Source organism: Pseudoclavibacter sp. CFCC 11306 (genome assembly GCF_008831235.1).
Taxonomy (GTDB): domain Bacteria; phylum Actinomycetota; class Actinomycetes; order Actinomycetales; family Microbacteriaceae; genus Pseudoclavibacter_A.
Genome location: NZ_WBKF01000001.1, coordinates 858,791 through 1,320,163, shown reverse-complemented (window position 1 = coordinate 1,320,163; position 461,373 = coordinate 858,791). Strand labels below are relative to the sequence as shown.

General features: G+C 64.6%; 415 protein-coding genes, 6 tRNA genes and 1 pseudogene (2 of these 422 only partly in view). 284 read left to right on the top strand and 138 right to left on the bottom strand.

Annotated features, from left to right (window positions below; translation table 11 throughout):
• The 5 genes from F8O09_RS05900 to F8O09_RS05880 form a co-directional block, all read left to right on the top strand.
• On the top strand, window positions 1–505 hold the final stretch of the coding sequence (locus tag F8O09_RS05900) for a circularly permuted type 2 ATP-grasp protein (RefSeq protein WP_158054258.1). The gene continues 1,205 nt to the left of window position 1, outside the view; the window shows 505 of its 1,710 coding nt (coding positions 1,206–1,710); the start codon falls outside the window, past its left edge; the stop codon is at window positions 503–505.
• Window positions 486–1,415, top strand: coding sequence for an alpha-E domain-containing protein (locus F8O09_RS05895; protein WP_158030655.1), 930 nt, complete (start codon window positions 486–488; stop codon window positions 1,413–1,415). Before F8O09_RS05900 ends, F8O09_RS05895 begins: the two co-directional genes overlap by 20 nt.
• Window positions 1,412–2,257, top strand: a complete 846-nt coding sequence (locus F8O09_RS05890; RefSeq protein WP_158054257.1) for a transglutaminase family protein — start codon at window positions 1,412–1,414, stop codon at window positions 2,255–2,257. Before F8O09_RS05895 ends, F8O09_RS05890 begins: the two co-directional genes overlap by 4 nt.
• 24 nt (window positions 2,258–2,281) lie before the next feature.
• Window positions 2,282–2,872 carry a hypothetical protein gene (locus tag F8O09_RS05885; RefSeq protein WP_225732885.1) on the top strand — a complete coding sequence of 197 codons (591 nt, stop codon included), beginning with the start codon at window positions 2,282–2,284 and terminating at the stop codon, window positions 2,870–2,872.
• Between the two features lie 117 nt (window positions 2,873–2,989).
• Window positions 2,990–3,235, top strand: a complete 246-nt coding sequence (locus tag F8O09_RS05880; RefSeq protein ID WP_158030657.1) for a hypothetical protein — start codon at window positions 2,990–2,992, stop codon at window positions 3,233–3,235.
• A gap of 111 nt (window positions 3,236–3,346) precedes the next feature.
• Here F8O09_RS05880 and F8O09_RS05875 read toward each other — a convergent pair whose 3' ends face one another.
• Both F8O09_RS05875 and F8O09_RS05870 read right to left on the bottom strand, forming a co-directional pair.
• Window positions 3,347–4,696, bottom strand: coding sequence for a M20/M25/M40 family metallo-hydrolase (locus F8O09_RS05875; RefSeq protein ID WP_158054255.1), 1,350 nt, complete (start codon window positions 4,694–4,696; stop codon window positions 3,347–3,349).
• Between the two features lie 6 nt (window positions 4,697–4,702).
• Window positions 4,703–7,363: an excinuclease ABC subunit UvrA gene (locus F8O09_RS05870; protein WP_192497575.1), complete on the bottom strand. Its 2,661-nt coding sequence runs from the start codon at window positions 7,361–7,363 to the stop codon at window positions 4,703–4,705.
• Between the two features lie 148 nt (window positions 7,364–7,511).
• Between F8O09_RS05870 and F8O09_RS05865 the strand changes: the two genes are divergently transcribed.
• The 5 genes from F8O09_RS05865 to F8O09_RS05845 all read left to right on the top strand — a co-directional run bounded on the left by F8O09_RS05865 (window position 7,512) and on the right by F8O09_RS05845 (window position 13,315).
• A complete protein-coding gene (locus tag F8O09_RS05865; protein WP_158030660.1) occupies window positions 7,512–8,162 on the top strand; it encodes an NAD(P)-dependent oxidoreductase in 651 nt (216 codons plus the stop codon).
• Between the two features lie 213 nt (window positions 8,163–8,375).
• Window positions 8,376–9,752, top strand: coding sequence for an aldehyde dehydrogenase family protein (locus F8O09_RS05860; protein ID WP_158054254.1), 1,377 nt, complete (start codon window positions 8,376–8,378; stop codon window positions 9,750–9,752).
• Window positions 9,753–9,936: 184 nt separating this feature from the next.
• A complete protein-coding gene (locus tag F8O09_RS05855; protein ID WP_225732884.1) occupies window positions 9,937–10,767 on the top strand; it encodes a YceI family protein in 831 nt (276 codons plus the stop codon).
• A gap of 32 nt (window positions 10,768–10,799) precedes the next feature.
• A complete protein-coding gene (locus F8O09_RS05850) occupies window positions 10,800–12,026 on the top strand; it encodes a glycosyltransferase (protein ID WP_192497574.1) in 1,227 nt (408 codons plus the stop codon).
• Window positions 12,027–12,028: 2 nt separating this feature from the next.
• Window positions 12,029–13,315: a glycosyltransferase gene (locus tag F8O09_RS05845; RefSeq protein WP_158054252.1), complete on the top strand. Its 1,287-nt coding sequence runs from the start codon at window positions 12,029–12,031 to the stop codon at window positions 13,313–13,315.
• On the opposite strand, the gene F8O09_RS05840 is transcribed toward F8O09_RS05845, so the two are convergent.
• Window positions 13,256–14,209, bottom strand: coding sequence for a hypothetical protein (locus F8O09_RS05840; protein ID WP_158054251.1), 954 nt, complete (start codon window positions 14,207–14,209; stop codon window positions 13,256–13,258). The genes F8O09_RS05845 and F8O09_RS05840 overlap by 60 nt on opposite strands.
• Window positions 14,210–14,568: 359 nt before the next feature.
• On the opposite strand from F8O09_RS05840, the gene F8O09_RS05835 reads away from it, so the two are divergent.
• From F8O09_RS05835 to F8O09_RS10620, 3 genes are all read left to right on the top strand, one after another.
• Entirely contained in the window at window positions 14,569–16,767 is a 2,199-nt protein-coding gene (locus F8O09_RS05835) for an ATP-dependent Clp protease ATP-binding subunit (protein WP_158054250.1), read from the top strand.
• A 352-nt stretch (window positions 16,768–17,119) separates the two neighbouring features.
• Window positions 17,120–18,505: a quaternary amine ABC transporter ATP-binding protein gene (locus F8O09_RS05830; protein WP_158054249.1), complete on the top strand. Its 1,386-nt coding sequence runs from the start codon at window positions 17,120–17,122 to the stop codon at window positions 18,503–18,505.
• A complete protein-coding gene (locus F8O09_RS10620; protein WP_158054248.1) occupies window positions 18,505–20,283 on the top strand; it encodes an ABC transporter permease/substrate binding protein in 1,779 nt (592 codons plus the stop codon). The genes F8O09_RS05830 and F8O09_RS10620 overlap by 1 nt, the downstream gene beginning before the upstream one ends.
• Window positions 20,284–20,328: 45 nt before the next feature.
• On the opposite strand, the gene F8O09_RS05820 is transcribed toward F8O09_RS10620, so the two are convergent.
• On the bottom strand, window positions 20,329–21,420 hold the full coding sequence (locus F8O09_RS05820; RefSeq protein ID WP_158054247.1) for an alpha/beta hydrolase: 1,092 nt from the start codon (window positions 21,418–21,420) through the stop codon (window positions 20,329–20,331).
• Between the two features lie 65 nt (window positions 21,421–21,485).
• On the opposite strand from F8O09_RS05820, the gene lipB reads away from it, so the two are divergent.
• The 3 genes from lipB (at window position 21,486) to F8O09_RS05805 (ending at window position 24,335) form a co-directional block, all read left to right on the top strand.
• The gene (gene lipB, locus F8O09_RS05815; RefSeq protein WP_158042342.1) at window positions 21,486–22,151 is read left to right on the top strand and encodes a lipoyl(octanoyl) transferase LipB; all 666 of its coding nucleotides are present in this window, start codon (window positions 21,486–21,488) and stop codon (window positions 22,149–22,151) included.
• Window positions 22,152–22,354: 203 nt separating this feature from the next.
• Complete coding sequence (lipA, locus tag F8O09_RS05810) at window positions 22,355–23,392, top strand: lipoyl synthase (protein WP_158038688.1); 1,038 nt, start codon at window positions 22,355–22,357, stop codon at window positions 23,390–23,392.
• Between the two features lie 22 nt (window positions 23,393–23,414).
• Window positions 23,415–24,335: an AEC family transporter gene (locus tag F8O09_RS05805; protein WP_192496612.1), complete on the top strand. Its 921-nt coding sequence runs from the start codon at window positions 23,415–23,417 to the stop codon at window positions 24,333–24,335.
• A 272-nt stretch (window positions 24,336–24,607) separates the two neighbouring features.
• Here F8O09_RS05805 and F8O09_RS05800 read toward each other — a convergent pair whose 3' ends face one another.
• Window positions 24,608–25,456 (bottom strand): endonuclease domain-containing protein, encoded by an 849-nt coding sequence (locus tag F8O09_RS05800; RefSeq protein ID WP_158054245.1) that lies wholly within the window; start codon window positions 25,454–25,456, stop codon window positions 24,608–24,610.
• 291 nt (window positions 25,457–25,747) lie between these two features.
• Window positions 25,748–26,560, bottom strand: a complete 813-nt coding sequence (locus tag F8O09_RS05795) for an exodeoxyribonuclease III (protein WP_158054244.1) — start codon at window positions 26,558–26,560, stop codon at window positions 25,748–25,750.
• Window positions 26,561–26,711: 151 nt separating this feature from the next.
• Here F8O09_RS05795 and pyrE point away from each other — a divergent pair, with 151 nt between their 5' ends.
• The 8 genes from pyrE (at window position 26,712) to F8O09_RS05755 (ending at window position 35,261) form a co-directional block, all read left to right on the top strand.
• Entirely contained in the window at window positions 26,712–27,275 is a 564-nt protein-coding gene (pyrE, locus tag F8O09_RS05790; protein ID WP_158030673.1) for an orotate phosphoribosyltransferase, read from the top strand.
• A gap of 126 nt (window positions 27,276–27,401) precedes the next feature.
• Entirely contained in the window at window positions 27,402–28,211 is an 810-nt protein-coding gene (locus F8O09_RS05785) for an HAD-IIA family hydrolase (protein ID WP_158054243.1), read from the top strand.
• Between the two features lie 25 nt (window positions 28,212–28,236).
• The gene (locus tag F8O09_RS05780; protein ID WP_158054242.1) at window positions 28,237–28,947 is read left to right on the top strand and encodes a TrmH family RNA methyltransferase; all 711 of its coding nucleotides are present in this window, start codon (window positions 28,237–28,239) and stop codon (window positions 28,945–28,947) included.
• 187 nt (window positions 28,948–29,134) lie between these two features.
• Window positions 29,135–30,946, top strand: a complete 1,812-nt coding sequence (locus F8O09_RS05775; RefSeq protein ID WP_158054241.1) for a phosphoenolpyruvate carboxykinase (GTP) — start codon at window positions 29,135–29,137, stop codon at window positions 30,944–30,946.
• An 87-nt stretch (window positions 30,947–31,033) separates the two neighbouring features.
• Window positions 31,034–32,731 (top strand): hypothetical protein, encoded by a 1,698-nt coding sequence (locus tag F8O09_RS05770; RefSeq protein WP_158054240.1) that lies wholly within the window; start codon window positions 31,034–31,036, stop codon window positions 32,729–32,731.
• Between the two features lie 102 nt (window positions 32,732–32,833).
• Window positions 32,834–34,123, top strand: coding sequence for an adenylosuccinate synthase (locus tag F8O09_RS05765; RefSeq protein WP_158030678.1), 1,290 nt, complete (start codon window positions 32,834–32,836; stop codon window positions 34,121–34,123).
• An 18-nt stretch (window positions 34,124–34,141) separates the two neighbouring features.
• A complete protein-coding gene (gene nth / locus F8O09_RS05760) occupies window positions 34,142–34,807 on the top strand; it encodes an endonuclease III (RefSeq protein WP_158030679.1) in 666 nt (221 codons plus the stop codon).
• A 103-nt stretch (window positions 34,808–34,910) separates the two neighbouring features.
• Window positions 34,911–35,261, top strand: coding sequence for a hypothetical protein (locus tag F8O09_RS05755; RefSeq protein ID WP_158030680.1), 351 nt, complete (start codon window positions 34,911–34,913; stop codon window positions 35,259–35,261).
• Window positions 35,262–35,297: 36 nt separating this feature from the next.
• On the opposite strand, the gene F8O09_RS05750 is transcribed toward F8O09_RS05755, so the two are convergent.
• The 6 genes from F8O09_RS05750 to purD form a co-directional block, all read right to left on the bottom strand.
• Entirely contained in the window at window positions 35,298–35,663 is a 366-nt protein-coding gene (locus F8O09_RS05750) for a GNAT family N-acetyltransferase (protein ID WP_158030681.1), read from the bottom strand.
• Between the two features lie 155 nt (window positions 35,664–35,818).
• Window positions 35,819–38,116, bottom strand: a complete 2,298-nt coding sequence (gene purL / locus F8O09_RS05745; RefSeq protein ID WP_158054239.1) for a phosphoribosylformylglycinamidine synthase subunit PurL — start codon at window positions 38,114–38,116, stop codon at window positions 35,819–35,821.
• Window positions 38,113–38,913: a phosphoribosylformylglycinamidine synthase subunit PurQ gene (gene purQ, locus F8O09_RS05740; RefSeq protein ID WP_158054238.1), complete on the bottom strand. Its 801-nt coding sequence runs from the start codon at window positions 38,911–38,913 to the stop codon at window positions 38,113–38,115. The genes purL and purQ overlap by 4 nt, the downstream gene beginning before the upstream one ends.
• Window positions 38,913–39,167 (bottom strand): phosphoribosylformylglycinamidine synthase subunit PurS, encoded by a 255-nt coding sequence (gene purS / locus F8O09_RS05735; protein WP_158030684.1) that lies wholly within the window; start codon window positions 39,165–39,167, stop codon window positions 38,913–38,915. Before purS ends, purQ begins: the two co-directional genes overlap by 1 nt.
• A 216-nt stretch (window positions 39,168–39,383) precedes the next feature.
• Window positions 39,384–40,265 carry a phosphoribosylaminoimidazolesuccinocarboxamide synthase gene (locus F8O09_RS05730; RefSeq protein WP_158054237.1) on the bottom strand — a complete coding sequence of 294 codons (882 nt, stop codon included), beginning with the start codon at window positions 40,263–40,265 and terminating at the stop codon, window positions 39,384–39,386.
• 28 nt (window positions 40,266–40,293) lie between these two features.
• The gene (gene purD, locus F8O09_RS05725) at window positions 40,294–41,571 is read right to left on the bottom strand and encodes a phosphoribosylamine--glycine ligase (RefSeq protein WP_158030686.1); all 1,278 of its coding nucleotides are present in this window, start codon (window positions 41,569–41,571) and stop codon (window positions 40,294–40,296) included.
• 44 nt (window positions 41,572–41,615) lie between these two features.
• Here purD and F8O09_RS05720 point away from each other — a divergent pair, with 44 nt between their 5' ends.
• The 4 genes from F8O09_RS05720 to purM all read left to right on the top strand — a co-directional run bounded on the left by F8O09_RS05720 (window position 41,616) and on the right by purM (window position 45,342).
• Window positions 41,616–42,074: a sterol carrier family protein gene (locus F8O09_RS05720; RefSeq protein WP_192497604.1), complete on the top strand. Its 459-nt coding sequence runs from the start codon at window positions 41,616–41,618 to the stop codon at window positions 42,072–42,074.
• Window positions 42,075–42,088: 14 nt separating this feature from the next.
• Window positions 42,089–42,580: an ABC transporter permease gene (locus F8O09_RS05715; protein ID WP_158054236.1), complete on the top strand. Its 492-nt coding sequence runs from the start codon at window positions 42,089–42,091 to the stop codon at window positions 42,578–42,580.
• Window positions 42,581–42,582: 2 nt separating this feature from the next.
• Window positions 42,583–44,154, top strand: a complete 1,572-nt coding sequence (gene purF / locus F8O09_RS05710) for an amidophosphoribosyltransferase (RefSeq protein WP_158030688.1) — start codon at window positions 42,583–42,585, stop codon at window positions 44,152–44,154.
• Window positions 44,155–44,238: 84 nt separating this feature from the next.
• Window positions 44,239–45,342, top strand: a complete 1,104-nt coding sequence (gene purM, locus F8O09_RS05705) for a phosphoribosylformylglycinamidine cyclo-ligase (protein ID WP_158030689.1) — start codon at window positions 44,239–44,241, stop codon at window positions 45,340–45,342.
• 160 nt (window positions 45,343–45,502) lie between these two features.
• On the opposite strand, the gene F8O09_RS05700 is transcribed toward purM, so the two are convergent.
• On the bottom strand, window positions 45,503–45,694 hold the full coding sequence (locus tag F8O09_RS05700) for a DUF3073 domain-containing protein (RefSeq protein WP_158030690.1): 192 nt from the start codon (window positions 45,692–45,694) through the stop codon (window positions 45,503–45,505).
• 188 nt (window positions 45,695–45,882) lie between these two features.
• On the opposite strand from F8O09_RS05700, the gene F8O09_RS05695 reads away from it, so the two are divergent.
• The 3 genes from F8O09_RS05695 to F8O09_RS05685 all read left to right on the top strand — a co-directional run bounded on the left by F8O09_RS05695 (window position 45,883) and on the right by F8O09_RS05685 (window position 50,477).
• On the top strand, window positions 45,883–49,164 hold the full coding sequence (locus F8O09_RS05695) for an efflux RND transporter permease subunit (protein WP_158054235.1): 3,282 nt from the start codon (window positions 45,883–45,885) through the stop codon (window positions 49,162–49,164).
• 9 nt (window positions 49,165–49,173) lie between these two features.
• Window positions 49,174–50,085: a neutral zinc metallopeptidase gene (locus tag F8O09_RS05690; RefSeq protein ID WP_158054234.1), complete on the top strand. Its 912-nt coding sequence runs from the start codon at window positions 49,174–49,176 to the stop codon at window positions 50,083–50,085.
• A 188-nt stretch (window positions 50,086–50,273) separates the two neighbouring features.
• Complete coding sequence (locus tag F8O09_RS05685; protein ID WP_158030693.1) at window positions 50,274–50,477, top strand: cold-shock protein; 204 nt, start codon at window positions 50,274–50,276, stop codon at window positions 50,475–50,477.
• 72 nt (window positions 50,478–50,549) lie between these two features.
• Here the strand turns inward: F8O09_RS05685 and F8O09_RS05680 are convergent, their stop codons facing one another.
• The 5 genes from F8O09_RS05680 to F8O09_RS05660 form a co-directional block, all read right to left on the bottom strand.
• The gene (locus F8O09_RS05680; RefSeq protein ID WP_158030694.1) at window positions 50,550–51,029 is read right to left on the bottom strand and encodes a MarR family winged helix-turn-helix transcriptional regulator; all 480 of its coding nucleotides are present in this window, start codon (window positions 51,027–51,029) and stop codon (window positions 50,550–50,552) included.
• A gap of 107 nt (window positions 51,030–51,136) precedes the next feature.
• Window positions 51,137–51,212 (bottom strand) — tRNA-Phe (locus tag F8O09_RS05675).
• Between the two features lie 67 nt (window positions 51,213–51,279).
• Window positions 51,280–51,353, bottom strand: a tRNA-Asp gene (locus F8O09_RS05670).
• A 58-nt stretch (window positions 51,354–51,411) separates the two neighbouring features.
• Window positions 51,412–51,484, bottom strand: a tRNA-Glu gene (locus tag F8O09_RS05665).
• 109 nt (window positions 51,485–51,593) lie between these two features.
• Window positions 51,594–52,397 carry a FadR/GntR family transcriptional regulator gene (locus tag F8O09_RS05660; RefSeq protein ID WP_192497573.1) on the bottom strand — a complete coding sequence of 268 codons (804 nt, stop codon included), beginning with the start codon at window positions 52,395–52,397 and terminating at the stop codon, window positions 51,594–51,596.
• A 127-nt stretch (window positions 52,398–52,524) separates the two neighbouring features.
• On the opposite strand from F8O09_RS05660, the gene F8O09_RS05655 reads away from it, so the two are divergent.
• On the top strand, window positions 52,525–53,874 hold the full coding sequence (locus F8O09_RS05655) for a M23 family metallopeptidase (protein WP_158030696.1): 1,350 nt from the start codon (window positions 52,525–52,527) through the stop codon (window positions 53,872–53,874).
• Between the two features lie 128 nt (window positions 53,875–54,002).
• Here F8O09_RS05655 and ppa read toward each other — a convergent pair whose 3' ends face one another.
• Window positions 54,003–54,494: an inorganic diphosphatase gene (gene ppa / locus F8O09_RS05650; protein WP_158030697.1), complete on the bottom strand. Its 492-nt coding sequence runs from the start codon at window positions 54,492–54,494 to the stop codon at window positions 54,003–54,005.
• Window positions 54,495–54,653: 159 nt separating this feature from the next.
• Here ppa and tilS point away from each other — a divergent pair, with 159 nt between their 5' ends.
• The 15 genes from tilS to F8O09_RS05575 all read left to right on the top strand — a co-directional run bounded on the left by tilS (window position 54,654) and on the right by F8O09_RS05575 (window position 68,815).
• A complete protein-coding gene (tilS, locus tag F8O09_RS05645; RefSeq protein WP_158054232.1) occupies window positions 54,654–55,661 on the top strand; it encodes a tRNA lysidine(34) synthetase TilS in 1,008 nt (335 codons plus the stop codon).
• A 57-nt stretch (window positions 55,662–55,718) separates the two neighbouring features.
• Window positions 55,719–56,270, top strand: coding sequence for a hypoxanthine phosphoribosyltransferase (gene hpt, locus F8O09_RS05640; protein ID WP_158030698.1), 552 nt, complete (start codon window positions 55,719–55,721; stop codon window positions 56,268–56,270).
• Window positions 56,271–56,431: 161 nt separating this feature from the next.
• Window positions 56,432–58,432 carry an ATP-dependent zinc metalloprotease FtsH gene (gene ftsH / locus F8O09_RS05635; RefSeq protein WP_158030699.1) on the top strand — a complete coding sequence of 667 codons (2,001 nt, stop codon included), beginning with the start codon at window positions 56,432–56,434 and terminating at the stop codon, window positions 58,430–58,432.
• Window positions 58,432–59,016, top strand: a complete 585-nt coding sequence (gene folE, locus F8O09_RS05630) for a GTP cyclohydrolase I (protein ID WP_158054231.1) — start codon at window positions 58,432–58,434, stop codon at window positions 59,014–59,016. Before ftsH ends, folE begins: the two co-directional genes overlap by 1 nt.
• A 19-nt stretch (window positions 59,017–59,035) precedes the next feature.
• Window positions 59,036–59,860 (top strand): dihydropteroate synthase, encoded by an 825-nt coding sequence (gene folP, locus F8O09_RS05625; protein ID WP_158054484.1) that lies wholly within the window; start codon window positions 59,036–59,038, stop codon window positions 59,858–59,860.
• A complete protein-coding gene (folB, locus tag F8O09_RS05620) occupies window positions 59,857–60,252 on the top strand; it encodes a dihydroneopterin aldolase (RefSeq protein WP_158054230.1) in 396 nt (131 codons plus the stop codon). Before folP ends, folB begins: the two co-directional genes overlap by 4 nt.
• Window positions 60,252–60,761 (top strand): 2-amino-4-hydroxy-6-hydroxymethyldihydropteridine diphosphokinase, encoded by a 510-nt coding sequence (gene folK, locus F8O09_RS05615; protein WP_158054229.1) that lies wholly within the window; start codon window positions 60,252–60,254, stop codon window positions 60,759–60,761. The genes folB and folK overlap by 1 nt, the downstream gene beginning before the upstream one ends.
• Complete coding sequence (locus F8O09_RS05610; RefSeq protein ID WP_158054228.1) at window positions 60,761–61,324, top strand: DUF3180 domain-containing protein; 564 nt, start codon at window positions 60,761–60,763, stop codon at window positions 61,322–61,324. The genes folK and F8O09_RS05610 overlap by 1 nt, the downstream gene beginning before the upstream one ends.
• Complete coding sequence (locus F8O09_RS05605) at window positions 61,321–62,049, top strand: DUF2520 domain-containing protein (RefSeq protein WP_192497572.1); 729 nt, start codon at window positions 61,321–61,323, stop codon at window positions 62,047–62,049. Before F8O09_RS05610 ends, F8O09_RS05605 begins: the two co-directional genes overlap by 4 nt.
• The gene (gene panC / locus F8O09_RS05600; protein ID WP_225732883.1) at window positions 62,046–63,008 is read left to right on the top strand and encodes a pantoate--beta-alanine ligase; all 963 of its coding nucleotides are present in this window, start codon (window positions 62,046–62,048) and stop codon (window positions 63,006–63,008) included. The genes F8O09_RS05605 and panC overlap by 4 nt, the downstream gene beginning before the upstream one ends.
• Window positions 63,005–64,561, top strand: a complete 1,557-nt coding sequence (lysS, locus tag F8O09_RS05595) for a lysine--tRNA ligase (protein WP_158054226.1) — start codon at window positions 63,005–63,007, stop codon at window positions 64,559–64,561. Before panC ends, lysS begins: the two co-directional genes overlap by 4 nt.
• A 10-nt stretch (window positions 64,562–64,571) precedes the next feature.
• Window positions 64,572–64,859 (top strand): hypothetical protein, encoded by a 288-nt coding sequence (locus tag F8O09_RS05590; protein ID WP_158030706.1) that lies wholly within the window; start codon window positions 64,572–64,574, stop codon window positions 64,857–64,859.
• Between the two features lie 139 nt (window positions 64,860–64,998).
• Window positions 64,999–67,497 (top strand): ATP-dependent Clp protease ATP-binding subunit, encoded by a 2,499-nt coding sequence (locus F8O09_RS05585; protein ID WP_158030707.1) that lies wholly within the window; start codon window positions 64,999–65,001, stop codon window positions 67,495–67,497.
• Between the two features lie 82 nt (window positions 67,498–67,579).
• Window positions 67,580–68,143: an amino-acid N-acetyltransferase gene (locus F8O09_RS05580; RefSeq protein ID WP_192497571.1), complete on the top strand. Its 564-nt coding sequence runs from the start codon at window positions 67,580–67,582 to the stop codon at window positions 68,141–68,143.
• A 9-nt stretch (window positions 68,144–68,152) separates the two neighbouring features.
• Window positions 68,153–68,815, top strand: a complete 663-nt coding sequence (locus F8O09_RS05575; RefSeq protein WP_158054225.1) for a hypothetical protein — start codon at window positions 68,153–68,155, stop codon at window positions 68,813–68,815.
• 10 nt (window positions 68,816–68,825) lie between these two features.
• Here F8O09_RS05575 and radA read toward each other — a convergent pair whose 3' ends face one another.
• Together radA and F8O09_RS05565 are read right to left on the bottom strand one after the other, a co-directional pair.
• Window positions 68,826–70,193, bottom strand: a complete 1,368-nt coding sequence (gene radA / locus F8O09_RS05570; protein WP_158054224.1) for a DNA repair protein RadA — start codon at window positions 70,191–70,193, stop codon at window positions 68,826–68,828.
• A gap of 57 nt (window positions 70,194–70,250) precedes the next feature.
• Window positions 70,251–71,225, bottom strand: coding sequence for a LysR family transcriptional regulator ArgP (locus F8O09_RS05565; protein ID WP_225732882.1), 975 nt, complete (start codon window positions 71,223–71,225; stop codon window positions 70,251–70,253).
• Window positions 71,226–71,298: 73 nt separating this feature from the next.
• Between F8O09_RS05565 and F8O09_RS05560 the strand changes: the two genes are divergently transcribed.
• The 5 genes from F8O09_RS05560 (at window position 71,299) to F8O09_RS05540 (ending at window position 74,538) form a co-directional block, all read left to right on the top strand.
• Complete coding sequence (locus F8O09_RS05560; RefSeq protein WP_158054223.1) at window positions 71,299–71,964, top strand: LysE/ArgO family amino acid transporter; 666 nt, start codon at window positions 71,299–71,301, stop codon at window positions 71,962–71,964.
• Window positions 71,965–72,034: 70 nt separating this feature from the next.
• Window positions 72,035–72,122 (top strand) — tRNA-Ser (locus tag F8O09_RS05555).
• Between the two features lie 302 nt (window positions 72,123–72,424).
• Window positions 72,425–73,405, top strand: coding sequence for a tyrosine-type recombinase/integrase (locus F8O09_RS05550; RefSeq protein WP_225732925.1), 981 nt, complete (start codon window positions 72,425–72,427; stop codon window positions 73,403–73,405).
• Complete coding sequence (locus tag F8O09_RS05545) at window positions 73,402–73,593, top strand: hypothetical protein (protein ID WP_158054221.1); 192 nt, start codon at window positions 73,402–73,404, stop codon at window positions 73,591–73,593. The genes F8O09_RS05550 and F8O09_RS05545 overlap by 4 nt, the downstream gene beginning before the upstream one ends.
• A gap of 51 nt (window positions 73,594–73,644) precedes the next feature.
• Window positions 73,645–74,538, top strand: a complete 894-nt coding sequence (locus tag F8O09_RS05540) for a GAF domain-containing protein (RefSeq protein WP_158054220.1) — start codon at window positions 73,645–73,647, stop codon at window positions 74,536–74,538.
• Window positions 74,539–74,784: 246 nt separating this feature from the next.
• Here F8O09_RS05540 and F8O09_RS05535 read toward each other — a convergent pair whose 3' ends face one another.
• From F8O09_RS05535 to F8O09_RS05485, 11 genes are all read right to left on the bottom strand, one after another.
• Window positions 74,785–75,012 carry a hypothetical protein gene (locus F8O09_RS05535; protein WP_158054219.1) on the bottom strand — a complete coding sequence of 76 codons (228 nt, stop codon included), beginning with the start codon at window positions 75,010–75,012 and terminating at the stop codon, window positions 74,785–74,787.
• A gap of 86 nt (window positions 75,013–75,098) precedes the next feature.
• A complete protein-coding gene (locus F8O09_RS05530; protein ID WP_158054218.1) occupies window positions 75,099–75,290 on the bottom strand; it encodes a hypothetical protein in 192 nt (63 codons plus the stop codon).
• A 1-nt stretch (window position 75,291) separates the two neighbouring features.
• Window positions 75,292–75,675, bottom strand: coding sequence for a hypothetical protein (locus tag F8O09_RS05525; RefSeq protein WP_158054217.1), 384 nt, complete (start codon window positions 75,673–75,675; stop codon window positions 75,292–75,294).
• On the bottom strand, window positions 75,672–76,607 hold the full coding sequence (locus F8O09_RS05520; RefSeq protein WP_158054216.1) for an N-acetylmuramoyl-L-alanine amidase: 936 nt from the start codon (window positions 76,605–76,607) through the stop codon (window positions 75,672–75,674). The genes F8O09_RS05525 and F8O09_RS05520 overlap by 4 nt, the downstream gene beginning before the upstream one ends.
• A gap of 39 nt (window positions 76,608–76,646) precedes the next feature.
• Window positions 76,647–76,901: a hypothetical protein gene (locus F8O09_RS05515; protein WP_158054215.1), complete on the bottom strand. Its 255-nt coding sequence runs from the start codon at window positions 76,899–76,901 to the stop codon at window positions 76,647–76,649.
• Window positions 76,888–77,370: a hypothetical protein gene (locus F8O09_RS05510; protein ID WP_158054214.1), complete on the bottom strand. Its 483-nt coding sequence runs from the start codon at window positions 77,368–77,370 to the stop codon at window positions 76,888–76,890. The genes F8O09_RS05515 and F8O09_RS05510 overlap by 14 nt, the downstream gene beginning before the upstream one ends.
• Complete coding sequence (locus F8O09_RS05505) at window positions 77,340–79,406, bottom strand: hypothetical protein (RefSeq protein ID WP_158054213.1); 2,067 nt, start codon at window positions 79,404–79,406, stop codon at window positions 77,340–77,342. Before F8O09_RS05505 ends, F8O09_RS05510 begins: the two co-directional genes overlap by 31 nt.
• A gap of 3 nt (window positions 79,407–79,409) precedes the next feature.
• Window positions 79,410–80,444 carry a hypothetical protein gene (locus F8O09_RS05500; RefSeq protein ID WP_158054212.1) on the bottom strand — a complete coding sequence of 345 codons (1,035 nt, stop codon included), beginning with the start codon at window positions 80,442–80,444 and terminating at the stop codon, window positions 79,410–79,412.
• Between the two features lie 12 nt (window positions 80,445–80,456).
• The gene (locus F8O09_RS05495; protein ID WP_192497569.1) at window positions 80,457–81,317 is read right to left on the bottom strand and encodes a hypothetical protein; all 861 of its coding nucleotides are present in this window, start codon (window positions 81,315–81,317) and stop codon (window positions 80,457–80,459) included.
• A 49-nt stretch (window positions 81,318–81,366) separates the two neighbouring features.
• The gene (locus F8O09_RS05490) at window positions 81,367–82,629 is read right to left on the bottom strand and encodes a hypothetical protein (RefSeq protein ID WP_158054210.1); all 1,263 of its coding nucleotides are present in this window, start codon (window positions 82,627–82,629) and stop codon (window positions 81,367–81,369) included.
• Entirely contained in the window at window positions 82,542–83,441 is a 900-nt protein-coding gene (locus F8O09_RS05485) for a hypothetical protein (RefSeq protein ID WP_158054209.1), read from the bottom strand. The genes F8O09_RS05490 and F8O09_RS05485 overlap by 88 nt, the downstream gene beginning before the upstream one ends.
• A gap of 76 nt (window positions 83,442–83,517) precedes the next feature.
• Between F8O09_RS05485 and F8O09_RS05480 the strand changes: the two genes are divergently transcribed.
• Complete coding sequence (locus tag F8O09_RS05480) at window positions 83,518–83,709, top strand: hypothetical protein (RefSeq protein WP_158054208.1); 192 nt, start codon at window positions 83,518–83,520, stop codon at window positions 83,707–83,709.
• On the opposite strand, the gene F8O09_RS05475 is transcribed toward F8O09_RS05480, so the two are convergent.
• The 3 genes from F8O09_RS05475 to F8O09_RS05465 are packed head-to-tail and all read right to left on the bottom strand — an operon-like array spanning window position 83,699 to window position 88,534.
• On the bottom strand, window positions 83,699–83,986 hold the full coding sequence (locus F8O09_RS05475) for a hypothetical protein (protein ID WP_158054207.1): 288 nt from the start codon (window positions 83,984–83,986) through the stop codon (window positions 83,699–83,701). The genes F8O09_RS05480 and F8O09_RS05475 overlap by 11 nt on opposite strands.
• A gap of 19 nt (window positions 83,987–84,005) precedes the next feature.
• A complete protein-coding gene (locus F8O09_RS05470; RefSeq protein ID WP_158054206.1) occupies window positions 84,006–84,860 on the bottom strand; it encodes a phage tail family protein in 855 nt (284 codons plus the stop codon).
• A complete protein-coding gene (locus F8O09_RS05465; RefSeq protein ID WP_158054205.1) occupies window positions 84,857–88,534 on the bottom strand; it encodes a tape measure protein in 3,678 nt (1,225 codons plus the stop codon). The genes F8O09_RS05470 and F8O09_RS05465 overlap by 4 nt, the downstream gene beginning before the upstream one ends.
• Between F8O09_RS05465 and F8O09_RS05460 the strand changes: the two genes are divergently transcribed.
• Window positions 88,533–88,898, top strand: coding sequence for a hypothetical protein (locus F8O09_RS05460; RefSeq protein WP_158054204.1), 366 nt, complete (start codon window positions 88,533–88,535; stop codon window positions 88,896–88,898). The genes F8O09_RS05465 and F8O09_RS05460 overlap by 2 nt on opposite strands.
• A gap of 156 nt (window positions 88,899–89,054) precedes the next feature.
• Here F8O09_RS05460 and F8O09_RS05455 read toward each other — a convergent pair whose 3' ends face one another.
• From F8O09_RS05455 to F8O09_RS05360, 20 genes are all read right to left on the bottom strand, one after another.
• Entirely contained in the window at window positions 89,055–89,546 is a 492-nt protein-coding gene (locus F8O09_RS05455; RefSeq protein WP_158054203.1) for a hypothetical protein, read from the bottom strand.
• A 91-nt stretch (window positions 89,547–89,637) separates the two neighbouring features.
• Complete coding sequence (locus F8O09_RS05450; protein WP_158054202.1) at window positions 89,638–90,135, bottom strand: phage tail tube protein; 498 nt, start codon at window positions 90,133–90,135, stop codon at window positions 89,638–89,640.
• A 29-nt stretch (window positions 90,136–90,164) separates the two neighbouring features.
• Window positions 90,165–90,614: a minor capsid protein gene (locus F8O09_RS05445; RefSeq protein ID WP_158054201.1), complete on the bottom strand. Its 450-nt coding sequence runs from the start codon at window positions 90,612–90,614 to the stop codon at window positions 90,165–90,167.
• Entirely contained in the window at window positions 90,611–90,964 is a 354-nt protein-coding gene (locus F8O09_RS05440) for a hypothetical protein (protein ID WP_158054200.1), read from the bottom strand. Before F8O09_RS05440 ends, F8O09_RS05445 begins: the two co-directional genes overlap by 4 nt.
• Window positions 90,965–90,973: 9 nt before the next feature.
• Window positions 90,974–91,300: a hypothetical protein gene (locus F8O09_RS05435; RefSeq protein WP_158054199.1), complete on the bottom strand. Its 327-nt coding sequence runs from the start codon at window positions 91,298–91,300 to the stop codon at window positions 90,974–90,976.
• A complete protein-coding gene (locus F8O09_RS05430; protein WP_158054198.1) occupies window positions 91,297–91,698 on the bottom strand; it encodes a hypothetical protein in 402 nt (133 codons plus the stop codon). Before F8O09_RS05430 ends, F8O09_RS05435 begins: the two co-directional genes overlap by 4 nt.
• Before the next feature lie 18 nt (window positions 91,699–91,716).
• A complete protein-coding gene (locus F8O09_RS05425; protein ID WP_158054197.1) occupies window positions 91,717–92,013 on the bottom strand; it encodes a hypothetical protein in 297 nt (98 codons plus the stop codon).
• A 5-nt stretch (window positions 92,014–92,018) separates the two neighbouring features.
• Entirely contained in the window at window positions 92,019–93,005 is a 987-nt protein-coding gene (locus F8O09_RS05420; RefSeq protein ID WP_158054196.1) for a major capsid protein, read from the bottom strand.
• Between the two features lie 3 nt (window positions 93,006–93,008).
• Window positions 93,009–93,656, bottom strand: coding sequence for a hypothetical protein (locus tag F8O09_RS05415; protein ID WP_158054195.1), 648 nt, complete (start codon window positions 93,654–93,656; stop codon window positions 93,009–93,011).
• Window positions 93,657–93,737: 81 nt separating this feature from the next.
• The gene (locus F8O09_RS05410; RefSeq protein WP_158054194.1) at window positions 93,738–94,910 is read right to left on the bottom strand and encodes a phage minor capsid protein; all 1,173 of its coding nucleotides are present in this window, start codon (window positions 94,908–94,910) and stop codon (window positions 93,738–93,740) included.
• A 280-nt stretch (window positions 94,911–95,190) separates the two neighbouring features.
• Window positions 95,191–96,744 carry a phage portal protein gene (locus F8O09_RS05400; protein WP_158054192.1) on the bottom strand — a complete coding sequence of 518 codons (1,554 nt, stop codon included), beginning with the start codon at window positions 96,742–96,744 and terminating at the stop codon, window positions 95,191–95,193.
• Window positions 96,745–96,766: 22 nt separating this feature from the next.
• Window positions 96,767–98,071, bottom strand: a complete 1,305-nt coding sequence (locus tag F8O09_RS05395) for a PBSX family phage terminase large subunit (RefSeq protein WP_158054191.1) — start codon at window positions 98,069–98,071, stop codon at window positions 96,767–96,769.
• Between the two features lie 10 nt (window positions 98,072–98,081).
• Window positions 98,082–98,567 carry a GcrA family cell cycle regulator gene (locus tag F8O09_RS05390; protein ID WP_158054190.1) on the bottom strand — a complete coding sequence of 162 codons (486 nt, stop codon included), beginning with the start codon at window positions 98,565–98,567 and terminating at the stop codon, window positions 98,082–98,084.
• Between the two features lie 220 nt (window positions 98,568–98,787).
• A complete protein-coding gene (locus F8O09_RS05385) occupies window positions 98,788–99,006 on the bottom strand; it encodes a hypothetical protein (protein WP_158054189.1) in 219 nt (72 codons plus the stop codon).
• Window positions 98,987–99,850 carry a TIR domain-containing protein gene (locus F8O09_RS05380; protein ID WP_192497568.1) on the bottom strand — a complete coding sequence of 288 codons (864 nt, stop codon included), beginning with the start codon at window positions 99,848–99,850 and terminating at the stop codon, window positions 98,987–98,989. The genes F8O09_RS05385 and F8O09_RS05380 overlap by 20 nt, the downstream gene beginning before the upstream one ends.
• 10 nt (window positions 99,851–99,860) lie before the next feature.
• Window positions 99,861–100,394 carry a hypothetical protein gene (locus F8O09_RS10405; protein ID WP_192497567.1) on the bottom strand — a complete coding sequence of 178 codons (534 nt, stop codon included), beginning with the start codon at window positions 100,392–100,394 and terminating at the stop codon, window positions 99,861–99,863.
• Entirely contained in the window at window positions 100,391–100,918 is a 528-nt protein-coding gene (locus F8O09_RS05375; RefSeq protein ID WP_158054187.1) for a helix-turn-helix domain-containing protein, read from the bottom strand. The genes F8O09_RS10405 and F8O09_RS05375 overlap by 4 nt, the downstream gene beginning before the upstream one ends.
• Window positions 100,906–101,337: a hypothetical protein gene (locus F8O09_RS05370; RefSeq protein WP_158054186.1), complete on the bottom strand. Its 432-nt coding sequence runs from the start codon at window positions 101,335–101,337 to the stop codon at window positions 100,906–100,908. Before F8O09_RS05370 ends, F8O09_RS05375 begins: the two co-directional genes overlap by 13 nt.
• Window positions 101,334–101,513: a hypothetical protein gene (locus F8O09_RS05365; protein ID WP_158054185.1), complete on the bottom strand. Its 180-nt coding sequence runs from the start codon at window positions 101,511–101,513 to the stop codon at window positions 101,334–101,336. The genes F8O09_RS05370 and F8O09_RS05365 overlap by 4 nt, the downstream gene beginning before the upstream one ends.
• Before the next feature lie 583 nt (window positions 101,514–102,096).
• Window positions 102,097–104,679, bottom strand: coding sequence for a phage/plasmid primase, P4 family (locus tag F8O09_RS05360; RefSeq protein ID WP_158054184.1), 2,583 nt, complete (start codon window positions 104,677–104,679; stop codon window positions 102,097–102,099).
• A gap of 27 nt (window positions 104,680–104,706) precedes the next feature.
• Between F8O09_RS05360 and F8O09_RS05355 the strand changes: the two genes are divergently transcribed.
• Window positions 104,707–105,210, top strand: coding sequence for a hypothetical protein (locus F8O09_RS05355; RefSeq protein ID WP_158054183.1), 504 nt, complete (start codon window positions 104,707–104,709; stop codon window positions 105,208–105,210).
• 190 nt (window positions 105,211–105,400) lie between these two features.
• Here the strand turns inward: F8O09_RS05355 and F8O09_RS05350 are convergent, their stop codons facing one another.
• The 14 genes from F8O09_RS05350 to F8O09_RS05285 all read right to left on the bottom strand — a co-directional run bounded on the left by F8O09_RS05350 (window position 105,401) and on the right by F8O09_RS05285 (window position 110,923).
• Complete coding sequence (locus tag F8O09_RS05350; protein WP_158054182.1) at window positions 105,401–106,288, bottom strand: DUF2303 family protein; 888 nt, start codon at window positions 106,286–106,288, stop codon at window positions 105,401–105,403.
• Between the two features lie 2 nt (window positions 106,289–106,290).
• On the bottom strand, window positions 106,291–106,629 hold the full coding sequence (locus F8O09_RS05345; RefSeq protein WP_158054181.1) for a hypothetical protein: 339 nt from the start codon (window positions 106,627–106,629) through the stop codon (window positions 106,291–106,293).
• Window positions 106,630–106,682: 53 nt separating this feature from the next.
• Window positions 106,683–106,755: transfer RNA gene (locus F8O09_RS05340), tRNA-OTHER, on the bottom strand.
• Between the two features lie 42 nt (window positions 106,756–106,797).
• Complete coding sequence (locus F8O09_RS05335) at window positions 106,798–107,538, bottom strand: hypothetical protein (protein ID WP_158054180.1); 741 nt, start codon at window positions 107,536–107,538, stop codon at window positions 106,798–106,800.
• A 31-nt stretch (window positions 107,539–107,569) separates the two neighbouring features.
• Window positions 107,570–108,307: a hypothetical protein gene (locus F8O09_RS05330; protein WP_158054179.1), complete on the bottom strand. Its 738-nt coding sequence runs from the start codon at window positions 108,305–108,307 to the stop codon at window positions 107,570–107,572.
• Window positions 108,304–108,492 carry a hypothetical protein gene (locus tag F8O09_RS05325; RefSeq protein ID WP_158054178.1) on the bottom strand — a complete coding sequence of 63 codons (189 nt, stop codon included), beginning with the start codon at window positions 108,490–108,492 and terminating at the stop codon, window positions 108,304–108,306. Before F8O09_RS05325 ends, F8O09_RS05330 begins: the two co-directional genes overlap by 4 nt.
• Window positions 108,492–108,827: a hypothetical protein gene (locus tag F8O09_RS05320; RefSeq protein ID WP_158054177.1), complete on the bottom strand. Its 336-nt coding sequence runs from the start codon at window positions 108,825–108,827 to the stop codon at window positions 108,492–108,494. Before F8O09_RS05320 ends, F8O09_RS05325 begins: the two co-directional genes overlap by 1 nt.
• On the bottom strand, window positions 108,824–109,078 hold the full coding sequence (locus tag F8O09_RS05315) for a hypothetical protein (protein ID WP_158054176.1): 255 nt from the start codon (window positions 109,076–109,078) through the stop codon (window positions 108,824–108,826). Before F8O09_RS05315 ends, F8O09_RS05320 begins: the two co-directional genes overlap by 4 nt.
• A 2-nt stretch (window positions 109,079–109,080) precedes the next feature.
• Window positions 109,081–109,311, bottom strand: coding sequence for a hypothetical protein (locus F8O09_RS05310; RefSeq protein ID WP_158054175.1), 231 nt, complete (start codon window positions 109,309–109,311; stop codon window positions 109,081–109,083).
• A complete protein-coding gene (locus F8O09_RS05305) occupies window positions 109,311–109,676 on the bottom strand; it encodes a hypothetical protein (protein WP_158054174.1) in 366 nt (121 codons plus the stop codon). The genes F8O09_RS05310 and F8O09_RS05305 overlap by 1 nt, the downstream gene beginning before the upstream one ends.
• A gap of 16 nt (window positions 109,677–109,692) precedes the next feature.
• Window positions 109,693–110,046, bottom strand: coding sequence for a hypothetical protein (locus F8O09_RS05300; protein WP_158054173.1), 354 nt, complete (start codon window positions 110,044–110,046; stop codon window positions 109,693–109,695).
• Window positions 110,043–110,285 (bottom strand): hypothetical protein, encoded by a 243-nt coding sequence (locus tag F8O09_RS05295; RefSeq protein WP_158054172.1) that lies wholly within the window; start codon window positions 110,283–110,285, stop codon window positions 110,043–110,045. Before F8O09_RS05295 ends, F8O09_RS05300 begins: the two co-directional genes overlap by 4 nt.
• A gap of 1 nt (window position 110,286) precedes the next feature.
• Window positions 110,287–110,559, bottom strand: coding sequence for a helix-turn-helix domain-containing protein (locus F8O09_RS05290; protein ID WP_158054171.1), 273 nt, complete (start codon window positions 110,557–110,559; stop codon window positions 110,287–110,289).
• Window positions 110,560–110,629: 70 nt separating this feature from the next.
• Window positions 110,630–110,923 (bottom strand): helix-turn-helix domain-containing protein, encoded by a 294-nt coding sequence (locus tag F8O09_RS05285; protein ID WP_225732881.1) that lies wholly within the window; start codon window positions 110,921–110,923, stop codon window positions 110,630–110,632.
• 136 nt (window positions 110,924–111,059) lie between these two features.
• Between F8O09_RS05285 and F8O09_RS05280 the strand changes: the two genes are divergently transcribed.
• From F8O09_RS05280 to F8O09_RS05265, 4 genes are all read left to right on the top strand, one after another.
• Window positions 111,060–111,470 (top strand): hypothetical protein, encoded by a 411-nt coding sequence (locus tag F8O09_RS05280; RefSeq protein ID WP_158054170.1) that lies wholly within the window; start codon window positions 111,060–111,062, stop codon window positions 111,468–111,470.
• Between the two features lie 11 nt (window positions 111,471–111,481).
• Window positions 111,482–111,904, top strand: coding sequence for an ImmA/IrrE family metallo-endopeptidase (locus tag F8O09_RS05275; RefSeq protein WP_158054169.1), 423 nt, complete (start codon window positions 111,482–111,484; stop codon window positions 111,902–111,904).
• 2 nt (window positions 111,905–111,906) lie between these two features.
• Entirely contained in the window at window positions 111,907–112,149 is a 243-nt protein-coding gene (locus F8O09_RS05270; RefSeq protein ID WP_158054168.1) for a hypothetical protein, read from the top strand.
• 211 nt (window positions 112,150–112,360) lie between these two features.
• The gene (locus tag F8O09_RS05265; protein WP_158054167.1) at window positions 112,361–113,005 is read left to right on the top strand and encodes a GNAT family N-acetyltransferase; all 645 of its coding nucleotides are present in this window, start codon (window positions 112,361–112,363) and stop codon (window positions 113,003–113,005) included.
• 6 nt (window positions 113,006–113,011) lie between these two features.
• On the opposite strand, the gene F8O09_RS10615 is transcribed toward F8O09_RS05265, so the two are convergent.
• Window positions 113,012–113,602, bottom strand: coding sequence for a TetR/AcrR family transcriptional regulator (locus tag F8O09_RS10615; protein ID WP_158038470.1), 591 nt, complete (start codon window positions 113,600–113,602; stop codon window positions 113,012–113,014).
• 193 nt (window positions 113,603–113,795) lie between these two features.
• Between F8O09_RS10615 and F8O09_RS05255 the strand changes: the two genes are divergently transcribed.
• The 4 genes from F8O09_RS05255 (at window position 113,796) to F8O09_RS05240 (ending at window position 117,865) form a co-directional block, all read left to right on the top strand.
• Complete coding sequence (locus F8O09_RS05255; RefSeq protein ID WP_225732924.1) at window positions 113,796–115,307, top strand: MFS transporter; 1,512 nt, start codon at window positions 113,796–113,798, stop codon at window positions 115,305–115,307.
• Between the two features lie 211 nt (window positions 115,308–115,518).
• Entirely contained in the window at window positions 115,519–116,673 is a 1,155-nt protein-coding gene (locus F8O09_RS05250; RefSeq protein WP_158054166.1) for an inorganic phosphate transporter, read from the top strand.
• A gap of 24 nt (window positions 116,674–116,697) precedes the next feature.
• Window positions 116,698–116,922, top strand: a complete 225-nt coding sequence (locus tag F8O09_RS05245) for a hypothetical protein (protein ID WP_158030714.1) — start codon at window positions 116,698–116,700, stop codon at window positions 116,920–116,922.
• An 85-nt stretch (window positions 116,923–117,007) separates the two neighbouring features.
• Entirely contained in the window at window positions 117,008–117,865 is an 858-nt protein-coding gene (locus F8O09_RS05240; RefSeq protein ID WP_158030715.1) for a universal stress protein, read from the top strand.
• Window positions 117,866–117,892: 27 nt separating this feature from the next.
• Here F8O09_RS05240 and F8O09_RS05235 read toward each other — a convergent pair whose 3' ends face one another.
• The 9 genes from F8O09_RS05235 to F8O09_RS05195 form a co-directional block, all read right to left on the bottom strand.
• On the bottom strand, window positions 117,893–118,381 hold the full coding sequence (locus F8O09_RS05235) for a MarR family winged helix-turn-helix transcriptional regulator (protein WP_158054165.1): 489 nt from the start codon (window positions 118,379–118,381) through the stop codon (window positions 117,893–117,895).
• Between the two features lie 110 nt (window positions 118,382–118,491).
• A complete protein-coding gene (gene fni, locus F8O09_RS05230) occupies window positions 118,492–119,550 on the bottom strand; it encodes a type 2 isopentenyl-diphosphate Delta-isomerase (protein ID WP_158030717.1) in 1,059 nt (352 codons plus the stop codon).
• A gap of 92 nt (window positions 119,551–119,642) precedes the next feature.
• Complete coding sequence (locus tag F8O09_RS05225) at window positions 119,643–120,761, bottom strand: phosphomevalonate kinase (protein ID WP_158030718.1); 1,119 nt, start codon at window positions 120,759–120,761, stop codon at window positions 119,643–119,645.
• Between the two features lie 2 nt (window positions 120,762–120,763).
• The gene (mvaD, locus tag F8O09_RS05220) at window positions 120,764–121,843 is read right to left on the bottom strand and encodes a diphosphomevalonate decarboxylase (protein ID WP_225732880.1); all 1,080 of its coding nucleotides are present in this window, start codon (window positions 121,841–121,843) and stop codon (window positions 120,764–120,766) included.
• A complete protein-coding gene (gene mvk, locus F8O09_RS05215) occupies window positions 121,840–122,832 on the bottom strand; it encodes a mevalonate kinase (RefSeq protein ID WP_225732879.1) in 993 nt (330 codons plus the stop codon). Before mvk ends, mvaD begins: the two co-directional genes overlap by 4 nt.
• 50 nt (window positions 122,833–122,882) lie before the next feature.
• Window positions 122,883–124,235, bottom strand: a complete 1,353-nt coding sequence (locus F8O09_RS05210) for a tripartite tricarboxylate transporter permease (protein ID WP_158054164.1) — start codon at window positions 124,233–124,235, stop codon at window positions 122,883–122,885.
• Window positions 124,235–124,561, bottom strand: a complete 327-nt coding sequence (locus F8O09_RS05205; RefSeq protein WP_192496615.1) for a hypothetical protein — start codon at window positions 124,559–124,561, stop codon at window positions 124,235–124,237. Before F8O09_RS05205 ends, F8O09_RS05210 begins: the two co-directional genes overlap by 1 nt.
• A gap of 54 nt (window positions 124,562–124,615) precedes the next feature.
• The gene (locus F8O09_RS05200) at window positions 124,616–125,077 is read right to left on the bottom strand and encodes a DUF3151 domain-containing protein (protein ID WP_158030720.1); all 462 of its coding nucleotides are present in this window, start codon (window positions 125,075–125,077) and stop codon (window positions 124,616–124,618) included.
• A 111-nt stretch (window positions 125,078–125,188) separates the two neighbouring features.
• On the bottom strand, window positions 125,189–125,923 hold the full coding sequence (locus F8O09_RS05195) for a glutamine amidotransferase-related protein (protein WP_158054163.1): 735 nt from the start codon (window positions 125,921–125,923) through the stop codon (window positions 125,189–125,191).
• Between the two features lie 103 nt (window positions 125,924–126,026).
• On the opposite strand from F8O09_RS05195, the gene tgt reads away from it, so the two are divergent.
• Both tgt and F8O09_RS05185 read left to right on the top strand, forming a co-directional pair.
• Window positions 126,027–127,277, top strand: coding sequence for a tRNA guanosine(34) transglycosylase Tgt (gene tgt, locus F8O09_RS05190; protein ID WP_158054162.1), 1,251 nt, complete (start codon window positions 126,027–126,029; stop codon window positions 127,275–127,277).
• The gene (locus F8O09_RS05185; protein WP_158054161.1) at window positions 127,274–127,756 is read left to right on the top strand and encodes a DUF1648 domain-containing protein; all 483 of its coding nucleotides are present in this window, start codon (window positions 127,274–127,276) and stop codon (window positions 127,754–127,756) included. Before tgt ends, F8O09_RS05185 begins: the two co-directional genes overlap by 4 nt.
• A gap of 464 nt (window positions 127,757–128,220) precedes the next feature.
• Here F8O09_RS05185 and F8O09_RS05180 read toward each other — a convergent pair whose 3' ends face one another.
• The gene (locus F8O09_RS05180; RefSeq protein ID WP_158054160.1) at window positions 128,221–129,009 is read right to left on the bottom strand and encodes a queuosine precursor transporter; all 789 of its coding nucleotides are present in this window, start codon (window positions 129,007–129,009) and stop codon (window positions 128,221–128,223) included.
• A 59-nt stretch (window positions 129,010–129,068) separates the two neighbouring features.
• Between F8O09_RS05180 and F8O09_RS05175 the strand changes: the two genes are divergently transcribed.
• Window positions 129,069–129,650 carry a DUF4916 domain-containing protein gene (locus tag F8O09_RS05175; RefSeq protein ID WP_158030725.1) on the top strand — a complete coding sequence of 194 codons (582 nt, stop codon included), beginning with the start codon at window positions 129,069–129,071 and terminating at the stop codon, window positions 129,648–129,650.
• Between the two features lie 7 nt (window positions 129,651–129,657).
• Here the strand turns inward: F8O09_RS05175 and F8O09_RS05170 are convergent, their stop codons facing one another.
• Entirely contained in the window at window positions 129,658–130,878 is a 1,221-nt protein-coding gene (locus F8O09_RS05170) for a GAF domain-containing protein (RefSeq protein WP_158054159.1), read from the bottom strand.
• Window positions 130,879–131,129: 251 nt separating this feature from the next.
• On the opposite strand from F8O09_RS05170, the gene F8O09_RS05165 reads away from it, so the two are divergent.
• Window positions 131,130–131,915 (top strand): acetoin reductase, encoded by a 786-nt coding sequence (locus F8O09_RS05165; RefSeq protein ID WP_158030727.1) that lies wholly within the window; start codon window positions 131,130–131,132, stop codon window positions 131,913–131,915.
• Window positions 131,916–132,032: 117 nt separating this feature from the next.
• Here the strand turns inward: F8O09_RS05165 and F8O09_RS05160 are convergent, their stop codons facing one another.
• Window positions 132,033–133,685, bottom strand: coding sequence for a SulP family inorganic anion transporter (locus F8O09_RS05160; protein WP_158054158.1), 1,653 nt, complete (start codon window positions 133,683–133,685; stop codon window positions 132,033–132,035).
• A gap of 400 nt (window positions 133,686–134,085) precedes the next feature.
• Between F8O09_RS05160 and F8O09_RS05155 the strand changes: the two genes are divergently transcribed.
• From F8O09_RS05155 to F8O09_RS05115, 9 genes are all read left to right on the top strand, one after another.
• The gene (locus tag F8O09_RS05155; protein WP_158042363.1) at window positions 134,086–137,580 is read left to right on the top strand and encodes a DNA-directed RNA polymerase subunit beta; all 3,495 of its coding nucleotides are present in this window, start codon (window positions 134,086–134,088) and stop codon (window positions 137,578–137,580) included.
• 47 nt (window positions 137,581–137,627) lie between these two features.
• Window positions 137,628–141,500 carry a DNA-directed RNA polymerase subunit beta' gene (locus F8O09_RS05150; RefSeq protein ID WP_158054157.1) on the top strand — a complete coding sequence of 1,291 codons (3,873 nt, stop codon included), beginning with the start codon at window positions 137,628–137,630 and terminating at the stop codon, window positions 141,498–141,500.
• Window positions 141,501–142,373: 873 nt separating this feature from the next.
• A complete protein-coding gene (locus F8O09_RS05145) occupies window positions 142,374–144,440 on the top strand; it encodes an acyltransferase family protein (protein ID WP_192497566.1) in 2,067 nt (688 codons plus the stop codon).
• Between the two features lie 102 nt (window positions 144,441–144,542).
• Complete coding sequence (gene ppk2 / locus F8O09_RS05140; protein ID WP_158038451.1) at window positions 144,543–145,391, top strand: polyphosphate kinase 2; 849 nt, start codon at window positions 144,543–144,545, stop codon at window positions 145,389–145,391.
• Between the two features lie 194 nt (window positions 145,392–145,585).
• Complete coding sequence (gene rpsL, locus F8O09_RS05135; protein ID WP_158030733.1) at window positions 145,586–145,960, top strand: 30S ribosomal protein S12; 375 nt, start codon at window positions 145,586–145,588, stop codon at window positions 145,958–145,960.
• Window positions 145,960–146,430: a 30S ribosomal protein S7 gene (gene rpsG / locus F8O09_RS05130; RefSeq protein ID WP_158030734.1), complete on the top strand. Its 471-nt coding sequence runs from the start codon at window positions 145,960–145,962 to the stop codon at window positions 146,428–146,430. Before rpsL ends, rpsG begins: the two co-directional genes overlap by 1 nt.
• Window positions 146,431–146,529: 99 nt before the next feature.
• Window positions 146,530–148,632, top strand: a complete 2,103-nt coding sequence (fusA, locus tag F8O09_RS05125; protein WP_158030735.1) for an elongation factor G — start codon at window positions 146,530–146,532, stop codon at window positions 148,630–148,632.
• A gap of 147 nt (window positions 148,633–148,779) precedes the next feature.
• Window positions 148,780–149,970 carry an elongation factor Tu gene (gene tuf / locus F8O09_RS05120; RefSeq protein WP_158030736.1) on the top strand — a complete coding sequence of 397 codons (1,191 nt, stop codon included), beginning with the start codon at window positions 148,780–148,782 and terminating at the stop codon, window positions 149,968–149,970.
• Between the two features lie 126 nt (window positions 149,971–150,096).
• Window positions 150,097–150,333: an antitoxin gene (locus F8O09_RS05115; RefSeq protein WP_158054155.1), complete on the top strand. Its 237-nt coding sequence runs from the start codon at window positions 150,097–150,099 to the stop codon at window positions 150,331–150,333.
• Window positions 150,334–150,497: 164 nt separating this feature from the next.
• On the opposite strand, the gene adhP is transcribed toward F8O09_RS05115, so the two are convergent.
• The gene (adhP, locus tag F8O09_RS05110; protein WP_192496617.1) at window positions 150,498–151,544 is read right to left on the bottom strand and encodes an alcohol dehydrogenase AdhP; all 1,047 of its coding nucleotides are present in this window, start codon (window positions 151,542–151,544) and stop codon (window positions 150,498–150,500) included.
• Between the two features lie 136 nt (window positions 151,545–151,680).
• On the opposite strand from adhP, the gene F8O09_RS05105 reads away from it, so the two are divergent.
• From F8O09_RS05105 to F8O09_RS04955, 31 genes are all read left to right on the top strand, one after another.
• The gene (locus tag F8O09_RS05105) at window positions 151,681–152,823 is read left to right on the top strand and encodes a ferrochelatase (protein WP_225732878.1); all 1,143 of its coding nucleotides are present in this window, start codon (window positions 151,681–151,683) and stop codon (window positions 152,821–152,823) included.
• A 65-nt stretch (window positions 152,824–152,888) separates the two neighbouring features.
• A complete protein-coding gene (gene hemQ / locus F8O09_RS05100) occupies window positions 152,889–153,671 on the top strand; it encodes a hydrogen peroxide-dependent heme synthase (RefSeq protein ID WP_158030739.1) in 783 nt (260 codons plus the stop codon).
• Between the two features lie 543 nt (window positions 153,672–154,214).
• Window positions 154,215–154,523, top strand: a complete 309-nt coding sequence (gene rpsJ, locus F8O09_RS05095; protein WP_028245927.1) for a 30S ribosomal protein S10 — start codon at window positions 154,215–154,217, stop codon at window positions 154,521–154,523.
• A gap of 13 nt (window positions 154,524–154,536) precedes the next feature.
• Window positions 154,537–155,190 (top strand): 50S ribosomal protein L3, encoded by a 654-nt coding sequence (gene rplC, locus F8O09_RS05090; RefSeq protein WP_158030740.1) that lies wholly within the window; start codon window positions 154,537–154,539, stop codon window positions 155,188–155,190.
• A 2-nt stretch (window positions 155,191–155,192) separates the two neighbouring features.
• Window positions 155,193–155,843: a 50S ribosomal protein L4 gene (gene rplD, locus F8O09_RS05085; RefSeq protein ID WP_158030741.1), complete on the top strand. Its 651-nt coding sequence runs from the start codon at window positions 155,193–155,195 to the stop codon at window positions 155,841–155,843.
• Entirely contained in the window at window positions 155,840–156,139 is a 300-nt protein-coding gene (gene rplW, locus F8O09_RS05080) for a 50S ribosomal protein L23 (protein WP_158030742.1), read from the top strand. The genes rplD and rplW overlap by 4 nt, the downstream gene beginning before the upstream one ends.
• A 21-nt stretch (window positions 156,140–156,160) precedes the next feature.
• A complete protein-coding gene (gene rplB, locus F8O09_RS05075; RefSeq protein ID WP_158030743.1) occupies window positions 156,161–157,000 on the top strand; it encodes a 50S ribosomal protein L2 in 840 nt (279 codons plus the stop codon).
• 13 nt (window positions 157,001–157,013) lie between these two features.
• On the top strand, window positions 157,014–157,295 hold the full coding sequence (gene rpsS, locus F8O09_RS05070) for a 30S ribosomal protein S19 (RefSeq protein ID WP_158030744.1): 282 nt from the start codon (window positions 157,014–157,016) through the stop codon (window positions 157,293–157,295).
• A 31-nt stretch (window positions 157,296–157,326) separates the two neighbouring features.
• Window positions 157,327–157,725, top strand: a complete 399-nt coding sequence (rplV, locus tag F8O09_RS05065) for a 50S ribosomal protein L22 (protein WP_158031768.1) — start codon at window positions 157,327–157,329, stop codon at window positions 157,723–157,725.
• Window positions 157,725–158,483 (top strand): 30S ribosomal protein S3, encoded by a 759-nt coding sequence (rpsC, locus tag F8O09_RS05060; RefSeq protein ID WP_158030745.1) that lies wholly within the window; start codon window positions 157,725–157,727, stop codon window positions 158,481–158,483. The genes rplV and rpsC overlap by 1 nt, the downstream gene beginning before the upstream one ends.
• A gap of 3 nt (window positions 158,484–158,486) precedes the next feature.
• Window positions 158,487–158,906 carry a 50S ribosomal protein L16 gene (rplP, locus tag F8O09_RS05055; RefSeq protein WP_158030746.1) on the top strand — a complete coding sequence of 140 codons (420 nt, stop codon included), beginning with the start codon at window positions 158,487–158,489 and terminating at the stop codon, window positions 158,904–158,906.
• Window positions 158,906–159,217, top strand: a complete 312-nt coding sequence (rpmC, locus tag F8O09_RS05050) for a 50S ribosomal protein L29 (protein WP_158030747.1) — start codon at window positions 158,906–158,908, stop codon at window positions 159,215–159,217. Before rplP ends, rpmC begins: the two co-directional genes overlap by 1 nt.
• Window positions 159,214–159,501: a 30S ribosomal protein S17 gene (gene rpsQ / locus F8O09_RS05045; protein WP_158030748.1), complete on the top strand. Its 288-nt coding sequence runs from the start codon at window positions 159,214–159,216 to the stop codon at window positions 159,499–159,501. The genes rpmC and rpsQ overlap by 4 nt, the downstream gene beginning before the upstream one ends.
• Before the next feature lie 27 nt (window positions 159,502–159,528).
• Window positions 159,529–159,897 carry a 50S ribosomal protein L14 gene (rplN, locus tag F8O09_RS05040; RefSeq protein ID WP_158030749.1) on the top strand — a complete coding sequence of 123 codons (369 nt, stop codon included), beginning with the start codon at window positions 159,529–159,531 and terminating at the stop codon, window positions 159,895–159,897.
• Window position 159,898: 1 nt separating this feature from the next.
• Window positions 159,899–160,249, top strand: a complete 351-nt coding sequence (gene rplX / locus F8O09_RS05035) for a 50S ribosomal protein L24 (protein WP_158030750.1) — start codon at window positions 159,899–159,901, stop codon at window positions 160,247–160,249.
• Window positions 160,249–160,839 (top strand): 50S ribosomal protein L5, encoded by a 591-nt coding sequence (gene rplE, locus F8O09_RS05030; protein ID WP_158030751.1) that lies wholly within the window; start codon window positions 160,249–160,251, stop codon window positions 160,837–160,839. The genes rplX and rplE overlap by 1 nt, the downstream gene beginning before the upstream one ends.
• Window positions 160,840–160,909: 70 nt before the next feature.
• On the top strand, window positions 160,910–161,308 hold the full coding sequence (rpsH, locus tag F8O09_RS05025; protein WP_158030752.1) for a 30S ribosomal protein S8: 399 nt from the start codon (window positions 160,910–160,912) through the stop codon (window positions 161,306–161,308).
• A gap of 6 nt (window positions 161,309–161,314) precedes the next feature.
• Window positions 161,315–161,851, top strand: coding sequence for a 50S ribosomal protein L6 (rplF, locus tag F8O09_RS05020; protein WP_158030753.1), 537 nt, complete (start codon window positions 161,315–161,317; stop codon window positions 161,849–161,851).
• A 2-nt stretch (window positions 161,852–161,853) separates the two neighbouring features.
• Window positions 161,854–162,219: a 50S ribosomal protein L18 gene (gene rplR / locus F8O09_RS05015; protein ID WP_158030754.1), complete on the top strand. Its 366-nt coding sequence runs from the start codon at window positions 161,854–161,856 to the stop codon at window positions 162,217–162,219.
• A 38-nt stretch (window positions 162,220–162,257) separates the two neighbouring features.
• A complete protein-coding gene (rpsE, locus tag F8O09_RS05010) occupies window positions 162,258–162,905 on the top strand; it encodes a 30S ribosomal protein S5 (RefSeq protein ID WP_158030755.1) in 648 nt (215 codons plus the stop codon).
• Window positions 162,905–163,087, top strand: a complete 183-nt coding sequence (gene rpmD / locus F8O09_RS05005) for a 50S ribosomal protein L30 (protein ID WP_158030756.1) — start codon at window positions 162,905–162,907, stop codon at window positions 163,085–163,087. Before rpsE ends, rpmD begins: the two co-directional genes overlap by 1 nt.
• Window positions 163,088–163,089: 2 nt before the next feature.
• Window positions 163,090–163,563, top strand: a complete 474-nt coding sequence (gene rplO, locus F8O09_RS05000) for a 50S ribosomal protein L15 (protein ID WP_158030757.1) — start codon at window positions 163,090–163,092, stop codon at window positions 163,561–163,563.
• A 75-nt stretch (window positions 163,564–163,638) separates the two neighbouring features.
• Window positions 163,639–164,955 carry a preprotein translocase subunit SecY gene (gene secY, locus F8O09_RS04995; RefSeq protein ID WP_158030758.1) on the top strand — a complete coding sequence of 439 codons (1,317 nt, stop codon included), beginning with the start codon at window positions 163,639–163,641 and terminating at the stop codon, window positions 164,953–164,955.
• Entirely contained in the window at window positions 164,952–165,524 is a 573-nt protein-coding gene (locus F8O09_RS04990; RefSeq protein ID WP_158030759.1) for an adenylate kinase, read from the top strand. Before secY ends, F8O09_RS04990 begins: the two co-directional genes overlap by 4 nt.
• Window positions 165,524–166,357 carry a type I methionyl aminopeptidase gene (map, locus tag F8O09_RS04985; RefSeq protein WP_158054153.1) on the top strand — a complete coding sequence of 278 codons (834 nt, stop codon included), beginning with the start codon at window positions 165,524–165,526 and terminating at the stop codon, window positions 166,355–166,357. Before F8O09_RS04990 ends, map begins: the two co-directional genes overlap by 1 nt.
• Window positions 166,358–166,472: 115 nt before the next feature.
• The gene (infA, locus tag F8O09_RS04980; protein WP_158030761.1) at window positions 166,473–166,694 is read left to right on the top strand and encodes a translation initiation factor IF-1; all 222 of its coding nucleotides are present in this window, start codon (window positions 166,473–166,475) and stop codon (window positions 166,692–166,694) included.
• Window positions 166,695–166,838: 144 nt separating this feature from the next.
• Window positions 166,839–167,207, top strand: coding sequence for a 30S ribosomal protein S13 (rpsM, locus tag F8O09_RS04975; protein ID WP_158030762.1), 369 nt, complete (start codon window positions 166,839–166,841; stop codon window positions 167,205–167,207).
• A 30-nt stretch (window positions 167,208–167,237) separates the two neighbouring features.
• Window positions 167,238–167,639 (top strand): 30S ribosomal protein S11, encoded by a 402-nt coding sequence (rpsK, locus tag F8O09_RS04970; protein WP_158030763.1) that lies wholly within the window; start codon window positions 167,238–167,240, stop codon window positions 167,637–167,639.
• Window positions 167,640–167,780: 141 nt separating this feature from the next.
• Complete coding sequence (locus tag F8O09_RS04965; protein WP_158030764.1) at window positions 167,781–168,773, top strand: DNA-directed RNA polymerase subunit alpha; 993 nt, start codon at window positions 167,781–167,783, stop codon at window positions 168,771–168,773.
• Window positions 168,774–168,814: 41 nt separating this feature from the next.
• Window positions 168,815–169,408: a 50S ribosomal protein L17 gene (rplQ, locus tag F8O09_RS04960; protein WP_158030765.1), complete on the top strand. Its 594-nt coding sequence runs from the start codon at window positions 168,815–168,817 to the stop codon at window positions 169,406–169,408.
• Window positions 169,409–169,532: 124 nt separating this feature from the next.
• Window positions 169,533–170,546 carry a tRNA pseudouridine synthase A gene (locus tag F8O09_RS04955; protein WP_225732877.1) on the top strand — a complete coding sequence of 338 codons (1,014 nt, stop codon included), beginning with the start codon at window positions 169,533–169,535 and terminating at the stop codon, window positions 170,544–170,546.
• A 21-nt stretch (window positions 170,547–170,567) separates the two neighbouring features.
• On the opposite strand, the gene F8O09_RS04950 is transcribed toward F8O09_RS04955, so the two are convergent.
• Window positions 170,568–170,783 (bottom strand): YbdD/YjiX family protein, encoded by a 216-nt coding sequence (locus F8O09_RS04950; RefSeq protein ID WP_158054152.1) that lies wholly within the window; start codon window positions 170,781–170,783, stop codon window positions 170,568–170,570.
• On the bottom strand, window positions 170,780–173,131 hold the full coding sequence (locus F8O09_RS04945; RefSeq protein WP_158054151.1) for a carbon starvation CstA family protein: 2,352 nt from the start codon (window positions 173,129–173,131) through the stop codon (window positions 170,780–170,782). The genes F8O09_RS04950 and F8O09_RS04945 overlap by 4 nt, the downstream gene beginning before the upstream one ends.
• 434 nt (window positions 173,132–173,565) lie before the next feature.
• Between F8O09_RS04945 and rplM the strand changes: the two genes are divergently transcribed.
• The 22 genes from rplM (at window position 173,566) to F8O09_RS04835 (ending at window position 199,840) form a co-directional block, all read left to right on the top strand.
• On the top strand, window positions 173,566–174,012 hold the full coding sequence (rplM, locus tag F8O09_RS04940; RefSeq protein ID WP_158030768.1) for a 50S ribosomal protein L13: 447 nt from the start codon (window positions 173,566–173,568) through the stop codon (window positions 174,010–174,012).
• A 32-nt stretch (window positions 174,013–174,044) separates the two neighbouring features.
• Complete coding sequence (gene rpsI / locus F8O09_RS04935) at window positions 174,045–174,524, top strand: 30S ribosomal protein S9 (RefSeq protein WP_158030769.1); 480 nt, start codon at window positions 174,045–174,047, stop codon at window positions 174,522–174,524.
• 21 nt (window positions 174,525–174,545) lie between these two features.
• Window positions 174,546–175,907, top strand: coding sequence for a phosphoglucosamine mutase (glmM, locus tag F8O09_RS04930; RefSeq protein WP_158054150.1), 1,362 nt, complete (start codon window positions 174,546–174,548; stop codon window positions 175,905–175,907).
• Window positions 175,908–176,081: 174 nt separating this feature from the next.
• Window positions 176,082–177,209, top strand: coding sequence for a 5-dehydro-2-deoxygluconokinase (iolC, locus tag F8O09_RS04925; protein WP_158054149.1), 1,128 nt, complete (start codon window positions 176,082–176,084; stop codon window positions 177,207–177,209).
• Entirely contained in the window at window positions 177,206–178,180 is a 975-nt protein-coding gene (locus tag F8O09_RS04920; protein ID WP_158054148.1) for a deoxyribose-phosphate aldolase, read from the top strand. Before iolC ends, F8O09_RS04920 begins: the two co-directional genes overlap by 4 nt.
• The gene (locus tag F8O09_RS04915; protein WP_158054147.1) at window positions 178,177–179,115 is read left to right on the top strand and encodes a 5-deoxy-glucuronate isomerase; all 939 of its coding nucleotides are present in this window, start codon (window positions 178,177–178,179) and stop codon (window positions 179,113–179,115) included. The genes F8O09_RS04920 and F8O09_RS04915 overlap by 4 nt, the downstream gene beginning before the upstream one ends.
• Window positions 179,116–179,309: 194 nt before the next feature.
• Window positions 179,310–180,575: a LacI family DNA-binding transcriptional regulator gene (locus tag F8O09_RS04910; protein ID WP_158054146.1), complete on the top strand. Its 1,266-nt coding sequence runs from the start codon at window positions 179,310–179,312 to the stop codon at window positions 180,573–180,575.
• Between the two features lie 817 nt (window positions 180,576–181,392).
• Window positions 181,393–182,865 carry an aldehyde dehydrogenase family protein gene (locus F8O09_RS04905; protein WP_158054145.1) on the top strand — a complete coding sequence of 491 codons (1,473 nt, stop codon included), beginning with the start codon at window positions 181,393–181,395 and terminating at the stop codon, window positions 182,863–182,865.
• Between the two features lie 152 nt (window positions 182,866–183,017).
• Window positions 183,018–184,988, top strand: coding sequence for a 3D-(3,5/4)-trihydroxycyclohexane-1,2-dione acylhydrolase (decyclizing) (gene iolD, locus F8O09_RS04900; protein WP_158054144.1), 1,971 nt, complete (start codon window positions 183,018–183,020; stop codon window positions 184,986–184,988).
• Entirely contained in the window at window positions 184,985–185,776 is a 792-nt protein-coding gene (locus tag F8O09_RS04895) for an HpcH/HpaI aldolase family protein (protein WP_158054143.1), read from the top strand. Before iolD ends, F8O09_RS04895 begins: the two co-directional genes overlap by 4 nt.
• Before the next feature lie 60 nt (window positions 185,777–185,836).
• Window positions 185,837–187,096: a Gfo/Idh/MocA family protein gene (locus tag F8O09_RS04890; protein WP_158054142.1), complete on the top strand. Its 1,260-nt coding sequence runs from the start codon at window positions 185,837–185,839 to the stop codon at window positions 187,094–187,096.
• On the top strand, window positions 187,089–188,039 hold the full coding sequence (locus F8O09_RS04885) for an NAD(P)-dependent oxidoreductase (RefSeq protein ID WP_225732876.1): 951 nt from the start codon (window positions 187,089–187,091) through the stop codon (window positions 188,037–188,039). The genes F8O09_RS04890 and F8O09_RS04885 overlap by 8 nt, the downstream gene beginning before the upstream one ends.
• A gap of 141 nt (window positions 188,040–188,180) precedes the next feature.
• Window positions 188,181–189,212, top strand: a complete 1,032-nt coding sequence (locus tag F8O09_RS04880) for a substrate-binding domain-containing protein (RefSeq protein WP_158030779.1) — start codon at window positions 188,181–188,183, stop codon at window positions 189,210–189,212.
• A 35-nt stretch (window positions 189,213–189,247) separates the two neighbouring features.
• Complete coding sequence (locus tag F8O09_RS04875) at window positions 189,248–190,327, top strand: ABC transporter permease (RefSeq protein WP_158054141.1); 1,080 nt, start codon at window positions 189,248–189,250, stop codon at window positions 190,325–190,327.
• On the top strand, window positions 190,324–191,340 hold the full coding sequence (locus F8O09_RS04870) for an ATP-binding cassette domain-containing protein (protein ID WP_158054140.1): 1,017 nt from the start codon (window positions 190,324–190,326) through the stop codon (window positions 191,338–191,340). Before F8O09_RS04875 ends, F8O09_RS04870 begins: the two co-directional genes overlap by 4 nt.
• Window positions 191,333–192,421 carry a Gfo/Idh/MocA family oxidoreductase gene (locus F8O09_RS04865; protein ID WP_158054139.1) on the top strand — a complete coding sequence of 363 codons (1,089 nt, stop codon included), beginning with the start codon at window positions 191,333–191,335 and terminating at the stop codon, window positions 192,419–192,421. The genes F8O09_RS04870 and F8O09_RS04865 overlap by 8 nt, the downstream gene beginning before the upstream one ends.
• Entirely contained in the window at window positions 192,418–193,200 is a 783-nt protein-coding gene (locus tag F8O09_RS04860; RefSeq protein WP_158054138.1) for an SDR family oxidoreductase, read from the top strand. Before F8O09_RS04865 ends, F8O09_RS04860 begins: the two co-directional genes overlap by 4 nt.
• Window positions 193,197–194,228: a Gfo/Idh/MocA family oxidoreductase gene (locus F8O09_RS04855; RefSeq protein ID WP_158054137.1), complete on the top strand. Its 1,032-nt coding sequence runs from the start codon at window positions 193,197–193,199 to the stop codon at window positions 194,226–194,228. Before F8O09_RS04860 ends, F8O09_RS04855 begins: the two co-directional genes overlap by 4 nt.
• On the top strand, window positions 194,225–195,103 hold the full coding sequence (locus tag F8O09_RS04850; RefSeq protein ID WP_158054136.1) for a sugar phosphate isomerase/epimerase family protein: 879 nt from the start codon (window positions 194,225–194,227) through the stop codon (window positions 195,101–195,103). Before F8O09_RS04855 ends, F8O09_RS04850 begins: the two co-directional genes overlap by 4 nt.
• On the top strand, window positions 195,100–196,173 hold the full coding sequence (locus tag F8O09_RS04845) for a Gfo/Idh/MocA family protein (protein WP_158054135.1): 1,074 nt from the start codon (window positions 195,100–195,102) through the stop codon (window positions 196,171–196,173). The genes F8O09_RS04850 and F8O09_RS04845 overlap by 4 nt, the downstream gene beginning before the upstream one ends.
• Before the next feature lie 97 nt (window positions 196,174–196,270).
• Window positions 196,271–197,791, top strand: coding sequence for a CoA-acylating methylmalonate-semialdehyde dehydrogenase (locus tag F8O09_RS04840; protein WP_158042382.1), 1,521 nt, complete (start codon window positions 196,271–196,273; stop codon window positions 197,789–197,791).
• A 441-nt stretch (window positions 197,792–198,232) separates the two neighbouring features.
• Window positions 198,233–199,840, top strand: coding sequence for a GntP family permease (locus tag F8O09_RS04835; RefSeq protein ID WP_158054134.1), 1,608 nt, complete (start codon window positions 198,233–198,235; stop codon window positions 199,838–199,840).
• Between the two features lie 238 nt (window positions 199,841–200,078).
• Here the strand turns inward: F8O09_RS04835 and F8O09_RS04830 are convergent, their stop codons facing one another.
• Both F8O09_RS04830 and F8O09_RS04825 read right to left on the bottom strand, forming a co-directional pair.
• On the bottom strand, window positions 200,079–201,545 hold the full coding sequence (locus F8O09_RS04830; RefSeq protein WP_225732875.1) for a dihydrolipoamide acetyltransferase family protein: 1,467 nt from the start codon (window positions 201,543–201,545) through the stop codon (window positions 200,079–200,081).
• Window positions 201,542–203,803 carry a thiamine pyrophosphate-dependent enzyme gene (locus F8O09_RS04825; protein WP_158054133.1) on the bottom strand — a complete coding sequence of 754 codons (2,262 nt, stop codon included), beginning with the start codon at window positions 203,801–203,803 and terminating at the stop codon, window positions 201,542–201,544. Before F8O09_RS04825 ends, F8O09_RS04830 begins: the two co-directional genes overlap by 4 nt.
• A 198-nt stretch (window positions 203,804–204,001) precedes the next feature.
• Here F8O09_RS04825 and F8O09_RS04820 point away from each other — a divergent pair, with 198 nt between their 5' ends.
• The 3 genes from F8O09_RS04820 to F8O09_RS04810 all read left to right on the top strand — a co-directional run bounded on the left by F8O09_RS04820 (window position 204,002) and on the right by F8O09_RS04810 (window position 207,446).
• On the top strand, window positions 204,002–204,526 hold the full coding sequence (locus F8O09_RS04820) for a VOC family protein (RefSeq protein WP_158042385.1): 525 nt from the start codon (window positions 204,002–204,004) through the stop codon (window positions 204,524–204,526).
• Window positions 204,527–204,635: 109 nt separating this feature from the next.
• On the top strand, window positions 204,636–205,967 hold the full coding sequence (locus F8O09_RS04815; protein WP_158054132.1) for an MFS transporter: 1,332 nt from the start codon (window positions 204,636–204,638) through the stop codon (window positions 205,965–205,967).
• Between the two features lie 69 nt (window positions 205,968–206,036).
• Window positions 206,037–207,446: an MFS transporter gene (locus F8O09_RS04810; RefSeq protein ID WP_158054131.1), complete on the top strand. Its 1,410-nt coding sequence runs from the start codon at window positions 206,037–206,039 to the stop codon at window positions 207,444–207,446.
• 63 nt (window positions 207,447–207,509) lie between these two features.
• Here the strand turns inward: F8O09_RS04810 and F8O09_RS04805 are convergent, their stop codons facing one another.
• Window positions 207,510–208,211 carry a GntR family transcriptional regulator gene (locus tag F8O09_RS04805; RefSeq protein WP_158054130.1) on the bottom strand — a complete coding sequence of 234 codons (702 nt, stop codon included), beginning with the start codon at window positions 208,209–208,211 and terminating at the stop codon, window positions 207,510–207,512.
• 146 nt (window positions 208,212–208,357) lie between these two features.
• Between F8O09_RS04805 and F8O09_RS04800 the strand changes: the two genes are divergently transcribed.
• Both F8O09_RS04800 and F8O09_RS04795 read left to right on the top strand, forming a co-directional pair.
• The gene (locus F8O09_RS04800) at window positions 208,358–209,149 is read left to right on the top strand and encodes an SDR family NAD(P)-dependent oxidoreductase (RefSeq protein ID WP_158054129.1); all 792 of its coding nucleotides are present in this window, start codon (window positions 208,358–208,360) and stop codon (window positions 209,147–209,149) included.
• Window positions 209,150–209,398: 249 nt separating this feature from the next.
• Window positions 209,399–210,214, top strand: a complete 816-nt coding sequence (locus F8O09_RS04795; protein ID WP_158054128.1) for an SDR family NAD(P)-dependent oxidoreductase — start codon at window positions 209,399–209,401, stop codon at window positions 210,212–210,214.
• A gap of 20 nt (window positions 210,215–210,234) precedes the next feature.
• Here the strand turns inward: F8O09_RS04795 and F8O09_RS04790 are convergent, their stop codons facing one another.
• Window positions 210,235–211,806, bottom strand: a complete 1,572-nt coding sequence (locus F8O09_RS04790) for an RNase H family protein (protein WP_158054127.1) — start codon at window positions 211,804–211,806, stop codon at window positions 210,235–210,237.
• Window positions 211,807–212,345: 539 nt separating this feature from the next.
• Between F8O09_RS04790 and F8O09_RS04785 the strand changes: the two genes are divergently transcribed.
• The 14 genes and pseudogenes from F8O09_RS04785 to F8O09_RS04725 all read left to right on the top strand — a co-directional run bounded on the left by F8O09_RS04785 (window position 212,346) and on the right by F8O09_RS04725 (window position 234,157).
• Window positions 212,346–214,367: an amino acid permease gene (locus tag F8O09_RS04785; protein ID WP_158054126.1), complete on the top strand. Its 2,022-nt coding sequence runs from the start codon at window positions 212,346–212,348 to the stop codon at window positions 214,365–214,367.
• A 279-nt stretch (window positions 214,368–214,646) separates the two neighbouring features.
• Entirely contained in the window at window positions 214,647–215,987 is a 1,341-nt protein-coding gene (locus tag F8O09_RS04780) for an NlpC/P60 family protein (RefSeq protein ID WP_158054125.1), read from the top strand.
• Between the two features lie 292 nt (window positions 215,988–216,279).
• Window positions 216,280–217,575 carry a mannose-6-phosphate isomerase, class I gene (gene manA / locus F8O09_RS04775; protein ID WP_158054124.1) on the top strand — a complete coding sequence of 432 codons (1,296 nt, stop codon included), beginning with the start codon at window positions 216,280–216,282 and terminating at the stop codon, window positions 217,573–217,575.
• Window positions 217,576–217,694: 119 nt separating this feature from the next.
• Window positions 217,695–218,966, top strand: a complete 1,272-nt coding sequence (locus F8O09_RS04770; RefSeq protein WP_158054123.1) for a hypothetical protein — start codon at window positions 217,695–217,697, stop codon at window positions 218,964–218,966.
• Between the two features lie 231 nt (window positions 218,967–219,197).
• Entirely contained in the window at window positions 219,198–222,758 is a 3,561-nt protein-coding gene (locus F8O09_RS04765; protein WP_158054122.1) for a SpaA isopeptide-forming pilin-related protein, read from the top strand.
• 319 nt (window positions 222,759–223,077) lie between these two features.
• Entirely contained in the window at window positions 223,078–225,027 is a 1,950-nt protein-coding gene (locus F8O09_RS04760; RefSeq protein ID WP_192497565.1) for a LuxR C-terminal-related transcriptional regulator, read from the top strand.
• Between the two features lie 255 nt (window positions 225,028–225,282).
• A complete protein-coding gene (locus F8O09_RS04755) occupies window positions 225,283–226,770 on the top strand; it encodes a sugar transferase (protein ID WP_158054120.1) in 1,488 nt (495 codons plus the stop codon).
• Between the two features lie 38 nt (window positions 226,771–226,808).
• Window positions 226,809–228,485: a cytidylyltransferase domain-containing protein gene (locus F8O09_RS04750; protein WP_192497564.1), complete on the top strand. Its 1,677-nt coding sequence runs from the start codon at window positions 226,809–226,811 to the stop codon at window positions 228,483–228,485.
• Window positions 228,394–229,563 (top strand): N-acetylneuraminate synthase family protein, encoded by a 1,170-nt coding sequence (locus tag F8O09_RS04745; protein ID WP_318655748.1) that lies wholly within the window; start codon window positions 228,394–228,396, stop codon window positions 229,561–229,563. Before F8O09_RS04750 ends, F8O09_RS04745 begins: the two co-directional genes overlap by 92 nt.
• A gap of 91 nt (window positions 229,564–229,654) precedes the next feature.
• Window positions 229,655–230,893, top strand: a complete 1,239-nt coding sequence (locus F8O09_RS04740; protein ID WP_192497563.1) for a lipopolysaccharide biosynthesis protein — start codon at window positions 229,655–229,657, stop codon at window positions 230,891–230,893.
• A gap of 99 nt (window positions 230,894–230,992) precedes the next feature.
• A pseudogene (locus F8O09_RS10655) lies at window positions 230,993–231,481 on the top strand (glycosyltransferase); the annotation flags it as partial.
• A 60-nt stretch (window positions 231,482–231,541) separates the two neighbouring features.
• Window positions 231,542–232,096, top strand: a complete 555-nt coding sequence (locus F8O09_RS10505) for a glycosyltransferase (protein WP_225732922.1) — start codon at window positions 231,542–231,544, stop codon at window positions 232,094–232,096.
• Window positions 232,093–232,896, top strand: coding sequence for a 6-hydroxymethylpterin diphosphokinase MptE-like protein (locus F8O09_RS04730; RefSeq protein ID WP_158054116.1), 804 nt, complete (start codon window positions 232,093–232,095; stop codon window positions 232,894–232,896). The genes F8O09_RS10505 and F8O09_RS04730 overlap by 4 nt, the downstream gene beginning before the upstream one ends.
• Window positions 232,889–234,157 (top strand): O-antigen ligase family protein, encoded by a 1,269-nt coding sequence (locus F8O09_RS04725; protein WP_158054115.1) that lies wholly within the window; start codon window positions 232,889–232,891, stop codon window positions 234,155–234,157. Before F8O09_RS04730 ends, F8O09_RS04725 begins: the two co-directional genes overlap by 8 nt.
• Window positions 234,158–234,319: 162 nt before the next feature.
• Here the strand turns inward: F8O09_RS04725 and F8O09_RS04720 are convergent, their stop codons facing one another.
• Window positions 234,320–234,901: an integrase core domain-containing protein gene (locus F8O09_RS04720; RefSeq protein ID WP_158054114.1), complete on the bottom strand. Its 582-nt coding sequence runs from the start codon at window positions 234,899–234,901 to the stop codon at window positions 234,320–234,322.
• An 816-nt stretch (window positions 234,902–235,717) separates the two neighbouring features.
• On the opposite strand from F8O09_RS04720, the gene F8O09_RS04715 reads away from it, so the two are divergent.
• The gene (locus tag F8O09_RS04715) at window positions 235,718–236,914 is read left to right on the top strand and encodes a hypothetical protein (protein ID WP_158054113.1); all 1,197 of its coding nucleotides are present in this window, start codon (window positions 235,718–235,720) and stop codon (window positions 236,912–236,914) included.
• A gap of 50 nt (window positions 236,915–236,964) precedes the next feature.
• On the opposite strand, the gene F8O09_RS04710 is transcribed toward F8O09_RS04715, so the two are convergent.
• Complete coding sequence (locus F8O09_RS04710; protein WP_158054112.1) at window positions 236,965–237,483, bottom strand: hypothetical protein; 519 nt, start codon at window positions 237,481–237,483, stop codon at window positions 236,965–236,967.
• Between the two features lie 22 nt (window positions 237,484–237,505).
• The gene (locus F8O09_RS04705; RefSeq protein WP_158054111.1) at window positions 237,506–237,889 is read right to left on the bottom strand and encodes a thermonuclease family protein; all 384 of its coding nucleotides are present in this window, start codon (window positions 237,887–237,889) and stop codon (window positions 237,506–237,508) included.
• Window positions 237,890–237,936: 47 nt separating this feature from the next.
• On the opposite strand from F8O09_RS04705, the gene F8O09_RS04700 reads away from it, so the two are divergent.
• Window positions 237,937–238,515: an excalibur calcium-binding domain-containing protein gene (locus tag F8O09_RS04700; RefSeq protein WP_158054110.1), complete on the top strand. Its 579-nt coding sequence runs from the start codon at window positions 237,937–237,939 to the stop codon at window positions 238,513–238,515.
• 240 nt (window positions 238,516–238,755) lie between these two features.
• Here F8O09_RS04700 and F8O09_RS04695 read toward each other — a convergent pair whose 3' ends face one another.
• Together F8O09_RS04695 and F8O09_RS04690 are read right to left on the bottom strand one after the other, a co-directional pair.
• Window positions 238,756–239,919 (bottom strand): low temperature requirement protein A, encoded by a 1,164-nt coding sequence (locus tag F8O09_RS04695; RefSeq protein ID WP_158054109.1) that lies wholly within the window; start codon window positions 239,917–239,919, stop codon window positions 238,756–238,758.
• Between the two features lie 2 nt (window positions 239,920–239,921).
• Window positions 239,922–240,251, bottom strand: coding sequence for a nuclear transport factor 2 family protein (locus F8O09_RS04690; RefSeq protein ID WP_158054108.1), 330 nt, complete (start codon window positions 240,249–240,251; stop codon window positions 239,922–239,924).
• A 64-nt stretch (window positions 240,252–240,315) separates the two neighbouring features.
• Here F8O09_RS04690 and F8O09_RS04685 point away from each other — a divergent pair, with 64 nt between their 5' ends.
• The 13 genes from F8O09_RS04685 (at window position 240,316) to F8O09_RS04625 (ending at window position 253,050) form a co-directional block, all read left to right on the top strand.
• Complete coding sequence (locus F8O09_RS04685) at window positions 240,316–241,017, top strand: TetR/AcrR family transcriptional regulator (protein ID WP_158054107.1); 702 nt, start codon at window positions 240,316–240,318, stop codon at window positions 241,015–241,017.
• A gap of 1,005 nt (window positions 241,018–242,022) precedes the next feature.
• Entirely contained in the window at window positions 242,023–242,832 is an 810-nt protein-coding gene (locus tag F8O09_RS04680; RefSeq protein WP_158054106.1) for an ABC transporter ATP-binding protein, read from the top strand.
• On the top strand, window positions 242,829–243,683 hold the full coding sequence (locus tag F8O09_RS04675) for an ABC transporter permease (RefSeq protein ID WP_158054105.1): 855 nt from the start codon (window positions 242,829–242,831) through the stop codon (window positions 243,681–243,683). The genes F8O09_RS04680 and F8O09_RS04675 overlap by 4 nt, the downstream gene beginning before the upstream one ends.
• A gap of 96 nt (window positions 243,684–243,779) precedes the next feature.
• Window positions 243,780–244,787, top strand: a complete 1,008-nt coding sequence (locus F8O09_RS04670) for an ABC transporter substrate-binding protein (RefSeq protein ID WP_158054104.1) — start codon at window positions 243,780–243,782, stop codon at window positions 244,785–244,787.
• 52 nt (window positions 244,788–244,839) lie between these two features.
• On the top strand, window positions 244,840–245,502 hold the full coding sequence (locus F8O09_RS04665; protein ID WP_158054103.1) for a cysteine hydrolase family protein: 663 nt from the start codon (window positions 244,840–244,842) through the stop codon (window positions 245,500–245,502).
• Window positions 245,480–246,886, top strand: coding sequence for an MFS transporter (locus F8O09_RS04660; RefSeq protein ID WP_192497562.1), 1,407 nt, complete (start codon window positions 245,480–245,482; stop codon window positions 246,884–246,886). The genes F8O09_RS04665 and F8O09_RS04660 overlap by 23 nt, the downstream gene beginning before the upstream one ends.
• 69 nt (window positions 246,887–246,955) lie before the next feature.
• A complete protein-coding gene (locus tag F8O09_RS04655) occupies window positions 246,956–247,612 on the top strand; it encodes a CGNR zinc finger domain-containing protein (RefSeq protein WP_192497561.1) in 657 nt (218 codons plus the stop codon).
• Between the two features lie 326 nt (window positions 247,613–247,938).
• Window positions 247,939–248,049: an excalibur calcium-binding domain-containing protein gene (locus tag F8O09_RS10650; protein ID WP_225732920.1), complete on the top strand. Its 111-nt coding sequence runs from the start codon at window positions 247,939–247,941 to the stop codon at window positions 248,047–248,049.
• Between the two features lie 727 nt (window positions 248,050–248,776).
• Window positions 248,777–249,508: a 5-oxoprolinase subunit PxpA gene (locus tag F8O09_RS04645; RefSeq protein ID WP_158054099.1), complete on the top strand. Its 732-nt coding sequence runs from the start codon at window positions 248,777–248,779 to the stop codon at window positions 249,506–249,508.
• A gap of 77 nt (window positions 249,509–249,585) precedes the next feature.
• Window positions 249,586–249,837: an acetyl-CoA carboxylase gene (locus F8O09_RS04640; RefSeq protein ID WP_158054098.1), complete on the top strand. Its 252-nt coding sequence runs from the start codon at window positions 249,586–249,588 to the stop codon at window positions 249,835–249,837.
• On the top strand, window positions 249,837–251,174 hold the full coding sequence (locus F8O09_RS04635) for an acetyl/propionyl/methylcrotonyl-CoA carboxylase subunit alpha (protein ID WP_158054097.1): 1,338 nt from the start codon (window positions 249,837–249,839) through the stop codon (window positions 251,172–251,174). The genes F8O09_RS04640 and F8O09_RS04635 overlap by 1 nt, the downstream gene beginning before the upstream one ends.
• Before the next feature lie 42 nt (window positions 251,175–251,216).
• Window positions 251,217–252,089 (top strand): 5-oxoprolinase subunit B family protein, encoded by an 873-nt coding sequence (locus F8O09_RS04630; protein ID WP_158054463.1) that lies wholly within the window; start codon window positions 251,217–251,219, stop codon window positions 252,087–252,089.
• Window positions 252,082–253,050, top strand: coding sequence for a biotin-dependent carboxyltransferase family protein (locus F8O09_RS04625; RefSeq protein WP_158054096.1), 969 nt, complete (start codon window positions 252,082–252,084; stop codon window positions 253,048–253,050). The genes F8O09_RS04630 and F8O09_RS04625 overlap by 8 nt, the downstream gene beginning before the upstream one ends.
• On the opposite strand, the gene F8O09_RS04620 is transcribed toward F8O09_RS04625, so the two are convergent.
• On the bottom strand, window positions 253,031–253,684 hold the full coding sequence (locus tag F8O09_RS04620; protein ID WP_158054095.1) for a GntR family transcriptional regulator: 654 nt from the start codon (window positions 253,682–253,684) through the stop codon (window positions 253,031–253,033). The two genes, F8O09_RS04625 and F8O09_RS04620, sit on opposite strands and share 20 nt — an antisense overlap.
• Before the next feature lie 194 nt (window positions 253,685–253,878).
• Between F8O09_RS04620 and F8O09_RS04615 the strand changes: the two genes are divergently transcribed.
• Window positions 253,879–255,249 carry a purine-cytosine permease family protein gene (locus F8O09_RS04615; protein WP_158054094.1) on the top strand — a complete coding sequence of 457 codons (1,371 nt, stop codon included), beginning with the start codon at window positions 253,879–253,881 and terminating at the stop codon, window positions 255,247–255,249.
• Between the two features lie 257 nt (window positions 255,250–255,506).
• Here the strand turns inward: F8O09_RS04615 and F8O09_RS04610 are convergent, their stop codons facing one another.
• A complete protein-coding gene (locus tag F8O09_RS04610) occupies window positions 255,507–256,295 on the bottom strand; it encodes an SOS response-associated peptidase (RefSeq protein ID WP_158054093.1) in 789 nt (262 codons plus the stop codon).
• A gap of 491 nt (window positions 256,296–256,786) precedes the next feature.
• Here F8O09_RS04610 and F8O09_RS04600 point away from each other — a divergent pair, with 491 nt between their 5' ends.
• The 23 genes from F8O09_RS04600 to F8O09_RS04495 all read left to right on the top strand — a co-directional run bounded on the left by F8O09_RS04600 (window position 256,787) and on the right by F8O09_RS04495 (window position 291,290).
• Complete coding sequence (locus F8O09_RS04600; protein ID WP_158054092.1) at window positions 256,787–258,460, top strand: GspE/PulE family protein; 1,674 nt, start codon at window positions 256,787–256,789, stop codon at window positions 258,458–258,460.
• 130 nt (window positions 258,461–258,590) lie between these two features.
• Window positions 258,591–259,712, top strand: a complete 1,122-nt coding sequence (locus tag F8O09_RS04595) for a type IV pilus twitching motility protein PilT (RefSeq protein WP_318655747.1) — start codon at window positions 258,591–258,593, stop codon at window positions 259,710–259,712.
• A gap of 74 nt (window positions 259,713–259,786) precedes the next feature.
• Entirely contained in the window at window positions 259,787–261,040 is a 1,254-nt protein-coding gene (locus F8O09_RS04590) for a type II secretion system F family protein (RefSeq protein WP_158054091.1), read from the top strand.
• A gap of 230 nt (window positions 261,041–261,270) precedes the next feature.
• A complete protein-coding gene (locus F8O09_RS10610; protein ID WP_158054090.1) occupies window positions 261,271–261,693 on the top strand; it encodes a prepilin-type N-terminal cleavage/methylation domain-containing protein in 423 nt (140 codons plus the stop codon).
• Between the two features lie 228 nt (window positions 261,694–261,921).
• Window positions 261,922–262,503, top strand: a complete 582-nt coding sequence (locus F8O09_RS04580) for a hypothetical protein (RefSeq protein ID WP_158054089.1) — start codon at window positions 261,922–261,924, stop codon at window positions 262,501–262,503.
• Complete coding sequence (locus tag F8O09_RS04575; RefSeq protein WP_225732874.1) at window positions 262,500–263,336, top strand: prepilin-type N-terminal cleavage/methylation domain-containing protein; 837 nt, start codon at window positions 262,500–262,502, stop codon at window positions 263,334–263,336. Before F8O09_RS04580 ends, F8O09_RS04575 begins: the two co-directional genes overlap by 4 nt.
• A 95-nt stretch (window positions 263,337–263,431) precedes the next feature.
• Window positions 263,432–265,705: a hypothetical protein gene (locus F8O09_RS04570; RefSeq protein WP_158054087.1), complete on the top strand. Its 2,274-nt coding sequence runs from the start codon at window positions 263,432–263,434 to the stop codon at window positions 265,703–265,705.
• The gene (locus F8O09_RS04565) at window positions 265,702–266,559 is read left to right on the top strand and encodes a prepilin peptidase (protein ID WP_192497559.1); all 858 of its coding nucleotides are present in this window, start codon (window positions 265,702–265,704) and stop codon (window positions 266,557–266,559) included. Before F8O09_RS04570 ends, F8O09_RS04565 begins: the two co-directional genes overlap by 4 nt.
• Before the next feature lie 13 nt (window positions 266,560–266,572).
• Window positions 266,573–267,664: a type IV pilus assembly protein PilM gene (pilM, locus tag F8O09_RS04560; protein ID WP_158054085.1), complete on the top strand. Its 1,092-nt coding sequence runs from the start codon at window positions 266,573–266,575 to the stop codon at window positions 267,662–267,664.
• A 2-nt stretch (window positions 267,665–267,666) separates the two neighbouring features.
• Window positions 267,667–268,422: a hypothetical protein gene (locus F8O09_RS04555; protein ID WP_158054084.1), complete on the top strand. Its 756-nt coding sequence runs from the start codon at window positions 267,667–267,669 to the stop codon at window positions 268,420–268,422.
• Window positions 268,419–269,105, top strand: coding sequence for a type 4a pilus biogenesis protein PilO (gene pilO / locus F8O09_RS04550; protein ID WP_158054083.1), 687 nt, complete (start codon window positions 268,419–268,421; stop codon window positions 269,103–269,105). Before F8O09_RS04555 ends, pilO begins: the two co-directional genes overlap by 4 nt.
• A 394-nt stretch (window positions 269,106–269,499) precedes the next feature.
• The gene (locus tag F8O09_RS10400; RefSeq protein WP_192497558.1) at window positions 269,500–273,405 is read left to right on the top strand and encodes a hypothetical protein; all 3,906 of its coding nucleotides are present in this window, start codon (window positions 269,500–269,502) and stop codon (window positions 273,403–273,405) included.
• Window positions 273,406–273,494: 89 nt separating this feature from the next.
• Window positions 273,495–275,045 (top strand): SpaH/EbpB family LPXTG-anchored major pilin, encoded by a 1,551-nt coding sequence (locus tag F8O09_RS04545; protein ID WP_192497557.1) that lies wholly within the window; start codon window positions 273,495–273,497, stop codon window positions 275,043–275,045.
• Window positions 275,046–275,137: 92 nt separating this feature from the next.
• On the top strand, window positions 275,138–276,073 hold the full coding sequence (locus F8O09_RS04540; RefSeq protein WP_225732873.1) for a class C sortase: 936 nt from the start codon (window positions 275,138–275,140) through the stop codon (window positions 276,071–276,073).
• The gene (locus F8O09_RS04535; protein WP_158054081.1) at window positions 276,070–277,680 is read left to right on the top strand and encodes a SpaH/EbpB family LPXTG-anchored major pilin; all 1,611 of its coding nucleotides are present in this window, start codon (window positions 276,070–276,072) and stop codon (window positions 277,678–277,680) included. The genes F8O09_RS04540 and F8O09_RS04535 overlap by 4 nt, the downstream gene beginning before the upstream one ends.
• Entirely contained in the window at window positions 277,677–278,648 is a 972-nt protein-coding gene (locus tag F8O09_RS04530) for a class C sortase (protein WP_225732872.1), read from the top strand. The genes F8O09_RS04535 and F8O09_RS04530 overlap by 4 nt, the downstream gene beginning before the upstream one ends.
• Before the next feature lie 8 nt (window positions 278,649–278,656).
• Complete coding sequence (locus F8O09_RS04525; RefSeq protein WP_192497556.1) at window positions 278,657–280,000, top strand: nitrous oxide reductase family maturation protein NosD; 1,344 nt, start codon at window positions 278,657–278,659, stop codon at window positions 279,998–280,000.
• Between the two features lie 8 nt (window positions 280,001–280,008).
• Entirely contained in the window at window positions 280,009–280,758 is a 750-nt protein-coding gene (locus F8O09_RS04520; RefSeq protein WP_158054079.1) for a hypothetical protein, read from the top strand.
• The gene (locus F8O09_RS04515; RefSeq protein WP_158054078.1) at window positions 280,755–281,999 is read left to right on the top strand and encodes a Dyp-type peroxidase; all 1,245 of its coding nucleotides are present in this window, start codon (window positions 280,755–280,757) and stop codon (window positions 281,997–281,999) included. The genes F8O09_RS04520 and F8O09_RS04515 overlap by 4 nt, the downstream gene beginning before the upstream one ends.
• A 288-nt stretch (window positions 282,000–282,287) precedes the next feature.
• A complete protein-coding gene (locus F8O09_RS04510; RefSeq protein ID WP_192497555.1) occupies window positions 282,288–287,315 on the top strand; it encodes an SdrD B-like domain-containing protein in 5,028 nt (1,675 codons plus the stop codon).
• A gap of 646 nt (window positions 287,316–287,961) precedes the next feature.
• Window positions 287,962–288,366: a hypothetical protein gene (locus F8O09_RS04505; RefSeq protein ID WP_158054076.1), complete on the top strand. Its 405-nt coding sequence runs from the start codon at window positions 287,962–287,964 to the stop codon at window positions 288,364–288,366.
• A 195-nt stretch (window positions 288,367–288,561) separates the two neighbouring features.
• Window positions 288,562–289,527, top strand: coding sequence for an alpha/beta hydrolase (locus F8O09_RS04500; RefSeq protein ID WP_158054075.1), 966 nt, complete (start codon window positions 288,562–288,564; stop codon window positions 289,525–289,527).
• A 767-nt stretch (window positions 289,528–290,294) separates the two neighbouring features.
• Window positions 290,295–291,290 carry an LLM class flavin-dependent oxidoreductase gene (locus tag F8O09_RS04495; protein ID WP_158054074.1) on the top strand — a complete coding sequence of 332 codons (996 nt, stop codon included), beginning with the start codon at window positions 290,295–290,297 and terminating at the stop codon, window positions 291,288–291,290.
• An 18-nt stretch (window positions 291,291–291,308) separates the two neighbouring features.
• On the opposite strand, the gene F8O09_RS04490 is transcribed toward F8O09_RS04495, so the two are convergent.
• Complete coding sequence (locus F8O09_RS04490) at window positions 291,309–292,640, bottom strand: CitMHS family transporter (RefSeq protein WP_158054073.1); 1,332 nt, start codon at window positions 292,638–292,640, stop codon at window positions 291,309–291,311.
• Window positions 292,641–292,879: 239 nt separating this feature from the next.
• Between F8O09_RS04490 and F8O09_RS04485 the strand changes: the two genes are divergently transcribed.
• Window positions 292,880–294,697 carry a sensor histidine kinase gene (locus F8O09_RS04485; RefSeq protein ID WP_158054072.1) on the top strand — a complete coding sequence of 606 codons (1,818 nt, stop codon included), beginning with the start codon at window positions 292,880–292,882 and terminating at the stop codon, window positions 294,695–294,697.
• Window positions 294,697–295,353, top strand: coding sequence for a response regulator (locus tag F8O09_RS04480; RefSeq protein WP_318655746.1), 657 nt, complete (start codon window positions 294,697–294,699; stop codon window positions 295,351–295,353). Before F8O09_RS04485 ends, F8O09_RS04480 begins: the two co-directional genes overlap by 1 nt.
• Window positions 295,354–295,376: 23 nt before the next feature.
• On the opposite strand, the gene F8O09_RS04475 is transcribed toward F8O09_RS04480, so the two are convergent.
• The 7 genes from F8O09_RS04475 to F8O09_RS04445 all read right to left on the bottom strand — a co-directional run bounded on the left by F8O09_RS04475 (window position 295,377) and on the right by F8O09_RS04445 (window position 301,844).
• Window positions 295,377–295,892, bottom strand: a complete 516-nt coding sequence (locus F8O09_RS04475; RefSeq protein ID WP_225732871.1) for a VanZ family protein — start codon at window positions 295,890–295,892, stop codon at window positions 295,377–295,379.
• A gap of 81 nt (window positions 295,893–295,973) precedes the next feature.
• The gene (locus tag F8O09_RS04470; protein WP_158054070.1) at window positions 295,974–296,777 is read right to left on the bottom strand and encodes an MBL fold metallo-hydrolase; all 804 of its coding nucleotides are present in this window, start codon (window positions 296,775–296,777) and stop codon (window positions 295,974–295,976) included.
• Window positions 296,774–297,916 (bottom strand): ABC transporter ATP-binding protein, encoded by a 1,143-nt coding sequence (locus F8O09_RS04465; protein WP_158054069.1) that lies wholly within the window; start codon window positions 297,914–297,916, stop codon window positions 296,774–296,776. Before F8O09_RS04465 ends, F8O09_RS04470 begins: the two co-directional genes overlap by 4 nt.
• 3 nt (window positions 297,917–297,919) lie before the next feature.
• Window positions 297,920–298,714, bottom strand: coding sequence for an ABC transporter permease (locus F8O09_RS04460; protein ID WP_225732870.1), 795 nt, complete (start codon window positions 298,712–298,714; stop codon window positions 297,920–297,922).
• Entirely contained in the window at window positions 298,711–299,580 is an 870-nt protein-coding gene (locus tag F8O09_RS04455; protein ID WP_192497554.1) for an ABC transporter permease subunit, read from the bottom strand. The genes F8O09_RS04460 and F8O09_RS04455 overlap by 4 nt, the downstream gene beginning before the upstream one ends.
• Before the next feature lies 1 nt (window position 299,581).
• Entirely contained in the window at window positions 299,582–300,628 is a 1,047-nt protein-coding gene (locus F8O09_RS04450; protein ID WP_225732869.1) for an extracellular solute-binding protein, read from the bottom strand.
• A 160-nt stretch (window positions 300,629–300,788) separates the two neighbouring features.
• A complete protein-coding gene (locus F8O09_RS04445) occupies window positions 300,789–301,844 on the bottom strand; it encodes a LacI family DNA-binding transcriptional regulator (protein WP_158054067.1) in 1,056 nt (351 codons plus the stop codon).
• A 291-nt stretch (window positions 301,845–302,135) separates the two neighbouring features.
• Between F8O09_RS04445 and F8O09_RS04440 the strand changes: the two genes are divergently transcribed.
• Window positions 302,136–303,596, top strand: a complete 1,461-nt coding sequence (locus tag F8O09_RS04440) for a S1C family serine protease (protein WP_158054066.1) — start codon at window positions 302,136–302,138, stop codon at window positions 303,594–303,596.
• A gap of 45 nt (window positions 303,597–303,641) precedes the next feature.
• On the opposite strand, the gene F8O09_RS04435 is transcribed toward F8O09_RS04440, so the two are convergent.
• Together F8O09_RS04435 and F8O09_RS04430 are read right to left on the bottom strand one after the other, a co-directional pair.
• On the bottom strand, window positions 303,642–304,304 hold the full coding sequence (locus F8O09_RS04435) for a TetR/AcrR family transcriptional regulator (RefSeq protein ID WP_158054065.1): 663 nt from the start codon (window positions 304,302–304,304) through the stop codon (window positions 303,642–303,644).
• Window positions 304,297–305,973 (bottom strand): MDR family MFS transporter, encoded by a 1,677-nt coding sequence (locus tag F8O09_RS04430; protein ID WP_225732868.1) that lies wholly within the window; start codon window positions 305,971–305,973, stop codon window positions 304,297–304,299. Before F8O09_RS04430 ends, F8O09_RS04435 begins: the two co-directional genes overlap by 8 nt.
• 223 nt (window positions 305,974–306,196) lie before the next feature.
• On the opposite strand from F8O09_RS04430, the gene F8O09_RS04425 reads away from it, so the two are divergent.
• The 3 genes from F8O09_RS04425 to F8O09_RS04415 all read left to right on the top strand — a co-directional run bounded on the left by F8O09_RS04425 (window position 306,197) and on the right by F8O09_RS04415 (window position 310,707).
• The gene (locus F8O09_RS04425) at window positions 306,197–308,215 is read left to right on the top strand and encodes a DUF4012 domain-containing protein (RefSeq protein ID WP_158054064.1); all 2,019 of its coding nucleotides are present in this window, start codon (window positions 306,197–306,199) and stop codon (window positions 308,213–308,215) included.
• Window positions 308,216–308,328: 113 nt separating this feature from the next.
• Entirely contained in the window at window positions 308,329–310,020 is a 1,692-nt protein-coding gene (locus tag F8O09_RS04420) for a polysaccharide biosynthesis tyrosine autokinase (RefSeq protein ID WP_158054063.1), read from the top strand.
• A 117-nt stretch (window positions 310,021–310,137) separates the two neighbouring features.
• On the top strand, window positions 310,138–310,707 hold the full coding sequence (locus F8O09_RS04415) for a hypothetical protein (protein ID WP_192497553.1): 570 nt from the start codon (window positions 310,138–310,140) through the stop codon (window positions 310,705–310,707).
• Window positions 310,708–310,743: 36 nt separating this feature from the next.
• On the opposite strand, the gene F8O09_RS04410 is transcribed toward F8O09_RS04415, so the two are convergent.
• The gene (locus tag F8O09_RS04410; protein WP_158054061.1) at window positions 310,744–311,814 is read right to left on the bottom strand and encodes a LacI family DNA-binding transcriptional regulator; all 1,071 of its coding nucleotides are present in this window, start codon (window positions 311,812–311,814) and stop codon (window positions 310,744–310,746) included.
• Between the two features lie 186 nt (window positions 311,815–312,000).
• Between F8O09_RS04410 and F8O09_RS04405 the strand changes: the two genes are divergently transcribed.
• From F8O09_RS04405 to glpK, 8 genes are all read left to right on the top strand, one after another.
• Window positions 312,001–314,364: an FAD-dependent oxidoreductase gene (locus tag F8O09_RS04405; RefSeq protein WP_158054060.1), complete on the top strand. Its 2,364-nt coding sequence runs from the start codon at window positions 312,001–312,003 to the stop codon at window positions 314,362–314,364.
• 94 nt (window positions 314,365–314,458) lie between these two features.
• Window positions 314,459–315,286 carry a carbohydrate ABC transporter permease gene (locus F8O09_RS04400; protein WP_225732919.1) on the top strand — a complete coding sequence of 276 codons (828 nt, stop codon included), beginning with the start codon at window positions 314,459–314,461 and terminating at the stop codon, window positions 315,284–315,286.
• 149 nt (window positions 315,287–315,435) lie between these two features.
• A complete protein-coding gene (locus F8O09_RS04395) occupies window positions 315,436–316,203 on the top strand; it encodes a carbohydrate ABC transporter permease (protein ID WP_225732867.1) in 768 nt (255 codons plus the stop codon).
• Window positions 316,204–316,289: 86 nt separating this feature from the next.
• On the top strand, window positions 316,290–317,588 hold the full coding sequence (locus F8O09_RS04390; RefSeq protein WP_158054058.1) for an ABC transporter substrate-binding protein: 1,299 nt from the start codon (window positions 316,290–316,292) through the stop codon (window positions 317,586–317,588).
• Window positions 317,589–317,621: 33 nt separating this feature from the next.
• On the top strand, window positions 317,622–318,731 hold the full coding sequence (locus F8O09_RS04385) for an ABC transporter ATP-binding protein (RefSeq protein ID WP_158054057.1): 1,110 nt from the start codon (window positions 317,622–317,624) through the stop codon (window positions 318,729–318,731).
• A gap of 188 nt (window positions 318,732–318,919) precedes the next feature.
• A complete protein-coding gene (locus F8O09_RS04380) occupies window positions 318,920–320,662 on the top strand; it encodes a glycerol-3-phosphate dehydrogenase/oxidase (RefSeq protein WP_225732866.1) in 1,743 nt (580 codons plus the stop codon).
• An 83-nt stretch (window positions 320,663–320,745) separates the two neighbouring features.
• Window positions 320,746–323,340 (top strand): helix-turn-helix transcriptional regulator, encoded by a 2,595-nt coding sequence (locus F8O09_RS04375; protein ID WP_192497552.1) that lies wholly within the window; start codon window positions 320,746–320,748, stop codon window positions 323,338–323,340.
• Between the two features lie 29 nt (window positions 323,341–323,369).
• Complete coding sequence (gene glpK / locus F8O09_RS04370; protein WP_158054055.1) at window positions 323,370–324,929, top strand: glycerol kinase GlpK; 1,560 nt, start codon at window positions 323,370–323,372, stop codon at window positions 324,927–324,929.
• A gap of 37 nt (window positions 324,930–324,966) precedes the next feature.
• Here the strand turns inward: glpK and coaA are convergent, their stop codons facing one another.
• Window positions 324,967–325,959, bottom strand: a complete 993-nt coding sequence (coaA, locus tag F8O09_RS04365; protein ID WP_158054054.1) for a type I pantothenate kinase — start codon at window positions 325,957–325,959, stop codon at window positions 324,967–324,969.
• Between the two features lie 163 nt (window positions 325,960–326,122).
• Between coaA and glmS the strand changes: the two genes are divergently transcribed.
• From glmS to F8O09_RS04320, 9 genes are all read left to right on the top strand, one after another.
• Window positions 326,123–327,973 (top strand): glutamine--fructose-6-phosphate transaminase (isomerizing), encoded by a 1,851-nt coding sequence (gene glmS / locus F8O09_RS04360; protein ID WP_158054053.1) that lies wholly within the window; start codon window positions 326,123–326,125, stop codon window positions 327,971–327,973.
• An 18-nt stretch (window positions 327,974–327,991) separates the two neighbouring features.
• Window positions 327,992–328,471: a holo-ACP synthase gene (locus F8O09_RS04355; protein ID WP_158054052.1), complete on the top strand. Its 480-nt coding sequence runs from the start codon at window positions 327,992–327,994 to the stop codon at window positions 328,469–328,471.
• 119 nt (window positions 328,472–328,590) lie between these two features.
• Window positions 328,591–329,787: an alanine racemase gene (alr, locus tag F8O09_RS04350; protein WP_158054051.1), complete on the top strand. Its 1,197-nt coding sequence runs from the start codon at window positions 328,591–328,593 to the stop codon at window positions 329,785–329,787.
• Complete coding sequence (gene tsaE, locus F8O09_RS04345) at window positions 329,780–330,352, top strand: tRNA (adenosine(37)-N6)-threonylcarbamoyltransferase complex ATPase subunit type 1 TsaE (RefSeq protein ID WP_225732865.1); 573 nt, start codon at window positions 329,780–329,782, stop codon at window positions 330,350–330,352. Before alr ends, tsaE begins: the two co-directional genes overlap by 8 nt.
• Window positions 330,349–330,960 carry a tRNA (adenosine(37)-N6)-threonylcarbamoyltransferase complex dimerization subunit type 1 TsaB gene (gene tsaB / locus F8O09_RS04340; RefSeq protein ID WP_158054049.1) on the top strand — a complete coding sequence of 204 codons (612 nt, stop codon included), beginning with the start codon at window positions 330,349–330,351 and terminating at the stop codon, window positions 330,958–330,960. The genes tsaE and tsaB overlap by 4 nt, the downstream gene beginning before the upstream one ends.
• A 2-nt stretch (window positions 330,961–330,962) precedes the next feature.
• On the top strand, window positions 330,963–331,604 hold the full coding sequence (gene rimI, locus F8O09_RS04335) for a ribosomal protein S18-alanine N-acetyltransferase (protein ID WP_225732864.1): 642 nt from the start codon (window positions 330,963–330,965) through the stop codon (window positions 331,602–331,604).
• A complete protein-coding gene (tsaD, locus tag F8O09_RS04330; RefSeq protein ID WP_158054048.1) occupies window positions 331,597–332,757 on the top strand; it encodes a tRNA (adenosine(37)-N6)-threonylcarbamoyltransferase complex transferase subunit TsaD in 1,161 nt (386 codons plus the stop codon). The genes rimI and tsaD overlap by 8 nt, the downstream gene beginning before the upstream one ends.
• Before the next feature lie 120 nt (window positions 332,758–332,877).
• Entirely contained in the window at window positions 332,878–333,564 is a 687-nt protein-coding gene (locus F8O09_RS04325) for a DUF4190 domain-containing protein (protein ID WP_192497551.1), read from the top strand.
• 126 nt (window positions 333,565–333,690) lie between these two features.
• Complete coding sequence (locus tag F8O09_RS04320; RefSeq protein WP_158054046.1) at window positions 333,691–335,613, top strand: ParB/Srx family N-terminal domain-containing protein; 1,923 nt, start codon at window positions 333,691–333,693, stop codon at window positions 335,611–335,613.
• Here F8O09_RS04320 and F8O09_RS04315 read toward each other — a convergent pair.
• Entirely contained in the window at window positions 335,594–337,198 is a 1,605-nt protein-coding gene (locus F8O09_RS04315) for a class I SAM-dependent methyltransferase (RefSeq protein WP_158054045.1), read from the bottom strand. The genes F8O09_RS04320 and F8O09_RS04315 overlap by 20 nt on opposite strands.
• Before the next feature lie 165 nt (window positions 337,199–337,363).
• On the opposite strand from F8O09_RS04315, the gene groES reads away from it, so the two are divergent.
• A complete protein-coding gene (groES, locus tag F8O09_RS04310; protein WP_158030854.1) occupies window positions 337,364–337,657 on the top strand; it encodes a co-chaperone GroES in 294 nt (97 codons plus the stop codon).
• Window positions 337,658–338,155: 498 nt separating this feature from the next.
• Window positions 338,156–339,418: an ABC transporter substrate-binding protein gene (locus tag F8O09_RS04305; protein WP_158030855.1), complete on the top strand. Its 1,263-nt coding sequence runs from the start codon at window positions 338,156–338,158 to the stop codon at window positions 339,416–339,418.
• A gap of 993 nt (window positions 339,419–340,411) precedes the next feature.
• Here the strand turns inward: F8O09_RS04305 and F8O09_RS04300 are convergent.
• Genes F8O09_RS04300 through F8O09_RS04285 form a run of 4 tightly spaced genes read right to left on the bottom strand, consistent with a single transcriptional unit; the run spans window position 340,412 to window position 344,245 of the window.
• Window positions 340,412–341,149 (bottom strand): ABC transporter ATP-binding protein, encoded by a 738-nt coding sequence (locus F8O09_RS04300; RefSeq protein WP_158030856.1) that lies wholly within the window; start codon window positions 341,147–341,149, stop codon window positions 340,412–340,414.
• Complete coding sequence (locus F8O09_RS04295; RefSeq protein WP_158054044.1) at window positions 341,146–342,312, bottom strand: ABC transporter ATP-binding protein; 1,167 nt, start codon at window positions 342,310–342,312, stop codon at window positions 341,146–341,148. The genes F8O09_RS04300 and F8O09_RS04295 overlap by 4 nt, the downstream gene beginning before the upstream one ends.
• The gene (locus F8O09_RS04290; protein ID WP_158030858.1) at window positions 342,305–343,279 is read right to left on the bottom strand and encodes a branched-chain amino acid ABC transporter permease; all 975 of its coding nucleotides are present in this window, start codon (window positions 343,277–343,279) and stop codon (window positions 342,305–342,307) included. Before F8O09_RS04290 ends, F8O09_RS04295 begins: the two co-directional genes overlap by 8 nt.
• A 9-nt stretch (window positions 343,280–343,288) precedes the next feature.
• On the bottom strand, window positions 343,289–344,245 hold the full coding sequence (locus F8O09_RS04285) for a branched-chain amino acid ABC transporter permease (RefSeq protein ID WP_225732863.1): 957 nt from the start codon (window positions 344,243–344,245) through the stop codon (window positions 343,289–343,291).
• 163 nt (window positions 344,246–344,408) lie between these two features.
• Between F8O09_RS04285 and guaB the strand changes: the two genes are divergently transcribed.
• From guaB to F8O09_RS04235, 10 genes are all read left to right on the top strand, one after another.
• A complete protein-coding gene (guaB, locus tag F8O09_RS04280; RefSeq protein ID WP_158054043.1) occupies window positions 344,409–345,911 on the top strand; it encodes an IMP dehydrogenase in 1,503 nt (500 codons plus the stop codon).
• A gap of 48 nt (window positions 345,912–345,959) precedes the next feature.
• Window positions 345,960–347,081, top strand: coding sequence for a GuaB3 family IMP dehydrogenase-related protein (locus tag F8O09_RS04275; RefSeq protein ID WP_158030861.1), 1,122 nt, complete (start codon window positions 345,960–345,962; stop codon window positions 347,079–347,081).
• A gap of 7 nt (window positions 347,082–347,088) precedes the next feature.
• Window positions 347,089–348,150: an SURF1 family cytochrome oxidase biogenesis protein gene (locus tag F8O09_RS04270; RefSeq protein WP_158054042.1), complete on the top strand. Its 1,062-nt coding sequence runs from the start codon at window positions 347,089–347,091 to the stop codon at window positions 348,148–348,150.
• Window positions 348,151–348,173: 23 nt separating this feature from the next.
• Complete coding sequence (locus F8O09_RS04265; protein ID WP_158054041.1) at window positions 348,174–348,839, top strand: DUF3817 domain-containing protein; 666 nt, start codon at window positions 348,174–348,176, stop codon at window positions 348,837–348,839.
• Window positions 348,840–348,904: 65 nt separating this feature from the next.
• Window positions 348,905–350,452: a glutamine-hydrolyzing GMP synthase gene (gene guaA / locus F8O09_RS04260; protein ID WP_225732918.1), complete on the top strand. Its 1,548-nt coding sequence runs from the start codon at window positions 348,905–348,907 to the stop codon at window positions 350,450–350,452.
• 732 nt (window positions 350,453–351,184) lie between these two features.
• On the top strand, window positions 351,185–352,213 hold the full coding sequence (locus tag F8O09_RS04255; RefSeq protein ID WP_158054039.1) for a hypothetical protein: 1,029 nt from the start codon (window positions 351,185–351,187) through the stop codon (window positions 352,211–352,213).
• Between the two features lie 485 nt (window positions 352,214–352,698).
• Entirely contained in the window at window positions 352,699–354,321 is a 1,623-nt protein-coding gene (locus F8O09_RS04250; RefSeq protein WP_158054038.1) for an MFS transporter, read from the top strand.
• Window positions 354,322–354,567: 246 nt separating this feature from the next.
• A complete protein-coding gene (locus F8O09_RS04245; protein WP_158054037.1) occupies window positions 354,568–355,443 on the top strand; it encodes a hypothetical protein in 876 nt (291 codons plus the stop codon).
• Window positions 355,440–358,715, top strand: a complete 3,276-nt coding sequence (locus F8O09_RS04240; protein WP_158054036.1) for a hypothetical protein — start codon at window positions 355,440–355,442, stop codon at window positions 358,713–358,715. The genes F8O09_RS04245 and F8O09_RS04240 overlap by 4 nt, the downstream gene beginning before the upstream one ends.
• 102 nt (window positions 358,716–358,817) lie before the next feature.
• Window positions 358,818–361,574, top strand: coding sequence for a helix-turn-helix transcriptional regulator (locus F8O09_RS04235; protein WP_158054035.1), 2,757 nt, complete (start codon window positions 358,818–358,820; stop codon window positions 361,572–361,574).
• Window positions 361,575–361,590: 16 nt separating this feature from the next.
• Here the strand turns inward: F8O09_RS04235 and F8O09_RS04230 are convergent, their stop codons facing one another.
• The 4 genes from F8O09_RS04230 to F8O09_RS04215 form a co-directional block, all read right to left on the bottom strand.
• Window positions 361,591–362,877, bottom strand: a complete 1,287-nt coding sequence (locus tag F8O09_RS04230; protein ID WP_158054034.1) for an MFS transporter — start codon at window positions 362,875–362,877, stop codon at window positions 361,591–361,593.
• Between the two features lie 210 nt (window positions 362,878–363,087).
• Window positions 363,088–363,717 (bottom strand): GntR family transcriptional regulator, encoded by a 630-nt coding sequence (locus F8O09_RS04225; RefSeq protein WP_192496628.1) that lies wholly within the window; start codon window positions 363,715–363,717, stop codon window positions 363,088–363,090.
• A 112-nt stretch (window positions 363,718–363,829) separates the two neighbouring features.
• Window positions 363,830–364,696, bottom strand: a complete 867-nt coding sequence (locus F8O09_RS04220) for a Bax inhibitor-1/YccA family membrane protein (protein ID WP_158054452.1) — start codon at window positions 364,694–364,696, stop codon at window positions 363,830–363,832.
• Between the two features lie 112 nt (window positions 364,697–364,808).
• Complete coding sequence (locus tag F8O09_RS04215) at window positions 364,809–365,720, bottom strand: TIGR01777 family oxidoreductase (RefSeq protein ID WP_158054033.1); 912 nt, start codon at window positions 365,718–365,720, stop codon at window positions 364,809–364,811.
• A gap of 108 nt (window positions 365,721–365,828) precedes the next feature.
• On the opposite strand from F8O09_RS04215, the gene F8O09_RS04210 reads away from it, so the two are divergent.
• Both F8O09_RS04210 and F8O09_RS04205 read left to right on the top strand, forming a co-directional pair.
• Window positions 365,829–368,078 carry an MMPL family transporter gene (locus F8O09_RS04210; protein ID WP_158054032.1) on the top strand — a complete coding sequence of 750 codons (2,250 nt, stop codon included), beginning with the start codon at window positions 365,829–365,831 and terminating at the stop codon, window positions 368,076–368,078.
• Between the two features lie 56 nt (window positions 368,079–368,134).
• Window positions 368,135–368,422, top strand: a complete 288-nt coding sequence (locus tag F8O09_RS04205) for a YciI family protein (protein WP_158054031.1) — start codon at window positions 368,135–368,137, stop codon at window positions 368,420–368,422.
• On the opposite strand, the gene F8O09_RS04200 is transcribed toward F8O09_RS04205, so the two are convergent.
• Window positions 368,414–369,997, bottom strand: coding sequence for a PLP-dependent aminotransferase family protein (locus tag F8O09_RS04200; RefSeq protein ID WP_158054030.1), 1,584 nt, complete (start codon window positions 369,995–369,997; stop codon window positions 368,414–368,416). The genes F8O09_RS04205 and F8O09_RS04200 overlap by 9 nt on opposite strands.
• Window positions 369,998–370,093: 96 nt before the next feature.
• On the opposite strand from F8O09_RS04200, the gene pdxS reads away from it, so the two are divergent.
• Both pdxS and pdxT read left to right on the top strand, forming a co-directional pair.
• The gene (gene pdxS, locus F8O09_RS04195; RefSeq protein WP_158042433.1) at window positions 370,094–371,041 is read left to right on the top strand and encodes a pyridoxal 5'-phosphate synthase lyase subunit PdxS; all 948 of its coding nucleotides are present in this window, start codon (window positions 370,094–370,096) and stop codon (window positions 371,039–371,041) included.
• A 2-nt stretch (window positions 371,042–371,043) separates the two neighbouring features.
• Window positions 371,044–371,766, top strand: coding sequence for a pyridoxal 5'-phosphate synthase glutaminase subunit PdxT (gene pdxT / locus F8O09_RS04190; RefSeq protein WP_158054029.1), 723 nt, complete (start codon window positions 371,044–371,046; stop codon window positions 371,764–371,766).
• A 211-nt stretch (window positions 371,767–371,977) separates the two neighbouring features.
• On the opposite strand, the gene F8O09_RS04185 is transcribed toward pdxT, so the two are convergent.
• From F8O09_RS04185 to F8O09_RS04175, 3 genes are read right to left on the bottom strand one after another with little or no spacing between them, the layout of a single operon-like run.
• Window positions 371,978–372,781 (bottom strand): hypothetical protein, encoded by an 804-nt coding sequence (locus F8O09_RS04185; RefSeq protein WP_225732862.1) that lies wholly within the window; start codon window positions 372,779–372,781, stop codon window positions 371,978–371,980.
• Between the two features lie 9 nt (window positions 372,782–372,790).
• On the bottom strand, window positions 372,791–373,726 hold the full coding sequence (locus tag F8O09_RS04180) for an ABC transporter ATP-binding protein (protein ID WP_158054028.1): 936 nt from the start codon (window positions 373,724–373,726) through the stop codon (window positions 372,791–372,793).
• Window positions 373,723–374,142, bottom strand: a complete 420-nt coding sequence (locus tag F8O09_RS04175; RefSeq protein ID WP_225732861.1) for a GntR family transcriptional regulator — start codon at window positions 374,140–374,142, stop codon at window positions 373,723–373,725. The genes F8O09_RS04180 and F8O09_RS04175 overlap by 4 nt, the downstream gene beginning before the upstream one ends.
• 310 nt (window positions 374,143–374,452) lie before the next feature.
• Here F8O09_RS04175 and pip point away from each other — a divergent pair, with 310 nt between their 5' ends.
• Complete coding sequence (gene pip / locus F8O09_RS04170) at window positions 374,453–375,502, top strand: prolyl aminopeptidase (RefSeq protein ID WP_158054027.1); 1,050 nt, start codon at window positions 374,453–374,455, stop codon at window positions 375,500–375,502.
• 17 nt (window positions 375,503–375,519) lie between these two features.
• Here pip and F8O09_RS04165 read toward each other — a convergent pair whose 3' ends face one another.
• From F8O09_RS04165 to F8O09_RS04150, 4 genes are all read right to left on the bottom strand, one after another.
• Window positions 375,520–376,332, bottom strand: a complete 813-nt coding sequence (locus tag F8O09_RS04165) for an NAD(P)H-hydrate epimerase (protein ID WP_158054026.1) — start codon at window positions 376,330–376,332, stop codon at window positions 375,520–375,522.
• A gap of 146 nt (window positions 376,333–376,478) precedes the next feature.
• Complete coding sequence (locus tag F8O09_RS04160) at window positions 376,479–377,090, bottom strand: methylated-DNA--[protein]-cysteine S-methyltransferase (RefSeq protein ID WP_225732860.1); 612 nt, start codon at window positions 377,088–377,090, stop codon at window positions 376,479–376,481.
• 104 nt (window positions 377,091–377,194) lie between these two features.
• On the bottom strand, window positions 377,195–377,854 hold the full coding sequence (locus F8O09_RS04155) for a DsbA family protein (protein WP_158054025.1): 660 nt from the start codon (window positions 377,852–377,854) through the stop codon (window positions 377,195–377,197).
• 70 nt (window positions 377,855–377,924) lie between these two features.
• Window positions 377,925–378,482, bottom strand: coding sequence for a MarR family winged helix-turn-helix transcriptional regulator (locus tag F8O09_RS04150; protein ID WP_158054024.1), 558 nt, complete (start codon window positions 378,480–378,482; stop codon window positions 377,925–377,927).
• A 151-nt stretch (window positions 378,483–378,633) separates the two neighbouring features.
• On the opposite strand from F8O09_RS04150, the gene F8O09_RS04145 reads away from it, so the two are divergent.
• Genes F8O09_RS04145 through F8O09_RS04125 form a run of 5 tightly spaced genes read left to right on the top strand, consistent with a single transcriptional unit; the run spans window position 378,634 to window position 384,167 of the window.
• Complete coding sequence (locus tag F8O09_RS04145) at window positions 378,634–379,887, top strand: polyprenyl synthetase family protein (protein ID WP_158054023.1); 1,254 nt, start codon at window positions 378,634–378,636, stop codon at window positions 379,885–379,887.
• Entirely contained in the window at window positions 379,884–380,906 is a 1,023-nt protein-coding gene (locus tag F8O09_RS04140; RefSeq protein ID WP_158054022.1) for a phytoene/squalene synthase family protein, read from the top strand. Before F8O09_RS04145 ends, F8O09_RS04140 begins: the two co-directional genes overlap by 4 nt.
• Window positions 380,903–382,561, top strand: a complete 1,659-nt coding sequence (crtI, locus tag F8O09_RS04135; RefSeq protein ID WP_158054021.1) for a phytoene desaturase family protein — start codon at window positions 380,903–380,905, stop codon at window positions 382,559–382,561. The genes F8O09_RS04140 and crtI overlap by 4 nt, the downstream gene beginning before the upstream one ends.
• On the top strand, window positions 382,558–382,878 hold the full coding sequence (locus tag F8O09_RS04130) for a lycopene cyclase domain-containing protein (RefSeq protein WP_158038741.1): 321 nt from the start codon (window positions 382,558–382,560) through the stop codon (window positions 382,876–382,878). Before crtI ends, F8O09_RS04130 begins: the two co-directional genes overlap by 4 nt.
• Complete coding sequence (locus F8O09_RS04125; protein ID WP_318655744.1) at window positions 382,875–384,167, top strand: prenyltransferase; 1,293 nt, start codon at window positions 382,875–382,877, stop codon at window positions 384,165–384,167. The genes F8O09_RS04130 and F8O09_RS04125 overlap by 4 nt, the downstream gene beginning before the upstream one ends.
• 12 nt (window positions 384,168–384,179) lie before the next feature.
• Here the strand turns inward: F8O09_RS04125 and F8O09_RS04120 are convergent, their stop codons facing one another.
• The 3 genes from F8O09_RS04120 to F8O09_RS04110 all read right to left on the bottom strand — a co-directional run bounded on the left by F8O09_RS04120 (window position 384,180) and on the right by F8O09_RS04110 (window position 390,904).
• Window positions 384,180–385,031, bottom strand: a complete 852-nt coding sequence (locus F8O09_RS04120; protein WP_158054020.1) for a ribonuclease H family protein — start codon at window positions 385,029–385,031, stop codon at window positions 384,180–384,182.
• Between the two features lie 66 nt (window positions 385,032–385,097).
• Window positions 385,098–386,315, bottom strand: coding sequence for an MFS transporter (locus F8O09_RS04115; RefSeq protein ID WP_192497550.1), 1,218 nt, complete (start codon window positions 386,313–386,315; stop codon window positions 385,098–385,100).
• Between the two features lie 197 nt (window positions 386,316–386,512).
• On the bottom strand, window positions 386,513–390,904 hold the full coding sequence (locus F8O09_RS04110; RefSeq protein WP_192497549.1) for a non-ribosomal peptide synthetase: 4,392 nt from the start codon (window positions 390,902–390,904) through the stop codon (window positions 386,513–386,515).
• Window positions 390,905–391,003: 99 nt separating this feature from the next.
• Here F8O09_RS04110 and F8O09_RS04105 point away from each other — a divergent pair, with 99 nt between their 5' ends.
• Both F8O09_RS04105 and F8O09_RS04100 read left to right on the top strand, forming a co-directional pair.
• Window positions 391,004–391,258 (top strand): phosphopantetheine-binding protein, encoded by a 255-nt coding sequence (locus F8O09_RS04105; protein WP_192496631.1) that lies wholly within the window; start codon window positions 391,004–391,006, stop codon window positions 391,256–391,258.
• 2 nt (window positions 391,259–391,260) lie between these two features.
• Entirely contained in the window at window positions 391,261–392,988 is a 1,728-nt protein-coding gene (locus F8O09_RS04100; RefSeq protein ID WP_158054016.1) for a (2,3-dihydroxybenzoyl)adenylate synthase, read from the top strand.
• Between the two features lie 119 nt (window positions 392,989–393,107).
• Here the strand turns inward: F8O09_RS04100 and F8O09_RS04095 are convergent, their stop codons facing one another.
• Together F8O09_RS04095 and F8O09_RS04090 are read right to left on the bottom strand one after the other, a co-directional pair.
• Window positions 393,108–393,983, bottom strand: coding sequence for a 4'-phosphopantetheinyl transferase family protein (locus F8O09_RS04095; RefSeq protein ID WP_158054015.1), 876 nt, complete (start codon window positions 393,981–393,983; stop codon window positions 393,108–393,110).
• Window positions 393,980–395,374 carry an Nramp family divalent metal transporter gene (locus tag F8O09_RS04090; protein WP_158038738.1) on the bottom strand — a complete coding sequence of 465 codons (1,395 nt, stop codon included), beginning with the start codon at window positions 395,372–395,374 and terminating at the stop codon, window positions 393,980–393,982. Before F8O09_RS04090 ends, F8O09_RS04095 begins: the two co-directional genes overlap by 4 nt.
• 220 nt (window positions 395,375–395,594) lie before the next feature.
• On the opposite strand from F8O09_RS04090, the gene F8O09_RS04085 reads away from it, so the two are divergent.
• The 4 genes from F8O09_RS04085 (at window position 395,595) to nrdI (ending at window position 398,964) form a co-directional block, all read left to right on the top strand.
• Window positions 395,595–396,557, top strand: coding sequence for a metal ABC transporter substrate-binding protein (locus tag F8O09_RS04085; RefSeq protein ID WP_158054014.1), 963 nt, complete (start codon window positions 395,595–395,597; stop codon window positions 396,555–396,557).
• A complete protein-coding gene (locus F8O09_RS04080; protein ID WP_225732858.1) occupies window positions 396,554–397,312 on the top strand; it encodes a metal ABC transporter ATP-binding protein in 759 nt (252 codons plus the stop codon). The genes F8O09_RS04085 and F8O09_RS04080 overlap by 4 nt, the downstream gene beginning before the upstream one ends.
• A complete protein-coding gene (locus F8O09_RS04075; RefSeq protein WP_158054013.1) occupies window positions 397,309–398,223 on the top strand; it encodes a metal ABC transporter permease in 915 nt (304 codons plus the stop codon). Before F8O09_RS04080 ends, F8O09_RS04075 begins: the two co-directional genes overlap by 4 nt.
• A gap of 228 nt (window positions 398,224–398,451) precedes the next feature.
• Window positions 398,452–398,964 carry a class Ib ribonucleoside-diphosphate reductase assembly flavoprotein NrdI gene (gene nrdI / locus F8O09_RS04070; RefSeq protein WP_158054447.1) on the top strand — a complete coding sequence of 171 codons (513 nt, stop codon included), beginning with the start codon at window positions 398,452–398,454 and terminating at the stop codon, window positions 398,962–398,964.
• A gap of 1 nt (window position 398,965) precedes the next feature.
• Here nrdI and F8O09_RS04065 read toward each other — a convergent pair whose 3' ends face one another.
• Window positions 398,966–399,724, bottom strand: coding sequence for a MerR family transcriptional regulator (locus tag F8O09_RS04065; RefSeq protein WP_158054012.1), 759 nt, complete (start codon window positions 399,722–399,724; stop codon window positions 398,966–398,968).
• A 302-nt stretch (window positions 399,725–400,026) separates the two neighbouring features.
• Between F8O09_RS04065 and F8O09_RS04060 the strand changes: the two genes are divergently transcribed.
• Both F8O09_RS04060 and F8O09_RS04055 read left to right on the top strand, forming a co-directional pair.
• A complete protein-coding gene (locus F8O09_RS04060) occupies window positions 400,027–401,337 on the top strand; it encodes an alpha-hydroxy acid oxidase (RefSeq protein ID WP_158042443.1) in 1,311 nt (436 codons plus the stop codon).
• 306 nt (window positions 401,338–401,643) lie between these two features.
• Complete coding sequence (locus F8O09_RS04055; RefSeq protein WP_192497548.1) at window positions 401,644–402,564, top strand: FKBP-type peptidyl-prolyl cis-trans isomerase; 921 nt, start codon at window positions 401,644–401,646, stop codon at window positions 402,562–402,564.
• Window positions 402,565–402,668: 104 nt separating this feature from the next.
• Here F8O09_RS04055 and F8O09_RS04050 read toward each other — a convergent pair.
• Window positions 402,669–402,742: transfer RNA gene (locus tag F8O09_RS04050), tRNA-Arg, on the bottom strand.
• Between the two features lie 107 nt (window positions 402,743–402,849).
• Between F8O09_RS04050 and argS the strand changes: the two genes are divergently transcribed.
• The 19 genes from argS to F8O09_RS03955 all read left to right on the top strand — a co-directional run bounded on the left by argS (window position 402,850) and on the right by F8O09_RS03955 (window position 423,791).
• Entirely contained in the window at window positions 402,850–404,592 is a 1,743-nt protein-coding gene (gene argS, locus F8O09_RS04045) for an arginine--tRNA ligase (protein WP_158030896.1), read from the top strand.
• 339 nt (window positions 404,593–404,931) lie between these two features.
• Window positions 404,932–406,428, top strand: coding sequence for a diaminopimelate decarboxylase family protein (locus tag F8O09_RS04040; protein WP_225732857.1), 1,497 nt, complete (start codon window positions 404,932–404,934; stop codon window positions 406,426–406,428).
• Window positions 406,425–407,732, top strand: a complete 1,308-nt coding sequence (locus F8O09_RS04035) for a homoserine dehydrogenase (RefSeq protein WP_158054010.1) — start codon at window positions 406,425–406,427, stop codon at window positions 407,730–407,732. Before F8O09_RS04040 ends, F8O09_RS04035 begins: the two co-directional genes overlap by 4 nt.
• A gap of 1 nt (window position 407,733) precedes the next feature.
• Window positions 407,734–408,651, top strand: coding sequence for a homoserine kinase (gene thrB / locus F8O09_RS04030; protein WP_158038729.1), 918 nt, complete (start codon window positions 407,734–407,736; stop codon window positions 408,649–408,651).
• Window positions 408,652–408,789: 138 nt separating this feature from the next.
• Entirely contained in the window at window positions 408,790–410,982 is a 2,193-nt protein-coding gene (rho, locus tag F8O09_RS04025) for a transcription termination factor Rho (protein WP_225732856.1), read from the top strand.
• A gap of 23 nt (window positions 410,983–411,005) precedes the next feature.
• Window positions 411,006–412,079 carry a peptide chain release factor 1 gene (gene prfA / locus F8O09_RS04020; RefSeq protein WP_158030901.1) on the top strand — a complete coding sequence of 358 codons (1,074 nt, stop codon included), beginning with the start codon at window positions 411,006–411,008 and terminating at the stop codon, window positions 412,077–412,079.
• Window positions 412,076–413,158: a N5-glutamine methyltransferase family protein gene (locus F8O09_RS04015; protein ID WP_158054008.1), complete on the top strand. Its 1,083-nt coding sequence runs from the start codon at window positions 412,076–412,078 to the stop codon at window positions 413,156–413,158. Before prfA ends, F8O09_RS04015 begins: the two co-directional genes overlap by 4 nt.
• An 89-nt stretch (window positions 413,159–413,247) precedes the next feature.
• Complete coding sequence (locus tag F8O09_RS04010; RefSeq protein WP_158030903.1) at window positions 413,248–413,910, top strand: L-threonylcarbamoyladenylate synthase; 663 nt, start codon at window positions 413,248–413,250, stop codon at window positions 413,908–413,910.
• A complete protein-coding gene (locus tag F8O09_RS04005; protein WP_158030904.1) occupies window positions 413,907–415,058 on the top strand; it encodes an MraY family glycosyltransferase in 1,152 nt (383 codons plus the stop codon). The genes F8O09_RS04010 and F8O09_RS04005 overlap by 4 nt, the downstream gene beginning before the upstream one ends.
• On the top strand, window positions 415,055–415,570 hold the full coding sequence (locus tag F8O09_RS04000; protein ID WP_158054007.1) for a hypothetical protein: 516 nt from the start codon (window positions 415,055–415,057) through the stop codon (window positions 415,568–415,570). Before F8O09_RS04005 ends, F8O09_RS04000 begins: the two co-directional genes overlap by 4 nt.
• 156 nt (window positions 415,571–415,726) lie before the next feature.
• On the top strand, window positions 415,727–416,539 hold the full coding sequence (gene atpB, locus F8O09_RS03995; RefSeq protein ID WP_225732855.1) for a F0F1 ATP synthase subunit A: 813 nt from the start codon (window positions 415,727–415,729) through the stop codon (window positions 416,537–416,539).
• A 45-nt stretch (window positions 416,540–416,584) separates the two neighbouring features.
• On the top strand, window positions 416,585–416,815 hold the full coding sequence (gene atpE, locus F8O09_RS03990) for an ATP synthase F0 subunit C (RefSeq protein ID WP_158030906.1): 231 nt from the start codon (window positions 416,585–416,587) through the stop codon (window positions 416,813–416,815).
• Window positions 416,816–416,847: 32 nt separating this feature from the next.
• Entirely contained in the window at window positions 416,848–417,399 is a 552-nt protein-coding gene (locus tag F8O09_RS03985; protein WP_158030907.1) for a F0F1 ATP synthase subunit B, read from the top strand.
• Window positions 417,400–417,401: 2 nt separating this feature from the next.
• Window positions 417,402–418,205 (top strand): F0F1 ATP synthase subunit delta, encoded by an 804-nt coding sequence (locus F8O09_RS03980; protein WP_158054006.1) that lies wholly within the window; start codon window positions 417,402–417,404, stop codon window positions 418,203–418,205.
• A gap of 67 nt (window positions 418,206–418,272) precedes the next feature.
• A complete protein-coding gene (gene atpA / locus F8O09_RS03975) occupies window positions 418,273–419,910 on the top strand; it encodes a F0F1 ATP synthase subunit alpha (protein ID WP_158030909.1) in 1,638 nt (545 codons plus the stop codon).
• Window positions 419,911–419,932: 22 nt separating this feature from the next.
• Window positions 419,933–420,829 (top strand): F0F1 ATP synthase subunit gamma, encoded by an 897-nt coding sequence (locus F8O09_RS03970; protein WP_158030910.1) that lies wholly within the window; start codon window positions 419,933–419,935, stop codon window positions 420,827–420,829.
• A gap of 26 nt (window positions 420,830–420,855) precedes the next feature.
• On the top strand, window positions 420,856–422,322 hold the full coding sequence (gene atpD / locus F8O09_RS03965) for a F0F1 ATP synthase subunit beta (RefSeq protein WP_158030911.1): 1,467 nt from the start codon (window positions 420,856–420,858) through the stop codon (window positions 422,320–422,322).
• 3 nt (window positions 422,323–422,325) lie between these two features.
• The gene (locus F8O09_RS03960) at window positions 422,326–422,592 is read left to right on the top strand and encodes a F0F1 ATP synthase subunit epsilon (RefSeq protein ID WP_158030912.1); all 267 of its coding nucleotides are present in this window, start codon (window positions 422,326–422,328) and stop codon (window positions 422,590–422,592) included.
• 302 nt (window positions 422,593–422,894) lie between these two features.
• Window positions 422,895–423,791, top strand: a complete 897-nt coding sequence (locus F8O09_RS03955; protein ID WP_192497547.1) for a YaaA family protein — start codon at window positions 422,895–422,897, stop codon at window positions 423,789–423,791.
• Window positions 423,792–423,881: 90 nt separating this feature from the next.
• On the opposite strand, the gene F8O09_RS03950 is transcribed toward F8O09_RS03955, so the two are convergent.
• On the bottom strand, window positions 423,882–424,274 hold the full coding sequence (locus F8O09_RS03950) for an SIP domain-containing protein (RefSeq protein ID WP_158054004.1): 393 nt from the start codon (window positions 424,272–424,274) through the stop codon (window positions 423,882–423,884).
• 247 nt (window positions 424,275–424,521) lie between these two features.
• Between F8O09_RS03950 and F8O09_RS03945 the strand changes: the two genes are divergently transcribed.
• From F8O09_RS03945 to rbfA, 9 genes are all read left to right on the top strand, one after another.
• A complete protein-coding gene (locus tag F8O09_RS03945) occupies window positions 424,522–425,433 on the top strand; it encodes a PP2C family protein-serine/threonine phosphatase (protein WP_158054003.1) in 912 nt (303 codons plus the stop codon).
• Window positions 425,430–426,602, top strand: coding sequence for a 1-deoxy-D-xylulose-5-phosphate reductoisomerase (dxr, locus tag F8O09_RS03940; RefSeq protein WP_158054002.1), 1,173 nt, complete (start codon window positions 425,430–425,432; stop codon window positions 426,600–426,602). The genes F8O09_RS03945 and dxr overlap by 4 nt, the downstream gene beginning before the upstream one ends.
• Before the next feature lie 54 nt (window positions 426,603–426,656).
• Window positions 426,657–427,994 (top strand): M50 family metallopeptidase, encoded by a 1,338-nt coding sequence (locus F8O09_RS03935; protein WP_158054001.1) that lies wholly within the window; start codon window positions 426,657–426,659, stop codon window positions 427,992–427,994.
• Window positions 427,995–428,117: 123 nt separating this feature from the next.
• Window positions 428,118–429,248: a flavodoxin-dependent (E)-4-hydroxy-3-methylbut-2-enyl-diphosphate synthase gene (gene ispG / locus F8O09_RS03930; RefSeq protein ID WP_158031788.1), complete on the top strand. Its 1,131-nt coding sequence runs from the start codon at window positions 428,118–428,120 to the stop codon at window positions 429,246–429,248.
• Window positions 429,245–429,619: a hypothetical protein gene (locus F8O09_RS03925; RefSeq protein WP_158030918.1), complete on the top strand. Its 375-nt coding sequence runs from the start codon at window positions 429,245–429,247 to the stop codon at window positions 429,617–429,619. The genes ispG and F8O09_RS03925 overlap by 4 nt, the downstream gene beginning before the upstream one ends.
• Before the next feature lie 81 nt (window positions 429,620–429,700).
• Complete coding sequence (locus tag F8O09_RS03920; protein WP_192497546.1) at window positions 429,701–431,488, top strand: proline--tRNA ligase; 1,788 nt, start codon at window positions 429,701–429,703, stop codon at window positions 431,486–431,488.
• 90 nt (window positions 431,489–431,578) lie between these two features.
• On the top strand, window positions 431,579–432,541 hold the full coding sequence (gene nusA, locus F8O09_RS03915) for a transcription termination factor NusA (RefSeq protein ID WP_158030919.1): 963 nt from the start codon (window positions 431,579–431,581) through the stop codon (window positions 432,539–432,541).
• Window positions 432,542–432,774: 233 nt separating this feature from the next.
• The gene (gene infB, locus F8O09_RS03910) at window positions 432,775–435,576 is read left to right on the top strand and encodes a translation initiation factor IF-2 (protein WP_158054000.1); all 2,802 of its coding nucleotides are present in this window, start codon (window positions 432,775–432,777) and stop codon (window positions 435,574–435,576) included.
• Between the two features lie 193 nt (window positions 435,577–435,769).
• The gene (gene rbfA / locus F8O09_RS03905; RefSeq protein WP_158030921.1) at window positions 435,770–436,225 is read left to right on the top strand and encodes a 30S ribosome-binding factor RbfA; all 456 of its coding nucleotides are present in this window, start codon (window positions 435,770–435,772) and stop codon (window positions 436,223–436,225) included.
• Window positions 436,226–436,236: 11 nt separating this feature from the next.
• Here rbfA and F8O09_RS03900 read toward each other — a convergent pair whose 3' ends face one another.
• The gene (locus F8O09_RS03900) at window positions 436,237–437,355 is read right to left on the bottom strand and encodes a ketopantoate reductase family protein (protein WP_158053999.1); all 1,119 of its coding nucleotides are present in this window, start codon (window positions 437,353–437,355) and stop codon (window positions 436,237–436,239) included.
• Between the two features lie 70 nt (window positions 437,356–437,425).
• Between F8O09_RS03900 and truB the strand changes: the two genes are divergently transcribed.
• The 13 genes from truB to F8O09_RS03835 all read left to right on the top strand — a co-directional run bounded on the left by truB (window position 437,426) and on the right by F8O09_RS03835 (window position 454,458).
• The gene (gene truB, locus F8O09_RS03895) at window positions 437,426–438,433 is read left to right on the top strand and encodes a tRNA pseudouridine(55) synthase TruB (RefSeq protein ID WP_158053998.1); all 1,008 of its coding nucleotides are present in this window, start codon (window positions 437,426–437,428) and stop codon (window positions 438,431–438,433) included.
• Window positions 438,430–438,831, top strand: a complete 402-nt coding sequence (locus F8O09_RS03890; RefSeq protein WP_158053997.1) for a hypothetical protein — start codon at window positions 438,430–438,432, stop codon at window positions 438,829–438,831. Before truB ends, F8O09_RS03890 begins: the two co-directional genes overlap by 4 nt.
• Window positions 438,832–438,876: 45 nt before the next feature.
• Entirely contained in the window at window positions 438,877–439,416 is a 540-nt protein-coding gene (locus F8O09_RS03885; RefSeq protein WP_225732854.1) for a hypothetical protein, read from the top strand.
• Entirely contained in the window at window positions 439,416–440,465 is a 1,050-nt protein-coding gene (locus F8O09_RS03880; protein ID WP_158053996.1) for a bifunctional riboflavin kinase/FAD synthetase, read from the top strand. The genes F8O09_RS03885 and F8O09_RS03880 overlap by 1 nt, the downstream gene beginning before the upstream one ends.
• Before the next feature lie 43 nt (window positions 440,466–440,508).
• Window positions 440,509–440,778, top strand: coding sequence for a 30S ribosomal protein S15 (gene rpsO, locus F8O09_RS03875; RefSeq protein ID WP_158030926.1), 270 nt, complete (start codon window positions 440,509–440,511; stop codon window positions 440,776–440,778).
• A 370-nt stretch (window positions 440,779–441,148) separates the two neighbouring features.
• Window positions 441,149–443,368: a polyribonucleotide nucleotidyltransferase gene (locus tag F8O09_RS03870; RefSeq protein WP_158053995.1), complete on the top strand. Its 2,220-nt coding sequence runs from the start codon at window positions 441,149–441,151 to the stop codon at window positions 443,366–443,368.
• An 819-nt stretch (window positions 443,369–444,187) separates the two neighbouring features.
• Complete coding sequence (locus F8O09_RS03865; protein ID WP_225732853.1) at window positions 444,188–445,366, top strand: heme/hemin ABC transporter substrate-binding protein; 1,179 nt, start codon at window positions 444,188–444,190, stop codon at window positions 445,364–445,366.
• On the top strand, window positions 445,366–446,508 hold the full coding sequence (locus F8O09_RS03860) for a FecCD family ABC transporter permease (protein WP_192497545.1): 1,143 nt from the start codon (window positions 445,366–445,368) through the stop codon (window positions 446,506–446,508). Before F8O09_RS03865 ends, F8O09_RS03860 begins: the two co-directional genes overlap by 1 nt.
• Window positions 446,505–447,365, top strand: coding sequence for a heme ABC transporter ATP-binding protein (locus tag F8O09_RS03855; RefSeq protein WP_158053994.1), 861 nt, complete (start codon window positions 446,505–446,507; stop codon window positions 447,363–447,365). The genes F8O09_RS03860 and F8O09_RS03855 overlap by 4 nt, the downstream gene beginning before the upstream one ends.
• Window positions 447,362–448,576: a hypothetical protein gene (locus tag F8O09_RS03850; protein ID WP_158053993.1), complete on the top strand. Its 1,215-nt coding sequence runs from the start codon at window positions 447,362–447,364 to the stop codon at window positions 448,574–448,576. The genes F8O09_RS03855 and F8O09_RS03850 overlap by 4 nt, the downstream gene beginning before the upstream one ends.
• 42 nt (window positions 448,577–448,618) lie before the next feature.
• Window positions 448,619–451,810, top strand: coding sequence for an immunoglobulin domain-containing protein (locus F8O09_RS03845; protein ID WP_192497544.1), 3,192 nt, complete (start codon window positions 448,619–448,621; stop codon window positions 451,808–451,810).
• Window positions 451,811–452,012: 202 nt separating this feature from the next.
• Window positions 452,013–453,692 carry a hypothetical protein gene (locus F8O09_RS03840; protein WP_158053991.1) on the top strand — a complete coding sequence of 560 codons (1,680 nt, stop codon included), beginning with the start codon at window positions 452,013–452,015 and terminating at the stop codon, window positions 453,690–453,692.
• Between the two features lie 112 nt (window positions 453,693–453,804).
• A complete protein-coding gene (locus F8O09_RS03835; RefSeq protein WP_192497543.1) occupies window positions 453,805–454,458 on the top strand; it encodes a heme oxygenase (biliverdin-producing) in 654 nt (217 codons plus the stop codon).
• A 9-nt stretch (window positions 454,459–454,467) separates the two neighbouring features.
• Here F8O09_RS03835 and F8O09_RS03830 read toward each other — a convergent pair whose 3' ends face one another.
• Together F8O09_RS03830 and F8O09_RS03825 are read right to left on the bottom strand one after the other, a co-directional pair.
• The gene (locus tag F8O09_RS03830) at window positions 454,468–455,187 is read right to left on the bottom strand and encodes a TetR/AcrR family transcriptional regulator (RefSeq protein ID WP_192497542.1); all 720 of its coding nucleotides are present in this window, start codon (window positions 455,185–455,187) and stop codon (window positions 454,468–454,470) included.
• A gap of 82 nt (window positions 455,188–455,269) precedes the next feature.
• Window positions 455,270–456,430, bottom strand: a complete 1,161-nt coding sequence (locus tag F8O09_RS03825; RefSeq protein ID WP_225732852.1) for an FAD-dependent oxidoreductase — start codon at window positions 456,428–456,430, stop codon at window positions 455,270–455,272.
• 86 nt (window positions 456,431–456,516) lie between these two features.
• Here F8O09_RS03825 and F8O09_RS03820 point away from each other — a divergent pair, with 86 nt between their 5' ends.
• Entirely contained in the window at window positions 456,517–457,893 is a 1,377-nt protein-coding gene (locus F8O09_RS03820) for a M16 family metallopeptidase (protein ID WP_158053988.1), read from the top strand.
• 2 nt (window positions 457,894–457,895) lie between these two features.
• Window positions 457,896–459,395 (top strand): multicopper oxidase family protein, encoded by a 1,500-nt coding sequence (locus F8O09_RS03815; RefSeq protein ID WP_158053987.1) that lies wholly within the window; start codon window positions 457,896–457,898, stop codon window positions 459,393–459,395.
• A 35-nt stretch (window positions 459,396–459,430) separates the two neighbouring features.
• Here F8O09_RS03815 and F8O09_RS03810 read toward each other — a convergent pair whose 3' ends face one another.
• Together F8O09_RS03810 and F8O09_RS03805 are read right to left on the bottom strand one after the other, a co-directional pair.
• On the bottom strand, window positions 459,431–459,796 hold the full coding sequence (locus F8O09_RS03810; protein ID WP_225732851.1) for a TM2 domain-containing protein: 366 nt from the start codon (window positions 459,794–459,796) through the stop codon (window positions 459,431–459,433).
• A 35-nt stretch (window positions 459,797–459,831) separates the two neighbouring features.
• The gene (locus tag F8O09_RS03805; RefSeq protein WP_192497541.1) at window positions 459,832–460,554 is read right to left on the bottom strand and encodes a GntR family transcriptional regulator; all 723 of its coding nucleotides are present in this window, start codon (window positions 460,552–460,554) and stop codon (window positions 459,832–459,834) included.
• A gap of 59 nt (window positions 460,555–460,613) precedes the next feature.
• Here F8O09_RS03805 and deoC point away from each other — a divergent pair, with 59 nt between their 5' ends.
• A protein-coding gene (gene deoC / locus F8O09_RS03800) for a deoxyribose-phosphate aldolase (RefSeq protein ID WP_192497540.1) crosses the window boundary here: on the top strand, window positions 460,614–461,373 show its 5' portion. It continues 200 nt past the right edge of the window; 760 of the gene's 960 nt are visible here — the first part of the coding sequence; the start codon lies at window positions 460,614–460,616; its stop codon lies beyond the right edge, outside the window.

Here is a 461,373-nt window from a genome sequence, read left to right as displayed (position 1 = left end):
TGACGAGCTCGATCAGCTGCGCCGGCGTCTGAGGAAAGATCCTCGCGGGTGGATCGCGCAGCCGGTGGTGATGCTGTCGACGATTCCCAGCGTGGTCGAAGACGGCATCCGCCCTCGGCACGTCGACCTGCGCCCCTTCGCCGTCAACGATGGCGAGGACGTCTGGGTGCTGCCCGGCGGGCTGACTCGCGTCGCGCTGCCCGAGGGACAGCTCGTGGTGAACTCGTCTCAGGGCGGCGGGTCGAAAGACACCTGGGTGCTCGGAGCACCCGCCCGATCGTCACTCGCCGACGAACTCGTGCACGACGACCAGATCGACGCCCCGGCCAACGATCTGCTGAAGCTCGGCGGTGCGGTCGCATCCGGCGGCACCGGCAGTCTGATCGGGCCCGACCAGGGCCCGCGCAACGCGCCGGATCTGCGCCGCCAGCAGGAGCAGGAGCAGCAGCAGAGCCGGGATGCGCACAAACACGGGGAGGTGCGTCATGCTGTCGCGAATCGCTGAGAGCCTGTTCTGGATCGGCCGGTACGTCGAACGGTCCGACGGCACCGCACGTCTGCTCGACGTGCACCTGCAGCTGCTGCTCGAAGACCCATGGGTCGAGGAGTCGAACGCGTGCGAGGCGCTGCTCGGAGTGATGGGCAGTGCACCCAAGACGTTCAGTCGCCTCTGCCGCGCCGACGTGCTGCGGCTGCTCGGCACGGATCGTACGCAGCCCTCGTCGATCGCGACGTCGCTGTGGGCGGCGCGAGAGAACGCCCGTGGTGCACGTGACGTGCTGCCGAGCGAGCTCTGGGAAGCGCTGAACATGACGGTCAAACGCCTGCCCCGGCAGGTGCAGCAGGAACGGTCGCACGAGTACTTCAGACTGGTGCGCGAACGTGCGGCGCTGGTCTTCGGCATCATCGACTCGAACATCAGCCGTGATGACGCCTGGCGACTGATCACGCTGGGACGCTGCCTCGAGCACGTCGACATGACGGCGCGCCTGCTCGCGACCCGCTCGCTGACGGAGGCCAGCGGGCCGTCTTGGTCGACCATCCTGCGCTCGTGCGGCGGGTTCGAGGCATTCCAGCACACCTATCGCGGGCGGGCCAGCAGCCGCCACGCGATCGAGTTCCTGCTGCTCGATCTGCTCTTTCCGCGGTCGATGACTTACTCGCTCAACCGTGCCGTCGACTGCCTGCGCGGGCTCGATCCGATGCAGTCGCGAATCTCGGTCGGCGTCGACTCCCTGCGGGTGCTCGGTCGCGTGCGCAGCCAGCTGGAGTATGCGCCCATCGAGACGCTGCAGGACGACCTGCCGCGATACATGGCCACAGTGCAGTCGGCAGTGCAAGAGGCCGCCGAGGGCATTCGCGACCGGTTCTTCCCAGTCAACCCGGATCCGACCTGGATCGGAGAGAACGTATGAAGCGTCTGCGCATCGAACATCGCACCGGCTACACCTATGACGGCCCGGCCTTCGCCTCGTACAACGAGGCGCGCATGCTGCCGGCGAGCGGCAGGTCGCAGCTGGTGATCAGCTCCGACCTGACCGTCTCTCAGGCCACGTCGCAGTTCGGCTACGTCGACTATTTCGGCACCAAGGTGTCGAGCTTCGACGTGCTGGTTCCCCACGACGAGCTGACCCTGGTCGCAACCAGTCTGGTCGAGGTGAGACCGCACTCCGACGGGCCAGGTGGGGCCACTTGGGAGCAGCTCGCCGATCACCGCAACGACACGATCGCGCTCAGCGAGCAGCTGCAGCAGACCGGTCGCACCCGACCGCCGGCAGAGGTGGCCCGGCTGGCCAGGCGAGCCGTCGAGCAGACCAAGACTCCCGCTGAGGCCGCAGCCAGCATCCTCAGCGCGGTCGGCGAGTCGATCGAATACGTGCAGGGTGTGACGGCCGTGACCACGAGCGCGGCTCAGGCATGGGACAAACGCAAGGGGGTCTGCCAGGACATCGCGCACATCGCGTTGGGCGCACTGCGCGCAGTGGGCATCCCGGCTCGGTATGTCTCCGGTTATCTGCATCCGAGCCCGGATGCGGCCATCGGCGACGAGGTCGCAGGCGAGTCGCACGCGTGGCTGGAGTGGTGGGACGGCGACTGGCACGGCTACGACCCGACCAACCACACCGAGATCACCGACCGGCATGTGCAGGTGGGGCGCGGACGCGATTACGGCGACGTGCCTCCGCTGCGCGGCGTCTACTCGGGCGAGGGCGCATCGCACCTGTTCGTCTCGGTGCACATCACCCGCGAGGCGTGAGCGCGACGCAGTACGCTGTGGTGCGTGGATCATTTGCCTGCGCTGACGGCGGACTGCCGCGAGATCGGTGACTGGCTCGTCGCGCAGGATGCGCGGACGGTGCTCGTCGACGGGCGCTCGGGCAGCGGCAAGTCGTCGATCTCGGCGCGTCTGCAGCAGGCTTGGCAGCACCGACTGAACGACACGAGGGTGCGGCTCGTGCATCTCGACGACATCTATCCGGGCTGGTCAGGCCTGCAGCGGGGGAGCGAACACGTGCTGGAGCAGCTGCTGCAGCCGAGACGGCGCGGGCGGGACGGTCGCTGGCGGGCTTGGGACTGGGAGCGTGATGCGCCCGGGGAGTGGCATCAGGTGCCAGCGGGCGCCCCGCTCATTCTCGAGGGCGTCGGCGCGCTGACGGCACGGTCGAGATCGTGTGCGGATCTGGCGATCTGGGTGGAGGCCCCGGCCGAGCTGCGTCGGCGCAGAGCGCTGCGCCGAGACGCAGACCTCTACGCCCCGTATTGGACGCATTGGCGGGCACAGGAAGACGCCTTTCTCGCTCGGGAACAGCCGCAGAGCGCGGCAGATATCATCGTGCGGAATATGACTCCGGGAGAGTTCGGCGAAGGCTGACCGACAGGCCTATTACCTGAGAGACTTCGGTCGAATTGACGCAGCAGTCAGCGATTCTCGTATCATGTCAGTAGTCTGATTCCCCCATCAGAACATGTGACGAATGAAAGGCCGATAATGGCACGCCGACCCGCAAATCCTGATCGCACTTATGAAGTTGTTCTCGAAGAGTTCCGCGTGGCTCGCGCTCAGGCAGACGAGCTGAAAGAACGCAGCAAAGAAGCGAACGCAGCGGCTGCGAAACTGAAGGCAGAGGCGACTCGACTGAAGAAGCGTGCGGTCGCTGAGGCCGAGAAGAAACTCGAGAAGGCCAAAGAGGAATACGAACGAGTTATCGATCTCGTCGAGCAGCCAGAAGACTGAACGCTCTGCTGCTGTGAACCGGGTGTCAGCGTGACCAGAGACGTCGCACTGGCACCCGGTTTGGGGCATAGCCCCCGACAGAAGAACAGCATCAAGACCGTCACGCAGCAGTCAGTACCGGTCAAAGACCAGTTCGGCCAGCGCTGTCGTCGTCAGACGAACAGACTCGACGTCGACGCGTTCGTCGTTGCCGTGCAGACGACGCCGGAACTCCGCGACGTCGATCTGTTTTGAGAAGAGGCCGAATCCATAGACGTTCGTGCCCATCGGACGCAGAAAACGGCCGTCGCTGCCACCCGGCCCGATGACCGAAGCAGGCACGGCATCCGGGTAGTGGTGTCGAAACACCTTGAGAATGCGCGCGTACATGGCGGTGTCGGTCGGCGTGATGTTGCCCGGTGAGAACTGATCGCCGGTGATGCGCACACAGTCAGACCACGGCTTGAGCAGCCGTTCGAGCAGACCGTCGACGTCTTCGGGCGTCTGGCCCGGCAGCACACGGATGTCGAGATCGACCGTCGCAGTGCCCGGAATCACATTGTGTTTCTCTCCTGCGCGCACGATGTTCGGCGACACCGTCACACGAGTGAGCGCGTGCCCGAGCGGTGCGAGCGGGCCGAGCGCAGGCAGCGCCCCGTCGAGTCTTGCCGGGTCGAGAAGACGCTCGGTGAGGTCGGCGTCGAGCTGCAGTGCGTGCACGAGACTCACCCAGTGCGGCTGCACCACCGGAGGTGCCGGGTTCTGCAGCAGTTCGAGCACGATCTCGGCGGCGATCCCGGCGGCGTTGCGCGACCCCCACGGCACCGAGCCATGACCGGGCACGCCCGTGACGACCAGACGGCGTGCGGCCTGGCCTTTCTCTCCGATGCCGACGGTGATGCCTGAGGTCGCGCTTTCGGGTCGCAGCAGCACGCCGCCCTGCTCTGTGAGCGCCTCGTCGGTGCGCAGCAGGTCGGGACGATGCTCGCTGATCCATTCGGCTCCGTACCTGCCTCCGGACTCCTCATCGGCGACGGCAGCGAGCACGAGGTCGCCTTCAGGGCGGTGCTGCGGGTCGGCGGCGTGCCGGAACACGGTGGCCATCGCAGCCGTCAGTGTGAGCATGTCTATGGTTCCGCGGCCCCAGACCTCGCCGTCGATGAGCTCGCCGCCGAACGGGTCGTGCCTCCAGTGTTCGGCATCGGCCGGCACGACGTCGATGTGACCCAGCAGACACAGCGACCGTGCGTTCGGGTCGCGCCCGGGAATGCGCGCGATGAGCGAGGCGCGACCGGCATGCGGCTCGACGATCTCGCTGACCACGCCGGGCTGTTCGAGCGCGTCGCGCAGAAAGGCCTGCAGCGTGCGCACACTGGTGAGCTCCTGGCCCGAATCAGGAGTGCCGTCGTTGACGGCTGCGTTGCGGACGAGGCGCTGCAGCAGCTCGAGCGACTGCTGAGACATGGCGGAGAAGTCGTTCATGACACCTCACGATACCCTGCCGGACTGCGGCGTCAGATGCCGGCTGAGGTAGCGGCCGGTGAGCGAATCGGGGTCGTGTGCGACCTGGTCGGCGGTGCCGCAGGCGACGATGCGTCCGCCGGCGGCACCGCCACCGGGCCCCATGTCGACCAGATAGTCGGCGTTGGCGATCATGTCGAGGTCGTGCTCGATCACGATCACCGTCGCTCCGCGCGCGGTGAGCCGATCGAGCACGTGCAGCAGTGTGCGCACGTCGAGCGGGTGCAGGCCGACGCTCGGCTCGTCGAGCACGAACACGGCGTCTGACTGGTCGCGGTGCAGCTGGTTGACGAGCTTGAGCCGCTGCGCCTCGCCGCCCGAGAGCGCCGGCGTCGCCTCGCCCAGCGTGAGGTAGCCCAGGCCGAGGTCGTCGAACGCCCGCAGTCGCCGGGTGACCTTCGGCAGACTCGTCACCGTCGTGATGGCCTCGCGAATGGTGAGACCCAAGAGGTGCGGCAGCGACTGCCCGTCGATCAGGTAGCCGTCGGCGGCCGAAGCGAAGCGCGACCCGTGGCAGTCGGGGCAGGGGATGTCGATGTCGGGCAGAAACTGCACGTCGAGTGACACCTGACCGGTGCCCTCGCATCGCGGGCAGGCGAGTGAGCCGGTGTTGTACGAGAAGTCGGATGCGGTGCGGCCGTCCGCCTGCGCCCGCTCGGTGGCGGCGTAGGCCTTGCGCAGCTCGTCCATCACCCCGGAATAGGTGGCCACGGTCGAGCGCACGTTGATGCCGATCGGCGTCGCGTCGACGACGTGTGCGGTGGCGATGCCCGGCGCCGAGATCGCGCGCACATGCGCCGGCAGTCTGGTTCCGGCGGCCGAGGCCGCGATCGCCGGCACCAGCGACTCGAGCACCAGCGTCGTCTTTCCCGACCCCGAGACCCCGGTGACGGCCGTGAGTCGCCCGCGCGGAATGCGCACCTGGAGGGGATGCACGGTGTGGACCGCCTCAGTGGCCATCTCGATGGCGCCGAGGGCGAAGACGTCGTCGGCGGCCGGTCGCTCGCGCACGACGACCGGCTCGGCGCCGGTCAGAAAGCCGGCGAGCCGAGACCCACGCCCGATCGGCTGGTCGTCGTCATGCGCGCCGCCTGCGGCATCCGTCGTCGTCGCCTCGGGGTGCTGCGAGGCGACCAGATCGTCGACGCTGCCCTGTGCGATCACACGACCGCCCTCTCGGCCCGAGCCCGGCCCGATCTCGATCAGCTGCGAGGCTTCGCGAAGCACCTGCACGTCGTGATCGACGAACACCACCGAGTTGCCGTCGGCGAGCAGATCGTGCATCACGCCGACGAGACCCTCGACGTTGGCGGGATGCAGCCCGATCGACGGCTCGTCGAGCACGTACAGCACGCCGGTGGTGCGATTGCGCACGGCACGAGCCAGCTGCACGCGCTGGCGCTCGCCGGTCGAGAGCGTCGACGCCGCCCGGTCGAGCGTGAGGTAGCCGAGGCCCAGCTGCATCAGGCGCTGCGCCATCTCGGCGAAGGTGTCGACCAGGCCGTGCGCCATGGTCTGCATGTCGTCGGGCAGGGTGTCGAACACGGTCGGCGCCCAGTCGAGCACCGTGGCCAGCGTCATCGCGGTGACATCGGCCAGGTTGCGCTGGCCGATGCGTGGGGCCCGTGCGGCGGCGCTCAGGCGGGTGCCGTGGCAGTCGGGGCAGGTGCGTTCGGTGAGAAAGCGGGCGACGCGTTTGAGGCGGCGTTCGTCGCCGGCCCGTTCCAGCTCTTTGGTGACCGTGAGACGCGCGTTGCGAAAGGTGAAGTCGAGCTCGTGCACGCCTTTGCGGCTGGTGACGGTGATGTGCTTCTTCTCTTCGGGGCCGGTGAGCACGATCTTGCGCTCGCGGTCGGTCAGGTCGCGCCAGGGCACATCGGTGCGAACGCCGAACTCGCGGGCGATCGCAGGCTGCACGTTGAAGCCGAACATGTTCCATGGCACCACTGCGCCCTCGTCAAGGGTCTTGCCGGGGTCGGGCACCAGAGCGTCGTCGTCGACGTCGCGCACGACGCCGGTGCCCTGGCAGCGCGGGCACGCTCCGGCCGAGTTGAAGGCGAGCGCCTCGGCGCCGGGGGCCTCGACGGTCGCGCCGCACACGGGGCAGACGATCGGTCGTTCGGCCGCGACGTCGATGGTCGGCGGCACGTGGTGGCCGTTGGGGCAGACATGGCTGGCCAGACGCGAGAACATCAGCCGCAGCACATTGAGCAGCTCGCTCGAGGTGCCGAAGGTCGAACGCACGCCGGGCACGCCGGGGCGCTGCCGCAGCGCGAGCGCGGCGGGAACGTGGTCGACCGCGTCGACGGCGGCTCGCGGGGCCTGCGACATGCGGCGCCGCGTATAGGTCGAGAGGGCCTCGATATAGCGACGCGACCCCTCGGCATAGAGCACGCCCAGCGCGAGCGACGACTTGCCCGAGCCCGAGACGCCGGCGATGCCGACCAGCTGGTGCAGCGGCACGTCGACGTCGACGTCGCGCAGGTTGTTCACGCGTGCGCCGCGCACGCTGATGTGATCGGGCAGCTCGGTGAGCGGTGCGGGGATGCTCCGGTCGCGCCCGTCGTGGCGCCCGCAGACCGTTTCGCTCGCGTCGTGGCGCGAGACTGCATGCTGAGAGGGCTTCATCGGTTTCACGATAGTCACGAATGCCGTGCGTGATGGCGGCGAACGTCCTCCGGTGCACCGCCGAGGGTTCGCGAGAGTCTGGAATAACCCGGGTGGAGAACCGTTCAATTTCTTGAAGCATCAACAATTTCTGACAGAAAGGCTCGTCATGACGACCATCAGCATCTTCGGCGGAACCGGCTACACCGGCGGAAACATCGCGAAGGAGGCCGCGTCGCGCGGCATCAGCGTGATCTCGTATTCTCGCCACCTGCCGGCCGACGACGCTCGCACAGACGGCGTCGACTACCGCACCGGGTCGCTCTTCGACGAGTCCGTGGTGCGCTCCGCAGTCGATGCGAGCGACGTGGTCGTCGTGGCGCTGCCGGCACGCGAGATCGACGGGCGCAAGCTCATCGAGGCGATTCCCGAGGTGACCGCGGCTGTGGCAGCCGCAGGCAAGCGTCTGGGCGTCGTCGGCGGCGCCGGGTCGCTGAACGTCTCAGAGGGCGGCCCCAAGGTGCTCGACACCCCGGAGTTCCCGGACGCCTTCAAAGAGGAGGCCGGCAACCACGGGAAGGTCCTCGATCTGCTGCGCACAGAGCCGAACGACGTCGACTGGTTCTACCTGAGCCCTTCGGGCGAGTACGGTTCGTTCAACCCCGGCGAGCACACCGGCACGTTCCGCCTCGGCGGCGACGTGCTGCTCACCACCGACGACGGTCACTCGTTCATCTCGGGTGCTGACTACGCACAGGCCTTCGTCGACGAGATCGAGCACCCGGCGCACAGCCGTCAGCGCTTCACCGTCGGGTACTGACAGCAGCCTCGACACCGCAGCGCTGTGCGCACACGTGGTGACCGGGCGACCCGGTCAGGTCGTCGTCCGGCACCACGCCCGTGCGCTGTGAGCGTACCCGGTGGAAGGTCGTCGATCGCAGCGATACTCTTTTGCTGGGAATCCACGGCCACGGTCGCATGAGCACCCGCACGCCGCGTCACCTGTTCAGAGAAGAAGAGAGGCCCACCAGACATGTCCATTGCAACCGTCAACCCCACCACGGGTGCCGTCGAGAAGTCGTTCGACGAGATCGACGACGCCGAGCTCGAGCGCCGCCTGCAGGTCGCGCATGACGCCTGGCTCGCTCATCGCAAGACCACGTTCGCAGAGCGCTCGGCGTTCCTGCTGAAGGCCGCCGACCTGCTTGACGCCGATGCCGAGACGCTCGGCCGCACCATCACCGTCGAGATGGGCAAGCCTCTGGCGCAGGCCGTCGGCGAGGTGCACAAGTCGGCCAAGGCGCTGCGCTTCTACGCTGAGAAGGCCGAGGGGTTCCTCGCCCCCGAACCGCTCGACGATCCGTCGATCGTCGACGCCAGGCAGGCGTTCTCGGTCTTTCAGCCGATCGGCCCCGTGCTTGCGGTGATGCCGTGGAACTACCCGGTTTGGCAGGTCATCCGATTCGCGGCTCCGGCCATCATGGCCGGCAATGTCGGGCTGCTGAAGCACGCATCGAACGTTCCGCAGACCGCGGTGTACCTTGAAGAGCTCTTCCTGCGCGCCGGTCTTCCCGAGGGCGTCTTCCAGACCCTGCTGATCGGGGCACGCCGCGTCGAGAAGGTCATTCGTGACATTCGCGTCGCCGCCGTCACGCTGACCGGCAGCGAGCCTGCGGGTCGTTCGGTCGCCTCCATCGCCAGTGACGAGGTCAAGAAGAGCGTGCTCGAACTGGGCGGCTCTGACCCCTTCGTCGTCATGCCGTCGGCCGATCTCGACCAGGCGGTCGCGACCGCAGTGACCGCGCGCGTCTCGAACAACGGCCAGGCCTGCATCAACGCGAAGCGCTTCATCGTGCACGCCGATGTCTACCATGAGTTCCTTGAGAAGTTCGTCGACGCGTTCTCCAAGCTGCGTCTCGGCGACCCGCTCGACGCCGCCACCGACATCGGTCCGGTGTCGACCGAGCAGGGGCGCGAAGACCTGGTTGAGCTGATCGAGGATGCCAAAGCCAACGGTGCGAGCGTGCTCGTCGGCGGCAGCGTGCCCGAGGGCGACGGCTGGTTCGTCGAGCCCACGGTGATCGCCGACCTGACGCCCAAGGCGCGTCTGTTCTACGAAGAGGCGTTCGGCCCAGTGGCATCGGTCTACAAGGTCTCGAACCTCGACGAGGCGATCGATCTGGCGAACGACACGCCCTTCGGTCTGGGCTCCGCGGCGTGGACCAACGACGAGGCCGAGCAGCAGCGTTTCATCGCCGAGCTCGATGCGGGCAGCGTCGTGATCAACAGCTCGACGATCTCGTACCAGGAGCTGCCCTTCGGCGGCACGAAACGGTCGGGCTACGGCCGCGAGCTCGCCGCAGAGGGCATCCGCGAGTTCACGAATCTGAAGTCGGTGCGCGTCTGCTGATCTGAGTCGGCCGCATCCGAACGCCCCGTGGCGTCGGCATCACATGATGCCGGTGCGGCGGGGCGTTCTCTGTGAGGGGTCGACAGGGATACTGTCTCGCCCCGCAGGTCACAGTGGTTCGCCCTCGCAGGTCACAGTGGCGGCACAGCCGGCCGCCCTAAAGTTGCAGGTACAAACAACGTGCATGCGCGGCCTGAGACAGCGAGACATGATCAGGCTGCTGCCCGACGAGCAGAAGGAGCACACGATGCCCGCCACCTCCTCCCATGAACCGACTCCGGCATCCGACGAGGCCTCAGCAGATGGCCAGCCGAAGACGAGTCCCAGACGTCGGCGCCGGGTGTGGGGCTGGACGATCGGCGTCGTCGTCGTGCTCGCCGCCGCCGCACTCATCTGGGGCCCGTCGGTCTATCGGGCGGCATTCGTCGCCCCAGCTGCCGAGAGTCCGGTGGACGAGCTGCAGAACGATTCGTCAGGCGTGCAGGCCTCGCCGGTCGCGGCCGGGCAGTGGTCGGTCGCATCGGGGTCATACGCCGGCTACCGCCTCGACGAGGTGCTGCGAGGCGAGAACGTCACCGTGACCGGACGCACCCAGCAGGTCACCGGCACGGCCGAGACCACGGCGACGCAGCTCACGGCAGCGCAGCTCAGCGTCGACGTCGGCTCCATCGCGAGCGATGCCGATGCGCGCGACCGCTACTTTCGCACGCAGGCCGTCGACGTGAGTCAGCATCCGACAGCGACGTTCACCCTGACGCAGCCCGCCGACATCGCCGACGCAGGCGGTGCCACGCAGGAGTCGGTGCGACTGCATGGCGATCTCGAGATCAACGGCGTTCGACAGTCGGTGACCGTGGATGCCACCGTCGCGTCTGACGGCACCGGTGTGCGCGTCGCCGGGCAGATTCCGATCGTGTTCGCCGACTACGGGGTGCAGGCGCCGAATCTCGGCTTCGTCGCCGTCGAAGACCACGGATTCGTCGAGTTCTCGACCGTGCTGAGTCACGTCGGCTGATCGTCCCGGCGCTCTTCGGTACTCTTGAGGGCGTGACTCAGACGCCCCACGACCCACCCCTCCGCATTCTCATCGGCTGCGACACCTTCTCACCCGATGTGAACGGCGCGGCGAGATTCACTGAGAGGCTGGCTGCGGGGCTCAAACAGCGCGGCTACGACGTGCACATCGTCGCCCCGGCCACCAGCCGTCGCACCGCGGGCACGTCGACCGAGGTCATCGAGGGGGTGCCGATGACGGTGCACCGGTGGCCGTCGTGGCGGTGGTACCCACACGACTGGCTGCGTTTCGTGTGGCCGCTCACGATCAGGCGTCGGGCGCGTGCGCTGCTCGACGAGGTCAAGCCCGACGTCGTGCACTTTCAGTCGTTCATCATCGTGGGCCGCGGGCTGGCCATCGAGGCGCACGCCCGGGGCATCAGGGTGATCGGCACCAACCACTTCATGCCCGAGAACGGCGTCGAGTTCACCGGTCTGCCGGCGAACCTCGATCGCAAGCTCATCGATGCGGTCTGGCGTGAGGCCCGCAAAGTCTTCGCGCTGGCGCAGTTCGTGACGACGCCGACGCAGCGGGCCGCCGACTACCTCGAGCGGTGCACCGGCCTGCGCGACGTGCTGCCGGTCAGCTGCGGCATTCGCGCCAGCGACTACTCGCCCCAGCTCGTCTCGGACGACCCGGGTGTCGATCAACGGCTGGTGTTCGTCGGCCGGGTCACCGAAGAGAAGCAGATCGACGTCGCGCTGCGGGCGCTCGCCTCACTGCCGCCCGAGCTGCACGTGGGCTTCGACATCGTCGGCGGCGGCGACCAGCTCGACCGTCTGAAGCGGCTGGCAGTGGTGCTGGGGGTGAGCGACAGCGTGGTCTTCCACGGCAGGGTGACCGACGAGCACCTGCGCCGTGTGCTCTCTGAGGGCAGCGTCTTCGTGATGCCCTCGATCGCCGAACTGCAGTCGATCGCGACGATGGAGGCCATGGCGTCAGGGCTTCCCGTCGTCGCCGCAGACGCGATGGCGCTGCCGCATCTGGTGCACGACGGTGAGAACGGCTACCTCTTTCGCGCCGGCGACGTCGCAGACCTCACGGCCAAGCTCACCACCGTGCTGCGACAGAGTCAGGCTGAGCGTCTGCGCATGCAGCGCGCCTCGCTGCAGGGCGTTCGGGTGCACGACATCGATCGCACGCTCGACGTCTTCGAACAGCTCTATCACGGGCATCGCCCGAAGACGCAGCCGGCGGATGCATCGAACGAACCGCGCTGATCATGCATGTGCTCATCGTCACCGACCAGCACGCCGACTCCCTCGGCGGGGCGCAGGTGTCGATTCGGCAGCAGCAGGCGGCGCTGACCGAAGCCGGCCATCTCGCCACGGTGGTGGCCCCACGTCTGCACCGGCCGCATCCGCCCCGCGTTCATGACATCGACCTGCCCTCGATGCGCATCACCCGTGACGGCGAGTACGGCATGTCCTGGCCAGGGCGCCGCATCGACCGTCTTCTGCTGCAGCGCCTTGGCCAGCTTCCGCCGGTCGACGTCGTGCACGTGCAGGGCGACTTCTGGGGCGCGCTGATCGGCTACCGCATCGCACGACTGCTGCACGCGCCGGTGGTGCACACGCTGCACAACGACGTCGACTCCGGCACGCGCGCAGTCACGCCGCTGGCAGGTCTGGTGTTCGTCGCGCTGCGTGCCTGGCGGCGGATGCTCCTGGGGCGTTCGCTGCCCGTGTCACCTCGCGCTCGGGGGGCGTGGCGATATCTCGCCGAGCTCACCGCCGCGGCCCGAGTGGTGATCTCTCCCAGCGCGCACTTCGCCCGACGGCTGCACGAGCATGGGGTCGAGGGAGCGATCGTGATGCCGACGGGCGTCGACGACCGACTGATCGCGCAGGCCCAGGCCGGGGCAGAGCCTCAGGAATCTGCGCCGATTCGGCTCGTCTGGCTGGGGCGCATGAGCAGCGAGAAGCGCATCGTCGAGGCCGTCGAGGCGTTCGCCGCAAGCGAGCGCGCAGCCGCAGCCTCGGCCGAGCTGCACGTCTACGGTCACGGGCTGCTCGAAGCGATGGTGCGACGGCGCATCGACGAACTGGGCATCAGCTCTCGGGTGCGGCTGTACGGCGCTGTGTCGCATCCTGAGGCGCTGCGCGCGATCGCTCGGTCGGACGCACTGCTGCAGACCTCCGTGGGGTTCGAGACCCAGGGCATGACCGTGTACGAGGCCTCGGCACTCGGCACCCCGGTGGTGTTCTGCGATCGTGCGATCGCCGACGAGGTCGACGTACGGCCGAGCTGGGTGACGGCGGGCACGTCGACCGCCGACCTCGTGCGAGCGATCGACGAGGCCGTCGCCGCGATCGAACAGAATCGAGCCGATGGCCGTGAGCTGCGCGTCACCGGCGTCGATCGCATGCGCTGGCTGCAGAGCCGGCTCACCGAGCAGATGCTGCGACGGTATCGAGCCCTGATCGGCGCGCGAACGACCGTGCGACGCTCAGGCGCGGCGGCGTCGAGCGATCACGAAGATCGTTCGGCTGACCAGGGCAACCACTAAGAAGACCACGCCGATGACGGTGGCCAGCGTCTGCAGCGGCATCGTCACGCTGGTGAAGAGCGGCTGTGCGGCGTCGCCCAGCTGGCGCTGCAGCAGATTCGCCATCAGCCAGGCGCCGGCACGTGCGAGCGCGAAGGTCGCCGCACACGCGACCACCAGCCACGTGGCCACGCGACTCAGCGCTCGCATCCGCCCGCCGGCCGCCAGCGCAACGCCGGCGACCAATGCGATGACGACGCCGGCGATCAGCGGAGTGGCGTACTGATCGGCGATCGCCACGACGGGCTTGGCCTTCTCGATCGACCCGGTCGGGCCGATGGGCATCGTGATGTCGGCATCAGGCAGCATGGCGGCCAGCGGTGCGTTGATCGTGGCCAGCTGGGTGCGTGCCTGGTCGACGAGGGGGCCGAGCTGCAGGGTGAACGAGTCGTCGGCGGGAGTCGTCTCGCCGCGCAGGGCCGCGACGTTCTGCTGGTGCGACGCGGAGAGCAGGGCACGCCACGTCTGCTGCATGGTGTCCGGGGCGAGGGCGGCGTCGATCCCGGCTCGCAGATCTTTCTGCACCGCGTCGCCGATGACGGCCTGTGCCCCGGCGGGCAGGGTGACCCGTGCCTTGATCGTGTTGGTCGCTTTCGCCACGATGGCGTCGCGAACGTTCGAGTCGTTGATCAGATCGGCGTTCTGGGCCACGAACGCGTCGGTGTCGAGCAGATCGTGCTCGAGCCACCAACCTCCCATGGCCAGCGGCGAGGCCAGCACGGCGAGGGTCAGAAGCAGGCCCGAGAAGAAGCTCGCCCAGCGCGAGCCGATGCTGCGGCGCTCCCGCGTGGGGGCGTCTTCGGCGTCTCCGACGAGCTCGTCGAAGCTGACGGACTGGGCATGCTGTCTCGACATGGGGGCCTTTCCTCGTCGGGCTGCGCCGACTTCGCGGCTGCGCTGTGACCGACTGACTGGTGCTGCGCTCTCTGCATCACTGTAGTGGTGACGCGGCAGATGTCGCCGGTGACCTGCGCAGCACAGGTGTTCTTGGTCGGTGTGCTGCGGGCGACGTTCAGCCGGCGGCGACCGCAGGGCCTCACATCGGCTGTGCGAATCAAAGTTGAGTGGAATAGACTCAAGTTGTGAGGAGTTGTGAGAGATGTGAACGTGAGAGTGGGGTCGCGGTGGCGGCCCCAGGTATCGCACATGTCTGACTGAGGTTTCACCGCAGGTGCGGACGAGACGACAGGGCTCGCCGCACGAAAGGAGACAGCATGGCACAGCAGCCACAGGGCCAACAGCCCAATCAGCAGGAGGAGAAGTCGGCGCTCGAGCAGTACGGCACCGATCTGACCGAGATCGCGAAGAGCGGAAAGCTTGACCCGGTGATCGGTCGCGACGCCGAGATTCGTCGGGTGTCGCAGGTGCTCACCCGTCGCACGAAGAACAATCCGGTGCTCATCGGCGAGCCCGGCGTCGGCAAGACGGCCGTCGTCGAAGGGCTCGCACAGCGCATCGTGAAGGGAGACGTTCCAGACTCACTGAAAGACAAAAAGCTCATCTCGCTCGATCTGGGCGCACTCGTCGCCGGTGCAAAGTATCGCGGCGAGTTCGAAGAGCGGCTGAAGAAGGTGCTCGCCGAGATCAAGGCGAGCGAAGGCCAGGTCATCACCTTCATCGACGAGATCCACACGCTGGTGGGTGCGGGCGCCGGTGACGGGCAGGACGCCGCGAACATGCTGAAGCCGATGCTGGCTCGTGGCGAGCTGCGCCTGATCGGCGCGACCACCCTGAACGAGTATCGCGAGTACATCGAGAAAGACTCCGCACTGGAGCGTCGCTTCCAGCAGGTCTATGTCGGCGAGCCCAGTGTCGAAGACACCGTGGCGATCCTGCGCGGTCTGAAAGACACGTACGTGAACTTCCACGGGGTGCGCATCACTGACGGTGCGCTCGTCGCAGCCGCACAGCTGTCGAATCGCTACATCCCCGATCGTCAGCTGCCCGACAAGGCCATCGACCTGATGGACGAAGCGGCCAGCCGACTCAAGATGGAGCAGGAGTCTTCGCCTGAAGAGATCGACGCGCTCAACCGTGAGCTCGCACGACTGAACATCGCCGAGGCCTCGCTGAAGAAGGAGTCTGATGCGGCGAGCCAGGATCGTCTGAAAGACGTGCAGAAGAACAAAGCGAAGGTCGAGCATGATCTCGACGAGCTGAAGACGCGCTGGGAGTCGGAGCGTCAGGTCTTCCAAGGCGCGAAAGAGCTGCGCGAGCGCAAAGCCGACCTTGAGAAGCAGCAGGAGCGGCTGCTCAACGAGCAGCTCGCCAGCGGCAGCAATGATCCGGGCGTCTGGAAGAAGCTGTCTGAGATCGAGAGCAGGCTTCGTGCCATCGAGGGCCAGCTGAAACAGGCGGAAGAGGCCGAACAGACCGCCGAGCACAATGGCGAGCGCATGGTCAGCACCGAGGTGACCGAAGACGACATCGCCGAAGTCGTGGCAGCCTGGACCGGCATCCCCGTCGGCAAGCTGCTGCAGGGCGAGACCGAGAAGCTGCTGCACCTCGAAGACGAGCTGGGCAAGCGTCTGATCGGGCAGAAGGCCGCCGTTCACGCGGTCGCCGAGGCCGTTCGGCGCACCCGCGCAGGCATCGCCGACCCGAATCGTCCGACCGGATCGTTTCTGTTCTTGGGGCCGACCGGTGTGGGCAAGACCGAGCTGGCGAAGGCGCTCGCCGAGTTTCTCTTCGACGACGAACGCGCGATCGTACGCATCGACATGTCGGAGTACGGAGAGAAGCACACGGTCTCTCGTCTCGTCGGAGCTCCTCCGGGCTACGTGGGCTACGAACAGGGAGGTCAGCTGACCGAGGCCGTGCGGCGCCGCCCGTACTCAGTGGTGCTGCTCGATGAGGTCGAGAAAGCTCATCCCGACGTCTTCGACGTGCTGCTGCAGGTGCTCGACGACGGTCGCCTGACCGATGGTCAGGGTCGTACGGTCGACTTCCGCAATACGATTCTGATTCTCACGTCGAACTTGGGCAGCCAGTTCCTGATCGACGCATCGCTCGCCGACGACGTCAAGCGCGAGCGGGTCATGCAGGTCGTGCATCAGACGTTCAAGCCGGAGTTCCTGAACCGCCTCGATGACATCGTGCTCTTCGATTCGCTCACCAAAGAGGAGCTCACGAAGATCGTCGATCTGTACATCAAACGGCTCGGCGTTCGCCTGGAGTCGCGCCGGCTGCGCCTGGTCGTCTCGCCCGAGGCGAAGACCTGGCTGGCAGACAAGGGGTACGACCCGGTCTATGGAGCTCGCCCGCTGCGTCGTCTGGTGCAGAAACAGGTCGACGACCAGCTCGCCACGAAGCTGCTGGCCGGCGAGGTGCGTGACGGGCAGAGCGTGCGCGTCACGGTGAAGCCTGACGGAGACGGCTTGGAGGTCGATGCCGAGGGGGTCGTCGAGGGCTGACGTGAGACCGCTGCGATGACAGCGCCGTGAGTCGCGGATGTGGGGTCGGGCCTGAGGGCTCGGCTCCACATCTCTTTCACCAGGTAAAGAAGTCGCGGCGCAGTGGCGTACACTGCTTGGAGCACATTAGAACGCGCGTGATCGCGACGGGCTCTGCTCCGCGGTCATTCGTATGGTTGTCGCAGGGGCGTGCGAACCGCGCACGTATGGTCTCACTGATCGCCGCCATGAAGGCCAGGCTTGATCCGGTGAGTGTCTCAGACCCGCGGCGACCCGTTCGCGACACTCGGCACGACGTCTGAGCGCCACGCATTGCAGCGCCAGCTCCCGACGACGTGCCACGGAGGTGAGCATGACGTCTGCCGTGATCGAAGTCGAACATCTGTACAAGGTGTTCGGCAGAAAACCCCAAGAAGTGATTCGGCGCCTCAAAGAGGGCGCCGACCGCAGCGAGCTCACCCAGCTCGGCACAGCCGCGGTCATCGATGCCAGTTTCACCGTCGATCGCGGCGAGTTCTTCGTCGTCATGGGGCTGTCGGGTTCGGGCAAGTCCACGCTGATCCGCATGCTGAACGGGCTCAACGAACCGACCGCAGGGTCGGTCAGCATCTTCGGCCATGACTTGAGCGATCTCGATCCCAAAGAGCTGCGCGCGCTGCGTCGCAAACGCATCTCGATGGTCTTCCAGCACTTCGCCCTGCTGCCCAACCGCACCGTGCTCGAGAACGCCGCATACGGCCTCGAGGTGCAGGGCGTCGACCTGGCCGAACGCACCGAGCGGGCCATCACGGTGCTCGAACGCGTCGGGCTGCGTGACTGGGCGAGCAAGTATCCCGGCGAGCTCTCGGGCGGCATGCAGCAGCGCGTCGGGCTGGCGCGTGCGCTCGCCGCCGACACCGACATCCTGCTCATGGACGAGGCGTTCTCGGCGCTCGACCCGCTGATTCGCCGAGAGATGCAGGAGCAGCTGCTCGACCTGCAGGAAGACCTCAAGAAGACCATCGTCTTCATCACACACGACCTGAACGAGGCGATGTTCCTCGGCGACCGCGTCGCGGTGATGCGCGACGGACGCATCGTGCAGAGCGGCACGCCCGAAGACATCCTCACCGACCCGGCGAACGACTACGTCGCGCAGTTCGTGCAGGACGTCGACCGTGCGCGCGTGCTCACCGCGCGCAGTGTGATGGAGCCGATCCTCGGTCAGGTGCAGATCGGTTCGGGCCCGCGCACTGCGCTTCGGCTGATGCGCGAGCAGCAGATCCCCTTCGTGTTCGTGCTCGACCGCGGCCGCAAATACCGCGGAGTGGTCTCGGACCGCGACGCGACCCGTCTCATCAAAGACGGCGTCACCGATCTCAGCTCGGTCGTGCAGCCCTCGATCACCGTCGGCCCCGACGAGCTGCTGGCCGATCTGGTGCGCCCGTCGGTCATCTCGAAGATCCCACTCGGCGTCGTCGACGACCACGGTCGGCTGCTCGGGGGCATCCCACGCGCCACGCTGCTGGCCTCGCTCGGCAGCGTGCCGGCGACGACGCAGGCGATCGACGTGATCACCCCGGAGGTGCGGGCGCTGGCCGAGGGCGACACCCTGACCGAGCAGGCGCACGCAGCGCTGCAGGGCGCCATCGACAGCGGAGGCGAACCTCGCGAGTCGGTGAGCATCGGCACCGGTGCGACAGCGGATGCCGTGGCTGCGCCCGAAGCGGCGGCTGACGACCGAGAGGAGGTCAACTGATGGATCCCATCGTTCGCATTCCGCTCGGTGACTGGGTCGCCGACTTCATCTCCTGGATCACCGACGTGCTCGGCTGGTTCTTCACCGGCATCGGCGTCGGATTCGGCGGCATCTACGACGGCCTCGCCTGGCTGCTCGTCACCCCGCCGTTCTGGGTGGTGATCCTGCTGCTGGCCGCACTGGTCACGTGGGTCGCGACCTGGCGTCTGGGGCTTTTCTCACTGGTCGGGCTCACCCTCGTCTACACGCTGAATCAGTGGTCGAATGCGATGGACACGCTCGCGCTCGTGATCGTCGCGAGTCTGATCGCCGTGATCATCGCCGTGCCGCTGGGCATTCTGGCGGCGAAGTCGCAGACCGCCTCGAAGATCATCAGACCGGTGCTCGACTTCATGCAGACGATGCCTGCCTTCGTCTACCTGATTCCCGCGATCATTCTCTTCTCGGTCGGCGTGGTGCCGGGCATCGTCGCCGCGATCATCTTCTCGCTCGCTCCCGGCGTGCGTCTCACCGAGCTCGGCATCCGCGGCGTCGATGCCGAAGTCGTCGAGGCGGGGCGGTCGTTCGGGGCCTCGCCCTGGCGCATCCTCAAGCAGATTCAGCTGCCGCTCGCCTTGCCGTCGATCATGGCCGGCGTGAACCAGGTGATCATGCTGAGCCTGTCGATGGTCGTCATCGCGGCCATGGTGGGAGCCGACGGCCTCGGCAGCCCGGTGGTGCAGAGCCTGAGCCGCATCGACGTGGCGCTCGGCTTCGAGGCCGGGCTGTCGGTCGTGATCCTGGCCGTCTACCTCGACCGTGTGACCTCTGCCATGGGGCGTCGCGTCTCGACGTCGGCGCGCCCCGTTTCGGCGGATGCCGGCGCAGGGGAGTCGTCCGGCCCGGCTGCCAGTCACACGCGTCGCAACACGCTGATCGCGTTGGGCGGGGTCGTGGTGCTGGTGCTCGCGAGCATCTTCAACGGCGGTCTCTCCGGGCTCGGCTCGACGCAGAAGACTGTGCGCATCGCCGTCATGAACGGCTGGGACGAGGGCATTGCGGCCTCGTGGCTGTGGAAGCAGGAGCTCGAAGGCAAGGGGTACAAGGTGCAGCTGACCAATGTCGACCCGGCCGCCGCCTACACCGGTGTCGCGCAGGGCAGCTTCGACTTGGTGCTCGACACCTGGCTGCCTGAGACCCATCGCGACTACATCGAGCAGTACGGCGACAAGATGATCGACCTGGGCGCCTGGAACGACGAGGCCAAGCTGACCATCGCCGTCAACGAGGATGCTCCGATCACGTCGCTCTCCGAACTGGCGGCGAACGCCGACGCGTTCGACAACCGTCTGATCGGCATCGAACCGGGCGCCGGGCTCACCCGCATCACCAAAGAGGCGGTGATCCCGCAGTACGGTCTGCAGGGCATGGACTACACGACGTCGTCGACCACCGCGATGCTCACCGAGCTGAAGAACGCGACCAGTGGCGGCAAGAACATCGTGGTCACACTGTGGAAGCCGCACTGGGCGTACGACGCGTTCCCGATCCGCGATCTCGAGGATCCACTGGGCACACTCGGTCAGGCCGAGCAGATTCACAGCTTCGCCCGGGCCGGTCTCGAAGACGACGACCCAGATCTGGTGCGCTGGATGCGCGGCTTCCGCATGGATACCGCGACGCTCGCCTCGCTCGAGAACGCGATGTTCAACAGCGGCGTCGACGGCAACGACTACACGCGTCCCGTGCGCGAGTGGTCTGACGAGAACCGCGAATACGTCGACCGGCTCACGCAGTGAGCGGTCGCCTGCTCGGCCGACCGCGATGATCAGGCCGGCGGCGCCTCAGCGCAGGTAGCCGCCGGCCCAACGGGCGATCGAGTCGAAGGCGGCCTGCCGCACCCGAGGTCGTGACAGAAAGATGTCGTGCAGGGCGTCTTCGATGCGCACCACTGTGACCTCCGGCCCCAGGCCGAGGGCTCGCTCGGCGACGTCGCGAACGTTGAGCACGCTGTCTGTGCGAAGCATCGCATCGTTCCACGTGGTCGACAGCGTGCTGTGTGCCGAGGTCATGGTGAGAATGGGGATGCGCACGTCGAGCCCGGCGGCGACGCGCGCGTGCCCGGCGAGCACCGCCGACAGCCAGATCGCCGGCATGTCGCAGCCGCGGGGCAGCCGCCACTCCTCGTTGAACGTCCACTGTCCTCGGGCCTCGGCGCTGACCGAACGGTTGTAGTAGCCCAAGTCGATCGACGGCAGCGTGTTGTGCGGATCGACTCGGGACTGCAGCTCGAGCATCGGCGCGATCACCTGTCGCCCGATGGCCTTCGCCTGCAGCTCGAGCCAGGGGCTGTTGAGCAGCAGGGCGTCGGCCCGACCGGCATGCCGATCTGCCCAGAGGCTGAGGATGAGACCGCCGGTCGAATGTCCGAACAGCGCCAGTCGACGCTTGTGAGCGTGGTGGCTGCGTGCAGGAGTGAGCAGGCTCGCGATCTCTTCGAGCGGGCGTCTGGCTCGTGTCGGCTCGAACGGATCGTCTGCCATCGCCTCGAGCGCCGCAGCGATGTCATAGTCGTATTCGCTCAGATTCGAGATCAGCCCATGCGTCTGCCCGGGACGCAGGCTTCGGCCGTACTTGCGCAGGTCGAGCGCATAGAAGCGCGCGCCGCGTTCGGCGAACCATCGTGCGACGTGAGGGTGGAAGAAGTAGTCGTTCCAGCCGTGCACATAAAGTACGTCCCACCCGGCGAAGATCTGCCCGCCGGCGGGCAGACGCCCGGGCTGCGCGCTGCGTGCGGCATCCTTCGGCCGATATCTGACTAGGGTTGCGAAGACGTCGCCTTCTGCGTCGACGCCCAACGGCAGGGTGCGCTGTTCGAAGTCGTCGCCGAGCACATCCGGGTGCCAGCGACCGTCTGGCGGCGTGAAGGTCTGCATGCCTCACATTATGGTCGAGTGGTGGGTGTCATTTCGTGTCATCGAGATGGGATAGTGTGACAGGTGTGAACGTCAGCACTGCCACCGGGATCCCCATCAAGGTGGTCGGGCTCGCCCCCGACCTCGTCGACTACCGCGAGGCCCTCGACCTGCAGGAGCGAACCGAGGCCGCCGTGAAGGCGGGCGACAGCCGTGGCGACGTCTTTCTGCTCGAGCACCCGGCGGTCTACACCGCAGGTCGTCGTGCAGACCCCGCAGACTACCCCACCGACGGCACGCCCGTCGTACCGATCAACCGCGGCGGCAAAGTGACTTGGCACGGGCCGGGCCAGCTGATCGGCTACCCCGTCTTCGAACTGCGCGAGCACCTGCGACTGGTGCCCTACGTGCGGTCGGTCGAGCAGGCGCTCATCGACTCGCTGGCAGAGATCGGCATCGACGGCTTTCGCGTCGAGGGCCGGTCAGGAGTCTGGGTCAACACGGGGCTGCCGACCGACGAGAAGATCGCGCAGATCGGCATCCACGCCTCGCGCGGCGTGACCACGCACGGCTTCTCACTGAACTGCAGCACTGACAACTCCGTCTTCCACACCTTCGTGCCCTGCGGCATCACCGATGCCGGTGTGACCAGCATCTCGCAGGTGCTCGGCCGCACCGTGACGCCCGCCGACATGGTGCCGATCGTCACCCCCCATCTTGAGAAGCTCATCGAGGAGGTCGCCGTCTCATGACTCAGCCCGTTCCCGATCATGTCGCCCGAATGCTCGCAACTCGCGTCGAGACCGCGCCGGGCGCGGCAGTGCAGGACGCCGGCTGCGCCTGCGGGGGCTCGCATAAGTCGAATGCTGACGCGGCCCACGCCGCTGGCGGCTGCGGATGCGGCTCTCACGGTGCCAGCGCATCCGCCGGCCCGGCCAGTCTCGGCATGCCCACCATGCCGGCACGCACCGCGGGGCCGTCGCGTGGCAACCTGCGCAACCTCAGACAGGACGGCGAGCGAAAACTGCGCCGCGTCGAGCGCCGCAACGCCGAGACCCCGATCGAGAAGAAGCCCTCGTGGATCAAGACGCGAGCGCACTTGGGCCCCGAGTACCAGCAGCTGCACGGCCTGGTGAAGAACGAGGGGCTGCACACGGTCTGCCAGGAGGCCGGCTGCCCGAACATCTTCGAATGCTGGGAAGACCGTGAGGCGACGTTCCTCATCGGTGGCGCGATCTGCACTCGGCGCTGTGACTTCTGCGACATCATGTCGGGCAAGCCCGAGCCGCTCGACATGGACGAGCCGCGTCGTGTCGGCGAGTCGGTCGCGCGCATGGATCTGCGCTATGCCACGATCACCGGTGTCACCCGCGACGACCTGCCCGACGACGGCGCCTGGCTGTATGCCGAGACCATTCGCCAGATTCACGAGCAGAACCCGGGCACCGGCGTCGAGGTGCTCGCCGACGACTTGAGCGGCAGACCCGAGCGGCTGCAGCTGGTGTTCGACGCGAAGCCGGAGGTGTTCGCGCACAACCTTGAGACGGTGCCGCGCATCTTCAAACGCATTCGCCCGGCGTTCCGGTATGAGCGCTCGCTCGATGTGCTCACCCAGGCGCGGGCTGCCGGCATGATCACGAAGTCCAACCTCATTCTCGGCATGGGCGAGACCCGTGAAGAGATCTCGCAGGCCATGCACGATCTGCATGAGGCCGGATGCGACATTCTGACCATCACGCAGTACCTGCGGCCGTCGAAGCTGCACCACCCGATCGATCGCTGGGTCAAGCCGCAGGAGTTCGTCGAGCTCAAGGCCGAGGCCGAACAGATCGGCTTCCCCGGGGTGCTCTCCGGGCCGTTGGTGCGGTCATCGTACCGGGCCGGTCGGCTGTGGGCGCAGACCATGCGCAAGCGTGGGCGTGCCATTCCTGCGCACCTGCAGCACCTTGCGGACAAGGCGGATCAGCCGGACGCGTTCCGGCAGGCCGTCTGACCATGCATCCGGGAATCAGCTCGTGAGCGGGGTGCTCGTCGGCTTCGGCGTCATCACGGTCATCATTCTCGTCGGCTTCGGCCTCGGGCGTGGCGGGGTGCTCGGGCCTGAGGCTCGGCCGGTGCTGTCGAAGCTGATCTTCTATGTGGCTCAGCCCTGCCTGCTGTTCAGCCTGATCGTCAAGACGCAGCCGCAGGATCTGCTCACCCCGGCTCTCGGCGTGCAGATGATCTCGGTCGCCGCGGCGATCGTGATCTATCTCGCCGTGGTCGTGCCGATCTGGCGCCCCAAGGGCGGCGAGACGGTGATCGGAGTCATGTCGGCGTCCTACGTGAACATCGGCAACCTCGGTATTCCGATTGCGGTATATGCGCTCGGCGACTCCTCGCAGATCGCCCCGATCATGCTCTTCCAGATGGCGCTCTACACGCCGATCGCGATGATCTGTCTCGACATCGTGACCGGCGGAGGAGACGGCTTGTGGCCCACCCTCAAACACGTGCTGCTGAACCCGGTGCTGATCGCGAGTGTCGTGGCCATCGCGGTGGTGACGATCGGCATTCCGGTTCCCGATGTGATCTATGAGCCCGTCCACCTGATCGCCGGCATCTCGGTGCCGACGATGCTGATCAACTTCGGAATGTCACTGGCCGCGAAGCGTCCGTTCTCAGCAGGCAGCCCGATCGGGCGCATCACGGTGGCCGTGCTGGTCAAGAGCTTCGTGCAGCCGGCGATCGGGTGGGTGCTCGCCGTGCACCTCTTCGGCCTGTCGGGGCATGCGCTGATGGTGGCCGTGGTGATGGCCGCGCTGCCGACGGCGCAGAACACGTACAACTACGCGACGACCTATGGCGTGGGGCAGACGCTGGCACGAGACACCGCGTTCACCAGCACGCTGATCTCGGTGCCGGTCGTCGCTGGCATCGTCGCGCTGCTCTACTGAGAGCCTCAGCAGCTGCATTCCCCTCCCGCACTCAGCTTCGCCCACACCAGCACCCCATCTACTCCAGCACCCACCTACTCCAGCACCCACCTACTCCAGCCCACTCGGCATCTGCACCCGCCTGCTCCTGCAGAGAGCTCACCTGCGGGGATTGCAGCTCGCCGCTACGGATTGGCGAAAATATGGGGGACTTTAGCCAGCCGAGGTGCACGGTGTGCGAATTCGGGCGGCGTCGCGCTCTGGCAGCTCACACGGCAGGAGCTGCAGACGTTTCAGTCAATGGTGAGCAGCCGCAGAATGTCGGCATAGACACCAGCCCAGTTCTGCATGATCTGCGGATAGCTGTATCTGGCCAGACGGTAGCCGGCAGCGCGGATGTCAGCCTCTTTCGCGCGATCCTGCAGCGTGCGCTGGTGCTCATCGTGTGTGCGTCCATCGACTTCGATCGCCAGAATTCCGTCGACCACCAAATCGATGCGCTGACTGCGTGCGATGACCACCTGAGCCTCGACATGGTGGCCGGCCAAGGTCAGCAGCACTCGTACGATGCTCTCGAGCCCTGACTCGGCAGCCGAGTCGGAATGCGCGATGACTCGGCGTCCGAAAGGCGTACGCGAGAGCTCGGCGAACAGATCGGTGGGGCTGAGCGTGAGGGACTGTCGGCTGCGCTGGGGCTTCGCCAGCGTGCAGGATCGAGCCAGTGAGTCGACGACCGCGACCGCCTGCTCAAGCGGCTGATCCGACAGCCCATGACGCAGCGCGATGATCGTCGGGACCACGCCGAACTGCACGTCTGGGCTGCACAGTCGGGGCCAGCGGTGGCCAACCCAGCCCTGGGGGTGAGCAGGGTGGTGTGTGTACATGTGACGTGGTGAGTGGGGCGGCAGCCAGATACCGTCGGCGAGGAGTTTGAGACGGTGGAGTCCGCTCAGTACCCCGCCGGCCTGAACCGCTGCCAGAACGGCGCTCTCTGCGTTACGTTCGGCATGCCAGCCTGTCCGCACCGTTGTGAGCGTGCCGTCGGCGTGCAGGCTTCTGATCTGCCACCGTGAGATGCCTGCACGGGCGAGCGTCGCAGTCGTGCAGACGCCGAACGGTGAGAATCGGTGCGGTAACGGCATGGCTCTGATGCTCGCAGCAAATGGCAGCTCGCCATATGGGCGTTTCGCCGTTGTGGAGAATTCCGGGTCTGCCTGCCCAATGTGGAGAATCTGTCACGTGCTCTGGATCTCGCACTCCGTCTGGGCGCTTTATGAGACGACCCCGCCGGCAGGCTTCCGCGCACAGCCCAGCACGCGCGGCTGACCCAGCGTGCCTGCGGGGATTGCACCTCGCCGCCACGGATTGGCAGAATACGGGCGATTCTGAGCAATCGCGGTAGACAGCCTGCAATCTCCGTCAGTGCGCAGCGCTCAGAACGCCATCGGACGGTCGTCGTCGAAGGCGCCGGGCACATCGATGTCGACGACCACGGGCACATGGTCGCTGGGCTGCACACCCTCGCGTGCACCGCGGTCGACGAACGCGTTCTCGACACTCGCGGCAAACGCGGGCGACCCCATCACGAAGTCGATGCGCATGCCTTCGTCGCGGATGAAGCGCAGCTGCTTGTAGTCCCAGTACGTGTACCCGGGGGCGTAGGGGCGCACGACGTCGGAGAACCCCGCACGTTCGAACGCCGCGAAAGCGTCACGCTCGGGCTGTGAGACGTGCGTCTTGCCCGCGAACGCCTTCATGTCCCACACATCAGTGTCGTGCGGAGCGATGTTCCAGTCGCCGACCAGCGCGATGCGGGCGTCAGGGTCGTCGGCAAGCCAGCCCACGGCATCCGCATGCAGCTGACGCAGCCAGGCGAGCTTGTAGGCGTAGTGCGGGTCGTCGAGCTCGCGGCCGTTCGGCACATAGAGGCTCCAGATGCGCACGCCGTCGAAGGTCGCGCCGATTGCTCTCGCCTCGACCACATCGCGAAACTCCGGCTGCCCGGAGAAGCCGCGCTCGACGTCCTCGGCAGGAATGCGGCTGACCAGCGCCACGCCGTTCCACTGGTTGAGGCCGTGCATGTGCACCTCGTAGCCGAGCTCCTCGAAGCGACCGAACGGGAACTGCGACTCCTTGCACTTGATCTCCTGCATGGCGAGCACGTCGACGTCGTTCTCGTCGAGCCATTCGACGACCCGATCGATGCGGGCCCTGATCGAGTTCACGTTCCAAGTTGCGATGCGCACGGGGTCACTTTATCAACGTCGGGGGATGCCGGAGGCGCGCTGGGCCTGCGAGCCGCGCGCTGGTCGGGTGTGCAGGGCGCCGCCGGGGGAGTGCACGCCCCGCCGGCCATCGGCGCCAGAGCCACTCGCCGCGCACACGTAGAATGGCGGCATGACTTCTGCGCCCGCAATCGACGACGTTCGCCGTCAGCTCATCTCGTACATCAACTCCGACGCGGTGTTCCACGGTGACTTCACCCTGGTCAGCGGTAAGCATGCGACCTACTACGTCGACATGCGCAAGGTGAGCCTCGACTACCGAGTGTCACCGCTGATCGGCCAGGTCATGGTCGATCTGATCAAAGACGTGCCAGACATCTATGCGGTGGGCGGGCTGACCCTCGGGGCAGACCCCATCGCCACCTCGATTCTGCATCAGGGCGTCGCGGCGGGGCAGCACTATCACGCCTTCGTCGTGCGCAAAGAGCCCAAAGACCACGGCCGGGGCCGTCAGGTCGAGGGTCCTGATCTCACGGGCAAGCGCGTGATCGTGGTCGAAGACACCTCGACCACCGGAGGGTCGCCGCTGAAGGCAATCGAGGCCCTGAAGAAGGTCGGCGCAGAGATCGCCGCGGTGGCCGTCGTCGTCGACCGCCATACCGGTGCGAAAGAGGCCATCGAGGCCGAGGGCATCCCGTATCTGGCTGCGATCAGCGTCGACGAGCTCGACGTCTGAGCTCATGGTCTGGCGCTGTCCTACTGCATCGCCGGATCCGGCGTCTGAACTGAGGCCTGCGCACCGCGAGCTGAACAGACGCTGAACGCGCCCGTCACTCTCGCACGTCTGTGGCATTCTGGAGTCATGAGCGAAGACCTGCAGCCCGAGTCACCCGTCGAGCCGGAACGGCGCTCGCGCATCGTCTCGTGGCTGACCGACATGGACGGCGTGCTGGTCAAGGAGGGGCGCGCCCTTCCTGGCGCGGGTGAGCTGATCCGCAGCTGGCGAGCGGCCGGTCGACGCTTCTTGGTGCTCACCAACAATTCGATCTACACGCCGCGCGACCTGAGCGCACGGCTGCACTCGATAGGCATCGACGTCGCCGAAAACGAGATCTGGACCTCGGCGCTCGCCACCGCGCACTTTCTGAAGTCCCAGATGCCCGGCGGCAGCGCCTATGTGGTCGGCGAAGCGGGGCTGACCACGGCGCTCTACGAGGCCGGCTTCGTCATGACCGATCGTGACCCCGACTACGTGGTCGTGGGCGAGACCCGCACCTATTCGTTCGAGGCGATCGCCAAGGCGATCAGGCTGATTCTCGGCGGCGCTCGCTTCATCAGCACGAACCCCGATCCGACCGGGCCCGGCCCTGAAGGGCCGCTGCCCGCCACCGGAGCGATCGCCGCACTGATCTCGAAGGCCACGGGCGGTCACGAGCCGTATATCGTGGGCAAGCCGAACCCGATGATGTTCCGCTCGGCGATGACGCGCATCGGCGCCCACTCACAGACCACCGGGATGATCGGCGATCGCATGGACACCGACGTGGTCGCCGGCATCGAGGCCGGTCTGCACACTGTGCTCGTGCTCACCGGCATCTCAGACCGTGCCGAGGTCGAGCGCTACCCGTTCCGTCCTGACGAAGTGCTCGACTCGGTGTCAGACCTGATCTGACGGCCTGCGGCGCTACACTCGTCGGGTGAACGAGCAGAGCAACGCAACCGACAGCCGACCTGACGCGCAGCAGTCTGAGCCGAGCACGGCATCCCCGGAACGCACCACGCACGGCGTCGGCCCGTGGCCCGGCGGTCAGGCCAGCTGGCCTGACGACCCGTGCTACGACCCTGAGCTGCTCGAGCACGGCGACTCTCGCAACGTGATCGACCGCTACCGGTACTGGAATATGGCGGCCATCGTCGCCGATCTCGATCAGCAGCGGCATCCGTTCCATGTGGCGATCGAGAACTGGCAGCACGACATGAACATCGGCTCGATCGTGCGCAGCGCCAACGCGTTTCTGGCCGAGCGCGTGCACATCATCGGCAACCGACGCTGGAACAAGCGCGGTGCGATGGTCACCGATCGCTACCAGCACGTCGACCACCACGCGACGATCGAGGAGTTCGTCGACTGGGCGCATCGCTTAGAGCTGCCGATCATCGGCGTCGACAATGTGCCGGGGTCGGTGCCGGTCGAGGGGCTGCACCTGCCTGAGCGATGTGTGTTCCTGTTCGGGCAGGAGGGCCCCGGGCTCAGCGAGGCTGCGATCGAGGCGTCGGACGAGATCGTCGAGATCACGCAGTTCGGGTCGACCCGGTCGATCAACGCGTCGGCGGCGGCTGCGGTGATCATGCATGACTGGGTGCGGGAGCACGCCGTGATCCCTGGAACGGCCGCTTCGGCGCACTGAGATGACGCGGATGCCGTGCGCGGCGTGCGCCCCTCGTCTCACGGTGTGTGTCTGGTCTCCGACGTGGAGCGGACGCCCGGTCGGCCACCGGTTCGCACAAAATATATTGCCGGTATAGTGTAGGTCTTGCAGGGCCAACGGCGTCCCCCTGAAACACCTCAGCTATCAATGAAGAGAGTCGAATTCCATGGTTCAGCACAATGAGTCCGTACGCCAGTGGGTCGATCAGTTCGCAGAGATTCTGCAGCCTGATCGCATTGAGTGGGCTGACGGCTCGCAGGAGGAATGGGATCGCCTCACCCAGCAGCTCGTCGACGACGGCACCTTCATTCGGCTGAACCCCGAGAAGCGTCCGAACAGCTTTCTCGCTCGCACCGACCCCACCGACGTGGCGCGCGTCGAAGACCGCACCTTCATCTGCTCGAAGAGCGAGGCAGACGCCGGGCCGACCAACAACTGGCGTGACCCCGACGAGATGCGCGCAGAGCTCAAAGAGGCGTTCACCGGCGCCATGCGCGGTCGCACCATGTACGTCATCCCCTTCTCGATGGGCCCTTTCGGCGGCGACATCTCGAAGGTCGGCATCCAGCTCACCGACTCTCCCTACGTCGTGGTGAGCATGCACCTGATGACTCGCGTCGACAACGACAAGGTCGCCGAGCAGATCAACGCCGGCGCCGAGTGGGTGCCGGCTGTGCACTCGGTCGGTCACCCGCTGCGCGACGAGGCGGGCAACGAGATCGCCGACGTGCCGTGGCCGTGCAGCAAGAAGAAGTACATCGTCCAGTTTCCCGAGACCCGCGAGATCTGGTCGTTCGGCTCGGGCTACGGCGGCAACGCCCTGCTCGGCAAGAAGTGCTACGCGCTGCGCATCGCCTCGGCGATGGGGCGCGATCAGGGCTGGCTCGCCGAGCACATGCTGCTGATTCGCGCCACCAGCCCGGCAGGCCGGAGCTACCACATCACCGCGGCGTTCCCGTCGGCCTGCGGCAAGACGAACTTCGCGATGATGCGCCCGACGCTGCCCGGCTGGAAGGTCGAGACGCTCGGCGACGACATCGTCTGGATGCGCCCCAAGGCAGACGGCCGCCTGTACGCGATCAACCCTGAGAACGGGTTTTTCGGCGTCGCTCCGGGCACTGGCGTCACGACGAATCCGAATGCGATCGAAGCGCTCAGCGAGAATGTCATCTTCACCAACGTCGCACTGACAGACGACGGCGACGTGTGGTGGGAGGGACTCACCGAAGAGGTGCCCGAGCACCTCACCGACTGGCGCGGTCGCGAGTGGACTCCGGCCAGCGAGACGACTGCCGCGCACCCGAACTCCCGCTTCACGGTGCGCGCCGACCAGGCGCCGTCGCTCGCTGATGACTGGGATGCCCCGGAAGGCGTGCCGGTCGACGCGATTCTCTTCGGTGGTCGCCGCCGCACCAACACCCCGCTCGTGGTCGAGTCGAACTCGTGGCGTGACGGCGTCTACATCGGGGCGACCATGGCCAGCGAGCAGACCGCCGCCGCTGAGGGCACCGTGGGGCAGCTGCGCCGAGACCCCTTCGCGATGCTGCCGTTCTGCGGCTACAACATGGCCGACTACTGGGGGCACTGGCTCGAGATCGGCGAGGCGCTCGGTGAGGGTGCTCCGCGCATCTTCGGCGTCAACTGGTTCCGTCGCAGCGCTGACGGATCGTTCCTCTGGCCGGGCTTCGGCGACAACTCGCGCGTTATCGACTGGATCGCTCAGCGCCTCGACGGTGACGCCGAGGGCGAGAGCAACGTCCTCGGCGTCATTCCCCGGCAGCAGGAGTTCGCGCTGGAGGGCACCGACGTCACCGATGAAGACTGGCAGGCGCTCTTCGCACTCGATCCGAAGGCCTGGCTGCACGAGACCGACGACGTCGAGAGCTACTTCAAGATCTTCGGCTCCCGCGTGCCCGTGGCACTGCGCGAGCGTCTGGGCGATCTGCAGCAGCAGCTCGAAGAGGCTGCCGATCACTGATCGCGTGACCTCCGGTCGGGCGAAACACATTCGGTAGGGTGGAGGCAGGTCGAACAGGTCTGCTCCGCTCTGCCGAAGGGAACCCCGATGACGAATCCCGCACTCGAACACGAGGTGCGCGATCCTGCCACCAGCGCTGCCAGACTCGCCGAGATCGCCGTGGCAGAACCTGGCCTGGGGTCGCTGATCGCTCGTCACCCGAACGTCTATCCCGGACTTCTCGACTGGCTGGGCAGCGAAGGCGACCAGCGGGCCAGAGCAGAGGTCGCTCGACTTCGCTCGACCGAGGCATCTGACCGGCAGGCTGCAGATCTGGCGACCAAACCGGCCACCGGTGAAGGCGGGCCTCCGCCACGTCTGCCGCACAACACCCCACCAGTCGGATCCGCACTGCAGCCAGCGCAGCCCGAGTGGTCCTCGTCACAGCCGACGGCACCAGAGCGGCCAGGAGCAGACGAGCCGCCTACGGCCACGAAGAAGGGGCGTCGCTGGATCTGGATCGCGGCGATCGTGGTCGTCATCGCACTGGCGATCGGCGGGGGAGCCTGGTGGGCGGTTCGCTCGATCGTGGGAGGCGGCCACTCGTCTCCGGAAGCCGCCGCGGTGAGTCTGATCGACGGGCTCTCCGCGAAGAACCCGGTGAAGCTGCTGGAATCGGTGGCGCCATCCGAGGCCGCGGTGCTCACCCCGCTGGTGCAGCAGTCCGCAACCCATGCCAGCGACTCCGGTCTGGGCGCAGAGGCGACAGACGTGCTCCAGAGCCTGCAGCAGGTGGTGCAGCTGATCGATGTCGAGCAGAAAGACGTCTCGACTCGTCAGGAGTCGATCGCAGACGACGAAGTGTCCAAAGTGACGTTCGTTTCAGGCACGCTCACAGTCTCGACCACCGACGAAGACGCACTGGCCCAGCGACTGGCCGATCTCAGCAACGGCATGGCCGCCATGCAGGGCAGGCCTGGAAGACTGACCACACCAGAGCAGATGCAGCGGCAGATCGACCTGCCGCAGACGATCGATCTGGCGAAACCAGACGAGCACAGCACTCTGCCGCTGTCGATGGTCACCGTCAAAGAGTCTGGGAAATGGTACTTCAGCCCGCTGCTCAGCGCAGGCGAAGCAGCGCTCGGATCGTACAACGAGCAGCATCCCAGCGCTCAGGTGCAGCGCGGGAGGGTGCTCTCAGCGGCCGAGGCCCCTGGCGCGTCCAGCCCCGAAGAAGCGCTCTCGACGACGACCAAGGCTGTGGTCGACGCGATGCAGAGCGGCCGCTACGACGACGTGGCCAAGAGCCTGCCGACTGCTGAGCGACGAGCGTTCAGCCTGTACGGCCAGCCGTTCGCAGAACGATTCGGACGGCCGAGCTCGAACCCCCAAGTGCGGTTGGGGCAGACGCATGGGTCGAGCACGGTCAGCGGAGACCAGGCGCGCGTGATGCCCGACGGCTATGTCTTGGACTTTCCGATGTCGGGCCAGTACGTCCGTCTGGAGATCCGTCAGCTCAAGGTGACTATGACCGTGCAGGGCCGGCCGGTCACGGTCGACTTCGCGGAGCCTCCGCAGGCCGGCGAGCTGGGCATCGACCAGTTCTCGTTCATCGCGGTCAAAGAGCAGGGCGGCTGGTACTTCAGCCCCTTGTCGACCATGGCAGACGTCACCAGCAACATCTCCGGCAGGTTCATGCGGCTGCAGGATGAAGGCCGTCTCGACAGCGTGCTTCAGGACTACGGCCGGGCGATCGGCGAGCAGGTCTCACGGTCTTCGGGGTCGGGCTCACGGAGCTACTGACGCAGTCAGACCCGTGCACTACACTGGGAATGTCGTGCCTGCTGGCGAACGCCATGTTCCCGGGCCGACGGCGCACAACAGCGAACAAGTGAGAGGTGCCGAATGCCTGCCATCGTTCTGGTCGGAGCTCAATGGGGCGACGAAGGAAAGGGCAAGGCCACTGACCTGCTCGGTTCCAGCGTCGACTATGTCGTCAAGTACAACGGCGGCAACAACGCCGGCCACACCGTGGTCATCGGCGACGAGAAGTACGCCCTGCACCTGCTGCCCTCGGGCATTCTCAGCCCCGGGGTCGTGCCGGTCATCGCCAACGGCGTGGTGGTCGACATCGAAGTGCTCTTCCAAGAGCTCGATGCGATCGAGGCCCGCGGCGTCGACACCTCGAAGCTTCGGGTGAGCGCGAATGCGCATGTCATCACGCAGTATCACCGTGTGCTCGACCGTGTGAGCGAGCGCTTCCTCGGCAAACGCCAGATCGGCACCACCGGGCGCGGCATCGGCCCCGCATACGCCGACAAGATCAACCGCGTCGGCGTGCGCGTGCAGGATCTCTTCGACGAGAACATCCTTCGGCAGAAGGTAGAGGGTGCGCTCGAACAGAAGAACCAGCTGCTGGTCAAGCTCTACAATCGTCGTGCCATCGACGCCGAAGAGATCGTCGACGAGCTGCTCGGCTATGCCGACCGACTGCGCCCGATGGTGCATGACACCTCGCTCGAGCTGAACCAGGCACTCGACGCCGGGAAGACGCTGCTCTTCGAGGGCGGCCAGGCGACCATGCTCGACGTCGACCACGGCACCTACCCCTTCGTCACCTCGTCGAATCCCACCTCGGGCGGTGCAGCGACCGGTTCAGGCGTCGCCCCCAACCGCATCGACCGCGTGATCGCCGTGGCCAAGGCCTATGTCACACGAGTCGGAGCCGGGCCGTTCCCGACCGAGCTCTTCGACGAGAGCGGTGACTACCTGCGCAAGACCGGCTTCGAGTTCGGCGTCACCACCGGGCGCCCGCGCCGCACCGGCTGGTATGACTCGCTGGTGTCGCGCTATGCCGCGCGAGTCAACGGGGTCACCGACTTCGTGCTCACCAAGCTCGACGTGCTCACCGGCATCGAGAAGATCCCCGTGGCCGTGGCCTACGACGTCGACGGCACGCGCTTCGACGAGATGCCCGTCAACCAGAGCGACTTCCACCACGCCAAGCCGATCTACGAGTACTTCCCAGGCTGGAGCGAAGACATCTCCACCGCGCGCGAGTTCGACGATCTGCCAGCGAATGCCAAAGCCTACGTCGAGCATCTCGAAGAGCTCTCCGGCGCACGCATCTCGGTGATCGGCACAGGCGCTGCTCGTGACGCGATCATCGAACGTCACAGCATGCTGCACGACTGACCCGACCCGGGCATCCGCATGACCACTTGGGCCGACGTCGAACGCGAGACGCCGCTCGCGCGCACTCGCCGTGCGCGAAAGATGGGGCGCATCCTCGCTGAGACCTATCCCGAGGCTCACTGCGAGCTCGACTTTCGCTCGCCGTACGAGCTGACGGCGGCGACGATTCTCTCGGCGCAGTGCACCGACGCCAGGGTGAACATGGTCACCCCGGCCCTGTTCGCCCGGTATCCGTCGCCGCAGGCGCTCGCCGAGGCCGACCCGATCGAGCTCGAATCGATCATTCGCTCGACCGGGTTCTTCCGGGCGAAGTCGCGCAACCTCATCGGCATGGCACAGGGCGTCGTCGAGAATTTTCATGGGGAGATCCCGCATCGGCTGAACGAGCTGGTCACGCTGCCCGGGGTCGGGCGCAAGACGGCCAACGTGGTGTTGGGCAATGCGTTCGGAGTGCCGGGGCTGACTGTGGACACCCACTTCGGGCGGCTGGTGCGGCGCTTCGGCTGGACGAAGCAGAAAGACCCCGTCAAGGTGGAGTTCGAGATCGCGGAGCTGTTCCCGAAGAAAGACTGGACTCAGCTCTCACACCAGCTCATCTGGCATGGGCGACGCATCTGCCATGCGCGCAAGCCGGAGTGCGCCAGCTGTCCGCTCGCGCAGCTGTGTCCGTCGTTCGCGCCGTGAAGGGCGTGCTGCGCCGGCGCCTCCGGCTGCGCAAACATCGGCTGTAGGTCAGGCAAGGCGGTGCTCGCGGGCGCTGTGGCTCGACCGTGGATATCGTGGACGTATGAGCATCGTCACTTCCATCCTGGTCTTTCTGCACATTCTCGGCGCGGCGGCACTCGTCGGCGGGTGGCTGGCGACGTTCAAGACCCCGACGGTGACGCAGTGGCAGCTCATCGGCGCACTCGTGCAGCTGGTCAGCGGCATCGCTCTGGTCGGCCTCGCCGAAATGGACGGGCACACGATCAACTACATCAAGATCGGCGTGAAGCTGGTGCTCGCGATCGTGATCGCCGCTGCGGCGTTCGTGGGCCGCGGCAAGGCAGTGCGCGGTGAGACCGTGCCGGTCGGCCTGGCGCATGCCGTCGGCGGGCTCGCGCTCGTCAACGTCGCGGTCGCGACGCTCTGGCACTGATCAGACCGCACCTCGGCTCGCAGCCTGTCTGACCGGCTACTCGGACGCCTCACCCTGCAGTCTCTTCATGAACTCGGGGTCGAAGATGCGGCCGTAGTCTTCGGTGTGCCTCGACAGCCATCCGCGCGCGTACGGGCACGTGGCCTTCAGCCGCGGTTGGTCGGCCTCAGCCGCGAAGTGATCTGCTGCGGTGCGCACGAGGCGCCCGGCGAGTCCACGACCGCCGTACTCCTTGTCGACCTCGGTGTGATGCAGATCGATCACACTGTCTGATCCCGTCCCCTCGCGCGCATAGTCGATGCGGCCGATACGAGCGTCGCCGTCGTAGAGGGCGAAGGCGTGCTCGTCGGGCAGGTGTCTGATGTCGACGTCGTCATGTGGATGCTGTCGGTGCGCGCTCATGCCGTCACGCTACGTGATGGTCGTTCAGAAGAGCCAGCGAACTTATACGATGCAGCTCGGCCGGCGAGCTGACACCGCAGCGACCCCGTTAACGAGCGACAGCGCCGACGAACGGGAAGCCCCGTCGGTCGGCGCTGTCGCAGCGCAGCAGCCGCTCAGCCGAAGTAGCGGGGCAGCGTGCCCTGATGCGCGGCCCGGAGCACGTCGACGCCCATCGAGAACAGCCCCTGCACCTCGAGGCCGACGGTCTTGTCGGTCACGCCGATGCGGATCACCGGGTAGTCTCGGGCCGAGAGCATGCCCTCGAACCGAACCTGGTCTTCGCGAGCGACCGAGACCAGCACGCGGCCCGTCGACTCAGAGAACAGCGCAGCCGTGGCATCCACCTCATCGCGCGACATGATCTCGTCGAGCCAGACCCGCGCACCGACGCCGAAGCGCATCACGCCCTCGGCAAGCGCGACGCCCAGGCCGCCCTCGCTCAGATCGTGCGCCGAGGTGACCAGGCCCTCACGGGCGAGCGAGGCGAGAATCTCGCCGAGCTTGCGCTCTGCCGCCAGGTCGACCGTCGGCGGCACACCGCCGAGGTGGTCGTAGACCGTCTCCGCCCAAGCCGAACCGTCGAGCTCGTCGTAGGTCGTGCCGAGCAGATACAGGTTGTGGCCCTCATCCTGCCAGCCGCTCGGCACTCGGCGCGCGACGTCGTCGATGATGCCGAGCACGCCGACGACCGGCGTCGGGTGGATCGGGGTTTCACCGGTCTGGTTGTAGAAGCTCACGTTGCCGCCGGTCACCGGGATGCCCAGCTCGCGGCAGCCCGCGGCCAGCCCGGCGGTGGCCTCGGAGAACTGCCACATGACCTCGGGGTTCTCGGGGCTGCCGAAGTTCAGGCAGTCAGTCACCGCGGCGGGCACAGCGCCGCTCACGGCGACGTTGCGGTAGGCCTCTGCGAGCGCGAGTCGGGCGCCGGCACGCGGGTCGAGCTGCGCGTAGCGTCCGTTCGCGTCGGTCGCGAGAGCCACGCCCAGACCGGTCTCTTCGTCGACGCGGATCATGCCTGCGTCTTCGGGGAACGAGAACGCGGTGTTGCCCAGCACGTAGTAGTCGTACTGGTCGGTGATCAGTGCTGTGTCGGCCTGGTTCGGGCTTGCGATGATCGACAGCAGTGTGTCGCCCAGACCCTCGCCCGAGTTGTCGCGCTCCAGTGCGGCCGCAGTGTCGGCCTGCAAGTCGTCGATCCATGCCGGATGCTGCACCGGGCGGTCGTAGACGGGCCCGTCTACGGCGACCGTGCGCGGCGGCACGTTGACGATCTCGACGCCACGCCAGTTGATGATCAGACGGTCGCCGTCGGTGACCTCGCCGATGACCGAGGTCTCGACGGCCCACTTCTCGGCGACGGCGAGGAACGCATCGAGCTTCTCAGGCCGCACCACGGCCATCATGCGCTCCTGCGACTCGCTCATCAGAATCTCTTCGGCGGTGAGCGTGGGGTCGCGCAGCAGAACGCTGTCGAGTTCGACGGTCATGCCGCCGTCTCCGTTGGCCGCCAGCTCGCTGGTCGCACACGAGATGCCCGCCGCGCCCAGGTCTTGGATGCCCTCGACGAGATCGTGCTTGAACAGCTCGATGCACATCTCGATGAGCAGCTTCTCGGCGAAGGGGTCGCCGACCTGCACGGCCGGCCGCTTCGTGGGCCCACCTTCGCTGAATGTGTCCGAGGCGAGGATCGACGCGCCGCCGATGCCGTCGCCGCCGGTGCGCGCACCGAAGAGCACGACCTTGTTTCCGGCGCCCTTGGCGTTGGCCAGGTGCAGTTCGTCGTGGCGCAGCACGCCCACCGCGAGGGCGTTCACCAACGGGTTCGCCTGATACACCTTGTCGAAGACGGTCTCGCCGCCGATGTTCGGCAGGCCGAGGCTGTTCGCGTAGGCCGAGATGCCGCGCACGACTCCGTCGACGACGCGGCGGGTGTCGGGAGCATCGATCGCGCCGAAGCGCAGCTGATCCATCACTGCGACCGGGCGTGCGCCCATCGAGATGATGTCGCGCACGATGCCGCCCACGCCGGTGGCCGCACCCTGGAAGGGCTCGACGAAGCTCGGATGGTTGTGGCTCTCGACCTTGAACGTGACGGCCCAGCCCTCGCCGATGTCGACGACGCCGGCGTTCTCGCCGATGCCGACCATCATGCGCTCGCGCTGCTCCGGAGTGGTGTCGCCGAACTGTCGCAGGTACTTCTTGCTCGACTTGTACGAGCAGTGCTCGCTCCACATCACCGAGTACATTGCGAGCTCGCCTGAGGTGGGGCGGCGCCCGAGGATGTCACGGATGCGCTGGTACTCGTCGGCGGTCAGGCCGAGCTGGTCGTAGGGCTGTGCGACGTCGGGCGTCTCGGCGGCGTGCTGCACGCTGTCGGGCTGGGGCACGGCTGGGTTCTGTGTGGTGGTCATTCGCGAATCCCTGCGTCTGCGGTGTGGTGCTCTGGTGCGTGTGAGGCGGGCACCACATCGTCGACGGGTGCGATGCCCAGATGCGTGAGCACAGAGGTGAAGAAGGTCAGGCCGTCGGTGCCCGAGCGCATGCGCTCGGCGGTGTCGGGGCCGAAGCCGGGCACGATCGCGTGCTCGGGGTGCGGCATGAGGCCGACGACGTTGCCTGCGGCGTTGGTGATGCCGGCGATGTCGTGGGCCGAGCCGTTGGGGTTGCCGTCGATGTAGCGCGCGATGATGCGGCCGTCGTCTTCGAGCTGCTGCAGCGTCGTCTCGTCGGCCACATAGCGGCCTTCGGCGTTCTTCAGCGGAATGACGACCTCTTGGCCGCGCTCGTAGCCGTTCGTCCACGCGGTCTCGGTCGACTCGATGCGCAGGCTCTGATCATGTCGAATGAAGTGCAGGTGCTCGTTGCGCACGAGCGCACCGGGCAGCAGATGAGACTCGGTAAGCACCTGAAAGCCGTTGCAGATGCCGAGTACGGGCAGACCGTCGTTCGCCGCTTCGATGATCGAGCGCATGATCGGCGACTGCGTCGCGAGCGCGCCGGCCCGCAGGTAGTCGCCGTAGCTGAACCCGCCCGGCAGCACGATGGCGTCGACGCCTGAGATGTCGGTGTCGGCGTGCCAGAGAGCGACGGCCTCGGCACCGGCGAAGCGCACTGCACGGCGGGCGTCTCCGTCGTCGAGCGTGCCGGGAAAGGTCACGACGCCGATGCGCGCCGGCCGTGCGGCGGATGCTGTGGTCGCGTCGGCCATCAGTCCTCCTTGGCGGCGGCGACGCTGACGACGTCTTCGATCACAGGGTTCGAGAAGACGTCGGCGGCGACTTCGGCCACCTTGGAGAGCAGCTCGTCGCTGACCTCGCCGTCGACCTCGACCTCGAAGCGTTTGCCGATGCGCACGCCCGTGATCTGCTCATGGCCGAGACGCTGCAGCACCCCGGCGACCGCTTTGCCCTGAGGGTCCAGAATCTCTGGTTTGGGCATGATTTCGACAATGATCTTCGACACTGATACTCGCCTTACCGTGTGAGTGATTGTTGCGCCTGACGGCGGGCTCTATCCTATCGCAGGCGAAGGTCGGCGCACCGGGGCCGACCGAGACGTCGGGCGGCGAGACTGCGAGTCGGCAGGGCCGAAAGCCGAAGGTGGGGCTGCTCGGTTCTCCGAACAGCCCCACCTTCCGGGCGGATTCCGCTCAGCGAGGTCTCGCTGAGCGCTGCAGACTCAGCGCTCGGCCGGGGCACTCTCGCCGGTGAGCTTCTCGAAGAGCTCGCGATAGCGGGCGGCGGTCTGCTGCACGATCTCTTCGGGGAGCTCTGGCGGCACCCCGGTTTTGTCCCAGTTGTCGCTCAGCCAGTTGCGCACGATCTGTTTGTCGAAGCTCTCACGACGGCGGCCCTCGGCCCAGGCCTCGCGACTCCAGTAGCGGGACGAGTCAGAGGTGAGCACTTCGTCTGCCAGCACCAGACGGCCGAGGTCGCTGCCGAACTCGAACTTCGTGTCGGCGATGATCAGGTCGTGCTGCTCGGCGACGGCCGCACCCTGCTGGTAGAGGTTCAGCGAGGCGTCGCGAATGGCCTTTGCCGCCTCTTCACCGACGAGGTCGATGCTCTGCTCGTACGAGATGTTCTCGTCGTGCTGGCCGGCAGGAGCCTTGAACGCCGGTGTGTAGATCGGCTCGGGTAGCTTGTCTCCGAATTCGAGTCCGGCGGGCAGCTCGATGCCGCACACGGTGCCGCTGCGCTGGTACTCCTCCCAGCCTGATCCGGCGATGTAGCCGCGAACGACCGCCTCGAGCGGGTACATCTTGAGCCGCTTCGCGATGATCGCACGACCGGCGACGGCGTCTGGCACGTCGGTGCTGAGCACGTGGTTCGCGAAGTCGAGCTTCTCGAACCACCACAGCGCCATCTGGTTGAGCAGCTCGCCTTTGCCCGGGATCGGCGGTTCGAGCATGTGGTCGAAGGCGCTGACGCGGTCTGAGGCCACCATCAGCACCTGTGTGGCGGTGTCGAGCGACTCTGCGCTCAGAGGAATGTAGAGCTCGCGCACTTTGCCGGAGTAGACGTGCTTCCAGCCGGGCAGCTCAAGGGCAGACGAAGACATGGTCACCTTTCCAGTGGTTCAGTTGTCGTCAGGCGTTCGGATCGGTCAAAAGGTCGGCGCGGGTGCGGCTCGCGGCGGCGATGTCGCCGCGATGGTGCTCGCCTTCGAGCCCGATGCGTTCGATGCCAGCATACGCTGCGGCCCGAGCCGCCTCGAAGGTGTCGGCGACCGCGACAACGTTGAGCACTCGGCCGCCGGTGGCGATCAGATGGCCGTTCTCATCGGCGGTCGCCGCATGGATGACGCTCACACCGGGCAGCTGCTCGGCCTCGTCGACGCCGGTGATCACCCGACCGGTGAGCGACTGCTCGGGGTAGCCCTCGCTGGCCATGACCACGGTGATCGCGCACTGGGGAGAGAAACGAGGTGCCGGCACAGAGTCGAGGCGGCCTTCGGCGGCGGCGAGCAGCAGCTCGCCGAACTCGCCTTCGAGGCGGGGCAGCACGACCTGCGTCTCGGGATCGCCGAAACGAGCGTTGAACTCGATGACGCGGAGGCCCTTCGGCGTGATGATCAGACCGCAGTAGAGCAGACCGCGAAACTCGTCGCCCTGTTTCGCGAGCTGGGTGATCGTCGGCTGGGCCACCGTGTCGCGCACCTGCGCCACGAAGTCGTCGCCCACCCAGGGCAGCGGCGAATAGGCGCCCATGCCTCCGGTGTTCGCACCCTGGTCGTCGTCGTCGACGCGTTTGTAATCCTGCGCGGGAGAGAGCGGTGCGACCCGGGTGCCGTCGGCGAGAAAGAAGAGCGAGACCTCCTGCCCGCTGAGGAACTCCTCGATCAGCACGCTCTGGTCGATCCATCGGCTCGCGTGTGCGACGGCCGCGTCGCGGTCGTCGGTGACGATGACGCCCTTGCCTGCGGCGAGACCGTCGGCCTTCACCACATACGGAGCGCCGAACTCGTCCAGCGCGGCCTCGGCCTCGGGCAGGGTGCTGGCGCGAACCGCGCGCCCGGTGGGCACCCCAGCGGCCTCCATGACCTGCTTGGCGAAGCTCTTCGAGCCTTCGAGCCGAGCCGCGTCACGGTCGGGGCCGAACACGGGTACGCCCAGCGCGCGCACGGCATCCGCCACACCCGCGACCAGAGGGGCCTCGGGGCCGACGACGACCAGATCAGGTCGGTCGCGCTCGACCTGCGCGACGACGGCCGCACCGTCAGCGGCGTCGAGGGCGACGACGGGCACGTCTGCCGCGATGCCGGCGTTGCCGGGAGCCGCGACGATCTCATGGGTGGTCTGGTCGGCCAGCAGCCGACGGATGATGGCGTGCTCGCGCGCGCCCGAGCCGAGTACGAGAATCTTCACTCGCCCAGCCTACCGAAGCCGACCCGTAGAATCGCCCCGTGGCGATGAAGAGAATCGAAGAACGCGACGGCATCAGCGCGTTCGATGCGGCGCTGGCCGGCCTGAGCGCGGGCGAGGTCGATGCGGATGCGCCGGTCGAGCCCGCAGTTGAGGGTGCTCTCGAGCGGGGCACGATCGCGGCTCCCCGTGCGACGATCGCGACGGCCGTGCGGTTCACGCTGCAGACACTCGCCGACGACCACCCGGGCCATTCGGTCGAGGTGCGGGTGCCGCCGTACGGCGCGGTGCAGTGCATCGAGGGGCCGCGGCACACCAGAGGCACGCCTCCGAACGTCATCGAGACCGATGCGGCGACCTGGCTGGAGCTCGCGAGCGGCCGGCTGCTCTGGGCCGAGGCGTTGTCGTCCGGCCTGGTCGACGCCTCCGGCGCCCGGGCGCATCTCGACGGCATGCTGCCGATTCCCGGACTGCATCGGGTGCGCAGAGGGCAGCCGCACAAGTGAGATAGGGTGTCTGGGTGAGGCGAGAGACCCAAGAGGTGCAGGTGCAGGTGCGCCAGGCACCCAAATATCTGACGTTCGCGATGTTCGGAGCGGTCATCGGCCTGGTGATCTCTGCAGTCGTGTCGCTGATCGCGATGGCACAGCCCCGTGACCCGGCAGACGCCGACGACCCGACACGACAGATCAGCCCGATGCAGGCCTTCCTGCTGCTGGGACTGACGCTCGCCGTGGTCTGCGCCTTGGTCATGCTCGTGATCGCCCTCGTGCTCGACCGTGTGATGGCACGCCGGGCCCGCCTGGCCAGCGCCGTGCACGAGAAGTTCACGAGTGACGGCGAAGAGGCTGCGGCGGATGCCGTGGCCGTGCCCGTCTCCGAATCTTCCGCTGGGGGTGGCCTCGCCCGGGGTGCCGGTGCGACAATTGACGCTGAGGCGTCTGACGGGGGAGCCGACGCCTCGTCTGAAGACCGCACGAACTCCACCTCGGGTGGAGAAGACAAGGAGTGACCGTGGCTCGCGGTGACGGCATGCTCAACCACGACCTTCTGCCGAACGAGAAGGGTCCGCAGGACGAATGCGGCGTCTTCGGAGTCTGGGCGCCTGACGAAGAGGTGGCCAAGCTCACGTACTTCGGTCTCTTCGCCCTGCAGCACCGCGGCACCGAGTCGGCGGGCATTGCGACCTCCGACGGCGAGCAGATCATGGTCTACAAAGACATGGGTCTGGTCTCGCAGGTCTTCGATGAGTCCTCGCTCAACACTCTCACCGGACACATCGCGGTCGGGCACAACCGATACTCGACGACCGGCCGCTCGACGTGGGCGAACGCTCAGCCGACGCTCGGCAAGACCGCCAACGGCACGATCGCACTCGGCCACAACGGCAACCTGACGAACACCGCCGAGCTGCTTCGGCTGCTGCACGACCTGCATCCCGATCAGACCTTCGGCGAGCTCTCGCATGGGAACACCACCGATACCGCAGTGCTCACCGCGCTGCTCAGCGGCGACGCCGACCACACTCTTGAAGCCACCGCGATGCAGATTCTGCCGAAGGTGCGCGGGGCGTTCTGCCTCGCCTTCATGGACGAGCACACGCTCTACGCCGCACGAGACCCGCAGGGCGTGCGCCCGCTGGTGCTCGGCCGACTCGATCACGGGTGGGTGGTGGCCAGCGAAACCGCCGCGCTCGACATCGTCGGCGCCTCGTTCGTGCGCGAGGTCGAGCCGGGCGAGCTGCTCGCGATCAACGAGAGCGGCATCCGCAGTCAGCGCTTTGCGCAGACGAAACGAGCCGGATGCGTCTTCGAATACGTCTACCTGGCGCGTCCCGACACCACGATCCACGGCCGCTCGGTCAACGCATCGCGCATCGACATGGGCAAAGCGCTGGCGCGTGAGTACCCTGTCGAAGCCGACCTCGTGATTCCCACTCCCGATTCGGGAACGCCGGCGGCGATCGGCTACTCGCAGCAGTCGGGCATTCCCTATGGGCAGGGTCTCGTCAAGAACGCCTATGTCGGGCGCACGTTCATCCAGCCGTCTCAGACGATCCGTCAGCGCGGCATCCGTCTGAAGCTGAATCCTCTGCGCGAGGTGATCCGAGGCAAGCGACTGGTCGTGATCGACGACTCGATCGTGCGAGGCAACACCCAGCGTGCGCTGGTGGCGATGCTTCGCGAGGCCGGTGCCGCCGAAGTGCACGTGCGCATCTCGTCTCCGCCGATCACCTGGCCGTGCTTCTACGGCATCGACTTCGCCTCGCGTGCCGAGCTGATCGCGTCGGGCGCCTCGGTCGAAGAGATCCGCAGCATGATCGGCGCCGACTCACTGGGCTACCTGAGCAAAGACGGCATGATCGAGGCCTCGCAGCAGCCCGAGAGCGAGCTGTGCACCGCATGCTTCACCGGGCAGTACCCGATCGAGCTGCCGAGCGACGACGAGCTGGGCAAAGACCTGCTCGAGCAGGCAGGAGCGAAGGCCCCGGCAGCCTGCAATCCCGGCCCCGACTCCGAGCTCGACCGGCTGGTGAGCGGGCAGAGCGGCATTACGCATGGCGCGCTCTCGACCCCGAAACGCTGACTCGATCGAGCCCCGCAGCATCCCGCACCGACACCATCCAGCACCGACCAGCGATCCCATCATCGAGAGCACCAAGGAGAACCTGTGAGCCTCTACGCGCAGTCCGGAGTCGACACCGAGGCCGGCGATCGCGCCGTCGAACTGATGAAGGCGGCGGTTCAGGCGACCCACGGCCCTCAGGTGATCGGCGGGGTCGGCGGCTTCGCCGGCATGTTCGACGTGTCGGCGCTGAAAGAGTTCGACCATCCCGTTCTGGCCACGTCGACTGACGGCGTCGGCACCAAGGTCGCGATCGCCCAGGCGATCGACAAGCACGACACCATCGGTCAGGATCTCGTCGGCATGGTAGTCGACGACATCGTCGTGGTCGGGGCGAAGCCGCTGTTCATGACCGACTACGTCGCCACCGGGCGGGTGATCCCCGAGCGCATCGCCGAGATCGTCGGCTCGATCGCACGCGCCTGTGCCGAGACGGGCACGTCGCTGGTCGGCGGGGAGGTCGCGGAGCATCCCGATCTGCTGGGGCCCGACGAGTACGACCTCGCGGGCGCCGCCGTGGGAGCGGTCGACTTCGAGCTGCGCCTCGACCCCTCGCGTGTGCGTTCGGGGGATGTCGTGCTCGCTCTGGCCTCGAGCGGCCTGCACTCGAACGGCTACTCGCTCGTCCGCCGTGTGCTCGCCGATGCAGAGCTTGACTACACCTCGTCGATCGCAGACTTCTCACGCTCAGTGGGCGAAGAGCTGCTGGAGCCCACGCGTCTCTACGCCGGGCCGGTGGTGAGCGTGCTCGAGAGCGCAACGACCAAGGGTGCGGTGCACATGCTCAGCCACATCACCGGTGGAGGCATCGCGGCGAACATCGCCCGGGTGCTGCCCGCCGGTCTGTGGCTCGAACTCGATCGCTCGACCTGGCAGCCGCCGCAGGTCTTCCGCGTGCTCGCCGATCTGGGAGGCTTCGCACTGGGCGAGGTCGAAGACACCTGGAACCTGGGCATCGGTATGGTGGCTTTGGTCGAGGCCGATCGCGCCGAAGCCGTGCAGCAGGCCTTCGTTCAGCAGGGCATCCCGACCTGGCAGGCCGGTGTGGTCAGCGATGCCCAGCGCGATCTGGCGGCTGACGGATTCACCGTCGGTGCGAAGGGCGTGCATGCGGGCGGTGTTCGTCTCGTCGGAGACTTCGCCAGCTGAGTCCGGGGCGAGCCGCGTGCTGTCGACGCAGCATCGCGGCTCGGTGACCGCACCGCGCCGTGTTCTGGCTGCGTTCGATGCTCAGTGTGAGTGTGAGTGTGAGTGTGAGAGAACAGGAGTGCGCGGGAGCGAGCGCAGTGCTCTGCTCAGCGCTCGGAACTCAGCGTTCGTCTTCGTCGCGCTCGTCGTCGGCGGGGTAGTGGTACTCGCTCCAGTCTTCGCTGGAGCCCTCGTCGTGATGAGCACGGCTGCGCAGCTCTCGCTCGAGAGCCTCGTAGTCAGTTGCAGGAACGTTGTATTTGAGTTCCCGGGCGACTTTGGTGTGTTTCGCCTTCTGGCGGCCGCGTCCCATGAACGAGACCTCCTGTCACTGTCATGATTCGTTAAGACGGCGCGTACGACCACTGTCACGTGGACTGCGCACATGCTGGCCGCAAGTCTATCACGGCTGTGGCCGATGCGGCCTGGCCGAACCTCTCAAACAGGTGTGAAACAATGCACCAAGCGGCCCGACTCCCGGAACCCGTCAGGTAAGGAAACATGTCACGACTGACTGCTCTCAGCATGCGTAACCGAGCGCTGATCGCGCTGATCACCATCGTGGTCGCCTTCTTCGGCGTGTTCTCGATGACCGGCGCTCGACAGGAGCTCATGCCGAGCATCGAGCTGCCCATGGTGGTCGTGCAGTCGTCGAGCCCGGGCGACGCCCCAGATGTGATCGATGCGCAGATCAGCGCACCGGTCGAAGCCGCGGTGCAGAGCGTCGAAGGCATCGAGTCGACGTCGTCGACGTCGAGCACCGGGGTTTCGATGGTGACGGCCAAGTTCGCCTTCGGCACCGATCGCGTCGGTGCCGAGCAGAAGGTGCAGCAGGCGGTCAACCGAATCTCGAGCCAGCTGCCGAAAGACCTCGATCCGATCATCGCCACCGGTTCGACAGACGATCTGCCGGTGATCATGCTCTCGGCCGCCTCGTCGCAGGTCGCGCCGGTCGACATCGCCGAGCGGCTGCGCTCCACAGTGACCAACGATCTCGAACACGTTGATGGCGTCGCCTCGGCCACGGTGGTCGGCGGGGGGGGTCGCGAGGTTCGGGTGGTGCCCGACCAGACCAAGCTGGCCCAGCACGGGCTGACCGCAGCTTCGATCTCGCAGGCGCTCGCTGCCAACGGCACCGTCGGCGGTGCCGGCAGCGTCACCGAAGGAGACCGAGATCTCTCAGTGCGCGTCGGCGACTCGTTCACCTCGACAGACGACCTGGCGGCGCTGCCGCTGCTGCCTGCCGCTGGTGGTACGAGCCAGTCTGCCGCCGGCGCTGCGAGCCAGTCTGTCAGCGCTGGTGCGAGCCAAGGTGCCGCTGCGGCCGGTGGGGCGGCGCAGCCCGCTGCGATCGCGCCCGTGCGGCTGGGAGACGTCGCACAGGTCACACTGACCGAGGCGCCGGTCACCGGCATCAGCCGAGTCGACGGTCAGCCGGCCGTGACCATTCAGGTGACGAAGCGCCCGACCGGCAACACCGTCGAGGTGTCGAAGCAGATCAACGCTCAGGTGGACGAGCTGCAGGCGAAGGTCGGCGACGACATCACCCTCTCAGTGATGTACGACCAGGCGCCGTCGATCGAGCAGTCGATCGAGTCGCTCACGACCGAGGGGCTGCTGGGGCTGGCCTTCGCGATCGTGGTCATCCTGCTCTTCCTGCTTTCGGTGCGGTCGACGCTGGTCACCGCGATCTCGATTCCGACCTCGCTGCTCGTGACGTTCATCGGCATCGAAGCGGCCGGATACTCGCTGAACGTGCTGACGCTCGGCGCGTTGACGATCGCGATCGGTCGAGTCGTCGACGACTCGATCGTGGTGATCGAGAACATCAACCGTCATCTCGCTCTCGAACGGGGCGAGCGCAAGTCGGCCGTGATCCTGCATGGTGTGCGCGAGGTGGCCGGCGCGATCACCGCATCGACGCTCACCACCGCTGCCGTGTTCCTGCCGGTCGGGTTCGTCACCGGTCTGGTCGGCGAACTCTTCAAACCGTTCGCGTTCACCGTGGTCATCGCGCTGATCGCCTCGCTGCTGGTGTCGCTGACCATCGTGCCGGTGCTGGCCTACTGGCTGCTCAGGGCACCCAAAACGTCGGATGCCTCGATGAGCGAGAGTGAAAGCGACGCGTTGCCGCGTGGGGAGTCGCGGCGTCGTCAGCGTACGCTCGGAGCCACCGACGCGCTCGCAGACGAGCCACGCACCCGCCTCCAACGCTGGTACGAACCGGTGCTGCGCGGCACGCTGCGGCATCCCGCGCTCACGCTGGTCGGGGCGGTCGTCGTCTTGGGCGTCACACTGGCGCTGACGCCGCTCATGCAGACCAACTTCATCGGCGACTCGGGGCAGAACACGGCGAGCATCTCACAGGCGCTCAGGCCGGGCACGAGCCTCGAGAGTGCGACACAGCGTGCGCTGCCGGTCGAGCAGGCGCTGCGCGACGTCGACGGCGTGCAGACCGTCTCGACCACCGTCGGCAGCTCCGGCGGCATCAGCATGGCCTCGTTCGCCGGGGGCGGTGCGGGGCAGAGCACACTGTTCCAAGTGGCGTTCGCCGACGGGGCCGATGCCGCCAAGGTGCAGCAGAAGCTGCGTGACGCGCTGAACGCCCAGCCTGACGCCGACGATCTCTCGCTGTCGACGTCGGGTGGCGCCGGAGTCTCGAACGACATCGCGATCGACGTCGAGGCGCCTGACGACCAGCGCCTTGAGGACGCTGCGAATCAGCTGGTCTCGGGAGCACGCGAAATCGACGACGTGGCCGAGGTCACGAGCAGCCTGAGCTCGACGATTGACACGCTGCATGTCGCCGTCGACCGGCAGCGTGCGGCGGAGCATGGCATGACCGAATCTCAGATCGTCCAGACCCTCGCCCCGGCGATGAACCCCCAGCAGGTTGCCAAGGTGACGATCGACTCGAAAGACGTCTCGGTGGTGGTGCGCAGCGACGAGCAGCCCAAGACCGCAGACGAACTGCGGGCGCTGCCGGTGACGACGCCCACCGGCACGGTTCGCCTCGACGCGCTCGCCGACGTGCAGACGCAGCAGGTGCCGCAGTCGATCAGCTCGGTACGGGGCAGCCGTTCGGCGACGGTGACGATCACCCCGGCAGGTGAGTCGCTCAACACCGTCTCTGCAGGCGTGACGAAGCTGCTGGACGACACCCAGCTGCCTGCGGGTGTCACAGCATCGATCGGCGGGGTGCTCAGCGATCAGGCGTCGGCGTTCAGCAGTCTGGGCCTCGCTCTGCTCGCCGCTGTGCTCATCGTCTACGTGATCATGGTGGCGACGTTCAAATCGCTGCGGCAGCCGCTGCTGCTGCTGGTCTCGATCCCGTTCGCTGCGACAGGGGCGCTTGCCGCGCTGCTGATCAGCGGCACGCCGCTGGGGGCGGCGTCTCTGGTCGGGCTGCTGATGCTTGTCGGCATCGTGGTCACCAACGCGATTGTGCTCATCGACCTGGTCAATCAGTTCAGGGCCAAGGGCGTAGGCACGCTCGAAGCGATCGTCGAGGGAGCCTCTCGGCGTCTGCGGCCGATTCTGATGACCGCTGCGGCCACGGTGTTCGCACTTGTGCCGATGGCCCTCGGAATCACAGGGCATGCCGGATTCATCTCGCAGCCGCTGGCGCTCGTGGTGATCGGCGGCCTGGTGTCGTCGACGCTGCTGACGCTCATCGTGCTGCCGGTGCTCTACTGGGCGGTCGAAGGCCACCGCGATCGTCGTGACCGGGCGCGGTCACGACGGCTGTCGGCGGAGCCCTCGACCGAGAGTGCGCCTGCCTAGACTGGTGATATGACTTTCAACCCCAACGCCAAGCTCGACCCGTCTCACGTGCGCCGATCGTCGGGCGCTCGGGGCACCGCCATCGCCGGCGGCGGCGGGCTGGTGGTTCTGCTGCTGGTGTTCGTGATCTCACAGCTGACCGGCATCGACCCGGGCACGCTCGAATCGGCCACCGGCCAGTACGGCGGCCAGATTCGCACGACTGACGGCAGTTCGGCGCCGATCGACGACTGTCTGACCGGCGCCGACGCCAACGCGCGCGACGACTGTCGCATGGTCGGTGCGGCGAGCTCCATCTCGGCGTACTGGAAAGACGAGTACCCGCAGTTGGACGTGCGTGGCACGTATCACGATCCTGACATGCAGCTCTTCTCAGGTGCGACGTCGACGGGATGCGGCAGCGCCACGTCGTCGACGGGGCCGTTCTACTGCCCGGCTGACGAGACGATCTACATCGACACGTCGTTCTTCCAGGTGCTGCGCTCGCAGTACGGCGCCAGCGGGGGATCGCTCTCTCAGCTCTACATCGTGGCGCATGAGTGGGGCCACCACATCCAGCAGCTGGGCGGCCTGCTGACCTCGCAGCGCACACAAGACGTCGGCAGAACCGGAGGGTCGGTGCGCACTGAGCTGCAGGCCGACTGCTTCGCCGGAAGCTGGGTCGGAGCGGCCTCCACGACTCGAGACGAGAACGGGCAGGCGTATCTGGAGCCACCCACCTCGGCACAGGTGGCCGATGCGCTCAACGCCGCAGCATCCGTCGGAGACGATCACATCCAGGAGCAGGCGCAAGGCCATGCCGATCCGGACTCCTGGACGCATGGATCGTCTGAGATGCGCCAGCGCTGGTTCACCACTGGCATGCAGCAGGGGCCGCAGAAGTGCCTGCAGATCTTCGATGTGCCCGACCGGCAGCTCTGAGTCAGCCGGTCACCGGACTCCGCGCGTCGACGGCGAATCCGTCTACACTTGGTCACGAGGTTTTTGTTTGATCGCCGTACCGCAGGTCGGGCTGCTCATCGCCGGCCCAACTGTTCTGTCGGAGTGCAAAGCAACACCGCACAAGTCGTCGTGAGAGTCTCGGCGCAACAGCAAGAAAGAGCAGTGATATGGCAACCGGTACCGTGAAGTGGTTCAACGCTGAAAAGGGCTACGGATTCATCTCGCCTGACGACGGCAGCGCAGACGTGTTCGCTCACTACAAGAACATTCAGTCTGAGGGCTTCCGCTCGCTCGACGAGAACCAGAAGGTCGAGTTCGATGTCGTGCAGGGCCCCAAGGGGCTGCAGGCAGAGAACATTCGCACCATCTGAGATTCGTCAGTCGGCGCTCTGAGCGCACCTGACCTGGCCCCGCACTCCGTGCGGGGCTTTTTCATGTCCAGTTCAGCGCTGCACTTCGAGCCGGTTGTCCGGGTCGAGCTTGGCGAGCAGACGAGAGCAGATCTGATCGAGCTGCACGACCTGTTCTGGTGCGAGCTGGTCGAAGACGGTCGCGCGCACGTTCTCGACATGACCGGGCGCCGAGGCGACGACTTTGTCCCAACCCGCGTCGGTCAGGCGTGCGATCGTGACACGGCGATCGGTGTCGCACGAAGAGCGCTCGACGAAGCCGCGACGCTCCAGCCGCGAGACCACATGCGAGAGCCGGGGCAGCGTGGAGTTCGTCGAGGCCGCGAGCTGCGTCATGCGCATGGCGCGATCGTCGCGTTCAGAGAGCTTGGCGAGCACCAGGTAGTCGAAGTGCGTGAGCTGCGCGTCGCGTTGCAGCTGTGAGTCGAGTGCCCCGGGCATGAGCTCGACGACGGCCTCGAAACGCATCCATGCGTTGAGCTCGATCGGGGAAAGCCAGCGAGGTTCGGTCATGTGCCGATTGTAGCAGCATAACTTGCTGCTACAACGAATTCTGGGCAGCCCGGAAAAGGATCGCACGATCAGACTGTGAAAAGGAGAATATAGGAGCAGGAGGAATGTGGTGGCTCCGACGGGCGTCGATCCCGTGACCTCACGATTTTCAGTCGTGCGCTCTACCAACTGAGCTACAGAGCCGGGGCGCGCTCACACGGCCCGATCGGTGAAAGAGCCCTTCCAAAAGGAAGGGCTCCTGTCGCCGAAGCGACCCTGACGGGACTTGAACCCGCGACCTCCGCCGTGACAGGGCGGCGCGCTAACCAACTGCGCTACAGGGCCATGCAGTGTACTGCCGATACTGCCTGTGGAACTATATCATGCTGCCGGCACCGCTTTGTGACCCCAACGGGATTCGAACCCGTGTTACCGCCGTGAAAGGGCAGTGTCCTAGGCCACTAGACGATGGGGCCGCTTGTTCTGGCGTTTCTGATGTTTCCGAACCCGCAGTACCGACGTCATACATTACGGAATTCCGACGCCGAGTGCAAAACGGATCCGTCCGCGGGGTGTGTCGCGATATCAGCGGGCGTCGTCCGGGGCGCGGAAGATGCGCACCGGCGAGAGCGAGCCGCCTCGGCGGGTGTCGATGCGCCGATACACAGCGGGGGGCTCGGCGGGCGCGGCGGCAGAGCGGCCGCCGTCGCTCTTCTCGCCGTCGCCGGGAACCACGACGAGATCTCGATCACCGTGATCGTTGGCTGCGTGGACCGCCTCGACAAGGTCGTGCTTCACCACGGCTTCGAAGATGCGTTCGTGATCGCGCAGCTTCTCGTCGGCAGGCGATGACTTGACTTTGCCGTCGCGGATGCCGAGCTTCACCGCATGTGCGAGCCCCTGATAGAGCTCGGTCAGTAGCGGGTTGCCGCTGGCCTGCACCAGCGCGACATGAAACGGCCCCGGTGGGTCGAGTGCCTCGGTGTGACCGCTTTGAACGTGTTCGCGCTCCTCCTCGAGAGCGCGGCGCAGGGCGTCGATGTGCTCGTCGCTCAGGTCGAGGGCGGCCTTTCGGGCAGCCTCGATCTCGAGAGTGCGGCGGATGCCGAGCACGTCCGAGATCTCTTTCTCTCCTAAGTAGTCGGTGAGCACGGCGCTCACCGGGCTGCTTGACCGGACGAAGGTGCCTCGGCCGGGAGCAGTCTCGAGAATGCCCAAGCTGGCCAGCGCGCGCACCGCTTCGCGGACGGTGCTGCGCCCGACACCCAACTGCTCGGTGAGCTCTGGTTCAGTGGGGATCTTGGTGCCGATCGGCCACGCTCCGCTTGTGACCTGCTCGCGAAGCCAGGAGATGACTCGCGCGGCCCGTTTCGATCCAGTGGTCGGCATGCTGCTCCTCAATAGGTTCCTGAGTAACCAGTCTAGAACCGCAGAGATTGTGCGAACGAATCGTGGTGGCCTGCGAGACGTGCACAGGTGTGCCGTGTAGTCTGGCGAAGGTCTACGTGAAGGGAGCATGATGCGCGCACTGCGTCGAGTCGTCATCGGCACGGCACTTTCCGTGGCTCTGGTCGGGGGACAGAGTCTGGTTGCCCCGGTGGCTCCGAGTCAGGCTGCGAACTATCCGTCGTGGGATGACATCAACAACGCCAAGAACAGCGAGCAGGCGAAGCAGAGCGAGATCACTCGCGTTCAGGGGCTCATCTCCGATCTCAACGGCCAGCTCGACTCCGCTCAGGCCGCCGTCGACTCCGCTCAGGCAGCGGCAGACTCCGCGCTGCAGCAGGTGGCAGACCAGCAGACGACGTATGACACGCTCCGAGTGCAGCAGCTCAATGCTCAGGCACGCGCCGACGAGTCGAAACGCGCTGCCGGGGCGAGCATCGCGCAGCTGTACCGCAGCGGCGGCAGCAACGCGAGTATGAACATCTACCTCTCCGGCGACGGTGCCGACGAAGTGCTGTATCAGCTCGGAGTGATGGGGCGATTCGGAGAGAGCAGCGACGAGACCTACCGCGGTGCGATCGCCGACGCCAAGACTGCGGATTCGCTCAAACAGCAGGCAGATGCTGCGCTGACGCAGCTGCAGGCGCTCGCCGACGACGCCGCGACAAAGGCTCAGCAGGCTCAGCAGGCTCAGCAGCAGGTCGATGCGTCGCTGCAGGAGCAGAAGGACCACGCCGCCAATCTCGCGGCTCAGCTCTCGTCGCTGCAGGGCGAGACCGCTGAGCTGCAGCAGCAGCGCGCTGCAGGCATGCAGGCCGAGGCCGAGGCTCGGGCGAAGGCGGCCGCGGCTGCTCAGGCCGCAGCGGCGGCGAAGCGCTCCGGCGGCAACGACGATGACGGGTCATACGCGCCCTCCCAGCCCAGCCGGCCGGCCTCAGGCGGTGGGGGCGGTGGCGCACCTGCTCCTGCAGTCCGCCCGGGCAGCGGAGTCGGCTACCCGATCCCGTACCTTCGTGCCTCGAGCGGCTATGGGTTCCGCGTGCACCCGATCGCCGGAGTCCGAAGGTTCCATTACGGCACCGACTACTCGGTTCCGACCGGCACTCCTGCGCTGGCCATCGCCAATGGCACGGTCACAGCGGTGACCTACGACAGTGCACGAGGCAACTACATCGACGTGCGCTACGTGATCGGCGGGCAGACGATCTACGGCCGCTATCAGCACCTGTCCCGAGCGACGGTCTCGGTCGGCCAGTCGGTCGGCAAGGGGCAGCAGATCGGGCTGACCGGCAGCACCGGTGCGTCGACCGGCCCGCACCTGCACTTCGAGATTCACATCGGCTCGATTGGCTACGGTTCGCCATACGGCGTTGGCGGGGGAAACACCGTCGACCCGGCAATCTGGCTGGCGTCTCACTGAGCGTCAGCTGACGCATCCGCGCTGTGACGCATTCGCTGCACCGCCGATCGGCAGAGACGACTCAGGGCCCGACCTCGCACGTGTGAGTTCGCACGGCGGTCGGGCCCTGGGCTTTGCGATGCAGGAGGCTACTTCGCCTCTTCTGCCTTCAGTCGATCGAAGCCCTCCTGGACCTCGCGCTCGGCGGCCTCGACGCCCTCCCAGCCGCCCAGCGTGACCTCTTTGCCCTTCTCGAGGTCTTTGTAGTGAGCGAAGAAGTGCTCGATGCGATCCTTGAGCTCCTGGGGCACATCGTCGATGTCCTGGATGTGGTCGAAACGCGGATCCTTCGGAACGGCGATGACCTTGGTGTCGATGCCCGCCTCGTCTTTCATGTTCAGCATGCCGACCGGACGAACCTTGACGCCGACACCGGGGAACACCGGGATCTCGGTGAGCACCAGCACGTCGACCGGATCGCCGTCCTGGCCGAGCGTGTTCTCGAAGAAGCCGTAGTCGGTGGGGTAGACGAAGTTGGTGAAGAGCACGCGGTCGAGAAAAACGCGGCCGGTCTCGTGGTCGACCTCGTACTTGTTGCGTGAACCAGCGGGGATCTCGATGATTGCGTCGTAGATTGCCATGGGTTGTCTCCTTGTGCGGCGTGCCCTGGTGCGCCGGCTGTCGGCGTCGGGGCGAGCGCCCGTGTCTTGCGGATGTCGAGCGGCGGCCGATGCTGCGTGCGACACCGTGACTCAGCAGTCGCTCGGCGTCGCTCCGACCCCCGCACTAGATTAGTGCACATGCCTGAACAGCGCCCCACGGAGCGTCGCCCGTCGCTTGACGCGGCCACCGCCGCGATCCGACACGATGTGCGGCGGATGCTGCAGCAGCCCGTCCCATCGGCGCCGGCCGGCATCGGGCGCGTACTGGTCGGAGTGAGCGGCGGGGCCGACTCACTGGCGCTGGCGGCGGCCGTCGCACACGTGGCGCCGCGACTGGGCATCGCCTGGGGAACGCTGACCGTCGACCACGGGCTGCAGCAGGGCAGCGCAGCCGTGGCGAGACGAACGCAGGCCGAGATGCTGGCCCTCGGAGCATCCTTCGCCCATGTGAGGCGAGTCGAGGTCGGCGACGCCGGCGGGCCCGAGGCCGCAGCCCGTCGGGCGCGGTATGCGGCGCTCGAGGGCGAGCGCGTCGCGACGCAGAGCGATCTGATCCTGCTGGCGCACACCATGGACGATCAGGCCGAGACGGTGCTGCTCGGGCTCGCCCGCGGTTCGGGCGCCGCCTCGCTGCGGGGCATGCGCCCGCTGGCGGGAAGACTGGGGCGTCCGCTGCTCGGCCTGCGTCGCGAGACCACACGTGCCTCGTGTCGGGCGCAGGGCATCGACTCATGGGACGATCCGCAGAACCACGACGCCGCGTTCGCTCGGGTGCGGGTGCGTGACCGGGTGCTGCCCGTGCTCGAACGCGAGCTCGGTCCCGGTATCGTCGCGGCGCTCGCCCGCACGGCCGACCTGCTCGCCGAAGACGCAGTCGTGCTCGATGCGCTGGCGGTCGACCGGCTGAACGCGTGCGAGCCGGGCGCGCTGCCGGTCGAGATGCTGCGCGGCCTGCCGGCCGGCCTCGCGACTCGGGTCGTCAAAGGGATGCTGGAACGAGCCACCGGGCGCGCTCCCACACGTCGACATGTGCTTGAGACGCTGCGCCTGGCGACCGAGTGGCACGGTCAGGGGCCGCTCGACGTGCCTGGCGGCCGTGTGTGGAGGGCTGAGGGCGAAGTGCGGGCGTGCGCTCGTGCGCACTAGAGTGGTGAACGGGTTCCGACCCGTTTTCCGATCACACCCCTGAGGAGTCGAACACACATGGAGCTTGCTGACATCCAGAACGATCTGAAAGAGGTTCTGCTCACCCCGGAGCAGATCAGCACGCGGGTTGCCGAGATGGCGCGCGAGATCGAAAAGGACTACCAGGGCAAGGACGTGCTGCTCGTCGGCGTGCTCAAGGGCGCGGTGATGATCATGGCCGATCTCTCCCGCGAGCTGAAGCTGCCGGTGACGATGGACTGGATGGCCGTCTCGTCATACGGTTCGGGCACGAAGTCGTCGGGTGTGGTGCGCATTCTCAAAGATCTGGACACCGACCTGCACGGCAAACACGTGCTCATCGTCGAAGACGTCATCGACTCGGGGCTCACGCTCTCGTGGCTGCAGAAGAATCTGCGCTCGCGCGGCACCGAGTCGATCGAGATCTGCGCGCTGCTGCGCAAGCCCGAGGCGCTCGCGGTCGACATCGACGTGAAGTACGTGGGCTTCGACATCCCGGTCGACTTCGTCGTCGGCTACGGCCTCGACTACGACGAGCGCTACCGCAACGTCAAAGGCGTGGGCATCCTCAAGCCCGAGGTGTACAGCTGATTCTGCGTCTGCCGTGCGCGGGCGGCTCGAACGCCGGGGTGCTCAGACGCCGACCGGGGCGAGTGCTCACAGCGAACACGCAGAACGCCGCAGAACACCTCAAGTACTATTAGGCTCTATCGCACCAACGTACGGAAGGATTCGGGGGCTGCCCGCAATCTATGAACGCTTTGAAACGGTTGACCAAGGGCCCGATCTTCTGGATTGTGGCGGCTCTCATCATCGTGCTGATCGGCATGAACATCGCCAGCATGTTCGGCGGCTATCAGAAGATCACCACCTCGCAGGGGCTCACGCTGCTGCAAGAGAACAAAGCCAGTCAGGTCGAGATCAAAGACGCGGAGCAGCGCGTCGACATGACCCTCAACGATGACTTCGAGGATCACGGCAAGAAGGTGCAGTTCTACTACGCCCAGGCCCGTGGCAGCGATGTGGTCAAGGCAGTCAACGACGCGAACCTGAGCGACGGCTACGACGACACCGTGACGCAGCCGAACATCTTCACGAACATGCTGATCACGCTGATCCCGTTCCTGCTGATCGGCGTGGTGTTCTGGTTCCTGCTCTCGCGTATGCAGGGCGGTGCCGGCGGCGGTGTGATGAACTTCGGCAAGTCGAAGGCGAAGATGGTCACCAAAGACCACCCGCAGGTCACGTTCAAAGACGTCGCCGGCGTCGACGAGGCCCTCGCCGAGCTCGAAGAGATCAAAGACTTTCTGCGTGAGCCCGAGAAGTTCCGCCGAGTCGGCGCGCGCATCCCCAAGGGCGTGCTGCTCTACGGCCCTCCCGGAACCGGTAAGACTCTGCTCGCTCGGGCCGTGGCCGGAGAGGCCGGCGTGCCGTTCTTCTCGATCTCGGGTTCTGACTTCGTCGAGATGTTCGTCGGCGTGGGCGCCTCGCGTGTGCGCGACCTGTTCGAGCAGGCCAAAGAGAACGCTCCGGCGATCATCTTCATCGACGAGATCGACGCCGTCGGACGCCATCGCGGCGCCGGCATGGGCGGAGGCCACGACGAGCGCGAACAGACGCTGAACCAGCTGCTGGTCGAGATGGACGGCTTCGATCCCAACCAGAACGTCATCCTGATCGCGGCGACGAACCGCCCGGACATCCTCGACCCCGCGCTGCTGCGCCCCGGTCGCTTCGATCGCCAGGTCTCTGTCGAGGCTCCCGACCTCGCCGGACGCAAGAAGATCCTCGAAGTGCACGCGCTGAACAAGCCGCTGGCCGACAACGTCGACCTCGGGCTGGTCGCCAAGCGCACCCCGGGCTTCACCGGTGCCGATCTCGCCAACGTGCTCAACGAGGCCGCCCTGCTCACAGCACGCTCGAATGCGCAGATCATCGACGACCGAGCCCTGGACGAGGCCATCGATCGTGTGATCGCCGGCCCGCAGAAGCGGTCACGCGTGATGCGCGACCACGAGCGTCTGGTGACCGCCTACCACGAGGGCGGTCACGCCCTGGTCGCTGCCTCGCTGAACCACACCGACCCGGTCACCAAGGTGACGATCCTGCCGCGCGGTCGCGCGCTGGGATACACCATGGTGCTGCCCATGGACGACAAGTACTCGGTCACACGCAACGAGCTGCTCGATCAGCTCTCGTACGCCATGGGCGGCCGCGTGGCCGAAGAGATCGTGTTCCACGATCCGACGAGCGGTGCCTCGAACGACATCGACAAGGCGACTGACACGGCTCGCAAGATGGTCACCGAGTACGGCATGAGCTCGAGGCTCGGCACCGTGAAACTCGGCGAGCCCGACGGCGAGGTCTTCATGGGTCGAGGCATGGGCGGTGGTCGTGAGTACTCAGACGGCGTCGCCGAACAGATCGATCTCGAGGTTCGTCAGCTGCTCGATGCGGCCAACACCGAAGCCTGGAAGGCACTGACGCAGAACCGTGCCGTGCTCGACCGCCTCGCCACCGAGCTGCTGGAGCGCGAGACGCTGAACGAGAAAGAGATCGCCGAGATCTTCGCCGATGTGCAGAAGCTGCCGGAGCGCCCGCAGTGGCTGTCGAACACCGATCGCCCGGTGTCGACCCTGCCGCCGGTCGCCGTGCCGCAGAAGGTGCAGGCCGACACCGAGCTGAGCGCTCAGAGCGATGACCAGCCGGCCGCAGACCAGCCCGGCGAAGGGCAGTCGCCCGAAGGCAAGTGATGGTCGACCAGGTCGCCGCGCAGCAGGCGGTGCGCAGCTTTCTCATCGCCGTCGGGCTGGACCCTGACGACGACGTGCTGCGCGACACGCCAGCGCGCGTCGCCAAGGCAGCCACCGAACTGTTCGCCGGTGTGTCGGCAGACCCCGCCGTGCTCTTCGAGAAGACCATCGTCGCGCAGTCGCATGATCTGGTCGCGATGACGGGCATCACCGTTCGCTCGCTGTGCGCGCATCACCTGCTGCCGATGTACGGCACGGCCTCGATCGCGTATTTGCCGGACGAGCGCATCGTCGGGCTCAGCACGCTGCCGCATCTGGTCGATCTGCTGGCCTCGCGGCCGCAGGTGCAGGAGACGCTCACCGCTCAGATCGCCGATGCGCTGATGACCGGCATCGACGCACGCGGGGTGCTCGTCACCCTGCGCCTGCACCAGGACTGCGTCAGCGCGCGCGGAGCCCGTCAGCAGGAGGCAGAGTCGGTCACTGTCGCCGCACGGGGCGAGCTCCGAGAGCCCGCAGGACAGACACAGGCGTTGGCAGCGCTGTCTGACCTGTCGACGAAAGGCCGGCGCCGTGAGGTCTGAATCGGCCCGTCCCAGAATCATGGGTGTGCTCAACGTCACTCCAGACTCGTTCAGCGACGGCGGATGCTGGCTTGATCCGACGGACGCGGTGCGCCACGGTCTCGACCTCACGGCACAGGGCGCCGACCTGATCGACGTGGGCGGAGAATCGACCCGGCCCGGCAGCCAGCGCGTGCCGGTCGAGGTCGAGCAGCAGCGCATCCTGCCAGTGGTGCGACCGCTCGTCGAGGCGGGCGTCACACTCAGCATCGACACCATGAACGCCGCGACCGCCCTGGCGACGGCTCAGGCCGGCGCCGTATACATCAACGACGTCTCGGCCGGCCTTGCCGACCCCGACATGTTCGACGCAGTCAGCGACACCGACGCCAGGCTCATCCTGTCTCACTGGCGTGGTCTGCTCAGCCCGGGGCACGCGCCCGCGCACTACGACGACGTGCTCTGCGAGGTGCTCGCCGAGCTCGAGCAGCGCGTCGAGGCGGCGCGAGCCGCGGGCATCGACGACTCGCGGCTGATTCTCGACCCGGGCCTCGGCTTCAGCAAGAACGCCGAGCACAACTGGCAGATCATCAACGGGTTCGACCGACTGCTCGCGTTCGGACTGCCTGTGATGATCGGGGCGAGCCGCAAGCGGTTCGTCGGCCGGCTGCTGCCGGCGGCGCTGCGCGAGCCGGACGCCGATCCTGCAGCGGTTCTGCGGGCCAAGGACGCCGCCACGGCTGCGATCTCGGCGCTGATGGCGCACCGCGGAGTGTGGGGGTTTCGCGTGCACGACGTCGCAGCGACGGCCGCAGCGTTGGCCGCGGCAGAGAGGTTCGAACCGACAGAGGGGGAGCACCGATGAGTGCAGAGTCAGCGCAGACGAATGCGGTGGAGTCGCCAGACCTCATCCGGCTGAGCGGCGTGCGCGCCCGCGGACGCCACGGGGTGTTTCCCGCCGAGCGCCGAGACGGGCAGTGGTTCACGGTCGATGCGGTGCTCGAAGTGTCGACACGTGCTGCAGGGCGCAGCGACCGACTCGATGACACGGTCGACTACGGGGTGGCCGCCGAGCTGATCAATGCACGCATCACCGGCGAGCCGGTCGATCTGATCGAACGCCTCGCCGAGCTGATCGCCGGCGATCTCTTGGCCCTGAGCGGGGTGCAGGCGGTCGAGGTCACGGTGCACAAGCCCCAGGCGCCGATCACCGTCGCGTTCAGCGATGTGACTCTGACCATTCGCAGGCAGCGCTGATGAACGAGAACTCGCAGCCGTCTGCGTCCCGCGCTGCGGTGATCGCGCTGGGCAGCAATCTCGGCGACACCGGAGCGACTCTGCAGGCGGCGGTGCGCGATCTCGGCGCGACGGCGGGCATCACCGTCGAACGCATGTCCCGCATCCATGAGACGGTCGCGGTCTCGCTGGACGGGCCCGATCCGTCGCGCCCGCGCTTCGCGAACGCAGTGGCGCTCATCTCGACGACACTCGAGCCACTGCCCCTGCTGCACGCACTGCAGGCGATCGAGCAGCGTCACCACCGACGCCGTGATGTGCGCTGGGGCGATCGAACGCTCGACCTCGATATCGTCGACATCCCAGGGGTGCGACTGCAGACCGCCGAGCTCACCGTGCCGCACGTACGTGCGGCCGAACGGGACTTCGTGCTCGCGCCCTGGGCCGAGATCGATCCCACGGCCACGCTCTCGGGCACGCCGATCGTCGAGCTGCTCGCCCGCGTGCGGTCTGAGGGGCAGGAGAGCTGATGGGCACCACCCGCATTCGCTCCCTGTTCTTGATCGCCGGCATCTTCGCGGCGCTGGGCTGGGCAGGCCAGGCGAGTCTCGTGCAGCTCGGCCAGCGTCAGCTGCTGCCACCGTGGACCCTTCCGGGGGCGCTGATCGTGATCGCGCTCGTCGTGTTGGGCATGGCCTGGAGAGTGCGGTCTCGCACCCGAGCCCGTGACCGCGAGCTGCGAGAGCACGGCAGCTCGAACGTCGAGGCGATCGATCCGTTCTTCGCCACGCGCGCACTGCTGCTGGCCAAAGCCAGCTCGGTGAGCGCCTCTGGTCTGAGCGGGGTGTTCGTGGGCCTGCTGATCTTCGCACTCATTCCCCCGGCGACGCCGAGTGCGAGCATCGTGCTTCCGCTGGTCGTCACAGCGGGCGCATCGCTCGTGCTCGCGATCTGCGGCGTGGTCGCCGAGCTCTGGTGTCGGCTGCCGCCGAGCGACGGCGACGACCAGGGCCGCGGAGGCACCCCGAAGTCCGGCACTCCGGCGACCGGGCCGATCGATCCGGCGCCCGCTCGCACCAGGAGCCGACTGTGAGCCAGGCGCCCAGACTCGACGTCGGTGTGGTCGGCGCAGGCGCGGTCGGCATCGCGCTGGGGCTGGCCCTGGCCGGAGCCGGCCATCGCATCGTTGCCGTCTCGACCTCGTCAGAACGGCATCGTGATCGTCTCGAGACCGCGATGCCGCAGGTGCCGGTCGTCGATGAGGCGCAGGTGATTGAACGGGCCGATCTGGTCGTGCTCGCCCTTCCCGGTGATCAGCTCGCCGTCTTCGTCGAAGGCACCGCCGCTGCGCAGCTGTGGCGTCCGGGGCAGCTCGCCCTGCACACTGCGCCGCAGTTCGGCGAACGCGTGCTCGATCCGATCGCACGGCAGGGCGTGATTCCGCTGGCGGTGAGCCCGGCGGTGCAGCTCACCGACACCGGGCTCGATGTGCAGCGGATGCACGGCGCGGCCTTCGCGGTGTCGGCACCTCCCGCGGTGGCTCCGATCGCACAGGCCCTGGTGATAGAGATGGGCGGCGAACCAGTGCCGATCAGTGACGCAGACCGCTCGGTGTATGCTGAAGCGCGTGCGGTCGCAGGCGATTTCTCGCGTGCGATCGTCGATCAGTCGACGGGTCTGCTGCGCGAGATCGGTGTGCAGAACCCTGCCAGGCTGATCCGTTCGGTGATTCAGTCATCGGTGGATGCGGCCCTCGACCGATCCCAGTGGCCAGACTCGGACCCCGGTCTGACCGACCTCCGCCCAGACGAGAGATGAGCGTTTTGTCCACGTCACCCGAAGAAGCCGGCACCTCGATCCCAGCGGATCCAGTCAGCGCCGATGCCGCCCGACCGCTCGGGCCGGTCGTGATGCACCGTCTTGCCGAGATGCATGCCTACGTCAGCGCCCTGCGCGAACAGGGGCTGACGGTCGGGCTCGTACCGACCATGGGTGCGCTCCACGCGGGTCACCTCTCACTCGTCGATGCTCTGCAGCAGGAGGTCGACACGGTGATCGTGTCGATCTTCGTCAACCCCACGCAGTTCGCACCGGGGGATGACTACGACTCCTATCCGCGCACGCTGGATGCCGATGTCGAGCTGCTCGCCACCGTCGGAGTCGACGCGGTGTTCGCCCCCACGCCCGCCGAGATGTACCCGCAGGGCGAGCTGCGCACCAGCATCCTGCCTGGTCTGCCGGGACGCTATTTCGAAGGCAAGACGCGACCGACGCACTTCGCCGGTGCACTGACGGTGGTCAACAAGCTGCTGAACATCGTGCAGCCCGATGTGGCCGCCTTCGGCGAGAAGGACTTTCAGCAGCTCGTGCTGGTCACGAACATGGTCGCCGACCTCAACCTGCCCGTGCGCATTCTGCCGGTGCCGATTCGTCGTGACACCGACGGTCTGGCGCTGTCGAGTCGCAACGCCCGGCTCAGCGAGACAGAGCGTGTCACGGCGCTGTTTCTCTCGAAGGCCGTGCTCGCCGTGCAGCGACAGTGCGTCGACGGGGCTCTGCCGAGCGAGGCAAAGCGCGTCGGTCTCTCTCTGCTCGAGGCACAGCCGGGCATCGAGGTCGACTATCTCGAGATCGTGGAACCACAGACTTTCGTGCCGGTCGCAGACGATGTCGCCGGCGCCGCCAGAGTGATTCTGGCCGCACGCGTCGGCCAGGTGAGACTCATCGACAACGCTGCGGTAGAGATCGCCGGGCCATCAACGGAGGAGAACGCATGACCGAACACGATGTGACCGGCGAGCAGGGGCTCAGCGCCGAACAGCAGTTGGCGGCTGACTCGAACGAGCAGCGCGAGGTGCGTCTGGCCAAGCGCGATCGTCTGCTGGCCGAGGGCGACGCCTACCCGGTGAGTGTGCCGGTGACCACGAGCATCCATGCCGTCCGCGACCGTCATGCCGGTCTCGAGGCCGGTGAAGAGACGGATGACATCGTCGGCATCGCCGGCCGCGTCGTCCACGTGCGCAACACCGGGCGTCTGTGCTTCGTGGCGCTGCAGGCGGGCGACGGGGAGCGCATCCAGGCGATGCTCAGCCAGGGTGAGGTGGGCAAAGAGTCACTCACCGCGTTCAAAGAGCTGGTCGATCTCGGCGATCACCTCTTCGTGCACGGCAGGGTGATCGCGTCGAAGCGCGGCGAGCTGTCGGTCTTCGTCGACCGCTGGCAGATCGCCTCGAAGGCGATCCGCCCGCTGCCGAATCTGCACAGCGAGCTCGGCGAAGAGTTCCGCGTGCGCAACCGCTACCTCGATCTGATCGCGCGTGACGCGGCCCGCGAGATGGTGCTCACCCGCGCGCACACCAATGCCTCGCTGCGTCATACCTTTGCCGAGCACGGTTTCGTCGAGGTCGAGACGCCGATGCTGCAGACAGTGCACGGCGGTGCCTCGGCGCGTCCGTTCGTCACGCATTCGAACGCCTTCGACATGGATCTCTATCTGCGCATCGCCCCCGAGCTCTTTCTCAAGCGCGCCCTGGTGGGCGGCATCGATCGCGTGTTCGAGATCAACCGCAACTTCCGCAACGAGGGCGCCGATTCGACGCACAGCCCCGAGTTCGCGATGCTGGAGGCCTACGAGGCCTACGGCGACTACAACAGCATCGCCGATCTGACACAGGAGCTGATTCAGAACGCGGCGAAGGCATCCAGCCCGACCGGCGACGAGACGGTGGTCTGGAGCGACGGCACGGCGCACGACTACTCGGGTGACTGGGATCGCATCGACCTGTACGGCTCGCTCAACGAGCAGCTCGCCGCTCAGTGGGCCGGCACCGGCAGCGCTCCGCAGATCACGGTCGAGACCTCGGTCGCCGAGCTGTCGTCGCTGGCCGACGCCGTGGGCATCACGCTCGATCCGAAGACCGCCACGCACGGCAAGTTCGTCGAAGAGCTCTGGGAGCACTACGTGAAGCCGGGGCTGACGCGTCCGACGTTCGTGATGGACTTTCCGCTCGACACCAGCCCGCTCACGCGCGCACACCGCTCGAAGCCCGGCGTCGTCGAGAAGTGGGATCTCTACGTGCGCGGGTTCGAACTCGCCACCGGCTACTCCGAGCTCGCCGATCCGGTGATTCAGCGACAGCGCTTCGTCGAGCAGTCCCTGCTGGCCGCCGCCGGTGACCCCGAGGCGATGCAGGTCGACGAAGACTTCCTGACCGCCATGGAGTACGGCATGCCGCCTGCAGGCGGCATGGGCATGGGCATCGATCGCCTGCTGATGGCCCTGACCGGCCTCGGCATCCGCGAGACGGTGCTGTTCCCGCTGGTGCGATAAAGGGGATGCGATGAGTGCGCAGGAATGGATGACGGCGGCCCTGTGGGCGATCACACCCACGGCGCTGGTCGGCGTGCTGTTCTGGTACACGTTTCGGTCGGTGCTGCGGGCCGACCGCACTGAGCGCAAGGTGCGCAAGAGCGTGGAACAGCAGGAAGAGGCCCGGTTCGCCGAGCGCTATGGTGCGCTCCCGGACAGCGATCGGCAGGCGAACGCAGTCGCGCGCCCCGCTTCGTCGGCTGACGCACAGGCTCGGCCGAAGCATCCGTCTGACGCAGACGCAGCCACCGACCGCTGATCTGACCCCTCTCGTCGCCGAGCAGGACGCGAGCGGAGACGCAGCCGCCGGTGTGCGCTTAGCCCACGGCGAACACGCCCCGATCTGCGGCAGGTTTCTGGTTTGATGTTCATAACCGGCAAACCGCGAAGGAGATGCCATGTTCGAACGTTTCACCGACCGCGCCCGCCGCGTGGTGGTCTTGGCCCAGGAAGAGGCCAAGATGCTCAACCACAATTACATCGGCTCGGAGCACCTGCTGCTCGGGCTGCTGCACGAGGGCGAGGGTGTCGCAGCCAAGTCGCTGGAGCAGGTCGGCGTCACGCTCGACGAAGCTCGTGAGCAGGTCGAAGACATCATCGGCGTCGGCCAGCAGCCTCCGACGGGGCACATTCCGTTCACCCCGCGTGGCAAGAAGGTGCTCGAGCTCTCGTTCCGCGAGGCCCTGCAGCTCGGCCACAACTACGTCGGCACCGAGCACATCCTGCTCGGGCTGATCCGCGAGGGCGAGGGCGTCGCCGTCCAGGTGCTCGTCAAACTCGGCGTCGATCTGACGCAGCTGCGTCAGATCGTCGTGCAGCAGCTTGCGGGCTACCAGAACGGCAAAGACGCGCAGCTCGCCGGCGTGGGCGCCGAAGGAGGCACACAGGCCAAGGGCTCGCAGGTGCTCGACCAGTTCGGCGAGAACCTCACTCAGAAGGCCCGCGACGGCAAGCTCGACCCGGTCATCGGGCGTGAGCGCGAGATCGAGCGCGTGATGCAGGTGCTCAGCCGCCGCACCAAGAACAACCCAGTGCTCATCGGCGAGCCGGGCGTCGGAAAGACCTCGGTCGTCGAGGGGCTCGCACAGGCCATCGTCTCGGGCGAAGTGCCCGAGACGCTGAAAGACAAGCAGCTCTACACCCTCGACCTCTCGGCGCTGATCGCGGGTTCGCGCTATCGCGGCGATTTCGAAGAGCGACTGCGCAAGGTGCTCAAAGAGATCAAGAACCGCGGCGACATCATCATCTTCATCGACGAGATTCACACGCTCGTCGGCGCTGGTGCCGCAGAGGGAGCGATCGACGCCGCCAGCATCCTCAAGCCGATGCTCGCCCGCGGCGAGCTGCAGACCATCGGAGCCACCACCACTGACGAGTACCGCAAGTACTTCGAGAAAGACGCCGCTCTCGAGCGCCGTTTCCAGTCGGTGCAGGTGCGCGAGCCGAGCCTGCAGCACTCGATCCAGATTCTGAAGGGGCTGCGCGAGCGCTACGAGAAGCACCACAAGGTGAAGATCACCGACGGTGCGATCGTTGCCGCGGTGAATCTCTCGGCCCGATACATCCAAGATCGGCACCTGCCTGACAAGGCCATCGACCTGATCGATGAGGCCGGTGCTCGTCTGCGCCTCAGCGTGCTCTCCGCTCCGCCGCAGCTGCGCGAGTTCGACGAGAAGATCACCGAAGTGCGCGCTGCCAAAGAGCAGGCCATCGAAGACCAAGACTTCGAGAAGGCCGCCAGCCTGCGCGACCAGGAGAAGAAGCTGCTCGGCGAGCGGCTGAAGTCTGAGAAGGAATGGCGCAAGGGCGACAAAGAGGTGCACGCCGAGGTCGACGAAGGGCTCATCGCCGAGGTGCTGGCTCAGGCCACCGGCATCCCCGTCTTCAAACTCACCGAAGAGGAGTCGTCGCGACTGCTCTTCATGGAAGAGGAGCTCGGCCAGCGCGTCATCGGGCAGAAAGAGGCCATCAAGGCGCTCTCTCGCAGCATCCGCCGCACGCGCGCCGGTCTGAAAGATCCGAAGCGCCCCAGCGGGTCGTTCATCTTCGCCGGGCCCACCGGCGTCGGCAAGACCGAGCTGGCCAAGGCGCTCGCGAAGTTCCTGTTCGACGACGAAGACGCGCTCATCTCTCTCGATATGTCCGAGTTCGGCGAGAAGCACACGGTCTCACGCCTGTTCGGCGCCCCTCCGGGCTTCGTGGGGTTCGAAGAGGGCGGGCAGCTCACCGAGAAGGTGCGACGCAACCCGTTCAGCGTCGTGCTGTTCGACGAGATCGAGAAGGCGCACCCCGACATCTTCAACTCGCTGCTGCAGATTCTCGAAGAGGGCCGCCTGACCGATGGTCAGGGCCGCAGTGTCGACTTCAAGAACACCGTCATCATCATGACGACCAACTTGGGGTCGAAAGAGATCTCGGGCGGGCCGGTGGGCTTCCAGGTCGAGAACGACCAGACCGTCAGCTACGAGATGATGAAGGGCAAGGTCAACGACGAGCTGAAGAAGCACTTCAAGCCCGAGTTCCTGAACCGCGTCGACGACATCATCGTCTTCCCCGCCCTCGACAAAGAAGAGCTGCTGCAGATCGTCGATCTGTTCGTCAAGCGTCTCAACGATCGACTCTACGATCGTGACCTGCGCCTCGAGCTCAGCGTCTCGGCCAAAGAGAAGCTCATCGAGATCGGCTACGACCCCACCCTCGGTGCGCGCCCGCTGCGTCGCGCCATCTCGGTGCAGATCGAAGACCAGCTGTCTGAACGAATTCTGCGCGGCGAGATCTCGGCCGGGCAGAAGATCGACGTCGACGTCGACGACAAGAACGACTTCACATTCACGGTCGTCGATGGCGAAGGGCCTGAGCCGGAGCAGGGCAAGATCGCTGCGACACAGGTGCTCTAGACGCACGATGCCGAGTCTCTGAGACGGGACGCGGTGCTGCAGAACAGAGGCGCCATGCCCGCCAGGGGTTATTCTGGGGGGCATGGCTCTTTTGATTCGCTCCGCCCGCACCAGTGACATTCAGGCCATTCGCGACCTGATCACTCCGTACGTCGAGGAACGCGTACTGCTCGGCAAAGAGCTGGTGGTGCTCTACGAGGCGACGCAGGAGTTTCTGGTCGCCGAGCTCGACGGCCGCGTCGTCGGCGCGGGCGCTCTGCACATCTTCTGGGAGGATCTCGCCGAGATTCGCACCCTCGTCGTCGACCGCACCGCGCAGGGGCACGGCATCGGACACAAGCTGGTGTCAGCGCTCATCGAGCGCGGCCGCACGATCGGGGTGTGGCGCATCTTCTGCCTGACCTTCGAGGTCGACTTCTTCACTCGCAGCGGCTTCACCCGCATGCTCGATCCTGGAATCGACCCCGACACCTATGTCGAGCTCGTGCGGTCACCCGACGAAGGCGTGGCAGAGTTCCTCGAGCTGCAGCGTGTGAAGCAGAACACCTTGGGCAACACCCGCATGATCCTGCACCTCGACCATGACTCGTCGAACGGCGATGAGTCGGCCCGGCAAGGGCGATTCGACGACCCGGCCGATCGGTAGTCTGGAACCATGCATGCCACGTCGAAACGTCCTTCCCCCGCGGTCTATCGTCGCAGGCGTCTCGCAGCACTCGTTCTGCTGGTCGTCATCGTTCTGATTGTCGTCTGGGCGGTGAGCTGCGCCACGAGCAGCAGGAAAGGCAGCAGCGAAGCCGACTCTGCTGCACAGACCTCGCAGACGAGCGAGCCGCAGAGCACAGGATCTGCAGACCCCACGAGCGACGACGCAGCGAAGAGCGAACCTGCTGCCTCGGCCACGCCGTCGGCAGATCCGGGCTCGGTGCCGACCTGTGACCCCGGCGAACTCTCGGTGAGCGTGAAGACCGAGAAGGGCCAGTACTCGTTCTCACAGCAGCCGGTCTTCGTGTACGAAGTCTCGAACATCACATCCGCGCCGTGTTCGGCCAACGTCGGCACGTCGCAGCAGGAGCTGGTCGTGGGCTCCGGGCCGGCCGAGATCTGGAAGTCGACGCCGTGCATCGCGAATCCCTCCGACGCCATGAACGTGCTGGAACCCGGAAAACCGCTGACCGGAACGGTCTCGTGGGACCTCTCGATGAACGACGGCTCGACCTGCTCGAAAGATCGTCACGCGTCAGTGGCCGGCACCTACTGGGTGCAGGCCACGATCGTCGGCCGGTCGTCTGAGCAGTACTCGTTCGTCATGCAGTAGCCGCACGGCATCACGCTCTGCGGGGCTGCAGCGCTCTCGCCAGTGCCTCGTGCAGGCTTGAGACGCTGCGATCGTCGAGATGGGTGGCGTATCCGAGGCGCACGGCCTCGTCGGCGCGCTGGGCCGACTGGGCGGCGCGGCGCACCTGACCGGCGAGGCTGATCTCGCCGTAGGCGACGGTGTGCTCGTCGATCGCACGCCCGGTGGCAGCGGATGCGATGGCCAGTGCGATGGGCAGGTCGGCGGCCGGGTCGGTCACCTTCACCCCGCCCACAGTTGAGACGTAGACCTCCATATTGCTCACGGTGATGCCTGCGCGACGCTCGAGGACGGCGATCAGCATCGAGACGCGCGATGAGTCGAGCCCGTTGGTGACCCGACGCGGCTGCGGCGCGGTCGACGTCACGACGAGTGCCTGAATCTCGACCGGCAGCGCACGGCGACCCTCCATCGCGATGGTGACGATCGTGCCCGGCACGTCGCTGCCTCGGGTGAGGAACAGCCCTGAGGGGTCGGGCACCTCACGGATGCCTTCGCCTCCCATCTCGAAGCAGCCCACCTCGTCGATCGAACCGAAACGGTTCTTGTGCGCACGCAGAAATCGCAGTGAGGTCTGGGGGTCGCCCTCGAACTGGCAGACGACGTCGACGAGATGCTCGAGCAGGCGCGGGCCGGCGATCGAACCGTCTTTGGTGACGTGGCCGACGAGCAGCAGCGGGATGCCCCACTGCTTCGCCGCGCGGGTCAGGGTGTGCGCGACGGCTCGCACCTGAGCCGTGCCGCCAGGGATGCCTTCGATGCTCGCATCGGTGATCGTCTGCACCGAGTCGACGATGACCAGTGACGGCTGTGCCGCCTCGACCTGCGCGAGCGCGGCGGTGAGATCGGTCTCGGCGGCGAGCAGCAGATGCTCGTGCACGGCTCCGGTGCGTTCGGCACGCAGACGCACCTGCCCGGTGGACTCCTCGGCGGTCAGATAGAGCACAGTTCGCTCTTCGGCCGCCCAGCGTGCGGCGACTTCGAGCAGCAGGGTCGACTTGCCGACGCCGGGCTCACCGCTGAGCAGAATGGCCGCACCCGGGACGATGCCGCCGCCGAGCACACGGTCGAGCTCGCCGATGCCGGTCGGCACGTGTGTGGCGTCATGCGACGAGAGCTCGGTGATCGGCCGGGCAAGGCGGTCTGCATCGAGCGTCGGCAGCGCGCCCAACGCATCGACCATCTGCACCGACCCGCGGCGGCCGCTGACGATGCCGGTCTGCGTGCCGACCTCGACGACGGTGCCCCAAGCCTGGCATTCGGGGCACCGGCCGACCCACTTCGACGCCTTGAAGCCGCACTCTGTGCAGTGGTACGGAGCAATTGTGTTCTTCGCCATGCGTCCACAGTAGGCGACCCCACTGACACGGAGCGGTCTGGGGCGTTCCTGTCTGCGCTACTCGTTGCGCAGCAGGCTCTGCGCGGCGTGTGCCACGACAGTTTCGCTGAGCAGCTCCAACGCATCGGAGGGCAGCTTCCATCGCTGCCAGTGCAGCGGCACGTGCACTGCAGAACCGGGCATGAGCTCGACGAGTCGGCCCGCGCGCAGCCACTCGTCGGCCTGCTGATCTGGGAGCAGACCCCAGCCGAGACCGAGCACGATGGCGTCGCCGAAGTCCTGCGCGGCGGGAACATAATGGCTCGGTGGCTGGGCGGCCTTGCCCAGCACTGAGTCGAGATAGCGCTGCTGCAGCATGTCGGAGCGGTCGAAGTTGATCATCGGTGCGAGCCGGCGCAGGGGCCAGCCGAGCGGGCTGCCGGCTGTCTCGTCGTCTGGCTCTCGACACCATCGCTCGTAGAAGCCGGGCGAGGACACCGCCCGGTAGCGCATCATTCCGAGAGGCGTGCTCGTGCAGCCCTGCACCGGTTTCGCCGTCGTCGTGATGGCCGCCATCACCTCGCCTCGACGCAGCAGTCGAGTGGCGAGCTCCTCGTCTTCTCGGCGGATGTCATACACCGCGTCGATCCGATCGCGAGTCGCGGCCAGCGCACCAAGGAACCAGGTCGCGAGACTGTCTCCGTTCGCCGCGATCGGAATGGTGATCGTCAGGCTCGAGGCCGCATCACCCGCGTCCCCGTCGCCGCGGTGGGCCGCAGTCGGGCCGCCGCCGTCGAGGCGGAGCGCACGCGCTGCATCTGCGCTGACCAGCAGCAGCTGACGGGCGTAGCGCAGGGCCACCCGGCCCGCCTGCGTCGGCACGACCGGGGTGGTGCGCTGGACGAGCACGCTGCCGACCGCCTCTTCCATCGCATGGATGCGCTGCGAGACTGCCGAGGGAGTCACATGCAGAGAGCGGGCCGCGCGTTCGAAGCTGCCCTCGTCGACGAGAGCGACGAGGGTGGCGGCGTGGTCGAGCTGAAAGGACATCATGTATGAAGAGTATCTAATGCAGGTTTAGATAGATTAGCTGGACTTGATCTACGGCTCGGGTGACGATCGAAGCATGCAAAACTCACTCCTGCTCTCCTCGGCGCTCGGCCTGATGACCGGTCTCTCGCTGATCGTCGCGATCGGCAGCCAGAACGCCTATCTGCTGCGACTGGGGGTGACCGCGAGTCGGTCGGTGATGCTGCCGGTCGTCACCGTGTGCGCCCTGTCGGATGCGGTGCTGATCATCGCGGGTGTGGCCGGGGTCGGCGCGTTGGTGCAGTCGCTGCCGGTGGTGATGACGGTGATTCGTGCGGTCGGTGCGGCGTTCCTGATCGGGTACGGGGTGCTCGCGGCGAAGCGGGCGCTGAAACCGACGGCGATGGCCGTCGATGCCGGGACAGCGACAGGTGCTGGCGACACCGATGCCGAGACGGACGCAGGCCGCGGTCGCCGCTCGCTGATCTCGGTGCTGCTCACCGTGCTGGCGTTCACCTGGCTGAATCCGCACGTCTACATCGACACCGTGGTGCTGCTCGGCTCGCTCGCGCAGCACCAGACGCACCCGTGGTGGTGGGCCGCTGGGGCGATCCTGTCGAGCTTCGTCTGGTTCTACGCGCTCGGGTTCGGTGCGCGGATGCTGCGGCCGCTCTTCGCGAAGCCGAGGGCCTGGCAGATCCTGGACATCTGTATCGCCGTCATCATGTTCGCGCTGGGGCTGCGGCTGCTGCTCGGGTTCTGAGATCGTCTCTGCCGACTGTGCTCCCCGGACGGATTTGGCGAGTCGGTCCGACTCCGCTATATTTGCTTGCGGTGACGTGTCTGAGCGGCCGAAAGTGCATCACTCGAAATGATGTGTAGGGCAACCTACCGCGGGTTCAAATCCCGCCGTCACCGCCAGTAATACCGGGGCTTGTAAGGGTCTCGGTTGAAAAGTTGGGAACCGGCGTTGAAAGATGTCGGTGGTTGAGGCCATGCTGAGAGGCATGGCCTCAATTCGTTCCTACGCCCGAAAAGACGGCACCACCACGTGGCGGGTGCTGTGGCGCGACCCCGTCACGAAGCGACAGCGCTCCGAGACATTCCCCACCGAGCGCGACGCGACCACGTACCGGCAGCTGCTCGACGCGAATGGACAGTCGCTCACCCTCGCAGTCGAGACGCTGCGCCGCACGAACGCCACGAAGCCGACGGTGGCGAAGATGATCGAGCGGCACATCAATTCCCTGACACGCCCCACGGACGGGACAGTGGACGGCTACCGGGCGCTCGCCCGCGACCACCTGCTCGGGCAGCTCGGCGCGCTCCTCGTCGAGGATGTGACCGCCGACCATATCGTCGAGTGGGTGCAGTGGGAGCGGGGGAGGGGCAAGTCAGCGAAGACCATTCACAACGCGAAAGGTCTGCTGTCGTCGGCATTCAAGACGGCGATTCGGTGCGGCTGGCGTGCGGACAACCCGTGCGATCAGGTGGAGCTGCAGCGCGATCAGCGTGGCGGCCGCCGGGCGACGTTCCTGACCCGGCCGGAATTCGACCTGCTGCTCGAGCACGTGCCCGAGTATTACCAGCCGCTGACGCGCTTCCTGGTGGAGTCGGGGCTGCGATACAGCGAGGCGTCGGCGCTGAACGTCTCTGACCTGGACATGTCGGGGAGCGTGCCGATCGTGCACGTGACGAAAGCGTGGACGCGCAGCGTCCGTCGCCGTAACATCATCGGCCCGCCGAAGAACGATCAGTCGGTGCGTGACGTGTCGATTCGTGTCGAGCTCGCTGAGGAACTGGTCGCCGTGGAGCGGCGCTCGCACTGGCTGTTCGAGAACAAGTGGGCGGGGCCGTTGCGGAACACGAACTTTCACCAGGCGGCGTGGCAGCAGGCCGTGCAGGGCGCACAGGCGGAGGGGTTGGGGAAGTGCCCGCGGCCGCATGACCTGCGGCACACGCATGCGTCGTGGCTGATCCAGGCTGGCGTGCCTCTGTATGTGGTGTCGAGGCGGCTGGGCCACGCTGACATCCGCACGACGACACGCATCTACGGCCATCTGATGCCGCAGGCTCAGCAGGATGCTGTGGATGCGCTCGAGCGGATTATGGGCCCTGACAGCGTTGTCACTTCTCCCAAAGCCCTGCCAAAGAACGGCTTATCCACAGCCCCACTGGCGCGCTCTGTCAGACTGCTCTCATGATGATTGATCCTGCTGTGGAGGCCGCGCACACTGATGACGAGATCGCGGAGCTGGAGGAGCGGCTGGCTTGGCTGCGCAGATACAGGGCGCTGTGTGTCGGCGGGCCGGTGAGCCTGGAGGAGTGGGAGCAGCGGGTGGCGATGGTCGAGGGAGTAATTCAGTGCCGGTATGGACAGCAAGACGACTAGGATGAATGGCTGATAGTTCTGCTTAGCTTGTTGGGGGTGTGTGTGCCTGGGATGACTAATGGAACCCAGGCGATGCGGGATCGAGTCAAGCGCTGGGTTGATGCGTGGTTTCCCCGTATATGGTGGCTGCCTGATGTAGTTGCAAGCGTTTTAGGCATAGTTTCAACGTTGTTGCTCACTTTGTTCGGCGCTGACACCACAAACATGCTACTGTTGGTTTTTGGAGTAGTGTGTGCTGTAGTCGGGCTGGTCGTCAAAATCCTTCAAATGGGCAACTATCGCCAGGCTGAGATTACGGCCAAAGAAAAGGCTGACCAGGAACTATCCAATGCCATCAAGGCCAAAGATGCAGAGATTGAGAAGGCCACACAGGAGGCAGTGAGTCTCCAAGCTGCGCTCAAAGCGGCATTCCTTCCAGTCGTTCATGACCTTCGGTATCTGGCTGCGTGCAAGTCAAATAAACGCGAGGCGAAGCTTGTCCAGCTGGTGGGTACAGCGCTTGGGATGGCGCCTATGCTGATCACTTCTGCAGAAAAGTACCGAATGGTCGTGTACCGTCGAGAGTCAGGCTCAGGGCTGAAAACAAAACTGGTCGTCATGAACTACTTCGCGCCGCCAGGGAACGGTCGAGACGAAGAGCCTCGACCGTTTATATCTGGCGATGGCGGTCGGGGTGACAAGGTGCTTGCTTGGCTTGCCAAAGCCCACAAGCCGAAGTTCATCGGGAACGTGGCTGATGAAACCGACCCCGACTGGCAAGGGTCTGGCAACGGGTATGCGACATACATCTCGGCACCTCTGAAGCACGAAGATCGCGTCTACGGCATGCTGACGGTCGATTCAGCTGAGCCTGGTGACCTCGACCCGACTGACGAACGTGTCATGAGACTGCTCGCAGGGCTCATCACAGTTGGGTTTCAGATTCGGAACGGCACTGAAAAATAAGGGCCAATGTCACACGCAGCCACTAGTGTGGAAGAACGAGGAAGGGAGTGGACATGAGGAAGACTAAAAAGGTTGTAGCGCAACCTTCGAAGCGCGTGACTCTCTCAGAGGAAGCCCGTCGCCAGCAGGCTGAAGCTCGCCAAGAAGCGGAATGGCTGGTACGTGGTGAGGCTCAGCGCCGAGACACGCTGCGTAATCGCGCCAAACTGTCAGCATGTTGAACGAAGTGCCCGTTTCACTAGACCACTAGAGCCTCTTCGCCCAGTCTTTCGGCCGGTACGCGCGGCCTCTCCACCTACTGCCGCCGGCCGACGTCTTGCGCAGCTCGACCCGCCAACCCTCGGGGAGCATTGCCCGCTGTACGTCCGAGACACGGCGTGCACGAATCACCCAGCGTCCGATCAACACACCGCTGTGGCTGATCTCGAGCCGCATCACCCCGCCGCTGTAGTCCCCCGTCGCGTCTGCCTGCATGAGACCAGAGTGACACCACCCCCTGACATGCAGAAAGCGCCCCCGGCCAGCCAGTGAGGCCAGTCGGGGGCGGTACTGTACGGCGGTCAGTCGGCGGTGATGGTGGAGCCTTCGTCGACCTCGGTGTATTTCAGCGACTGCGACACGTCAGCCGTTGGGTAGACGGTGACGATCTCGGTGTCGGTGAGGACGAGCGTCTTGTCACCCGAGATCGCGGTCTGTGTGCCGGTCGGGTGCAGGTGCAGCACCCCGTCATTGCCCTTGATTGCGATGGCCATGTCAGTTCTCCTTCGTGGGGTCTGCGGCCGCCTGGTAGGTGGCGGGCTCGGCCGCAGGCTCTGGGGTGGTGTCTGTGGTGTCGCCAATGAGGTCTGCGATCGTGGCCACGTCGTGCGAGTGGTCGACCGCGGGCTCGACGTCAGGCAGGGTTTTGTTCGTGTTGGTGGCTGCGACGATCCCGACCGCACCACCGAGGAACGTGAACACCGCCAACGCGACTTTCAGCCAGCCGGGCTGTGCGTGCTCCAGTGTGGCGTAGGCGACTTGCACGGCGCCGAGGCTGATGCCAGCGGCGGTGTACGCCCAGTAGACGGCCTGTCGTGCTTTCGCCGGCAGGCTGTTGTAGACGGCCCCGGACTCGTTCGTGGGCGTGGTGACGGTCATGCGTTCTCCTTCGTGGTGAGAGTGATGGACAGTCCTTTGAGGGCGTCCGTGATCTGGGCTTTGACCTGCTCTGCGATCTGCCCCGTGTTCATGGCTTCGATGGTCTGGCCGAGGGCGGTCACAGCTGCGGCGACCTGGTCGACCTTCGCCTCGGTGTCCCTCGCACGCTTGTCAATCCAGGCGAGACGGTCGCCGACCGTGCCGTTGATGCCGTCGGCGTCCTTGATGCTCGTGCCCAGGATCGTGCCCGGCAGCGCCTTGACGAGCCCCTGTGTCCAGAGCCCGTCGGCGTGCGTGTAGCCGAGCACCTGCCAGGCGGGCATGTTGTCTTTCCCGTAGATGCCGTTCTGGCCGATCTTCCAGTCCCAAATGTCTGTCACTGATGGCATGTCGTCTCCGATCTGTTGTCCGTTCATGGCCTGCATGAGCAGGTCGCGGGGGTAGTTGTTTCCGGGGTCCCAATGATTGGTGCCGCCGAGCACCCGGCTGATGTCGGCATGCGTGCAGAAACCGGCCGGGGTGCCGTAGCGTGCGGCGCGGATCTGCTCATCCGTGGCCCACCGGATAGGAATGCCGTAGCGGGCGGCGTCCGCACGGCAGACCGAGGCGAGGTTCGCCAACTGTGCTCGACCCGTGGCAGTCAGCCAGTCTGACCGGGAGTAGGCGGCGTACCCGGTCTGCTCGTAGCCGAGGGTGAACGCGTTCGCGTTCGGCCCGGCATGCCATGCTTTCCGGTTCGTCGGCACACACTGGATGACCTCGTCAGGGCCGACACAGTAGTGCGCGGACGCGGTGTTGATCCCGGCGAAGTACTTGGCAATGCCACGTGCCCGGCCCACTTGCAGCGGGTTCTCCATGGAATGGATCACCAGCAGGGAGGGGCGGCCGTTGTTGAGCAGCGCCCCCATCCCGCCGGCCTGTATGTAGTCCAAGATGGTCTCCTTAACTGGAAAGACCCCGCATCTGCGGGGTCAGTAGTTGTCCGGGTAGTCGGGCGGTGGCGGTGGGTCGCCGCGAGAAATGTGCGCCCGCAGCTCCTCGGCGTAGTCGCTACGGCGACGCATGCGCGCCCACAGCTGATCGTTCTTCGCTTCGAGGCGTTCGACGTCGTCGCGTTTCCGGCGCTCCCGGCCGGTCAGCCACGTGGCAGCGGCTTGCACCCCAGGAATGAACAGCCCGCCGATGAGCAGGGTGATGATCGTCTTCACAATCTCAGTGACGTCCACGTGACCTCGGTTCGTAGTTGTAGGCCCAGATCATGGTCAGCCGCAGCACCCAGAGCAGCGCGAACCCGAGGATCATGCCGATCTGTGTGACCCTGCTGCCCTCTGAGGTGATGTGCAGGTAGCAGACCACGGTCAGGTAGACGAGTAGCCCGCCACCGATACAGGCGAGCGCCAGACGCTCGTACTGCCACCAACCGCCGAACACCGACCCTGCGCCGACCGCGCCGCCCACGATGAACAGCAGCGACCAGACCGCAGTCAGTTCGTCTCCGATCTCCCCGACGATCGTGCGCGGCGGCCACATGAGGGTGAGCACCCCCGTAACGAGCGCCAGCCAATACGCGCACCAGTAGACGATCTTGACGTTGCGCGGCTCACGGATCTCGTCCCACCGGTGACGCAACCACCGTGTCGCGGCGAGGATGCCGCGCAGTGCGGTCATAGTGGCCACCGCAAATTGCTCAGCCAATTAATACCGTCTAGGATGATCCAGTTCGCGGGCGACCCGGTCATGATCGCGTCCACGGTGATCACCCCGCTCGTGGCGATCTTGAGCCTCACGAGTGAGCCGCCAGACGCTGCCAGACCATATGCATCCTTCGCTGGCAGCAGGTCTTTGCCGCTTGGAACGGTGCCAACCACCCAGCCGACGGCCCAGTTACTAGACGACTGCGCCACCCCGTAGAGCGCCACATTCTGCCGGTCACGCACCACCGTGGGCACCCCGCCGAATCCTGCTGCTGTGTTCGACCCAAGAGGAAGAGCCACCTGAGTATTTTCGAGGTGCCAGGCATCGTTGAAGTACACGTACTCGCGCATGAAGTACTGGCCTTCGGAAGCGAGGGCGCGCCGACCCTCGTAGTTCGCGCCGCCTGTCGGTGGAGAGTCCAGCGACAGATAAGGGACGACTCTTTCTACCTCCGGTTGCAGGTCCGTGCGCCGTACTTTCAGCGGCATGTCCAGCGTCTTCTCAGAGAACACGGTGTCATCTCCGATAAAGAAACTGCTGCCACCGACAGAAACATCAATGCCCTTGCTGCTCAACCCGTTGCCGTAATAGCGGGTGCTAGCCGAGAGCGAAGAAGGCGTTTCGTCAGCGCTGGAGTTGAAGAACGCGATCGTGCCACGCTCGGTCTGATCATCCGACGATGTCGAAATTTCGACACGGTTGCCGGTTGCCCCGGTGCGGAGTGTGCCCGTGATGTTCGCGTTCACGAGCGTGGCGGTGCCAGTGGTGGCGTCGAGGTCGATAGTGACCTGCCCGGAACTGTTCCACATGCGGATGCGGTCGCCGTTCAAGATGGTGCGGCCTTGCGAGTCGGCGAACCCGATGTTGAGAATCTTCGCGTTCATCGCGTCGGTGACGTTCAGCTTCGGGGTGGTGATCCCCCCGTCAGCGATCAGCGTGGTGCCGATCGAACCGGGGACAATAATCTGCCCGGCCATGAGCGTATACGTCGACCATGCGGTGCCGTTACTGATTTTCACCGCGATGACCCGGCCGGACGAGTCGAGCTGCAACCAGATGCGGCCTTCCTGTTGGCCCGGATCGGTGGCGGTGGCTTTGATCAAGCCCTTGGCGGCTGCGTCGGCGAGGTTCGCCACCGACAGAGCGTTCGCGGCATCCGTGTTCGCTGCGTTCGCCGAAGTCTGGGCATTGTCTGCCGCTGTTTTCGCCGCAGCTGCCGCGTCTAGTGCAGTCTTGGCTTCCGTGATGTCTTTCACACTGAGGTTGGTGACGTACCACCCGACAGCGGTCGAACCAGAACTGTTGATCTGCATGAACACACGCACGTTGGTGGAACCGGCGGGGATAGTGATGTCCCCGCTGATTCGCGCCCATGCGGTGGACGCATCGGCAGGCAGGACACCTGCGATGGTTGGCCACGAAGTGTTGCCCGCAGCACTCTTGACAATGAAACCGATGGTTGCTTTCGCTGTGGCTGTGCTGTCGGCGATGAGGTCAGCACTCAACCGGTACGTGGTTGGTTTCGCGTAGTTGCGTATGGTGAGGTTCAGGTAAGAACCTCGTCCATTCAAGCGTCCATACGTGGTTGCAGGACCGGGGGGCGTGACTGGTGCTCCGGTCGCGTTGATAGTGATCCCGGTTGGCTTGTCTGAGCCAGTACTGAAATTTGGGTCAGTGACCCACTCAGGTGCCGCAGCGAGTGCTGCGTCGGCTTGTGCTTGGGCAGCAGACGCCGCTGTGCCAGCCGCCACAGCCTTGTTGTATGCCTGTTTCGCCGCCTCGTACGATGACGATTTCGACACCGGCGTGTAATCGAACGTTCCATCGGTAAACACCGTCACGTCGACTGTGTAGAGGGTGTTGGTGGAGCCCTCAGTGTAGGCCGGCTCTGAGGTGACCCACGGAGATGGTGCGGGCACCGCAGTCGGCTGTGAGGGTGCCGCCGCTGTGGATGCTTGCATCAGGTAGTAGCGTGCCGTCGAGGCCACATCAGTGACCGTTGAGAGCGTCACATCATCGCGTGCCTTGACTGCCATAGTTCAGCCCTCCAATGTTGCCGTGTAAGTCGCTTTCGACGTGACCTGGCCGGCGTCGATGGTCAGGGTCTGCCCGGTCGCCGTCGCGGTCGTTGACCCGTCCTTGTACCACTTGATCGTGCCGAGCGCGGTCAGTGCACTGCCGGTGACTTCTGCCCCCGCCTTGTAGACGTGCGCGGTCAGTACCGTTTCGATGCTGCTGTTCTTGAAGATGAAGCCCTGTGATGAGGTGATTGCAATGGTCAGTGCATCCGCCCCGTCTGAGCCATCGGTACCCACATAGGTGACCGAGTAGCCGGTCGACGTTGTTGAGTCCGTGTACGTGGTTACCGTGCGGGTCCACAAGTAAGACCCTTTGGCTACTGCTGGCACGGAGGACGCCCACGTGCCAGTCGGTACGGTCGTGCCTGATGCTCCAGACTGGTAGGTGACTGCAGCAGAGCTCACCCCTTTGCCCGCAGTACCGGCTGCCCCTGTCGCTCCGGCCATACCGACCGCGTAGGCTGTGACTGTCGAAGAGTCCGTGTAGGTGAACACTGTGCGCGTCCACAGGTACTGCGACGCAGTGACCGCGGGGACCGTCGACGACCAGGTGCCGGTCGGGGCTGTGGTGCCCGACGAGGATGCCTGATAGGTGACGGCCGTCGAGGAGATGCCTTTACCCGCGGTGCCGGTCGAGCCTGTGAATGCGATCGAGTACGAGAACGTTTTGTTGATCACGATGTCGTCACCGATGTGCACGGGGATGGTCAGGTTCCCACCCGCCGTGACCGACGTGGCCACGGTGATCGTCAGCGTGGGTGCCGTCGCGTCAGAGTTCTTCGTTACCGTCACGCCAGCCGGGGCGGTGATCTCAGACAGGACCACCGATGCAGCCACCTGAGCAGCTCCCAGCATAGCGATGATCTGTGTCGTGGTCGAACCAGCTTTCGCCGCCGATGTGGTGCCCGGGAACGCGTATGCCTCCGAGGTGAGGATCACCGAATATGCGTCGGTGACGTCGACGACGGTGACCTGGTCTGCTGCCTTTTGTGCCATGAGCTGCTGCCCCTAATCTGTTTGAAGAATGCACTGAAAAACGGTTTTGGTGTCCACGTCGGCTGACGTGATGGTGAAAGCGAACCCGCCCTGCGACAGGCGAGAATCTGCGACGGAGATGGTGCCCCAGTCGGTGTCGTCGATGCGTTTCCACTGCCATTCGAGGTACGCACTCTGCCCGAACGTTTCACGTAGCGTGACAATGTCGGTGATGATCAGGTCGGCGTACATGACCGTCACTGTCAACACCGTGGAGACTTGACTGTTCTTGAATACCAGGCCGCGTGAGGAGTCGATGTGCATCACCGCCTGGCGTCCATCCAAAGCGGTCTGTGACTGTGTGAGGGCTTTCACCGCATCCTCGGCAGCCTGCTCGGCTACGTCCTGTGCTTCCTGCGCCGACCCCGGCACATCCTCCACCGCGACCGACACCATGCCGGAAGGGTCCGAGACGTTCGGGGCACCCTCCAGGGCCTCGTCGTGCGCATTGTCGAACGAGCGCAGCCGAACCTGGTAGTCGCCCGGAGCGACCGCAATCGGCACAGACCCTGCAGCGACCAGTGTGCGGTCTTCCTCGGCCCAGTCGCCGGTGCCCTTGACCTCGACGATGATGCCCGCGAAGTCAGGCGGGGTCGCCTCGACAGAGTTCTGCCAGCCACCATCCCAGGCGACCACCAGTACACCCGCACTGCCGTCACAGGCAGGCGCAGACGGGATCGGCGGTGGGGTCGTGTCGCCGATGAACGGCACGATGCCTTTCGCGCCGGTCTGTTCGCCGATCGCAGTCTTCGTGCCATCCTCCGAATGAAACACAGCCGTGCCGGACGAGGCACCAGCCTTGTCCACCGCCAGCCCCTTGAGGTCACTGATCACATCAGTGACAGACCCGTTGATTGACACTTTCCGCACCATGGCGGCCTCCTCACATCATCGGAATCGGGTCGAACGTGAGTTTCACGTTGCCCGTCTCGTCGCCCTCCATCTGCTGAATGCGCAGGTCAAGGGTCCTGGTGCCGAAATCGGCTGAGTCATGGGTCGTCACCTTCGCTTGGTCGCCCGGCCAGAAGGTTCCCAACGGCTCCGCACCGTCAGCACGGACGGTCAGGGTCGGCCCCTCCAACGCGGTCGCGCACAGCGCCGAGCGGGCATGAGCTCTGACCAGGTCGTCGGACGTCCACTGCGAGTCGGAGATGACCGTCTCCAGCAGCGGCATGAACTGCGGGATGCTGGTGCCGACGCGGGTCACACGGGTGCCCTCATCCTGCCCGTCACCCACCCCATACACCCGGTGGGCAATGTAATCCGCCGTGAATTTCGACTGGACACGGCCGGTACCCTCCGACCCTTCTTCCCAGTCGTGCACCACGGACTGGCCGATATACGGGTCACGATCCGTGCCCGTGTGCATGTGCCACCCGTAATGCTGCGAGTCGACCACCTCGGGCCGGAAATCAATGTCAGGCCCGTACGTGCCGGCCACCGAGTCGCCGCCGACGTTCGCGATCTTCGACAGCACATCCGCACACATCAGATTCGCCACGTTGTAGCCGTTGTACGTGCGCTGATGGTCAGCGTTGTCGGCCGCCGTCTCGTCAGGGTCGAAGCTGATCGGCAGGCCACCGTTCGGTTTCGCCAGCGCCTGCTGCACGACACGCTTCGCGATCGTCCCCAGCGACAGGCCACGATACGACAGGGTCGCGCGGGCAGAGAAAGCCTCCGGCACCACAGCACGACGCGCCAGGATCGCCGTCACCCCGCCCACCGTCACCCCGAGCCCGTCGTCACCGAACGTTGGCGTGCCCGTGAACGGACCCATGACGACCGGCACACCATCCCAGCAGAGCGCCGCACCCGTCATCAGTGGCATCAGATTGTGAGCCAGCTCACGCCGCCACCCCGCCTTGGTCATGTCGACCACCCCGAGACTGTGCAGCCCGTCATACGGCAGTGTGATCGACGACACCGCCTGCGCGGAATCACCCTCGTGCGGGGCGTCCATTTTTCCGTCCCGCACAGACCGCGACCAGGTGAGCGGCACCACAGGGAGATCCCCCAACCGCAGCCCATCCATCGTGCGGACAGCCTCCAGGGTGAAGCTCACTTTGCGACACCCAGGTGTGTCACCACGAACCGGCGGCCAATAGCCGCACCCGCCCCGTAGTGATACCAAGCCGTCCAGCCCCACGCCATCTTCGTTGCATACGATACTGAGTGTGGACCGGCCGGCAACTCCAGCTCGACCGACATGTATTTCGTCTCCCAGACCGTGGAGTAGCCGATCTCCGTCTGAAACACGGCCTGCCCGTCAACATTGAAGTTGAAATTGATACTGCCCTTGTTCGGGTCGTCGACGGATGATCCGCCCTGCCGTGATGACAGGCACATCCACATTTCCAGGCGCACCCTGGAATCGACCGGCAGGTAGAACGACCCGTTGCCCTCGGTGTGCCACGTGGTGGTCGATTCGTCGGCTTTCCCGTCGTATGCATTGACTGCGCTGTGCAGCACTCCGAGACTTGCCCCGTACGGGATCGCATAGTTGACCGACCCTGACACGGTCGCCTGTGACGTCTTCGACGCGCCCTGCGGCACGAGGAATGTGCGCAGCTCGACAGCCCCCGTCGGGATGGTCGGCTTCGACGGTGTCGACGCCGCGGCACCCTTGGTGACGCCGAGCACCACGTCGGCATTCGCGTCACCCTGCGACGGGTCATTGGGCTTCGCCCACACCACGTCAATGCGTGACCCCGACGACGGGCCAGCGTCCGTGGTCACGCTCCCGGCAGGCACCAGAAACTCGACCACACCGTAGCTTGTGCCCCGTGAAGCGACCGCCGTACCAGCCGCAACGTTGTAGGTCAGCCCGGACGACGACGTGGACACCCCGGCACCACCGATCACCCCGTGCGACGCCCAATGAGACGACACGATCTTGCGCATATCCGATGCCGACGTGCCGTTACCAGACCCGTCCGCGACAGGAAAACCAATAGACATGAGCACTCCTTAAATGCGAAACCCCGCACGATGGCGGGGCAGAATGGAGAAGTTGATTGAGAGGGGGTGATTACAAATGGCAATCAAACAAGCAGGTAACCTCGTTCACACAGACCTCGGCAAGAACGTCGTAGTGAAAGAAGCCAACGAAGACCGCAACAGCGGTATCCTCAAAAGCGTGTCTCACACCAGCCTTGGGGTGCAGGTGAGAGTCGATAACGCAACGCTCACAGTGAAGCCAGATACGGTCGTCGAGTTCAGCGACTGACCGCAGCCGCTGCTGTCGCCTGAGCCAGATCCGCTCGGGCGGCAGCAGCCTCCGCCACGCTCTCTGCCATGGCGGCCTGTGCTTCCACCGCTTCGAGGCGCGCCAGAATATTCGGGGCATCCGGGTGCTGGATAGCCTGCCACTCGTTGTCATCGTCCACGGCGATCACACGGTCACCCGCGAGAAGAATCAGTGTGCCGTCGTCTCTCGTGGCCGAGTGATCGGCCTCCGCGAACTCCTTGGTGCTGCCATCTTTGAAAGTGATTCGTCTGCTCATGTTTTTCTCCTTCGTTTGCTTAGAGCCACACGTCTTGCATGGTCACTTCGGCCCAGCCGTTGCCTGTGGTGTGCGGCAGGAATGAGATACCGAGGTCACCGCCGGCAGGCACTGTGAACCACTCCCGCGACGACAGCAGCGCGGACTTGTTCACCCCGTTGGCTTTCACCGTGCGCCTGCCAGGCCGACAATCGAACGTCACCGGGGAGCCCGACAGGACAGGGCCGTCGAACACCAACGACCGGCCCAGCGAGTCCATGAGGGTGACGCCCTGCGGGAAGTTCCCATGCACAGTGATCACCGGGCCACCCGCCGCGTTCCCGGCGTTGTAGACAATGCCGCTGTTACCGTCCAGGCCACCGTCACCCCAGTCCAGCGGCCACTTCAGCCCCGCACCAGACGTGCCCCACGCGAGGCCGCCACGAGACGACGCCTGCGACTGCAGAAACAGTGTCTGAATCGCCGTGGAATACAGGTAGGGGTCTTCACAGACCAGCTTCGCACCCCACTTCGTTTGCACCGGGTTGAGCTGGTCGGGGCGGGCCACGTCTAGGATGCCCTCGCAGTACAGGTCGCGGCCCTGCCCGACGAACCGGACCCGCACATGCTGTTCTGGTCGCTGTTCGAGCTCGGTGATGCGCGCCTCCATGTCGTCGAGCGATTCGGCCATCGTCCAGCCGGTCACACCGACCGTGCGCTGACCGCGACGCACATCGTCGTCACGGACGCGCCATGACCCGTGACCCACCGTCTTCGCAGACAGTTTCGTGTCGTTCGGCGCCATGTTCAGCAAGTCGCTGGTCACGAAATGGTGGCCGAGCTTGCCGTCCATGTCACCCGAAATGCGCACATCGTCAACGTAAAGTTCAGTCACCTGAGCACACTCCCTGCCTCTTGACGCAACCGGATAGCCGCCTGCTGTTGTACGCCTCGGGTAACCTCTGATGCTTGCTGGCTGGCCACCACACGCATCACCGCTTTGATCGGCTCGCCGTCGACGAACATTTGCACGGTGGCATTGTTGAGCACCGAGAGCACGTCAACAGATGCAGCAGGCGCGGTGCCGCCGTTGCCGCCGGCCGTGCCGCCAACAGCTAGGCGCTGCGGGTCGAGCCCTTGGTTGATGCGTTTCAGCAGTCCCCGGTGCTTGGATGCGTACGGCTCCTGGACGACTTCCTCACCCCGCGAAAGGCGCACCAGAATCGAATCCGACTTAGAAGTGCCCGCACCAAACACGGTGCCGTCCCACAGGCCACCATTCAGACCGGGTACAGACCCGCCTGACGCGAACGCCGGGACGGTACCGCCAGTAGCGAAACCCACGGTGCCGCCATTAGCCTTGGGGCCGTCACCGCCGCCGATCCAGTTGACCACCACGTTCTTGACGATGCTCCCCAACGACTTGATGCCATTCCATGCGTCATAGAAGTTGTCGGTGTTGCCGTCGATCCACGCGGTCTTCTCAGGGTCTTTCGCACGCTGCACGTCGCCGATCTTCGCCCACGCATCAGAGTTGTTACCCCACACGTAGGCGGTCTTCGGGTCGACCTGTTTCATGTTCACGCCGTCGATCTTCGAATACGCTTCCATCGCATCCGCAGGAATCTTCAACAGCTTGTCAGGCACCGCGGTGCCGTTGATCGTCTGGATCTTGTTCGCCGCATCCGCATCATCACCCCAGATCCATAGGGTCTTTCCGGGGGTCTGTGCGCCGTTGATCTCGTCGATCTTGTTCCAACCGTCCTGGTTATCACCAGTGACTACGAACGTCTTGTCATCGACCTTCGTGACGTTCACCCCGTCAATGCCCTCGTAGGCTTTCGCCGTGTCCGAGTCGACCACAAGCTTCTTGTCGGGCAGTCCGAGCTTGTTCAGGGCATCCACAGACTGCTGCGTCCACTGGATCGTGCCATCGTCTGACACCTTGAACGACTTATCTTTCAGTTCGGTGCCGTTCGCTTTCTGTACAGCATCAGCAACCTTGCCCGCTGAATCAGCAGTCAATCCAAGCTGGTCAGCCATCCTTGCGGCCTCATCAGAGTTCTTACCCATCGCTTCGGCAGCTTTGATATACGCATCACGGCCTTCGACGAGTTTCGCGGACGCGTCTGCTTGATTGCCAGTGGTCTGGTAGATTGCCGCAGCAGCAACTTGTGCTTTCTGTGCGATCGCATCAAGGGCATCGCCGTTCTTTCGACCAGCGGCCGAGTTATCATCCAGGGTTGCCCCGTTATCGCGAATAGACTGTGTCGCTTGATCGACTGCTTCCTTGAATTTACGGTTCGCGGCATTCAAGTCGAGTTGCTTCGACCCGAGACCTTTGATTGCGTCGGCGAATGCATCAGACGCTTCAGTTGCGCCATCAAACCCGCCCTGCAGCTCAGCTAACGCAGCTTTACCCTCGGCCATTTTCTGGTTGGCTTCAAGCTGTGCTTTCTGTGCACCGTCAAGAGATCCAGCTTGCTCTCGCATCTGGTCGGCAACAATCGCAGACGCAGCGGCAAGGTCTTGCGATGCCTCGTCGCCTTCACGCGCCCCAGCTGCCTGTGCATCCAGTTTGGCCAGCAAGTCGTCGTACGCCGGGCCGCCCGCAGTGATGGCCGAAGTAATGTCACTTATTGACGTTCCCGCAGCAGATGCAGCGTCGGAAAACGTACCGAACTTCGATGCGTTCGCAACAAGTTCGCCTGTGAAATCTTCCGTGTACCCACCAGCCTGCTGGATGGCGTCAGACCACTTCGACACGCCAGACGTCCAGTTGGACATCTCGACACTTTGTAACGAGCTTGAGATCTTCTTTGCTGTTGCAGACGTAACATCGCCGGCATCAGTCAGAGACCCTTTGAGCTCTTCGGTGGCCTGCTGTTGTTTTTTGGTTTTCTCAGCTGAAGCAGCGAACGCAGCTGTGACTGCAGTTACCGCGAGTGCAACACCGGCAATGGCAAGCCCGGTTGGGCCGCCGAACGCGGTCATAATAGAATCGCCGATGCCACGCATCGACGTCTTTACAGCCGCACCGGCCGCACCAAGCCGTGAAAGAGAGCCCTCAGCTTGGCCGTTGAACACCGCACCCTGATACAGCGTCTGTTGGTAGGCAATATTGTCGCGCATCGACGCCGCAAATGACTTGACGCCTTCAGTGACTGCGCTGAAACCTGACTGCACCGAAGGTGCAACGCGTTGCAGGGCCACAAACGCCGCTACGCCAGCCAACACGGGGGTCGGGATCTGAGACAGCATTCCTACCAGTGGAGACACAACACCTGTCAGTGCACCAATTCCAGATGCGGCGGCAGGAACTGCTACGTTCAGTCCGTCAGCCAACAGTGTTGTCACACTCTGAACGGGTTTGATCAGTGGAGAGAATGCCCCCACAAGCCCAATCAGTGAGGAACGTAGTTCCGGTGAGGCGACCGCAAGCCCGACCACGGCCGTGGTCAAGGGGTTCAGCTTGGCAAGGTACTGTCCGATGATTGGAATGCCGCCGAGCATGTTTGCGGAAAGTCCGCCCCATGCGCCAGCTGCAAGTCCGACCGCAGGGGCGTACCGCTGGATGACGTCCAAGAGCTTGTTTGCGTTGTCGGCATTGATTGCGCCAGCAGCGCTCTTCACCTTGTCTAGGCCGCTATCGACGGCTTTGAGCGCAGGGACTGCGCGGAGCATGAGGGCATCGACCACGCCAGCCGTGTTGCCCCGGACCACCTGCAGAATGTCTGCGACCTTGTTGCCCCATGTGACAGCTACGCCGCCGCCAGCCTGCGAAATCCACGGTTGCGCGAGGGCCGCGCCGATCTCACGGGTTGCAGCCTTGATCCGGTCGACGGTGCCCGACCATGTCTGCTTCACGTTCGCTGATGCGCCAGCAAACTTGGTGGCCATGCCCTGTGTGAGAGCATCCAGCGCTTGGTTGGCGTCCAGTTTGCCTTTCGAGATCATGGTGCGAATCTCGTTGCCGGTCTTCCCCATGGAAGAACCGATCATGTCGGCGGCGTTCACGCCACGCTGCCCGAACTGGTTCAGGTCTTCGGCGGTGATCTTCCCGGCCGCCTGAATCTGCGACATGACGAAGATCAGCTCGGACAACGTCTGGCCACTGCCACCCGCCGCGGCCACAGCGTTCTGCAGGGCGTCCAGGCGGGGGATCACCTTGTCGGTGGCGGTGCCAAAGGACAGCATCTGCTGCTGCCCCTTGATGAAGATGTCTTTGCCGAACGGGCTGTTCTTCGCGAACGCGTCCAACTTGTCCATCTGAGCGTTCACAGCTTCAGACGAGCCGAGAATCGTCTTGAGCGCGGCACGTGACGTCTGCTGCAGCGTGTTGTAGGCGAGCCCCGTCTTCAGCGTGTTCACCGTCCACACACCGACCGCCGCGGCCACAGTGTTGGCGACACCAATACCAGCCTTGAGTGTCCCGCCGACGACAGACCCCACCTTGGAAGAAGCAGCCTCGAGCAGACTCATCTTGCCTTTAGCGCGATCCACGCCGCCGTTGAACTGGGCGTCATCCAGCGTGAGTTTTGCGTTCAGTTCGCCGACAGACAAAGCCATGACACAGCCTCCTGATAAGGTTCAGAGCATGAAAAGGGGATTAGTCGCAGCGGGCATTGCCCTGGCTGTACTGGGAGTGATCGTCGGCTTCTTGCCGCAGTCGGTGAAAACGGTGAACTGTGGTTCGTTGTTCGCTGCGGACAAACGCTCGGCTTATGTGTCTGACCTCGGGTCCACACTGACGGGCAGTTATGGTGTCACCGACAGGGTGGGGGAGTGCGCTGACAAGCGGCAGGCCATGATTCTGCCCGTAGTGCTTTTGATCGGGGGTGGTGTCGCGCTTACCGTGACTGGTTTCGTTGTTGAATCTCGGCAGAAACCAGAGACCCTTCAACAGCAGACAAGTGAAGCACCAACGGCATGAGCCATGACCAACGGTGCGTGCCCATATCTGTCTCAGTGTCGAACCTGTAGAACCTCATAAGGTCGATTGACACAAGATCCCAGTTTTCAACGACCCAAGGCCAGAACAAATCCGGTTTGCTATCTGCTTCCTGTTGCGAGTGGCCCTGGATGGCGGCTACGACCTCCGGCGGGTAAACGTAGCGGGGATATCTTCCGTCGGCGTCGGGCGTGCCAACTCCCCACTGGGCAATGTCTGCGACTGTCCAAACGCCGTCAACCCTGACAGGTCGAACAGTTCCAGTAGTGCTTTTGGGTAGTCTTCATCCTCCAAGAACTGTGCGACAAGTCGAGTGCTGCCGCCCTTTGCGTTCCACATGAGGGCAGAAATGTATGTGACCCGGCTCTCTTCATCTCGCAGGGACTGTACAGTGTCCCACGCTTCCGGGTTGCGCCCGAACGCCATCTGCATGATTTCGTCCGCTGATTCAGACAGTTTGTCAATGTCGATACCAAGCCCAGCCAAGGCTGTGCTGTTGAGCCAGTAGAGGTGTTGCAGCAGTTTGAGTCCGTCTTCGGCGTTCGCCGGTTTCACCACCACGTCAACGTGGTCTTCTTCGTCCCCGTGACGGATGATCAGGTTGCGGCCCTTGATGAATGCTGTAGCCATGGTTTGCCTTCCAAAGTTTTTGGGTGCCTTCCAGAAAGAGGGGAGCCGGGCGGGGGAGGGAAGGCAGTCTCAACCCCGCCCGGCGGTCTGGTTACTCGCCGAACGCAGGGTTGGCGATCGGCTTGAAATCGCCCTGACCCTTGCACTCGAACGACATGAACTCGATGGCGGCGTTGTCCGTGTTCTTACGCGACCAACCGACCGACGCGGTGCCCGCATAGGCGAGCTTCTTGATCTTCGTCGAGTAGATGCGGATCGGCACGACACTGCCCGAACCGATCGAATCTGCGGCCGCGATCAGAGTTTCGAGGGCCGGTTGAACGGCACCGTCGGTGCCGATGACAGGCTTCACGTCGAACTTGGGTGCGAAGTTCGTGGCCTGCTTTGTCTCCGACGTCTGCCCCTGGTTGGCGTACGTGGTGCCGTCAGCGGTCACGTCCGAACGCCCTGGGTCGATCCCGGTCACGTCAGGCAGGTTGGCGTAGGTGACAGTGCCACCCTCCGCCGCGGTGCCGATGTCGAGCATCCACTGGTAGGAGAGCCCTTCGGCCCCGGTGGACGGCCCCTGCTGGGTTACTGCTGGTGACATGGTGTTTCCTTTCGATGATGGTGAGTCGGTCACTGGTCGGTGACCGGGTGGGTCCAGCGCCCTCCGAGGAGCCGGAAGTTGAGTGTGTGCTCGTGCAGGTCGGTGGCGGTGTCTTTGCCCAGGTATGCGGTCGAGATGTGCTCGATGCCCGCGACGGTGACCGCCCCGAGGTGCACATCGGTGCGACGGTGCAGCAGGTCGCGGATGGCGTCGACCATGTCGAGGCTGGCGAGGTATGACTTGCTGACCCGTGTGGCAACCTGCATATACAGGGTGGTGGTCTGGGCTTCGCCGATCACCTCGTCGTAGGCGTTGAGCTTGATTGCTGTGGCAGGTGTCTTCGGCCATGTACCGAACACGATGCCGACGTCGGCGACCGCGTACCCGTCGGGCTTGTACACGCCGATGCCGTTGTCTGCGAGGAGTTGGGCGAGCCCATCGAGCACCTGCCTCGTGTAGGTGGGGATGCGTCCGGTCATCGGAGGTACCCCCGGATGGCTTCCGCGATGATCTGCGCGGTCTCCTGCTGTGAATCGTTGAATGGCCGCTCGAGGTATTTGGCGCCGGTGCCGGGCTCGGTGAAGTGCACGCCGGTCTCTTCGTGGCGGCGCACCGCGTAGACGGTGTCGTAGGACACGGTCGCTTCGAGGTTTCCGGCGCTGGCTTCGGTGACCTGTTGTGATCCGCGCAGGTCGCCGTCGAGCAGTGGAGTGAGGGGGAGCGCCTTGGCTGCAATGTTCTTCGCTGCACGGGTGAGGCCGGTCGCTGCTGCTGCCCGGAGGCGTGCCGAGCTGAAGTTGCCCGGCGTGAGACTGACGTTCAGACCCATGAGATCACCTCATTCGCAGTACAGGGTGGCGTGGTTCGGTGTGGCCGCCGAGTATTCGGCGCGGGCGGCGGCGATCACCTTCGTACGCCGCTCATGCTCGGTGCCAGCCCACAGAGTGATCTCCGAGCCCGGCGTGCACAGGTAGTTGAGTGGCACGGCCACCTGACAGGTCGAGGTGGTCTCGACGCCGTCCTTGTCGCGCACGATCATGACCTTGTCGACGATGAGCGCCCGTGGCACCGTGAGTGTCTGGAAGTTGTCGCCGTCGGGGCCGGAGCCCTCGTACAGGTGCTCGGTGACGAGGTTTCTGTGCGGCAGGTACCGGTCGATCCTCATCGGTGACTCACGATCATGGTGAGCAGGCCTGCCGCGTGCAGGATGCCGACGGCCTCGGGGGAGATGCGCACATCGTCGCTGCCGTCGCTGCTGCTGGCGCGCTTCGACAGGGTCACGTCGAGGATGCTGACTGAGTCGTAGAGCCCGGCAGCGCCAGATGGGTCGCCGTCGGCGGTCTCTACCCACCAGGCGGCCTGTGCGCAGGTGGCGTCGCGCAGCGTCTCGGCGATGTCGAGGTCGTCACTGTCGACAGCCACCCCGCGAGGGAGGTAGCCGTCGACAGTGAGGGAGGCACGGCGGAGCAGAGCGTTGAGCTTGGGCTCGGTGAATCCGTCGGGCAGGTCCTCGCCTGTGAAGTTGAGGTAGTCCTGCGCGACTGCGTGAGGCTGGTAGCTCATTGCCCTGCTCCTGTCGTGCTATTCGGCCGGTGCGGCCGGGACGAGTGCGGCGAGCAGCTCGTCCTTCTTCTTGGCGTCGCCGAGGTTGACGCCGTGCGCGGCCGCGTAGGCGGTCAGCTGTCCGACCGTCCACTTCTCCGACGGGTCGCCCTCGGGGAATGCAGGCTCTTCGGCCTCGTCCTGGACGACCGTGTAGCCCTGCCGGCGGAAGTAGGCGAGCGCGGCGAGGCTGTCGGTCTCGCCGATGCCGTTCTCGAATGCGACGCCTGCGACGTGGCCGGTGAAACCCTCGACGGGGGTTGCGATCTTCGCCATTTCGATCACCGCACCTTCACGCCGCGGAGCACCGCCGCCGCCTTGGTGGCACGCAGCTCGATGCCGATCGGGCCGAGCTCCACCTCGCCCTTCTTCACCGCGTTCGACGTGGTGAAGTCCGGCAGCCAGGTCTTCACGACGGTGCCGCCGATGGTGGTGACGCCGTAGAATCCGTCGGGGCCGACCCGGTACGCGTACAGGTCGGTCTTGCCACCGGTGGTGGGGATGATCGGGTCGTTCGACCCGGCCTTGTTCCCGGCGTCGACGAGGATGATGCCGTTGCCGATGGTCTGACGCACGATCGGGCGACCCGACGGGCCGTTCAGGCCGTCGACGGGCGACTCGACGAACTGGTTGGCGCGGCGTGCGGCGGCGCGCAGACGTGCGAGCACGTCACGGTTGCCGACGATGACGGTGGGTGTGCCGTCGAGCAGCGACAGGAAGTCGTCGAGCTGGTCGTAGATGCTGAACACCTTCTCCTGCGTGGACAGGTCAGCCCAGTCGTAGGTGCCGGTGCCGTCGGCGTTCACCTCGGTCGACGAGCCGGTGAGGGCCTTGTCGAGGCCGTCGAAGGCGTTCGCGTCGGTTGCGGTGTCGCCGTTGATGACGGCGTCCTGGAACTTCGTGGTGGTCGCCTTGATCTTCTGCAGGAGGTTGACCTGCACGGCGCCGGATGCGGCCGCGCCGAGCCCCGCGATGACGCGGTCGACTTCGAAGCTGCCGCCGAGCACGGCGAGGGCGCTCGACTTGATCTCGGTCTCGACGTTGCCGGGCGTGTACTCGCTGTTGAGCGCACGGAACGCCGAGGTCGGCTGAGTCTTCAGACGACGGTACGAGTGGCTCAGGACGCCGCCACCGCCGGACGTGGCGGAGACGACATCGTCGAACCCGAGAGTGTCGAGGATGGCGGATTCCTTGCGGAACTCGTCGATGACGTTCGCGTCGAGCGGGGTGAGGGTGTTGTTCTTGGCTTCTGCCAGGGAGACGGCCATGGGTCAGTTTCCTTTCGGGGTGAGCTGCGCCTCGATCTGCTGAGCGATCGACTGCTGCAGGTTCGGGGCCTTGCTGGTGTGCCCGCCGGTGTGCGTGGCGCTGCCTGAGCTGCCGGGCACCTTGGGGCCGTTCTTCAGGTATGGTTGTGCTTCGAGCACTTCCTTGACCGCTGCCTCGACGGCGGCGGCATCAGTCGGATCTACCGACTTGAGCTTGTTGGTGAGCGCCCGCGAGTCGAGCAGGGCGGATGCGTTGCCGTTGATGTCAGGCTTCGCGGCGATCGTGCGCACTGCGGCGTCGACCTGCAGCTGCTTGAGCTGGGTTTCGAGGTCGGCGGCGTGCTTCTCGGCTGCCTCCTTGGCATCGGCGGCCTGTTTGGCTGCGATGCGGCGTTCGGCGTTCTCCTCGCGCAGCTGCTTGATGTACGGGTCGACCGTGTCGCTCTTGGGCTCGGGCTTCGCGGCGGCGGCCGGGGCCGCCGGTGCGGGCGGCTGCGGTGTCGGTGCAGGTGCGCCTGCGGGTGGTGTTGCAGGTGGTGTGCTGCCGCCCTCGCCGCCTGCTGCGCCCTCGAGGAAGCGCAGGCGGGGGCGGTTCCAGATCAGCGGGCGTGCCGCCACTGCGGGACGTGGTGTGCGTGGAATGAGTGTCATGGTGTCTCCTTGCTCCGGTTTCTCCGTGAGGGTGGTGCTCTCGCCCGTCGAGACGGAGCAAGCCCGACGGGCGAGAGGTTTCTATGCGGCGTGGCCGTCCGAGAACCACAGCTGCTCGCGGCGGCTGCGGCGTGGCAGGTCATGTTCGGCGACGTGCGAGCGGATGCGCGCCTGCTCGTCGCGGGCGCGGCGCTTCCACTTGGTCGCCTCGGCGTCATCCTCGGCGGTGGCCGCACGGCGCTTGAATGAGCGCACCCGGCGCTCCATGTACCGCTGCTTGTCGCGGGCGGCCTCGGCGTCGGGGTCGTAGCGGGTGAGGTTCGTGGCCGTCGACGTGCCGCCCGGGATGTACGGCACGAGGAAGCAGCGGCAGTTGGGGTGTTGCCAGCCTGCGGCGCGCGCCTCGTCGACAGTGCCGTCGACGTGCACGGTGACCGCCCCGTCGCCGAGCATCGACGGCATCCGGTAGTCGCCAGCCGGTGTGCCGTCAGTGCTGAGGGTCTTCCCGGCCCAGGCACCGCAGTGCGAGCAGGCGGTGTGCCCGATGACGACCTGCGTCAGGTTGATGCCGGCCTGCTGTGACTGCCAGACGGTGGCGTCGGTGTAGGCGCGTGTGACGGCGGTTCGGGTGGCCATCTCCGCGTAGGTGCCGATGCGCCACCGTCGCCCGGTAATGTCGGTGAATCCGGTGACGCCCTGGTCGAGGAAGCGACGCACGGCCAGCCGCCGCGCGGACTCTTTCACCTCGGCGTTCATGAGCGGGCCAGTGACAGTGTCGGCGATGGTGCGCTGGTAGACGTCGCCGGCGGGGCCGAGCCACCGTCCGAGCTGGTCGACCGGGTAGCGGAGGATGCGGGAGCGCACCTGATCGAATGCGTTGGTCAGGTCGGCTTGCACGGCGGCGACCGCGTGCTGCATGGCCGTGGTGGTCGGCACGGTCTTCGAGTGGATGACCTTCGCGGCGCCGAGTGTTGCTGCGGCTGCGATGGTGCCGTGCTCGGCTGCGATCGTGATCACCTGGGCGGGCAGGTCTGCGGGTAGCTGTGCGACGAGCCGCTGCGTGTAGTCGCGCAGTTCGGCGATGATGCGTGCACGGTCGGCCTGCGTCCACGTGTTGCGGCCTGCGCGGAGCTTCTTGGCGACCTGCTTGAGCAGGCGCAGCTCGAGGCGGTTGTACACGTCGGCGATGTCCGCGCCGAGCTGCTCGATCAGGTCGGCAGGGTCGGAGCCTGCGGGCGGCACGTACAGGGGCATGGGTTAGGCCAGTTCGTATGTCTTGGCGAAGATGTCCGGCTTGCACGGGTAGAACTCGCCATTCACTCCACGGATTACTGCATCTCCGTGCGAGTACAGTCCCGTTGGATCTCTGGTCTCTGCGCGCATGACACCCTCAAGAGTGGGGATCTCGAGCGCAACGTAGACGTCGGTGGGGTCGCTCGCTTTCGACTCTCGGAGAACACGACCACCGCACCATCGAGCAACGTCATCGACGTTGTCTCGTTTCAAGATCATGGCCTCGATCTCGACGGGTCGTTTACGGTACTTCGTCGCTAGCGTCATCATCTGCTCCGTTCTCGTCGGGGTCGTAGCGTCCGAAAGTGCCCGGGTCTGCGGGTGCTTCCGCGGCGAGCCGATCCATCTCTGCACCCACCTGCTCGTCTGTCCAGTCCGGGTTGGCCATGCGCACACCGGTCTCGCGTGACATCACCTCGGCGGAGCGCAGGAAGCTGATCTGCTGTGCCACCTGCGTCGGGTCAGGGGTGGCCTGCTGCGTGAACTCGACGCTCGGCGGGGCGATTGGTTGACCGCCCTTGCCCGGGTAGACGGCGGCGTCGACCTCCATGAGTGCCTGTGATAGCGAGGCGAGTCCGGCCTGCCAGTTGAGGCCTTTGCGGTCGCGGGTGCGCTCGGACTGGCTGCGCCGGTCGGTGACCTCCGTGGCCGTTTGTGCCGAGCTTGAGTACTGGTCGAGGTCGGAGAGGCTGAAGCCGGCGGCGAGGATGATCTGCGCGCTGATCGCGGACGCCGTGTCGGCGTGGTCCTGCGTGCGAATCAGGAACTGCTCTGCTCTGATCGCGTTGTCGCCGATCATGTTCGGCGGGAGGTTCAGCGTCTGGTAGATCTCACGGTCGGGGTCGAACTGGCCGGTGCGGTCGAGGGTGCCCTCGGGCACCATGAGGCGTGCCTTTGCGAGACGAATATCCCGCATCCACGACGACCAGGTTTCGTCGAGTGCGTCGAGCATCCCGTCGATGCCTTCGAAATCGGAGCGGCCGAGATCCTTGAGCACGCCGTCGCGGCGCCAGTCTTTCGCCGACGCATTCGGGATGAACACGGCGGTGAGCTTCTGCGTGCCGGTCGGGATGGCAGGCTGCCCGCCAACCTCCAGTGTGGTGAGATCGGCGAGCGGCGCGGTGGCCGTGTGCTCGGTGAGCGGCACCATGCGGCCGAGGTTCGTGGCTGTGCCCTCGTACAGGCCGTGCAGGATGTAGCCGGGCACGTGCTGCTCAAGGTGCCGGTACACGGTCGCGCTGTTGTCGACCGGGTACTCGGTCCACATGGTGAGCGCTGCGAGACGCCCGGCCCGGTGCTCGGGGATGACGAGGTCCGCGCCGGCCGCCTGCACCCAGGGGGTGTCTGCGATGCCGCGATCCCATGCGATGGTGAACGCGGTGCCGCCGAGCGCGGCGCCGATCTCTGCGCCGTCGAGGAGCGCTGCACGGAACTGCGGCTGGTTGACGATCTCGTCGAGACGTGCGCCTGCCCGGCCGTCGTTGTCGTCGACCAGGTTGATCGACGGCGGTGTTGCGAGCAGCAGCTCGGCGGAGAGCCGCGCGAGATTCCCTGCGAGGGGCGCGTGCAGGCGGGTGCGGTGCTCGCCCGGGGCGACGGGTCGGCCGACGAAGAAGTTCACCAGCGACGACAGGATGCCACCCTGACGGGTGCGGCCTGCGGGGCGCGTGTGCCCTGTGTAGAGTTCGGCGAGCTTCTCCATGTCGCCGCGGTACCAGGCGTCCCAGACGGTGTAGCGCTGGTACGCCTGATCGTAGGGTTTGGGTGGCCAGAGGGTGTCTTGCTGCGGGAGCATATGCCCTCCTTGGTATGTGTGTTCAGTGGATGCCGATGGCGTGCTGCCACAGGTGCTTGGTGGAGCGGACGACGTAGCGGCCGCCGTCCATGGAGTGGTCGGCAACCTTGAGCGGCTTGTCGAGGCCCTTCTCGGTGGCTTTGGGGTCCCACGAGTAGGCGGGGGCCTCTTTGATCCAGCCCTTGCACCGGTCGGTGACGATCATTCGGTCGAGGGCGAGCAGTGAGGCGACGTCGGCGAGGCCGTCGTTCACGTCGTTGTCGGCCGGCCATGTGCGCACGCCGTCTTTCCACAGCTGCTCAGAGAACGATGCGGCGGAGGGGTCGAGGAAGATGTGCTCGGGTTCGAGCACGCTGCCGTCCGGGTGATGCAGGCCTGACAGCCACGCCCGGAACCGCTCTGACAGTTCGACGTCGGTGAGGCGCACGTCGGTGACGCGGGAGTCGTACCGCCATTCGTCGATGAGCACGAGGCGCGGCTGTGGTTCGGCGGTGAGGCCGAGGGCGATACCGACGGTGGCGTTCGTGGTGCCGTAGTCCATGCCGACGCCGAACACGCGGTGCAGGGGCGGCAGATCCTCCCAACGGATGACGTGCCGGTCGGGGTCCCACATGGGGTAGATGGCACCCTCGGCGGCGACCCATTCGGATTCGATCATGCGCCGGTACCAGAGGCCGGTGTACTGCTTCTTGAGCTCGGCGATGTACTCGGGGTTGTTCTCGACGAGCCAGGTGTTGTCGTCGAGGAGGAACGTGACTCGGTAGAGGTTGAGGACGTCGTCGCCGGCTGGTTTCTCGTGGGCGATGCCGTGCTTGTCGACCCACAGGCGTGCACGCTCGAGGTATTTCTTGAGCAGCCAGTGCTCGGGCCCCTCGGGGTTGCAGGTGAGGAAGAGTCTGGCGCCTGGTACGGACAGGCGCGAGATGAGCATCTGGAATGCGGACTCGGGGACGACGGCCGCCTCGTCGAGGAGCGCGCCGGCCAATGTGAGGCCTTGGATCTTCTCTCGTGAGCTCTCGTCGTTGAAGCCAACGACCAAACAGTCGCGGCCGAAGATCGATACCCGGCCGGTTGCTCGGGTGTAGACGACGCGTTCGGGGCCGAAGATTTCCTGCAGCGGCAGGATGAGGTTGTTGGCGATGGTGCGTTCGGTGCGGCCGCCGATGAGCAGCAGCCCGGCAGGGCCGTGCACGCAGTAGCTGGCCCACATGAGCAGTTCGCCGATGGTCTTGCCTGAACGGACGGCCCCGTCGAAGGCGACGATCCTGGCCCATTCGGGGATGTGTACGGCGCGTGCTGCTTTGCCTTCGAGCGGTGTGGGTTGCACGGCTGCCCCCTCACTTGATGATGGGCACTCCGAGGCTGTCGAGGTAGGTGTCGAAGGCTGGCTTGTTGAGGTCGGTGCGCTGGTCGATCTTCTCGAGGTCGAGGCTCTTGGACACGGCGATGCCGATGGAAGTCATGATGTTGCGTTGCACGTCGGCGGGCGGCCGGGGGAGTGTGTGCTCCCGGTAGATGTTGTCCTTGCCACCGAAGGAGAACACGGTGGTCTTGGCGAACAGTTGGCCACGGAGCTGTTCGGCGTCGTGCAGGAGTTTCAGTTTGAGCTGGGCGCGCAGTGCTGCGGCGTCGGCCTGCTTGGCTTGGGTGGCGGCTTTGGTCTGTGAGCGTGACGCCCATTCGAGGCCGAGGCGTTTGGCGAACTTCGAGATCGTGGCGCGTGAGAAGCCGAGGTGTTCGGCGATCTTCGCGAGCGAGAGGCCTTCGGCGTGGAGGGTATGTAGTTTGCGAGCGTCGTCGTCGGTGAAGCGGTGTTGCGGCATGGTGCACCTCCCGCGGGCCTGCCGCGCTACCGGTGTCGATGGAAGTGTGAGCCCCGCCTGCCGGGTGTTCCAGAAATGGTGATTTCTACCGGCGGGCGGGGCTTGTCAGACGTAAGGCGTCATTCATGAACGATCGCAGTGTGTGCGGCCGCTCGACGGTGGCACACTGATCTACGATCTGAAACGATTGTCCAGCACGTCCAGGTGGTTCGCCAAAGGTTCAACCAACCCTTGTCGCACGCTCCGTAGCGGTCAGCCGTGTGGCCGTCTTCGCCCGCTCCACGTCGAGCAGGTCGGGGAGGTTCAGCCAGAGCTTCCGGCCCGGCCGCCATGTGCGGATGCTGCCCTCAGCCACCCACGCGTAGATGGTGGCACGGCTGCGTCCAACGCGCGCTGGGGCGTCGGTAGCGAGGATCCAGTCAGACGTTGTCTGGTTCATCTGTCTCTTCCGCACTTGGTAGAAGATCCTCTTGGGAAACTGCCAGCAAGGAGACGCCGTCGTAGAGTCCCAACCGTTTCAGGTCTGAGATGAATCGTTCTGCGCTGGCAAAATCAACATCATTCTGAACAAAGACGCGAACACCACCCTTGCTGTTGACCAGAACGTCGACTGACTGTTCTGAATCCGCCATGGCTTTTCTCATGAACTGAGCTGCTTCGTGAGCCCTCACTTGTCTCGAAGAATAGTTGAGGCGGTTATCTTTCGCGACCCTCGGTCTAGCCAAGGACCTGACTTGTAGCAGAATCTCGTCAACCTTGTCGTCTAACGACCTTGGGTGGGTCAATTCGGTTTCAATCGCCAATTCAGAGATTGCGTGTGTTACCTGGTTGAGGAAGTCTGACGAAGTTCGCTCGAACGATTGCTGAAGAAGAGTCTCTCGAATTGGAGCATCCGCTTGACCATTAACGGCAAGAACCAGCTTCCAAAGATCACCATCAGTAGACAGATCAGTAAGCTGAAGATTTGAGAGCGGTCCTTTGTACTGCGCTTTAGAAAGATCAATGAGTACGGGGCAGACCTGCTTGTTCCCAACCTTCGAAAAAATCGCCCCAGATTCGAAGTAGAGCCATGGGTTGAGCTGATTCTCTTGCGTAATGAAAGTGATTCCGAGTTTGGAGTCCTCAAGTGCGGCAGAGATTGTGCTAAACCAAGGCGCACCTTTTTCTATCTCTGTCGAAATGAATGCACCGTCACATTCTTGGATCACATTTGGCAGCCACGCCTCGAAAGCTTCTGCAACAGTGTGGCTCAGAGTACCTGACCAGCTGAGGAAAATCTTCACCTCACAGAGTCTAGTGCCTCGCGTGCTCGTCGATAACCAACCGTGCATCCCAAGCCACCATCTCGGGCGTCTCCAAATGCCCGCACACGGTGCACACGACCCTGATGTCGTCGCCTGCATACTGTGGCGGCTGCCACTCCAGGGCGAGCCGCTGGCACTGCCGGCAGCGCACGTACACGACCTTGTGTGGCTTCTCCTCGGTCGGCCAGTTGCGTGCCGCTGACTCGACTTCCTGCCACAGGCACCTGCACAGCCACTGGCCTTGCAGGTCGGCTGCGGCGTCGCGCAGGTCATCCCAGGGCTGCAGCCGGTTGAGCAGGTCATCGATCGTGTGGGCCGCCACCCAGGTTGCCGGGATCGGCAGGGGTGCCTCTGCTCGTTTGGTGCGGCCGCCCTGCTCGGTGGTGATGTGGCCGGCGGCGTACAGCCAGGGGACGAGGGTGCGGGCGGTGTCGATGGCTCGTTCGAGGCGGGCGTATTGGCGGGGTGTGAGGTGGCCGACCATTTCGGTGGGGTCGACGGCCGTGTATGTGTCCTGGGTCATCGTCTGGTCACTTTCCTGTCGTAGTTGGAGGGCAGCCCGAGCGTGCGGCGTGTGTCGCATACGGACTGTGGTGTGATGCCGAGCTTGTCGGCGATCTCCTGATCATTGAGCCCTTCGCCGTGCAGCTCGGTGATCTGCTGCCTGCGGTGTTGGTATGGGCTGTTCGGCTTCAGTCCAAGCCTGCGACGCAGCCTGCGCGCGTGGTCGAGGGTGAGTCCGAGGCGTGCACTGATCTGTGCGTCGGTGCACCCGTGCCGGTGGAGGTCTTCGAGGTCGTCGAAGAGCGGGTCGCCGTCTGGTACTGGTTTGTGCCGGTACCCGTCGGGGATGGTGACGCCGGGGTCGCCGGGGCGCGGCTGGTGTGTGCTGCTGGGTGTGCGTTTGGGCTGTGTGGCGCGCTCGGCGAGCTGCTCGAGCAGGTGGTGCACTTGGCAGCCTTTGCGGTCAGCGATGGCGCGCAGTGTGCGGTACAGGGCGGGCTCGAGTTTCACGGGCACGGTGATGCGGCTGTCTAAAACGGACATGATGCTAGCTCTCTTTCGCTCTCTGCGGTCTCGAATAGGTCTGGCTGGTGTGATGACACACGCTCGGGCTGTGCGGGCGTCCTGCGGGCTGTGGCGGCCGCTGGCAGCCGGCTGGGGAAACGTCCGCCGCAACGGTGCTCGGGGAGCACGACGGGTCGGCTGGCGGCGTCCTCCTGGTCGTGCTGTGACCAGTAGAGCTCCGAGCGCAGGTCGAGGCAGTGCTCGCCGAACCGCCACGCCCACGCCCAGGTGGGGCGGCCGGCGAGCACACACGCGGTCTCCTCCGGCAGGCTGATCGGTGTCGGGTCGACCATGTGCGGGCCGGTGATCACGGTCGGCAGGGACTCCTCGGTGTCGACGTCGAGCACGACCATGCGGCAGCGGGGGCAGCGCGACCAGGTGACATGCTGGGCGGTCATGAGCGCACCTGCTTGTCTTCGGCTCGACGGCGTGCGAGCTCGGCCCGGTACAGGTCGACGGCTTCGGTGTCGTCGCGTTCGCGGGCGACCTTGATCATGCCGCGCAGCCCCGAGGTCGGGAAGGTCTCGCGATCGCGCAGCAAGGCCTCGGCTTTCGAGATCCAGTCGGCGATCATGAGCGTGCCCGCCGGTCTGCGTAGGCGATCGCCTCGGCGAACGTCGGGAAGGAGCGGTACACCCACAGGATCGGAAAGGGCACAGGGCTGAGCACCAGCCATCGCGGCCGGCCATAGGTGGAGTGCGGGCTGGCTCGACGCACCCGCCAGCGGCATGGCTCCTGCGCGCGTTCGGATCGGGCGAACGTTCGTGGCTCGTTCGCTGTCGGGGGCGCAGTGCTTAGTAGTGCCGTGTTTTCCTGTTGAGCAGTCTCCTGCGCGCGCGTAGTAGTTAAGTTAATGTGCGCGCGTGTGGTGTCTACATGTTGCAGAAACTGGGCACTACTGGGCACTGATGCCCTTGCATCGGCTTGTTTGTGCGGATCGGGGGAGTGTCTAGTTTGCTGGAAACTGGGCACTAACTGGGCACTGTCGCTGGAAACTGGGCACTGCTTACTATCGTCTGATGAGTGCCTAGTTTGGGGTGACAGTGCCCAGTTTGAGTGCCCAGTTTCGTGGCCCTGGTTGGCGACGAATCTGGTGCGGATGCAGTGCCCGCCGATGTGCTGGTAGATCGCTGTGATGGTCATGGTGGTGGCTCCGTTCACTTGTTCCAGTACTCGCCGTCGATGATGCTGTCGCCGTCGAGGAGTGTGAGGTTGGTGAAGTAGTGACGCCCGTTGCTGCGTGCTTCGCCGAGCTCGGGGAGTTTCTGTTTGAGGGCACGGCCGAATGCGGTGACGTTGAGTTCGTGTTCGCCGTTGGTGGCGCACCAGGTGATGTAGTCGGCGCGGATCTCTGATTTGAGGACGCGTGCGGGGTCGCCTCCGCCGGTGTGGATGCGTTCGGCGGCGTACCTGCCGAGGTGGTCTTCTTCCTGCTTGTACTCCTGTGTGGCGGCGCGTACGGCGTCGGGTTCGTCGAGGCCGTGTGCGAGGTAGTCGACGGCTCCTTGGACGATCCAGGCGAGGATGCCGGCGCCTTCGTGCTCGATGAGGCGTTCTTGGAGGTTCTCGACGCGCTGTTCGGGGGTGACGGTGTGTACGAAGGGGATGAGGCGCAGGCGCCGCCAGAAGGAGTCTCCGCCGGTTTCGACTTTGGGCTGCGAGTTGCCCATGAGCCAGAGCGTGTGTGACGGGGTGAAGGTGAAGAAGTCTTGTCGCATGAACCGTGCGGTGATTTTGTCGCCGCCGGTGAGCATCTTGACCTTGGCCTCGTCGAATCTGGTGCCTTCGTTGATTTCTGAGGCGACGGCCATGCGCCGGCCTTGCAGGTTGGCGAGTTCGGTTTCGTGGCGGTCTCGGCCTGCGAGGAGGAAGTTGGGTGGTGTTTCGGTGGCGTATTCGCCGAGGATGCTGGTGATGGTTTCGAGGAACACGGTTTTGCCGTTGCCGCCTGATCCGTGGAGGAAGGGGAGGATGTTCTCGAGCACTTCTCCGATCGCGGACAGCCCGGTGAGGCGCTGCACGTAGGTGATCATTTGCTGGTCGCCTTCGAAGGTCTGCTCGAGGAATGTCGACCAGAGTGGCGTGGGCTGCCCGTCGTCCATGCTGACGCGGGTCTGCTTGGAGTGGAACAAAGTCGGCAGGGGTTCGATGTGTGCGCCGGTGCGCAGGTCGATGGCGCCGTCGGGCGTGTTGAGCTGGTAGGGCTGCCGGTCGAATCGGTCGGCTGCGACGCGCATGTCGGGCATGGTTTTGAGGATGGCGACGGCGTTGGAGAGTGATCGTGCGCTGAGGGATTTGAGCCGGTGGGCGTGGGTTTGTTTGTCGACGTCGGGGAGCCGGTCGGCGATGTCGAGGGCGGCTTGGATGGCTGCTGCCTGGTCGGGCTGCCATTGCCAGCGGGTGTTCTCCCAGGTGGCCCATTTGCCTGCGTCGGGGATGTATTTGAGTGTGGTGGAGTGTTCTTGTGCGGCGAGGCGCGCGTTGCCGGTGTCGGTGAGGTCGTCGTCTTCGCCGGTGGTGGTTGCGGGTGCGGGTGCTGCGCTGGCGGTGGTGCGGCCGCCTTGTACGACGGAGAGTGCGGGGCGCTCGGCCGGTTCGGTGATCATTTTCGCGGGCTCACGAAAATGATCGGTGGGCAGTGTTCCGGGATTTCCGGATGACTGGACGGCGTCGGCAATGGTCAAGGATTCCTTGCCAGTTGCAGCGCTCGCGCTCGCGGTGGCCCGTGGTGTGAGTTCGCGGGGTGCTCGTTTGCCGTACCCGTCGGCGTGGAGGGTGCGTGCTGCGGCGGAGTGGTCGCCGCCGTGCTGCAGGAGCGCGTAGGCGCCGAACTTGGTGTAGGGCTTCTCTGCCTCGAACTCGGTGGAGGTGGAGAAGACGTAGAGGCGGTCGCGGTCGTCGGCGTGTCCGGTGGTGGCGGAGATGCCTTCGTCTTTGCCGGGGCGCCGCCAGTAGCGTGTGCGGCCGCGGGTGCCGAGGAGTGTCCAGCCTGCGGGGGTGAGGATGTCTGCCCAGTCGGTGCGCTGTTCGTAGTCGTCGCCGGGTTTCAGGTCGCCGGGCTGGTCGTTGCTTGGTGTGGTGGTGCCGCCGAAGTCGGCGTCCCAGATGCTGGCTGTCTGGGTGGAGTCCCAGGGTTCTTCCTCGGGGGTCTTGTCGAGGGCGAGGTTGAACACGAGGTGCAGTTGGTCGCGCTGCGCCATGGTGATGGTGGTGATGGTGTCGGGGCCGCCGAGGAGGCGCACGTATGGGCGTCCGGTGGGGTGCACTGTGCCGGCGGAGGGGGCGAGGACGACGAAGCCGCCTTCGCCGCGGGTCTCGGCCAACGTTTCGCGGTTGTCCGCGCGGGCGATCTTCTCGTTGCCGGGCACGGGAGCGTCGCTGATGCGGTAGAAGAGGTGCAGGCCGCCGGAGGGTGACTGTTCGGACCAGCCTTGGAGGATCTGCTGGTAGAGCCCGGTGAGTTCGGCGCCGTCGAGCAGTTCGAGGAGGGCGGGCATGTCTGGCATGGCGCGGCCCTCGATCTCGAGCAGTTCGATGCCGCCGGAGATGGCGCCGGTAATCATGCCGACGCCGAGTGGGGTGTTGTCGGGGAACCAGTCGCGGATTTGCTGCTCGGTGGCGCGCTCGCGGGTGTATGACTTCCAGGCGAGGGCGGGTGATTTCGACCCGTCTGCTTTGACGGGGACGACGGATGCGCCGGCGGCGTGGAGTTGGAGGGCGGCGTCTATGATTGTGCTCATTTGGTGGCCTTAGACGAGGGGGACGGTGTGGACGTATCGAACTGGATTAACGTGGGGCTATTGGGGGTTGCCGCGATTTCGGCATGGGTCGCTATCTGGGCACAGCGAGATGCAGTGAAGTCGAAAGATGAAGCAGCAGTGCAGGCGAATCGAGCCCTCAAAGCAGCAGAAGCCAGTGCGACTTCGCAGGAGCGCAGCGCAACAGCACTTGAGGAGCAAGCCGATTTGATGAAACAAGCTGCCAAAAAGCCGACTTGGGATATTCGGAAGATTGCCAAGCACAGATGGTCAGCCACGAATTCATCTGAAACCACCGTCCGCGATGTGCATATTCGACATGAACTTGACGATGAAGGTGCCGTCACTATCTCGGACGCAGGCAGTGATGGCTGCATCGATAGAGTGCTGCCTGGACGAGCTTTTTCGATCAGTTTCGGCGGAAGAGTCGTCGACCCACCTTCAGCGGATATCAGTGTGGTTTGGAACGATGTGGACGATCGAGCACAGTCACAGCCGACCACGCTGATGTAGTTCTTTTTCATGTGCCCCTGCCGCAGACTCGACTGCGGGTGTATGCCGTTCCAGGGGCGGCCTGCATGCGCTGCAGGCGGGCGGTGTTACTCAGCTGATGCGCAGTCTTCGCAGACCGGTGCACCGGAGTAGGCCATGTTGTCTTGGCCGATGGCGTTGATGTCGCGTCCGCAGTATCGGCACCTCATGGTCAGGATGGCCTTCCGACGAACACGGGGGCGGTCACGCGTGCTTTGAGCTCTTCGACGATCTGGCCCCACAGCTGGTCGAGGACACGGTCGGTGCCGATGAGCTTCACGCCGAGGCGCAGCTGCCCGTCGCGCAGCCGGTACCGGAACCGTGCAGTGACGGCCACCTTGGTGACCTTGCCTTTCAGCTCGGTCACGCCCTCGAACGGCTGCAGCGCCAGGGTGAGTTCGCGGGGGATGACGAGCTCGCCGCGCTGCCCCGCTTTGGCCTTGATGGTCTCCGAGTAGCCGACACGCGTCTCACCTGAGTCGAGCCGGTTGGACGAGGAGAACTCGACGTCGTTGGTGGCCTGCAGTGACTGGGCGATCTCAAGCACGTCGCCGGCTGCGGGTGCGACGATGTCGTCGACGTGGTCTTCGATGAACTCGGCGAACTCCTGCTGGTCGAGCAGGCTGCCGCTGATGTTGGTCCAGTCGGTCCATGCCTGCGTGGCTCGCAGGTCGAGGATGCCGCGGAATGTCTCCGCACCGAAGCGGTCTTCGCTGGCGAGGAAGTCGTTGCCTTCGGCGCCGTCGATGATGGCGGTGATCTTCGTGTCGAGCTTGGACGCGAAGATTTCTGAGCCGGTGGAGTTGGCGTGCTTTTCGACGAAGGCGATCAGCGAGTCGAGGTTCTCGATCTGTCGGGCACCTGTGCGGCGGTCGCGGCGCAGCGGTTCGGGGTTGGTGTGCTCGATGTGCACCTTGCCGTCTGCGTCGGTGATGGCGTAGTCCGTGTCGGGTGTCAGCTCGACGGGCTTGGCGGCGATGCGTGCGAGCTCGGCGACGGTCTTCACTTCGGTGTCGATGTCGGAGAGTGTGAGGTCGCTGAAGATGGTCTGGTCGGTCATGGTCAGTTCTCCTTCTTGTCGAGTCCGAGCAGCTCGAACTCTGGCTGGGTGGGGTCGGACTTGGTGAGCCCGCCGTTGGGTGTGGGGAAGAGGATCGAGGGCTTGGCTTCGATCTCAGGGCGCTTGGAGCGCACCTGATCGGACACGACGAGAGTGTCCGTGTCTCCCTCGAACGGGGCGACGGTGAGCGTGAGCGTCAGCGTGCCTTTCTTGCCGGTGGCGACGACGTCGGTGACGAGCTCGGCGAAGCGGGTGTTGAGCTTCTCGTGCAGGACTGGTCGTGCGCCGAGCAGCGTGCTGAATGGTGCCGCCGTCTCTGTCTTGTTAGTGGTTTCGGTCATGATCTGTTGCTCCGTTTCTTGCTGTGGTTGGTGGTGGTGAAGTGGCCACTTCGTGGGGCTGGCAGGAGTCGAACCTGCGGCCGGCTTGAGAGGGGAGTTGTGTGCCGGCTGCCGTGCTACAGCCCCGTGTGGGCGGCGGCAGGGGGGGGGGTACCGCCGCCCGGTCTGTTAGGCGACCTGCAAGCCGTGGGCTGCTGCGACCTGCCGGACGGTTGCCTCGTCCACGCCGGTGGCGCGGGTGAGAGTGTCGAGCGGCGTTCCGAACTGCAGGAGGGGCAGCACCTTGGCGACGACGGCCTGGTCAACCGCGGGCGCTGCAGGCTGCGGAGCCTGCTGGATCGGCGTCTGCACTGGCTGGGGTGCCTGCTGTGCCGCCGGCACCTGCTGGGGTGGCTGTGCGGCAGGCTGCTGCACGTAGCCCTGCTGGACGGGCTGCGCAGCGGCCTGTGCGAGTGCCTGGTCGATGCCAGCCGGTGCACCCTTGACCAGCGTGTACGTGTAGTCCTTCTGCGTGAACGTGCCGGTCTTGCCCTGCACCTGCTTCTCGCCGACGAACGTGGCCGTCATGACCGTGCCGGGCACGAGGATCTCGGACGCCTTGTGTGCGCCTGACGCCTGGATGGCTGCGGCGAGCGCCTGCTTCTTCGCTCCCCAGGCGTTGATGTAGAGGGCGCGGATGCCGTCGTCGTCCGGGTCGTCGTGCTCGGTGGTCTGGATCTGGATGACGAACTGCATCTTCGGGTCACCGGAGGGGAACACGGCGGGCTGGTTGGTGCCGTATTCGGTCTGCTGCCGGTAGTCGACGGTGGTGATGGTGCCGGTCACTGTGGTGCCGGGTGCACTGTACTTGTCGAAGGGGGACTTGCCGCTGCCGGCGAATGCTTTGTCGAGGTCTTCGAAGTTGACCATGATGTGTTGCTCCTTAATGTTGTGGTGGTGATCAGGCGAGTGCCCGGTCGATTCGTTGGGTCTTGGTGCCCCTGTTGCGTTGCTCTGTCTTGCACCAGGGGCAGAATGGGTTGTCGCACGGGTCGTATGCGGTGAGCGCCGCGTCTTTCCCGACGACCTGGATGAGCTGGGCGAGCATGTTCAGCCGGCCGAGCGCGTCGAGGGCGACCTGCTCGTCGTAGGGCTCCGTCCAGAGGAACCGTTTGGACCATTCGGCTTCCCTGGGGAGGAAGCAGATGGCGACGGCCTGCACGGGGTATCCGCGGCGCGCCCACCCTCGCCCGTACAGGTGTGCTTGGGTGCGGTACTGGCGGGACGGCCCGTGCGTGCGGTACTTCGACAGGGTCGAGTTGCCGACGATCTTGTGGTCGAGGACGGTGCCGGTGAACGTGTCGAAGAGATCCGTGCTGCCGGTGATGTGTGTGTCGCCGAGTTCTCCGACGTCGACGCGGTCTTCGCAGATCCACCGGATGACCGGGTCGTAGTGCTGGTTGTCTGCGTTGAACCATTCTTCGAGTTGCGAGTGCATGGCTGTGCCGAGTGCGGGCTTCCAGGGGATGCGGCTGTCGGCTGGTTCGTCGTCGCCTGCGATCTTGTGGATGAGGCGGCGCTCGCAGTCGATGCCGATCTCGGACGGGCCGATGCGTTTCTGCAGCGATCTCGGGTGTGCGGCGATGGATTCTTCGATGACTTGCACGTAGTCGGCGAGGACGTCCCGTGTGTCGCTCATGATGCGTGCTCCTGCCTGACCATGCGCGCCCACCATTCGGCGTCGTCGTCGATCGTGTAGACCATGTTGGCGATGCCCTCGGCGAGCTCGGAGGCGGTCTTGGTGTCGAGGATGTGAATGCGCCCGTCGATGGTGACGCGCACCTCGCCCCTGGTGGTGCGCCCGACCTTGATCTGCGCGGCCATCAGAAATCACCCTCGTCCCATGCCGTGCGGAAGTCGGGCCACTCGGAGATCGCGGTGGTGGCTTCCTCGTGGCTGATCTGGCCGCCGCGCACGAGTGAGCACAGTTCCTCGAGTGCATCGTTGATTGTGTCGCCCACGAGATCGCTGACTCGTGATCTGATGCGCTCGGGTCGAGTCGGGTTCTGGATGAACATCGTGTGACTGTGCCGAGTCTCAGACTGTTCGAGCGTGGCGTTCATATGCTCGTCGGCCTCACGTCGGGTCGACACCGTGACACCACAGTCCTTGCACCGGGCGTAGTCCATGCCGGGCTTCTGGTCGAATCTGTTGCTCATGCTGCTGGTGTCCTGTCTCCGGTGTGTGACAGCCGGAAGATGTTGGCCGGTCGCTGGTGCATGCCCTGCGTGGCCTCGGTGAGCACCTCGGCCAACTTGGCGGCCTCGGCGACGGGGATGAGGAGCACCCGGTCGCGGATGGCACCGCCCTCGACGACGGGTGTGCGCACCCGCAACGTCTGGGCGACTCCCGGCACGTCGAGGTCGGCGAGCACGGCTGCGGAGCGGAAACGAATGTGCGAGGCAGGCATGGTCACATCTCCTTCTCGAGGCGTTCAATGAGCTGCTGTGTCTTGGCTTCTTGGATGACGTTGAGGATCGCGGTCTTCAGCTGTTTGGCTGTTCGGCGTGATTCGGCGGCGTGCACGCGCTGGTGCATCTCTTCGACGATTGCCCGGAACCGCTTGGGCTCACCGAGCGGGTCTTGGTGGCGGCGGGCGAAGCTGTAGGCGCGGCGCAGGCGACGCCATTTCTGGGCGCCCATCACTTCACCTCGTCGATGCGGATGGCCGGCGCCGACTGCGTCTGGAACGCCTCGAGCGCGGCAGGGGCGAACTGCGCCTTCACAAGGGCAGTGGAGAGCTTCGCCTCGTAGAGCTGCGGGAACTCGCCCGCCGGGTAGGCGCTGGCCAGCTTCTTCGCGTCGATGCGGTGGGCGCCCTGCTGGATGCGCACCTTGAAGCCGGGCAGCAGGTCGGTGCGGGGTTCGCTGATGTGCTGCAGGAGCACTTCGTCGATCTGCTCGATGCGTTCCTTGCGCTCGGCGATCTCGTTGGCCAAGTCGAGGCGTTCGATCGCGAGGGCGCGCAGCTGCTCGTCCGTGGTCTGGGTGGTGGTGTTCTCGGTCATGCTGGTGTGCTCCGTTTCAGATGAGGTTGAGGATGGTGAGGAAAGTGGCCAGGGTGAGGGTCACGTACTGGTCGGCTGGCTGGCCTTTGCCGCGGCGCTTGTGCACCACGACCCCGCCGAGCACGTCCGGGAAGCGCTTGTCAGCGTTGCCCGCTTCGGCGTCCGCCTGGGCGACCCAGTCGGCGAGCTCCATGCGCTGATGGTTCTTCGCCTCGATGACGATCCGCCCGCCAGGTGTGGGCAGGTGCAGGTCGCCGTCATCGGCGGTGCCCTTGAGTGCCCGGCGTTCGACCGGCTGCCCGACCACGTCGGACAGGTAGCCTGCGAGCGCCGTCTCGAACGCGGTGCCCTTCTGCTTGCTGCGGCTCATGCTGCCCGCCTCCCGTGGTCGCGGGCCGGCTCGAGCACGGCGTCGGGGTCGGCTTCGGCTCGCCATTCGTCGACCATCTGGGTGATGGAACCGGCGATGGCCAGGCCGATGAGGATGATCGCCGCAGCGCCGAGCACCGCCCACACCCAGCCGGGCACGGTGACGAGCGCGGCAGAGAATGCGATCACGGTCAGGAGGGTGAGTAGCCAGACGGTGCAGATCATGTGGAAGCGGGTCATGTCAGATCACCGCCTTGAGGAGTCGGTGCAGCTCGGTGGACTCTGCGCGGCGGCGTGCCCCGGAGTCGGCGACGGGCGTCTCGTGCAGCAGTTCGAAGATCGCTTCGAGGTCGTCGTGGGTGATGACCCGGTTGCGCTCGCTCACCTTGGTGTGTGGCCATGCGCCGGAGTAGATGCGTTTGCGCACCAGGTCGCGGGGGACGCGCAGGATCTCCGCGACCTCGTCGAGGGTGTAGACGGCCGGGCGGTCGCCGGTAGGATTGGTGTCAGGCATGAGAGCCTTTCCTCTCGTGTTCTTGGCCCTGCCGGGTGTGATCCGGTGGGGCCTTTCTTGTCGGTGGGGTCTATGCGGCGAGCTTCTTGAGCTCGCGCCGCTCGGCTGCGGTGAGTGCGTCGACGGCGATGACGACCTCGCCGAAGCCCAGGCCGAAGCCTTGGACGATCGAGGTCACGACGCTGATGGATGGCTCGCCGCCATTGCGCAGTTTGGAAAGGGTGCTCTCGCTGATGCCGATGGCTCCTGCGAGCGCAGAGTCTGTGCGCAGCCCGTGGAGCGCTTTGAGCCGGTCGAGCAGCCCTGGTCGGATGACTGCTGTCGCGTGGCGCTTGCTGTCAGTGGCTGGTGCTGTGATGGTCACTGTGTTCACCTCCTGTTCCTAAGTCGGAACGTTCGTTGCGGTACGAGAACACCTTAGGCACAGTGTTGGAACATGCGCAAGTCGAAAGCGAAAAAACTTTCTTGACATGCAACATTGGGTGTTGCAAACTTGGAACATGACAACGATGAAGACATGGATCAGCAAGACGATCGGGCGCGATAGCCTCCGCGACGTGAGCAAGCGCTCGGGCATCGGGCTCTCAACACTGTCGCGCCGCCTGCCAGACGACCTGACGCCCGAGCAAGTCATCTCTCTTGCACACGCCTACGACGTCCCCGCGATCGAAGGGCTCGTCGCTGCGGGCTATCTCACAGAGGCTGACGTCATTGACGTTGCTGGGCACAGCGCGTTGTCGGACGCTACCGATGCGCAGCTTGCCGAGGAGGTGCTGCGCCGCATGAAGCTCGGCGGGGAGTCAGCCCAGGTCTATGACCTGCCGATCTCGCGTGTCGGTGGCATGGATGAGGATGAGCGCAGGGCCGCGTCGCATGACCAGGGCGGGCTCGAAGAGAGCGACCTGGACTGATAGGGGGAAGCATGGGGGAGACGTACGATCCGGGCGTCGAGGCAGACCGTCTCGGCGCCCGCGTCATCGAATGGGCGCAGCCACTCCGGTGCGACGAGAACGGCCTCTATCTCGACGACTTCCGACTCATCGTGCTGCGCCCTGGCCTCGAACCGATCGCCAGACGCTCCGTGCTCGCTCACGAGGTCGAGCATGCCCGCTCGCATGACCGGCCGACCCGGCTGACGAAGCCACGCATCGAGCGCCTGGCCGACGAGCGCGCGGCAGCCAGGCTGATCGACGACGACCGCCTCGACGACCTGATGCGCACGTACCCGCGGTGTGCGGCGCGGTGGGCGGTCGATCTGCAGGTGTCCCCGCACCTGCTGACCGTGCATCTGGACGCCACAGGTAGGATGGTGCCGAATCTCACCGACGACGCGATAGGGGCATGAGCATGGGGGAATGGCGGAAAGCACCGGACGGTAAGACGCGCTGGTGGGATGGTCAGGCATGGGGTGCAGAGCTGCGCGACACGGCACCGGCTGCCCCGTCGACGCCGAGCGTGCAGCGAGCGCAGCGTGCGGTGCCCGTGCGAGTGGTGAGGCAGGGGCCGCCCGTCGGGAAGATCGTGCTCTTCGCTGTCATGCTGTTCGTGATTGGTATCGGCGTGCCGATGTGCTTCGCCGTGGCGCGTTGAAATTTCAACGAAACGCGGCTGTAGACGGTCACAGGTGATCGTCTGGTGACGCGGCGACCCGCGTAAACACTGGGGTGACACGCCCGAGTAGGCCTGCTTGGCGGGTTCAAATCCCGCCGTCACCGCCACAGGTCGAAGGCCCTGTATCCAGTGTGTTAACTGGGTGCGGGGCCTTCGCCGTCTGTTGGCCTCGGCAGAGTACAGTGCTCACATGACCGCCATCGCACCGCTGCCGCAGCACCTGCTCGGCCACCGCATCCGCCTCGACCCGCTCACAGAACAGGATCTGCCCGCCCTGCACGCGGCGATCGGACGTCCCGAGATCTTCGCAGACGGCTATGGCGGGGGAGCAGCTAACTACCACGCCGACCTGCCGAGCTTCACCGAGTGGGCGCGCGGCTATTACCCATGGCGGGTGGGGCTGCCGTTCGTCGTGCGTGTGCTCGACGGCCCTGACGACGGGCATGTCATCGGCACCAGCTCTCTGACCGACTTCGAGCTGCATAAGGAGCGCCTGCACCTCGGCTGGACGGCCTACCATCCGCACGTCTGGGGCACCTCGGTCAATGCCGAGACGAAACTGCTGCTGCTCAGCCTCGCGTTCGATCACGGTTTCGGGCGAGTGCGCATTCAGGCCGACGCCCGCAACGAGCATTCGCGGCGGGCTATCCTCAAGCTGGGCGCCACCTTCGAGGGCATCTCGCGGCGTGACCAGCCGCGTGCTGACGGCAGCTGGCGTGATGCGGCGATCTTCTCGATCGTCGCAGACGACTGGCCCCGGGTGCGTGAGGGGCTGCAGGCTCGTGTAGATGCTGCACCGGCGGAACCGATCACACTGAGCGGGCCGGCGGCGTGAGCGTGCTCAGCCCTCAGCAGCCTGCATCAGCTGCCGCACCACGACGATCGCCGACTCCATGTCGCGCTGGGTCGGAGCGAGCTGCTGTGCGGCCGGCACCTGTGAGAGCGCCGAGCCATAGTAGATGCCGTCGCTGATCAGCAGAATCGTGCGAGCAAGATCTTCGTCGTGCACCGTGTTGCGCAGCAGCGTCAGCCACCGCTGGTTGACGTCGTGAAGGGCCTGCTGCGCCGCCTCGCTGCCCTGCGCAAGACGAACGGTCGCGAGCAGAGCCCGATCGAGCGGAGTGCCGGCGTTGTTCGACGTCCGCAAGAAGTTCTCGACCGTCTCGAGCGCGGTGCCCTCCAGACTGTGCACGTCTTCGTCCATCAGTGCGTCGAGACGTTCGAGCAGGCCGCGCTCGAGGTCGCTCTTCGACGCGAAGTGGTACAGCAGCCCGCCTTTCGAGACCTCGGCGCGCTCGGCGACGGCCTCGAGCGTCGCAGCGCGCTCGCCGGAGTCGAGCAGCAGGTCGATGTATGCGTCGAGCACCCGCTCGCGGGCCGGTCTGTCACTCACGTTGATCTTCGCTCCTGTGGTCGGTCTGGTGGATGTCATACTCGACGTCCTGCGAGTCATCGGCTCGGTCGTATGCGTCGTTTCCGGTTTCGCCACCAGTGTCGTCGTCTGCTCAGCTCACTCCATTGTGCCCCTATGGCAACTATACCGTCCGTACGGTACAGTATCTCGTGTGAGGCAGCAAGAATCCCCTGAAGCAGTCAGAGAAACCGACCACCGCGCCGCAGGCAGTCTGCGGGCGGAATCGGTCGAGACGCCCCCGCTCGCGACGGCTCGAGACTGGATCGCGCTGGCGGTGCTGATGCTCCCGGTGCTGCTGGTCTCGATCGACAACACGGTGCTGAGCCTCGCGCTTCCGCACATCGCCGAGGCACTTGAGCCAGACGCCGCACAGCAGCTCTGGATCATCGACGCCTACTCGATCGTGCTCGCCGGCCTGCTCGTCACCATGGGCAGCCTGGGAGACCGCATCGGCCGTCGCCGCCTGCTGCTCATCGGGGCCGCCGGGTTCGCCGTCTTCTCTGTTGCCAGCGCATTTGCGACGACCGCGCTGGAACTGATCCTGCTGCGCGGCCTCACGGGCATCTTCGGCGCCATGCTGATGCCGTCGACCCTTGCCCTGATCCGCGGTATCTTCCGCGACCGCAATCAGCGCCGAGTCGCGATCGCCGTATGGGCAGGATGCTTCTCGGCGGGCTCTGCTGCAGGCCCGCTGGTCGGCGGCGTGGTGCTGGAGCACTTCCACTGGAACGCGATCTTCCTCATCGCACTGCCTGTGCTGCTGCCGCTGTTCATCCTGACGCCGCTGCTCGTCAGAGAGTCCCGCGACCCGCATCCGGGCCCCATCGACGTGCCCGGAATGCTCGCCTCGATCGTCGCGCTTGTCACCATCGTGCTGGGCATCAAGGAGTTCGCCGCTCAGGGCTTCGGCCTGCAGCCGATCGTCTCGATCGTGGTCGGCGTCGCCGTCGGCGCCTGGTTCGTGCGCCGCCAGCTTCGTCGCCCCGTGCCGCTGCTGGACCTCACGCTGTTCCGCAACCCGCTCTTCAGCGGCAGCATCGCGGTCAACCTGCTCAGCGTCGTCTCGATGGTCGGCTTTCTCTTCTTCGTCAGCCAGCATCTGCAGATCGTCGTCGGCCTCACCCCGCTGGCGGCCGGGGTGGTGCTGCTGCCGGGCATCGTGCTGATGATCATCGCGGGATTCGCCGTCGTGCCCCTGTCCAAGCGTGTCACGGCGCGCGTCATCATCACCGGATCGGTGCTGCTCTCGGCCACGGCCTACGTGCTCATGGCTGCGTTCGGCGCCGGATCCGCCTGGCAGATCGTCCTCATCGCCTTCGTCATTCTCGGAGTCGGCGTCGGCATGGCCGAGACGCTCTCGAACGACCTCATTCTCTCAGCCGCACCCAAAGACCGAGCCGGGGCGGCATCCGCACTCTCAGAGACGGCCTACGAAGTCGGAGCCGTGCTCGGCACGGCGCTGCTCGGCGGGCTGCTCACGGCGCACTATCGCGGCGCGCTGGTCGTGCCTGACGGCGTCGATACGGATGCCGGCGCACGCGCCCGAGAGACGCTCGCCGGCGCCGAGCAGGTCGCTGCGTCGCTGCCGAACGATCTCGGTGCGGAGCTCATGAGCATGGCCAACGCTGCGTTCGAGGGAGGCGTCGTCATGACGTCGGTCATCGGAGCGATCCTGATGGTCGCGGCGGCTGCGGCGGCCTGGTTCGTGCTGCCGAAACGCTGAGCTTCGACCACAGGCATACGACTCGATATCACCATCTAGACTGTCATTGCACGTTGGTTGCCTGAAGGCCGCTTGATGTTTCCCTTCCCGTAACCTTGCGGGCGCAGACTCAGCAATTGCAGTCGACGAATCGTATGTCGGGGGGAGTTCCCGGAGACCTCGTCGAGGCAGTTACGTATTTGGTCTCTCAGAAGGGAACCACGAAGCTCAGATGGATGCTTCCACAATCATCGTCGTCGTGCTGGTCATTGCAACGGCGCTGACATTCGACTTCACGAACGGGTTCCATGACACGGCGAACGCCATGGCCACCTCGATTGCCACGGGTGCGCTCAAGCCCAAGACCGCAGTCATCGCCGCGGGCATCCTCAACCTGATCGGCGCCTTCCTGTCGACTGAGGTCGCCAAGACGATTTCGGGCGGCATCATCAACGAGGGCGACGGCGGGGTGGTGATCGGGCCTGAGGTCATCTTCGCGGGCCTGGTCGGCGCCATCATCTGGAACATGCTGACGTGGCTGGTGGGGCTGCCCTCCAGTTCGTCGCATGCGCTCTTCGGCGGTCTCGTCGGCGCTGTGATCGTCGCGGTCGGCACCTCGGGCGTGAACTTCATCAACGTGTTCACGAAGGTGCTGCTGCCGGCGTTCGTCTCGCCGGTGGTCGCCGGCCTGGCCGCGTTCTGCGCGGTCAAGATCATTCTCGCGATCGTGCGCAAGATGGATGCGAAGAAAGTCGAGAGCGGATTCCGCCACGGTCAGACCGCGACGGCTCTGCTGGTCGCTCTCTCACACGGCACCAACGACGCGCAGAAGACGATGGGCATCATCACGCTGACGCTTATCGCAGCAGGTATGCAGCCCAGCGGCAGCGGCCCCGAGCTCTGGGTCATCGCAGCCTGTGGCCTCGCCATCGCGCTGGGCACCTACACCGGTGGCTGGCGTGTCATCCGCACGCTGGGCAAAGGCATCACCGAGATCACCACGCCGCAGGGCTTCGCCGCCGAGGCGAGTTCGGCGACCACCATCCTGGTCTCTTCCCACCTCGGTTTCGCACTGTCGACCACGCAGGTCTGCTCCGGGTCGATTCTCGGTGCCGGACTCGGACGCAAAGGCGCCAGAGTCAGCTGGGGAGTCGCCGGCCGCATGGGCATCGCCTGGCTGGTCACCTTTCCCGCAGCGGCGCTGGTGTCGGCTGCCGCGTCGGCGCTCGCTCACACCGGCCTGATCGGCACCCTCGGCGTCGCGGTGCTCGCCCTCGCGATCGTGTGGGGCATCGTCCGGCTGTCGCATCGCAACCCGGTGACCGCCGACAACGTGAACCACGAGACCGCCGGCGAGCCGGTTCCAGCTCCTGTCCCTGCTGCGTAGTCCTGAAAGGAAGAGCACACAACAATGGCTTCTCTCATCAGCTTTCTGACCGTCCTCGTCGTTGCCGTCGGGATCGCCAGCATCGTCAGCGCACTGTACGCGACTGCACTGCGCCTCTGGGAATCGGGGCAGGTCGACAGCAGCGGCAACGCGCATCTGATCGCTCGCACCGGTTCGGTGCTCTGTTTCTCGCTCTGTGTCGCCGTCGTGCTGTTCACCCTGTGGCTCATCGTGCCGCAGTTCCACTGAGCCGCACGCGACTCGTCATCACACAGACTGCGCCCGGGGCGGCCCTGCCGAACCCTGTGTCGGGCCTTTTGACCAAGGAGCAACAATGACCACCATCCTCGTCGGCATCGACGGCACCGTGCGCGGTGAACGCGCACTCGAATGGGCGCTGACGCAGGCCGAGCTCGTCGCCGACCCGCAGCTGCACCTGCTGACCGTGGTCGATCCGCATGTGCTGCGCGGCACCGGCGTCAGCGAGGCGGATGCGACGCAGGCCGCCGAGAACCTGATCGCTTCGGTGCGGCGCATCGCTGCGGAGGCGCATCCCGAGCTCGGCATCACGGCAGCGGTCACTCGCGGCGGCATCGTCGACGCGCTGGTAGACGCGGCCGACCAGAGCGATCTGATCGTGCTGGGATCGCATCACGGCGCATCATTCGGCGAAGCGGTCGGTGGGGCCAAGGGGCTGCGCGTCTCAGTGTCGACGAACGTTCCGACTGCGGTGATCCCGTCAGACTGGACTGCCGCCGGGCAGCACGAACCCGGAATCGTCGTCGGCGTGGGCCCGGACGACGTCAGCGAGAGTGCGGTCGAGTTCGCCGTCACCCAGGCGCTGGCCACGGATCAGCCGCTTGAGCTGGTCTCTGTCTGGGGTCTGCCGCCGGTGATCAGCAGGCCGGCAGAGGCCATGGGCGGGGGGCTCGCTCCGGTGGGTCGCCAGTTCCAGGAACAGCTTGACGCACGCGCCCTGCAGCTGCGCACGAGGCACGAGGATCTCGACGTCACCGGTCGCTCGATCGAAGGCGCTCCGGCGTCGCAGCTGACTGCGGCCGCGGCCGGCCGACGCATGCTGGTGCTGGGCACTCATTCGCGCACCGTGCTCGGACGCGCGCTGTTCGGCTCGGTGTCGCACGGCGTGCTGCTCGATCTTCGTGTTCCGACGGTGGTCGTGCCGAACGTCTGAGCGAGACTCTTCGCGGGGCCGGCCCGCTCAGCGAGCCTCTCGGGCCTGCCGAGCTGCTGCGACGTCGCGGGCGTTGTCGATGAGCACGTTGATGCGCTGCAGCAGGCTGCGTTCGTCGATGCCGGTCAGCAGAGCGTTCTCGAAGGTGTCGAGACCCTGCCAGGCTTCGGTCAGTCGGCGTGCACCACGTTCGGTGAGGGCGACGCGCTGCGTGCGACGGTCGTTCGGGTCTTGGTACAACGACGCGAACCCGACCTCGACCAGTGTTCGGGTGCGTGTGGCGGCTGCCGCACGGGAGATGCCGAGCTGCTCGGCGATCTCTCGAACGCTGAGCTTCTCTTTGCCCGCTGCCGCAAGAGCCATCAGCGCATAGAACTGAGTGGCCGGAAGCTGCCACTCAGCACGCAGGTAGTCATCGATCAGACGGTCGAAGAGCGAGGTCGCGTAGTGCAGGCGAAAACCCGCATCGGTGATGCGGGGCAGAGGGCCCTGGGAGTCTTCGGACTGCTGCGTCATGGTATCTGCAGTGAACCGCTTTCCCCGGCGCAAGTCAAGGACATCGTGCGGGCGTCGCGGAATGTCTGTGAAGAGTTCTCCAACACGACATATGCATTTGCGGGCATATCTCAGTGGCGGTGCGCCAGTTCCGCGAGATCGATGCCTCGCAGCCGTGCGAACTCCGCCGTCGGGCCGGTGATGAGCAAGTCAGTGCAGGCAAGGGCCGCTAGGTCGGCCGCTCCGAGCAGCGTGAGCAGAGTCTGCACCTGCTCCTTCCATGACTCCAGCTCTGCAGTCAGAGCCTCGACCCCGTCAGAGACGAGCACGTGCAGAAAGTGGCCGCTGACCCCGACGGCGCGAGCGCCCAAGGCGAGTGCGCGCACGACATCCAGCGGATTGCGCACGCCGCCGGAGGCGATCGCCTCGACCGGCAGCGCAGGCGCCGCGTGCAGGGAATCGAGCAGGCACTCGACGGCGGTCTGGCCCCAGCCAGACAGGTAGTCGTACTCGCTGCGCTGCCGCCGACGGTTCTCGATCGCGATGAAGTTCGTGCCGCCGCGTCCGCTGACGTCGACGGTGCGCACACCGCGTTCGAGTAGCTGCTCGACGCTGTGTCGGCTGAGGCCGAACCCGACCTCTTTGACCACGACCGGCACGCCGACCTCGGCCACGATCCGCTCGATCCGGTCGAGCCAGCCGCGAAAGTCGCGGTCGCCCTCGGGCATCACGAGTTCTTGGGCCGGGTTCACATGGATCTGCAGCGCGTCGGCAGAGAGAATCCCGACGGCTCGCTTCGCCTGCTCGACGGTCATCTCGGGGCTCACATTCGCGAATACGAACGCCTCAGGGGCGTTCTCTCGGATCACCCGAAACGTCGATTCAAGGCCCGGATCGCGCAGCGCAGGGCTCACCGAACCGCTGGCGATCGACACACCTGCAGCTGCAGCAGCCTGCGCGAGGTCGGCGTTGAGCGCCCCGGTCATCTTGCTGCCGCCGGTCATCGCGTTGATGTAGAACGGCACCGGCCAACGCCGACCGGCCACGGTCGTGCTGATGTCGACCGCGTCGCGCGTCAGACCGTTGAAGGTGTGATGAAGAAACCGCACGTCGTCGAAGCCTGAATCGCGTCGTTCGTCGCGAAGCTCCTCGGCGAGGCGAACGTGCTCGTCTTTGCGCTCACTGCTCATGCTGCTCTGTATCCCTTCGTATCTGCGACATCCCGTCTCGAGCTCGAACGGCAGAGCACGACGCCCGTCGTGCGAATCTGCTCGGCCATGCCCTACTCGACCGTGCCCTCCGGCTGGTGCACCCGCAGATTCAGCGGCCTGATGTCGGCCCGCTCCCACGCTGCGAGCATGCCGTCGATGTCGGCGTCGCGGTCGATCAGCACGATGCCGCAGTCTCCGCCGCCCGCGCCCGACGTCTTCGCCGCACCGCCGCATGCCTCGGCCGTCTCGATCAGACGCTGCAGCTTCGGGGTCTCGATGGTGATGCCCGAGTGCTCGCCCAGCCCGCGCAGCAGCTCGCGGTTGCGGCGGATGCCTGCGGCGATCCCGACCCCGTCGTCGCGCTCCAGCGCTTCGGCCAGTTCGGTCACACACGAGCGGCTCTCCGCGAGGAAGTGGCTGTAATGCACACTGCGCTGGCCTTTGCGGGCCTGCACCCCGCTGACCAGGCGAGCGGTCGAGGCGGGCGAGCCAGTCCATCCCACGACGAGGCGAAGACGATCGGGCGGCACGACGCGGCGCACCTCAAGGCCAGGCCAGTCGATGGCGAGCATCTCGGTCAGCGGTCGGGCGACGCGCTCGGCGCGCACCCACTCCCGATCGAATGCGCGGTAGACGATCCAGCCGCCGAACATGCTCGCCGCCACGTCGCCGCCCGAGCCGCTGCGCTGCACTTCGATGCTTGCGATCAGGGCCAGTTTGAGCTGCTCCATACGGGTCAGATCGAGACGATAGTGCTCGCAGAGCGCCCGCACTGTGGCCACCGTGACCGCGGCGGACGACCCGAGGCCGAACTTGCGACCGGCATCGTCGTCGAGCTCGCTCGTGATGTCGAGGTCGTACAGTTCGAGCGACGCGCCGAGTCCGACAGCAGCCTCTTCGACGACTCTGATGGCGGCGAGCACGAAGTCGAACGGCGTCTGGTCGGGCTCGATCACCATGTCGTTGTCACGTCGATGCCACTCGAGCGAGAGGCTCGCGTACTGATCTGAGGTGATGTGCCCGGTGTCGCGGGCGGGGCTCACCCGCACCTGCACATAGCGGTCGACGGCGATCAGCACCGCCGGGTATCCGGCTTCGACGACGGCATACTCGCCGGCGATGTAGAGCTTGCCCGGCGCGCGCACGACGGTGGTGCGAGCCGGAACGGCGACGTCATGGGCAGCGCACATGTCTAGAGACCTCCTGCATGGTTCGTCGTGGCGGTGTCGAGAGCGCAGGTTCTGGGCACGCCGACCTCGCCCGGCCAGACCTGCAGGCCCGGGCCTGACCGTGCCACCACGGTCTGCAAGCCCGGCACACTCGGCTCCAGCCGCTGCCGCAGCCAGGATCGCACCTGCTCAGATGCCGAACCGCTGGTGAGCACCTTGACGTTCGCTCCGGCATCCATGGTCGCCCAGGCCGGCAGACCGGCTGCGCGGGCCTCGCGCACGGCCCGCAGCGCCTCGATGCTCGAGGCGTTCAAGTACTGCACACGAGGCTCTGCGGCGAGCATCGTGGCGTGCATGCCGAAGGCGTTCGCCTCGGCTGCCTCGCCCAGTCGGGGCAGGTCTGCCTGTTCGATCGCGTCGAGCGCCTCAGCCAGATCTTCGTGGCTGCGCCGCACCCAGGGCTCGTACTCGCGCGAGGTCTCGACGGTTCGTCGCATAGCCTCACGGCTCGAGATCGCCTTGCGCCCCGAGTCGATCACGAGCACGACGATCGCCAGATCGAGACCGCTCGGAAGCGGCTCGGCATACGAGCTTTCGTGGTCGTGGCCGGCGTGCCAGACGGCCAGGCCGCCGAAGACCGACCGTGATGCCGACCCCGACCCCCGTCGTGCGAGTCTGGAGAGGCCGCGATCGTCGAGTTCGAGCCCGGCGGCGGCAGCGGCGGCCCCAGCCAGCGCGGCGAACCCGCTGGCAGAGCTCGCGAGCCCCGCCGCAGTCGGCACGGTGTTGTGTGTGACGACATCGGCCGCGGAGGTGATGCCGGCACGCTCGCGCACGATGTCGAGAAAATCTGCGATGCGCCGCAGCGGCTGACCGGTCATCGGCTGGCCGTCGAGCACGGCACGGTCACCCGCGCCGTCGTCGACGAAACGCACTGTGGTGACCGTGTGCAGATCGTCGAGGGTCAGTGACAGGCTCGAGGTGCGCGGCAGGATCAGCCGCTCGTCGGCTTTGCCCCAGTACTTGATCAGCGCGATGTTCGCATGCGCCACAGCAGTGGCCACGCCGGGAGCCGCTGCCACCGGTTTCGGGCGATGCGTCACGCGGCGACCTCGTAGGCGTGCGGTGCGTAGACCCACGTGCCGGTCGCTCCGGCCATCCCCAGCGCGGCGGCGATGCGCTTCGCATCAGCGCTGGTGCGGGCGAGGGCGATCACGCAGCCGCCGCGTCCCCCGCCGGTGAGCTTCGCCCCGACCGCGCCCGCACTGCGCGCTGCGGCGGTGAGCTGGTCGAGGCGTGCGTTGCTCACGCCCAGCTCGGCCAACAGCCGGTGTGCGTCGTTCATCTTCTCGCCGAGCCCGCTGACATCGCCGGCGCGCACGTCGTCGACCGCCTCGGCGGTGATGCGCCCCAGCTCGGCCAGCCGCGGTCGGGTGACCTCGGGGCAGCGCTCGTGCTCTTCGCGAATGTGCCCGACGGTCTCGCGGGTGCTGCCGTGAATGCCGGAGTCGGCCACGACGATCCACGCTGAGAGATTGATCTGCACGGCCGTGGTCGCGCCGGCCTGAAAATGGATCGGCGACTGCGACGAGGTCGCGGTCGCATCGAGACCGGACGGATGCCCGTGCGCGATGCGCTCGGCCACCTGCGTCAGGTCGAAGAGGTCTTCTGGCTCGACGTCGACGTCGAAGGCGTTGAGCACGGCCCGGATGACTGCGCCGGCCGCTGCAGCAGACGATCCGAGGCCCCGTTCCGGCGGGAACTCGGCGTGCGTCTCGATGCGCAGGCGGGCGTTCGGATGCCCCGCGAACTCGAGCGCCGCATCCACCGCACGAACGATGCTTGCGAACCTCGCCGGCGCCTCGTCGAGCGGACCGACCCAGCCCAGGCTCGACAGCTCTGACGGGCGTGTGGTCGGTTCGACTCGGGCGATCATGCGCAGATTACGAAGCGGCATCGCGATCGCCGGGTAGCCGTAGACGACAGAGTGCTCGCCGAAGAGGATGATCTTCGCGACGGTCTGGCCGACGCCTGCGTGCATCGGAGTGTCGACCGATGAGCGGTCTGAGGGGGAGGGGTCGCCGACCTGCACAGTGAAGAAGCCTTTCCCGGTGCATGCGCACCGACGCACAACGCTGCCGCTCAGAGCAGGTTCTGCACGATCCATGGCGCGGCGTACAGCGTCATGAACTGCACGCCGTAGCTGACGCCAAGCTTATTCAGGGTACCGCAGGCGACGCCGACGAGCAGCACGCCGAAGATGTTGGCCACCCCGGCGTCGAGATAGGCGAGCAGCAGAATGAACCCGATGAAGAGCCCGAGCACGGCCTCGTGCGGGATGTAGCGCATCACGAAGTAGGTGATCTGGTACGAGTAGCGCACAGCGATCACATAGGTCAGCACGAGCGCGAGCAGAGCGCCGACGACCACCGCGGTGATGAACTGGCCGGTGCGCAGCAGCTGGTGCAGATTGTGGTCGAGCGAGAAGACCGGCGGCGCGTTGAACAGCGCCTGCGCCGGGCCGATCGCGACCGGCGAGAGCGGAATGCCGACGGCCAGCAGCGGGATGATCACACCAGACAGGTAGGCGGCGTGTGCGACGCCGTTCATGCTCGACACCGCGCGGTTCGCGTGCTTGAGCCTGTCGCCGCTGCGACCGGCAGAGGCCTCGCCGATCAGGAAGGTCAGGCCGACCGGACTGAGGAAGAACAGCGGGGTGGTGATCAGCGAGGCGAGGCCGGTGCGACCCATCTCGTCACGTGTGAGGATGCGGCCGGGCGCGAGGGACTGGCCGCTCAGATCTCTGCGCGAGATCTCGACGGTGGTCGGCGCGTACCTGGGCAGACGGTCGCGGCTGCGTTTGTTGAGCAGCCCCAGGATCGAGACCAGCAGCGGTCCGATGGTGATGCCCAAGAAGAACGAGACCGAGATGTTGCCGTCTTTGGGAATCACCTCCTGCGTCCGGTAGAGCGAGAGCAGGCCTTGGAAGAGCAGCGCCATCGGGATGATCGAGATGAGCGACAGCAGGCGATTGCTGCCGAGCAGCGCGAGCAGCACGGCGCCGAACACGAAGAGCAGTGAGCCGTATTGGCGCAGGGTCTCGGCATAGGGTGTGATCGCCGTGGCGATGGCGAGGCTCACCGGAATCGCGATGATCGTGCCCACGGCGCTGCCGGCGGCCATCTTCTTGATCGTCTCGGCGGCGCGTCCCTTGCTCTTGAGATAGAGCGAGTGCTCCATCATCGGGGTCGACATCACGCCCCCGGGCAGGCCGACCAGAGCCGTGGGAATCGCATTGGTGAGATTGAGCGTCACGATCGCGGCGATGAAGAAGGTGAGCACCACGATCGGCGCGACGCCCGCCAGCACCAGCGCCAGGGTGACGGGCACCAGCACGCTGGTCTCGTCGGTGCCGGGAATGAACCCGATGAACGAATAGAACATGATCGCGCCGATGGCGGCGATCAGCATCTGAATGATGATCGAGACGTCCATCAGCGGTCACCGGCCCTGTCGGCGTCTGCGGCGACATCGGCTTCGGCACTGATGTGGATGCTGTGTTCGAGCCCGTCGTCGGCGCTCACGATGCGCACGTCTCGTTTCGGCGTGAACGCGAAGGTGCTGATGACGAAGCCGATGACCGAGCCGCCGAGCCCCCAGAAGAAGACGTTGAACGAGAGCAGCGTTGCGATCAGCAGCGCGGCTGCGGTGGTGCCACCACAGATCAGAAGTGCCCACGTGAGGTCTCGCGGAGAGACCAAGTCGTTCCACACTTCGATGTACCGCGCCTGATCGTCCGATTGACGGTCAGTGGAAGTCATGCTTCCTGATGCTAGACGGTCGGTCGGAACAAAGAAAGATATGCGCCGCAGCGATCAGTTGATGCCGCGGATGACGATCGTCTCAGTGCCCGGGGCGTGCGCCGCCTCGTCAGCCAGGATGGCGTCGATGACCGAGGGGTCGCTGTCGGTGAGGAACGTGTGCACGCGATCGACCTCGTCGGCTTCGCCGATCAGCTCGGCGGCTTTGCCCAGCTCGAAGAGCGAGAGCAGGAAGCCACGGTTCGGCTCGTGCGACCACGGAATCGGCCCCTGCCCCTTCCAGCCGTGTCTGCGCAGAGCGTCGAGGCCACGGTGATAGCCGGTGCGGGCGTAGGCGTATGCGTTCACATAGTTGCCGTGCGTGCGAGCCTGCTGTGCGAGCAGAGCCCAAGGCAGTGACGCTGCGGGGAACGAGGCCGCCACGCGGTTGAGCGGCTCGTCGGCGAGAGCGTCAGCGAGACCCGGCACCTCATCGAGGAACGTCGGTGGAATCGAAAGCAGATTGTTGTCGCCCATGCCATCCAGTATGCCTGCTGGCGCCAGCAGTGTCGATTAGGTCGCAGACACCTGTCGGAGGGATACGATCGCGCCGGTCGTGGCGCGTCTCGACGAACGGTGCAGGGCCGCTCAGCGACGGCCGTGCTCGAGCGCGAAGCGGCGCAGCAGACGGTGTGCCGGGGCTGTGTCGAGGCCCAGCGTCGCCTGCTCGATGGCTGCGATGCGGCCGGCAGGGTAGTAGCCGTGCCCGTCGTAGAGCGTCGCACGCCGAATGAACGCCGACCGGTCAAGCTCGGGATGGAACTGCGTCGCGTAGCCGCGCTCGCCGACGCGGATCATCTGCACCGGAGCAGTCGCCGAGGTCAGCAGCAGTTCGGCGCCCTCCGGCACCTCGAGCAACGACTCATGGTGCCCGACGAACGACGAGATCTGCGCAGGCGCGTCATCCAGCAGACGATCGGATCGGCCGGCGGAGGTGACCTGCAGGGTGACGGCTCCGGCATCCTCGGCGAAGTCGGGGCCCAACGGAGTCTCAAGCACTGTGGCGACCGCGCCCATTCCGTAACAGGCCCCGAAGAACGGGAAATCGGCATCGAGAATGCGACGCACCAGGGCGAACACGTCGTGCTCGACCCGTCGCTGCAGCGGGTCCTTGCGCTCGGGTGGGGCCGACCAGTCATAGGGGCTGCCGCCGAGCAGCACTCCGCTGAGCTCGGTGAGATCGATCTCGGGCAGCGGCGCGCGGTCGAGTCGGTGGTGTACGAGGGCGTCTGCCCTCAGCCCGGTGTGCTCCAGCATCGAGGCGCGCTCGGCCGCAGTGGCCTCGTCATTCGTGCGCGCGCTCAGATACAGGAATGGCTTCATGCGATCAGCCTATTTGTGCCCGAGCCCAGACGCCAGATTGTGACGCTCTGCGACGAATGCCCGCCGAAGACCCCGAGCCGCAGGCAGGTGGCAAGATGGACGGGTGAACTTCAGCTTCGACATCGACACCCGACTCGACGATCAGCCGAGAGGCGGGCGCACGGGGGTCATCCACACGCCGCACGGCGACATTCGCACCCCGGCGTTCATTCCGGTCGGCACCAAGGCTGCCGTCAAAGCGGTGCTGCCCGAGTCGATGAGCGACCTCGGGGCGCAGGCGCTGCTCGCCAACGCCTACCACCTCTACCTGCAGCCGGGACCCGACGTGCTCGACGCCGCCGGCGGGCTCGGCCGCTTCATGAACTGGCCGGGGCCCACGTTCACCGACTCCGGCGGCTTCCAGGTGATGAGCCTGGGCGTGGGGTTCAAGAAGGTGCTCGCGATGGACACCAGCGGGCGGCAGTCCGACGACGTGATCGCGAAGGGAAAAGAGCGGCTCGCTCACGTCGACGACGACGGCGTCACGTTCAAGTCGCATCTGGACGGCACCATGCATCGGTTCACCCCGGAGGTGTCGATGCGGATTCAGCACCAGCTGGGTGCCGACATCATGTTCGCCTTCGACGAGCTCACCACCCTGATGAACACCCGCGGATACCAGGAGCGTTCGCTGGAGCGCACCCGACTGTGGGCCGAGCGGTGCCTCGCCGAGCACCGACGTCTCACCGACGAGCGGGCCGGCAAGCCGTATCAGGCCCTCTTCGGTGTGCTGCAGGGCGCGAACTACGAGGATCTGCGCCGCAAGGCCGCTTGCGACCTCGGCAGCATGGAGATCGACGGGCAGCGCTTCGACGGGTTCGGCCTCGGCGGCGCGCTCGAGAAGCCGCGCATGGCCGAGATCATCGGGTGGATGGCCGAGGAGCTTCCCGAGGATCGGCCGCGTCACCTGCTCGGCATCAGCGAACCCGATGACATCTTCGCCGCGGTGGCAGCAGGGGCTGACACGTTCGACTGCGTCTCGCCGACGCGTGTGGCGCGGTCGTCGGCCGTGTACTCGCGCCACGGACGCTACAACCTGAAGCAGACGAGGTTCCGCATGGACTTCTCGCCGATCGACGAAGGCTGCGACTGCTACACCTGCACGCACTACACGCGGGCGTATCTGCGGCATCTCTTCAAGGCGAAAGAGATGAATGCGGCGACTCTCTGCAGCATCCACAACGAGCGATTCATCGTGCGTCTCGTCGACGACATCCGCGCCGCGATGCAGGAGGGCACGTTCGACGAACTCCGCGAGGAGTTCTTGGGCCGCTACTACGGCGGCGGGGCGACGGCAGGCGCTGCAGAGGTATGAGCAGATCAGAGCGACCGAAGGCCGAGGGCATGTGCGCAGCCGCTGCCACGCTGATCGGCGTCGGTCTGTTGATGACTTTGGCCGGACTGATCTATCTGCTGGTCTCGTATCCGAGCCTGCCCGAGGTCATTCCGACGCATTTCGGGATACACGGTGAGCCCGATGCGTGGGGCCCTCGTGGATCGCTCATCGGGCTCGGTCTCGTCTGGCTGCTGCTGTCGGTGCTGGTGGCAGGGTTAGCGCGTTACCCGCATGTGGCGAACTACCCGGTCGAGGTGACCGGTCAGAACGCCGCGCGGCTCTACCGCATCGCTTCTCAGCTGCTGGGGACCACGCTGCTCGGCGTCAGCGCTCTGATGTGGGGCATTCTTCGGCTGACCGTCACGGGTACGCCGCAGACGCCGCTGTTCGTCATCGGGTTGGTGCTGCTCATCGGCGGCATCATCGTCGGACTCGTGCGCATGGTGCGTGCGCGGTGACCGCCTGGTCGAACGCTGGGCTCCGCTGAGCCGCCCTCGTCGTGAGAAAGACGATTGTGGGGAATTCGGCAGATACGGTTGAGCGCCTCGTCGAGTGTGCAGAAGCCGCTGAATGCCCTGTCGAGTACCGCCGGACACCCCTCGAGTGCGCAGAACCCGCTGAATGCCCCGCGAAAGTGCAGAACTTGGTGAGCGCCCCTTGAAAGTGCAGAACTTGCGGGCTTCAGTCTCTGATGGTCGCACTTTCTGTACTTTCGCATGCGGTCGTGCTCGGGGGGGGGGGGCAGGCTCACGAGCGTTCTCACTGGGCCTCGGCGCCTCGATCATGCAGGACCTGCTGAACGCCTTTCGCCTCGAGTGCGCAGAACCCGCTGAATGCGCTGTCGAGTACCGCCGGACGCTCCCTCGAGTGTGCAGAAGCCGCTGAGCGCCCCACGAAAGTGCAGAAGCCGCTGAAAGCCCGCTCAGCTCGCGGCGGACTCGCCGGCACCCACCGGGCGGTAGTCGGGCTCGTGCCGCTTCACCCAGGCGATCACGCGGTAGGTGAACGGAAGCAGTGCGGCCTCGACTGCGGTCTTGTATACGAACCCGAGCGCCACGTAGATGGCGAAGTCGGCCGGCTCGGTGAACCCGAGCACCGGCGCTGCGATCAGACAGAAGATGAGGGTGTCGGCGAACTCCCCGACGACGGTCGACCCGAGCAGTCTCGCCCAGAGCTGGCGTTCGTCGCGGCGGCGGCGCTTCATCCATGTCACGACCCACGCGTTCAGCGTCTGACCCACGAGAAAGCCCAGCACCGACCCGAGCAGAATCTGCGGCACGCTGAGGCCGAGCAGCGCGTTGAACGACTCCGTGTCGGTGCCCTCCGACTTCGGCAGGGCGATCACGAACTGGAAGTACAGCATGGCCCCGATGGCGATGCAGAACGACACGATGGTCGCCGTGCGGGTCCGCTTGAACCCGTAGACCTCGCTCAGCACATCGCCGAGCACGTAGGCCAGGGGGAACAGCAGGAACCCACCGTCAGTGTTGATCGGGAATCCCCAAACCGGACCGAACACCACACCCTGCGTCGCCGCGATGTTCGAGACCAGCAGCAGCGAGGCGAAGATCGCGACGATCACCGCGTAGAAGCGGTAGCTGGGCCGCACCGATCCTCGGCCCTGCCCGTCTGAACGCTGCGCTGACCCACCGGCTTCGGAGGATCGGGTCGAAGCGGTCTCTGGGGTGGCATTCGGGTGTGAAGCGGTCATGAGCACCGATTGTACCGAGTAGTCTGCGCCGCCCCGGGCAAATGCGCCATAATCAGACCATGAGCATCGTTGGCACGCCCGACCCGCAGGATCCAGACGATGACGTCATCGGCAGCAACGGTGGCGCCGACTCCGGCTGGCTGACCGACTCCGAGCTGGAAGAGGCCAGGCGGCACCTGCCCATGCTCTACGTCGAAGCGCTGCCCGTGCGCTTGACCGGCAGTGGCAAGGTCGCGCAGATCGGCCTGCTCATGCGCGTCAGCGACACCGACTCGATCACCCGCACCATCGTCTCGGGCCGTGTGCGGTTCGGCGAGAGCCTGCGCGAAGCGCTGCTGCGCCATCTCGAGAACGACCTCGGCCCGATCGCCTTCCCGCAGCTGCCGCTGTCGATGTCGCCGCAGACGGTGGGCGAGTACTTCCCGGTGCCCTCGACCACGAGCGAGCTGTTCGACGGTCGCCAGCATGCCGTCTCGCTGGCCTACGTCGTGCCGGTGACCGGCACCTGCCAGCCGCGTCAGGATGCCCTCGAACTCGCCTGGCTCACCCCGCAGGAGGTGCGCGAACAGGACGTGCTCTCAGATCTCGAAGGCAATCGCGGCGTGCTGGTCGAACGTCTGCTGGCCTCGGTCAGCTGCTGACCGGAAGTCAGTCGATCTCGACCCGCATGCCCTCCGCGAAGCGGTACGGCGCGGCAATGATCACCGGCCCCAGCGCTCGCCGAATTCGGCTGACCTCGGCGCGCACGGTGACCGTGTGCGTCCGGTCGCCGAAGATCGCCTCTGAGAGGTCTGCCGCGCTGACGCCGTCTCGGTGTGCGTTGATCTGGGTGATGACGTCGACCTGCCGAGGCGGAATCTCGACGCTCCAGTGCACGTCGCCGGCATCCATCGTCACGTGCGCGCCGCCCGACGTGCGAGTGATCTGCAGCCGGTTCTCTCCCGGTTCGGCTTCGACGACGGTCTGCCCCTGAATGAACCAGCCGCCCGGCAGCGAGGTCGCTTTCGCACTGCCGAACTCGGGCAGCCAGAGCAGGTCGCGATCAGGATGCTCCGGCAGCGTGAACCGGCTGCCTGCCGACGCGCTGTTGGTCGCCGCGACCCAGCCCAGACGGTCGGTCACCGCCCACGGCTCGTCTCCCTGCGTGTGCTGCATCGGCCAGCTGATCGTGCGCAGTCGTTCGAGCTCGTGCTGGTGCGCCTCGTGCAGCTCCATCTCGAGGGTGTGGGCGAGCAGCGAGGCCAGCGCGAGCATGGCCGGATGCGCCTCGGCGACCGTGCACGAGATGTTGACGATGCCCAGGCAGGCGCGTGAGCGTGGGTCGATGATCGGCGCTGCCGCGCAGCTCCAGCGCTGATGCGCGAGACAGAAATGCTCTGCGCCGTGCACCTGCACCGGGTGTCGAACGGCGAGTGCGGTGCCGATCGCGTTCGTGCCCACTGTGTTCTCGCGCCACATCGCGCCTTTGACGAAGCCGATGCTGTCGGCGCGCTGTCGGGCCTCGGTCGATCCGTAGCGCCACACGATGCGCGCCTCGGCGTCGGTGAGTACGACGAGGTAGCTGCCGTTCTCGAACATGCCGTTGTCATGCTGGGGCAGCGTCTGCTTGAGCATCGGGATCAGCTGTCGGGTGGTCGACGTCCGTGATGGCACTCGGCGTGCTCGCACGGGGGAGTGCATCGGGCAGCGGCACTGATCAGGCCTGAGACCGGCGCGGCGGGAGCGCTTCCAAGAGGCGCTGATCAGCGGCCGAGGTCGGGCCGGAGCGCGTTCACCTCGCGAAGTGGCTCGAAAGACCTCCTGCAACAGGTTGTCGTATTCGACGGGGTCCTCCCCGGTTGAGAACGACGATTCCAGCTCGTTGGCCATCGCAGGTGCACCTCATTGTCTCTGGCCGCAGAACGGAGGCCCGAGTCGGCCAGCCGTTGCGTCCGGTTGCATGAGGTATTTTCGCGCGTGTTCTCGCGGTTGGCAAGGTCTCCCTTACCTGACACGCTGACTCACAGCGCACACCTGACTTACAGTGACTCTCAGATGCACCGCGCGCCACAGGACGGCGTGTGGAGGATGGCCTCGACGCGAGGTCATTTGCACGACATCGCGAAGAGGAAGGATCTCCCATGAGTGATCAGAAGGTTGCGCTCGTTACCGGCGCTGGGCAGGGAATCGGCCGCGGCATCGCACTGCAGCTGGCCAAGGACGGCTTCGACATCGCCGTCGCCGATCTGGATTTCCAGCAGGAGAAGGCAGAGGCCGTCGTCAAAGAGATCGAGGCTCTCGGTCGCAAGGCGTTCTTCGTCGCCGCTGACGTGTCGAAGCGCGATCAGGTGTTCGCCGCCGTCGATGCCGCAGCAGAGAAGCTGGGCAGCTTCGACGTCATCGCCAACAACGCCGGCATCGCCCAGATCAAGCCGCTGAGCGACGTGACCACCGAAGATCTCGAGAAGATCTTCAACATCAACGTCTTCAGCATCGTCTACGGCATTCAGGCTGCTGAGAAGAAGTTCGCCGAGCTGGGCAAGGAGAAGGGCAAGATCATCAACGCCTCTTCGATCGCCGGCATCAAGGGCTTCCCGATTCTGGGCGCCTACTCGGCGACCAAGTTCGCCGTGCGCGGCCTGACGCAGGTCGCCGCACAGGAGCTCGCTCCGCGCAACATCACCGTCAACGCCTGGGCTCCTGGCATCGTCGGCACCGGCATGTGGGATCTCATCGACGAAGAGCTGGGCAAGCTCAACGGCAAGGCCAAGGGCGAGAACCTGAAAGACAACGTCGAGTCGATCGCGCTCGGCCGCATCGAGACTCCTGAAGACGTCGCCGGCGTGGTGTCGTTCTTCGCGAGCGACAAGGCTGACTACGTCACCGGCCAGACCCTGCTGGTCGACGGCGGCATGCTCTACAACTAAGCCGAAGCGACTCAGCTGGTGCCTCGTGCACACGGATGGCGCGGACACGATTCGTCGTGACCGCGCCATCTCTGTGTCTGGGGCGATCTGCGCGCCTGCGCCGTCGTCGAGCCGAGCTCAGGCCACCAGTGCCTTGGCTCGGGTGATGGCCTCAGGTGTGGTCGCGAAGACCTCGCCGTCGGCCCACAGCGCGTCGAGCTCGTCGACGCTGCGCAGCACCTGCTCGTGCTCGGGCCGCACAGCCGATAGCAGCACGACGACGTCTCGATCGTGCAGCTGTCGCACAGCGGTGCCGATCGCCTGCGCGCCGGTGGCGTCGACCGTGCTCAGGTGCCCCATGCGCAGAATCACCACGCGCACCTCGCTCACCTCGGTCAGGTCGATCAGAAAGCGCTGAGCGACGCCGAAGAACAGCGCCCCTTCGAGCCGGTACGGCACGATGGCCTGCCTGAGCAGATCCCGTTCGGCCTCGCTGTGATCGGCGGGATCGAGCGGCTCCGGTTTCGCCTGCGTCGCGTCGCTCACCGCCTTGAGCGTGACGAGTGAGGCGAGCGCGAAGCCCACGATGACGGCCGTGATCACGTCGACGATCACCGTGGTCGCGAAAGTGGCGAAGAAGACGAGTGCGTCTCCGCGGGTGGCGCGCACGACGCTGCGGATGCTGCCCAGCGAGATCATGTTCACGCACGTCGCGAGCAGCACGCCGGCCAGCACGGCCAGCGGGATCGCAGCGACGACGCTGCCGGCGACCAGAACGACCCCGAGCAGAATCAGCGAGTGCGTCACCGCCGAGGTGCGTGACCGGGCCCCGGAACGAACGTTGACCGCGGTGCGTGCGATGGCGGCCGTGGCTGGAACTCCGCCGAAGAACGGCACGACGATGTTGGCGAGGCCCTGACCGAAGAGCTCGCGATCCGGGTCGTGCTGTTCGCCGACCGTCATGCCGTCGGCCACACTTGCGCTGAGCAGACTCTCGAGTGCTCCCAGCGCCGCGACGGCCAGAGCGCTGGGGATCAGCCCGGCCACCGCATCCCACTGCAGAAAATCATGGTTCGGGGCGGGAAGCCCGGTCGGCAGCTCGCCGATGCGCGCCGTGGGCAGTCCCAGCCACCAGGCGAGAGCCGTCACCACCGCCACCAGCAGCAGCGGCCAGGGCAGTCCGGGACGCAGTCGGCCGGCGATCAGGATCACAGCCGCAGTGCCCAGCGCGACGAGCGGCTCGAGCCAGTGCGGCTTGGCGGCCCAGCGCATCAGCGCCTCTCCGGCGGTGGCCCAGACCTGCTCATGCTGTCCGGCCGGCACCCCCAGCGCAGTGGGCACCTGCTGCAGGGCGATGACCACCGCGATGCCCGCGGTGAAGCCCTCGAGCAGCGAGGCGGGCAGCATCTGCACGTAGCGTCCGACGCGGGCGAAGGCGACGACTGTGAGCATCACGCCGGCCATCAGCCCGACGGTCAGCACGCCGCCGACGCCGTGCTGGTGCACGATCGGCAGCAGCACCACGGTCATCGCTCCGGTGGGGCCGGTGACCTGCAGGTTGCTGCCGCCGAAGACCGCGGCGATGACGCCGGCGATGATGGCGGTCGTCATGCCCGCAGCGGCGCCGACGCCCGAGGCGACGCCGAAGGCGAGTGCGAGGGGCAGCGCGACGACGGCGACGGTGGCGCCCGCCAGCAGGTCGGTGCCCGGGCTGCGTCGCGCGTCGATGAGATCCTGCCTGCCGGGCAGCAGCGAACGGATGCGATGGCCGAACCCGGCTTGAGCGATCATGACGTTCCCCCGTCTCGCAGGGCCGGCGCATCAGTGCCCGGCGCTCGCTGCAGAAATCGTACAACACGTACATGTTTATCTGCTGCGTCGTATACGTCGGTCGTCGAGAGCCGCGATGGGGGCGTCGGGTGGGTGTGCAGACGAGGTTGTGTTGCAGGTCTGGACATCGCGTGCTATATGACGTATGCTGAATCTCTGCGCTCGACGGTGTCTTCTTCATGCCCGCATATGGCGGTGGGCAGGTGGTGTGTCATATTGCGGTCACATTGCACTCGATCCACGTCGGCTGCGGATACAGATTGTATCCCCGGTCGAGGTGTCGTATCGGTGTGGATGCTGGCGAGTCGCGGTCGAAGTCAATGAAACGACAAGCCCCACCAGGCTTTATTGGAGGAATCCCTTGGCTGCTGCGCGCAACGCATCCAACACCACCGTCAACTCTCAGGGCCGCAATTACAAGCGCCTCTCCTTCGCCAAAATCACCGAGCCGATCAACGTTCCCGATCTGCTCGCCCTGCAGACCGAGAGCTTTGACTGGCTGATCGGCAACGAGGGGTGGAAGAAGCGTCTGGCCGACGATCAGGCTGCGGGGCGTCACGACGTTCCGGTCAAGAGCGGCCTGGACGCGGTCTTCGAAGAGATCTCGCCCATCGAGGACAACCTCGAGAAGATGCACCTCAGCTTCGCCAACCCCACGCTCGAGCCGGTGCGCTACAGCATCGACGAGTGCAAGGAGCGCGGCAAGACCTACGAGGCCCCGCTCTACGTCGAGGCCGAGTTCATGAACTACGAGACCGGCGAGATCAAGACGCAGACGGTCTTCATGGGCAACTTCCCGATGATGACCCGCAAGGGCACCTTCATCGTCAACGGCTCGGAGCGCGTCGTCGTCTCGCAGCTGGTGCGTTCGCCCGGTGTGTACTTCGAGCGCCAGTTCGAGAAGAACTCAGACAAAGAGGTCTTCTCTGCTCGCGTGATTCCGAGCCGCGGCGCGTGGCTCGAGTTCGAGGTCGACAAGCGCGATCAGGTCGGCGTGCGCATCGACCGCAAGCGCAAGCAGTCGGTCACGGTGTTCCTCAAGGCTCTGGGGCTGACCGCCGAAGACATCCAGGCCGAGTTCGCCGGCTACGACTCGATTCTCTCGACGCTCGAGAAAGACACCATCGCCACCAAAGACGAGGCTCTGCGCGACATCTACCGCAAGCTGCGCCCGGGCGAGCAGGTTGCCGCCGAGGCGGCCCGAGCCCTGCTCGACAACTTCTACTTCAACGACAAGCGCTACGACCTCGCCAAGGTCGGTCGCTACAAGATCGACCGCAAACTCGGCATCGATGCGCCGATCCAGCAGTCGGTGCTGACCGTAGAAGACATCGTCAAGACCATCAAGTACCTCGTCGCGCTGCACGCCGGCGAGGCGACGGTCGAGGGTGTGCGCGAGGGCAAAGAGGTCGAGATTCCCGTCGACGTCGACGACATCGACCACTTCGGCAACCGTCGCATCCGCGCCGTCGGCGAGCTCATTCAGAACCAGGTGCGCACCGGCCTCAGCCGCATGGAGCGCGTCGTTCGCGAGCGCATGACCACGCAGGACGCCGAGGCGATCACGCCGCAGACTCTGATCAACGTGCGCCCCGTCGTCGCTGCGATCAAGGAGTTCTTCGGAACCAGCCAGCTGTCGCAGTTCATGGACCAGAACAACCCGCTGGCCGGCGTCACGCACAAGCGTCGTCTTTCGGCGCTGGGCCCAGGCGGTCTGTCACGTGAGCGCGCCGGCGTCGAGGTGCGAGACGTGCACCCCTCGCACTACGGCCGTATGTGCCCCATCGAGACTCCTGAAGGCCCGAACATCGGTCTGATCGGCTCGATGGCGACCTTCGCCCGCATCAACTCGTTCGGGTTCATCGAGACCCCGTACCGCAAGGTCGAGAACGGTCGCCTGACCGACCAGATCGACTACCTCACCGCATCTGACGAAGACGAGTTCGTGGTCGCGCAGGCCAACGCGAACGTCGACGAGCAGGGCAACTTCATCAGCGACCGCGTGCTGGTGCGCCTCAAGGGCGGCGACGTCGAGCTGGTGCCGGCCGATCAGGTCGACTACATCGACGTCTCGCCGCGTCAGATGGTGTCAGTCGGTACGTCACTGATTCCGTTCCTCGAGCACGACGACGCGCACCGCGCCCTCATGGGGGCGAACATGCAGCGTCAGGCGGTGCCGCTGCTGCGCAGCGACAGCCCGCTGGTCGGCACCGGCATGGAGGCCTACACTGCGGTCGACTCCGGTGACGTCATCACCGCCGCACAGGGCGGCGTGGTCACCGAGGTCTCGGCCGACCTCGTCGTCGTCGAGAACGACGAGGGCGGGATCGACAGCTACCCGACGCGCAAGTTCGATCGTGCCAACCAGGGCACCTGCTTCAACAACCGCGTGCTGGTTCGAGAAGGCGACCGCGTCGAGGCCGGTCAGGTCATCGCCGACGGCCCCGCCACGCAGGGCGGCGAGCTCGCACTCGGCAAGAACCTGCTGGTCGCGTTCATGCCGTGGGAGGGCCTGAACTACGAGGATGCGATCATCCTCAACCAGAACCTGGTCAAGAACGACACGCTGACCTCGATCCACATCGAGGAGTACGACGTCGACGCTCGTGACACCAAGCTCGGCAAAGAAGAGATCACTCGCGACCTGCCGAACGTCTCGCAGGACATGCTCGCCGATCTCGACGAGCGCGGCATCATCCGCATCGGTGCCGAGGTTCGCCCCGGTGACATCCTCGTCGGCAAGGTCACGCCGAAGGGCGAGACCGAGCTCAGCGCCGAAGAGCGTCTGCTGCGCGCCATCTTCAACGAGAAGAGCCGTGAGGTTCGCGACACCTCGCTGAAGGTGCCGCACGGCGAGCGTGGCACCGTCATCGGCGTTCGTCTGTTCGACGCCGAAGAGGGCGACGACGAGCTCGGCAACGGCGTGAACCAGCGCGTGGTCGTGTACATCGCCCAGAAGCGCAAGATCACCGAGGGCGACAAGCTCTCAGGCCGTCACGGCAACAAGGGCGTCATCTCGAAGATCGTGCCCGCCGAAGACATGCCCTTCCTGCCGGATGGCACGCCGGTCGACATCATCCTGAACCCGCTGGGCGTGCCCGGCCGAATGAACTTCGGTCAGGTGCTCGAGCTCCACCTCGGGTGGGCTGCCAAGCAGGGCTGGAAGGTCGACGACAACGCCGAGTGGGCCAAGGAGCTCCCTGAGCGCGCCCGTCAGGCCGAGCCGAACACGAAGGTCGCCACGCCGGTCTTCGACGGTGCGTCCGAAGACGAGATCTCGGGTCTGCTCGACTCGACGCTGCCGAACCGCGACGGCGATCGTCTGATCGACCACAACGGCAAGGTCCAGCTGTTCGACGGTCGTTCCGGCGAGCCGTTCCCCGACCCGGTGTCGGTGGGCTACATGTACATCCTGAAGCTGCACCACCTGGTCGACGACAAGATCCACGCGCGTTCGACGGGCCCGTACTCGATGATCACGCAGCAGCCGCTCGGTGGTAAGGCGCAGTTCGGCGGTCAGCGCTTCGGCGAGATGGAGGTCTGGGCGCTGTACGCCTACGGCGCTGCGCACGCGCTGCAGGAGATGCTCACGATCAAGTCCGACGATGTCACCGGCCGTGTGAAGGCGTACGAGGCCATCGTCAAGGGCGAGAACATCCAGGAGCCCGGCATTCCTGAGTCGTTCAAGGTGCTCATCAAAGAGATGCAGTCCCTGTGCCTGAACGTCGAGGTGCTGAACTCGGCCGGCCAGGCCGTCAGCCTGCGCGACAGCGAGGATGACGCCTACAACGCCGTCGAAGAGCTCGGCATCAACATCTCGAAGCAGTTCGAGAACGGTCCGATCGACGAGATCTGACCCGGCTGATCAACAGACACACAGAGACTTCCAGAAAGAGAGACAAAGTGCTCGAGACTACGACTTTCGATGAGCTGAAGATCGGCCTGGCCACCGCAGACGACATTCGTCACTGGTCGCACGGCGAGGTCAAGAAGCCCGAGACCATCAACTACCGCACGCTGAAGCCTGAGAAAGACGGCCTCTTCTGCGAGAAGATCTTCGGCCCGACCAAAGACTACGAATGCGCCTGCGGCAAGTACAAGCGCATCCGCTACAAGGGCGTCGTGTGCGAGCGATGCGGCGTCGAGGTCACGAAGAGCTCGGTGCGCCGTGAGCGCATGGGGCACATCGATCTGGCCGCCCCCGTCACGCACATCTGGTACTTCAAGGGCGTGCCCTCACGCCTCGGCTACCTGCTCGACATGGCGCCGAAAGACCTCGAGAAGGTCATCTACTTCGCCGCCTACATGATCATCTCGATCGACGAAGAGGGACGTCACGAAGACCAGGCCACTCTTAAGGCCGAGCTTCGTCTCGAGGCTCAGGAGCTCGAACAGGCTCGTGAGTCCGAGATCGCCGAGCGCATGAAGCAGCTCGAGAACGACCTCGCCGCACAGGAGGAGTCGGGTGCGAAGGCCGACGCCAAGCGCCGCACGCGTGATGCCGGTGAGAAAGACATCGCCCGCATCCGCAAGTCGTTCGACGAGCAGATCGCTCGACTCGACCAGACTTGGGAGGTCTTCCGCAACCTCAAGGTCGGTCAGCTCCTTCCCGAAGACGCCGTGTACCACGAGCTCGAAGACCGCTTCGGCGAGTACTTCGAGGGGCACATGGGCGCCGAGGCGATCCAGCGTCGTCTGCAGGACTTCGACCTCGAGTCCGAGGCCGAGAGCCTGCGTCTGCAGATCGAAGAGGGCCGCGGCCAGAAGAAGATCCGCGCCATCAAGCGACTCAAGGTGGTCAGCTCGTTCCTGCACACCGGCACGTCGCCCGCATCGATGGTGCTCGACGTGGTTCCGGTGATCCCGCCGGAGCTGCGTCCGATGGTCCAGCTCGACGGCGGTCGCTTCGCGACATCAGATCTCAACGACCTCTACCGTCGCGTGATCAACCGCAACAACCGTCTGCGTCGTCTGCTCGACCTCGGTGCTCCCGAGATCATCGTGAACAACGAGAAGCGCATGCTGCAGGAGGCCGTCGACGCACTGTTCGACAACGGCCGCCGCGGCCGCCCGGTCACCGGCACCGGCAACCGCGCCCTCAAGTCACTGAGCGACATGCTCAAGGGCAAGCAGGGGCGTTTCCGTCAGAACCTGCTGGGCAAGCGCGTCGACTACTCGGGCCGTTCGGTCATCGTGGTCGGCCCGCAGCTGAAGCTGCACCAGTGCGGTCTGCCGAAAGAGATGGCGCTCGAGCTGTTCAAGCCGTTCGTCATCAAGCGTCTGATCGAGCTGGGCTACGCGCAGAACATCAAGGCCGCGAAGCGCAAAGTCGAGCGTTCGAACCCCGACGTCTGGGATGTTCTCGAAGAGATCATCAAAGATCGGCCGGTGCTGCTGAACCGCGCACCTACGCTGCACCGTCTGGGCATCCAGGCGTTCGAGCCGCTGCTCGTCGAGGGCAAGGCCATCCAGCTGCACCCGCTCGTCTGCTCGGCCTTCAACGCCGACTTCGACGGTGACCAGATGGCCGTGCACCTGCCGCTGAGCGTCGAGGCGCAGGCTGAGGCTCGCATCCTGATGCTCTCGAGCAACAACATCCTCAAGCCGTCAGACGGCCGCCCGGTCACCCTGCCCTCACAGGACATGGTCATCGGCCTGTTCACGCTGACAGATCACATCGAGGGCGCTGCCGGCGAGGGACGTTACTACTCGTCGATCTCGGAGGCCATCCTGGCCCGCGACCTCGGCGACCTCGATCTGCACGCCAAGGTGCACATCCGCCTCGAGAACATCGCGTTCGAGCCGGGGAAGGAGCCGGAGGGCTTCGAGGCCGACAAGCCGTTCCTGCTCGAGACCACGCTGGGGCGCGCGATCTTCAACGAGCTGCTGCCCGACGACTACCCCTACTTCGAGGCACAGGCGGGCAAGGGCGAGCTGGCGCAGATCGTCACGAACCTCGCTGAGCGCTACCCGAAGGTGATCGTCGCCGAGACCCTCGACAAGATCAAAGACGCCGGCTTCCACTGGGCCGCTCGTTCGGGCGTCACCGTGGCGCTGAGCGACGTGGTGACTCCGGCCGAGAAGCCGAAGATCATCGCCGAGTACGAGAAGAAGGCGACAGAGGTTCAGGAGCAGTTCGATCTGGGTCTGACGACCGAGATGGAGCGTCGCGCCGATCTGATCAAGGTGTGGACGGAGGCGACCGACAAGGTGGCCGACGCGATGAAGGCCTCGTTCCCGCGCGAGAACAACATCAACCGCATGGTCACCTCGGGTGCACGAGGCAACTGGCTGCAGATCCGTAACATCGCAGGCATCCGTGGTCTGGTGAACGACGCGAAGGGTGATATCTACCCCCGCCCGATTCTCTCGAGCTACCGTGAGGGCCTGTCGAACCTCGAGTACTTCATCGCCACGCACGGCGCTCGAAAGGGCCTCGCCGACACCGCTCTGCGAACGGCTGACTCGGGCTACCTGACTCGTCGTCTGGTCGACGTGGCACAGGACGTCATCATCCGCGAGGCCGACTGCGGCACGAAGAAGGGCATCGACGTCACCATTGCCAATGACGTCGACGGCACGCTGGTGCGTGACGAGAACGTCGAGAACTCGGTGTACTCGCGCACGCTGGCGACGGATGCCGTTGCGGCTGACGGAACGGTGGTCGCCAAGCGTGGCGCTGACGTCGGCGACGTGCTGATCGACGAGCTGATCCAGGCCGGCATCACGCAGGTCAAGGTTCGCTCAGTGCTGACCTGTGAGTCTGCGGTCGGTGTCTGCCAGGCCTGCTACGGTCGTTCGCTGGCCACCGGTAAGCTCGCCGACATCGGCGAGGCCGTGGGCATCATCGCAGCTCAGTCGATCGGTGAGCCCGGTACGCAGCTGACGATGCGCACCTTCCACACCGGCGGATCGGCTTCGGCTGACGACATCACCCAGGGTCTTCCTCGTGTGACCGAGCTTTTCGAGGCGCGTACCCCGAAGAACTCGTCGCCGATCTCTGAGGCCGACGGTCGTGTGCACATCGAAGACACCGAGAAGGGTCGTCGCGTCATTGTGACCCCCGACAACGGTGACGACGAGTTCGTGTACCCGGTGCTGAAGCGTGCGAACCTGCTGGTCGAAGAGGGGCAGCACGTCTCGCTCGGCGAACAGCTGCAGGCCGGCTCGCTCGATCCGAAAGAGGTTCTGCGCGTCAGCGGCATCCGCGCCGTCCAGCGTCTGCTGGTCGAAGGGGTGCAGGGCGTCTACCGGTCACAGGGTGTGCCGATTCACGACAAGCACATCGAGGTCATCGTGCGGCAGATGCTGCGCAAGGTCACTGTCGTCGAGCACGGAGCAACCAACTTCCTGCCCGGCGAGGTCGTCGACGTCGATGCCTACAACAAGGTCAACCGTCAGACGGTCGTCGAGAAGAAGCAGCCGGCAACCGGCCGTCGTGAGGTCATGGGCATCACGAAGGCTTCGCTGGCGACCGACTCGTGGCTGTCTGCGGCCTCTTTCCAGGAGACGACCCGCGTGCTCACGCAGGCCGCGCTCGATGGCAAGGCCGACCCGCTGGTGGGCCTGAAAGAGAACGTGATCATCGGCAAGCTGATCCCAGCCGGCACTGGCCTGAACGTCTACCGCGACGTCAAAGTCGAGCCGACCGAAGAGGCTCGTGCCGAGCGCTACCCGAACCGTCTGTTCAACGATTCGGTCGATTTCAGCCAGGGCGATCTGGGCTTCACCGATCTCGAAGACTTCGGGAACTTCGAGCCCGGAACGTACAACTAGGCGATACCGGCTCGATCGGGTGTCTCGTCGCTGCTGCCCATCCCGGGCGCCCGACTGAGACGGCTCGGTAATGCGCCGTGACGAAGAGGGCCGCATGCAGTTCTTCTGCATGCGGCCCTCTTCGTCTTTCGGCTCTTCTCATTCGTCCTGCAGCGCCGTCGAGCCAAGTGCGGCATGGTGCCGCCACGATCAGCGCACTGCTTGCCGGGCAGTGCTGTCGGTGTCGCAGCAGTGCCGTCGCTGCGGGAACGCCTGCGGCGAGGTGCGGGCGCAGGCCGCGCAGCAAGGAGTGTGAAGAAGGATGCCGGGAGACCATCCTGGGAGACAGAACGCCGACACCCGTCGCGCCAGCCGACGCCATGAGAACTCGGCACTACGCTGTAGAGGATCATGACCAAGAGGGAACAGAGCACACCGGCAAAGGCGCCCGACCGGGGATCGGCGAACACGGCTGACGTCCGGCGAAGCGGAACGCAGAGCTCCGCCGCACAAGCGACTGCGCATTCGGCATCGGCATCGCGGCCGCCGTCTGCTCCCTCGATCACTCCTGCTTCGTCCCAGACCCCGGCGAAACCTGTGAGAAAGCCCTCCTCTCGCCGCGTCCAACGGCCGACCGGAGCACCTGACGCGGCGCCGAAGTCTGCAGAGTCGAAATCATCCTCGACGAAGAGCCCAGCCCAGAAGACGGGGCCTGAAAAAGCACCCGCACGTCGACACGGAATCGAACCGCAGCATTGGCGCCCCGCTCCGGCGAAGAGCCGCACCGCATCCGCGCAGCCTCAGCTGCTGTCGGGCCCGGACCCACAGCCACAGCCGCCTGTTCCGCGGGCTCAGCCACCAGCTCCTCACACACCGTCGGCACCTCAGACGCCGATGCGCCCGACGCTGCCGGCAGCGCAAGCCGCTGCCCGAGCGCGGAAGACTCATGTCTCGCCGTCTCAAGCGCCGACGCCGCAGAGCAGCCCCCGGCAGAGCAACCTTCAGCAGACCCAATCGCCAAAGGCCCAGAACCAGAAGACTCAGAACCAGAAGGCTCAGGGTCAGAAGGCCCAGAGTCAGAAGGCTCAGACCCAGCGTCCAGAGGCGGATCAGCCGCAGCCCGCTCCCAGGCGACGCCTCGGAGCCCTCGACGGACTCCGCGCGATCGCCGTGCTCGCGGTCATCGTCTATCACCTCGACACCTCGTGGCTGCCGGGCGGATATCTCGGCGTCGACGTGTTCTTCGTGCTCAGCGGCTTTCTCATCACTTCGGGCCTTGTTCGCGACCACGACGACCGAGACGGCATCAGTCTGGGCAGATTCTGGGTGCGGCGCCTTCGGCGGCTGATCCCCGCTCTCTGGGCGATGGTGCTCGTCTGTACGGCGGCGCTCGCTCTGTTTCCACCCGACCTGCGCGCCGCGCTCGGCAGGCAGCTTCTCGGCGCGTTCACCTACACCTCGAACTGGCTGTCGATCGCCGCACGCGACTCATACTTCGCCAAAGACACGCCGCTCGCCTTCGTTCATCTCTGGTCGCTCGCGATCGAAGAGCAGTTCTACCTGGTGTGGCCGCTGCTGCTCTTCGGTGTGCTTGCGCTGCGCCGAGCGGGCCGCGTGACCGTGGCCCTCGCATTGGCCATCGCCTCGGGGGCAGGCATGGCGCTCATGTACGTTCCCGGTGCCGACCCGAGCCCCGTCTACTTCGGCACACACACTCACCTCTTCGGACTGATGCTCGGAGCCGCGTTCGCCTTCGCGCGCCCCCTCTACAGCACCAGAGGGCTCGGCCAGCTCGGTGCGAAGCGTCCGCTGGCGGCAGGCGCCGTCAACGTCATCGCGCTCGTATCGCTCGCTGTGCTCGGCGTCGCCTTCGCGCTGCTCGGCGACCAGCTCCCGTTCACCTATCAAGGTGGCATCTTCTTGGTCTCAGCGCTCGTCGTGGTCGTCATCGCCACGCTCGGCGACCAGCGATCGGTCGTCACCAAGGTGCTGCAGACGGCCCCGTGCCGCCTGATCGGCCGTCTGTCGTACGGCATGTATCTGTGGCACTGGCCGGTCATCATCATGGTGCGTCATCTCGTCGGCGGCAGGGGAGAGCCGCTGCCCACCGCACTGGTCGTCGTGATCAGCCTCTGCCTGACGACGCTCGCCAGCTGGCTCAGCTACCGCTACGTCGAGCAGCCGATTCTGCGGCTCGGCTTTCGACAGGCCGTCAAAGCTGTGCATGCCCGCCTGGTCGAGACTGGGGGGATGCGTCGGCACGTCGTGCCGATCGGTGCGGCGGCGATCGTCAGCGTGCTCTGCGTCGTCTCTCTGATCAGCGCGCCCGATCGGTCGACGGCCCAGCAGTATGTGGAGGACGGAGCCGTATACGCCAATGCCGCTTCGGCGAAGGCGCCTGCGATCGATCCTCACGGTGCGCCGCCAGCCGAGCCGCTCTTCCCCTCGACACAGCCCATCGCGCAGATCCACGGCACCGACATGATCGCCGCCGGAGACTCGGTGATGCTCGCCAGCGCGCGTCAGATCAGCCAGAGCTACCCAGGCATCCTTATCGACGCTCAGGTGGCCAGGCAGAGCGGAGACACCTTCCACGCCGCCCGCCAACTGCTCGCCGACAACCCAGATCGTCGCGTGCTCGTCGTGCATGCCGGTACCAACGGAGGCATCGACGCCAGCGCGCTCGAAGACCTCGTGACCTGGGCTGGGCCGAACCGGCGCATCGTGCTGGTCGACATCTTCGCGGCGCGCAGCTGGGAGCAGCCCGGCAACGCGACGCTGGAGTCGGTCGCGGCGCAGCATCCGCAGACGGTCGCCGTGGCCCACTGGCACGCGGCCGTCCAAGACCACGTCGATGAGCTGGCCGGTGATCAGATCCATCCCGGTGATGCCGCCGCCGGGAGGTACGTCGCATCGGTGACGGATGCGCTCGGTCGGCTGGGTGTGACCGTCGTCGGCTGATCGACCCGGGCACCTCCCGGCCATGCGGCGCCGGGCGCAAGGTGGGATACTGAACAGTGGCGCATTCTCAGCGCCGCACCAGAGCCACGAGCAAGGGGAAGAATGAGTAAGGGCAAACTGCCGAAGAAGGTCTATGAGTCAGAGCTGCGTCGTCTGCAGGCCGAGCTCGTGAACCTGCAGCAGTGGGTGAAGACAACCGGTGCGCGCGTGCTGATCATCTTCGAAGGGCGTGATGCCGCAGGCAAGGGATCCGCGATCAAGCGCATCACCGAATACCTCAACCCGCGCTCGGCGCGCGTGGTGGCGCTGCCGGCCCCGAGCGAGCGTGAGCAGACGCAGTGGTACTTTCAGCGCTACATCGAGCATCTGCCCGCCGCCGGTGAGATCGTGCTCTTCGATCGGTCGTGGTACAACCGTGCCGGCGTCGAACGCGTGATGGGCTTCTGCACTTCTGAGGAGTACCGTCGGTTTCTGCACCAGACGCCGATCTTCGAGCGACTGCTCGTCGAAGACGGCATTCTGCTCTTCAAATACTGGTTCTCGGTCAGCGACGTGGAGCAGGAGAAGCGGTTCCGCTCAAGGCTCAACGACCCGATGCGTCGCTGGAAGCTCTCTGACATGGACCTGCAGTCGATCACTCGGTGGGAGGACTACTCACGAGCCAAAGACGAGATGTTCGTGCACACCGACATCCCTGAGGCACACTGGTACACGGTCGAGAGCGAGGACAAGAAGCGCTCGAGACTGAATGTGATCCACCACCTGCTCAGCTCGATTCCCTACACGGTGCAGGAGCCGAAGCAGATCGTGATTCCCGATCGGCCTGAGCGAGCCGGCTACGAGCGGCCTCCGCGCGAAGAGAACATCTATGTTCCGGACTTCGCCCAGACGCTCGTCGACCGGGCTGAGAACGAGTCGTCGGGCAAGAAACACACCGGCAAAGACAAATGACCGACATTTGACGCGCCTAGGGTGTATTGACTAAGCTCAGTCGATGGCGCATTAGTGGTGTGCCAAGAGAGTTCAGATGTTCGCGCGGGTCAGCAGTGAATGCCGGACTCGCCGCATCGTGAAGATGTCGACTCGACAGAGTTTGCGCCGCAGTGCGCGTCAGACGTAGAGAGCAACGAATACAAGGAGAAGTTGTGCCAACAATTCAGCAGTTGGTTCGCAAGGGGCGCAAGCCGAAGGTGACCAAGACCAAGGCTCCGGCCCTGAAGTCGAACCCGCAGCAGCGCGGCGTGTGCACTCGTGTGTACACGACCACCCCGAAGAAGCCGAACTCGGCACTGCGTAAGGTCGCACGTGTCAAGCTCAGCAACGGCATCGAGGTCACCGCGTACATCCCGGGTGAAGGCCACAACCTCCAGGAGCACTCGATGGTGCTCGTCCGCGGCGGTCGTGTGAAAGACCTCCCCGGCGTCCGTTACAAGATCGTCCGCGGTGCGCTCGACACCCAGGCAGTCAAAGACCGTCAGCAGGCTCGCAGCCGCTACGGAGCGAAGAGAGAGAAGAAGTAATGCCACGTAAGGGTCCCGCTCCCAAACGTCCCGTCGTCGCCGATCCGGTCTACGGCGCTCCCGTCGTCACGCAGCTGGTCAACAAGATCCTGCTCGACGGCAAGAAGGGCCTCGCCGAGAACATCGTCTACGCCGCTCTCGAAGGCACGCGTGAGAAGAACGGCGAAGATCCGGTCGCCACGCTGAAGAAGGCGCTCGACAACGTGCGCCCCACGCTTGAGGTTCGTTCACGCCGCGTCGGCGGTTCGACCTACCAGGTGCCGGTCGAGGTCAAGCCTCACCGCGCCAACACGCTGGCTCTGCGCTGGCTGGTGACCTACGCTCGCCTCCGCCGCGAGAAGACCATCACCGAGCGCCTGACCAACGAGATCCTCGATGCGTCGAACGGTCTTGGTGCCGCGGTCAAGCGCCGTGAAGACACGCACAAGATGGCCGAGTCGAACAAGGCCTTCGCACACTACCGCTGGTGACCATGGCTGTCGGCGGCCGAGGCATGGAGTCTCGGCCGCCGACAGGTCATTGCTCTCGACATCAAACACTCTTCACACACTCTCTCGGAAGGAACCATCGTGGCGCTCGAAGTGCTCACGGATCTCAAGAAGGTTCGCAACATCGGCATCATGGCTCACATCGATGCCGGTAAGACCACCACCACGGAACGCATCCTGTACTACACCGGTATCACCCACAAGATCGGTGAGACCCACGATGGCGCTTCTCAGATGGACTGGATGGATCAGGAGCAGGAGCGCGGCATCACCATTACGTCTGCCGCGACCACGTGCTTCTGGCATGACAACCAGATCAACATCATCGACACCCCCGGACACGTCGACTTCACCGTCGAGGTCGAGCGTTCGCTGCGCGTGCTCGACGGCGCCGTCGCCGTCTTCGATGGCAAGGAAGGCGTCGAGCCGCAGTCTGAGACCGTGTGGCGTCAGGCTGACAAGTACGACGTGCCGCGCATCTGCTTCGTCAACAAGATGGACAAGCTCGGCGCTGACTTCTACTACACCGTGCAGACGATCAAAGACCGTCTCGGTGCTCGTCCGCTCGTGATTCAGCTGCCGATCGGTGCCGAGAGCACCTTCGAGGGCGTCGTCGACCTGGTCGAGAACCGTGCCCTGACCTGGCGCGGCGATGTCGAGCTCGGCACACACTACGAGATCGAAGAGATCCCCGACGACCTCAAAGAGAAGGCCGCCAAATACCGCGAAGAGCTGGTCGAGGCCGTGGCCGAGACCGACGATGCGCTGCTCGAGAAGTTCCTCAGCGGTGAAGAGCTCACCATCCCCGAGATCAAGGCAGGCATTCGCAAGCTGACGATCTCGAGCCAGGCCTACCCCGTGCTCGCCGGCTCGGCGTTCAAGAACAAGGGCGTACAGCCCATGCTCGACGCGGTGGTCGACTACCTGCCGTCGCCGCTCGACGTGCCCGACATGGTCGGCTATGTTCCGGGCCACGAAGACGAGCAGATCACTCGCAAGCCTGAGGCCTCCGAGCCGTTCGCGGCGCTGGCGTTCAAGGTCGTGGCACACCCGTTCTACGGTCGTCTCACCTACATCCGCGTCTACTCGGGGCATGCCAAGTCGGGCGAGCAGGTGCTCAACTCGACCAAGGGGCGCAAAGAGCGCATCGGCAAGCTCTTCCAGATGCACGCCAACAAAGAGAACCCGGTCGAAGAGATCACTGCCGGACACATCTACGCGGCGATCGGTCTGAAAGACACCACCACCGGCGACACGCTGAGCGACATCCACAACCCGGTCGTGCTCGAGTCGATGACCTTCCCGGATCCGGTCATCTTCGTGGCCATCGAGCCCAAGACGAAGGCCGACCAGGAGAAGCTCGGCATCGCGATTCAGAAGCTCGCCGAAGAAGACCCGACGTTCAAGGTCAGCCTCAACCCCGAGACCGGTCAGACCGAGATCGGCGGCATGGGTGAGCTGCACCTCGACATTCTGGTCGACCGCATGAAGCGCGAGTTCAAGGTCGAGGCGAACGTGGGCAAGCCCCAGGTCGCCTACCGCGAGACGATTCGCAAGACCGTCGAGAAGTACGACTACACGCACAAGAAGCAGACCGGTGGTTCGGGTCAGTTCGCCAAGGTGCAGATCAAGCTCGAGCCTATGGAGGTCGAGGGCGACAACACGTACGAGTTCGTGAACGCCGTCACCGGTGGACGCGTTCCTCGCGAGTACATCCCCTCAGTCGACGCGGGCATCCAGGACGCCATGGCGTCGGGCATCATCGCCGGTTACCCGGTCGTCGGTGTCAAGGCCTCGCTGCTCGACGGCCAGTACCACGACGTCGACTCGTCTGAGATGGCGTTCAAGATCGCCGGTTCGATGGCCTTCCGCGAGGCAGCAAAGCTGGCCAAGCCGGTTCTGCTCGAGCCCGTCATGGCTGTCGAGGTGCGCACGCCCGAGGAGTACATGGGCGATGTCATCGGCGACCTGAACTCCCGTCGTGGCCAGATCCAGTCGATGGAGGACGCCACCGGCGTCAAGGTCATCAAAGCGAACGTTCCGCTCTCTGAGATGTTCGGCTACGTCGGCGACCTGCGGTCGAAGACCCAGGGTCGTGCGATGTACTCGATGCAGTTCGAGACGTATGCCGAGGTGCCTCGCGCCGTGGCAGACGAGATCGTCCAGAAGTCAAAGGGCGAATAAAGCTTGGGGTCTGGCGGCACGGTGCTGGTTACGGCACCGTGCCGTAGGCTGTAAGATAGGTAAGTACGCAAGAATCAAATCGTAGGTAACTCTCCGAGACAGAATCGGGTTGAGCCAACTACATGAGAGTCCTGAGGAGGACCCACAGTGGCGAAGGCAAAGTTCGAACGGACAAAGCCCCACGTCAACATTGGCACGCTTGGTCACGTCGACCATGGTAAGACCACGTTGACGGCGGCGATCACCAAGGTGCTGCACGATAAGTACCCCGATCTCAACCCGTTCACCCCATTCGATCAGATCGACAACGCTCCTGAAGAGCGCCAGCGCGGCATCACGATCAACATCTCGCACGTCGAGTACCAGACCGAGAAGCGTCACTACGCACACGTTGACGCCCCCGGCCACGCCGACTACATCAAGAACATGATCACCGGTGCTGCTCAGATGGACGGCGCGATCCTCGTGGTCGCAGCGACCGACGGCCCCATGCCCCAGACTCGCGAGCACGTGCTGCTCGCTCGCCAGGTGGGCGTGCCGTCGATCCTCGTCGCTCTGAACAAGACCGATATGGTTGACGACGAAGAGATCCTCGAGCTCGTTGAGGAAGAGGTCCGCGACCTCCTCGAGAGCCAGGACTACGATCGTGACGCTCCTGTCGTGCGCGTCTCGGCGCTGAAGGCGCTTGAGGGCGACGAGAAGTGGGCTGCCACTGTGGCCGACCTCATGGACAAAGTTGACGAGTACATCCCGGATCCGGTGCGCGACACCGAGAAGCCGTTCCTGATGCCGATCGAGGACGTCTTCACGATCACCGGTCGTGGCACCGTCGTCACCGGCCGTGTTGAGCGTGGCATCATCCACATCAACGAGGACGTCGAGATCGTCGGCATCCAGGAGGTCACTCAGAAGACCACCGTCACCGGCATCGAGATGTTCCGCAAGCTGCTCGACGAGGGTCGTGCGGGCGAGAACGTCGGCCTGCTGCTTCGTGGCACCAAGCGCGAGGACGTCGAGCGCGGCCAGGTTGTGGCCAAGCCCGGTTCGGTCACCCCGCACAAGGAGTTCGAGGGCAGCGCCTACATCCTGACCAAGGATGAGGGCGGTCGCCACAACCCGTTCTACTCGAACTACCGTCCGCAGTTCTACTTCCGCACCACGGACGTCACCGGCGTCATCACGCTGCCTGAGGGCACCGAGATGGTCATGCCCGGTGACACCACCGACATGAAGGTTGATCTGATTCAGCCTGTCGCCATGGAAGAGGGCCTGCGCTTCGCCATCCGTGAGGGTGGACGCACCGTTGGCGCCGGCACGGTGACCAAGATCATCAAGTAGTCCTCACAGACCGCTTGTCTGAAAGACCCCGGAGAGATCCGGGGTCTTTCTGCGTGTTGGGACGGATCTGTAGAGTTGTCTGCAACGGGCCCCTACCGGTGAGGCCCAACGAGAAAGGGATCCGCCATGGGACTCGAAGATCTGGTGAACAAGGCGAAGAACGCTGCTGGGGGCGTCGCGGGGCAGGCCGGAGGGCTTGCCGACAAGGCGAAGCAGGCGATGCAGAGTGACAAGGCCGAAGAGATCTCAGACTCGCTGCTCGACAAGGCGGCCGATCTGGCGAATAGAGTCACCGGCGAGAAGTTCTCGGATCAGGTGCAGCAGGCCCGTGACGCCGCGGACAAGGCGATCGGAAACGAGTGACCTGTCGCCCGTGAGCGAATCGAGCGTCTGACAGAGCTCTCTTCTGACGTGTCGACGCGAGTCGGCAGCAGTGCGCGAGAATGAAGGCGGGAACCCATCAATGGGTTCCCGCCTTCGTGCGCTCTGCCGCAGACACAGCGTGTTGGGCGCGGACTGCTCAGAGACTACTTGAGCTGCGCTCGAGCGTCTTTGACGTTGAGCACGACGCGGCCGGTGATCTTGCCTGCGCGCATCTCGTCGAACACCTCGTTGATCTCGCTGAGCGGTCGCTCGGTCGCGATCGTGTGCACCTTGTCGCGCGCGGCGAAGTCCAGCGCGTTGGCGAGATCGAGGCGGGTACCGACGATCGAGCCACGCAGAGTGATGCCGCGCAGCACGGTGTCGAAGATGTTCACCGGGAAGTCGCCGACGGGCAGACCGTTGATCGCGACGGTGCCTCCTCGACCCACGATGTGCATGGCCTGCTCGAACGCGATGTTGCTCGGTGCGGTGACGAGCACGCCCTGGGTGCCGCCAAGCTCGTTCTGCAGCACCTCGACCGGATTCTGCTCGCGGGCATTGACCGTGATCGAGGCGCCGAGCTCCTTCGCCAGCTTGAGCTTGTCGTCGCCGACGTCGACCGCAGCCACGTTGAAGCCCATGGCGACCGCGTACTGCACGGCGAGGTGCCCCAGGCCGCCGATGCCGCTGATGGTCACCCAGTCGCCGGCCTTCGCATCCGTCGACTTCAGGCCGCGGTAGACGGTCACGCCGGCGCAGAGAATCGGGGCGATCTCGATCGGGTCGACTCCGTCTGGGATCTTGCCGACGTAGCGTGAGTCGACGATCATGTACTCGGCGAAGCTGCCGGCCACCGCGTAGCCGCCGTTGACGACGTCGGGGCACAGGTTCTCGTCGCCCGCGAGGCAGTACTTGCACTCGCCGCAGGCGCTCCACAGCCATGCGTTGCCGACGCGATCGCCGACCTTCACGTTCGTGACGTCAGGCCCGACCGACACGACCGTGCCGTGGCCTTCATGACCGGGGATGAGCGGGAGATTGGGCTTGACCGGCCAGTCACCCTCGACCGCGTGCAGATCGGTGTGGCAGACGCCCGTGTAGTCGACTTTGACCAGGGCTTGATACTGACCGGGTTCCGGGATCGGCACCTCTTCGATGCTGAGACGGTCTCCGAAGTTGTGTTGGACGGCAGCGAGCATGGTGTCAGACATGTGTGGCTCCTTCTTGTGTGGTTGTCGTCGCCCCGCTGGAGGCGCCGCATTCTCGTGGCGAACCACAAGATTCGGCCAGCCTATGAATGGTCTCCTCAATGTGGCAAGTGAAACGTCTGATGATATTCTTTGGCTTGTGACCGCCCAGAATCCCTCAAGTTCAGATACCCTCGCAGACAGCGCACTCAGCCCGTACGACGCCATCCTGCTGCTCTCGTACGGCGGCCCGAACAAACAGGAGGACGTCCTCCCGTTTCTGCGCGACGTGGTCTCTGGAAAGAACATCCCGGACTCGCGGCTCGAAGTGGTCGGCGAGCACTACCGCCTCTTCGGCGGGCGCAGCCCGATCAACGGCGAGAACCTCAGACTCATCGCCGATCTGCGCGCCGCCCTCGACCGCCGAGACGTCGACACCCCGATTCTCTTCGGCAACCGCCACTGGAACCCCTACACGGTCGACACGCTGCGCACCACAATCGCCTACGGTGCCCGTCGCATCCTGGTGGTCATCACCGCCGCCTACATCTCGTACTCGGGTTCGCGACAGTACCGTGAGCACCTGGCCGAGACGATCACCGCGCTCGAAGCCGAGACGGGTGTGCGACTCGACGTCGACATCCTGCGTGCGTTCTACAACGATCAGGCCTTCGTCGACGCCAACGTCAACGCAGTGCGCGAGGCAGCGAGCGAACTGCCCGTCGGTCAGCCGCTGCACATCGCCTATGTGACTCACAGCATCCCCGAGACGATGAACGAGGCCAGCGGCGCCACAGGGCCGACCTACCTCGAGCAGCACCAGCTGGTCGCCGCCGAAGTCACTCGGGCGGTCGAGGGCGAGTTGGGCGACCGTCTGCTCGGCACCTCGCTGTCGTTCTGCTCGCGGTCGGGCAGTCCGCACCAGCCGTGGCTCGCTCCCGACATCAGCGACCGGCTCGACGAGCTCAAAGCACAAGGCGTGCAGAACGTCGTGATCGCTCCCATCGGCTTCATCGCCGACCACATGGAGGTCGTCTTCGACCTCGACACCGAGGCCGCAGCACACGCCGACGAGATCGGCCTCGAGGTGCGTCGTGCGACCACGGCAGGACATCGCCCCGAGTTCGTCGAGGGCCTCGCCGAGCTGATGATCGAGCGCGCAGCGGTCGAACGCGGCCATGGCACACGACGTCCGGTGATCGGATCGCATCCGATGACGCCTGACGTCGCACCGCCGAACAGCTGCCGTCAGCGAGCCGGCGTGGTCACCGGGCTGCCGGTGGTCGCGGGCGACGACGACTGACGCGACCGGTCGCACACTGAGCACAGACATCCACGAGGCACAGAGCAGAAGAGGCACTGAGAACGATGACCGCAGACAATGCGAACCAGAGCACGACGAACAACGCCACCGCCAAGGTGGAACGACCGAACGTGGCGAAGCCCGAGAGCTTCGCGCAGAAGGCCGAGCGCATCAACTCGACTGTGACCTACACACAGTGGGCCGTGTTCACCGTCGATGAGCCGTTCGACGAGGATGCTGCTGTGCGTGCGGCTGCCGCGCGTGAGACGCTGGAGGCGCTCGACGAGATCGAGGGCCTCACTGTGCGTGGGTTCTACGACGTCGCCGGATACCGTGCCGAAGCCGACCTGATGTGCTGGTGGTACGCCGAGAGTCCTGAGACGGTGCAGCGCGCCTATCACCGCTTTCTCACCACGCCGCTCGGACAGCACCTGTCGCCGTACTGGTCGAACGTCGCCGTGCATCGTCAGGCCGAGTTCAATCCGCGGCACATCCCGGCGTTCCTGGCGGGGGAGCAGCCCCGCGACTACCTCTGTGTGTACCCGTTCGTGCGCTCCTATGAGTGGTACCTGCTGCCCGATGAGGAGCGCTCGACGATCCTGCGCGAGCATGGGCAGTATGCGGTCGACTACCCCGACGTGCGTGCGAACACCATCGCGTCGTTCGGGCTCGGCGACTATGAGTGGATTCTGGCCTTCGAGGCCGACGAGCTGCACCGCATCGTCGATCTGATGCGTCATATGCGCGGTACGAAGGCCCGTCTGCATGTGCGAGAAGAGACGCCGTTCTTCACCGGCCCCCGTGTCGAGCTCGAGCAGTGGGCCGGGCTGGTGGCCACCGGCCGCTGAGCGTGAACGGCGTCTGCCGACGGGTGACAGCGCGAAGCCCGGGTGCCGGTTCCAGGGCGTCGGGAAGGCGCCCGCAGCGACTCGCCCAGGGCGACACGCCCGGGTTGCTTAATGGCCCAAGTCTGTGGCAAACTTGTTCAGTTCCAGAAATTCCGCGTTCGCGCGGATCACTGCCAGTATGTGTCGGATCTGAGATTCGGCCGCTTGCAGCAGAACACGTCGGTACGAACAGTGCGTCCAGCCGTGAACAACGGCAGTGATGCGGTTCTTGCCGTTGAGACCTCACAACACGACAAGAGTTCGGGTGCCTGCGTGCCCGCCCCTCGGTCGTTGTGAGGGAGTTCACACAGGCAGTGGACGCAGCTTTGACAGAAGAACAGTGGTGCGTGAATGAGCGAGAGCTCACAAGCGTCCTGACGGAGTCAAGGCGTCAGGCAGACACAGGACAGTGTCGGCGAGACGTCGAGACCTCGGAAGCAAGGTCGGCACAATTGCCGAAACGATGAAGGCAGTATTGCCTTGGAATGAAGATGGGAGTCAGCGATGGCGGGACAGAAGATCCGCATTCGACTGAAGTCGTATGACCACGAGGTGATCGATTCCTCTGCACGCAAGATCGTCGACACGGTGACCCGTGCCGGTGCGACAGTGGTCGGCCCGGTGCCGCTCCCCACTGAGAAGAACGTGATCGCTGTGATCCGTTCGCCGCACAAATACAAGGACAGCCGTGAGCACTTCGAGAAGCGCACCCACAAGCGCCTGATCGACATCGTCGATCCGACGCCGAAGGCTGTCGACTCGCTGATGCGTCTCGACCTTCCTGCTGACGTGAACATCGAGATCAAGCTCTGAGGAACACGAGAGAATGACTACTGAAACCAAGACCCGCAAGGGCCTGCTGGGCATCAAGCTCGGCATGACCCAGGTGTGGGACGAGGAGAACAACCTCGTGCCCGTCACCGTCGTCGAGGCCACGACCAACGTCGTGACCCAGATTCGCGACGCCGAGCGCGACGGCTACCAGGCCGTGCAGATCGCCTACGGGCAGATCGACCCGCGTAAAGTCACCAAGCCCGCTGGCGGTCACTTCGCCAAGGCAGGCGTGACCCCGCGTCGCCACCTCGTCGAGGTGCGCACCAACGACACCGATCAGTACAGCATCGGTCAGGAGCTCACCGTCGAGCAGTTCGAAGCCGGCCAGAAGGTCGACGTCGTCGGCACCAGCAAGGGCAAGGGCCTCGCAGGTGTGATGAAGCTGCACAACTTCCGTGGTGACAACGCATCGCACGGTGCGCACCGCAACCACCGCAAGCCGGGTTCGATCGGTGAGGCCTCGACGCCGTCGCGCGTCTACAAGGGCCTCAAGATGGCTGGCCGCATGGGTGCCGAGCGCGTGAGCGTTCAGAACCTCAAGGTGCAGGCCATCGACGCCGAGAACAACCTGCTGCTCATCAAGGGCGCAATCCCCGGCCCCAAGGGCCAGGTCGTGTTCGTCCGCAACGCTGTGAAGGGGGCCTGACCATGGCTGCCACCAAGATCGATGTGCTGACCGCCGAGGGCAAGAAGTCCGGCAGTGTCGAGCTGCCCGCCGATCTCTTCGACGTGCAGCCCAACGTGCCGCTGATCCACCAGGTCGTCGTCGCACAGCTGGCCGCCGCCCGTCAGGGCACCGCCAAGGTGAAGAACCGTGGCGAGGTCTCAGGCGCAGGCCGCAAGCCGTTCAAGCAGAAGGGCACAGGTAACGCCCGACAGGGTTCGATCCGTGCTCCGCACATGACCGGCGGTGGCATCGTCCACGGGCCGGTGCCGCGCGACTACACGCAGCGCACCCCGAAGAAGATGATCGCCGCAGCTCTGCGCGGTTCGCTCAGCGACCGTGCTCGCAACGGCCGCGTGCATGTGATCACCGACGTCGTCTCAGGCGAGACACCGTCGACGAAGGCCGCGAAGGCTGTGCTCGCACAGTTCGCCGCCGACGCAAACATCCTGCTCGTCGTCGATCGCACCGATGAGCTCACGATCAAAAGCGTGCGCAACCTGCAGAACGTGAACAGCCTCGACGCCGGCCAGCTCAACGCCTATGACGTGCTGGTCGCCGACGACATCGTCTTCACCAAGCAGGCCTTCGAGCAGTTCGTCGGCCGCGCCGCGCAGAAAGGTGATGCAGAATGACTGAGCTCAACAAGCACACACACGACGTGGTGATCAAGCCCATCGTCTCTGAGAAGAGCTACAACCTCATCGACCAGGGCAAGTACACGTTCGAGGTCGCTCCTGACGCCAACAAGACCGAGATCAAGCAGGCCATCGAGGCCATCTTTAACGTCGAGGTCGATCAGGTTCGCACCCTCAACCGTCAGGGCAAGACCCGTCGCACCCGCACCGGAACCGGCAAGCGCAAAGACACCAAGCGTGCCATCGTGTCGCTGAAGTCGGGTTCCATCGACATCTTCTCGGCAGCGAACTAGGTCGGGGAAAGGCTAAGAATCATGGCTATTCGCAAGTACAAGCCCACGACCCCGGGTCGTCGCGGTTCATCGGTGGCTGACTTCGCCGAGATCACCCGCTCGACGCCCGAGAAGTCGCTGCTGCGGCCGCTCTCGAAGACCGGTGGTCGTAACTCGACCGGTCGCATCACGACGCGTCATCACGGTGGCGGACACAAGCGCCAGTACCGCGTGATCGACTTCCGTCGCGCAGACAAAGACGGCGTCGTTGCCAAGGTCGCTCACATCGAGTACGACCCCAACCGCACCGCACGTATCGCGCTGCTGCACTTCATCGATGGAACCAAGCGCTACATCCTGGCTCCGAACAAGGTCAAGCAGGGCGACGTCATCGAGTCCGGCGCCAGTGCCGACATCAAGCCCGGCAACAACCTGCCGCTGAAGAACATCCCGACCGGTACTGTGGTGCACGCCATCGAGCTGCGCCCCGGCGGCGGCGCCAAGCTGGCCCGTTCGGCCGGTTCGAGCGTTCGCCTGGTCGCGAAGGACGGCGCCTACGCGCAGCTGCGTCTGCCGAGCGGTGAGATCCGCAACGTCGACGCCCGCTGCCGTGCCACGATCGGCGAGGTCGGCAACGCCGAGCAGTCGAACATCAACTGGGGCAAAGCTGGTCGCAACCGCTGGAAGGGCATCCGCCCGACGGTTCGTGGTGTCGTGATGAACCCGGTCGACCACCCGCACGGTGGTGGCGAGGGTCGCACTTCGGGTGGTCGTCACCCGGTCAGCCCGTGGGGTCAGCCTGAAGGCCGTACCCGCAAGCCGAACAAAGCCAGCGACAAGCTCATCGTGCGTCGTCGCCCGTCGAGCAAGAAGCGCAAGTAGGAGATAGACAAGAATGCCACGCAGTCTGAAAAAGGGCCCCTTCGTTGACGAGCACCTGCTTCGCAAAGTTCTCGCTCAGAACGAGGCCGGCACGAAGAATGTGATCAAGACCTGGTCACGCCGTTCGCTGATCATTCCGGCGTTCCTCGGCCACACGATCGCCGTTCACGACGGTCGCAAGCACGTCCCGGTGTTCATCACCGAGGCGCAGGTCGGCCACAAGCTCGGCGAGTTCGCGCCGACGCGCACCTTCCGCGGTCACGAGAAGGACGACAAGAAGGGCCGCCGACGCTGAGGCGTCGGCAGCTCCTGAAAGAGAGGTCATGATGGTAGAAGCAACCGCGCGTCTGCGTCATATCCGTGTTACGCCTCAGAAGGCCCGTCGCGTCGTCAACTTGGTTCGCGGCAAGCAGGTCAACGAGGCTCTGGGAATTCTGAAGTTCGCCCCGCAGGGTGCTTCGGAGCCGGTCTACAAGCTCGTCGCATCGGCTGTCGCCAATGCTCGAGTCAAGGCAGAGGCTTCGAACAGCTTCCTCGACGAGGACGAGCTCTACATCGCCGAGGCGTATGTCGACGAGGGCCCGACCCTCAAGCGCATCCGTCCCCGCGCTCAGGGCCGTGCCTATCGGGTGCTGAAGCGCACGAGCCACATCACTGTGGTCGTCGCCACGCCTGAAGAGGCAGCTGGGGCAACCGAGGCATCAGCGAAGAAGGAGAGCAACTGATGGGTCAGAAAGTCAACCCTTACGGCTTCCGTCTGGGCATCACCACTGACCACGTGTCACGGTGGTTCTCCGACTCGAACAAGCCTGGTCAGCGTTACAAGGACTATGTCGCCGAGGACGTCAAGATCCGTCACTTCCTGACAGAGAACCTTGACCGCGCCGGCATCGCGAAGATCAACCTGGAGCGCACCAAGGATCGCGTGCGAGTGGACATCCACACCGCGCGCCCTGGTATCGTCATCGGCCGTCGCGGCGCGGAGGCTGAGCGCATCCGCGGCGATCTCGAGAAGCTCACCGGCAAGCAGATCCAGCTGAACATCCTCGAGGTCAAGAACCCCGAGGCTTCGGCTCAGCTGGTCGCTCAGGGTGTCGCAGAGCAGCTCGCTGCTCGTGTCGCGTTCCGTCGTGCCATGCGCAAGGGCCTGCAGGGTGCCATGCGCGCAGGCGCCAAGGGTGTTCGCATCCAGGTGGCCGGTCGTCTGGGCGGCGCCGAGATGAGCCGTTCCGAGTTCTACCGCGAGGGTCGTGTGCCGCTGCACACGCTGCGCGCGAACATCGACTACGGCTTCTACGAGGCACGTACCACCTTCGGCCGCATCGGCGTGAAGGTCTGGATTTATAAAGGCGAGATCACCGATCGTGAGCTGGCGAGCCTCGAGGCTTCGCGTCCCAGCCGCGGTGATCGTTCCCGCCGAGCCCCTCGCGGCCAGCACGGCCAGCAGAAGGATGCTCCGGTGGCAGCAGGAGCGGAGGCGTAGAACATGCTCATCCCACGTAAGGTCAAGTACCGCAAGCAGCACCACCCCAAGCGCTCAGGGCGTTCGAAGGGTGGCAACGAACTGGCATTCGGCGAATACGGCGTTCAGGCTCTCGGCCCCGCCTATATCACCAACCGTCAGATCGAGGCCGCTCGTATCGCCATGACGCGTTACATCAAGCGTGGTGGCAAGGTCTGGATCAACATCTTCCCGGATCGCCCGCTCTCGCAGAAGCCGATCGGAACCCGAATGGGTTCTGGTAAGGGCTCGCCCGAGTTCTGGGTCGCCAACGTCAAGCCCGGGCGTGTGCTCTTCGAGCTGAGCGGTGTTAGCGATGAGATCGCTCGCGAAGCGCTCACTCGTGCCATCTACAAACTTCCAGTCAAGGCGCGCATCATCAAGCGCGAGGAGGGTGACGCATAATGCCGATCGGATCCAAAGACCTCGCTGTCGACAAGCTCGAGACGCTCGAAGAGGCTGCCCTGGCAGCCGAGCTGAAGAAGGCCAAAGAAGAGCTGTTCAACCTGCGCTTCCAGTCGGCCACCGGTCAGCTCGCTTCGGGATCGCGTGTTCGCGCCGTCAAGCGCGACATCGCACGCATCTACACCATCATCCGTGAGCGCGAGCTCGGCATCCGCCAGCAGCCCGCCCCGGCTCCGGCCGAGAAGGCGTCGAAGGCCAAGGCCAAGACATCGAAGAAGGCCGCCAAGACTGACGAGGAGGCTCAGGCATGAGCGAGAACAAGCAGGAGTCGCCTGTCGCCGAGGAGCGCGGGTACCGCAAGAGCCGTCGCGGCTACGTGGTGAGCGACAAGGGCGACAAGACCATCACCGTGGTCGTCGAGGATCGTGTGAAGCACGCCCTCTACGGCAAGGTCATGCGCAAGTCGTCGAAGGTTCGCGTGCACGACGAAGAGAACGCCGCTGGTGTGGGCGACCTCGTTCGCATCGACGAGACCCGTCCGCTGTCCGCCACCAAGCGCTGGCGCCTGGTTGAGATTCTGGAGAAGGCCAAGTAGGCCTGAACCTACCCAAGGAGAATTCACATGATTCAGAACGAATCGCGACTGAAGGTTGCCGATAACACCGGCGCCAAGGAGTTGCTGACGATTCGTGTGCTGGGCGGTTCGAACCGTCGGTATGCAGGTCTCGGCGACACCATCGTGGCGACCGTCAAGGATGCGATCCCTGGTGGCGGTGTGAAGAAGGGTGAGGTCGTCAAGGCCGTCATCGTTCGCACTGTCAAAGAGACGCGTCGTCCGGACGGCTCGTACATCAAGTTCGACGAGAACGCCGCAGTGCTCCTCAAGGGCGACGGCGAGCCTCGTGGCACGCGTATCTTCGGCCCCGTCGGCCGTGAGCTGCGCGACAAGAAGTTCATGAAGATCGTTTCACTGGCACCGGAGGTGATTTGAGATGGCGAAGATTCGCAAGGGAGACCTCGTCGAGGTGATCTCGGGCGCGAGCCAGGATCGCGGCGGTGACCGAGGCAAGCAGGGAACTGTTCTGCGCGTCATTCCCGAGACTGACCGCGTCGTCGTCGAAGGCGTGAACATCGTGAAGCGTCACGTGCGCGCCGGTGTGAACGGCGAGCAGGGCGGCATCAAGGAGTTCGAGGCTCCGATTCACGTCTCGAACGTCGCGATCGTCGATCCCGAGACCAAGAAGCCGACCCGTGTCGGCTTCCGAGTCGAAGAAGTTGAGACCAATGGCGTGAAGCGCACCGTCCGCGTTCGCTACGCCAAGAAGTCGGGTAAGGACATCTGATGACTGAGACTGCAGAGACCACCACGGTTGAGAAGGTGACCCCTCGCCTCAAGGTCAAGTACCGCGAAGAGATCATTCCGGCTCTTGAGAAGGAGTTCGGCTTCACGAACCTGCATCAGGTTCCGAAGATCGTCAAGGTCGTCGTGAACACCGGTGTCGGTGAGGCTGCCCGCGATGGCAAGCTCATCGAGGGTGCTGTGCACGACCTCGCGGCCATCACCGGTCAGAAGCCGCACGTCAACCACGCTCGCAAGTCGATCGCTCAGTTCAAGCTGCGCGAGGGCCAGGCCATCGGCGCGCACGTCACGCTTCGCGGCGACCGCGCATGGGAGTTCCTGGATCGTCTGATCAGCCTGTCGCTGCCGCGTATTCGCGACTTCCGCGGTCTGAGCGACCGTCAGTTCGACGGCAACGGCAACTACACCTTCGGTCTGACCGAGCAGTCGGTCTTCCACGAGGTCGATCAGGACCAGACCGATCACGTGCGCGGCTTCGACATCACGATCGTGACGTCGGCTGACAACGATGATCAGGGTCGCTCGCTGCTGCGTGCCCTGGGCTTCCCTTTCAAGACCAAGACCACCAAGTAACACCGATTGCCGAAGGTCCCCGCTCCGTGTACGGGGCGGGGATACCTGGCGAGAACAGGAAACACTGCACATGACAATGTCAGACCCCGTTGCCGACCTGCTGACGCGGATCCGCAACGCGAACAACGCGCACATCGAGCGCGTCGCGCTGCCTTCCAGCAAGCTGAAGCGCAGCGTCGCTGAGATCCTCAAGCGTGAGGGCTATGTCGGCGAGGTCAGCGAGGAGCCCGCTCGCGTGGGCAAGACGCTCACCATCGATCTCAAGTACGGCTCCGATCGCCAGCGTGCGATCGAAGGCATCAAGCGAGTCTCCAAGCCCGGTCTGCGCGTCTACGCGAAGTCGACCGAGCTGCCCAAGGTCCTCGGCGGCCTGGGCATCGCGATTCTGTCCACCTCCTCGGGTCTGCTGACTGACCGTGAGGCCAAGGCGAAGGGCGTGGGTGGGGAAGTCCTCGCCTACGTGTGGTGATCGAACATGTCACGTATCGGTAAGCTTCCCATTGAGATTCCGGCAGGCGTCGACGTCAAGATCGACGGCCAGCACGTCGCAGTGAAGGGCCCGAAGGGTCAGCTCGAACTGTCACTGCCGAAGCCGATCACGGCCTCGGTCGACGGCAGCCAGGTCATCGTCGCTCGTCCGGACGAAGAGCGCGAGTCGCGTTCGCTTCACGGACTGAGCCGCACGCTGATCCACAACAACATCATCGGCGTCACAGAGGGCTATTCGAAGCGCCTCGAGATCGTCGGCACCGGCTATCGCGCCGTCGCCAAGGGCAGCTCGGTGGAGTTCTCGCTCGGCTACTCGCACACCATCGTGGTCGACCCGCCCGAGGGCATCTCGTTCGAGGTCGAAGGCCAGAACAAGGTCATCGTCAAGGGCATTGACAAGCAGTCTGTCGGCGAGACCGCCGCGAAACTGCGCAAGCTGCGCCTGCCCGAGCCGTACAAGGGCAAAGGCGTGCGGTACGAAGGCGAGCACGTGCGGCGCAAGGCTGGAAAGGCTGGTAAGTAATCATGGCTTCACGCAACAAGAGCAGGCAGGCAGCGCGTCAGCGTCGTCATGTCCGTGTGCGCAAGCACCTGAGCGGCACCGCTCAGCGGCCCCGTCTCGTGGTGAACCGCTCGGCTCGCCACGTCTTCGTGCAGGTCGTCGACGACACCCGCGGCGTGACCGTGGCGAGCGCGTCGACTCTCGAAGCAGATCTGCGTGTCTTCGACGGTGATAAGACGGCGAAGGCCAAGAAGGTGGGCCAGCTCGTTGCCGACCGTGCCAAGGCGGCCGGTGTCGAGGCGGTCGTCTTCGACCGCGGCGGCAACCAGTACGCCGGTCGAGTCGCAGCAGTCGCTGACGGCGCACGCGAAGGTGGGCTGACACTGTGAGCGAACAGACGAAGACCGAAGCATCAAAGGAGCAGCAGGTGAGCGCAACCTCAGCTGAAGGCCAGGGCAAGAGCCAGCAGGCCACCGACCCCAACGAGCGCGAGCGTCGTCACGGGTCGCGCGAGCGCCAGCCCGGTCGCGATCGCGGCGATCGCGGCGGCCGTGACAAAGAGAGCCCGTTCCTTGAACGCGTCGTGACCATCAACCGTGTGTCGAAGGTCGTCAAGGGCGGTCGTCGCTTCAGCTTCACGGCGCTGGTCGTCGTGGGCGACGGCGATGGACTCGTCGGAGTCGGCTATGGCAAGGCCAAAGAGGTTCCGGCCGCGATTGCCAAGGGTGTCGAAGAGGCCAAGCGCAACTTCTTCCGCGTGCCGCGCATCCTCAAGTCGATTCCGCACCCTGTGCAGGGCGAGGACTCAGCCGGCGTCGTCCTGCTGCGTCCGGCATCAGCCGGTACCGGTGTTATCGCCGGTGGCCCGGTGCGCGCCGTGCTCGAGTGCGCCGGCGTGCACGACGTGCTCAGCAAGTCGCTGGGGTCGTCGAATACGCTCAACATCGTGCGTGCCACTGTTGCCGCACTCAAGCAGCTCGAGGAACCGCAGGCCGTGGCAGCACGTCGTGGTCTGCCCCTCGACGAGGTCGCACCCGCGGCGCTGCTCAAGGCTGACGAGAAGGTGAGTGAGTGATGGCGAGCCAGCTGAAGGTCACCCAGGTCAAGAGCAAGTACGGGGCACGGCCCGAGCAGCGAGACACGCTTCGCTCACTCGGCTTGCGCCGCATCGGTCAGACAGTCATCAAGGATGACAACCAGGTGAACCGCGGGTATGTCAACGCGGTTCGTCACCTGATCAAGGTTGAGGAGATTTGAGCATGGCTGACAAGAAAGCGCCACAGGAAGAGGAGAAGGTGAGCCTGCTCAAGGTTCATCACCTTCGCCCCGCTCCTGGTGCCAAGAAGGATCGCACCCGCGTGGGTCGCGGTGAGGCGTCGAAGGGCAAGACCGCAGGTCGCGGCACCAAGGGCACCAAGGCCCGTTACCAGGTGCGTCCCGGCTTCGAAGGCGGGCAGATGCCGCTGCATATGCGCACCCCGAAGCTGCGTGGCTTCAAGAACCCGGCTCGCGTCGAGTACCAGGTCGTGAACCTGGTTCGCCTCGCGGCACTCTACCCCCAGGGTGGCCAGGTCACCGTCGACGATCTCGTCGCAAAGGGCGCCGTGCGCGCTGGCGAGCCTGTCAAGGTGCTCGGAACCGGTGAGATCACCGTCAAGCTCGATGTTCGCGTTGACAAGATCTCGGCCTCCGCAAGCGAGAAGATTCTTGCTGCCGGCGGTTCGGTAGAGTAGTAAAGAATGTGTCGTCTCTCGACCGTGGCGTACGTCACGGTCGAGAGACGTCTCAACTTGACAGGAGCCTGAGGTTTGTCGAACGCCGTCGTCCGTATCTTGAAGACGCCTGATCTTCGAAAGAAGATTGGTTTCACGTTATTCATCGTTCTGCTGTTCCGCTTGGGCTCCTTCGTTCCCACCCCCTACGTCGATTACAGCGCTGTCAAGCAGTGCATCAATCAGACATCGCAGACCTCAGGTCTGTACGAGCTCGTGAATCTGTTCAGCGGTGGTGCGCTGCTGCAGCTCTCGGTGTTCGCAATGGGCATCATGCCCTACATCACGGCCTCGATCATCGTCCAGCTGCTGCGTGTGGTCATCCCGCGTTTTGAAGAGCTGCACAAAGAGGGCGAGTCGGGTCGCGCCAAGATGACGCAGTACACCCGTTACCTCGCACTTGGCCTCGGTCTGCTCCAGGCCACCACACTCGTCACCGTCGCACGAACCGGCGCACTCTACGGCACAGCCTGCAGCGAGTCGCTCATCGTGAACGACCAGTGGTACACGATCGTGCTCATGGTGCTGACCATGACCGCCGGCACTGGCCTGATCATGTGGTTCGGCGAGCTCATCACCGAGCGTGGCATCGGCAACGGCATGTCACTGCTGATCTTCACCTCGATCGCCGCGCAGTTCCCCAGCCAGATGGGTGCCATCTGGAACGGCAACGGCGGGCCTCGTAACTTCTTCTTCGTACTGATCCTCGCATTGGTGCTCGTCGTGGCCGTGGTCTTCGTCGAGCAGTCCCAGCGTCGCGTTCCAGTTCAGTACGCCAAGCGCGTCGTGGGGCGCCGCACCTACGGCGGCAACACCACGTACATTCCGATCAAGGTGAACATGGCCGGTGTCGTGCCCGTCATCTTCGCCTCGTCGCTGCTCTACCTGCCCGCACTGATCGCGCAGTTCAACCAGGGCGACGGCTCGCAGGAGCCGCCGGCTTGGGTACAGTTCATCTCGAATTACCTCACCCGCGGCGACCATCCTCTCTACATGGCGCTGTACTTCCTGCTGATCGTCGGTTTCACGTACTTCTACGTGGCCATCACGTTCAACCCGGAGGAGCAGGCCGAGAACCTGAAAAAGTACGGCGGTTTCATTCCAGGCATCCGCGCTGGTCGCCCGACCGCAGACTTCCTCAACTACGTGCTCAGCCGCATCACGTTCCCCGGCTCGATCTACCTCGGCCTCGTTGCGCTGCTGCCGCTGATCGTTCTGGGCGGCCTCGGCGTCGGCCAGAACTTCGCCTTCGGTGGTACGTCGATCCTGATCATCGTCGGCGTCGGCCTTGAGACGGTCAAGCAGATAAACTCGCAACTGCAACAACGTCACTACGAAGGGCTACTCAAATGAGCAAACGACTGCTTCTTATCGGTCCGCCAGGAGCTGGCAAGGGCACGCAGGCCGCACGTCTGACGAAGAGTCTGGGCATTCCGGCGATCTCGACTGGCGACATCTTTCGCGAGAACGTCAAGAACCAGACCGAGCTGGGCAAAGAGGCGAAGCGGTACATGGATGCCGGCGAGTATGTTCCCGACTCTCTGACGAACGCGTTGGTGCGCTCACGCCTCAACGAGGCAGACGCAGCCGAAGGGTTCCTGCTCGACGGCTACCCGCGCACGGCAGAGCAGGTCAAAGAGCTCGATGACATCCTTGGTGACGCTGGTAAAGCGCTCGATTCGGTCGTGCTCATCGAGGCCGACCAGAGCGAGCTGGTCGAGCGGCTGCACAAGCGTGCCGTCGAGCAGGGCCGTTCGGACGACACCGAAGATGTCATTCGTCACCGCCTTGAGGTCTACGCGGAGCAGACTGCTCCGCTGATCGACACCTACCGCGAACGCGGCCTGCTCGTGACGGTCGACGGACTCGGTGCGGTCGACGAAGTCACCGACCGCATTCTTGCCGGTCTCGGCGAGAAGTGATGTTCCGTCGACCCACTTTCGACTACAAGACCCCGCAGCAGATTCTGCAGTTGCGTGATGCGGCGATGGCCACTCGCCACGTGCTCGACGAGGTCTCGAAAGCGATTCAGCCGGGAGCGACCACGCGACATCTGGACGACGTCGCACTGCGCACGCTCGCATCCGACGGCGCCACTGCGAACTTCGCTCTGGAGGACGACTATGTCGACGCGATCTGCGTCTCGATCAACGAGCAGATCGTCCATGGCATCCCCGGCGACCGTGTCATCGAGCCCGGCGACCTGGTCTCAGTGGATGCCGGAGCGCTGCTGAACGGATGGAACGGCGATTCGGCCGTCACCGTGCTCGTCCCCGGGGGAGACCCCGAAGTCAGTGCACGTCGGGCTGAGCTCAGCCGCGTCACTGAACAGTCGATGTGGGCAGGCGCCGCAGCGTTGGCTTCGGCGAAGCATGTGAACCAGGTCGGCACGGCGATCGAGGACTACATCCTCGGACAGGGCGACTATGGCATTCTGCGCGAGTACATCGGGCACGGCATCGGTCGTGAGATGCATGAAGATCCGCCGGTGTTCAACTACCACATCTCGGGGCGCGGTGCGAAGGTGCAGTCCGGACTGGTCATCTGCATCGAGCCGATGCTGACCGACGGCACCGAAGACACCGTCATCGCTCCCGACGGATGGGCGATCTCGTCTGCCGACGGGTCTGACGGCGCACATTGGGAGGTTCAGGTAGCCGTGACCGATCGCGGCATCTGGGCGCTCAGTTACGCCGACGGCGGTGCGGCAGGATTGGCGCCGTTCGGCGTTGTTCCGACCCCGCTGACAGTCTAGGTCGCATTCTCGACACGCCCGGTCTGTACAACCATCAAAAAAAGCCATAAGATGATTAACTGGTGTCTTTTGGCATCGGTGTATCCACTCTAGAGATCAAGGCGGTAAGGCATACATGGCGAAAAAAGACGGTGTCATCGAGATTGAAGGTTCAGTCGTCGAGGCCCTCCCCAACGCCACGTTCCGCGTCGAGCTGACCAACGGGCACCTGGTGCTCGCGCACATTTCAGGCAAGATGCGTCAGCACTACATCCGCATTCTGCCCGAAGACCGCGTGGTCGTCGAGCTCAGCCCCTACGATCTCAGCCGCGGACGCATCGTCTACCGCTACAAGTAGGCCGAAGCACCACAATAAGCAGCATCGCTGACGAGAGTCAGCACACCCCTAGTCGGAGGCTGGGGCCGTGGAATCGTCTGAGCGATCAGGCGGACTCACGGAGATGCTGCCCGACACCTCCAATGCACCATAAGGAGCAGCCGCATGGCACGTCTAGCAGGCGTCGATCTGCCTCGCGAGAAGCGCGTGGAGATCGCACTCACCTACATCTTCGGCATCGGGCGCACGAGCGCGCTCAAGATTCTGGAGGCCACCGAGATCAGCGGTGACATCCGCGTCAAGGATCTGACCGACGATCAGCTCGTCGCACTGCGCGATTTCATCGAGCACAACTACAAGACCGAGGGTGACCTTCGCCGTGAGGTTGCCGCCGACATCCGCCGCAAGGTCGAGATCGGCAGCTACCAGGGTCTCCGCCACCGTCGTGGCCTGCCCGTGCACGGTCAGCGCACCAAGACCAACGCGCGTACGCGTAAGGGTCCGAAGCGCACCGTCGCAGGCAAGAAGAAGTAGTCCACAGGATTCAGGAGACAGAGCACAACAATGGCAGCACCGAAGTCAGCCGTGGCTCGTAAGCCACGCCGCAAAGACCGCAAGAACATCGCCGTCGGCCAGGCACACATCAAGTCGACGTTCAACAACACCATCATCACCATCACCGACACCACCGGGGCGGTCATCGCCTGGGCGTCTGCCGGTGAGGTCGGCTACAAGGGCAGCCGCAAGTCAACGCCCTTCGCCGCACAGCAGGCGGCTGAGCACGCTGCGAAGCGCGCTCAGGATCACGGCGTCAAGAAGGTCGACGTCTTCGTGAAGGGCCCGGGGTCGGGTCGCGAGACCGCGATCCGTTCGCTGCAGGCCGCCGGCCTCGAGGTCGGGTCGATCAACGACGTCACTCCGCAGACGCACAACGGGTGCCGCCCGCCGAAGCGTCGCCGGGTCTGAATCGCTGCACGTTCGCGTCACCGGCGGCGTTCGCCCTAACGTCGCCGGTTTCGTGGTCATCATCCCAAATACCGGTCCTGGGAGGATTCCCAGAACACGCGAGTCGTCATATGGCGGTCGATTCGCCGAAAGGAAACACACGTGCTGATTGCACAGCGACCCACACTCACTGAAGAAGTCGTCTCAGAGAACCGTTCGCGGTTCGTCATCGAGCCACTGGAGCCGGGGTTCGGCTACACGCTCGGCAACTCCATGCGCCGCACGCTGCTCTCGTCGATTCCGGGCGCGGCCGTCACCAGCATCCGCATCGACGGCGTGCTGCACGAGTTCACCACGGTTCCCGGTGTGGTCGAAGATGTCTCAGACATCATTCTGAACATCAAGGAGCTCGTCGTCTCGAGCGACCATGATGAGCCCATCACCGCGTTCCTGCGCAAACAGGGTGCCGGTGAGGTCACAGCTGCCGACATCACCGTGCCGGCCGGCGTCGAGGTCTACAACCCCGATCTGGTGATCGCCACGCTGAACGCCAACGCGAAGCTCGACATCGAGCTGGTCATCGAGCGCGGCCGCGGCTACGTCACGGCGCAGCAGAACCGCAGCGAGTACGCCGAGGTCGGTCAGATCCCGGTCGATTCGATCTACTCTCCGGTCATGAAGGTCACCTACCGCGTCGAGGCGACTCGTGCCGGTGAGCGCACCGACTTCGACCAGCTGGTCATCGACGTCGAGACCAAACCCTCGATCTCGCCCCGCGACGCTGTGGCTTCGGCCGGCAGCACGCTCGTCGAGCTCTTCGGCCTGGCCCGCGATCTGAATACCGAGTCAGAGGGCATCGAGATCGGTCCAGCGCCGGCAGACGTGGTGGCTCCCACCGAGCTGTCGACGCCGATCGAAGATCTCGATCTCTCAGTGCGCTCGTACAACTGCCTGAAGCGCGAGAACATCAACTACGTCAACGAGTTGGTGGCTCTGAGCGAGCAGCAGCTGATGAACATCCGAAACATCGGTCAGAAATCCGTCGACGAGGTCAAGGACAAGCTCGAAGAGCTCGGCCTCTCGCTGAAGGATGCAGTGCCCGGCTTCGACGGCGCCCACTTTTACACGGGCTTCGAAGACGACACGCAGGCCTGACCACACTTATAACTTTCTGACCGAAGAAGGAGACCACAATCATGCCGAAGCCCGCTAAAGGCCCGCGTCTCGGAGGCAGCCCCGCACACGAGCGGCTCATGCTGGCGAACCTGTCGATGCAGCTGTTCGAGCACAAGGCCATCACCACCACTGAGACCCGTGCCAAGCGACTGCGTCCGTTCGCCGAGCGTCTGGTGACGTTCGCGAAGCGCGGCGACCTGAAGTCGCGCCGCAAGGTGCTCGCGATCATCCGCGACAAGTCTGTCGTGCACGAGCTCTTCACTGAGATCGCGCCGCAGGTTGCCGACCGCGAGGGCGGCTACACTCGCATCGTCAAGCTCGGCTACCGCAAGGGTGACAATGCGCCCCTGGCGCGTATCGAGCTGGTGCTCGAGCCCGTCGTCAAGAAGAACCGCGGCGGCAAGCATGCGGCTGACGAGGCCGTCGAGGTCGCAGCCGACGTCGACGAGCAGATCAAAGAAGAGACCGTGGCCGTCGAGCCCGACACTCAGGTGCAGGGCTCAGAGTCGCAGATCGAGGCAGAGGCTCAGGCCGAGGCTGAGGTCGCCGAGGCCGCCGAGCAGGTCGACGAGGCCATCGAGGCTGATGAGACCAAGAAGGCTGACGACAAGTAGTCGATCAGACTGATCTGAGAAGCCCGTCGTTCCGGTGATCCGGTTCGGCGGGTTTTTCGTCGTCTGCGGGCGTGGCAGCATGGTGTCGGCAGCGCCGACGGATGAAGCAACGAGGCAGCCGGACATGGCTGAGCAGGGAACTGACGAAGACAGGAGCACCATGAGCGACCGAGGCGACAGCACCCGGGTGCGCATCGACCTCGCCTACGACGGCACCGACTTTCGGGGCTGGGCCGCGCAGCCGGGGCGGCGCACCGTGCAGGGTTTGCTCGAAGATGCCCTGGCGCTGATCTTGCGCGAGCCCGTTCGCACTGTGGTCGCGGGACGTACCGACTCCGGAGTGCATGCGACCGGTCAGGTGGTGCACGTCGACGTGCCGGCCGGTGCGCTCGAACAGCTTGCGCGCGCCGACCGTGCGAAGCGAAGCGCACGCGGAGCCGAGGCGTCGTGCGACTGGGGCGAACCGCTGCCGGAGCGCGCGGCACGTGTGCTGTGCTCTCGCCTGCGCAGCGTTCTCGGTCGGGTGCCCGACCTGCTCGTCCGCAGTGTACGCACGGCTGCACCTGGCTTCGACGCTCGATTCTCTCCGATCTGGCGCCGCTACGAGTATCGAGTCAGTGATGACTGGGGCACGCGCGACCCGCTGCTGCGACGACACGTGCTGGCATGGCCGCAGCGCGTCGACGTCGAGCGTATGAATCGTGCGGCGCAGACTCTGCTCGGGCTGCATGACTGGGCGGCGTACTGCCGTCCGCGTGCGGGAGCGACGACCATTCGCGAGCTGCAGCGTTTCGAGTGGCGTCGCGAAGCAGCCAGAGCCCCTGCCGTGACGTCTGCGGCGACGCCGAACGGCATCCTCATCGCGACGGTGCAGGCTGACGCGTTCTGCCACCATATGGTGCGCTGTCTCGTCGGGGCGACGCTCGCCGTCGGCGCAGGAGATCTCGAGATCGAAGACCTCGTGCGCCTGCGCGACCGGGGCAGCCGAGGCACCGAATACAAGATGGTGCCGGGCCATGGGCTGGTGCTTGCAGAGGTCGGGTACCCCGCTGATGCGGAGCTGGCGGTGCGGGCCGAACAGACTCGGGCCCGCCGAGACGGGGTGCATCCTGGCGGGTCCGAGTCGTTCAGCGACTGAGGGGTCGAGAGGCCGGGTGGCTCAGCAGCAGCGCGCCCCCGGGTTGGCCTCCTGCTCGCGTGCCTGCTCGCGCCAGAACTCGCGTTCGCTCATCACCGGCTTCTCCGGGTGCACCCGCTGACGGTGCGCGACGTAGTCGTTGTACGCGTTCGCCCCGAGCATGCCTCGCAGCAGACGGCGGATGCCGTTGAGCCAGGCGAGCACGGCGTTCGTCGTGTGTGGCGTTGCGCTGCTCATCCGCTCACGTGCACTTTCAGCTTCTCGGGGGAGACCTGCTCCCATTCGTGATTCAGATCGCTCTCTTCGCGTGACGCGATCAGCCCCGACGGTGCGTAGGTCTCGCTGGCGACCGGCGCCGGCTCGGTCGTCGGCAGCCCGTTGCCGCGCCAGGCCTGCACGATCTTGGTCAGCGCCGCGACGATCACGATCACGGTCAGCACGGCGAAGAGAATCGACAGCGAACCCTGCACCGCGGTGTTGCGGATCGTCGCCTCGAAGCTGGTGATCTGCGCGGCGACCTTCTCGTCGGCGATGGCGACGCCGGCGACCGTGCCCGACTCGCGCAGCTCGGTGAGCTTGCCCCGTGTCGCAAAGTGATTGGCCCAATAGCCGATCGTGGCGTTCGACGAGAAGATCTTGTACCACGAACCGGTCAGCGTGACGACGAGATCGAAGACCAATGGGATTCCGGTGATCCACAGGTACTTGAAGTACTTGCGGCCCTTCTTTGCGAAGATGGCGGTTGCGACGGCGAGGGCGATCGCGGCGAGCAGCTGGTTGGCCACGCCGAAGAGCGGGAAGAACGTGTTGATGCCGCCCAACGGATCGGTCACACCCAAGATCAGGATGTAGCCCCAGCCGGCGACCATGATCGCGGTTGCCAGCCACACTCCCGGTCGCCAGTTGTTGTCTTTGAACCGTGGCCAGAAGTTGCCGACGGCCTCCTGCAGCTGGAATCGTGCGACGCGCGTGCCGGCGTCGACCGCGGTCAGGATGAACAGCGCCTCGAACATGATTGCGAAGTGGTACCAGAACGCCTTCAGCCCGGGAGTGATGTTGTGCATGATCTCGGCGATGCCGACGGCCAGGGTCGGAGCACCGCCGGTGCGCGAGACGATCGAGTGCTCGCCCACGTCGTTGGCCACCTGCTGCAGCATGCTGCCTTCGACGTGCACGCCGTTGAGACCCAGAGAGTTGACGAACTTGGCTGCGCCCTCGACCGTGCCTCCGGTCGCCGCCGCCGAGGAGTTCATCGCGAAGTAGATGCCGCGGTCGATCGAGAGGGCTGCGACGAAGGCCATCAGAGCGACGAGCGACTCCATGAGCATGCCGCCGTAGCCGATGAATCGAGTCTGCCGCTCTTTGTGCACCATCTTCGGGGTGGTGCCTGAGGCGATCAGCGCGTGGAACCCGGAGAGTGCGCCGCATGCGATGGTTACGAAGAGGAACGGGAAGAGCGGGCCGCTGAATACCGGGCCGTCAGAGCGTGAGGCGTACTCGCTGAACGCCGGGACGTTCAGCTCGGGGCGCACCACCACGATCGAGACGGCGAGCAGCAGGATCACGCCGATCTTCATGAAGGTCGAGAGGTAGTCGCGCGGGGTCAGCAGCAGCCAGACCGGCAGAACCGCGGCGACGAACCCGTAGATGATGATTGCCCAGGCGATGGCGATGCGATCCATATGGAAGATCGACTGGCCCCAATCGGTGTTCGAGACCCAGCCTCCGCCGATGATCGCAGCCAGCAGCAGGACGATGCCGATCACCGACACCTCCATGATCTTGCCCGGGCGCAGGTAGCGCAGGTACACACCCATGAACAGGGCGATCGGAATCGTCATGCCGACGCTGAACACGCCCCAGGCGCTCTCGCCGAGGGCGTTGACCACGACGAGCGCGAGAATCGCGACGATGATGATCATGATCGTCAGAGTCGCGATGATGGCCGCCGTGCCGCCGATGCGGCCGAGGTCTTCGCGAGCCATCTGGCCGAGCGAACGGCCGTTCCGACGTGTCGAGATGAAGAGCACGACGTAGTCCTGGACGGCTCCGGCGAAGATCACTCCGAGAATGATCCAGAGTGTGCCGGGCAGGTAGCCCATCTGCGCGGCGAGAACGGGGCCGACCAGCGGGCCGGCGCCGGCGATCGCGGCGAAATGGTGGCCGAAGAGCACACGGCGGTCGGTCGCGACGTAGTCTTTGCCGTTCGCCGAGTACTCGGCGGGTGTGGCGCGGCGGTCGTTCGGACGCAGCAGCTTGCGCTCGATGTACTTGCTGTAGAACCGGTAGGCGATGAGATATGAGGCGACGCCGGCGAAGACGAACCAGATGCCGTTGATGGTCTCACCGCGACTGACCGCGAGAATCGTCCACCCGATCGCACCGACGGCTGCGATGAGAATCCAGGTGATGACCTTGGCCGGGGTCCACTTCGGTTTGTCGAGAAGCTTGGGGTCTACCGCAGTGGGCGGCAGCGCAGGGTCTGAGACGAGCTTCGACTCATCCCACTCTGGTGGCGGTGTTCCGGCGGATGCCGCAGGCTGCCCGCCTGCAGTCGGCCGTCCTGAGGGTGTCGTCGTGGACATGGGGCATTCTCCTTTGAATGTCTCAGCGGCACCAATGCCACGCGAGCATATGCCGTGTCACTGGTACGCAGAATGATAGGGGAATCCTCGGACATTCACAGCTGGTTGTGCCCACGTGGGCGCGTCGTGCGGGATTCTGACGGCGGCCAAGGCCGCACCCGAGCGCTGGCGTCACGCAGGTTGCTGTGGCTGCGCGCATTCGACTAGACTCTCTCTTTGGTATGCGCGGCTGAGCCTTGTGCAACAGCTGTGCTGCCCGACTTGAGCCCTCCACCGTCTGTATTCACACGACTGAGGATGCTCCAAACGTCTCGTTCGACAGGTCACGCATCGCGGTGGCCGATGTCGACTGCGGGGCGAGAAAGAGCATTCGACGCGCGGGAATCGCATCGGAGTGGGATTCACGAACACCTCAAATCGAGAGAGAGAAGCTAGTGACACGCACATACTCGCCGAAAGCCGGCGAAATCAAGCGCAACTGGGTCATCATCGACGCCACCGACGTGGTGCTCGGCCGACTGGCCAGCCACGCTGCCGCCATCCTGCGCGGCAAGAACAAGCCCACCTTCGTTCCTCACCTGGACACAGGCGACTACGTCATCATCATCAACGCCGAGAAGGTCGTGCTGAGCAACGGCAAGGCCGACAAGAAGATCGCCTGGCGGCACTCGAACTACCCGGGCGGCATCAAGGGAGTCAAGTACAGCGATCTGCTGCGCGAGAACCCTGAGCGCGCCATCGAGAAGGCCGTTCGCGGCATGCTTCCCAAGAACACCATCGGCCGCGAGCAGCTTGGCAAGCTCAAGGTCTACAAGGGTGCCGAGCACCCGCACGCCGCGCAGAAGCCGGTGCCGTACACCTTCAGCCAGATCGCCCAGTGACCGGCGCCGAGAGACTTTCACAGGAGAACACCGTGGCAGAGAACACAGAAAACCTCACTTCGTACAGCACCTCGACGCCTGAGGGCGCAGAGGCCGTTGAAGAGCGCGCACCGCGCAACCTCAGCGTGCCGGGTGCCGCAGTCGGCCGTCGCAAAGAGGCCATCGCTCGCGTGCGCCTGGTTCCGGGCAGCGGCGAGATCACGGTCAACGGCCGTACCCTCGATGTCTACTTCCCGAACAAGCTGCACCAGCAGCTGATCAAGGATCCGCTCACGCTCCTCGGGCTCGAGAGCGCGTATGACATCACCGCGACCATCAACGGCGGCGGCCCCTCGGGTCAGGCTGGCGCACTGCGTCTGGCCATCGCCCGTGCCCTCAACGGCATCGACGCCGACAACAACCGACCCGAGCTCAAGAAGGCCGGCTTCCTGAGCCGTGACGCCCGAATCAAAGAGCGCAAAAAGGCCGGTCTCAAGAAAGCCCGTAAGGCTCCTCAGTACTCGAAGCGCTAAACCGCTCGATCTGGGAACGTCATGCCTCGACTTTTTGGCACCGATGGGGTGCGAGGACTCGCCAACCGCGACCTCACCGTCGAACTCTCGCTGCAGCTGGCTCAGGCCGCTGCGCGGGTGCTCGGCGCTGAGGCGCGGGCGGCGGGTCGTCGTCCCATGGCCGTCCTCGGTCGCGACCCACGCATCTCCGGTGAGTTCATCGGCGCTGCGGTCGCGGCGGGACTGGCCAGCGGGGGAGTCGACGTGCATGACGCGGGCGTGCTGCCCACGCCGGCGACGGCGTTCCTCGTGCAGGATCTGCAGGCCGACTTCGGCGTGATGATCTCTGCATCGCACAACCCCGCGCCAGACAACGGCATCAAGTTCTTCGCCAAGGGCGGTCTCAAACTGCCTGACGAGGTCGAAGACAAGATCGAGGTCGAACTCGACCAGCCGAAGCTCGCTCCGACCGGTGCCGATGTGGGACGCATCTCCACGTTCGCAGACGCAGAAGACCGGTACCTGCTGCACCTGCTCGGCACTGTGCCCAACTCACTTGGCGGCATTCGTCTGGCGCTCGACTGCGCGAACGGAGCAGCAGCCGGTGTCTCGCCCCAGGCGTTCACCGACGCCGGTGCCAAGCTCGTCAGACTCATCGGTGCAGATCCCAATGGGCTCAACATCAACGACGGCGTCGGTTCGACGCATCTCGAAAAGCTGCAAGAGGCGGTCATCGCAGATCGTGCACAGGTCGGCATCGCCCACGACGGCGACGCAGACCGCTGCCTGGCCATCGACGAGAACGGCCGTGTGATCGACGGCGATCAGATCATGGCCATCCTCGCCACTGCGCTGCACCGTCGGCGCCAGCTGCCCGGCAACACGCTCGTCTGCACTGTGATGAGCAACCTCGGCCTGCACCTCGCCATGCAGAAGGCGGGCATCGAGGTTCGTCAGACCGCCGTGGGAGACCGCTACGTGCTCGAAGAGCTCAACCGGTCGAACCTCGGTCTCGGCGGCGAGCAGTCCGGGCACGTCATCTTTCGCCGCTACGCCACCACAGGCGACGGCCTGCTGACCGGCCTGCAGCTGCTCTCGGTTATGGCCGAGACGGGCAAGCCGCTCTCGGTTCTCGCCGACGAGGCGATGACGGTCTATCCGCAGACCCTGATCAACGTGCGCGGCGTCGACAAGACCGCACTGTCGTCGAACGCCGTGATAAAAGACGCGGTGACGGATGCCGAAGCTCAGCTGGGTGACGAAGGTCGCGTGCTGCTGCGGCCCAGCGGCACTGAGCCGCTCGTTCGCGTGATGGTCGAGGCGACGTCAGAGCGTGTCGCACACGACTGGGCAGAGAAGCTTGCGGCCGTCGTGCGCGAGCAGCTCACCGTCGCCGCCGCATAGCGCCGCAGACAGATCGCAGAGCACGTCGTACCGAGCCGATCGTCACTCCAGCTCACCTCCTGAGCACCTTCGCGCTCCACGGAATCGCCCGTCACGTTCGACGCCGGTCGTCTCGGTGGGCTAGTCTCGTCAGTACCCCTTATTCACTGCAAAGGCGCACTGAAGGAGACAGAATTGGAACGGTCCAATAGTTCGGTCGGAGACTCGGCTCCCCCCACGAGCCCTCACAGAGGCACAGATGCAGACACCGGCACCGCTGGCGCACCCTCATCGACTCCCGACGTCGTCGCACTCGGGCGCCTCGGCGTCGACGTCTACCCGCTGCAGAACGGCCTCGGGCTCGAAGACGTCACCAGCTTCGGCAAATACCTCGGCGGCTCGGCAGCGAACGTCACCGTTGCGGCGGCCAGATACGGGCACCACCCAGCGCTGATCTCGGGAGTCGGCGACGACCCTTTCGGCCGATACCTGCGGCACGAGCTCCAGCGCCTGGGCGTCGACTCGACCGGTGTGCGCACGGTGGCGGAGTATCAGACCCCGGTCACATTCTGCGAGATCTTTCCGCCCGACGACTTTCCGCTCTACTTCTACCGAGAGCCCAAGGCCCCCGACCTCTGCCTGCTGCCCGAACAGCTCGACGAGGTGCTGCCCGAGGCGTCGTCGAAGTCGACATCGCTGAAGCGGCCACGTCTGGTCTGGCTCACGGCCACCGGGCTCAGTGAGCAGCCGAGCTTCGACACCCATCTCGAGGCCCTGCGAAGGGCAGGCAGTGGCGGTGGGAACGAGCCGACCGTCGTGCTCGACCTCGACTACCGTGCGCAGTTCTGGCCCAGCTCGGCCGTGGCGCACGAACTCATCGCGCAGATCCTGCCGCAGGTCACCGTGGCTGTCGGTAATCGCGAAGAGTGCGAAGTCGCCGTCGGAGAGACCGATCCCGATCGCGCCGCAGCGGCGCTGCTGGCGACCGGTGTGCGACTCGCGATCGTGAAACAGGGCCCGAAAGGCGTGCTCGCGCGCACTGCGACCGAACGCGTCGAGGTTCCGCCGACGCCGGTCGACGTGGTGAACGGGCTGGGTGCCGGCGACGCGTTCGGCGGGGCACTCATCCACGGGCTGCTCAATGACTGGCCGCTCGAACGGACTCTGCGCTTCGCGAACGCCGCCGGAGCGATCGTGGCATCGCGCCGCGAATGCTCGACCGCGATGCCGACCGAGTTCGAAGTGGACGCGATGCTCGACTCGACCGGTCATGCGGGTGCCGCGAACCATGCAGACGACGCACACAGTGAGGTACGCGCATGAGCACGATCCCTGACGACGACTTCGCCGCAGTGCTCGCCGAGCTTCGCGAGGTGCGCGCCTGCGAGCCGCACCGCATCGACATGTCACATGCAGATCGCGTTCGCCGGCCGCTGTTGCAGGATGACGGCCGCCTGCTCATCGTGGCAGCCGATCACCCGGCACGTGGGGCGCTCGGCATCGGCGACGATCCCATGGCCATGTCGAGCCGAGACGACCTGCTGCGGCGTCTGGCGGCTGCGCTCGAGAACGACGAAGTCGACGGAGTGCTCGGCACTCCCGACGTGCTCGACGACCTCGCACTGCTCGGGCTGCTCGACGGCCGCGTGGCGATCGCGTCGCTGAATCGAGGCGGGCTCGCGGGCGCATCCTTCGAAATGGACGACCGCCTCACCGCACACCGGCTGGCCGACGTGCTGCGCGACCGACTCGACATGGGCAAGGCACTCGTGCGCATCGACCTTGACGACCCGGGAACCGTGCGCACCCTTGAGACGATCGCGGCTGAGGTGAGCGCCTTCGCGCAGGCAGACGTGCCGATCCTGTTGGAGCCGTTCATCAGCCGGCGCGTGCCCCAGGGGCAGAGCACGCGCGTCGTCAACGACCTCAGCACCGAGGCCGTCGTGCGCTCGGTGGCGATCGCATCTGGGCTCGGCGGGTCTTCGCGCAGCACCTGGCTCAAGGTGCCGGTGGTCGAGGACATGGCTGCAGTAGCGGCGGCGACAACGCTGCCGATGCTTCTGCTCGGTGGCGACACCAGCGCCGACCCAGAGGGGGCGTTCCGAAGCTGGGCCGACGCGTTGGCGCTGCCGGGAGTGCGCGGCCTGGTCGTGGGGCGCTCGCTGCTCTACCCACCCGACGGCGATGTCGAGGGTGCGGTCGCTCGTGCCGTAGAACTGGTGCACGGCGATCCTGCCGGCGAGACACCTGCCGAGGCGGCTGACGCCGCGGGCGTGAGGGGAGCATCCGCATGACCCGAAAATGGACCTATCGACCCGGCGAACTCGCTCGTGACGGCTGGGGCGACGTGGTCGACCGCGGCGTTCCCGGCTGGCGTCACACCGCGCTGCGCATCGCCGATCTCGACCGGGGGCCGGTCAGCGAGCGGGCGAGCGGGCGCGAGTCGATCATCCTGCCGCTGACGGGTGAGTGCGAGGTGCGCTACAGCGTGCCCGGCGCGGCGCCGGATGCTGCCGTGGAGCTGCGCGGGCGGGCGTCGGTGTTCGACGGGCCGGCCGATGCGCTCTATCTGCCCATCGACGCAGAGTACACACTCACGGGGCACGGTCGGGTGTCGGTGTCGCAGGCGTACACCGATCTGCGGCTGCCGGTCGAGGTGATTCGGCGTGAGAGCGTGCCGGTCGAGCTGCGCGGCAGCGGCAACATGAGTCGACAGGTGCACAACTTCGGCACGCCGGCCCGGCTGCATGCCGGGGCGATCATCGCGTGCGAGGTGCTCACGCCCGGCGGCTGCTGGTCGTCGTACCCGACGCACAAACACGACCGCGACGTGCCCGGAGTCGAGACGGCGCTCGAAGAGATCTACTACTTCGAGGTCGAAGTCGAGCGCGGGCTGGGCGGGGTCGCCGATGCCTCAGCTCGGGCTGTCGACGCTGGAGTGGAGGAGGCGGGCCACGAAGCCGATCCGTTCGCGCTGTTCGCGACGTATCCGTCAGATCGTCGGCCGATCGAGATCAGCGCCATGGTGCGCACCGGCGACATCGCCTTGGTGCCGTACGGCTATCACGGACCGGTGGCGGCCGCGCCGGGCTACGACGCGTACTACCTGAACGTGATGGCCGGGGCGGGCGACCGCGAGTGGCTCATCCAGGACGACCCGGCGCACGGATGGCTGCGCGAGACCTGGGATGCCGGGCAGATCGATGCGAGGCTGCCCTTCGGTGGGTGAGGGGATGCGCCGCGAGTGCGCCGAGCGGACAGAGAAAGCAGAGCAGGCAGAGTGCGCCGAGCGGACCGGCCGGACAGAGTGGGCAGACCAGGGAGATTGAGCGGGCTGGGTAAAGCGGGCAGACCGAGGAGACCGAGCGGGCCACGACGCGCGGCGAATGCTGCGATGATGAATGTGGCACCAAAGGGGGCATCATGGGGCAAGGTCGAAGAAGTGGGCCGACGATCAGAGACGTGGCGGCCGAAGCCGGCGTGTCGAAGTCTCTCGTCTCGATGGTGTTCAATGACGATCCGCGGGTCAGCGATGTGCGTCGAAAGCTCGTGCTCGATGCGGCGCAGCGGCTCGGCTTCTCACCGAACTGGATGGCGCGCTCGCTTGCAGCCGGCGACGGAGACTTCGTCGGAGTGATGGTGCCCGACCTCGCGAACCCGATCTTCGCCGAGATTCTGGAGGGAATTCGCGCCGAGCTGCGCGGTGCAGGGCAGCGCACACTCGTGTCGAGCGCGCTGTTCACCGACGCCGGTGGCAACCGGGAGTTCGACGATCGTGTGCTCCCCGTGCTGCGTGACATGCATCCGAGCAGCTTGGTGGTCATCGGGTCAGTGCCCTCGCTCGACATCGTGCAGCCGCTCATGGAACGTATACCGACGGTCGTCGCCAGCGGCACGGCTGATGACCTCGAGCACGTCTATGTGGTGCGCAACGACGACGTCATCGGCATCGATCTGATCATCGATCATCTCGTCGAGCGCGGGCACAGACGCATCGCCCACGTCGGCGGTGCCGGCGGCGGCGCAGCCGTCAATCGACGTGATGCGTACGAAGGCGCGATGCGTCGCCATCGACTGGCCGAGCACATCGAGGTCGAGCTCTCTGACTACACGACGGAGCGCGCGATCGAGGCGACGCGTCGTCTGCTGACGCGTTCCCCGGGGGATGCCGGCGGGCGAGCCCGTGTGGTGGGGGATGCTGCGACGACAGCCGCTGGGAGGGATACTGCGCCGGATGCTGCGGTGAGGAATGCTGCGCCGGACGGCGTGGCGGGGGAAACTGCGACGAAAGCTGGTGGGACGAAAGCCGCTGGGACGGGTGCCGCGATCAGAACTCAGGCCCTGCATCCTGATGATGAACGCCCCATGGCGATCGCCAACCGGGCACTGCGCCCTGCTGGGGAACGTCCCACCGCGATCGTGGCGGTGAACGATCTGGCGGCGCTTGGCGTGATCACCGCAGTGGAACAGCTCGGGCTGCGCGTGCCCGAAGACATCGCGGTCACCGGATATGACGACACGGCGCTCTCGGGCATCGATCGCATCTCGCTCACCACGGTCGATCCACGCAATGAGGAGATCTCGCACGAGACCGTGCGTCTGCTGCTCGACGCCGACGGGCCGTTCGAGGGGCATCGCGAGCGGCTGGTGATTCCACGACTTGTCGTGCGCGGTTCGACTGCTGCGTGACCCTTGCCTGGCCGCGGCGAAGCGGCCTCTCTCGGTGCGAAGGGGCGACGGCGCGGGGAACTGCTGATCTGCTCTGGGCTTGGAGTTGCGAGCACGTGTGGAGCGGTCGGTGTGCAGCGCTCATTTGCAGGGTTCAGGGGGGCAGTGATCGAGCGCCGAGCGGCGCTGGCTGCGGACAGTGCTCGGTAGGTGTGCACGGTTCCGCTGAGATGTACACGGTTCTGCTGAGATCAGGGGGATTCCGGCGGAACCGTGCACCTGTCGGCGCAACCGCGTGCAGCGAAGTCGATGCGCAGGGCAGCCAGAGTGAGCGCCGGCGTGAGTCAGCGGCAGTCTCGCCAAGGATTTGCTGAGAGTGGGGAGTCAGTGCCCTGGCACACGAACAGAAGCCCAGGTTGGCACACGAACAGAAACAGGCACTGAAGCCCAGCTCGATACAGGTGCTGAGGCCCAGGTCGGCGCAAGAGCCGAAACCCAGGTCGATACAGGTACAGAAGCCCAGGTCGGCCCAAGAACAAACCTGGCTCGGTACAGGTACAGAAACCCAGGTAGGCGCACGAAGAGAAGCCCAGATCGTATATCTGGGCCGCAGCACTTGTCACTCACCTAGGTCTTATGCCTAAAGTTGGACCGGTCCAACACTGAGGTTGGACTCGAATCGAGTACGACCGCATGAAGCTGAGCGGCCCCGGCCTCAGAGAAACCGAGATGAACGAGTTTCAGACGAGACTGCGAGCACCGGCGTCAGAAGAGCCGACAGCATCGGCCTCAGCGGCCACGAGCTCGAAACGAACGGTGAAGCGAAGGAATCGTGACAATGGCGTCAGCACACAACCCGCAGGGCGCGGCAGAACTCGCACACGCGGGGCAGCTGCTCATCGGCAGCCAGTGGCAGTCGGCGAGCGATCAGAGTGCGGTTGAGGCAGTCACCAATCCCTACACCGGCCAGACCGTGGCCGAGATCACCGCTGCTGCAGCCGAAGACGTCGAAGAAGCCGTCCGCGCCGCAGAAGCCGGTGCCGCCCGTTGGCGCCGCACTCCCGCACACGAGCGCTCGGGCATCCTGCTTCGCGCTGCCGAGCTTGCCGATGAGCGCGTCGACCGCATTGCGGCGATCCTCTCGGCAGAGAACGGCAAGACGCTCGTCGAGGCCACCGCCGAGTGCTCACGCAGCGGCGAGCTGATCCGCCTGGCCACCTTCGAAGGCACCCAGCTCTACGGCGAGACGCTGCCACTCGACGCGAATCCCGGCACCGGTCTCGAGAAGGTGGGATTCACCGTCCGCCAGCCTGTCGGCATCGTCGCCGCGATCACCCCCTTCAACTACCCGTCGCTGCTCGTGCTGCACAAGATCGCCCCGGCGCTCGCAGCGGGCAACGCCGTGATCCTCAAGCCTGCTCGTACCACGCCGCTCACCGCGCTCGCACTGGCCCAGTGCTTCGTCGACGCAGGGCTCCCCGAGGGCGTGCTCTCCGTGCTCACCGGTGCCGGCTCGCTGATCGGCGACCTGCTCGTGAGCGACCCGCGCATCCGAAAGATCTCGTTCACCGGCTCGACCGGAGTGGGCGAGCGCATCACGCAGATCGCCGGCGTCAAGAAGCTCTCGCTCGAACTCGGCGCCTCTTCTCCGACTGTGGTGCTGCCGGATGCCGACCTCGAGCGCGCTGCCGAGGCCGTCGCGAAGGGCGGCTACGCGAACGCGGGCCAGGTCTGCATCTCGGTGCAGCGCGTGGTCGTGCACCGTGACGTGCACGCCGATTTCGTGGATGCCCTGGCCGCGAAGGTCTCGCAGCTGCGGGCCGGCGACCCGTCGAGCGCGTCGACAGACATCGGCACGCTGATCACCGAGGGTGAGGCCGAGCGCGTGCACGATAGCATTCAGGATGCGGTCTCGCGCGGCGCCCGACTGGTCACCGGCGGCGACCGTGACGGTGCGGTCGTGCAGCCCGCGATCGTGGACGGTGTGCGGCTCGAAGACCCACTCTCGCAGCAGGAGCTCTTCGGCCCGGCAGTCGCGATCACCGAGGCCTCTGACCTCGACGACGCCCTCGCTGTGGCGAACGGCACCCCGTACGGCCTGGCAGCGGGCGTCTTCACCGGCAGCGTCTCGACGATCACGAAGGTCATTCGCGAGGTCGACGCGGGCTCGGTGCACATCAACTGGACGCCTCTGTGGCGCGCAGATCTGATGCCCTACGGCGGGCTCAAAGCCAGCGGCATCGGCAAAGAGGGGCCACGCGCCGCGGTCGCCGAGATGACCGAGGTCAAGACCATCGTGCTGCACGGCTGACCAGGCTGCGCAGCTGACCAGGCTGCACGGCTGACGCCCGCACACACCTCAACAGACCAGCGTCGCGCTTCGACACTGCTCGAAACGAGACGACTTCAGGAACACGAAACTCGCAGATTCAGGAACGCGAAACCCGCAGAGAGGAACCCGACATGGTTCACGGAGCATCCGGCAGGACGGTGCGGCTCACCGTCGCGCAGGCCATCGTTCGCTACATCACCGCGCAGCACAGCGTGGTCGACGGCGAGCGGCAGCGCTTCATCCCCGCAGCCCTGGGCATCTTCGGCCACGGCAATGTCGCCGGGCTGGGGCAGGCCTTCGCCGCCAACCTCGACCAGCTGCCCTTCATCCAGGGCCGCAACGAACAGTCGCTCGGCCACATCGCCGTCGGCTACGCCAAAGCGGCGAAGCGGCGTCAGGCGCTCGCGGTCACCGCATCCATCGGTCCGGGGGCGACCAACACGCTCACCGCAGCGGGCCTCGCCACGGTCAACCGGCTGCCCCTGCTGCTGCTGCTCGGCGACACCTACGCGACCCGCCGCCAGGGGCCGGTGCTGCAGCAGCTCGAGAACCCAGCGGCGCCCGACACCACGGTGAATGACGCCTTCCGCCCTGTTTCGCGCTTCTTCGACCGCATCAGTCGCCCCGAGCACCTGATGACGGCGCTGCCGCAGGCGTTCCGCGTGCTGGCGAACCCTGTCGAGACGGGTGCCGTCGTTCTCTCGCTGCCACAGGACGTACAGTCGCATGCACACGACTGGCCCGTCGAGATGTTCGAACCGCGTGACTGGAAGATCCGTCGTCCGCTGCCCGACCCCGCCGAGATCGGCGAGATCGCCGAGCTCATTCGTCGGGCCGAGCGCCCTCTGGTGATCGCCGGCGGCGGTGTGATCTACTCCGACGCCCAGCGCGAGATCACCGATCTGGGACGTTCGACCGACCTGCCGATCTCGGAGACCTTCGGCGGCAAGGGCGCCGTGCTCGAGCCCGGCCCCTTCCAGGTCGGCGGCATCGGACTCGAGGGCACCCCGGCGACGAATCACTTGGCGCAGCATGCCGACCTGATCGTGCACGTCGGCACCCGCCTGACCGACTTCGCCACCGCCTCGCAGTCGCTCTTCGCATCCGACGCGCGTTTCGCCTCGGTGAACGTCAGCGAGTTCGACGCGATCAAAGAGGGCGCGGTCGCCGCGGTCGCCGACGCGCAGCTCGCGCTGCGGGCGCTGGCCGACGAGCTGGGCGACTACAGCATCCCTGCGGCTTGGCGCGAAGAGATCGCCCGTGAGCAGGATGCCTGGGCGCCGAAGCGAGCAGCGGCCCTCGACCCCGATCGGGCGTTCGTTCGCGCCGATCACCCTGACGCGCCGGTCACGAACGCCGTGATCACGCAGGGGCAGCTGATCGGCGTGCTGCAGGAGCACGCACGCAGCGGCGACACCATCATCGCTGCGGCGGGCAGCCCTCCGGGAGACCTGCAGAAGGTGTGGGATGCGACCGACGGCCGCCATGCGCACCTCGAGTTCGGCTTCTCGTGCATGGGCTACGAGCTGCCTGCGGCGATCGGCGTGCGCCTGGCCGACCCGAACCCGGAGCACCGGGTGACCGCGTTCATCGGCGACGGCACCTTCCTGATGCAGCCCACCGAGATCGTCACGGCAGCCGCCGAGGGCATCGGGTTCACGCTGGTGGTCTCTGAGAACCACGGCTTCCAAGTGATCCGTCGTCTGCAGATGGGCAAGACCGGCCGTCACTTCGCCAATGAGTTCCGCTATCGCGACGAGTCCGGAGCCTCGCTGCACCAGGCCGTCACAGAGGTCGGCGAGACCAAGCCGGGTCGTCTCGAGGGCGACTACCTGAAGATCGACCTGATCGAGATCGCGCACGGCCTCGGCGCCGAGACGCACTACGTCGAGACCGCCGACGAGTTCCGTGCGGCGCTTGACAGCACCCGCAGAGCCACGCACCCGGTCGTGATCGTGGTGGCCACCGTGCCGCAGGTCGACCTGCCGGGCGCCGAGGTCTGGTGGGACGTCTCGCCCGCCGAGGTCAGCGGCGACAAGGTGGTCGAGGAACTCTACGACGAGTACCTGGAGGGCCGCGCAGATCAGAAGTGGCACGGATGAGCGCCGCCCGGGTATCACCCCTCACAGTGAACGCAGAGCTCAAGCAGCGCTTCGCACGCGGCGAGACGACCGTCGGGCTGTTCATCGGCTTGGGGTCGACGATGGCCGCCGAAGTGGTCGCCGCGTCGGGCGCCGACTGGCTGCTGGCCGACCTCGAGCACGGTGGCGGCGACGAGTCGCAGATCGGCGACATCGTGACCGCTGCGGCTGCCTACGGCGTGCCCACACTGGTGCGGGTCGAGACGCCGGAGCGCATCCGCGTCGGTCGCGTGCTCGACTCGGGTGCGGCGGGCGTGATGCTGCCGCGCATCACCTCTGCCGAGCAGGTCGCCGAGGCTCGTCGCGGCCAGCTCTACCCTCCCGAGGGCATTCGCGGGGTGGCCTCGTACAACCGGGCCGCCCGCTGGGGGCAGGACCGCGAGGCGCTCGACCGCGCCAACGACGACACCATCACCGTGGTGCAGATCGAGACGCTCGCTGCGCTGGAGACGGTCGACGAGATCGCCGCGCAGCCCGGCGTCGACGTGCTCTTCGTCGGGCCGCTCGATCTCAGCTACGCGCTGGGTGTGCCGCGTCAGTTCGACGCCCCGGTGTTTCAAGAGGCGCTCGACCGGGTGCTCAAAGCCGGTCGACAGCACGGCGTCTCGGTCGGCATCCTGGCTGCGAATCTCGAAGCTGCGCGGGCCTATCAGCGGCGCGGTTTCACCTTTCTGACCATCGGCTCTGACTCGACTCTGCTGGCCCAAGCGGTGCACGACACCGTGACCGGGCTGGGGGAGCAGAGCTGAACCGACCCCAGCACCCCAGTTTTGACGAACACTGAGCACTCAGAGACGAGGAGCACACCAATGACCGACACACCAACGACGAACCCTCCGCGACAGATCGGCGTCGGCCTGATCTCGGTGGGATGGATGGGCAAGCTGCACAGCCGTGCCTACCGCAACCTGCCGCTGGTCTACCCAGAGCTCGGCATCGCGCCACGCCTGGTGCACGCCGCCGACACCGCCGCCGACCGCGCCGCCTACGCGCACGACGTGCTGGGCTACGAGAAGTTCACCACCGACTATCACGACGTGCTCAACGATCCCGAGGTCGACGTGGTCTCGATCTGCGCGCCGAACTTCTTGCACGCCGAGATGGGCATCGCCGCGGCCAAGGCAGGCAAGCCGTTCTGGATCGAGAAGCCGGTCGGCCGCAACGTCGACGAGACTCGCAGCGTGGCCGAAGCCGCAGACGCCGCCGGCGTGGTGACTTCGATCGGATTCAACTATCGCCACGCACCGGTGGTCGAGCACATTCGAGAGCTGGTGGCCGACGGCACCCTCGGCCGCATCACCAACGTGCGCGGTCGCATGTTCGCCGACTACTCGGCCGAGCCCAACGGCGCACTGTCGTGGCGGTTCATTCGCAGCCTGGCAGGCTCTGGCGTGCTCGGTGATCTCATGGGGCATCTCATCGATCTCATCCACTACACCGTCGGACCGATCGCCGAGGTGAGCGCGGTCACCAAGACCGTCTACACAGATCGTCCGGAGCTGCCGATGGGCGCCGCCACACACTTCGCGGTGATCGAGAACGGCGTGCGCAAGCCGGTCGAGAACGAAGACTACGCAGGCATGCTGGTGCGCCTCTCAGGGGCGGCAGTCGGTGCAGACGCGGTGGGCACGCTCGAGGCGTCGCGCGTGGCTGTGGGCCCTCGGGCCAGCTACGGCTTCGAGATCTACGGCACTGAGGGATCGGTGCGCTGGGACTTCCAGCGCATGAACGAGCTCGAGGTCGCTCTGGGGCGCGGCGCCGCTGAGTTCGGCTACACCACCGTCTACGCCGGTGACGGCTACGGCGACTTCGGCCACTTTCAGCCTGGCGCGGGCACTGCCATGGGCTACGACGACCTTAAAGTGATCGAGGCGCGCAAGTTCCTCGAGGCCGTCACCGGAGCAGGACAGGCCAACTCGAACATCCACGATGCGGTCGCGGCCAACTCGGTCGTCACAGCCGCCGAGCAGAGCGCCGCCGACGGTCGTTGGCAGCAGATTCCCGACGAGGCGGGCAGCACCACCGTCGCGGTGCGTGCGAACGCTCCAGAGCAGGTGCGACATGGCTGACATGAACGGCGGGCAGCCGGTCGTCGTGGGCCTCGGCCCGGTCGATCCGGCGCTGGTGACCGAGTGGCTGGGCGACGACGTGCGCCTGGTGACCGATCCGAGCGCAGCCGATCTGGCCGAGGCGCAGGGTGCGATCGTGCGTGCGGCCTACGTGGTCGACCGTGCGGCGCTGGATGCGATGCCGGCGCTCAAGGTCATCGCGCGCACCGGCGTCGGCGTCGAGCGGGTGGACGTCGCGGCGGCCACCGAGCGTGGCATCCCGGTCGCGATCACCCCGGGCAGCAACGCCCGCGCGGTGGCCGAGGGAGCGATCACTCTTGCCGCCGCACTCGTCAAGCGTGTGCCGCAGGAGCACCGTCTGGTGAGCACGGGGCAGTGGGGCACCGCACCCATTCCGACTCCCGGTGATCTGCTCGGCAGCTGCCTCGGCGTGGTCGGCTACGGTCGTATCGGCCGCATCGTCGCGCAGCTCGGTCAGGCGCTCGGCTTCGAGGTGAGCGTGCACGATCCGTACATCCAGGCCGACGACCTGCCCAACCGGTCGCTCGCCGAGCTGGTCGCCGAGAGCGACGTGCTCACGCTGCATGTGCCCGAGACCGATCGGCCGCTGCTCGACCGCGATCTGCTGTGGAGCGCGAAGCCCGGGCAGGTGCTGATCAACTGCTCACGTGCCGGGCTGGTCGACATCGATCTGCTTGACGAGGCTCTCGAAGCCGGTGTGCTCGGCGGCGTCGGGCTCGACGTCTTCGCCAGCGAACCGGCACCGCATCATCCGGTATTCGACCGCGACAACGTGCTGGTCAGCCCGCACGTCACCGGCCTCTCGGTCGCGGCCAGCGAAGCGACCTTCCGCATGGCTGCGCAGGCCGTCGCCGCCGTGCTCGCGGGCGGTCGCCCGGAATTCGCGGTGAACGCCGCAGAACTGGTGGATGCCAGCCGATGAACGCCTGAACGTGAGACACGGCTTCTGAGCCACCGCTCAGAAACGAGAAACATCACAGAACCGAGAAGCATCAGAAAGTCCGCAGTACCAATCGAATATCGAATCGCAACAGAAACCGAATCACAACGAAGTGAGGACAACATGAACACCACGACAACGACGCCGGGCAGCCCCGGCGCGGCTGCAACCGCACCTCGTCGGCGACGCAATGGCATCCGCAGGATGCTCGCGCTGCTGATCGCAGTGATCGCCGGCGTGTCCCTGGCGGCGTGTTCCGGCCCGGCAGGGGCCAAGAGCGCGAACGTCGACACGCCGCGTCTGAAGATTGCCATGGTGACGTCAGCGGCTCCCGGCGATACCTTCTGGGACATCGTCCGCAAGGGCGGCGACACCGCCGCGTCGAAAGACAACGTCGAACTGCTCTACTCATCAGACCCTGACGGCAGCCGACAGGCTCAACTGGTGCAGCAGGCCGTCGACCAGAAAGTTGACGGCATCGTCGTGGCGCTGTCGAAGCCAGACGCCGTGGGCGGCGCGGTGAAAGAGGCTGTGGCCGCAGGCATCCCCGTGGTGTCGATCAACGCAGGCGAGAACCAGTTCGCAGATCTGGGCATCTCGGCTCACTTCGGGCAGAACGAGACTCTCGCTGGTGAGTCGGCGGGCAAGCAGCTCAACGAGGTCGGCGCCAAGAAGGTGCTCTGCATCGTGCACGAGCAGGGGCAGATCGCTCTCGAACAGCGCTGTGAGGGCGTGAAGTCGACGTTCACCGGGCAGGTCGAACAGATCTACGTGAACATCGCCGACATGGCCAGCTCCGCGTCGACCATCACCTCGAAGCTGCAGACCACGACCGACATCGACTACGTGATGGCCCTGGCCGCTCCGATCGCCATGAGCACACTGGACTCCGTGCAGAGCGCAGGCAGCAGTGCCAAAGTCGCGACCTTCGACATGAGCGCCGACGCCATCACCGCGCTGCAGGACGGCCGACTCGCCTTCATCGTCGATCAGCAGCCGTACCTGCAGGGGTACTTGAGCGTTGAGAACATCTGGCTGCAGAAGACCAACGGCAACACGATCGGCGGCGGCAAACCGGTCTACACCGGCCCGAACATCCTGACGAAGGACGATGCCGACGCAGTCGCAGAGTTCGCCAAGAACGGCACACGCTAGTCTGCCCGATTCATTCTGAAGCTGAGGAGCACATCATGACCACCTCGACCACTGCGGTGGGGCCGGCGAAGACCGGCCCCACCCCGGGCAAAGACGAACGTGTCGCCCGCTCAAGCGTGTTCGTACGCATTTTCTCGAAGCCTGAGTTCGGGGCCGGATCGGCAGCCGTCGTACTGTTCATCCTGTTCGCCTCGGTCTCTCAGACATTCACGCAGCCGTCGTCGATCGCCACGGTGCTCTACGGCGCCTCGACGGTCGGCATCATGGCCGTCGGAGTCTCGCTGCTGATGATCGGCGGCGAAGTCGATCTGTCGGCCGGCGTCGGCGTGATCAGCAGCGCGCTCAGCGCCTCCCTGTTCACCTACTGGTTCGGCACGAATGTCTGGCTGGGCGTCGTCTTCGGCCTCGTCTTCTCACTGGCAGTGGGCGCCCTGAACGGATGGCTGCTGACCAAGACGAAGCTGGCCAGCTTCATCATCACGCTGGCCACGTTCTTCATGCTGACCGGTCTGAACCTCGGTGTCACCAGGCTCATCACCGGCGGAGTCGCCACTCCGACGGTGCAGGGCCTGCCGGGGTTCGACTCGGCTGAGGCGGTCTTCGCCTCTGACATTCCGGTCTTCGGCGTGAACGTGAAGATCACGGTCTTCTACTGGATTCTGCTGGTCGTCATCGCCACGTGGCTGCTGAAGCGCACCAAGGGCGGCAACTGGATCTTCTCGAGCGGTGGTGCACCTGACGCCTCTCGTGCGGTCGGCGTTCCGGTCGCTCGCACGAAGATCATGCTCTACATGGGCGTCGGCTTCTGCGCCTGGCTGCTGGGCATGCACCAGTTGTTCGCGTTCAAGACCGTGCAGTCGGGTGAGGGCATCGGCAACGAGTTTCTCTACATCATTGCGGCCGTCGTCGGCGGCTGCCTGATGACCGGTGGTGCGGGCAGCGCCATCGGCGGCGCCATCGGCGCACTGATCTACGGCATGGCGCTCAAAGGCGTCGTGTATGCCGAATGGAATCCAGACTGGCTGAAGTTCTTCCTCGGCGCCATGCTGCTCGGCGCCACCGTGCTGAACCTCATGCTGCAGCGTCGCGCTGCGAAAGGCGGAGGAAAGAAATGAACACGACCGCAACCACCACGGCCCCGACCACGGCGACCACGGCATCCGCGGCAGGCACGCGCACACAGGCGGGCGGGAACACGCCGCTCGTGAAGCTCGAAGACGTCGGCAAACGCTATGGCAACATCATCGCGCTGCAGGGCATCGACCTCGAAGTCGGCGCCGGCGAGGTGACCTGCGTGCTGGGAGACAACGGCGCAGGCAAATCGACGCTGATCAAGATCATCGCCGGGCTCCACAAGCACGACGACGGCGTCTTCTCGGTCGAAGGCGACCCGGTGCACCTGGCGTCACCGCGCCAGGCGCTCGATCTCGGCATCGCCACGGTCTACCAGGATCTGGCCGTCGCGCCGCTCATGCCGGTGTGGCGCAACTTCTTCCTCGGGTCGGAGGTCACGAAGGGGTGGGGGCCGTTCCGCCGCCTCGACGTCGACCTCATGAGGCGCACGACGAAGCAGGAGCTGCTCGACATGGGCATCGACCTGCGTGACGTCGACCAGCCGATCGGCACGCTCTCGGGCGGCGAGCGTCAGTGCGTCGCGATCGCCCGCGCCGTGCACTTCGGTGCGAAGGTGCTCATTCTCGACGAGCCGACGGCCGCCCTGGGCGTCAAGCAGTCGGGTGTGGTGCTGCGCTACATCATCCAGGCGCGTGAGCGCGGGCTCGGTGTGATCTTCATCACGCACAACCCGCACCACGCCTACCCGGTCGGCGACCGGTTCCTGCTGCTCAAGCGCGGCCGCAGCATCGGCTACTACCGCAAGAACGAGGTCACCCTCGACGAGCTGACCAGCATGATGGCCGGCGGTGCCGAGCTCGAAGAGCTGGTGCACGAGCTGGCGCAGACCGACACCGACACCGGTGTGCTGCGCACGATTCGCGACGACATCGAAGAGGACTCGACGGTCGACGTGCCGCATCTCACCGTGACCCGCCCGACGACGATCATCGACGAGTCGCAGGCCGCTGCGGCCAAGCACGGCCACGGCGCAGAAGGCGGTCGTCATGGGTGAGGCCCGAGCCGTCGAGCAGGGCCGGCCGCTCGGCCTGGCCGTGCTCGGGGCCGGCCGCATCGGTCAGGTGCACGCCGCAGCCGCGGCGGCACTGCCCGACATCGAGCTGCGGTGGGTGCAGGATGCCGTGCCCGCCGCGGCCGAGCGGGTCGCTGCGGCGAACGGCGCTCGTGCCGCGGGCACTCTCGAAGAGGTGCTGGCCGACGACGGTGTCGACGCCGTCGTGGTCGGCACGCCGACGCCGACGCACCTGGAGTTCATCGAGCGTGTGGTCGAGACCGGTCGCCGTGTGCTCTGCGAGAAGCCGCTGCATCTCGATTTGGCTGCGGTGGATGCCGCTGCGCGCCGCCTGGGCCCGGCTGCGGCCCGTGTGATGGTCGGGTTCAACCGACGCTTCGACCCCGACTTCGCCGAGCTCCGGCGCCGCATGGGTGGTGCCGAAGCCGGAGAGATCGGTCGCATCGAACAGGTCGTGATCACCAGTCGCGACCCTGCGCCGCCGCCGCAGGAGTACTTGGCGGTTTCGGGAGGCATCTTTCGCGACATGACGATCCATGACTTCGACATGGCCAGGAATCTGGTCGGTGAGATCGTCTCGGTCAGTGCATCTGGCGGTGCGCTCTTCGACTCCGGGGCTCGTGCAGTCGGCGACCTGGATACGGCGATGACCACACTCACCTCGGCCAGCGGCGTGCAGGTGCTGATCGTGAACTCGAGACACAGCGCCTCGGGCTACGACCAGCGCATCGAGGTCTTCGGCCAAGACGGCACGCTTCGGGTCGAGAACCATCGCACCTCACGGGTGCGCCTCGACACTGCAGCGGGCACCGACCAAGGCGCGGTGTGGGAGGAGTTCTTTCTGACTCGGTATGAGGCCGCCTACCGTGCCGAGCTGCAGAGCTTCGTCACCGCAGCACGCGAGGGACTGCCGTTCTCGCCCGGCTTCGACGACGGACGCCAGGCGCTCGCGCTCGCGGTCGCTGCCCGACGCAGCTGCGAAGAGGGGCGCGTGGTGCCGCTCAGCGAGGTCGACGCGGTCTCTGCTCACAGCGGCGCACCCATCAGAGAGGCACACGTATGAAGAATCTGCTGCAAGACAGAGTCGTCCTCGTCACCGGCGGCACACAGGGCATCGGCGGTGCGACCGCCGTGGCAGCCGCTCGCGAAGGAGCGCGTGGGGTCGCCATCGTGGGCCGCCACGCTGAGAAGGCAAAACCAGTGCTGGACGAGATCGAACGGCATGGCGCGGAGGCGCTGATGATTGCGGCAGATCTGCTGCAGCCGGGCGAAGCCGAGCGCTCGGTGGCCGAGACCATCGAACGCTGGGGCCGGATCGACAGTCTGGTGAACGCAGCCGGGCTCACCACCCGCGGCACGATCACTGACACCACACACGAGCTGCTGCAGCAGCATCTGCAGCTCAACCTCGCCTCACCGTTCTTCGCGATGGCCCGCACCATCGACGACCTGCGTCGCCGTGGCGAACCAGGCACGATCGTGAACGTGATCTCGATCTCGAGCCACGCGGGGCAGCCCTATCTCGCGCCGTACGTGGCTTCGAAGGGCGGTCTGGCTGCGGCGACGAAGAACGCTGCGTTCGCGCATCGGTTCGACCGCATTCGCATCAACGGGCTGAACATCGGCTGGGCGCAGACTCCGGGCGAAGACGCCATTCAGCGCGCCTTTCACGGTGGTGAGGAGGGCTGGCAGAAGAGTGCCGCAGCCGCGCAGCCGATGGGTCGTCTCGGCCAGCCGGACGAGATCGCAGATGCGATCGTGTTTCTGCTGAGCGAACGCAGCGGGGTCGTGACCGGGTCGGTCATCGACTGGGATCAGAATGTCATCGGAGGCTACGAATGAGCGATCAGCAACTACGAATCGGCGTGATCGGAACCGGGGTCATGGGCGCCGATCACGTGAAGACCATCACCGAATCAGTGTCCGGGGCACGCATCGCCGCGGTCGCCGACCTCGACCTCGACCGCGCCCGTGCGGTGGCCGAACCCATCGGAGCCGTTGCGAGCGGCGACGCGCTCGACCTCATCGCAGGCGAGACTCTCGACGGGGTCATCATCGCATCCGCCGATCGCACCCATGCAGAGCTCACGCTCGCGGCCATCGCCGCCGGGCTGCCGGTGCTCTGCGAGAAGCCGCTGGCGCCGACCGTCGCCGAATGCGAGGCGATCGTCGCAGCCGAGCAGGCGGCCGGAAGACCCCTCGTGCAGGTGGGGTTCATGCGACGGTTCGATCCGTCATACACCGACCTGCGTCGACGCATCGCCGCCGGCGAGATCGGGGCGGCCCTGCTCGCGCACGCCGTGCACCGCAACGTGTCGATGCCAGCGGGATGGGACGCCACCGCAACCATCGTGAACTCACTGGTGCACGAACTCGACGTGATGCCCTGGCTGCTCGACTCGCCCGTGGTCGAGGTGCTCTGGCTCGCGGCGCGGGAATCGACGAGGGTGCACTACGCAGACCCGCAGGTGACCCTGCTGCGTCTGCGCAACGGCGCACTGGTCACCGTCGAGGTGACGGCCAACGCCGTCTACGGCTATGAAGTGCGCTGCGAGACGGTGGGGGAGCTCGGAACGCTCGAGCTCACGACACCAGTCACCGCGGTGCAGCGTCGTGGCGGCGGGGTGCGGCATGACCTCGCCGCAGACTGGCGCCCCCGTTTCGCCGAGGCCTATCGCATCGAACTGCAGCACTGGGCGAACGCGATTCGCGACACTCCGGAGCACCCCGTCGCCGGCCCCGGCAGCTCTGACGGGCTCGTCGCGGCTCGGCTCACCGAAGCGGTGCTGCGCTCGCGCGAAACCGGCGGCTGGCAGGCCGTCCCCACTACTGCCACCACAGCATCCCCCGAATCAGGAGACCCAGAATGACGACCATCACCGACCGCATCGCCGCAGCCCCGATCTCGTGGGGAGTGTGCGAAGTGCCCGACTGGGGGTACCAGCTCAACCCCGATCAAGTGCTCGGCGACATGCGCCGTCTGGGCGTCGCAGCGACCGAGTTCGGCCCCGAGGGCTTTCTGCCGCAGGCTCCCGCAGAGCGGGCTCAGGTGCTGAGCGGCTGCGGGCTGAAGGCCGTCGGCGGGTTCTTCCCGCTGGTGCTGCACAAAGCCGACCACGACCCGCTGCCCGAGATCGAGGCCGAGCTCGACGCGTACGTCGCCGCCGGTGCCACCACCGTCATCTACAGTGCGGTGAGCGGCGAAGACGGCTATGACGAGCGCGTGCAGCTCGACGACGATCAATGGGACGTCTTCTTCGCGAACCTCGACCGCGCTCGTGAGGCCGCCGAGTCGCGCGGCATCACGGCGACGCTGCATCCGCACGTCGGCACGCTGATCGAGAGCCGCGACGACGTCGAGCGTGTGCTCGAACGGTCGACGATCGGGCTCACTCTCGACACCGGGCACCTGTTCATCGGCGGCACCGACCCGCTGCAGCTGGCTCGTGAGCATGGCGACCGCATTCGCCACACGCACCTCAAAGACGTCGACAACGCGATGGCGCAGCGGGTGCGCGATGGCGATCTGACCTACTATGAGGCCGTCGTGCAGGGCATGTACCGGCCGCTCGGGCAGGGCGATGCACGCATCGGCGACATCGTGCACGCGCTCGAAGACCAGGGCTATCAGGGGTGGTACACGATGGAGCAGGACACTGTGCTGCCAGACGTCGAAGCCGTTCACGCAGCGGTCGCCGACGTCGCCGAGAGCATCGAGTTCCTGCGCAGCCTGGACCGGCCATGAGCGCGAAGCCGCTGCGCATAGGGTCGATCGGCGCGGCTCGGATCACGGTCACCGCTGTGAGCGATCCGGCCCAAGAGACCGGGGATGCGCTGGTCGCCGTCGCCGCCCGCGACCCGGAGCGTGCGCGGGCGTACGCAGACACGCACGGGTGGCAGGATGTGGCTGCGACCTATGACGAGCTGCTCGCTCGGCCCGACGTCGATCTCGTCTACATCGGCCTGCCGAACGCTTTGCACGCGCAATGGGCCGTTCGCGCACTCAAAGCGGGCAAGAGCGTGCTGCTCGAGAAGCCGTTCGCCGCGAATCTCGACGAGTTCGACCAGGTGGCCGAGGTGCTCAGAGACTCCTCCGGGTGGCTCTGGGAAGCATGGCACTATCGGTTCCATCCGCTCTTCGGCGACCTTCTGGCGCAGGTCGGCGCAGGTCGTCTTGGACGAATCACCGGACTCGACGTGCATATGCACATGCCCGAGCCTGCCGAAGACGACCCACGCTGGAGCTTCGATCTCGCAGGCGGCGCCCTCATGGACGTCGGATGCTACGCGCTGCACGCCTCGCAGCGGCTGGCCGAGGCGCTCGGGCAGGGCCTCGACAGCGACGGGCTTGCACACGGACGGGTGCGGCGTGCGAGCGCCGACGTCTGGAGACTTGACCCCAGGGTCGACCAACGGGTGACGGCAGAGCTCTCATTCGGCGAGCTGCCGGTGCACATCGAGGCCAGCATGGCCGACGACGTTCTCGAAGCGGGCGGCGGCGAGCATGGCGACGGATTCGACTTCAGCATCACGGTGCACGGCGAGCGCGGCACCGCGCGCGTGCCTCGCTTTCTGATGCCCGAGGTCGACGACCGAGTCATCATCACCGATGACGCCGGCGAGCACATCACGCACGCGGGCACGAGACACACCTACGCGTACCAGCTCGATACGGTGCGTGCCGAGCATGCGGCGAATCAGCGTGACGGCGACGAGATCGCCCGCTCGCGCGAGGTGATGCGACTGATCGACGAGGTGTACCGCGCCACCGGCCTGCCGCTGCGTGCAGGCACCCTCGACACGGCATCCGCATGAGCTTTCAGCGCCACCCCGACACCAACATCGCACGTCTTCGCCTGGCTCGTTCATCGCGAGCCGACACACAACGATCGAAAGAGAAAGGCATCCACCGATGAATGCACAGACCGAGACCCACACCGACCTGCCCACTGTGCCGCACTGGTACGACGGTCACGCAGTCGAGCAGCCCGGCGCGCGCACGTCTCCTGTCTACGACCCCGCGCTGGGCGTCGCGACGAAGCAGGTGCCGCTCGCCACACAGACCGAGATCGACGCTGCGGTGGCTTCGGCGCAGACGGCGTTCCCCGCCTGGAGCCAGCTGTCGCTTGCGCGTCGGCAGGCCGTGCTCTTTCGCTTTCGCGAGCTGCTGAACGAGCGCAAGGGCGAACTGGCCGAGATCATCACCAGCGAGCACGGCAAGGTGATCGACGACGCCCTCGGCGAGATCAGCCGCGGGCAGGAGGTCGTGGAGTTCGCCACGGGCCTCGCGCACCACCTGAAGGGCGAGTTCTCTGACCAGGTGTCGTCCGGCATCGACGTGTACTCGATTCGCGAGCCGCTCGGCGTGGTCGGCATCATCAGCCCGTTCAACTTTCCCGCGATGGTGCCGTCGTGGTTCTTCCCGATCGCGATCGCGGCAGGCAACACGGTCGTGGTGAAGCCGAGCGAGAAAGATCCCTCAGCGTCGATCTGGATGGCCGAGCTGTGGAAGGAGGCCGGCCTGCCCGACGGTGTGTTCAACGTGCTGCACGGTGACAAGGTGTCGGTCGACGGCCTGCTCACGCACCCTGACGTGAAGGCGATCTCGTTCGTCGGCTCGACGCCGATTGCGCAGTATGTCTACGAGACCGGCACGGCGCACGGCAAGCGTGTGCAGGCGCTCGGCGGGGCCAAGAACCACATGCTGGTGCTGCCCGACGCCGACCTCGACCTGGTCGCGGATGCTGCCATCAACGCCGGGTTCGGCTCGGCCGGCGAGCGGTGCATGGCGATCTCGGTGCTGGTCGCCGTCGACCCGGTCGGTGACGACGTGGTGAGCCGCATCAAGGAGCGCATTGCGAAGCTGCGCATCGGCGACGGCAGACGCGGCTGCGACATGGGGCCGCTGGTGACCAAAGCACACCGCGACAAGGTGGCGTCGTACATCGACATCGCGGCGGGTGACGGCGCGGTCGTCGAGGTGGACGGTCGCGACGTGAATCCTGACGGCGATGCGAACGGATTCTGGCTCGGACCGACGCTGCTCGACAAAGTGCCGACCTCCTCGCGCGCCTACACCGAAGAGATCTTCGGGCCGGTGCTGGCGATCGTGCGGGTGTCATCGTTCGAAGAGGGCATCGAGCTGATCAACTCGGGAGCCTTCGGCAACGGCACGGCGGTGTTCACCAACGACGGCGGTGCGGCGCGGCGCTTCCAGCGCGAGGTGCAGGTCGGCATGATCGGTATCAACGTGCCGATTCCGGTGCCGGTGGCGACCTTCTCGTTCGGCGGGTGGAAGCAGTCGCTCTTCGGCGACACCAAGGCACATGGCGCCGAGGGCGTGCGGTTCTACACGCAGACCAAGGCCGTGACGTCGCGGTGGCTTGACCCGAGCCACGGCGGGATCAACCTGGGGTTCCCGCAGAACGACTGAGTTGGGGCGGGGGCAGGTGTCTGTACGCGGTTCTACTGAGATGTACGCGGTTCCGCTCAGACGTGCATGGTTCTGCCCAGATGTGCACGGTTCTGCTCAGATGCACGCGGTTCTGCCGGTGTCGATCACCTTGACCGCGAGGGCTTTCTGTTCTGCCCAGATGTACGCGGTTCCGCCCAGATGTGCACGGTTCTGCTCAGATCGAGGTGATCTCGGCGGAACCGTGCACATGCAGCAACCGTGCACATGCAGCAACCGTCTGCTGCTGCAACCGTCTGCTGTGCTGAATATGAAGGGATGCTGTCCGCGCGCTGATCGCCGAGCGCACCGGCCGTGACCCCTACCCTGAGCGAAGAAACGGGAGTATCTTTGGCCGTGGGCCGCACGACCTCGTGACTGGCCGGTGCGTGTTCACCGGTTTCAGACTCAACGAGGAGACACATGTCAGGCCACGACATCCTGCTGCTGTGCACCGCTCTCGGCGGCGTGCTGATGCTGATCGCGCTCATCACCAGCAAACTGCGAATGCACCCGTTCCTTGCCCTGCTGATCACCTCAGTCGCCGTCGGACTCGTATCGGGGCTCAGCACCGGTGACCTGATCGACGCGATCGAAGACGGCGCAGGCAACACCTTCGGCAACGTAGGGCTCGTAGTTGCCCTCGGCGCGATGCTCGGTCGCCTGCTCTCTGACTCGGGTGCCACCGACCGCATCGCGCAGATCGTGATCGGCGAGCACACCGGCCGCGCAGCTCCGTGGCTCGTGGCGATCGCAGCGTTCGTCATCGGCATTCCGATGTTCTTCGAAGTCGGACTGGTCATGCTGCTGCCGCTACTGTTCTCGATCGCGCTGCGCATCGAGCGCGCCGGGCGGCTCAAAGGCTCGGGGTTCGCCTGGGTGGCCATCCCGGCCATTGCATCCCTGTCTGCGCTGCACGGAATGGTTCCGCCGCATCCCGGCCCGCTGACCGCGATCTCGACCATCGGCGCAGATCTCGGACTCACTATGATCTACGGGCTCATCGCCGCTGTGCCCGCTGTGGTCCTCGCCGGTCCGGTCTACGCGCGGTTCGTCGCTCCTCGGCTGCACATTCGCCCGGATGCCGCCCTCGTCGAGCAGTTCACCGGCGCCGCCCAGACCTCCGTAGCCCCGACCGCCGCAGTCCAGGCTGGCGCCGCTCCGACCGCCGCAGCCCCGACCCCCGCAGCACATTCCGGTGGGTCAGCCAGCGCGTCGAAACGTGCGACTGGTGACGCGGCCGGTGGTGTGTCGCGTCTCGGTGGTGCGGCAGGCCTCGATGGTGAGGCGGGCGGCGTGGCGAACGTCACCACAGATCATCCGGATGCGCCGGTCGCGCAGCCCGAACAGCATCCGGTCTCGTTCGTGGTCGCGATCATTGCGACGCTCATCCCTGTGGTGCTCATGCTGTTTCGCACGCTCACTGCGACGCTGCTGAGCAACGACTCTGTGACCGGCAAGGTCGCCGGCTTCGTCGGCAGCCCGGTGGTCGCGATGCTGATCGGGGTGCTCGTCGCACTGGTGATGCTCGGCTACGGTCGAGGCACAAAGCCAGAGCAGCTGCGCAAGTGGCTCGGTTCGTCGCTGAAGCCGATCGCAGGCATCCTGCTGATCATCGCCGGCGGTGGAGCCTTCAACAAGGTGCTCATCGCCTCAGGAGTGGGCGACGCGATCATGCATATGGCGTCGAACTGGGCGCTGTCGGCGGTCGTATTGGGGTGGGTGATTGCCGCGCTGCTCTCGGTGTCGACCGGTTCGGCGACCGTGGGAATCGTCGGTGCGTCCGGTCTGGTGGCACCGCTCGCCGCGGCTGACCCGACCGTCAACCTGGCGCTGCTCGTGGTGGCCATCGGCTCGGGCTCGATCTTCTTCAACTATGCGAATCACGCTGGCTTCTGGCTGGTGAAAGAGTCGTTCGGCATGACCATGGGCGAGACGTTCAAGACGATCACCGTGGTGCAGACGATCGTGGGACTGATCGGCCTGGTCGTGACCTTCGCACTCAGCCTGATCGTGGGGCTGCCGGGATAGCAGGGATGCTGCGCTGAGGATGCCGGGGCGGCGTCGTGGTGGGCGGCGCGTGCACGGTTCCGCTCAGATGTACACGGTTCCGCCGAGATCACCTCGATCAGAGCGGAACCGTGCGCATTTGGGCAGAACTGTGCGCATTCGGGCAGAACCGTACGTATTTGGGCAGAACCGTGCACTGCAAGGGGCGATCGACGGCACCGAGCCGGAGGGGAATCAGCAGCTCGGTGCCATCGACCTTTCAGCCCAGAATCGACAGGGGGGATTCGATCCGCCGCTGGAAGGCGGCGCTCAGCTGGGCTGCAACCGCGCCGTCGATGGCGCGGTGGTCTATTGAGAACGTGCACTCGATGACAGTGCCGATCTCGATCTGATCGTCGACGATCAGGGGCTTGCGGTAGGCGGCGCCGACCGCGATGATCGCCGACTGAGGGGGGTTCAGAATCGCACTGAACCGCTTGGTGCCGTACATGCCGAGGTTCGACACGGCGAGCGTGCCGCCGACCAGATCAGCGGGTGAGGTGCGGCCGGCTCGTGCCTGCTCCGCGAACCCGCGCACCTGCTCATGCACGGCTCCGACGCTCAGCTGGTCGACACCGCGAACGACCGGAGTCACCAGGCCGCCGTCGATCGCCACCGCAACTGCGACATCCACCTGATCGAAGGTGAGCAGCCGGTCGCCGTCCCACAGCACGTGTGCCTCTGGAACGTCGCGCAGCGCGAGCGCCGCCGCCTTGACGATCAAGTCGTTGACCGAGACGCGTCGCGCACGGTCATCACCTGCGATCGTCTCGTTGAGTTCGGCGCGCAGCGCGAGCAGCCGGTCGACCCGACATTCCACATCGATGTAGAAGTGGGGCACCTGCGTCTTGCTCTCGGTGAGGCGACGGGCGATGGCGCGGCGCATCCCGGTGAGGGGAATGGCCGTGGCGCCGTCCGGCACCTCTCCGGCTGACGGAGATGTGCGCTGCACCGGGTTTGTGACTACCGGTGGTGCAGGCACAGCGTGGGGATGCTGGGTCGCGCCCGCGGCATCGCCTGCGGACGTCTCGGCGTGCGTCGGAGCGGCAGCTGCATGAGCGCGATCGATGTCGCGACGCACGATGCGTCCGCCTGGGCCGGTCGGCTCGACGCGGTTCAGGTCGATGCCGCGCTCGCGGGCCAGTCTGCGCGCCAACGGGCTCGCGAATCGGCGCGAGCTGTTCGTGTGCGCATCGACCTCGTGGGCCCGGTCGCTCGGCTCTGCCGCCGCAGGCTCGCGAACCTCTGGGGCCTGAGCGCTCGACGGTGTCACGGAGAGATCTGCGGGTGAAGAACCGGCTGCGGCTGCGGCTGCGGTTGCGGCACCGTCTGCTTCAGCTTCAGCTTCAGCTTCAGTGTCAGTGTCAGTGTCAGTGTCAGTGTCAGCAGGTGCAGGTGCGCCGTCTGCCTCATCAGCGCCGCCGCCCACTGCGTCCAGGTCTTCGTCGGGCAGGGCGAGCAGCAGCATGGGGGTGCCCACGGTCACCGTCTCACCGGGCTCGACCAGCAGCCGTGCGACCGTGCCGGCCTCTTCAGCCTCGTACTCGACGACGGCCTTCTCAGTCTCGATCTCGGCGAGCGGCTGCCCGACCTCGACCGTGTCTCCGACCTGCTTGAACCACTCGTTGATCGACGCCTCGGCTGCTCCGGCGAGCACCTCGGGCATGTTCACGGTCTTCGGCATCATCGACCTCCGAACTGCGCGCGCACCTGCTCGAGGCCGGCGACGACTTCTTCGTGCCCGGCGATCGCCGCGCGCTCGAGCACCTTGGAAATGCTCGGGCTCGCCTCGCTGCCGGTCACGCGCTGCACCGGCTGATCGAGCCAGTCGAACAGACGGCGCTGAATCTCGTCGGCCAGCCAGCCGCCGTACGAGGTGCCCTGAGCGCCCTGCTCGACGATGAGCACGGCACCGGTCTTCTTCACACTGGCCTCGATGGTCTGCCAGTCGATGCTTGCTCGGTCGAGCCAGCGCAGATCGATGACCTCGCCGTCGACCCCGGTCTCGTCGACCGCGTCGAGGCAGTGCTGCACCATGGAGAGGTACGACAGCACGGTGACCTCTGAGCCTTCGCGGCGCACTGCGGCCTTGCCGAAGGGCAGCTGGTAGTCCCAGTCGTCGACCAGCACCTCGCCCTTCTGCGCATAGAGGTCGACGTGCTCGATCACGACGACCGGGTCGTCGATCGCGAGAGCGGCGTTCATCAGCCCCACATAGTCCGCGGGCGTCGATGCGGCGACCACGCGCCAGCCGGGCGCGGTGGCGAAGATGCCTGCCGGATCCATCAGATGCTGTGAGCCGTACCCCGACCCCATCGCGATCTTGGTGCGCAGTACGAGCGGCACTGCGCTGTGCCCGCCGAACATGTGGCGCGCCTTGCCGATCTGATTGAACACCTGGTCGGCCGCCACCCACAGAAAGTCCGGGTACATGAACTCGACGACCGGTCGAAAGCGCCCGTCGAGGGCGACGCCGCCGGCGAGGCCTGCGAATGCGTTCTCTGAGATCGGGGTGCCGAGCACACGGCCGTCGAAGCGCTTCGTGAGCCCTTTGGTCGCGCCGTTGGTGCCGCCGTTGAGCCGATGCACGTCTTCGCCGAGCACGATGATGCGGTCATCGGTCTCCATGCGCCGCTCCATGACCTTGGCCACTGCGTCGACGAACTTCATCGTCTTGGTCTCCGGCTGCGCTGCGTCGGCCGGGCTGGTCGTTGCGGTGTCGGCATCTGCATTGGTGCGGATGCCTGAGCCGGCAACGCCGAGCGTCACCGGATCGAGCGTGCGTGCGTCCGCGATCTCGCTGAGGTCTCCGCGCACACCGACGTCGACGAAGCCGGGCTCGGGCCAGAGCTCCGGACGAATTCGAAGCGCTCCCGTCTGCGACTCGGGATCGGCCTCGGTGAGAGCTGAGACGGCCGCACGCATCGCATCCTGCGCCTGTGCACGCACCTGGTCAACCTGCTCACGAGTGAAGACGTCGCGCTTGATCGCTTCGAGAGCGACCTTCTCAAGCGGGTCGCGCTCGCGCCATTCGGCCTCTTCGGCTTTGGTGCGGTAGCCGAACGCGCTACCGGGGTAGGGGCCGTTCTGATGGAAGAACCGATAGACGAGCGCCTCGATGACGACCGGCCCTTTGCCCGCGCGCATGTGGTCGAGGGCGGCTTCGGTCGCGAGGTGCACGGCGAGCGGATCCATGCCGTCGACGCGCCATGAGGGAATGCCGAAGCCGGGGCCACGCCCGCTGAGCCGTGACTCGCCGGTGACCTCGTCGACGTTGGTCGACACGGCGTAGCCGTTGTTCTCGATGAAGAACGCGAGGGGGATGTCCCAGGCGGCGGTGAGGTTCATCGACTCGAGGACCGAGCCGATGTTCGTGGCTCCATCGCCGAAGTAGGTGAACGTCACATCGTCGGTGCCCGCATGGCGCTGCGCCCAGGCGTTGCCCGCGCCCAGCGGCACCCCGCCGCCGACGATGGCATTGGTGCCGAGCGCCCCGGCCTCGTGCCACTGCAGGTGCATGGAGCCTCCGCGGCCTTTGCAGTACCCCTGCGCCAGACCGAGGATCTCGGCGAGCGTGCGCTGCAGCACGTCCTTCGTCGCGTCGTCGACGATGGCGCCGAGGTCGTACGCGTCGCGATGCACATGGCGCAGAGCCTTGGCGAGAAACTGGTGGTGGCCGCGGTGCGAGCCGTTGATGCCGTCACTCGAGCGCAGGCCGGTGATCGAACCGACGGCGCCGCCCTCCTGGCCGATGCTGGAGTGTGCGGGGCCGTGGACGAGGCCCTGACTGGCGAGGTCGAGCACGCTCTCTTCGAACGCGCGGATGAGATGCATCTGTGCGAGCATGTCGCGCAGCAGCTGTGGGTCGGCTTCGTCCCAGTCTTTCGCGGTCGCGCGCAGCTCGACCCATGGAACGGCGGGTCTGAGATTGACAGTCTTGGGCATCGTCACTTTCTCCTTTGACAGTGCATGCGTGGTGTGGTCGATGAACTCTCGGCCGTTGCGAATCAGAAACTGGAAACTCACTGTAGAGACCTAATTGGATCCAATGCAACCTGAATGTGAATCATATTCGCTTTATTTGAGGAATTGACACGAGAGTTGTATCCATTACGCTAGCCGAGCGAGAGAAAGGTGAAGGCAATGGCGCTTCCACGACTGCGGGGAACCGATCACATCGGTTTCACCGTGCCCGACCTCGAACAGGCCCATGAGTTCTTCGTCGACGTGATCGGCTGCGAGCACGTCTATACCCTGGGTCCGTTCCAGAGCGATGACGACTGGATGCAGACGCACTTGAACGTGCACCCGCGAACGGTCATGCGCGAACTGCGCTTCTACCGCTGCGGCTTCGGAACGAACTTTGAGGTATTCGAATACGAACCTGCTGAACCGCCGCAGCGACAGCCGATGAACAGTGACATCGGCGGCCATCACTTGGCGTTCTACGTCGATGACCTCGATGATGCCGTCGCGTATCTGCATGGTCGGGGCGTGCGTGTGCTTGACGAACCCACTGCGAGCTCCGGTGCGAGCACCGGCCAGCGATGGGTCTACTTTCTCTCACCGTGGGGCATGCAATTCGAACTGGTGAGCTTTCCTCAGGGCAAAGCGTATGAGCGCTCCAGCGAGACGCTGCTGTGGGATACCCGTCATCCAGAGCGCTGAGCGTTCGAAGTCTTAAATTCTCAAGCGATGCTCGACCGGATCGGGCTTCAGAACGGATGTCTGTGTCCCCCACAGCATCCCCCTCCAGAATGAAAAGGAACATTCAACGATGAATACCTCGCTTACCCAGAGTGCAGACACGCCACCTGGACCAGGAATCGCCATCGACTCGCCTGCGGTCAGTCACCAGCAGCGGCGTCGCTCGCTGGTCTCGAGCACGGCAGGCAACATCCTGGAATGGTACGAGTGGAGCGCCTATTCGGTGATGTCTCCGTTCATCGCGGCTGCGATGTTCGACTCGAGCAACCCGGCATCGGGGCTTCTCGCCGTCTTCGCCGTGTTTGCCGTCGGCTTTCTCATGCGCCCGGTCGGCGGGATCTTCTTCGGATGGCTCGGCGATCGCATCGGGCGCAAGGCGATTCTGCTGATCACCATGCTGCTGATGGCGGCGGCGTGCTTCGCCATCGGGCTCACTCCGGGGTTTGCCACGATCGGTGTGGCCGCCTCGGTGCTCCTGCTGCTGCTGCGGTGTCTGCAGGGGTTTGCGCATGGCGGTGAGTCGAGTGCGTCGACGACCTATGTGGCTGAGATCGCCCCAGCCGGAAAGCGCGGCCAATGGGGGTCGGTGTCGGGAGTCTCGATCATCGGCGGCAGCGTGCTCGCCTTCCTCATCAGTGCGGTGCTGACGACGTGGCTGGGGGAGGATGCGATGGCGACGTACGGCTGGCGCATTCCGTTCCTGCTGGGCGGTGCCATGGCCATCGTGGTCTTGTGGATGCGACGCAGTATGCATGAGAGCGATGTCTTCGACGCTCACCAGAATGCCGATGCCCCGCAGAAGCTCAGTCGCAAGAAGATCACCCTGATCACGTTGCGCATGATCGCATTCACCTCAGGGCTGACCTGCGTGAACTACGTCTGGATGACGTACATGACGACGTTCGCCATTAAAGAGCGGGGGATGCAGGCCGACGCCGCCTTCTGGGCGACGATGGTCGGGCAGCTCGTGTGCCTGGCGTCGATGCCGCTGATGGGGAAGCTCTCGGACCGCATCGGCCGCAAACCGATGATGTTCGGCTTCGCCGTGCTCGCGTTCGTCACCACGATTCCGCTGACGCTCATGGTCGGGGCTGCGCCTTGGACGCTGGCGTTGCCGGTCGCAGCGTCACTGGTCATGTGGGCGATGTGCCAATCGATCTATCCGGCTATTCAAGCTGAGAACTTTCCCACCTATGTGCGCAGCCGCGGCATCGGATTCGCCTATTCGATTTCGGTGGCGCTGTTCGGCGGCACCGCCCCTTATCTGAATCAGCTCTTCGTGTCTCTCGGAGCGGGATGGATGTTCTCGGTGTACGTCATGACGCTGTGCGTCGTGTCGTTCGTCGCGACCCTGTTCTTCCCCGAGACCAAGGGCGCCGATCTCAACAAACTCAAGCTCTAATCATTGCTGACTGCAGGCCGGTATCGTGCCGGTCTCGTCAATCCCCCACACAGAAAGACAGGAACTCTGATGACATCCCTCGATCAGACGGACAGTGACTCGCCTTCGTCTCAGGCTGACCACGTCGGCATTCGCGATCTCGATCGCGCAGGCAAACTGCGCTCGCTGCGCGCTGCCATCGTCGGTAACCTGCTCGAATGGTTCGACTGGACGCTCTACGCGCTCTTCTCGACATACATCGCGGCGTCGTTCTTCGACACCGGCGATCCGACCTCGGCGCTGTTGTCGACCCTGCTGGTGTTTGCGGGCGGGTTCTTGGCCCGTCCCATCGGCGGTTTGGTCTTCGGCCGCCTCGCAGACCGCAAGGGGCGCAAGTTCTCGTTGGTCGCCACGATGATGACGATGGCCGCAGGCAGTCTGGTCATCGCTCTGATTCCCTCTTATACCGCTATTGGCGTCTGGTCGTCGGTGCTGCTGCTGGCAGCTCGCCTGATGCAGGGGCTTGCGCACGGAGGTGAGGCAGGTACCTCGTATGCGTACATCGCCGAGATCGCTCCACGCGAGAAGCGCGGCTTCTGGGCGAGTTCAGTCTTCACCGCGGTCACCGTGGGAGTGATGACTGCGACCCTGCTCGCTGCACTCATCACCGGCATCCTGCCGAAGGATGTAGTGGGCGCGTGGGGATGGCGTGTCGCATTCGTGATCGGGGCGCTGCTTGGCGTGTATGCGCTGTTCCTGCGGCGCAACGCGGCGGAGACGATCGAACTCGAGCCTGAGACGGCCGAGTCGGCCGCCGCCGAACCCGAGCAGGTCAGCGACGCCGAGCGGCGCAGGCGTCGTCGTCTGATCCTGCGTTTCGGTGGTCTGGTGCTGATGCTGTCCGCCGGACAGAACGCTTGGTACTACACATGGGGCACCTTCGCATCGTCATACGCGATCTCGGCACATGGCATGGACGCCAACGGGGCCTTCATCGCGAGCCTTCTGGCGCAGTTGGTGACCGTCTGCTTCCTGCCCTTCGCAGGCCGGCTCTCAGACCGCATCGGCCGTCGCCCGATGATGATGACGTTCGGGCTCGGCTCCGCTCTGTTGGTCTTTCCGATTCATGCACTGCTCGGGCAGGCATCGTGGACCCTTTTTGTGTCGCAGGCGATCGGCATGCTGCTGTGGGCGTGTGCGGCGGGCATGTACCCGGCCCTGATGTCGGAACTGGTCAGCACCCGTACTCGCGCGGCGGGCGTCGGATTCGCCACCTCTCTGTCTGTGGCGCTCTTCGGCGGTACGGCTCCGTACCTGAACACATGGTTCACCTCAGTCGGTCAGCCTTGGATCTTCCAGCTCTATGTCGCCGCACTGTGTGTGCTCGCATTCTTCGCCGCTTGGATCATGCCTGAGACCAAGGGAATCAACCTTGCCGATGACGATGTGATCCAGGCCGAAGGCAGTCAAGAGGCTGCCGGGGCAGCGAAAGAGGCCTGAGAGCGTGAACACGTTGGTGAGGGCAGGCGTTCCACTGGAGGCATACCGCCGGGGAACGCCTGCTCACGCCTCAAAGATGTCGTCGGCGACCTGCAACGCGAGTCGGGTGCGGCGAATGTGCAGCTCAAGCAGCTGTGAGGCGCTGTGCACGTCACGGCGTCGAATCGCGTCGAGCAGCAAAGTGTGCTCATGAGAGATCATGTCGCGCCCAGGGTTCGACTGCTGCTCGATGAACCGGCGCCGATAGAACTGGGTGGTGTTCCACAGACGCTGTACGGTCTCGCGCAGAAACGTGCCGCCTCCGCGCGAATACGTCATGAAGTGAAATGCTCGATCTTTGATGACCACCTGGTTGAGATCGGGCTCTGCGTCGATGTCTCGACGCATGTCGTCGAGCATGTGGACGTCCTCGTCGGTGAGGTGGAGCATCGAGGCCTCGAGCAGCAGTGGTTCGATGCGTTCGCGCACACGGTAGACCTCGGTGCATTCCTCGCGCGACAGCGCCGTCACCCATGCGCCGGTGTGCTCGACGAGAGTGATGAGGCCTTCGGTAGACAGAGTCTTCAGCGCCTCCCGGACGGGCACGCGGCTCGATCCGATGAAGTCGGCGAGTCGCTCTTGAGTGAGCCGCTCACCGGGGATGAACTGTCCGTCGAGAATCGCCGTGCGCAGCGCGTTGACTGCGCGCACGCTTGTGACGGGTGCGAAAGTCTCACGTTCGGCGGCAGACGCAAGGTCATCGTGCGTCGAATCAGGCGATGGCATTTCAGCAGCTTATCCGATGAGCCTGTCGGGCTCTGATCACATGCTGATGGCAGGTCGGAACTGCCCGACCGTCTTGTCAGTGAGGTCATGGCTCGTCGATGCGCATGCGGACAGCTTCTCAGAATGAAGACGATAGGAGAAACGATATGAACGAGAACAGCCAGAACACAAGCACCACACACGCCTCGAATGAAGCGCCGGTGGTGGCGATTACTGGGGGAGCATCAGGCATCGGCTTCGCCGTCGCCCAGCGTTGGGTGGCTGACGGTGGTCGGGCAGTGCTGTTGGACCTGAACCCAGACGGACTGAAACAAGCCTGCGTCGAACTCGGTGAGGCCGCCCGCGGCGTGCAGACCGACGTCACCGATGACGCATCGATCACCGCCGCGTACGACTCCATCGCTCACATCGAGGGTCGGCTGGACGCCGTAGTCAACTGCGCTGGAGTGTCACGCCCCGCGCCCAGCGATGAGATCTCGGACGCCCAGTTCTGCTCACTGATCGACATTCATATCAATGGGTCTCAGCGTTCGTCACGTGCCGCGTACCGACTGCTCTCGGAGTCTCCGCGTGCAGCGATCGTCAACCTGTCTTCGGTTGCCGCGCAGACGGGAATGCCGCAGCGCGCCGCATACTGTGCAGGCAAAGCCGGCATCGAGGGGCTGACGCGAGCCCTTGCCGTCGAATGGGCGCGCGCTGGCATTCGCGTCAACGCGGTGGCACCGGGGTACATCCGAACCGCGCTCACAGACGGGCTGATCGAGCAGGGCAAACTGCGGGTTGATCGCATTGTGGCCCGCACACCCATGGGCCGTCTCGGTGAACCCTCTGAGATCTGCGAGGTCATCGATTTTCTTCTGTCGCCGCGTGCGTCCTTCATCACCGGCCAGAGCATCGTCGCCGATGGCGGGCTGACCGTCGATGGCGACTGGTACTGAGCCGCTGCGCTGAGCACGCTGCTCATGACCACCATTCACCCGAAGCAAACGATCGATGTCAGTGACATGGTCCGGTGAGATCGCCGCGGGCCGTGACGAATGAGAACAATGAGATGAGAGACGAGACGCGTTATGCATGATTCTGCAGATCGAGACAAAGAGAACTTCCAAGACGCAACTGGCGGCGTCGGCGGACCGAGCGGTTCAGATGACCGCAGTACTGCACCTGAGCCAAGACTCGTCGATGCAATGCCAGCATCGGCGCAAGCACATGGAAGACGCACCGCTCAGGGCGACTCATCGGGTGAGAACTCGCGTGAGGTGACGTTCGACTTCACCGGGCGTCGTGTGATCATCACCGGTGCCGCTGGAGGTATTGGACGGGAGCTGGCGAAGCTCTTTCGTCAGGCAGGGGCTGACCTGGCACTTGCCGATCTCAGCGTCGATGCGCTCGACGCTGCAGTCAGCGCGCTGCCCCAGGGCAGCGGGACAGTGCTGACGGTGCCCTACAACGGTGCAGATCCGGAGTCAGCTCAGCACTTGGTCGACGTCGTCACCGAGCGGTTCGGAGGCATTGATGTGCTTGTGCCTGCCGCGGGAATCTACCCGCGCCGGGCCGTCGCCGAGATGAGCGATGAAGAATGGCGACAGGTGATGTCGATCAATCTCGACGGTGTGTTCACTCTTGTGCGTCGCGCATTGCCGTCGTTGGGTGATCGTGCTGCGATCGTGCTCTTCGCCTCCGTCGCTGGACACAGAGGCAGCCGGCTTCACGCGCATTACGCGGCGAGCAAGGCTGGAATCATCGCTTTGACGCGCAGTCTGGCATTGGAACTCGGCCCAGAGGTGCGAGTGAACGCGGTCTCCCCGGGTACGATCATGACCCCGATGGTAGGGGATCTTGTCAAAGACCGTGGAGAAGCGATGCTGCGCGACACCCCGTTGCGACGAAACGGCGAGCCGATGGAAGTCGCTCGAGCGGTGGCCTTCTTGGCCAGCGATGCGGCGAGTTTCATCACTGGCGAGACTCTGCACGTCAATGGCGGACTGTTCATGGCTGGGTGATTCTGGTCGGTGCCGCATCGTCACGCGCGCCGGTCGCGCAGCATGATCTCGAGCGCCTCACGAAGCACCGCATGCTCGTGCCGCAGCTGCTGATTCTCGAGTTGCAGCTGATCGAGCAGCACGAACGGGTCGCTCGACCTCGGCACGCTGAAGACGTCGGCGTCGGTCGGGCGGCCCAGATCGTTCGAACGAGCTGACGCAGGATGCTGGAGCAGATCGTCCTCTCGAGTCGCCGGAGCCGCACTCGAGTAGGTCATGGTGGGCTCTGCAGAGGCCTCTGAAGAGAAGATCCCGAAATCAGTGGTCTCGAATTCACTGGATGCGAATCGTGTCTCCTGTGAGTCCGCAGAATCGAGTGGTGCGGCAGAGGCAGCGCCGATGTCGAACGATGTGGCGTCGAACTGGTCTGGGTCGAACTGGGCCGTGTCGAACTGGCCTGGGTCGAACGGCCCTCCGCCGACATCTGCGGTGTTGAAGAGTGTGACGTCAACCTCGTCGATGTTCGATGGAGCAGCCTCGACAGACTCTGTGGTCGAGCTCGCCTCGGCGACCAAGTCGAAGATCGAGTCGATGGGTGCGACAGCTGGGGTCGAAGCCAGCTCAGAGGAGATATGTGCGCTCGCAGGCCGTTGACGTGCAGACCGCGCATCGGCCGAGCGTCTGGTTTGAACCGGAACAGCGAACGGATCCGACCAGGTCTCTTCAGGCTCGTCTGCAGCATCCGTCGAATCGGCGCCACCGTCACCGTGACCATCGCCCAGGCCGGCAGCGGCGAGTTCGGCTGCGACTTCGGCGCCGGCCCCGAACAGCGGACTGAGCACGCCAGCCGATGTGGGGGCCAGGTAGTCGGGCACTTCACGCTCGGCAGCGGATGCCGCAAGCAGCTCGGCTGACAGGGAGGCGGTGAGCTGCGTGGCCGAGTCGGCCGCAGTCGACACAGGGGCCAGACCTGCCTGGGGTTCCAGCCCCGACCTGACGAATCGATCGGCCTTCTCGACCTCATGCTGCTGAGCCTCGGCGGCGGCGGACTTCGCAGCCTGTTCGGCGGCATCCCGCTCGGCCTTGCGCGCGGTCTCGTTCGAGGTGCGGCGTGCTTCGTCGAGGGCCGCCTGCACGACATCCTGCTTGGGAAGGTGCACCTGATCGGCCTCGACCTCGAGCCGGCGCATCACTGCGCGCACGACGCGGTCGATGACGTTGTTCCAGTAGTCGGTGGTGTGCGCGGCGACTTTGCGCACGTCGACGCTGACATGCTGCAGCACTTCGTGCAGAGCTTCGACGCGCGCAGACGGCACACCTTTGACCGTCTCAGAGCGCGAGGCCTTCTCGAACGCGACGATCACAGCGTGGCTGTCGGTATAGAGCGTGACGTCGTGCGCATCTGGGTGCGCCATCACCGCAGCGATCGCTGCGAGCACCTCAAGCTGGTTCACCGACGGAGCCTTGCGCATGCCGACCCAGTGATCGGGCTGTTGGTCGTCGGAGCATGGGCTGACCCAGCCGTATACCCCGCGCTTCTCGTTCGGATCGAATGAGGCGTCGGTGTAGACAGTGATGCTCTGGCCGGCAGCGCTGGTCTTCTTGGGTCTCATCGCCTTAACAGTAGTCGGGTGCGTGCGGATGCGTGCTGGTGCGTGCTGCAGGGCGTGGGTGGCTCTTGAGCGCTTGACTGCTCCGCTTCTGTCGATTCAGCTTCAGCCTCGGGCCCCGAGCTCGGGCAATCCGTACAGGATCGTACAGACGGCCCCGAGAGAGCCAACCGGTGATTTGCGGCTGAATCTGTGCAAACTCCACACGAAAACCACAGCATGACTAAACTATTGGCGGCATTGGCACGCATCCACCCCGACCAGCGGCTCATAAGGCACGCGGTCGTCGGTTGAAAGGTGCGACGTCGGCAGCCCACAAGGCAGAAGAAATACGGATGTACGGGTCACGATCCGAGAAGAGCCGGGCGACCTGCGGAGCAGCGAAACCGACCCCTGCGTTCGATCGCAAGAGGAATCGCCCGGAATCACGACTGCAGCGCACCACCACACCGCAGCGCACCACCACACCGCAGTGCACCACAGCACCACAGCCGCCTGGGCCCCAGCCCGCCGCCGGCACAAAGAGAGGATGTGACTCAGCAATGAGTCTTTTCGCGCGCAAGACGATCACACAGGTCAACGAGGATCTCGCAGATCCGGAACGGCAGCTCAAACGCGAGCTCACCGCTTGGGACATCGCGGTCATGGGCGTCGCGGTCGCGGTCGGTGCGGGCATCTTCTCGGTCGGTGCGCAGGCGGCGGCCAACTACGCGGGCCCGGCGGTCATCATCTCGTTCGTGATCGCTGCGGCGATCTGCGGCCTGGCCGTGATGAACTACGCCGAGTTCGCCTCGGCCGTGCCCGTCTCGGGGTCGGCCTACACCTTCTCGTATCTCACCATGGGCGAGCTGATCGCCTGGATCATCGGCTGGGACCTGATCCTCGAGATGCTGATGGCCGCCTCGGTCATCTCGAAGTACTGGGGCATCTACGTGCGAAACGTGTTCGAGTTCGTCGGCTGGGACATTCCCACGGATGTGCAGGTCGGTCCGTTCACCGCATCCTGGCCGCCGATCGTCATCGTCGCGATCTTCACCACGCTGCTCGTGGTCGGCACGAAGCTCACCACACGAGTCAACAACATCTTCACTCTCATCAAGGTCGGCATCACCATCTTCATCGTGATCGCCGGCGCCTTCTATGTGAAGGCCGCGAACTTCTCGCCGTTCCTGCCGCCTGCTGAGCTGGCACCTGCCGATGGCGGCACCGGCATGCTGCATCAGAGCCTGCTCAGCTTCATGAGCGGCGCCGAACCCGAACGCTACGGCATGTTCGGCCTGCTCGGCGCTGCCGCGCTCGTCTTCATGGCGTTCATCGGATTCGACGTCGTCGCGACCACGGCCGAAGAGACCAAAGACCCGCAGCGCAACCTGCCGCGCGGCATCTTCGGCGGCCTCGCACTCGTCTCTGTGCTCTACGTCGCGGTCACCATCGTCGTCACCGGCATGGTGAGCTACCAGCAGCTCGCAGCCGAGCCCGAGCCGACTCTGGCCACCGCCTTCAAACTCGTCGGGGCGAACTGGGCCGGAACATTCATCACGATCGGCATTCTGGTCGGGCTCACCACGGTGATCATGGTGCTGCTGCTCGGCCTGTCGCGCGTCGTGTTCTCGATGAGCCGCGACGGTCTGCTGCCTCGCGCGATCTCGCACACCTCGAAGCGCGGCACGCCGGCCCGGCTGCAGATCGGCTGCGGAATCATCGTCGCCGTCATCGCGAGTCTCGGCGACGTGAACGAGCTGAGCGAGATGATCAACATCGGCACGCTGAGCGCCTTCGTGCTGGTGAGCTTCGCCGTGCCGGTGCTGCGCAAGCGCTATCCCGATGTGCCTCGTGGATTCCGCGTGCCCTGGTCGCCGACCCTGCCGATCATCTCGGGCGTGCTGTGCATCTGGCTCATGATGAACCTCGCGATCGAGACCTGGCTGCGTTTCGTGGTGTGGCTGTTGGTCGGCCTGGCGTTCTACTTCGGGTACAGCTACAGGCACTCCCGCGTGCGTCTCGAGGGCGGCCTCGGCTCCCTGCGCCATGCTGAGGATGCTCTGCTCGCGCCTGCCTCGGCGCTGCCCGTCGAAGAGTCGGTCGAGTCAGGTGCGGCGGATGCCGGTGATGTCGCCGACCGCACGCGCGCGGCCGCGGATGCGACGGGGGAGGCGGACTTGGCTGCTGCATCCGCCGGTGACAAGGCGAGCTCGACCGCGCTCACCGCAGCCGGCGCCGTGCTCACCTGGCTCGCCGCTGCGCTCGTGCTCGTCATCGTGGTGGGGCTCTTCACAGGGATGCTGACTGCGGCAGGCATGACCGGAGTGCTCGTTTGGGCGGTGCTGCTGTCTGCGCTTCCGGGGCTGGTCGTCTCGCACGTGGCGCTGCACCGCGCCGAGAAGAATCATGATGCGCGGGTGGCATTGGCCGCGGCGGAGTTCGCGGGTGCTCTCGTTCCGCAGCATGTTTATGTGGTCAGCGGTGCATCGCGCACCCTGCTCGCCTCGCTGTGCGTCGGATACTCCACTGCGGCCGTCGCGGTCGTGGTGGGCATCGTGCACTTGGTCACTCTGTTCGCGTAGAAGCGCCGGTGAGCGCCACTTCATGCGGAGCTCTCATATCGGTGACGGTGACGGTGACGGTGACGGTGACGGTGACGGTGACGGCGCAGAGCGCCCGCAGTCTGCGCGCGAGTGGTCCGGCAGATTTCGGCTGTAGAAGCCCCTAACTCTCAATCTGAAGGTGAAACTTTTTCGACACGCCGCCTTTGAGCTTGCCCTTCAAGGGTGCCTAGACTAGTGAGCGTCTTTCGTGCAGGACTGACCAAATTGCTCGGTCCGCGCGTGCCACAAGGAGGATCGGTGAAGTCTCGCATCATCCCTGGGGCCAGTGCAGCTGGCCTCGCACTCACAACCGCACTCTGGGCCGGCGTCTGGTCAGGCGTTCCCGCAGTGGCAGACCCGGTGACCGCACCCAGTCAGGATGACGTCAATGCGGCCGCGAACGACCCCGGTAAGCGCGATGACCTCGTGAAACAGGTGCAGGGCACGCTCGACAGGCTTCAGGCTGACTATACGGCCGCCGCACAGGCACGCTCCGATGCTGAGTCGCAGAGCGCGCAGGTGCAGCAGCGCCTGTCTGACGCGATCGGCTCGTTCGTCGATCTGCAGGTGCAGGTGCAGAACGCGCAGCAGGCGGCGGATGACTCCAAACGTCAGGCCGGTCAGGTCACGGCTCAATTGGCCCGTGGCGGAGGTTCGGTCGCGAACTCTCAGCTCTCGACGGTGGTGGGAGTCGCAGACGCCGACGATGCGCTGAAGCGTATGGCTGCTCTTGACAAGCTCGGCGGCGACGTCGACGGCAAGGTCAAGGGTGCGCTCGCCGATGCGAACACGCTCTCGGCTCTGCGTGATCAGACGCAGTCGCAGCAGCAGGCTCTTGAACAGCTTGCCGACGAGTATGACCAGCGCACACAGGCTGCGCAGCAGGCTGCGCAGCAGGCCTACGACATGTTCAACGGTCAGACCGACGAGGTCGTGACCCTGCGTGGGCAGCTCGCGCAGCTGCAGGGGCAGAATGCCGATCAGGCTCGACAGCAGGTACAGGCCGAGCGCAGCACCACTGCGCATCAGATCGCGCCGGTGTCAGCAGGCGACGAAGCGAACTTCAACACCGGGGCGGCTCCTGCCGTTGTGCAGCGCCCGGCGGCTGTGGCACCGGCTGCACCCGCTGCCGTGACGCCCGCTCCGAGTCGTCCGCAGACTCCGGCAGTCACACCAGCGCCGACTCCGGCGGTTCAGCCGAAGCCCACGCCCGCGCCGACTCCGACGCCGTCTGCTCCGGCGTCCACCGGTAGCCGCGGTGCGGCCGTCGTCGGCACCGCACGCCAGTACCTCGGCACGCCGTATGTCTGGGGCGGCACCACGCCGGCCGGCTTCGACTGCTCAGGCTTCACCTCGTGGGTGTTCGCACGCAACGGCGTCTCGCTGCCGCGTGTCTCGCAGGCGCAGATGAATGTCGGCACGGCGGTCTCGCTCGCTCAGGCGCAGCCCGGCGATCTCGTGTGGATGAGTGGCGGCGGTCACGTCGGCATCTACCTCGGCGGCGGCCAGGTCATTCACGCGCCGAAGCCTGGCGACGTCGTCAAGATCTCGCCGATCAGCGTCTGGAACGGCAACTACGGCATCCGTCGCGTACTCTGACCTGCTCCTCGGTAGCGCCCACATCGCACGTGGAGGCTGGGGCAGCCTCAGCACAGGTTTTGGTTCGGTCGATGGCCGGGTGCCCGTATCGTGCGAAGAATATGTGTCGGATCGGCAGTCTTTCTATCAGATTCATAAGAAATGATGCTCTGAAGAAGACGTACTGCCCGGAACCCGCTACCATGTTGAACAGCCCGAGATTCTGTGTCACCCCCCCCGACCGGAGTCTCGGGCCTCTTCATGTCGGCTGGGCATCTGCGCCATTGAGACATGCACGATACGATGACTTCTGATGTCACTGCTGATCGACAACGAGCCACGCGACTACGACTGGGGCACACCCGGCGGCATAGCGCGTCTGCGAGGTGTTCCCTCACGACGATTCCACAGCGCAGGTGCTTTCGTGGCCAGCGAGGTCTCTGCGAAGACATCTGCATCGGCAGCTGACTCATCAGTGCCCATGCCCGCAGAGGCTGAGCCCGAAGCCGAGCTCTGGCTGGGCACACACCCCACTTGGCCGTCTGTCGTCGTGGATGGCCCGTATGAGGGTGAGACGCTGCCAGAGGCGTTGCGGCAGCTCGGGCGCCCTGCCGAGATCGGCTACCTCTTCAAGCTGCTCTCGGTCGATCGCCCGCTGAGCGTGCAGGTGCACCCAGACGCCGATCAGGCGAACGAGGGCTTCGTGCTCGAGAATGCGATGAACGTGCCGCTCAAAGCCGCTGTGCGCAACTACCGCGATCCGAATGCCAAGCCCGAGATGGTCTACGCCCTGAGCGAGTCATTCGACCTGCTCGCCGGCTTTCGCGACCCCGAAGCCGTGATCGCCGACGTCGAGCTGATTCTGCGCAGCTGCCAGTCGCGCACCGAAGAGATCATCTGGCTCGAACTGCTGCATGCGCTGGTCGAAGACGACCCGATCGAGGCTGCCGTGCGGTGGATGCTGCAGGACGACGCGGTGTTCGGCCGCGCGTTGGCGAATCAGATGCATACTCGCTTCACTGGCGGGTTCGGAGTCTGCGCGAACGAACGTGACGAGGTGCTGCGCCGGCTCGACGAGCACTACCCGGGAGACCGCGGCGTGCCGTTCGGGCTTCTGCTGCGTCACGAGACGCTCGAACGCGGTCAGTCGATCTACCTGCGCCCGCGCACGCCGCACTGCTACCTGCACGGCACCGGTCTCGAACTCATGGGGCCGAGCGACAATGTGCTGCGCGCCGGGCTCACCTCGAAGCACGTCGACGACCACGAGTTTCTCAAGGTGCTCGACTTCGAGCCCTCGGCACCCAAGCACCTGTATGAGTACCACAAAAACGACGTCGTCGAGGTGCAGGCCGAAGGGGCTGGGCTGCGGCTCACATTCACGCATGTGAGTGACGGGCAGCGCGCGCGCGTACCGTTCCACGACGGGGACATCGCCTACGTGATGCACCACCACGGAGATGGGCGGCTGCTCATTCGCGACGCAGACGGTGCACATCTGACAGTGGGTGAGGGGCAGGCCGCAGTTCTGGTAGACGCCCGCGAGCTGCACATTGTGGCTCCGGAGCAGGGCCACGCCACTGTGGTGGTCGCCGGCCGCGACAGCTGATCTGTCTTCGCCGGGGCCTCTGTCTGCGCTGTGCTGAGTAGGATTGTGATGTTGGAATTCGGCAGTCGAGCGATGCTGATCGAGTGCTGTGTAGTTTTGTGCTCAAGGGGGAATGACGCATGACGCCCGAGAATGACCGATCTGACGATGCCAGCCAGCAGCACGGCGCTCCGCCACCGCGGCTGCCGCAGGCGCCCGTGGCACCATACGACGCTGGTTGGAACGGCAGCGGCGGGTGGGGCAGCGGCGAGGTCGTCGGCGCACTGAGTGCCGATGAGCTGCAGCAGCAGAGCCGCAGGCAGAAGCGCCGCTGGATCGTCATCATCATTGCCATAGTCTGCATCGGCTTGTTGGTCGCCGCCGGTTTCATCACACGTGCGGTCGGTAACAGCTCGACCTACGGCCCCGAGGCACGTGCCAAGGCCTACCTACAGGCCGTGGTTGACGGCGATGTCGACCACGCGCTCGAACTGTACCGGCCCAACCTGAGCACCGACCAGCGTGCGCTGCTGACCTCAGAGGTCTTTGGTGCATCCTCGGCCAGGCCGACGGCGTTCGCGATCGACGGCACGACCATCTCGGGCGACACCGCAACGGTCAACGCTGACCTCACTATCGATTCGAAGAGCTACCCGGTCACGATCACGCTGCAGAAACGTGGACATCAAGGGATCATCTTCGACGACTGGGCATTCACCGATGGCGGTATGCAGAAGATCGCAGTGAGCTCGCCAGATGCGGTCGACACTGTTAACGGTGTGAAAGTGCAGCTCGGCAGCGCTGACGAGATCTCGGTGCTGCCCGGGGCGTACACCTTCGCCCCGCGGCAGAACAGCCAGTATGTGACCTTCGGCGAACCGGTAACGGTCAAAGCGTTCACTTCGGGTGATGGGGATGCTGCCTCGGTGGCGTTCACCGAGACCTGGTCGCAGATGGGGCGGGACTACGCGATCAATCAGGTGAAGAGCCGCATTGCCGGATGCATGCAGTCTGACAAGTTCGAGCCAGAGGGCTGCAAGCACCTCAAAATGAACGATCCGGGCTCGTATGCCGTCACGGGCATACGCCGTTCATGGTCGGGTCAGCCGACGATTAAGTTCACCGACGAAGCTGTTCCGCAGTCGTCCCGATCGGGTGGCTGGGGCGGCTCGTCGAGCTCGGAGCAGGGCACGAGCAGTCAGAACGGTACTGAGGGGGCCAAGGGCTCGACTGCCGGATCGGTCGTGCTGACCGGCGGCGACATGCACGTCGACTACAAATGGCGTTTTGACGACGAGGACGACTGGCGCGATGACTCGCGGGTGAGCACCGGAGTGTTCGACTACACGACGGTTGTGCCGGTGTCTATCGGAGGCGACGGCACGCCGCAGCTCGATTTCAGCTCGTTCTGAGGGGGCTGGGGAGACGCAGCGAGTAGCACTTCTGCTGGCGCCCAGATGCCATATGGCACACTATGCGCTTCCGAGACGCTCCAAACCAGTTGGGGGTGAATTGCGGGGTGAAATGCCTCGAATTCTGTTTTCTTGGTAAGGCATTTTGCCTATATTCGGGGTGCGCGGGCGGTCTGTCGGCCGTGCGGCAATCGATATCGCATACCGCCTTGGCGGGAGAGGTCTGCTTTCATGCACAGTGCGCAATCACCCGACAATTTCAGATTTGGTCAGAGAAGCCTCAGCTATCGACTGCTGGTACTGGCCATGGCCGTGCTGCTCAGCGGCTATCTCGCCATCGGCTCGAACCTGCTCGGGGTGTCGAGTGCCTCTGCGGCGACCACGGCCAGCATCGACACTGCGAAGCTGACGAATTCGTCAGGTGGCGAGACGCTGACCGACGGCAGTGATTTCAGGCTCGACCTCAACTGGTCGCTTCCAGACCCGCACGACACTCCGGCAGTCATCGACGTCGAAATGCCCTCCGACCTTCAGATCGGCGATCGTGCGTTCGACCTCAATACCCCGGGTGGCGTCAAGATCGGCACCTGCACGACGGTCGCACCTGCTGACGGAGCGAATGGAGGGCATCTGCACTGCGCACTCGATGACGCATACGCGAGCACGCATAAAGATATCAATGGGCAGCTGACCATCAGCGGTACGGTCTCGAAAGGAAACAAAGAGACCGTGACCGACCAGGGGTACTCGATCAACGGTACTGAGACGAACAAAGTCGTCATCAACCCGAAGCCTGTGCCGCAGCCCTGCACAGTGAACTGCGATTATGGAGCCACTGGCGCAGGCAAGTGGGGGTCGCTGTCTGACGACGGAAAGACGATTTACTGGACGATGAACGTGGTCGCAGATGACCATGGAACGCCAGGATCCTCTGATGTGGTGGTCACTGACGACATCACCGGCAATGACCCCGCTCTCTCATATATCCCCGGCTCTGCAAAGGTCGTCTACACCCCGCTGGTCAACACGAACAATGAGGGAAGAGAGTATCTCAGCGGTTGGAAGGATCTGGCGCCCAGCCCGGTGTTTGACGGAACGTCGAAGTTCACGTTCACCACTCCGGCTGCCATTGATCGCACCGCATACGAGCCGTTGCAGGAGGGGCAACGCCTCATCGCCACCGAGGACGGCACCGTACAGGGCATCTACCAGCTGAAGTTCTCGACGTCCGTCGCCACCGAGACCAAGGCGCCGCAATACGGCACGGTCTATTACAACTCGTATCAAGTGACCGTCACCAAAGACGGTACGACGAAGACCGATGGAGCGACTGGTAACACCGTCAGCCGCCAGTCGAGTGCGTGGGGCGTGGGTACGAATCAGGGCGCTTTCTCTGTTGCGAAAGAGCTTGATGGGAATGCTGCCAGCGGCATTGCACAGCAGCGGCTGAACTTCGAGGTGAGGTACGAAGTCGTAGCGCCAGAAGCGCACAAAGGCAATCAGGGCAGCTTCACCGTTCAAGCCGGGCGTACTGCCACTTCTCCCTATTTCGACGAGGGTGACACTGTCAAGATCACTGAGATCGTTCCGTCCGACACCGGTGCAGTGCAGTGGGGTGCTCCGCAGCTGGCTGATGCCACTGGCAAGTCGCTCGCCCTGCCCTATGAGGTGACGTTCAGCAATGATAACGGCACTCTTGGCAAAGATGGCATTCTGCCGCTGAAGCTCACGAACACTGCCGATCTGAAGCCCACGACGTCGTTCAAGCTGCAGAAAAACGTGAACAACCCGGATGGTGTTCTCGGACTTCCGTCTGAATACACCGTGCACTACGACTACCGGTACGGGCCCGATGCTGCGCAGTACACAAAGTCGGGCAGTGGCGACATCACAGTGAAAGCTGACGGTAAAGACTACATATCGTCAGCCGACATCCCCGTCGGGGCGAAGGTGACGCTCTCAGAGGCGAAGCCGAGCGACACAGCTGACACCACGTGGGCAGACCCGGTGTTCGCGCCGGCCTCTGCAGACAATGTGTACACCATCACAGCTGACGGCAGGTTGAAGCCGACCGCTGGCGATGCTGCAGACCATACCTTGGTCACCAACGCCGCGAGTCTGCGCAAGGGCACTTTCAGCATCACTAAGGCCATGGCAGGTACCGGTACCGAGCTGGTCGGCACAGACCGTGATTACACCGGCACGTGGTCGTACCCGGCCAAAGACGGCGTCTACGCCGCCGGCCATGGGGAGTGGACAGTCAAGGCCGGCGCCACCTGGACCTCACAGCCGGTTCCCGCGAACGCCGAGGTGACCCTGCACGAGAACACCCCGCAGGGCGTCGACAGCGCGACCTGGCAGACCCCCGACGATCAGAAGGTCACAATCGGTGAAAACGCCAATGGTGCGGTCACCTTCACCAATACTCTTGACCATGATCCGGGCACCGTGACCTGGCAGAAGACCGACGCAACTTCTGGTGCGAAGCTCTCGGGCAGCGAATGGACGCTGACCGGCCCCGACAAAGGCGACAGCAAGGTCATTCAGGTCGTCGACAACGGCGCGGGTGATGAAGATCCTGAGGTCGGTGCGCTGAAGGTCAGCGGCTTAGCATGGGGCAATTATGCGTTGACCGAGACCAAGGCTCCGACCGGCTATCAGGTCACGACGCAGAACCTTAAGGTCACCATCGGCCAGAATGCGGTCGATGTACGGCTCAAAGCGATCGCCAACCAGCGCATACCCGGCTCGCTGACCTGGAACAAGACCGACGCGACCACGGGCGACGCGCTCGCGGGCAGCGAATGGTCGCTGGTCGGCCCCGACGGCAAAGCCACGACCGTGGTCGACGATGGCACCGGTGACGAGGATGCCACGGCGGGCGCGCTGAAGGTCAGCGGCCTCGCCTGGGGCGACTACACACTGAGAGAGTCGAAGGCTCCGGCGGGGTACACCGCTGACGCCGAAGCACACACGGTCACGATCGACGCGGCGAACGCCGAGCAGAGCGTCTCGTTCGGCACGGTGCAGAACGCACGCATTCTCGGTGACGTCAGCTGGCAGAAGACGGATGCGACGTCTGGCGTGCTGATCGGCGGCAGTGAGTGGAAGCTCACTGGCCCCGACGGAGAGATCACCGTGGTCGATAACGGCGATCACGACGCCGACGAAGCTCCGGGCAGAATCCAACTGAAGGATCTGCCGTGGGGTGAGTACACGCTGACCGAGTCGAAGGCTCCGACGGGCTACACGATCGCCGGCGCTGAGCAGCCCGCGGCAGACCGGGCCGTTGAGACGAAGACTCTCGTCATCGGCGCCGATCAGCAGCGGTTCGACCTTGGGGCGATCACCAACGATCGCGTTCCGGGCACACTGCTGTGGCAGAAGACCGATGGCGCGAACGGCACCGCTTTGGCTGGCTCTGAGTGGAGTCTGCGCGGGCCAGACGGCGCGATCAGCACCATCGTCGACAACGGCGACCTCGATCTCGACAAGGCCGACGGGCGTCTTCAGCTCAGCGATCTGGCTTGGGGCGAGTACACGCTTACTGAGTCGAAGGCTCCGCAGGGCTATCAGATTGACGGCACCGCACACCCCGTGACGATCGACGCCGAGCATGTCTCGATCGATCTCGGAGCGATCACCAACACTGCAGATCCGGTGCAGCCGGTGACGAACAGCGGTGACCTCGCTCGAACTGGTCTCACAGCGGGCGCCATCGCTGCGGGTGCAGCGCTCTTGCTCGCCGGAGCAGCACTGCTGATGATACGTCGTCGTCGGCACGCTGAATGAATACCTGATGGACGAATAACTGAATAGCCGGCCTCTTCAGCCCCTTGAGGCGGCAGACGTCAGCGGTCTCGGCCGCTGACGGAACACGAAGCGGGTCGTGCGTTTGTAGCCAAGCGCGCGACCCGCTTCGTGCCGTCGAGGCTGTTCGCCATTAGGGGTGAATTATGGGGTGAATTCGTGCCAGTTGAGGATGCGGGTGACGCTGGACGGTGTATTTCTGGCGGATACTAGTCTGAGTATGGCCAGAAAATGTCTTTCTTGGTTAGCGATGTGTGTACGCGGGTAACTTCGGTCTCGAACGATATGGATGGGTGGTTGCGTGACGAGTTCGGCGAGCATTGATCCCCCGCGAGCTCCGCTGCTTGACGCCGCCGAGTTGCTGGCTCTTGTCGACAATGACACCGACCGCGCCCAACACGTGACACATGAGGTCGGTCGCTTGAAACCAGTCGTCGATGTTATGCTCGGACGCGGTCATGCTGTCGGTACGGTCGATGACGCGGCTCTGGGCGTGCTCACGAATCTGCATCTCTCTGAGCGTGAGGTCGATTTCTTCGCTGCCATGGCTCTGCCTGTGGCGTTGACGCACAGCCTGGCTGTCGAACTCTGGCCAGACAACGACTTTTCAGATCTGCTCGAAGGCATGATGGCCAACGGGCTGATTCTGGCCGATGACGACGACGTCACTGTCATCGGCCGCATTCCTGACGCGTTGCGAAGAGTCGCCCGACAGGAGTGTCTGAGACGTCACCCTGACACCTACAGGCACAACATGCAGCGCATTCGCGAGGCGATGAAGAAGACTGAACAACCGCCCGCAGTACGGCTGCAGCAGGCCTTCGAAGACAAAGACATCGCAGGCATGATTGAGGTGCTGCGGCCGAACCTCTATTCCCTGACCAGTGAAGTTCCCCGACTGATGTACAGTGCGCTCGGGGCGTTGCCGACAGAGGTGCAGACCACCCACCCAGATCTGATGTTCTGTCGAGCATTTCTCGCTGTGCAGGCGAAAGCGCCCGTCACGAATGCAGACAGCACTGTGGTAAGCGAGCTCGAAGAGTTCACCCGCTCGTCGTCACGCGAACTTCGTCTGCTCAGCAGCATCCTGGTTCTGCGTCTGCAGAAGAGCTTCGCCGAGAGCGACCGGGTCGCTGAACCCCTGCGAACCAGCACAACCGCGATATCTCGACTGCATGCTGGTCTGTCTGCTCTGCTCGCCGGGCGCTATACGACGGCCGCACGAGACTTCGAAGCTGCACGGCAAATCGCCACTCTTGCTGGCGACCGCATGCTGTGTCGTGATGCCGAGAGCAAACTCGCAGTCACGCGCGTGCTCATGGGCGACTTAGTGGCTGCCGACCGACATCTGCGTCGTCTTCGAACGCTGCCCGAGCCGACAGGACGCATTCGCGAGATGGTGCGCTGTGGTGAGTATACGGCGGCGCTGTTCATCGCCGCCGAACGTCTGGACCGAGACGAAGTCGAACGGCTGATCGGGCTTACTCAGGATGCAGCGTATTGGCATGACGAGCTCTGGCCGTTTCTGCTGTTGGCCTATCGCCGCGCGGCACAAGTGCTTGGTGTGCCGAGCCTGCTGACGGCGATTCTCGAAGAGATTCGCCCCATGCTGCCAGCGGCCGACGAAATGCCGGCACAGATCGTGACGATCTGTCAGGTCGAGACGATGATTTCTGCACGCCATCTGGGTGCGGCACATGCACTGGCCGGCCGTCTCGCTGCAGCGGATGCTCTGATGGCGCTGCCGACGCGTGCTCGCCTGGCGTTGTACGCCGGAGAGTTTCAAGAGGCTGCTGATCTGTCTGCGAAGACTCTGGCCTTCGACTTGCTCGGCCCGCTTGCTCGAGCTGAAGCGATGACGCTCGCCGCATGCGCAGCGTGGCACACCGGCCGCAGCACAGAGGCACAGTCTATGCTGCGGGAGGCAGCTGCTATCGCAGACCTGCAAGGCGGGCGACGCTCATTGGCTGTCGTTCCAGGCAATCTGATGGCACCGCTCTATGCGGCGTGTGAGATTCCAACCTCGCACTCGTTGGTGCCCGATGCGCTGCCTCGACCAAAGCTGCCGCCGACTCTGCTGCACCTCGTGCATCTCATTGCTCAGGGCAGGCCGAACAGTGAGATCGCCAATGAGCTGCATGTGTCGACAAACACTGTCAAAAGCAATATTCAACGGCTCTATCGTGTGCTTGACGTGCACAACAGGCCAGAGCTGCTCGCGGTGGCTGCAGAACGCGGCCTGCTGCGCTGAACTGTGCCGTTCTGAGACGTTCCGGCGACGAGATGGTGTGAATTTTGGGGTGATATTCGAATGAACGGTCCCGCTGACTGACAGGTTCGAGTATCGTCTTTTCTTTTCTGCAATGCTGATGGGCTAGACTCTGAAACTGTTGCTTTGGGCGGGGGTCCCAAACCAAGGGGGAATCAGATTGCCGCACGTCACCGCTGACGAGTTTGTTATGCCATTGGTGCAGGTGCTCGCAGGTACGTCTGAGCCTTTCACCGCATGAGCACCGAGACGCAGCTCTGGCGAGGCCACGAACGTCAGCGAAGCGCACGGCGGGCTGAGGTTCTGCGCCCCTACGTCATCAGGCTCTTCGTTACCGACGTCATTCTGATCTTTGTCTCGCTCTGCACCGCACATATCGTGCGCTTCGGCGCTGATGACGTTGACGTGAGCGGCGCCCAGTGGCTTGACCATCTGCAGCTCAGCTATATGCCGTTCACAATTGTGCTTGGCCTGCTCTGGGTGGCGCTGCTTGCCGCATATCACGCTTACGTGCCGCGCTATCTCGGCTCAGGCACAGAAGAGTACCGCAACGTCGTCGGAGCCACCATGCTGCTCTTCGGCGGTCTGGCCGTTCTGAGCTATCTGCTGAAGCTGCAGATCTCGCGTGGATACTTTCTTGTGGCTCTGCCCCTCGGACTCGCACTGCTGCTCATCGGCCACTGGCTCTGGCGCCGCTGGCTGAACGGCCAGCGCAAGCACGGACGATTCGTCGCTTCGGCCTTGATCGTTGGAGGGTCGAGCACCGCAGCTGCGATTGCCCAAGAACTCGCCGTCACCCCTGATGCAGGTCTCAGACTCTTGGGCGCCTGCGTGGCGAACAAGGTGGAAGGCGATGCTCTGCCCGGCACCGATGTGCCTGTGCTCGGGGGGCTGGAGGATTGTCTCAAGGTCGCCGATCGCCTGGATGTGGATACCGTGATCATCACGGCTTCTCGGCATTTGACGCCCACCCGTGTGCGTCGCATCAGCTGGGGATTGGAATCCAATCGCCGGCACCTTGCTCTTGCACCGAGCCTCATCGACGTGGCCGGTCCGCGCATTCACATGCGCCCGATGTCGAGCATGTCTCTGATGCATGTCGAGACACCGCGATTCGACGGGCGCACTCTGCTGCTCAAACGCGCTTTCGACATCATCACCTCTGGGCTGGGACTCGTTCTGCTTTCGCCAGTGTTCTTGGTGGTCGCCATCGTGGTGAAGGCCCAAGACGGCGGCCCGGTCTTCTTCAAGCACAAGCGCGTCGGTCGAGCCGGTGAGCACTTCAAGATGTGGAAGTTCCGCTCGATGCGTGTCAACGCCGACGCTGAACTCAAGGCGCTGCTCAAGGCTCAGGGCAAAGAGGGTCAGCCACTCTTCAAGATCGACAATGACCCGAGAATCACGAAGTTCGGACAGTTCATCAGGAAGACGTCGATTGACGAGTTGCCGCAGCTGATTAACGTGTTCAAGGGTGACATGAGTCTCGTTGGCCCGCGACCGCAGGTGGATGCCGAAGTCGCGCTCTATGACCAGAGCGCCTCGCGTCGCCTGAACGTGCGACCAGGCGTGACGGGTCTCTGGCAGGTGAGTGGTCGTTCAAAACTGAGCTGGGAAGAGGCGATTCGTCTCGATCTCTACTACGTCGAGAACTGGTCGTTCGTCGGTGACCTGCAGATTATCTTTCGCACATTCAAAGCGGTCGCCCAGTCGGTAGGAGCACAATGATCAGTTCAGACAGTACGCGTGGACAGAGCATAACGGACATGCAGGAACTGCAGCACAGAAATCAGGTCTGGATATTCATTCCAGCTCGTGGCGGATCAGTAAGTGTTCCACGTAAGAATGTACGGAGTATTGCAGGTGCTCCGTTGATTACATATTCAATCTCTACTGCTCTCCAAGTTGTCGATGCTAACCACGTATTAGTCATTACGGATGATCGACAGATTGAAGAGATAAGTCAAAAAACGGGAGCTACGGTACTCTTTGAGACGAACCCGACACCCCCTGATGAGACTCTAGACGAGAAAATACTCCGGAATATTCCAAAAGTACAGCAGCTTGGGGCTGGCGACGACGATATAGTGGTCACTGTTCAACCTACCTCCCCTTTACTGTCAGCCTCGACACTCAATAAAGCGATTGATGCGGTCGCTCAAGGCCTTGGTCGCTCGGCCATAACTGTGTCTGATGATCGGCACCTAAGCTGGACGCTGGACGCAGACGGAGTTGCTCATCCTCTTTACCAAGAGCGTGTGAACCGACAGTACCTCCGCCCAGAATTCCGAGAAACGGGAGGAGCAGTTGCAAGCAAACTGCACGACGCCCTCAGCTATTCGAGTAGAATTATAGAACCGGTATCTCTAATATCAGTTTCTCCGCAAGAGGCTATTGACATCGATCATTTTGGCGATCTATATGTTGCTGCACACTTCCTTACGAGGCGACGTATTGTAATCCGAGTGGATGCAGGTCCGCTGCTTGGGATGGGTCATGTCTACCGTGCGTTGGCACTCGCAACAGAACTAGCACGTCATGGAATTCTATTTGTGACGAGCACAGATCTACCTCTTGGGGCAGAGTTTTTGCGGCGATACCCTTATGCGTTGAAACAGGTAGCAAATGATGACGAATTTTTGAGGATAACTAGAGAGTTTGAGCCAGATCTCGTCGTTCTAGACATTCTCGACACCGACGCATCGTTGGTCAGTAATATTCGCAGCCAGAACCCCTCCACTAAGGTCCTGAGTTTTGAGGACTCAGGCTCTGGCGCAAACCTTGTAGACCTTCTTGTATCGGAGTTTACTGAGAATCACGAAGTCATGGCTTCTCATCAGTTGAAAGGCATTCAATTCTCGCTGCTTTCGCCTCAGTTCGAGACCGCAGAGCCGAGAAAGAACCGTCCAGAGGAGGTCAACAGGATTTTAGTCCTCTTTGGCGGTACAGACCCTTCATGTCTCGCTCAACGTTCTTTGCAAGCGCTTCGAGATCTGAATTTCTCTGGTGAGGTTACCGTGATACGTGGCCTAGGCGCAGGAGCATTGGAAGCCCCGAAAGACGCGAAGTACAGTCTTGAAGTACTGCATGATATTGAATATATGCCAGGCGTTATGACTCAGGCAGATCTTGCTCTTACCTCTGCAGGCAGAACAATCATTGAACTCGCAGCATTGGGTGTTCCCTCAGTGTGTATAGCCCAGAACATGCGAGAAATGACACATAACCATGCTGTTTCCGATAACGGTGTCGAAATGCTTGGATTGGGTCAGTCCTTGACTGATGATCAATTACGTGAAGGGATTCACGCAGTACTTAATGATGCGCCAAAGCGTCGTCTGCTCGCCAGGAATGCTCTTGCCGCTGGACATCGACGAAGCAATCGGCGCACTGTTGAAACAATACTGGATAGACTCGGGCTCAACGTCTTTCCTAATCTCTAAACCTTACTTCGAAGGAGAATCTCTAGTGTCAGTACAAATAATGCACCGTGATTACTTGGACCCCTACGTTATTGCAGAGATTGGGGTGAACCATGAAGGGTCGTTAGCAAGGGCGCTGAAAATGATCGATAGCGTGGCCTCCGCTGGCGGTCATGCAGCCAAATTCCAAACGTATAAGGCGGCGACTCTTGCTAGTAGAGACAGTAGTCCTGCATACTGGGACACGACGAAAGAGGCGACCCCATCTCAGTTTGAACTCTTCAGTAGATATGATTCCTTTGGCGTTGCCGAGTACGAGATCCTCGCCGAGCATTGTGCTGAAGTAGGCATCGATTTTCTGTCAACACCATTTGACCTTCCCTCAGTCAGTATGCTTGCTCCTTACATGCCGGCATTCAAAATTGCTTCCGCTGATCTGACGAATGTGCCATTAGTTCGAGAGATCGGAGCGCAAGGTAAGCCGGTTATCATGTCAATTGGAGCCTCGACTTTCGATGAGATAGACCGCGCTATGGGTGTTCTAACTAGCGCAGGCGCCACTCAGATTGGGTTACTGCACTGCGTATTGCGGTACCCTACCCCGCCCGCAGACGCGAACCTGCTCGTGATAAGTAGCTTGCTCGAGCGCTATGGGCAGGACGCTACAGTGGGATATTCGGATCACGTCGCACCCAATGAAGATGGGGACGTGCCGTCTCTTCTGCTGGCCAGCTCGCTCGGTGCGAGGATCATTGAAAAACACTTTACAGATGACAGATCGGCTGTCGGAAACGACCATTATCACGCATTCGACGAAAGCGGGCTACGGCGCTTTACGCGAGAACTCGCGCAGAGACGTGAGCTGGCTGGTTCACCTACGCCTGATACATTATCTCAACGAACCGCTATTCAAAACGCACGACGTCGGATTTGCGTGGCGCAGGATCTGAGAAGCGGGACCGTGCTCTTGGAGAGCGATCTCATTCCGTTGCGGGCAAACCAAGGAATCGAGGTCGCCGAATGGGACCAGATTGTAGGTAGATCATTGCGTGTGCCCAAGACGAAATACGATGTGCTTTTGATCTCGGACCTGGAATGAAAACTCGTGCCCAACGCCTTAGCCGTATACGCGTTAAGAACAGTGAGAGGTGTTGGAAATGACCGATTGAACTATCAACGGAGACAACCCGGTGAAAAAGATACTGAATACCCTCATCCGTGTCGGCACACTGGGGTCAAAGTTCGTAGTTCTTTTCCTGCTGAGTTTCTACTTAGATCCTAGTGATGTGGGTAGATATGGAATAATCACCGGTACAGTCGCTTTTCTTGTGCTGATTCTGGGAATCGATTTTTATACCCAGGCTAACAGAGACGCAGTTTCCGTTAGGAACAACGGAATCGGGAGCATTCTCGAAGCTCAAGCTAAAGTTTATCTAATTTCCTATGGTGTTATGATCCTCATTGGACTGGTTCTTACAGTCGTAGGCTTCGCACAAGTTAGTATAATCACAACAGTTATTGTTCTCGCCATACCTGAGCATCTCTCACAAGAATATTATCGTATCTTCGTTGCCCTGAATAGACAGACGATTGGGACAGTGACACTGTTTGTTCGTTCCGGGGTGTGGGGAGTTGCTGTTGCATGTTGCTTCTTTTTCATTCCTCAGTCCAGGAGCCTAGAGTTTGTTATTGTCGCATGGCTCATCGGGTCGACACTCTCAGTTGTTCTAGCTTCGGTCTATAGCGCCAAGGCAGGGTTCTTCCGGAGAGATGGTATGAGGAAGTCATCATCGTGGATTTGGAAGCGTCTCCAGATGGGGCTCGTGTTCTTTCTCGGTACATCAGCGTTGAGTGCATTGACTGCAGTAGATAGGCTCGTGCTCAACCATCTAGAAGACCTGTCTATAGTCGGCGTCTATACGCTGTACATTAGTGTTTCCGGTGGGCTGCGGTCTGTTCTAGACGCAGGAACTCTCGCCTATTCACTACCCAAAATTCTAAAGGCTGGCCAAGAGTCTGATGTAAAAAGCCTACGACGAGAGGTTAGTCTAACTGTTAGACAGGTTGTCATTGTCGTATCTCTGGTGGCTGCAACTTTCGCTATCTGCATGTTCTTCTTTGTGCGAGAGTTTCTGCCAAACATATACAAGGACAACTTCACTATTCTAATCATTCTTCTTGTAGCATTTTCCTCGTTCTGTATCTCAATGCCAGCGCATCAAGCGCTATACGCCCTTCGAGCGGATTTTCAGATCAGCGCATCAAATCTTCTGACCTTCTTTGTGTTCGGACTTGTTCTCATCTGGTTGGCTCGGTTCGGAGCGTTTGGGGTGGCCTGTGCGATGCTCCTAGGCATGGTCATCGGAGCGGTTGCTAGATTCTGTCTTCTTAAAAAAGTGATGAGTGTGAGGCTGGGAAGAGAAAACTGAAGCCCTTACGACCAAATAGCTAAAGTATCGTAACTCGACGCAAGTCACACCTGATCCTAGGTATTCAGCCGAGACATCTATGAAGAGAAGAGGAGAGTAATGCAGCCGATGAGAGTTGCCGTTGTGTTGGGCCATTGGCGGAACTACGGAGTCGAGACACTCGTCTTGAACCTGTTTCGACATATTGACAAGAAACGCATAAGCTTCGACTTTATCGTTTGTGACGGAACTCGAGAAGAAGTTCCGGAACAAGAGATTCACAGTCTCGGGGGACGAGTATTTTATGTACCCCAATACACTAATATCCTCAAGTATAAACGTCGTCTAGTGGATCTGTTTCGATCAAATCAATACTTGATCGTTCACGCGCATATGAGCACGCTCTCTGTTTTACCCTTATGGGCGGCGAAGAGCGCTAGAGTTCGAGTCCGAATTGCTCATTGTCACACGATGGCGGGAAAAGGCGAGCATGCCAAGAACGTTGTCAAGTATTTCCTGCGATCTTTAGCAAAGGTATTCCCAACAAATTACGCGACAAGCTCTCGTCTCGCGGGTAAGTGGCTATTTGGACCGAGGGTACCCGTCCATTACGTTCCGGTTGCACGTGAACTGAGCCAACTACGGTTCGACCCAGTCAGAAGACTGCGAATGCGTGAGCAGCTGCAGGTGTCTGATCGATTCGTTGTGGGCCACTTTGGCAGGTTCGTGGAGCAAAAGAATCATCTCTTTCTCATCGATGTATTCAGTGAAGTGCTCAAGACGGAGCCGGAGGCGGTCTTAGTCTTAGCGGGAGATGGGCCTCTGGTCGATCGTGTTATGAGCTACGCTCGGCAGAAACTACCCGAATCATCATTCTTGTATTTAGGCATCCGGTCCGACACGGCTGACTTATACCAAGCCCTAGACGCGTTCGTCTTGCCTAGTCTGTATGAAGGTGTTCCTGGAACTGGAATTGAAGCTCAAGCCGCTGGGCTTCCATTCATTTTTTCTGATGCGGTCACTGATGAAGCCCTCATAATCGACAGTGCCCAACGCCTCCCATTGACGCTCGGTGCCTCCCAGTGGGCCAAGGCTATCTGCGCCCATAAGGGTGACATCCGTGAGGATCAAGATGTCCGTATGAGAGAGGCTGGATACGAAGTGAGTGAAGCAGCCGAGAACTTGGCACGATACTATGAGCGGCTTGTAGAGGATTTTATATGAAGACATCTATAAGGCTCGCTATTGGGCGATCACCCTTCTTGCACGCGTGGGCAACGAGGATTGTTAATTGCAATAATTCGCTCTTCTATCAATGGTCAAGTTCTCGCAAGGACTGGAAAGACAGTCTCCAAGCGCTGCATAATTCTGCTCGACGACGTCGCTGTTTCATAATTGGAAATGGCCCGAGTCTAACTCCATCTGACCTAGAACTAATTAGCGGTGAAGATACTTTTGCTTCGAACCAGATCTTTAGAGTGTTCCCAAGGACTTCCTGGCGACCAAAATACTATGTGGTCCAAGATATCTATGGGAAAATAAAAGATGAGGTCGACTCGCTCACGAAGATCCAAGTGTTCATGGGAGACTACTATGCAAGAAAGATTGGTACTTCTCTAGAAGAAGTGGTTGTATTTCATGGGAAAAAACCCATAGGAAATGCTCTCAGCTTCTCTGAGGATATCTCAAAGTATGTTGTGGATTTTGCTACAGTGACATTTACAATGCTCCAACTAGCGGTGTATATGGGATATGAAGAAATATACTTGCTGGGAATGGACCATTCCTATGCCCGCACGATTAACGCACAAGGTGAATTGACTGCGGCTGAGGGTGTGAAGAATCACTTTTATAAGGACCCGTCGAGTATTACTGTTACTGCTAATAGCGAGGGGATGGAGAGAGCGTATGGTCTTGCGAGGCTTCATTGTCAGTCGCATGGTATCCGTGTGAGGAATGTGACCCGTGGTGGATTCCTAGAAGTCTTTGAGCGAATGAGCTTGGAAGAAGCACTTCGTGATTAATCCTTCCAGTAGTAGTCGGGCGCGAGCCCCTTTGCAATCGATTTCGCGAGAGTATTACACTTCCGAGCCGAAATTGCCTTGGGTGCACGGGCTTTTTGTTTGGGTAAGTATTTTTGCTTTAGTAAAACCAGATTCTCTAGTTTATATCGGGCTTGGGTGGTTGGATTCAGTAGCCGTTCTATTCGACACTGCCTTATTGGTAGGCTTACTTCTCTTTGTACTATTGTCGCCAACTAAGCTGCATGCGCCGATTCTAGTTTTACTACTATTTTGGATTTTGGTTGCGATATCGACTGCATTTGGTAGTGCAGAGTTTGACCAGTACCTCAAGATGGCCGGTCCCAGCATTGCCATGTGTCTCTTGTTTGAAATCTATCTGCAGAGATATCCTAGATTCTTTTTGAAATCTGTAGTGATTGTTTTGCTGGTATTGTATTCCATCAACCTTCTGACGATTATTGTCTATTTTCCAGAAGGTATGTACGATACGGCAAACGTATCAGGTGATAACTATTTTATGGGTTTTGACAACGGAATGATTATCAATCTTCTGCCTCTGTGTGGTTTTGTCTCCTGTATCGCTTACTCAAATAGAGGGAAGTTAAGGGGGAGGCTCTTCTGGTTTACTCTGACAATTACTGTAGTGTCTTTAGTCTATGTGCAGGCAATTACAGGTATAGTACAGATCATAATTTTTCTTGTCTTATTGTTTTGGAGTAGTCATGATTATGGTCCAAGAATCCTAAAACCCATTCTTCTTATTATCTTGTTTTTTCTCATCGCGTTAGGGCTTACCGTATTTCGAGTTCAACACTTGTTTGCTGGGGCGTTGGAAGATGTTGGCAAAGATGTGACTCTAACCGGTAGGGACGGGCTTTGGGACGCCGCACTATCACTTGTTGCCGAACGGCCCTGGGTTGGTCATGGTGTCTCGAGCCAAGCGATTGTTGGGACCAACGATCATTTCTATGCGCATCCCCACAGTCTTCTTCTCGACACCTTGGTCAAAGGTGGCATCGTTCTGCTTGCGGTGTTTATTCTGCTCTTGATCACGTTCGTAATTGAGTTTTATAGACAGAGAAACGTCAACGTTCGATCAATTGTTCTGGTTTGTCTGTTCGCCATGCTTATTGGGGAAACCGTAACTTCGTATCAATTCAAACCTCTATTTTGGGCGCTCTTCGTCTTGATAGGTTATGCGGATAGTTTTTCCTGGACTGGCGTAAAACTAAGCAAGAATCCTGCTTTGGGGACTTCCTGACGAAGCTGGGCATCAAAGGCCCTTGCTTTTGTCACTGCAAGCCATACTTGCCAATCTGGGGGATGCTCTAGAACGGTACCTACCTGAGATTCCGCCTGCCCGTATTGTGGGAGCAGCACGAAATGGGCCTTGACCCTTGATCCAAGACACGGTGTTGCTTGGCTATGCCGCTGCTGTGACGGTAGCGGATGCGGTGGCTGTGTGGGTGGTTTCGTAGGTGTTCGGGCTGACGAGTCCGATCGCGGAGTGGCGTCTTCGGGTGTTGTAGCGGTTGGCCCATGCGAACAGGGCCCGGTGGGCGATGGCTTGGTCGGGGAACGTTGTGGTGTCTTCGAGAAGTTCTCGTTTGAGTGTGGCATTGAAGCTCTCCGCGAGTGAGTTGTCGGCGCTTGACCTGACCGAGCCCATGGACTGGGCGATTCCCAAGTGTTTGCAGAGGTCTGTGTAGGCCTTCGCTGTGTAGACCGGTCCGTGGTTGTTGTGGAACACGGCGCCGGCCAGTGACCCGCGATCACACGCCGCAGCGGTGAGGGCTTCTTCGACAAGCCGGGTGCACAAATGGTCGACGATCTGCCTGCCGGCGACCTTGCAGGAGCCCAGCTCGATGCAGGTGGCGAGATACAGGTTCGTGCGGCCCGCGATCGGCCGGTAGGGGATGTCGCCGATGCAGCGGTGGCTCGGCTCGTCGGTCGAGAGGTCCCGGACTAGTCTGGCCGGAAGCTCCGCGACCTCATCGAATGTGATTTCTCTGCTGGTGAGCCGGGCTGCCGCTACGTGGGCGACTGAGTATTCGACAGGTCGGGCAGCATCGTTATTGCGGTTGAGCGGCGTCTGGTGTTGTTTGTGATGCGGCGTGTGGTAGTGCGGGTGAGCAGTGCCCCGTCCGGGTTCGGCGCGCTGCTCACTTGGGTGGCTCTGCTTGTTTTGCCTGCTGAGTGTTCGCGCATCTTCGCGTCGGCATGGACGTCACCGCCGAGATGCTCGTGACAGCCCTATTTGGGTACTGGGTGTGGACGTCGTAGAGACACAGCCATAGCGGCGGTCGAGCTCGGCTATCCCTGCAATCAATAGTCGGTACTGAGGCCGCTTTACCGCTTCGGCAACGGCAAGTCGAGGGATCCGTGAATCGCCTGCAAAGGGATGCTCTCAGCTCTACCGAGGAGGATCGCAGTTCCGATGCGTACGATGACGCCGAGCTGCGGGACTCAGCTCAAGTGCCGGCTTTGGCACCGTCTTCCGCGCCACCCTCGAGGCGGGCGCAGGATCGGGGCAGGCGCGACTGAAGCATCCTGCGTTGCTCATCTGTTGTTTCTTGTGTTCGCGACCCTAGATGGCATCCTGTTCAGGCAGCGCAGTCTGCCGCACTCCGACCTCGCCAGCGCGCGTGCGCGCTGCGGCGATGCGTTCGTTGACGGCCTGACGATCGCCTCGTCAGGGTGGAACGGCAGCGGTGCGGGGCGCGTCGGCGAAGCTACAGGCGATATATTATCGGTCTGCGCGCGGGGTGGCGAAGGCAGGCCCTCCGCTCAGTTCTGATGACTTGACTTGAGAGGATCTGCAATGCAGACCAAGCATGATGGCTCTGCCCAAGAGGTGACTGTGCGCAGGATTGGCGCACAGGGCGGTCAGCTGGCTGTCTATGAGTTTCAGGGGAAGCTGCGTGATCTTGTGGTCTCCGGGCTTCAAGAAAGCTTTTTGAACACTGGAGAGTACTCAGCTGGGGCGAAAAGGGTGTCGCCTCAGGCGGCGAAATCGATAGCAGTCGCCGGTGTCGCCGGTAGTGTAGCTGCGCTGGCCTCTGGTTTTTCGTCGAGGCTGTTCATGGCGACGGCGGACCCCTCGACGCTTATGCAGGTGCATGGCGGATTCGGCTCGGCTGTCATAGGCGCGAACGGGATAGCGGCACAGGCGCCATTTCTGCCGGTTTCCGCTGTCTTGCCGACCGTGGCCCCTCTGCTTGCCGTCCAGGCGCTGCAGACGGTCGTGATTATGCAGGAGTTCAAACGCATCGATCAGAAGCTGGATCGGATCAAGGGAACGCTGGACCGAGTGCTGGCACGCATCGAGGCTACACACGTCGGCTCTCTGCTGGCTTCTTCGGTGATCGTCGACGAACTATATGGACAGCATGAGCTCGAAGGATCGTTCTCGCGCGACATGCTGATGCGGCTGGCGTTTGCTGAGCGGGACGTGCGTGCCCTCAGCGCCAGGTTCCGGCAGCTCGTGCGGGGCAGGGCGATCACTGAGGTCGAAGATCTCGCCGTTGTGAAACAAGCGAACTACGATGCGCACAGCGCGATGCTCTCGTCGTTCCTTGAGCTGCGCATTGCATATCTGCGAGTGTGTGTCGATCTGCAAGAAAACCCGAAGTCAGTGGCCTCTGCGCTCGATGCGCTCAGACGACAGATCGATGACGATTTGGAACTCTGGCAGTCATTGTTAGACCGATCGCGTGTGCTGAAGGGGCTGATCGACGCGCGGAAGGAAGAACTCAAGGAGAGGGGATCGTTGGGGCGCGTGTTCTCTGGTGCTGAGCGCAAGGAACTCGAGAAGTTCCAAGATGCCTACGCCGAGACCACCGAGAGCGAACGGGAGATCATGGTCGACTTCCATTCGTTCGTCGAGGCAGCCAAGGAAACGCGCAAGGCGATGGATCAGGAGCCGGGCGATGACCGGACCGAGCATCCGACGCTCGTCTATTGGGAAGATGAGACTGGTGAGCACTCATTCGTCTCGCCGAAGCCGCTGTTGGAGTGAGACGCGGGAATGTGCCGAATGACAAGTGGTGCGCTTCAGGTCGTTCACGACTAGATCGGCTGTTTCGTCACGCAGTCGATGTAGGTGAATGACTTACCGCCTGGTGCGTACTTTCGACATGGCGCCGCATTGCTGGGGCGTTTCCCCGGCACGCCTGCTGAGCTGTTGTCGGGTTTGGGCGCGGGCTTCGGTGCTGGTGCAGGGGAAGGTTTTGCAGTCGGTTGCGGTGCGGGCACGACTCCAGCATCCTGCGTAGCCTCGTCACCCGTCGGACTTGGCGCGACGGCATCGCTGTGACGCTGCAGCTCGGTTCGCTGCGAGTCGACAAATGCTGATCGTGACACGAAGAAGTCGACACGGTACTGGACCGCTTTGCGCAGTTCCTTGATCGTGGCATTGGAGTAGTAACTCAGGGGAGGAACTGAGCGATCTCCGTCGAGGACTGAGAGTAGTGCTGTACCTGCAGCGAGAGGTTCAGCGATTAATGAGGCTTGTTTGTCGATGTCCCAGATGTCCCAGGCTGCGTCAGGGTCCATGAGATCAACCTTGGCAGTCGCATAGTCGTCCACTTGCCCAGCCAGACTGCAATCATTACCGGGGGAATAGAGCCCGACCTTGTTGGCCTCGGCTTCGGCCTGGGCGTCTTGGACCTCGCGCAGGTGCTCGACGTTGCCCCCCGACGCTCATGGCTGAGCCGAGGCCGTTGCGGGCGATTTCGGCGTTGACGAGCGTGCCGTCTTTGTAGATGGCGGCGAGGTCGCGCCCGTAGCCGTCCTGCGCCTCACGGTCGTAGTCGAGCTTGATCTTGGTGCCGCTGGGCAGATGGTTCTTCAGCCAGAGGCGGGCGCGACCAGGGCATCTGTCGAAAGCGCACTCGGTCAGACGCCTCGGGCGTTGAGGGTACGCGTACGCGCGTGATTCCACGGCAGTGAGGCGCTCGTCGGGGTGGTGGAGATCGCCGGGATTGACGCTCATATGGTTGGATAGCCGAAGTGTTCACAGCTAACCAATAGGGGAGAGACATGACGAAGCTAGGCGCAACGAAGAGCCGAAGCACACAAGTCGCAGGCATGGTGCTTGCTTTGCTGCTGTCGGGCACGCTGCTTTCAGGGTGCCTCGAGTCGTCTGAAGATGCTTCGAAGATAGACGCGCAGGCGTCTCAAGATGCCGAGCGTGCCCAACAGCAGGCGGATGAGGAGGCGCATAAACAGGCGGAGGCTTCGCGGGCTGCCGAGGCCGAGCGTGTGCGCCAAGAACAGGAAGCAGCCGACCAACGTGCTGAAGACGAACGCAAACAGGCCGAAGAACAGCAGCGCAAAGACGCGGAGGCTGCCGAGGCTGAGCGCGTGCGTCAGGAGCGGGAGGCTGAGTCGGCCCGCGTGGCCGAAGAGCAACGGCAGGCTGATGAGCGGGCGAAGGCTGATCAAGCGGCTCAGCCGCGCGGGTTCGCAGGCACGGGCTCAGCGTCGGGCGGGGGTGACGTCTCTTATGCGAATTGCAAAGAAGTGAAGCAAGCTGGCAAAGCCCCCTTGCACCAAGGACAGCCCGGGTACTCGTACAAGCTCGATCGCGATCGCGATGGAGTCGCGTGTGAGAAGTGATTACGGTCGCACGAGGGGCTGAACAGTCTTCTTCACTGACGATCCCTCATCTGCACATGGCAAATGCTGGCTGCGAGCATCTAGACATGGAACTTGGCATGTCTCGATTGACTGAGCCGACATTTCACATGTTTCGATCTGTGAGTGGTCTCAGGCGGCGTATCTGCCGCTGATCTGTCGGCTTACGTCGACAGATCAGGTGTTGAAGTGTGCTGTTTGGTGCGTGTGGGGTCTGCGTGGTCAGGGCCTGTGTGCAGGCATTGGCACCTGCACTGCTGCCACCGCCACAGCAACGCCTACCGCGGCAACAACAACGGCCGCAAGCGGAGGCAGCAGCATGCCGACCAGAACGACCACCGCGCCAGCGACCAGCGCGCCGTTTGCCGCAGGCCGCATCCGCCGACGCAACGACAGCATCCAGATGCCGAGAATGAAGATGGCCACTGGGGCCGCCAGCAGACCCGTCGCGACAACCGACGAGGTTTCGGCGTGGCCTGCTGCGCTGTCGATGACGAGCTCGACTCCTGCTGAGAAGGCTCCAGCAGCAGCGAAGATGACGTAGTGCGAGTAGCCGAAGGTCAGGGCCGAGGGCAGATCGGTGAGCTGGTCGTGCTGTTCGCGTGAGAAGTAGATCCACCACATTCCAGCTGCGATGACGAGCCCGGCGGCCGAGACGGTCAAGAGGTCGGGTACGTGGTGGCCCTCGTCGACGGCTTCGACCACGGCGTTGGCCGATGCGAGAATCGACTCACCGAGCAGAATCAGGGTGAAGAGACTGTAGCGTTCGGCGATGTGCTCGGGATGCCACGGCGTGCGTCGGCGTGCCTCGGCCCAGATGGGTACGGCGATCTCGGCGGCGGCGAGCACGAAGAAGGCAATGAAGCCGATCTGCTCAGGAAGAAACAGCCGCGCGACCCAGAGAATCTGCACGATGGTGATGCCGGCGGCGTATCGCGCCGCGGTCTGGCGCAGTGTGGGGTCACCCGCTGCTGCGCGCAGCCACTGCACGACGAGCGCCAGTCGCATGATGACATAGCCGATGGTCACGAGTGTGAAGTCCTGGTACTGCATGGCGTCTGCGGCACCGGCCGCAAGCATGAGGACCCCAGCCATCTGCACGATGGTGAGCACACGGTAGAGCCAGTCGTCGGTGTCGAAGGCCGAGGCGAACCAGGTGAAGTTCATCCACGCCCACCAGATGGCGAAGAAGACCATGAGGTAGCCGAGCACGCCTGAGCCGATGTGCCCTTCGGCTGCGAGATGGTGCAGTTGCTGCGACGAGAACGAGACGGCGACGACGAAGACCAAGTCGAAGAAGAGCTCGAGCGGGCTGGCGGCGCGATGCGACTCGTGCGGGTCACGAGGTCTGAGCGGAATGAACGAAGTCGCGGTGTTGCTGTGCATGGCTATCCCTGTCGAATGCTGAAACGGGTGAACTTCTCGCGTTCAACGAGAAAGGTGAACTGCCAGATCAGAGTGGGGGCACTGTTCTGCCATTGTGCAGTGAGCTGTATCTGCGGGCTGCGCTGAGCCACGGCTAGGGGCGTCAGAGTGCCGTTGCCATCGCTCAGCGTGCGGTCGCGCCATTCTTTTACGACGGACATGCCTCGACGTGTCGGCCCCCAGTCATCCACTTCGACGTCGTCGGCGAAGAGGCTCAGGAATGTGCGATCGTCGCCAGCGTTCACCGTCGCCACGAAGGCGGCCACGGGTTCAGGGAGGAAAAGGAACGCCATGACACCCCTTCTGTTGTGATGATATATGTAACTATAGCGATGGTATGCAACTACCATGATGAGTATGTCAGATGCTGCGAAAGGTGACACGCGAACTCGCCTCATCGAAGCGGCTGCCGATCTGATCGCTGCATCGCCAGGTGAGGACATCAGCCTGCGCGAGATCTGTGATCGCGTGGGCGTGAAGATGCCGACGCTGTACCACTTCTTCGGCAGCAAACAGGGCATTCTCGATGCGGTGATCGCGCACGGCTTCGATCTGTACATCTCACAGAAGCAGGCTCACGAGAGTTCGGGCGATCCGATCCAGGATCTTCGCGATGGGTGGGATGCCCATGTGGCCTTTGGTCTGCAGAACCCGGGGTTCTACACACTGATGTACGGCAAGATCCATCCAGGGGATCCAGCCCCGGCCGAGGCGCGGCCGACTGCGATCCTGCTCGAACTGATGCAGCGAGCCGAAGCCGAGGGGCGCCTCTCTGTGCCTGCAGACCAAGCTGCGGCACACATCCTCCTGACGAACATCGGGGTCACTCTGAGGCAGATCATCTATGCTCGCCCTGACCCGGTGCTCAGTGGCGCGGTGCGCGAGGCGACGATCGCTGCGATCACTGGGGCGAGTCGGCAGTCAGCCGGCGCTTCGCGCAAGGGGTCGGCGCATTATCTGATGGAGTACTCGGCTGCGCACCCGGACGTGCTCGGCGACGCTGAGACGGCCTTGCTGAACTCGTGGCTGCAGCGCTTGGCCGATGTCGATGAAGACTGATCGTCGTTGCGTCAGCGCGAGCACGCGATGGCAGGGCAGGCACCCCTGTCTTGGGTATGGTGGCGTGCTTCGGTTATGTCGTTTGCGGGCGTAGCGGGCCTGGCGGTGCCCTGCAGAGGGCTCCATCGTTAAGGTTGGCAGTGACTTGGGGCTCGTAAGTGCGGTCACCGCCCAGCTTGGGGGGACCGTGCCGCTGACGCTGAGTCCTCTGCCGTGTTTGTCGTGCGTCCGTAGCTGTCGTGGGCCAAACGTAGTATGACGACTGGGTGAGCGAATGCCCCCACGCAACGGCTTCACGATCGTGGGCGCACGTGCGATCTGCGAAGATCGGGAAGCTGCTCTTCGGTTTGTTTTGCAGGTGAAGCGCTTCGTTGCCTGTGATTTCGAACAGAAGGCCCACAGGGCCGGTTTCGCCCACCATTCTGGTTTTAAGCTGAGATAATCGCTCTACGCTTTCAGTGTGTCTTTGGCGTTCCTAAGATCTGCCGCGATGTCTCCGTCGCTTCTGTGTATCGACTCATACCAGCTCTTACCGCCCGGCAACAGAGCGCCGTTGTGTACTTGCATGATGCTGTCGGGTCGAGCGAGCATCGTGCTCGTGATCATGTCTCAGGAGAAAACGATCTCTGCGAGTTCTTCCTTGGGTTGAGTCGGCTGAGCGTAGACAGGGTTGATTGTTTGACGGCTCGTCCTGAGCCGAATGCAGACAGGGGTATTCGCTCGCTTTGGCGGCTGGGGCGGGTGCTTAAGGAGACGCACGGCTGTGTGTGCTCGGAGTCCATGACGTGAGCGGGTCGAAATAAGAGCCTCGCGACAAAGGCCACGGCCATTGTCGGCGCAGGTGAAAGCGAGAACAGTGCCTGTGTGGCCAGCCTGCTCTTTTGGGCAGTAACCGTCTATCACCGTTAGAGCGTTACGGTCGTGCAACATCGCGGTGACTTCGGAGTAACCGCTGAAGACGACGATCGTCAGTGTCATTAGTCATTGAGCTGCTGAGGATATCTGATGAGATCAAGTGTTGTGCAGAGGACAGACGACACCGTTGAGGTGCGACATGTTAGTCGTGTGTTCGGTAAGCCGGGTGCCAGCCAGACACAGGCGCTCTCTAATGTCTCGCTGACAGTGCCAGCTCGACAGTTTCTGTCGATTATTGGCCCGAGCGGGTGTGGCAAAAGCACGATGTTCAACATCATTGCAGGGCTGGACGCGCCCGACTCAGGTGACGTGCTGCTCGGTGACCGATCGATTCTCGGACAGCAGGGCAATGTCGGCTACTTGCTGCAGAAAGATCTGCTGCTGCCCTGGCGGAGCATCCTCGACAATGTGATCATCGGACTCGAGATCAGCGGTGTGCCTAAGAAAGAGGCGCGCCAGATTGCCGTTCCTCTGCTGAAAACTTATGGGCTCGGCGGCTTCATGCATCATCACCCCGACCAGCTCTCGGGTGGCATGCGGCAGCGCGCTGCGCTGCTCCGTACTGTGCTGTTTAACAAAGACGTCATCCTGCTCGATGAGCCATTTGGCAAGCTCGACGCTCAGACTCGCACCGACATGCAGGAATGGTTGCTCGATCTCTGGGATGTCTTTCAGAAGACGGTCATCTTCGTCACCCATGACATCGACGAAGCGATCTATCTGTCCGACCGCGTTATCGTCATGTCGCCCCGGCCTGGTCGGATCGTCGCCGACATCACGATCGATATGCCGCGGCCGCGATCGCCAGAGCTTGTTACCGACCCCGAATTCATCACCATCAAACGCCGCATCCGCCATCTGCTCGACGCAGCGCGTATCAGCGAGAAAGCCAGCGCATGACCGCCCCCACCACTGTAGAAGACTCGCTCTCCGCGCTTGCCACACTACGTCGCTCCAGCACCAAGACTCGTCGAGGAGCTCTCTTCCCGACCGACCCGAAGCCTTGGCTCGTCACGACACTAGTCGTGGCCATCACCGTCACCGTCTTCGTGGTTTGGGAGGCGCTCGCTCAGGCAGGGCTGATCAACACGTTCTTCTGGTCAAGTCCGAGCGCTATCTGGAAGTCGGGGGTGACCACACTCACTCACGGAACACTGATTGAAGACACGCTGTTCACCTTCACCTCGACGATCTGGGGTTTTGTCATCGGCGTCATCGGCGGGGCCGCCATTGGTCTGTCATTTTGGTGGTCGCGACTGTACTGGAAGGTAGCCGAACCTCTGCTCATCGTGTTTGAGGCAATGCCCAAGCTCGCCCTCGCTCCAATGATCGTGCTGGCATTCGGCATAGGCATCGCATCGAAGGTCGCGGTTGCGACCGCGTTGGTGATCGTGATTCAGACTCTGAATACCAGCAGTGCGGTTGCACGAGTCGACCGTGACCTGCAAACCCTCATGTATTCGCTGGGTGCCTCGAAGCTGCAGGTGTTCGGCAAAGTCGTACTGCCCTCAACGGTGCCGAGCATTCTGTCGAGTTTCAGAGTGGCCATCGGGCTTGCTCTCACCGGTGCCATCGTCGGCGAATACATGGGGTCAGAACATGGTCTCGGCAAGACCGTACAGATGGCCGCAGCCAACTTCGACATTGCCCAAATCTGGGTCGGAGTCTTCGCTCTGGCCATTCTGTCGATGGTGCTCTATCTGGTCATCGTGGTCATTGAACGACTTGTGAGGCATCTGATCGAGCACTGACATGCACCACCCGCGCTTGCAGTGGCGAGCCGGCTATCGGGTTATCGACTGCATCGCACCCACTTTTCAAACTCACGAACGAAAGAGAACACTCCCATGCAATTCTCACGCCGTATCATTCTCGCTGCTGGCCTTGCGGGCGCGCTGTCGTTGACACTGACCGCCTGTAGCGGTGGTGGCGACACCACTGACGCATCAGGCTCAGGCCGCGTGACCATCGCCGAGCCCATTCACAGTATTGGTTATCTACCGCTATATGCAGCGATAAGCACGGGTGCATTCTCAGATGCGGGCATCGATGTGACCGTCACGACGCTCACCGGTGGCGCACACGTCAATGCTGTACTCAATAACAGTGCTTGGGGGTTCATCGGAGGGCCGGAATCCGGAGCGATTGCCAATAGCAAGGGCGCTGATCTCGTAGCCATCGGCGGTGTCGTCAATCGTGCCAATATCTACTGGGCTGCCAGCCCAAGCAGTGGTGTGCATGAGAGTGATCTCGCTCAGAGCCTTCGAGGCAAGCGCATCGCGGTCGGCAGGCATGGCGGTTCGCCTGAGGTGCTGACATTCTTTGAACTACGCAAACTCGGGCTTGACCCGGACAAAGACGTGCAGATCGTGAACAACGATGTGAGCGGCAGCGAACTCTCACTGGTCTCGGCGAATCAGGCCGATGTCGCAGTCACGACTGAACCGGTGTTGGGTCAGGGCATCGAGCAGGGCATCTGGGGCCAACCCGTGTTGAACGTGCCGCAGAGCCTCGGCGAGTACCCGTACTCTGCCATCGTCACCTCACGTGCGAATGCCGACAAGAGCCCAGAATTTACCCGGAAGTTTCTTGCTGCGCTGGGCAAGGGCATCGACCTTGTCCGCAACGATCCAGAACAGGCCAAGGCCATCGCTGTCAAAGAGTTTCCGTCGCTGACGCCCGAGGTTATTCAGAACACTCTCGACCGAGCCTATTCTGACGATCTGTGGACTGGGCTTGCGATCTCAACCGAAGCGGAAGCCCTCAATCTTGACGTAGCTCGCCAATCAGGGCTGCTTGTAGACGATGGCAAGAACACACCAGAGAGCGTACTCAAGCTCGACTATCTGCCCTGAATATCTACAGCCGGTCAAGACCTCATAAAGACGAGAGAAGACACCAGAGATCATGGATACGACAGAGCTCGACTTTCGATACCATCCCGACCACGCCGCCATTGTCGTGATCGATATGCAGGCAGACTACTGCGCGAGCGACGGCGCCTTGGCCCGGATGGGTTTTGACACCAGCGCCGGGCGAACGATGGCACATCGGCTTTCTTCGTTGCTGGAGTCGGCCCGTCAAATCGGGCTGACGGTGGTGTTCGTGCGCACTACTCATGGGCCGAGCGACGATTCGCACGCCTGGCTTAACAGGTATGGGTGCACACGTGGCGATGAACCGGTCGGGAAGATCTGCCGCGAAGAGGATCCCGTTGGTTGCGCCTGGTTCGGTGTCGAGCCGCAGGAACACGAGTTGGTTATCACCAAGCATCGCTACTCAGCCTTCTCAGGCACCCCCCTTGCCATGAAACTGCGCACGATGGGTATTGACTCGCTGCTGTTCACCGGGGTAGCGACGGAGATCTGCGTCGAGTCGAGCCTGCGTGACGCCCTTTTTGAGGACTTTTATGTCACCCTGATCGAAGACTGTGCGGCCTCGTTCACAGCTGTCGGACACCAGGCCTCGGTCGACGTAGTGCGTGCGAACTTCGGCACCGTGACTGATGCCGCGACGCTGCGGGCTCTGTGGCAGTCTGCGAAGGCTCATGGCTCTGCAACTGATGACTGAGCGATCTGCACGGCCGCTCTGGATGACACTGGGCGTGGTACTGTTCGGCACCGTGCTCAACCCGCTTGACGGGTCGATGACCGCTCTGGCTTTACCTGGTATGGCGCGTGACCTGCAGGTCGCCTCAAGCGCTGCACTCTGGGCGATGACGGTGTACTACCTCGGCAGCATGGCCGCTCAACCCGTGATGGGGCGTATCGCAGACTTGTTCGGGCCCAGGCTCATTTTCATCGGCGGGCTGTCAGCAGTGGTGGTCAGCTGCGCCGGCATCCTCGTTGCGCCAAGCCTTGGCTGGGTCGTCGCACTGCGTGGTTTGCAAGCAGTCGGCTCTGCAGTGGCCTTTCCCACGGGACTCGTCATTGTTCGTCGCGCCTGTCAGACTGCAGGATCCAGCGCTGATCGAGCTGTCGGTGTGATCACTTGGGTGAATTCACTCGCAGCGGCAGTCGGCCCGCTGATTGGCGGGCTCCTCGTCTCTGTCTGGGGATGGCGGGCACCATCGGCTCTTACCTTGGTGGCCGCAGCCATCGCAGTAACACTCGCTGCACTCGTGCTTCGTGTGTCACACGAACCGAACCGACCGGCGTCGCATTTTCGCCTCGGCATGATCGATCTGCCCGGTATCCTTCTGTTCGTCTGTGCACTTGCTGCAGTTCAGCTGCTGCTGACTGGAATGCTGCCCGACCTTTGGGGAGTGTTGCTGGGCGTGGCCATACTCAGCGCGCTTCTCTTCGTCTGGTGCGAGCGGCATGCTCCGGTGCCGTTCATAGATGCGCGGCGTCTGTTCCGTCAGCGTGGTACGGCTCTGATTCTGCTGCTCTACTGCTTGGCGAACGTGGTCTTCTTCAGCGTGCTCACGGGGTTGCCCACATGGCTGCAAAACCATCGTGGGCTGGACGCTGTGCAGAGTGGCGTGGTGACGTTTCCGACCGCGGTGGTCGGTGTGGCTGTCACTCTCGTCTGCGGGCGTTTGGTCTACGCAGGTCATCAGAGGGCTGTCGTGGGATGCACCGCTGTCAGTATGGCGGTGGGGGCGACCTGCATTGCGTTTTTTGGCGCGGGGCTGCCGACGGTGATGCTAGCGATGCTGGCCGTGCTTATGGCGTCTCCCAACAACATCTCGACGCTTGCTTTGCAAACGAGTCTCTACCAAACTGTTGCTGAGCAAGACATCGGAGTGATTACGGGTGTTTTCCAGACTTGCAGGTACTTTGGAGCGAGCCTCGCGACCAGCATCACAGCGTTGACTGTTGCCTCGACTGAAGTCGATGCTGCGACCGGTGGTCTGCAGGGCCTTGGTGTCGTTTGTGCGATGGCCGGCGTCGTCGCGTTGAGTATTCTCCTCATCTTGCGTCCGTTGCGACCAGACCCCGCAGCAGACTGACCTGGCTATGTGGTGTGATGAGTGCGACTGATCGGGCTTTCAGGGGCGACCGATGAGATGGAGCTATGGATGCGAGACATCGATCAGCGCTTAGACGGCGACCGACGCGGTGCGGTGCCGAGCTATTCGCATAGTCACGATGTGACGAAAGCGGTTATCGACTTGGGCAACACGCTTGTGGGACAAGGGCTGCTCAGTGACGCTACGACACCGGAGGTTATCGTCGTCTCGGCCCACGATGCCGTCGACGTGGCAGCTCTCGCTAACCGAGTCTTTTCCCGGTTCGGCGACTGGAGTTTACCCTTTCAGCCGTCTGAGTCGGATGGGGTAATTCGTCTTGCTCAGCTCAGCCGCAACATTCTGCGCCTAGTAGCAGAGAACAGCGTCTCGCTGGCTGTCGTAGCGCTTAATGACCTCTTTCGTGAGCAGCCGGTGATCCTGCACATGTCGCTTGAAGCTCCTTGGTCGCTCCATCATCATGATCCTGCGCATGCCGCTGTCCAAGGGTGGCGCATTGGTGCCTTGGCTGCGATAGGAGATCTCATCTCGAGTGGGGGGTGGAATCGAATCGGTGTCTGTGCTGGAGCTGATTGCAACAACCTGTTTCTCGACGACACCAAGAATCGTTCACAGCGATTCTGTTCGTATGCATGTCAGAACCGAGCCAAAGTGCGAGCGTATCGGCTGCGCCAGCGCGAAGAGCGCGTCCGCCGCGTCGGCCGTTGACTTGCCCTGCACCGTCAGCGACTGGCGATGAATGGGTCCTAGCCAAGACGTGAGGCTTGGCACTGACGTGTGGCGCTACGCACCGTTTACACCGGCGAGAACTCCTCGATCGGCTGCTTCGTCACACCGTCGATACAAGTGAATGACTCGCCCAGGTGCTTCCTTGCGGCGTGGCGCTGCACTGTTGAGGCTTCTGATACGACTGCTGAGCTGCTGTCGGGTTATTGTGGGGCTTCGGGTTGCTGCAGGCGGATGAGCGGGCGAAGGCCGAGCAAGCGGCTCGTTTGCAGGGGCGGGGCCTGCGCCAGGCGGTTGTGACGTTTCTGATGCGAATTGCAACAGGTGAAGCAAGCAGGCAAAGCTCCGTTGCATCAAAGGCAACCTGTTATTCGTACAAGCGCGATCGCGATCGGGATGGTATTGCGTGTGAGAAGTGATTGCGGCCCCACGAGGGCCTGGCCAGCTTAGACATGTTGCTCCTTTCCTGGCGTGTATAGCTGCCGAGGGGCGTAGCGTGAGCATGATTGCCTTCTTCACATACGATCCCTCATCCACCCATGGCAAATGCTGGCTGCGAGCATCCAGACATGGAACTTGGCATATCGTGGTTCGCTGAGCCTGCATTTTCCATGTCTCGAGTTTCCGAGTCTCGCTGGTGATTGTGCGCGGCATAGGCGGCAGCTGTGCTGTCGTAGGCGCTGACTGGATGCTTTTGGGGTAGGGAATTCGTCTCGCGGTCGATGAGGGCGAATGATGCCCCCTGCTATGCGAAGTCCGGGGCGAATTCCACTGCTGAGGCTCCGGTTCGTCGAACATTTGCTGTGAGCGGGGGAGTGTACTCGAATTTGGACGCCGAGTCGTGGTGCAAGGTATCTGCTTCTCGTGCGAGCCCTGAAATAATTGTCCAACAATAAGTAGTCGGATTGTTGACGCGAAACTGCTGAATTTGACGAGGAATCGTGTATTCTCGCTCTGTAACAGGGCTGTAATACGTGTATGTCACAATCATGATTGTTGTACATTGCACTGCGGTCCTGACTGTGTCGGGCAGCGTTGCTCGAGTGAGGCCGCAAGATGGGGTTACCACCCCCCGTCTGCAAGTTTTCGCTCATGAGACGTTGCTCGACGTTGATGAGTTGGTGACGAAACAGAGGAGCCGAACAGATGGCACAGATTTCAATCAACGCTGACATGGGCGAGGCGTTGGGCATTCACAGTTTTGGCAATGATCTGCCACTGATGCAGTACGTGGATCTCGTCAATGTCGCCGGTGGGTTTCACTCGGGAGACCCGGATTCGATCAACGCGACGGTCTCAGCAGCCCATTCCCACCAGCTGCAGATCGGCGCTCATCCAGGGTTGCCCGATCTGGTAGGTTTCGGCCGACGCCGCATGGCGGTGAGCCCAGAGGAACTGCGCAACATCATCGTCTATCAAGTTGGCGCAGTTGAGGCCTTCTGCCGTGTGAACGGTGCAGCTCTGCGACATCTCAAACCGCACGGCATTCTCTATACGATGCTTGCCGAAGATCGAGATCTGATGCAGGTTGTCGCCGAAACGGCGCACAAGTTCGAACTTGAGGTGCTTGGGGCACCCAACACACTGCATGAGGAAGTCTGCGAACAGGCGGGTGTTCGCTTCGTTCCCGAGCTCTACGTCGATCTTGACTATGGCGATGACGGGCGGATCACCGTGCAGCGCACCCCCGGAGGGCGCACGCTGGCCTCTGTTGCTGACCGCGTGCGCCAGGCGGTGCAGGAGGGAACTGTGCAGACGGTGACGGGTAAGACGGTTCCGATTCACTTCGAGTCGATCTGCGTGCATTCCGACGGGTCGCAAGCGGTCGACGTCGCACGCACGGTTGCCGAGACTCTGACTGTTCTGGGCGCCCGGTAACGAGCTCACGTTCGCAGGCCGCGTGAGCACTGCGAAGAATCACGATTTCAATTTCAGTAACGAAACGAAGGAAGAGAATGTCAGAGACAAACATCGAAAGCCTGCTGCCTGGAGTCTTCTACCGCAAGCCGGCACCAGATCAGCCGCCATATGTCGAGGTCGGAGACGAAGTGGTTGCCGGCCAGACGATCGGCCTAGTCGAGATCATGAAGCAGTACAGCGAGATCACGGCACCATCAGACGGCACCCTCACCAAGTTTCTTGTCGAAGACAACGCGATGCTTGACCCAGGGGCAGCAGTCGCGATTCTGCAGACAGAGGAGGCCTGATGACCACGATCTTCGTCGCTAATCGAGGCGAGATCGCTCTTCGTGTCATTCGCGCAGTGCGAGAACTCGGTTTCGAGTCGGCCATTGCCGTGAGCGAGCCAGATCGGGATTCGCTCTGGGCAGCAGCGGCCGATGACGTCATCGTGTTGCCCGGCAAGATGGCCCGCGACACCTATCTGCACGTCGACAGCATTCTGGATGCTGCAGAACGGCTGCACGCCGATGCTGTGCACCCCGGATATGGGTTTCTCTCAGAGAACACCGACTTTGCACGAAGCGTGCAGCAGCGCGGCATGACTTGGATCGGCCCAGACCCAGACACCATCGATCTGATGGGTGACAAGGCCCATGCGATTGCTCAGGCACGTTCTGCCGGAGTGCCGACGGTGCCGGGCTCGGGCGGAATCGTCGCCACCGCTGACGAAGCAGCCGAGATCGCGGCCGAGATCGGCTACCCCGTGGCGATTAAAGCGAGCGCTGGCGGTGGGGGAAAGGGCATCCGCATTGTCGGTAACGCCGAGGAGCTTCATGCACAGTGGAGCGTGACCGCCCATGAGGCGGCCGCTGCATTCGGTGATGGAAGCCTCTATCTTGAGCGGTTCGTCTCGAAGGCGCGCCATGTCGAGGTTCAGGTATTCGGCGACGGCGAGCAGTTCATCCATCTCTACGAACGCGACTGCTCACTGCAACGTCGCCACCAGAAGCTCGTCGAAGAGACCCCGGCCCCGAACCTCTCGGCTCAGGTGCGCGATCGTCTCTGCGCGTCAGCTGCTGCGCTCGCTGCCTCGGTGGGGTATCGGGGAGCTGGCACGGTCGAGTTTCTCTATGAGCCGTCGACCGAGTCATTCTTCTTCATCGAGATGAACACACGAATTCAAGTGGAGCATCCTATCACCGAAGAGCTCTTGGGGGTGGACCTCGTGCGAGAGCAGATCTCTGTGGCGTTGGGAGCTCCTCTCAGCATTCGTCAGGATGCGCTCGCCCCGCGCGGGCACGTGATCGAGGTGCGCATCAATGCAGAGAATCCTGATCAGGGCTTCTTTCCTTCACCAGGGCACATCGATTCGCTGCAATGGCCGGCCGGTCCTGGGGTACGTGTCGACGCGGGGTTCACGACCGGCGATGACGTCACGCCCTTCTACGATTCGCTGTTGGGCAAGGTCATCGTCCGTGACACTGATCGAACTCAGGCTCTCGCTCGAGCTGATCGCGCACTGGGCGAACTTGAAGCTCACGGCGTGCACACCACAGCACCATTTGCTCGTCGTCTCATACAGTCAGAGAAATTCGTCGAGGCAGCTCACTACACCGACTTCATCGAAGAGGAACTGCTATGACCGATCACGCATGTGCCTGCAGTTGGACAAGGAGAAAATGACATGAGGGTATATGAAGCCGGCGAGGAGTTTCTTCTCGTAGAGCTGTCTCCAGATATGCGGCTCAAATCGAGTCTTGTGGCAATCGCTGTAGCCAAGGCTCTTACCGCTGCTGACGTTCCTGGAATGATCGAGGCGTATCCGACCAATGCCTCACTGCTGATTCGCTTCGACCCAGAGATCCTGGGGCATGACGAAGTGACCCGTCTCGTGCAGGAACACGTCGAGGCTGAACAGGCTCGTTCGTCATTCCGTCTGCAGACGCGCGTCATCGAGGTTCCAGTCTGGTTCGATGATCCTGAAACGCATGAAGTGGCGATGCGGTTCAGATCAGGCCATCAGGATCCCAGCGGAGACGATCTGGATTTCGCTGCCCGTGTCAATGGTCTCGACGGACGAAAGGAGTTCATCGAGCGCTATTACGGTGCGCCGTGGTTTGTCTCGGTGGTAGGTTTCGTCGCCGGTCTCCCAGAGCTGTTCCAGATAACGGATCGCCGCAACCAGCTTCAGGTGCCGAAATACCTGAGGCCGCGTACCGATACGCCTCCGCTGTCGCTCGGTCATGGCGGCGCTTTCGGGGCGATTTACTCGGTTCGCGGCGGTGGCGGCTACCAGCTGATTGGCATGTGCGCGGCGCCGATCTTCGACCCGCAGCAGCAGTACGAGGATTTCGCAGACTCACCGGTGCTGTTCCGTGCTGGTGACATCGTGCGCTATCGGCCTGTCGACGAGGACGAATTCGGCGACCTGCGTCGTTCAGTCTCGGCCGGTGCCTTCCGGTACCGAACGAGCCCGTTCGAATTCGACTTGAACAGGTTCACCGATGACACTTCTGGCTATGCACGAGAGATCAACGAGGTGATTGCTCATGATTGAGATCAAACAAGGGGGTCTGAGCACTACGGTGCAGGATAGAGGCCGGGTCGGCCTCTTTGAAATGGGCATTCCCACGGGCGGGTCACTCGATCAGTTCTCGGCGTATGCGGCGAATCTGCTCGTCGGCAATGATGAAGACGCCGCAGTGCTCGAGTGCACGTACACGTTGCCTCATTTCTCGGTTTCTGAATCGACGACCATGGCTGTGACCGGTGGCACTGCATCGATCACCGTCAACGGGGATCCCGTGCCCCAGTGGCAGGCGGTCAGCCTATCGGCAGGGAGTGAAGTCTCATTTGGGCTGGCCAGTCTCGGCAGCCGCGTCTATATCGCGTTTGCCGGCGGCATCGACGTGCCTGTGGTGTTCGGCAGTCGGTCGACGTATCTCGCGGGCGCGCTGGGCGGATATCAGGGTCGCAAGCTCGAGACCGGTGATCAGATCGAACTTGCGCGACCGCAGCGCGAGGTGGTTCTCGGCCGGGCGGTACCTGATCAGTTCCGTCTGGCTGCCCGCAAGAGTTCAGAGGTGAGGGTGGTTCCTGGCCTGCATGTCGAACGACTCTCTGAGGAATCGAGAGAGACGCTCTTCTCTGCAAACTGGAAGCTGACGCCCTTAGGAGATCGGTCTGGCATGAGATACAGCGGCCCGCACATCGACTGGGAACTCGCTGAGAACTATTTCGGTGCCGGCTCTGACCCCTCGAATATCGTCGATGCGGGCTATCCGCTGGGTGCGATTGAGATACCGGGTGGCAATGAGCCGATTCTGCTGCACCGGGATGCGCCGACTGAAGGTGGGTACGCGATGATCGGAGTCACTGCACGAGCTGACATGGACATCGTCGGTCAGCAGATGCCTGGCGAGCAGGTACAGTTTCGCGCTGTCAGCCTTGATCAAGCGCTTGAGGCCTGGGGAGTCTATCGACGGCAGTGGGAAGAACTCACTGCCGCTCTTCGCTGAGTCTTCGCTCGGCGAGCAGTCGCATGGTGTTCTGATCGTCGATGACGATCTGACCCACGGTGTCGGCTGCTCGTCGAGCGTCACCTGAGGCCAAAGCATCGAACATGACGGTGTGCTGAGTGTGTAGGTAGTTCTCGCTCAGATAGACCCGTTCGAAAAGCTCAAACGTGCTCGCCAGAAAACGAATCTGCAGCACGATGCCGGCAAAGAACGCGTCGATGCGATAGCTACCTAACAGCGAGACGAGCTGGCGGTGGATGTTGAGGTCGGCAGCCACAATCGCTACGGGGTCGTTTGTTCCCAGAGAAGTGATGAATTCTTCATACGCTTTACGGACATGAGAGAGAGGTGTTGCCAATGTGACTTGAGCAGCCGCCCGTACTTCGGTGTGAAACCGAGCCAGATAAAGATCACGCATATCGTCAAGGGTCGGCTGCCAGACGCTGAAGCCACGATTGGGAATAAACTCGACAAGATGAGTCGTAAGGAGTTCCCGGAGGGTCTCGCGAACCGAATTTCGTGCGAGAGAGAAATCTCTCGCCAATGATGTCTCGCCAAGGTGCGTGCCAGGGGCGATTGCGCCGCTGATTAGTTGAGCAAGAAGTTGGCTCTTGAATTCTCTTGGGGACGTCACTTTCGTTCCTTGAAAATAGGGAATTTACCTGAATGTAATTGTACTACAATAAGAGACTTTTCGCTGAGGGTTGAGAGTCCCTGAGGTCGAATGTTGCGCCCGCTTGTAGGAGCTGCGTGTGTTCGGTGATCAAACGTTCAGAGCACACAAATACCAAGAATGAGTTGTACTCCCACCACAGAAATGAGATCAGAATGTCAATAAATCTCACAGGCAGTAACGAGACGGTAGAAGCTACGGATGCTCTGGCACGTGCGGGCAATGACGAAGATCAGATGTCTCGCCCCAAGCTGCTCTTTGCCTGGTCTGGATCTGCTTCAGCGATGTTTTTTGTATATATCGGTGCTGCGCTAGGTGTCGCATACGGGACGACGAGTGCTCTCATCGGCATTGTTCTCACGATCATCACATATGGTGTGATCAATGCACTGTTGTCCAAATATTCCATCAACAATCGATCGACTGTCGCACTCTTTTCTCGAACCATTCTGGGCCGTACTGGGTCGGCAATTGCAACAGCGATCTTCGCTCTTGTGGCGATCTACTATTCGGTTTTTGAAGGATCTATTGTTGCGGTCGCTCTGCAAGCGCAGTTCGGTGGTCAGCTCTGGTTTTGGAGTCTGATTGTTGTGCTTTATACGACCCCGCTGATTGTCGGAGGAGCTCGGAGGTTCCTCGATAAAATCAACGGTGTTCTGCTGCCAGTGTACTTTTTCGGTCTTATCGCTGCAGTGATCTGGGCCGGGGTGAAATTTGACGGCCTTCACGTTGCACCTCCAGTTCCCGCAATTCCGGTGGGTCAAGGTGGGCCAGGCTGGCTTGCTGTCTATGCGAGCTACATGGGCATCTGGATCATGATGATGTACACCATGGATTATGCCGCTCTTGGACGCCGCGATGATACGAAGTTTCATCAGTGGGTCACGTTTGGGCCGATCTTCTATGTCTTGGCATATGGATTCTCTGGGATCGTGGGAATCGTTTTGGTCTCGTCGATTCCGGGGTTCGAAGCGTCGGAAGGCGGTGTGGCCGTCGGTATCGTCAACATGATGGGGATCATTGGCCTCATCGTCATCGTGGCATCGCAGACGCGAATGAACACCGCGAACTACTATTTGGGAACGGCCAACCTCGCAGACCTTGCCCGCCGCGTCTTGAAGATCAAAGCGCCGAACATCGTCTTCGTGATTCTCAACTCGGTGCTCGTGTATTTGCTCATGCTTCTGCCGGTGCTGCAGTACATTCTGCTGGCGTTGGCTTGGCAGGGGGTCTTGGTGACCGGTTGGGTGGCAATCGCGGTCACGCATGTACTGCTGACCAAGAGACAAGAGCACGGCCAGATCGATGACGTGCACTATCGACGAGGGAATCCTGCGGGTCTGACCGCATGGATCATCGCCACGATCGTCGGACTGCTCATGCTTCAGCTCAAGTATGTCAACCCGGATCTCGCCGGTATTGGGTCGATTTGGGGCCCTATCGTGACTGCAGTACTGGCGAGTGGCGTCTATGCGGTGATGATGCTGACCACGAAGCACAAGACGGCTTTGATCACCGCTGGCTGAGAGCTGTTGGGCCTGGCCGGTTGGGGGCTATTCTCATCCGGCTAGGCCCGTGCCAAGATTCTGAACGCCGGCCGAACTGCTGCACAGTGCAAAGGGGCGGTGCACTGAGCAGCGAGTTCAGCCGGTGGTTCATTCACAACGTATCGACGAAGTCGCGCCGAAAGAACGTCCTTGCGCCGTGCATGCGGTGCTGCCGAGAACCCCTGCGGAGCGCATTACGGGTTTTGCGGGCTTTTCTACGGGGCAGGCAGGCCCGGTCAGACGGCCGCTGTCAGCTCTGGCCCGTCGCCGCGCAGGGGAGCGACCTCGCGCCAGGCGAGCGACTCGACTGCAGCGGCACTCGCGGCCTCTATGTCGTGGGCGAGTCGACTACCGTCGACGTCGGGGTTGAGCCACGCATCGAGCAGCTCTCTGCCGTGCGCGTCGGCTTCGAGTACGACCGGCATGCGATCGTGCAGCCACTCGAGTTCCGGCGCTGCGGTCTGCGTGAGCACCGTCGCGGTGAGCACCCAGCCGTCACCGTGTGTGTCGGGCTCGCATGCAGCATCCGCCGCCGAGTCTGGCGCAGCGCTCGCCGCGGAACCGGCCCCGCCACCCGCCGCGGATAGGCCCGGCTCGTCAGCGCCCGGGTCGCGCCACCAGCTGTACAGCCCGGCCAGCGCGAGCGGCACCGAACCCGGGCCGGCATGCACGAAGTACGGTGTCTTCGTCTTGCTGACAGTTTGCCATTCGTAGTATCCGTCGATGGGGAAGACGCAGCGGCGACTCTTCATCGACCTCCGAAAGGTCGGCTTCTGGCTGGCCGTCTCGATGCGTGCGTTAAACGTCGGAAACTTGAGCCTCAGCTCTTTCGACCAGGTCGGCACCAGTGACCAGCGTGCCGGCGTGAGTCGGCGGATGCCGTCTTTGTCTCCGTCGGCGATCACCAGTGCGCTTTGGGTCGGTTTGAGATTCCAGGTCGGGGTGAAGACGGCGCTGTCATCCTGCTCGACGTCGAACAGGGCGATGTAATCGGAGGTCTTTGCCTGAACGATGCGTCCGCACATGGTTCGAGCGTAGCGGGTGGCGAGGCGGGCACCGTTTCGCTCGACCGAGCACCGTTCCGCCACAAATGCAGGGGTTTCAGCGAAACGGTGTGCACTGTAGCGAAACGGTGTGCACTCTGGCAGCACGGTGCGCCCAGGGGTTGTGTGCCGAGTCGATCGAGTCGTCGCAAATGTCGTGTTTTGGGCGGGTTTCGACGTTATTTGGGCACACTCGATGTTGGTGCTTGGTGCTTGGTGCTTGGTGCTTGGTGCTTGGTGCTTGGTGCTTGGTGCTTGGTGCCGGGGGTGCGTGTAGGCGTGGGGGAGAGTGCGAGTGGGGGGTGCGTGCGAGTGAGCATTTGCGCCCGCTGCGAGGCGCAGAAGAAACCTGCGACAGAGCTGCGCCGGGCGCGGCCGAGATCGGCAGCATCAAGCTCGACTAAACTGAACCCTGCGGCCAGTTCAGCCGCGTCAGCAGCGTGAGCTGCGTCAGCCGCGCGAAAGGGGCAGTCATGGCATCCCTGGTGCCCGCACTCGTGATGCGTGGTGCACTCAGCGAACGTGATGCAGCAGCGGTTCCGGCTGATGTGCTCGGCACATCGCGTGAGGTGCGCTGGCTGCTCGATCACACCAAAGTGAACGGCACCCAGCTGGCTCAGCAGGTCGCCGAGCACGAACACCTCGAGTTCGTCGCCCTGTCACAGGTTGACATCGACCCTGAAGCGGTCAAACTCGTGCCCGCGCACGTGTGCCGCCGAGATGACGTGCTGCCGATCGCCTTCGGCGCCGACGGTTCGCTGACACTGGCCATGGTCGACCCGTCGAACGTATTAGCTGTAGACGACGCCCAACTCTCGTCCGGGCACCTGATCACTCCGGTGATCGTGGCCGAAGCAGACCTCGACGCCGCGATCAACAAGTATCATCGCTCAGACCAAGAGCTCAGCGAGCTCACCACCGCGATCAGCGAAGAGATTCAGCAGCGACAGCTCGACCTCACACAGGATACTGACGGCAGTGATGACACCGCTCCCATCGTGCGGCTCGTGAACCTGCTGATCAGCCAGGCCATCCACGACAACGCCAGTGACATCCATCTTGACCCCGGCGAGAAAGAGTCGGTGGTGCGCTATCGCATCGACGGCGTGCTGCATGAGGTGCAGCGGGCGACCGCCGAGATTCATGCTGGTGTCGTGTCTCGACTGAAGATCATGGCCGGTATGGATATCGCCGAGAAGCGGGTGCCGCAAGACGGGCGCTTCACCGCATCCACAGGAGAGCGACGGGTTGACCTGCGTGTGGCGACGCTGCCCACGGTCTGGGGCGAGACCGTCGTGATGCGTCTGCTCGATGCGAAAGCCGGGCCGCAGCGGCTCGACGACCTCGGGTTCGAGCCCGATCAGCTCGAGATGTTTCGCAACGCTATTCACCGCCCGCACGGCCTCGTGCTCGCGACCGGCCCCACCGGCTCAGGCAAGTCGACCACACTCTATGCGGCGCTTCGCGACGTTGCCTCAGACGCGGTCAACGTGATCACGGTCGAAGATCCCGTCGAATTTCGCTACGCCGGAATCAACCAGATTCAGGTGAACCCTCGTGCCGGTCTTACTTTCGCCCGTGCGCTGCGCGCCATTCTGCGCGCCGACCCCGACATTGTGCTGATCGGTGAGATCCGCGACGAAGAGACGGCCCGCATCGCAATCGAGGCGTCGCTGACCGGTCACCTCGTGCTCGCCACGCTGCACACCAATGACGCGGCCAGCGCGATCACCCGGCTTTCAGAGATGGGCGTCGAACCCTACCTGATCACTTCGGCCATGACCGCTGTGGTGGGGCAGCGGCTGGCTCGCGAGCTCTGCACGAACTGTCGTGAGCCGAAGACGATCCCGCTCGTGCAGGCGCAGCGGCTTGGTCTCGCCGGCCCCAGCGAAACTGACGACGTGGTGGTCTACGAACCCGTCGGCTGTTCGCGCTGTCAGCACACAGGGTACAAGTCGCGGGTCGGGCTGCGTGAAGTCATCGAGATGACGCCAGAACTCGGGCGCCTTGCTCTGCACGGTGCGCCGAGCGAAGACATCGCGCAGGCTGCAGTCGAGCAGGGCACCGTGCTTATGCGCGACGACGGCTGGCAGAAAGTGCGCGAAGGGCGCACCACGATCGAAGAGGTGCTGCGTGTTGTCGCCTGAAGAAAACCGAGAACATCGTTGCCCCGCGGATGCCGCCGTCGCGCCTGCCTCGTCGGTCACAGGCCGGCCCCCACGGGCGTCGGTCGAGCGCTCGCCGTTCGAGCCCCCGCGTCGACATGATGATGAGCGTGTGCGGGCCTCGCTGTTCCAGAACATGGACATCCATCTTGAGGCCTGTCTTGAGGCTGTTGTGCGCAGCAAAGCTTCAGACCTCCACATCGGAGCCGAACAGCGCCCCTCGATTCGCGTCGACGGCGAACTGCGCCACATGGACGATTTCGACGAACCCTGGTCTGCCGCCAAGACAGGCGCTGCAGTGCGCTCGATCGTCACCGAGGCAGAGTGGGAACGTTTCAACGAAGAGCTCGAGCTCGACCTGTCGATCGACTTGGACGACGACTATCGATTTCGTGTGAACCTCTATTTCGACCGGCAGGGTACGGCAGCCGCGTTCCGACTGATTCCGAATGACATCGTGGGACTCAGCAAGTTGGGCATGCCCGATTCAGTCGAAGACCTCGCACAGCTGCAACGGGGGCTCGTGCTGGTGACCGGGCCGACCGGGTCGGGCAAGTCGACGACACTCGCGGCCCTGCTCGATCGTGTGAACCACACCCGGCGCTGTCACATTCTGACCATCGAAGATCCCATCGAGTTCGTGCATCAGGGCATCAAATCAGTGGTGAACCAGCGCGAGATCGGGCGAGACACGTCGTCGTTCAGTCAAGCGCTGCGTCGTGCGCTGCGCCAAGATCCAGACGTGATTCTGGTCGGCGAGCTGCGCGACCATGAGACGATTCAAGTGGCGCTGACCGCTGCGGAGACCGGGCATCTGGTGCTCTCGACGCTGCACACTCAAGACTCGGTGCAGACCGTCGATCGCATCATCGACGTGTTTCCCTCAGACCAGCAGGCTCAGATTCGCACCCAGCTCGCCGGCACGCTCAAAGCAGTGGTCTCGCAGACCCTGCTGCGACGTACGGGGGGAGGGCGCATTGCCGCCAGCGAAGTGCTCATCGAGACCCCGGCGATCTCGAACATGATTCGCGAAGGCAAGACGCATATGCTCTATTCAGCGGTGCAGGCCGGGCGCGAACAGGGTATGCGCACCCTTGACCAGCACTTGGCTCAGCTGGTGTCCAGGGGCATCGTCCAGCGCGACGATGTGCTGCCCTATGTCAAAGATCAAGGCTCGTTCCGGGCATTGGAAAATGGATACGCTGGCTACAGCGCCGCTTTCACAACGCGCTGAGCGCTGACAGAACAGGCGACGAGCGCTCGCCGATCGCATCAGGAACTTGCCGAGAGCAGGAAGACGGACCGCACATGGCAGACAGAACCCGCGTGACAGATGAGTCCACCTACCGGTACAAAGGAATCGACCATAAGACCGGAAAGCATGTGGGCGGGCGCATCTCTGCGGCGAATGAGCGCTCGGCGGCGCGCAAGATCGAATCGCTCGGCACCGTGCCGACCCAGATCGACGAGGTCAGCGCCGAGGGGCTGAACCGCGAGCTTCGCATTCCTGGCCTCGAGAGGCATCCCAATCTCGGCCAGCTGGCGATCTTCGCGCGGCAGATGGCCACCCTTGTCGGTGCAGGCCTGCCACTGGTGACCGCGCTCAGCGCGACGCGGCAGCAGATCGACAACAAGATGTTGGTCAACGCGCTGGACATTGTGCGCATGCAGGTCGAACAGGGAATGGGGCTCTCATATGCGCTTGAGCAGCAGAGCGAGGTGTTCCCGCCGCTGTTCGTGAGCCTGGTGCGCGCCGGCGAGGTCTCGGGTTCGCTCGACGTAGCGCTCAACGGCATCGCCGACACCTACGAACGTGAGGTGAAGCTGCGAGACGACATCAAGGGCGCATCGACGTACCCAGTCATCGTGCTCGTCATCGCGTTTCTGGCCGTGATCGGCATCACGTGGTTCATCGTGCCGATCTTTCAGCAGATGTTCTCGGCGCTGGGCGGCGAGCTGCCGCTGCCGACGCGCATGCTCGTCGCGATGAGCAAAGTGATGCCCTGGCTGGGGCCGGTGCTGATCATCGGGGTTTTCGTCGTCGTCGTCGCCTATCGTCTGAACCGGTCGAAACGAGGTCTTCGGAAGGTGGTTGACCCCTTCGTGCTGAGTATCCCGGTGGTCGGCAAGCTGGTGAACAAAGTGGCGGTCGGGCGCTTCGTGCGCAACCTGTCGCTGCTCTCTGGTGCTGGCGTGCCCTTGACCCAAGCACTCGACACGGTGGGGCATACCGCTGGCAACGTCGTGATCGAGGATGCCGTGGTTCGGGTGTGTGCTGCGGTGCGCGACGGAGAGTCGCTGTCGTCGGCAATGGGGCGAGAGAAAGTGTTTCCGAGTACTGCGGTGCAGATGGTCGCTGCTGGTGAGACTTCTGGCGATCTGGACAATATGCTCGGACGGGTCGCCGGTTACTACGATCAAGAGGTCAAGTCGGCGACGGAGCGACTGACGCAGGCCATGGAGCCGCTGCTGATCGTGGTCATGGGGGTCGTCATCGGCGGCATGATCATCGCGCTGTATCTGCCCATGTTCCAGATCAATTCGCTGATCGGCAACAGCTGAGACTTGACAGAAGGCCGGCCATGTGTACTGATTTTGCTTGGTGTGGTCTGTCCACGTTGCAGGCCTTTGAATGACAGGTCTGCGTCTTCCAGTACGCCACCTGTGAGGTTAGGCAAGACTCATGGTCATTCGGGAGATATACGACTATTGTTGGAGATGTACAGCAAGGTGCTGTATGGACGTCGCGAGAGTTTCGCAGCGTCTGACTCATAACGAATCAAGGGGATTCTATGAAGACGATTTCCACTGCGCTGCAGACCCGTGCCAAGGCTCTGCGCAACCGCGACGAGAACGAGAAGGGCTTCACCCTGGTGGAGCTGCTCGTGGTCGTGGCAATTCTGGCCATTCTGGCCGCGGTGGCGATTCCGCTGTACATGAACTCGCAGGACGACGCACGTAACGCCTCGGCCAAGACTGCACTTTCGAGTGTCGTTTCCCAGGCCGCTGCCGATGGAGCCACCAGCGGGGCAGGTCTGACTCTGGACGGCCTGAAGAAGGCTGCAAACGAGCAGGGATACACCGACCCGACAGGTCAGCCCAACTCAACGTCAGACATTCAGGTCACCGTGACGACCGACGGTGCAACGGCCAAGCACAAGAACGGCTCGAAGACGTATAAGACCGACCTGAAGGGTGCGATCACAGAAGAATAGTCGTGGCAGATTGTTCTCGACGGGAGCCTCATCTCGGCGCTGACCAACGTGTCTGAGCGGCCCCATCCAAAGCGGCAGGGCAGGCATTTGCAGCCCTGCCGCTTTCAGTCTCGAACGGCTTGAAACAACACCCACCCATTGAGAGGCAATATGCGGCTTCGTTGCACGCGTCGCAAACGCGTTCGGTGCTGCGAACGTGGTGAGACTTTCGTCGAAGCGATCGTCAGCATGTCGATTCTCGCGCTCATCATGAGCGTCTCGGCTCCGGCCTTCGTCGCCACGCAGAAGCTCAATCGGCAGAATCAGGCTTCGGCCACCACACTTTCTTACGCCGAGAAGTACATTGACGAGTTTCGTGGTGTGCTCGCCAGCAAATCAGCAGACGGCCAGCTTCCGCTCTGCAGCGATGTGATCTCATCGTTCGAGGTCATTCAGAAGAATGGTTCCGAGAACGACTGGTGGGGAATCCCCACTCAGTCTGCAGCCGGTAGTCTCGAGATCTATCGAACCATCTCGAATCAAGATCACGATCAGAGCAACGACGATGCCGTACCCAACTGGTTCCAGGTGCGCTTCGACCAGCAGACCCAGTCTTTTGACTCAGCTGATGCGTTCCCGATGACCGCGGACGAAGCACGTGTCGGCACATTGAACGAGCTGACGAAGATGGTCTGCACTCCAGACGACGAATCAAAGCTGTCAGGGATGCTGAGCTTTCGGGTGACAGCGAAGAGCAACGTGAACTCTGAAGACGGTCGATACGGTGCGACCACGGTGCTCAACACACTTGGGGCGGTGAGATACAAGTGATTCGTGCCTCACGCCTCGGCCCTTTGCGCCGCCGTCGTCTGCGTTGCAGTGCGCTTCGTACAGAAGACGGCTTCACCTTGGTCGAACTGCTCATTGCCGGTGCAATCAGCGCTGTGGTCGTCGCGCTCGTCGCGGCGCTCTGGATCACGACCGCGGTCATGCAGCGCAACACGACCTCGATCTCGCTGCGCGCTCAGCAGATCGATGCGTTCAACTCGCAGTTCAGATCGACGCTGGCGAACGGCGTCTATGCCGGGCTGGCGGTCTCGAACGACACCACAGAAATCGATGGGGCAGAAGTGCCTCAGGTACAGGGCATCTCAGCCATGAGCGAAGCCACCGCTGCGGGCGGGAACGCCTCCGCTTCGAGCACGACAACGTGCACGGCGTGGGTCTGGTGGGCTGGCGCCAGCGGCACAGACTCGAAGCCGGGTATTTTCGTGCGCACGTGGCAATGGGGATCAGGCACACCGGTGACGCTGCCCGATGCTGCGAACGGTCCCGACAGCGATTGGACCCGTGTGGTCACCGGTGTGCAGCCACTCGGCACAGCGGCGGCTGGCGGTGCGCTCAGCCCCGGAAGAGTCTTTGCCAGGCAACCAGCCGACTCATCGAACCCAGAGCAGGTCACTTCGCTGACCGCCGACTTCACCGCTGGCGAGCTTACCCAGAAGGATTTCTCCACAGCACCAAATGATGCCCTGCGAGTGACGACCACTGCGCTATTGGGAACTGCCTATCAGCCGGACCTTGCACAGCTGCTTCCGGCATCAGTCGTCGACGGAGTACAGGGGCAGACGACGTCTTGCTTTGTCGGAGGAAGATACTCATGATGAAGCGAAACACTCTGCGTATCCGGCCCCTAGAACGGTATAAGACGCGGCGACATGTGGGTGACTCTGAACGCGGCGCGAGCCTCGTGACGGTCATGGCATTCATGTTTGTGCTCGCGCTCGCGACAGCGACGATGACCACTGCGTCGTTGAGCGCGCAGCGCTCATCGGTCACCGCTCTCGGTGCCGCGCAGGCGCGTGCGAACGCCAACAGCGGCATCGAGGCCGCCGCCGTCTATTTCTCAGACCACCCTGAACTTCTCGATGCGTCGAAGCTGCCGACCCATCTTGACCAGAGCATCGCCAGTGCAGGTGACGCCGTCTACTTCGACCTCTCAGACTTCTCACTTCAGAACGGTTCGCCCAGCACCCTGACCGTGACCTCGACGGGGTACGCAGACGATTCGCTGTCGAGTGCGACCGCGGCCAGAGTGCAGGCGACTTTCTCAATCACCTCAGGAACCAAGCCGACACCGGCGACGACCGGTGGCAGCGCCGTGCTCGCTTCGTCGGGCGGTGCCCTCGCTGTGCCCAACGTCAACGCAGCAGTCGGCAGCTACAACAGCATCACCTGCGATGGACAAGACAGGGTGCAGGGATACCTCACGCCCCAGAACGTGACATTGCTGAATGGCTGTGCCTCGTTAGGCGCTGTCACCGCTGGCGGCCTTGTCTATATCGATCGAAATTCCAGTTCGGGCGAGGTGCACGGTGATATCTCGGCAGGCAGCTACGTCTCGCTGCTCAACTCCCCGAAAGTCGATGGGAAGGTGACAGCGGGCGGGCGGATTCGCTTTGACAACAACAGGGGTGACGGCTTCGTGCACGGATCTCTGTCGTCGAAGCTCTACATCGACCTGGTGAACTCTGCGGTTGTCGACGGCAACGTCACCGCCGGGGCCTATGTCACTGTCGACAACAACCGCGGCAGCGGGTATATCGCCGGAGACATCAATGCCGGCACTGCCGTTGCGCTGACCAACGCTGCTGTGGTTCGCGGATCGATCGTCGCCGGCGACTGGATCAACGCCGATCGAGGCACCATCAGAGGGCCAATCGCCTCTGGGAGTTCTGTCACGATGACCAACGGCGTCGCAGTCATCGGGGACGGTGCCCAGAGCGATATCTCAGCCGTGACATCCGTCACCTTCTCAGGGCAGACGAACGGGAGCATCCGCAGCGGCGCGGCGACCATCATCGGCGCTACCGGAGGCGGAACAGTCGTCAGAGGAGACATCATCGCCGGTGGAGCCTTCACGGGGCGCAACTCGGCGCAGGTGAACGGGGCGGTGAGCACGCGCGGCACCGCATGGGCAGATGGCGGAGTCTATGGGGGCGTCTCTGCGCTGGGCGATGTAACAGGCTACAACGGGGTGACTGTCAACGGAGACCTTCACACTGATGGCACCATGTACCTTGACCGCGGGCGAGTCAACGGCAGCGTCTTTGCCAACAGCGTCTCGTGTCCCAACGGAACGACCATCACCGGTGACCTGTATGTCAGGAATGCGACGCCGACCGGCTCGAACGCCTGCACCGTACAGGGCAAGGTGCACGTGGTGGCGTCGCTTCCAGCGAACCCTGCAGCTGACATTCCCCCGGTCAATCCGGTCGCTGCTCCGACACCCGCAGCCCCCGCAGAGCCTGCCGTGGTGACAAATGCAGATGTCGACCAAGCCTTTCCGATGACGTCGATTCGTTCAACGGCTGATGCGCTCGAGATATGGAAGCAGAACGGCTACACCGTTCGCACGATGAACAAGTCGCAGCTGCAGAGCATGCTGAAGAACGGAACGCCCGCTGAGAAGACTCTGGTGATCTACCGGCCAGACCCCTGGTATGACAACACCCCGGATCTGCCCAGTTGGGACAACACAAAGAACACCGTGACATTGAACAACGATCTGGCGATCATGAGCGACACGGGAATGGCGCTGACGTACAACTGGACGTTTACCAGCGCCGATCCGAAGAATCCGTTCAACCTGTATCTCATCGTGCCAGAAGACGCGACCCAGACGAATGGGGCACGAGACGTGGCAACCGGTGCCCTTCTGGCCCCGCCAGGCAATAATGCCCAGCCGATCTCGCTCAATGGCAACACCGTCGACGGAGTGCACCTGTTTCTCTACACTCACGGAACGCTCCAGTGGGATAATCGAAAGGCGACGTCCGGCGGGGTGCAGGTCGGCCAGTGGGCTCCAGGGCAGACGAACAACCACGCGGCGGTGACCATCGTTCCCGACATGCCCGCACCATGGCTCGAGTCCCAGCCAGGCCATGGCGGCAACAGCGAAGACAATGGCAGCGGGAACCAGACTCTCAGCCCCGAGATCGTGCCCGTGCCCATCTCGAGGAGGACTCTGTGACCACAATCCTCACCATCCTCATCGCCATTCTGGGCCTGCTCATCGGGTCGTTTCTCAACGTCGTCATCTACCGACTGCCCAAGCACGAGTCGCTGAGCACGCCGCCGAGCCACTGCACGAGCTGCAGGCGACAGCTCGCCTGGTACGAGAACATCCCGCTGCTCAGCTGGCTGGTGCTGCGCGGCCGCTGCCGCACCTGTGGGTCGCGCATCTCCCCGCGTTACCCGGTGATCGAACTGCTGACCGGTCTTCTCTTTCTGGCCACCGCGCTGCGGTTCGCTCCTGACCTGGTCGGCGCGCCGACGCCGGCAGATGCTGTGGCACGAGGCAGCATCCTCATCGCAGCGCTCTGGTTCGTCGCCGCCAGCATCGCACTAGCCATGATCGATCTCGACACGCAGACGCTGCCGAATCGCATCATCTACCCGAGTGCCACCGTCATCGCAGCGCTCTACCTGATCGCCATGGCGAGCGGCATGATCGGCGTGACTTCGGCCGGTGCCGGCAGCGCATGGAACGGCGCCCTCACTGCGCTGCTCGGCGCGCTGATCCTCGGCGTGCTCTATCTGATCATTGCGTTCGTCTCACCACGCGGCATGGGCATGGGCGACGTGAAGTACGCAGTACTGATCGGCCTCACACTTGGATGGCACGGTTGGTCGTACATTATTTTGGGTGTGCTGCTGCCATTTCTGATCGGCGGCATCGTCGCCGCGATCCTGCTCGTCACCGGACGTGTGCGGCGCAAGACGGGCATTCCGTTCGGGCCCTCGATGGCGCTCGGCGGCGTCGCGGCTTTGGAATGGGGCGGCACGCTGATGAGTGCATACCTTTCGCTGTGGGGGCTGGCATGAGACAAGGGGCTCGATGAGCAAGAACTTTATCGGCATCGACGTCGGGCACACCGCTCTGCGCGGTGCTCAGATGCGGCGCTCCGGCAGTTCGCTGACGGTGGTGAAATACCACGAGGTGTCTCTGCCCCACGGTGTCATCGTCAACGGAGCCGTCGCCGACCCCAAACAGCTCACGGCTGCACTCGAAGACCTCTTCGACGAGGGCGGCTTCACCACGCGTAACGTGCACATCGCGGTCGGCAACCGCCGCGTCTACGTGCGCGAGCACAGCATCCCCCGTGTGCCGCTGCCTGAGATCAAGGCGAGTCTGCGTTATCAGGTCGACGATGCGCTGCCCATCGATGTGAATGAAGCGGTGCTCGATTTCTTTCCGACCCGGCTGACCATCGACAATGGAGCACCGATGTACACCGGACTGCTCGTCGCGACGGAGGCCGCCCCGCTCGAGGCACTGGCAGACGCGCTGACGGCTGCGCGTCTGCGTCTGGTCGGCGTCGATCTGACGACCTTTGCGCTGATGCGTGCGCTGCATGATCAGCTGCATCCGATGGATGCCTCTGGTGCGTTCGGCACTGATGGCGACGCTGGCGGCGTGGGCGCGGCATCCGCTCGGCCCACGCTGATCATCGATTTCGGCGCCGACACCACGCAGATCGTCGCGATCGACGGTGAGTTGCCGGCATTCGTGCGAATCATTCCGGCAGGCGGGCACAGCATCACGCAGGCAGTGGCAGCTGTGCACAACATCGATCTTGCCGAGGCCGAAGAGCTGAAAATGTCGACGGGGTATCTCGGCGGCGAGGCCAGAACCGACGAAGAACAGGCCATCACGACGGCGACAGACCGGGTGATCGACAGCATCGAAGACACAGTGGCCTACTTTCGCAACACCGATCGGCTGCATGACATCGGACAGGTGATCGTCACCGGAGGAGGCAGTCAGCTCGTCGGTCTGCGCACCGCGCTCACCGGCAGACTGGGGCTGCCGCTGGCAGAGGCTCAGCCGCTCAGCGGCGTACTGGTGGCCAATGACGATCTGCGCCACGAGATCGACGAGCATCTTGCGACGGCGGCTGCCGCACTGGGACTGGCAGAGGAGCGTTGACGATGGCACGCAAGACACAGCCCTCTCGTGGGCCGCAGCTGTTCGGCGCAGCTCGGGTCAATCTGCTGCCGCCCGGTCAGGTGCACCGACTCGACGTGCGTTCGGCACGGCGACTGATTGCAATCCTAGGAACCAGCTTCGTGCTCGCGAACGGGGTGCTGATCGCCTACGGTGCAGCATCGCAGTCGCTGGTGAACAGGCAGCTCGACTCTGCCCAGCAACAGACTCAGCAGCTGCAGGCCGAGCTGGCCAAGAACTCTGAGGCGATCAACTTAGGCAACGACATCGTGCAGCTGCAGAATGACCGCATGGCCGTCACTGCTCGTGAAGCCGACCTGCACCAGCTGCTCGCCGATGTCAGCAGCTCGACTCCGGAGAACATGCGCATCACGAAGTTCGATCTGCAGTCTGTGGGCGCTGGGGCTGGCAGCGGCAGCAGTGCCGGCAGCAGCTCGAGCGCCGAGAAGCCCTCTGCAGCGAACATCGGATCGATCAGCATCACCGCGAACAGCTCGGACCTGCCCAACATCAGTCAATGGATCGACAACGTGCGCAAGGTGCACGGGGTGGCAGGAATCACCGCGCAGTCAGTCAGGAATCTTGAGGATGCCGCAGACGGCTCGAGCGCATCGTCTGACGAGACAGGGTTTCAGTCGAACCTGACCATCGTGCTGAGTACTGATGTCTTCACACATCGGTTCGCCCAGGCCACAGCAGATGCCGGTGCCGGCTCACAGACGAACGGGGTTCAGCAATGACCGATCAGCGCAGCATGCTGCAGTCGCCCAAGACGATTCGTCTGCTGACCATCGTGACCTTGGTGGCTCTGCAGGTGATCGTGCTCGTCTTCGTGATCGTGCCGCTCTTTCAGAACGGCTACCGCATCGACGCTCAAGTGACGCAAGAGAACACCCAGCAGACGATCTATCAGTCGCAGATCGCTCAAGCCAAGCAACAGGCGGGGCAGATCAGCTCGTTGCGCGATCAGTTCGCCGATCTGCAGCGCAGCATTCCTGCAACCACTGACCAAGATGGCTTTCTGCGCTCGGTGAACGATATCGTGGCTCAGAACGGCGTGCAGCTGACCGGCATCACGTGGAAGGATCCGATCTCATACGCAGAGTTTCTGAAGATCGTGCAAGACTACCCAATCTCTGCCCAGCCACCGGCCGTCGACCAGCAGCAGGCAGTCGACCGCACACAGCAGGCGCTCGACGCGACGGCGAGCGACGACAGGCTGCAGGCCGTGCCTGTCTCGATCACGGTGCGGGGGTCGAGCTACGACTATGCACCTGGATTCGTGCAGGCGGCACAGGGCACTGATCGCATCTTCTGGGTCAACGCGGTGTCAGCGCAAGAGATAAAGAGCGGAAGCGGCGACAATGCGACCGTCAGCTATCAGACGGTGCTGAGCGGCTACACCTTCATTCGACCTGTCTGACGTATAGCGCCATCGGCGCTGTCGCCTTCGCCCCTTGCTTTGGGGGGTGTATTCGGGGGTGAACTTGGTTGAGAAATGTTCGCAGGCCTCGCTTCAGGCCCTGCTCAGAGCCTCACTATATGAGGCTTGCAGCAGGAATTTCCCGTGCTGCGAGGGCAATATTACTAGGGTGGGGAACAGCGTCGTATGATGTGGAATTCGTATAGAATGCAAGTTGGCCATAGTGCGTGGTATTTGAACAGTGAGGCTGTTGCAGAACCCGACTCTGCGTGTGGCTTGGGGAGATTTTTGACTACAACACACCTCTTCGTGACCCCTGTTGGCCCCGAAGACGTGTATGGAGGGTTTTGTGACTAGAGTTCGAGCAAGACGTGTCTGTCGTGCTGTCGCGGTGATGGCAACTGCGCTGAGCGTGCTCGCGGGTACGGGGCTGTCATCGTCTTCAGCGCCGGCCTCGGCTGCGGCAACGATGCCAGCAGCCGAAGTCGCCAATGCGCAGACTACGGGCATCAGCTCTCAGCCAGCGGCGGGCGCGACGGCCGCAGATGCAGTATCAGCCACGACGAATGGCTGCTCGTATGCGAATGCGGGCACGAGCACAGCCGAGTACCAGAACACGTTGTGCTGGCTCGACCTTTCGGGAGTGACGACGGCGTATCAGCAAGCGAGTACAAGCACCGTGCGCAACGGTACCTCCACACGGCCATACTCCTACACGACGACCCTGGTGTATGAGAGTGTTCTGGGCAGCAGCTACGGTTCTGTCACATCGACCGGTACGTCGACGAACAACAATCAAACGACAGCGCAGCAGAATAGTGTCACGGTGGCTCAAAATAACCTTGTGACAGCCCAGGGCTTGTACTCAAACGGAAGTACCTATTTCGGTAATCTGACGAACTACCCGATCAACATAGGCTTGGCGAATGGGCTGACGCTCAAAGCTGATCTTGACATCACCGCAGCAGCGCAGAACTCGGGACACAACGTTTCAGCGAACATTTTTCCCACCTGGGATCAAGGTTCGGTCGGAGGTTCGTTTCTCGGTCGCAACGGCTATTATGAGTTCCCGTCTGATATCAAGAACACGGTGAAACCGGCGCTGTATCAGCAAAGCCAAAGCGGACAGACTGTCGTCAACCTGAAGAACATTCGGCTGCTTCAGGGAACCACTGCGGTGAGTGGCTATTCAATTGTTGCAGCTGACGCCGAATCGACAGATAACGGTGAGTGGATCGAATGGACCACCGATGGCGGATCGAACTTTAAGTGGCTGCCTACAAACCCCTCGGCCTTCGCAACCGCCACAACGAATCCCGCCCGCAAGACTGCTGCAGTTGGTGACGCCTGCCAAGCATCGAGTACATCGTTCTGGCCCGCTCTTGACAGTGGGACAAAGACGATAACCTGTTCAGCCACCAGTAACCAAGGGTCACCAAAAACAGGTACACCTATGCTGCAGGTATCTCCTGTCAGTGCTCAGAAGACCTTCAACGTTCAGCAGACCATGAAGGGCAATGGGCGCCAGGCTGTTGCGTTTGGTCTGCTGATGGCAAAGACGAGTATCACCACCAACGTCAAAGATCGAATTGTCGGTACAGACGGGAGCCCTACCGGCGGTGACTTCTCAGCAAACCTGACGTCACCCATCACCGTCATTTCGAACACTGGCTCTACTGCTACGTCTGCGACAACAGGTGACCAGCAGTTCCCGGTCGACGCAAACGGTACGCAGCTTGCCTTTTCGTCTGTTGCCAGCGGTGCGAATGCCTTTTCCTACTCTGCGGCGTGGGTCTGTACCAAGACGCCAGCCGGTGCGGGTGAAAACGGCACTTGGACCGGCACGAGTGCGCCGCAGACCGGCAACGGTCAAGTGGATCAGACGTGGTTCACCCTGAAGCCCGGGCAGTTCATTGGGTGCACGGTGACCTACACACCCCCCTACGTCACTTTGGCGAAGAAGGCCTTTGCCCCAGACGGCAAGACTGCCGCCGTCGACGCCCCATCTGCGTGGAACTTGAGTCTCAGCAACCAGACTCCGGGAGCAGCGTCCGCCAAGACCGTCAGCGGAAGTGTCGACGGCGTGAAGATTCCCGTTGCGACGGGCACGTATAGCCTCACCGAGGCTCCTGCCGGAACGTTGTCGTGGGCCTATGGCTACGACTGGACTGATTTGGTCTGCAAACCGACCGGGGCGACGGCAACGACTGTCTCCTCACCAAATCTCAAGGTAGATTTGGGCTCCGCGATCACCTGCACGTTCACCAACGTGGCAAGACAGCCACAGCTGGTGGTCAGTAAGACTGCAGACCCCGCGACCGGAACGACTGTTGACGCGAGCACGGATGCCGATGAAGAGAAATCGGTGGTCAAGTACAAGCTCACCTTCGACAACAGAGATGGCACCTATGACGCGGCCATCGATCATGTCGACCACCTGCGTGACGTCCTGGACGATGCGGAGTTCAACGCGGAGAGCATCAAAGTATGTGATGACCTGAACGCGACATATGACAACTGTGCAAACATGACGAGTTCGGGTGTGACGGTCACTGACAAGTCTGCCGACTCAACCCCGACCCTTGCCATCACGGGTACGGTGCTCCGTGGGCAGTCCCGTGTTGTCTGGTTCACGGTGAACGTCAAGAAGAACAGTGACGGCGCCTCGGATCGACAGGCTGAGTCGGCTCCGCTGCAAGGGTACGATCTGCGTAACTATGTCACGCCGCGTCTTGATGCCAGCGGCAACACAGTGACCCCTCCAACGACGTGTATGCAGCCGACAGACTCGACAACCCCCTCGACGTGCACTGAGCATCCGATTAAGGCTTGGTCGGTATCCAAGACGTCCCTGCCCGTCGATGGAGCGCGACTGCACAAGGGTGGCAACGTGCACTACCGGCTGGCGGCTACGAAACTCAGCTCAGGCACAGCCATCGATGACCTGCAGTTCACTGATGACCTGACGCAGGTCTTCAAGACCGCCGGGTGGGCGCCCAACGCCGCTGTGCCGGGTGGTGCGCGCAGCCGAGGCATTTACTTCTTCGACGCTGCGGGCAACTCACTGGACTCCTCGGGCACGGTGAACGGAACGTCGACGTCGCCCGTGGCTGCCTATGCCGGGGATGCCGGTGTGCCGGCGCCGTCTCAAGACGCCTCAAGTGGCCGCTGGCTTCTGCAGACGACCAAGGTGAAGGTGCCGGCAGGCGCGGTGTCTGCAGAGGCATGGTTCGCGGTTCAGCTCGCGGAGTCGCCTGTAGGCATCCCCACAGCATGGGGTTCAACGCCGCAATCAGGATCGAAGTTCGTCAACTACGCAACCGCGGAGTCGTCGACACTCGCTCCCACTATCTGTGGCACTGATGAGACGGCGCAGCCGGATGTCTCAATTAACCCAACCGCAGACGATCCAGCAGATGAGAACTTCCCTGCTCAGTGCCGAGTCACGCACGAGCTCCGCGACAACTTCTTTACTATCCGTAAAGATGCTTCTGGTGTGGGAGAAGACCTTGAGCGCGGCGGGGCGTGGGGCACAGACACAACCGGTCTCTGGAACATGGTGGGACATGAGTTCGAGGTCCAAGACGATGACAACGGGAAGCCCTCCGGGAAGCCGAGCCTGAAGCTGTGCCGGACTGACTACAACCCCGGCACAGGGTGGGACGGCACATTTACCGGTTCCGGCGATGCTGACTGGGGGCAGAACTCTGCGACCCTGCAAGCCATCAAAGACTGGAATAACAGTCACGACTCTCAACTACCGCTCTGCGCCCTTCTCTATGCCCAACCTGATGGAAGCGGTGGCCAGACTGGGCGCTGGCGTTCGGAGAACCTCAGCGAAGGTGACTATTGGCTGATCGAGACCAAAGCGCCGACGGAACAGATCAGTCTGGACGGGTCTCAGAGACGAGCCATCAACGGCGTGCAACTGCTGAGTGAGCCGATAGCCTTTACAATCTGGCCGGATGCCGATGGCGAGGCGATCCCTGTGCCTGACAACGAAGGTCAGGCTCAGAAGGGGCGTGGACAACTTGACATCAAGAACGCCGATGACGGCTTGGTCGGACGCTGCCTTCCAGGGGCCGATGTTGGCGAACGCCCAGTGGCATGCGTCAATCCCACCGGCTATCTGATGATTGTCAAAGACTCTGTGCCGGCTCAGCTGCCATTGACCGGCGGCCAATGGCTCTATGCCACACTCATCGCCGGTGGCATCGTGCTCGGTGGAAGTTTCGGCGGGGCCCTCTGGTGGCGCCGCCGTCAGAGCCAGACTGTGAAGCCCCACGGGAAGCATGCATGACTCGTCCATCAAGATGCCACTCGGCGCTCAAGAACGAATTCCTCATTAGACCGCAGAAACACCTCATCATCAAGAAAAGGGAGAACACCATGATTCACCGCAAACGCCGCAGGGGCTTCGTTGCCTCTGCCGTCGCTTTGCTGTCGGCGGCAGCCTTGTCGCTCGGCGGTGCGCTCGGCGCGCAGGCTGACACAACGGCTGCGCAGCCTGTGCCCGACAAGGGCACAGTGCACATCACGAAACTGGAGCAGCCCGACACAATCGGAGATCCAGCAACCGGCCTGGCACAGAACATCAGTGGCAAGACCATCAACGGTGTGACCTTCGAGGCCTACTTGGTGCCAGGCGTCGACTTGGGCACGAATGCTGGCCAGCAGACTGCCAGCACGCTGGATGCTGCCGCAGCGGCCTCCAAGCTCGCCACGGATGCCAAACCTGCTCAGTCTCAGAAGACTGCAGGCGCAGGTAACGCGACGTTCACTGATCTGCCGCGCGGACTGTATCTGTTCAAAGAGGTTCAGACTGCTGATACCCCGATGGGCGTTACCCCAGCAAACGACTTCTTGGTCGCAGTGCCGTTGACAAATCCGGAGACCAAGAGCGGCTGGCTCACAGACATCTACGTCTACCCCAAGAACTCGAAGGTCAGTGTCTCAAAGACCGTCAAAGACGATACTGCCCACGCGGCTGCCAGCGGTAGCGACAGCGACAATGTCACGTGGACGGTGAAGGGCGACATCCCGAAGAACACCGCAGATCTGCAGACGAAATACGTGCTGACCGATACCTTGGACGCACGTCTGACCTACGTCGCGAGCAGCGCAAAGGTGACGCTGTCGAGCACCATGACTGTGGATCCGAAGCCCGCGCTGCCCGATCTCACTCTCGGCATCGACTACACCATGGCCGAGCCAACTGCTGCTGAGATCGCGAATGGTGGCGGCAGCGTCACGGTGACGTTCACGACCACTGGCCTCGCCAAGCTGGTGGCAGCCTGGCAGGCTGACCCCAAAGCTCAGGTGCAGCTGACCCTCGACACCTCGGTCAACAAGTCGGCGCTCAACGCGGCGAGCACGACGGCAGCTGAGATCCCGAACAACGTGAGCCTCGTCGTGAACGATGCCAAGCCTGTGACGGCAACAGCCTCTGTGAAGGTTGGCGACATCAAAATCGAGAAGGTGAGTTCAGCAAACGATGCGACGAAGCTTGGAGGAGCGACCTTCCAGGTGTTCGCTTCGAGCGACGATGCGAGTAAGCAGCAGAATGCTTTGTCGATTGATGGGAAGAATGAATGGACGACGGCAGAGGGCACAGGCCAGGTGGTCATCTCTGGCCTGTTCTTCAGTGACTTCGTCAACGGTGAGACTGCTGTGAATAACCCTCGCCAGTACTGGTTGGTCGAGACGAAGGCGCCCAAGGACTACCAACTCATTGCGCAGCCGATCGTTGTGAATGTGACCGCCGCTGGCACCGATGTCGAGACCACTGTGGTCAAGAACGCGCCCAACAACGGCGGCTTCGTGCTGCCGCTGACTGGCGGCACCGGCACGCTGCTGCTCACGGTGTTCGGCATCGCGATTCTCGCTGCCGTGCTCATCGTGGCACGTCGCCGCCGCGCCCACGAGGATGCAGCCAAGTAAGCGCTGCATCGTGAACGGTGGTGGCTCAGAGGCGTTCTCCTGCTGAGCCATCGCCGCACAACTTGGTGATGAGAGTGAAGGGAGGTGCCGAGATGACACAGACAGTCGAGCCCGACCAGGCCGCGAAGTCAATTCAGCTCGGCGCCTCCCCACTGCCACCTCACCCACCACGTCGATGGGCTGTACCCATCATTCTGCAGATGGTGGCGATGCTCGGCATCGGAGCGCTGCTTTACCCGACCACTGCCAACTGGTTCGCAGAACGGGCCCAGCAGTCTGAGATCTCGGGCTACAACGAAACGGTGCAAACACTGCCATCAGGCGAGCGTCAGCAGAAGCTTGCCTCCGCCCAGGCATACAACAGCAAACTCCCCGCCGGCGTGCTTCGCGACCCATACACCAACCCCGATGCCGACGCAGACACTGCTGCCTACGCCGCCTACCGCGACACGTTGAACATTGCAGACAACGGTATGATCGGCGAGCTCTCATACCCCAGCCTGAGCATCGATCTGCCCATCTACCACGGCACCGGCGCTGACGTGCTGGCCAAGGGGGCCGGTCACCTGTTCGGGTCATCGCTGCCCATCGGCGGCCCATCGACCCACTCCGTGCTGACTTCGCACTCCGGGCTGACGAATGCTGAACTATTCACCCCACTGCATCAGGCGAGTGTGGGCGACACCTTCACGATCAGCGTGCTCGGCGAGACGCACTACTACCAAGTGCAGAGCACCGAGGTCATCACCCCCGATCAGACCGACCACCTGCGCATCGTCAACGGCCAAGACTTGGTGACCCTTATCACCTGCACTCCGATCGGGATCAACAGCCACCGTCTGCTGGTCACCGCAGCGCGCATTGCCGCGCCTGACGACAGCAGCCTGCAGACACTTGCCGGGCACGCAGGCCCCGGCTTCCCCTGGTGGGCTGTCATCTTCGTCACGGTCTCAGGTGCCGTGGCCTACATTCTGTTCGTGCCCTCGCACAGGCGACGCCGCACAGCATCCACGAAGGAACACCAATGACCATGTCATCTTTGAACCTGCAGGGCGAACGACGATCGCGAGTCGGCTTCGCACTGCTCATGATCGTCGGTCTCGTGGCTGCGACACTGTCACTCGTCACACCGGCACACGCCTCTGGGGAACCTCGCACCAGCGACATCGATCCGAATGCGCAGACGCACCTGGTGATCCACAAGTTCGAGCAGCCACAGGAGTTCGGGCTGCCCACCGACGGGCTGCCGCTGAGTGACAGCTCTGGCTATCGGTCGATCTCGGGTGTGCAGTTCAGCGCCACCCGCGTGCCGGGCATCGACCTCACCACCGATGCCGGATGGACTGCGGCAAAGACCCTCAACACAGCCGAGGCCGCTCAGCTGATCGCAGGTGAGTCGGCCGCTGGTGCTGGGGCGACTGGCAGCGACGGCACGCTCACCCTCGACTTGGGGGTCGGGCTGTACTACGTGCAAGAGACCCATGCGCCGGCAGGCGTTGTCGCCGCAGACCCGTTCCTGGTGGCGATGCCGTTGCAGCATCCCACGCTCGATCAGTGGATGTACACCGTGCACGTGTACCCGAAGAACCCACGCGTGGGCGTCTCGCTCACCGACATCGATGCCAATGCCGTGACCATCGGCGACACGGTGAGCTGGACCTCGACCTCAGATGTGCCACGCACCGAGAGCCTTGACGGATACGCAGTGCAGAACTTGATCGCCGAGGGGCTTGAGCTCTCTGACGCTGCAGACCAGGTACAGGTCGCACTCACCGGCACAGGTGCGCCTGCGCTGACCGGCGATGACTTCGAGACGCAGATCATCACCGTCAACGGCCGCCCGACCGTGCAAGTCACCTTCACCGAGTCTGGCCGTGCCAAGCTCACGCAGGCCCGTGCCACAGACCCACAGGTGCAGGTCGCGATCACTTATCACACCACTGTGTTGACTGAGGGGGCGCATACCAACGAGGTGCGGCTGCTGCCAGACAACCGAGCGATCGCCGGCCAAACGGCCGCTGTCACAGCCCAGACAACCACAAAGTTCGGGTATCTGCAGATCAACGTGCACGAGAAGGGCAACCCCTCGAACCTGATTCCCGGGGCGAAATTCAAGGTCTACTTGAGCGCAGATGACGCCGCGAACGACCGCAACGCGATTGTCGTCGACGGAACTGACGAATGGACGACTAACGATCGCGGGCAGATCACACTTGAAGGGTTCCGTCTGTCGAACTTCGTGAACGGGCTCGACCGCGATACCTCTGACCCGCTCTACCGCTCGTTCTTCGTCAAGCCGACGTTCTACCCTGCCGGCTGGATGGGCGATTGGAACGTGCAGCAGACTGCCATCACATCAGTCGACGACCCTGCCGTCACCACCTTCGAGGTCTGGCGTGATGACACCAACGACGGAGGAAAGACTCCGCCAAACACCCCCGGGCAGCCTGGGGCGGACGACGGCATTCCAGGGTTTCTGGCGCGCACCGGCGCGCAGCTCACTGGCCTCGTGCTGCTGGGCATCGTGCTGATCGGCGGCGGTGCGTTGGCGCTGGTTCGACGTCGCCGCAAGCCGGACGACACGAAGAAGGCGACGGCCGCAGCGGAGTCGCGTGAAGCATCCGACGACGAATGACGACGCACCGCAAGCCGCGCGCGTCCCGCACCCCTCCACAGAAGCGGCGTCTGGCCTGGAACATCGTGCTGCAGACCTTGGCGATGCTCGGCATCGGCCTGCTCGTGTACCCTCAGGCGGCGACGTGGTTCGCGCGCATCGCCCAGAACAACCAGATCTCGGGCTATGTCGAACGCGTGCAACAGACCCCGTCGGCTGAGCGCCAGAGAATTCTCGATGCGGCCTACGCCTACAACAATGAGCTGAAGCCGGGGCCGTTGACCGACCCGTACATCACCGAGAACCCAGACGAGGCGCTGCGCACAGAGGTCTATCAGGCCTACGAGAACATGCTGCGAGTGAGCGACACCGACGTGATCGGCACGTTGAGCTACCCCAAGCTCGACATCGGGCTGCCGATCTATCACGGCACCGCTGATGAGACGATCTCGAAGGGCGTCGGGCACATGTACGGCACGTCGCTGCCGGTGGGTGGGCCCTCGACGCACTCGGTGCTCACCGCTCACGCGGGTCTGCCGCAATCGAAGCTGCTGACCGATCTGTCGAAGGCCGAGGTCGGCGACACCTTCTGGATCAGCGTGCTCGGCGAAGACCACCACTATCGCGTCGAGAGCACTGAGACAGTGCTGCCCAGCGAGACCGAGTCGCTGAAGATCACCCCGGGGGAGGACTGGGTCACCCTGTTTACCTGCACACCGATCGGCATTAACAGCCACCGGTTCATGGTGCACGCGAAGCGACTGCCCGATGGTCAGGGTGACGCGAGCGAAGAGCTCGGCGCCGATGGTGCGCCGCTCGGGTTTCCGTGGTGGGCCGTCTGGTTCGTCGGCGGGTCGGGCGTCGTGGGGTGGATGCTGTTCGCGCCCCCGCGCAAGAAAGGCAAGAAGCGCCGTGACAGCGACGCAGACGGCGAGGACAGCCATTCTGGGAACGATGGCAACGAGTCCCCGGCAGGAGCACGCGTATGATTCGAGACATGCCTCACAACGCTTCGACCGCAGGCCTGTTCCTGCTCTCGCGCATGACCGTGATCATCGGCACCGCTCTGTTCGCGGCTGCTCTGACCGGCTGTGCCACGGGCACGGCGCCGAAAGAGGCTGTCGTCGAGGTCACCCCCGACTCTGGCTCGCTGCAGGATGCCGCAGACCGGGTGGCCGAGGGCGGCACGATCGTGTTGGGCGCGGGCACCTACCGTGACTCCATGACGATCAAGACTCGTGACGTGACCGTTCGCGGCAGTGATCGCAACGAAACGATCATCGACGGCGAGGGGCAGCGCCCGCTCGGCATCGTCGGCATCGCCGACGGCGTGCGCGTCGAGAATCTCACCGTGACAGGAGCGACGCTCTACGGCGTGCTGATCACTGGCACCCACGATGAGAACGGGGCAGACGTCACCGGCATCAGTGGGTACGAGCAGTTCGACCCCGAGAAGTTTCCGGCGACGCAGCGCTTCGCGGTCGACCACGTCACCGCCTACAACAACGGCCTTTACGGCATCTACGCGTTCAACGCTAAGAACGGCATCATCAAAGACTCGTATGCGTCTGGCTCAGCAGACTCCGGTTTCTACGTCGGCCAATGCCAGCAGTGCAACATCGCTGTGACTGGCAACGTCGCCGAGCGAAATGCCGTCGGCTTCGAGAATGCGAACGCTTCAGATTCGCTCGTGCTCACCGGCAACAGATTCACCGACAACCGAGTCGGAATGACGCTGCTGTCGAACTACCAAGAGGCTTTCACCCCCCAACGCGGCAATGTTGTGGCCGGCAATGTGATCAGCGAAAACCAGACCAGTCAGTCACCCAGCCAAGCCGATGGCGGGTTCGGCACGGGCATCGGTATTAGCGGCGGCCAAGACAACACGATCACTGCGAATCGCATCGAGAACAACGCGCGCTCTGCCGTGATCTTCGCCTCAACCGAAGACCTGCCATCCACCGGCAACCGCCTGACCGACAACCTGATATCGGGTAGCCCGGTGACTGCCGCCAACATCTCTTCCGGGCGCGCACCGGCATCCGCCAACTGCCTCTCGCCAGCCGGCACCGCCCTGCCAGTCGGGTTCGCAGCAGAGCTGTCTCGGGCGTGCGACGGTGAAAAGATTCAGCAGTCTTCAGCCTCGGCTGACCAGCTGCCCGGTCCGTCAGCGCCGGTTGGCATGAGCTTTCTTGAGGTTCCCGCGCCCAAAGCACAGCCGCAGATGGACGATCCCGGCACCTCACGAGACCCTCTGCCCGATGAGATGCAGCTGCCCGACGTGACACACATCGCCGTGCCCGACGCCGGCCTGCTCGTCGCCCTGACGGGTGTTCGATGACTATGAGGATGTGGACAAGACTCGTGACGCTGGTGCTGACCGCACTGTGTGGCATGACGGCCCTGGCCGGGTGCTCGTCAGCTGACGACGGGGCAGAGAGCGTAGCGAGACCGGTCTCTACCGACGAGGCGCAGCAGCTGGCGACGGTCAGGTTCAAACTCTTTCAGCAGGGCAGTGTACCGGTGACCGTCGAGGCAAAGACGGCAGAAGGCGATGTCGGTCTGCAAGGGTGGGTCGATTACCACAGTCAGCTTGGCTATACGCAGCTCACACAGCAGGGAACGTCCAACCGTGCAGTGCTGTGGACGGGGTCGACCGCCGGGGTGCATGCTTCACAGCCTGACGCTCTGGGAAACCCTGCGCTGCCGATTCCCGACGTGAACGACGCCGGCTGGAGTGCGCAGGGCATTGGCTCGACGACGGATGCGCTGCCTCAGCTGCTGAAGGTGCTGGCGGCGTTGGGAACTGATCGCCCGGACAACCCGATGCTGCTGCAGCAGACAGGGGCACTCTGGCTGCGTGACGACGAATTTGACGGGCAGAGCGTTCGCGTGTTCGCGACACCGCCGTCTGACAGCGTCGCCGAGGGGCAGAGCAGTGCCGCGGTAGACCCCGAAGCGTCAAGCGTTCGCCTGTGGGTCACAGACGATGGGCGTCTGGTGAAAGCTGAGATTCGGGCGGCCAGCCAGTGGAGCACCGTGCAGTTCGGTGCAGAGAGCGGGCCGACGCTGACTGCTCCTGGGGTCAGTGCACAGTGAGCGACGAACCTGGTCGAGACGGCCCTGAGGCCAAGGGCGCGGCCTCCGTGCCGGCAGAGCACGAAGACGGAGCATCGCTCAGACCGGAGAGCCGGCGCTGGTCGAGACGCCAGCTGCTCTTCGGGGGAGGGTCGCTGCTTGGAGGCATGGCGATCGGTGCGGTGGGCGCGACTGCGGTCTCGGATCGTTTGCCGGTGCAAGACGATCCCTCGACGAGTGCGAACGCCGGTGACGTCAGTCGGGTCGTGGCCACCGGAGAGCATCAGGCGGGTATTAACCGGCCTGACGTGCCAGCGTCGCACGCGCTCTACAGTGTGTTGGATGCGCCACAGACTCGCACTCGAGAAGACCTAGTCACGATGCTTGCTGCACTGGGGGACCGCGTGCTTTCGCTCGCTGAGAGTGCGTCGGGTCTGCTGCCAGATGGCGCCGGAGACCTTGCAGTCTGCATTGGCGTGGGTGCGCGTCTGGTCGAGCTGGTCGAAGGAAGCACTGCTCGTGTCGACCTGCCGCACTTCGCCGGCGATGACGCGCTGCCGCCGGAGCGACGCGGCGGTGACGTGTTGATCATCACATCTGCCAGCGATCCCGGCATACTTGAGCCGGTCACCGCCGAACTCGTGGCGGCTGCACAGCTGTCACTGCGATGGAGTGAAGCCGGATACCGCGGCAGGCCGAGACAAGACGTTGCTCGCAATCCGTTTGGCTTCTATGACGGCGTCATGATTCCGCGCGACGACGACGCACTCGAACAGGGTGTGTGGATCGGCTCAGGGGCGTTCGCCGGCGGGACGATCTGTGTGGTGCGCCATTTCGACCTCGACGTCGATCGGTTTCGAGAGTTGGCCGAGGGCGATCAGGAGCAGGTCATAGGCAGGCACAAAGCTGATGGCTCGCCTCTGACCGGTGGCGACACGTTCGCCGAGTCAGATCTGTTGGCCAAGACGTCGACTGGTTCGTATGTGACACCGGCATCATCCCACGTTCGGGCGGCGCACCCGTCATTCGTGGGCAGGCCGCTGATGCTCAGACGCAGTTACAGCGTGCTGTCAGCGGGCACGGTCTCTGGGCTGCTGTTCACGAGCTTTCAGAACGATGTGCGCACTTTCGTGGCCACCCAGCAGCGAATGGATGATATGGACGCGATGATGGCCTATACGTCTGTACGAGGCATCGGTGCCTTCGCCCTGTTGCCGGGGTTCGACTCGGCCCAGAAGCTGGGCGCGTCACTGGAACGCTGACTGGCGTTCGGCCTCGGCTGCGTAGGGTGAAAAAAAGGGTGAAACCTGACCCTCGCGAACGCCGTCGACCTGAATCGCGCATATCATCCTGCTTGGTGGCATACCTGTCGCCAGCTTTCGAATGCTTTGCACCTGGGTGCCGACTCTGCGTCTGCACGTCATTCGTGTGAACCGTCATGAGGGGATTGCGTGAAATCGCACAGCCGCAGTAACGACAATCAGAGTCGGTCATTCACGAGACGAAGCGGCGTGGCCATGATCGCCACGGCCACAACTGTTCTTGCCAGCATGACCCTCGTGACCCCGGCGTTTGCCGCAGACGAGCCGACCATATCGGGAACGGTGTTCCGGGACTTCAACTCGAACGGCCAGTTCGACGCTGCGAAGGCTGACGGGTCGGCATCGGCCGCCGATGGGCTGATCGACGTGGGGCTCGGTGGTACCGACGGTTCGCGAACCAAGGTCGACGCCTATGCCGAAGACGGCAAGCACATCGGGTCGCAGGTTGAGGTCAACGCTGACGGCACGTACACGCTCCCGCTGACGGGAGTCGCGAACGGGTCTCCAGTGCGCGTGGTGTTCAGTGGGTATCCCAGTGATTTCTACGACTCCTTCCAAGGGTCTTCGTCGGGCTCGAGCGTGCAGTTCGTCACGGCCGGGGCATCCTCAGTGAATCTCGGGCTACACCGTCTCGAGGACTACTCGAAGGGGCTGACCAGCCCCTTCATCACCGCCATTCAGTCGTCGGGTGCCTCAGACGGAGAGTACGGCAACAACCCGTCACTCACCTCCATTCCAGGCAATCTTCCTGCTGGTTCTGCTGTTCCTGACGCCAACACCAACGACGAGCAGTACGTCCTGGCCCGTTTCAACCAGACGGGTGCTGTCTGGGGCGTGGCCTATCAGCCGGATGACTCAGTGGCCAAAGGCGGCGGCTACGTCTATGCCTCTGCAGTGCTTAAAGGCGGTTCAGGGCTCGGATCACTGGGGCTCGGCGGGATCTATCGCATCCCGGTGACTGGTGACGGACAGCTCCTTCCGGGCGACACAACCGATACCGACCGCTCGTGGCTTGATGTGACCCAGGTCGGCATCGACGTGGGCACTGTGGACGATGCACGCTCAACCGAGCCTGACCCTCAGGCCTTCGACCAGGGAGGCCGTGCCGGCATCGGCGGCATCGCAGTCTCCGGTTCGTCATTGTTCATCACGAACTTGAACGATCACAAGGTCTACGAGATCAACACGACGAGCAGTAAGGTTGTGCGCACATACGCCCCAGCGACATGGGACGGCACCACGCAGGAGCAGCCTTGGGCGCTGGCCGTAAATGCGGGCAAGCTCTACGTCGGCCTGGTGAATACGCTCGGCACAGATCACACGGTCGGCGACACGACCACAGGCCCGACAGGCAGGGTCGCCTACACGGCGATCCCCAGCGATGACAGTGCTGAGGCGGGCGACTGGAACAATGCGCCCGGACTCGACTCGATCAGTCTCGGATACGATCGAGGCCTTGCCGCGACGGGAGGGAATGCTCGGGCCCAGACGCAGTGGCACAAATGGGTCACCTCATGGGCGGCAGAGGGCACCGCGCTGAAAGCTGCCTCAGACGTCGGTCAGTACAACTTCAAGACTTGGGCACAGCCCATCATTTCGGGCATCTCGTTCGATGAGTCGGGCAACGCTGTGCTCGGTCTGCAAGACCGTTGGTCGCTGCAATTGAGCGGCAAGAACTCACCGTGGCCTGATGGCACAGGGCTCACAAACAACGGCACGGTCGGACCTTCGACGCTGCCAGCTGGAGACATTCTCTATGCAGGGTACAACGGTTCGGCCTGGACGCTCGAGAACAACGGGAAGGTGACAGCTCGCACCTCGTCTCTCGGCAGCGAGACGCGTACAGCAGCCATCGACGACAAGGGCACTCAAGGCCCCGCCAATCAGGGCCCCGGCGGGCAGGAGTTCTTCGAAGATCAGGCGGGGTCGACTGGAGGGCTCTCACTGCACCAAGAGACCGCGCTCGGTGCAGTGCAGACTCTTCCAGGTCTGCAGCAGGTCGCCACGACAGCGTACGATCCAGTGACGGCTTACGAGACCGGTGGCAATAAGTGGCTGAGCCTCAGCGATGGCCAGAGCCTGCACGGCTATGACCAGTACAGCAGCAATGCGAGCGGCTACTTCGGGAAAGCGGGCGGCCTCGGTGGGCTCGCCATTCTGACCAGCCCGTCACCATTGCAGATTGGCAACCGTGTCTGGCTCGATGCCGACAACGACGGCGTGCAGGATGCGGGCGAGCCAGCCCTAGGCGGCGTCACCGTGACGTTGAAGGACAAAGAGGGCAAGACCCTGGCGACCAAGACCACCGATGCGCAGGGTAACTACCTGTTCAGCAGCGATGACAAGGACTATGCGTTGCAGTCGAATACGGAGTACACGTTGGTGTTCTCCACTCCAGCCGACGCAACGAAGAGCGCAGTCATCGCCTCGCTTGAAGGAACTGACTACGCCGGCACGACGTGGGGCCAGCTCAAGCTGACCACGCAGACGGCCACCGGCGATACGACAGATGCAGCACAGCAGACATTGGTCGACTCGAACCCCGACCCGTCCACGGGCGCGTTCACCTATACCACGCCAGCACTCGGCGCGAACGATCACTCGCTTGACGCTGGCTATGGGCTGACTCCCGCAGTCTCTGTGGGTGACTTCGTATGGCGCGACACCGATGGTGATGGTGTGCAGGATGACGGCGAGCCCGGCATCCAGGGTGTGGTGCTGAACCTGGTCGGCCCTGACGGCAATCCGGTCACTGACGTCTACGGCAACGTCGTCGGATCAGTGACCACGGACGCGAACGGCAAGTACCTGTTCCCGGCCTTGCCAGTGCTGCCCGCGGGCCAGCACTATACGGTGACGATCGATCAGGAAGCGTCACAGGCAGCGTTGGCTGACCTCGTGCCCACCAAGCAGAACGGCACTGGCGGCGACACCAGTACGGACTCTTCGACGTGGAATGCCGAATCGACCGACCTCACGACGAACCTGGCGAAAGACCTCACCCTCGACTTCGGGTTCGTGACCAAGCCGGTGCCGGCCCCGTCGGTGTCGGTTGGTGACTACGTCTGGAAAGACGCCGATGGTGATGGTGTGCAGGATGCGGGTGAGTCTGGCATCGATGGTGTCGTGCTGACGATCAAGGATCCCAAGGGCAACTCGGTAACCGATGTCAATGGCAAGTCTGTCGGGCCGGCAACGACTAAGGATGGCGGTAAGTATTCGTTCACGGATCTGCCGGTGCTGCCTGCGGGCCAGCATTACACGGTGACGATCGATCAGGATGCGTCGAAGGATGCGCTGACCGGTCTGGAGCCGACCAAGGAGAACGGCGCTGGCGGCGACACCGGTAAGGATTCTTCGACGTGGACTGCTGAATCGACCGATCTCACGACTGACAAGGCGCAGGATCTGACCTTGGATTTCGGGTTCGTGCAGCAGCCGACGCCGTCGGTGTCGGTTGGTGATCTGGTTTGGAAGGACACGAACGGTGATGGTGTGCAGGGCTCGGAAGAGCCTGGCATTGACGGTGTCGTGTTGAAGATCACGGATCCGAAGGGTAACCCGGTGACGGATGTCAACGGAAAGCCTGTCGGCTCGGTGACTACCGATGCGAACGGCAAGTATTCGTTCACGGATCTGCCGGTGTTGCCTGCGGGCCAGCATTACACGGTTGCCATTGACAAGGATGCATCGAAGGATGCGCTGACCGGTCTGGAGCCGACGCAGTCGAATGTCGGTGATCCCGCGAAGGATTCGTCGAAGTGGTCTGCGACCTCAACTGATCTCACCACAGATAAGGCGCAGGATCTGACTCTGGACTTTGGGTTCGTGAACACGCCTCCTCAGCCGGCTCCGTCGGTATCGGTTGGTGACTACGTGTGGGTTGATGGTGACGCTGACGGTCTGCAGGGTGGCGAAGCGGATAAGGCGTTGTCTGGGGTGACCTTGACGATCACGCGTTCTGATTATGCCCTGGTGACGGCTGCCGATGGAACGCCGTTGACAACCGATCAGCTGTCGACGAAGACTGATGCGACTGGGAAGTACGAGTTCACGGGTCTCGAGGTGCTGCCCGAGGGTACGCATTATGTGGTGACTGTGACCACGCCTGAGGGATACAAGGCGACGACTGCTGGTGTCGGTTCTGATGCGAGCAAGGATTCTTCGACGGGTTCTGCGACGTCGACTGATCTGACCACGGATGGTGCGAGCGACCCGACGCTGGACTTCGGGTTCGTGAAGCTGCCGACGCCGTCGGTGTCGGTTGGTGACTTGGTCTGGAAGGACACGAACGGTGATGGTGTGCAGGATGCTGGTGAGCCTGGCATTGACGGTGTCGTGTTGAAGATCACGGATCCTGAGGGCAACCCGGTGACAGATGTCAACGGGAAGCCTGTCGGCTCGGTGACTACCGATGCGAATGGTGAGTATTCGTTCAAGGCTCTGCCGGTGCTGCCCGCGGGCCAGCACTACACGGTGACGATTGATCAGGATGCGTCGAAGGATGCGCTGAAGGGGCTGGAGCCGACGAAGCCAGGTGCGGGCAGTGATCGTGGCAAGGACTCTTCGACGGGTTCTGCGACCTCGACTGATCTCACCACCGATGGCGCGAGTGACACGTCGCTCGACTTCGGGTTCATCACGCCGACCTATGCCGTGGGCGACGTCGTCTGGGTGGATGCTGACGGTAACGGGCAGCAGGGCGATGCTGAGCGTTTGGCCGGTGTCACGGTCACATTGCTCGATGCCGACGGAAACCCGGTTGCCGGTGTCGAACCAGTGACCACCGACGAGCAGGGACGCTACCTCTTCGACAAGCTGCCAGCCGGCGACTACCGTGTGAAGTTCACACTGACTGACGAGCAGGCCGCGAAGTACCAGTTCACAGGCAAGTCGGTTGAGGGCTCCACCGCAGAAGACGATTCGAACGCCGACCCGGCGACGGGCATCAGCGATGTCTTCACGCTTGGTGCGTCGAACGGCAACCTGACGCTCGACTACACCGATCAGGCATTCACCGCGACCAATGGGATTGACCCCACCATCGACGCCGGTGTGACGCTGAAGCCGGTGACGCCCACGCCTGAGGAGCCCGGTCAGCCAGCGCAAACTGAGACGGAGCCGGTGAATCAGGGTGGGAGCACTCCGTCATCGTTGGCTCGTACCGGATTCGAGGCAGGAGCGGCAGTGCTCGGGATCGCGCTGCTGGCCGCCGGCCTGCTCATGAGGCGCATGGCACGTCGTCGCAACAGCTGACCCGAAGCTTCTGAAAGTGCTGTTCCACGAGTGAAGCTTCTGATTCGCTCGTGCAGACAGACAGACAGACAGACAGACAGAAGCTGAAGCAGGACTCGACAGGGGCTTCATCTCATCCACGTGAGATGAAGCCCCTGCATTTTCGCTGATGGAGGTCTCGAAGGACTTAGGCGACCGTCTGCCGCCCTCTGCGGCATTCAGCCGACGCTTTCGTCGGGCGTAGCACCTGCTGCTGGGGGAACCTGTGCTCCGAATTACAGCCCGACTGCCCCACGGATTGACAAAACACTGTATTGGGCAGGTCGTACCGGCGAATGCTGCCAGAGTGAGTCGATCGCGCGGCGGCGCGCGGCATCCGCACAACGAAGCGTGCGTCACCACGACGCGAACAGGCGCAGAGAGACCGGAGGTGAGCGACAGCGAAGTGGCCGATCATCGAGACGACTCTGCTGCCCGTCAGTATGAGCCTGCCGGCCCAGACCTGTGACATCATCGGTCTCGCGCTGACACGTGGCGTCTACATGGCTGAGGCGTTCCGAGGCGCATGATCAGACCAGCACCGTGCACTATCTGATCGGCATGTACTACTTACCCGCACCGGCCAGTGCTGGTCACGTGCGTGGCGGCATATACGACCATCGTGGCGGTGGCTTTCGCACTGTGCGTCGGGACCGAGATCAATGACGTGGCGCGTGGCGCCCTGGTGCCGTCTCATCAAGCGGATGCCGGGCGCACGTTGGGCATGAAGCCCCGGCAGCAGCTGCGTTATGTACGTGTTCCCCAGTGGATCGGGCTGATCGGGCTGATCGGGCTGATGATGCTGATGATGCTGATGATGCTGATGGTGCTTATGAAGCTCATGGAACTCATGGGGGCTGGGCACGTTGCTTGGCCTCGCTGTCTCGCGGCCTCACTGCCTTTGCGCGGCGGGTGCGCCGGTTTCGCCGATGGCAGACGCAAGTGCGTAGTTCATGCTGATGATGGGCATGAGCGTGCAGTTCTTGCTCAGAGCTGTGTCGAGAGTGCAAAACCTGTGGGAATCGTTGGCTGAAGGCCGCACCTTCTGCACTTTCACCAAGAGAAGGTCGGTTGTCGTATTTGATTGGTGTGGCTGTCCCACCGAGAGCAGACTCACTCGTACGTTCGTATTGCGAAAGCGCTGCGAATACAAAACGCCAGAGCACAGTGAACATGCTGTGCCATAGTGATGCACCCGCGCCGGGTGCCATTAACCGAGGAGCTGCTCATGGCCCAACTGACTGTAGATCCTGAATCCGCCGCGTCTCTTGCGGCTCAGCAGACTGAGGGCGAACCGCCCGCAGCCACTGAACTGCCCGCCGTCGGCGATATCGAAGGTCGCCGTGAAGCGTTCAAGGCGCTGTTGGGCACCGGAGAAGAGCCTTTCGACGACACCCAGGTGACCATCACGGATCACGAGATTCCGGTCGGGGACGGCCAGAGCATCCGCGGTCGACTCTTCACACCCCGGGAGCGACAGTCGAACGCGTTCGGGGTCTACACACATGGCGGAGGCATGATCCTGGGCACGATCGAGCAGTACACGCCGATCATCGCAGGCTACGCGGCTCAAGCTGGCGTGCCGCTGTTCGCCCCCGACTATCGGCTGGCGCCAGAGCACCCGCACCCGACGCCGAGCGAGGATTCCTACGCAGGCCTGGTCTGGGCGTGGGAGCACCTTGACGAACTCGGCGGTGGCGATCCGGATCGGTTCTTCGTGATCGGGGACAGCGCCGGTGGCAATCTCGCCGCCGGGCTCGCACTGATGGCGCGTGATCGGCGCGGCCCGAAGCTTGCCAAGCAGATTCTCATCTACCCGATGCTCGATGACCGCACCGTGGTCACCGACCCCGCGATTGCGCCGTTTCTGACGTGGACGTTCGAAGACAACATCACCGGGTGGCAGGCGCTGCTCGGAGACAGTGCAGGGGCGTTGGAGCCGGCGTCGCCCTACGCTGTGCCCGGTCGCGCCTCTGACCTCTCCGGGCTGCCCGATGCGTTCATTGATGTGGGTACGCTCGACATCTTTCGCGATGAAGACATCGACTATGCGAAGCGACTGCTGCACGCGGGTGTGCAGGTAGAGCTGTGCGTCTATCCCGGCGTGCCGCACGCCTGGGAGCTGCTTGCGCCGGAGACGGAGCTGGCGCAGGTCGCGCGTGCGAACAGGGCGCGGGCGATTCGCCGAGTGTGAGGGCATCGGGCCATGGCAGATGCCGACCTGGTCCCTTCTGACCATGTGAGTGTGGGCTCAACTCCATCGAGTCATGGCAGATGCCGCCCTCTGACATCGAGACATGGAACTTGGCATGTCTGGATGGTGTGGGGCGTCATTTGCCATGTCTGGATGGTCTGGGCGGCATTTGCTATGTCTGGATGCGGCAGAGCGGTCTGGCCAGTGTCGAGTGTGTAAAAGGTGTGGGCTTGCTCGGTTGATGGTCGCGCCTTCTGTACTTTCGGTGGGGTTTGGGGCAGTGTGCGGCGTCGAGTGTGCAGAACCTGTCGAATGCGGCGTGAGTGCGCAGAAGGTGTGGGCTTGCTCGGTTGGTGGTCGCGCCTTCTGTACTTTCGGTGGGGTTTGGGGCGGTGTGCGGCGTCGAGTGTGCAGAATTTGTCGAATGCGGCGTGAGTGCGCAGAAGGTGCGGGCTTGCTCGGATGAAGGTCACACGTTCTGTGCTTTCAGCGGGGCGGGGGATGCCCGTGCAGGGAAGAGCGTGGGTGAGGGGAAGCTGCCCGCGCACGCCGGCGCAGGAAAGAACCTAGGGCAGGGTGAGAAGAGAAGCCCCGCACAGGGAAGATCCGGGGATGCCGGCACAGGGAAGAACCCCGGGCCCAGATGCGTTGCGACTCAAGGCGAGTTCTCTGCAGCAGACCGCAAGCTGCCGCAGTTCACAGTCGTCTGCGGCAGGAGCCGCTGCGGGCAGCTGCGCCAACAACGGTCCACGGCAAAAAGGAGCCTCATGCGCAACGACATTCCCCTGAACGTGCTCGACCTCGTGCCGGTCAGCGCTGGCGGCGACATGAATGCAGCGTTCGACGCGTCACTCGACGCGGCGAAGCTGGCCGACGAGCTCGGCTACGAACGGTACTGGTATGCCGAGCACCACAACACCGAGCAGCTGGGAGCGAGCGCAACCGACCTGCTAATCGAGCGGGCGGCGGCGAACACCCACCGCATCCGCGTGGGCTCGGGCGGCGTCATGCTGCCGAACCACCCGCCCCTGATGGTCGCCGAGGCGTTCGGCACGCTCGCACGGCTGCACCCCGGGCGCATCGACCTCGGCATCGGGCGGGCCCCGGGCACCGACCCGACCACCTCGTCGCTGCTCGCGCGTTCGGGGTCGGCTCCGCAGGCGGTCATGCGCAACATCGCCGACCTGATCGGCTGGTTCGGTCCCGAGGGCCGAGCGCTGAGCGCGCCAGTGGTCTCGGGCGTCTCGGCCGGAACGAACGTGCCGATCTGGGTGCTCGGATCGAGCCCGGTCGGCGCGTCGATCGCCGGCGCGATGGGCCTGCCGTTCGCGGTCGCGTCGCACTTCGCACCCGACGGCATGCAGCAGGTGATCGAGACCTACCGTACTGAGTTCAACGCGGACGCTCCCACGGCCCAGGTCGACCGCCCGCGCGTGATGGTGGGCGTGAACGTGATGGTCGCACCGACCGACGCCGAGGCTCGGCGCCTGTGGACGACCGTGCAGCAGATGATGGCCAGCGTGCGCACCGGTGCGCGCCTGCCGCTCCAGCCCGCGGTCGACCCCGAATCGCTGCCGCCCGAGGTGCAGCGGTTCAGCGACGCGATGCTGCGGGTGCGTGCGGTCGGTTCGGCGGATGTCGTGGTGGCGGAACTGCGCGCGCTCGCGGCCGCGACCGGGGCCGATGAGCTCATCACGGTGACGTACGCGCACGATCCGGCGGATCGGCTGCGCAGCATGCGCCTGCTTGCGGAGGCATGGTAGGCGTCAGCCCCAGGCCGATCAGCCGAAGGGGATGACTCCGACCAGCACGCCGACGACGAGCATCACGATCGACACGGCCGCCGCCCGCCACAGCACCTTCTTGTGATGATCGCCCAAGTCGACCTTGGCCAGGGTGACCAGCAGCAGGATGGCGGGCACCAGCGGCGACTGCAGATGGAACGGCTGCCCGATGATCGAAGCCCGGGCCATCTCGACGGGCTCGATGCCGAACTGCTGGGCGCTCTGCGCCAGCACCGGCAGCATGCCGTAGTAGAACGCGTCGTTACTGATGAAGAAGGTCATCGGAATGCTGAGCACGCCGGTGATGACCGCCAAGTACGGGCCGAGTGAGCTCGGGATGATCGAGACCAGCCAGTTCGACATCGCGTCGACCATGCCCGTGCCGTCGAGCACGCCGATCAGCACGGCTGCGGCCATGACCATCGAGACCACCGAGAGCACGCTGGACGCGTGGGCGACGAGCTGCTCGAACTGTGCGCTCGGCTTGGGAAAGTTCACGATGAGGGCCAGTGCGGTGCCCAGCATGAAGACGTAGTAGAGCGGCAGCACGTCGACGACGAGCAGCACCAGCACGGCCAGGGTCAGCACGGCGTTGAACCAGAAGAGCTTCGGGCGACGCTTCTCACGGTCGGGGTCGAGCATGCCGCTGACCAGGCTGTCCTGTGAGACGGTCGTGAGCACTTCGGTGTTCACCGAGCCTGAGAAGCCATTTGCCGTTGCCAGACGCCGCCGTTCGAGTACGCCGAGGTGCCAGGCGAACGCGAGCATCACCAGCAGCCCGACGCCGAGCGAGGGGAGCATCGGCACGAACACGTCTGTCGCGCTGACCTGCAGCGCCGCAGCGGCTCGCACTGTGGGCCCTCCCCACGGAATGATGTTCATCGTGCCGTTCGCCAGACCGGCGACACAGGTCAGCACCACAGGGCTCAGGCCCATCTTGAGATAGATCGGCAGCAGTGCAGAGGTGACGACGATGAATGTGGTCGACCCGTCGCCGTCGAGTGATACGACGGCCGCCAGCACGGCGGTGCCGACCACGATCTTCACCGGGTCAGTGCCGCACACCTTGGTGATACCGCGCACAAGCGGGTCGAAGAGGCCGACGTCGAGCATGGTGCCGAAGAACACGATGGCGAAAGTGAGCAGCGCCATGGTCGGTGCCAGACTTTTGACCGCCGGCGTGATCGCATCGCCGAGACCCCAGCCGATGCCGGTGAACAGAGCGAAGATCGTGGGCACCGCGATCAGTGCCACGGCGGGCGAGAGACGTTTTGTCATGATCAGCACCATGAAGGTGAGGATCATCCCGAAACCGAGAATGACGAGCATAATGACTCCTTTGTCAGCGCTGTCGAGAAAGCGGCACCCCGCCCTGCGGGGAAACAGAAGCGGCGTGCCGACGTCAGACTAGACAGGGCCGAGGGCTTCGGGCGCGGTTGTACGCATTGGACTGCGAAAGTCGCGAAAAACCTATTGTGTGCATTCTGTGCACGGCACTGTGTGGTCACCGAGATGTCATGATCGAGGTGTCGCTAGGCTGAATGCCTATCGACCGAGAAAAGGAGCTCATGACCCGCACGCCCCGCCGCCATTGGTCGTTCACCGGCCAGATCATCGTGCTGCAGCTGGTCATGATGCTCGGCGTCGCCCTTGTGCTCTCCGGCGCGTTCAGCTGGATCACCTGGCAGCAGCGTCTCGACCAGGCGCAGGCCGAGTCGACTGCGATCGCGCGGAGCGTCGCGAGCGACCCTCAGGTGCAGCGCGCCGTCGAACTCAGCCGCGACGACATCCATCATTCAGACGCCGAGGCGGCCGAAGCCGTCTCTGCGCGCACCGACGTGGCTCGCACCGCAGAGGCCGTGCGCGAGCGAACAGGAGCCCTCTTCGTCGTGGTGGCAGGCCGCGACGGCATTCGTCTCTCACACCCGAACCCGGACGAGATCGGGCGGCCGGTGAGCACCGACATGGGGCCCGTGCTGCAGGGAGAAGAAGTCCAGATCGAAGAGCGCGGAACGCTCGGCCAATCCGCACGTGCGAAGGTTCCTCTGCGCTCGCCGTCTGACGGCTCGGTGATCGGCGAGGTGAGCGTCGGGCTTTCTCGAGATCTGATCTGGTCGGGGCTCCCCGCCGCGCTCTGGCCGGTGGCGCTCGCCGCACTCGGCACGGTGCTGCTCGGTGTCGTCGCATCGATCTTGGTCTGGCGGCGACTGCGGCGGCTCACCCTGGGGGTCAGGCCCGAAGACTTCGTGAGCTTCGCGCAGAACCAGGAGGCAACGCTGGAGAGCGTTGACGAAGGAGTGATCGGAGTGGGTGATGACGGTGCCGTCACCACTGCGAACGACGTCGCGATTCGACTGATCGGCGACGGAACGCTGGTAGGACGCCGGTGGGCCGACCTCTCGCTGCCCGAGGATCTGCATCGCGCCGTGCGTCGAACGCTGGCCGATCGACGTGGATGCGCACTCGAAACCGTCGTCGCGAGTCGTGTCGTGCTCGCAGACGTGCGACCTGTGGGCCGCGGCGGTCACGATGTGGGCTGCGTGGTCATTCTGCGAGACAAGACCGACGTGCTGCAGATGACCGAACGACTGCAGGCAGTGGATGCGATGAGTCAGGCCCTGCGCGTGCAGCGTCACGAGTTCGCGAACCGTCTGCATGCGGTGCACGGTCTGCTCGAGGTCGGGCAGACCGACGAGGCGCGGCGGTATCTCGGCAGGCTGCTCGAACATGGGCCGCTGCGGTACCCGGTGCGGCATCTCGACCGTGTCAGCGATCCGTACCTGCAGGCGTTCCTCGGCGCCAAAGGCACGCAGGCCGCAGAGCACGGCGTGCTGCTGACCGTCGGCTCAGAGACGGCGGTGAACGGTCGGGTGCACGACGCCGAGACGATCGCCACTGTGCTCGGCAACCTGGTCGACAACGCGTTGCGGGCGGCGATCAATGCCGAGAGGAATGACGACGTCGCCGCACAGCCCTGGGTCGAGGTCGAGATCATGAACGACGGAGACGAATGCGTGTTGGTCGTCGCCGACTCCGGTGACGGCGTGCCTGCCGGCACCGATCCGTTCGTCACGACCACAGAACAGCTGTACACGCTCGATGCCGTACAGTCTGTCGAAACCCGAGCCGGTGAATTCAGTGAGGCGGCAGGCGGGCTGTCGGGCGGCATCCGCACACAGCGCGGAGGTCTGCTGGCCGGTGCACACGGCCGAGGCATCGGGCTGCCGCTCAGTCGTGAGATCGCCAGGCGAATGGGAGGCGACGTGTGGGTGGCCTCCGCGCGAACAGAGAACGGGGGCGCGGTGTTCTGCGCACGTCTGCCCAACACGGTCGAGGTCGAGACTCAGCAGTGTGCCACCGTGAACGATGCAGAGAACGAGGAATGATGACCGATCATCGGGTGCTCATCGTCGACGACGACTTTCGCGTGGCCGACCTGCATGCGCGATACGTCGACGCTGTGGAGGGATTCAGCGCTCTGGAACCGGTTCACTCGGGGCGTGCGGCGATCGAGGCGGTGCGTCATGAACAGCCCGATCTGCTGCTTCTCGACCTGTATCTTCCGGATGTCAGTGGGATCTCGCTGCTGCGCGAGATCGACGTCGACGCCTTTGTACTGAGCGCGGCGAACGACGCCGTGACCGTGCGGCAGGTGCTGCGCAGCGGTGCACTGGGCATGCTGATCAAACCGTTCGCGCGCACACTGCTCACAGCGCGGCTGGAGGCCTATCTGCGCTATCGCCGTGTGCTGCGCGAGGGCACTCAGATCGATCAGGAGGCGGTCGAGCGCGCCCAGCGCATTCTGCACAGCGGCGATGCCGCAGCTCCGCGGTCGCGTTCCGAGACGGAGCGCGCGGTCGTGACCGCGCTCGAAGAGGCACAGGATGTGGTGTCGGCTCAGCAGGTAGCGGATTCGATCGGAGTGTCGAGGTCGACGGCGCAGCGGTATCTGACCACGCTGGCGGGGGAGGGCATCGTACAGGTGCAGTTGCAGTACGGGCAGGCCGGACGCCCGGAGCATCGGTACCGACTCGTGCGGTGACACGCGGTGCGGCGGTGCGACGGTCAGCTGCGGCGCGTGACGAGTGCTGCGATGCCGACGCCGATGAGTGCGCCGAGACTGTTCATCACGACGTCGTCGAGTGTGGCGTAGCGGGCGGGGAGCAGCAGCAGCTGTCCCAGCTCGATCAGACACGAGCCCACCACGCAGATGGCCAGGGCCAGCCACCACCGGTGCCGCGCCATGAGCATCGCGAGCAGTAGGCCTGCGGGCACGAAGAGCAGCACGTTGGCCGATCGCTCGACGAATGAGTAGTCGAAGAATGCGGGGATGCCGTGCTGATTCAGCCACTTCAGAACGTGCGCGAGCTGCGGGCTGACGTCACTGTCGACCGGCGTGGGCCACAGCGCGATGAACGCGAGCCCGATGACGTAGCAGGCGAGCAGCATGGCGGCGATCCAACGGCGCCGGCGAACACGCTGCCGTGCTCGTTCGACCCCGTGCTGGTCTGGGCGTACGCGTGGCGTTCCCGAGTCGGCCCTCGGCCGCTGAGCTGGGGCCGGGCCAAGGTTCGGGTTCATCCGAACATCTTACGGCGACACGTTGTGAGGGCACAGAGCGAGTCGGCGCTGGGCGGGCCACCGTGCGCCCCGCGCCGGCGCTCACACCTCGATGCACAGACCGGGCTCGGCGACTGTGATCGGGCCGTCGAAATGCTCGGCCGCGCGTCGCCGTGCCTCGTCATGCATGTCATCGGTGCTGAAGTGATTCAGCACGAGATGACGCACACCGGTCTCAGCGGCAAGCCTGCCGGCCTGTGTGGCGGTCAGGTGCCCGTGGCCGCTGAGCACCGTGGGATCGCCGTCGAGATAGGTGCATTCGCAGACAAGCACGTCGCTGCCGGCAATGCCGCTTCTGAGACTTGGGCAGTCACTGGTGTCGCCGGTGAACGACACGACGCGGCCGTCGAGTTCGAAGCGCTGGCAGGCGGTCGGGACGGCGTGGTGGGCGGCCGCCGTCGCGAGCTTGAGCCCGCCCAGCCGGGGCGGCAGGGCCGGAGTCACTGCGTCAGGTGCGCTCCCGGTCGGCGTCTCGGCGAGCCGAAAGCTGCCCTCGATCGGGCTGTGCATCGTGGGCAGGGTCGGAATGCCGAAGAGCGCGTCGAAGTCCCGCACTCGATGCGTCTCGCCGGCCGGAAGATACAGGGGAATGCGAGGGAGCACCTCGGGAAACGTCCACCGGTAGGCGAGGGCCATCAGATCCAGGCAGTGATCCGCATGCAGATGGGTCAGCGTGATCGCAGCGATCTCAGAGAGCTCATGTCGGCGGCAGAACTCACCCATGACACCGGGGCCGGCGTCGACCAAGATGCAGGCGTCGCCTGCCAGAACCAGCGACCCCGAAGCGGGGCCGCACTTCGTCGGCGCGGTGGCGTTGGCGCCGAGAATCTCAATGCGCAGCGTCATCGTGCGGCCTCCTCGGCGAAGAGCATGGCCCCACCGGGTCGCAGTGACAGGCCGACGTGAGCCCCGACCTGAACCTGACGGCCGTCTTCGGGCGACATCGTGACAGGAAGCCGAGTGCCTGAGACGTCGACTGTCAGCAGGTGTCGCTCGCCGGTGTACTCAGAAGCGAGCACGAGACCGATGACGGATGCTGAGGGATGGTCGTGCAGCGCCGCCCGTTGCGAGGATGCGCTCGGCGAGACGAGCGACGGGCTCGCCTCGAGACTGTCGCGGCGTACCAGCATGCGTGCAGAGCCGGGTGCGGGAACCTCGTCGAACGCCACATTGGGAATGCTCCAGGTGCCGTCGAAGGCGTGCACCGCCGAATCGGTGACGGTCACGTCGAGCAGAGACGCATTGCAGAGAAAATCGGCGACGAATGCGTCTGCCGGGTGTGCCCAGATCTCTTGAGGCGAACCGACCTGCACCACGTGACCGTCGCGCATGACGGCCACGAGGTCGGCCATGGTCATGGCTTCCTGCTGATCGTGGGTGACGATAACCTGCACACTGTTGGTCACCGACTGAAGTATGCTGCGCAGCTGGCGTCGCATGCTCACCCGCAGCTGCGGGTCGAGCGCCGAGAGAGGCTCGTCGAGCAGCAGCGCATCGGGGCTTATTACCAGCGCACGTGCCAGAGCCACACGCTGTCGCTGCCCGCCAGAGAGTTCGTTGGTGCGACGACGGGCAAGGTCTTCGAGCTGTACGAACGAGAGCGCCTCCTGAACACGACGAGAGCGTTCGTCACGCGGCACGTGGCGCACGCGCAGCCCGTACTCGACGTTGCGCTGCACATTGAGGTGCGGGAAGAGCGCGTAGTTCTGCGGCACGAGGCCGATGTTTCGCCGCTCTGAAGCGAGCGAGGTGATGTTTCGCCCGGCGAGCGTGATCGTTCCAGAGTCAGGTGTGAGCAGTCCGCAGATCGTCTTGAGCAGCGTGCTCTTGCCGCAGCCTGATGGTCCCACGATCGCGAGGGTGCGACCGGCGGGCACGTCGAGGGTTATGTCAGAGAGCACAGTCTGACTGCCGTACGAGACGTGCAGGCTTTCGATGCGCAGACCGCGGTCGCGGCCCTCTGCGGTGCGCTTGGGATCAGACAAGAGTCAGGCCTTTCGTGTGATTGTGGCAGAAGAGCTCTGACGCCGGGTCAGCAGCACGACAACGAGCAGCACCGGCAGTAGGCAGAGCAGAAAAAGAATGGTCTCGGCTGAGGCCACCTCGAGGCGCTGCGTCGCATAGGCGTCGAACAGTGCGAACGGAGCGAAGGTCGAGGCCGGCGGGTTGACGAAGAAGCTGATGTTGAACTCGCCGAATGACAGGGCGAAAGCGGTGATGGCCGCCTGCCCCAGAGCGATTCGTATGGCTGGGAGGGTCACGGTGCGTGCGCGGGTGAGCGTTCGCGCCCCGAGTGTGCGAGCGACGATCTCGGCCTCTTGCACTGCAGGATCTCGCAGCGCTGGAATCAGCGTCGCGAGGGTGAACGGGAGTGTGAAGACCAAGTGCCCGCATGCCAACAGCAGACCACTGGCACGCAGCTTGGGGTACAACGTGACGAGAGCGATGCCCAAAGCGATGCCTGGCACAGCAAGCGGAAGGTTCACCACCTGGCCGACGAGCTTCGACAGCCTGGAGCCGCTGCGCGCGATCCAACCGCTCAGGCCGTAGCCGAACACGAGGTTGGCGACCGCGATGACCGCCGCCAGAGCGAGGCTGCGGGTGAGCATGGGGCCGAGCTGTGACACGGCTTGGGCAAGCCATTCGAAGGTGATGCCTGCGCCCCATGGACCTTGGGCGAAGTTCACGCTGGTGGCCGCGACGAAGCAGGCGCCGATGGGAATGAGGGTGAAGGCGAGTGCCACCCAGACGGCCAGACGGTCACTCCAGGAAGTACGATTCAACGGGAATGCTCCAATCGTGAGGTGAGCAGTCGAGAGACGATGAGAATGCCAGTCGCAGTCAGGGCGAGAACGATGGCGAGAGCCGAGGCCTGTGCAATCGCGTAGTGATTCGTCAGCGCGTCAGACACCGACAGCGGCAGCAGACGCATGCTGCCCTCCGAAAGCGTGGCGATGGTGCCGTATCCCCCCAGCGCGACGGCGGCGACGGTTCCGAATACGCTGACCATGGCCGGCAGCAGAGTGGGAAGCGTGACGGTGAACCACGACTGGGCAGCCGAGGCGCCAAGCACCCGTGACGTGTCGATCGCGTCGCTGTCGAGACCTTCTACTGCCGCCCTCAGCGGTGACACGGCACGTGGCAGTGAGAATGAGATGTAGGCGATCAGAATGCCGAGCGGCATGTAGGCCACGCCGTTCAGCGCCGGAATCATGGCACCGAGGATGCCGGTGCGGCCGATCAAGATGATCGCGAAGAAGCCCATGATCGTTCCGGGCAGTGACATGGGCAGCGTCAGAATCGCTTCGCTCAGTGACGTCGGGCGCCCCGTGCGTGCCCGTCGGCTCAGGGCGATGCAGATCGGAACGGCGGCGATGGTCGTGATGGCGGCTGCGCCGCCGGCGATCAGCAGCGAGTTGCAGAGCTCTGAGAGCAGCGGGCCATTCGTGAACGCCTGCGCGAGGTACGACAGCGTCGGCCCGGCGCTCTCGCCGGTGCCGAGTCTTCCGAGCCCCAGCGACGACATCAGCAGAAAGGCAAGGGGAACGATGCCGAAGAAGACCAGCAGAATCGTCCCGGGCAGGGCCGCCAGAAGCCAGCCGGCTGTCGACTGACTTCGGGCGGCCCGTGGGGAGTGCTGAATGCCCATGTCAGCGGTTGGCGACCTGAGCCGTGTAGTGGTCGATGAACGACTTCTGCTCACTGCCCATCTTGATGAAGTCGACGGTCTTGGCGCGCTCGTAGTCAGCGTCGGGCAGCACCTTCGACTTGACGTCATCGGGCATGGAGCCGAGGGCCGGGCGCATGTAGCCCTTGGCGAAGAGCGACTGCCCCTGCTCAGAGAAGTAGAAGTCGAGCAGCCGCTTGCCGTTGTTCGGGTGCGGGGCGTCTTTGACCAGGCCGACGACATACGGCATCTGCAGACTGCCCTCCTGTGGAATCACCACGTCGACGTTGCTGCCCTTGTCTTTGAGGTTGTAGCCGTTGAAGTCGGTGTCGATGAGAATGGGGATCTCTCCCTGAGAGACCTTGGCCGTTGCGGTCTGAGCGGGAGTGACCGCGCCGTTGTCTTTGAGCTTGCCGAGGTAGTCGAGGCCGGGCTGCCAATTGTCGAGGTCACCGCCCATGGCGAGGTTCGCCGCGGTAGCGACCGAATAGCCGACCGCTGCCTGCGACGGATCCAAATAGCCGACTTTGCCGTGGTATTCGCTCTTGAGTAGATCGGCCCATGAGGTCGGCGTCGGCAGGTCGTCCAATGCATCTTTGTTCACGATGAACGCGACGGTGCCGGTGTGCACGGTGTGCCACAGGCCCTCGGAAGATTTGAGGTCTGCCGCCTCGTCATCGGTGCCCTTCGGCGTGTAGGGCTGCAGCAGGCCGGCATCGGTCAGTTGCTGTGCGAACGCGATGCCCACATAGGCGACGTCTGCCACCGGTGCGTCGCGTTCCGACTGCATGGCAGCGAGTGCCTGGCCCGAGTTCTTGGGGTCGTTGGGCGCCTGGATGCCGGTTTCCTGTGTGAACGACGAGAGCACCTCGCCGTAGTTGCCCCATTCCTTCGGGCTGTTGTACGTGATGACGCTGTCGCCATCCTGCTCGCCGTCTGCTGATGAACTCGATGATCCCGAGCAGCCGGCCAGGCCAACCAGCAGCGCGGCCGTCATACCGACGACGGCGATTCCTTGATACTTACGCAATTCTGACTCCTCTGGATGCTGTATTCCGCTCTCGCAGCGACTGTTGTCGGCGTCGCGAGCTTCGACTGCTTAAAGGTTTCAGCGTTTGGTGAACACGGGTCTGAATCAGCCTTTCGAGAAGTGGAAAGCGAGGTGAACAGGCCGTGAACTCGGTGCGGTCTCAGCGCACCGAGCCACGCGAGACGAGCCGCACCGGCAGCACGATGTGCTCTTGAGAGCCGGGCGACAGTGCCAGACGAACCGCGTCTCGCCCCAGCTGGTCTCTGTCGAATGCGATCGTGGTCAGCCCCGGCGCCAGAAGATCAGAAGAAGGCAGATTGTCGTGGCCGACGACGCTCAGGTCGTGCCCGAGTTCCAGCCCCGCCCCGCGAGCGGCATGATAGACGCCTGCTGCCAGGTGGTCGCTGTTTAGGAGGAACGCCGGCGCCTCGCAGCGGTCACGATTGGCAAGGTCTGTTGCGACGGCCCTCTGTACCGCTTCTACCGTCAGTTTCGTGCGCAGAGTGCGCGGCGTAACGTCGAGGCGGGCACACTGCTCGACGAAGGCGATCTCCCGCGTCAGATCGGCTGCGAGATGCCGTGGCGCAGCCACGAAGGTGATCCTTCGGTGCCCCCGCGCAGCGAGGTGCTCGACCGCGAGTCGAACGGCTTCCTGATGATCCGGGTTGATCGTCGACACGGATGTCGTCCGCGGCATCGACATGTTCAGCGCGACAAGCGGAATGTGAGCATGCTGACGCTGCCAGGCGGCGAGCTCGTCACCTGTGCCGACGGGCGCGATCACGATCGCACGCACGCCGTCGTCGACCAGCGAGTCGAGCAGACGCTGCTGATCGTCGAGGTCGTATCGTGAGTTGCGAATCGTCAGGGCGAGGCCCTGCACGCGGGCCTCGTCTTCCATCGCGCTCAGCACGTCGGCGAAGAGCGGGTTGCGGAGGTTGCGAATGATCACGCCGATTGTTGAATAGCGGCCGGTTCGCAGGGCACGAGCCAGTCGATTCGCCCGGTAGCCGAGCTGGTCGGCGATCTGCAGAATTCGAGCCTCAGTCGTTGCAGAGACGCGCCCGGTGCCGTTGAGCGCATAGCTGACCAACGCCACAGAGACCCCGGCGGCTGCGGCGACGTCTCGAAGCGTAGCCGGGCTTGCTCGTCTGTCTGCCGGGGGAGGGGGAACGGGCCGATCGGCGTCAGGTGCTTCGTCAGTCGGCTGAGACATGGGCACCTTCGAAAGCCAGTGAAAAGAGATGATCAAGAGTGCGAGACGGCGCTGCACGTGACCGCTCGATTCAGTCTAGGCGCTCGTCGAGGTGCCCTGAAGCGGTGAGCCCGCAGACAAGCGTGCAGACGAGCCTGAGGCGGGTCAGGTGTCGCGGACTTGGGGCGGATGACAGCGGGGTACTTTCTTTGACAGGTCTTTCTCAGTAACTGAAAAGACCGCGCACCGGCAAGCGCCAAGCAGCACTCAGCTTCGCGGTCTGTACTGACAGTACGAACGAGGAGGCACTTCATGTACGACGATGACGACACCCAAGCGGTGCCCCGCCAGCAGCAGGTGCACGGCGGGCAGAACGACCAGAGCACACACAGCCAGAACCCGAAGACCGATGACCGGGACGTGCCGAACTGGGCGTTTACGACAGACACTGCATATGCCGCGCAGCAGCAGCAGCAGCCCGCCAGCCCGGCCGCGTCGCCGCGCAGCGGCTCCGCCGTCTGGCGCAAAGCCCTCGCACTCGGCGGTGCAATGGCCATCGGCGCGGGGCTGACGCTCGGCATCACTGCCCTCTCCGGCGGTCTCCACTCCGGCCAGACCGGCTCTGGAAGCAGCCAGGCTCTGCCTGCGTTCGGCAACGGCTTCGGCGTCAACGGCTCAGGCGGCAGCGGCTCGGGCGTCAACGGCTCAGGCCAGTCCTACGGGCTCGGCGGCGATACGATCGACGACTCGGGGCGGTCAGGCACCTCAAACGCGGGCGCGACCGCTGCATCCGCCGATCAGCAGCGTGGCGCCGTGATCATCGAGACGGTGCTCGACTACGGCAGCGGCGAAGCGGCCGGCAGTGGATTCGTGCTCACGAGCGACGGTCTCATCGCGACGAACCACCACGTCGTCGAGGGCGCGACGCAGATCAAGGTGACGGTCGCGTCGACGGGCGCGAGCTACAGCGCGAAGGTGCTCGGCAGCGACTCGACGAAGGATGTCGCACTGCTGCAGCTGCAGGATGCATCCGGCCTCGAGGTCGCGCCTGTCGACGACGACGGGGTGAACGCCGGTGACACGCTCACAGCGATCGGCAATGCGCAGGGCCGTGGATCATTGGTGGCGGCCGCGGGGCGAGTCACCGCGACGAACAAATCAATCACGACGCAGGGCGCAGCGGCGCGCTCGGGGAGTGGCTCGGGCGCCGAAACGGGTGCCGGCACGACCGGCGAGAGCCTGAGCGGGCTCATCGAGTTCGGTGCCGACGTTGTGTCGGGCGACTCGGGCGGGCCGGTGCTCGACGCCGAGGGCGAGGTCGCCGCGATGACGGTGGCTGCGAGCACCGGCGGAACGGTGGTCGGGTATGCGATTCCGATTCAGACTGTGACGAGTGTGGTGCAGCAGATCGAGAACAAGGATGCGTCAGGCAGCGTGCGCATCGGCGGCGCCCCGTTCTTGGGCGTCTCGATGCAGAGCTCGAACAGCTCGACAGGTTCGTCGTCGAATCGCGGCTCTCGCAGCGGCTCGTCTGCTCAGACCAGTGGTGCGTCTGTCGCCGGAGTCGTCGACGACACTCCGGCCGCAGAAGCCAGCATCAGCGCCGGCTCCACGATCACCGCCATCGACGGGCAGACGGTGAGCAGCGCCGACGGCCTGAGCGCGATCATCGCGAAGTATGCGGTCGGCGATCAGGTCTCTGTCGCCTGGGTCGATGCACAGGGCACCACGCACACTCAGACCGTGACGCTGGCAGAAGGCCCCGTTCAGTAGTCTGGGCCGACCGACATGGGACGTGCGCAGAGCACGGCCCCAGGGTCACTGCAGCATCTCGACCGCGAGTCTTCGAGCACTGCGCAGTCGTTCGAGCACTGTGGCCTCACTGACCGGCAGATCCTGCGTCAGCGGCTCGGGGCCGGCCACGAGCGCGATCTTGATCACTGCGGTCACGACAGCGAACAGCAGGTGGGCTCGCTGCTGCACCGTGGCATCCGTCGTCGCGGCGCCCAGCTCGTACGCGACCCGCTCGGCGATCGCGTCGTTCAGGCGGCTCTGCAGCCGTTCGATGCGGCTCGCCATCTCAGTCAGCAGATGGGGGTGCTGATGCAGGATCCGATGGCGCTGGGCCTGCAGCGACGACCGCCGCAGCGGGCTGTTCTCGGCTGACGCGATCAGCCTCAGCAGCGCATCGATGATGTCGTCGTCCGTATGAGCGATGAACTCCTGCAGCGCGTCTGCATCGATGCTCGCCGGAATGTAGCCGAGAATCGCAGCATCCTTGGTGCCGAAGTAGTTGTAGAACGTGCGCGGCGAGATCTCGGCGTGATCGCAGATCATCTCGACCGAGACCTCGTCGTACCCCAAGCGGTCGACGAGGTCGACCGTCACCTGCTCGACGTGCTCACGTGTCTGGCGAAGCTTGCGCTGACGCAGTCCTTCATGAGCGCATGAGGCTGATGCCTCCTCGGGCTGATCAGCCATCGTCACGAACCTGCGTGTGATCGTGCGTCGGTGCAGCGGATGCTGCGTGCGCCCCGTGCTGACGAGGCTCGCCTGGCCGGCGCGTGGCCTCGACGTCGGCAGGTGCGACGCCAGACCCGTCGACGGCCGTCTTGCCCGACTGGTCGACCGAGGTGGCGAGCGGATGCTCCTGCACGAAGAGCAGCAGCACGAAGGCGATCAGCAGCAGCGGCATCAGCCACATGAAGATCGGGGTGAGCGCGTCGTTGTACGAGTTCACGATGACATCGCGAATCGGTGCGGGCAGATCTCTGACCACAGCCGGAGTGAGCGAGTCGATGCCGGTTGTCGCGCCACCTGCTGCGCCGGTCTGCGGCATGCGCTCAGTCAGCAGACGAGTCAGGCTCGAAGTGAACACACTGCCCACGATGGCCGACCCGAGCGTGGCGCCGATCTCGCGAAAGAAGTTGTTCGCACCGGTCGCGGTGCCGACCTGCGTGATGGGGAACTCGTTCTGCACGACCAGCACCAGAATCTGCATGCCCAAACCGATGCCGGCGCCCAGCAGAAAGATGTACGAGCACAGCACCCACAGCGAAGTGTCGGCGTGCAGCGTCGACAGCAGCACCAGCGAGGCTGCGACGAGCAGCATGCTGGCCAACGGCATCCACTTGTAGTGCGAGGTGCGGCTGGCGAGCTGGCCGGAGGCGATGGCTGTGAGCATCAGCCCGATCACCATGGGCACCATGAGCAGGCCTGACTCGGTCGCGCCGGTGTCGTGCACGATCTGCAGATAGGTCGGCATGTAGCCGAGCGTGCCGAACATCGCGATGCCGACGGCGAGGCCGGCTGCGGTGGTCAGGTTGAAGTTGCGGTTGCGGAACAGCGCGAGCGGCAGCAGCGGGTCGGCTGCTTTGGCCTCAGCCCACAGAAACAGTCCGGCGAAGACGACTGTGGCGACGATCAGTCCGATGATCTGGGGAGAGTCCCACTCATAGGTGTTGCCTCCCCATGAGGTGAACAGCACCAGGCACGATACCCAGACTGCGAGCAGAACGGTGCCGAGCACGTCGAGACGCACTTTGCTGGTCGTGCGTTTCGGCAGGTGCAGCAGTGCGGCGAGGGCGACGATGGCGATGACGGCAAGCGGAATGTTCATCCAGAAGGCCCAGCGCCAGCCGATGGAATCGGTGAACCAGCCGCCGAGCAGCGGGCCGGCGACCGATGAGAGGCCGAACACGGCACCCATCGGGCCCATGTACTTGCCGCGATCCTTCGGCGGCACGATATCGGCGATGATCGCCTGCGAGAGAATCATCAGGCCGCCGCCGCCGAGACCCTGAATGCCTCGGGCGATGATCAGCCAGGTCATGTCCTGTGCCAGGCCGCCGACGATCGAGCCGATCAGAAAAGCGGCCACCGCGCCGATCGTGATCGCTTTGCGGCCGTAGAGGTCGCCGAGTTTGCCGTAGACCGGCATCATCACAGTCGCACAGAGGATGTAGGCGGTTGCGACCCAGAGCATGTGCTCGACGCCGTTGAGCTCGCCGACGATCGTCGGCAGTGCGGTCGAGAAGATCATCTGGTCGAGCGAGCTCAGCAGCATCACGACGATCAGCGCGACGAAGATCAGATTGATCTGTCGTTTCGGGAGCACGCCAGAGGTGTGCTCTTGGGTGAGTTCGGGCATAGCGGAGCCTTCTTCGTTGGGGGTGAGTGTTGTGCCGACGGCCGGCGTGATCACGGCAGCGTCGCGCGCATCAATGCAGTAACTGTAAACTTGCAGACTCTGCAAAGTCAACACAGATGGTACTCGGCGTGTCGGTGGCATGCCGGTCCAGGCTCTGCGCATGTGCACATCTGCAGTGCAGAACGCTGCGGTCCACACCCCATGAACAGATAAGGTGAAAGCTATGTCTGCAGACGAACAGGGGACCGACACCGGCCGTGAGCTGACTCGACGCGAACGGCGAGAGCAGCAGGAACAGCAGCTGCCTCCAGAACACCAGGGGCAGTCTCGAGACCGACAGGATGTGTCGCTGGAGTCGAGTGATGATCTCGCTGGCCGAGGGGCGCCCGGCGGTGCCGGAGCGCGTGGCGGCTCTGGCGTCGGCGGCTCTGGAACCGTCGGCGGCAGCCGACGCCGACGGATGCGGTGGCCCTGGATCGTCGCGATCGTCGTCGTCGTTCTCGCCGTTCTTGCTGTGCTTGCACTTCTGATCGGCAGACAGGCCATCGACGCGCGCAACCATCTGCAGAGCGCCAAAGCCTCGTTGTCGAGTGTTGCCGGCAAATACCAGTCGGGCGATCGTGAGGGCGCACACACGGCCTACCTGGCTGCTCAGCGCGACGCTGCTGCGGCAGCCGCCGCGACCGACGGTGGGCTGTGGTCGACGGTTCAGACGCTGCCGTGGATCGGCGGCAACCTCAGCGCCGTGCGCGTCGTCGCCGACCAGACATCCGGTCTGCTCGGTGACGCCCAGCCACTGGCCGAGCACATTCTGTCGCTCGATCCAGATCAGCTTGTGCACGACGGAGCTCTCGACATCGACACCGTCAGCGTCATCGTCGACGAACTGCCGCAGCTCGATCAGCGTCTGACCGATGCGCGAGAGTCTCTTGACACGATCGACACCGATGGCCTGATGGAGCCGGTGGCCGATGGCGTCACACAGCTGAAGCAGCAGGTCGACGGCCTGCAGCCCGGGGTGCAGCAGGCTGCCGACCTCGGCCAGCACCTGCCCGGACTGCTTGGTGCAGATGGACCCAAGAACTACCTGCTGCTCTTTCAGAACAACGCTGAGGTGCGCAGCCTGGGCGGAAACCCTGCTTCGCTGATGCTGCTGCGAGTCGACCAAGGCCGACTCGCCATCGCCGATCAGAAGGCCAGCGGAGACTTCCACAACGCGAGACAGGAGCCGATCGCCGAGCTGCCCGAAGGTGCGTACAGCGTGTTCATCCCGAACGTCTCGCGGTTTGAGATGGACATGACGGGTTTCCCCGACCTTCCGAGTGTGGCGAAGATGGCTCAGGGATGGTGGCGCGATGCAGGCGGTCGTGACCAGATCGACGGGGTGCTGACGTTCGACCCGGTCGGACTGAGCTATCTGCTGCGCGCGACCGGCCCGGTCTCGCTGCCGACCGGCGAGCAGCTGACGAGTGACAACGTGGTGCAGAAGGTGCTCAGCGACGTCTACGCCAAGTACCCGAACCCGCGAATGCAAGACGCCTACTTCGCCGGGGCTGCTGCCAGCGTCTTCGACGCCCTGACTCGCCAGAAGGTCGATGCCAAGGCATTGGTCAGCGCACTGGGACAGTCTGTCAGCGAACGGCGGCTGCTCTTCTGGAGTGCAGACGAGGGCATCCAGAAGGCACTGAGTGACAACTCGGGTCTGCAGGGGATCATCCCCGCAGACGGCAGTGGCCCCGACGGTGCGACCACGATGGGCGTGTACCTCTGGGATGTCACCAATGGCGGGTCGAAGATCGACTACCACGTGACCAACGCGAACGTGGCCAAACGCACCGTCTGCTCGGCGGATAACTCCACGACCTACTCGGTGGACGTCACCCTGACCTCGACCATCTCGCCGGCAGAGGCGCAGAAACTGCCCGACTATGTGCTCTCGCCAGCAAACCGCGCAGCTGGGCGCTTCGGCACCGACGTCTATGTGTTCGGGCCGCAGAACAGCAGGTTCCAAGGCATGGATGTCATCGACGGCGGCATCGAGCAAGGGGTGCAGGCCCAAGGTGAGACGCTGGGGAGGCCAGCGGTGCGGGTCGGGACGCAGATGGCATTCGGCACAAGCACGACCGTGCGACTGACCTTCGTCGCCGAAGGAACACAGGACGTTGCGCCGCTTCGGCTTCTCGACACTCCGCAGGTGCACCCGACGCAGAATTCGACCGAGGTCGCAGCGCGCTGTGAGTAGAGCTCCCCTGTGCGACTAAGTGATTCGCCCATGCGAGTGAATCGAGTGACGATTACCGGTGAACGCCGAGCGAGCTCTAAACTGTTTTAGTCCGTCAGATTTTGGGGAGATTCGTGACACTGCAACAATACTGGGGTATCGTTCGCCGCCATTGGAAGATGATCGTCGGTCTCTTCGCGTTAGGGCTGGTGCTCGGCATCGCGCTCAGTCTGGTCATGCCCAAGAAGTACGAGGCGACCGCCAGCGGGTTCATCTCTGTGCCGACGTCTCAGGAGTCTGCGAATTTCAATGCGGATGCCTATGCCAAGTCGCGTGCGAAATCGTACGTCGAGCTCGGACAGAGCCAGACGGTCGCCGACAAAGTCTCATCGAGGATCGGGGGTGACGCTGACGGGCTGCTCAAGGCAGTCAAGATCACGGCGCCGACCAACACCGTCACCGTCCAAGTCACAGCCACTGCATCCTCACCGCAGCGCTCGGCCGATGTCGCCAACGCCTGGATCGCTGCGCTGCAAGAAGAGATCACCAAGGTCGAAGGAGCATGGAAGCAGACCGGCGAGACGGCCAACACCGACGCGGTCTCCACGCTGGTCAACTACGATGAGGCGACTGCGCCATCGGCTCCGAGCTCGCCGAAGCTCGCGCTCAACACCGCGCTCGGTGCTCTGATCGGACTGATCGTCGGCATCGCCCTCGCCATCGCTCTCGAAGTCTTCGATCGTCGCATTCGCAACGTCGAGATCTACAATCGCGAGTTCACGGCCCCGATTCTCGGCAAGCTTCCCGAGACCTCATGGTTCTCGAAGAACAAGAAGCGCCTGCTGCCTGACGAGACCAGCATCGGTCGCACGAAAGGCGACGCAACGACCGGCTTTCGTGAGGCGCTTCGCGAACTGCGCACGAACATTCAGTACGTCGACGTCGACAATCCGCTGCGCAGCTTGGTGGTCACTTCGTCTCTGCCTGAAGAAGGCAAGTCGACGCTGTCTGCCAACCTTGCGGTCGCTCTCGCCCAGGCCGGCGAGACCGTCGTGCTGATCGATGGCGACCTGCGCCGCCCGACTGTGGCAGGCACCTTCGGACTGCCTGGCAACGCCGGGCTGACCGACGTGCTCGCGGGAAAAGCCGAGATCGGAGACGTGCTGCATCGCTGGCGCAGCGACTCGGACCTCTATGTGCTCCCGGCTGGTCATGTGCCGCCGAACCCGAGCGAGCTGCTCGGCAGCTCGGCGATGACCGACTTGGTCAGCGAGCTCAGCGGCTATGCGATCGTCGTCATCGACGCCCCTCCGGTGCTGCCGGTCGCCGATGCCGTGGTGCTGAGCCGCAAAGTCGACGGCGTTATCGTCTCGGTCGCCGCCGGCAAGACGACGATCGACCAGCTGCGCACAACGCTGGAGCATCTCACCCAGGTGAAGTCGCGTGTGTTCGGCGTCGTCTTGAGTCGAGTGCCCACCAAAGGCCTTGATTCCGAAGGCTACGGATACTATTCGCACAAGTACTACACGCAGAAAGAGTCTGTGCACGTAGGCGATCGACGCGCTTCGCTGCCGAGCCGCCTTGCCGAGGGACATGGCAGTGGCGTTCGACAGCGCGCGACCGATCCCGTTCCGCCACGCTCTGCTGCGGCCAACAGGCACGAACATGCTGACGCCACGGCCACGCGAGCCTTCCCGATCGTCGAGCAGCCGGCTGCAGAACACACGGTCACGAGTCGACGGGGTGAGACTCAGCCGACGAATGCGACGGCTGACAACGACCTCAGCTTCGATGAGCTGCTCGGGCTCAACGACGACCGGCGCTGAGGCATGTCGGCCGAAGACGCAACGCCGGAGCGCCCGCGGCGCTCGTTTCTGGCAAGTGGAAATCCGTTCGTGAAGCGTGCCGATACGACTCGAGGACAGGCAACGGGTCTCTTTGGCATGTTGACCGTCTGCACAGGCAATATCTGTCGATCGCCGCTGGCCGAGCTGATGCTCGCCGACCGTCTGCGCGGTCTGCCTGTCGAACTCGGCAGCGCAGGCACCTATGGCATGGTGGGCGAGGGAGTGGAACCCACCGTCGCCGAGATCGCGAGCCGGCGATTTGGGCTCGACCCGACCTCCCATCGGGCGCGCAGACTCAGCGAACGGCAGCTGCGTGACGCCGACCTGATCCTCGTGCTCACGGAACGCCACCTCACGCGTGCTCTTGACTTGGTGCCAGCGGCGGTGGGCAGGACTTTCACGCTCACGGAGTACGCTCGTATCTCACGTGCTCTCGATGCCGCAGACGCAGACCCGCGGTCTCTGTCACAACACGTAGAACTCGCCGGTCGCCTGCGTGGTGCTGTGCGTTCACAGGCCGCTCAAGAGTCGAGGGGTTCCGCCTGGCTCGATGTGGCCGACCCGATGGGGAAGTCGCGGGAGGTGCACGAGGTCGTCGCTGACGAGATCGACGCCGCCACCAGGGCCATCGCGACTAGTCTGCGAGCTGCAACGCAGGCACCGTGAGTCGAGGGCGGCAGCTTCGACGTGAGTCCAACCTGGTCAGAGACGTCCCTGCGCGCTCGGATTTTCGAGAGGGGTCAGCAGTCGGTCGACGCACGGCGCGCTGCTGTCCCGGATGCGCAGCGTCGGCGTGACCAGAGTCCGAACGGGTGGAGCCTGATCCAGCGCGGAGTCGATACGACGTGTCGCCTCGGCGACCGCCAGTGTCGCGATCTGCGCGACATCTTGGTGCAGTGTGGTCATGACGAGGCCGGACTGCCACGCGAACCCGCTGTCGTCGAAGCCGATGACTGAGACTTCGTCAGGTACCTGCACTCCACGAATCTTGAAGCCGAAGATGAGACCGGCGGCGCACTCGTCATTGTGGGCGATGACTGCGGTCGGCAGGCGGGGCTCACAGGACAGCATTGATGCTGCCTGAACTCCTGACTGAAAGGTCTCTCCGCCGATGACGACTCGTGCCTGATCGGCGAGCCCCATCCCTGCCATTGCGCTCTGGTAGCCGATGACACGGTCGGCGGTTCCGAGCGCCTCCGGCGCATCGACGAAGACGATGCGGGTGTGGCCGGCTGAGCGCAGATAGCACACAGCCTGACCGACGCCCGAATACCCGTTGACGCGGATGCTGCTCACCTCACGGTGGTCAGTGCCGCTGCCGAGAAGAACGACGGGAACCTGCCCGATGGCGACGTCGATGTCATCGATCTGCGGCCGGCTGCTGACGAGGATGACCGCCTGACACCGGCTGTCGAGCAGATGCTCTGTCGCGGCTCGCGGGGGGTGATCTTGGGTGACGGCGCTGAGCAGCAGCTCATAGCCCTGGGCCAGCGCGACTCGGTAGAGATCTTCGACGACCTGCGCGTGCAGAGCCTGGCGCAGCGAGAAAACGACGCCGATTCGTCGAGTCCGGTTGCGAGCGAGCATGCTGGCGGCTTTGTCTGGGCGGTATCCCAGACTCTGTGCGACCTCTCGAACGTGTGCGCGCGTGCGATCCGCCGGGCCAGGAGCCCCTGTGAGGCACATCGACGCCAGGCCCACCGAAACGCCAGCCACTCGAGCGACCTCGGTCAGTGTGGGGCGTGGGGAGCTGTGATCACCTTGAGCGGACATGTGCACCTCCCTTCGTCGGCGTTCCTTTCTCCCCGTTCAGCGCGCGGAGCCGGACGAATATCATTTGCATATTCTACTGCCCAGTGAAGTACCGTGTTAAAACGTTTCAAGTGACGATGAAGTCAACGACCCGAGACCTCGATGTCACTGAACCCTGAACGGACGAAATGAATTGAGGGATGCTCTGTGAAAACGGTCGAAGAACAATACGACGTCGTGGTCTGCGGGGGAGGTCTCGCTGGGATCAGCGCAGCCGTCAGCGCAGCGAGACATGGTGCTGCTGTGGTGCTGGTGCACGATCGGCCCGTGCTCGGTGGCAACTCGTCGTCAGAGGTGCGCGTCACCCCTCACGGGGCAGCAGCCTTCCACGCGTATGCACGTGAGACGGGGATCATCGCAGAAACCCTCATCGAAGAGCGCGTGCGCAACCACGTGAAAATCACTGAGAACGGCTGGACGAACAGTGTGTGGGACCTCACCCTCTACGACTTCGTGATGCAGACGCCCGGGCTGACCCTGCACCTCAACACGCCGCTGGAAGATGCCGAAGTCGTCGACGGCAGCCTCGTCTCGATCACCGCGCGCACGGTCAACGCAGAACTCGTGCACCGCATCCGGGCGAAAACCTTCATCGACTGCACCGGTGACGGTACCTTGGGGGCGCTCGCAGGTGTGGAGTGGAGGCACGGCATAGAAGCGTCGTCTGAGCATGGCGAGCCGAGCGCGCCTGCCGAGGCGAGCACCGACACGATGGGCAGCTCGCTGCACTTCAAGACCGTCGACACCGGGCATCCCGTCGACTTCGTCCCACCGCCGTGGGCGGTGAAGTATCGTGATGATTCCTTCTTCCGCACGGGTGGAAGAATAGCGAAGACGCTGTCGAGCGGGTATTGGTGGATCGAGATCGGGCCGCCGTGGAACACCCTCGACGACAACGAGCAGATCAGACATGAGCTGACCAGGCAGGTGCTGGGCATCTGGGACTGGTACAAGAACCACGACCCGGAGTGGTCACCGAAGGCCAGGAACATCGCGCTCGACTGGATCGGCCAAGTGCCCGGCAAACGTGAGAGTCGGCGACTGATCGGGCAGCGGCTGCTGACCGAGCACGATCTGCTCGAAGCCCCGAGCTATGACGACGAAGTCGCATACGGGGGCTGGTACATCGATCTGCACTCCATCGGCGGGCTGTATCGCGAAGAGGCCGAGCCGCTCACCAGCGCGCGACATGCCGATCATTCGAGCTCGTATCAGGAGTCACGTTATGTGGGGCCCTTCGGAGTGCCGCTCGGGGCTCTGGTGAGCAAAGACGTCGACAACCTCATGTACGCGGGGCGCAACATCAGCGCGACCCACGCGGCGCTCGGATCGCTTCGAGTCCAAGGTACGACCGCGGTGATGGGACAGGCAGTCGGGCTGGTCGCAGCCGTCAATGCGCAGGGGAGCGCGACTCTGGGCGAGACGGTGCAGGAACAGATTGGAACGGTGCAGCAGTCGCTGCTTCGCGACGGATGCTTTCTGCCGCATGTGGCCGTCAACGACCCTGACGAGCTCGCTGCGAAAGCGCAGGTCACGGCCAGCTCCACGCTGGAGAGCGAGGGCGTGGCCCCTGAGTCGGAGTTCGAGCTCGGCGGCCTCGACTACTGGCGCGACTATCCGATCTTCCCCGAAGACGGCCGGCTCGAACGACGTCTGGCGCAGTGGATCGCGGTCGGGGGAGACCGGGGTGTCGACGAGATCAGCGTGTGTCTGACGAACGTCACAGACCACGAGGTCGAGGTCGGTGCTCACCTGTTCAGCGTGCCAGACATCTGGACCTATGCCGCGACTCCGTCGGACGCTCTGCGCGACGGCGTGCTGCGGGTGCCCGCCGGTGAACGTGTCTGGGTGCCCTGGCACGTCGACGTGACGGCCGCCGACCTCGCTGGAACCGGCTACCTGCGGCTCGATCTGGACGCTGCCACCGGCGTCGAATGGCACGTCTCGCATGCGGTGCTGCCCGGTCAGGTCGCCGGATACGAAGTCGCGCCCGGCAGACACCGTCGCTTCGGCGGCGGGGCGACTCTGAGTCACCACGTCAGCCCTGCGCAGGATGCATACCCCGCCTCGCACGTGCAGAACGGCGTGACACGACCGTATCGAGCGACGAATCAATGGCGGTCGCTGCCCCGTGGCCAGGCGGAGTGGCTGCAAATGGAATGGCCGGACGACCAGACGATCAGTCAGATCCAGCTGACCTTTCCCGGTCACCTGCTGCGCGAGTACCACGCCTGCCCGCCCGGGTATCGAGACCCACAGTGCGCACGTGACTATCGCATCCTCGTGCAGGGAAAAGACGGATGGCAGACGGTCGCCGAGCGCGCCGACAACTATCAGACCAGAGTCGTGCACGACTTCGCCCCCGTGCGCACACGGCGAGTTCGTATCGAGATCGATGCGACGAACGGTGACGCATCGGCCGGTCTCTTCGAAGTGCGCTGTTACGAGCACCCCACGTGCACGACGGCCGGGGTGCGTCGAGGAGGTGACGAGTATGACACTGGAGACTGATCTGCACGGGGTCGGAGCACCCCGCCTGCCTGAAGGGCGTCCGAGACGCAATTCGACGCGTCTGTTCGCAGTCATTCTGATCGCGCCAGCCTTGGTGCTGTTCGTCGCCGTGATCGGCTACCCGATGGTGCGGTCACTGGTCTACGGTTTCTATAAGGGCAGCCTGCTCACGGACGTATCGACGTTCGTCGGGTTTCAGAACATCGCGAATCTGCTGGGCACCCCGAGTTTCTGGGGAATGGTCTGGCATACCGGCGTCTTTGTCGTCATCTCATCGGTTGGTGCCTTTGCGCTTGCACTCTCTTTGGCCCTGGCGCTGAACAGCCGCATCCCGGGCAAAGGGATTTGGCGCACATCGTTTCTGATCCCGTGGGTGCTGCCGGGGGTCGTCGTGTCGTTCCTCTGGTCGTGGATCTTCAACACGAACTACGGATTGCTCAACGGGGTGATCGCGACTCTTGGCGGTCCGGGAGACACGAACTGGCTGAACTCACCCACCCTGGCGATGGCCGGCGTGATCATCGCGAAGATCTGGCATTCGTTTCCGTGGATGGCGGTGCTGCTCATGGCTGCCATGCAGGGGGTGCCCAGTGAGGTGCACGACGCGGCGGCCGTCGACGGAGCGAGAGGCTGGCGCAAACAATGGTATGTGGTGCTGCCGCAGATCAAGCCGGCCATGGCACTGACGCTGTTGCTTGAGACCATTTGGGGACTCCAGCATTTTGAGATCCCCTGGGTGATGACTGGCGGCGGACCGGTCGGATCGACGACGACGCTGTCCATCGGGCTGTACAAGGCCGCCTTTAACAACTACGACCTCGGGCAGGCAGGTGCGATCGGCATCGTGTGGACGCTGATCATGGGTGTGCTTGCGGCGATATACGGAATCTACTCCGTACGACAGGAGAGGGCAGCACGATGAGCGATACGACACTTGCCGACGCGCTAGATGCAGAGCAGAGCCGATCAGGCGGATACGCTCGCGAATTCGTGGATCGGAAGGCAGAACGAAGCCCCCGCAGACTGCGCCGCAGGCCTTGGGTCGGCTATGCGACTGTTGCCCTTCTTGCGGTGTTCGCATTCATCCCCGTGATCTGGATGGTCATCACCGCATTCACCTCTGAAGAGAGCATCTTCCGTGATCCGCTGGGGGCCTATCGCACGTGGACGCTGGAGAACTTCACCGCAGTGCTCACCGACCCGAACCTACTGAGATTCATCGGCAACGGGCTCTTCGTGTCGATCACGACCTCGGTGATCAGTCTCGCGGTGGGGTTCCTGGCCGGGTACTCGTTCTCGAAGTTTCGATACCGCGGGCGATCCACGGCGATGTACACCCTGCTGCTCGCCCAGATGGTGCCCGAAGTGCTGCTGCTGCTCACGCTGTACACGACCATGGCGAAGTTCGGGCTGCTGAACACGTACCCGGCCTTGATCATTTCGTACACCACGTTCACACTGCCGCTGTCGGTGCTCATGATGAAGAACGCCTTCGACGCCGTGCCAGACGAACTCATCGAAGCAGGGCGAATCGACGGCGCCAGCGAATGGCGAATCATGAACTCAGTGATCTTTCCCGTGGTCAAGACCTCGATGATCGCCGTGTGCATGTTCGCGTTCATCCGAGCCTGGAATGACTTGGTCTACGCCCTCACCCTGGTGGACACCACGAAACAGACGCTTCCTGCCGGTCTGACCTTGACCTACCTCGGAGAGTTCCAGAGCCAGTACGGGCAGATGATGGCTGCCTCTCTGATCAGCTCTCTTCCGGTGATCGCCATCTTCCTCGTCTTCCAGAAACAGTTCGTGAGCGGAGCGCTCGCGGGATCCATCAAGTGATCCGGCGCCTCGCTCGCAGCTGCCGAACGACGAGATCCACTCTCAGACCTGACCGCTGATATCTCGACTGAACAAAGGAGTTCACGATGAATAGCTCACACCTCAACCAGACGCCCGCGTCACCACTGCAGATGCCCCTCAGCCGGCGCAGCCTGCTTGGCCTGATCGGTCTCGGCGCCGCCACTGCAGGCATGATGACCCTCACCGGCTGCAGCTCAGGAGGATCCTCAGCCGCTGGCTCGGACACCGAGACCCAGTTCACCTCGTGGATCCTGGGCGACGACAAACAGGGGCCGCAGATCAAGCAGCTGCTCGACTCCTTCGGGCAGTCGAAATCGGTCACGGTCTCGACCAACACATACCCATACCAGCAGTACATGGACCAAATCGTGCTCAAGGCCCGTAACCGCGACATCACCGGTGTTGCCCATATCGACGAGGAATGGCTCTCCACGCTCGCGACGGCAGGGGTGCTGCAGTCGGTAGACGGCATCTTCGACAGCTCGAAGTACTCGTCGGCGGTCAACGACAGCGGTGTCTACAAGGGAACCCGCTACGGCATGCCATGGGCGTACTCGGCCATCGGACTGGTCGGCAACAGCGAGGTGCTGAAAGAGGCCGGCGTCGACCCGAACGCGTTGACGACGCCCGAAGGCTTTCTCGATGCACTCCGTGCCATCAAGCGTGCCGACTCATCGATCGTGCCCTATGCACCGTGCACGAACGTCAAACAGGTGAAAGACATCATCCCGTGGATGTGGGCCTTCGGATCGTCGATCGTGGATGGCGATCAGGTCACGCTCGGCGATGACGGATCGGTGAAAGCTCTCGACTTCTGGAAGCAGCTCTTGGACGAAGGGCTCATCCAGGCCGGCACGCTGCGAGAAGAGACGAGAACCCTGTTCGCTCAGGGCAAGGCTGCGATCTACGACGACGCGCCGCAGGCGATCGGTGTGATTCCCAAGCAGTCGCCAGATTCGGGCATCGCAGACAAGATGGTGCCGGTCGCACGCCCAGGTGGGGATTCGCTCTCGTGGAGTCAGCCGGTCGTCCTCTTCGACACAGGCAAGGCCAGCAGTCAATTGGCAGAGTTCCTGTCGACGGACGACGGCGCGCTGCAGACCGCCTTCGAGGTCTCGGGACAGCCTCCGGCGCTTGAGAACGCCACGCAGCAGCCGTGGATCGCACAGAGCGCGTTCTACCAGCGATGGAACCAAGAGACACTGCCTCATGCGAGAAGAAACCCGCTGTGGGCATTCCCGAGTGCCAGTGCGGCGCAGACCCGTCTCAACGAAGAGGTCGAAGCCGCGCTGTCGGGGGCCAAGAGCGCATCTGCCGCCATGGCGACGGCAAAGGACGATCTGCAGGGGCTGCTCCAGGGCTGAGCCCGGTGCACACGAACGACGAGGAGAAAACTCATGGCCACAGTCACCTTCAAATCCACCACTCGCGTCTACCCCGGGCAGGATCATCCCGCCCTCAACCATCTTGACCTCGAGATCGACGACGGCGAGTTTCTCGTGCTGGTCGGGCCGTCAGGATGTGGCAAATCCACGACGCTGCGTATGCTGGCCGGGCTCGAAGAAGTGTCAGAGGGCAAGATCCTGATTGACGGACGAGACATCACCACGCTTTCCCCACGCGACCGAGACATCGCGATGGTCTTTCAGAACTATGCGCTCTACCCGCACATGACGGTGGCCGAGAACATGGGGTTCGCACTGAAGATGGCGAAAGTGCCGAAGCAGGAGCGCGAGCGCAGAGTGCGCGAGGCCGCCCGGCTTCTCGACCTCGAGCCCTACCTCGACCGTCGGCCGAAGGCGCTTTCAGGCGGGCAGCGTCAACGAGTCGCTATGGGGCGCGCCGTCGTGCGCGAGCCGAAGGTGTTCTTGATGGATGAGCCGCTGTCGAATCTCGACGCAAAACTGCGCGTGCAGACCAGAACGCAGATCGCTCAGCTGCAGCGGCGGCTGAACGTCACGACCGTCTACGTGACACACGACCAGACCGAGGCACTGACCATGGGTGATCGCATAGCCGTGCTGAAAGACGGCGATCTGCAGCAGGTGGGCACACCGCGAGAGCTCTACGAGACGCCGGCGAACGAGTTCGTGGCCGGCTTTCTCGGTTCTCCATCCATGAATCTGTTAGAAGGCGTCGTCGATGAATCCGGGGTGCGTCTCGGCACACGACATCTCGACGTGCCATCCGAGATTCTCATCGGGGCCGGGCCGACGGTCACATTCGGTGTGCGTCCTGAGGATCTGTATCTGAGCGACACCCCGGGGGAAGGGCTGAAACTGAAGGTGGACATGGTCGAGGAATTGGGGGCTGACGGATACCTCTTCGGACACCCCATCGACCAGCCGAAGACGACGGTCGTCGCGAGGGTCGACGGGCGTGAGCACCCGATGCCCGGCGACATCGTCAGAGTCGTGCCGAAGCCCAATCGGGTGCATCTCTTCGACCGGGCGACCGGAGGCCGTCTCTACTCGACGGTGACTGCGCCTGTTCGGCTGCCCTCGTAGCCGATGCAATGGCCGATCAGAACACCGCGACGGACGGCATGCTCGAAGAGATGAGCTCGGTCATGGCTGACACCGCAATCATCACAAGCGTGACGGGGGGACCCTAGACTGGAGAGGGTGCCGCCAACCACTCCAACTCGGCAGCACCGAGCCGGTCGCAGCGGCGGCCGTACGATGAGGGGAGCACGGTGAGCAGCATCCTGAACGCGCAGACCAGGCAGCAGGCAATCGAGACCGTCAGCGACTCGACTCTGGACGTGCTCGTGATCGGGGGAGGCGTCACCGGTGCGGGCATTGCGTTGGATGCTGCGACGCGTGGGCTGAAAGTCGGCATCGTCGAGGCGGACGACTGGGCATCGGGCACGTCGAGCTGGTCGAGCAAACTGCTGCACGGCGGGCTTCGCTATCTTGAGATGCTCGACTTCGCGCTGGTGCACGAGGCGATTCTCGAACGAAATCTGCTGCTGCGTGTCATCGCTCCGCATCTGTCGGTGCCGGTGCCGTTCATCTATCCGCTGCACAAAGCGGTCACCGAGCGTGCCTACGTAGGCAGCGGCATCACCCTCTACGACAGCATGGCCTGGCTGGGCGGCACCCCTGCCGTGCCCGGCCACAGGCACCTCACGAGACGCGGTCTGCACGATCTGTTCCCCGGACTGGACGAGACCCAGCTCGCCGGTGGCATCCGCTATTTTGACGCCCGCATCGACGACGCCAGACTGGTCTCGACGCTGGTGCGCACCGCTGCGCACTTCGGGGCGCGGGCCATCAATCGGGTCCAGGTCACCGCACTGACCACTGACGAGTTCGATCGCGTGCGTGGCGCCGAAGTGCTCGATCGCGAGAGCGGCCAGACCTTCAGCGTGCGCGCGAAGAACGTGATCAACGCCACCGGCGTCTGGACCGAGCAGACCGAGGCGTTGAGCGGCACCAGCGGCGGGCTCAAAGTGCTCGCCTCGAAGGGCGTGCACATCGTCGTGCCGCGCGAACGCATTCCGGGGCACGCCGGCATCATCTCGCAGACTGAGAAGAGCGTGCTCTTCGTGATTCCGTGGAAGGACCGCTGGATCATCGGCACGACCGACACCCCGTACACCGGTGACTATGCGAGTCCGGTCGCCACCGAAGACGACATCGCCTATCTGATCGGTCATGTCAACGAGCTGCTCGTCGATCCGATCTCTCGCGAGGATGTCATTGGCACATATGCAGGTCTGCGACCGCTGCTGCAGCCAGGCACCAAAGCCGGAACCGCGTCGACCAAGGTCTCGCGCGAGCATACGGTGGCCTCGCCGGCGCCGGGACTCACCGTGATCGCGGGTGGCAAGCTGACCACCTATCGTGTGATGGCCGAAGACGCGGTGAACTTCGCGCTCGGGCCGAGCAAGGCGCGCAAGAAGCCGTCACGAACGAAGCAGACTCCACTGCTCGGCGCTCGCGGACTCGATGCGATCACTGCGAAGCGGGCCGAGATCTCGCGCATTCACGGCTGGCCCATGTGGCGGGTCAACCGGCTGATCAACCGGTACGGCACGCTGCTCTACGACGTGCTCGAGCTCATCGGTGTCGAACCCGAGCTCTCGGACGAGCTTGAGGGTGCTCCCGGGTACCTGCAGGCCGAGGTCGTCTATGCGGTGACGAACGAGGGGGCGCTGCACCTTGACGACGTGATGGAACGCCGCACCCGCCTCAGCATCGAGTACCCCGATCGTGGTGCTGCTGCGGTCGATCAGGTCTCCCGGCTGATGGCCGCACAGCTCGGCTGGAGCGAGAAGCAGCGTCTGCGCGAGGTCTCCGGTTACCTTGCAGGCACAGCCCACACCGGTATCGGTGACGGCCCCGGACAGACCGCACACGCAGGTGACGACGATCTCGCATCCGCACCTGACGTCGCCCACGATCATGCTGACGGGCCAGGCGAACGGGGATGAGTACAGGGAATCGAACCGTCGGGGGCGTTCTGGGGGCTCCCCATGTTCCGGTCGGCGTACTACACCGTCCGAGACTCACTGCCTTGATCGATCGCGGCATCGAGCAGAAGATCGGTCTGATTTTGCTCGGACCGTCCGGCTGTGGCAAGACGACCGCTCTCGCCGACTGGGCGCACCGCCAGCCGGAAGACGGCACGGTGCGGCTGTGGGTGAGCGTCGACGAGGGCAGACGCACACGCGAAGGGTTCTGGCGGCTAATCGCACAGAGCCTTGCGCACGCCGGGATCATTCCTGACCTCGATGTGCAACGCACCATTGATCACCCGAACGATTCAGTGGTGCCCGTGCCCGTGCGAATTGCGCGTGAGGTGTCGCAACGGGGCACCAAAGTCGTGCTCGTCGTCGACGGCGGTGAGCGCCTGATCGATCGGCAGATAGCGAACGACGTCATGCTGATGAGTCGTTACTGTCGTGAGCTCTGTCTCGTGATCACGGCGCACATGATCGCTCCTGAGATGGGCGGCGATCTGTACGCCTCAGGCGCGGCGATCATTCGTGCAGACGAGTTCACCCTGACCGAGGACGAATGCCGGCAGTTGCTCGAGCGAGAGGTCGGGCCTCAGGCCACGACATTGGCCCGGCATCTGCGTGAACAGACCGGTGGATGGCCGATGCCGGTCCGACTGGTGCTGGCCGAGCTGGAGCACACTCGGGCAGCGGAGTGGGACGCACTCGTCACCTCGATCACGCTCGCCTTCGTCGAATCTCGAATTCTTGACGGCATGCGCGTGCCCGGTGCCGCTGAATTCATCACGCTGACGAGCTTCGCTGAGACTTTCTCGATTGAACAGGCAGCTCAGATGGCCGAGGTCTCAGTGGCAGAGGCAGAGCGTATCGTCGACGCACTGCAACGGCATGGATTGGGCACTTGGATGCCGTGGGGCGGTTCTGCCCAAGGGCTCTTCCGATACCACGACATGCTCGTCAGCGTCGCCGAGGCGCGACAAGCCGAGATTCCGGCGGTGCGTCGCCGCCGCATCCACCGCATGGTGTCGGCATGGGCCGAACGTCGTGGCGATTGGCGCGCAGCTATTCTGCACGCTGCTCGAGGACGAGCCATGCCGAAGCTGAACGATCTGATCTCGAACCATCTGCATGCCTCGCTGATGGCCATCGACGCCGAAGTCGCCGCTTCGTTCAACGAGATTGATTTTGAGACGATTCGCTCCGAACCGCTGGTGCTCTACATGCGGGGGCTGATGCGCATGAAGTCGGCGACCCAGGCCAGACAAGGGGCAGCCGAGCTCACTGAGGCGGCACATGTCGCCATGCAGGAGATCCCGGATGCTCGAGGTCGACGCCGCACGACGCTGCTGAGCATGATCTCGGTGGCTCAGCGCGTCACCGGGCAATGGGATGATCTGCGCACGACTCTGCAGCGACTTGAGACCCAGCTTGACGAGTTCGATGCGCAGCCGGGGCTCATCTCGGCCGATGTCGAGGAGTATCAGCGGCTGCAGGCGGCATTCGGACATCTTCGGCTGGGCGAGAGCAGACATGCACGAGACCAGGCAATGCGCGCATTGCAGGTCTCAGACGCCAGCCGACCGACGCTGTCCCGCGGCAGCGCGATCGGCATCATGTCGTATCAGTGTGCCCTCGAAGGCCACCTCTACGAGGCAGAGGAACTCGCCGAACAAGGGTTCGGGCAGCAGCGACCGTACGGGTGGCAGAGCTCGCACAACGGGCTCTATCTTCGACTGGCCGGTGCGATGATCGCTCTGGAACGTGCTGACGAGAAGATGATGGACGAACATCTGGACGCCGTCAATCCACATCTGCCTCGCTCGGAGTACTGGGCCGATGCGGTTCCGCTGATCGGGTGGGGGCTGATGGTGTCCCGGGGTATTAACGCGGCGAACGCCTTCATCTTCAGACAGGTCGAAACGCACGACGGACAGGTGTCGTGGTCGACGGCGGCACAGCAGCAGCTCTATGGTCTCTGGGCCGGCGCATGTGCGACTGGCGGGCTGATACCACAAGCTGAGCAGCATCTCGCAAGAGTCGACCCGGACTTCGCTCCGGCACGTCTCGCTCGAGTGATCATCGCGTTGCAGGCGGCTCGGTACGATACGGCTGCGGCCGACGGCATCACCGTGGCGACAGATACCACTGTCGCGTTGCGCGGACGTGTGGTCGGTGCGCTCTTCGCGGCCGCCGCACTCTGGCAGAAAGGACAACGGGACGTTGCGCTGCGATATTACGATGCGGCCAGTGAGGCAGCGCTGCGTGACGGCCTGAGCCTGCCGCATCGCATGCTGCCGTCCAGCATCGCCTGCGAGATGCTGGACGACTGGCGACGTCGGCATCCCTCCCCGCTCAGCGAGACCGAGGTCGCATTGGTCGCGCTCTGGCGACGCCCGATCGGCGCGGACCCGAGAGAGCAGGTCGACCTGACGCCGCGTGAGCTCGGAGTGCTGAGACTGTTGAAACAGGGGAGCACGACGTCTGCGATGGCCGCTGACCTGCACGTCACGGTCAATACGGTGAAGACACAGCGCACATCGCTCTATCGCAAGCTTGGCGTGAAGAATCGGGATGACGCACTCAACCGCGCCTACCAACTCGGCCTGTTCGTCTCAGACTCGGCCGACCCCGTCCGAGGGGCGAGCCTGTGAGGCGCCGCTCAGAACAGAGGAGGCACGTCATGAAGACCGAACCTGTTGAAAAGCCCCGGAAGCCTAACCGATCCAGCAGTGCAGACCAGCGCTATCTTCTGGCGATCGACCAGGGCACGACGAGCACCCGCGCGATCGCCTTCGACGCGGTCGGCCACGCGCTGGCCGTCGCGCAGCGCGAGCATGATCAGGTCTTTCCCGAACCCGGCTGGGTACAGCAGGATGCCAGGCAGATCTGGCACAACACGTGCAGGGTGGTCGGCGAGGTCGTCGAGGCGATGAACGGTCGTCCTCCTGCGGCGATCGGCATCACGAATCAGCGTGAGACGACGCTGGTCTGGAACCCTGAGACAGGCGAGCCGCTGCACGATGCGATCGTGTGGCAGGACACTCGCTCGCAGCCGCTGGTCGACCGCATCATCGAACGCATCGGAGTCGACGGGCTGCGCGAGATCACCGGGCTGCCGGTGCATCCGTACTTCTCAGCGACCAAACTGCTGTGGCTCTTTCAACATGTCAGAGGGCTGCGCGAAGCCGCCGAGACAGGTCATGCACTCTTCGGCACGATGGACACTTGGGTGCTCTGGAATCTCACCGGCGGAGCGCACGGCGAGCGCACGGTGCATGCCACCGATGTGACGAACGCCTCGCGCACGCTGCTCTTCGACGCGCTCGACCTCGACTGGAGCGACGAAGCGCTTGCCGGCTTCGACGTGCCTCGGCGCATGCTGCCCAAGGTGCACCCCTCATCGCATGTCTTCGGCAGCGTCGACGCCGCCGCGGCCGGGCTGCCGGCCGCACTCGACGGGGTGCCGATCGCAGGCATCCTCGGTGACCAGCAGGCAGCGGCCTTCGGGCAGACGGCGACCCGACCGGGAGACGCCAAGAACACGTACGGCACCGGCAGCTTTCTGCTGGTCAACACAGGTGACGAACCGGTGATCGACTCGGCTGCCGGGCTGCTCACCACCATCGCCTACCAGCTCGATGGCCAGGCGCCCAGCTATGCGCTTGAGGGATCGATCGCGGTGACCGGGTCACTGGTGCAGTGGCTGCGCGACAACCTCGACTTCTTCGACGACGCCGCCGACATCGAGGCGCTCGCGAACGAGGTCGACGACAACGGCGGGGTGGTGATCGTGCCGGCGTTCAGCGGGCTGTTCGCACCGTACTGGAGGCCCGACGCGCGCGGCGTGATCGTCGGGCTGACACGCTATGTCACTAAGGCGCACATCGCGCGTGCCGCACTCGAAGCGATCGCACACCAGAGCGCCGACGTGGTCGAGGCGTCGGGGCGTGAGATTAGCGAGCTGCGCGTCGACGGAGGAGCGAGTACGAACGACCTGCTCATGCAGATGCAGGCCGATCTGCTCGGCGTGCCCGTGCAGCGGCTCACGACCTTCGAGACGACGGCGCTCGGCGCGGCATATGCCGCGGGGCTCGCGGTCGGGGTGTGGCACGATCTCGACGAGCTGCGTGAGCTCACCGAGCTCGGTCGTCGCTTCGAGCCGCAGCCTGATGAGGCGATTCGCACCCGCATGCGTGCACAATGGGCCGACGCTCTGCCGCGCAGCTACGGCCTCGCCTGATGCGCTGCCACGCAGCCCGCCGCAGCACCTGCATCGACTACAGCTTGCGCAGCAGCACTCGGTTCACCGTGTGATCGGCCGCCTTCTCGAGAATCAGGTCGGCGCGAGACCTCGTGCGTGCGATGTTCTGCCGCAGATTTGGCAGGTTCACCGTGCGCCAGATGCGGTCGGCGATCTCGGTCGCCTCGTCAGGGCTGAGCCCGGCATACTTCTTGAAATAGGCGTCGGGACTGTCGAAGGCGTTCGCCTGCAGCTTGAGAAACCGCTCGATGTACCAGCGTTCGATGTCGTTGGTGCGCGCATCGACGTAGACGCCGAAGTCGAGGTAGTCGCTCACTGCGGCCTGTGCGCTGTCGCTCGGCGTCTGCAGCACGTTCAGTCCCTCGAACACGAGCACCTGGGGGCGGCGCACGACGATCTCTTCGCCGGGCACGATGTCGTACTTCACATGTGAGTACTGCGGCGCTCGCACCTCGGGCGCGCCGCTCTTCACCTGGCTGAGAAAGCGCAGCAGCGCACGGCGGTCGTACGATTCGGGAAAGCCCTTGCGTGCGAGCAGCCCACGGCGTTCGAGCTCGGCGTTGGGCATCAGGAATCCGTCGGTGGTGACCAGATCGACGCTGTCGATCTCACTCCAACGCGACAGCAGCTCGCGCAGCAGGCGGGCCACCGTCGATTTGCCGACGGCGACCGACCCGGCGACGCCGATGACGAAGGGCGTGCCGCTGCCACGGGTGCGCAGAAAGTTCTGCAGTCGGTGATTGAGCCCCTGCCGGTTCACCACGAAGTTCTTCAGCAGCAGACTGACCGGCAGGTAGACCTCTGCGACCTCGCGCAGATCGAGCGGATCTCCCAGCCCGCGCAGTGCCCGTACCTCGCTCACCGTCAGTGGGTTCGGCACCTTAGGGGCGAGTTCTGACCACGAGTGGCGTGGAATCTGCCAGAACGGCGAGGGCCGCTCTTCAGATGCAGCGGCAGGTGAGACACGCTCTTCGACGGCCGCAGCCGTCTTGGCGTCATTGGCTGGCATGACCTCCATCATGCCTCACCTGCGAGCATTCCCGCACATCTCCGCATTCTCCGACCGCTGACTCCGCTGCGAGACGCGATCGCATCCCCATCGACACCACGGCAGGACGGGGCGGCACTGGACGTGCTCAGACGCCTCTCGGCCATGCCGTAAGATTTGCACCATGTGTGGAATCATTGGCTATGTCGGCCCCGGAAACACCCTTGACGTTCTGCTCAACGGCCTGCGCAGGTTGGAGTATCGCGGCTATGACTCAGCAGGCGTCGCGATAGTCGCCGAAGACGGCACACTCGGTGTGCGTAAACGCGCCGGCAAGCTGCAGAATCTGGTCGATTCGATCGAGGATGCTCCGCTGGAGGCCGGCAGCACCGGCATCGGCCACACGCGCTGGGCGACCCACGGCGGCCCCACAGACGTGAACGCGCATCCCCATTTGGGCGACGACGGACGCCTCGCCGTGATTCACAACGGCATCATCGAGAACTTCGCGCAGCTCAAGCAGGAGCTCGTCGACGAGGGGTACGAGTTCATCTCAGAGACCGACACCGAGGTCGCAGCTGTGCTGCTCGGCCGTGAGTACCGCCGCACGGGCGACCTGTACCAGGCGTTTCTTGCCACGGTGCAGCGTCTCGAAGGAGCCTTCACTCTGCTCGCCGTGCACCAGGATCAGCCTGGCACCGTGATCGGCGCCCGTCGCAACTCACCGCTGGTGATCGGCCGCGGTACCGGCGAGAACTTCCTCGCCTCAGACGTCGCCGCGTTCGTCGAGTTCACGACACACGCCTATGCGATCGGTCAGGATCAGATCGCGATCATCACCGCCGACTCGATCGACGTGACCGACTTCGAGGGCAACGCGGTCGAGCCCGAGCCCTTCGAGGTCGAGTGGGATGCCACGGCTGCTGAGAAGGGCGGCTGGAAGAGCTTCATGGCGAAAGAGATCTCGGAGCAGCCCGAGGCCGTCGCCAACACGCTGCTCGGCCGCATCGCCGACGGGCACGTGGTCGTCGACCAGCTCGGCGCGGTGGATGCCGACCTGCTGAGGCACATCGACCGCATCATCATCGTGGCCTGCGGCACTGCCTCGTACGCCGGCCAGACTGCGGCCTATGCGCTGCAGCAGTGGACCCGCGTGCCGGTCAGCGTCGAACTCTCGCATGAGTTCCGCTACCGCGACCCGATTCTCGACGACCGTGTGCTGGTCATCTCGATCTCGCAGTCGGGCGAGACCATGGACACCCTGATGGCCATTCGCTGGGCCAGCGAGCAGGGGGCCAAGACACTCTCGATCTGCAACACGCAGGGTGCGACGATTCCACGTGAGTCTGACGGCGTCATCTACACCTATGCCGGCCCCGAGGTCGCCGTCGCCTCGACCAAGGCGTTCGTGGCCCAGATCGCGGCACTTTATGTCTTCGGGCTGCACCTGGCTGCGGTGCGCGGCACACTTACCGGCGATGAGGTCGCTGAGATCACCGAACAGCTCGCGCAGCTGCAGCCGGCGATCGCCGAGGCGCTTGAAGCCAGCAAGGCGATTCCGAACCTGGCCCACTGGATGGCAGACACCCGTGCGGTGCTGTTCTTGGGCCGCCATGTGGACTACCCGGTTGCACTTGAAGGGGCGCTCAAGCTCAAAGAGCTCGCGTACATTCATGCCGAGGGGTTCGCCGCGGGTGAGCTCAAGCATGGGCCGATCGCGTTGGTCGAGCCCGGTTTGCCGGTGTTCGTCGTGGTGCCGAGCCCGCGCGAGTCGCCGTTGCTGCACGCCAAGGTGATCTCGAACATTCAGGAGATCCGCGCTCGCGGAGCTCGCGTGTTGGCGATCGCTGAGAAGGGCGACACTGCGGTGCTGCCCTTCGCTGATGAGGTCATCGCACTGCCACTGGTGCCCGCGCTGATGCAGCCCTTCGTCGCCGTGGTGCCGTTGCAGGTGTTCGCGATGGAGCTCGCCGAGGCAAAGGGGCTTGACGTCGACCAGCCGCGAAACCTCGCGAAGTCGGTCACGGTCGAGTAGCGGCTGCGGGCACACGCCATGATCGCAGGCATTGGCCTCGACACGGTCAACCTCGATCGGTTTGCCGAGCACCTGCAGCGCACTCCAAAGCTGCGTGAGCGTCTGTTCTCGCCTCTCGAGCTTCGTGGCGCAGACGAGTCTCGTGGTACGGACAAGCTTCGTGTTGCAGACGGCCAGGACGGCGACCGAGATCAAGAGACGACGGATGCTGGAACGGTTGAGCAGCATCCGAAGCACATGACGAGGGCCCTGCGCCCCGAGCAGCTGGCGGCTCGCTTTGCTGCGAAAGAGGCACTGATCAAAGCACTGGGCGGCGGTGTGCGAGGTTTTCGTTTCGCAGACATCTCAGTGGTGAATGATGCCCATGGTGCCCCTCGGTTCGAGCTGACGGGGGCGATCGCCTCGCATGTGCAAAGCCGGGGGCTGCACCTGCACGTGTCGCTGACGCACGACGCACCGGTGGCCCAGGCATTTGTGGTCGCTGAGACGCTGGACTGAGGCATCGGGGAGCCATTGGGTTAACCCCGCCGAGAGCCGGCCGCTGCGGGGCGAAGGATGTTGCCGCAGACGGCGAGAAAATGTCTTCACCAGTCCACGGCAGTGCGACAATAGAGTTCATGACTTCTCTGCAAGAGGTGCGCGTCGATCGCGCAGCCTACCGGCATAACCTCGAGACCATTCTGCAGCGGGTGCAGCCCGCGAAAGTGCTCGCCGTGCTCAAGGCCAACGCATACGGACACGGCGCCGTCGAGCTCGCCAAGGTCGCTGACCAGACCGACGTCTCGTATCTGGGCGTGGTCTCGCTCGAAGAGGCGCTGCGACTCCGCAAGGCAGGCATCGGCAAACCGATCATCGCCTGGCTGCATCTGCCCGGCACCGACTTCACCGATGCCGCGCGCCACGACATCACACTCGGACTTTCGACCGCCGACCAGATCGAGGCTGCGGCAGCGGCCGGTGCGCGTACCGTGCATCTCGCCATCGACACAGGCCTGGGCAGAAACGGTGCCACGCGTGCACAGTGGCCGCACTTCTTCGAGACCGCAGCCCGACTCCAGGCCGCCGGTCAGATCGACGTCGAAGGCATGATGTCGCACCTGTCGAACACCAGCGTCGACGACGACACCGACCAGCTGCGCGTGTTCGACGATGCGCTGCAGACGGCAGCCGAGTACGGCATCCACCCGCGTCTGCGGCACATCGCCGCAACCGGCGTCGCGCTTGACCGACCCGAGGCCCGCTATGACATGGTTCGCATCGGCATCGGCTCGTACGGGCTGTCGCCCGACGAGCGCACGAGTGTCGACCTTGGGCTCACGCCGGTTATGCGCGTCTCGACGCAGGTGGCGCAGATTAAACGTGTGCCCGAGGGAACTCCGGCATCGTACGGATACCTCTACCGCGCCCCGCGCGAGACCACTTTCGCCCTCGTGCCCTTCGGCTATGCCGACGGTCTGCCGCGCCAGGCGTCAGAGGGTGGCGGCGTGCTCGTCGGAGGCAAGATCTATCCCGTGGCCGGACGCATCGCGATGGATCAGTTCGTGATCGACGTGGGTGACGACGACGTGCACATCGGCGACGAAGCGGTCATTCTCGGTGACCCCGAACGCGGCGAGCCCTCGGCGACGCTCTGGGCCGAGTCTGCTGGAACGATCAACTACGAGATCGTGACCCGCATCGGCGATCGTCCGCAGCGTGTGTATGTCGACCAGGACGGTGTGGATCAGAACGACACGGCTCGTGCCAGTGCGGCCGAGGGCGATGCCGAAAGTCGTCTCGGCGCCGCAGACCGCAGTCAGGCCCACGGTGCGTGACATCATCGCGACGCTGCACGGCGTCGACGAGCAGCACATCGCAGACCTCGGTCGCCGCATCGGCTCGATCATGCAGCGCGGTGATCTGCTCGTGCTGAACGGCCCGCTCGGCGCAGGCAAAACTACCCTGACCCGTTCGCTCGGCGAAGGCCTCGGCGTGCGCGGTCCGGTGACCAGTCCCACGTTCGTGCTCGCTCGCACGCATCCCTCACAGGTCGGCGGCGCGCCACTCGTGCACGTCGACGCCTACCGTCTCACCAGCGGCATCGAGCTGGACGATCTCGACCTCGATCTCGAAGGCTCGGCCACCGTCATCGAATGGGGGCGAGACTGGGTCGGACAGCTCGCCGACAGCTGGGTGTCGATCGACTTGATCCCTGAAGAGGACGCACCCGACGACCCCACAGCCGCACCCGGCGACGACGGCGAGGAAGCATCCGCCGAAGCGTCGAACGACGCCGACGATCTCTTTGCCGCACCGCAGACCCGCACCGTGATCATCGCAGCGCATGGGCCTCGCCGTGCACACGACCTCGCCGCACGGGTAGAATCGAAGGCCGTATGATCATCCTCGCCCTCGACACCTCTGCCGGCACCAGCATCGCGCTGCTGCGCGACGGCACCCCGATCGCTGTGCGCGACGACCAGAACACCCGCGGGCACGCCGAGGCCGTGGGTGCGCTCGTCACTGAGGCTCTCGACGAGGCAGACGTCGCCGCAGAAGAGATCGACCTCGTGGTAGTGGGCGTCGGCCCAGGCCCCTTCACCGGTCTGCGCGTCGGCATCGCCGCTGGCGTCGGGTTCGCCGCAGGCGTCGGCTGCCCGGTCGTCGGCGTGGCCAGTCATGACGCCGTCGCCGTCGACGCGCTCGCTCCAGCTGAGCCCTGCCCCATCTCGGTGGCCACCGACGCGCGTCGGCATGAGGTCTTCGTGACCGAGTACGACTGCCTTGACCAGCACGGCATTCCGCATGAGACTCGTGCCGCCCGAACAGAGCCCAACACCTGGCCAGAGACCTGCGAACAGGTCGTCATGTCGCCGAACGTGTCGGCTGCAGGCCTCGGTCGTATCGCCTGGCTGCGGCACGAGGCCGGCCTCGACCAGCGCGGCACCGACCCCATCTACGTGCGCCAGCCTGACGTGGGCCGCGCGAAGCCCAAGCAGGTGCTCTGACCGTGGTCGAGGCGGCACGGGCCGAGGCCTTCCTGCCCGCAGCGTCTCAGAACGGCGTGACGCTGCGCGAGGCGATGACGGCCGATCTCACCTCGATCAGCCGCATCGAGCAGGCGAGCTTTCCCGACGACCCGTGGACTCCGACGATGCTCGCCGAGACAGTCGCGAGCCCGGACAGCCCCGTGTGGGTAGCCGAGAGGCGTGCGGAGCCGCACGAGGCCGAGATGCTCGGGTTCGCAGCGGTGCTCGCGGCTCGCGGGGCATCAGACGCCGACGTGCTCACCATCGCGGTGGATGCCGCAGCACGCGGGCTGGGAATCGGCCGCCGCCTGCTGACCGCCCTCGCCACCACGGCCAAAGCCAGGGGAGCGCACCAGCTCTTTCTCGAGGTCCGCGCTGGCAACTCCGTCGCTCGCGGACTCTACGAGAGCGAGGGCTTCGGCGTGATCGGTACGCGTCCGCGCTACTACCAGCCTGATGGTGAGGATGCGACCGTGATGCGGCTCGACCTGCACCGTTGGGCCGCCGCGCGGGGTCTGAGCTCAGCAGGCGCGCACGCAGCAGGACCGACTGCCGCACAGCCCACAGATCGCGACGAGGCAGTGAACCAGACCGTCAGCAGACTTGGAGTCTCGAATGACTGAACCCATACTCTCTGCAGCTTCTGCGGGGGCAGCTGTCCCTCCTGCGAAACCCGCAGCAGACGCTCCCATCGTGCTGGGCATCGAGAGCTCATGCGACGAGACCGGCGTGGGAATCGTGCAGGGCACGACCCTGCTGGCCAACACCGTCGCCTCGTCGATGGAGGAGCACGCACGCTTCGGCGGCGTGGTGCCCGAGGTCGCAGCTCGCGCGCACGTGCAGGCCTTCGGCCCGACGCTGCGTCAGGCGCTCAAGACCGCAGGCATCACCATGAACGACGTCGATGCGATCGCCGTCACAAGCGGCCCGGGGCTCGCCGGCGCTCTCATGGTCGGCGTCTCGGCGGCCAAAGGCCTCGCGCTCGGCAGCGGCAAACCGCTCTACGCGGTGAACCACCTCGTCGGCCATGTCGGTGCCGAGATTCTCGACAGCGGTCACCTCGAGACTCCGACGATCGCCCTGCTCGTCTCGGGCGGGCACACTTCGCTGCTGCTTGTGCGTGATCTGGTCGACGACGTCGAGCTGCTCGGTGAGACCATCGATGACGCGGCTGGTGAGGCTTTCGACAAGACCGCACGTCTGCTCGGGCTCGGCTACCCAGGAGGCCCGCGCATCCAGCGAGCGGCCGAGGCGGGCGACCCGAAGGCCATTCGTTTTCCTCGCGGCCTGAGCACGGCGAAAGACCTGCGCCGGCATCCGTACGATTTCTCGTTCTCGGGGCTGAAGACCGCCGTGGCCCGCTGGGTCTCGCAGGCGGAGGCGCAGCAGGTGGGCGGCGAACTCGACGATGCCGCGCGCGCGGCGGCCGAGACCGGACTGCCGGTCGCCGACATCGCGGCGAGCTTTCAGGAGGCCGTCGTCGACGTGCTGGTCACCAAGGCGCTGAAGGCCTGCGCCGACCACGGCGTGCCGCGACTGCTGCTGGGCGGCGGCGTGGTCGCGAACGCCCGTCTGCGTCAGGTCGCGACCGAGCGTGCGGCGGATGCCGGCGTGAGCCTGCGTATTCCGGCACTGTCGCTCTGCACCGACAACGGCGCGATGATCGCCTCGCTCGGCGCGCAGCTGGTGATGGCGGGCAAACCGCCGACCGGGCTTGACTTCGGGGCCGACTCGACGCTGCCGGTTACCGACGCCTACGTTGCACCGCGAGGCTAGGCTGGCGCCGTCATCACTTGGCACAGATCAGCACCCGCGGCTGAGGTGCGCCGCTCAGAATCGCAGCGCGCATAGACTGACCCAGAGAACCGACGAGGCATCGGCCTCGAAAGGATGCACATGAGCGAGAACACCCCGAACAGCTCACCTCGAGACGACGCTGCGGCTACATCGGGCGTGCCTGACGATCAGACGTTGTCGCGCCCGCGCCCGGCGCCGCAGTACGGGCAGTACGCGCCCGGCTACGACGCCGATACACAGCCCGCAGGCAATGATCAGCAGGGGTGGCAGCAGGATCCGCGGCAGCAGCCCGTCGGGCAGCCGCAGTACGGACAATACGGGCAGCCTGGTCAGAGCCAGCCGGGGCAGCAGAACCCGTACGGGCAGCCGGGGCAGTACGGGCAGCAGAACCCGTATGGCACGCCGGTGCCCGCCCAGCGCTTCTCGCCCCAAGGCAGCTCGGTGCTGCCGAATGCGAAGACCAACGTGCTCTCGATCATCAGCCTGATCTGCGGCGTGCTCTCTGTCGTCACGTTCTTTCAACTGATCGGTCTGCCGGGCATCGTCGCGATCATCACCGGGCATATCGGTCTGAGCCAGATCAAGCGACGCGGCGAACAAGGCCGCGGCATGGGGCTCGCGGGCCTCATTATGGGCTACATCACCGTCGCTGTGGGTCTGCTGTTTCTGATTCTGGGCATCATCCTGGTGATCATGCTGATGAACGACCCCTCGTCGCTGAACGGCGTCGTGCCGCCGGATCAGCTCAATCAGCTGCGAGACGAGCTCGACAATCTGAATGTGTGATGCCGCCCGCAGATTCGGGATCGCCGTGTGTTCACGGAACGTTCACTGCGCGGCTGAACAGCGCTCACTCGGCTGACTTATGCTCTCGGAGCCGGTGCGTGTGTGACGCGCGGCAGAGAGAGCGCAATGACGATCCGCCCACCGGCCGCACCATCGCATCCCCATACAGACATCATCGCCCAGCCGACCCACGCGACATGCGCTCGCCGGCCGAGCCGGGCAGTACGCTCTGCGGCCGGGCGTCTGCTCGCCACGCTGGCCGCGGCGGCTCTCATCTCTGGCGGCACTGCTGCCGGTGCGATCGGCACGACCAAGGCCGCGGCGGCTGAGCCTGCGGCAGACATGCAGAGCGGGCACATCGTCTCGTCGGCGCCGGATCGCACCGGCTACCTCGCCGCGAAGCCGGGCGATTTGGTCGACGTGCGCATCGGCGATGTGCATCCGACGCAGCCGTCGCTGGGCTACGACGAGGTGTACTACAAGCTCGGTCGTTACACGCAAGGCAAAGACAAGACGAACAAGAAGTTCGACGACTGGTGCGAAGCCAATGGCCAGCTTGAGGCGAAAGACACGCCGAAGGGCGCTCGCCTCGACGACCCGTCGAGCTTCACCTGTGAGATCGCACTGGGTGCAGAGACAGAAGACAGCACCGCAGCCATGAAGACCGTCGTGATCGGCCCCGGTGGCAGTCTGTACCTCACAGACGGCCATCACACGCTCACCTCGTTCTCAGAGCTGACGGCTGACGGCGGCATGAACATTCACGTCCGGCTCAAAGTGCTCGGCAACCTCAGCGACAAGACGCCCGCTGAGTTCTGGAACGCCATGAAGGCCAACAAATGGACGTGGCTGCAGGATGCGAACGGCAGGTCGATCGAGCCGAAGATGCTGCCGACCGCGGTGGGGCTGCGCAGCTTCGAGAACGATGAGTATCGCAGTCTGCTCTATTTCGGCCGCGACATCGGCTACACGGCGGGCACGATTCCGTTCCAGGAGTTCTACTGGGGACAATGGCTGCGTGAGGGCCAGTTCGGCGTGCGCGGCGAGACGGGCAGTCTCGCCGGGTGGGATGCAGACGCCGACACCGCGCTGGCGACCGTCAAAGCGATGACCGAACGACAGGTCGCGCTGAAGAGCTCGGCTCCTGTGGCGTCGGGCTTCACGGCCAAGGAGCTGGGCAGACTCAAAGAATGGGACGACGGCAAGACCGGGTCGAAGAGCGAATTCGGAAAGCTCAGCAAGCCGTTCGATGATGCGAAGCCCGGCAAGATCGCCTACATGCTGCAGCATCGTGCCGCGCTGCGCGCGCAGGGCATTGATCCTGATCAGGCCACGACGCTCGTCGACCAGACCAAGGTAACCGGCAAGCTGACGATCGCGGCGACGCCCAACGGCGCGGCTGCCGGTGCAGCTGGGCATGTGGCGGGTGCGGCGGGTGCGGCTGGGCCGACGACGTCGCAGACGGATGCCGTTGCCGACTTCGCGCCCGGCGCTGCGGTGACGATCACCGGCACCGGGCTCGTCACGAATTCGCCGCTGGGGCTCGAGGTGCACTCCGACCCGACCGTGCTCGGCACGGTGGTCACCGACGATGCGGGCCGTTTCACCGCGCAGGCCACCCTGCCGCAGGGGCTCGCCGCTGGGGAGCATGAGCTGCAGGCGTGGCTGCGCGGCCTCGACTCCACGGCTGCAGACAGCGGTCTGGTCGGCAGCGCGAAGCTCACCGTCTCGGGTCAGAAACCTGACGAGGGTGCCGACGCCGGTACGCTCCTGCCAGATGGTCAAGACCCGGCGCCAGATGGTCAAGACCCGGCGAAGACGCCGGCAGCAGGCGCTGACCTGTTGCAGAACCAGCAGCAGGCGCAGACTCAGCAGCAGCCGCAGAACCAGAAGCAGACACAGACGACGACCGACGGCCAGGGCAGGCTCGCATCGACCGGAGCATCCGCTGCACTCGTGCAGCCGCTCGCGGTCTTCGGCTCGCTGGCTCTGCTTGCCGGAGCAGTCGTGCTCTTCTCTGCTCGTACGCTCAGGCGCGGCGAGCGATGATCGCGCGGTGACGGCCGGCCACTCGTGTGACGAACACGATGGCCTCGCCGGTCGTCCGGCCTGATCGACCGGTCGGCCCCGCCGAGGTAGTCGTCGTGCCTGGCTCGTCTGCAGCGTCAGAACCAGCAGGTCTACCTGCTGGGCCTCTGTCGACCTGTTCGTCTGCGGTCATGATCGTGGCGCTGGCGGCACTCTTGCCCAGTGCCTTGCCAAGCTGTCTGTTCCACTGTTTGGCCAGCGCTGCGGGGTCGATATCGGCACCGCGCTTCTTCACGGTCACCCGGGGAACTCCCAGCTCGACGAGTCGGGCCTTCACCTTGCGCTCGTCGAACGGCAGGTCGTCAAGCACCTCGAACCCGCGCATGAACGGACTCTCGACGAGCTCTGAGCCGGTCAGATAGGCGATCGTCTCGTCGATCGTCGAGAGGTCGTGCTGCTGAGCGAGGGTGCCCAATGCGCGCGCTCGGATGACCGCTCCGTCGGGCTCGTAGAGCCAGCGCTGCAGTGACCCCACCTGTGGGTCGCTGCCGTCGCTCACGATGCGGTGCCAGCCGGTGTCATCGTGCAGCAGCGCGCTGCGCGCTCCGGGCTGCTCGGTCAGGGCGCCGAACCAGAGCGACACCTCGACGACATTGCCGTTGTCAGAGACCCACTCGGCCTCGGCGTCGTCTGGGATCAGCTCGTGCGGCAGACCCGGCCCGAGTTTGACTCCGGTCGGCCACCGGTGTGCGACCTCGAACACCCAGTCGAGACTGGGGGAGAACTGCTCGGGGTTCCACGTGCGGTGCGATCCGCGCCCGCGCCCTGGGGCACGGTTGTGTGCGTGTTCGTGCGACGTACTGCCAGAGGTCTCTGCGACGCGCCGAGCCGGGTCGAGAAACACTGCGCCAGTGCACTGACCTTCTGTGCGGCTGCGTGCATCAATGCTGTGTGCATTGTTGCTGCCCGAATCGCGTCTCCTGTCAGTGTCGCCGTCTGTCTCGCTGCTGCGCGCATTGCTGTCATCTGCTGCGCGGGCGCTGTCAGAGCGCCTCTCTGCGCTGCCGTCGCGACCGTCTGTCGAAGTCTCATCGACTGAGTGGTCGTCACTGAGGCCGCCGAGCTCTCGTGCGAGATCGACGTCTTCGGCCCGCGCCTGTCGCACCCGCACGTTCGGCCAAGGCGCGAGATTGAAGCCCGCGAAGGCGGCGGTGACCGGGTCGGCGTCGACGGCCAGAACATCCACATCGGCGGCGGCGAAGGCAAGCGAATCAGCGCCGATGCCGCACCCCAGGTCAGCCACTCGGCGGATGCCGGCTCGCGTCAGCCGAGAGGCATGCGCTGCTGCGACCGGCAGTCGCGTAGCCTGCTGCACGCCGTCTTCGGTGAGCAGCATGCGGTCGCTGAACTCGCCGAACTTGACCCGAGCCCGGCGGCGCAGCTTCGCCTGGGTGAGCGCGGCGGCGATCAGCGCCGGGGCGATGCCTTCTTTATGCAGGCGGGTCGAGATGCGCAGCATGTCTTCGGGCGACTCGAGCGGTGGGAGGCTGTCGAGCAGCGCGAGCGCTTCTGGCGTGAGCAGGGTACGGGCGTCTTCGGGAGTCACGCTGCAATTGTGGCACGAGCCGCTGACACGGGTTCATGTGACGATGATTAGCACTCGGGTTGCACGAGTGCTAACACGTGGCTACAGTTCTAATTGCACCCATGGAGGGTGCCTCAGTTGTGTTCATTCAGTCCAATGAAATGGATGAAAAGGAAGAGGTCACAAGTGTCGGTTTCCATCAAGCCACTCGAAGATCGCGTTGCTGTCAAGCTGGTCGAGCAGGAGCAGACCACTGCTTCAGGTCTGGTCATCCCCGACACCGCGAAAGAGAAGCCCAGCACGGCTGAGGTCGTCGCTGTGGGTCCCGGCCGCGTTGACGACAAGGGCAATCGCATCCCGGTCGACGTCAAAGTCGGCGACAAGGTGCTCTTCAGCAAGTACGGCGGCACCGAGGTCAAGTTCGGCGGCGAGGACTTCCTCGTGCTGTCGGCTCGCGATCTGCTCGCGATCGTTGACTGAGACTGGTCACTCGAGTCTGAACGGTTGAGACTCTTCGGCTGAGGTGTGCAGAGCGCGCCTCGCCGTGCAGAGGGCGGAGATGCTTCGGCGTCTCCGCCCTCTGTGTGTCTGTGTGGCTGTGAGCCTGCGTGTCCGTGTGCCTGCCTGCGCCTGCCTGCCTGCGTGTATGTCTGCACGTCTGTGTGCGTGCCTGGGCCTGTGTGCCCGTCTGCAAGTCTGTGTCTCCGCTGGCGCATGCGCCCTGCTGTGCACTCGTCGCCCCGCATGCTTCTGCGTGCTGTGCCTCTGGGGTACCGATTCGCCCTCGCGGCTGAGGCATAACATCTTAGCCGGGTAAGCATCCGCAGGCCCAGAACATATACGACTCACCAACGCATTCGGGCGTAGCCGCCGACACGGCGAAATCAGGACGAAACACTTGGATATACTGGCGTAACTCTGCGCACATAACGTCATGAGCGCACGAGGAGAACTCGATGCAAAGGAGCAGGAGTACATATGACAACAGAATCCAACGCACGGAAGTTCGGGTCGACGTTTATGCGACGCGGAGCCCAGTTCATCGCCATTGGCGCTGTTGCAGCGCTGGCGTTGACCGGATGCGCGAAGTCGGGAGGCTCGACGGGCAGCGGTGACGACTCGACCCTGAACATCGGCGGTCTTGTGCCGCAGACCGGTTCGTTGTCGTTCATGGGGCCGACGCTTACCGCAGCCATCGAGCTTGCGTCGTCAGACATCAATGCCGCAGACGCCGGCCTGACGGTCAAGACCGACATCAAAGACGAGGGCGACTCGACCACCGACACCGCGACGACGTCGGCGAAGTCGCTCATCGAGAAGAACTCCGTGATTCTCGGCGCGGCCTCTTCGGCGGCATCGAAGAACGTGCTGCCGACGGTCTCGAAGCGTCAGGTCGTGCAGATCTCGGCTTCGAACACCTCGCCCAGCTTCACGAACATCGATGACAACGGCGGATACTACTGGAGGACTGCTCCCTCTGACCTGCTGCAGGGCAAGAGCCTCGGCAAGCAGATTGTCGCCGACGGCAAGAAGAACGTGGCGATTCTGTTCATGAACGACGACTACGGCTCGGGTCTGAAGGATGCGGTCAAGGCGTCGATCGAGGCCGAGGGTGGCACCGTGTCGAAGGAGCAGTCGTTTGATCCTGCGGCCAAGGACATCTCGAGCGAGGTGTCACAGGCGATCAGCGGCAACCCCGATGCTCTCGTGGCCATCTCGTTCGACCAGTTCAAGGGCGTTGTGCAGACTCTGCAGACGAACGGTTTCGACTTTGCCAAGCTGTACGGCACAGACGGCAACAACGGCATCATGAAGTCAGGCGACACCTCCATCCAGGGGGCGACCTTCTCGCAGCCCGGTCCGTACGAGGGCCTCGATGACTTCATCAACCGCGTCAAGCAGCAGGCCGGTGGCTCTCTGACTTCGACCGTCTACGCACCCGAGATGTACGACGCGACGGTGCTCGCGGCGCTTGCGGCGCTGCAGGGCGGCAAGACCGACGGCACCACCATCAAAGACAACCTGCAGTCGGTCTCAGAAGGCGGCGAGAAGTGCACGTCGTTCAAGGACTGCGCGGCGCTCATCAAAGATGGCAAGGACATCGACTACGACGGCTTCTCAGGGCCGATCGACTTCGATGGCAACGGTGATGTGACCAAGGCGACGATCTCGTTCTACGGGGTCACTGATGCCAACAACACCACGACGTTCAAGCGTCAGGAAGAGGTCTCGGCCAGCTGACTCTCGGCAGGCATTTGATCTGATGGGGTCGTCCTTCGGGACGACCCCATCTCTGCGTTTTGGGTGTGTGCGGTGCGGTGCAGCGTGGCGCTGTGTTGGGTGTTGTGTGGTCTGTGGCGGCGGCGTGTTGTGGGCGTTGGCTGTGGCGGTTTGGGGGAGTTGCGGGGTGCCATGGTTGTGATCTGTAGGCGCAGCGGGGTGTTGTGCGTGTGCCGCTGCCAAGCGGTGCATGCTTGCAGGTGCGCGCTGTGCAGGTGCGCGCAGTGCGCCTGTGCGCTGTACAGGTGCATGCTGTGTGAGTATGCTCTGTCTGCGCGGGTATGTGCAGGTGCGTGCCGTGAAGCACGGTGGGTATGCGCAGATGCGTGCCGTGAAGCACGGAAGGAATGTGTCTAGGAGCTCGAAGTCTGATGCTGTGAGAACAATCCTGTGTTCATGCGTGTGGTGGCACTGACGACATCGGCACTGCTGCTTGGGCGATGAGTGAGCAAAGTCCTCACAGCGTCGTTCTCTCTCTCACATCATCACGAAGATCTGGGTCGACAGTGCGGAGCTGACTGCAGGCTGCCACGTCTTGAGACCAGCATTTGCCGTGAAGATGCGTCGGATTCGGAGCATTCGCGCACAGAGCTCGACATTGCTTCTGTCAAGCAGGAGCAAATGCGCCGAAGAGGAGCAAATGAACTGAACAGGGCCTGGAGAAAGCCTGAATCTGCTCCTGCTTGGTGCAAATGCTCCTGTTGGGCACAATGCTCCTGTTGGGTGAGGATGCTTGGCCGGCCGGTACTCCTGACTGCGGAGTCGCAGCTGCTGTGCAGCCTACTGTGTACAAGAGCATGCAGCTGCTCAGGGGGGGTGCAAAGCATGCACCTGCTCAGTCAACTGTGTGCAAAGCCACCACCGACCGATGCCAGCCACCGACTGTACCCAACCATCCCCAGCTACCGCCCAGCTACCGCCCGGCACACATGCCGCGACGACCGCGCCCGGCGTCTACCCCGCGGTGTGATCCTCGGCCAAGGTGCCCAAATACAGCTTGATCACCTTCGGATCATTCAGCAGCATATGACCAGGTCCGACATAGGCGTCTTTGCCCTGATCGAGCACATATCCGCGATCGCAGATTTGCAGCGCGCGCCGCGCATTCTGCTCGACCAGCATCACCGACACCCCGGCGGCGTTGATGCGCGCCACATTCAGGAACGTCTCGTCCTGCCGCACCGGCGACAGCCCCGCCGAGGGCTCGTCGAGCAGCAGCACCTTCGGATCCATCATCAGCGCCCGCGACATGGCGACCATCTGGCGCTCACCGCCAGAGAGCCCGCCGGCACGCTGCCCCAGACGCTTCGACAGCTCCGGAAAGAGGGAGGTCACGAACTCCAGCCGCGGCCCGAACAGCTTCGGCTTCTGAAAGCACCCCATCTCGAGGTTCTCGCGAATGGTCAGACTCGGAAACACATTCTCGGTCTGCGGCACGAACCCGACGCCGGCGCGAACCAGCTTGTCGGCCTTCAGGCCGGTGATGTCGCGCCCGTCGAGCACGACGCTGCCCGAGCGCACGCTCACCATGCCGAACACCGTCTTCAGCAGCGTCGACTTGCCAGCGCCGTTCGGGCCGATGATACCGACGAGTTCGCCCCGCTCGACATAGGTGTTGCACCCGTTCAGAATGTTCACGCCGGGCAGATACCCCGCGACCAGATCCTTCGTCTCAAGAACGCGCTCGGTCATCGTGGGTCCTCCTCAGTGGTGCCGGCCGCGTGAGCACCGGATGCTCTGCTCGTGTCGCCATGCGAACTGCTGGTTGCGGGCGGTGCTGCGTCGACGCCGGATGCTGTGCTCGCGTCGGCCTGCGAACCGCCGGCTGCACGTGGGGCTGAGCCTGCGCCGGATGCCGTGCTCGCATCGCCCTGCGGCCTTTCGGTCGCACGGTGCTCGGCGCGGATCTCGGCCACCACCTCACCGAGGTCGCGATCTTTGTTCGATCCCAGATATGCGTCGATCACAGCTGGATCCTGCATAACCACACCGGGCTCGCCTTCGGCCACGATGCGGCCCTCCGCCATCACGATCACCCAGTCGGCGATCGCCTGCACCATGTGCATGTCGTGCTCGACGAAGAGCACGGTCATGCCGTCGTCTTTCAGCCGCACGATGTGACCGAGCAGAGACTGCGTCAGCGCCGGGTTGACACCCGCCATCGGCTCGTCGAGCATGACGAACTGCGGGTCGCTCATCAACGCACGCGCCATCTCGAGCAGTTTGCGCTGCCCGCCGCTGAGCGCCGCAGCGTAGTCGTCCTTCTTCTTGTCGAGCAGGAACTTCTCGAGCAGGCCCATGGCCTTCGCCTCGATCGCCTTCTCCTGGCTCTTCCACGCCGGTGGCCACAAGGCGCTCCAGAAGTGCTCGCCACGCTGATCCTTGGCGCCCAGCTTCATGTTCTCGAGCACGCTCAGCATCGCCAGCGACTTGGTCAGCTGGAAGGTGCGAACCTGCCCCAGACGCGACACTTTGAACGAGGGGATGCCCGACAGCGTGGTGCCGTCGAACGACCAGCGGCCGGTGTTCGGCTTGTCAAAGCCGCTGAGCAGGTTGAACAGCGTGGTCTTGCCGGCGCCGTTCGGGCCGATCAGTGCGGTGATGACGCCGCGCGGAATCTCGACGTGCTCCACATCGACGGCGGTGTTGCCGCCGAATGAGCGGGTGATGTCGTCTGCGACGACGATCGGGTCTGTCTTCTTGCATCCCGGTGCGGCGGGCTCCGCTGCGATCGGGCGTGCGCCGCCTGAGGCGGCTGTCACAGTCGAACCGCCCTGCGACGTCTCGCCGACGGCGTGCACCGTGGGATCTGACGGCTGCGGCTCGGGCACTGGTGTGAGGGGAGTGTCAGGCATTGAAGTACACCTCCGACTTCTTTCCGAACAGACCCTGCGGTCTGAAAATCACGAGCAGCATGAGCGCGACGCCCACGAGGATGAAACGCACCTGGCCTCCTTGGACGCCGGTGATCGGCAGGATCTCTTCGCTGACCAGCAGCGACACGATGCCGTCGGTCGCGACGATGACCACCCAGAAGATCATCGAGCCGACGATGGGGCCGAAGACCGTGGCGGCGCCGCCGAGCAGCATGATCGTCCAGAGGAAGAACGTCGTCTGCGTGCCGAAGTTGTCCGGCTGCACCGACCGCGGCAGCACGAAGATCATGCCTCCGAGGCCGCCTAGAACGCCGCCGAGAATCAGCACCTGCATCTTGTAGGCGAAGACGTTCTTGCCGAGCGAGCGAACGGCATCCTCGTCTTCTCTGATGGCTTTGACCACGCGACCCCAGGGGCTGCGCACCAGACGCCAGACCAAGAGCATCGAGAGGGCGACGACGACCCACGCGAAGATGATCGTCCAGAGATCCTCTTCGGTGTAGGTCAGCGGACCGATCTCATAGAGGCCGACGGGAATCGGGTTGAGCGACTGGAACGAGTCGGAGCCGCTCTGCATGCCGGCCGAACCGCCGGTGAGCCACGAGAGCTCGGGGGTCTTGGCCACCAGCCTGATGATCTCGGCGGCTGCGATCGTCACGATGCTGAGGTAGTCGGCGCGCAGGCGCAGCGTCGGTATGCCGAGCAGCAGCCCGAACAGCACGGCTCCGAGGATGCTGAACAGCAGCCCGACGAAGAACGGCACCCCGAAGGTGTTCGACGTGATGGCGAAGAAATACCCGCCGACGGCCATGAAGCCGGCCTGACCGAAGTTGAGCAGCCCAGTGTAGCCGAAGTGAATCGAAAGACCGAGTGCGGCGAGCGCGTAGGCCGCCGTGGTCGGCGAGATGATCTCGCCGAGAGCCTGTGAGATGAACGACAGATCCATGGTTGCCCCTTATCCGATGCGTTCTCTGCGACCGAGGATGCCCTGCGGGCGAACCAGCAGCACCACGATCATGATCACGAGCGCCGTGACGTACTTGAGGCTGCCCGGCAGGAACAGACTGGAGAGATTCACTGCGATGCCGATGATGAGGGCACCGACGAGAGCGCCGTATGCGGTGCCGAGACCGCCGAGCACGACCGATGCGAAGATGAGCAGCAGAATCGACGCGCCGGTGTCCCACTGCTGGGTCTGATAGAACGCGAGCAGCACGCCGGCGACGGCCGCGAGTGCGGTGCCGCCCGTCCACACCACCCGAATGATCCGGTTGACGTCGATGCCTGATGCGGATGCCAGCGCCGGGTTGTCGGCGACGGCGCGCGTGGCCTTGCCGATGCGGGATTTCGTCAGCAGCGCCGCGGTGACGATGAGCAGCACGATGGCCACCAGCGAACCGAGCACGTCCCACTGGCGAAGCCGCACCGAACCCAGCACGAGCCAGGCGTCACTCGACACCGGCATCACGATGCGGTCGGGGCCGAAGAGAAAGGCGTAGAGGTAGCGCAGCGCGAGCGAGAGGCCGATGCTCACGATCATCAGCGGGATGATGCCCACTCGCTTCTTGCGCAGCGGCTTCCAGAGGGCGGCATCCTGTACCCAGCCGAAGACGCCGCCGACTACGAAGGCCAGGATCACGGCGATCCAGGCCGGCAGCGCCAGCGTGGTCATCGCGGTCACGGCGACGAAACCGCCGAATGTGACCAGCTCACCGTGTGCGAAGTTGTTGAGCTTCGTCGTTCCGTAGATCAGCGACACCCCGATCGATGCGAGCGCGAGGATGAGTCCGAAGATCACCCCGTTGATCAGGCTCGGCACGAACTGATCGGTGAGAAAACCGCCGCCCTCCTGTGCGAGCACGACTGTGGGCGCCGCGTGAGCGAGCGCACTTGCTGTCAAGGCCGTTGTCAACTGAGCCTCCCCGTTTGGCGATGGACGCGTGGGATGCCGCACGCGTCACCGTCACCACCCACAGGGGGTTGCGACGGGTGGCACACAAGCTACCTCGCTTTTGTGTCGCCAATGTTACACAGGAGTCGGGGTAGACTGAGCGCACCGCGTCTGGAAGGAAGAAATGGCACACGACCCCTTTGCCTACACCGGTCTCACTTATGACGATGTGCTGCTGCTGCCCGGCCACACCAACGTCATTCCCAGCGAGGTCAACACCAAGACCCGCCTGACCCGTGAGCTGTCGATCAACATCCCCCTGCTGTCATCGGCGATGGACACCGTCACTGAGGCACGTCTCGCGATCGCCCTGGCCCGCCAGGGCGGCATCGGCGTGCTGCACCGCAACCTCTCGATCGAAGACCAGGCCCGCCAGGTCGACCTCGTGAAGCGTTCAGAGTCGGGCATGATCACCGATCCGCTGTCGACCTCTCCTGAGGCGACGGTGCAGGAGGTCGACGAGATCTGCGGCCAGTTCAAGGTCTCAGGGCTGCCTGTGGTCGACGAAGACAACGTGCTCGTCGGCATCATCTCGAACCGCGACATCCGCTGGGTGCCGGTCGACGAGCGTGAGAACACCCTCGTCAAAGACGTTATGACCAAAGGCAAGCTGTTCACCGGCAAGGTGGGCATCAGCCGCGAAGAGGCCTACCGAACCTTCGCCACCCACAAGATCGAGAAGCTGCCGCTGATCGACGACGAGGGGCACCTCAAAGGCCTGATCACCGTCAAAGACTTCGACAAGGCCGAGAAGTACCCGCACGCGAGCAAAGACAGCTCGGGCCGTCTGCTCGTCGGTGCGGCCATCGGCGTGTTCGGCGATGCCTGGGAACGCGCCTGCGCACTGGTCGAGGCCGGCGTCGACGTCATCGTCACCGACACCGCCAACGGTGATTCGAAGGGCGAGCACGACATCGTCAAACGCCTGAAGACCGACCCGGCGACCAAGCACGTGCAGGTCGTGGGCGGCAACATCGCCACCCGCGAGGGTGCGCAGGCTCTGGTCGACGCCGGTGTCGATGCCGTCAAGGTCGGCGTCGGACCCGGCTCGATCTGCACCACTCGCATCGTCGCCGGTGTGGGCGTGCCGCAGGTGTCGGCAATCTACGAGGCATCGAAGGCGACCATCCCCGCCGGTGTGCCGCTGATCGCCGACGGCGGCCTGCAGCATTCGGGCGACATCGCCAAGGCGTTGGTCGCCGGCGCCGACACCGTGATGCTCGGCTCGCTGCTCGCCGGAACCGATGAGAGCCCGGGAGAGCTCGTGTTCGAGCATGGCAAGCAGTTCAAGCAGTACCGCGGCATGGGGTCGCTGGGGGCGCTGCAGACGCGCGGCCAGCGCACGAGTTACGCACGCGACCGCTACTTCCAGGCCGATGTGCCCAGCGACGACAAACTGATTCCCGAGGGCATCGAAGGGCAGGTGCCCTACCGTGGCCCGCTCGAGGCCGTCACCTATCAGCTCATCGGCGGTCTGCGCCAGTCGATGTTCTATGTGGGGGCCGAGAACATCGAGCAGCTCAAAGAGAACGGCAAGTTCGTGCGCATCACGCCGGCCGGCCTCAAAGAGAGCCACCCGCACGATGTGCAGATGGTCATCGAGGCCCCGAACTACCACGGTCGGTAGACCGAACGCCGCAGTCGCAGCAAACAGACGAGGGATGAACGAGGAATCATGAGTGAGACAGTGCAGATCGGCGTGTCGAAAACCGGTCGGCGAGGCTACGGCTTCAGTGACATCGCAGTGGTGCCCGATCGGCGCACCCGTGATGCCGGCGACGTGTCGGTGAACTGGAGCATCGACGCCTACCACTTCGATCTGCCCGTCGTCGGCGCGCCGATGGACTCGGCCGCCTCGCCTGAGACCGTCATCGCCCTCGGGCGCGCCGGCGGGCTCGGCGTGCTCGATCTCGAGGGCCTGTGGACGCGCTACGAAGACCCGACCGACGCCTACCGTCGCATTCGCGAGGCCAACGACGATCAGGCCGGGCGGGTGCTGCAGGAGGTCTATGCAGAGCCGGTCAAGGCCGAGCTGATCACTGAGCGACTCGAGCAGATTCGTGCCGCCGGCGTGACCGTCGCCGGGGCGCTCTCGCCGCAGCGCACGCAGCAGTTCTACCAGACGGTGCTCGATGCGGGAGTCGACCTCTTCGTCATCCGCGGCACGACGGTCTCGGCAGAGCACGTGTCGGCGACCACTGAGCCGCTGAACCTCAAGAAGTTCATCTACGAACTCGACGTGCCGGTCATCGTGGGCGGTGCAGGCACCTATACGACCGCTCTTCATCTGATGCGCACCGGTGCTGCCGGCGTGCTGGCCGGATTCGGCGGAGGCGCCACGTCATCCTCATTGAAGACGCTGGGCCTGCGCACGCCGATGGCGACCACCGTGGCCGACGTCGCCGGCGCCCGCCGCGACTACCTCGACGAGTCGGGCGGTCGTTACGTGCACATCATCTGTGACGGCAGCCTGGGCTTCGGCGGTGACATTCCGAAGGCCTTCGCCTGCGGTGCCGACGCGGTCATGCTCGGCACGGCGCTCGCCCGTGCGAACGAGGCTCCCGGCGGCGGCTACCACTGGGGTGCCGAGGCGCATCACGCTGAGCTGCCCCGCGGTCGTCGCGTGCAGGTCGGCAGCGTCGGGCCGCTCGAGCAGGTGCTCTTCGGGCCGGCGCACGACGCAACCGGCACGACCAACCTGATCGGCTCGCTGCGCAAGTCGATGTCGACCACTGGATACACCGAGCTCAAGGAGTTCCAGAAGGTCGCAGTCACCGTCTCGCACTACGAGGCCTGAACCAGACGTGTCCGAATCTGTGCCCGACTCGAACACACAGTCGGAGTCCGCTGCGCCGGGCGTCCAGACGCCGCGACGCATCGGGGCGGCCGAGGCCAATCTTCTGATCGACGAGCTCGAGGCGGAGCTCTCAGAGCCGCCGCGCTCGACACTGTCGGTGCTGCTGACGGCGAAGTGGCTCGGCGCACTGTTCGTCGTGCTCCTGATCGTGGCCGGGTTTCTCGGGCTGGGCTGGTGGCAGGCGATGCGTGCGGTGACTCCGGGAGACGACGGCAGTCGTCAGACCGAGACCGCGCGGCCTCTCACCGATCTGCTCACGCCCGGTCAGACCATGAACGTGCAGGCCATCGAGCAGCGTGCGACCGTGTCGGGCACGGTGCTTCCGGGAACGGCCACGATCGTTGCGAACCGCACCCAGCAGAACGCGTCGGGTGAGACCGGCGAGGCTCGTGACCGCGAGGGCAATGCGCTCGGCTACTGGGTCGTGGTGGGCCTCTCGGTGGAGGCGCCCCAAGCGCCCGCCGGAGCCGTGCTGCCCGTGGCCCTCGGGTGGGCGCCCGACCTCGACCAGGCCCGAGCGACACGTGACCGCGCCGAGGCTTTGGCGAATGCCGCGCCAGGCGAGGTCGGCGCAGCCGGCGCTGACGGGGATGCGATGGCCCTGAGCGCAGGGATGCTGCAGCTGAGCGGGCGCATCATGCCGTTCGAAGGCGTCGAGAAACAGCAGACCACGGCCGCCGACTACCTCACGCAGGTGGTCTCAGGACCGGAGCTGATCAACGTGTGGCAGACCGACGACCGCCCCTGGTTCGAGGGGTACCTGGTCGCCTCCGACGGCGTTCCCGCGGTGGTCGGCAGCGACCTGCAGACGATCTACTCGCCGCCGCCCTCGACTGAAGCGCAGATCAACTGGATGAACATCTTCTACGCCGCCGAGTGGGTGGTCTTCGCAGCCTTCTCTCTGTTCCTGTGGTGGCGCCTCGGCCGTGACGAGTACGAGCACGGTCTCGAATACGCCGCGCAGGAACGCGAACAGCTCGAGCTGCTGCGCCGTGTCGCCGTGCGATGAGCGCCCGCGTTAGGATGGAACCCATGACCCGTCAGCCGATTCTGCCGAAGCGCGATCGGCAGCGCATACCCGGTGCGATCAGGTTCTACAGCATCTTCGCCTACATCACCGGTGTGTTCCTGCTGCTGCTCTGCGCCGAGATGATCCTCAAATACATTCCGTGGAATCACGAGCTCGGCGTCGGCTACGAGGTCTTCGCCGGCGGCGGTCACGTGCTCAACTTCGTGCCCTCGCTGCCCGAGTACATCGACAGCGCCGGCGGTCTGAACCTTTCGATCGGCGTGCTGATCGTGCACGGCTGGCTGTATGTCGTCTATCTGATCAGCGACTTCCGCCTGTGGACGCTGCTGCGGTGGCCGCTGCGGCGTTTCGTCGCGATCGCCTTGGGCGGCATCGTGCCGTTCCTCTCGTTCTTCGTCGAGCACCGCATGTCGCGCGCTGCGCGTAAAGATCTCGCCGAGCACAACGCCCGTGCCGAGGCCCACGACGAGGCCATCCTGGCACTGCGCAAGCAGGTCGCCGATGACGAGGCCCGTGCGGCAACCACGGCGACACCGGGCGCAGCCGCTGAGAACGCGGCCGACGCCCGTCATCCGGCGACGCAGCCGGGCGAGCATGGCATCGGCCAGACCTCAGGCGACGCCGCACAGACCACGACCGACACCGACGAAAGCAGCGAGACGAAGTGACCCAGCAGACCCCCACTGCGGCAGCGGCCTCGAACGAGGCAGGCGCTGACGCGACGACACCCACGGTGCTCGTCATCGATTTCGGCGCGCAGTACGCGCAGCTGATCGCACGGCGCGTGCGCGAGGCGCATGTGTACTCCGAGGTCGTGCCGCACACTTGGAGCGTCGAGAAGATCCTCGCGAAGAAGCCTGCGGCGATCATCCTCTCGGGCGGCCCCGCGAGCGTCTTCGAAGAGGGCGCCCCGCACGTCGACCGGGCCCTGTTCGAAGCCGGCGTGCCGGTGTTCGGCATCTGCTACGGCTTTCAGGCCATGTCGTATGCGCTCGGCGGCATCGTCGATCAGGCGGCGGTGGGCGAGTACGGACATACCGAGTCTGAGGTTCACGAAGCAGGCACGCTGCTCGAGGGCTCTCCTGCGAAGCAGTCGGTGTGGATGAGCCACGGCGTCGCGGTGAAGACCGCGCCCGAGGGGTTCGACGTGCTGGCGTCGACCGTGGGCGCGCCCGTGGCGGCGATCGAGGATCGCGGCCGTCGACTCTTCGGCGTGCAGTGGCACCCCGAGGTGCAGCACACTCCGCTCGGCCAGCAGGCGCTCGAGAACTTTCTGTACCACGGCGCCGGGCTGAAGCCGGAGTGGACCAGCGAGAACGTGATCGACCAGGAGGTCGCGAAGATCCGCGCCCAGGTCGGTGCGAGCAAGGTGATCTGCGGGCTGTCGGGCGGCGTCGACTCGGCTGTCGCCGCGGCTTTGGTGCAGCGTGCGGTCGGCGACCAGCTGACCTGCATCTTCGTCGACCACGGCCTGCTGCGCAAAGACGAGGTCAAGCAGGTTCAGGAGGACTTCGTCGCCGCGACCGGCATCCGTCTGGTCACGATCGATGCGTCGGAGCAGTTCCTCACTGCGCTGAAGGGCGTCAGCGAGCCGGAGCGCAAGCGCAAGATCATCGGCCGCGAGTTCATCCGCACGTTCGAGCGTGCGGCTCGCGACCTGCAGAACGAGGCCTCGGCCGACGGCGAAGAGATCAAGTTTCTGGTGCAGGGCACGCTCTATCCCGATGTCGTCGAATCAGGCGGCGGCGAAGGTGCGGCCAACATCAAGAGCCACCACAACGTGGGCGGCCTGCCCGATGACCTGCAGTTCAAACTCGTCGAGCCGCTGCGGTCGCTGTTCAAAGACGAGGTTCGCTCGATCGGTCGCGAGCTGGGCGTACCCGAGGTCATCGTCAGCCGTCAGCCGTTCCCCGGGCCCGGCCTGGGCATCCGCATCATCGGCGAGATCACGCAGGAGCGCCTCGACATTCTGCGCGAGGCCGACGCGATCGCGCGCGAGGAGCTCACCAAGGCTGGGCTCGACGATCAGATCTGGCAGTGCCCGGTGGTGCTGCTGGCCGATGTGCATTCAGTGGGCGTGCAGGGGGACGGGCGCACATATGGGCATCCGATCGTGCTGCGCCCAGTGTCGAGCGAAGACGCGATGACGGCTGACTGGTCTCGGCTGCCGTACGACGTGCTGTCGGTGATCTCGAACCGCATCACGAACGAGGTGCGTGAGATCAACCGAGTGGTACTCGATGTCACGAGCAAACCGCCGGGCACCATCGAGTGGGAGTGAGTCAGGCAGGCCTCGTCGCAGTGTGCGGCGGGGTCTGTTTCTGTTTTGGGCTGTTTGTCTTGGGGCTGTCGTGTCGTGTGTTTGTCTTGTGGGTGTCGTGTCCTAAGGCTGTTTTGTCTTGCGGCTGTTGTGTCGTGTGTTTGTCTTGCGGGTTTCGTGTCTCAGGACAGTCCTGCCCTGAAGGCGTCGTGTTTCAGGGCAGTTCTGTCTTGAACCGGGCGAGGCGGCATGCGAGTGCGCAGAAGCCGCCTGAAGCGCGGGATCGAGTGTGCAGAACCTGTTGAAGACCCACCGAGTGTGTAGAACCTGCTGATGACTCACTGAGTGTGTAGTTGGTGTGGGTGTTTGCTGTTGATACTCGCAGTTTCTGTGCTTTCGGTGGGTGGAGGCACTTGCAGATGGTGCGAGTGTGCAGAATCTGTTGAAGACCCACCGAGTGTGTAGAACCTGCTGAAGGCCCACCGAGTGTGTAGTTGGTGTGGGGGTTTGCTGTTGATAGTCGTGTGTTCTGTGCTTTCGGTGGGTGGAGGGCGCGTGTGCACGGTGCGAGTGTGCAGAGGTGTTGAGCGCATGTGTCGAGTGCACACCCAGCGTGCAGAATGTGTTGAGCGCATGCCGAGTGCACACCCAGTGCGCAGAACCTGTTACGCATAGCCGTAGGTGCAGCACGAAGTTCTCCACATCGGGCAGATCGGGGAGACCCGGGGCAGGCCGATCGCTCATGCTGAAGGCATGTCGCCGTCCAAACCGCAGCCGCTGCCGATTCAGATCAGGCATCGACCCTTCACTGTGGCAGAAGCACGAGACATGGGAGTCAGCCAGTCTCGACTGCGGGCCAACGACCTCGAACAGCCCTACCGAGGGGTGCGCTGCGCACGACGCGAGATGCGCACAGCAGAATCGGCCCAGAACCAGGCGGGTTCGCCGTCGGAGACCCCGAAATCCAAGCGTCTCTACACAGCAGTGACGCATCGCGCGCGGCAGTATTTGCCACTGATGAAGCCAGGGCTCGCCTTCAGCCACCTGACCGCGGCGATCATATGGGGCCTGCCTCTGCCTCTCAGCATGATTGCTTCGGCACTCGAGCCCGACGGACTTGACGTCGCAGCGGCTGCGACCCTTTCGCGTCCGCGGCACCGCGGCATCCGCAGCAGGCGCATGCCCCCGACAGCTCATGTCTACACACTCGGCGATCTGCCGGTCTGCGATGTGCGGACGACCTGGAGGATGCTGGCCGATGTGCCGAATCATTCCGACGCTGATCTCGTGGCTGTCGGCGATTTTCTGGTCTGTCGCGCCGAGCTGCGTGCAGACGGCCGGCAGCCGTTCGCCGGGCCGAGGGAGCTCATCGAGTGGGCGGGTTCGCTGTCGGGGCGAAACTGCAGAAGGATGCGCCAGGTCGCCCGTCTCGTGCGTGACGGCTCGCAGTCGCCCATGGAATCGCTCACTCGGCTGCTGCTGTTGGAAGCAGGGGTGCCGGAGCCTGAGCTCAACGCCGACATCTACGACAGGGCTGGAGGCCACTTGGCGCGGGCCGATCTGCTGTATCGGGTGCAGAGGGTGATTCCAGAATTCGACGGGGATCAGCACCGCACGTCGCGTGCGCAGCATGCTCGTGATCGGGAACGACTGAAGGCACTTCGGAACGAGGGGTACGAGGTTGTTCAGGCCGATCTGCGCACGCTGACCGATGTACGTGCCGGGCAGGAGTTCGTGGCCGAGGTCGAGCGTGCGTTGGTGCAGAGGGGCATGTGCAGGTGAGACGAGAGATGCTGGGCGAGGGCATCGGCGAGTGGCGAGGTGAGAGCTGTACAGACATTTGCGTGGGCGAGGCGAGCGAGCGATGAGCGAGCGACGAACGAGCGACAAAGGAGCCGCCGCGCGCGTTGTGAACGAGCTGGTCGGGAGCGCGACACGCCGATCAAAAAAGTAGTCTGAGTAGACAGTTGCAGCGATCGGATTCCTCGCCGTAGCATCGAAAACAATTCGCCGAGAATGTGCTCGGCATCTCGATCACAACGTCAGTGGTCATCTCTTTCACAGGCAGTCAACCGCATCGTCGCGGGGTTGCGCTGTGCATCCATCAGAGCAGTAACCGGTCACACGGACGTGTTCGGTCTCGCCCTCGCACGCCCGAAAACACCACGGGTGCGGCGCACCGAACTGAACACCACCAGAACCGAACAGCGTCACTCCCGCCGGAGTGACAGCAGCAGTCCCAACCCGAACATCCAGAAAGGAAAGCAGTGACCGAACTGACCGCCGTGACGAGCTCCATCCCCGTGCTGACCGGATCGATCCGCGTGATCGCGCCCTCGAGAAGCTCTGAGTCACGACACTCTGAGCCACGACGCCCAGAGACACGGCATCCTGAGTCGCAACTCTCTGAGTTCGATGCGAACGATGTCGCGCGCCCGGTCACTGCTTCTCCCATGAGTCACGAGCGATCGGTCGACACTCGCGCCATCGACATCACGCGCATCGCCGACCGTGCAGGCGCACCCTCGCGGCGCGTGGCGGGCGGGGTCGCCGCCACGGCATCCGCCGCACACCGCCTGTTCGACTTCGCCGTCACCACGCGACACAGCACGCTCGCAGCCTGGCGCAATGCGATCTGCGTGATCTTCGCGCTCGCGGGGGTGGCGACGGCGGTCTGGGTCGCGCGCATCCCCGAAGTGAGCGCACAGCTCGGCATCGGCAGCGGCGGCGTCGCGATTCTGCTCGTCGGCCTCTCGAGCGGTTCAATCACCGGGCTCGCCGTGGCACCGGGGCTGATCGGCCGCCTCGGCGCGCGACGCATGCTCACCGCCGCGATCACCGGCATCGGGCTCGGCCTCACCGCGATCGGCGTGGCAGTCGATGTGTTCGCGCAGACCGGATTCGCCTTCGCGGCGCTGATGCTCTTCGGATTCAGCCTGAGCTCGGCATCGGTCACGATGAACCTCGAGGGCACCACCGTCGAGAAGCGCGTCGGCCGCACGATTCTGCCGATGATGCACGCCTGCTACAGCGCGGGCACGATCACCGGCGCACTCGTCGGTGCGCTTGCCGCCTCGCGGGGCACGGGGCTGCTGCCGTATCTCGCTCTGGCGGCGGTGTTCCTGCTCGTCGCCGGTCTGGGCACACTGCGGTCGGTGCCGGGCGCGTCGGCTCCGCAGCGCATCCATTTCGAGGCCTCCGATGCACGTGGCTCGTCGACCGCCCATGCGGTACAGAACGGTGCCGGCAGCGCTGCGCGACTGTCTGATGGCTCGGGCGAGAGCGAGGCATCAGCCGACATGCGAGCACGACTGCGCGCACGTTTCGGGCTGCTGGCCGACCGACGGCTGCTGCTCATCGGCGTGATGATGGTCGGCATGTCATTCGTCGAGGGCTCGGCCAACGACTGGCTCAGCCTCGCGGCGGTCGAGGGCCACGGCCTCGACCATTCTGCTGCGGCACTGGTGTACGCGACGTTCGTCTCGGCGATGACGCTCGGCCGCCTCGTGGGAGGCCCTCTCGTCGACCGTCTGGGCACGACGCGAGTGCTTCTCGGCTGCGCCACGATCGCATCGATCGGGCTGGCCACATTCATCTTCGGTGCGGGAACGCCGCTGATCTTCGTGGCGACCGCGCTGTGGGGGCTGGGAGCGTCGCTCGGGTTCCCGGTCGGCATGTCGCTGGCCGCCGACCATCCGACGGATGCGACCCGCCGGGTGAGCATGGTCTCGATCTTCGGGTACTCGGCTTCGCTCGCAGGGCCCCCTGCTTTGGGCATGCTGGCCGAGCACTTCGGGATTCTGCACGGATTCGTGCTCGTGCTCGCATTCGTGGTGATCTCGCTGGCGGTTCTGCCCGGAACGCGCAAAGCGCGAGGCGTGAGCGCCTGACGGCACGCGGGGCGCGTATCGGGCGCACGTGAGCGACTGCTCAGTGCAGAAGTGACTTCTACCGCCGCTTCTGCGCTGAGCAGTCGCTTTCTGCGCTGACGGGGTACTCGATTTGCCGCAGACCCCTACGTGACCGGGCCTGAACCGGGTCAGAACCGATGAGCTGCCCGGCACACTGAACTCACTTGATCACGAATGCCTTCGGCAGCCGACTTCAGGCTGTCGAGACTTCCGAGGAGTTCACCTGTGAGAAGACACCTTCATCGAATCGCCCTGTTCGCCGCCGGGGCACTGCTCTGTCTCCCGGCTGCAGCGACATCGACCGCCCCTGCCGCATTTGCCGAAGACGACAGCAGACACCCCGATCAGCTGCTCACGACGCAGAGCACGCAGCAGGTGCTGTGCACGCTCTCGAAAAGCGAAACGGCGGATGCCGCGACAGCGAGATCTCTGCGTCGAGGAACAGCGTTGCTGGTCGTCGATCGGCAGGAAGTCACCTCTGCATGGATCGACATCGAGCGCTCCGATCTCGATCCGGCACAACTGCACATCACGCTCGAGAAAGAGGGCGCGGATGGGGCTCCCGCGACGACCGTGATCGACGGCACTGCGGGCTCCGGATCGGGCGATGCCTCTGCAGCAGTGCACGCCACCACGTGGGGTGTGACCATCGTGACTCCGCTGACCGTCGGCGACTACCAGCTTCGGGTCAGCACGCCGCAGACGGATCTCGAGCAGTCGACCGTCGCACTGACGACACTCGACCAGAACGGCGTCTGGGTCGATGCGCAACAGCGCATGATGCCGCTCGCGCTTGACGAACCTGGGCCGGACGACGGGGCATGCGAAGATCCCGACCACGGCGGCGGCCAGAACGCGGGTGGGGGAGAGAAGGCCACCGACGGCTCGAACTCCGACTCCGATGCCGCGCATGACTCTGCTGCAGACACCGCCAACGACGGAGCACTCGCGCGCACCGGCATAGCCATCGGCTGGACCCTCGGCATCGTTGCCGCCCTGCTGATCGCAGGGCTCGCACTGCTCTGGGCAAACCGCCGACGCACGATCGAGGCCAGCGCGGCGTCGCATCCGACGAACACTGACCAGGAGAACGACCGATGAGACACCGCACCGATACCTCTGCACACGTTCGCACACATCGCATCCGCACGCTGACCCAGACTCTGGTCGCGGCGGGCGTAGCCCTCGCAGTCGGCCTCAGCCAGGCATCGCTCGCCGCGGCCGACACCTCGACCAACCCGAACGACACGCCGCTGACCCCGGCGACGGGCGTCTCAACCATGGGGCCGGGTGAGACGTACATTCCGATGGTCGACACCGAAGCCGGCAAATGGCCGAAAGCGGCAGACGGTGCCGCTTCCGTGCGCAGCTTTCACACCGCCGGCGCAGACGTGTCCGTGCCGCTGGAGCTCGCCGCCGAGGGCACTCCCGCCGAGACCGATCCACAGGATGCCGTCGTGCGCGTGACGGTGCTCACCGCGCCGGGCTCACCGGGCAGTGCGCCGACCCAAGTGCTCGCCGGCGGCGACGCCTTCTTGTCTGTGCCAGCAGGTGAGAGCCGCAGCACGATGGTCGTCATGCCCGTGCAGAACAAGGCGATCGCGCTGCATACGACCACCGAGACGAATCTGCGCATCGAGAAGATGGCCACGTTTAGCACCAAGACCGGAACACCCGGCGGGCTTCAGGCGGTCGACCAGCCTGTGGTGCGCGCCGATGCGGCCGTGGGTACGAGCGCGCCGCAGCTGCGTGCCGTGCCCGGCGAGACCGAGCCGGGGATGCTGGGGGCGTCCGCCCCGACGTCCGGGCTCGGCGGATCGCTGACGTTCGGCGTCACCGGTCAGGGCGGGGTGCCGAGCGCCGGTGTGCGCTCGGTGTCGCTGAGCATCCGTCTGCAGTCGAACGTCGGGCAGACGGTCACTGTCGCCGGCCAGCGTCTGCAGACCTCGCCGGGGGAGGACGTGCTCAACGTGTTCGCAGACCCCGACGCACAGGGCAACGTGACGATCGAGACCGAACAGCCGACCAGCGTGCGCGCCGCCGTGCGCGGCTGGGTCGACAACGGCGGCCAGAACGCCGAGACGCTCAACGTCGGCTCCGGGCTGATGAGCCTCGGCGCGGCTGCGGTGCGCAGCGACGAGCCGGGCGACGGTCAGCCTCGCAGCTATCACGTCGAGGCCGGAGATGCACAGGCAATCGACCTTACCGGGGCTCCGAGCGACGCGGCGTTCGCGTTCGTGCAGGCCGACGTCACAGGGGTCACGACCCGCAGCCAGCTCGAGGTCGGCGACTTCTACCTTGGTCGTGGGCGGGGGCTCGCCGTACAGCCGCAGAGGACTGAGAGCGAGCTGATGATCGTGCCCGTCGTCGGCGGAGTCATCACGATGCGAGAGGGCGCAGCCGACGTCACTCTGACCGTGCGGCAGTATGTGCGCAGAGATCACGACGGTTCAGACGTTCGCCCAGACGAGAACGATCGCATGCTCATCACGAGCCCCGACAATGGCAGCACGCAGCACCTTGAGCACAGCGCGACGTTCACGATGCAGGGGCTCTATACACAGGGGCAGAGCTCGCTCGACCGCATCGAGATCCATGCGCGCAAGGCGTCTGGCGGTGCTCCTAGTCTGGTCGCCACGGCAGAGGTCGCCCCTGACCCCGATCACCCCGAAACGCTCGCCTGGCAGGCAGAGGTGAGTGCGCCCCAAGGCGGCGACTACGTGTTCACCGCTGTGGGCAAGGACGCCGACGGAACGCTTGCCACACAGGAGATCACCCTGCACATCGAACTGCAGAGCGATACGTCGACGCCGATGGTGTCCAATGACGCCTGGGTGCTGCGCAGCGGCACGTTCGTCAAGGCCGAGGATGCGCTGGCCGCGCCCGACCAGACTGGGGGGACCCCGGGCAACGGCCTGCTCGAGGAGAATCCGAGCAGCTCGTCTGCGCAGATCGACGAGGTGCAGGCCGACAGCGTGCTGGTCACCGACCAGCCGCCGTTCGCGCCGGGCGACGTGTTCGTCACTGGCTCGATCGACGCAGAACAGAGCGGTGTGCTGCGCACGGTGCAGTCAATCGATCGCACTCCACAGGGTTGGCGGGTGCATACTGCCGATGCTGCTCTGACCGATGTCTTCCAACAGGTGGATGTCGCGCAGCAGACCGACACGGCACCCTTGGTCGACCCTGCGAAGGTGAAAGCCGAGACCGCGTCGCAGCCAGCTGCCGACAGCGACCCGGTCACCATTGAACGACCGGCGTCAGGCGAGGGCGTGCAGCCGCTGCAGGTCGTGCCCTCCGTCGACGTGTCGTCGGGCAGCCAAGGCCACGAGACGACCGACTGCACGGTCACTGAGAACGTGGACGACGACCTGACCGGTCGACAGGATCAGACCGCTCCGGTGTGTCCGGAGTCTTCTGACGGGCACGGGTCGCTGAGTGACGCCGGCGTCGGAGCGCACGTCGAACAGGGCTTCAAGGCCACCGTCCAGCTGGCCTGGGACACCAAGAAAGACCCCTTCGGGGGAGACGTACTGGTCGATGACGTGAAAGACATCTCCCAGCTCGCTCCACAGGAACGAGCCTCACGCGAGGCCAAGACCGCGCTCGACGGAGGAGTCTCTCTCGGGTTCACCGGCGAGATGACGCTCGGTGTCGACGTCGGGCTGAAAGTCGGACTCCGATGGGGGTGGGTGCCCAAGCCGTTCGTCAAAGACCTGCATGCGATCATCGAGAATCAGACGAAGGTGAGCTACTCACTGAAAGCATGGCTGAAAGCGAGTGCCTCGGCGAAGGCGAAGTATCGTCTCGTGAAGCTGCCCATCTCGGCGATCACCGTGATGGCCGGCCCTGTTCCGGTCATTTTCAAACCGTATGTGAATGTCAACGTCGGCGCTCAGATCTCGTTGACGGGAAGCCTGATCATGTCGGGCTCCACCACCACCAAATCAAGGTACGGCTTCACCTATGCAAATGGAAAAGTGACGAAGGTCGCCGTCACGGAGAAGTCCGGAGACCCGGTCAAAGCCACCAGTTCTGGTGTGACCATGCAAAAGTCGGTCAAGATCGACGCCTCGGCAGGGCCGTCACTCGAAGCGGGGGTGCTGCTGTACGGGGCGCTCGGGCTGCAGGCCGAGCTGAGCCTTGCCGCGGGAGCGACTGCACAGGGAGCGTGGGAGCAGGGGGTCGTGGACGGCCAGTCCTTCAACCGGCTGAAGTACTCGGCGTCAGCCTACCTGGCAGCCGATGCTCAGGGATCGGCCGAAATTCGCATTCCTGTGGTCGACTTTCGCCTGAAGTCGTTCCTGCTGGTCGAATTCTCTCGACGGCTCGACATCTGGCACGGAGAGGGAAAGATCGACGTGCCGCAGTGATCGTCGCCATTCGCTCTGGTCGAGGGTTTACAATCCCTGTGCAGATGCACTTGGGGGAGAGGGCGCATTCGCACACCCTCGATCAGAACGGAACCTCGCACTGTGGCGATTCAGACACTCACCCGACGGCGAGCCGAACTTGCCGATCAGCTCGCCCGTCGTGCGCTGCAGACACCTGATCGCACAGTGCTCATCACCGGAGCCTCCGGCGTCGGCAAGACGCTGGTCGCCGCCGAGGTGCAGCGGCGGATGCGGACACAGGACCCTGACCACCCCGACTCGAGGGCGTTCACGCTCCAAGTCTCGCCAGGCGTCGTCCCATCCGGCGACGCTCAGACCGACCGGAGATGGCTTCGACGGCAGCTGCTGCGCGCAGCACGCGAGGCTCGACTCGAGCGGGTCGACCTCGCCACCATCGAACGAGGCAGTGACGACCGTGCCATCCTCCATGCGCTGGAAGCGCTCAGCGAACCCGGCCTTGTGCTTCGACTCGAGAACGCGGACGGGCTCGATCCGGCATCCGCCGCGCTGATCGCGGAGGCCGCCGACGCAGCTGCCATCGCGCTGCTCATCACGACACGAGATCGCGCCGCCCTGCCTGAACCGCTCTACGAGCGAACGCGCCGGTCGGACGCCGTTTCGTGGCGGCTCGCGGCCCTCGACGGCGACGAGACGCGTGAGATCGTCGATGCTCACCTCGGCGGCGAGACGCACTGGCAGGCGGCGGCCCAGCTGCACGCCCTCACCGCGGGCAACCCGGAGCTGCTCGATGCGGTGCTCGCAGATCTCGACGACGCCGACGGGTGGCGGGTCGTTCGCGGCATCTGGCTGCTGCGCGACGGGGTGTCGGTCGGGCACAGGCTGCGGGAACATCTGCGACGGCTGCTGCGCAGTCGAGACGACGCCGAGGTCGAGCTGCTGCTCGCTATCGCCATGGCTGGCGACCTGCCGGTGCGCTCCGTCGAGGTACTCAGCGCACCCGCCGTGGTCGACCGCAGTCTGGCCGACGGCCTGTTGCAGCAGCATGACGGATTCGGCGTGAGCGGTCAACGGCTGTCGGTGAGCCCCGAGGTGACTCGGCAGACGCTGCTCGACGTCTCTGGGCGGGCAGCTCGACATCGCGCGCTGCGGCATCTGGACAATGTGCCAGCGGTGCTGCGCTCAGCGTGGGGACCGAACAGCGAGGCCGAGGTGATCAGGCAGCGCCTCGATCTCGAACCTGAGACGGTCTCTGCCGCAGAGCTGCTCGCGGCTGTCGGCGCCTTTGTCGAAGGCGGGGCGCTCGATGCCTCGGTGCCGCTGCTTCAGCAGGTGATCGGCAGTGACGATCTCAGCAGTGCGGAGCTCGACGAGGCACGGTTCCAACTGGCTTACGCCCTGCTGCGCACAGGCCATGAGGATGGCGCGCGTGCGATGGTCGGCCAGCTGGGCGATCCGTTGACGGCGGCGTTCGCAGGGCTGTGGTTCGACGAGTCGGAGACGGTGCATGCCGGTGTCGACGCGGCCGCAGTGCGGCTGCTGAACGCGGTGCGGGGAGTGCGACAGGGACAGATAGTCGACGTCTCGCAGTTCGATGCGCTGGCAGCCGATCCTGCTGCCCCCTCACGGCTGCGTTGGCTCGCATGTGCGTATGCGCTTCTGGCCGGGCTCGAGTCTGGCGTGCCACTCGTACGAGTAGAACGGGTGGAATCGGCGATCGCCGAGATGTCTGTGCAGGCCAGCCGCATCGACCGATGGATTGCGAACGATCTGACCCACGCACACGTGCTCGGGCTGCTCAGCCACCGCCGCCCCTGGGCGGCGCAGTCTGCAGCGATGGTGCTCAACGGGATGGCAGTGACCTCTGTCAGCGATGCGAATGCGTCGCTGGGGCTCGGGGTGATCGCGAGCGAGACGGGTGATCTGCGCGCGGGGCGGCGGATGCTGCGACAGGGGTTGGTGCTGCTCGACGACTCCGATCCGACCGGGCTCGCCGCCTACGCGGAGTCTGCGCTCGAAGCCGTGCAGCTGCAGCTCGATGAGGGACGGCCACCGGCTGACGACCTGTCATATGCGGCTGAACCCCGGGGAGGAGTGCCGAAGCGGGAGGGCGCACGGTCGTACGGCGTCTCTCGGATGTTTCGCATGGACATCGTGCGCCGAGATCTGCTCACTCATGCCATGCGCACGTGGCGCGCCGATCGCATTGCGGGTTCGGACGGCGACGGCAGGCAGAGCGTGCTCGGAGACTGGGACGCGGTGCGCGAAGCCTATGATGCGGCGATCGAGGTCGAGACTGCGCACAGACACGCATGGGCGGCTCTGCAGCTGCTGCACGATCGAGCTCGACTGCTGCCGGGGCCGGTCACGACCGATTCTGCCGAACTGGCCGAGCAGCAGGCAGACGAACTCGACGGCGAGCTGGCGCGCGCGATGGTGCTCTTCGTGCAGGGCCGGGCGCTCGGAGATGCAGCGATGATCGGGCGTGCTGCCGAGGCCTTCGGGGCGGTGGGGCGGATCGTCCCTCAGGCCGAGGCGCTGGCAGCACGGGCGGTGCTGCTGCGCGAGCAGGGGCAGCGGTCGGAATCCGACGCAGAGCTCTGGCGAATGCACGATCTGCTGTTGGCGACGGGGCCGGTGAACACACCGCTGCTGAACAGAGTGCGTTGGAACGATCCACGGTTCTCGCATCGAGAGCAGCAGATCGCCCCGCTGGTGGCTCGGCACCTCACCAACCGGGAGATCGCAGCGCATCTGGTGCTGTCACCGCGCACGGTCGAAGGCCACGTGCAGCGCATGCTGATGAGGCTCGGCATCGATCATCGCGCTCGAATCATCGGTGACTCCGAACGGCCGCTGCCTGGGCAGCAGGAGGCCTGAGCCCTCTCGGGCGCAGTCAGTGCTTGCGTGTGCCGAACACGATGAGCACGACGCTCAGTGCGGCGATGATCGCACCGATCACGAACATGACGCCGTAGGTGATCATCGGCGCCAGCGCCGACAGAATGGCGGGAATGAAGAATCCCAGATACGTCAGCGAGTAGTACACGCCGACCATGCCGCCGAGATGCTCCGGCCGGGCATTGCGCTGAGTCTCCTGGAGTCCGGCGATCAGCAGCAGACCGTATGCGAAGCCGAGGGCTGCGGCAGCGATCACGGTGATCACCATGCTGTGTGTGAACGCAGAGAGCGCGGCGATCAGCACACCGACGATCACGGCGCACATCGCCGAGGCGATGGCCCGCTGGCTGTGCGGCTTGATGAACTTGCGAGCCATCTGCTGGCTGAGCACGCCGAAGCTCAGCGCGACGAAGCAGAGGATCCCGGCGAAGGCCACCTCGAAGCCAGGCACCTGATCCATCACGAGCGACGGCAGCACGGCATAGGCACTCGCGGCAGCGCCGAACACCCACGGGGCCATCGGCAGCACGACGAGCAGAAAACGCGGTGAGACCGCCTCTTTGAGCTTCAGCGCCTGACCCAGCGACTCGTGCTTCGTCGACACCTTGGTCTCGTCGCCCAGGGGCACGCCGGTGACCGTCGGGTTGGTCTCGGGTGTGCCGATCAGCATCAGCCACAGCGCCGCGGTCAGCACGATGTTCACGGCATAGGGAGCGATCTCGGGAATCGGGGTGAACTGTGCCAGCAGCGCAGCGACGACGGCGCCGAGAGCGAACCCGACCGTCAGCGCCATGGTGGCTCGGCGGGCACCTGCGCCAGCGTCCCCGGAATTCGAGTACGGCCTGGTCGACAGCTCTTTGATCCAGCTCGACCCGACTGCCATCACCAAGCCGAGCGCGAGGCCCGAGAAGATGCGACCGGCGAAGAGCAGCACGTGATCGTCGCCGCCCAGCATCAGCAGGATGCTGCCCGCGATCGACAGAGCAGGCGCGAGATGCATCAGCGGCCGACGGCCGCGCAGATCAGAGAGCGGGCCGCCGATCAGCAGTGCGGGAATGATGCCCACGACATATGCCCCAAGCAGTACGTTCACACTCTGCACGCTCATGTGCTCGTGGATGCGATACATCGCGAGCAGCGGGGTGAACTCGTTGCCACCCCATGCCACGGCGAAGAGCACCCCGGCGGCGGCAAGCCAGTCGGGGCGCTTCGGCTGCCAGCGTGGGTGCCGACCCGGTACTGCGGTTGCGGCGGATGCGTTGGACGGATTGTGCTGAGACATGCGTGTGGTGTTTCTCGTTTTCACTCGACGAATCGAACTTGATGGCTGGTGGACTTCTGCGACGCTGCAGGGGGGTGCTGCGTCGGCGACACTGCCGAGCGACTGAGGTGGCGAATGCCGGTGCGGCGGATGTCGCAGTCGGCGGAGTGCGGATGTGTCGGCCCGGCATGCGGCCGAGCTGAGACGAAGCGGACTGAGTTCAGCGTGCGATCAACGGGGGCTGGCTCCATGAATGTCGCTGAAATGGTGGTCGAGCGCTTTGACGAACTGATGTGGATCGCCGGTGCGCAGCGCCTCGAGCAGATCGTGATGCTGCTTGAGCACGCGGTAGGGGCGGTCGCTGCCGGTCTTGACGGCATAGGCCGTCATACGACGCTGGCGGTCGCTGAGCTGCTGATATACCGCAGTGAGAATACGATTGCCGGCCGACTCGACGAGAACCTGGTGAAAGTGCAGATCGGCGACGATGAACGCCTGTAGGTCGGGGTCGTCGGCGAGCGCGGCCTCTTGACTGACCAGCGTTGCCTCGAGCTCGTCGGCCACCTTTTTGAGTAAGGCGGGAGACGCAGCGAGTCGGCTTGCCGCCCACGACTCGATCAGACGACGAGCCTCGAGAATCTCATTGCCCTCGCTGCTGTCGACGCCTTCGACAAGGGCCCCGCGCTTCGGATAGAGATGCATCCAGCCTTCGGCCTGCAGTCGAAGGAACGCCTCGCGCACCGGAGTGCGACTGACGCCGAGCTGTTCGGCGATCTCGCCTTCGCTGAGCAGTGTGTTCCCCGCAATGTCGCCGAGGATGATGCGCTCTTTGAGATCGCTGTAGACGCGTTCTGACGCCAACGCCGCCACAACCAGCCCCCTTCGGGTATACAACATAGATACAAGATGTATCTAGGAGTGTACACCTGCCGAGGGCTGGCGCAAAGTCACAGGCGCGTCGCGCTGAACAGAGTCAGTCGCGGCTGCTGGCAAGAATCGCGAACAGGCGCAGGAACTCCACGTAGAGCCAGATGACCGTGACGGCGATGCCGAAGGCGGCAGTCCAGCCGAATTTGGCCGGCGCCCCCTGCTGCACTCCAGTCTTGACCATGTCGAAGTCGAGGACGAGCGAGTACGCGGCCATGATGACCACCAGAATGCCGACGATGACGCCCACCGGGATGCCGAAGATCTGCATGCCCAACACGCCGAAGGGGTTCGACGTCGCGCCGAAGACCATCATGCCCACGTTGATCAGGCTGAACAGCAGGTAGCCGCCCATGGCGATCATCAGGATCTTCGTGCCCTTGGCCGACGCGCGCACCTTGCCGCTGCAGAAGAGCACCAGTGTGACGGCGAACACGCTGAGCGTCGCCAGCACCGCCTGAACGACGATGCCACCGTAGTACGTCGTCGCGAACACCTGCGAGATCGCTCCGACGAAGAGCCCTTCGAAGACGCCGTAGGCGAGAATGAGCGGCACGGACGGCTGCTTCTTGAATGAGTTGACCAGGCCGAGCACCAGACCCACGATGACGCCGGGAAGCAGCAGCACCGGGAACATCCAGCCGACGACGGCACCGACGAGGATCGTGCCGAAGAGCATCGCGGTCTTCACGATGACGCCGTCGTAGGTCATGCGCTCCGAGGCTGGCAGTGCCGAGCCCGCGGCAGGGAAGGCCTGCGGCTGAGTCTGCTGAGGAAGTCCCTGCTGCGTCTGGGGTTCGGCCCCGGCCGGGCGATCGTACATCTGGCGCAGCTGATCAGCCGTTGCGGTCTCACCCACCTGCGGCGTCTTGCCGTTGAAATAGGGGTTTCTCGAGAGAACGGGGTTGTCCAGAGCCACGAAGGCCTCCTCATTGTCGTGTCGTGGTCAGCCGCGCTGTCAATGTCGCTGATCGGCAGCGGTGCCGCGGCGCATACACATTCTAGAGAACGCAGCTGTGCGCCGCCTATTCCCCGTGGGCCGCCACAGCCTCGTCCACAGCGCGAGCCAGATCGTCGTCGCCGAAGACAAAGCCGTCTTCGGTGAGTCGCTGAGGAACCACATGCTGATCGGCGAGCAGCAGGTCGTCGGCTGCGGTGCCGAGCGCCATGCGCAGTGCCCATGCCGGCGCCGGCAGCAGATGTGGGCGTCGCAGCGCCCGGGTGACCGCACGGGTGACCTGCTCGCTCGTGGCACCGCTGGGCGCTGCGATGTTGGCCGGCCCTGCGATCTCGCTCTCGGCGGCCAGATGCACATAGGCAGCCGCCTCGTCGCTCAGTGACACCCATGGCCAGTGCTGTCGCCCCGAGCCGAGCCTGCCGGCGAGGCCGAACTTCGCAAGGGTGACCAACGGGCCGAGAGCGGCACGCGTCGAGAGTACGATTCCGGTGCGTGCATGCGCGATGCGTGTGCTGTCTGCCGCAGCACGCGTCGCGGCCTCCCAGCGGCGTGTGACGGCAGCGAGAAAGCCTTCGCCGGAGGCGGCCTGCTCGGTGAGCCGTTCGCCGGGGCGGCTGCCGTAGAAACCGACCGCAGACGCCGAGACCCAGGCGGCCGGGGGCTCTGTCGAGGCCGCTATGGCCCGGGCGAGCGTACGAGTGCTCGAGACACGGCTCTCAAGGATGCTGCGGCGACGTGATTTGGTCCACGGCAGCTTCGCGATGCTGGTTCCGTTCAGAGAGATGACGGCGTCGGCCCATTCGACGGACTCGGGGTCGATCTCAGCGGTCGTCGGCTGCCACTGCCATGTGGGGGTCGAACCGGAATCGCTGTGCGAGCCGGGGCGTGTGAGTATGCCGACCTCGTGACCGGTGTGGGCCAGCTGTCGACGGATCTCGGACCCGATGAGTCCGCTGGCTCCCGCGATGAGCACTTTCATAGTCACTCCTCTTCACTGGTGATGCCTGTTTCACTGATGATGCCTGTGTTTCACCGACCATACCTGCAAGTAGCTTACTTGGTAAGCATGCGGTGTTACGATCAGTTCATGCGCACCTCGCCCGACACCTCCGACCGTACCGGCTCGCCGACTCTGCAGGGCGGACAGACCGACTCGCGTCGGCCGAGCCGTCAGCCCAGCCGCTGGCTGCGGATCGGGCTGCCCGTCGTGCTCACGCTGCTGTGGCTGGTGTTGGGAGGGCTGGGCGGGCCGACCTTCGGCAAGATCTCACAGGTCGCCTCGACCGATGCGACCACATTTCTGCCTGCCAGCTCGCAGTCGACGCAGGTGCAGCAGTGGCAGCAGCGCTTCGCGGACGACCCCGATGTGATTCCTGCGGTCGTCGTCTTCACCACGGAAGACAACCGCGAGCTCACGGCCGGCGACCTGCAGCAGATCACCGATCGCGTCGCCGCCGCCGCAGACGGCGCCACCGCCTCTCCGGTGATCCCCAGCGAAGACCGGCAGGCGGCGCAGGTCGTCATCGAGCTCGACCGCGGCGACGGACCGAAGGCTCCCGTGCAGCAGCTGCAGCAGGCGCTCGCCGACCCCGACCCGGCATCCACCGACATCGAGGCGCACGTGACCGGGCCGGCCGGCTACGCCGCAGACCTCAGCGCAGCCTTCGCCGGCATCGACGGAGTGCTGCTGATCGTGGCTCTGAGCGCCGTGCTGGTGATCCTCGTGCTGGTCTACCGGTCGCTGCTGCTGCCTCTGCTGGTGCTGCTCACCTCTGTGTTCGCTCTCTGCGCCTCGATCCTCACCGTCTTCTGGCTCGCCAAGGCGGGTGTCGTGCAGCTGAACGGGCAGTCGCAGGGCATTCTCTGCATTCTGGTGATCGGCGCGTGCACCGACTATTCGCTGCTCATCGTGCACCGATATCGCGAGCTGCTGACCACAGAGCCGAGCGTGTGGCGGGCGGTGCTCGCCGCCCTGCGCGCGAATCTCGAACCGGTGGCGGCTTCGGCCGGCACCGTCATCGCCGGGCTGCTCTGTCTGCTGCTGAGCGATCTGAACTCGAACCGCAGCCTCGGCCCCGTGACCGCGATCGGCATTGTCTGGGCGTTCCTCGCCGCGATGACGCTGCTGCCGGCACTGCTGGCGCTGGTCGGCCGAGCCGGCTTCTGGCCGAACGTGCCGCGACTGCGGGCCGCACATGTCTCGAACGAGCGCACCGGTCGGCTCTGGCCCGCGGTGGCCCGATTCGTCGACCGTCGTCATCGCACGGTGTGGATCGCGAGCGTCGTGCTGCTCGCCGCGGGCGCGACCGGGCTGTTCGGGCTGAACGCGAACGGCGTGCAGCAGCGCGACCTGGTGCTCACCGAGAATCAGTCGTCGACCGGTCAGGCGCTGCTCGAGCAGCACTTCGCAGGCGGCACAGGCAGCCCGGTCACGGTGATCGCAGACACGACGGATGCGGCGGCCGCCTTGGACGCTCTGCGTGCGGCCGACGGCATGAGCGGTGCGTACCAGGTGACGGACGGTCCGAGTGGGGCACCCATTCCGGGGGCGCAGCCGCTTGAGGTCGACGGGCATGTGCAGCTGCGTGCGACGCTTGAGCACGGCGCCGACGACCCGAGCTCGGAGCAGGCCGTGCGCGAGCTGCGCGCCGACCTGGCCACTGCCGCCCCGAGCGCGCTGGTCGGAGGGGTCACTGCGACGGCGGTCGACACCAATGACGCCGCCATGCACGACCGCAACCTGATCATTCCGGTCGTGCTGGTGGTGATCACGATCATCCTCATGCTGCTGCTGCGTTCGATCGTGGCGCCGATCATGCTGCTGGGCGCCACGGTGCTCTCATTCGCGGCAGCTCTCGGCGTCTCGTCGCTGATCTTCGACCACGTGCTGCACCTGCCCGGTGCCGACCCCTCTGTGCCGCTCTACGGGTTCGTGTTCCTGGTCGCGCTCGGCGTCGACTACAACATCTTCTTGATGACGCGGGTGCGCGAAGAGACCCGGTTCTTCTCCGAGAACGGCGTGCCCGACGCAGACCTGACGAGAAGGCAGCAGCATGACGCACATCTCAGCACCCGACGGGGCATCGACGAGGGGCTGGTGCAGACCGGCTCGGTGATCACCTCGGCCGGCGTCGTGCTCGCAGCGACGTTCGCCGCACTCGGCGTGATTCCGATCCTCTTTCTGCTGCAGCTCGCCATCATCGTGAGCTTCGGCGTGCTGCTCGACACGATTCTGGTGCGGTCGCTGCTGGTGCCGGCGCTCGCGATCTCGATGCGTCGAGTGCTCTGGTGGCCGTCGCGCCTTGATCGGGCGGGTTCTTCGGTACGCGGGGCATAATGTCTTCAGGTCGGCTGCCGCAGCCGATCGGCTCACCCCATCGAACGGAGCAAGGCATGGCGCTGTACGCGATCACTTACAAGTACGTCGACGACACGGAGAAGCTCAGCGAGGTGCGTCCCTCACATCGCGCCTACCTCACCGGGCTGCTTGAGAACGGGCAGAACCTTGCCTCGGGGCCGCTGACCACAGCAGGCCCGAACACTGCGCTGCTGATCTTCCAGGCTGACAGCATCGAGCAGGCCGCCGCACTGAGCGACGACGACCCGATGGTCGCCAACGGTCTGGTCGCCGAGCGTCACGTGCAGGAGTGGAACATCGTCATCGGCGGCTTCTCACACTGATCGTTCGACCAGCACTCGCCTCAGAGCGCGCAGCGCGGCGTCCAGCTCGCGGTCGTCGAGGTGCCCGTAGCCGATGACCAGCCCGTGTCGTGACTCGCCCTGATCGCCTCCGCTCCAATAGGTCGACAGCGCTGACACAGCGATGCCTGCTGCGGTGCAGCGGCGCATGAGATCAGCTTCGCGATCGAGGGCTGTCGTGTCTACAGCACCTCGCGCGCGTGCGTCGTCAGTGACGCCCGTTCGGTCTGCGCTCGTGACGCCGCCGTCAGACGTCACCTCGATGACGGCGTGCAGGCCGCCGTCCATGGGAAACACCGTGATGCCTGCGAGCCCCTGCAGCTGCGTGAGAACGCGGCTGCGTCGCTGGCGATAGATGCGACGCATCCGCGCGGTGTGTCGGCGCAGTTCGCCTGACGACAGATACTCGGCGAAGGCGGTCTGCGTCATGGCCGACACCGGTGAGCCGAGATCGCGGCGCACCTGCAGCATCCGCTCGCGCAGCCGATCACCGGCGATCACGAAACCGGTCGCGACCTCGGGGGCAACCGTCTTCGAATACGTGCCAAGGGTGACGACCACGCCGTCGTGCGGATCGTCCAGGGCGGCGAGCGCAGGCAGCGGCTGGCCGACGTAGCGCAGCTCGGAGTCATAGTCGTCTTCGATGACGATCACCTCGTGACGGCGGGCCCAGTCGAGCAGTTCGCGGCGACGGTCGGCAGGCAGCGACCCGCCCAACGGATACTGGTGGCTGGGGGTCACGATCACCGCGTCTGGCATCGCCGCGGGAGGCCGCGGCAGTCGGTCGGTGAGTAGCCCCGACGTATCGACCTGCAGGCGCTGGAGTCGCGCGCCCAAACGGGTCACCACGCGTCGCAGCGACGGGTAGCCCGGCGACTCGACTCCGATGACCGGGGCAGCGGTGCTGCCGAACGACGCGAGCATCAGCAGAGCCAGCCCTTCGCGAGCTCCCGCAGTCACGATGACCGCATCGGCGTCGCGCCTGACCCCGCGCATGCGGCGCAGATGCTCGACGATCTGCCTGCGCAGTTCTGGCAGTCCGGCTGGTGGCACGGGGGCCGGGACCGTCTCAGTCGCCGTTCGCCATGCCGCTCGCCACGCCGGCGTGATCAGGTGCTCGGTCGATGGTCGATCGGGCGTGAGGTCGTGAACGATGCGTGGCGTCCGCGATGAGGTCTGTGTGTGCGCCTGTGTGTGCGCGCCGCTTGGCGGCGAGGGCGGAGTCGGCCGTTGCTGCGAGGGCAGTGACACCTGGGCGCGGTCAGACGCCGGCGGGCGCGGATGCGTCACGGCCAGACGCGGGTTGACTCGCGTGGCCGAGCCCCGCCGAGCTTCGAGATACCCCTCGGCGCCGAGCTGTTCGAAGGCGGTCACGACCGTTCCCCGGGACACGCCCAGCTGCCTGGCCCAGGCTCGCGTCGACGGCAGCGCGTCGCCCGCGTCGAGCACGCCGGTGTCGATCAGCTCTCGAACGGCCGAGGCCAGCTGCGCCGGCAGCGACTCGGCGCGCTCGGGGCGCAGATCGATCGGCAGTTCGAGAAGCTGAGCGGCGCGCATGCACTCCAGTGTGACCTATGAACGCCAAAGTGGTCCAGAGAAATCGCAGGATACTGGATCTTGTCGCATGCCACTTATCGGGTGACAGTTGAGGCCATGACTGAGAACCAGACCCTCGCAGACCAGACCGCTGCTGCCGACACGACCATCGCATCCGCCTTCGGTACGCCCCTCGTCAAGAGCGGGCTCGCCGACATGCTCAAAGGCGGCGTCATCATGGACGTCGTGACCGCCGAGCAGGCGCGCATCGCCGAAGACGCCGGAGCCGTCGCCGTCATGGCGCTCGAACGGGTCCCGGCAGACATCCGCGCGCAGGGCGGTGTGGCGCGCATGAGCGATCCCGACCTGATCGATTCGATCATCGCGGCGGTGTCGATTCCGGTGATGGCGAAGGCGCGCATCGGGCACTTCGTCGAAGCGCAGGTGCTGCAGGAGCTCGGCGTCGACTACATTGACGAATCCGAAGTGCTGAGCCCCGCCGACTACGTGAATCACATCGACAAGCAGCGGTTCACCGTGCCCTTCGTGTGCGGTGCCACCAACCTGGGCGAGGCGCTGCGCCGTATCGCCGAGGGGGCGGCGATGATCCGGTCGAAGGGGGAGGCCGGCACGGGGGATGTGTCCGAGGCGACCAAGCACATCCGCACGATCAGGGGCGACATCGCCCGACTGCAGGCGCTCGCCGCCACTGAGCCGGAGCAGCTCTATGTTGCGGCGAAAGAGCTCGCGGCGCCGCTGCCGCTGGTGCAGTGGGTTGCGGAGCACGGCGAACTGCCAGTCGTGCTGTTCACCGCTGGCGGCATCGCCACGCCCGCAGACGCAGCGATGATGATGCAGCTCGGTGCCGACGGCGTGTTCGTCGGCTCGGGCATCTTCAAGTCGGGCGAGCCCGCAAAGCGCGCAGCCGCGATCGTACGCGCAACTGCCCAGTATGACGATCCGGCGGCGATTGCCCAGGCCTCACGCGGTCTCGGCGAGGCGATGGTCGGCATCAACGTGGCCGATCTGCCCGCGCCTCACCGTCTCGCCGAACGAGGATGGTGACAATGCCTGACCCGTCCGGCAGCCATCCGTTCAGCAGCCAACCGACCGGCAGTCATGCGAACGCCAGTCAACCGGATGCGCACGTGCGGCCTGAGCCGAGCATCCGCCGCACGGCAGACCGGGGTGTGCGCTCGCGACCCGACCCGAGCATCCGACGTGTGGGCGTGCTCGCGGTGCAGGGCGGCGTGCGCGAACACGTCGATCTGCTGGCGTCGATGCAGGTGCTGCCCGTGCCGATTCGGCGTTCGGCCGATCTCATCGGCCCAGACGGCCCTCGGGTGGATGCCATGGTGCTGCCCGGTGGGGAGTCGTCGGTGCTCGATCGGCTCACTCGCGCGCTCGGCCTCACGGAGGCGCTGAGCGAGGTCATTGCCGCCGGGCTGCCGACGCTCGGCACCTGCGCGGGGCTGATCATGCTGGCTGATCGCATCGAGAACCCTGCGCCGGGGCAGCGTTCCCTCGGGGGTCTGGACGTCACGGTCGACCGCAACGCCTTCGGGGCGCAGGTGGTGTCTGAAGAGGCCACGGTCGAGACGATCTGGGGGGCGGTGCGCGCGGCGTTCATCAGAGCTCCGCGGGTTGTGCAGCTCGGGGGAGCGACCGTGGCCGCGCGTCATCGGGGCGAGATCGTCGCCGTCACACAGGGGAATCTCATCGGGGTGGCGTTTCATCCCGAGCTCACGGGTGACACCACGGTGCATGAGCAGCTGCTGAAGCTGGTGTGACGGCTGGTGGTGCGGCGCTGCCGCTGGCCCTGCCGCTGGTGCCGGTGCTGGTGCCGGTGCTGGTGGGCGGTGAGGCTGTGGCTGGTGGCACACATGATGCTCGGTCCCAGGCACCGTTCGCTCCAGATCGTCGTCGTTCGCTCCAGATTTGCAGATCTCGAGCGAACGACGGCAGTGTCGAGCGAACGGTGCTGGTGAACGCGTGGTTGTGCTATCGCACCGAGGCGCGGCGCAGTGCCAGATACTGTGACAGGCAGGAGATCACGATGATGACGCCGGTGAATGCGGCCAGCCACCACACGCTGAAGTGTTCGCCGAGCCAGGGCCAGGCCGGGACTGACAACAGCAGCACGAGTGCGACGATCAGCGCAAGTGCGATGGCCACGATCGTCGGGCCTTTATTGCCGAATCGCACCCAGATCGCGCCGAAGGCCCCGCCGATCGACAGCGACGCGAGCGTGCCCAAGAACAAGGTCACGAGCAGCTGCCACAGCGACCCCGAGCCGAACAGCAGCGTGTCGAAGACATAGACGCCGATGAACCAGTGGTTCGTGGCAATTTCGAGCAGCAGAAGCGCACCGCCCAGAAGTGCGACGTAGACCGCCATCAGCAGATGAAACGCCAGCGTGCCGAGCGTGAACGAGCGGCGTGTGCTGCCCAAAGCAAGCACGAACGGAAAGGTCGTCGAGACCGAGGCGACACCCAGGTAGATCAGAAAACCGGGTAGGGACCACGCCGCACCCGAGTTGTTGCGCAGCCCGCTGACGAACTCCGGGTCGCTTGGACTGCCACCGGTCGCACGCTGAATCGTCAGCGAGATGATCACAGAGATCACGAACACCAAGCCGAAGATGAGCGCCGGGGTGAGCACGCTGCTCGACGGAACGTTCAGCTGAAGCCGGGTGACCCGGGCGATGCGTTGCAATGGGGTCGGGCGGCTGACGGAAGGCCCGGGACGTACCGGGTCGGAGCCGACGGTGCCGTCGAGGCGGGAAGAGAAGGCTGGGGAAGTCATGATCACTCCTTAGACAGTTGTGGCGCGCGAAGCGTCGAGGTCTGTGGTCGGGCGGGCAGCACGTGCGTCTGTGAGCGAACCCGCACCGAGCGCGCTGACGATCTGCTGCAGCGACGCGGGTCGAACATCCACGCCGTCGGCACCGGCGGCTGCAACGAGCTCGCGGCCCGCCTGCCCACGCACGGTCACCGTGCTCAAGGCGCCGATTTCGTGTGAGTGCAGCACGTCTCTGCCCTCGAGGTACGGCTCGACGCGTGTGGTGACGCCGCTCAGCGTGAACGCGAAGCCCGCCAGGTCGTCAGCACTGCGGTCGAGAACGAGCCGCCCGCGGTCGAGCACCAACACGTGATCGAACAGCGGCGCCATCTCGTCGATCAGATGCGTCGAGGCGATGATCGTGCGTGGGTGTGCCGAGTAGTCCTCGATCAGCACGTCATAGAAGTGCTGCCGGGCCGTCGCGTCGAGGCCGAGGTATGGCTCGTCGAGAAACGTGATCGGCGCTCGCGAGGCAAGACTGATGACGACGCCGAGCGCCGAGAGCTGGCCGCGGCTGTACTTCTTGACCTTGGTCTTGGCCGGCAGTCGAAACGCCTCGACGAGGCGGGCCGCCAGTGCGGCATCCCACGCCGGGTGGAACAGCGGCGCGATGCGCAGCGCATGCTTCAGCTGGTAGTCGTCGGGGTAGCGCTGGTTGTCGCGGATGAAGCTGATGTCATCCTGTACAGGCGCCGACTCGAACGGGTCGCCGCCCGTGACGTGGATGCTGCCCGCAGTCGGGCGATCCTGCCCGGTGAGCAGCGCCATCAGGGTGGTCTTGCCTGCGCCGTTGCGACCGAGGAGCCCGATGATGCTGGGCTGCTCGATGGTGAACGATACGTCGTCGAGGGCTGCGACGTCACCGTATCGGCGGGTGACGCCGGCCACTGAGATGGTGGGGTTCTTCATTGGGGCCTCCTGTCGAGGTCGGGCTTGTGGATGTGTGATGCCTGGACGCTCTGCGTGGTCTGGATGGTCTGTGCGATCGCGCTGCGCACCTCATCGGGGGTGAGTCCGAGGCGCTGCGCCTCTCGCAGCATCGGCGCGACGAACTGTTCTGCGAAGTGGCTGCGGCGTTCGGCGAGCAGCTGCGCTCGGGCGCCGGTGACGACGAACATGCCGCGACCCCGGTGCTTCTCGAGCAGCTGACGGTCGACGAGCAGATTGAGCGCTTTGCCTGCTGTCGCCGGATTTATGCGGTGAAATGCAGACAGCTCGTTGGTCGACGGAACCGCTGTGCCTTCGGCGTATGCGCCGTTGGCGATGTCGTCGGCGATCTGGTCAGCGAGCTGGATGAAGATCGGCCGGTCGTTGTCGAATGCCACGGATCACCTGCTCTCTGTTGCTCGGTTCTGTTCCATCAGTGTCGCGTACTTGGGTTCATTAGTCAAGTAATGAACCCAAGTACGCGTGTGATGTCTTTGCAAAAAGCTCCAGGCGCGCATCCGTCCATGCCAAATGTCGGCCGAGGCGATCGACTCATGCCGAATGTCGGGTGAGACCACCCATCCATGCCAAGTTCCATGTCTGGATGCTGTGGGATGGCATTTCGGGCGGCTGGATTGCCAGCGGGGACTTGGCCCGGCACGATCCACCGGTCGCTGACGCAAGGGAGCGAACGACTAGTCTGGCTGCATGTCTGACGCAACCTCTGCATCCGCCGCAGCTCACACAGCCGCGATCGAGACGCGCAGTCTTGAAGAGATTCTGTACCCGGCGCTGGAGCCGCACCAGACCGAGCACCTCGACGTGGGCGAGGGGCAGCGCCTGTACTTGGAGCAGTCGGGCAATCCTCAGGGCACGCCGGTCGTCTTCGTGCACGGCGGGCCCGGCGGCGGCACAAGCCCATGGCAGCGGCGTTTCTTCGACCCAGCCGTCTACCGCATCATTCTCTTCGACCAGCGCGGATGCGGGCAGAGCACGCCGCATGCGGCCGACGGCGCCGACCTCGGCGTCATCGACACCGCTCGACTCGTCGCCGACATGGAACGCATTCGCGAGCACCTCGGCGTCAAACGCTGGCTCGTCTTCGGCGGGTCATGGGGCTCGACGCTGTCACTGGCATATGCCGAGGCTCACCCCGAGCACGTGATCGGGCTCGTGCTGCGTGGCATCTTCCTGCTGCGCCGCTGGGAGCTCGACTGGTACTACAACCGAGGCGGTGCCCAGAACCTGTTTCCCGACCTCTTCGACGCCTATGAGTCTGTGCTGCGCGAACATGCGCCGGAAGAACTCGTCGGCGACCACATCGCGACGTTCCATCGACTGCTCAACGGGCCAAACGAAGAGGTGGCGCTGCAGGCCGCGCTGGCGTGGTCTGACTGGGAGTCGCAGACGAGCCATCTGCTCGTTCCTGGAGAGCCCGCGCGAACCACGCTGCAGCTGGCCGAGCATCGTCGCTTTGCGCTCGCGTTCGCACGCATTGAGAACCACTTCTTCGCCAACGGCGGGTTCATGCGGGAGAACCAGCTGATCGACGAGGCCGACCGCCTGGCCGGCATCCCCGGTGTGATCGTGCAGGGGCGCTATGACGTGGTGTGCCCGCCGCGCAGCGCCTGGGAGTTGCATCGTGCCTGGCCGCAGTCGCAGCTCACCTTCGTGCCGAACGCCGGTCACGGATCGAACGAAGCCGGGATCGCGGCGGGCCTGATCGAGGCGACTGACGGGTTTCGCGCGCTGCGGTGAACGAGACTGAGTCTTCCCTAGTCTTCGTAAGCAGGAGTCACTCCGGCAAGCTCGCCGAGCATGCCGATGTCGATCACGCTGAGTTCGCCGGCATAGGCCTTCGCCGGAGGCTGCAGCAGCCCCGCCTTGGCGGCGCCGAACGTGACGGTCAGGTCTGCGTGCAGCACCGTCGGATCGGGCACCTCGCCGGTGTCTGGATTGATGCCGCTGGGAATGTCGACGGCGACGACCATCGGGCGGATGCCCTGGTCGCGATCGCCCGACGCGTCGCGTGAGCGTTGCGCAGGCACCGGTGCCTGCGTGGCGAGCGAGGCGGTGTCGAGACTCTGCACCTGGAGACCGCGGCGGTCGGCGATCACGTCGTTCACGGCCTCGACGACGGCTCGAGCCGTTCCACGCAGTGCCGCTTCGGCGCCCAGTCTTGTGCCGGTGCCCAGAATGCCGTCGATGACCACATCGCTCGTTCGTGCCGTGGCGACAGCGGCGTCGACGCACGCCTCTTCAGCGGCCCCGACAGGAACCGCCAGTCGAGCGCCCGCATCCTCGGCGGCGGCGAGGCCGGAGCCATGCACGCGGTCAGCCATCGGCACAATGCGCACGTCGGCACCCGCATCGGCGAGTCGACCGGCGGCGAAGAGCGCGTCGCCACCGTTGTTGCCTGCCCCGACGAGCACGAGCACCTGGGCGTCGTCGATCGCCGTGCCGTGGTCGTCCAAGAGGCCACGAACCTCTTGGGCAAGTGCGGTCGCTGCCCGCTGCATCAACGGCAGCCCGGCGTCGAGCAGCGGCTTCTCGGCAGTGCGGATCTGTTCGGCGGTGTATCCCCTCATACCCTCTAGTATGACGGGCACAGGTTCACGAACGAGGGCGCAGGCCCAGACACAGGGCTCGCGTGATCAGACCTGAGTGCGCGCCTGCGAGCGGAAAGCGAGTGCAGCGAAGGGTGCACATCGGCCGGCACAGACGCGAACCGGGCTCAGCGCAGGGCGTCAGTCTCGAGCGCCTGCAGAATCGCTTTGGCCGGTGCGCCGCCTCGGTAGCCGCCCAGACTGCCGTCGGCCCGCGTCACGCGGTGGCAGGGCACGATCACGGGAATCGGATTGCCCGAGCACCCCGTGCCGACGGCGCGAACCGCCTTGGGTCGCCCGAGCCGTTCGGCCAGAGCGGTGTACGTCGTGGTGGTGCCGAACGGCACCTGGCGCAGCGCCTGGCGCACCTCGAGGTAGAACCCCGACGACAGTGCGTCGTCGATCGGCACGGTGAACGCCTGCAGCCGGCCCGCGAAATACTCGCGCAGCTGCGCTTCGGCCATGGCCAGGTGATCGACGGCTTCGTGCTTGGTCTCGTCGTCGGCGATGAGCCGATCGGGGCGCAGTCGATCGACCAGCTCGGTGACCACAGGTTCGACGCCCTCTGTGGCGAACGCGACGCGCACCACGCCTCGCTCGGTCGTCGCCACGAGCAGCGGGCCGATCGGCGTCGACACGACCGACGATGTCAGCTCGTCACGGTGCAGGGCGTTGGCAGAACGCACCTCGTGGTGCGCGGCGTCAGGTGTCGGCGGTGAGGGCTTTGCCATCTCTGTCATCTGATTCATTCTCTGAGTCTGCCTGACAGAATGCTCTGTCGACAGTGCTGCACTCAGTCTGTGCACGGGTCCACGCCATCAGTGCCTCTGTGCAGAACTCCGCATCACCGCAGAATCGGCCCGACGTCGCGTGAGCGCTTCAGCTCGAAGAATCCGTCGACGCTGGTCGCCAGCGCGAGCCCGTCGTACAGCCGCAGGGCAGCATCCCCGGTCGGAGCCGGAGACACGACCGGCCCGAAGAACGAGTGTCCGTTGATCGTCAGAACCGGCGTGCCGACGTCGGTGCCCACGCGCCTGGCGACCTCCTCCTGATTCGCCGCCAGCGCCGCGTCACCCTCGTGCCGCTCGTCGAAGAGCGCGGCATCGAGCCCGGCCGCCGACAGACTCTCGCGTGCCACCGCCTCGACGTCGGTGCGAGCATCCAGATGGATGCGTCGGCCCAACTCGTCATACAGCGCCTTGACCGCAGCGCTGTCGAAGCGTTCGGCGACCAGAGCGACCAGCGGGCAGTACTCTTTCGACCTTCGAATGCCGTCGGCGTGTTCGGGGTCGGGCTCGGCGTTCGCCGGCAGCAGCGCGAGGCTCATCACACGCCAGGTCACGTCGAGGTCGCGCGTCTGCTGCACCTCGGCGAGCCATCGGGACGTCATCCACGCCCAAGGACAGATCGGGTCGAAGAAGAACTCGACGGGTGCGGTGCTCGTCGCGGTCAGGGGCGATGACTCTGCCTGCGCGGGGTGGGGGGCTGGTGCTGCGGATGTCATGGCGGTTCCTCTCGGATTCGTGCTGGTCAGGGGAAGTCGGCTGCGTGCGTCGACGTTCAGGCCGGGTCTTTCAGCTGGGGCCGTCGGTGTGAGGGCCGCCGTCGAAGAGCTCTGCGAGCGCGTCGAGAAAGCCAATGACGGCTCGCTGCTGATCATCGTCGAGGGTGGAGGCCAGCTCGATCATGCGTGCATGCATGTCGCCCAGCGAACTGCGCACTTCACGGTGCGCTGACTCTGTCGACTGCAGCAGCTGGCCGCGTCCGTCGAGGGGGTTTCGCGACCGGGTGACGAACCCTGTGGCCTCGAGGCGGCCCAGAAGCTTGGTGGTTGCCGCACTGGTGACGTCGAGGTGCGAGGTGATGTCGCCCGGAGTGGTCGCCAGGCCGCAGCGTTCGCGTGCCATGATGAGTCGCAGCGCTTCCATATCGGTCGCATTGAGCCTCATGTATCGCTCTGATCGATGGCGCATGGCCTGGTCTGCGCGGCGCAGACGACGAACCGCTTCGAGCACCTGGCGGGCACCGGTCTCAGTGTCCTCGTCATACCAGTAGGCATGCGGGCGACGATCAGTTCCCGCGATGGGATGTGGGGATGGTGCGCCTGTGGTCTGCCCAGTTCTCTCAGACATCGTGTTCTCCTCTGTGCAGCGATGCGCATCCTGTCGCGTCGCCCTGTTCTGAGCCTACTGGGCGAACGCGGTTCTGAGCTAGAACTCTAACTAAGTTAGATATAGTTTGATCAGACGGCAGCAGTCATCGCCGGATCATGAAGGAGACCATATGTCCGCCCGCCCGGCATCGACCACCGACAACCGTCATGTCGCCGAGCCGACGCGTCCGCACGCAGCGCCGATCACCTTGGCCGACGTCGACGAACGGCTGCAGCAGGTGCTGGACGCGAGTCTGCGGCAGGCGGCACAGGTCGACGATCGTTTCGTGCAGCTGTGGCAGGCACTGCGATCGGGCATCGGGGGCGGCAAACGGGTTCGTCCGGCGCTGCTGATCGACACCTTCACGGCCTTGGGCGGCCCGGAGAAGCATCGCGAGGCCTGCATCGAGGCAGCAGCGGCGCTCGAGATGCTGCACGCAGCCTTTCTTCTTCACGACGACCTCATCGACGGCGATCTGCTGCGACGTGGTCGCCCGAACGCCATCGCCGAGTTCTCCGCACGCGGAAACGCACATGCCGCAGGAGCCGGCAGCAGCTGGGGGCTTGCGGCGGGAACGCTCGGAGGCGATCTGCTGCTCAGCTCGGCCATTCGCCGTCTGGCCGGCGTGCGGGTCGAAGACGGGCTGCGAGATCAGCTCCTCGATGAGTTCGACGAGACGATTCACCTCTCTGCTGCCGGCGAGCTGGCGGATGTCACACAGTCGCTCATATCAGACGCCTCGCAGTCGACGGGCCGTCTCTCTGCGGCCGATGCCGGCGTCTCACCGCTTGAGCCGACACGCTCGACCGTGCAGCAGACCGCACGCCCTCAGTCGCGGTCGACTGCCTCGGCTCAGACCTCATCGGTGCCGCCCTTGGCAGACGAGGCGCTGTGCCAGATCGAGCAGACGCTCGAGCTCAAGACGGCCCGATACAGCTTTGTCGCTCCTGTACGCATCGGCGCGATGCTGGCTGGCGCCGATGCGCGGCAGATCTCGAATCTCAGCGACATGGCTCGCCACGCGGGCATCGCCTTCCAGCTGACTGACGATCTCATCGGCGTCTTCGGCGACGCCGACGTCACCGGCAAAAGCACCAAGGTCGACCTGCAGCGCGGCACACGCACGGCGCTCATCGCCGTCGCGCAGCACACAGCCGTGTGGGCCGAACTCGAAACCATGATCGGCGACCCCACACTCGATGACGCACGTGCGGCCCGAGCGCGCGACCTGCTGAACGCCTGCGGCGCCCGTGCGGCGGTCGAGCTGCGGGCGCGGGACCATCTGCGTCTCAGCCGCAGCCTGCTCGAAGACGAGTCACTGCCGCCGCGCCTCAGAGACTGCATGCAGGCGCACCTCGACGCGATAGCAGGGCGGCAGCGATGAGAGAGAGCGACGCACAGCGATACCAGCGCACGGCGATGCACGCCGCCGCACTCGTAGTCGCGCGGTACTCGACGTCGTTCGGGCTCGCCTGTCGCCTGCTCACACCTGCGCTGCGTCCCGAGATCAGGGCTCTCTATGCGCTGGTGCGCATTGCCGACGAAACGGTTGACGGGGCCGCGGAGCAGGCGGGGATGTCCACAGCACAGCAGGCGAATGCGCTCGACGCGCTCGAAGACACAGTGTATGAGGCGATTCGTGACGGACACAGCACGAATCCCATCGTGCACGCCTTCGCCAGCGTGGCGCGCCGCCGCGGCATCGACGCCGAGCTGATCGCGCCGTTCTTCGCCTCGATGCGGCGTGACCTCGACCCCGCCCCGTTCACTGCGGCAGAGATGCCGGCCTACATCCACGGTTCTGCCGAGGTCGTCGGGCTGATGTGCCTGGCCTGCTTCGTCGAAGATCCCGTCGATCGAGCACGGCTGCGCGATGGGGCACGTGCTCTGGGCTCCGCCTTTCAGAAGGTGAACTTCCTGCGTGACCTGGGCGACGATGTGCACCTGCGCGGTCGCAACTATTTTCCGGACGCCGTCGTGGTCGTCGAAGATCGTCAGCCGGTGCGGCCCGACGCAGATGAGTCGCCGGCTGCGCAGACGACCCTGCGGGCGACGGATGCGACAGCACGCCCGCACCGCAGCATCCGCCTGACCGAGACCGATCGAGATCGCCTTCTCGACGACATCGACGCCGAGCTCGCCCAGGCCGGCGAGGCGATCGCCGACCTGCCAACCGGCAGCAGACTGGCCGTCTCCAGTGCACATGCGCTGTTCTCCGAGCTGTCCCGGCGCCTTCGACAGACGTCGGTCGAGATGCTCGTGACCAGCCGCACTCGGGTGCCCGGATGGCGTAAAGCGCAGATCGTGGCGCGCTGCATGCTGCACGAGCGCGTTGCCAGGCGACGAGGCCGCGAGGCCGACAGATCAAAGGCACCGATGCCACTCGATGGGAGCAGACGATGAGGAAGCACCAGCGACCACCACAGAACCAGCGGCAGCGTGCCGTGGTGATCGGCGGAGGCATCGCTGGTCTGGCGTCGGCCGCGCTCCTGGCACGCGATGGGCACGCCGTCACGCTGCTCGAGGGGCAGGACGCGCTCGGCGGCCGCGCGGGCACCTGGCAGCACGAGGGGTTTCGCTTCGACACCGGGCCGAGCTGGTACCTGATGCCCGAGGTGTTCGACCATTTCTTCAGACTGTTCGGCACCAGCGCTGCGGAACAGCTCGAACTGACGACACTCGATCCCGGTTACCGGGTGTTCTTCGAACCGTCTGCCTCAGGCGAGCCGGCCTCGCGGCTCGACATCGCCCGGTCGCGCAGTGCGAACCAGGCCGCGTTCGAAGCCGTCGAGGCCGGCGCGGGAAAGGCGCTCGGCCGCTATCTGGACTCGTCGGCGGCGACCTACCGCAGCGCCAAGGAGCACTTTCTCTACACATCGTGGCAGCGGCTGACGCCACTGCTGCGACCATCGGTGCTGCGTGACATCCGGCGTCTTCCGGGTCTGCTGACACAGACGCTGGAGGCCTTCGTGGGGGCGCGGTTCGCCGACCGCAGACTGCGCCAAGTGCTCGGCTACCCGGCGGTCTTCCTCGGCACGTCGCCCGAGCGCACACCGGCGCTCTATCACCTGATGAGCCATCTCGACCTCGACGACGGCGTGCTCTACCCTCAGGGAGGCTTCACCGCTCTGATCGCGGCCGTCGAGCGCGTCGCCCGCGACGCGGGAGTGACCATCGTCACTGATCGTCGGGCGATCTCGATCGACACCAAGGGCGGCCGCAGTCAGCGCGGCGGCAGACGGCGTCAGCGCGCTCAGGCGACGGGCGTGACCACCGTCGACCACACTGGTCGTCGTCGTCGACACCTCGCCGAGATCGTGGTGTCGACGGCAGACCTGCACCACACTGAGACAGAGCTGCTGCCGTCGCCGCTGCGCACCTACCCGTCATCGTGGTGGCAGCGCCGTGACCCGGGGCCGGGCGCGGTGCTGGCGATGCTCGGGGTGCGCGGCGGGCTGCCGCAGCTCGAACACCATTCCCTCTTCTTCACCACAGACTGGAAGGCGAACTTCGACACGATCTTCGCCGATCGCGCAGGCATCCCCGAGCCCGCATCCTGTTACGTCTGCCGACCGAGTGCCACAGACGCAGCCGTGGCACCGACGGGCCATGAGAATCTGTTCGTGCTGATTCCCGTTGCGGCAGACACCCGCATCGGCACCGGAGGGCTCGACGGCACCGGAGACCAGGCCGTGGAGGCCGCCGTCGACCGCGCGATCGCACAGATCTCTGAGTGGGCAGACATCCCCGACCTCGCCGAGCGCATCGTCGTGCGTCGCACCGTCGCTCCCGCCGACTTCGCGAGAGATCTCAACGCCTGGCAGGGAGGCGCACTGGGGCCAGCACACACACTGCGTCAGAGTGCGCTGCTGCGCGCCAGAAACTCCTCGCGCAAGGTGGCGGGGCTCTACTATGCCGGCACATCGAGCATTCCAGGGGTCGGCCTGCCGATGTGTCTGATCAGCGCCGAGATCATGCTGAAGCGTGTGCGCGGCGACTCCTCGCTGGGGCAGCTGCCCGAACCCTCACCCCGCTCGACGGCAGGCAGCGACCGATGAGCGCCGCGTATCTGATTCTGCTGCTGCTCTCACTGCTCGGCGTCGCGCTGCTCGACCGACGGTGGCGACTCTTCGTCTGGCGTGCGCCGGTCACGGCGGTCATGGTGCTCGTCAGCGGTGTCGTCTTCTTTGTGCTCTGGGATCTGTTCGGCATCGCAAACGGACACTTTCGGCAGGCAGACGGGCCCTGGCAGCTCGGGGTGCTGCTCGCGCCAGAGCTGCCGATCGAAGAGCCGGTGTTCCTGCTGCTGCTCTGCTGGTCTGCGATGCTGCTGTGGTGTGCCGCCGTGCGGCTGCTCGAACGGCGGCAGCGATGACCTATCCGCAGCTCAACCTGGTCATGCTCGCCGTCGCCGCCGGAGCCGCGGTGCTCTGCCTGCTGGCACGCCGCATCCGCGCTCGACGCGCTTCGGAGCCTCCGCAGCACACGCCGGGCTCAGGAGCGCTGCCCTCGTCGGGGCCGCGCATCACCCGCGTGCTGAGCGCATTCGCGATCGCGCTGGCGGGGCTCGTGCTGCTCACTGCGGTCTTCGACAACGTGATGATCTCGGCAGGGCTCTTCTCCTACGCCGACCAGGGGCGCACCGGCTGGCAGATCGGCCGAGCTCCGATCGAAGACTTCGCCTACCCGCTCGCCGCGCTGCTGCTGCTGCCGGCACTGTGGGTCTTCGTGCGTGATCATGAGCGCACCGCACGCACGGTGCTTCTCTCGTCACGACCCCTGAGCTGGATCAACACGGCGTTTCCGTTCGCCGCCGCATTCGCACTCGGCGTCGGCGGCGGCGACCCACACCTGAGCGCCGTGTCGGCTGCCGGCTCCTGGCCGACTCTGGGCCTGGTGGCAGGCACGCTGTTCTTCCTGGTGCCGTACAACCTGCTCATGTACGGCATCAACGACGTGTTCGACTACGAGAGCGATCTGCGCAACGCTCGCAAGGGCGGGGCGGAAGGCGCCCTGCTGGAGCCCCGACTGCATCGCACTGTGGTGCTCAGCGGCGTGATCTCGGCAGCGCCGTTCGTCTCGCTCATGCTGGTTGCCGCCTGGCATCTGGGCACCATGGTTGCCAGCGCGATCACGTTGGCCGTCAGCCTGTTTCTCGTGGTCGCCTACTCGGTGCCAGGGCTGCGGTTCAAAGAGCGGCCCGTCGTCGACTCGATCACCTCGAGCCTGCACTTCGTCACCCCGGCGGTATGCGGTCTCGCCTTCGCCGGCGTCGAGCTCACCTGGCCGCTGATCGCTCTGCTGGTGGCCTTCGGCCTCTGGGGCATGGCCAGTCATGCGTTCGGTGCGGTGCAGGATGTCATTCCTGATCGAGAGGGTGGCATCTCGTCGATCGCGACGGTGTTGGGGGCGGGGCGAACGGTGCGGCTGGCCATCTGGCTCTGGTCGGCGGCCGGCGTGCTGACGCTCTTCACGTCTTGGCCCGGGCCGCTGGGGGCGCTGTTGGTCGTGCCGTACATCGTCGCGGTGTGGCCGTTTCGTTCGATCAGCGACGAGGGCTCGGCTCAGGCCAACGTCGGCTGGCGGCGCTTTCTGGCGATCAACTATGCTTGCGGGTTCTGCGTCACCATGCTGCTGATCTGGTGGGCTTCGCTGAATCTGTGACCCGAGGCAGACTCAGGCGAGCCCGCCGGACGAGACATGGTGCAGGCTCAGCAGCCAGCGGCCCTCGCGCCGAACCCAGACCGATGAATGGGCGGCCACCGCCGGTGACCGGGTTTCGTAGGTGACGATGGTGACGTCGTCGGTGACGGCGGATGCCGCAGCCGACCTGAGCTGATCGCCTGCGGCCGGCAGTAGGGCGCGTGAGCCGATGATGCGGCACCCTTCGTCGAGCAGGCTGCGGCCGGTGGCGATGTCGCGGGCGCCACGTGCGTCGGCGAGCAGCCGTTCGGCTGCGAGTGCGTCCGAGGCAGCCGAGCTCGATGGGGCGGCGTCTGCCGGGGTATCTGCCGGGGTATCTGTGGTCGACGCGGCCGCGGTATCTGCGAACGACGGGGCAGTCGATGCGGCGAAACCGGGACCGGCATCCACCGCACGACCCGCCTGGATGGCGAGGGCGGCGCCGTGCGCTCGTTCGTCGGCGGCCTCGTTCATGTGATGCCCGGCGTGCCCCTTGACCCACTCGAAATGCACGTCTCGACCCTGCAACGCCGCATCGATCTGCTCGAGCTGGTCGCGGTTGAGCACCGGCTTGCCGTCGGATTTCTTCCAGCCCTTGCGCTTCCAGCCGGGCATCCACTTCGTGACCGAGTTGATCACGTACTGGCTGTCACAGAGGATGCGCAGCGGCTCGTCGCGGTCTGCCGTCGCGTTCAGCAGCTCGAGCACGGCCTGCAGCTCGCCGCGGTTGTTGGTGCTGTGCTCCCAGCCGCCGGCCGCCCAATGGGCGTCGTCGACGTACCAGGCCCAGCCGGCGGGGCCTGGGTTGCCGAGAGCTGATCCGTCTGCAGAGGCGATGATGGTCATTCGAACATTCTGCCACTGGCCGCCGACATCAGGCTCGGCCCCGGCCACGCACCCGCGCCCCGATCATCACCTCGCTGCGAGGCTGCGCTCGACTCGCTCGGGCGTGAACCAGATCAGCAGCACGGCACCGAGCAGCGCGGCCGAGGCGAACGCGACCAGCACCCATGCCGGCCCGAGACCCGCTGCGAGAGTCTGCCCGCCGATGATCGGTGCGACGACAGCGCCGAGGCGTCCCAGCCCGAGGGTGCAGCCGAGCGCGGTCGTGCGCAGCCGCACCGGGAATGCGTCGGCGACCAACGAGTTGATCAGATTCTGCGCGCTGATCGCGCCGGCACCGAGCACCGCTGCGTAGCCGGCGAGCAGCCACCCCGGGCCGATCTGCCCGGCGATGAGCAGAAGCGCCACGGCGGCCAAGACGCCGGATGCGGCGGCGATGGGCCGGGTGCCGAGTCGCTTCGCGAGCAGCGCGATGCCGACCGACCCGACGACTGCGCCGAGGTTCAGCACCAGCATGAGCTGCAGCGCCCCCTGCAGCGGGATGCTGAACTCGCGCATCAGCTGAGTCAGCCACGTGCTCACGCCGTACCAGGTCAGCAGATCGGCGAAGGTGACCAGCACCCCGAGCGCGAGCAGGGTGCGATGTCTGGGGGCGACCAGCTCGCGAACGGATGCGCGACTCGCCCCCGCATCCGCCTCAGCGACGTTGCGGTGATGCGTTTCGATGCGGCGCAGCGCCGGTATGGTGATGGCTGCCAGCAGGATGCCGACGATGCCGCCGCTCAGGAAGAGCGTGCGCCAGCCGCCCAGGTGCAGCACGCTCTGCGCGGTGAGCGTCGAGGCGACCGCTCCGATGGCGATGCCGCCCATGACGATGGTGATGGTCAGCGAGCCGTCGGCGTTGTGCGTCGCATTGCGCGCGGCGGTCAGGGCGGCAGGCAGCACGACGCCGAGGCAGAGGCCGGCGAGCAGGCGGGCTGCTCCGATGTGCCAGGCGTCGCTGGCGGCGGCGACGGCGACGGTGCAGACGGTGAAGCCGATGATGCCGATCAGGATCGTGCGTGAGGGGCCGAGCGCCCGAACGACAGGCCCCGCAGCGACGCCGCCGCCGAGCATGCCTAAGAAGATCATGCTGCCGATCAGGCCTGCGGCCGACTGGTCGACGCCGATGGTCGGGTCGGCCAGCAGCACCGGGATGGCGTTGCTGTAGAGCAGCAGGTCGTAGCCTTCGACGATCATGATCGCGGTGCAGGCGATCACGACCAGCCAGTCGGTGGTCGTGCGCACTGCTGTGCGGTCGGCGGGGTCACCTGCGGCGATTGCTTCAGACCGACCGGGATTGGATGAAATCGGCCGATCTCGCGCGATCCCGGTAGAGTCCGTGCAATCCGCGCTGGAGCGTTCCGTGCTGCCATCGGTCATCATCGGGTGAAACTCCTTTGTCTGCTTTGACTGATTGCTTGCTTTTTGTTCTGTCTGCTCTGTCAACGTGCCTGTTCGCACGCCACCAGCAGGTCGGCCTCGGCGATCGTCGCGGCGATGCGCGCGGCGTACGGCTCGATCACCAGCTGTTCGTGCCCGACCGGCAGCTGCTGCAGGTCTACCGGCCCCGCGAGCCACGGCTGCCATGCTGTGGGATCCTGCCAGAGCTGATGTCCGGGTCCAGAGGCTTCGACGAAAATCGTGGGGGCATGCGAGATGCGATGCTCCGCGGTGTGCAGCATCTGCGAGTGCGCCTGCACCAGCTCACGCATGGTGTGCAAGCGTTCGGCGCCGAGCTGGCCCAGCGGATGCCGACGCTGCTGCAGCACGCGCACGACCTCGTCGATGTCGAGCGAGGCATCATCCTTCTGTTCGATCTCCTGCGGCGTGAGGCCTGCCATGCGCACCAAGGCGAGTGCGGCATCCGCCTCACCGGGTGCCGGCTGATCTCGCCACACCGGGCCGGGGTAGCTGTCGAGGAGCACCAACAGCTCGACCTCGTGACCGGCGGCTTCGAGCGCTGCGCAGACGTCTTGGGCGATCACCCCTCCGACCGACCAGCCGAGCAGCCGGATCGGGCGCCCAGCGGCCACCTCGATCACGCGCAGCGCATACTCGTCAGCGGTCGCTCGCAGCGACGTCGACGGCTCAGCGCCGAGGTAGGCGGCAGCCTGCAGCCCGATCGCCGGGGCGTCGAGATGCTGTGCCAGACGGCGATACGGCCAGGCGAGCCCACCCGCGGGATGCACCATGAACCACAGCGGCGACTCGGCACCGCTGCTGGCACCGCTGCTGGGGCCGTCAGTGGCACCGGCGCCGCAGCCGGCATCGGCATCGGCACTGGCGCCGGTCAGCCGCAGCACGGGCTCATAACCTCGTGACCCCGCCGCAGATCCCGCCTTCCTGCTGCGCACGACCTGGGTCAGCGCGCGCACTGTCGGCGTCGCGAAGATGTCGCCGAGCTCGATCGGCAGCCCCGTGCGTCGCAGTTCGGCCAGCAGTGTGACGCTGCTGATCGATGTGCCGCCCCAAGCGAAGAAGTCGTCGGTCACCCCGAAAGCGGCATCTGCTGCGTCGCCCGCCCCATCCTCAGTCGCCACGCCAGCGGCATCGGCGCCGAGCACGCTGACGAACGCCCGCAGGATGCCCCTCTCGAGATCATCTGCTGCTCGCAGCCCGGCTGATGTCTGCGTGGGCGCAGGCAGTGCCCGACGATCGAGCTTGCCCGACGGCGACAGCGGCAGCCGATCGAGCGGCATCATCGTCGCCGGAACCATGAACGTCGGCAGCACGGAGCGACACCGTTCGAGCGCCTCGGTGACGGTCTGTTCGTCGCCGACCACATATCCGACCAACATGTGGTCGCCGTTCGCGGTCTCGTGCAGTCGCGCCGCGCTCTCGATGAGATGCGGTCCAGAGATCGCCCGTTCGACCTCTGCGAGTTCGAGTCGCTGCCCGTGCAGTTTGACCTGGCCGTCGCGTCGGCCCAGAAAGTGCAGTCGCGCGGGGCGGCCGGTCTGTGGCGACGTGTGCGCGAGCGCTGCGGCAGACGCTGAATCGGGCGCTGCACCCGGTGCCGAAACGAGCGGTGCGTCAGTCATTCCTGCGGATGCCCCGCTCGGCTCCGCCCATCTCAGCGGCTCCCAGCGTGCTCGGTCTCCGGTCGCGTAGCAGCGGCCGATGTCCGGCGACAGCGTGATGAACCGCTGCTCGGTCAGGTCTGGGCGGCCGATGTAGCCGTGGGCGACCTGCACACCGCCCAGATACAGTTCGCCGGGTGCGCCCGGAGGCACCTCGCGACCGAACGGATCGAGCACGTGTAACGTCGTGTTCCACACCGGCGCACCGATCGGCAGGTCAGTCGCCGTGCGCAGCTGGTCGTCGCTCAGCTCGGTGCAGTCGAACGCGGTGACGTCGATCGTCGCCTCGGTCGGGCCGTAGAGGTTCAGCAGACGCGCATCGCTGACCGCGCGCAGTCGCAGCGCGAGATCGGGAGGCAGAGCCTCGCCGCTGCACACGACGACCCGCAGCGAGGCGAGCGCCTCGCGCAGCTGGGCATCGTCGAGTACCGCAAGCAGCGTCTGCAGCATGGTCGGCACGAAGTGTGCCACGGTGACGCCAGAACGTTCGATGACGCCTGCCAGCTGCTCGGGGTCGCGGTGCGCACCCGGGGCGGCCACCTGCAGACGAGCCCCGCAGACGAACGGCAGCGTCAGCTCCCAGAGCGACACATCGAAGCCGATCGGCGTCTTGTGCAGCACCACGTCGGTCTCGGTCACGTCGCAGAAGTCGCGCATCCAGAGCAGTCGGCTGGCCAGTGACCGGTGTGAGATCTGCACACCCTTGGGTCGGCCGGTCGAGCCTGAGGTGAACAGCACGTAGGCGAGAGCGTCGGGGGTCACTGCGGGCGCCCCCGAACCGTGCGCAGATGCGCCTTGCCCAGACGAACCGTGCCCAGACGTACTGTGCACAGATGTGCTTTGCCCAGACGCATCGTGCGACTCGGCCGTGTCTGTGCCAGCAAGCGTCGTGTCGGCGATGTCGCGGCCGCTCGCAGGAGCAGTTCCTGCCGCACCCGCCAGCAGATCGTCTGCGAGCAGCACCCGTGGGGCCGGCCCTTTCGTGGGCTGCGGCGCTGCGTCTCCGCGCAGCGCGATCACCGCAGTCGCGCGAGCGTCTTCGAGCATGTTCGCCAGCCGCTTCGGCGGATACTCCACGTCGAGCGGCAGATACACGGCCCCGCAGCGCATCACCGCGTGCACGGCGACCAACAGTCGCACCGATCGTGGCAGGTGCACGCCGACGACCTCGCCCTGCCGCACACCGAACGCTCGCAGGCGGGCGGCAGCGGCATCCACCGTCTGGTCGAAGGCCTTGAAGGTGAGGCTGTGCTCGTCGTCGGCCACCGCGATGCGCTGTGGATGCTCCGCCGCGCACTCTGTCACCAGACGCGGCAGCGTGGTCGCCGGGGTTTCGTGGCCAGTGCTGTTCCAGCGTGCGAGCTGTGCGCGCTCGTCGTCGAGCAGCAGCGAGGTGGCCCGCGCCTCAGGCGTTCGGGCGTCGATCAGCGGGGCGGCGGGTGACTGCGCCGCCAGCTGGGTCAGCCGTTGCACCAACCGGGCGAGCAGCCGCTCGACCTCGACCGCAGTGTGCCGATTCGGGTTGCCGTCGACGTCGATGTGCAGACCACCCTGCAATGGATACACGCTGATCGTCAGATCGTCGACCGGCCCCGCTGACAGGTCGATCATGCGGGTCGGCGCCCCGGCAACGCGCAGGTCGTCGTGAAACGGCTTCACGTTGAGCTGTGGGCCGAAGAGTCGGTCGTCGGGACGCAGCCCGGCCTCGGCGCGCAGATCTTCGCCGAGCAGCTGCTGGTGCCGGCTCGCCTCACGCACCAGATGTCTGGTGTGCGCGATGGCGTCGCACAGGCTCAGGCAGCCCGTCTTCGCCGCTTCGCCGAGCGTCACGTGCAGCGGCAGCACGGTCACCCTGGGCGCCGGTGTGTGCCGCCAGAGCGACGACGTGCGTCGCATCAGCGGAAAACCCAGCGTGGCATCGTCTGCGTCGGTCAGACCTGCCGTGAGATCTGCAGCGGCGACGGTCACCGCGTCGACCCACGACCCGCCGCAGTCCTCCGCCGTCGCCTCGAGCCGTTCGAATGCCTCCGGAGACAGCAGATCCGACCGGCGTACGTGGCTCGGTGCGGGTGCGACTGATGCAGGTCCGACGCCTGACGTCGTCGAGGTCGGTGTCGACAGCTGCGGCGAGGCCGGTGCATCGCCCCGCTGCGATCGCCAGAAGCTCAGTGCGTCGTCGTCGGCTGCCTCGGCCTGTTCTGCCTCGACCAGCTGCTGCAGCGACGGCCCGGGCTTCGGGGCGCGGCCGTCATAGGCGCGGGCGATCTGCGAGAAGAGCAGCGAATGTCCCACACCGTCAGTCAGGATGTGATGCGCTCGCTGGTACCAGAGTGAGCGGCCCGGCTCGACTCCTGCCGGCGTCAGCTGAAACAGCACCTCTGAGACCAGGTCGTCGGGCTCACCCACGACACCTCTGAGGCTGCGGGTACGACCCATGTCGTCGCGCATGTGCGTCAGCGCGGCGGCGAGGGGATCGCGCTGGTCTGAGAGGTCGACGACCTGCGGATGCCAAGGAGCGTGGTCGAGCACCTGCTGCGTCGGCTGACCGTCGACCTCGGTGAGTCGCACGCGCAGAACGTCATGGCAGGCGGCGATCGATTCGACCGCAGCCACGAAGCGCTCCGCGTCGAGTCGCACGGGAACGTCAAGGTAGCGCCCGGTGTTGTACGCGGCAGAGTTCGGGTCTCGGGCCTGCGCCATCCAAATTCCGCGCTGAGTGCCCAGCAGCGGCAGCGCTGCCAAAGATCTGAACATGGTGAGCAAGTGTATAGTCAGTGACCGCCGAGAGAAAGAGCCTCGGCTCTCATGGCGTGTAGCCGACGCCATATTCGCAGAGCCGGTGAGAGGAGTCCCATGTTCCCCCGTGACCCAGACATTTCAGCACTCCAACAGGTCGTCGCGACCGCGCTGAAGAACGACGATCCGTCGAGCATCGATCCTGCCGAAGACGTCTTCGACCAAGGGCTCGACTCGCTCAGCACCATGGAGATCGTGCAGCGGGCGCGCGACGCAGGCTACACCGTCACCTATATGGATCTGCTCGAGGCCTCGACCCTCGGAGAGTGGGTCGAGGTGCTGCGCGAACATGCGCCGAGCAGTGGGGTCTGAGAATGCTCGATGGCGTTACGCCCTTTCCGCCAGAACGCGCGGCGACCTACCGGGCAGCCGGCTACTGGACCGGCGCGACCTTTCCCGACCTGCTGCAGCACAGCATCCGCCAGCGAGGTGACGCGCTCGCCGTCGCAGACGACCGCGGCCACGAGCTGACCTACCGCGAGCTGGGCGCGGCCGTCGAGGCCGCGGCCGCACGCCTGCACGCGCTCGGCATTCGCGACCGTGATCGCGTGGTGGTGCAGTTTCCGAACGTGATCAGCTACCTGCCCACCGTGTTCGCGCTCTTTCGTCTCGGCGCGCTGCCGATCTTCGCACTGCCCGGGCACCGCGAGCGCGAGCTCACACACTTCGTGCAGCACGCCGACGCCGTCGCGATCATCACTGTCAGACGACACGGCCGCGACAGACTGGGCGAGACCGCCGCGCACGTCGCCGAACAGGTGGCGGCGGCCCATGCCGAAGCCGGTCGTGCTGATGCGGAGCTGATCGTGATCACTGATCCGGATGCTCTGGTCGCGCCCGCTGAGCCAGGTCTCGCATCGGCGCCGGCGGTTTCGATCGATCCTGAAGACACGGCGTTTCTGCAGCTCTCGGGCGGGACCACGGGTGTGCCGAAGATGATTCCGCGCTCGTCAGACGCCTACATCTACACGCTGCGGCGCAGCAACGAGCTGTGCGGCGTCACTGAGCGCTCGGTGTATCTGGCGGCACTGCCGGTGCCGCACAACTTCACCATGAGTTCGCCCGGCGTGCTGGGCGTGCTGCTGGCGGGCGGCACCGTCGTTCTCGCCAGTGCGCCGGCACCTGATACCTGCTTCGACCTGATCGCACGGCGACATGTCACGATCACGGCGCTCGTGCCGCCGCTGGCGCTGCTCTGGGCCGATCACGTGGGGTCGGCGGCTTCGCTTGAGAGCCTTGAGGTGCTGCAGATCGGGGGCGCGAAGCTGACCCCGACGGCTGCTCGGCGCATCGTGGACGCATTCGACTGCACGCTGCAGCAGGTCTTCGGCATGGCCGAGGGGCTGGTGAACTACACCGCGCTCGATGCGCCGCTTGACGAGATCGTCGAGACGCAGGGGCGCCCGATGTCGCCGGCTGACGAGCTGCGCATCGTCGACGACAGCGATCAGCCGCTGCCGCAGGGCACCGCCGGAAATCTTGTGACGCGCGGGCCCTACACGATCAACGGCTACTACAGGGCGGCCGAGACGAACCGTTCGAGCTTCACGCACGACGGCTTCTACCGCACCGGTGACATCGTGCGCATCGACGACACCGGCAGTCTGATCGTCGAGGGGCGCAGCAAAGACCTGATCAATCGCGGGGGAGAGAAAGTCGTCGCAGCTCAGGTCGAAGACGCCCTGCTGCAGCATCCGCGTGTGTTCGACGCGGTGGTGGTGCCGAAGCCAGACGACCGTCTCGGCGAGACGATTGCGGCGTTCGTGCAGCTACGCAGTGCGACAGGGGCTGGTGCTGCTGCCGGTGCTGTTGCAGACGCAGCTGCTGCTAACGATGCCGATGCCGTTACCGCTGATGCTGATGCCTGGAACGACCCGGTCACAATGAGTCGTGAGCTGCGCGCGTTTCTGCGCGACGTGGGTCTCGCCTCATTCTGCGTGCCTGACGAGTTCCATGTGATCGATGAGATGCCGGTGACGGCTGTGGGCAAGTCGTCTCGTCGCGATCTGCGGAATGTGCTCGCCGCTCGTCTCACTGACTGATGCAGGCGGGCTGTTCCGCAGCCCGCCGAGTATCGATGGAGTGAGTCGGCGAAGCGCGGTTTTCGCCGGGACCGTGTAGCGAAATTCGTGGGGTACTGACGGCTTCGCCTCACATATCGCTACACGGCCAGGGCGACATGCGCGACTGGCTGACGGTTCGAGGTCTCAGCCTTCTGCAGCGCTGAGGCATCGGGCAGCAGCACCGCAGCGTTATGGAGCATCAGAACGTCGTGTGGCACCGGAGCATCGGCGATGACGAGAGCCCGGTCGGGCGCCGAGGCGGCTGCGGACACGGTCCTTTCGTCCACGAGGCCGTCATCGGCCGGTCTCGGGCGGTCGCAGAGTCCGCACCCCAAGGCTTTGAGTCGTGCTTCGGCACGAACCCATGCGCGAGTCAGCTTATGTGCAGCATCTTCTGAAGACCCCGCTTCAGCAGCAGGTTCGATCGACACCGCTGAACTCTGCAGCGCGCCGATGAATTCGTGACCGAGGTGCTGCGGCAGCGCCCCGTTCAGCAGCATCTCACGCAGACGCTGAGCGGTCTGCTCATCAAAGGTGTGCTCGACGTCGACGCCCACCGGGCGAGAACTCAGAGCGATCACCGCCAGATCTTCGGCATACGAGACCGAGAACCAAGTCGGAGCTGCGATCGGCATCTCGACCGGTCTTGCAGCGTGAGACTCTGACGAAGCGACGGTGGCGGGCGAACCGAACGCGACCACCGGGCGGCCGTGAGCCGAACTGCCGCAGCGCGAGCAGGGCATCCGTGTGAGAGGCACCTCAGCGGGCGAACAGTCGAGACGTGCACCGACCTCTCGACGCAGCCGAGCGTGCGCGGCGACGAACAGACCACGCCGAGCGGGAGAGCGCAGCAGATCGGCTCGGCGCCGTTCGTCTGCATCGAGCAGGGCCCAGTCGTGGCGCAGCACTCCGACTTCGCGCGCAACGGTGACGGCGAACATATCGATCTGCGCGCCGGCAAGGGTCAGAATCACGCCCCGAACATATCACCGACGGTCTCGAAGATGAGTTTGATGTTCAGCACGGTCAGCACGCCGGTCGCGAGCCATCCGAGCACCACGGCCCACCGCGGGTTCGCGAAGCTGCCCATGATCTTCTTCGACGAGGTGAACCAGACCAGCGGCACCATCGACACAGGCAGTGCGATGCAGAGAAACACCTGAGAGTTGACCAGCAGGTTGTCGAGGGCCTGCTCGTCGCCTCCGTACATCACCGTGCAGATGATCACCGGAATCACCGCGATCGTTCGGGTGATCACGCGGCGGGCCCACAGCGGCATCCGCATCTTGATGAACCCCTCCATCACGACCTGACCGGTCAGCGTGCCGGTGATCGTCGAGTTCTGGCCCGAGGCGAGAAGGGCGACGGCGAAGAGCGTGCTGAGCACAGGGCTGGCGACGGCACCGGCGAGGCTGGAATCCTTGAGCGCGTCGTACAGCGCGCCGAACGTGCCCAAGTCGCTCTCGACGCCGAAGAACAGAGCCGCACCGAGCAGCAGCAGCAGACAGTTGATGATGAACGCGGCCGACAGCTGGATGTTGGAATCCCACGTCGCGAAGCGCACCGCACGCCTTTTCTCGACGTCGTCTTCGCGTGCGTAGTCGCGCGACTGCACGATGGCAGAGTGCAGGTACAGGTTGTGCGGCATGACGGTGGCGCCGACGATGCCAAGGGCGAGAGTCAGCTGCTCAGGTTTGAGGATGTCGGCCTTCGGCACGAAGCCGGCGAACACCTGTGGCAGATCAGGCTGGGCGATGACGACCTCGTAGATGAAGACGACCATGATCGTGAGGATGAGCGTGACGACGATGGCCTCGATCTTGCGAAAGCCGATCTGCAGCAGCAGGAGCAGCAGAAACACGTCGAGCACCGTGAGAATGACGCCCACCACGAGAGGCATGCCGAAGAGCAGGTGCAGAGCGATGGCCGCACCGATCACTTCGGCCACGTCGGTGGCCATGATGGCCAGCTCGGTCACGATCCAGAGCACGAAGCCCGTCTTTCGCCCCGTGTGCGCCCGCGTCGCCTGGGCGAGATCCATGCCCGTGACGATGCCCAGCTTCGCGGCCATGTACTGCAGCAGCATCGCGGTGAGGCTCGAGATCAGGATCACACTGAGCAGCAGATAGCCGAACTGCGAGCCGCCGCCGATCGAGGTCACCCAGTTGCCGGGATCCATATACCCGACCGCGACGAGCGCACCGGGGCCGCTGTAGGCGGCGAGCGTTCGCCAGAACCCGGCATGGGCGGGCGGTGTGCGCACGGTCGAGTTGATCTCTTGCAGCGACGGCCCGTTCGCCGGCTGAATCAGTCGCCTGCGCGACCCGTCTGCCCGTTTCGGACGTGTCTCAGATTCGATGGACATATCGCGTGCTCCTCTACATGCACTCCCGGTGATCACGAGCCGCAGGCTCGCGCATGGTGGGCGAGCCTTGCACGTCCATCTGCAATTAGTTCTAGCACATTGAAATAAAAGTTCGGGTAACCGAACAGTTTGGGTTACGGTGGATGCTGTCGCTGCAATCCCTGCTGGGTGCGCTGGCATGAAAGCGAATACTCGATCGTCTGTGAAAGGACACCTGTATATGTGGGCAAAATCAAGACTCCTGCGCGTTGTGACCGCGACTGCCGCCGCGACGGTGGTGGTCGCATCTCTGAGCGCCTGCACCTCGAACGGCGGCAGTGAGCAGAAGTCGGCTGACGGCGACGGCAAGCCTCTCGTGCTCACCACGTTCACCGTGCTTGACGACATGGCCGAGAACGTGGCCGGCGACCATCTGAAAGTCGAGTCGATCACGAAGCCCGGCGCTGAGATCCACGACTACGAACCGACCCCGAGCGATATCAAAGAGGCCTCGAAGGCAGACCTGATTCTGAACAACGGCTTGGGCTTGGAACGCTGGTTCGAGAAGTTCACCTCTGACTCGAAGGCCAAGCGCGCCGACCTCTCTGAGGGCGTCGACCCGATCGACATCAGCGAGGGCGAGTACAGCGGCAAACCGAACCCCCATGCGTGGATGTCGCCGAAGAACGGGCAGATCTACGTCGACAACATCGTCAAGGCCTTCAGCGACCTCGACCCCGACAACGCCGCCGACTACAGACAGAACGGTGAGAACTACAAAAAGCAGCTCCAGGGCGTCTCGGACAGTCTGGAGCAGCGCCTGTCGAGCGTTCCCGAGGGGCAGCGCACTCTGGTGAGCTGCGAAGGAGCCTTCTCGTACCTGACCCGTGACTCGGGGCTGAACGAGATCTACATGTGGCCGGTCAACGCCGAGTCAGAGGGCACGCCGCAGCAGAAGGCCGACGTCGAGAACAAGGTGAAGGCCGCAAACGTGCCTGTGGTGTTCTGCGAGTCGACCGTCAACACCTCGGCGATGGAACAGGTGGCCGAGGCCACCGGCGCTCGCTTCGAGACTGATCCCGAACACCTGCTCTACGTCGACTCGCTGTCTGAGAAAGACGGTCCGGTGCCCACATACGTCGACCTGCTCAAGCACGACGCCGACACCATCGCCGACGGTCTGACCGGAGCCAGCGCCCAGTGAGCATCGACTCCGCTGTCGACGGCATCTCCGTCGACGATCTGAACGTCTCGTATGGCGCAGTGCGTGCCCTGCGAGACGTCTCGGTGCATATCAAGCCCGGCCGCATCTGCGGTCTGGTCGGCATGAACGGTGCCGGTAAGTCGACGCTCTTCAAATCGCTGATGGGCGTCATTCCGATTCACAGCGGCAGGCTCTCGTTTCTCGGGGAGCCGTCTGTCAAGGCGCGCCGCGCCGGCATGATCGGATACGTACCGCAGCATGACGACATCGACACGACGTTTCCTCTGAGCGTGCAGGACGTCGTCATGCTCGGCCGCTACGGCTACCAGAACTGGCTGCGCCACCCGCGCGCGGTCGACCGTGAGGCGGTCGCCGAGGCGATCGAGCGCGTCGAACTCACCGGTCTCGCCAAAAGACAGATCGGGCAGCTCTCGGGCGGTCAGCGCAAACGCGTCTTCGTCGCCCGGGCCCTGGCCCAGCATGCACGTGTGTTGCTGCTCGACGAGCCCTTCGCCGGCGTCGACAAGCGGTCTGAGGCTACGATCGTCAGCGTGCTGCACGATCTCGTCGCCGATGGCGCGACGATTCTGGTCGCCACGCATGACCTGCACTCGCTGCCTGCGCTCTGCGCCGAATCGGTGCTGATCAATCGCACGGTGCTCATGCATGGCGAGACCAAGACGGTGCTGGAGCCGCAGAACCTGGCCCGCGCGTTCGACCTGAGCGCCGACGAGGCCAGAGAGGTGATCCGATGAACGACCTGATCTCGCTGCTGGTCGACCCCTGGCAGTACGCCTTCATGCAGCGCGCGCTGATCGTCGGCATGGTCACCGCCCTCGTCTGCGGCGTGATCAGCTGCTGGCTCGTGCTGATCGGCTGGTCGCTGATGGGTGACGCGATCTCGCACGCGGTGCTGCCCGGCGTGGTGCTCGCCTACATCTGGGGAGTTCCCTTCGCCGTCGGCGCGCTGCTCTTCGCTGCGATCGCCGTGACCCTGATCGGAGGCATGCGCGGGCAGCGGCTGGTGAAAGAGGATGCCGCGATCGGCATCGTGTTCACGACGCTGTTCGCCTTCGGCACCGTGCTGATATCGATCACTCCCAGCCAGACCGATCTGAATCACATCCTCTTCGGCAACCTGCTGGGCATCACCAAGACAGACATGTGGCAGGTGATCGTTCTCGGTGCAATCACCGTCGTCGTCGTGCTGCTGAAGCGCCGTGACCTCACACTGTTCGCCTTCGACCCCACTCACGCCCGTTCGCTGGGACTGTCGACGCGCGTGCTGAGCAGCCTGCTGCTCGGTGCGCTGGCGGTGACCGTCGTCGTGTCGTTCCAGGCGGTCGGGGTGATCCTTGCGGTGTCGATGCTGATCGTGCCCGGTGCGACCGCCCGTCTGCTCACGTCGAGCATCTGGCGGATGCTCTGGCTGGCTCCGCTGATCGCTGCCGTCTGTGTGTTGGTCGGCATTCTGCTCAGCTATGCGTTCGACACCTCGTCGGGCGGCATGATCGGTGTGGTGCTGGGTGTCGCGTTCGGCATCGTGTACCTGTTCGGGCCGTCGAGTGCGCTGTTCACGATGCTGCGTCGTCATCACAGCGAAGAGGAGGCCGAAGCCGCCCTTCGTGAGAAGAACGAAGACGCGCGGCTCGGATCGGCGCGCTGAGTCACCGAGGCGACAGCGCGCATCCCAGACCACAGGCCGATGCCGATGATCCCACAGAGTCGTCGTCATCGGCCTGTTCTTCCCGCACGAAGTGTGGCATTCCAAATCGTTCTCTTCGGAGTGCCTGATCTGTTTCGCAGAGAAACGGCGGATACTACATGTTGTGGGTTACGAGAGCCTGAGGCACTACATATGGAGGTCGGGCAGATGGATGAGGTTGGACAAGTGATGCAGTCGACGACCGCCGCGACGGTACGAGAGCTTCGGGCAGACGAGTCACCCGAGGTGGTCTACTTCTCGAGCGTCTCTGAGAACACCCGTCGTTTCGTGGAGCGTGTGGGCCACGACGCTGTGCGCATCCCGCTGCGCCCACGCACCGAGGGCATGCTGCGCGTCTCATGTCCCTTCGTGCTGGTGCTGCCGACCTATGGCGGCGGCGTGCGCAATGGCGCCGTGCCCAAACAGGTGATCCGCTTTCTCAACGACCCGGTCAATCGAGGCCTGCTGCGCGGCGTGATCACCGCGGGCAACACGAACTTCGGCGAGTACTACTGCTATGCCGGGCCGATCATCGCGACCAAGTGTCAGGTGCCCGAACTGTATCGGTTCGAGCTGCTGGGCACTGAACGAGATGTCGAGCAGGTCGACAACGGCCTGACCCAGTTCTGGAGGCGGACCCACCAAGGTGACTCCCGCATTCCCGTCATGCACCGCGACGCGTCGACGTGTTCAGCTCGCTGACTCAGTCCGCCGACTCAGGCCGTTGTGCGATCCAGGTCTGCATGGCGGTCCGGATGGCCTCTGCGTTCTTTCTGCCTCCGTACACCGCGGCGAATCGGTCGTCGGCGACATAGAGCTCTGAGAGGCCGATGTAGGCAGCCTGATCCGGGACTCGGCCGCCCCAGAAGTCGGTGACCCAACGGTGGTGCGCGGTCACGAGCGCTTGGAACGGCTCTCCTGCGGGGTCATCGCCTGCTTCGGCTGCGCGACGAAGGGCCTCGTTGATCTCGAGGCTGCGTTCGTCGTCGGCGCGTCGCTCCTGATCGTTCAGGCGCTGCCGACGCTTCGCGCTCCGGTCCCAAGCCTCGTCGCCCCAGCGCTGCCGCACTTCGGTCTCGTGCTCACTCTGGTCGAAGCCGGCGAACATCTGTCTGATGGTCATATTCTCTCCCTCTGTGATCGCCCTGAGCGTCTGTTCGACAGCAGTGATCTGTCGCTCGACTCGTGCTCTCTTGCCTTCCAGCAGTGAGAGATGAGATCGCACCACGTCGGCGAGTGCCGTTTCGTCGTCGAGAGCGATCCGAATGCTGGAAAGCGGCAGCTCGAGCGCGCGCAGCGAGAGAATCCTGTACAGACGGGACAGCTCGGGCTCGCCATAGAAGCGATAGCCGTTTGGGGCCACCCGTGCGGGCCGAAGCAGCCCGATCTGCTCGTAGTGTCGAAGGGTTCTGCTGGTGAGCTCAGTAGCTCGGGCGACATCTCTGATCGGCCACTCGCGCATGTCACTGCTCCTGACGGCTCGGCGTTCGTGTTCATGGTTACCACTTTGTCGGTTGACGTCGCGGCAGAGTCAAGCGGCAGCGGACAGCCCGTCTGCTCTTTCTTGGCATTCCGTCGTTCTCGACGACGACGCGAACTTCTGACCGCCGGCTGCAGAGTGCGAACCAGCTCATACCGTGATGAGTGAGGCGAGGCAACCCTTTCTTTCATCGTTGCCACTCATTAGGCTGACCGAAACGAACTGGTGGCCCGACCACATTGGCGTGCGGGCCGCTGACAGCGATTCATAGGAGAGTGGCGAACATGGTGACGAGGCAGTTTCCCAAGCCCAGCGAGATCTTCGATCTGCTGCATTTCAAACCTATCGATCTGAATGGTCGCCGCCGGCGGCTCAACTCGGCTCTGACCATTTGGGATCTGCGCCGCATCGCAGCGCGGCGCACCCCACGAGCCGCCTTCGACTACACCGATGGCGCGGCCGAAGACGAGATCTCGCTGCGTCGTGCCCGGCAGGCGTTCCGCGATATCGAGCTGCATCCGTCTGTGCTGCACCCGGCGACGGATGTCGACACGAGCTGCGAGATCTTCGGCGGTTCGTCTGCGCTTCCGTTCGGCATCGCGCCGACGGGGTTCACGCGCCTGATGCAGACTGAGGGCGAGGTCGCCGGTGCCGGCGCTGCTGGCGCCGCGGGCATCCCGTTCACGCTGTCGACTTTGGGCACCACGTCGATCGAAGACGTCAAAGCGGCCAACCCCAACGGGCGCAACTGGTTCCAGCTCTATGTGATGCGTGACCGTGAGATCAGCTACGAGCTCACTCGTCGCGCGGCCAAAGCCGGGTTCGACACACTGTTCTTCACCGTCGACACCCCGGTCGCCGGGCAGCGCCTGCGAGACAAGCGCAACGGCTTCTCGATTCCGCCGCAGATCTCGCTCGGCACCGTCATCAATGCGATTCCGCGGCCATGGTGGTGGTGGGACTTCCTCACCACGCCTGAGCTGGAGTTCGCTTCGCTGAGCTCGACCGGCGGTACTGTCGGCGAGCTGCTCGACAGCGCCATGGATCCTACCATCAGCTTCGACGACCTCGACGTCATTCGTGAGATGTGGCCCGGCAAACTCGTGATCAAGGGCGTGCAGAACGTCGAAGACGCGAAGAACCTGGTCGCTGCGGGGGTCGACGGAATCGTGCTCTCGAACCACGGCGGCCGCCAGCTCGACCGTGCCCCGGTGCCGTTCCAGCTGCTGCCCGACGTGGTCAAAGCCGTCGGCGATCGCACCGAGATCGGCGTCGACACCGGCATCATGTCTGGAGCCGACGTGGTCGCGGCGATCGCCAAGGGCGCGAACTTCACGCTCATCGGCCGCGCCTACCTGTATGGGCTGATGGCCGGTGGCCGTCAGGGCGTCGATCGCACGATCCAGATTCTGCGCGACGAGATCATCCGCACCATGAAGCTGCTCGGCGTCTCGTCGCTTGACGAACTGAACCCCGGTCACGTCACGCAGCTGCGCCGCCTGACACGCGACGAACGCGAGGCGCACGGTGCCCAGGCCGCTGCCAGCGAGCTCAAGGCGAAAGCCGAGCGCGAGGCCGCCGGCGCCAAGAAGTGAGCCCGATCTCCGTTCGTTGAGGCAGAAGGGGGCGTCGGCTTTCGCCGGCGCCCCCTTCTGCTGCCGTGCCGAGGCGGCGTGCTTCGGACGGCACTCTGCGCACAGACGCTCAGCGAATTCACAGTGCAGTCATGAGTCACCGGAATGCGCAGCGGTCAGGATTGATCGAACACCTCAGACATACTGGCCCACGCCAGCCGAAAGGCCGGGGGCTCCATGGCATCCGCCGAATGGAGCGATCGAAGCAGAATCTGAGACGAAGACGAGGCCATGCTGCGACATGGCCAGAGACAGGAGAGTGGTAGCGTGCGCAAGTTGCTCACAGCCGGAGTGATCGCGGCGACGATGGTGGGATTGGCCGGATGCTCGAACGGGTCGAACGGCGTCGACGTCACGGGTGACTTCGGCACGGCGGCGGCCGTCAGCGTCTCGGGTGACGTCGACACCTCGAAGGTGCAGGTCAAGACGCTGATCGACGGCGATGGCGACACCGTCGGCAAAGACGACAACGTCGAGATCGGGCTGGCACTCTACGACCCGACCAATCAGAAAGATCTCTCTCCCTACAACACGACGTCGAGCCTGGCGTCGTGGAAGCAGTACTTCAGCTCGCTGCCCGATCAGATCGACGGCAAGAAGATCGGAACTCGCCTGAGCATCACCGGCAGTGCCTCCGACCTTCTCGGCGCAGGCAATGCAAGCAGCTACTTCGGTCTCGACGACTCCGACCCGTTGGCGATGGTGGTCGACGTCATCGGGCTCGTGCAGTCGACCGATCCCGAGCTCTCTGACACGTTCGGCGATGCCGACTTTCCGACTGTGACACTTGACGACTCCGGAAACCCCACGACCACGATCACGACCGGTGTCACACCGAAGACCACACAGGTCAAGGTCATCAAGCAGGGTGACGGCGAGACGGTGGCGGCGGGCAACAGCGTGTCGTTCCACTACCAGCTCACCAAGCTGCGCGACGGCAAGCAGGTCGAGAGCAACTACGGCGGCGACGCGGCATCGAGCACTGCAGACGAGTCCGGGCTGATTCCCGGATTCGTGAAGGCGCTGGTCGGGCAGAAGGTCGGCTCGACGGTGGTGGCGGTCGTGCCGCCGTCAGAGGCGTATGGCAGCAGCGACGGAGCGGTGATGCAGCATGAGGCTCTGGTGTTCGTGCTCACGATCGATTCGACCGGGCCGGCCAGCGACGCCTCGACCTCCACAGGGGAATGAGGCGCTAGGAACAGAGGTGCCGAGCCGGCATCGGGCTGACCGAGCACCGGCTCGGCTGCACCTTGAGCACGCCAACCGGGGCTCGAAGAGTCAACGGTCAAATGTGCGCCCAAGGGGATTCGAACCCCTGACCTTTGGTACCGGAAACCAACGCTCTATCCAGCTGAGCTATGGGCGCAGACCGCACGCACCCGCATCGCAGGCGCACACAGACGCCCATCAGAATAGCATCCATCGCAGCCTGTGCAGGGCGCGGCGCGCTCGCAGTCGCTAGAATAGGCCCTCGTGACCCCTGAAGATCTTTCGCAGACCATCGTCGACATCCTGCACGGCCTCGCCGAGTCAGGCGACGTGCCGGCCGAGCTCACCTCGGTGCCGGCCCCGCGCATCGACCGGCCGAAGAGCCGCGACCACGGTGACTGGGCGACCAACGTCGCGCTGCAGCACGCCAAGCGCGTCGGGCTGGTTCCGCGTGCGCTCGCCGAGACGATCGCCGGGCGTCTGCGCGACGTCGACGGCATCGCAGAGGTCGACGTCGCAGGCCCGGGGTTCATCAACGTGACGCTCGACGCTGCTGCGGGAGCCAGCATCCTGCCGACGGTCATCGACCAGGGCGACCATTTCGGAGACAACGAGGCGCTCGCCGGTCACTCGATCGACCTCGAGTTCGTCTCGGCCAACCCGACCGGCCCGCTGCACATCGGGCACACCCGGTGGGCGGCGCTGGGCGATTCGATCGCTCGGCTGCTCAGGGCATCCGGCGCGAAGGTCGTCAGCGAGTACTACATCAACGACGCCGGCAGTCAGATGAATCGGTTCGCCGACTCGGTGCTTGCCGCGATCAAGGGTGAACCCACGCCCGAGGGTGGCTACCCGGGGCAGTACATCCAGGACCTCGCCGCCTACGTTAAAGGCGAGCGGCCCGACATTCTCGATCTGCCGGCCGACGAGCAGCTCTCGACCGCACGCGAGCTCGCCTACGCGAAGCAGCTCGCCGAGATCAAGCACTCTCTCGACACGTTCAACGTGCACTTCGACGTGTGGTTCAGCGAGCGTCGCCTGCACGCGATCAACCCCGAGACCGGTACGAGCCTGATTCAGGATGCGGTGCAGCACCTGCGAGATCAGGGCCGCGTCTTCGAGCAGGAGGGTGCGACTTGGGTGCGCACATCTGACTTCGGCGACGACAAAGACCGCGTGGTCGTGCGCTCCAACGGCGAAGAGACGTATTTCGCCGCCGATGCCGCGTACTATCTCGACAAGCGTCGCCGGGGGTACGAGCAGGCCATTTACTTCTTGGGCGCCGATCATCACGGGTACGTGAACCGGCTGAAGGCGATCGTGGCCGCGGCGGGCGACGATCCCGAGACGAACATCAGCGTGCTGATCGGGCAGCTGGTGAACCTCAACGGAGCCAAGCTCTCGAAGCGCGCCGGCAACATCATCGAGCTCGACGATCTGCTCTCCTGGATCGGCAGCGACGCGATGCGTTACTGGCTGGCGCGGTACCCTGCAGACTCTCCGCTGAATCTCGACGGCGAGAAGCTGCGCAGCCGTACCAATGACAATCCGGTGTTCTACGTTCAGTACGCGCATGCCCGCACGCACAACGTGGGGCTGAACGCCGCTGCCGCGGGTATCGCCGTGGCACTGCCCGGGCAGGACGTCGAACAGGTGCGCACCGCGGCTGCGAAGTCGGCGGCTGCCGGGGTGACCGTCTCGGCCTTCGACTTCGACCCGTCGACGCTCACGCACGCCACCGAGACCGAGCTGATCGCGAAGATCGCGCAGTTCCCGGCCGTGGTGGCGAAGGCTGCGGAGTTCCGCGAGCCGCACCGCGTGGCCCGCTATCTCGAAGAGCTCGCAAGCGACTTCCACCGCTGGTACGACAACTGCCGGGTGATTCCGCTCAGCAATGGGGCGGTCGAGCCGGTGCATGCTGCGCGCCTGGCGCTCAACGATGCCGCGGGACAGGTTCTGCGCAACGGCCTGAACCTGTTGGGCGTCTCTGCCCCAGAGCGCATGTGAGCCTGCGGGGGAGTCTCTACCCCCCCCGAGCTCCCGAGCGCATGCGAGTCTGCCTGGTTTTGTCTTTAGTCTTTACCTTCGTTTTCGTTTTCGTTTTCGACTTCGACTTCGTGCTGAGGCGGCAGAACTTGTGACTATCAGCCGCCGATGGTCGCACCTTCTGTGCTTTCGGCATCGACTCGGCTCTGATTCATCGCAAACACCACATCTCCTGTACTCTCGGTGTCTCCTTGTCTCCGGCTCATCGCTGAACGCCGCACTTTCTGCACTTTCGGCAGCAAGGTCGTAGGTTTGCTCCTGCTGGGGCAGGCCGCCGTGTCGACCACGTAGAATGTGCGGGTGCCCTCACACTCAGATCACATCGAACCGCTGGCTCCTGAATGGCTCGCCATTCCAGAAGACCTGAACGCCCTCGACCCTTCCATCTGGCCAGACACCGCGACCCGAAATGCCGCTGGGGTGGTCGAGATTGGGGGAGTGCCGGTCGTCGAGCTCGCTGAGACCTTCGGCACGCCGCTCTACGTGGTCGATCGCGCCACCGCCGTCGCACAGGCCACTCGCATCCGTGACGCATTCGCGAACGCACTCGCCACGATCGGCACCGACGTCACCGTCTACTACGCCTCGAAGGCCCTGCTCACCTCAGATGTCGTGCGCTGGATGCGCGACGCCGGGCTCAACGTCGACGTCTCGAGCGGGGGAGAGCTCGCGATCGCCGTCGCCGCAGGCATGCCGCCGCAGCGCATCGGCCTGCACGGCAACAACAAGTCGTATGCCGAGCTGCGCGCCGCGGTCGGCATCGGCCTGGGCACGATCGTGGTCGACTCGCTCGACGAGATCGATCTGCTGCAGGCCGTGATCGAAGACGCGGTCGCCGAGACGGCGGCGGATGCGGCAGCCGGTTCGCCTACTGTGTCCAGCCCGCTGGCCGACCCGTCGTATCGACAGCGCGTGCGACTGCGCGTGACGACGGGCGTGCACGCGTCGACGCATGAGTTTCTGGCCACCGCGCGCGAAGACCAGAAGTTCGGGGTGGCGCTCGCCGATGTCGACGAAGCGGTGCGCCGTCTGCGCGCGATCGACCGCGTCGAATTCGTGGGCATGCATTCGCACATCGGGTCGCAGATCTTCGACGCGCTCGGGTTCGACGAAGCGATCACGCGTCTCATCGAGGTGCAGAAGCGACTGCTCGAAGGCGGACCGGTTCCCGAACTCAACCTGGGCGGCGGCTTCGGCATCGCCTACACCGAGGCCGACCAGCCGCGACCGATCGAGCAGATGGCCGAGAACATCGCATCGACCCTGCAGCGTGCCTGCTTCGCTCAGGGCGTCCAAGTGCCGCACATCGCAATCGAGCCGGGTCGTTCGATCGTGGGGCGTGCCGGTGTGACGCTCTACGAGACCGGCACGATCAAAGACGTGCAGGTCGATCATCTTGCCGGCAATACGCGTCGGTACATCGCCGTCGACGGGGGAATGAGCGACAACCCGCGCCCCGAGCTGTACGACGCCGACTATCAGGCCGCACTCGCCTCGCGTACCAGCGACGCCGAGCCTGTGCTCGTGCGCGTGGTGGGCAAACACTGCGAGAGCGGCGACATCGTGGTGCAGGCCGACTACCTGCCCGAAGACGTGCGGCGGGGCGACCTGCTCGCCGTGCCCGACACCGGAGCGTACTGCTTCTCGCTGTCGTCGAACTACAACATGCTTCCGCGCCCGGCAGTCGTGGGCGTCTGGGACGGAGCCGCGCACCTGCTGGTGCACGGTGAGAGCATCGAGACGCTGCTGCGCCGTGACGCCGGTCTCGAGATCACGAACAAGACGGAGGACAGATGACTCACCGCACGCTGAAAGTGGCCCTGCTCGGTGCCGGCTCGGTCGGCGCTCAGACGGCCCGCCAGCTGATCGAGCGGCGTGCCGAGCTCGCGCAGCGCATCGGTGCCGACTTCGAGCTGATCGGCATCGCGGTCCGAAACCTGCACGGTCACCGTGACGTCGAGCTGCCACAGCAGCTGTTCACCACCGACGCAGACCGCCTCATCGACGAGGCCGACATCGTGATCGAGCTGATCGGCGGCATCGAACCCGCACGCACGTACATCGAGCGCGCGCTCAGCGACGGCAAAGACGTCATCACCGCGAACAAGGCTCTGCTGGCCGCGCATCAGGTCGACATCTTCGAGGCCGGGCGCCGCGGCGGCGCCGAAACCTGGTACGAGGCGGCCGCCGCGGCCGCGATCCCGATCATTCGGCCGCTGCAGGACTCTCTCGTGGGCGACCGCATCAACCGCGTGCTCGGCATCGTCAACGGCAGCACGAACTACATCCTCGACCGCATCGACACCGCAGGCATCACGCTCGAAGAGGCTCTTGACGAGGCCAGCCGTCTGGGTTACCTCGAAGCCGACCCGAGTGCCGACGTCGAGGGGCATGACGCAGCAGCCAAGGCGACGATTCTGGCCGGTCTCGCGTTCCACACGCACGTGCCTCGGTCTGCGGTGCACACCGAGGGCATCACACAGCTCACCACCGAACAGCTGGTCGCCGCGAAACGCGACGGCTACGTGGTGAAGCTGCTGGCGATCGCCGAGCGGCTGCCTGCGAAACCGGGCGAACGCGATGCGGTCAACGTGCGTGTCTATCCGGCGATGGTGCCGACCGATCACCCGCTCGCCGCGGTGCACGGCGGCAAGAATGCGATCTTCGTCGAGGCTCTCGACGCCGGCGATCTGATGTTCTATGGGGCAGGAGCCGGCGGTGTCGAGACGTCATCGACCGTGCTCAGCGACTTCGTGCTCGCCGCCAAGCGCATCGTGCGCGGTGCTCCGGCGGAGTTCGTCTCCTTCGACGCGAACCTGCGCATCGCCGACATCTCAGAGGTCGAGTCGAGCTGGCACATCACACTGCACGTCGCCGACGAGCCAGGCGTGCTCGAACAGATCTCGGCTGTCTTCGCAGGCAACGAGATCTCGGTTCGTGCACTGCATCAGGAGCAGCTGGCCGACTCTGCTGCAGACGCCAGCCTCGTCGTGGTCACGCACCGTGCCACAGAAGGCCGACTGCAGCGCACCGTCGAGCAGCTGGCCGAGGCCTCTGCCGTCCGCGCCGTGATCGGCGTCATGCGCGTCGAGGGAGACTGAGATGTCCGTGCGCGTCCGCGTTCCGGGCACCAGCGCCAATCTGGGTCCAGGTTTCGACTCGCTCGGCATCGCCGTAGACCTGTGGAACGAAGTCGAGGTCGTCCCGAACGACTCCGGCCGGTTCACGGTCGACGTGCAGGGCGCGGGGGCGAAGTGGCTGCCGCGCGACCGCCGCAACCTGCTCGTTCGCATCCTGCTGCAGACCACTGCGCAGCTCGGAGGCAGCCTCTCGGGGGCGCATCTGCGTGCTGTGAACGGCGTGCCGCAGTCGGGAGGGCTCGGATCGTCGGCGTCGGCCGTGGTCGCGGGAGTCGCCGCCGCGCTCGCGCTGCACACCGGCGGGCAGCCCGACCGCGACGAGGTCTTCCGGCTGGCCAGCGCCTGCGAGGGGCACCCGGACAACGCGGCTCCGGCCGTCTACGGCGGTGCGACCATCGCCTACACCGATGCCGAGGGGCTCCCTCGCTGCGCCTCCATGACGGTCGACGAGAGCATCCATGCGGTACTGCTGGTGCCTGACTACACGACCAAGACGAGCGCCATGCGCATGCTCCAGCCAGAGAGCGTGCCGGTCGCCGACGCCGTGTTCAACCTGTCGCGTTCGGCGCTGCTGGTGCATGCTCTCGGCGAAGACCCGAGCCTGCTCTTCGAGGCGACCGAAGACCGCCTGCATCAGCCGTACCGTGCGCAGGCGATGCCGGCGACCGATCGCATGATCACCGATCTGCGCACGCAGGGGCATGCGGCTGCGCTGAGCGGGGCAGGGCCGACCGTGCTCGTGCTCGCGACCAGCTCGGCTGAGGCCGACGCCGTGGCAGCGGCGGATGGCCTGGTCGATTCCGCCTCGAATGACACGCCCGTGCGATGGAAGTCGCATCGGGTGGCGATCGCCGCTGAGGGTGCTACAGTAGAGCTGTGACTTTGAGAGCTGTGCTCTCGGTCATGATCCAGCGGCACCTCACGTTTTCTCAGATGTGTGCCCTTCTGTAATGACGATCGGGACCACCGATCGATGAATCTCCTTGGCCGAAACGGCAAGGCGAGAGGAAAACCTCCTGTGACTGATGTCAAGAACACCACCCAGACGCCGAAGCTGACCACCCTGCGCGTGGCAGAGCTGCAGAGCATCGCCGCAGAGCTGGGGCTCTCAGGCGTGAAGCTCCGCAAGAGCGAACTGATCTCAGCGATCACCGATCGCCGTGCCGAGCTGGCCGGCGCATCGACCGCTGAGCCGACCAACACCAGAGATGCCGAGCCGGCCGCCGCAGCGAGCACGACCGAGCAGCCCGCAGCGGCCGCCGTCGCGGCCGAGGCCGAGCCGGCCACCGCGGCCGCCGAGGCGCCGCAGACACGCCGTGCCAGCACGGGTCGCCGCTCGCGTCGGGCGACGCTGCCCACGACCGATGTGGCTGACGGCGTCAACGCCGAGGTCACCGTCGAGGTACTCGACGCACCCGGCGCTCAGGCCGAGCAGAGCACGGCCGAGACACCGCGCACCGAGGCGCGCGCCCCGCGTCGTGCCAGCTCGAAGCAGACCGCCGCTCGACATGCCGACAGCGGCCAGAGCAGCGCCGCGCGCGACGAGGTCGCCGCAGACGCGACGGCTCAGAGCGACGAGCCGGCTGAGAACGCACAGACCGAGACCGCGCAGGCAGGTGAGCAGCGCGAATCGAAGCGCGGTCGCCGCAGCGAGCAGCGCACTGACGCAGAGAACACCTCAGCAGAGTCGAACGGCGAGAGCGCTGATGGCGAGACCGAGGGCCACGAGGGCCGCAATGAGCACCGCGAAGGGCGTCGCAGCCGTGGGCGCGGGCGTGGCCGTGGGCGTGACAACGACCGTCAGAACGACAACGAGTCGGCTGAGGGCAAAGACGCCAAAGACGAGAACAACGATCGCAGCGACAAGAACGATCGCAGCGACAAGAACGACAAGCACGACCGCCACGAGAAGGGCGACCGTCGCGAACGCGGTGAGAAGGGCGACGACAACTCGCGTCGCGACGATCACGACAACGACGAGCGTCGTGGCCGCAACCGCAACCGCAACCGCAACCGTGACCGCAAGCGTCGCGGCCGTGAAGACGAGCCCGAGTACACCGAGAACGACACCTTGATCCCGATCGCAGGTGTGCTCGAGGTGCTCGACAACTACGCGTTCGTGCGCACCAGCGGCTACCTGCCCGGCCCGAACGACGTGTACGTCTCGCTCGGACAGGTCAAGCGCTACGGTCTGCGCAAGGGCGACGCGGTCGTCGGCGCGATCAAAGAGCCTCGTGAGAACGAGAACAGCAGCCGTCAGAAGTACAACGCGCTGGTCAAGCTCGACACCGTCAACGGTGCTACGGTCGAAGAGGCGCGTCAGCGCGTCGAGTTCTCAAAGCTCACGCCGCTGTACCCCCAAGAGCGTCTGCGCCTCGAGACCGAGCCGCAGAAGCTCACCGGTCGAGTCATCGATCTGGTCGCACCGATCGGCAAGGGTCAGCGTGGTCTGATCGTCGCACCGCCCAAGGCCGGCAAGACGATCATCATGCAGCAGATCGCCAACGCGATCACGGTGAACAACCCAGAGGTGCACCTCATGGTCGTGCTCGTCGACGAGCGCCCCGAAGAGGTCACCGACATGCAGCGCACGGTCAAGGGCGAGGTCATCGCCTCGACGTTCGACCGCCCCGCCGACGACCACACCACGGTCGCCGAGCTGGCCATCGAGCGGGCAAAGCGCCTGGTCGAGCTGGGTCACGACGTGGTCGTGCTGCTCGACTCGATCACCCGTCTGGGTCGTGCCTACAACCTGTCGACGCCGGCCTCGGGTCGCATCCTCTCCGGTGGTGTCGACGCGTCGGCGCTCTACCCGCCCAAGCGCTTCTTCGGTGCCGCGCGCAACATCGAGAACGGCGGCTCGCTGACGATCATCGCCTCGGCTCTGGTCGAGACCGGCTCGAAGATGGACGAAGTGATCTTCGAAGAGTTCAAGGGCACCGGCAACATGGAGCTTCGCCTGTCGCGTCAGCTGGCCGACAAGCGCATCTTCCCGGCCGTCGACGTCAACGCGTCGGGTACCCGTCGTGAAGAGCTGCTGCTGCCGGCCGACGAGCTCAAAATCGTCTGGAAGCTGCGTCGCGCACTGGGCGGCCTCGAACCGCAGCAGGCCATCGAGATCGTGTTCAACGGTCTGAAAGAGACCAAGTCGAACGTCGAGTTCCTGATGCGCATGCAGGCACATGACGTGCCCGGCCTGCGCCAGCGTTGAGCGAGGCCTCGACTGTGAGCTCGATGTTCGACTCCGTCGACAAACTGCTCGCCGAGCACGCTGATCTGCAGGTGCAGCTGGCCGACCCAGTGGTGCACACCAAGCCGGCCCTGGCCAAAAAGCTCAGTCGTCGGTACAACGAGCTCAATGCGATCAAGGTCGCCTACGAGCACTGGCGGCAGACTGACGAAGACCTTGAGGCCGCGCGTGAGCTGGCCAAAGAAGACGATTCGTTCGCCGAGGAGGTGCCCGGTCTTGAGACCGAGCTCACCGCGTCGGCCGAACGTCTGCGTCGACTGCTGATCCCGCGCGATCCCGATGACGGCCGTGACGTGATCATGGAGATCAAAGGCGGTGAGGGCGGCGAGGAGTCCGCCCTCTTCGCCGGCGACCTGCTGCGCATGTACATGCACTACGCCGAGAAGAAAGGGTGGAAGGTCGAGATGCTCGACTCCACCGAATCCGACCTCGGCGGGTACAAAGACGTCTCGGTGGCTATCAAGGGTCGTTCGAACAACCCGGCTGAGGGCGTCTGGGCGCACCTCAAGTACGAAGGCGGCGTGCACCGCGTGCAGCGTGTGCCGGTCACCGAGAGCCAGGGGCGCATCCACACCTCGACCACCGGAGTGCTGGTGTTCCCCGAGGTCGACGAGCCCGAAGAGGTGCAGATCAATCAGAACGATCTGCGCATCGACGTCTACCGTTCGTCCGGCCCCGGCGGTCAGTCGGTCAACACGACCGACTCGGCGGTGCGCATCACCCACCTGCCGACCGGCATCGTGGTGTCGATGCAGAACGAGAAGAGCCAGATTCAGAACCGTGACGCCGCCATGCGCGTGCTGCGGGCCCGCCTGCTCGCCAAACAGCAGGAAGAGCTCGACGCCGCAGCCAGCGAGCAGCGCCACAGCCAGATTCGCTCGATGGACCGTTCGGAGCGCATCCGCACCTACAACTTTCCAGAGAACCGCATTGCCGACCACCGCACCGGGTTCAAGGCCTACAACCTCGATCAGGTGATGAACGGCGAGCTCGATCCCGTGATCGAGTCAGCTGTGGCCGCTGACGAGACGCACCGTCTCGAGGCACTGGGGCAGTGACCGATCCGGCTGGCGGCAGCGAGGTGGGGCCGGTCGTCCTGCGGATGCTGCAGCGGCTGGCCGAGGCCGGTATCGGTCCGGCTCGGGCAGAGTCCCGACAGATCGTCGCGCACGTGCTCGATGTGAGTCTCGGCGACCTCAGCCTGGCCGAGCTCACCGGTCGACTCCGGGTGAGCGCCGAGCAGATGCACACCATCGAGACGCTGACCGAACGACGCGCGCGGCGCATCCCACTGCAGCATGTGCTCGGCAGGGCGCCCTTTCGCGCGCTCGATCTGTCAGTAGGGGAGGGCGTGTTCGTACCGCGCCCAGAGACCGAGCTGCTGGTCGAACGCGCACTCGAGCTGCTGAGCGAGCGTCGTGCCGCCGAGCAGACATCCGACTCCGACGGTGACGACGCAGCCGCTGTCGACCCGGCCCTGACAGACGGCACTCGACGCGACGTCGCACCACGACGCCTCCGAGTCTTCGAAGCGGGCACCGGTTCGGCCGCGATCAGCCTCGCGATCGCCACTGAGCTGCCGCATACGCACGTGCGCACCGTCGAACTCGAGACCGCCGCCGAAGCGTGGGCGCGGCGCAACATCGTCGCCTACACCGATGCCCTGGCAGCGGCCGACAGCGCCGTCGAACTCGTCGCCGGTGATGCAATCGCTGACCTCGCCGTCGCCTCCTCATCGCTCCTGCCAGCGCAGCCGCACCCACGGTCACGGGCACAGGCGGCAGCGCAGATGACGCCTGGCCAGCCCGTGGCAGAGTCAGCAGGCACGTTCGATCTGATCGTGTCGAACCCGCCGTACGTGCCGACGGGAGACATCCCGCTCGAGCCCGAGGCAAGAGCCGATCCCGACACGGCGCTCTACTCCGGCGCCGACGGTCTCGACTTCATCCGTGAGCTGGTCGCGCCCGCGTTCGCCGCGCTGCAGGCCGGAGGGAGCATCCTCTTGGAGCACACCGAGCAGCAGGGCTCGGACGTGCGCATGCTGCTCGAAACGGCGGGGTTCGAGGCAGCACAGACGCATCGTGACCTGACCGGTCGTGACCGATTCACCGAAGCCCGACACCCGTCGCGCCACTGAGCCGCTGATCGCACTCGGTCGCGAGTCGACACAGGGCACACGCAGACTCGGCGACTAGACTGCTACAGACACCCCGAGGAGATTTCGACATGAGCAGCGTGTTCGACTGCAACGACACTGAGCAGCTACTGACCGGAACGAGAGAGGCCCGCCGAGCCATCGGGCGCGGCCGACTGGTCGTGATGCCCACCGACACGGTCTACGGCATCGCCGCCGACGCCTTCTCTCCAGACGCGGTCAACGCGCTGCTCGAGGCGAAGGGGCGCACACGTCAGTCGCCGCCGCCGGTGCTGATTCCGAGCCTGAACAGCCTGCATGCTCTGGCCGAAGACGTGCCCGAGCCCATCGAACGGGCAGCTGAGAAGTTCTGGCCGGGCGCGCTCACCATCATTCTCAACGCACGCAGCAGCCTGAACTGGGATCTCGGCGACACGCAGGGTACGGTTGCGCTGCGCATTCCCGACGAGCCGGTTGCACTCGCCGTGCTCGAAGAGACGGGGCCCCTCGCGGTGTCCTCGGCGAATCGGCACAGCCAGCCGGCCGCGACCACGATCGACGACGCACAGCAGCAGCTCGGCGACAGCGTCGAGGTCTACCTCGACCATGGCACCAGTCACAGCGGACTCTCGTCGACCATCATCGATGCGACGCTCTTCGAGGTGAACGGCGCGGTGCGGATCGTGCGGCAGGGCGGCGTCACCCCTGAGCAGCTCGCCGAGGTGATCGGCGACGGCAAGGTGCTGACCGAGTGAAGGGCTATGCGCTGGTCGCGTTCGTCGCCGCCGTCGCGACGTGGGGGCTGACTTGGGCCGTGCTGCGCTTTGCGCTCCGCTTTCACATCTATCCCGCCATCAGAGCGCGAGATGTGCACACCCGCCCGACGCCCAGACTCGGGGGAGTGGCCATCTTCATCGGCATCATGCTGGGGCTGTTCACGGCGAGCCGCATTGAGTGGTTCAGCGAGGTGTTCAGACACCCGGGGCAGATGGTCGCTCTGGCGGCGGCCAGCCTGCTGATCGTCTTCATCGGGGTCTTCGACGATCTCTATGACATGGTCTGGTACGCCAAGCTGGCCGGGCAGTTTCTTGCGGCCGGCATCCTCACCTGGCAGGGGTTTCAGATAGTGTCGCTGCCGATCGGAGGCACGCTGATCGGCTCGGGGGCCGTCAGCGCGCTGCTCACCACGATTCTCATCGTGCTCACGATGAACGCCGTCAACTTCATCGACGGTCTCGACGGGCTGGTCGCCGGCGTCATCCTGCTCGCCTCAGGCGTGTTCTTCCTCTACGTCTATCTGCTGACGGTGCGCACCTCGCCGACCGACTACTTCAACCTCGCGACGCTGGTCGCCGCGCTGCTGATCGGCGGATGCGTCGGCTTTCTGCCCTGGAACTGGCACCCGGCCAAGATCTTCATGGGCGACTCCGGTGCGATGCTGCTGGGGATGCTGCTGGCGGTGAGCGCGATCTCGGTCACCGGTCAGATCGATCCGCAGACGCTCTCGGACTCAAGCGTCTGGCTGCCGCTGCTGGTGCCCGTCGTCGTGCTCTCACTGCCCTTCGTCGACTTCGCTCTGGCGGTCATCAGACGCGTGGGCGCGGGAAAGAGCCCGTTCAGCCCGGATCGCAAGCATCTGCACCATCGTCTGCTCGGTCTCGGTCACAACACGTACACTGCAGTGGCGGTGTTCTACAGCTGGACGATCGTGCTGTCCCTCTCATGCTTCCTGTTCATGGTGTGGCCCTGGCCGTTCGTCGTGGTCTTCGCCGTGATCGGCATCCTCTGCTGCATCGTGCTCACGTTCTGGCCGGTGCTGCAGCCTCAGCTGGGGTGGGGGCCGCCGATACCGAACGAACTGCAGCTGACGGCCAGACGCATCCGCAAGAAGGAGATCGCATGACCACCCCTGAAGACCGCGACGAGCAGATCGACGAGCAGGACGCATCCGCATTCGACGAGCATTTCATCGAAGACGGCGAAGAGCAGCCGGTGAAGCGACAGGCCGCACCCGGTCTGGTCAGCGTGCTTCGACTCTCGCTGCTGCTCACTGCGGTGCTCGCCGTGCTCGTCGCCATCGTCGGAGGCCTCATCGGGTGGTCGGTCGCCGGCTGGAACGGCGTGCTCAGCGCACTCGTCGGAGCTGCGCTCACCCTCGCCTTCGCCGCGATCACGGCCGGCAGCCTGTGGCTCGGATCCCGCCAGAGAGGCATCTCGTTTCTGGCCATCGTGCTCGGCGGCTGGATCGTCAAGATCATCGTGTTCATCGGGCTGCTCGCTCTGATCACCTCGGCACCGTTCGTCGTGAAGGGCGTGCTCTTCGGATCGATCGTCGCCGCTGTGCTCGGCTCTCTCGCCGCAGACTCCTTCGCCGCAATGCGTGCGAAGGTGCCGTATGTCGACGATCCGCAGTGAGCCAGCCCCGCCCGAACTCACCCCAATCGCACAGTCGGTTCCGCACTCGCGGCCAGATGTTGCTAGTATGTCCCCTGGTGGTCTTGTCACTGGCCACCGAATCACTCAATACGCGCCGTGGCGAAGACTGCGGACATCGCTCAGGAGAATGATCTTTTGATTCACGCGCTGACCCAGCTGACAACGCCGACTCTCGCCGCTGACGGCGAGTTCCATGCACCGAGCATCAGCGAGTTCTTCCCCGAACCGATCTTCTTCGCGGGCACGCCGTTCGAGCTCAACCGCATCGCACTGATCCGCATCCTGGTGATGCTCGTGATCATCGCGCTGCTGTGGTTCGGAACTCGCAAGCTGAAGCTCGTTCCCGGTCGCGGTCAGGGCATGCTCGAGTTCGCATATGACTTCGTGCGGGTCAACATCGCCGAAGAGATGCTCGGCAAGAAAGACGGCAAGCGGTTCGTGCCGCTGCTGTTCACCATCTTCATCGTGGTGCTCGGCTTCAACATCACCGGCATCGTTCCCGGCCTGAACCTCGCGGCTTCGGCGACCATCGGCTTTCCGCTGGTCTTGGCCCTCGTCGCCTACATCGTCTTCATCTACGCAGGCATCAAGAAGCATGGCGCCGGGTATTTCAAGAACGCGCTGTTCCCGGCCGGAGTGCCCAAGGTGATGTACCTTCTGGTCACCCCGATCGAGTTTCTCTCGACTTTCGTCATCCGTCCGGTCTCGCTGACCCTTCGACTTCTGATGAACATGGTCGCCGGCCACCTCATCCTGGTGCTGTGCTTCAGTGCCACCTGGTTCTTCCTGTTCAGCGCTGACGGCATTCTCAAGAGCTTCAGCGTCGTCACATTCGCCTTCGGCTTCGCGTTCACCCTCTTCGAGATCTTGGTCGCAGCCCTGCAGGCGTACATCTTCACTCTTCTGACAACGGCCTACATTCAGTCGTCGCTGGCAGAAGAGCACTAAGCGGCCGGAAACCTCCGGCCACACTATGGAAGGAAACGAAAACCCGTGGATATCAACACACTCGCTGAGATTTCGGGCAACATCAACAGCGTCGGCTACGGCCTGGCAGCCATCGGCCCCGGTATCGGTATCGGCATCGCCGGCGGCAAGACCGTCGAGGCGATTGCTCGTCAGCCCGAACTCGCTGGCAAGCTGCAGACCACCTTCTTCCTGGCGGTGGCATTCACCGAGGCGCTGGCCCTCATCGGCCTCGCTGCGGGCTTCATCTTCCAGTAAGTCGACACCCACCTCAGACGTAAGGCACTAATATGGCTCAATTCGCGCTGACAGCAGGCGTACAGGCCGCCGAGGAAGAGCACAACATTCTTTTCCCCGCCGTCTACGACTGGTCGCTGTCGCTCATCATCTTCCTCGTCCTGCTCATCTTCGTGTGGAAGGTCATCGTACCCAAGCTGCAGAAGACGCTGGACGAGCGCTCAGAGAAGATCGAGGGTGGCATCCAGCAGGCGCAGAAGGCTCAGGAAGAGGCCGCGGCCGCACTGAACGCCTACAACGCGCAGCTGGCCGAAGCACGCGTCGAGGCTCAGAAGATTCGGGACGCCGCCCGATCAGAGGGTGCGCAGATCGTCGCCGAGCTCAAAGAGCAGGCGACGACCGAGGCTCAGCGAATCAGCGATCAGGCTCACGCTCAGATCGCTGCAGATCGCAAGACGGCCTTCGACCAGCTGAAGAGTGAGATCGGCGTGCTGTCGGTCGACCTCGCATCACAGGTCGTCGGTCAGTCGCTCGAAGACGACCAGAAGTCGAAGGCCGTCGTCGATCACTTCCTCGCTGACCTCGAGAAGTCGGAGGCCAAGTAGGCATGGGAAGCGCCACCGTACACTCACTCGAGCGGGCCGGAGAGATTCTGACCGTCGACACCCAGGTTCGTGGCCTGGACGCCGCAGAAGGAATCTTCGAGGTCGCCGACGCGCTGGGCGAGAGCGCTCAGCTTCGCGGACTCATCGCCGACCCCTCGACTGACGAACAGCTGCGTGTCGGTCTGATCACCCGGCTGTTCACCGGCAAAGTGGCGGATGTCGTGGTCGCATTCGTCGAGAAGACCGCCGCACTGCGCTGGTCGAGTGACGACGAGTTCGTCTCCTCGATCGAGGCTCTCGGCGAGACGGCGGTGGCGCTGACGGCTCAGCAGGAGGGCAATCTGGAACGCCTGGAAGACGAGCTCTTCCAGGTCGCCCAGGTGTTCGAAGGCAGCCGTGAGCTGCAGCTGAGTCTCTCACACCCGGGAGAGCACCCACAGGCTGAGCGCCAGCTCGTGGATCGGCTCTTCGGGCAGCAGACTCTGCCGGAGACGACGCTCTTGGTGACCCGTGCGGTCAGCAGCGTGCGCGGCAGCAAGGTCGCACGTCGACTTCATGAGATCGCAGAGCGGGTCTCAGCGGTCGCCGGCCGACAGGTCGCAGACGTGACCTCGGCGCGCCCGCTTTCCGAGCCGCAGCGAGTCGCTCTGGCTCAGGCGTTGCAGAACGAGGCGGGCGGCCCCGTTCACGTCAACGTGTCAGTCGACCCCGCCCTCGTCGGCGGCGTCGTCGTTCGTCTCGGCGACACCCTCATCGACTCATCGGCTCGCACGAAGCTGACACAGCTTCGACAGGCCATCGCGTAGTCGATTTCGACAGGTACTGAACAGGTGTAGATCGGGGCCGGCGGCCCCACCGAATGTAAGGAAGATGATGGCAGAAGTAGCAATCAGCCCCGAAGAGATCCGGGGTGCTCTCAAGGAATTCGCCGAGGGGTACCAGCCAGCCTCCTCGACGAAGGCCGAGGTGGGCTACGTACTCAGTGCCGCCGACGGCATCGCCCACGTCGAGGGCCTGCCGAGCGTGCAGGCCAACGAGCTGGTGCGCTTCGAGAACGGCGTGCTGGGCCTCGCCCAGAACCTCGACGAGCATGAGATCGGCGTCGTCGTGCTCGGCGAGTTCGTCGGCATCGCCGAAGGCCAGCGCGTCGAGCGCACCGGTGAGGTGCTCTCCGTGCCGGTCGGCGACGAGTTCCTCGGGCGAGTCATCGACCCGCTCGGCAACCCGATCGACGGTCTCGGCGAGATCAAGGCAGAGACCCGCCGCGAACTCGAGCTGCAGGCTCCGAACGTGATGAGCCGCAAGAGCGTCGACGAGCCGCTGCAGACCGGCATCAAGGCGATCGACGCCATGATCCCGATCGGTCGAGGCCAGCGTCAGCTGATCATCGGCGACCGCCAGACCGGCAAGACCGCGATCGCGATCGACACCATCATCAACCAGCGTAAGAACTGGGAGTCGGGCGATCCCAAGCAGCAGGTGCGCGCGATCTACGTCGCCATCGGCCAGAAGGGCTCGACCATCGCGAGCGTGAAGGCTGCGCTCGAGAAGGCCGGCGCGATGGAGTACACCACCATCGTCGCTTCGCCCGCGTCAGACCCGGCAGGCTTCAAGTACCTCTCGGCATACACCGGTTCTGCACTGAGCCAGCACTGGATGTACCAGGGCAAGCACACCGTCATCGTCTATGACGATCTGTCAAAGCAGGCTGAGGCCTACCGTGCCGTTTCGCTGCTGCTGCGTCGTCCGCCGGGCCGCGAGGCATACCCCGGCGACGTGTTCTACTTACACTCCCGCCTGCTGGAGCGTGCGGCCAAGCTCTCTGACGAACTTGGCGGCGGCTCGGTGACCGCACTGCCGATCATCGAGACCAAGGCGAACGACGTGTCGGCCTACATCCCGACCAACGTGATCTCGATCACCGACGGCCAGATCTTCCTGCAGTCCGACCTCTTCAACGCCAACCAGCGTCCTGCCATCGACGTCGGCATCTCGGTGTCTCGAGTCGGCGGCGACGCTCAGCGCAAGCACATCAAGAAGGTCTCGGGAACGCTCAAGCTCGAGCTCGCCTCGTACCGTGACCTCGAGGCCTTCGCAATGTTCGCGTCAGACCTCGACGCCGCGTCGAAGCAGCAGCTGAATCGTGGCGCGCGCCTGACGGAGCTTCTCAAGCAGCCGCAGTACTCGCCGTACCCGGTCGAAGACCAGGTCGTGTCGATCTGGCTGGGCACCACCGGCAAGCTCGACGACGTTTCAGTCGAGAACGTGCTGCGCTTCGAGGGCGAGTTCCTCGACTACCTGAAGCGCAACACTGACGTTCTCGACGTGCTGCGCGAGTCGGGCAAGCTCGAAGACGAGACCAAGGCGAAGCTTGAGTCGGCTGTGACGGAGTTCAAGAAGAACTTCGTCGAGTCAGATGTGCAGGGGCTCTCGGCTCCGGGCGCAGAAGACGACGCCGCGCTTGACGCGAGCAAGGTCGGTCAGGCCAAGCTCGTCAAGCAGAGCAAGTAGTCGAGAGACGAGGGAGTAACACATGGGAGCGCAGCTTCGCGTCTACAAGCAGAAGATCAAGTCTGCTCAGACGACTAAGAAGATCACCCGCGCCATGGAGCTCATCGCAGCCTCCCGCATTCAGAAGGCTCAGCAGCGCACCGACGCAGCCCGACCGTACGACGAGGCAATCACTCGCGCGGTCGGTGCGGTGGCGGCGCTGTCGGGAGACATCGATCATCCGCTGCTGCGCGAGCGGGAGCAGATCCGCCGCAGCGCGGTCGTCGTGTTCACTTCTGACCGCGGTCTGGCCGGTGCCTTCTCCTCAGCGATCCTGAAAGAGACCGACCGTCTCGCCAACATGCTTCGGCAGAACGGGCGTGAGGTCGACTTCTACCTGATCGGGCGCAAGGCGGTCGGCTACTTCCAGTTCCGTGATCGCGAGTTCGTGCGCAGCTGGACGGGTGACACCGACAAGCCGAGCACCGAGGTCGCTCATGAGATCGGCACCGCAGTGGTCGACTCCTACCTCAAGGGTGGGGCAGAGGGCGGCGTGGACGAGATTCATCTGGTCTACACGAAGTTCCTCAACCGGGTCTCGCAGACTCCAGACGTGCTGCGGCTGCTGCCGCTCGAGCTCGTCGACGCGGGTGCGGATCCAGCCGAGAAGCGCGAAGAGCCGCTCTACGAGTTCGAGCCGGATCCCGACGAGGTGCTCAGCCTGCTGCTGCCGCGCTACATCGGATCCCGTATCTACCATGCGCGACTCGAATCCGCAGCCAGCGAGCACGCCAGTCGCCAGAAGGCCATGAAGTCGGCCTCTGACAACGCCGACAAGCTCATCCGCACCTACTCGACGTTGATGAACAACGCTCGACAGGCCGAGATCACCCAGCAGATCAGTGAGATCGTCGGTGGCGCCGACGCCCTCGCCAACTAGACGACGACACAGAAGAGAAGAGAGACATGGCAACTGCATCAAGCACCCAGACGCCGGCGGCCGAGGCCACCGGTAACGTCGGGCGCATCGTGCGAGTGACCGGCCCGGTGGTCGACATCGAGTTCGCTCACGACGCGCTGCCCCCGATCAACAACGCTCTGAGCACCGAGGTCACCGTCGGCGCCGAGACGTACACGATCACCTTCGAGGTTGCTCAGCACCTCGGCGACGATCTCGTGCGCGCCATCGCGCTGAAGCCGACTGACGGCCTCGTGCGCGGCCAGGTCGTGTTCGACTCCGGTTCACCGATCACGGTGCCGGTCGGCGACGCGACCAAGGGCCACGTGTTCAACGTGACCGGCGACGTGCTCAACGCAGCCGAGGGCGAAGACATCACCTTCGAGAAGCGTTGGTCAATCCACCGCGAGCCCCCGCGTTTCGACCAGCTCGAGTCGAAGACCCAGATGTTCCAGACGGGCATCAAGGTCATCGACCTGCTGACTCCCTACGTGCAGGGCGGCAAGATCGGTCTGTTCGGTGGTGCCGGTGTCGGCAAGACCGTGCTGATCCAGGAGATGATCGCTCGTGTGGCCAAAGACCACGACGGCGTTTCGGTCTTCGCCGGTGTCGGCGAGCGTACCCGTGAGGGCAACGACCTGATCCACGAGATGGACGACGCAGGGGTGCTCGACAAGACCGCCTTGGTCTTCGGCCAGATGGATGAGCCGCCGGGCGTGCGTCTTCGCGTCGCGCTTTCTGCCCTGACCATGGCGGAGTACTTCCGCGATGAGCAGGCCCAGGACGTCCTGCTGTTCATCGACAACATCTTCCGTTTCACTCAGGCCGGTTCTGAGGTCTCGACCCTGCTGGGTCGCATGCCTTCGGCCGTGGGCTACCAGCCCAACCTGGCTGACGAGATGGGTCTGCTGCAGGAGCGCATCACCTCGACGCGTGGTCACTCGATCACGTCGCTGCAGGCGATCTACGTTCCCGCAGACGACTACACCGACCCGGCCCCGGCGACGACGTTCGCGCACCTCGATGCGACGACGAACCTGACCCGTGACCTGGCCAGCCGTGGTCTGTACCCCGCTGTGGATCCGCTCGCTTCGACCTCGCGCATCCTCGATGCGCAGTATGTCGGTCAGGAGCACTACGACGTGGCCATCCGCGTCAAGCAGATCCTGCAGAAGAACAAGGAACTCCAGGAGATCATCGCCATCCTCGGTGTCGACGAGCTCTCTGAAGAAGACAAGATCGTGGTCGAGCGCGCACGTCGCATCGAGCAGTTCCTGTCGCAGAACACCTACACCGCCGTGAAGTTCACGGGCGTCGAGGGTTCGACCGTGCCGATCAAAGACACGATCGAGGGCTTCCGCGCCATCGCCGACGGCGAGGTGGATAACATCCCGGTGCAGGCCTTCTACAACGTCGGCCCGCTCGACGATGTGTTCCGCAAGTGGGATCAGATCAAGAAGGAACTCGGAGAGTAAACCATGGCTCAGTCATTCGACGTCGAGATCGTCTCGGCAGAGCAGCTCATCTGGTCTGGCCGTGCCACGCAGATCACCGCCCGCACCATCGAGGGCGAGATCGGCGTTCTGGCTGGCCACGAGCCTCTGCTGGCCGTGCTGGGCGATGGCCCCGTTCGAGTGACCTTGGAAGACGGCAAGACGGTCGAGGCGACCGCCGCTGACGGCTTCCTCTCGGTCGAGCGCCACGCTGTGCGAGTCGTCGCTCGCGTGGCCGAGCTCGCTGCCTGAGCTCACCGGCCGGAGCCGAGTGCTCTGCTCTGATGTGTCTGAAGGGCGTCCACCTCTGGGTGGGCGCCCTTCTTGCTGCTGTGTGGCAGGTGCCTGGCTGCGGCCACGGACTGCATTCTGCCCTAACGCACCCGGCCGCCGCCGGCTGCACCTGCCGCCACGGATTGGACAGAGGACCGGCACGGTTCGCTCGGGACCGCCACGGTTCGCTCGAAATCAAGTGAATCCGAGCGAACCGTAGTCATCTGGAGCGAACCGTGTTGCTCACCCAGAAATTTGCACTGATGAGGAGACCACGAGGCATGTCGATCAGGCAAGACGCCGCACCCAGCATTCCGTCTGTCGGCCAGGCCGATGCAAAGCGTCCCGAAGCCCACACTGCTGCCCCTCTGAGGCGAAGAGCCGGCATCATGCTGCTGCTGCCGCCGAGCGAGACCAAGTCCACGGGCGGCAGCGGGCTCGCACTCGACACCGCACGGCTCTCGTTCGCACCAGAACTCACGGCTGCACGCAGACAGACGATCGGCTGGCTGACTCAGCTCTGCCGAGATCCCGATGCGGCGGCGCAGGCGCTGCGCCTGACTGCGCGCCAGGCCCGCTCACTCGAAGACGATCGCGACCTTGCCGAGGCAGCCACGAAACCTGCCCTGCAGCGCTACACCGGCGTGCTCTACGACGCGATCGGTGAGCAGACGCTGACCCCACAGATGCGCGCTTGGCTCAGTGATCACGTCTTCGTGCAGTCTGCTCTGTTCGGCCTCATCTCGCTCGGTGACGAGATCCCGGCCTACCGGCTTTCCGCCGGCACCCGAAAGTCGGTCTACGACTTGAGCGCCGTCTGGCACGAGCCGTGCGCGGCCGTGCTGCACCGCCTGCTCGCAGACGGAGCGACTGTGATCGACCTGCGCTCCAAGGCCTACGCGGCGCTCGCACCTCTGCCGAAGCATCCGCGCGCCCACGTCGTCGAAGTCGTGGTGCGCGACGAAGACGGGCGGCATCGGCCGCTGAATCACTTCAACAAGAAGTCGAAGGGCGCGTTCACCCGGGCTCTGGTCGAGTGTGCCGAAGAGCGTGCGGCGGAGGCGACGGGAACCGAGAGCGATCAGTCACTGCTGGTCGCGGCGGCCGATCGTATCGGGGCGCGACTCATCTGTGGCGGTGAGGGCACTGACTGGCTGCTGGAGATCAGGGAAGAGTGAGAACGGCCCAGCATCGTCTGAGGACGACCTGTGGAGCGGCTTTCACCGAAAGATCGTGAAACTGTATGCGCCGCCAGACCGAACGTGCGCTCAGAGCGGCTGGATCTGCGATTCGATCTGGCGATTGAGCTCGGCGACGATCGGGCAGCTGGCGCAGCCGATCCAGACCTTGAACTCGCTCGGGTCGTCGAAGTCGGGCGCGGTCAGGAACTCGCTGCGCCACAGATCGATGGCCTGCGCGAGGGCTTCGCCATGCGCGTCGTGGCGAGTGGGAATCCAGTGCACGCTCACGCGTGTCGGCCCGTGCAGAACGACGGGCTCGGAGTGTTCGGGCGAGTATTCGATGAAGACCTGGCCATGGGCACGCTGGGGCAGAGCTGACAGCATGAGCTGGATCACAGCGAGGTCGCTGTCGTCTCCGGCGATCATGAAGCGCCGTGACTGCGAAGGATGCCACGCTGACGCTGAATACTCGATACTCATAACGACCACAGTCTAGGTTAGGTGACCCTCAAAAGGGAAGACTCGCTGTGAAAAGAGCGTGTTGAGCGGGATCCATGCATGATCAGGGGTGATCATCTGCTGAATATCAGCGTCGGTTCGCGTGCGACTGCGCCCGTCGACAGGCTGATCTGGGCGATCACCCGTAGACTGAGACAGGTGTCTGTCTTCGCCGGAGGCCTGGCCGCCGCGCCTGAGACATCTCTAATCCCACTGGGAAAGGCAATCGATGACCCTGATTGGCGCTGCACAAGGCAGCTTCGAGACGAGACTGTCAGACGGCAGCCGGCTGCGTGCCCGCTGGGGGGCGCTGACCGACACGGGCCTGCTGCGTCAGCGGAACGAAGACAGTGTGGTCGCGACCGAAGCGGTGCTCGCCGTCGCCGACGGCATGGGCGGGCACGAAGCCGGCGACCGGGCATCGGCAGCCATCGTCGAAGAGCTTTCGCAGCTCGAGCGTGATCCTCAGCCACAAGACATCTATGCGGCGCTGCGACGCGCCAGCGAAGACGTCGAGCAGATCTCGGCCGCATCGGGTGGGCAGTCAGGTTCGACGGTCACCGGTGTGGCGTTCGACGTGGTCAAAGACGAGCCCGGCTGGCTCGTCTTCAACATCGGCGACTCGCGCACCTACGGCTTCTACGAAGGGCAGCTGCGTCAGGTCACGCATGACCATTCGGTCGTGCAGGGGCTGGTCGACAGCGGGCAGATCAGCGAGAAAGACGCCGAACGCCACCCGGCGCGCAACTCGATCACGCGCGCCATCGGCTTCGGCATGGATCCGCGGCCCGACTTCTGGCATCTCAACCTCGTGCCTCAGGTGCGGCTGCTGGTGTGCTCCGACGGCCTCACGAAAGAGGTCTCGAACGAACGCATCGAAGAGATTCTGCGTGACAACGACGAAGCGTTCGTCGCCGCAGAGCGGCTCGTCGAGCAGGCCCTCGAGAACGGCGGGCGCGACAACGTCTCGGTGATCGTCGTCGACTCCACTGTCACCGCGCCGTCTGCGGCATCGGACGAGGATCAGACGACAGAGCCGACATCGGGTGCCGAGCCTCAGGCACAGCCTGAGACGCCACAGGCAACGGAGAAGGTCGCACCGGCCGAGAGCGTCGAGAGGCGAGGCGACGGCGCCGAATGAGCCGCAGAGTCATCATTCTGGGCGCGACCGGGTCGATCGGCAGACAGGCGTCGGAGCTGATCGCTGCGACTGATCGGTTCGAGGTCGTCGGCCTTGCCGCAGGCCATGACACCACAGCTCTTCGCGACCTGGCCCGGCGTCACGGCTGTCGTGATCTCGCCGTCGCCGAAACGAGCGTCGACGAGCGCGAAGCCGGTCGCGTCGACCCGTCGGTCACGATTCGCCATGGTGCGGATGCCGCCGTGCGGCTGGTGCGCGAGGTGACGGCCGACGTGGTGCTGAACGCCATCGACGGCGCAGCGGGTCTGGCGGCGACACTGGCCGTGCTGCGCTGCGGCGCGACGCTGGCGTTGGCCAACAAGGAGAGCCTGGTCATCGGCGGCGACCTGGTCGCGGCGGCAGCCGCACCCGGGCAGATCGTGCCCGTCGACTCCGAGCACTCCGCGATCGCTCAGTGCCTGCGCTCCGGCAGTCGCCACGAGGTCTCGCGACTCGTGCTCACCGCATCCGGCGGCCCGTTCCGGGGGCGCAGCAGAGCCGAACTCGAAGACGTGACGCCGCAGCAGGCACTGCGGCACCCCACCTGGAACATGGGATCGCTGGTGACCGTCAACTCGGCGACGATGGTCAACAAAGGCCTCGAGATCATCGAGGCCCACTACCTCTTCGACATGCCGTACGAACGCATCGACGCCGTGGTGCATCCGCAGTCGATCGTGCACTCGATGGTGCAGTTCGTCGACGGTGCGACGGTCGCACAGATCTCGCCGCCAGACATGCGACTGCCGATCAGCATGGCGCTCGACTGGCCGCACCGGCTTGCCGACGCAGTGCCCGCCGTCGACTGGTCGCAGGTGCAGCAGTGGTCGTTCGAGCCGATCGATCACGACGCGTTTCCGGCGGTACGCGTCGCGAAGCAGGTGGGGGAGCGCGCCGGCACCTGGCCGGCGGTCTTCAACGCCGCCAACGAGGTCATGGTGGCCGAGTTCCTCGCCGGTCGCATCGGCTTCGCCACGATCGTCGACGGCATCTCCCGGGTGCTCGAACAGTGGCGTCAGCCGGATGCCGAGCTCACGGTCGAGGCCGTGCTCGCCGCGGATCGGTGGGCACGACGAGCAGCGCATGCCGTCGTCGCCGGCATCGGTGCACCCACATTCGGCGAGGTCTGAGCACGTCTCGAATCGTCAGCTCGCTCACAGCAATCAGGTCTAGGCTCGGTCATCATGCAGGTTCTCTGGTACATCATCGGCATCGTCGCGATCGCCTTCGTCGTGGCAGCGTCGATCGCCCTGCATGAGCTGGGGCACCTCTTCTGGGCCAAGCGTTTCGGCATTCGCGTCAACCAGTACATGATCGGCTTCGGGCCGACGCTCTTCTCGTGGCGGCGAGGCGAGACCGAGTACGGCTTCAAAGCGATTCCCCTCGGCGGCTACATCTCGATGATCGGCATGTACCCGCCGGCCCGAGACGCGCGGCCGGACGGCGAGCCGGTGCGGGTCTCCCGGGGGCGACTGGCCGAGATGGTGCGCGGAGCACGGCGTGCCAGCGCAGAGACCATCCCGCCCGGCGAAGAGCATCGGGCGTTCTACCGACAGGCGGTCTGGAAGCGACTGCTGATCATGTTCGGCGGGCCGCTGATGAACCTGATCATCGCTCTGGTCTGTTACGCCGTGCTGGTCAGCGCCTTCGGCACGGTGCAGTCGACGACGTCGCTGTCGAGCGTCAGCCAGTGCGTGCTGCCGACGACCGAGCAGCGCAGCGACTGCCGACCCGACGACCCGTCGGCACCCGGTGCCGAAGCCGGCCTGAAGCCGGGAGACCAGCTGCTCGTCATCAACGGCGAAGACGTCGAACGGTGGAGCGACGTGCAGTCGATCGTGCAGCCGCTCGCCGGACAGACGGTCAGCGTGACCCTGCTTCGCGACGGGCAGGTGCAGACGGTGAGCCTGACGCCGCAGCCGGTTGAGCGATTCGTCTACGACAAGTTCGGACGAGTCGAACGCGACGCCGACGGGCAGAAAAAGACTGAGACGGTCGGCTTCATCGGCATCACACCCACGTCAGAACGCGTGCGTCAGCCGGTGACCGCAGCCGTTCCAGCGATGCGGGACAACCTGCAGCTGGCGTGGGAGGGCATCATCTCGATGCCGCAGAAGCTGGTCGGAGCCGCCCAGGCCGCCTTCGGCAGCGAAGCCCGCGACCCCGACGGGCCGATGAGCATCGTCGGCGTCGGCCGGGTCGCCGGTGAGCTCACCTCGAGCGACCAGATCGGCGTGACCGACAAGGTGGCCAGCCTGGTCGGTCTGGCCGCATCGCTCAACGTGGCGCTCTTCGCGTTCAACATGATTCCGCTGATGCCGCTCGACGGCGGGCACATCGTCGGGGCACTCTACGAGGGGCTGCGTCGCCGCCTCGCGCGACTGTTCGGGCGTCGAGACCCAGGGCCGTTCGACACCGCCCGCCTGATGCCGCTCACCCTGGTCGTCTTCGGCGCGCTCACCCTGATGGGTGTGCTGCTGATCTACGCCGACCTCGTGAAACCCATCCAGGTGCTCGGCTGACGAGGCTGACACCCATCAGCCCGACCTCAGCAGATCGAATCGGTCGGGCGTTCTAGACTTGCAGAGCATCGGCGCATCGCGCGCCGAATGAAGGAGGCCATCGTGACCGCTGTCGATCTCGGGATGCCCAAGGGGCCGGCCCGCGTGCTGGCGCCCCGACGCAAGACCCGTCAGATCCAGGTCGGAAAGGTCGCCGTCGGCGGTGACGCTCCGATCAGCGTGCAGTCGATGTGCACCACCAAGACCACCGACATCGGAGGCACACTTCAGCAGATCGCCGAGCTCACCGCAGCGGGCTGCGACATCGTGCGCGTCGCCGTGCCCAGTCAGGACGACGCCGACGCGCTGCCGATCATCGCGCAGCAGTCGAACATCCCCGTGGTCGCCGACATCCACTTTCAGCCTCGCTACGTCTTTCAGGCGATCGAGGCGGGCTGCGCCGCGGTGCGCGTGAATCCCGGCAACATCCGCAAATTCGACGACAAGATCGCCGACATCGCCAAGGCGGCGTCAGATGCCGGGGTCGCGCTGCGCATCGGCGTCAACGCCGGCTCGCTCGACAAACGACTGATGCAGAAGTACGGCAAGGCCACTCCGGAGGCCATGGTCGAGTCTGCCGTGTGGGAGGCGTCGCTTTTCGAAGAGGTGGGCTTTCACGACTTCGCGATCTCGGTCAAGCATCACGACCCCGTCGTGATGATCGAGACCTATCGCATGCTCTCCGAACAGGGCGACTGGCCGCTCCACCTCGGTGTGACCGAGGCAGGGCCGGCGTTCCAGGGCACGATCAAGTCGTCGGTCGCGTTCGGCGTGCTGCTGGCACAGGGCATCGGCGATACGATCCGTGTGTCGCTCTCGGCTCCGCCGATCGAGGAGGTGCGCGTGGGCCTGAAGATTCTGGAGTCGCTGAACCTCAGAGAGCGCAAGCTCGAGATCGTCTCGTGCCCGTCGTGCGGCCGCGCCCAGGTCGATGTCTACACGCTGGCCGAACGCGTCACCGAGGGCCTCGAAGGCATGAAGGTGCCGCTGCGCGTGGCCGTCATGGGCTGTGTGGTCAACGGCCCGGGCGAAGCTCGCGACGCCGATCTCGGAGTGGCCAGCGGCAACGGCAAAGGGCAGATCTTCGTCAAGGGCGAGGTCGTCAAGACGGTGCCCGAGGCCGACATCGTCGAGACGCTCATCGCCGAGGCGAATCGTCTTGCCGAGGGCATGACGCCCAGTGAAGGATCCGGAGTGGAAGTGGTGACGGCATGAGTGATCAGAGTCATGTTCCCGACGGCATGCGAGGCTTTCGGCCGATGGGCATCGTGTCGGCGGCCATCGGCATCGTGCTCGTCTTCGTGCAGCTCGACGGTCAGGCGGTGCTGCTGCACCGCATCTTCGGCATGGCCGTGGTGGTCATGTCGATCATCATGGCCTCGCTGATGTATCGCACACAGCATCGGGCATGGGGCGTCGCCCTGAGCTTCGTGGCGCTGGTCTTCCTGCCGCTCTGGCAGATGCAGATGTGGCTGTGGTGGATTCTCGACGGTCTCTGCATCGTGATCCTGCTCGCCGCAGCAATTCGTTTCAAAGGGCCGCCTCCTGAGAAAGACCCGGAGAACCTGCCCGACCGCTTCATGTGAGACGACTGGGCCGACGCGGTACGATGAGAGCTGGCTGCTCACAGCGAACAGCCCAGACCGTTCAGAGAAAGACCCAGCCCAGTGCCCACACGCCTGTCGAACCTGTTCCTGCGCACCCTGCGCGAAGACCCCAACGATGCCGAGGTGGCCGGCCACAAACTGCTCGTGCGAGCCGGCTACATCCGACGCGAGGCGCCGGGCATCTTCGCATGGCTGCCGCTGGGGCTGCGCGCGCTGCGCAAGGTCGAGGCCGTGGTGCGCGCCGAGATGGAGGCCGCCGGCTCGCAGGAGGTGCACTTTCCAGGCCTGCTGCCGCGTGAGCCCTACCAGGTCACCGGACGCTGGGACGAATACGGCGACAACATCTTCACGCTCAAAGACCGCAAAGAGGCCGACTATCTGCTGGCTCCCACGCACGAAGAGGTCTTCACGCTGCTGGTGAAAGATCTCTACTCGTCGTACAAAGACCTGCCGGTCAGCCTCTTCCAGATTCAGACCAAGTACCGCGATGAGGCGCGCCCTCGCGCCGGCCTGCTGCGCGGCCGAGAGTTCGTCATGAAAGACGCCTACTCGTTTGACGTCGACGACGCGGGGCTCGATGAGAGCTACCAGATCATGCGCGACGCCTACGAGCGCATCTTCACCCGACTGGGCGTCGAATACGTCGCGGTCAAGGCCGACGCGGGGCCCATGGGCGGTTCGAAGAGCGAGGAGTTCCTCTCGCCGTCGCCGATCGGCGAAGACACCTTCGTCTACACCGACGCCGGCTACGCCGCCAACGTCGAGGCCGTCAGCGTGCATCCGGCAGACCCGGTCGACGCCAGCCACGTGCCTGAGGCACAGACGGTCGACACCCCTGACGCCCCGACGATCGAGTCGCTGGTCGCACTGCTGAACGACCGATATGCAGACGAACACGACGGGCAGTGGCAGGCGGGCGACACTCTGAAGAACGTCGTGCTCGCTCTCACACACCCTGACGACAAGCGCGAGCTCGTGGTCGTCGGCCTGCCCGGTGACCGCGACGTCGATCTGAAGCGTGCAGAGATCGCCTTCGCCCCGGCAGAGGTCGAACCCGCTGTCGAGGCCGACTTCGAGCACCATCCGGGCCTGGTGCGCGGGTACATCGGTCCGCAGGCCGATGACACCGGCACCTACGCGCTGGGGGAGCGTTCGGTCGACGGCATCCGCTATCTGGTCGATCCTCGCGTCTCGGCCGGCACCGAGTGGGTCACCGGCGCGAATGCCGAGCGCCGCCATGCGCTGCACGTCGTGGCCGGTCGCGACTTCGTCGCCGACGGCATCGCAGATGTGGCGAACGTGCGCGACGGCGACCCTGCTCCCGACGGGTCAGGCCCGCTGCGGGCTGCGCGCGGCGTCGAGATCGGACATGTCTTCCAGCTCGGTCGTAAGTATGCCGAGGCCCTCGGACTGCAGGTGCTCGATCGCAACGGAAAACTCGTCACTGTGACCATGGGGTCGTACGGCATCGGGGTCACACGTCTGCTCGCCGTTCTCGCCGAGGCGAATCGCGACGAGAAAGGGCTGGTCTGGCCAGAGGCGGTCGCTCCGTTCCAGGTGCACATCGTCTCGACCGGCAAGGGCGACGATGTCTACCGCGTCGGCTCCGATCTGGCCGACGAGCTGGAGCGCGTCGGCATCGAGGTGCTCTTCGACGATCGGCCCAAGGTCTCGCCCGGAGCGAAGTTCAAAGACGCCGAGCTGCTGGGCATGCCGCACGTGCTCGTGGTGGGCAAAGGTCTCGCCGACGGTCAGCTCGAGCTCTGGGATCGTCGCGCCGGCACGAAGCAGCCGATCGCGCTCGAGGATGCCGTAGCTGAGCTGCGTCGTCGTCTCGGTCGCGACTGAGCTGCCGTCGCACATGGCGACGGCGGGGCTGACGACCCGCTAAGATAGGGTGTTCGACACTGAACATCTCAGCTGAATAGAGGAGGCGGTATGAATATCGATCTGAGTGCACTTCGTCTTCTCGAGAGCGAACAGGGTATTCCCCTGAACGAACTGCTGGAGATTCTCGAGCAGGCGATTCTCACGGCATACCAGAAGCACACCGGCCACACGTCTGCGGCCCGAGTCGAGATCAATCGCAAGACCGGGCAGGTCGCCGTTCTCGAACGGCAGACCGATGAAGACGGCAACGACATCGGTGAGACCGATGTCACCCCGCACGACTTCGGGCGCGTCGCCGCGCTCGCCGCCCGGCAGGAGATCAACCAGCGCCTGCGCGCGCTGGCCGACGACAGTCTGCTCGGCGAGTACAAAGACCGCGAGGGCACCATCGCCGCCGGCGTGGTGCAGCAGGGACAGAATCCTCGTCTGATACCGATCGACCTGGGGTCGGCCGAAGGCGTGCTTCCTCCCGAGGAGCAGGTGCCCGGCGAGCACTACCGCCACGGTGATCGCCTGCGCGTGTTCATCGCGCAGGTCGCACGCACGGCCAAGGGGCCGACCATCACCGTCAGCCGCACCCATCCAGGGTTGGTTCGCGGGCTCTTCGAGCTCGAGGTGCCTGAGATCCACGCCGGTGCCGTCGAGATCACCTCGCTCGCACGTGAGGCGGGTCACCGCACCAAGATCGCGGTTCGTGCGACCGAGCCCGGCATCAACGCCAAGGGCGCCTGCATCGGCGAGCTGGGGCAGCGTGTGCGCGCGGTGACCGCAGAGCTGAACGGCGAGAAGATCGACATCGTCGACTCCAACGACGACCTGGGTGCTTTCGTGGCGAGTGCGCTCTCGCCCGCCAAGGTGACGCGCACCGAGGTGCTCGACGCCGATCAGCGGGCCGTGCGGGCCTTCGTGCCAGAGAGCCAGCTTTCCCTGGCCATCGGAAAAGAGGGGCAGAACGCCCGTCTCGCGGCCAAGCTCACCGGAGCCAAGATCGACATCCAAGCCGACAACTGATTCGGTTTCGCGAGGCGCCGGCGTGTCCGTCTTCACGAGACGGCACGCCGGTGCTGTGCGTCTGAGCCAGAACACGCTAGGATGACGTACTGGACATGTGCCCGATGTGCATGTCGGAATCCACACAGAACAGGCTGATTCGGCTTATGGACGCATAATGAACGGCTCGAAATGAGACGTCAGAGGTAATTGTCTGCTCCCGCTCTCGGGTGCAGACCTGAGACAGGAGAATTGTGGCAAAACCACGCGTACACGAGATTGCGAAGCAACTCGGCGTCACGAGCAAAGAGCTGCTGGCCAAGCTCAACGACATGGGAGAGTTCGTCAAGGGCCCCTCGTCGAGCCTGGAACCACCAGTCGTGCGCAAACTGAAGGCTGCCTTCCCGCAGCAGAAATCCGCAGACGACAAGAAGCCCGCCGCGGCCAAGAAGCCTGCTGCTCGCAGCACGGCGGCGAAGAGCTCGGCGCCGAAGCCCGGCGCCCGCACGACTGCTGCGAAGTCAGCAGCCGAGGCCGATACGGCATCTGCTCCGGCCAAGACGCCCAGCCCGGCTCCCAGAGCCGCTCGTCCCGGGCGCTCGGCTCAGCCGGCTTCGTCTGCACCGGCATCTCATCCGGCGGCGCCGAAGCCCGCTGCCGAGAAGCGCACCCCTGCCGCTCCGGCACCGGCTCGTCCGGCCCCGCAGGCCGCAGAGGCAGGCGCGTCTGACTCCGACGGGCAGAAGCCGCATTCGCCGATCCCGCGGCCTTCGCCCGGTTCGATTCCGCGCCCGCGCGCACCACGACCGGCGAACAACCCGTTCTCGCCCAAACACAGCGGCGGTCCCCGTCCGGGTCCTCGTCCGCACGCCCCGCGTCCCGGTGCCGGCGGCGGTCCTCGTCCGCACGCTCCGCGTCCGGGGCAGGGCTTCGGTCCGCGTCGCGGCGCTGGCAGCGGCAGCGGTCCGCACCGCGTCGGCCAGGGCGGCGGCGCTCGGCCGCGTCCCGGTCAGGGCGGCTTCGGCGGTGGGCCGCATCGCCCTGGTCAGGGTGGTGGTCCCGGTTCCGGCTTCGCGAATCGCGGCGGTGGCGGCGGTCGTCCCGGCCCCGGCGGTCGCGGTCGTGGCGGCACAGCTGGTGCGTTCGGACGCGGCGGAGGCCGCTCGGGCAAGTCTCGCAAGTCGAAGCGCACGAAACGGCAAGAGTTCGAGCAGATGGAGGCCCCGACGCTTGGCGGCGTCAAGGTGCCACGTGGCAACGGCGAGCAGATCATTCGTCTGCGTCGCGGTGCCTCGCTGACCGACTTCGCCGACAAGATCGGTGCGAACCCGGCATCGTTGGTCACCGTGCTCTTCCACTTGGGCGAGATGGCCACGGCCACCGAGTCGCTCGACGAAGACACGTTCCAGCTGCTTGGAGCCGAGCTCGGCTTCAAGATCCAGATCGTCAGCCCTGAAGACGAAGACAAAGAGCTGCTCGAGCAGTTCGACATCGACCTCGAAGACGCCGACGATCCCGAAGATCTCGTGGAGCGTCCTCCGGTGGTGACCGTCATGGGTCACGTCGATCACGGTAAGACGCGACTGCTCGATGCGATCCGGCATACCAAGGTGCTCGCAGGCGAGGCCGGCGGCATCACCCAGCACATCGGTGCCTACCAGGTCGAGACCGAGCATGAGGGTCACGAACGTGCCATCACCTTCATCGACACCCCTGGTCACGAGGCGTTCACCGCCATGCGTGCCCGCGGTGCCAAGGTGACAGACATCGCCGTGCTGGTGGTGGCCGCTGACGACGGCGTGATGCCGCAGACGGTCGAGGCGCTGAACCACGCCCAGGCCGCTGACGTTCCGATCGTGGTCGCCGTCAACAAGATCGACAAGCCCGATGCGAATCCGGCGAAGATCCGCCAGCAGCTGACCGAGTTCGGCCTGGTCGCCGAAGAGTACGGCGGCGACACGATGTTCGTCGACGTCTCGGCCAAGAGCAACATCGGCATCGACGATCTGCTCGACGCGATTCTGCTGACGGCGGATGCCGGGCTCGATCTGGTCGCGAACCCCGAGCGTGAGGCGCGCGGCGTGGCGATCGAGGCGAACCTCGACAAGGGTCGCGGTGCGGTCGCCACCGTGCTGGTGCAGAACGGCACCCTGCACGTCGGAGACGCCATCGTTGCGGGCACCGCCTACGGTCGTGTGCGCGCCATGTTCGATGAGAACGGCGAGAACATGCAGGATGCCGGGCCATCACGTCCGGTGCAGGTGCTGGGGCTCACCTCGGTGCCCCGCGCCGGCGACAACATCCTGGTGACCGAAGACGACCGTACGGCCCGTCAGATCGCCGAGAAGCGTGAAGCCGCCCAGCGCAACGCCCTGCTCGCCAAGAGCCGCAAGCGCATCAGCCTGGAAGACTTCACCAAGGCTCTCGAAGAAGGCAAGGTCGAGACCCTTAACCTCATCATCAAGGGCGATGTCTCCGGTGCCGTCGAGGCGTTGGAGGAGTCGCTGCTCAAGATCGAGGTCGACGACTCGGTGCAGCTGCGCATCATCCACCGTGGTGTCGGCGCGATCACCGAGAGCGACGTCAACCTGGCCACGGTCGACAACGCGATCGTCATCGGCTTCAACGTGCGTCCTGACGGCAAGGCTCGTGAGGCCGCGCACAAAGAGGGCGTCGACATCCGGTTCTACTCGGTCATCTACGATGCGATCGACGACATCGAGGGGGCACTCAAGGGCCTGCTCAAGCCGGAGTTCGAAGAGGTGCACACCGGTACGGCCGAGATTCGCGAGGTCTTCCGTTCGTCGAAGTTCGGCAACATCGCCGGTACGCTCGTGCAGACCGGCAAGGTCACGCGCAATTCGAAGGCGCGCGTGCTGCGCGACGGCGTCGTGCACGGCGACAACCTCACGATCGAATCGCTGCGTCGTTTCAAAGACGACGTCACCGAGGTGATCAAGGGCGTCGAGTGCGGCATCGGGCTCGGCAGCTTCAACGACATCCAGGTCGGCGACGAGATCGAGACCTACGAGATGCGCGAGAAGCCGCGAGACTGAACCCCGCCTGAGCGGCTGAGGCTCTGACCGAAGCGCCCGCACCACCGGAATCCGGCGGTGCGGGCGCTTCTCTGTCACCGGCCGCACCCCGCGACCACCGTTCTGCGCACAGTTCACGGCGAGACCGGGAGTGAACTACCATCGACACGGGGCCGACACCATCGCCCCGACAGACCGAACCGAGGAGAACATCATGGCTCAGACCGCTGGCCGCGCAGAACGAGTCGCCGACCGCATCAAGGTCGTCGTCGCTCAGACGCTTGATCGCGGAGTCAAAGACCCTCGACTCGGCTTCGTGACGGTGACCGACGTGAAGGTGACCGGCGATCTGCAGCACGCGAGCATTTTCTACACGGTGCTCGGCACAGACGAGGAGCGCGCTGACACCGAGGCCGCGCTGCGCAGCGCGACCGGCATGATCCGCACTGAGATCGGGCGCAACATCAAGCTGCGACTGACCCCGTCGATCGAGTTCATCCTCGACGCCATTCCCGAGAACGCCGCACACATCGAAGCGCTGCTGCAGACTGCGCACGAGCGCGACGATGCGGCACGCAAGGCCTCAGAGGGGTCGAGCTTCGCAGGCGAGGCCGACCCCTACCGCAAGCCGGGCGAAGAGTCTGAGGACGAATCGGCAGGTCAGGCCTGAACAAGCCTCGGTCAGAGCAGGTCTTCGACCTCGGCCCAGACCTGGTCGATCGTGCGGAACGCCGGCCTGCCGTCAACGCTCCGGGCGGCGTTCTCGACCTCGTGCACGAGCCGCACCAACAGCGCGTTGACGGGCGCATGCCGGCCGATCTGCTCGGCTGCGCGCACCACCGCCCCGTGCAGGTGATCGATCTCGGTGGGGCGGCCGCTGACGACTGACTGCAGCGTCGAGCCGGTGTTCGGCACGTCGCCCATGCGCTGAGCCAGCAGCAGCGGAACGAATTCGGCCGTGACCGCCGGTGCCTCGGCCAGCACGGTCAGCATGCTGTCGTCGAGCCCCTGAGCGCCGCCGAAGCGAATGCCTGAGTCGTGCGCGATCCGCACGGCCTCGCGCATCGAGACGACCAGCACTCGGCGCAGTCGGTCGTCGGCGATCGTCTGCTGAATGCTCAGCCCCGTGATCGCAGGCAGTGCGTTGACCTGGTTGACGACCAGCTTCGTCCAGAGCACGCCGTCGGTGTTCTCGACCGCACGTGCGGGCAGCGCCGACTGCAGCAGCGCGACGACCCGTCGAGCCTCGGTCAGATCGCTGCCGGGGCCGGGGCACACCACTGTCGGGCCCGGCGTGGTGACGTCCACGACGCCAGGGCGAGGCACATTGGCACCGATCGACGAGGTGCCGCTTAGCACGCTCGCCCCGTCGACCACCTCGTGGGCGGTGGTGGGGCCCTCGACTCCGTTCTGCACCACCAGCAGCGTCACACCGCGCAGCCACGCGGCGTTGTCGGCCAACGCCGCTGCCGCATCCTGCGCCTTCGTGGTGAGGATGGCGAGATCGGGAGCCGCATCGAGCACCGGCACCGCCTGCACGTGCGCCACATGGTCGCCGAACGCTCCGGTCATTCGCAGCCCGTCGTGCTGAATCGCCGCCAGGTGCGCACCGCGAGCGGTCACGGTGACCTGGAGACCTGCCCGATCGAGAGCCGCAGCCATCGCACCCCCGATCGATCCGCAGCCGATGACCGCAATGCGTGCCGGTGAAGCCGAACCGGGAGAGGACGCCGAGCCGGGAGAGGCGTCGCTGGAGCGATGGGGAGCGTGCGTCTGTGCGGGGGTGACCTCGTCGTTCATGGGGCGATTCTACGGCGCAGAGACCGCTGTATGCGAAAGCCGGGTGAAACCCTGTGGCAGACTGGAGACCATGCCCGATGCCATCGTTCTCGTCGACAAGCCGCAGGGCTGGACCAGCCACGACGTGGTCGCCCGAGGCCGGCGCATCTTCGCCACGCGACGCGTGGGGCACGCGGGCACACTCGATCCGATGGCCACCGGGCTGCTGATACTGGGCGTCGACCGCGGCACGAAGCTGCTCACCTATCTGGTCGGGCTCGACAAGGTCTACGAGGCGACCATCCGACTCGGCCAGGCGACCGTCACCGATGACGCCGAGGGCGACATCACCGAGCAGGCCGACGCCGCGATGCTGCGCACGGTGACCGAGAGCGGTATTCGCGAGATCGTTGCGACGCAGCTGAGCGGCGCCATCGACCAGGTGCCCTCGTCGGTCAGCGCGATCAAGGTGAACGGCGTGCGCTCGTATGCACGGGTGCGAGCGGGAGAGGGCGTCGAACTCGAACCTCGGCCGGTCACGATCCACGAGTTCGCCGTGACCGACGTGCGCAGCGGCGAAGAGGGATTCGTCGACGTCGATGCGCGGGTACACTGCAGCTCGGGCACGTACATTCGTGCGCTCGCCCGCGACCTCGGTCGTGCGCTGGGCGTGGGCGGGCACCTGACCGCGTTGCGGCGTGTGCGCGTGGGGCCGTTCGATGTGGCGGATGCCGCGGTTCTGCCCGGCCGTGAGGTGCCGATCGAGCAGGTCGAGACGCCGCCCACGCTCACGCTCGGCCAGGCGGCGAGCGCGGTCTTCCCGACCCGGTTGCTGACCAGTCAGGAGGCCGTCGACCTCGGCCACGGCAAACGACTGGCACCGAGTGTCGAGCCGACCGGGGCGCCGCAGCCGGTCTCTGCCAGCGCGGCACGGCATCCGTCGACCGCCAAGGTGCTCACCGCAGCCCTCGACGACGTCGGCGGGCTGCGAGGCATCCTGGAGAATCGCGGGGGTCGGGCGCGGGCGGTGCTCGTCGTGCCGCCGGCCACAGAGCGCGCGCAGCGCTCAGACGTTCAGAAAGAAAGCCGAGACCATTGACCGACTGGTTCACGTGGACCCAGATCATCGTGAGCTGCGGGGTCGGCGTTCTGTGCCTCGTGCTCGGGCTCATCGGGCGAGCTCCCAGCGACCTGACGCTCGGGTGCCTCGCACTGGTCGAGCTGCTGTTGGTGGCACAGATCGTCGTCACGATCGTGGTGTGGAACACGGGACCCGGGCCGACCGGCAGCGGAGTTGAGTTCGTCGGCTACCTGGTGACTGCTCTGATCATTCCGCCGGCCGCAGTGTTCTGGGGGCTCATCGAGCGCACCAAGTGGTCGAACGTCGTGCTCGCGATCGCGGCCCTCACCATCGCAGTGATGATCTGGCGTATGGACCAGATCTGGTTTCTACAGGGCGCAACCGGGCTGGCGCCCATGGCGCTCGGCGTCGGCTGAAGCGACTGCTGCGACACCTCGAACGCTGACTAGAATGAGTGACCGATGACTGCTTTCACCCCACACACCCCGTTGAGCGGCGAAGACGCGCGCAGCGACGCCGACGAATCGCCGCGGCTGAGCGGAGCCGGCCGACTGCTGGTCGTGGTCTACGCGATTCTCGCGCTCGCGGCCACCGCACGGTCACTGGTGCAGATTCTCACGAAGTTCAATCACGCTCCGCTTGCGTACTCGCTGAGCGCAGTCGCCGCTCTCGTGTACATCCTGGCCACCGTCGCGCTGGCTCGCCATCACCGGCCGGGCTGGCACCGCATCGCGCTGCTCACCATCGGCTTCGAGCTGGTCGGCGTGCTCGTCGTGGGTGCGCTGACGACCTGGGCGCCGCAGCTGTTCATCTCTCCTGATGCTCCGAACGGACGCATCGAGAGCACGGTCTGGTCGTGGTTCGGCATGGGCTACGGGTTCGTCCCGCTGGTGCTGCCGCTGCTGGGCCTCTGGTGGCTGGCCAGACACCGCCCGGGTACGCAGAGCGTCGCCGGCTCTGCCGACACTGCGGCGAAGACCGACACAGAGCACAACGGCTGATGCGCGTTCTGCACCTCGACCGAGAGGCGTCGGATCTCGGCCCCAGCGCCGTCACGATCGGCAAGTTCAGCGGTCTGCATCGTGGTCATCAGGCGATCATCGCGCAGCTGACCGAAATGGCCCGACAGCGCGGCCTGGCCTCGATCGTCGCGACGTTCGATCGGCATCCGCTCGCCGTGATCGCACCGGACAAATGCCCGCAGCCTCTGGCTGACGAACGCCGACAGACACAGCTGATCGCCGAGACCGGTGTTGACGCGCTCGCCATCATGACCTTCGACCGCGCGTTCGCGTCGCTGACGCCGGAGGAGTTCATCCAGCAGGTGATCGTCGAGCGGCTCGAGGCCAGGCTGGTGCTGGTGGGCGAGGACTTCCGATTCGGACACTTCGGCGCAGGCGATGTCGACACGCTGCGCGAGGCAGGCGTGCGACTGGGATTCGACGTGATCGCCGCCGACGTGCTGCGACCGCAGCCGGGCGAGCCGAAGTTCTCGTCGTCGAGCGTGCGTGCGGCGCTGAGCGCGGGCGACGTCGACACGGCGGCCTCTGTGCTCGGGCGGTCGCCCAGCGTCGGCGGCTTCGTGGTGCACGGGGCGAAGCGCGGTCGCGAGCTCGGGTTCCCGACGGCGAACCTGGGGTCAGGGGAGGACCCAGCCACCCACGAACAGCGTGGCGTCGAGGGGTTCGTTCCCGCTGACGGCGTGTACGCCGGCTGGCTGGACGTCTCGGCCGGCGGGCCGGACGGCGCCGACACAGGTGAGGTGCATCGCTACCCGGCGGCCGTCTCGGTGGGCACGAACCCGACCTTCGACGACGTGCCGCGAACCGTCGAGGCGCATGTCATCGACCGTGACGACGAACACGTGGGCGACTTCGATCTCTACGGACGCTGGGCTCGCGTGGTCTTCGTGGCTCGGCTGCGCGGTATGGTCGCGTTCACGGGCCTCGAACCGCTGATCGAGCAGATGCATCGGGACTGCGACGAGACGCGGGCTGTGCTACAGTCGAGTGTTCGCCGTATATCGGCCGCGGAACCAGAGCGCCACTGAGAATTCCCTCAGCGGCACCGCGCAGCGAGTGAGAGGAATCACCATGGCACTGGCACTTGATGTCAAGCAGCAGATCATCAGCGAGTACGCGACGCACGAGGGTGACACCGGCTCACCCGAGGTGCAGGTTGCGCTGCTGAGCCGTCGCATCACCGACCTCACCGAGCACCTGAAAGAGCACAAGCACGACCACCACTCACGTCGTGGCCTGCTGCTGCTCGTCGGCCAGCGCCGTCGCATGCTCGGCTACCTGCAGAAGGTCGACATCGACCGTTACCGCAAGCTGATCGAGCGCCTCGGCCTGCGCCGCTGAGACTCAGTTGACTTCTGCCGAAGCACGCAGCGACCCTGCGATTCGGCTCGAAAGCCTCGGACGAACCCTCCGGTTCGCTCGGGGCTTTCGTCGTTCGTCGGGCGGCAGGTCGCCTCGACCGGTGCACCGAACGCCCCGGTATCGCGGCAGAGAAGTCCTGCTCCGTTCGTCTTCGGCGCGCTCTGCTAGACTGGAAAGCGGCTCGGTGAGAGCCACTCACAAATCAAAACCGTGCAGGTGAGCCGTTCAGGCGCTGATCTTCGGTGGTGAGTTTCGGAACGTCCGTCCGAGGTTTTCTACTGTTGATCAGCACCATACGTTGCTCGTGCCAGTCCTGCCTGCCTGCACGTATCAGGTAAAGGAGCACCCCTTGGAGGGTCCAGAAATCACGTACGCCGAGACCGTCATCGACAACGGCAAGTTCGGCAAGCGCACCATCCGTTTCGAGACGGGTCGTCTCGCTCAGCAGGCCGCCGGCGCCGTGCTCGTCACGTTCGACGACGAGACCACGCTGCTGTCGACGACCGCCGTGTCGAAGAAGCCGAAAGAGGGCTTCGACTTCTTCCCGCTGACGGTCGACGTGGAAGAGCGCATGTATGCTGCTGGTCGCATTCCCGGCTCGTTCTTCCGTCGTGAGGGCCGCCCCACGACCGACGCCATCCTCGTCGCCCGTCTGTGCGACCGCCCGCTGCGTCCCTCGTTCGCCGAGGGTCTGCGCAACGAGGTGCAGGTCGTCATCACGGTGCTGACCATCGCTCCCGACGAGCGCTACGACACGCTCGCGATCAACGCAGCCAGCGCATCCACCCAGATCGGCGGACTGCCCTTCTCAGGCCCGATCGGCGGCGTTCGCATCGCTCTGATTGACGGCCAGTGGGTCGCGTTCCCGAAGCAGTCACAGCTTGACCAGGCCGTGTTCGACATGGCTGTCGCCGGCCGTAAGGTCGTCACCGAAGACGGCAGCGAAGACGTCGCCATCATGATGGTCGAGGCCGAGGCCGGCGAGAACTCGTGGGATCTCATCGAGGCCGGCGCGCAGAAGCCGACCGAAGAGGTCGTCGCCCAGGGGCTCGAGGCCGCGAAGCCGTTCATCCGCCAGCTGGTCGAGGCTCAGGAGGAGCTCGCCCGTCAGGCCGCCAAGCCGGTCGCCGAGTTCACGCTCTTCCCGCCCTACAGCGCAAGCCTGTACGAGAAGGTCGAGAAGCTGGCTCACGACGAGCTCGCCAAGATCTACCAGATCGCCGACAAGCTCGAGCGTCAGGATGCTGACGACGCGCTGAAGGCGAGCATCAAGGAGCGCCTGGCTCCTGAGGTCGACGAAGCCGAGTACGAGCAGATCGGTGCGGCGTACAAGGCCGTGACCAAGAAGATCGTGCGCGGGCGCATCATCAACGAGGGCGTGCGCATCGACGGCCGCGGGCTGCGCGACATCCGCGCGCTCGACGCCGAGGTGGCTGTGCTGCCTCGCGTGCACGGCTCGGCGCTGTTCCAGCGCGGCGAGACCCAGATCTTGGGTGTGACCACGCTGAACACGCTCAAGATGGAGCAGCAGATCGACTCGCTGTCGCCCGTCACACACAAGCGCTACATGCACCACTACAACTTCCCGCCCTACTCGACTGGTGAGACCGGTCGTGTCGGCAGCCCGAAGCGTCGCGAGATCGGCCACGGCATGCTCGCCGAGCGCGCTCTGGTGCCCGTGCTGCCCAGCGTCGAGGAGTTCCCCTACGCGATTCGCGAGGTCTCTGAGGCGCTCGGGTCGAACGGCTCGACCTCGATGGGCTCGGTCTGCGCGTCGACGCTGGCTCTGCAGAACGCCGGTGTGCCGCTGCGCGCCCCGGTCGCAGGCATTGCCTCGGGTCTGATCAGCCACGAAGAGAACGGCCACACAGAGTACGCCGTGCTCACCGACATCCTGGGCGCCGAAGACGCGCTCGGCGACATGGACTTCAAGGTCGCCGGCACCGCTGACTTCATCACCGCGATTCAGCTCGACACGAAGCTCGACGGCATTCCCGCCTCGGTGCTCGCGGGTGCGCTGACGCAGGCCAAAGAGGCTCGTCTGACGATTCTCAACGTGCTGAACTCGGCGATCTCCGAGCCGGACGAACTGGCCCCGACCGCGCCGCGCATCATCACTGTGCAGGTTCCTGTCGCCAAGATCGGTGAGGTCATCGGCCCGAAGGGCAAGATCATCAACCAGATCCAGGAAGACACCGGCGCCGACATCTCGATTGAAGACGACGGCACGGTCTACATCGCCAGTGCCGACGGACCTTCGGCTGACGCCGCTCGTGCCGCGGTCAACGCGATCGCGAACCCGACCATCCCCGAGGTGGGGGAGCGCTACCTGGGCACCGTTGTGAAGCTCGCCGACTTCGGCGCGTTCATCTCGCTGATGCCCGGCCGCGACGGACTGCTGCACATCTCGGAGCTGCGCAAGCTCAACGACGGCAAGCGCGTCAACCAGGTCGGCGACGTGGTGCAGGTCGGTCAGAAGGTTCAGGTCGAGATCTCGAAGGTCGACGATCGCGGCAAGCTGTCGCTGATCCCCGTGGTCGAAGAGGATGCTGCGGCCGACGCTGAGTAGTAGCAGTCGTAGTCGTTGAACTCTCGACTGCTGACGTTGTCGTTCCTGTAGGAGGATAACGGCACGCTACCGCAAATGGTTGCGGCGAGCGGTTGCGGCAAAGTTGTGTCGAGTACGACTCGGAGCCCCACCAGACATTGTCTGGTGGGGCTCTTTTGCATCTCTGCAGGTTGCCGTGGGGGCGTTGATCGGAGGCAACTGCCGCCGGTGCCGCCGTCGCCGAGTGCAGCCGTCACCAGGGAGTTTCTGCCTGAATGCCCAGGCATCGGCTCTGAGAACGCGGCCTCTCACTGATCGAGTCATGGGAATTGCTGCCCCAACCGATCAAGTCATGGAACTTGGCATGCCTCGAACGGCCTGGGCCGCATTTGGCATGTGTGGATGCGGATGGCCGTGGTTGGGGCGGTGGGTCTGGACACGGCCGCGGACGCGAATGCAAGTTGTCGGGGTGGCGGTACCTCTGGACTTTGTCTTCCGTTGAGACGCCCCCTGATCGTCAGCGGCTTGTGGCGTCAGACGTGCAGACCGCACATGGGCAGAACGACACAGAGCCTGGAAGCACGCGATCGTCAGGGACTCGCACTGCTGCTCACACTGCTGCTCTCGCAGCGACTCACACCGCGACACACATTGGACCACGCGACTGTTGACGAAAGCTACGATCGTTGCCTAAACTCCAAAGGTGCATCTGAGGTAAGCCTTAGATATGTTCTGTGCGTCCGACCTGGTGATTCTCTGGGCCGTCGTGCGCGCCTGACGAGTGTCGAACCGGAGAGAGAGACAGCGATGTGCCCTCAAGAACTGTGTGAGAAACCGCCTGTGAAGGTCGGATCTCGACGTCATGGTGCGGGCGCTGTCGGGCCACTCATGCGCGTGATAGGGGCAACGGTCGTTGCTCTCACGCTGGCGCTCTCGGGCTGCTCTGTCGGGAGTAAGGCGACGACCAGTGAGCAGAAGGCGGGTGAGGCTAACCTTCAGCCGCTTTCCTCACTCGACACTCTCAGCAATCCGCGTAACCACTTCGGCGAGTCCACCGCCACGACGGCTCAGACCTCGATCACCCCGATCGAGAACGACCCGCAGCAGCAGCTGCCGGCGACCGTGACCGACACTCAGGGCGCATCCGTCACGGTGACAGACACGAGCCGCATTCTGGCACTCGACCTCTACGGATCGCTGGCGGCGACGGTCTTCGGCCTCGGTCTCGGCGACAGGGTCGTGGGCAGAGACGTCTCGACGGGATTCCCCGAAGCCGCAGATCTGCCGCTGGTGACGCAGAACGGCCACGAGCTCAACGGCGAGGCCATCCTCGACCTCGCCCCCACTGTGATCGTCACCGACACCACGCTCGGGCCGTGGGACACCCTCATGCAGATGAAAGATGCCGGCATCCCCGTCGTCTTCGTCGACTCCGAACGCAACATGGGCAACGTCAGCGAGATCGTGATGCAGGTGGCCTCTGCGTTGGGCGTGCCCGAGACCGGGCACCGTCTCTCAGATCGCCTGTCTGCCGAGATCACAGCGAAGACGCAGGAGGTCGCCGCGATCCGGCCGCAGAACGAGGCCGACCGTGTGCGCATGGTCTTTCTGTATGTGCGCGGGAACGCCGGCATCTACTACATGTTCGGCGAAGGATCCGGTGTCGACTCGCTCATCGATGCTCTCGGCGGGGTCGACGTCGCGCGCGAGGTCGGCTGGAAGGGCATGAAGCCGATCAACGCCGAGGCGCTGGTCCAGATGAAGCCCGACCTCATCCTCATGATGACCAAAGGCCTGGAATCGGTCGGCGGTGTCGACGGGCTGTTGGAGCGCGTGCCTGCGGTGGCCAACACCCCGGCAGGACAGAACCGCCGGGTCGTCGACATGTCCGACACCGAGATCATGAGCTACGGGCCGCGCACCGCAGACGTTCTCGACGCCTTGGCCCGCGCGGTGTACGCACCGGATGCCAGCCCGGCTGCGGGGGCTTCAGACGGTCCAAGTCGCAGGGACGGCTGATGAAAGCCTCACCTTCTGCGCCCAGTGCGAAGCTCGAACAGACGTCACGGGCAGAGCTGCCGGCCCACTCTGGGGTGACCGCCGAACCACTCGCAGCCACTTTGCCGCACAAGGCTCGCACCACCGTCGCCATCGTGGTGCTGAGCGCCCTGCTCGCTGTCTTCGGCGTCATCTCCGTCGGCTCCGGGCAGCTGCATATCCCAGCAGGAGAGGTCATCCAGATTCTGCTGCAGGGGGTCGGCATCGACATCGGGCACGGCACGACGCATCCCAATGCCGCAGCTGCACTCTGGAGCATCCGTCTGCCGCGTGTCGTGATGGCGCTGCTCGTGGGCGCCGCGCTCGCCGTCGCCGGTCTCATCATGCAGGCGATCTTCGGCAATCCGCTGGCAGACCCGGGCGTCGTCGGGGTCTCGAGCGGTGCTGCGGTCGGCGCATGCACAGCCATCGTCTTCAACATCGCTCTGCTGGGCGAGTGGACCGTTCCAGTCATGGCGTTCGTGTCCGGTCTGGCGACGACGCTGATCGTGTACGCCTTCTCTCGATCGGGCGGCCGCACCGAGGTGGTCACCCTGATTCTGACCGGCGTCGCAGTCAACGCGTTCGCCGGTGCGGCACTCGCCTTTCTGACGTTCGTCAGCGACCAGTCTGCGCGCGAGCAGATCGTGTTCTGGCAGCTGGGCAGCCTGAACGGCAGCCGGTGGGTGCAGGTGGCGGCTGTGGCCCCGCTGGTCGTGATCGGCATCGCCTGCACGTTTCTCTTCACCCGCCGACTCGATCTGCTCTCGCTCGGCGAGCGTTCGGCACGACACCTCGGTGTGAACGTCGAGGCGCTGCGCGTGATCGGCATCGTGGTCGTCGCCGTTCTGACCGCTGCCGCGGTCTCATTCGCAGGCATCATCGCATTCGTCGGGCTGGTCATCCCGCATCTCATGCGCATGCTGTTGGGGCCGGCGCACCGCCCGCTGCTGATCACCAGCATCCTCGGTGGCGCGCTGCTGCTCGAAGTCGCAGACCTGGTCGCACGTACTGCGGTGACGTATGCGGATCTGCCCATCGGCATGCTCACCTCGCTGGTGGGCGGTCCGTTCTTCTTCTGGCTGCTGCGGCGCACGCGGCGCACGTCAGGAGGGTGGGGATGAGCGGTCTGATGAGTGCTCGGATGATCGCTCTGCCGAAGCGCACGCCGATCGGGGAGACCGCTCTCGAAGCCTGCGATCTCTCGGTCGAGTTGGGCGGTCGCACCATTCTCGATCATGTGGATGCGGTGGTGCGCGCCGGCGAGGTGCTCGCGCTGGTCGGCCCGAACGGCGCCGGCAAGTCCACGCTGCTCGGAGCGCTGAGCGGCGACATCCCGTCGACCGGGGTGGTGCGCCTCGACGGACGCAGCCTCAGCGAGTGGTCCCTCAGCGAACAGGCCCGCGCGCGAGCCGTGCTCACCCAGCACAACTCGCTGGCGTTCCCGTTCACCGTGCTGGAGGTCATCGAGATGGGGCGTGCGCCGTGGCAGCGCACGCCTCGCGAGGTCGAAGACGAGGCCGCCGTCGCCGAGGCGATGGAGCGCACTGAGACGTCGGCCTTCGGTGCACGGGCCTTTCCCTCGCTTTCGGGAGGGGAGAGCGCACGGGTCTCACTCGCACGAGTGCTGGCCCAGCGTACCGGTGTGCTGCTGCTCGACGAGCCCACCGCAGCACTCGACATCCGTCATCAGGAAGAAGTGCTCGGCATCGCACGCGAGCGCGCACAAGCGGGTGACGCCGTCGTCATCGTGCTGCACGATCTGAACCTCGCCGCCGCCTATGCCGATCGGATCGCGCTGCTCGAGCACGGCACGGTGACGGCAGTGGGAAGCCCGAGCGAAGTGCTCACGACCGAACGCATCAGTCGTGTCTACCGGTACCCGGTCGACGTGATCGAGCATCCTCACACGGGTCAGCCGCTGGTGCTGCCCAGCCGCGGGGGCAAAGCATCCGAACACACACGAGAGGAATCAGCGTGAAGAACTCAGCGCGTCCAGCGACACGACATCGACAGCGTCATGCCGGCCGCATCCTGCGGGGTCTCGCTCTTGCCGTCGTCGGTCTGATCGCAGCGGGCACCGCAGCGGCACAGTCGACGGCAGAGTCCGCCCAGGCAGCCGGTCCGACCGTCGTCGCCACGGTCGAGGGGCGACCCGATCTGGTCAACGTCGCAGACAACCAGTATCTGACGACGCTCGACGTGTCGGGCAGCGGCTTCGTGTCGAAGAAGAACGGATTCGGCGGAATCTACGTGCTCTTCGGCTGGGCCGGGCAGAATTGGAAGCCCAGCAGCGGCGGAGTCGACGGCCTCGACCGCAAGTACGTCTATGACGACGAGTCCAACCCGACCGGCTATATGCTCTTCGTGAGCTTTCCCGGCAGCGAGACGCAGTACGCGGCCAACGGTGGCCTGCTGAATGCCGATGGCACGTGGCATGCGAAGCTCATGGTTCCTGGCCCCACGTTCGAGTACAGCGATCGTGACGGCAACAAAGGCAGTGTGAACTGTCTGGAGACGCAGTGCGGCATCATGACCGTCGGCGCTCACGGGGTCAAAGAGCCGTCGAACGAGTCGTTCACTCCCATCAACTTCCGGCATATCTCCGATTCGGGAACGAAGGTCGACGCGCAGGCTGGGACGACCGGCCAGACCTCGGCGCAGGGCAAGGCGCTCGAGCAGCAGGCCTCGGGCGGCGCAGCCGGTGTGGCAGCACCTGACGCGGCCGATGCTCGGCCGGCAACCGTGCCTGGAAGCCCGGACCCCGCGGCTCTGACCGATGACAAACGGGGCAGTCTTCAGGTCACCGTCGGAGAGACACAGCTGAAAGTCACCGATGCTGCGGCCGACCCTGCATCGTGGACGGGATTCTTCGTGATGTCCGACCCCCAGTTCACGGGATGGTCCAAGCCGAACTCCGTCGGAGAGTTCGACGTGCGGCTGCCCGACGACATCACTGACGGAGAGCACCATCTTGTCGCCGTCAACGCACAGGGTGATGTGACCGGATGGACGACCTTCGACACATCGGGCCAGACGGCCAAAACCGAGACGTCCGCCGACCAGAGCGGTTCGAACGGGGCGCTGGTCGCCGCGGCGGTCGCCGTCGGTGCCGTCGCAGTGCTGGCGATCATCGTCTTGATCTTCGTGATTCTGCGCAGACGGCGAAACCTGCAGTCGAAGGAGGCCTGAACAGCCATGACCCCGAGCACCCACAGAGAAAAGAGAGCACACATGTACAGAACAGGACGACCACGCCGTGTGCGTGGCGCGTTGGCAGTCGGCCTTGCGGCCGTTCTCGCCGTCGTCGGCACCATCGCCGGCACCACGTTCGCCTCGGCGGCGGATGACTCCAAGACCGTGTCCGATGCGACGTTCGCATGGGGGATGAACCACGAGTCGGGCAACGGCGGGTTCATGCCCGGCAGCTGCAACTATCTGGTCAAGGGCAAGATCCCAGACCCGGGGAAGGGGAACACCCAGCTCACCAAGGCCGGCTATGACGCCGCGACCGACGCCGGAAACGCCAGCGTGCTGAAGCCTGATCTGCAGGGAAACCTGACTGCGGCGACGTGGGAGAACAGCTGCCTTTCGGTCAAAGGAGCGAAGGTCAAGCCTGGCGCGCACAAGGACGTGAACGACTTCAGCCTGAACGAGGTGCAGATCGGCAAAGGCACCGGCGAGATCGACTCGGCCAAGAACACCGCAGACATCAGCTGGAAGGGGTCGTGGACGGTCGTCTACTACAGCGGCCTCACATTCTGGTACGCAAGCGACCCACACCTGACCGTCAGCAGCGACGGCAGCGCGAAGATCACCGCCACGGCCAGCGGGTTCGGGTCGTCGATGGAGGACATGAGCCAGTGGACGGGCATTCCCGCCCAGCAGATCACCCTCGCCGACTTTCCCGCAGGCGCGGTGAAAGTCACCGACACGGGTGTGACGACGAATGACGGCAAGCCGATCACGCCACAGTACGAAGGCGTGCAGGTCAAAGATGCCGAAGGGCAGGTGCTCAACCCCACCGGCAATCCCCAGGGATCGTTCCCGCAGAGTTTCGTCGACTTCCAGAAGCTTACGGGGCAGAGCTCCTACTGGTATTCGTCAGGAGGCAGCGCTGACCCGAACAAACCCGCGACGCCAGTGAGCATCGGCTACACCGCGCAGTCCAAAGGCGTCGCTCCGACGTTCACCGCACAGCCCGCTGACGCGACCGTGACCGAGGGCGGCGATGCGACGTTCACCATTGCAGCAGCGGGCACTCCGCAGCCGACCGTGCAGTGGCAGTCCAAGGCAGTCAACGCGGACTGGACCGACGTCCCCGGAGCCACGGCCACAACGCTGACGGTCAACGCCGCCAAGCTCTCAGCCACTGGAACGCAGTACCGTGCCATCGTGTCCAACGCGATCGGAACAGCGACGAGCACCGCGGCAACGCTCACGGTGCGGCAGGCGGCCACGCCGGTCACCACAGTCACGGTCGACTCAACCGATACGACTGGGCTCGGAATCACCGTCGCAGGCACGAACTACACGAATCTGCCTGACTCGTCAGTCGGTTCCTTCCTGAACAACGGCGTCTATGCCGCCGTCATCGACTCGGCCACTGACCTGGCGGCGATCGATCAGAACAATGGGTTCATCGGCGAGGCGAAATGGGTCGCGCAGAAAGACATTGTCGACGGGGCGTTCACAGCCAAGCTGAAAGCTCCCGCAGACAAACTGGATCGGACGCATACCTACCAGGTCGTGGTCTGGCGTGCACATGGCATGCCCACCGGCAACGCCGTGATCGCTCGCCAGGACATCTCGATGACCGACGACCAGTGGGACCAAGTCCTCCCCGAGCCCGTGCAGATCACCGGACAGCCAGAGGCCGTGTCCACGCGAGCCGGGCAGGCAGTGACCTTCGCGGCGACGGCTACCGGGCTCCCCCTGCCGGCGGCGAAGTGGCAGAGCAAGACGGGCGACGCCGACTGGACCGACGTTCCGGAGACTTCGGTCGCCACGACGTCGCAGCGTCCGTCGGTCACCACTCATCTGAAGATCGACGCGGCGACCATCTCGCAGAACGACACAGAGTACCGGGCGGTCTTCACGAATCTCGCCAGCGCTGATGGCGTGGCCACTGACCCGGCGAAGCTCCTCGTCAACGACGTGCCCGCTGCTGTCGCCAAGCCAGCTGCGACGAAGTCGAAGACCTCGGTCATCGAGGTCACCTGGCAGAAGCCCGCTGAGAACAACTCGGCCGTCACCGGCTATGCGGTCACGCTAACGCCGTCCGACGGCGGCAGTCCGAAGACGGTCACCGCAGCCGCTGACGCCACGAGCAGTGTGTTCGACGGCCTCGTCGCTCCCGGAGTGGCCTACACCGCAACGGTCACGGCGAACAACGCCATCGGTGCGTCGGCAGCATCCGCCGCCTCTGACCCCGTCATCGCGACCCCGAAGCTCGCCGCCAGCGTGACCGGCAGCGTCTCGACCACGCCGGCGCAGAACATGCTGGAGGTCAAGGTGGACGGCACCGGTTTCGTCCCGACCGATCTTCCTCAGTACTGGAGTGACGGCAGCCAGGCGTGGAAAGACTCGGCAGGCGTCTACGCTGCGCTGGTTCCTGCAGACGTCGACCTGAGCGCGATCACCGCGACTGACGGCACCCTCGGCGTGCAGTACGTGACCAAGTACGGCCCCGGCGCTCTGGCCGACGGCACGTTCTCGACGACACTGCAGGTGACGACGAAGGATGACCAGGACAAGCCCAGACTGTCGCGTGACCAGTCGTACAAGGTCATCGTCTGGAACGCTCACGGTCTGCCGCAGGCACCGAACCAGCCTCTGATTCTGGCCGAGACTCCGGTCAGCATCACGACGGCGCAGTTCGATGCGCTCTACCCCGAGAAGCCCTCGGTGAAGACGCAGCCGACCGACCAGAAGGTCGTCGAGGGGCAGGATGCCACCTTCAGCGCCGAGCTCACCGGGGCCCCGGCACCGAAGCTGCAGTGGCAGCGTTCGACTGACGGCCAGACCTGGACCGATGTCGAGGGAGCCACCGAATCGAGCCTGACGCTCAAATCGGTGACTCTCAGCCAGAACGGCGAGAGCTATCGCCTCGTCGCGACGAACGACAGCGGCACGGTGTCGTCCGATCCGGTCACACTGACAGTCGAGGCCAAGAAGAGCGACGAGACCCCGGCACCGTCAGAGCCGGCAGCCCCGACGCAGCCGGCAGCCGACGGGACGAGCGGCAAGGAGTCAGCCGAGAACGGTCAGCAGACCGGTGCCCAGACGAACGCCCAGACCTCGGAGCAGCAGCTGGCACGAACCGGTCAGGGAATCGCCGGGATCGCACTGGCGGCCGCGCTGCTGGCAGGCGGCCTGCTGCTGACACGGGCTCGCCGTCGTGACGATCAGGCGTCTCAGCGCTGATCGCAGCGGTCTCTGATCTGAGACCGGACAGATGAACGAGGCGGGGTGCGATCTGCGCTGCGGATCGCACCCCGCTCCTGGTGACCGGGGCGGCGGCACTGGTCGCGCTTTCGAAGGAACAGAACGGCTGATGGGCAGGCAGATGATTGAGTCGATGGGTAAGAAGTCAGAGACGAGCGGCCTCAGACGTCACAGACGCGGCGTGGGAGCGCGGCCAACCATGGGCACCGGGCGTCGTGGGCGTCGTGTCGCCGCCGTGCTGGCGCTGCTGGCTGTCGGAGTCGGCGGCGGCGCGTTTGCCCAGGCTGCGGTGACGGCGGCGACCCCCGCGAGCAATCTGGTCGAGATCAAGGATGCGAGCTTCGCATGGGAGATGAACAATGAGTCCGGCAACGGTGCGTTCATGCCCGGCAGCTGCAACTTCCTCGTTGCAGGAAAGGTGCCCGATCCCGGACGCGGCAGTCAGCAGATCGATGAGGCCGCCTACACTGCGGCTCGCCAGAACGACGTCGGCAATGTGCGTGTGACCAGACCGTCGGAGGATCGCAAGACACGCGTCGACTCGACGTTCGCCAATCGCTGTCAGTCTGTGAACGGTGCGAAGCTCGTCTCCGGCGTACACAAGGACGACGGAGACTATAGCCACAACCGCATCGACATCTCAGGCGGTACCGGCAGCGTCGACTGGCGCACTGGCGCAGGAACGATTCAATGGCAGGGCGCGTGGACCGTCGCCTACTACAACGGGCTGACCTTCTGGTACGCAGAGAATCCCAAACTCACCGTCAACGCCGACGGCAGCGCGAAGATCACTGCAACCGGAAGCGGGTTCTCCTCGTCGATGGAGGATATGACGCAATGGGGCCCCGTCGAGCCGAGAGAGATCACCTTGGCCACGTTCGACAAGGCGAAAGGCCGCGCAGCGCTCGCTGAGGGGGCGTTGCGCCGTGCAGACACGACTGATCAAGAAGCCAAGGGATTCGACATCCTCCCAGACTACGAAGGCATCAGCGTGAAGGACGACTCCGGCGCGGTGCTGAACGAGGCGGGCAATCCCCAGGGCTCGTTCCCTCAGGACTTCGTGAGCTTTCAGCAGGCCACCGGTCAGGGTGCGTACTGGTACTCATCGAACGGCGCGGCAGACCCGAACAAGGTGGCAGCCCCGGTCACGGTTCGCTATGGCAACGCCCCAGTCACTCAGCAGGTGACGGTGAACAGCGTGACCGGAGGCAGCGAGGGCGGGAACGCCGCCGCACGGCAGGCACCAGCACAGACCGCTGACACACAGCGCCAGCCCGCGACGACGCCTCGGCGAACCGAGTCTTCGGCTGCCGCCGCGGCACCGATGGCAGACGCGCCGCAGGCGGCGACGCCGACGGAACTGAAGACGATCGACGACCTCAGAGCGGCGATTCAGGACGGCCGAGTGCAGCAGATCGAAGGCACTGACGCCGGGCTCGCGGAGTCGTTCGCCTGGGGCGATCGGCTCGACATCGGCTTCGCCTGGCCAGAGGACGACACGGATGCCACCGGGGGAACCGTCATGGCGTATCCGCATGCCCAGTATGTGGGGGCGTTCACCGTCACCGACGGGCAGGTTCGCCTGGCCGTCGACTCGTCCGTGCTGCAGCAGGGCGACGACGGAGAGCGGTACTTCGTCTTCTTCGGCGACACCGGCAGGACGATCGCCGTGCACACGACACAGAGCGGAACAGCTGCTGAGTCATCGTCGCGGCGTGTCGAAGCAGAAGAGCCGCCTGCTGCCTCAGAGCGGCGCAGCAACGACTCGCTGTGGACCACACTGCTCATCATCGCAGGGGGAGTGATCGTGGTCGCCGGCGGAACCAGTCTGCTGATGCTCAGACGCAGTGATGGAAGATGACCACATTGCGACTAAGGTAGAACACACACACGAGCGTTGCTCAATAGAGCGGGCAGGCGCTCGCGGTGCGAGCAGCCACACCACACAAAGAGACAGACGAGGTGCCATGACCATGACAGCGACGAGCAGGGAACGACCGGCGGCTGCGACTCCTTCAGCGCGACTTCGTGAGGCGACGGTCGCCGAGCATTCCGCAGCCGAGACGAAGACCTTCATCGCCGACCTGATCGAAGGCCGTCTCACCCTCGCCGACTACACGAGGTATCTGGCTCAGATCGCCTACGTCTACGAGGCGCTGGAGAACCGTCCGCCGAGGCCCGAGGAACCTGAGTTTCTGCACGATCCCCGTCTGGCCAGATTCGCGGCAGCCAGGCACGATCTCACAGAGCTGGGCGTTCAGGACTGGCGCGCTGAGCATCCCGCGCTCGCGGCCACTCGTCGATACGTCGAACATCTGCGCACCGTTGCGGCAGACGAAGACATGGTCTCCTACCTGGCCCAGCACTACACCCGCTACCTCGGCGATCTCTCAGGCGGGCAGGTCATCGCCACGATGATCTCGCGGCACTACGGCGCCACCGAAGACCAGCTCACGTTCTACCGCTTCGACCAGATCGACAAACTGGTGGGCTACAAACGGGCCTACCGCGAGCACATCGACCATCTCGGTCTTGACGCCGCCCAGATCGACCAGCTCATCGCAGAGTCGAAGCGTGCATACCAGCTGAACGCAGATCTGTTCGACGAGCTCGCTCGCACACGCTGACCGCTGCGGTCACAGCAGACGCTTCGTCTCGATGTCGTGCGGCGGCAGCGCGATGGCTCGATACTTCTCGAGCAGCGCGTGCGGGCGCTTGACGCCCAACCCCATGAGCGACCAGCTCCAGATCGATTCGGCCTTGTCTTCGAGGTCGACCATCGGCTCGAGCCGGTAGCGCAACACGACACCGAGCGTGGCGTCGACGATGCCTTCGCTCGCCGTCTGCACCTCGATCGCACTGTCGATCTCCCGGTCTTCGAGGGCCTCGATGAGATACTCGGCCACGAGCTGTCGCGCGCTGAACGGCGGGGTGGGCAGCGTCACATCGAGCACCGGCGCGTCGAGCAGCAGTGAGATGGCGGCCCGCTGATACGGGCCGGTGCCGCGGTCTGCGAGAAAAGTGCGCATCATCGTGATGAGACCGGCGAGTCCGGTGCGGTTGGTGTCATCGACGAGCTCGTGCATCGTCTCCCACCGCTCGAACTCGGTCTCGAGCAGTGCGGTCGCGATGTCTGCCTTCGTGTCGAAGTGATAGCGCAGTGCGGTCTTCGGCTTGTGCAGCACTGCCGTGATGTCGGCCAGAGAGGTTGCCTCGTAGCCGCGCTCTCCGATGGCAGTGGCAGCGGCGTGCAGCAGCTCGGCACGCGTTCGAGCGGCTTGGACGCTGCGGTGTGAGGCAGCGGCGGTGGGGCGGGCGCTGTGCGTTTCGACCCGTCGATAGGTGCGAGGTGTCATCTCATGCCTTCCGGATTCGAGCTGCCCCCATTGTAAAGGACTGACCTTTCCGGACGCGTGCGCGGTCAGCCTCGTGGCCGCCTCAGCTGCGGAGGATACCGCCCAGCGCATCCAGCGCATCCAGCGTCGATCGCGCATTGAGCCGCCCCGCTCGCTCCGCCGTGATGGTACTGGCCTGCGGGCCGTACCCCGCCAGAATCAGGGCTGGGTCACGCTGTGCGACGCCGTCGATCACACGGATGCCGCCGGCCTCCTCGCGCAGCCCCAGACCCGCGAGGTGTCTGAGATCGGCGCGAAACCCGGTGTCCCAGATGATGGCGTCCAGGTCGACGTGCGTGCCGTCGGCCAGTACCGCGCCCTGCTCGTCGAGACTGCGGAACATCGGCTGTCGGCGCAGCCCGCCCCGCTCGTGCAGGTCGCTCATATACGGCGTGATCGGCACATCGGTCGTGCTCACGATGCTGGGCAGCGCTCGGCCGGCGCGTGCGGCCGCATCGGCGGCGGCGACGGATGCTCGGCCGGCCTGGTCGGTGAGACCTCGCGTGGGCACGATGCGAACCGGGCGTCTGGTGAACCAGTGCGTCTGGGCTGCGACGCCGTCGAGTTCGGCGAGATGCTCGACCGCAGAGGTGCCCCCGCCGACGACGCCGACTCGCTGGCCGCGAAACTCCTCGGCTGAGCGGTAGCCGTGGGTGTGCAGCTGTCGCCCTGCGAAGACGTTCTGCCCCGGATACCACGGCAGAAACGGCGCACCCCACGTGCCCGTCGCGCTCACGACGACCTGCGCGCGGATGCTGAACCCTCCCGTCGCGCTCGTGCCGACGACCTCGAAGCGATCGGTCCCGAATCCTTCGGCAGGGGACGGGCGCACGACGTGGTCGACCCCGTGCCCGTGATGCACCTGCAGGCCGAAGTGTGCTTCGTAGGCGCGGTAGTACTCGACGACGATCTCGTATGCGGGGCGATGACGTTCGGCGGTCTCGAAGCTCAGCCCGAGGTCATGCATGCCCGGCAGATCGTGCACCCGATGTGCGTCGCCGAGGCGCATGGCTGACCAGCGATGCTGCCAGGCTCCGCCGGCATCCGCATCACGATCGACGATCACCATGTCGACGTTCGGGCGCAGCCCACGACGCAGCAGCCAGTAGGCGGTCGAGAGCCCGGCCTGACCGGCCCCGATGATCACGACCGGCGCGCGCGAGGGCAGGCGAGTCGGCGGTGCGGAGGAAGCGAAGTCGGACACAGTTCATCTCAGCAACGAAGGCCGCCGTTTCATTCCGGGCCGGATCGTCGAGCCGGGAGACCGGACGACCAACTAGACTCAGCCAGATGGCTACTACCTCTCCTTTCCCTCTTCCACTTGACGTGGACGACTCCTCGTTCGAACTCGACGGCGGCGCGACCGTTCGTCGAACGGTGCTGCCCAACGGTGTGCGTGTTCTCACCGAGAACATGCCCGGTGCGCACTCGGTGACTTTGGGAATCTGGGTGCCGGTCGGCTCACGTGACGAGCACGAAGGCCAGTTCGGCTCGACGCATTTTCTCGAGCATCTGCTGTTCAAAGGCACGCCCACGCGCACGGCGATGGACATCGCCGTGGCCTTCGACGAGATCGGCGGCGAGTCGAATGCGCTGACCGGCAAAGAGCACACCTGTTACTACGCGAAGGTGCGCGACGCCGACCTGGGTGTGGCCGTCGACGTGCTCACCGACATGGTGATCAGCTCTGTCATCGACCCTGACGAGTTCGAACGCGAACGCAAGGTCATTCTCGAAGAGCTCGCGATGAGCGAAGACGACCCCACCGACGTCGCACACGAGCTCTTCTCGTCGCTGGTGTACCGCGGCGAGAGTCTGGGGCGCCCGATCGGCGGCACACCCGAGTCGATCAACGCCGTCGGTCGTGACGCCGTCTGGGCGCACTACCGTGCGAACTATCGCCCTGAAGACATCGTCGTCACCGCAGCAGGGGCCATCGATCACGGCGATCTGCTCGCCCGACTCGGCGAGGCGCTCGCAGCCGGAGGCATGGGCGCATCCACGCACGGTGCGCTGCACCCGCGGCGCACCCGCGGCGCGCTGCCGGCACTCGTCGGGCCGAGCTTCGAGGTGCGTCAGCGTGACGCCGAGCAGGTCAACCTGATCATGGGCACACGCGGCATCCCCGGGTGGGACGAGCGCCGGTTCACGCTCAGCGTGCTCAACGGCGTGCTCGGCGGCGGCATGAGCTCGCGCCTCTTTCAGGAGGTGCGCGAGCAGCGCGGCCTCGCCTATTCGGTCTATTCGTTCTCGGGCACATACGCCGACGCCGGTTCGTTCGGCGTGTATGCCGGCACCCGCCCGGACTCGGCTCCCGAAGTCGCACATCTGATGCAGGATGTCGTGGCCAGGTTCGCCGAGGAAGGGCCGACCGCGACGGAGCTCGCGCGAGTCAAAGGCCAGCTCTCGGGCGGCATCACGCTCGGATTCGAAGACAGCTCGCATCATATGACGCGCCTGGGCAAATCGGAGATCGGGCTCGGAGAGCTCTGGGATCTGCCTGCGACGATCGCGCGCATTCGCGACGTCACCGCCGAGCAGGTGCGCGATCTCACCGCCGAACTCGTCGCCGGGCCGCTGCAGATCGCCGCGGTCGGTCCGATCGACGCCGATCGACTGCGGGTGAGCGAGCTCCAGTCGACGGTCTCGGCAGCACAGGCGCACTGACGATGACCGAAGTCAGCCGTCGAGGCTTTCTCGAGCGCACCGGTCTGATCGCCGTCGGCGCGTTGGGCATCGGTGCCACGGGGTCGGCTCTCGCCGGCTGCTCGCAGAGCGTGTCGACGGCCGACGCCGAAGCCTTCGTCAATGCGCTGCACATCCCGGCAGAGGCGCCGGCGACCGTCGACGCGGCAGGCATCCGTCGATTCGCTCTGCGGGCCCAATCCGGCAGCACAGAGTTCGTCTCGGGAAAGACCGCGCACACCGCTGGCTACAACGGCGACTACTTGGGGCCGACGCTGCGAGCGAAGCCGGGTGAGCACGTCGCCGTCGACTTCGTCAACGGCCTCGACGAGGCGACGACCGTGCACTGGCACGGCATGATGCTGCCGGCTCGGATGGACGGCGGCCCGCACCAGATGGTCGACGCAGGCGGCGAATGGCACCCCGACTGGACGATCGCTCAGCCTGCAGCGACACTGTGGTACCACCCGCACCCGCATGGCGAGACCGCACAGCAGGTGTACCGGGGGCTGGCGGGGCTCTTTCTGATCGACGACCCCGCCGTGAGCCGGGCCGGCGTGCCGAGCACCTATGGCGTCGACGACGTCCCGGTGATTCTGCAGGATCGCTCGTTCATGAGAGACGGGGATCTCTCGACCTCCGGCGCCGACTCCGCGTTCGGCCTGCTCGGCGACAGCATCCTGGTCAATGGAACGCTGCTGCCGCAGTTCACCGCTACGACCACGCTCGTGCGCCTGCGCGTCGTCAACGGGTCGAACGCACGCGTCTATCACGTCGAATGCGACGACCAGCGCCCGTTCTCTGTGATCGCCACAGACACCGGGCTGCTCGAGCACCCGGTGAGCACGACGCAGGTGCTGCTCAGCCCGGCAGAGCGCGTCGAGATCGTCGTCGAGCTGCAGCCCGGCGAACGGGTGATGCTGCGCAGCGCCAAAGGCACCAACGACGTGCTCGACAACGCCGAGTTCAACCTGCTGCGTCTCGACGCCGCCGAGCAGCTGCTGCCCTCGCCACCTCTCGCGGCGGATCTTCCCGGTGCCCGAGTCGCCGCGACTCCGGCCGCCGGCAGCAAGGCGCGCGACTTCTCGTTCGACAATGCCAACCGCATCAACGGGCTGTCGATGGACATGAACCGCATCGACGAAGTCGTGCCTGCGTCAGCGCTCGAGGAATGGCGGGTGGCGAACACCGTCGACCCGCACAACTTTCACATCCACGCCTGTTCGTTCCGCATCGTCGAATATGACGGCGCCGAACCTCCCGAATGGATGCGCGGGCCGAAAGACACGGTCTTCGTGCCGCACGCCACCAAAGTGCGCCTGGCCGTGCAGTTCGGCTCCGACACCGATCCTGTGACTCCCTACATGTATCACTGCCACCTGCTGCGGCATGAGGACGAGGGCATGATGGGACAGTTCGTCGTCGTCGAACCGGGAACCGAAGGGGGCGTCTCACCGCGCCTGCCCGCCGCTCACCAGCACTGACGTGCGGCGGGAGGCCAGCGTGAGTCTTCGGTCATTCAGTCTTCGGTCATATAGTCGTGCAGCGGCTGGCCGGTGCCGTCGGTGCGGTAGTTCGGTGCCTTCGCCAGGATGAGAATGCCCTCGACCAAGCCCCAGATCGAGGAGACGATGGCCAGCATGCCGAGCGACAGCACCGTGATCAGCAGCTGTGCGACGCCGAGGCCCGTCTTGCCGAGGTAGAAGTTGTGCACGCCCACAGTCCCGAAGAAGATGCCGAACAGGCCGGCGGCGATGCGACTCTTGTACGGGGTGACCTGCTGGTAAGGCTGATACGGGGCCTGTCCCTGGCCTCCGTAGGGCGGGGGAGTCGGCGTCGGCGGGTAGGCGGGCGGGGCGAATTTGGGCAGATCCGGATTGGTCATGCCTCTAGCGTAGGAGAGCACGCAGCCGTGGTGCGTCAGAAAGTCAGATGCAGGCGAAAATAGTCTGGATCCATCAGCGACTCGGCATATTCGACCAGCGTGCCGTCGGCTGCGCGAGTGACGCATCGTGACACCAGAACGCTTGATCCCGCCGTGCGTTCGAACAGCTGAGCATCGCGCTCGCCGAGTGTGCCGACGTCGACCCACTGCTCTCCAGAGGCCGCGACCAACCCTGCCTCGCGCAGCGTCGCGATGATCGAGTCGTCGACCAAGCCCTGCTCGGGCAGCCCGTCGAGCTCGGCGACGGCCGGAACCAGCGAACGTTCCAGCGAGATCGTGCGCGCACCGACCACCTGTCGGACGCGTTCGATGCGCAGCAGCCGCTCGGCCGGTGCCACAATCGAACCGAGCAGGCCGGTCGGCAGCTCTGCGGCCGCCACCTCTCGAATCGAGAGCGTTCGTACGTGACCGACCGCACCCTTCTGCTGAATCGCGCTCGCCCAGCCCAGCGCGGGCTCGGCATCCACCGGATGGAACGTCACGAACGAGCCGACGCCCGGCCGTGTCATGATCAGACCCTGCTCGGTGAGCGCGGCCAGCGCCTGACGCACGGTGTTGCGACTCGCCGCAAAACGCCGACCGAGGGCGGCCTCGCTGGGCAGCGGCTCGTCTGCAGCGAAGGTCCCGGCCTGGATGTCGGCTGCGAGCGCGTCTGCGATGCGCTCGTGTTTCAGCGGAACGGTACGGGGTCTCTGCATGCCCATCATCGTACCCGGCGACGTCTCTCACGCCGCGCCGCCCGCTTAGAATGAGGTGCATGTCAGACTTCGATCGCATCCTGGAGCGCTCGGCGCAGCTGCTCGACGGGCCGGCCACCGACGCGCGCATCACGACGCTGCTGCGTTCGCTGCCGCATATCGATCCTGCCCAGCTCACGCCGTGGGTGGGGCAGCAGACCCAGATCGCGACGCGCGATGCGGCGACCCCCGACGACCTGCGGCTGATCACGTCGCTCATCGATCTGACCAGTCTGTCTGCTGACGACACCCCAGAGAGCGTCGCGGCGTTGGTATGGCGAGCACTCGCACCCGAATCGGATCTCATGCACCCGGCAGTGCTGCCCGCGACGGCTGCGGTCTGTGTGCACGCAGACCTCGTCGTGCCGGCTCGGGTCGCGCTCGACGAGGCGGCGGATGCTCCGGTCGCGCTCGCCGCGGTGGCCGGCGGCTTTCCGCATGGTCGGTCGCCGTTCGCTGCGAAGGCCGCCGAGATCGAATACGCCGTGGCTGCCGGAGCAGACGAGATCGACATCGTCATCGACCGCGGTGCGCTGCTCAGCGAACGCTACGCGCAGGTCTACGACTGGGTGCTGGTCGCGCGGCGCCTGGTGGAACGAGGCGACGGCACCCGCGCACACCTCAAGGTCATTCTCGAGACGGGGGAGCTGCCCGACTACGACGCCATGTTCCATGCTGCGATCATCGCGTTGCTCGCCGGTGCCGACTTCGTCAAGACGTCGACGGGCAAGGGGCGCGCAGGTGCGACTCCCGAGGCAGCCGCCGTGCTGCTGCAGGCCA

Coding starts and splice junctions, on each gene's coding strand:
- rplW (WP_158030742.1), top strand. CDS start 155,840: ATGACTGAGCTCAACAAGCACACACACGACGTGGTGATCAAGCCCATC.
- F8O09_RS04105 (WP_192496631.1), top strand. CDS start 391,004: ATGTTCCCCCGTGACCCAGACATTTCAGCACTCCAACAGGTCGTCGCG.
- F8O09_RS05145 (WP_192497566.1), top strand. CDS start 142,374: ATGCGCCCGACGCTGCCGGCAGCGCAAGCCGCTGCCCGAGCGCGGAAG.
- F8O09_RS04100 (WP_158054016.1), top strand. CDS start 391,261: ATGCTCGATGGCGTTACGCCCTTTCCGCCAGAACGCGCGGCGACCTAC.
- F8O09_RS05770 (WP_158054240.1), top strand. CDS start 31,034: ATGACGAATCCCGCACTCGAACACGAGGTGCGCGATCCTGCCACCAGC.
- manA (WP_158054124.1), top strand. CDS start 216,280: ATGTCACTGCTGATCGACAACGAGCCACGCGACTACGACTGGGGCACA.
- F8O09_RS05655 (WP_158030696.1), top strand. CDS start 52,525: ATGATGCGCGCACTGCGTCGAGTCGTCATCGGCACGGCACTTTCCGTG.
- F8O09_RS05560 (WP_158054223.1), top strand. CDS start 71,299: ATGCAAAACTCACTCCTGCTCTCCTCGGCGCTCGGCCTGATGACCGGT.
- ppk2 (WP_158038451.1), top strand. CDS start 144,543: ATGAGTAAGGGCAAACTGCCGAAGAAGGTCTATGAGTCAGAGCTGCGT.
- pdxT (WP_158054029.1), top strand. CDS start 371,044: ATGCCTGACCCGTCCGGCAGCCATCCGTTCAGCAGCCAACCGACCGGC.
- F8O09_RS05525 (WP_158054217.1), bottom strand. CDS start 75,675: ATGACCGTCACCACGCCCACGAACGAGTCCGGGGCCGTCTACAACAGC.
- F8O09_RS04430 (WP_225732868.1), bottom strand. CDS start 305,973: ATGCCCGAACTCACCCAAGAGCACACCTCTGGCGTGCTCCCGAAACGA.
- F8O09_RS05420 (WP_158054196.1), bottom strand. CDS start 93,005: ATGGCCGTCTCCCTGGCAGAAGCCAAGAACAACACCCTCACCCCGCTC.
- F8O09_RS04210 (WP_158054032.1), top strand. CDS start 365,829: ATGCGCACCTCGCCCGACACCTCCGACCGTACCGGCTCGCCGACTCTG.
- F8O09_RS03945 (WP_158054003.1), top strand. CDS start 424,522: ATGACCCTGATTGGCGCTGCACAAGGCAGCTTCGAGACGAGACTGTCA.
- F8O09_RS05855 (WP_225732884.1), top strand. CDS start 9,937: ATGCGCGGCCTGAGACAGCGAGACATGATCAGGCTGCTGCCCGACGAG.
- F8O09_RS04165 (WP_158054026.1), bottom strand. CDS start 376,332: ATGAGGGGATACACCGCCGAACAGATCCGCACTGCCGAGAAGCCGCTG.
- ppa (WP_158030697.1), bottom strand. CDS start 54,494: ATGGCAATCTACGACGCAATCATCGAGATCCCCGCTGGTTCACGCAAC.
- F8O09_RS05265 (WP_158054167.1), top strand. CDS start 112,361: ATGACCGCCATCGCACCGCTGCCGCAGCACCTGCTCGGCCACCGCATC.
- rplE (WP_158030751.1), top strand. CDS start 160,249: ATGACTGAGACTGCAGAGACCACCACGGTTGAGAAGGTGACCCCTCGC.
- F8O09_RS05310 (WP_158054175.1), bottom strand. CDS start 109,311: ATGGGCGCCCAGAAATGGCGTCGCCTGCGCCGCGCCTACAGCTTCGCC.
- F8O09_RS05445 (WP_158054201.1), bottom strand. CDS start 90,614: ATGACCGGACGCATCCCCACCTACACGAGGCAGGTGCTCGATGGGCTC.
- F8O09_RS04895 (WP_158054143.1), top strand. CDS start 184,985: ATGAGCGCCGCCCGGGTATCACCCCTCACAGTGAACGCAGAGCTCAAG.
- F8O09_RS03855 (WP_158053994.1), top strand. CDS start 446,505: ATGAGCGGTCTGATGAGTGCTCGGATGATCGCTCTGCCGAAGCGCACG.
- F8O09_RS05845 (WP_158054252.1), top strand. CDS start 12,029: ATGCATGTGCTCATCGTCACCGACCAGCACGCCGACTCCCTCGGCGGG.
- F8O09_RS04530 (WP_225732872.1), top strand. CDS start 277,677: ATGACGACGCACCGCAAGCCGCGCGCGTCCCGCACCCCTCCACAGAAG.
- F8O09_RS05700 (WP_158030690.1), bottom strand. CDS start 45,694: ATGGGACGCGGCCGCCAGAAGGCGAAACACACCAAAGTCGCCCGGGAA.
- F8O09_RS05505 (WP_158054213.1), bottom strand. CDS start 79,406: ATGGCAGTCAAGGCACGCGATGATGTGACGCTCTCAACGGTCACTGAT.
- F8O09_RS03950 (WP_158054004.1), bottom strand. CDS start 424,274: ATGAGTATCGAGTATTCAGCGTCAGCGTGGCATCCTTCGCAGTCACGG.
- F8O09_RS05530 (WP_158054218.1), bottom strand. CDS start 75,290: ATGGCCATCGCAATCAAGGGCAATGACGGGGTGCTGCACCTGCACCCG.
- nth (WP_158030679.1), top strand. CDS start 34,142: ATGACCACTTGGGCCGACGTCGAACGCGAGACGCCGCTCGCGCGCACT.
- F8O09_RS05875 (WP_158054255.1), bottom strand. CDS start 4,696: ATGAACGACTTCTCCGCCATGTCTCAGCAGTCGCTCGAGCTGCTGCAG.
- purL (WP_158054239.1), bottom strand. CDS start 38,116: ATGACCACCACACAGAACCCAGCCGTGCCCCAGCCCGACAGCGTGCAG.
- F8O09_RS05680 (WP_158030694.1), bottom strand. CDS start 51,029: ATGACCGAACCTCGCTGGCTTTCCCCGATCGAGCTCAACGCATGGATG.
- F8O09_RS04765 (WP_158054122.1), top strand. CDS start 219,198: ATGCACAGTGCGCAATCACCCGACAATTTCAGATTTGGTCAGAGAAGC.
- F8O09_RS04445 (WP_158054067.1), bottom strand. CDS start 301,844: ATGTCTCAGCCGACTGACGAAGCACCTGACGCCGATCGGCCCGTTCCC.
- hpt (WP_158030698.1), top strand. CDS start 55,719: ATGGAGCTTGCTGACATCCAGAACGATCTGAAAGAGGTTCTGCTCACC.
- F8O09_RS04820 (WP_158042385.1), top strand. CDS start 204,002: ATGGCGCTTCCACGACTGCGGGGAACCGATCACATCGGTTTCACCGTG.
- F8O09_RS05390 (WP_158054190.1), bottom strand. CDS start 98,567: ATGCCGCAACACCGCTTCACCGACGACGACGCTCGCAAACTACATACC.
- F8O09_RS05690 (WP_158054234.1), top strand. CDS start 49,174: ATGACTTTCAACCCCAACGCCAAGCTCGACCCGTCTCACGTGCGCCGA.
- F8O09_RS04390 (WP_158054058.1), top strand. CDS start 316,290: ATGAATAGCTCACACCTCAACCAGACGCCCGCGTCACCACTGCAGATG.
- F8O09_RS04830 (WP_225732875.1), bottom strand. CDS start 201,545: ATGATGCCGAAGACCGTGAACATGCCCGAGGTGCTCGCCGGAGCAGCC.
- rpsH (WP_158030752.1), top strand. CDS start 160,910: ATGACAATGTCAGACCCCGTTGCCGACCTGCTGACGCGGATCCGCAAC.
- F8O09_RS04805 (WP_158054130.1), bottom strand. CDS start 208,211: ATGCCATCGCCTGATTCGACGCACGATGACCTTGCGTCTGCCGCCGAA.
- F8O09_RS04140 (WP_158054022.1), top strand. CDS start 379,884: ATGAGAGAGAGCGACGCACAGCGATACCAGCGCACGGCGATGCACGCC.
- F8O09_RS05350 (WP_158054182.1), bottom strand. CDS start 106,288: ATGACCGACCAGACCATCTTCAGCGACCTCACACTCTCCGACATCGAC.
- F8O09_RS10650 (WP_225732920.1), top strand. CDS start 247,939: ATGCGAATTGCAACAGGTGAAGCAAGCAGGCAAAGCTCCGTTGCATCA.
- F8O09_RS04325 (WP_192497551.1), top strand. CDS start 332,878: ATGAGCGAGAACACCCCGAACAGCTCACCTCGAGACGACGCTGCGGCT.
- folB (WP_158054230.1), top strand. CDS start 59,857: ATGAGTGCAGAGTCAGCGCAGACGAATGCGGTGGAGTCGCCAGACCTC.
- F8O09_RS04750 (WP_192497564.1), top strand. CDS start 226,809: ATGCAGGAACTGCAGCACAGAAATCAGGTCTGGATATTCATTCCAGCT.
- F8O09_RS04540 (WP_225732873.1), top strand. CDS start 275,138: ATGACACAGACAGTCGAGCCCGACCAGGCCGCGAAGTCAATTCAGCTC.
- F8O09_RS04155 (WP_158054025.1), bottom strand. CDS start 377,854: ATGACATCCGCAGCACCAGCCCCCCACCCCGCGCAGGCAGAGTCATCG.
- F8O09_RS05115 (WP_158054155.1), top strand. CDS start 150,097: ATGGGACTCGAAGATCTGGTGAACAAGGCGAAGAACGCTGCTGGGGGC.
- pdxS (WP_158042433.1), top strand. CDS start 370,094: ATGACTGAGAACCAGACCCTCGCAGACCAGACCGCTGCTGCCGACACG.
- F8O09_RS05835 (WP_158054250.1), top strand. CDS start 14,569: ATGGCACAGCAGCCACAGGGCCAACAGCCCAATCAGCAGGAGGAGAAG.
- F8O09_RS04835 (WP_158054134.1), top strand. CDS start 198,233: ATGTCAGGCCACGACATCCTGCTGCTGTGCACCGCTCTCGGCGGCGTG.
- F8O09_RS04640 (WP_158054098.1), top strand. CDS start 249,586: ATGTCAGAGACAAACATCGAAAGCCTGCTGCCTGGAGTCTTCTACCGC.
- F8O09_RS04660 (WP_192497562.1), top strand. CDS start 245,480: ATGGCTCTGCAACTGATGACTGAGCGATCTGCACGGCCGCTCTGGATG.
- F8O09_RS04185 (WP_225732862.1), bottom strand. CDS start 372,781: ATGACTTCCCCAGCCTTCTCTTCCCGCCTCGACGGCACCGTCGGCTCC.
- tilS (WP_158054232.1), top strand. CDS start 54,654: ATGCCTGAACAGCGCCCCACGGAGCGTCGCCCGTCGCTTGACGCGGCC.
- F8O09_RS10615 (WP_158038470.1), bottom strand. CDS start 113,602: ATGACATCCACCAGACCGACCACAGGAGCGAAGATCAACGTGAGTGAC.
- F8O09_RS05320 (WP_158054177.1), bottom strand. CDS start 108,827: ATGAGCAACAGATTCGACCAGAAGCCCGGCATGGACTACGCCCGGTGC.
- F8O09_RS04230 (WP_158054034.1), bottom strand. CDS start 362,877: ATGTCTCAGCACAATCCGTCCAACGCATCCGCCGCAACCGCAGTACCG.
- F8O09_RS03970 (WP_158030910.1), top strand. CDS start 419,933: ATGGGAGCGCAGCTTCGCGTCTACAAGCAGAAGATCAAGTCTGCTCAG.
- F8O09_RS05200 (WP_158030720.1), bottom strand. CDS start 125,077: ATGGGCGACAACAATCTGCTTTCGATTCCACCGACGTTCCTCGATGAG.
- rplB (WP_158030743.1), top strand. CDS start 156,161: ATGGCTATTCGCAAGTACAAGCCCACGACCCCGGGTCGTCGCGGTTCA.
- F8O09_RS04440 (WP_158054066.1), top strand. CDS start 302,136: ATGTACGACGATGACGACACCCAAGCGGTGCCCCGCCAGCAGCAGGTG.
- F8O09_RS04500 (WP_158054075.1), top strand. CDS start 288,562: ATGGCCCAACTGACTGTAGATCCTGAATCCGCCGCGTCTCTTGCGGCT.
- F8O09_RS04410 (WP_158054061.1), bottom strand. CDS start 311,814: ATGTCCGCTCAAGGTGATCACAGCTCCCCACGCCCCACACTGACCGAG.
- rpsK (WP_158030763.1), top strand. CDS start 167,238: ATGGCAGCACCGAAGTCAGCCGTGGCTCGTAAGCCACGCCGCAAAGAC.
- folE (WP_158054231.1), top strand. CDS start 58,432: ATGGTCGACCAGGTCGCCGCGCAGCAGGCGGTGCGCAGCTTTCTCATC.
- F8O09_RS05545 (WP_158054221.1), top strand. CDS start 73,402: ATGATGATTGATCCTGCTGTGGAGGCCGCGCACACTGATGACGAGATC.
- F8O09_RS04485 (WP_158054072.1), top strand. CDS start 292,880: ATGACCCGCACGCCCCGCCGCCATTGGTCGTTCACCGGCCAGATCATC.
- F8O09_RS04570 (WP_158054087.1), top strand. CDS start 263,432: ATGGCATTCATGTTTGTGCTCGCGCTCGCGACAGCGACGATGACCACT.
- F8O09_RS04355 (WP_158054052.1), top strand. CDS start 327,992: ATGATCGCAGGCATTGGCCTCGACACGGTCAACCTCGATCGGTTTGCC.
- crtI (WP_158054021.1), top strand. CDS start 380,903: ATGAGGAAGCACCAGCGACCACCACAGAACCAGCGGCAGCGTGCCGTG.
- F8O09_RS04525 (WP_192497556.1), top strand. CDS start 278,657: ATGCCTCACAACGCTTCGACCGCAGGCCTGTTCCTGCTCTCGCGCATG.
- F8O09_RS04290 (WP_158030858.1), bottom strand. CDS start 343,279: ATGGATCTGTCGTTCATCTCACAGGCTCTCGGCGAGATCATCTCGCCG.
- radA (WP_158054224.1), bottom strand. CDS start 70,193: ATGGCGAAGAACACAATTGCTCCGTACCACTGCACAGAGTGCGGCTTC.
- F8O09_RS05775 (WP_158054241.1), top strand. CDS start 29,135: ATGGTTCAGCACAATGAGTCCGTACGCCAGTGGGTCGATCAGTTCGCA.
- F8O09_RS04860 (WP_158054138.1), top strand. CDS start 192,418: ATGAAGAATCTGCTGCAAGACAGAGTCGTCCTCGTCACCGGCGGCACA.
- F8O09_RS04435 (WP_158054065.1), bottom strand. CDS start 304,304: ATGGCTGATCAGCCCGAGGAGGCATCAGCCTCATGCGCTCATGAAGGA.
- rplF (WP_158030753.1), top strand. CDS start 161,315: ATGTCACGTATCGGTAAGCTTCCCATTGAGATTCCGGCAGGCGTCGAC.
- purQ (WP_158054238.1), bottom strand. CDS start 38,913: ATGGCCGACGCGACCACAGCATCCGCCGCACGGCCGGCGCGCATCGGC.
- F8O09_RS05895 (WP_158030655.1), top strand. CDS start 486: ATGCTGTCGCGAATCGCTGAGAGCCTGTTCTGGATCGGCCGGTACGTC.
- F8O09_RS05160 (WP_158054158.1), bottom strand. CDS start 133,685: ATGATCGCTCAAGCCGGGTTCGGCCATCGCATCCGTTCGCTGCTGCCC.
- F8O09_RS04480 (WP_318655746.1), top strand. CDS start 294,697: ATGACCGATCATCGGGTGCTCATCGTCGACGACGACTTTCGCGTGGCC.
- F8O09_RS04840 (WP_158042382.1), top strand. CDS start 196,271: ATGAATGCACAGACCGAGACCCACACCGACCTGCCCACTGTGCCGCAC.
- F8O09_RS05375 (WP_158054187.1), bottom strand. CDS start 100,918: ATGTCCGTTTTAGACAGCCGCATCACCGTGCCCGTGAAACTCGAGCCC.
- F8O09_RS05695 (WP_158054235.1), top strand. CDS start 45,883: ATGTCACGACTGACTGCTCTCAGCATGCGTAACCGAGCGCTGATCGCG.
- F8O09_RS10400 (WP_192497558.1), top strand. CDS start 269,500: ATGGCAACTGCGCTGAGCGTGCTCGCGGGTACGGGGCTGTCATCGTCT.
- F8O09_RS03845 (WP_192497544.1), top strand. CDS start 448,619: ATGTACAGAACAGGACGACCACGCCGTGTGCGTGGCGCGTTGGCAGTC.
- F8O09_RS04795 (WP_158054128.1), top strand. CDS start 209,399: ATGCCAGCATCGGCGCAAGCACATGGAAGACGCACCGCTCAGGGCGAC.
- rpsQ (WP_158030748.1), top strand. CDS start 159,214: ATGAGCGAGAACAAGCAGGAGTCGCCTGTCGCCGAGGAGCGCGGGTAC.
- F8O09_RS04265 (WP_158054041.1), top strand. CDS start 348,174: ATGACCCGTCAGCCGATTCTGCCGAAGCGCGATCGGCAGCGCATACCC.
- F8O09_RS05165 (WP_158030727.1), top strand. CDS start 131,130: ATGAGTGATCAGAAGGTTGCGCTCGTTACCGGCGCTGGGCAGGGAATC.
- F8O09_RS04645 (WP_158054099.1), top strand. CDS start 248,777: ATGGCACAGATTTCAATCAACGCTGACATGGGCGAGGCGTTGGGCATT.
- F8O09_RS04145 (WP_158054023.1), top strand. CDS start 378,634: ATGTCCGCCCGCCCGGCATCGACCACCGACAACCGTCATGTCGCCGAG.
- F8O09_RS05210 (WP_158054164.1), bottom strand. CDS start 124,235: ATGGACGTCTCGATCATCATTCAGATGCTGATCGCCGCCATCGGCGCG.
- F8O09_RS04300 (WP_158030856.1), bottom strand. CDS start 341,149: ATGACCGAGCGCGTTCTTGAGACGAAGGATCTGGTCGCGGGGTATCTG.
- F8O09_RS05275 (WP_158054169.1), top strand. CDS start 111,482: ATGGGGGAGACGTACGATCCGGGCGTCGAGGCAGACCGTCTCGGCGCC.
- folK (WP_158054229.1), top strand. CDS start 60,252: ATGAACGAGAACTCGCAGCCGTCTGCGTCCCGCGCTGCGGTGATCGCG.
- folP (WP_158054484.1), top strand. CDS start 59,036: ATGGGTGTGCTCAACGTCACTCCAGACTCGTTCAGCGACGGCGGATGC.
- F8O09_RS05865 (WP_158030660.1), top strand. CDS start 7,512: ATGACGACCATCAGCATCTTCGGCGGAACCGGCTACACCGGCGGAAAC.
- tsaB (WP_158054049.1), top strand. CDS start 330,349: ATGATCATCCTCGCCCTCGACACCTCTGCCGGCACCAGCATCGCGCTG.
- F8O09_RS04855 (WP_158054137.1), top strand. CDS start 193,197: ATGAGCGATCAGCAACTACGAATCGGCGTGATCGGAACCGGGGTCATG.
- F8O09_RS05410 (WP_158054194.1), bottom strand. CDS start 94,910: ATGCCCCTGTACGTGCCGCCCGCAGGCTCCGACCCTGCCGACCTGATC.
- F8O09_RS05185 (WP_158054161.1), top strand. CDS start 127,274: ATGAGCAGATCAGAGCGACCGAAGGCCGAGGGCATGTGCGCAGCCGCT.
- F8O09_RS04295 (WP_158054044.1), bottom strand. CDS start 342,312: ATGCCTGACACTCCCCTCACACCAGTGCCCGAGCCGCAGCCGTCAGAT.
- F8O09_RS05335 (WP_158054180.1), bottom strand. CDS start 107,538: ATGGTCAACTTCGAAGACCTCGACAAAGCATTCGCCGGCAGCGGCAAG.
- F8O09_RS04120 (WP_158054020.1), bottom strand. CDS start 385,031: ATGACCATCATCGCCTCTGCAGACGGATCAGCTCTCGGCAACCCAGGC.
- F8O09_RS04920 (WP_158054148.1), top strand. CDS start 177,206: ATGAGCACGATCCCTGACGACGACTTCGCCGCAGTGCTCGCCGAGCTT.
- infA (WP_158030761.1), top strand. CDS start 166,473: ATGGCGAAAAAAGACGGTGTCATCGAGATTGAAGGTTCAGTCGTCGAG.
- adhP (WP_192496617.1), bottom strand. CDS start 151,544: ATGTCTGACACCATGCTCGCTGCCGTCCAACACAACTTCGGAGACCGT.
- F8O09_RS04880 (WP_158030779.1), top strand. CDS start 188,181: ATGAACACCACGACAACGACGCCGGGCAGCCCCGGCGCGGCTGCAACC.
- F8O09_RS05425 (WP_158054197.1), bottom strand. CDS start 92,013: ATGGCGAAGATCGCAACCCCCGTCGAGGGTTTCACCGGCCACGTCGCA.
- coaA (WP_158054054.1), bottom strand. CDS start 325,959: ATGCCAGCCAATGACGCCAAGACGGCTGCGGCCGTCGAAGAGCGTGTC.
- F8O09_RS04205 (WP_158054031.1), top strand. CDS start 368,135: ATGGCGCTGTACGCGATCACTTACAAGTACGTCGACGACACGGAGAAG.
- F8O09_RS05485 (WP_158054209.1), bottom strand. CDS start 83,441: ATGTCTATTGGTTTTCCTGTCGCGGACGGGTCTGGTAACGGCACGTCG.
- lipA (WP_158038688.1), top strand. CDS start 22,355: ATGCCGGCACGCACCGCGGGGCCGTCGCGTGGCAACCTGCGCAACCTC.
- F8O09_RS05540 (WP_158054220.1), top strand. CDS start 73,645: ATGACTAATGGAACCCAGGCGATGCGGGATCGAGTCAAGCGCTGGGTT.
- F8O09_RS05330 (WP_158054179.1), bottom strand. CDS start 108,307: ATGAGCGACACACGGGACGTCCTCGCCGACTACGTGCAAGTCATCGAA.
- F8O09_RS05830 (WP_158054249.1), top strand. CDS start 17,120: ATGACGTCTGCCGTGATCGAAGTCGAACATCTGTACAAGGTGTTCGGC.
- F8O09_RS05235 (WP_158054165.1), bottom strand. CDS start 118,381: ATGACGCAGCAGTCCGAAGACTCCCAGGGCCCTCTGCCCCGCATCACC.
- F8O09_RS05660 (WP_192497573.1), bottom strand. CDS start 52,397: ATGCCGACCACTGGATCGAAACGGGCCGCGCGAGTCATCTCCTGGCTT.
- F8O09_RS04815 (WP_158054132.1), top strand. CDS start 204,636: ATGAATACCTCGCTTACCCAGAGTGCAGACACGCCACCTGGACCAGGA.
- F8O09_RS05890 (WP_158054257.1), top strand. CDS start 1,412: ATGAAGCGTCTGCGCATCGAACATCGCACCGGCTACACCTATGACGGC.
- atpA (WP_158030909.1), top strand. CDS start 418,273: ATGGCAGAAGTAGCAATCAGCCCCGAAGAGATCCGGGGTGCTCTCAAG.
- F8O09_RS03935 (WP_158054001.1), top strand. CDS start 426,657: ATGCAGGTTCTCTGGTACATCATCGGCATCGTCGCGATCGCCTTCGTC.
- F8O09_RS04945 (WP_158054151.1), bottom strand. CDS start 173,131: ATGTCCACGACGACACCCTCAGGACGGCCGACTGCAGGCGGGCAGCCT.
- F8O09_RS05240 (WP_158030715.1), top strand. CDS start 117,008: ATGACCACCATCCTCGTCGGCATCGACGGCACCGTGCGCGGTGAACGC.
- map (WP_158054153.1), top strand. CDS start 165,524: ATGTTCCGTCGACCCACTTTCGACTACAAGACCCCGCAGCAGATTCTG.
- F8O09_RS04850 (WP_158054136.1), top strand. CDS start 194,225: ATGACGACCATCACCGACCGCATCGCCGCAGCCCCGATCTCGTGGGGA.
- F8O09_RS04810 (WP_158054131.1), top strand. CDS start 206,037: ATGACATCCCTCGATCAGACGGACAGTGACTCGCCTTCGTCTCAGGCT.
- pyrE (WP_158030673.1), top strand. CDS start 26,712: ATGACTTCTGCGCCCGCAATCGACGACGTTCGCCGTCAGCTCATCTCG.
- F8O09_RS04415 (WP_192497553.1), top strand. CDS start 310,138: ATGTTGACCGTCTGCACAGGCAATATCTGTCGATCGCCGCTGGCCGAG.
- F8O09_RS04770 (WP_158054123.1), top strand. CDS start 217,695: ATGACGCCCGAGAATGACCGATCTGACGATGCCAGCCAGCAGCACGGC.
- F8O09_RS05480 (WP_158054208.1), top strand. CDS start 83,518: ATGGCAATCAAACAAGCAGGTAACCTCGTTCACACAGACCTCGGCAAG.
- glpK (WP_158054055.1), top strand. CDS start 323,370: ATGAAGACCGAACCTGTTGAAAAGCCCCGGAAGCCTAACCGATCCAGC.
- F8O09_RS04475 (WP_225732871.1), bottom strand. CDS start 295,892: ATGAACCCGAACCTTGGCCCGGCCCCAGCTCAGCGGCCGAGGGCCGAC.
- F8O09_RS04150 (WP_158054024.1), bottom strand. CDS start 378,482: ATGTCTGAGAGAACTGGGCAGACCACAGGCGCACCATCCCCACATCCC.
- truB (WP_158053998.1), top strand. CDS start 437,426: ATGCCCGATGCCATCGTTCTCGTCGACAAGCCGCAGGGCTGGACCAGC.
- F8O09_RS05385 (WP_158054189.1), bottom strand. CDS start 99,006: ATGAACCAGACAACGTCTGACTGGATCCTCGCTACCGACGCCCCAGCG.
- F8O09_RS04495 (WP_158054074.1), top strand. CDS start 290,295: ATGCGCAACGACATTCCCCTGAACGTGCTCGACCTCGTGCCGGTCAGC.
- F8O09_RS05305 (WP_158054174.1), bottom strand. CDS start 109,676: ATGACCGAGAACACCACCACCCAGACCACGGACGAGCAGCTGCGCGCC.
- F8O09_RS04455 (WP_192497554.1), bottom strand. CDS start 299,580: ATGGGCATTCAGCACTCCCCACGGGCCGCCCGAAGTCAGTCGACAGCC.
- rplN (WP_158030749.1), top strand. CDS start 159,529: ATGATTCAGAACGAATCGCGACTGAAGGTTGCCGATAACACCGGCGCC.
- F8O09_RS04490 (WP_158054073.1), bottom strand. CDS start 292,640: ATGCTCGTCATTCTCGGTTTCGGGATGATCCTCACCTTCATGGTGCTG.
- guaB (WP_158054043.1), top strand. CDS start 344,409: ATGGCACACGACCCCTTTGCCTACACCGGTCTCACTTATGACGATGTG.
- F8O09_RS04240 (WP_158054036.1), top strand. CDS start 355,440: ATGAGACACCGCACCGATACCTCTGCACACGTTCGCACACATCGCATC.
- pip (WP_158054027.1), top strand. CDS start 374,453: ATGTCTGACGCAACCTCTGCATCCGCCGCAGCTCACACAGCCGCGATC.
- rpsG (WP_158030734.1), top strand. CDS start 145,960: ATGCCACGTAAGGGTCCCGCTCCCAAACGTCCCGTCGTCGCCGATCCG.
- F8O09_RS04705 (WP_158054111.1), bottom strand. CDS start 237,889: ATGAGCGTCAATCCCGGCGATCTCCACCACCCCGACGAGCGCCTCACT.
- F8O09_RS05465 (WP_158054205.1), bottom strand. CDS start 88,534: ATGGCTTTGTCTGTCGGCGAACTGAACGCAAAACTCACGCTGGATGAC.
- F8O09_RS04845 (WP_158054135.1), top strand. CDS start 195,100: ATGAGCGCGAAGCCGCTGCGCATAGGGTCGATCGGCGCGGCTCGGATC.
- pilO (WP_158054083.1), top strand. CDS start 268,419: ATGACCGATCAGCGCAGCATGCTGCAGTCGCCCAAGACGATTCGTCTG.
- F8O09_RS05500 (WP_158054212.1), bottom strand. CDS start 80,444: ATGGCACAAAAGGCAGCAGACCAGGTCACCGTCGTCGACGTCACCGAC.
- F8O09_RS04010 (WP_158030903.1), top strand. CDS start 413,248: ATGAGCAGCGTGTTCGACTGCAACGACACTGAGCAGCTACTGACCGGA.
- nrdI (WP_158054447.1), top strand. CDS start 398,452: ATGCAGTCGACGACCGCCGCGACGGTACGAGAGCTTCGGGCAGACGAG.
- rplD (WP_158030741.1), top strand. CDS start 155,193: ATGGCTGCCACCAAGATCGATGTGCTGACCGCCGAGGGCAAGAAGTCC.
- F8O09_RS05765 (WP_158030678.1), top strand. CDS start 32,834: ATGCCTGCCATCGTTCTGGTCGGAGCTCAATGGGGCGACGAAGGAAAG.
- F8O09_RS04785 (WP_158054126.1), top strand. CDS start 212,346: ATGAGTCTTTTCGCGCGCAAGACGATCACACAGGTCAACGAGGATCTC.
- F8O09_RS05345 (WP_158054181.1), bottom strand. CDS start 106,629: ATGACCGAAACCACTAACAAGACAGAGACGGCGGCACCATTCAGCACG.
- F8O09_RS04160 (WP_225732860.1), bottom strand. CDS start 377,090: ATGACAGAGATGGCAAAGCCCTCACCGCCGACACCTGACGCCGCGCAC.
- F8O09_RS04305 (WP_158030855.1), top strand. CDS start 338,156: ATGACAACAGAATCCAACGCACGGAAGTTCGGGTCGACGTTTATGCGA.
- F8O09_RS05270 (WP_158054168.1), top strand. CDS start 111,907: ATGGGGGAATGGCGGAAAGCACCGGACGGTAAGACGCGCTGGTGGGAT.
- F8O09_RS05205 (WP_192496615.1), bottom strand. CDS start 124,561: ATGACTTCCACTGACCGTCAATCGGACGATCAGGCGCGGTACATCGAA.
- F8O09_RS05400 (WP_158054192.1), bottom strand. CDS start 96,744: ATGCTCCCGCAGCAAGACACCCTCTGGCCACCCAAACCCTACGATCAG.
- F8O09_RS04580 (WP_158054089.1), top strand. CDS start 261,922: ATGTCGATTCTCGCGCTCATCATGAGCGTCTCGGCTCCGGCCTTCGTC.
- rpmD (WP_158030756.1), top strand. CDS start 162,905: ATGGCGAGCCAGCTGAAGGTCACCCAGGTCAAGAGCAAGTACGGGGCA.
- fni (WP_158030717.1), bottom strand. CDS start 119,550: ATGAGCAGTGAGCGCAAAGACGAGCACGTTCGCCTCGCCGAGGAGCTT.
- rpsC (WP_158030745.1), top strand. CDS start 157,725: ATGGGTCAGAAAGTCAACCCTTACGGCTTCCGTCTGGGCATCACCACT.
- F8O09_RS03985 (WP_158030907.1), top strand. CDS start 416,848: ATGGCTCAATTCGCGCTGACAGCAGGCGTACAGGCCGCCGAGGAAGAG.
- F8O09_RS04915 (WP_158054147.1), top strand. CDS start 178,177: ATGACCCGAAAATGGACCTATCGACCCGGCGAACTCGCTCGTGACGGC.
- F8O09_RS04950 (WP_158054152.1), bottom strand. CDS start 170,783: ATGAGCAGCGCAACGCCACACACGACGAACGCCGTGCTCGCCTGGCTC.
- rplO (WP_158030757.1), top strand. CDS start 163,090: ATGGCTGACAAGAAAGCGCCACAGGAAGAGGAGAAGGTGAGCCTGCTC.
- rpsJ (WP_028245927.1), top strand. CDS start 154,215: ATGGCGGGACAGAAGATCCGCATTCGACTGAAGTCGTATGACCACGAG.
- F8O09_RS04425 (WP_158054064.1), top strand. CDS start 306,197: ATGTCTGCAGACGAACAGGGGACCGACACCGGCCGTGAGCTGACTCGA.
- F8O09_RS04675 (WP_158054105.1), top strand. CDS start 242,829: ATGACCGCCCCCACCACTGTAGAAGACTCGCTCTCCGCGCTTGCCACA.
- F8O09_RS05860 (WP_158054254.1), top strand. CDS start 8,376: ATGTCCATTGCAACCGTCAACCCCACCACGGGTGCCGTCGAGAAGTCG.
- ftsH (WP_158030699.1), top strand. CDS start 56,432: ATGAACGCTTTGAAACGGTTGACCAAGGGCCCGATCTTCTGGATTGTG.
- F8O09_RS05280 (WP_158054170.1), top strand. CDS start 111,060: ATGACAACGATGAAGACATGGATCAGCAAGACGATCGGGCGCGATAGC.
- F8O09_RS10610 (WP_158054090.1), top strand. CDS start 261,271: ATGAAGACGATTTCCACTGCGCTGCAGACCCGTGCCAAGGCTCTGCGC.
- F8O09_RS05580 (WP_192497571.1), top strand. CDS start 67,580: ATGGCTCTTTTGATTCGCTCCGCCCGCACCAGTGACATTCAGGCCATT.
- F8O09_RS04610 (WP_158054093.1), bottom strand. CDS start 256,295: ATGTGCGGACGCATCGTTCAGGCAAAGACCTCCGATTACATCGCCCTG.
- F8O09_RS04745 (WP_318655748.1), top strand. CDS start 228,394: ATGCTCTTGCCGCTGGACATCGACGAAGCAATCGGCGCACTGTTGAAA.
- F8O09_RS04790 (WP_158054127.1), bottom strand. CDS start 211,806: ATGAGACCCAAGAAGACCAGCGCTGCCGGCCAGAGCATCACTGTCTAC.
- F8O09_RS10620 (WP_158054248.1), top strand. CDS start 18,505: ATGGATCCCATCGTTCGCATTCCGCTCGGTGACTGGGTCGCCGACTTC.
- rpsS (WP_158030744.1), top strand. CDS start 157,014: ATGCCACGCAGTCTGAAAAAGGGCCCCTTCGTTGACGAGCACCTGCTT.
- rplC (WP_158030740.1), top strand. CDS start 154,537: ATGACTACTGAAACCAAGACCCGCAAGGGCCTGCTGGGCATCAAGCTC.
- F8O09_RS05440 (WP_158054200.1), bottom strand. CDS start 90,964: ATGGGTCTGAACGTCAGTCTCACGCCGGGCAACTTCAGCTCGGCACGC.
- F8O09_RS04510 (WP_192497555.1), top strand. CDS start 282,288: ATGACCCTCGTGACCCCGGCGTTTGCCGCAGACGAGCCGACCATATCG.
- F8O09_RS04545 (WP_192497557.1), top strand. CDS start 273,495: ATGATTCACCGCAAACGCCGCAGGGGCTTCGTTGCCTCTGCCGTCGCT.
- F8O09_RS05575 (WP_158054225.1), top strand. CDS start 68,153: ATGCATGCCACGTCGAAACGTCCTTCCCCCGCGGTCTATCGTCGCAGG.
- glmM (WP_158054150.1), top strand. CDS start 174,546: ATGCCTCGACTTTTTGGCACCGATGGGGTGCGAGGACTCGCCAACCGC.
- F8O09_RS04385 (WP_158054057.1), top strand. CDS start 317,622: ATGGCCACAGTCACCTTCAAATCCACCACTCGCGTCTACCCCGGGCAG.
- F8O09_RS04085 (WP_158054014.1), top strand. CDS start 395,595: ATGTGGGCAAAATCAAGACTCCTGCGCGTTGTGACCGCGACTGCCGCC.
- lysS (WP_158054226.1), top strand. CDS start 63,005: ATGACCGAACACGATGTGACCGGCGAGCAGGGGCTCAGCGCCGAACAG.
- F8O09_RS04670 (WP_158054104.1), top strand. CDS start 243,780: ATGCAATTCTCACGCCGTATCATTCTCGCTGCTGGCCTTGCGGGCGCG.
- F8O09_RS04470 (WP_158054070.1), bottom strand. CDS start 296,777: ATGACGCTGCGCATTGAGATTCTCGGCGCCAACGCCACCGCGCCGACG.
- F8O09_RS05475 (WP_158054207.1), bottom strand. CDS start 83,986: ATGAGCAGACGAATCACTTTCAAAGATGGCAGCACCAAGGAGTTCGCG.
- F8O09_RS05880 (WP_158030657.1), top strand. CDS start 2,990: ATGGCACGCCGACCCGCAAATCCTGATCGCACTTATGAAGTTGTTCTC.
- F8O09_RS04865 (WP_158054139.1), top strand. CDS start 191,333: ATGGGTGAGGCCCGAGCCGTCGAGCAGGGCCGGCCGCTCGGCCTGGCC.
- F8O09_RS04600 (WP_158054092.1), top strand. CDS start 256,787: ATGGCATCCCTGGTGCCCGCACTCGTGATGCGTGGTGCACTCAGCGAA.
- F8O09_RS03835 (WP_192497543.1), top strand. CDS start 453,805: ATGACAGCGACGAGCAGGGAACGACCGGCGGCTGCGACTCCTTCAGCG.
- dxr (WP_158054002.1), top strand. CDS start 425,430: ATGAGCCGCAGAGTCATCATTCTGGGCGCGACCGGGTCGATCGGCAGA.
- F8O09_RS05730 (WP_158054237.1), bottom strand. CDS start 40,265: ATGTCTTCGTCTGCCCTTGAGCTGCCCGGCTGGAAGCACGTCTACTCC.
- F8O09_RS05720 (WP_192497604.1), top strand. CDS start 41,616: ATGAAGAGAATCGAAGAACGCGACGGCATCAGCGCGTTCGATGCGGCG.
- F8O09_RS05245 (WP_158030714.1), top strand. CDS start 116,698: ATGGCTTCTCTCATCAGCTTTCTGACCGTCCTCGTCGTTGCCGTCGGG.
- F8O09_RS05870 (WP_192497575.1), bottom strand. CDS start 7,363: ATGAAGCCCTCTCAGCATGCAGTCTCGCGCCACGACGCGAGCGAAACG.
- F8O09_RS04180 (WP_158054028.1), bottom strand. CDS start 373,726: ATGAAGAACCCCACCATCTCAGTGGCCGGCGTCACCCGCCGATACGGT.
- ispG (WP_158031788.1), top strand. CDS start 428,118: ATGCCCAAGGGGCCGGCCCGCGTGCTGGCGCCCCGACGCAAGACCCGT.
- F8O09_RS03880 (WP_158053996.1), top strand. CDS start 439,416: ATGCGCGTTCTGCACCTCGACCGAGAGGCGTCGGATCTCGGCCCCAGC.
- F8O09_RS04695 (WP_158054109.1), bottom strand. CDS start 239,919: ATGCACAGCAACACCGCGACTTCGTTCATTCCGCTCAGACCTCGTGAC.
- F8O09_RS05755 (WP_158030680.1), top strand. CDS start 34,911: ATGAGCATCGTCACTTCCATCCTGGTCTTTCTGCACATTCTCGGCGCG.
- alr (WP_158054051.1), top strand. CDS start 328,591: ATGACTTCTCTGCAAGAGGTGCGCGTCGATCGCGCAGCCTACCGGCAT.
- F8O09_RS04535 (WP_158054081.1), top strand. CDS start 276,070: ATGACCATGTCATCTTTGAACCTGCAGGGCGAACGACGATCGCGAGTC.
- F8O09_RS05225 (WP_158030718.1), bottom strand. CDS start 120,761: ATGTGCGCTGCCCATGACGTCGCCGTTCCGGCTCGCACCACCGTCGTG.
- F8O09_RS04590 (WP_158054091.1), top strand. CDS start 259,787: ATGGCAGACAGAACCCGCGTGACAGATGAGTCCACCTACCGGTACAAA.
- F8O09_RS04955 (WP_225732877.1), top strand. CDS start 169,533: ATGGCTGAGCAGGGAACTGACGAAGACAGGAGCACCATGAGCGACCGA.
- F8O09_RS04990 (WP_158030759.1), top strand. CDS start 164,952: ATGAGCAAACGACTGCTTCTTATCGGTCCGCCAGGAGCTGGCAAGGGC.
- F8O09_RS04800 (WP_158054129.1), top strand. CDS start 208,358: ATGAACGAGAACAGCCAGAACACAAGCACCACACACGCCTCGAATGAA.
- F8O09_RS04090 (WP_158038738.1), bottom strand. CDS start 395,374: ATGTCCATCGAATCTGAGACACGTCCGAAACGGGCAGACGGGTCGCGC.
- F8O09_RS05590 (WP_158030706.1), top strand. CDS start 64,572: ATGAGTGCGCAGGAATGGATGACGGCGGCCCTGTGGGCGATCACACCC.
- F8O09_RS10405 (WP_192497567.1), bottom strand. CDS start 100,394: ATGACCCAGGACACATACACGGCCGTCGACCCCACCGAAATGGTCGGC.
- F8O09_RS04890 (WP_158054142.1), top strand. CDS start 185,837: ATGACCGACACACCAACGACGAACCCTCCGCGACAGATCGGCGTCGGC.
- F8O09_RS05250 (WP_158054166.1), top strand. CDS start 115,519: ATGGATGCTTCCACAATCATCGTCGTCGTGCTGGTCATTGCAACGGCG.
- F8O09_RS05300 (WP_158054173.1), bottom strand. CDS start 110,046: ATGAGCCGCAGCAAGCAGAAGGGCACCGCGTTCGAGACGGCGCTCGCA.
- rplP (WP_158030746.1), top strand. CDS start 158,487: ATGCTCATCCCACGTAAGGTCAAGTACCGCAAGCAGCACCACCCCAAG.
- tsaD (WP_158054048.1), top strand. CDS start 331,597: ATGACTGAACCCATACTCTCTGCAGCTTCTGCGGGGGCAGCTGTCCCT.
- F8O09_RS04110 (WP_192497549.1), bottom strand. CDS start 390,904: ATGTTCAGATCTTTGGCAGCGCTGCCGCTGCTGGGCACTCAGCGCGGA.
- F8O09_RS04885 (WP_225732876.1), top strand. CDS start 187,089: ATGGCTGACATGAACGGCGGGCAGCCGGTCGTCGTGGGCCTCGGCCCG.
- F8O09_RS04730 (WP_158054116.1), top strand. CDS start 232,093: ATGAAGACATCTATAAGGCTCGCTATTGGGCGATCACCCTTCTTGCAC.
- F8O09_RS04755 (WP_158054120.1), top strand. CDS start 225,283: ATGAGCACCGAGACGCAGCTCTGGCGAGGCCACGAACGTCAGCGAAGC.
- F8O09_RS03860 (WP_192497545.1), top strand. CDS start 445,366: ATGAAAGCCTCACCTTCTGCGCCCAGTGCGAAGCTCGAACAGACGTCA.
- F8O09_RS05430 (WP_158054198.1), bottom strand. CDS start 91,698: ATGAGCTACCAGCCTCACGCAGTCGCGCAGGACTACCTCAACTTCACA.
- F8O09_RS05290 (WP_158054171.1), bottom strand. CDS start 110,559: ATGCCTGACACCAATCCTACCGGCGACCGCCCGGCCGTCTACACCCTC.
- iolD (WP_158054144.1), top strand. CDS start 183,018: ATGGTTCACGGAGCATCCGGCAGGACGGTGCGGCTCACCGTCGCGCAG.
- F8O09_RS05435 (WP_158054199.1), bottom strand. CDS start 91,300: ATGAGGATCGACCGGTACCTGCCGCACAGAAACCTCGTCACCGAGCAC.
- F8O09_RS04520 (WP_158054079.1), top strand. CDS start 280,009: ATGTGGACAAGACTCGTGACGCTGGTGCTGACCGCACTGTGTGGCATG.
- F8O09_RS05325 (WP_158054178.1), bottom strand. CDS start 108,492: ATGGCCGCGCAGATCAAGGTCGGGCGCACCACCAGGGGCGAGGTGCGC.
- F8O09_RS04035 (WP_158054010.1), top strand. CDS start 406,425: ATGACTCACCGCACGCTGAAAGTGGCCCTGCTCGGTGCCGGCTCGGTC.
- hemQ (WP_158030739.1), top strand. CDS start 152,889: ATGACCGCAGACAATGCGAACCAGAGCACGACGAACAACGCCACCGCC.
- rplR (WP_158030754.1), top strand. CDS start 161,854: ATGGCTTCACGCAACAAGAGCAGGCAGGCAGCGCGTCAGCGTCGTCAT.
- rpsO (WP_158030926.1), top strand. CDS start 440,509: ATGGCACTGGCACTTGATGTCAAGCAGCAGATCATCAGCGAGTACGCG.
- F8O09_RS05295 (WP_158054172.1), bottom strand. CDS start 110,285: ATGACCCGCTTCCACATGATCTGCACCGTCTGGCTACTCACCCTCCTG.
- F8O09_RS04555 (WP_158054084.1), top strand. CDS start 267,667: ATGGCACGCAAGACACAGCCCTCTCGTGGGCCGCAGCTGTTCGGCGCA.
- F8O09_RS04130 (WP_158038741.1), top strand. CDS start 382,558: ATGAGCGCCGCGTATCTGATTCTGCTGCTGCTCTCACTGCTCGGCGTC.
- pilM (WP_158054085.1), top strand. CDS start 266,573: ATGAGCAAGAACTTTATCGGCATCGACGTCGGGCACACCGCTCTGCGC.
- F8O09_RS05175 (WP_158030725.1), top strand. CDS start 129,069: ATGAGCATCGTTGGCACGCCCGACCCGCAGGATCCAGACGATGACGTC.
- F8O09_RS03925 (WP_158030918.1), top strand. CDS start 429,245: ATGAGTGATCAGAGTCATGTTCCCGACGGCATGCGAGGCTTTCGGCCG.
- F8O09_RS04680 (WP_158054106.1), top strand. CDS start 242,023: ATGAGATCAAGTGTTGTGCAGAGGACAGACGACACCGTTGAGGTGCGA.
- F8O09_RS05750 (WP_158030681.1), bottom strand. CDS start 35,663: ATGAGCGCGCACCGACAGCATCCACATGACGACGTCGACATCAGACAC.
- F8O09_RS05565 (WP_225732882.1), bottom strand. CDS start 71,225: ATGATGTCCTTTCAGCTCGACCACGCCGCCACCCTCGTCGCTCTCGTC.
- F8O09_RS05180 (WP_158054160.1), bottom strand. CDS start 129,009: ATGACCGCTTCACACCCGAATGCCACCCCAGAGACCGCTTCGACCCGA.
- F8O09_RS10505 (WP_225732922.1), top strand. CDS start 231,542: ATGCGTGAGCAGCTGCAGGTGTCTGATCGATTCGTTGTGGGCCACTTT.
- F8O09_RS04870 (WP_158054140.1), top strand. CDS start 190,324: ATGAACACGACCGCAACCACCACGGCCCCGACCACGGCGACCACGGCA.
- rpsM (WP_158030762.1), top strand. CDS start 166,839: ATGGCACGTCTAGCAGGCGTCGATCTGCCTCGCGAGAAGCGCGTGGAG.
- prfA (WP_158030901.1), top strand. CDS start 411,006: ATGTTCGACTCCGTCGACAAACTGCTCGCCGAGCACGCTGATCTGCAG.
- F8O09_RS04320 (WP_158054046.1), top strand. CDS start 333,691: ATGACGATCCGCCCACCGGCCGCACCATCGCATCCCCATACAGACATC.
- F8O09_RS05370 (WP_158054186.1), bottom strand. CDS start 101,337: ATGACCGCCCAGCATGTCACCTGGTCGCGCTGCCCCCGCTGCCGCATG.
- F8O09_RS05365 (WP_158054185.1), bottom strand. CDS start 101,513: ATGATCGCCGACTGGATCTCGAAAGCCGAGGCCTTGCTGCGCGATCGC.
- F8O09_RS04700 (WP_158054110.1), top strand. CDS start 237,937: ATGACGAAGCTAGGCGCAACGAAGAGCCGAAGCACACAAGTCGCAGGC.
- F8O09_RS05840 (WP_158054251.1), bottom strand. CDS start 14,209: ATGTCGAGACAGCATGCCCAGTCCGTCAGCTTCGACGAGCTCGTCGGA.
- F8O09_RS03810 (WP_225732851.1), bottom strand. CDS start 459,796: ATGACCAATCCGGATCTGCCCAAATTCGCCCCGCCCGCCTACCCGCCG.
- F8O09_RS03815 (WP_158053987.1), top strand. CDS start 457,896: ATGACCGAAGTCAGCCGTCGAGGCTTTCTCGAGCGCACCGGTCTGATC.
- F8O09_RS04665 (WP_158054103.1), top strand. CDS start 244,840: ATGGATACGACAGAGCTCGACTTTCGATACCATCCCGACCACGCCGCC.
- F8O09_RS04625 (WP_158054096.1), top strand. CDS start 252,082: ATGATTGAGATCAAACAAGGGGGTCTGAGCACTACGGTGCAGGATAGA.
- F8O09_RS04685 (WP_158054107.1), top strand. CDS start 240,316: ATGTCAGATGCTGCGAAAGGTGACACGCGAACTCGCCTCATCGAAGCG.
- F8O09_RS05415 (WP_158054195.1), bottom strand. CDS start 93,656: ATGACACTCATTCCACGCACACCACGTCCCGCAGTGGCGGCACGCCCG.
- F8O09_RS05455 (WP_158054203.1), bottom strand. CDS start 89,546: ATGGCTACAGCATTCATCAAGGGCCGCAACCTGATCATCCGTCACGGG.
- atpD (WP_158030911.1), top strand. CDS start 420,856: ATGGCAACTGCATCAAGCACCCAGACGCCGGCGGCCGAGGCCACCGGT.
- F8O09_RS04255 (WP_158054039.1), top strand. CDS start 351,185: ATGTCGCCGTCCAAACCGCAGCCGCTGCCGATTCAGATCAGGCATCGA.
- F8O09_RS04615 (WP_158054094.1), top strand. CDS start 253,879: ATGTCAATAAATCTCACAGGCAGTAACGAGACGGTAGAAGCTACGGAT.
- F8O09_RS04655 (WP_192497561.1), top strand. CDS start 246,956: ATGCGAGACATCGATCAGCGCTTAGACGGCGACCGACGCGGTGCGGTG.
- F8O09_RS05800 (WP_158054245.1), bottom strand. CDS start 25,456: ATGCCGTTACCGCACCGATTCTCACCGTTCGGCGTCTGCACGACTGCG.
- rbfA (WP_158030921.1), top strand. CDS start 435,770: ATGGCTCAGACCGCTGGCCGCGCAGAACGAGTCGCCGACCGCATCAAG.
- F8O09_RS04910 (WP_158054146.1), top strand. CDS start 179,310: ATGGGGCAAGGTCGAAGAAGTGGGCCGACGATCAGAGACGTGGCGGCC.
- F8O09_RS04905 (WP_158054145.1), top strand. CDS start 181,393: ATGGCGTCAGCACACAACCCGCAGGGCGCGGCAGAACTCGCACACGCG.
- F8O09_RS03900 (WP_158053999.1), bottom strand. CDS start 437,355: ATGAACGACGAGGTCACCCCCGCACAGACGCACGCTCCCCATCGCTCC.
- F8O09_RS03955 (WP_192497547.1), top strand. CDS start 422,895: ATGTCGATCAGGCAAGACGCCGCACCCAGCATTCCGTCTGTCGGCCAG.
- F8O09_RS04125 (WP_318655744.1), top strand. CDS start 382,875: ATGACCTATCCGCAGCTCAACCTGGTCATGCTCGCCGTCGCCGCCGGA.
- F8O09_RS03980 (WP_158054006.1), top strand. CDS start 417,402: ATGGGAAGCGCCACCGTACACTCACTCGAGCGGGCCGGAGAGATTCTG.
- F8O09_RS05785 (WP_158054243.1), top strand. CDS start 27,402: ATGAGCGAAGACCTGCAGCCCGAGTCACCCGTCGAGCCGGAACGGCGC.
- F8O09_RS05550 (WP_225732925.1), top strand. CDS start 72,425: ATGATCGAGCGGCACATCAATTCCCTGACACGCCCCACGGACGGGACA.
- F8O09_RS04630 (WP_158054463.1), top strand. CDS start 251,217: ATGAGGGTATATGAAGCCGGCGAGGAGTTTCTTCTCGTAGAGCTGTCT.
- rpmC (WP_158030747.1), top strand. CDS start 158,906: ATGCCGATCGGATCCAAAGACCTCGCTGTCGACAAGCTCGAGACGCTC.
- F8O09_RS04715 (WP_158054113.1), top strand. CDS start 235,718: ATGCAGACCAAGCATGATGGCTCTGCCCAAGAGGTGACTGTGCGCAGG.
- nusA (WP_158030919.1), top strand. CDS start 431,579: ATGAATATCGATCTGAGTGCACTTCGTCTTCTCGAGAGCGAACAGGGT.
- thrB (WP_158038729.1), top strand. CDS start 407,734: ATGTCCGTGCGCGTCCGCGTTCCGGGCACCAGCGCCAATCTGGGTCCA.
- F8O09_RS04075 (WP_158054013.1), top strand. CDS start 397,309: ATGAACGACCTGATCTCGCTGCTGGTCGACCCCTGGCAGTACGCCTTC.
- F8O09_RS03805 (WP_192497541.1), bottom strand. CDS start 460,554: ATGCAGAGACCCCGTACCGTTCCGCTGAAACACGAGCGCATCGCAGAC.
- F8O09_RS03960 (WP_158030912.1), top strand. CDS start 422,326: ATGGCTCAGTCATTCGACGTCGAGATCGTCTCGGCAGAGCAGCTCATC.
- F8O09_RS03830 (WP_192497542.1), bottom strand. CDS start 455,187: ATGACACCTCGCACCTATCGACGGGTCGAAACGCACAGCGCCCGCCCC.
- F8O09_RS04825 (WP_158054133.1), bottom strand. CDS start 203,803: ATGCCCAAGACTGTCAATCTCAGACCCGCCGTTCCATGGGTCGAGCTG.
- F8O09_RS05360 (WP_158054184.1), bottom strand. CDS start 104,679: ATGAGCACAATCATAGACGCCGCCCTCCAACTCCACGCCGCCGGCGCA.
- F8O09_RS05610 (WP_158054228.1), top strand. CDS start 60,761: ATGGGCACCACCCGCATTCGCTCCCTGTTCTTGATCGCCGGCATCTTC.
- F8O09_RS05685 (WP_158030693.1), top strand. CDS start 50,274: ATGGCAACCGGTACCGTGAAGTGGTTCAACGCTGAAAAGGGCTACGGA.
- F8O09_RS04000 (WP_158054007.1), top strand. CDS start 415,055: ATGACCACCCCTGAAGACCGCGACGAGCAGATCGACGAGCAGGACGCA.
- F8O09_RS04200 (WP_158054030.1), bottom strand. CDS start 369,997: ATGCGCGCCGCTCAGCTTCTCGAACTGCCGATCGATCTGCGCCCCGAG.
- rplV (WP_158031768.1), top strand. CDS start 157,327: ATGGTAGAAGCAACCGCGCGTCTGCGTCATATCCGTGTTACGCCTCAG.
- F8O09_RS04275 (WP_158030861.1), top strand. CDS start 345,960: ATGAGTGAGACAGTGCAGATCGGCGTGTCGAAAACCGGTCGGCGAGGC.
- F8O09_RS05585 (WP_158030707.1), top strand. CDS start 64,999: ATGTTCGAACGTTTCACCGACCGCGCCCGCCGCGTGGTGGTCTTGGCC.
- F8O09_RS04065 (WP_158054012.1), bottom strand. CDS start 399,724: ATGCGCGAGTGGCCGATCAGAGATGTCGCCCGAGCTACTGAGCTCACC.
- F8O09_RS05450 (WP_158054202.1), bottom strand. CDS start 90,135: ATGTCACCAGCAGTAACCCAGCAGGGGCCGTCCACCGGGGCCGAAGGG.
- F8O09_RS04690 (WP_158054108.1), bottom strand. CDS start 240,251: ATGGCGTTCCTTTTCCTCCCTGAACCCGTGGCCGCCTTCGTGGCGACG.
- glmS (WP_158054053.1), top strand. CDS start 326,123: ATGTGTGGAATCATTGGCTATGTCGGCCCCGGAAACACCCTTGACGTT.
- rplQ (WP_158030765.1), top strand. CDS start 168,815: ATGCCGAAGCCCGCTAAAGGCCCGCGTCTCGGAGGCAGCCCCGCACAC.
- F8O09_RS05535 (WP_158054219.1), bottom strand. CDS start 75,012: ATGCAGGCAGACGCGACGGGGGACTACAGCGGCGGGGTGATGCGGCTC.
- panC (WP_225732883.1), top strand. CDS start 62,046: ATGAGCGTTTTGTCCACGTCACCCGAAGAAGCCGGCACCTCGATCCCA.
- F8O09_RS04060 (WP_158042443.1), top strand. CDS start 400,027: ATGGTGACGAGGCAGTTTCCCAAGCCCAGCGAGATCTTCGATCTGCTG.
- F8O09_RS05315 (WP_158054176.1), bottom strand. CDS start 109,078: ATGCCTGCCTCGCACATTCGTTTCCGCTCCGCAGCCGTGCTCGCCGAC.
- F8O09_RS04875 (WP_158054141.1), top strand. CDS start 189,248: ATGACCACCTCGACCACTGCGGTGGGGCCGGCGAAGACCGGCCCCACC.
- F8O09_RS03885 (WP_225732854.1), top strand. CDS start 438,877: ATGACTGCTTTCACCCCACACACCCCGTTGAGCGGCGAAGACGCGCGC.
- F8O09_RS04635 (WP_158054097.1), top strand. CDS start 249,837: ATGACCACGATCTTCGTCGCTAATCGAGGCGAGATCGCTCTTCGTGTC.
- F8O09_RS04215 (WP_158054033.1), bottom strand. CDS start 365,720: ATGAAAGTGCTCATCGCGGGAGCCAGCGGACTCATCGGGTCCGAGATC.
- F8O09_RS05820 (WP_158054247.1), bottom strand. CDS start 21,420: ATGCAGACCTTCACGCCGCCAGACGGTCGCTGGCACCCGGATGTGCTC.
- F8O09_RS05195 (WP_158054163.1), bottom strand. CDS start 125,923: ATGAAGCCATTCCTGTATCTGAGCGCGCGCACGAATGACGAGGCCACT.
- rplX (WP_158030750.1), top strand. CDS start 159,899: ATGGCGAAGATTCGCAAGGGAGACCTCGTCGAGGTGATCTCGGGCGCG.
- F8O09_RS05170 (WP_158054159.1), bottom strand. CDS start 130,878: ATGGCCAACGAGCTGGAATCGTCGTTCTCAACCGGGGAGGACCCCGTC.
- F8O09_RS03820 (WP_158053988.1), top strand. CDS start 456,517: ATGGCTACTACCTCTCCTTTCCCTCTTCCACTTGACGTGGACGACTCC.
- F8O09_RS05460 (WP_158054204.1), top strand. CDS start 88,533: ATGACACAGCCTCCTGATAAGGTTCAGAGCATGAAAAGGGGATTAGTC.